The organism is Allobosea sp. 10L422 (assembly GCF_056395345.1).
Genome location: NZ_JBFTJI010000002.1, coordinates 277358 through 726251, shown reverse-complemented (window position 1 = coordinate 726251; position 448894 = coordinate 277358). Strand labels below are relative to the sequence as shown.

At 66.2% G+C, this 448894-nt stretch carries 435 protein-coding genes, 5 tRNA genes, 2 other RNA genes and 3 pseudogenes (2 of these 445 cut by a window edge); 198 read left to right on the top strand and 247 right to left on the bottom strand.

Features of this window, described 5'->3' with window-relative positions; genetic code table 11:
• The 3 genes from AC1DEZ_RS07910 to AC1DEZ_RS07900 all read left to right on the top strand — a co-directional run.
• Window positions 1–129, top strand: the final stretch of a protein-coding gene (locus AC1DEZ_RS07910; RefSeq protein ID WP_476779293.1) for a hypothetical protein. The gene continues 339 nt to the left of window position 1, outside the view; 129 of the gene's 468 nt are visible here — the last part of the coding sequence; its start codon lies off the left edge, out of view; the stop codon is at window positions 127–129.
• 188 nt (window positions 130–317) lie between these two features.
• On the top strand, window positions 318–1187 hold the full coding sequence (locus tag AC1DEZ_RS07905) for an MBL fold metallo-hydrolase (RefSeq protein WP_476779292.1): 870 nt from the start codon (window positions 318–320) through the stop codon (window positions 1185–1187).
• A gap of 150 nt (window positions 1188–1337) precedes the next feature.
• A complete protein-coding gene (locus AC1DEZ_RS07900; RefSeq protein WP_476779291.1) occupies window positions 1338–2111 on the top strand; it encodes an NAD kinase in 774 nt (257 codons plus the stop codon).
• 13 nt (window positions 2112–2124) lie between these two features.
• On the opposite strand, the gene AC1DEZ_RS07895 is transcribed toward AC1DEZ_RS07900, so the two are convergent.
• Window positions 2125–3339: a DUF2336 domain-containing protein gene (locus AC1DEZ_RS07895; RefSeq protein WP_476779290.1), complete on the bottom strand. Its 1215-nt coding sequence runs from the start codon at window positions 3337–3339 to the stop codon at window positions 2125–2127.
• Complete coding sequence (locus AC1DEZ_RS07890) at window positions 3336–4400, bottom strand: lytic transglycosylase domain-containing protein (RefSeq protein ID WP_476779289.1); 1065 nt, start codon at window positions 4398–4400, stop codon at window positions 3336–3338. Before AC1DEZ_RS07890 ends, AC1DEZ_RS07895 begins: the two co-directional genes overlap by 4 nt.
• Before the next feature lie 249 nt (window positions 4401–4649).
• Between AC1DEZ_RS07890 and AC1DEZ_RS07885 the strand changes: the two genes are divergently transcribed.
• The 3 genes from AC1DEZ_RS07885 to AC1DEZ_RS07875 are packed head-to-tail and all read left to right on the top strand — an operon-like array spanning window position 4650 to window position 6301.
• Window positions 4650–5183 carry a MaoC family dehydratase gene (locus AC1DEZ_RS07885; RefSeq protein WP_476779361.1) on the top strand — a complete coding sequence of 178 codons (534 nt, stop codon included), beginning with the start codon at window positions 4650–4652 and terminating at the stop codon, window positions 5181–5183.
• Window positions 5184–5187: 4 nt separating this feature from the next.
• Window positions 5188–6066 carry an HpcH/HpaI aldolase/citrate lyase family protein gene (locus tag AC1DEZ_RS07880; protein WP_476779288.1) on the top strand — a complete coding sequence of 293 codons (879 nt, stop codon included), beginning with the start codon at window positions 5188–5190 and terminating at the stop codon, window positions 6064–6066.
• Window positions 6067–6085: 19 nt separating this feature from the next.
• Window positions 6086–6301, top strand: coding sequence for a heavy-metal-associated domain-containing protein (locus AC1DEZ_RS07875; RefSeq protein ID WP_476779287.1), 216 nt, complete (start codon window positions 6086–6088; stop codon window positions 6299–6301).
• 8 nt (window positions 6302–6309) lie between these two features.
• On the opposite strand, the gene AC1DEZ_RS07870 is transcribed toward AC1DEZ_RS07875, so the two are convergent.
• Window positions 6310–6918 (bottom strand): flavin reductase family protein, encoded by a 609-nt coding sequence (locus tag AC1DEZ_RS07870; protein WP_476779286.1) that lies wholly within the window; start codon window positions 6916–6918, stop codon window positions 6310–6312.
• 1 nt (window position 6919) lies between these two features.
• Complete coding sequence (locus AC1DEZ_RS07865) at window positions 6920–7489, bottom strand: nitroreductase family protein (protein WP_476779285.1); 570 nt, start codon at window positions 7487–7489, stop codon at window positions 6920–6922.
• Between the two features lie 103 nt (window positions 7490–7592).
• Here AC1DEZ_RS07865 and AC1DEZ_RS07860 point away from each other — a divergent pair, with 103 nt between their 5' ends.
• The gene (locus AC1DEZ_RS07860) at window positions 7593–8507 is read left to right on the top strand and encodes a hypothetical protein (protein ID WP_476779284.1); all 915 of its coding nucleotides are present in this window, start codon (window positions 7593–7595) and stop codon (window positions 8505–8507) included.
• 17 nt (window positions 8508–8524) lie between these two features.
• Here AC1DEZ_RS07860 and AC1DEZ_RS07855 read toward each other — a convergent pair whose 3' ends face one another.
• The 5 genes from AC1DEZ_RS07855 to thrS form a co-directional block, all read right to left on the bottom strand.
• The gene (locus tag AC1DEZ_RS07855; RefSeq protein ID WP_441512916.1) at window positions 8525–9250 is read right to left on the bottom strand and encodes an SGNH/GDSL hydrolase family protein; all 726 of its coding nucleotides are present in this window, start codon (window positions 9248–9250) and stop codon (window positions 8525–8527) included.
• A gap of 23 nt (window positions 9251–9273) precedes the next feature.
• Complete coding sequence (locus AC1DEZ_RS07850; protein WP_476779283.1) at window positions 9274–10500, bottom strand: OpgC family protein; 1227 nt, start codon at window positions 10498–10500, stop codon at window positions 9274–9276.
• Between the two features lie 315 nt (window positions 10501–10815).
• Window positions 10816–11436 (bottom strand): GDYXXLXY domain-containing protein, encoded by a 621-nt coding sequence (locus AC1DEZ_RS07845; RefSeq protein WP_476779282.1) that lies wholly within the window; start codon window positions 11434–11436, stop codon window positions 10816–10818.
• Complete coding sequence (locus AC1DEZ_RS07840; RefSeq protein ID WP_476779281.1) at window positions 11433–12725, bottom strand: DUF2157 domain-containing protein; 1293 nt, start codon at window positions 12723–12725, stop codon at window positions 11433–11435. Before AC1DEZ_RS07840 ends, AC1DEZ_RS07845 begins: the two co-directional genes overlap by 4 nt.
• Window positions 12726–12888: 163 nt before the next feature.
• Window positions 12889–14886 carry a threonine--tRNA ligase gene (gene thrS / locus AC1DEZ_RS07835; protein ID WP_476779280.1) on the bottom strand — a complete coding sequence of 666 codons (1998 nt, stop codon included), beginning with the start codon at window positions 14884–14886 and terminating at the stop codon, window positions 12889–12891.
• Between the two features lie 243 nt (window positions 14887–15129).
• Between thrS and AC1DEZ_RS07830 the strand changes: the two genes are divergently transcribed.
• On the top strand, window positions 15130–15363 hold the full coding sequence (locus AC1DEZ_RS07830; RefSeq protein WP_476779279.1) for a hypothetical protein: 234 nt from the start codon (window positions 15130–15132) through the stop codon (window positions 15361–15363).
• Here the strand turns inward: AC1DEZ_RS07830 and yidD are convergent.
• On the bottom strand, window positions 15326–15673 hold the full coding sequence (yidD, locus tag AC1DEZ_RS07825) for a membrane protein insertion efficiency factor YidD (RefSeq protein WP_441513083.1): 348 nt from the start codon (window positions 15671–15673) through the stop codon (window positions 15326–15328). The two genes, AC1DEZ_RS07830 and yidD, sit on opposite strands and share 38 nt — an antisense overlap.
• Before the next feature lie 139 nt (window positions 15674–15812).
• Between yidD and AC1DEZ_RS07820 the strand changes: the two genes are divergently transcribed.
• Window positions 15813–16571, top strand: coding sequence for a phosphatase PAP2 family protein (locus AC1DEZ_RS07820; RefSeq protein WP_476779278.1), 759 nt, complete (start codon window positions 15813–15815; stop codon window positions 16569–16571).
• On the opposite strand, the gene AC1DEZ_RS07815 is transcribed toward AC1DEZ_RS07820, so the two are convergent.
• Window positions 16572–17018: an iron-sulfur cluster assembly scaffold protein gene (locus AC1DEZ_RS07815; RefSeq protein WP_476779277.1), complete on the bottom strand. Its 447-nt coding sequence runs from the start codon at window positions 17016–17018 to the stop codon at window positions 16572–16574.
• A gap of 185 nt (window positions 17019–17203) precedes the next feature.
• On the opposite strand from AC1DEZ_RS07815, the gene folE reads away from it, so the two are divergent.
• The 3 genes from folE to AC1DEZ_RS07800 all read left to right on the top strand — a co-directional run bounded on the left by folE (window position 17204) and on the right by AC1DEZ_RS07800 (window position 19508).
• Entirely contained in the window at window positions 17204–17848 is a 645-nt protein-coding gene (gene folE, locus AC1DEZ_RS07810) for a GTP cyclohydrolase I FolE (protein ID WP_476779276.1), read from the top strand.
• 76 nt (window positions 17849–17924) lie between these two features.
• Complete coding sequence (gene hisI, locus AC1DEZ_RS07805) at window positions 17925–18332, top strand: phosphoribosyl-AMP cyclohydrolase (protein ID WP_476779360.1); 408 nt, start codon at window positions 17925–17927, stop codon at window positions 18330–18332.
• Window positions 18333–18536: 204 nt separating this feature from the next.
• On the top strand, window positions 18537–19508 hold the full coding sequence (locus AC1DEZ_RS07800) for a patatin-like phospholipase family protein (RefSeq protein ID WP_441512926.1): 972 nt from the start codon (window positions 18537–18539) through the stop codon (window positions 19506–19508).
• Window positions 19509–19633: 125 nt separating this feature from the next.
• Here AC1DEZ_RS07800 and AC1DEZ_RS07795 read toward each other — a convergent pair whose 3' ends face one another.
• Both AC1DEZ_RS07795 and AC1DEZ_RS07790 read right to left on the bottom strand, forming a co-directional pair.
• A complete protein-coding gene (locus tag AC1DEZ_RS07795) occupies window positions 19634–20065 on the bottom strand; it encodes a CBS domain-containing protein (protein WP_476779275.1) in 432 nt (143 codons plus the stop codon).
• Window positions 20066–20261: 196 nt separating this feature from the next.
• The gene (locus tag AC1DEZ_RS07790; protein ID WP_441512928.1) at window positions 20262–21074 is read right to left on the bottom strand and encodes a rhomboid family intramembrane serine protease; all 813 of its coding nucleotides are present in this window, start codon (window positions 21072–21074) and stop codon (window positions 20262–20264) included.
• A 408-nt stretch (window positions 21075–21482) separates the two neighbouring features.
• Between AC1DEZ_RS07790 and AC1DEZ_RS07785 the strand changes: the two genes are divergently transcribed.
• The 3 genes from AC1DEZ_RS07785 to AC1DEZ_RS07775 all read left to right on the top strand — a co-directional run bounded on the left by AC1DEZ_RS07785 (window position 21483) and on the right by AC1DEZ_RS07775 (window position 23765).
• Window positions 21483–22052, top strand: a complete 570-nt coding sequence (locus tag AC1DEZ_RS07785) for a PAS domain-containing protein (RefSeq protein ID WP_441512929.1) — start codon at window positions 21483–21485, stop codon at window positions 22050–22052.
• Window positions 22053–22112: 60 nt separating this feature from the next.
• Window positions 22113–22727 (top strand): PilZ domain-containing protein, encoded by a 615-nt coding sequence (locus AC1DEZ_RS07780; protein ID WP_476779274.1) that lies wholly within the window; start codon window positions 22113–22115, stop codon window positions 22725–22727.
• Window positions 22728–23129: 402 nt separating this feature from the next.
• Window positions 23130–23765 carry a transglutaminase-like cysteine peptidase gene (locus AC1DEZ_RS07775; RefSeq protein WP_441512931.1) on the top strand — a complete coding sequence of 212 codons (636 nt, stop codon included), beginning with the start codon at window positions 23130–23132 and terminating at the stop codon, window positions 23763–23765.
• Between the two features lie 176 nt (window positions 23766–23941).
• Here the strand turns inward: AC1DEZ_RS07775 and AC1DEZ_RS07770 are convergent, their stop codons facing one another.
• Window positions 23942–24472 carry a gamma carbonic anhydrase family protein gene (locus AC1DEZ_RS07770; protein ID WP_441512932.1) on the bottom strand — a complete coding sequence of 177 codons (531 nt, stop codon included), beginning with the start codon at window positions 24470–24472 and terminating at the stop codon, window positions 23942–23944.
• 150 nt (window positions 24473–24622) lie between these two features.
• Entirely contained in the window at window positions 24623–24949 is a 327-nt protein-coding gene (locus AC1DEZ_RS07765; protein WP_476779273.1) for a DUF6949 family protein, read from the bottom strand.
• A gap of 178 nt (window positions 24950–25127) precedes the next feature.
• Here AC1DEZ_RS07765 and AC1DEZ_RS07760 point away from each other — a divergent pair, with 178 nt between their 5' ends.
• Complete coding sequence (locus AC1DEZ_RS07760) at window positions 25128–25847, top strand: hypothetical protein (RefSeq protein WP_476779272.1); 720 nt, start codon at window positions 25128–25130, stop codon at window positions 25845–25847.
• 12 nt (window positions 25848–25859) lie between these two features.
• On the opposite strand, the gene AC1DEZ_RS07755 is transcribed toward AC1DEZ_RS07760, so the two are convergent.
• Window positions 25860–26072, bottom strand: a complete 213-nt coding sequence (locus tag AC1DEZ_RS07755; RefSeq protein ID WP_441512935.1) for a DUF3126 family protein — start codon at window positions 26070–26072, stop codon at window positions 25860–25862.
• Between the two features lie 165 nt (window positions 26073–26237).
• Between AC1DEZ_RS07755 and AC1DEZ_RS07750 the strand changes: the two genes are divergently transcribed.
• Together AC1DEZ_RS07750 and AC1DEZ_RS07745 are read left to right on the top strand one after the other, a co-directional pair.
• Window positions 26238–27617: a serine hydrolase domain-containing protein gene (locus tag AC1DEZ_RS07750; RefSeq protein ID WP_476779271.1), complete on the top strand. Its 1380-nt coding sequence runs from the start codon at window positions 26238–26240 to the stop codon at window positions 27615–27617.
• A 131-nt stretch (window positions 27618–27748) separates the two neighbouring features.
• Complete coding sequence (locus AC1DEZ_RS07745; protein WP_441512937.1) at window positions 27749–28090, top strand: hypothetical protein; 342 nt, start codon at window positions 27749–27751, stop codon at window positions 28088–28090.
• Window positions 28091–28171: 81 nt separating this feature from the next.
• Here AC1DEZ_RS07745 and AC1DEZ_RS07740 read toward each other — a convergent pair whose 3' ends face one another.
• Entirely contained in the window at window positions 28172–28669 is a 498-nt protein-coding gene (locus tag AC1DEZ_RS07740; RefSeq protein WP_476779270.1) for a GNAT family N-acetyltransferase, read from the bottom strand.
• 125 nt (window positions 28670–28794) lie between these two features.
• Complete coding sequence (locus AC1DEZ_RS07735; RefSeq protein WP_476779269.1) at window positions 28795–30117, bottom strand: aminotransferase class I/II-fold pyridoxal phosphate-dependent enzyme; 1323 nt, start codon at window positions 30115–30117, stop codon at window positions 28795–28797.
• Window positions 30118–30234: 117 nt separating this feature from the next.
• On the opposite strand from AC1DEZ_RS07735, the gene AC1DEZ_RS07730 reads away from it, so the two are divergent.
• Window positions 30235–31137 (top strand): LysR substrate-binding domain-containing protein, encoded by a 903-nt coding sequence (locus AC1DEZ_RS07730; protein ID WP_476779268.1) that lies wholly within the window; start codon window positions 30235–30237, stop codon window positions 31135–31137.
• On the opposite strand, the gene cysE is transcribed toward AC1DEZ_RS07730, so the two are convergent.
• Together cysE and AC1DEZ_RS07720 are read right to left on the bottom strand one after the other, a co-directional pair.
• Window positions 31128–31976, bottom strand: coding sequence for a serine O-acetyltransferase (cysE, locus tag AC1DEZ_RS07725; RefSeq protein ID WP_476779267.1), 849 nt, complete (start codon window positions 31974–31976; stop codon window positions 31128–31130). The two genes, AC1DEZ_RS07730 and cysE, sit on opposite strands and share 10 nt — an antisense overlap.
• A gap of 187 nt (window positions 31977–32163) precedes the next feature.
• A complete protein-coding gene (locus AC1DEZ_RS07720) occupies window positions 32164–32931 on the bottom strand; it encodes an alpha/beta fold hydrolase (RefSeq protein ID WP_476779266.1) in 768 nt (255 codons plus the stop codon).
• A gap of 108 nt (window positions 32932–33039) precedes the next feature.
• Between AC1DEZ_RS07720 and AC1DEZ_RS07715 the strand changes: the two genes are divergently transcribed.
• The 4 genes from AC1DEZ_RS07715 (at window position 33040) to AC1DEZ_RS07700 (ending at window position 36076) form a co-directional block, all read left to right on the top strand.
• Window positions 33040–34017, top strand: coding sequence for a heparan-alpha-glucosaminide N-acetyltransferase (locus tag AC1DEZ_RS07715; RefSeq protein ID WP_476779265.1), 978 nt, complete (start codon window positions 33040–33042; stop codon window positions 34015–34017).
• A 77-nt stretch (window positions 34018–34094) separates the two neighbouring features.
• Window positions 34095–34346, top strand: a complete 252-nt coding sequence (locus AC1DEZ_RS07710; RefSeq protein ID WP_476779264.1) for a zinc-finger domain-containing protein — start codon at window positions 34095–34097, stop codon at window positions 34344–34346.
• Between the two features lie 74 nt (window positions 34347–34420).
• Window positions 34421–35599 carry an FAD-dependent monooxygenase gene (locus AC1DEZ_RS07705; RefSeq protein ID WP_476779263.1) on the top strand — a complete coding sequence of 393 codons (1179 nt, stop codon included), beginning with the start codon at window positions 34421–34423 and terminating at the stop codon, window positions 35597–35599.
• A gap of 162 nt (window positions 35600–35761) precedes the next feature.
• A complete protein-coding gene (locus AC1DEZ_RS07700) occupies window positions 35762–36076 on the top strand; it encodes a hypothetical protein (RefSeq protein WP_476779262.1) in 315 nt (104 codons plus the stop codon).
• Between the two features lie 73 nt (window positions 36077–36149).
• On the opposite strand, the gene AC1DEZ_RS07695 is transcribed toward AC1DEZ_RS07700, so the two are convergent.
• Window positions 36150–37412 (bottom strand): hemolysin family protein, encoded by a 1263-nt coding sequence (locus tag AC1DEZ_RS07695; protein WP_441513084.1) that lies wholly within the window; start codon window positions 37410–37412, stop codon window positions 36150–36152.
• 126 nt (window positions 37413–37538) lie between these two features.
• Between AC1DEZ_RS07695 and AC1DEZ_RS07690 the strand changes: the two genes are divergently transcribed.
• On the top strand, window positions 37539–38186 hold the full coding sequence (locus AC1DEZ_RS07690) for a DUF938 domain-containing protein (protein WP_476779261.1): 648 nt from the start codon (window positions 37539–37541) through the stop codon (window positions 38184–38186).
• Between the two features lie 195 nt (window positions 38187–38381).
• Window positions 38382–38921 carry a DUF6778 family protein gene (locus tag AC1DEZ_RS07685; RefSeq protein WP_476779260.1) on the top strand — a complete coding sequence of 180 codons (540 nt, stop codon included), beginning with the start codon at window positions 38382–38384 and terminating at the stop codon, window positions 38919–38921.
• A 34-nt stretch (window positions 38922–38955) separates the two neighbouring features.
• On the opposite strand, the gene AC1DEZ_RS07680 is transcribed toward AC1DEZ_RS07685, so the two are convergent.
• The 4 genes from AC1DEZ_RS07680 to AC1DEZ_RS07665 form a co-directional block, all read right to left on the bottom strand.
• Window positions 38956–39042 (bottom strand) — tRNA-Leu (locus AC1DEZ_RS07680).
• Window positions 39043–39223: 181 nt separating this feature from the next.
• On the bottom strand, window positions 39224–39880 hold the full coding sequence (locus tag AC1DEZ_RS07675; RefSeq protein ID WP_476779259.1) for a DUF1190 domain-containing protein: 657 nt from the start codon (window positions 39878–39880) through the stop codon (window positions 39224–39226).
• A 28-nt stretch (window positions 39881–39908) separates the two neighbouring features.
• Complete coding sequence (locus tag AC1DEZ_RS07670; RefSeq protein WP_476779258.1) at window positions 39909–41474, bottom strand: AMP-binding protein; 1566 nt, start codon at window positions 41472–41474, stop codon at window positions 39909–39911.
• A 177-nt stretch (window positions 41475–41651) separates the two neighbouring features.
• On the bottom strand, window positions 41652–44471 hold the full coding sequence (locus tag AC1DEZ_RS07665) for a phosphoenolpyruvate carboxylase (protein ID WP_476779257.1): 2820 nt from the start codon (window positions 44469–44471) through the stop codon (window positions 41652–41654).
• A 179-nt stretch (window positions 44472–44650) separates the two neighbouring features.
• On the opposite strand from AC1DEZ_RS07665, the gene AC1DEZ_RS07660 reads away from it, so the two are divergent.
• The 3 genes from AC1DEZ_RS07660 to AC1DEZ_RS07650 all read left to right on the top strand — a co-directional run bounded on the left by AC1DEZ_RS07660 (window position 44651) and on the right by AC1DEZ_RS07650 (window position 46717).
• Window positions 44651–45268, top strand: a complete 618-nt coding sequence (locus AC1DEZ_RS07660) for a DUF2239 family protein (protein WP_476779256.1) — start codon at window positions 44651–44653, stop codon at window positions 45266–45268.
• Complete coding sequence (locus AC1DEZ_RS07655) at window positions 45265–45708, top strand: DUF1330 domain-containing protein (RefSeq protein WP_476779255.1); 444 nt, start codon at window positions 45265–45267, stop codon at window positions 45706–45708. Before AC1DEZ_RS07660 ends, AC1DEZ_RS07655 begins: the two co-directional genes overlap by 4 nt.
• Window positions 45709–45823: 115 nt before the next feature.
• On the top strand, window positions 45824–46717 hold the full coding sequence (locus tag AC1DEZ_RS07650) for a DMT family transporter (protein ID WP_476779254.1): 894 nt from the start codon (window positions 45824–45826) through the stop codon (window positions 46715–46717).
• 16 nt (window positions 46718–46733) lie between these two features.
• On the opposite strand, the gene gpt is transcribed toward AC1DEZ_RS07650, so the two are convergent.
• The 5 genes from gpt to AC1DEZ_RS07625 form a co-directional block, all read right to left on the bottom strand.
• Window positions 46734–47243, bottom strand: coding sequence for a xanthine phosphoribosyltransferase (gene gpt / locus AC1DEZ_RS07645; RefSeq protein WP_441471690.1), 510 nt, complete (start codon window positions 47241–47243; stop codon window positions 46734–46736).
• Window positions 47244–47365: 122 nt separating this feature from the next.
• On the bottom strand, window positions 47366–49174 hold the full coding sequence (locus AC1DEZ_RS07640; RefSeq protein ID WP_476779253.1) for a methyl-accepting chemotaxis protein: 1809 nt from the start codon (window positions 49172–49174) through the stop codon (window positions 47366–47368).
• 327 nt (window positions 49175–49501) lie between these two features.
• Window positions 49502–50269: a competence/damage-inducible protein A gene (locus AC1DEZ_RS07635; RefSeq protein ID WP_476779252.1), complete on the bottom strand. Its 768-nt coding sequence runs from the start codon at window positions 50267–50269 to the stop codon at window positions 49502–49504.
• 178 nt (window positions 50270–50447) lie between these two features.
• Entirely contained in the window at window positions 50448–51293 is an 846-nt protein-coding gene (locus tag AC1DEZ_RS07630; protein WP_441512957.1) for an FkbM family methyltransferase, read from the bottom strand.
• Window positions 51294–51367: 74 nt separating this feature from the next.
• A complete protein-coding gene (locus AC1DEZ_RS07625; protein WP_476779251.1) occupies window positions 51368–52549 on the bottom strand; it encodes a GAF and HD-GYP domain-containing protein in 1182 nt (393 codons plus the stop codon).
• Window positions 52550–52769: 220 nt separating this feature from the next.
• On the opposite strand from AC1DEZ_RS07625, the gene map reads away from it, so the two are divergent.
• From map to AC1DEZ_RS07585, 8 genes are all read left to right on the top strand, one after another.
• Complete coding sequence (gene map, locus AC1DEZ_RS07620; protein WP_476779250.1) at window positions 52770–53594, top strand: type I methionyl aminopeptidase; 825 nt, start codon at window positions 52770–52772, stop codon at window positions 53592–53594.
• On the top strand, window positions 53591–54361 hold the full coding sequence (radC, locus tag AC1DEZ_RS07615) for a RadC family protein (RefSeq protein WP_476779249.1): 771 nt from the start codon (window positions 53591–53593) through the stop codon (window positions 54359–54361). The genes map and radC overlap by 4 nt, the downstream gene beginning before the upstream one ends.
• Window positions 54362–54393: 32 nt before the next feature.
• On the top strand, window positions 54394–54765 hold the full coding sequence (locus AC1DEZ_RS07610; protein WP_476779248.1) for a DUF488 domain-containing protein: 372 nt from the start codon (window positions 54394–54396) through the stop codon (window positions 54763–54765).
• A gap of 203 nt (window positions 54766–54968) precedes the next feature.
• Window positions 54969–56384, top strand: a complete 1416-nt coding sequence (locus tag AC1DEZ_RS07605; protein WP_441512961.1) for a circularly permuted type 2 ATP-grasp protein — start codon at window positions 54969–54971, stop codon at window positions 56382–56384.
• A gap of 73 nt (window positions 56385–56457) precedes the next feature.
• The gene (locus tag AC1DEZ_RS07600; protein WP_476779247.1) at window positions 56458–57399 is read left to right on the top strand and encodes an alpha-E domain-containing protein; all 942 of its coding nucleotides are present in this window, start codon (window positions 56458–56460) and stop codon (window positions 57397–57399) included.
• Window positions 57400–57463: 64 nt separating this feature from the next.
• On the top strand, window positions 57464–58291 hold the full coding sequence (locus AC1DEZ_RS07595) for a transglutaminase family protein (protein WP_476779246.1): 828 nt from the start codon (window positions 57464–57466) through the stop codon (window positions 58289–58291).
• Between the two features lie 106 nt (window positions 58292–58397).
• Window positions 58398–59147 carry a proteasome-type protease gene (locus tag AC1DEZ_RS07590; protein WP_476779245.1) on the top strand — a complete coding sequence of 250 codons (750 nt, stop codon included), beginning with the start codon at window positions 58398–58400 and terminating at the stop codon, window positions 59145–59147.
• A 123-nt stretch (window positions 59148–59270) separates the two neighbouring features.
• Complete coding sequence (locus tag AC1DEZ_RS07585) at window positions 59271–61445, top strand: putative bifunctional diguanylate cyclase/phosphodiesterase (protein ID WP_476779244.1); 2175 nt, start codon at window positions 59271–59273, stop codon at window positions 61443–61445.
• A 9-nt stretch (window positions 61446–61454) separates the two neighbouring features.
• Here the strand turns inward: AC1DEZ_RS07585 and AC1DEZ_RS07580 are convergent, their stop codons facing one another.
• Both AC1DEZ_RS07580 and AC1DEZ_RS07575 read right to left on the bottom strand, forming a co-directional pair.
• Window positions 61455–62054 (bottom strand): exopolysaccharide biosynthesis protein, encoded by a 600-nt coding sequence (locus AC1DEZ_RS07580; RefSeq protein WP_441512966.1) that lies wholly within the window; start codon window positions 62052–62054, stop codon window positions 61455–61457.
• Between the two features lie 220 nt (window positions 62055–62274).
• On the bottom strand, window positions 62275–62544 hold the full coding sequence (locus AC1DEZ_RS07575; RefSeq protein WP_441513086.1) for an usg protein: 270 nt from the start codon (window positions 62542–62544) through the stop codon (window positions 62275–62277).
• A gap of 198 nt (window positions 62545–62742) precedes the next feature.
• Between AC1DEZ_RS07575 and bcsS the strand changes: the two genes are divergently transcribed.
• Window positions 62743–63435, top strand: coding sequence for a cellulose biosynthesis protein BcsS (gene bcsS / locus AC1DEZ_RS07570; RefSeq protein ID WP_476779243.1), 693 nt, complete (start codon window positions 62743–62745; stop codon window positions 63433–63435).
• Between the two features lie 47 nt (window positions 63436–63482).
• Here the strand turns inward: bcsS and AC1DEZ_RS07565 are convergent, their stop codons facing one another.
• From AC1DEZ_RS07565 to AC1DEZ_RS07550, 4 genes are read right to left on the bottom strand one after another with little or no spacing between them, the layout of a single operon-like run.
• Window positions 63483–65084 carry an NTP transferase domain-containing protein gene (locus tag AC1DEZ_RS07565; RefSeq protein ID WP_476779242.1) on the bottom strand — a complete coding sequence of 534 codons (1602 nt, stop codon included), beginning with the start codon at window positions 65082–65084 and terminating at the stop codon, window positions 63483–63485.
• A gap of 12 nt (window positions 65085–65096) precedes the next feature.
• Entirely contained in the window at window positions 65097–65789 is a 693-nt protein-coding gene (locus tag AC1DEZ_RS07560) for an XdhC family protein (RefSeq protein WP_476779241.1), read from the bottom strand.
• Window positions 65790–65793: 4 nt separating this feature from the next.
• Window positions 65794–66423, bottom strand: coding sequence for a LysE family translocator (locus AC1DEZ_RS07555; RefSeq protein WP_476779240.1), 630 nt, complete (start codon window positions 66421–66423; stop codon window positions 65794–65796).
• Window position 66424: 1 nt separating this feature from the next.
• On the bottom strand, window positions 66425–66748 hold the full coding sequence (locus AC1DEZ_RS07550; protein WP_441471672.1) for an XdhC family protein: 324 nt from the start codon (window positions 66746–66748) through the stop codon (window positions 66425–66427).
• Window positions 66749–66898: 150 nt separating this feature from the next.
• Here AC1DEZ_RS07550 and AC1DEZ_RS07545 point away from each other — a divergent pair, with 150 nt between their 5' ends.
• Window positions 66899–67555 carry an alpha/beta hydrolase gene (locus AC1DEZ_RS07545; protein ID WP_476779239.1) on the top strand — a complete coding sequence of 219 codons (657 nt, stop codon included), beginning with the start codon at window positions 66899–66901 and terminating at the stop codon, window positions 67553–67555.
• Here AC1DEZ_RS07545 and AC1DEZ_RS07540 read toward each other — a convergent pair.
• From AC1DEZ_RS07540 to AC1DEZ_RS07530, 3 genes are all read right to left on the bottom strand, one after another.
• The gene (locus tag AC1DEZ_RS07540) at window positions 67545–68762 is read right to left on the bottom strand and encodes a vWA domain-containing protein (RefSeq protein WP_476779238.1); all 1218 of its coding nucleotides are present in this window, start codon (window positions 68760–68762) and stop codon (window positions 67545–67547) included. The genes AC1DEZ_RS07545 and AC1DEZ_RS07540 overlap by 11 nt on opposite strands.
• Before the next feature lie 148 nt (window positions 68763–68910).
• On the bottom strand, window positions 68911–69288 hold the full coding sequence (locus AC1DEZ_RS07535) for a nuclear transport factor 2 family protein (RefSeq protein WP_441512973.1): 378 nt from the start codon (window positions 69286–69288) through the stop codon (window positions 68911–68913).
• Between the two features lie 53 nt (window positions 69289–69341).
• Complete coding sequence (locus tag AC1DEZ_RS07530) at window positions 69342–70262, bottom strand: AAA family ATPase (protein WP_441512974.1); 921 nt, start codon at window positions 70260–70262, stop codon at window positions 69342–69344.
• Between the two features lie 121 nt (window positions 70263–70383).
• Between AC1DEZ_RS07530 and AC1DEZ_RS07525 the strand changes: the two genes are divergently transcribed.
• Window positions 70384–70554, top strand: a complete 171-nt coding sequence (locus AC1DEZ_RS07525; protein ID WP_476779237.1) for a SnoaL-like domain-containing protein — start codon at window positions 70384–70386, stop codon at window positions 70552–70554.
• A gap of 15 nt (window positions 70555–70569) precedes the next feature.
• Window positions 70570–70737 (top strand): SnoaL-like domain-containing protein, encoded by a 168-nt coding sequence (locus AC1DEZ_RS07520; protein ID WP_476779236.1) that lies wholly within the window; start codon window positions 70570–70572, stop codon window positions 70735–70737.
• 149 nt (window positions 70738–70886) lie between these two features.
• Here the strand turns inward: AC1DEZ_RS07520 and AC1DEZ_RS07515 are convergent, their stop codons facing one another.
• The 3 genes from AC1DEZ_RS07515 to AC1DEZ_RS07505 form a co-directional block, all read right to left on the bottom strand.
• Window positions 70887–71696 carry an FAD binding domain-containing protein gene (locus tag AC1DEZ_RS07515; RefSeq protein ID WP_476779235.1) on the bottom strand — a complete coding sequence of 270 codons (810 nt, stop codon included), beginning with the start codon at window positions 71694–71696 and terminating at the stop codon, window positions 70887–70889.
• Between the two features lie 17 nt (window positions 71697–71713).
• Window positions 71714–74077, bottom strand: coding sequence for a xanthine dehydrogenase family protein molybdopterin-binding subunit (locus AC1DEZ_RS07510; protein ID WP_476779234.1), 2364 nt, complete (start codon window positions 74075–74077; stop codon window positions 71714–71716).
• A 96-nt stretch (window positions 74078–74173) separates the two neighbouring features.
• Window positions 74174–74674, bottom strand: coding sequence for a (2Fe-2S)-binding protein (locus AC1DEZ_RS07505; RefSeq protein WP_441512978.1), 501 nt, complete (start codon window positions 74672–74674; stop codon window positions 74174–74176).
• A gap of 339 nt (window positions 74675–75013) precedes the next feature.
• Between AC1DEZ_RS07505 and AC1DEZ_RS07500 the strand changes: the two genes are divergently transcribed.
• The gene (locus tag AC1DEZ_RS07500; protein WP_476779233.1) at window positions 75014–76345 is read left to right on the top strand and encodes a methyl-accepting chemotaxis protein; all 1332 of its coding nucleotides are present in this window, start codon (window positions 75014–75016) and stop codon (window positions 76343–76345) included.
• Between the two features lie 3 nt (window positions 76346–76348).
• Here the strand turns inward: AC1DEZ_RS07500 and AC1DEZ_RS07495 are convergent, their stop codons facing one another.
• The 3 genes from AC1DEZ_RS07495 to AC1DEZ_RS07485 all read right to left on the bottom strand — a co-directional run bounded on the left by AC1DEZ_RS07495 (window position 76349) and on the right by AC1DEZ_RS07485 (window position 78285).
• Window positions 76349–76801 carry an SRPBCC family protein gene (locus AC1DEZ_RS07495; protein ID WP_441512980.1) on the bottom strand — a complete coding sequence of 151 codons (453 nt, stop codon included), beginning with the start codon at window positions 76799–76801 and terminating at the stop codon, window positions 76349–76351.
• A gap of 135 nt (window positions 76802–76936) precedes the next feature.
• Window positions 76937–77455 carry a flavin reductase family protein gene (locus AC1DEZ_RS07490; RefSeq protein ID WP_441512981.1) on the bottom strand — a complete coding sequence of 173 codons (519 nt, stop codon included), beginning with the start codon at window positions 77453–77455 and terminating at the stop codon, window positions 76937–76939.
• Between the two features lie 140 nt (window positions 77456–77595).
• Window positions 77596–78285: a GntR family transcriptional regulator gene (locus tag AC1DEZ_RS07485; protein ID WP_476779232.1), complete on the bottom strand. Its 690-nt coding sequence runs from the start codon at window positions 78283–78285 to the stop codon at window positions 77596–77598.
• 177 nt (window positions 78286–78462) lie between these two features.
• Here AC1DEZ_RS07485 and AC1DEZ_RS07480 point away from each other — a divergent pair, with 177 nt between their 5' ends.
• The 8 genes from AC1DEZ_RS07480 (at window position 78463) to AC1DEZ_RS07445 (ending at window position 86074) form a co-directional block, all read left to right on the top strand.
• Window positions 78463–78789, top strand: a complete 327-nt coding sequence (locus tag AC1DEZ_RS07480) for a cupin domain-containing protein (RefSeq protein WP_476779231.1) — start codon at window positions 78463–78465, stop codon at window positions 78787–78789.
• Window positions 78786–80018, top strand: a complete 1233-nt coding sequence (locus tag AC1DEZ_RS07475; RefSeq protein ID WP_476779230.1) for an NAD(P)/FAD-dependent oxidoreductase — start codon at window positions 78786–78788, stop codon at window positions 80016–80018. The genes AC1DEZ_RS07480 and AC1DEZ_RS07475 overlap by 4 nt, the downstream gene beginning before the upstream one ends.
• Before the next feature lie 392 nt (window positions 80019–80410).
• Window positions 80411–81334, top strand: a complete 924-nt coding sequence (locus AC1DEZ_RS07470; protein ID WP_441471658.1) for a branched-chain amino acid ABC transporter permease — start codon at window positions 80411–80413, stop codon at window positions 81332–81334.
• Between the two features lie 4 nt (window positions 81335–81338).
• Window positions 81339–82724 carry a high-affinity branched-chain amino acid ABC transporter permease LivM gene (livM, locus tag AC1DEZ_RS07465; RefSeq protein ID WP_476779229.1) on the top strand — a complete coding sequence of 462 codons (1386 nt, stop codon included), beginning with the start codon at window positions 81339–81341 and terminating at the stop codon, window positions 82722–82724.
• On the top strand, window positions 82724–83578 hold the full coding sequence (locus AC1DEZ_RS07460; RefSeq protein ID WP_476779228.1) for an ABC transporter ATP-binding protein: 855 nt from the start codon (window positions 82724–82726) through the stop codon (window positions 83576–83578). Before livM ends, AC1DEZ_RS07460 begins: the two co-directional genes overlap by 1 nt.
• Window positions 83575–84318 carry an ABC transporter ATP-binding protein gene (locus AC1DEZ_RS07455; RefSeq protein WP_441512987.1) on the top strand — a complete coding sequence of 248 codons (744 nt, stop codon included), beginning with the start codon at window positions 83575–83577 and terminating at the stop codon, window positions 84316–84318. The genes AC1DEZ_RS07460 and AC1DEZ_RS07455 overlap by 4 nt, the downstream gene beginning before the upstream one ends.
• 137 nt (window positions 84319–84455) lie before the next feature.
• Complete coding sequence (locus AC1DEZ_RS07450) at window positions 84456–84830, top strand: DUF6867 family protein (protein WP_441512988.1); 375 nt, start codon at window positions 84456–84458, stop codon at window positions 84828–84830.
• Between the two features lie 128 nt (window positions 84831–84958).
• Window positions 84959–86074: a branched-chain amino acid ABC transporter substrate-binding protein gene (locus AC1DEZ_RS07445; RefSeq protein ID WP_441512989.1), complete on the top strand. Its 1116-nt coding sequence runs from the start codon at window positions 84959–84961 to the stop codon at window positions 86072–86074.
• Window positions 86075–86201: 127 nt separating this feature from the next.
• Here AC1DEZ_RS07445 and AC1DEZ_RS07440 read toward each other — a convergent pair whose 3' ends face one another.
• From AC1DEZ_RS07440 to AC1DEZ_RS07415, 6 genes are all read right to left on the bottom strand, one after another.
• The gene (locus AC1DEZ_RS07440) at window positions 86202–86873 is read right to left on the bottom strand and encodes a class I SAM-dependent methyltransferase (protein WP_476779227.1); all 672 of its coding nucleotides are present in this window, start codon (window positions 86871–86873) and stop codon (window positions 86202–86204) included.
• Window positions 86874–86923: 50 nt separating this feature from the next.
• Window positions 86924–87502 carry an RBBP9/YdeN family alpha/beta hydrolase gene (locus AC1DEZ_RS07435; RefSeq protein ID WP_476779226.1) on the bottom strand — a complete coding sequence of 193 codons (579 nt, stop codon included), beginning with the start codon at window positions 87500–87502 and terminating at the stop codon, window positions 86924–86926.
• A 39-nt stretch (window positions 87503–87541) separates the two neighbouring features.
• On the bottom strand, window positions 87542–88849 hold the full coding sequence (gene purB, locus AC1DEZ_RS07430) for an adenylosuccinate lyase (protein ID WP_476779359.1): 1308 nt from the start codon (window positions 88847–88849) through the stop codon (window positions 87542–87544).
• A gap of 140 nt (window positions 88850–88989) precedes the next feature.
• On the bottom strand, window positions 88990–89673 hold the full coding sequence (gene rpe, locus AC1DEZ_RS07425; protein ID WP_476779225.1) for a ribulose-phosphate 3-epimerase: 684 nt from the start codon (window positions 89671–89673) through the stop codon (window positions 88990–88992).
• A 163-nt stretch (window positions 89674–89836) separates the two neighbouring features.
• Window positions 89837–90529: a glutathione S-transferase family protein gene (locus AC1DEZ_RS07420; RefSeq protein WP_476779224.1), complete on the bottom strand. Its 693-nt coding sequence runs from the start codon at window positions 90527–90529 to the stop codon at window positions 89837–89839.
• Window positions 90530–90582: 53 nt separating this feature from the next.
• Entirely contained in the window at window positions 90583–91554 is a 972-nt protein-coding gene (locus AC1DEZ_RS07415) for a hypothetical protein (RefSeq protein ID WP_441512994.1), read from the bottom strand.
• 264 nt (window positions 91555–91818) lie between these two features.
• On the opposite strand from AC1DEZ_RS07415, the gene AC1DEZ_RS07410 reads away from it, so the two are divergent.
• The 3 genes from AC1DEZ_RS07410 to AC1DEZ_RS07400 all read left to right on the top strand — a co-directional run bounded on the left by AC1DEZ_RS07410 (window position 91819) and on the right by AC1DEZ_RS07400 (window position 95415).
• Window positions 91819–93069, top strand: coding sequence for an NAD(P)/FAD-dependent oxidoreductase (locus AC1DEZ_RS07410; RefSeq protein WP_476779223.1), 1251 nt, complete (start codon window positions 91819–91821; stop codon window positions 93067–93069).
• Window positions 93070–93265: 196 nt separating this feature from the next.
• Window positions 93266–94405 carry a dipeptidase gene (locus tag AC1DEZ_RS07405; protein WP_476779222.1) on the top strand — a complete coding sequence of 380 codons (1140 nt, stop codon included), beginning with the start codon at window positions 93266–93268 and terminating at the stop codon, window positions 94403–94405.
• Window positions 94406–94587: 182 nt separating this feature from the next.
• Window positions 94588–95415, top strand: a complete 828-nt coding sequence (locus AC1DEZ_RS07400) for an RNA methyltransferase (RefSeq protein ID WP_476779221.1) — start codon at window positions 94588–94590, stop codon at window positions 95413–95415.
• Window positions 95416–95599: 184 nt separating this feature from the next.
• Here AC1DEZ_RS07400 and AC1DEZ_RS07395 read toward each other — a convergent pair whose 3' ends face one another.
• Complete coding sequence (locus tag AC1DEZ_RS07395; protein WP_476779220.1) at window positions 95600–97882, bottom strand: TonB-dependent hemoglobin/transferrin/lactoferrin family receptor; 2283 nt, start codon at window positions 97880–97882, stop codon at window positions 95600–95602.
• A 320-nt stretch (window positions 97883–98202) separates the two neighbouring features.
• Between AC1DEZ_RS07395 and AC1DEZ_RS07390 the strand changes: the two genes are divergently transcribed.
• Window positions 98203–99516, top strand: a complete 1314-nt coding sequence (locus AC1DEZ_RS07390; protein WP_476779219.1) for a flavin monoamine oxidase family protein — start codon at window positions 98203–98205, stop codon at window positions 99514–99516.
• A gap of 126 nt (window positions 99517–99642) precedes the next feature.
• Here AC1DEZ_RS07390 and AC1DEZ_RS07385 read toward each other — a convergent pair.
• A pseudogene (locus AC1DEZ_RS07385) lies at window positions 99643–100353 on the bottom strand (bifunctional helix-turn-helix transcriptional regulator/GNAT family N-acetyltransferase); the annotation flags it as partial.
• A 237-nt stretch (window positions 100354–100590) separates the two neighbouring features.
• On the opposite strand from AC1DEZ_RS07385, the gene murI reads away from it, so the two are divergent.
• Together murI and rpsD are read left to right on the top strand one after the other, a co-directional pair.
• Complete coding sequence (murI, locus tag AC1DEZ_RS07380; protein WP_476779218.1) at window positions 100591–101451, top strand: glutamate racemase; 861 nt, start codon at window positions 100591–100593, stop codon at window positions 101449–101451.
• 316 nt (window positions 101452–101767) lie between these two features.
• Window positions 101768–102385 carry a 30S ribosomal protein S4 gene (gene rpsD / locus AC1DEZ_RS07375; RefSeq protein ID WP_441513002.1) on the top strand — a complete coding sequence of 206 codons (618 nt, stop codon included), beginning with the start codon at window positions 101768–101770 and terminating at the stop codon, window positions 102383–102385.
• A 252-nt stretch (window positions 102386–102637) separates the two neighbouring features.
• Here the strand turns inward: rpsD and AC1DEZ_RS07370 are convergent, their stop codons facing one another.
• Together AC1DEZ_RS07370 and AC1DEZ_RS07365 are read right to left on the bottom strand one after the other, a co-directional pair.
• Window positions 102638–102853, bottom strand: coding sequence for a DUF1059 domain-containing protein (locus AC1DEZ_RS07370; protein WP_441513003.1), 216 nt, complete (start codon window positions 102851–102853; stop codon window positions 102638–102640).
• 499 nt (window positions 102854–103352) lie between these two features.
• Window positions 103353–103505: a hypothetical protein gene (locus AC1DEZ_RS07365; RefSeq protein ID WP_441513004.1), complete on the bottom strand. Its 153-nt coding sequence runs from the start codon at window positions 103503–103505 to the stop codon at window positions 103353–103355.
• 209 nt (window positions 103506–103714) lie between these two features.
• Between AC1DEZ_RS07365 and AC1DEZ_RS07360 the strand changes: the two genes are divergently transcribed.
• On the top strand, window positions 103715–103957 hold the full coding sequence (locus AC1DEZ_RS07360) for a hypothetical protein (RefSeq protein ID WP_476779217.1): 243 nt from the start codon (window positions 103715–103717) through the stop codon (window positions 103955–103957).
• A 57-nt stretch (window positions 103958–104014) separates the two neighbouring features.
• Here the strand turns inward: AC1DEZ_RS07360 and AC1DEZ_RS07355 are convergent, their stop codons facing one another.
• Both AC1DEZ_RS07355 and AC1DEZ_RS07350 read right to left on the bottom strand, forming a co-directional pair.
• On the bottom strand, window positions 104015–104731 hold the full coding sequence (locus AC1DEZ_RS07355; RefSeq protein ID WP_441513006.1) for an MgtC/SapB family protein: 717 nt from the start codon (window positions 104729–104731) through the stop codon (window positions 104015–104017).
• A 118-nt stretch (window positions 104732–104849) separates the two neighbouring features.
• Window positions 104850–105479: a hypothetical protein gene (locus AC1DEZ_RS07350; RefSeq protein ID WP_476779216.1), complete on the bottom strand. Its 630-nt coding sequence runs from the start codon at window positions 105477–105479 to the stop codon at window positions 104850–104852.
• Between the two features lie 173 nt (window positions 105480–105652).
• Here AC1DEZ_RS07350 and AC1DEZ_RS07345 point away from each other — a divergent pair, with 173 nt between their 5' ends.
• The 5 genes from AC1DEZ_RS07345 (at window position 105653) to AC1DEZ_RS07325 (ending at window position 111192) form a co-directional block, all read left to right on the top strand.
• Window positions 105653–106651: a P1 family peptidase gene (locus AC1DEZ_RS07345; RefSeq protein WP_476779215.1), complete on the top strand. Its 999-nt coding sequence runs from the start codon at window positions 105653–105655 to the stop codon at window positions 106649–106651.
• Between the two features lie 124 nt (window positions 106652–106775).
• A complete protein-coding gene (locus AC1DEZ_RS07340) occupies window positions 106776–107090 on the top strand; it encodes a hypothetical protein (protein ID WP_476779214.1) in 315 nt (104 codons plus the stop codon).
• On the top strand, window positions 107087–108547 hold the full coding sequence (locus AC1DEZ_RS07335; RefSeq protein WP_476779213.1) for a methyl-accepting chemotaxis protein: 1461 nt from the start codon (window positions 107087–107089) through the stop codon (window positions 108545–108547). The genes AC1DEZ_RS07340 and AC1DEZ_RS07335 overlap by 4 nt, the downstream gene beginning before the upstream one ends.
• Before the next feature lie 42 nt (window positions 108548–108589).
• Window positions 108590–109378: an ATP12 family chaperone protein gene (locus tag AC1DEZ_RS07330; RefSeq protein ID WP_476779212.1), complete on the top strand. Its 789-nt coding sequence runs from the start codon at window positions 108590–108592 to the stop codon at window positions 109376–109378.
• A 284-nt stretch (window positions 109379–109662) separates the two neighbouring features.
• Entirely contained in the window at window positions 109663–111192 is a 1530-nt protein-coding gene (locus AC1DEZ_RS07325; protein ID WP_441513012.1) for an acyl-CoA carboxylase subunit beta, read from the top strand.
• Between the two features lie 9 nt (window positions 111193–111201).
• On the opposite strand, the gene fabF is transcribed toward AC1DEZ_RS07325, so the two are convergent.
• The 6 genes from fabF to AC1DEZ_RS07295 all read right to left on the bottom strand — a co-directional run bounded on the left by fabF (window position 111202) and on the right by AC1DEZ_RS07295 (window position 116745).
• Complete coding sequence (gene fabF / locus AC1DEZ_RS07320; RefSeq protein ID WP_476779211.1) at window positions 111202–112467, bottom strand: beta-ketoacyl-ACP synthase II; 1266 nt, start codon at window positions 112465–112467, stop codon at window positions 111202–111204.
• A gap of 10 nt (window positions 112468–112477) precedes the next feature.
• A complete protein-coding gene (locus AC1DEZ_RS07315; protein WP_441513014.1) occupies window positions 112478–112993 on the bottom strand; it encodes a winged helix-turn-helix transcriptional regulator in 516 nt (171 codons plus the stop codon).
• Window positions 112994–113067: 74 nt separating this feature from the next.
• Window positions 113068–114207 carry an ABC transporter permease gene (locus AC1DEZ_RS07310; RefSeq protein ID WP_476779210.1) on the bottom strand — a complete coding sequence of 380 codons (1140 nt, stop codon included), beginning with the start codon at window positions 114205–114207 and terminating at the stop codon, window positions 113068–113070.
• Window positions 114204–115097 (bottom strand): ABC transporter ATP-binding protein, encoded by an 894-nt coding sequence (locus AC1DEZ_RS07305; protein WP_441513088.1) that lies wholly within the window; start codon window positions 115095–115097, stop codon window positions 114204–114206. Before AC1DEZ_RS07305 ends, AC1DEZ_RS07310 begins: the two co-directional genes overlap by 4 nt.
• Before the next feature lie 29 nt (window positions 115098–115126).
• Window positions 115127–116086, bottom strand: a complete 960-nt coding sequence (locus tag AC1DEZ_RS07300) for an HlyD family secretion protein (protein ID WP_476779209.1) — start codon at window positions 116084–116086, stop codon at window positions 115127–115129.
• A complete protein-coding gene (locus AC1DEZ_RS07295; RefSeq protein WP_476779208.1) occupies window positions 116083–116745 on the bottom strand; it encodes a CerR family C-terminal domain-containing protein in 663 nt (220 codons plus the stop codon). Before AC1DEZ_RS07295 ends, AC1DEZ_RS07300 begins: the two co-directional genes overlap by 4 nt.
• Window positions 116746–116903: 158 nt before the next feature.
• On the opposite strand from AC1DEZ_RS07295, the gene AC1DEZ_RS07290 reads away from it, so the two are divergent.
• The 3 genes from AC1DEZ_RS07290 (at window position 116904) to dksA (ending at window position 119892) form a co-directional block, all read left to right on the top strand.
• Window positions 116904–118277 carry an MBOAT family O-acyltransferase gene (locus AC1DEZ_RS07290; RefSeq protein ID WP_476779207.1) on the top strand — a complete coding sequence of 458 codons (1374 nt, stop codon included), beginning with the start codon at window positions 116904–116906 and terminating at the stop codon, window positions 118275–118277.
• Between the two features lie 70 nt (window positions 118278–118347).
• Window positions 118348–119286, top strand: a complete 939-nt coding sequence (locus AC1DEZ_RS07285) for a hypothetical protein (protein WP_476779206.1) — start codon at window positions 118348–118350, stop codon at window positions 119284–119286.
• 183 nt (window positions 119287–119469) lie between these two features.
• Window positions 119470–119892 carry an RNA polymerase-binding protein DksA gene (gene dksA / locus AC1DEZ_RS07280; protein WP_441513020.1) on the top strand — a complete coding sequence of 141 codons (423 nt, stop codon included), beginning with the start codon at window positions 119470–119472 and terminating at the stop codon, window positions 119890–119892.
• Window positions 119893–120021: 129 nt separating this feature from the next.
• On the opposite strand, the gene AC1DEZ_RS07275 is transcribed toward dksA, so the two are convergent.
• From AC1DEZ_RS07275 to flgF, 5 genes are all read right to left on the bottom strand, one after another.
• Complete coding sequence (locus AC1DEZ_RS07275; protein ID WP_476779205.1) at window positions 120022–120552, bottom strand: 2'-5' RNA ligase family protein; 531 nt, start codon at window positions 120550–120552, stop codon at window positions 120022–120024.
• A gap of 288 nt (window positions 120553–120840) precedes the next feature.
• Window positions 120841–121593, bottom strand: coding sequence for a flagellar basal body L-ring protein FlgH (flgH, locus tag AC1DEZ_RS07270; RefSeq protein ID WP_476779204.1), 753 nt, complete (start codon window positions 121591–121593; stop codon window positions 120841–120843).
• 17 nt (window positions 121594–121610) lie between these two features.
• Window positions 121611–122669 carry a flagellar basal body P-ring formation chaperone FlgA gene (flgA, locus tag AC1DEZ_RS07265; protein ID WP_476779203.1) on the bottom strand — a complete coding sequence of 353 codons (1059 nt, stop codon included), beginning with the start codon at window positions 122667–122669 and terminating at the stop codon, window positions 121611–121613.
• A 16-nt stretch (window positions 122670–122685) separates the two neighbouring features.
• The gene (flgG, locus tag AC1DEZ_RS07260; RefSeq protein ID WP_441513024.1) at window positions 122686–123477 is read right to left on the bottom strand and encodes a flagellar basal-body rod protein FlgG; all 792 of its coding nucleotides are present in this window, start codon (window positions 123475–123477) and stop codon (window positions 122686–122688) included.
• A gap of 21 nt (window positions 123478–123498) precedes the next feature.
• The gene (gene flgF, locus AC1DEZ_RS07255; RefSeq protein ID WP_441513025.1) at window positions 123499–124242 is read right to left on the bottom strand and encodes a flagellar basal-body rod protein FlgF; all 744 of its coding nucleotides are present in this window, start codon (window positions 124240–124242) and stop codon (window positions 123499–123501) included.
• A 241-nt stretch (window positions 124243–124483) separates the two neighbouring features.
• Here flgF and fliL point away from each other — a divergent pair, with 241 nt between their 5' ends.
• The 5 genes from fliL to AC1DEZ_RS07230 all read left to right on the top strand — a co-directional run bounded on the left by fliL (window position 124484) and on the right by AC1DEZ_RS07230 (window position 131021).
• Window positions 124484–125026: a flagellar basal body-associated protein FliL gene (gene fliL / locus AC1DEZ_RS07250; RefSeq protein WP_441513026.1), complete on the top strand. Its 543-nt coding sequence runs from the start codon at window positions 124484–124486 to the stop codon at window positions 125024–125026.
• Window positions 125027–125069: 43 nt separating this feature from the next.
• Window positions 125070–126197: a flagellar motor switch protein FliM gene (gene fliM / locus AC1DEZ_RS07245; protein ID WP_441513027.1), complete on the top strand. Its 1128-nt coding sequence runs from the start codon at window positions 125070–125072 to the stop codon at window positions 126195–126197.
• Between the two features lie 11 nt (window positions 126198–126208).
• Window positions 126209–126667: a DUF6468 domain-containing protein gene (locus AC1DEZ_RS07240; protein ID WP_476779202.1), complete on the top strand. Its 459-nt coding sequence runs from the start codon at window positions 126209–126211 to the stop codon at window positions 126665–126667.
• Complete coding sequence (locus AC1DEZ_RS07235) at window positions 126664–127497, top strand: MotE family protein (RefSeq protein ID WP_441513029.1); 834 nt, start codon at window positions 126664–126666, stop codon at window positions 127495–127497. Before AC1DEZ_RS07240 ends, AC1DEZ_RS07235 begins: the two co-directional genes overlap by 4 nt.
• A gap of 128 nt (window positions 127498–127625) precedes the next feature.
• Window positions 127626–131021, top strand: a complete 3396-nt coding sequence (locus AC1DEZ_RS07230) for an ATP-binding protein (protein ID WP_476779201.1) — start codon at window positions 127626–127628, stop codon at window positions 131019–131021.
• Window positions 131022–131128: 107 nt separating this feature from the next.
• Here AC1DEZ_RS07230 and AC1DEZ_RS07225 read toward each other — a convergent pair whose 3' ends face one another.
• The 3 genes from AC1DEZ_RS07225 to AC1DEZ_RS07215 all read right to left on the bottom strand — a co-directional run bounded on the left by AC1DEZ_RS07225 (window position 131129) and on the right by AC1DEZ_RS07215 (window position 134090).
• Complete coding sequence (locus AC1DEZ_RS07225; protein ID WP_441513031.1) at window positions 131129–131473, bottom strand: lipid-A-disaccharide synthase N-terminal domain-containing protein; 345 nt, start codon at window positions 131471–131473, stop codon at window positions 131129–131131.
• Window positions 131473–132207, bottom strand: a complete 735-nt coding sequence (locus tag AC1DEZ_RS07220) for a glycosyltransferase family 2 protein (protein ID WP_476779358.1) — start codon at window positions 132205–132207, stop codon at window positions 131473–131475. The genes AC1DEZ_RS07225 and AC1DEZ_RS07220 overlap by 1 nt, the downstream gene beginning before the upstream one ends.
• 188 nt (window positions 132208–132395) lie before the next feature.
• Window positions 132396–134090: an ArnT family glycosyltransferase gene (locus AC1DEZ_RS07215; RefSeq protein WP_476779200.1), complete on the bottom strand. Its 1695-nt coding sequence runs from the start codon at window positions 134088–134090 to the stop codon at window positions 132396–132398.
• Between the two features lie 284 nt (window positions 134091–134374).
• Here AC1DEZ_RS07215 and AC1DEZ_RS07210 point away from each other — a divergent pair, with 284 nt between their 5' ends.
• Window positions 134375–134596 carry a hypothetical protein gene (locus AC1DEZ_RS07210; protein ID WP_476779199.1) on the top strand — a complete coding sequence of 74 codons (222 nt, stop codon included), beginning with the start codon at window positions 134375–134377 and terminating at the stop codon, window positions 134594–134596.
• Between the two features lie 128 nt (window positions 134597–134724).
• Here AC1DEZ_RS07210 and AC1DEZ_RS07205 read toward each other — a convergent pair whose 3' ends face one another.
• The 4 genes from AC1DEZ_RS07205 to AC1DEZ_RS07190 all read right to left on the bottom strand — a co-directional run bounded on the left by AC1DEZ_RS07205 (window position 134725) and on the right by AC1DEZ_RS07190 (window position 135969).
• Window positions 134725–134940, bottom strand: coding sequence for a hypothetical protein (locus tag AC1DEZ_RS07205; protein WP_476779198.1), 216 nt, complete (start codon window positions 134938–134940; stop codon window positions 134725–134727).
• 463 nt (window positions 134941–135403) lie between these two features.
• A tRNA-Arg gene (locus AC1DEZ_RS07200) sits at window positions 135404–135480 on the bottom strand.
• A gap of 38 nt (window positions 135481–135518) precedes the next feature.
• Window positions 135519–135824 (bottom strand): ETC complex I subunit, encoded by a 306-nt coding sequence (locus AC1DEZ_RS07195; RefSeq protein WP_476779197.1) that lies wholly within the window; start codon window positions 135822–135824, stop codon window positions 135519–135521.
• A gap of 68 nt (window positions 135825–135892) precedes the next feature.
• Window positions 135893–135969 (bottom strand) — tRNA-Pro (locus tag AC1DEZ_RS07190).
• A 489-nt stretch (window positions 135970–136458) separates the two neighbouring features.
• On the opposite strand from AC1DEZ_RS07190, the gene AC1DEZ_RS07185 reads away from it, so the two are divergent.
• Complete coding sequence (locus AC1DEZ_RS07185) at window positions 136459–136758, top strand: hypothetical protein (RefSeq protein ID WP_476779196.1); 300 nt, start codon at window positions 136459–136461, stop codon at window positions 136756–136758.
• A 45-nt stretch (window positions 136759–136803) separates the two neighbouring features.
• Here the strand turns inward: AC1DEZ_RS07185 and AC1DEZ_RS07180 are convergent, their stop codons facing one another.
• Window positions 136804–137277: a DUF192 domain-containing protein gene (locus tag AC1DEZ_RS07180; protein ID WP_476779195.1), complete on the bottom strand. Its 474-nt coding sequence runs from the start codon at window positions 137275–137277 to the stop codon at window positions 136804–136806.
• 207 nt (window positions 137278–137484) lie between these two features.
• Here AC1DEZ_RS07180 and AC1DEZ_RS07175 point away from each other — a divergent pair, with 207 nt between their 5' ends.
• Together AC1DEZ_RS07175 and AC1DEZ_RS07170 are read left to right on the top strand one after the other, a co-directional pair.
• A complete protein-coding gene (locus tag AC1DEZ_RS07175) occupies window positions 137485–139323 on the top strand; it encodes a hypothetical protein (protein ID WP_476779194.1) in 1839 nt (612 codons plus the stop codon).
• A complete protein-coding gene (locus AC1DEZ_RS07170) occupies window positions 139313–140026 on the top strand; it encodes a CatB-related O-acetyltransferase (RefSeq protein ID WP_476779193.1) in 714 nt (237 codons plus the stop codon). The genes AC1DEZ_RS07175 and AC1DEZ_RS07170 overlap by 11 nt, the downstream gene beginning before the upstream one ends.
• Here the strand turns inward: AC1DEZ_RS07170 and AC1DEZ_RS07165 are convergent.
• From AC1DEZ_RS07165 to aspS, 5 genes are read right to left on the bottom strand one after another with little or no spacing between them, the layout of a single operon-like run.
• The gene (locus AC1DEZ_RS07165) at window positions 139998–141050 is read right to left on the bottom strand and encodes an acyltransferase family protein (RefSeq protein WP_476779192.1); all 1053 of its coding nucleotides are present in this window, start codon (window positions 141048–141050) and stop codon (window positions 139998–140000) included. The two genes, AC1DEZ_RS07170 and AC1DEZ_RS07165, sit on opposite strands and share 29 nt — an antisense overlap.
• Entirely contained in the window at window positions 141047–141928 is an 882-nt protein-coding gene (locus AC1DEZ_RS07160; RefSeq protein WP_441513041.1) for a glycosyltransferase family 2 protein, read from the bottom strand. Before AC1DEZ_RS07160 ends, AC1DEZ_RS07165 begins: the two co-directional genes overlap by 4 nt.
• 42 nt (window positions 141929–141970) lie before the next feature.
• On the bottom strand, window positions 141971–142273 hold the full coding sequence (locus AC1DEZ_RS07155; RefSeq protein ID WP_476779191.1) for a hypothetical protein: 303 nt from the start codon (window positions 142271–142273) through the stop codon (window positions 141971–141973).
• Between the two features lie 15 nt (window positions 142274–142288).
• The gene (locus AC1DEZ_RS07150) at window positions 142289–142660 is read right to left on the bottom strand and encodes a hypothetical protein (RefSeq protein WP_476779190.1); all 372 of its coding nucleotides are present in this window, start codon (window positions 142658–142660) and stop codon (window positions 142289–142291) included.
• Between the two features lie 5 nt (window positions 142661–142665).
• Complete coding sequence (gene aspS, locus AC1DEZ_RS07145; RefSeq protein WP_476779357.1) at window positions 142666–144444, bottom strand: aspartate--tRNA ligase; 1779 nt, start codon at window positions 144442–144444, stop codon at window positions 142666–142668.
• A gap of 145 nt (window positions 144445–144589) precedes the next feature.
• On the opposite strand from aspS, the gene rnd reads away from it, so the two are divergent.
• Window positions 144590–145729, top strand: coding sequence for a ribonuclease D (rnd, locus tag AC1DEZ_RS07140; RefSeq protein WP_441513044.1), 1140 nt, complete (start codon window positions 144590–144592; stop codon window positions 145727–145729).
• Between the two features lie 13 nt (window positions 145730–145742).
• Here the strand turns inward: rnd and fliP are convergent, their stop codons facing one another.
• Together fliP and AC1DEZ_RS07130 are read right to left on the bottom strand one after the other, a co-directional pair.
• Entirely contained in the window at window positions 145743–146513 is a 771-nt protein-coding gene (gene fliP / locus AC1DEZ_RS07135) for a flagellar type III secretion system pore protein FliP (protein WP_476779189.1), read from the bottom strand.
• Window positions 146514–146671: 158 nt separating this feature from the next.
• The gene (locus AC1DEZ_RS07130) at window positions 146672–148042 is read right to left on the bottom strand and encodes a hypothetical protein (RefSeq protein WP_476779188.1); all 1371 of its coding nucleotides are present in this window, start codon (window positions 148040–148042) and stop codon (window positions 146672–146674) included.
• Window positions 148043–148251: 209 nt separating this feature from the next.
• On the opposite strand from AC1DEZ_RS07130, the gene flgB reads away from it, so the two are divergent.
• The 7 genes from flgB to cckA all read left to right on the top strand — a co-directional run bounded on the left by flgB (window position 148252) and on the right by cckA (window position 154199).
• A complete protein-coding gene (flgB, locus tag AC1DEZ_RS07125; protein ID WP_441513047.1) occupies window positions 148252–148653 on the top strand; it encodes a flagellar basal body rod protein FlgB in 402 nt (133 codons plus the stop codon).
• Between the two features lie 17 nt (window positions 148654–148670).
• On the top strand, window positions 148671–149081 hold the full coding sequence (gene flgC / locus AC1DEZ_RS07120; protein ID WP_441513048.1) for a flagellar basal body rod protein FlgC: 411 nt from the start codon (window positions 148671–148673) through the stop codon (window positions 149079–149081).
• Window positions 149082–149113: 32 nt separating this feature from the next.
• Window positions 149114–149437 (top strand): flagellar hook-basal body complex protein FliE, encoded by a 324-nt coding sequence (fliE, locus tag AC1DEZ_RS07115; RefSeq protein ID WP_441513049.1) that lies wholly within the window; start codon window positions 149114–149116, stop codon window positions 149435–149437.
• A 23-nt stretch (window positions 149438–149460) separates the two neighbouring features.
• Window positions 149461–149727 carry a flagellar biosynthesis protein FliQ gene (fliQ, locus tag AC1DEZ_RS07110; protein ID WP_441513050.1) on the top strand — a complete coding sequence of 89 codons (267 nt, stop codon included), beginning with the start codon at window positions 149461–149463 and terminating at the stop codon, window positions 149725–149727.
• Window positions 149728–149793: 66 nt separating this feature from the next.
• Window positions 149794–150552 (top strand): flagellar biosynthetic protein FliR, encoded by a 759-nt coding sequence (gene fliR / locus AC1DEZ_RS07105; RefSeq protein ID WP_441513051.1) that lies wholly within the window; start codon window positions 149794–149796, stop codon window positions 150550–150552.
• 6 nt (window positions 150553–150558) lie between these two features.
• A complete protein-coding gene (gene flhB / locus AC1DEZ_RS07100; RefSeq protein WP_476779187.1) occupies window positions 150559–151626 on the top strand; it encodes a flagellar biosynthesis protein FlhB in 1068 nt (355 codons plus the stop codon).
• A gap of 71 nt (window positions 151627–151697) precedes the next feature.
• Window positions 151698–154199 carry a cell cycle histidine kinase CckA gene (cckA, locus tag AC1DEZ_RS07095; RefSeq protein WP_476779186.1) on the top strand — a complete coding sequence of 834 codons (2502 nt, stop codon included), beginning with the start codon at window positions 151698–151700 and terminating at the stop codon, window positions 154197–154199.
• Between the two features lie 182 nt (window positions 154200–154381).
• On the opposite strand, the gene AC1DEZ_RS07090 is transcribed toward cckA, so the two are convergent.
• Window positions 154382–155695, bottom strand: a complete 1314-nt coding sequence (locus tag AC1DEZ_RS07090) for an MFS transporter (protein ID WP_476779185.1) — start codon at window positions 155693–155695, stop codon at window positions 154382–154384.
• Between the two features lie 285 nt (window positions 155696–155980).
• On the opposite strand from AC1DEZ_RS07090, the gene recA reads away from it, so the two are divergent.
• The 3 genes from recA to AC1DEZ_RS07075 all read left to right on the top strand — a co-directional run bounded on the left by recA (window position 155981) and on the right by AC1DEZ_RS07075 (window position 160537).
• Window positions 155981–157066, top strand: coding sequence for a recombinase RecA (gene recA / locus AC1DEZ_RS07085; protein ID WP_441513055.1), 1086 nt, complete (start codon window positions 155981–155983; stop codon window positions 157064–157066).
• Between the two features lie 186 nt (window positions 157067–157252).
• Entirely contained in the window at window positions 157253–159895 is a 2643-nt protein-coding gene (alaS, locus tag AC1DEZ_RS07080) for an alanine--tRNA ligase (RefSeq protein WP_476779184.1), read from the top strand.
• Window positions 159896–160537 (top strand): hypothetical protein, encoded by a 642-nt coding sequence (locus AC1DEZ_RS07075; protein WP_476779183.1) that lies wholly within the window; start codon window positions 159896–159898, stop codon window positions 160535–160537.
• Window positions 160538–160585: 48 nt separating this feature from the next.
• Here the strand turns inward: AC1DEZ_RS07075 and AC1DEZ_RS07070 are convergent, their stop codons facing one another.
• Window positions 160586–160774 carry a hypothetical protein gene (locus AC1DEZ_RS07070; protein ID WP_055728979.1) on the bottom strand — a complete coding sequence of 63 codons (189 nt, stop codon included), beginning with the start codon at window positions 160772–160774 and terminating at the stop codon, window positions 160586–160588.
• 48 nt (window positions 160775–160822) lie between these two features.
• Window positions 160823–161284 carry a cupin domain-containing protein gene (locus tag AC1DEZ_RS07065; RefSeq protein WP_476779182.1) on the bottom strand — a complete coding sequence of 154 codons (462 nt, stop codon included), beginning with the start codon at window positions 161282–161284 and terminating at the stop codon, window positions 160823–160825.
• Between the two features lie 211 nt (window positions 161285–161495).
• Here AC1DEZ_RS07065 and AC1DEZ_RS07060 point away from each other — a divergent pair, with 211 nt between their 5' ends.
• Complete coding sequence (locus AC1DEZ_RS07060) at window positions 161496–162299, top strand: LssY C-terminal domain-containing protein (protein WP_476779181.1); 804 nt, start codon at window positions 161496–161498, stop codon at window positions 162297–162299.
• 180 nt (window positions 162300–162479) lie between these two features.
• On the opposite strand, the gene AC1DEZ_RS07055 is transcribed toward AC1DEZ_RS07060, so the two are convergent.
• Window positions 162480–163694: an NADP-dependent isocitrate dehydrogenase gene (locus AC1DEZ_RS07055; protein ID WP_441513059.1), complete on the bottom strand. Its 1215-nt coding sequence runs from the start codon at window positions 163692–163694 to the stop codon at window positions 162480–162482.
• A gap of 215 nt (window positions 163695–163909) precedes the next feature.
• Here AC1DEZ_RS07055 and AC1DEZ_RS07050 point away from each other — a divergent pair, with 215 nt between their 5' ends.
• From AC1DEZ_RS07050 to AC1DEZ_RS07035, 4 genes are all read left to right on the top strand, one after another.
• Entirely contained in the window at window positions 163910–164725 is an 816-nt protein-coding gene (locus tag AC1DEZ_RS07050) for a hypothetical protein (protein WP_476779180.1), read from the top strand.
• Between the two features lie 78 nt (window positions 164726–164803).
• Window positions 164804–165541, top strand: coding sequence for an SDR family NAD(P)-dependent oxidoreductase (locus AC1DEZ_RS07045; protein ID WP_476779179.1), 738 nt, complete (start codon window positions 164804–164806; stop codon window positions 165539–165541).
• A gap of 89 nt (window positions 165542–165630) precedes the next feature.
• A complete protein-coding gene (locus AC1DEZ_RS07040) occupies window positions 165631–166176 on the top strand; it encodes a 2,4'-dihydroxyacetophenone dioxygenase family protein (RefSeq protein ID WP_476779178.1) in 546 nt (181 codons plus the stop codon).
• 105 nt (window positions 166177–166281) lie between these two features.
• Entirely contained in the window at window positions 166282–167454 is a 1173-nt protein-coding gene (locus AC1DEZ_RS07035; protein ID WP_476779177.1) for an alpha/beta fold hydrolase, read from the top strand.
• 51 nt (window positions 167455–167505) lie between these two features.
• Here the strand turns inward: AC1DEZ_RS07035 and AC1DEZ_RS07030 are convergent, their stop codons facing one another.
• Window positions 167506–167913 (bottom strand): flagellar assembly protein FliX, encoded by a 408-nt coding sequence (locus AC1DEZ_RS07030; RefSeq protein WP_441513064.1) that lies wholly within the window; start codon window positions 167911–167913, stop codon window positions 167506–167508.
• Window positions 167914–168260: 347 nt separating this feature from the next.
• On the opposite strand from AC1DEZ_RS07030, the gene AC1DEZ_RS07025 reads away from it, so the two are divergent.
• The 8 genes from AC1DEZ_RS07025 to flaF all read left to right on the top strand — a co-directional run bounded on the left by AC1DEZ_RS07025 (window position 168261) and on the right by flaF (window position 174887).
• Window positions 168261–169370, top strand: a complete 1110-nt coding sequence (locus AC1DEZ_RS07025; protein WP_441513091.1) for a flagellar basal body P-ring protein FlgI — start codon at window positions 168261–168263, stop codon at window positions 169368–169370.
• A complete protein-coding gene (locus tag AC1DEZ_RS07020) occupies window positions 169370–169726 on the top strand; it encodes a rod-binding protein (RefSeq protein WP_441513065.1) in 357 nt (118 codons plus the stop codon). The genes AC1DEZ_RS07025 and AC1DEZ_RS07020 overlap by 1 nt, the downstream gene beginning before the upstream one ends.
• On the top strand, window positions 169713–170201 hold the full coding sequence (locus AC1DEZ_RS07015) for a hypothetical protein (protein WP_441513066.1): 489 nt from the start codon (window positions 169713–169715) through the stop codon (window positions 170199–170201). Before AC1DEZ_RS07020 ends, AC1DEZ_RS07015 begins: the two co-directional genes overlap by 14 nt.
• Before the next feature lie 199 nt (window positions 170202–170400).
• Window positions 170401–170850 carry a hypothetical protein gene (locus AC1DEZ_RS07010; RefSeq protein ID WP_476779176.1) on the top strand — a complete coding sequence of 150 codons (450 nt, stop codon included), beginning with the start codon at window positions 170401–170403 and terminating at the stop codon, window positions 170848–170850.
• A gap of 261 nt (window positions 170851–171111) precedes the next feature.
• Entirely contained in the window at window positions 171112–172494 is a 1383-nt protein-coding gene (locus AC1DEZ_RS07005; protein WP_476779175.1) for a flagellin N-terminal helical domain-containing protein, read from the top strand.
• A 200-nt stretch (window positions 172495–172694) separates the two neighbouring features.
• The gene (locus AC1DEZ_RS07000; RefSeq protein ID WP_476779174.1) at window positions 172695–174086 is read left to right on the top strand and encodes a flagellin N-terminal helical domain-containing protein; all 1392 of its coding nucleotides are present in this window, start codon (window positions 172695–172697) and stop codon (window positions 174084–174086) included.
• 53 nt (window positions 174087–174139) lie between these two features.
• Window positions 174140–174532, top strand: a complete 393-nt coding sequence (gene flbT / locus AC1DEZ_RS06995) for a flagellar biosynthesis repressor FlbT (RefSeq protein WP_476779173.1) — start codon at window positions 174140–174142, stop codon at window positions 174530–174532.
• Window positions 174516–174887, top strand: coding sequence for a flagellar biosynthesis regulator FlaF (flaF, locus tag AC1DEZ_RS06990; RefSeq protein WP_476779172.1), 372 nt, complete (start codon window positions 174516–174518; stop codon window positions 174885–174887). The genes flbT and flaF overlap by 17 nt, the downstream gene beginning before the upstream one ends.
• 93 nt (window positions 174888–174980) lie before the next feature.
• Here flaF and AC1DEZ_RS06985 read toward each other — a convergent pair whose 3' ends face one another.
• The 8 genes from AC1DEZ_RS06985 to AC1DEZ_RS06950 form a co-directional block, all read right to left on the bottom strand.
• Entirely contained in the window at window positions 174981–176498 is a 1518-nt protein-coding gene (locus AC1DEZ_RS06985) for a flagellin (RefSeq protein ID WP_476779171.1), read from the bottom strand.
• Window positions 176499–176505: 7 nt separating this feature from the next.
• Window positions 176506–178377: a flagellar hook-associated protein FlgK gene (gene flgK, locus AC1DEZ_RS06980; protein ID WP_476779170.1), complete on the bottom strand. Its 1872-nt coding sequence runs from the start codon at window positions 178375–178377 to the stop codon at window positions 176506–176508.
• Window positions 178378–178431: 54 nt separating this feature from the next.
• Window positions 178432–179829 carry a flagellar hook protein FlgE gene (locus tag AC1DEZ_RS06975; protein WP_441513724.1) on the bottom strand — a complete coding sequence of 466 codons (1398 nt, stop codon included), beginning with the start codon at window positions 179827–179829 and terminating at the stop codon, window positions 178432–178434.
• A gap of 175 nt (window positions 179830–180004) precedes the next feature.
• Window positions 180005–181018, bottom strand: a complete 1014-nt coding sequence (locus AC1DEZ_RS06970; RefSeq protein WP_476779169.1) for a YcjF family protein — start codon at window positions 181016–181018, stop codon at window positions 180005–180007.
• Window positions 181019–181045: 27 nt separating this feature from the next.
• Entirely contained in the window at window positions 181046–182491 is a 1446-nt protein-coding gene (locus tag AC1DEZ_RS06965; protein WP_476779168.1) for a YcjX family GTP-binding protein, read from the bottom strand.
• A gap of 13 nt (window positions 182492–182504) precedes the next feature.
• Entirely contained in the window at window positions 182505–183020 is a 516-nt protein-coding gene (locus AC1DEZ_RS06960; RefSeq protein ID WP_441513727.1) for a SixA phosphatase family protein, read from the bottom strand.
• 51 nt (window positions 183021–183071) lie between these two features.
• Complete coding sequence (locus tag AC1DEZ_RS06955) at window positions 183072–183296, bottom strand: helix-turn-helix domain-containing protein (protein WP_476779167.1); 225 nt, start codon at window positions 183294–183296, stop codon at window positions 183072–183074.
• Window positions 183297–183305: 9 nt separating this feature from the next.
• Window positions 183306–183890 carry a DUF2975 domain-containing protein gene (locus AC1DEZ_RS06950; protein WP_476779166.1) on the bottom strand — a complete coding sequence of 195 codons (585 nt, stop codon included), beginning with the start codon at window positions 183888–183890 and terminating at the stop codon, window positions 183306–183308.
• A gap of 76 nt (window positions 183891–183966) precedes the next feature.
• Here AC1DEZ_RS06950 and AC1DEZ_RS06945 point away from each other — a divergent pair, with 76 nt between their 5' ends.
• A complete protein-coding gene (locus tag AC1DEZ_RS06945) occupies window positions 183967–184593 on the top strand; it encodes a hypothetical protein (protein ID WP_476779165.1) in 627 nt (208 codons plus the stop codon).
• On the opposite strand, the gene AC1DEZ_RS06940 is transcribed toward AC1DEZ_RS06945, so the two are convergent.
• Window positions 184568–185413, bottom strand: a complete 846-nt coding sequence (locus AC1DEZ_RS06940) for an AAA family ATPase (protein WP_476779164.1) — start codon at window positions 185411–185413, stop codon at window positions 184568–184570. The two genes, AC1DEZ_RS06945 and AC1DEZ_RS06940, sit on opposite strands and share 26 nt — an antisense overlap.
• Before the next feature lie 212 nt (window positions 185414–185625).
• Here AC1DEZ_RS06940 and AC1DEZ_RS06935 point away from each other — a divergent pair, with 212 nt between their 5' ends.
• Window positions 185626–187419 carry a cation:proton antiporter domain-containing protein gene (locus AC1DEZ_RS06935; RefSeq protein WP_476779163.1) on the top strand — a complete coding sequence of 598 codons (1794 nt, stop codon included), beginning with the start codon at window positions 185626–185628 and terminating at the stop codon, window positions 187417–187419.
• On the opposite strand, the gene AC1DEZ_RS06930 is transcribed toward AC1DEZ_RS06935, so the two are convergent.
• Window positions 187355–188458, bottom strand: coding sequence for a glycosyltransferase family 4 protein (locus AC1DEZ_RS06930; protein ID WP_476779162.1), 1104 nt, complete (start codon window positions 188456–188458; stop codon window positions 187355–187357). The two genes, AC1DEZ_RS06935 and AC1DEZ_RS06930, sit on opposite strands and share 65 nt — an antisense overlap.
• On the bottom strand, window positions 188458–189363 hold the full coding sequence (locus AC1DEZ_RS06925; RefSeq protein WP_441513734.1) for a UDP-2,3-diacylglucosamine diphosphatase: 906 nt from the start codon (window positions 189361–189363) through the stop codon (window positions 188458–188460). Before AC1DEZ_RS06925 ends, AC1DEZ_RS06930 begins: the two co-directional genes overlap by 1 nt.
• Window positions 189364–189505: 142 nt before the next feature.
• Between AC1DEZ_RS06925 and AC1DEZ_RS06920 the strand changes: the two genes are divergently transcribed.
• From AC1DEZ_RS06920 to AC1DEZ_RS06905, 4 genes are all read left to right on the top strand, one after another.
• Window positions 189506–190285, top strand: a complete 780-nt coding sequence (locus AC1DEZ_RS06920; protein WP_441513735.1) for an SDR family oxidoreductase — start codon at window positions 189506–189508, stop codon at window positions 190283–190285.
• Between the two features lie 270 nt (window positions 190286–190555).
• Complete coding sequence (locus tag AC1DEZ_RS06915) at window positions 190556–191479, top strand: DMT family transporter (protein ID WP_476779161.1); 924 nt, start codon at window positions 190556–190558, stop codon at window positions 191477–191479.
• A 120-nt stretch (window positions 191480–191599) separates the two neighbouring features.
• Complete coding sequence (locus AC1DEZ_RS06910) at window positions 191600–192220, top strand: helix-turn-helix domain-containing protein (protein WP_441513737.1); 621 nt, start codon at window positions 191600–191602, stop codon at window positions 192218–192220.
• A 202-nt stretch (window positions 192221–192422) separates the two neighbouring features.
• Entirely contained in the window at window positions 192423–193592 is a 1170-nt protein-coding gene (locus AC1DEZ_RS06905; protein WP_476779160.1) for a GGDEF domain-containing protein, read from the top strand.
• A gap of 13 nt (window positions 193593–193605) precedes the next feature.
• On the opposite strand, the gene AC1DEZ_RS06900 is transcribed toward AC1DEZ_RS06905, so the two are convergent.
• The 7 genes from AC1DEZ_RS06900 to lysM form a co-directional block, all read right to left on the bottom strand.
• Complete coding sequence (locus tag AC1DEZ_RS06900; RefSeq protein WP_476779356.1) at window positions 193606–193932, bottom strand: HAD-IA family hydrolase; 327 nt, start codon at window positions 193930–193932, stop codon at window positions 193606–193608.
• A gap of 23 nt (window positions 193933–193955) precedes the next feature.
• Window positions 193956–194885 carry a c-type cytochrome gene (locus AC1DEZ_RS06895; protein WP_476779355.1) on the bottom strand — a complete coding sequence of 310 codons (930 nt, stop codon included), beginning with the start codon at window positions 194883–194885 and terminating at the stop codon, window positions 193956–193958.
• Window positions 194886–195073: 188 nt separating this feature from the next.
• On the bottom strand, window positions 195074–195505 hold the full coding sequence (locus AC1DEZ_RS06890) for a c-type cytochrome (protein ID WP_476779159.1): 432 nt from the start codon (window positions 195503–195505) through the stop codon (window positions 195074–195076).
• 131 nt (window positions 195506–195636) lie between these two features.
• A complete protein-coding gene (locus AC1DEZ_RS06885; protein WP_476779158.1) occupies window positions 195637–197946 on the bottom strand; it encodes a xanthine dehydrogenase family protein molybdopterin-binding subunit in 2310 nt (769 codons plus the stop codon).
• 100 nt (window positions 197947–198046) lie between these two features.
• On the bottom strand, window positions 198047–198340 hold the full coding sequence (locus tag AC1DEZ_RS06880) for a hypothetical protein (RefSeq protein ID WP_476779157.1): 294 nt from the start codon (window positions 198338–198340) through the stop codon (window positions 198047–198049).
• A gap of 32 nt (window positions 198341–198372) precedes the next feature.
• Window positions 198373–198690 carry a rhodanese-like domain-containing protein gene (locus tag AC1DEZ_RS06875; protein ID WP_441513742.1) on the bottom strand — a complete coding sequence of 106 codons (318 nt, stop codon included), beginning with the start codon at window positions 198688–198690 and terminating at the stop codon, window positions 198373–198375.
• A 139-nt stretch (window positions 198691–198829) separates the two neighbouring features.
• Window positions 198830–199273 carry a peptidoglycan-binding protein LysM gene (gene lysM / locus AC1DEZ_RS06870; RefSeq protein ID WP_476779156.1) on the bottom strand — a complete coding sequence of 148 codons (444 nt, stop codon included), beginning with the start codon at window positions 199271–199273 and terminating at the stop codon, window positions 198830–198832.
• 175 nt (window positions 199274–199448) lie between these two features.
• Here lysM and AC1DEZ_RS06865 point away from each other — a divergent pair, with 175 nt between their 5' ends.
• Complete coding sequence (locus tag AC1DEZ_RS06865) at window positions 199449–199877, top strand: GlcG/HbpS family heme-binding protein (protein ID WP_441513744.1); 429 nt, start codon at window positions 199449–199451, stop codon at window positions 199875–199877.
• Between the two features lie 103 nt (window positions 199878–199980).
• Window positions 199981–201042: an NAD(P)/FAD-dependent oxidoreductase gene (locus AC1DEZ_RS06860; protein ID WP_476779155.1), complete on the top strand. Its 1062-nt coding sequence runs from the start codon at window positions 199981–199983 to the stop codon at window positions 201040–201042.
• 58 nt (window positions 201043–201100) lie between these two features.
• On the opposite strand, the gene AC1DEZ_RS06855 is transcribed toward AC1DEZ_RS06860, so the two are convergent.
• Together AC1DEZ_RS06855 and AC1DEZ_RS06850 are read right to left on the bottom strand one after the other, a co-directional pair.
• Window positions 201101–203593, bottom strand: a complete 2493-nt coding sequence (locus tag AC1DEZ_RS06855; protein ID WP_476779154.1) for a hypothetical protein — start codon at window positions 203591–203593, stop codon at window positions 201101–201103.
• Between the two features lie 314 nt (window positions 203594–203907).
• Complete coding sequence (locus tag AC1DEZ_RS06850; RefSeq protein ID WP_476779153.1) at window positions 203908–205146, bottom strand: urate hydroxylase PuuD; 1239 nt, start codon at window positions 205144–205146, stop codon at window positions 203908–203910.
• A 240-nt stretch (window positions 205147–205386) separates the two neighbouring features.
• Between AC1DEZ_RS06850 and uraH the strand changes: the two genes are divergently transcribed.
• The 3 genes from uraH to AC1DEZ_RS06835 all read left to right on the top strand — a co-directional run bounded on the left by uraH (window position 205387) and on the right by AC1DEZ_RS06835 (window position 207523).
• On the top strand, window positions 205387–205740 hold the full coding sequence (gene uraH, locus AC1DEZ_RS06845) for a hydroxyisourate hydrolase (protein ID WP_441513748.1): 354 nt from the start codon (window positions 205387–205389) through the stop codon (window positions 205738–205740).
• A 5-nt stretch (window positions 205741–205745) separates the two neighbouring features.
• On the top strand, window positions 205746–207170 hold the full coding sequence (gene puuE / locus AC1DEZ_RS06840) for an allantoinase PuuE (protein ID WP_476779152.1): 1425 nt from the start codon (window positions 205746–205748) through the stop codon (window positions 207168–207170).
• Between the two features lie 173 nt (window positions 207171–207343).
• Complete coding sequence (locus tag AC1DEZ_RS06835; protein WP_476779151.1) at window positions 207344–207523, top strand: hypothetical protein; 180 nt, start codon at window positions 207344–207346, stop codon at window positions 207521–207523.
• Window positions 207524–207532: 9 nt separating this feature from the next.
• Here AC1DEZ_RS06835 and AC1DEZ_RS06830 read toward each other — a convergent pair whose 3' ends face one another.
• Window positions 207533–208936 (bottom strand): SNF2-related protein, encoded by a 1404-nt coding sequence (locus AC1DEZ_RS06830; protein WP_476779150.1) that lies wholly within the window; start codon window positions 208934–208936, stop codon window positions 207533–207535.
• Between the two features lie 138 nt (window positions 208937–209074).
• On the opposite strand from AC1DEZ_RS06830, the gene AC1DEZ_RS06825 reads away from it, so the two are divergent.
• Window positions 209075–210463 (top strand): M20 family metallopeptidase, encoded by a 1389-nt coding sequence (locus AC1DEZ_RS06825; protein ID WP_476779149.1) that lies wholly within the window; start codon window positions 209075–209077, stop codon window positions 210461–210463.
• A gap of 16 nt (window positions 210464–210479) precedes the next feature.
• Here the strand turns inward: AC1DEZ_RS06825 and AC1DEZ_RS06820 are convergent, their stop codons facing one another.
• From AC1DEZ_RS06820 to AC1DEZ_RS06800, 5 genes are all read right to left on the bottom strand, one after another.
• Complete coding sequence (locus AC1DEZ_RS06820; RefSeq protein ID WP_476779148.1) at window positions 210480–210737, bottom strand: hypothetical protein; 258 nt, start codon at window positions 210735–210737, stop codon at window positions 210480–210482.
• Between the two features lie 84 nt (window positions 210738–210821).
• Entirely contained in the window at window positions 210822–211283 is a 462-nt protein-coding gene (locus AC1DEZ_RS06815; RefSeq protein WP_476779147.1) for an MgtC/SapB family protein, read from the bottom strand.
• Window positions 211284–211401: 118 nt separating this feature from the next.
• Window positions 211402–211477 (bottom strand) — tRNA-Lys (locus tag AC1DEZ_RS06810).
• A 139-nt stretch (window positions 211478–211616) separates the two neighbouring features.
• Window positions 211617–212894: a solute carrier family 23 protein gene (locus AC1DEZ_RS06805; RefSeq protein WP_476779146.1), complete on the bottom strand. Its 1278-nt coding sequence runs from the start codon at window positions 212892–212894 to the stop codon at window positions 211617–211619.
• A gap of 225 nt (window positions 212895–213119) precedes the next feature.
• Window positions 213120–214682: a 2-isopropylmalate synthase gene (locus AC1DEZ_RS06800; protein ID WP_476779145.1), complete on the bottom strand. Its 1563-nt coding sequence runs from the start codon at window positions 214680–214682 to the stop codon at window positions 213120–213122.
• 425 nt (window positions 214683–215107) lie between these two features.
• Between AC1DEZ_RS06800 and AC1DEZ_RS06795 the strand changes: the two genes are divergently transcribed.
• From AC1DEZ_RS06795 to AC1DEZ_RS06780, 4 genes are all read left to right on the top strand, one after another.
• Window positions 215108–215749 carry a YoaK family protein gene (locus tag AC1DEZ_RS06795; RefSeq protein ID WP_441513757.1) on the top strand — a complete coding sequence of 214 codons (642 nt, stop codon included), beginning with the start codon at window positions 215108–215110 and terminating at the stop codon, window positions 215747–215749.
• Window positions 215750–215894: 145 nt separating this feature from the next.
• Window positions 215895–216401, top strand: a complete 507-nt coding sequence (locus tag AC1DEZ_RS06790) for a c-type cytochrome (protein WP_441513758.1) — start codon at window positions 215895–215897, stop codon at window positions 216399–216401.
• 80 nt (window positions 216402–216481) lie between these two features.
• Window positions 216482–216820, top strand: a complete 339-nt coding sequence (locus AC1DEZ_RS06785) for a hypothetical protein (RefSeq protein ID WP_441513759.1) — start codon at window positions 216482–216484, stop codon at window positions 216818–216820.
• Window positions 216821–216855: 35 nt separating this feature from the next.
• Complete coding sequence (locus AC1DEZ_RS06780; protein ID WP_476779144.1) at window positions 216856–217239, top strand: YbhB/YbcL family Raf kinase inhibitor-like protein; 384 nt, start codon at window positions 216856–216858, stop codon at window positions 217237–217239.
• Window positions 217240–217264: 25 nt separating this feature from the next.
• Here AC1DEZ_RS06780 and AC1DEZ_RS06775 read toward each other — a convergent pair whose 3' ends face one another.
• From AC1DEZ_RS06775 to AC1DEZ_RS06740, 8 genes are all read right to left on the bottom strand, one after another.
• Window positions 217265–219352 (bottom strand): M3 family metallopeptidase, encoded by a 2088-nt coding sequence (locus AC1DEZ_RS06775; RefSeq protein ID WP_476779143.1) that lies wholly within the window; start codon window positions 219350–219352, stop codon window positions 217265–217267.
• A 27-nt stretch (window positions 219353–219379) separates the two neighbouring features.
• Window positions 219380–220102, bottom strand: a complete 723-nt coding sequence (locus AC1DEZ_RS06770; RefSeq protein ID WP_476779142.1) for an NUDIX hydrolase — start codon at window positions 220100–220102, stop codon at window positions 219380–219382.
• Window positions 220099–220992 carry a PhzF family phenazine biosynthesis protein gene (locus tag AC1DEZ_RS06765; protein ID WP_476779141.1) on the bottom strand — a complete coding sequence of 298 codons (894 nt, stop codon included), beginning with the start codon at window positions 220990–220992 and terminating at the stop codon, window positions 220099–220101. Before AC1DEZ_RS06765 ends, AC1DEZ_RS06770 begins: the two co-directional genes overlap by 4 nt.
• Before the next feature lie 16 nt (window positions 220993–221008).
• Window positions 221009–222124: an endonuclease/exonuclease/phosphatase family protein gene (locus tag AC1DEZ_RS06760; protein WP_476779140.1), complete on the bottom strand. Its 1116-nt coding sequence runs from the start codon at window positions 222122–222124 to the stop codon at window positions 221009–221011.
• A 154-nt stretch (window positions 222125–222278) separates the two neighbouring features.
• On the bottom strand, window positions 222279–223127 hold the full coding sequence (gene pdxY, locus AC1DEZ_RS06755; protein WP_441513765.1) for a pyridoxal kinase PdxY: 849 nt from the start codon (window positions 223125–223127) through the stop codon (window positions 222279–222281).
• A gap of 96 nt (window positions 223128–223223) precedes the next feature.
• Window positions 223224–223631, bottom strand: coding sequence for a nuclear transport factor 2 family protein (locus tag AC1DEZ_RS06750; protein ID WP_476779139.1), 408 nt, complete (start codon window positions 223629–223631; stop codon window positions 223224–223226).
• A 159-nt stretch (window positions 223632–223790) separates the two neighbouring features.
• On the bottom strand, window positions 223791–224870 hold the full coding sequence (locus AC1DEZ_RS06745; protein WP_476779138.1) for a sensor histidine kinase: 1080 nt from the start codon (window positions 224868–224870) through the stop codon (window positions 223791–223793).
• A gap of 89 nt (window positions 224871–224959) precedes the next feature.
• Window positions 224960–225982 (bottom strand): ABC transporter substrate-binding protein, encoded by a 1023-nt coding sequence (locus AC1DEZ_RS06740; protein WP_476779354.1) that lies wholly within the window; start codon window positions 225980–225982, stop codon window positions 224960–224962.
• A 177-nt stretch (window positions 225983–226159) separates the two neighbouring features.
• On the opposite strand from AC1DEZ_RS06740, the gene AC1DEZ_RS06735 reads away from it, so the two are divergent.
• On the top strand, window positions 226160–226909 hold the full coding sequence (locus AC1DEZ_RS06735; RefSeq protein WP_476779137.1) for a bestrophin-like domain: 750 nt from the start codon (window positions 226160–226162) through the stop codon (window positions 226907–226909).
• A gap of 75 nt (window positions 226910–226984) precedes the next feature.
• Here AC1DEZ_RS06735 and AC1DEZ_RS06730 read toward each other — a convergent pair whose 3' ends face one another.
• The 3 genes from AC1DEZ_RS06730 to AC1DEZ_RS06720 all read right to left on the bottom strand — a co-directional run bounded on the left by AC1DEZ_RS06730 (window position 226985) and on the right by AC1DEZ_RS06720 (window position 229172).
• Window positions 226985–227416: a cupin domain-containing protein gene (locus AC1DEZ_RS06730; protein ID WP_476779136.1), complete on the bottom strand. Its 432-nt coding sequence runs from the start codon at window positions 227414–227416 to the stop codon at window positions 226985–226987.
• Between the two features lie 89 nt (window positions 227417–227505).
• Entirely contained in the window at window positions 227506–228297 is a 792-nt protein-coding gene (locus tag AC1DEZ_RS06725; protein ID WP_476779135.1) for an ABC transporter permease, read from the bottom strand.
• Window positions 228294–229172, bottom strand: coding sequence for an ABC transporter ATP-binding protein (locus AC1DEZ_RS06720; protein WP_476779134.1), 879 nt, complete (start codon window positions 229170–229172; stop codon window positions 228294–228296). Before AC1DEZ_RS06720 ends, AC1DEZ_RS06725 begins: the two co-directional genes overlap by 4 nt.
• A 187-nt stretch (window positions 229173–229359) precedes the next feature.
• Between AC1DEZ_RS06720 and AC1DEZ_RS06715 the strand changes: the two genes are divergently transcribed.
• Window positions 229360–229884 (top strand): DedA family protein, encoded by a 525-nt coding sequence (locus AC1DEZ_RS06715; protein WP_441513772.1) that lies wholly within the window; start codon window positions 229360–229362, stop codon window positions 229882–229884.
• A gap of 24 nt (window positions 229885–229908) precedes the next feature.
• On the top strand, window positions 229909–230487 hold the full coding sequence (locus AC1DEZ_RS06710) for a ComEA family DNA-binding protein (RefSeq protein ID WP_476779133.1): 579 nt from the start codon (window positions 229909–229911) through the stop codon (window positions 230485–230487).
• Window positions 230488–230707: 220 nt separating this feature from the next.
• Here the strand turns inward: AC1DEZ_RS06710 and AC1DEZ_RS06705 are convergent, their stop codons facing one another.
• From AC1DEZ_RS06705 to AC1DEZ_RS06695, 3 genes are all read right to left on the bottom strand, one after another.
• Window positions 230708–230938, bottom strand: a complete 231-nt coding sequence (locus tag AC1DEZ_RS06705; protein WP_476779132.1) for a hypothetical protein — start codon at window positions 230936–230938, stop codon at window positions 230708–230710.
• 210 nt (window positions 230939–231148) lie between these two features.
• The gene (gene ilvC, locus AC1DEZ_RS06700) at window positions 231149–232168 is read right to left on the bottom strand and encodes a ketol-acid reductoisomerase (protein WP_441513775.1); all 1020 of its coding nucleotides are present in this window, start codon (window positions 232166–232168) and stop codon (window positions 231149–231151) included.
• 14 nt (window positions 232169–232182) lie between these two features.
• Window positions 232183–232848, bottom strand: a complete 666-nt coding sequence (locus AC1DEZ_RS06695) for a TetR/AcrR family transcriptional regulator C-terminal domain-containing protein (protein ID WP_441513776.1) — start codon at window positions 232846–232848, stop codon at window positions 232183–232185.
• Window positions 232849–232991: 143 nt separating this feature from the next.
• Here AC1DEZ_RS06695 and AC1DEZ_RS06690 point away from each other — a divergent pair, with 143 nt between their 5' ends.
• A complete protein-coding gene (locus tag AC1DEZ_RS06690) occupies window positions 232992–233537 on the top strand; it encodes a DUF924 family protein (RefSeq protein WP_476779131.1) in 546 nt (181 codons plus the stop codon).
• A gap of 3 nt (window positions 233538–233540) precedes the next feature.
• Here AC1DEZ_RS06690 and AC1DEZ_RS06685 read toward each other — a convergent pair whose 3' ends face one another.
• From AC1DEZ_RS06685 to AC1DEZ_RS06665, 5 genes are all read right to left on the bottom strand, one after another.
• The gene (locus AC1DEZ_RS06685) at window positions 233541–233762 is read right to left on the bottom strand and encodes a hypothetical protein (protein WP_476779130.1); all 222 of its coding nucleotides are present in this window, start codon (window positions 233760–233762) and stop codon (window positions 233541–233543) included.
• Between the two features lie 2 nt (window positions 233763–233764).
• Entirely contained in the window at window positions 233765–234307 is a 543-nt protein-coding gene (ilvN, locus tag AC1DEZ_RS06680; protein ID WP_441513779.1) for an acetolactate synthase small subunit, read from the bottom strand.
• Between the two features lie 48 nt (window positions 234308–234355).
• On the bottom strand, window positions 234356–235039 hold the full coding sequence (locus AC1DEZ_RS06675; protein WP_476779129.1) for a glutathione S-transferase family protein: 684 nt from the start codon (window positions 235037–235039) through the stop codon (window positions 234356–234358).
• Window positions 235036–235746: an aspartate/glutamate racemase family protein gene (locus tag AC1DEZ_RS06670; RefSeq protein ID WP_476779128.1), complete on the bottom strand. Its 711-nt coding sequence runs from the start codon at window positions 235744–235746 to the stop codon at window positions 235036–235038. The genes AC1DEZ_RS06675 and AC1DEZ_RS06670 overlap by 4 nt, the downstream gene beginning before the upstream one ends.
• Window positions 235747–235887: 141 nt before the next feature.
• Window positions 235888–237651 (bottom strand): acetolactate synthase 3 large subunit, encoded by a 1764-nt coding sequence (locus AC1DEZ_RS06665; RefSeq protein WP_476779127.1) that lies wholly within the window; start codon window positions 237649–237651, stop codon window positions 235888–235890.
• Between the two features lie 324 nt (window positions 237652–237975).
• On the opposite strand from AC1DEZ_RS06665, the gene AC1DEZ_RS06660 reads away from it, so the two are divergent.
• On the top strand, window positions 237976–239442 hold the full coding sequence (locus tag AC1DEZ_RS06660) for a GGDEF domain-containing protein (protein ID WP_476779126.1): 1467 nt from the start codon (window positions 237976–237978) through the stop codon (window positions 239440–239442).
• Here the strand turns inward: AC1DEZ_RS06660 and miaA are convergent, their stop codons facing one another.
• Window positions 239443–240384 (bottom strand): tRNA (adenosine(37)-N6)-dimethylallyltransferase MiaA, encoded by a 942-nt coding sequence (miaA, locus tag AC1DEZ_RS06655; protein WP_476779125.1) that lies wholly within the window; start codon window positions 240382–240384, stop codon window positions 239443–239445.
• On the opposite strand from miaA, the gene serB reads away from it, so the two are divergent.
• Entirely contained in the window at window positions 240383–241270 is an 888-nt protein-coding gene (serB, locus tag AC1DEZ_RS06650; RefSeq protein ID WP_476779124.1) for a phosphoserine phosphatase SerB, read from the top strand. The two genes, miaA and serB, sit on opposite strands and share 2 nt — an antisense overlap.
• Before the next feature lie 76 nt (window positions 241271–241346).
• On the opposite strand, the gene AC1DEZ_RS06645 is transcribed toward serB, so the two are convergent.
• The 10 genes from AC1DEZ_RS06645 to AC1DEZ_RS06600 form a co-directional block, all read right to left on the bottom strand.
• On the bottom strand, window positions 241347–241688 hold the full coding sequence (locus AC1DEZ_RS06645) for a DHCW motif cupin fold protein (protein WP_441513786.1): 342 nt from the start codon (window positions 241686–241688) through the stop codon (window positions 241347–241349).
• Between the two features lie 165 nt (window positions 241689–241853).
• Window positions 241854–242129, bottom strand: a complete 276-nt coding sequence (locus AC1DEZ_RS06640; protein ID WP_476779123.1) for a hypothetical protein — start codon at window positions 242127–242129, stop codon at window positions 241854–241856.
• Entirely contained in the window at window positions 242126–243289 is a 1164-nt protein-coding gene (locus AC1DEZ_RS06635; protein WP_476779122.1) for a hypothetical protein, read from the bottom strand. Before AC1DEZ_RS06635 ends, AC1DEZ_RS06640 begins: the two co-directional genes overlap by 4 nt.
• A 154-nt stretch (window positions 243290–243443) precedes the next feature.
• Entirely contained in the window at window positions 243444–244961 is a 1518-nt protein-coding gene (locus AC1DEZ_RS06630) for a DegQ family serine endoprotease (RefSeq protein WP_476779121.1), read from the bottom strand.
• 134 nt (window positions 244962–245095) lie between these two features.
• Window positions 245096–245287 (bottom strand): DUF2065 domain-containing protein, encoded by a 192-nt coding sequence (locus AC1DEZ_RS06625; RefSeq protein ID WP_441513790.1) that lies wholly within the window; start codon window positions 245285–245287, stop codon window positions 245096–245098.
• An 18-nt stretch (window positions 245288–245305) separates the two neighbouring features.
• Window positions 245306–246250, bottom strand: a complete 945-nt coding sequence (gene hflC / locus AC1DEZ_RS06620) for a protease modulator HflC (protein WP_441513791.1) — start codon at window positions 246248–246250, stop codon at window positions 245306–245308.
• Window positions 246247–247407, bottom strand: coding sequence for an FtsH protease activity modulator HflK (gene hflK / locus AC1DEZ_RS06615; protein ID WP_441513792.1), 1161 nt, complete (start codon window positions 247405–247407; stop codon window positions 246247–246249). Before hflK ends, hflC begins: the two co-directional genes overlap by 4 nt.
• 152 nt (window positions 247408–247559) lie before the next feature.
• Window positions 247560–248075, bottom strand: coding sequence for a dihydrofolate reductase (locus tag AC1DEZ_RS06610; RefSeq protein WP_476779120.1), 516 nt, complete (start codon window positions 248073–248075; stop codon window positions 247560–247562).
• Between the two features lie 3 nt (window positions 248076–248078).
• Window positions 248079–248561 (bottom strand): N-acetyltransferase family protein, encoded by a 483-nt coding sequence (locus AC1DEZ_RS06605; RefSeq protein WP_476779119.1) that lies wholly within the window; start codon window positions 248559–248561, stop codon window positions 248079–248081.
• Complete coding sequence (locus AC1DEZ_RS06600) at window positions 248558–249367, bottom strand: thymidylate synthase (RefSeq protein ID WP_476779118.1); 810 nt, start codon at window positions 249365–249367, stop codon at window positions 248558–248560. The genes AC1DEZ_RS06605 and AC1DEZ_RS06600 overlap by 4 nt, the downstream gene beginning before the upstream one ends.
• A gap of 349 nt (window positions 249368–249716) precedes the next feature.
• Between AC1DEZ_RS06600 and AC1DEZ_RS06595 the strand changes: the two genes are divergently transcribed.
• The 6 genes and pseudogenes from AC1DEZ_RS06595 (at window position 249717) to AC1DEZ_RS06570 (ending at window position 252960) form a co-directional block, all read left to right on the top strand.
• Window positions 249717–249974 (top strand): hypothetical protein, encoded by a 258-nt coding sequence (locus tag AC1DEZ_RS06595; protein WP_476779117.1) that lies wholly within the window; start codon window positions 249717–249719, stop codon window positions 249972–249974.
• A gap of 38 nt (window positions 249975–250012) precedes the next feature.
• Window positions 250013–250368, top strand: a transfer-messenger RNA (tmRNA) gene (ssrA, locus tag AC1DEZ_RS06590).
• Window positions 250369–250424: 56 nt separating this feature from the next.
• Window positions 250425–251000 carry an SspB family protein gene (locus tag AC1DEZ_RS06585; RefSeq protein WP_476779116.1) on the top strand — a complete coding sequence of 192 codons (576 nt, stop codon included), beginning with the start codon at window positions 250425–250427 and terminating at the stop codon, window positions 250998–251000.
• A 10-nt stretch (window positions 251001–251010) separates the two neighbouring features.
• Window positions 251011–252405, top strand: coding sequence for a class II fumarate hydratase (gene fumC / locus AC1DEZ_RS06580; RefSeq protein WP_476779115.1), 1395 nt, complete (start codon window positions 251011–251013; stop codon window positions 252403–252405).
• Window positions 252406–252418: 13 nt separating this feature from the next.
• Window positions 252419–252592, top strand: a pseudogene (locus AC1DEZ_RS06575) (DUF4169 family protein); the annotation flags it as partial.
• A gap of 125 nt (window positions 252593–252717) precedes the next feature.
• Window positions 252718–252960, top strand: coding sequence for a ribbon-helix-helix domain-containing protein (locus AC1DEZ_RS06570; protein WP_476779114.1), 243 nt, complete (start codon window positions 252718–252720; stop codon window positions 252958–252960).
• A gap of 58 nt (window positions 252961–253018) precedes the next feature.
• Here the strand turns inward: AC1DEZ_RS06570 and AC1DEZ_RS06565 are convergent, their stop codons facing one another.
• Entirely contained in the window at window positions 253019–256600 is a 3582-nt protein-coding gene (locus AC1DEZ_RS06565) for an AsmA family protein (protein WP_476779113.1), read from the bottom strand.
• 136 nt (window positions 256601–256736) lie between these two features.
• Window positions 256737–258176, bottom strand: coding sequence for an FAD-binding oxidoreductase (locus AC1DEZ_RS06560; RefSeq protein WP_476779112.1), 1440 nt, complete (start codon window positions 258174–258176; stop codon window positions 256737–256739).
• Window positions 258177–258380: 204 nt separating this feature from the next.
• On the opposite strand from AC1DEZ_RS06560, the gene AC1DEZ_RS06555 reads away from it, so the two are divergent.
• Window positions 258381–258947, top strand: coding sequence for a thioesterase family protein (locus tag AC1DEZ_RS06555; RefSeq protein WP_476779111.1), 567 nt, complete (start codon window positions 258381–258383; stop codon window positions 258945–258947).
• A 94-nt stretch (window positions 258948–259041) separates the two neighbouring features.
• Here AC1DEZ_RS06555 and AC1DEZ_RS06550 read toward each other — a convergent pair whose 3' ends face one another.
• Entirely contained in the window at window positions 259042–259713 is a 672-nt protein-coding gene (locus AC1DEZ_RS06550) for a class I SAM-dependent methyltransferase (protein ID WP_476779110.1), read from the bottom strand.
• Window positions 259710–260975: a BtaA family protein gene (locus AC1DEZ_RS06545; RefSeq protein WP_476779109.1), complete on the bottom strand. Its 1266-nt coding sequence runs from the start codon at window positions 260973–260975 to the stop codon at window positions 259710–259712. The genes AC1DEZ_RS06550 and AC1DEZ_RS06545 overlap by 4 nt, the downstream gene beginning before the upstream one ends.
• Window positions 260976–261179: 204 nt before the next feature.
• On the opposite strand from AC1DEZ_RS06545, the gene msrB reads away from it, so the two are divergent.
• Window positions 261180–261611 (top strand): peptide-methionine (R)-S-oxide reductase MsrB, encoded by a 432-nt coding sequence (gene msrB / locus AC1DEZ_RS06540; protein WP_476779353.1) that lies wholly within the window; start codon window positions 261180–261182, stop codon window positions 261609–261611.
• 87 nt (window positions 261612–261698) lie between these two features.
• Here the strand turns inward: msrB and AC1DEZ_RS06535 are convergent, their stop codons facing one another.
• Entirely contained in the window at window positions 261699–263345 is a 1647-nt protein-coding gene (locus AC1DEZ_RS06535) for an acyl-CoA dehydrogenase family protein (protein WP_476779108.1), read from the bottom strand.
• A 115-nt stretch (window positions 263346–263460) separates the two neighbouring features.
• On the opposite strand from AC1DEZ_RS06535, the gene AC1DEZ_RS06530 reads away from it, so the two are divergent.
• The 4 genes from AC1DEZ_RS06530 to AC1DEZ_RS06515 all read left to right on the top strand — a co-directional run bounded on the left by AC1DEZ_RS06530 (window position 263461) and on the right by AC1DEZ_RS06515 (window position 266917).
• The gene (locus AC1DEZ_RS06530) at window positions 263461–265845 is read left to right on the top strand and encodes an ATP-dependent helicase (RefSeq protein ID WP_476779107.1); all 2385 of its coding nucleotides are present in this window, start codon (window positions 263461–263463) and stop codon (window positions 265843–265845) included.
• 124 nt (window positions 265846–265969) lie between these two features.
• Window positions 265970–266164, top strand: a complete 195-nt coding sequence (locus AC1DEZ_RS06525) for a type II toxin-antitoxin system HicA family toxin (protein WP_476779106.1) — start codon at window positions 265970–265972, stop codon at window positions 266162–266164.
• Between the two features lies 1 nt (window position 266165).
• The gene (locus AC1DEZ_RS06520) at window positions 266166–266453 is read left to right on the top strand and encodes a type II toxin-antitoxin system HicB family antitoxin (RefSeq protein WP_476779105.1); all 288 of its coding nucleotides are present in this window, start codon (window positions 266166–266168) and stop codon (window positions 266451–266453) included.
• 92 nt (window positions 266454–266545) lie between these two features.
• Window positions 266546–266917, top strand: coding sequence for a GNAT family N-acetyltransferase (locus tag AC1DEZ_RS06515; protein ID WP_476779104.1), 372 nt, complete (start codon window positions 266546–266548; stop codon window positions 266915–266917).
• A 4-nt stretch (window positions 266918–266921) separates the two neighbouring features.
• Here the strand turns inward: AC1DEZ_RS06515 and AC1DEZ_RS06510 are convergent, their stop codons facing one another.
• The gene (locus tag AC1DEZ_RS06510) at window positions 266922–267341 is read right to left on the bottom strand and encodes a winged helix-turn-helix transcriptional regulator (RefSeq protein WP_476779103.1); all 420 of its coding nucleotides are present in this window, start codon (window positions 267339–267341) and stop codon (window positions 266922–266924) included.
• Window positions 267342–267442: 101 nt separating this feature from the next.
• Here AC1DEZ_RS06510 and AC1DEZ_RS06505 point away from each other — a divergent pair, with 101 nt between their 5' ends.
• Entirely contained in the window at window positions 267443–268198 is a 756-nt protein-coding gene (locus AC1DEZ_RS06505) for an SDR family oxidoreductase (protein WP_476779102.1), read from the top strand.
• A 151-nt stretch (window positions 268199–268349) separates the two neighbouring features.
• Window positions 268350–269297, top strand: coding sequence for a 50S ribosomal protein L11 methyltransferase (locus AC1DEZ_RS06500; RefSeq protein ID WP_476779101.1), 948 nt, complete (start codon window positions 268350–268352; stop codon window positions 269295–269297).
• Window positions 269298–269385: 88 nt separating this feature from the next.
• Here the strand turns inward: AC1DEZ_RS06500 and AC1DEZ_RS06495 are convergent, their stop codons facing one another.
• A complete protein-coding gene (locus tag AC1DEZ_RS06495) occupies window positions 269386–269514 on the bottom strand; it encodes a hypothetical protein (protein WP_441513813.1) in 129 nt (42 codons plus the stop codon).
• Between the two features lie 53 nt (window positions 269515–269567).
• Window positions 269568–269813, bottom strand: coding sequence for a hypothetical protein (locus AC1DEZ_RS06490; protein ID WP_476779100.1), 246 nt, complete (start codon window positions 269811–269813; stop codon window positions 269568–269570).
• Window positions 269814–270209: 396 nt separating this feature from the next.
• On the opposite strand from AC1DEZ_RS06490, the gene AC1DEZ_RS06485 reads away from it, so the two are divergent.
• Window positions 270210–272045 (top strand): aminopeptidase P family protein, encoded by a 1836-nt coding sequence (locus tag AC1DEZ_RS06485; RefSeq protein WP_476779099.1) that lies wholly within the window; start codon window positions 270210–270212, stop codon window positions 272043–272045.
• Between the two features lie 190 nt (window positions 272046–272235).
• Window positions 272236–272463, top strand: coding sequence for a hypothetical protein (locus AC1DEZ_RS06480; protein WP_476779098.1), 228 nt, complete (start codon window positions 272236–272238; stop codon window positions 272461–272463).
• A 96-nt stretch (window positions 272464–272559) separates the two neighbouring features.
• Here the strand turns inward: AC1DEZ_RS06480 and AC1DEZ_RS06475 are convergent, their stop codons facing one another.
• The 4 genes from AC1DEZ_RS06475 to AC1DEZ_RS06460 all read right to left on the bottom strand — a co-directional run bounded on the left by AC1DEZ_RS06475 (window position 272560) and on the right by AC1DEZ_RS06460 (window position 275802).
• Window positions 272560–272862 (bottom strand): AzlD family protein, encoded by a 303-nt coding sequence (locus AC1DEZ_RS06475; protein ID WP_476779097.1) that lies wholly within the window; start codon window positions 272860–272862, stop codon window positions 272560–272562.
• Window positions 272859–273572 (bottom strand): AzlC family ABC transporter permease, encoded by a 714-nt coding sequence (locus AC1DEZ_RS06470; protein WP_476779096.1) that lies wholly within the window; start codon window positions 273570–273572, stop codon window positions 272859–272861. The genes AC1DEZ_RS06475 and AC1DEZ_RS06470 overlap by 4 nt, the downstream gene beginning before the upstream one ends.
• The gene (locus AC1DEZ_RS06465; RefSeq protein ID WP_476779095.1) at window positions 273536–274462 is read right to left on the bottom strand and encodes an AraC family transcriptional regulator; all 927 of its coding nucleotides are present in this window, start codon (window positions 274460–274462) and stop codon (window positions 273536–273538) included. Before AC1DEZ_RS06465 ends, AC1DEZ_RS06470 begins: the two co-directional genes overlap by 37 nt.
• 95 nt (window positions 274463–274557) lie before the next feature.
• Window positions 274558–275802, bottom strand: coding sequence for an MFS transporter (locus tag AC1DEZ_RS06460; RefSeq protein WP_476779094.1), 1245 nt, complete (start codon window positions 275800–275802; stop codon window positions 274558–274560).
• A 95-nt stretch (window positions 275803–275897) separates the two neighbouring features.
• Between AC1DEZ_RS06460 and AC1DEZ_RS06455 the strand changes: the two genes are divergently transcribed.
• Both AC1DEZ_RS06455 and AC1DEZ_RS06450 read left to right on the top strand, forming a co-directional pair.
• Window positions 275898–276872, top strand: a complete 975-nt coding sequence (locus AC1DEZ_RS06455) for an AraC family transcriptional regulator (RefSeq protein ID WP_476779093.1) — start codon at window positions 275898–275900, stop codon at window positions 276870–276872.
• Window positions 276873–276991: 119 nt separating this feature from the next.
• A complete protein-coding gene (locus AC1DEZ_RS06450) occupies window positions 276992–277255 on the top strand; it encodes a hypothetical protein (RefSeq protein ID WP_476779092.1) in 264 nt (87 codons plus the stop codon).
• A gap of 18 nt (window positions 277256–277273) precedes the next feature.
• Here AC1DEZ_RS06450 and ligA read toward each other — a convergent pair whose 3' ends face one another.
• A complete protein-coding gene (ligA, locus tag AC1DEZ_RS06445; RefSeq protein ID WP_476779091.1) occupies window positions 277274–279442 on the bottom strand; it encodes an NAD-dependent DNA ligase LigA in 2169 nt (722 codons plus the stop codon).
• Between the two features lie 282 nt (window positions 279443–279724).
• On the opposite strand from ligA, the gene AC1DEZ_RS06440 reads away from it, so the two are divergent.
• Window positions 279725–280516, top strand: a complete 792-nt coding sequence (locus AC1DEZ_RS06440) for a DUF2189 domain-containing protein (protein WP_476779090.1) — start codon at window positions 279725–279727, stop codon at window positions 280514–280516.
• Between the two features lie 244 nt (window positions 280517–280760).
• On the opposite strand, the gene AC1DEZ_RS06435 is transcribed toward AC1DEZ_RS06440, so the two are convergent.
• Window positions 280761–282785 (bottom strand): DEAD/DEAH box helicase, encoded by a 2025-nt coding sequence (locus tag AC1DEZ_RS06435; RefSeq protein WP_476779089.1) that lies wholly within the window; start codon window positions 282783–282785, stop codon window positions 280761–280763.
• A gap of 360 nt (window positions 282786–283145) precedes the next feature.
• On the opposite strand from AC1DEZ_RS06435, the gene aidB reads away from it, so the two are divergent.
• Complete coding sequence (gene aidB / locus AC1DEZ_RS06430; RefSeq protein WP_476779088.1) at window positions 283146–283964, top strand: AidB family quorum-quenching N-acyl homoserine lactonase; 819 nt, start codon at window positions 283146–283148, stop codon at window positions 283962–283964.
• Window positions 283965–283970: 6 nt separating this feature from the next.
• Here aidB and recN read toward each other — a convergent pair whose 3' ends face one another.
• From recN to AC1DEZ_RS06390, 8 genes are all read right to left on the bottom strand, one after another.
• Window positions 283971–285650, bottom strand: a complete 1680-nt coding sequence (recN, locus tag AC1DEZ_RS06425) for a DNA repair protein RecN (RefSeq protein ID WP_476779087.1) — start codon at window positions 285648–285650, stop codon at window positions 283971–283973.
• Between the two features lie 61 nt (window positions 285651–285711).
• Window positions 285712–286635 (bottom strand): outer membrane protein assembly factor BamD, encoded by a 924-nt coding sequence (locus AC1DEZ_RS06420; protein ID WP_441513828.1) that lies wholly within the window; start codon window positions 286633–286635, stop codon window positions 285712–285714.
• Between the two features lie 167 nt (window positions 286636–286802).
• Complete coding sequence (gene lpxC, locus AC1DEZ_RS06415) at window positions 286803–287750, bottom strand: UDP-3-O-acyl-N-acetylglucosamine deacetylase (RefSeq protein ID WP_476779086.1); 948 nt, start codon at window positions 287748–287750, stop codon at window positions 286803–286805.
• Window positions 287751–288051: 301 nt separating this feature from the next.
• Window positions 288052–289752 (bottom strand): cell division protein FtsZ, encoded by a 1701-nt coding sequence (ftsZ, locus tag AC1DEZ_RS06410; RefSeq protein WP_476779085.1) that lies wholly within the window; start codon window positions 289750–289752, stop codon window positions 288052–288054.
• Window positions 289753–289849: 97 nt separating this feature from the next.
• The gene (gene ftsA / locus AC1DEZ_RS06405) at window positions 289850–291181 is read right to left on the bottom strand and encodes a cell division protein FtsA (RefSeq protein ID WP_476779084.1); all 1332 of its coding nucleotides are present in this window, start codon (window positions 291179–291181) and stop codon (window positions 289850–289852) included.
• A complete protein-coding gene (locus tag AC1DEZ_RS06400; RefSeq protein WP_476779083.1) occupies window positions 291178–292140 on the bottom strand; it encodes a cell division protein FtsQ/DivIB in 963 nt (320 codons plus the stop codon). Before AC1DEZ_RS06400 ends, ftsA begins: the two co-directional genes overlap by 4 nt.
• 5 nt (window positions 292141–292145) lie before the next feature.
• A complete protein-coding gene (locus tag AC1DEZ_RS06395; RefSeq protein ID WP_476779082.1) occupies window positions 292146–293060 on the bottom strand; it encodes a D-alanine--D-alanine ligase in 915 nt (304 codons plus the stop codon).
• Between the two features lie 92 nt (window positions 293061–293152).
• Window positions 293153–293650, bottom strand: coding sequence for a MarR family winged helix-turn-helix transcriptional regulator (locus AC1DEZ_RS06390; RefSeq protein ID WP_476779081.1), 498 nt, complete (start codon window positions 293648–293650; stop codon window positions 293153–293155).
• 118 nt (window positions 293651–293768) lie between these two features.
• On the opposite strand from AC1DEZ_RS06390, the gene AC1DEZ_RS06385 reads away from it, so the two are divergent.
• A complete protein-coding gene (locus AC1DEZ_RS06385) occupies window positions 293769–294656 on the top strand; it encodes an EamA family transporter (RefSeq protein WP_476779080.1) in 888 nt (295 codons plus the stop codon).
• On the opposite strand, the gene murB is transcribed toward AC1DEZ_RS06385, so the two are convergent.
• The 5 genes and pseudogenes from murB to AC1DEZ_RS06360 all read right to left on the bottom strand — a co-directional run bounded on the left by murB (window position 294631) and on the right by AC1DEZ_RS06360 (window position 300375).
• Window positions 294631–295557, bottom strand: coding sequence for a UDP-N-acetylmuramate dehydrogenase (murB, locus tag AC1DEZ_RS06380; protein WP_476779079.1), 927 nt, complete (start codon window positions 295555–295557; stop codon window positions 294631–294633). The two genes, AC1DEZ_RS06385 and murB, sit on opposite strands and share 26 nt — an antisense overlap.
• 165 nt (window positions 295558–295722) lie before the next feature.
• Window positions 295723–297126, bottom strand: a pseudogene (gene murC / locus AC1DEZ_RS06375) (UDP-N-acetylmuramate--L-alanine ligase); the annotation flags it as partial.
• A gap of 15 nt (window positions 297127–297141) precedes the next feature.
• Window positions 297142–298245, bottom strand: a complete 1104-nt coding sequence (murG, locus tag AC1DEZ_RS06370) for an undecaprenyldiphospho-muramoylpentapeptide beta-N-acetylglucosaminyltransferase (RefSeq protein WP_476779078.1) — start codon at window positions 298243–298245, stop codon at window positions 297142–297144.
• A gap of 3 nt (window positions 298246–298248) precedes the next feature.
• The gene (locus AC1DEZ_RS06365; protein WP_441513838.1) at window positions 298249–299382 is read right to left on the bottom strand and encodes an FtsW/RodA/SpoVE family cell cycle protein; all 1134 of its coding nucleotides are present in this window, start codon (window positions 299380–299382) and stop codon (window positions 298249–298251) included.
• A 129-nt stretch (window positions 299383–299511) separates the two neighbouring features.
• Window positions 299512–300375 (bottom strand): LysR family transcriptional regulator, encoded by an 864-nt coding sequence (locus tag AC1DEZ_RS06360; protein WP_476779077.1) that lies wholly within the window; start codon window positions 300373–300375, stop codon window positions 299512–299514.
• A gap of 95 nt (window positions 300376–300470) precedes the next feature.
• Here AC1DEZ_RS06360 and AC1DEZ_RS06355 point away from each other — a divergent pair, with 95 nt between their 5' ends.
• A complete protein-coding gene (locus tag AC1DEZ_RS06355; RefSeq protein WP_476779076.1) occupies window positions 300471–301721 on the top strand; it encodes an MFS transporter in 1251 nt (416 codons plus the stop codon).
• Between the two features lie 7 nt (window positions 301722–301728).
• Here the strand turns inward: AC1DEZ_RS06355 and AC1DEZ_RS06350 are convergent, their stop codons facing one another.
• Entirely contained in the window at window positions 301729–302352 is a 624-nt protein-coding gene (locus tag AC1DEZ_RS06350; protein ID WP_476779075.1) for a TetR/AcrR family transcriptional regulator, read from the bottom strand.
• Window positions 302353–302554: 202 nt separating this feature from the next.
• Between AC1DEZ_RS06350 and AC1DEZ_RS06345 the strand changes: the two genes are divergently transcribed.
• From AC1DEZ_RS06345 to AC1DEZ_RS06335, 3 genes are read left to right on the top strand one after another with little or no spacing between them, the layout of a single operon-like run.
• Window positions 302555–303013 (top strand): (2Fe-2S)-binding protein, encoded by a 459-nt coding sequence (locus AC1DEZ_RS06345; protein WP_476779074.1) that lies wholly within the window; start codon window positions 302555–302557, stop codon window positions 303011–303013.
• A 3-nt stretch (window positions 303014–303016) separates the two neighbouring features.
• Window positions 303017–305197: a xanthine dehydrogenase family protein molybdopterin-binding subunit gene (locus AC1DEZ_RS06340; protein WP_476779073.1), complete on the top strand. Its 2181-nt coding sequence runs from the start codon at window positions 303017–303019 to the stop codon at window positions 305195–305197.
• Window positions 305197–305826 (top strand): Isoquinoline 1-oxidoreductase subunit, encoded by a 630-nt coding sequence (locus tag AC1DEZ_RS06335; RefSeq protein WP_476779072.1) that lies wholly within the window; start codon window positions 305197–305199, stop codon window positions 305824–305826. The genes AC1DEZ_RS06340 and AC1DEZ_RS06335 overlap by 1 nt, the downstream gene beginning before the upstream one ends.
• Window positions 305827–305835: 9 nt before the next feature.
• Here AC1DEZ_RS06335 and murD read toward each other — a convergent pair whose 3' ends face one another.
• From murD to AC1DEZ_RS06290, 9 genes are all read right to left on the bottom strand, one after another.
• Entirely contained in the window at window positions 305836–307290 is a 1455-nt protein-coding gene (gene murD / locus AC1DEZ_RS06330) for a UDP-N-acetylmuramoyl-L-alanine--D-glutamate ligase (protein WP_476779071.1), read from the bottom strand.
• Between the two features lie 10 nt (window positions 307291–307300).
• Window positions 307301–308383, bottom strand: coding sequence for a phospho-N-acetylmuramoyl-pentapeptide-transferase (gene mraY / locus AC1DEZ_RS06325; protein ID WP_476779070.1), 1083 nt, complete (start codon window positions 308381–308383; stop codon window positions 307301–307303).
• 21 nt (window positions 308384–308404) lie between these two features.
• Complete coding sequence (locus AC1DEZ_RS06320) at window positions 308405–309829, bottom strand: UDP-N-acetylmuramoylalanyl-D-glutamyl-2,6-diaminopimelate--D-alanyl-D-alanine ligase (protein WP_476779069.1); 1425 nt, start codon at window positions 309827–309829, stop codon at window positions 308405–308407.
• Window positions 309826–311280 carry a UDP-N-acetylmuramoyl-L-alanyl-D-glutamate--2,6-diaminopimelate ligase gene (locus AC1DEZ_RS06315; RefSeq protein WP_476779068.1) on the bottom strand — a complete coding sequence of 485 codons (1455 nt, stop codon included), beginning with the start codon at window positions 311278–311280 and terminating at the stop codon, window positions 309826–309828. The genes AC1DEZ_RS06320 and AC1DEZ_RS06315 overlap by 4 nt, the downstream gene beginning before the upstream one ends.
• 27 nt (window positions 311281–311307) lie before the next feature.
• Entirely contained in the window at window positions 311308–313056 is a 1749-nt protein-coding gene (locus AC1DEZ_RS06310) for a peptidoglycan D,D-transpeptidase FtsI family protein (RefSeq protein ID WP_476779352.1), read from the bottom strand.
• Between the two features lie 26 nt (window positions 313057–313082).
• Complete coding sequence (gene ftsL / locus AC1DEZ_RS06305; protein ID WP_476779067.1) at window positions 313083–313481, bottom strand: cell division protein FtsL; 399 nt, start codon at window positions 313479–313481, stop codon at window positions 313083–313085.
• Between the two features lie 2 nt (window positions 313482–313483).
• Window positions 313484–314515: a 16S rRNA (cytosine(1402)-N(4))-methyltransferase RsmH gene (gene rsmH, locus AC1DEZ_RS06300; RefSeq protein ID WP_476779066.1), complete on the bottom strand. Its 1032-nt coding sequence runs from the start codon at window positions 314513–314515 to the stop codon at window positions 313484–313486.
• Window positions 314512–314988 (bottom strand): division/cell wall cluster transcriptional repressor MraZ, encoded by a 477-nt coding sequence (locus tag AC1DEZ_RS06295; RefSeq protein ID WP_441513850.1) that lies wholly within the window; start codon window positions 314986–314988, stop codon window positions 314512–314514. Before AC1DEZ_RS06295 ends, rsmH begins: the two co-directional genes overlap by 4 nt.
• A 468-nt stretch (window positions 314989–315456) precedes the next feature.
• Window positions 315457–315921, bottom strand: a complete 465-nt coding sequence (locus AC1DEZ_RS06290) for a MarR family winged helix-turn-helix transcriptional regulator (RefSeq protein WP_476779065.1) — start codon at window positions 315919–315921, stop codon at window positions 315457–315459.
• A 147-nt stretch (window positions 315922–316068) separates the two neighbouring features.
• On the opposite strand from AC1DEZ_RS06290, the gene AC1DEZ_RS06285 reads away from it, so the two are divergent.
• Window positions 316069–316491 (top strand): organic hydroperoxide resistance protein, encoded by a 423-nt coding sequence (locus AC1DEZ_RS06285; RefSeq protein WP_441513852.1) that lies wholly within the window; start codon window positions 316069–316071, stop codon window positions 316489–316491.
• Window positions 316492–316553: 62 nt separating this feature from the next.
• Here AC1DEZ_RS06285 and rnpB read toward each other — a convergent pair.
• An RNA gene (rnpB, locus tag AC1DEZ_RS06280) (RNase P RNA component class A) lies at window positions 316554–316959 on the bottom strand.
• 56 nt (window positions 316960–317015) lie between these two features.
• Window positions 317016–317615: a lytic transglycosylase domain-containing protein gene (locus tag AC1DEZ_RS06275; protein ID WP_476779064.1), complete on the bottom strand. Its 600-nt coding sequence runs from the start codon at window positions 317613–317615 to the stop codon at window positions 317016–317018.
• Between the two features lie 428 nt (window positions 317616–318043).
• Between AC1DEZ_RS06275 and AC1DEZ_RS06270 the strand changes: the two genes are divergently transcribed.
• The 6 genes from AC1DEZ_RS06270 to AC1DEZ_RS06245 all read left to right on the top strand — a co-directional run bounded on the left by AC1DEZ_RS06270 (window position 318044) and on the right by AC1DEZ_RS06245 (window position 324416).
• On the top strand, window positions 318044–318793 hold the full coding sequence (locus tag AC1DEZ_RS06270) for a TerB family tellurite resistance protein (RefSeq protein ID WP_476779063.1): 750 nt from the start codon (window positions 318044–318046) through the stop codon (window positions 318791–318793).
• A 10-nt stretch (window positions 318794–318803) separates the two neighbouring features.
• Window positions 318804–319622: an N-acetylmuramoyl-L-alanine amidase gene (locus AC1DEZ_RS06265; RefSeq protein ID WP_476779062.1), complete on the top strand. Its 819-nt coding sequence runs from the start codon at window positions 318804–318806 to the stop codon at window positions 319620–319622.
• Window positions 319623–319728: 106 nt separating this feature from the next.
• The gene (locus AC1DEZ_RS06260; protein ID WP_441513856.1) at window positions 319729–321390 is read left to right on the top strand and encodes an efflux RND transporter periplasmic adaptor subunit; all 1662 of its coding nucleotides are present in this window, start codon (window positions 319729–319731) and stop codon (window positions 321388–321390) included.
• Window positions 321391–321400: 10 nt separating this feature from the next.
• Entirely contained in the window at window positions 321401–322165 is a 765-nt protein-coding gene (locus AC1DEZ_RS06255; protein ID WP_476779061.1) for an ABC transporter ATP-binding protein, read from the top strand.
• Window positions 322162–323394, top strand: coding sequence for an ABC transporter permease (locus AC1DEZ_RS06250; protein ID WP_441513858.1), 1233 nt, complete (start codon window positions 322162–322164; stop codon window positions 323392–323394). Before AC1DEZ_RS06255 ends, AC1DEZ_RS06250 begins: the two co-directional genes overlap by 4 nt.
• 80 nt (window positions 323395–323474) lie before the next feature.
• Window positions 323475–324416, top strand: coding sequence for a sensor domain-containing diguanylate cyclase (locus tag AC1DEZ_RS06245; protein ID WP_476779060.1), 942 nt, complete (start codon window positions 323475–323477; stop codon window positions 324414–324416).
• A gap of 18 nt (window positions 324417–324434) precedes the next feature.
• Here the strand turns inward: AC1DEZ_RS06245 and AC1DEZ_RS06240 are convergent, their stop codons facing one another.
• The 15 genes from AC1DEZ_RS06240 to AC1DEZ_RS06170 all read right to left on the bottom strand — a co-directional run bounded on the left by AC1DEZ_RS06240 (window position 324435) and on the right by AC1DEZ_RS06170 (window position 341180).
• The gene (locus AC1DEZ_RS06240; protein WP_476779059.1) at window positions 324435–324866 is read right to left on the bottom strand and encodes a GNAT family N-acetyltransferase; all 432 of its coding nucleotides are present in this window, start codon (window positions 324864–324866) and stop codon (window positions 324435–324437) included.
• A gap of 12 nt (window positions 324867–324878) precedes the next feature.
• Complete coding sequence (locus tag AC1DEZ_RS06235; RefSeq protein WP_476779058.1) at window positions 324879–325187, bottom strand: alkylphosphonate utilization protein; 309 nt, start codon at window positions 325185–325187, stop codon at window positions 324879–324881.
• 122 nt (window positions 325188–325309) lie between these two features.
• Complete coding sequence (gene metH, locus AC1DEZ_RS06230) at window positions 325310–329062, bottom strand: methionine synthase (protein ID WP_476779057.1); 3753 nt, start codon at window positions 329060–329062, stop codon at window positions 325310–325312.
• 5 nt (window positions 329063–329067) lie between these two features.
• Complete coding sequence (gene metF, locus AC1DEZ_RS06225; RefSeq protein ID WP_476779056.1) at window positions 329068–329979, bottom strand: methylenetetrahydrofolate reductase [NAD(P)H]; 912 nt, start codon at window positions 329977–329979, stop codon at window positions 329068–329070.
• Window positions 329979–330992 (bottom strand): ArsR/SmtB family transcription factor, encoded by a 1014-nt coding sequence (locus AC1DEZ_RS06220; protein ID WP_476779055.1) that lies wholly within the window; start codon window positions 330990–330992, stop codon window positions 329979–329981. Before AC1DEZ_RS06220 ends, metF begins: the two co-directional genes overlap by 1 nt.
• A 393-nt stretch (window positions 330993–331385) precedes the next feature.
• Window positions 331386–331718, bottom strand: a complete 333-nt coding sequence (locus AC1DEZ_RS06215; protein ID WP_476779054.1) for a cupin domain-containing protein — start codon at window positions 331716–331718, stop codon at window positions 331386–331388.
• A gap of 28 nt (window positions 331719–331746) precedes the next feature.
• On the bottom strand, window positions 331747–332625 hold the full coding sequence (locus AC1DEZ_RS06210; protein ID WP_476779053.1) for a branched-chain amino acid ABC transporter permease: 879 nt from the start codon (window positions 332623–332625) through the stop codon (window positions 331747–331749).
• Window positions 332618–333421, bottom strand: a complete 804-nt coding sequence (locus tag AC1DEZ_RS06205) for an ABC transporter ATP-binding protein (protein ID WP_476779052.1) — start codon at window positions 333419–333421, stop codon at window positions 332618–332620. Before AC1DEZ_RS06205 ends, AC1DEZ_RS06210 begins: the two co-directional genes overlap by 8 nt.
• Window positions 333418–334383, bottom strand: a complete 966-nt coding sequence (locus AC1DEZ_RS06200; protein ID WP_476779051.1) for a branched-chain amino acid ABC transporter permease — start codon at window positions 334381–334383, stop codon at window positions 333418–333420. The genes AC1DEZ_RS06205 and AC1DEZ_RS06200 overlap by 4 nt, the downstream gene beginning before the upstream one ends.
• Window positions 334352–335047, bottom strand: coding sequence for an ABC transporter ATP-binding protein (locus tag AC1DEZ_RS06195; protein ID WP_441514507.1), 696 nt, complete (start codon window positions 335045–335047; stop codon window positions 334352–334354). Before AC1DEZ_RS06195 ends, AC1DEZ_RS06200 begins: the two co-directional genes overlap by 32 nt.
• Before the next feature lie 83 nt (window positions 335048–335130).
• A complete protein-coding gene (locus AC1DEZ_RS06190; RefSeq protein WP_476779050.1) occupies window positions 335131–336270 on the bottom strand; it encodes an ABC transporter substrate-binding protein in 1140 nt (379 codons plus the stop codon).
• A 91-nt stretch (window positions 336271–336361) separates the two neighbouring features.
• Complete coding sequence (locus AC1DEZ_RS06185; protein ID WP_476779049.1) at window positions 336362–337948, bottom strand: hydantoinase B/oxoprolinase family protein; 1587 nt, start codon at window positions 337946–337948, stop codon at window positions 336362–336364.
• Window positions 337949–337953: 5 nt separating this feature from the next.
• Window positions 337954–340017 (bottom strand): hydantoinase/oxoprolinase family protein, encoded by a 2064-nt coding sequence (locus AC1DEZ_RS06180; RefSeq protein WP_476779048.1) that lies wholly within the window; start codon window positions 340015–340017, stop codon window positions 337954–337956.
• 4 nt (window positions 340018–340021) lie between these two features.
• Entirely contained in the window at window positions 340022–340816 is a 795-nt protein-coding gene (locus AC1DEZ_RS06175; protein WP_476779047.1) for an IclR family transcriptional regulator, read from the bottom strand.
• 190 nt (window positions 340817–341006) lie between these two features.
• A complete protein-coding gene (locus tag AC1DEZ_RS06170; protein WP_476779046.1) occupies window positions 341007–341180 on the bottom strand; it encodes a hypothetical protein in 174 nt (57 codons plus the stop codon).
• Between the two features lie 245 nt (window positions 341181–341425).
• Between AC1DEZ_RS06170 and AC1DEZ_RS06165 the strand changes: the two genes are divergently transcribed.
• Entirely contained in the window at window positions 341426–341986 is a 561-nt protein-coding gene (locus tag AC1DEZ_RS06165; RefSeq protein ID WP_476779351.1) for a type 1 glutamine amidotransferase domain-containing protein, read from the top strand.
• A 227-nt stretch (window positions 341987–342213) separates the two neighbouring features.
• On the opposite strand, the gene AC1DEZ_RS06160 is transcribed toward AC1DEZ_RS06165, so the two are convergent.
• Together AC1DEZ_RS06160 and AC1DEZ_RS06155 are read right to left on the bottom strand one after the other, a co-directional pair.
• A complete protein-coding gene (locus tag AC1DEZ_RS06160; RefSeq protein ID WP_476779045.1) occupies window positions 342214–342474 on the bottom strand; it encodes a PsiF family protein in 261 nt (86 codons plus the stop codon).
• A 354-nt stretch (window positions 342475–342828) separates the two neighbouring features.
• Window positions 342829–343764 carry an efflux RND transporter periplasmic adaptor subunit gene (locus AC1DEZ_RS06155; RefSeq protein ID WP_476779350.1) on the bottom strand — a complete coding sequence of 312 codons (936 nt, stop codon included), beginning with the start codon at window positions 343762–343764 and terminating at the stop codon, window positions 342829–342831.
• A gap of 261 nt (window positions 343765–344025) precedes the next feature.
• On the opposite strand from AC1DEZ_RS06155, the gene AC1DEZ_RS06150 reads away from it, so the two are divergent.
• The 8 genes from AC1DEZ_RS06150 to AC1DEZ_RS06115 all read left to right on the top strand — a co-directional run bounded on the left by AC1DEZ_RS06150 (window position 344026) and on the right by AC1DEZ_RS06115 (window position 360555).
• Window positions 344026–345945: an efflux RND transporter periplasmic adaptor subunit gene (locus AC1DEZ_RS06150; RefSeq protein WP_476779044.1), complete on the top strand. Its 1920-nt coding sequence runs from the start codon at window positions 344026–344028 to the stop codon at window positions 345943–345945.
• Window positions 345946–345954: 9 nt separating this feature from the next.
• Window positions 345955–348108 carry an HlyD family secretion protein gene (locus AC1DEZ_RS06145; RefSeq protein ID WP_476779043.1) on the top strand — a complete coding sequence of 718 codons (2154 nt, stop codon included), beginning with the start codon at window positions 345955–345957 and terminating at the stop codon, window positions 348106–348108.
• A gap of 9 nt (window positions 348109–348117) precedes the next feature.
• Window positions 348118–350142 carry a preprotein translocase subunit SecA gene (locus tag AC1DEZ_RS06140; RefSeq protein WP_476779042.1) on the top strand — a complete coding sequence of 675 codons (2025 nt, stop codon included), beginning with the start codon at window positions 348118–348120 and terminating at the stop codon, window positions 350140–350142.
• Between the two features lie 195 nt (window positions 350143–350337).
• On the top strand, window positions 350338–356034 hold the full coding sequence (locus AC1DEZ_RS06135) for a LamG-like jellyroll fold domain-containing protein (protein WP_476779041.1): 5697 nt from the start codon (window positions 350338–350340) through the stop codon (window positions 356032–356034).
• 182 nt (window positions 356035–356216) lie between these two features.
• Complete coding sequence (locus AC1DEZ_RS06130; RefSeq protein ID WP_476779040.1) at window positions 356217–356390, top strand: hypothetical protein; 174 nt, start codon at window positions 356217–356219, stop codon at window positions 356388–356390.
• A gap of 529 nt (window positions 356391–356919) precedes the next feature.
• Window positions 356920–358449 (top strand): UbiA family prenyltransferase, encoded by a 1530-nt coding sequence (locus AC1DEZ_RS06125; protein ID WP_476779039.1) that lies wholly within the window; start codon window positions 356920–356922, stop codon window positions 358447–358449.
• A gap of 15 nt (window positions 358450–358464) precedes the next feature.
• Entirely contained in the window at window positions 358465–358827 is a 363-nt protein-coding gene (locus tag AC1DEZ_RS06120) for a DMT family transporter (protein ID WP_476779038.1), read from the top strand.
• 48 nt (window positions 358828–358875) lie between these two features.
• Window positions 358876–360555, top strand: a complete 1680-nt coding sequence (locus AC1DEZ_RS06115) for an ArnT family glycosyltransferase (RefSeq protein WP_476779037.1) — start codon at window positions 358876–358878, stop codon at window positions 360553–360555.
• 200 nt (window positions 360556–360755) lie between these two features.
• On the opposite strand, the gene AC1DEZ_RS06110 is transcribed toward AC1DEZ_RS06115, so the two are convergent.
• Complete coding sequence (locus tag AC1DEZ_RS06110) at window positions 360756–361505, bottom strand: IclR family transcriptional regulator (protein WP_441512207.1); 750 nt, start codon at window positions 361503–361505, stop codon at window positions 360756–360758.
• A gap of 103 nt (window positions 361506–361608) precedes the next feature.
• On the opposite strand from AC1DEZ_RS06110, the gene AC1DEZ_RS06105 reads away from it, so the two are divergent.
• The 5 genes from AC1DEZ_RS06105 (at window position 361609) to AC1DEZ_RS06085 (ending at window position 366409) form a co-directional block, all read left to right on the top strand.
• Complete coding sequence (locus AC1DEZ_RS06105) at window positions 361609–362583, top strand: succinylglutamate desuccinylase/aspartoacylase family protein (RefSeq protein ID WP_476779036.1); 975 nt, start codon at window positions 361609–361611, stop codon at window positions 362581–362583.
• Window positions 362584–362647: 64 nt separating this feature from the next.
• Window positions 362648–363685 carry an extracellular solute-binding protein gene (locus tag AC1DEZ_RS06100; RefSeq protein WP_476779035.1) on the top strand — a complete coding sequence of 346 codons (1038 nt, stop codon included), beginning with the start codon at window positions 362648–362650 and terminating at the stop codon, window positions 363683–363685.
• A complete protein-coding gene (locus AC1DEZ_RS06095; protein WP_441512204.1) occupies window positions 363682–364542 on the top strand; it encodes an ABC transporter permease in 861 nt (286 codons plus the stop codon). Before AC1DEZ_RS06100 ends, AC1DEZ_RS06095 begins: the two co-directional genes overlap by 4 nt.
• Window positions 364539–365339: an ABC transporter permease gene (locus AC1DEZ_RS06090; RefSeq protein ID WP_441512203.1), complete on the top strand. Its 801-nt coding sequence runs from the start codon at window positions 364539–364541 to the stop codon at window positions 365337–365339. The genes AC1DEZ_RS06095 and AC1DEZ_RS06090 overlap by 4 nt, the downstream gene beginning before the upstream one ends.
• Before the next feature lie 2 nt (window positions 365340–365341).
• A complete protein-coding gene (locus tag AC1DEZ_RS06085; RefSeq protein ID WP_476779034.1) occupies window positions 365342–366409 on the top strand; it encodes an ABC transporter ATP-binding protein in 1068 nt (355 codons plus the stop codon).
• Window positions 366410–366615: 206 nt separating this feature from the next.
• On the opposite strand, the gene AC1DEZ_RS06080 is transcribed toward AC1DEZ_RS06085, so the two are convergent.
• From AC1DEZ_RS06080 to AC1DEZ_RS06050, 7 genes are all read right to left on the bottom strand, one after another.
• Window positions 366616–367422 (bottom strand): family 1 encapsulin nanocompartment shell protein, encoded by an 807-nt coding sequence (locus AC1DEZ_RS06080; RefSeq protein WP_476779033.1) that lies wholly within the window; start codon window positions 367420–367422, stop codon window positions 366616–366618.
• Complete coding sequence (locus AC1DEZ_RS06075) at window positions 367415–368482, bottom strand: Dyp-type peroxidase (RefSeq protein ID WP_476779032.1); 1068 nt, start codon at window positions 368480–368482, stop codon at window positions 367415–367417. The genes AC1DEZ_RS06080 and AC1DEZ_RS06075 overlap by 8 nt, the downstream gene beginning before the upstream one ends.
• A 93-nt stretch (window positions 368483–368575) precedes the next feature.
• Window positions 368576–368809: a hypothetical protein gene (locus tag AC1DEZ_RS06070; RefSeq protein WP_476779031.1), complete on the bottom strand. Its 234-nt coding sequence runs from the start codon at window positions 368807–368809 to the stop codon at window positions 368576–368578.
• Window positions 368810–368837: 28 nt separating this feature from the next.
• Complete coding sequence (locus AC1DEZ_RS06065; protein ID WP_441512199.1) at window positions 368838–369092, bottom strand: DUF2171 domain-containing protein; 255 nt, start codon at window positions 369090–369092, stop codon at window positions 368838–368840.
• Between the two features lie 307 nt (window positions 369093–369399).
• Window positions 369400–369630: a hypothetical protein gene (locus AC1DEZ_RS06060; RefSeq protein ID WP_476779030.1), complete on the bottom strand. Its 231-nt coding sequence runs from the start codon at window positions 369628–369630 to the stop codon at window positions 369400–369402.
• A gap of 41 nt (window positions 369631–369671) precedes the next feature.
• Window positions 369672–369947, bottom strand: a complete 276-nt coding sequence (locus tag AC1DEZ_RS06055; protein ID WP_476779029.1) for a chaperone modulator CbpM — start codon at window positions 369945–369947, stop codon at window positions 369672–369674.
• On the bottom strand, window positions 369947–370846 hold the full coding sequence (locus tag AC1DEZ_RS06050; protein WP_476779028.1) for a DnaJ C-terminal domain-containing protein: 900 nt from the start codon (window positions 370844–370846) through the stop codon (window positions 369947–369949). The genes AC1DEZ_RS06055 and AC1DEZ_RS06050 overlap by 1 nt, the downstream gene beginning before the upstream one ends.
• Window positions 370847–371517: 671 nt before the next feature.
• On the opposite strand from AC1DEZ_RS06050, the gene AC1DEZ_RS06045 reads away from it, so the two are divergent.
• From AC1DEZ_RS06045 to AC1DEZ_RS06035, 3 genes are all read left to right on the top strand, one after another.
• On the top strand, window positions 371518–373704 hold the full coding sequence (locus AC1DEZ_RS06045) for a glycoside hydrolase family 3 N-terminal domain-containing protein (protein ID WP_476779027.1): 2187 nt from the start codon (window positions 371518–371520) through the stop codon (window positions 373702–373704).
• Between the two features lie 427 nt (window positions 373705–374131).
• Window positions 374132–375367: an efflux RND transporter periplasmic adaptor subunit gene (locus tag AC1DEZ_RS06040; RefSeq protein WP_476779026.1), complete on the top strand. Its 1236-nt coding sequence runs from the start codon at window positions 374132–374134 to the stop codon at window positions 375365–375367.
• Window positions 375368–375370: 3 nt separating this feature from the next.
• Window positions 375371–378508 (top strand): efflux RND transporter permease subunit, encoded by a 3138-nt coding sequence (locus AC1DEZ_RS06035; protein ID WP_476779025.1) that lies wholly within the window; start codon window positions 375371–375373, stop codon window positions 378506–378508.
• 121 nt (window positions 378509–378629) lie between these two features.
• Here AC1DEZ_RS06035 and AC1DEZ_RS06030 read toward each other — a convergent pair whose 3' ends face one another.
• Window positions 378630–379268, bottom strand: a complete 639-nt coding sequence (locus AC1DEZ_RS06030; protein ID WP_476779024.1) for an alpha/beta hydrolase family protein — start codon at window positions 379266–379268, stop codon at window positions 378630–378632.
• A gap of 164 nt (window positions 379269–379432) precedes the next feature.
• On the opposite strand from AC1DEZ_RS06030, the gene AC1DEZ_RS06025 reads away from it, so the two are divergent.
• From AC1DEZ_RS06025 to AC1DEZ_RS06000, 6 genes are all read left to right on the top strand, one after another.
• The gene (locus AC1DEZ_RS06025) at window positions 379433–380263 is read left to right on the top strand and encodes an AraC family transcriptional regulator (RefSeq protein WP_441512191.1); all 831 of its coding nucleotides are present in this window, start codon (window positions 379433–379435) and stop codon (window positions 380261–380263) included.
• 97 nt (window positions 380264–380360) lie between these two features.
• A complete protein-coding gene (locus AC1DEZ_RS06020) occupies window positions 380361–381086 on the top strand; it encodes an alanyl-tRNA editing protein (protein ID WP_476779023.1) in 726 nt (241 codons plus the stop codon).
• Window positions 381086–382030, top strand: a complete 945-nt coding sequence (locus AC1DEZ_RS06015) for a DMT family transporter (RefSeq protein WP_476779022.1) — start codon at window positions 381086–381088, stop codon at window positions 382028–382030. Before AC1DEZ_RS06020 ends, AC1DEZ_RS06015 begins: the two co-directional genes overlap by 1 nt.
• Entirely contained in the window at window positions 382027–383091 is a 1065-nt protein-coding gene (locus AC1DEZ_RS06010) for a Glu/Leu/Phe/Val family dehydrogenase (protein ID WP_476779021.1), read from the top strand. The genes AC1DEZ_RS06015 and AC1DEZ_RS06010 overlap by 4 nt, the downstream gene beginning before the upstream one ends.
• Before the next feature lie 4 nt (window positions 383092–383095).
• A complete protein-coding gene (gene argE / locus AC1DEZ_RS06005; RefSeq protein WP_476779020.1) occupies window positions 383096–384211 on the top strand; it encodes an acetylornithine deacetylase in 1116 nt (371 codons plus the stop codon).
• A gap of 47 nt (window positions 384212–384258) precedes the next feature.
• Window positions 384259–385599, top strand: coding sequence for an MFS transporter (locus tag AC1DEZ_RS06000; RefSeq protein WP_476779019.1), 1341 nt, complete (start codon window positions 384259–384261; stop codon window positions 385597–385599).
• A 330-nt stretch (window positions 385600–385929) separates the two neighbouring features.
• On the opposite strand, the gene AC1DEZ_RS05995 is transcribed toward AC1DEZ_RS06000, so the two are convergent.
• Together AC1DEZ_RS05995 and AC1DEZ_RS05990 are read right to left on the bottom strand one after the other, a co-directional pair.
• A complete protein-coding gene (locus AC1DEZ_RS05995) occupies window positions 385930–386133 on the bottom strand; it encodes a cold-shock protein (RefSeq protein WP_441470030.1) in 204 nt (67 codons plus the stop codon).
• Between the two features lie 126 nt (window positions 386134–386259).
• Entirely contained in the window at window positions 386260–388458 is a 2199-nt protein-coding gene (locus AC1DEZ_RS05990) for a glycoside hydrolase family 3 N-terminal domain-containing protein (protein WP_476779018.1), read from the bottom strand.
• Between the two features lie 129 nt (window positions 388459–388587).
• On the opposite strand from AC1DEZ_RS05990, the gene AC1DEZ_RS05985 reads away from it, so the two are divergent.
• From AC1DEZ_RS05985 to AC1DEZ_RS05975, 3 genes are all read left to right on the top strand, one after another.
• Window positions 388588–389211: a YitT family protein gene (locus AC1DEZ_RS05985; RefSeq protein ID WP_476779017.1), complete on the top strand. Its 624-nt coding sequence runs from the start codon at window positions 388588–388590 to the stop codon at window positions 389209–389211.
• A 97-nt stretch (window positions 389212–389308) separates the two neighbouring features.
• Entirely contained in the window at window positions 389309–390460 is a 1152-nt protein-coding gene (locus AC1DEZ_RS05980; protein ID WP_476779016.1) for an alpha-hydroxy acid oxidase, read from the top strand.
• Window positions 390423–392360, top strand: a complete 1938-nt coding sequence (locus AC1DEZ_RS05975) for an SGNH/GDSL hydrolase family protein (RefSeq protein ID WP_476779015.1) — start codon at window positions 390423–390425, stop codon at window positions 392358–392360. Before AC1DEZ_RS05980 ends, AC1DEZ_RS05975 begins: the two co-directional genes overlap by 38 nt.
• A gap of 182 nt (window positions 392361–392542) precedes the next feature.
• On the opposite strand, the gene ettA is transcribed toward AC1DEZ_RS05975, so the two are convergent.
• Window positions 392543–394195, bottom strand: a complete 1653-nt coding sequence (gene ettA, locus AC1DEZ_RS05970) for an energy-dependent translational throttle protein EttA (RefSeq protein WP_441512181.1) — start codon at window positions 394193–394195, stop codon at window positions 392543–392545.
• 160 nt (window positions 394196–394355) lie between these two features.
• Here ettA and AC1DEZ_RS05965 point away from each other — a divergent pair, with 160 nt between their 5' ends.
• Window positions 394356–394901 (top strand): hypothetical protein, encoded by a 546-nt coding sequence (locus tag AC1DEZ_RS05965; RefSeq protein ID WP_441512180.1) that lies wholly within the window; start codon window positions 394356–394358, stop codon window positions 394899–394901.
• Window positions 394902–395012: 111 nt separating this feature from the next.
• Window positions 395013–395822 carry an MBL fold metallo-hydrolase gene (locus AC1DEZ_RS05960; RefSeq protein WP_476779014.1) on the top strand — a complete coding sequence of 270 codons (810 nt, stop codon included), beginning with the start codon at window positions 395013–395015 and terminating at the stop codon, window positions 395820–395822.
• 9 nt (window positions 395823–395831) lie between these two features.
• Here the strand turns inward: AC1DEZ_RS05960 and AC1DEZ_RS05955 are convergent, their stop codons facing one another.
• The gene (locus AC1DEZ_RS05955; protein WP_476779013.1) at window positions 395832–396572 is read right to left on the bottom strand and encodes a 3-oxoacyl-ACP reductase family protein; all 741 of its coding nucleotides are present in this window, start codon (window positions 396570–396572) and stop codon (window positions 395832–395834) included.
• A 105-nt stretch (window positions 396573–396677) separates the two neighbouring features.
• Between AC1DEZ_RS05955 and AC1DEZ_RS05950 the strand changes: the two genes are divergently transcribed.
• Window positions 396678–397325: a TetR/AcrR family transcriptional regulator gene (locus AC1DEZ_RS05950; RefSeq protein WP_476779012.1), complete on the top strand. Its 648-nt coding sequence runs from the start codon at window positions 396678–396680 to the stop codon at window positions 397323–397325.
• A gap of 69 nt (window positions 397326–397394) precedes the next feature.
• Window positions 397395–397712, top strand: a complete 318-nt coding sequence (locus tag AC1DEZ_RS05945) for a hypothetical protein (RefSeq protein WP_476779011.1) — start codon at window positions 397395–397397, stop codon at window positions 397710–397712.
• Window positions 397713–397721: 9 nt separating this feature from the next.
• Here the strand turns inward: AC1DEZ_RS05945 and AC1DEZ_RS05940 are convergent, their stop codons facing one another.
• Window positions 397722–399536, bottom strand: coding sequence for a monovalent cation:proton antiporter-2 (CPA2) family protein (locus AC1DEZ_RS05940; RefSeq protein ID WP_476779010.1), 1815 nt, complete (start codon window positions 399534–399536; stop codon window positions 397722–397724).
• A gap of 129 nt (window positions 399537–399665) precedes the next feature.
• Window positions 399666–400676: an aldo/keto reductase gene (locus AC1DEZ_RS05935; RefSeq protein WP_476779009.1), complete on the bottom strand. Its 1011-nt coding sequence runs from the start codon at window positions 400674–400676 to the stop codon at window positions 399666–399668.
• 156 nt (window positions 400677–400832) lie between these two features.
• Here AC1DEZ_RS05935 and fliK point away from each other — a divergent pair, with 156 nt between their 5' ends.
• From fliK to mog, 4 genes are all read left to right on the top strand, one after another.
• A complete protein-coding gene (gene fliK, locus AC1DEZ_RS05930) occupies window positions 400833–402434 on the top strand; it encodes a flagellar hook-length control protein FliK (RefSeq protein WP_476779008.1) in 1602 nt (533 codons plus the stop codon).
• Window positions 402431–402721, top strand: a complete 291-nt coding sequence (locus AC1DEZ_RS05925; RefSeq protein WP_441512172.1) for an EscU/YscU/HrcU family type III secretion system export apparatus switch protein — start codon at window positions 402431–402433, stop codon at window positions 402719–402721. The genes fliK and AC1DEZ_RS05925 overlap by 4 nt, the downstream gene beginning before the upstream one ends.
• Complete coding sequence (locus AC1DEZ_RS05920) at window positions 402718–403872, top strand: GNAT family N-acetyltransferase (protein WP_476779007.1); 1155 nt, start codon at window positions 402718–402720, stop codon at window positions 403870–403872. The genes AC1DEZ_RS05925 and AC1DEZ_RS05920 overlap by 4 nt, the downstream gene beginning before the upstream one ends.
• Window positions 403873–403973: 101 nt before the next feature.
• A complete protein-coding gene (gene mog / locus AC1DEZ_RS05915; RefSeq protein WP_476779006.1) occupies window positions 403974–404507 on the top strand; it encodes a molybdopterin adenylyltransferase in 534 nt (177 codons plus the stop codon).
• Between the two features lie 150 nt (window positions 404508–404657).
• Here the strand turns inward: mog and AC1DEZ_RS05910 are convergent, their stop codons facing one another.
• The 12 genes from AC1DEZ_RS05910 to AC1DEZ_RS05855 form a co-directional block, all read right to left on the bottom strand.
• A complete protein-coding gene (locus AC1DEZ_RS05910) occupies window positions 404658–405224 on the bottom strand; it encodes a glutathione peroxidase (protein ID WP_476779005.1) in 567 nt (188 codons plus the stop codon).
• Window positions 405225–405327: 103 nt separating this feature from the next.
• The gene (locus AC1DEZ_RS05905) at window positions 405328–405714 is read right to left on the bottom strand and encodes a response regulator (RefSeq protein WP_441512168.1); all 387 of its coding nucleotides are present in this window, start codon (window positions 405712–405714) and stop codon (window positions 405328–405330) included.
• 11 nt (window positions 405715–405725) lie between these two features.
• On the bottom strand, window positions 405726–406823 hold the full coding sequence (gene cheB, locus AC1DEZ_RS05900) for a chemotaxis-specific protein-glutamate methyltransferase CheB (protein ID WP_476779004.1): 1098 nt from the start codon (window positions 406821–406823) through the stop codon (window positions 405726–405728).
• A complete protein-coding gene (locus AC1DEZ_RS05895; protein ID WP_441512166.1) occupies window positions 406823–407416 on the bottom strand; it encodes a chemoreceptor glutamine deamidase CheD in 594 nt (197 codons plus the stop codon). The genes cheB and AC1DEZ_RS05895 overlap by 1 nt, the downstream gene beginning before the upstream one ends.
• Complete coding sequence (locus AC1DEZ_RS05890) at window positions 407413–408294, bottom strand: CheR family methyltransferase (protein ID WP_476779003.1); 882 nt, start codon at window positions 408292–408294, stop codon at window positions 407413–407415. Before AC1DEZ_RS05890 ends, AC1DEZ_RS05895 begins: the two co-directional genes overlap by 4 nt.
• A gap of 3 nt (window positions 408295–408297) precedes the next feature.
• Window positions 408298–410115, bottom strand: a complete 1818-nt coding sequence (locus tag AC1DEZ_RS05885; protein ID WP_476779002.1) for a methyl-accepting chemotaxis protein — start codon at window positions 410113–410115, stop codon at window positions 408298–408300.
• Between the two features lie 65 nt (window positions 410116–410180).
• Entirely contained in the window at window positions 410181–410696 is a 516-nt protein-coding gene (locus AC1DEZ_RS05880; protein ID WP_476779001.1) for a chemotaxis protein CheW, read from the bottom strand.
• On the bottom strand, window positions 410693–413005 hold the full coding sequence (locus AC1DEZ_RS05875) for a chemotaxis protein CheA (protein ID WP_476779000.1): 2313 nt from the start codon (window positions 413003–413005) through the stop codon (window positions 410693–410695). The genes AC1DEZ_RS05880 and AC1DEZ_RS05875 overlap by 4 nt, the downstream gene beginning before the upstream one ends.
• A 10-nt stretch (window positions 413006–413015) precedes the next feature.
• Complete coding sequence (locus AC1DEZ_RS05870; RefSeq protein ID WP_441512161.1) at window positions 413016–413375, bottom strand: response regulator; 360 nt, start codon at window positions 413373–413375, stop codon at window positions 413016–413018.
• 5 nt (window positions 413376–413380) lie between these two features.
• Entirely contained in the window at window positions 413381–413662 is a 282-nt protein-coding gene (locus AC1DEZ_RS05865) for an STAS domain-containing protein (protein WP_476778999.1), read from the bottom strand.
• Between the two features lie 122 nt (window positions 413663–413784).
• Window positions 413785–414252, bottom strand: coding sequence for a response regulator (locus AC1DEZ_RS05860; protein WP_441512159.1), 468 nt, complete (start codon window positions 414250–414252; stop codon window positions 413785–413787).
• A gap of 53 nt (window positions 414253–414305) precedes the next feature.
• Complete coding sequence (locus AC1DEZ_RS05855) at window positions 414306–415808, bottom strand: methyl-accepting chemotaxis protein (RefSeq protein WP_476778998.1); 1503 nt, start codon at window positions 415806–415808, stop codon at window positions 414306–414308.
• A gap of 238 nt (window positions 415809–416046) precedes the next feature.
• Here AC1DEZ_RS05855 and AC1DEZ_RS05850 point away from each other — a divergent pair, with 238 nt between their 5' ends.
• Window positions 416047–416793, top strand: coding sequence for a superoxide dismutase (locus AC1DEZ_RS05850; protein WP_476778997.1), 747 nt, complete (start codon window positions 416047–416049; stop codon window positions 416791–416793).
• Between the two features lie 103 nt (window positions 416794–416896).
• Here AC1DEZ_RS05850 and AC1DEZ_RS05845 read toward each other — a convergent pair whose 3' ends face one another.
• The gene (locus AC1DEZ_RS05845; protein ID WP_476778996.1) at window positions 416897–418297 is read right to left on the bottom strand and encodes an amidohydrolase family protein; all 1401 of its coding nucleotides are present in this window, start codon (window positions 418295–418297) and stop codon (window positions 416897–416899) included.
• Window positions 418298–418427: 130 nt separating this feature from the next.
• The gene (locus tag AC1DEZ_RS05840; RefSeq protein ID WP_476778995.1) at window positions 418428–419270 is read right to left on the bottom strand and encodes a LysR family transcriptional regulator; all 843 of its coding nucleotides are present in this window, start codon (window positions 419268–419270) and stop codon (window positions 418428–418430) included.
• A 298-nt stretch (window positions 419271–419568) separates the two neighbouring features.
• Here AC1DEZ_RS05840 and AC1DEZ_RS05835 point away from each other — a divergent pair, with 298 nt between their 5' ends.
• The gene (locus AC1DEZ_RS05835) at window positions 419569–419763 is read left to right on the top strand and encodes a hypothetical protein (RefSeq protein ID WP_476778994.1); all 195 of its coding nucleotides are present in this window, start codon (window positions 419569–419571) and stop codon (window positions 419761–419763) included.
• Between the two features lie 947 nt (window positions 419764–420710).
• Here AC1DEZ_RS05835 and AC1DEZ_RS05830 read toward each other — a convergent pair.
• The 5 genes from AC1DEZ_RS05830 to AC1DEZ_RS05810 form a co-directional block, all read right to left on the bottom strand.
• Window positions 420711–421577: a flagellar motor protein MotB gene (locus tag AC1DEZ_RS05830; protein WP_441512153.1), complete on the bottom strand. Its 867-nt coding sequence runs from the start codon at window positions 421575–421577 to the stop codon at window positions 420711–420713.
• A 28-nt stretch (window positions 421578–421605) separates the two neighbouring features.
• The gene (gene motA / locus AC1DEZ_RS05825) at window positions 421606–422463 is read right to left on the bottom strand and encodes a flagellar motor stator protein MotA (protein WP_441512152.1); all 858 of its coding nucleotides are present in this window, start codon (window positions 422461–422463) and stop codon (window positions 421606–421608) included.
• A 425-nt stretch (window positions 422464–422888) separates the two neighbouring features.
• Complete coding sequence (locus AC1DEZ_RS05820) at window positions 422889–423959, bottom strand: neurotransmitter-gated ion-channel ligand-binding protein (protein WP_476778993.1); 1071 nt, start codon at window positions 423957–423959, stop codon at window positions 422889–422891.
• Complete coding sequence (locus AC1DEZ_RS05815; protein ID WP_476778992.1) at window positions 423956–424921, bottom strand: cache domain-containing protein; 966 nt, start codon at window positions 424919–424921, stop codon at window positions 423956–423958. Before AC1DEZ_RS05815 ends, AC1DEZ_RS05820 begins: the two co-directional genes overlap by 4 nt.
• Before the next feature lie 17 nt (window positions 424922–424938).
• Complete coding sequence (locus AC1DEZ_RS05810) at window positions 424939–428016, bottom strand: S8 family serine peptidase (protein WP_476778991.1); 3078 nt, start codon at window positions 428014–428016, stop codon at window positions 424939–424941.
• A 232-nt stretch (window positions 428017–428248) separates the two neighbouring features.
• Here AC1DEZ_RS05810 and AC1DEZ_RS05805 point away from each other — a divergent pair, with 232 nt between their 5' ends.
• Window positions 428249–429235, top strand: a complete 987-nt coding sequence (locus AC1DEZ_RS05805) for an AraC-like ligand-binding domain-containing protein (protein WP_476778990.1) — start codon at window positions 428249–428251, stop codon at window positions 429233–429235.
• 849 nt (window positions 429236–430084) lie between these two features.
• Here AC1DEZ_RS05805 and AC1DEZ_RS05800 read toward each other — a convergent pair.
• From AC1DEZ_RS05800 to AC1DEZ_RS05775, 6 genes are all read right to left on the bottom strand, one after another.
• Window positions 430085–430160 (bottom strand) — tRNA-Ile (locus AC1DEZ_RS05800).
• A 113-nt stretch (window positions 430161–430273) separates the two neighbouring features.
• Window positions 430274–432682 (bottom strand): methyl-accepting chemotaxis protein, encoded by a 2409-nt coding sequence (locus AC1DEZ_RS05795; protein ID WP_476778989.1) that lies wholly within the window; start codon window positions 432680–432682, stop codon window positions 430274–430276.
• Window positions 432683–432995: 313 nt separating this feature from the next.
• A complete protein-coding gene (locus tag AC1DEZ_RS05790) occupies window positions 432996–433406 on the bottom strand; it encodes an acyl-CoA thioesterase (RefSeq protein WP_441512146.1) in 411 nt (136 codons plus the stop codon).
• 321 nt (window positions 433407–433727) lie between these two features.
• The gene (locus AC1DEZ_RS05785) at window positions 433728–434963 is read right to left on the bottom strand and encodes a class I SAM-dependent methyltransferase (RefSeq protein ID WP_476778988.1); all 1236 of its coding nucleotides are present in this window, start codon (window positions 434961–434963) and stop codon (window positions 433728–433730) included.
• Window positions 434960–435763 carry a DUF1365 domain-containing protein gene (locus tag AC1DEZ_RS05780; protein WP_476778987.1) on the bottom strand — a complete coding sequence of 268 codons (804 nt, stop codon included), beginning with the start codon at window positions 435761–435763 and terminating at the stop codon, window positions 434960–434962. The genes AC1DEZ_RS05785 and AC1DEZ_RS05780 overlap by 4 nt, the downstream gene beginning before the upstream one ends.
• Window positions 435760–437073, bottom strand: a complete 1314-nt coding sequence (locus AC1DEZ_RS05775; RefSeq protein ID WP_476778986.1) for an NAD(P)/FAD-dependent oxidoreductase — start codon at window positions 437071–437073, stop codon at window positions 435760–435762. Before AC1DEZ_RS05775 ends, AC1DEZ_RS05780 begins: the two co-directional genes overlap by 4 nt.
• Before the next feature lie 390 nt (window positions 437074–437463).
• Between AC1DEZ_RS05775 and AC1DEZ_RS05770 the strand changes: the two genes are divergently transcribed.
• The 6 genes from AC1DEZ_RS05770 to AC1DEZ_RS05745 are packed head-to-tail and all read left to right on the top strand — an operon-like array spanning window position 437464 to window position 441375.
• Window positions 437464–437847: a hypothetical protein gene (locus AC1DEZ_RS05770; RefSeq protein WP_476778985.1), complete on the top strand. Its 384-nt coding sequence runs from the start codon at window positions 437464–437466 to the stop codon at window positions 437845–437847.
• Between the two features lie 29 nt (window positions 437848–437876).
• The gene (locus AC1DEZ_RS05765; protein ID WP_441512141.1) at window positions 437877–438245 is read left to right on the top strand and encodes a DUF2147 domain-containing protein; all 369 of its coding nucleotides are present in this window, start codon (window positions 437877–437879) and stop codon (window positions 438243–438245) included.
• 40 nt (window positions 438246–438285) lie between these two features.
• Window positions 438286–438933: a sigma-70 family RNA polymerase sigma factor gene (locus tag AC1DEZ_RS05760; protein WP_476778984.1), complete on the top strand. Its 648-nt coding sequence runs from the start codon at window positions 438286–438288 to the stop codon at window positions 438931–438933.
• Window positions 438930–439556, top strand: a complete 627-nt coding sequence (locus AC1DEZ_RS05755) for a ChrR family anti-sigma-E factor (protein ID WP_476778983.1) — start codon at window positions 438930–438932, stop codon at window positions 439554–439556. The genes AC1DEZ_RS05760 and AC1DEZ_RS05755 overlap by 4 nt, the downstream gene beginning before the upstream one ends.
• Complete coding sequence (locus tag AC1DEZ_RS05750; protein WP_476778982.1) at window positions 439553–440353, top strand: DUF1295 domain-containing protein; 801 nt, start codon at window positions 439553–439555, stop codon at window positions 440351–440353. The genes AC1DEZ_RS05755 and AC1DEZ_RS05750 overlap by 4 nt, the downstream gene beginning before the upstream one ends.
• On the top strand, window positions 440353–441375 hold the full coding sequence (locus AC1DEZ_RS05745; protein WP_476778981.1) for an SAM-dependent methyltransferase: 1023 nt from the start codon (window positions 440353–440355) through the stop codon (window positions 441373–441375). The genes AC1DEZ_RS05750 and AC1DEZ_RS05745 overlap by 1 nt, the downstream gene beginning before the upstream one ends.
• 23 nt (window positions 441376–441398) lie before the next feature.
• On the opposite strand, the gene AC1DEZ_RS05740 is transcribed toward AC1DEZ_RS05745, so the two are convergent.
• Window positions 441399–441812, bottom strand: a complete 414-nt coding sequence (locus AC1DEZ_RS05740) for a DUF2177 family protein (protein WP_441512136.1) — start codon at window positions 441810–441812, stop codon at window positions 441399–441401.
• Between the two features lie 144 nt (window positions 441813–441956).
• On the opposite strand from AC1DEZ_RS05740, the gene AC1DEZ_RS05735 reads away from it, so the two are divergent.
• On the top strand, window positions 441957–442802 hold the full coding sequence (locus AC1DEZ_RS05735; RefSeq protein ID WP_476778980.1) for an alpha/beta hydrolase: 846 nt from the start codon (window positions 441957–441959) through the stop codon (window positions 442800–442802).
• A gap of 142 nt (window positions 442803–442944) precedes the next feature.
• Here the strand turns inward: AC1DEZ_RS05735 and AC1DEZ_RS05730 are convergent, their stop codons facing one another.
• Window positions 442945–444192, bottom strand: coding sequence for an MFS transporter (locus AC1DEZ_RS05730; protein WP_476778979.1), 1248 nt, complete (start codon window positions 444190–444192; stop codon window positions 442945–442947).
• Between the two features lie 180 nt (window positions 444193–444372).
• Between AC1DEZ_RS05730 and AC1DEZ_RS05725 the strand changes: the two genes are divergently transcribed.
• Window positions 444373–445392: a 2-dehydropantoate 2-reductase gene (locus tag AC1DEZ_RS05725; RefSeq protein WP_476778978.1), complete on the top strand. Its 1020-nt coding sequence runs from the start codon at window positions 444373–444375 to the stop codon at window positions 445390–445392.
• 38 nt (window positions 445393–445430) lie between these two features.
• Here AC1DEZ_RS05725 and AC1DEZ_RS05720 read toward each other — a convergent pair whose 3' ends face one another.
• On the bottom strand, window positions 445431–445718 hold the full coding sequence (locus AC1DEZ_RS05720; RefSeq protein WP_441512132.1) for an HlyU family transcriptional regulator: 288 nt from the start codon (window positions 445716–445718) through the stop codon (window positions 445431–445433).
• A 205-nt stretch (window positions 445719–445923) separates the two neighbouring features.
• Between AC1DEZ_RS05720 and AC1DEZ_RS05715 the strand changes: the two genes are divergently transcribed.
• Together AC1DEZ_RS05715 and AC1DEZ_RS05710 are read left to right on the top strand one after the other, a co-directional pair.
• Window positions 445924–446241, top strand: a complete 318-nt coding sequence (locus AC1DEZ_RS05715) for a hypothetical protein (protein ID WP_441512131.1) — start codon at window positions 445924–445926, stop codon at window positions 446239–446241.
• Between the two features lie 150 nt (window positions 446242–446391).
• Window positions 446392–446643, top strand: a complete 252-nt coding sequence (locus AC1DEZ_RS05710) for a DUF2798 domain-containing protein (protein WP_441512130.1) — start codon at window positions 446392–446394, stop codon at window positions 446641–446643.
• 6 nt (window positions 446644–446649) lie between these two features.
• On the opposite strand, the gene AC1DEZ_RS05705 is transcribed toward AC1DEZ_RS05710, so the two are convergent.
• The 4 genes from AC1DEZ_RS05705 to AC1DEZ_RS05690 form a co-directional block, all read right to left on the bottom strand.
• The gene (locus AC1DEZ_RS05705; protein ID WP_476778977.1) at window positions 446650–447075 is read right to left on the bottom strand and encodes a secondary thiamine-phosphate synthase enzyme YjbQ; all 426 of its coding nucleotides are present in this window, start codon (window positions 447073–447075) and stop codon (window positions 446650–446652) included.
• Between the two features lie 7 nt (window positions 447076–447082).
• Window positions 447083–447694, bottom strand: coding sequence for a LysE family translocator (locus AC1DEZ_RS05700; RefSeq protein ID WP_476778976.1), 612 nt, complete (start codon window positions 447692–447694; stop codon window positions 447083–447085).
• A gap of 100 nt (window positions 447695–447794) precedes the next feature.
• Entirely contained in the window at window positions 447795–448322 is a 528-nt protein-coding gene (locus AC1DEZ_RS05695) for a T6SS effector amidase Tae4 family protein (RefSeq protein WP_441512127.1), read from the bottom strand.
• Window positions 448323–448580: 258 nt separating this feature from the next.
• Window positions 448581–448894, bottom strand: the 3' portion of a protein-coding gene (locus AC1DEZ_RS05690) for a DUF6602 domain-containing protein (RefSeq protein ID WP_476778975.1). Its footprint extends 526 nt past the window's final position; the window shows 314 of its 840 coding nt (coding positions 527–840); the start codon falls outside the window, past its right edge; the stop codon is at window positions 448581–448583.

Here is a 448894-nt window from a genome sequence, read left to right as displayed (position 1 = left end):
TCGCTTGCTCTTTGCGCCGCGATGCTGCGCGCCCTCGCGCGACGCGATTCTGCGGACGGAGAGGATACCGGGGCCGCGGACGCTGCTGCCTGCGCAACCCAGCCCACCAACCGCCTCACGGAAACTTGACCTATCGGCACATCGTCGCGGTTGAACGGTAACCTCCCCTCGCTAGTCTGCCTGCAATCTGAGGGGAGAACACCATGCAGGATATAAGATTTTCGCGCCGGACCGCGATGGCGGGTGCAGGTGCTCTCGTCGCAGCTGCAACCCTGGACCTTCCAGGGCTCGGTCTGGCCCAAGCGCAAGGAGCTCCCGTGAATCAAGCCCCCGGTTTCTATCGCTACAGAGTCGGCGACATCACGCTGACCGCGATCAACGACGGCTTCGCCCAGCGCCCGCTGGAAGGGTTCGTTCGCAATGCGGAGCTCGGCGACGTCAAGAAAGCGATGGAGCAGGCCTTCCTGCCGCAGGACGCGCTGAACATCACCTTCACCACGCTCGCCATCCAGAGTGGCGGCAAGCTCACGCTGATCGACACCGGCAACGGCAATTCCGGCGCCCCGACTTCCGGGACCTGGATGAAGAATTTCAAGGCAGCCGGCTTCGATGCGAAGGACGTCTCGACCGTGGTGTTCAGCCATTTCCATGGCGATCACATCAACGGTTTCCGGCTCAAGGACGGCACGGCCGTCTTCCCGAATGCGGAAGTCATGGTGCCAGCCGCCGAATGGGCCTTCTGGATGGACGACGCCAAGATGAGCGCGGCACCCGAGGCCATGAAGGGCGCCTTTGCCGGCGTCCGACGCGTCTTCAGTCCGGTAGCCAAGGACGTGAAGCAGTTCGAGCCGGGCAAGGAGATCCTGCCGGGGCTGACCCCGATCGCCGCCCCCGGCCACACGCCCGGCCACACCGTCTTCGCCCTCACTTCGGGCAACGGCAAGCTGATGATCATGTCGGACACGACCAATCATCCGGCGCTCTTCGTGCGCAACCCCGATTGGTCGGCCGTCTTCGACATGGATGGCCCACAGGCTGCCGCTACGCGACGCAAGCTGCTCGACATGGTCTCGGCCGATCGGATGCAGGTCGCCTTCTATCACGCACCGTTTCCGGCCGTCGGACACATCGCGAAGGACGGCAATGGCTTCGAGATGGTCCCGGTCCAGTGGACCCCGGCGATCTGAGCCCCGTTTCGCCGCTTCTCATCGAGGCCGGGCGCGCAGCCCGGCCTTTTCATGACGGCGACTTTGTTGTCGCCCCCCGCCTCGCGACTTGCCCCCCGGTCGTGTTAAGCCTGCGCCGATGCCGCAGGGCCTGCCCCTTCAGGACACGCAATGAACGACCGATTCGGGGCGATCTCCTTCGTCGCCAATGATACGCCTGAGGCGCAGGCGGCGCTCGAGAGGCTGGTCGAGCGCTATGGCGACGCCAATCCGGCGGAAGCGGATGTCGTGGTCGCGCTCGGCGGCGACGGGCTGATGCTGCAGACGCTCCACCGCTTTCTCGGGACCGGCAAACCGATCTACGGGATGAATCGCGGCTCGGTCGGCTTTCTGATGAACGAGTTCAAGGAACGCGGCCTGCGAAAGCGGCTGGAGGCCGCCCAGCGCAGCATCGTGCACCCGCTCTCGATGCAGGCCATCGACCGCAACGGCGCAACGGTGCAGGCCAAGGCCATCAACGAGGTTTCGCTGCTGCGCCGCTCCTACCAGGCCGCGAAGCTTAGGATTTCGGTCGATGGGCAGGTGCGGCTGTCGGAGTTGATCGCCGACGGGCTGCTGCTCGCGACGCCTGCCGGCTCCACGGCATATAATCTCTCGGCCAACGGGCCGATCCTGCCGCTCGATGCGCCGCTCCTCGCGCTGACGCCGATCTCGGCCTTTCGTCCCCGTCGCTGGCGCGGCGCGCTGCTGCCGGACCATGCCAAAGTTTTCATAGAAGTGCTGGAAGCCGATAAGCGCCCGGTCAGCGCCGTTGCGGATCACACCCAGATCGACGAGGTCAGCTCCGTTTCGATCGAGATCGACCGCACGGTCGATCTCGTCATGATGCATGATCCCGGCCACAGCCTGGACGAGCGCATCCTGCGCGAGCAGTTCGGGTACTAGCCCGCGCCCGGCCTCAAGCCGCGTCGCGGAGATCGGCCGCTTCGAGCTCGACCAGGAAGGCCGGATCGGCTTCGATCAGCAGGGCAAGCGCCGCATCGTCCGCGAATGAATCCGCCAGAGCCTTCGCCTCGTCACGGGCGGCTTCGGCATCCATGCGTCGCAGCAGCGCCATGAGCGCGTCGGCTTCCGAACCTTCCATCGCCTCGCAGACGATCAGGACGTCGCGCAACAGGTCGCGGTCGATGCCGTGCCGCGCACCGCCAACGTCGAAGCCGCGGGCATTGAGCGCCAGGATTGCAGCCGTGAAGGCCGGTTCCAGCGCGGCCGGCAGTCCGGCCTTGCGGCACAGCGCCTTGAGTCCGGCACCACGCCTGTCCCGCAGCAAGGCCGCGACCCGTGCGGCCGGCAAATCGGAAAGCGACACGAAGGCGGCCTCCGCCAACGCCGGCTCGCCGCTCAGGAGGGAACGTAGCATCAGGCCGGGCGTCAGCCGCCCGGTCGCGCGCAAGACCTCGACGATTGCCGGTGCATCCGTCGCCTCGCCTCCCGCCGCCAGCGCCACGGCGACGCGCTCGGTGGCCTCGCGGGCGAGGCGGGCGCTGCGCTCGGCGGTCAGCCAACCGCAACCGGTGACGAAGCTTGCAAGCGTATCCGACACCCGTGCAGCGATGACCTGACGTAGTCCAGCGGGCAGGTCCCCCCGCTCCAGGAGCGCCTCGCGCAGCGCACCGCTGTCGCCGCAGCGCTCGAGCATGCGTTCGAACGAGAAGTCGGGAATTTCCGCGGTCCGATTGCCCGCAAGCGTGATCAGCGCCTCTTCGCAACCGACCTCCGCCAACGCCGCGCAGACACTGACCGGCAGGCAGCGACGCCCCGCAATGGCGCGCTGTGCCAGCGTGTCGCCGACCGCCGCCGCATCGACCAGATCGGCCTCGGTCAGCACCGGCGAATGCGCCAAGACCAGCGCCGCCACATCGCTCTGATCGGCGATCAGGCCGAGCGCGAGGTTGCGCGGCGTACGCATCGAGGGCGCCATTTCCTCGGCGATCGCCCGTCGAACCAGCGGCGAGGGATCGTCGATCAGCGCGATCAACGCCGTTTCAGCCTCGCGGCGGTCATCATCCGACATGCCGGAGCGGAGAAAAGCGCCCGCTAGCGCGGCGGCGCCCGAAGCGCGCGCTTCGGCCGGTGCGGTCCGGGCCCAGAGCAGGAAACGGCGAACGATCATGCTCCCCCCCGCTGGATCATGAAGGACGACAGGTCGAGCGGGCCACGACGCGCTTTCCCCACCGTCTGCGATACCGCAGCCGTGGTCGGGGACAGGTCGCTCGGCCGCGACGGCGGCAACGGCGCGTTGACCATCTTGCCGGGATCGACAGCCGCAGCGCTACCGGTCGAGGCGCTCGCATCCGACGCCGACGTCGCACCGGGGCGGGGGAAATAGCGCTCCCCGCCATCGAGCGAAGCCACGCGCGTGCCGCCCCGGCTCGGCGTCGTCCAGAGATTGGCGACGGCCTTCGAGACAGGATCGCGCGAACCATTGGTGGAGAACAGGCCGACGAGCCCCTTCGCGCGGCCCTCGCGCAAGCCGACGGCGATCTCGGCCTGCGGAATATCGCCCTGCCCTGCCTGCGCGTTCTGCGTGACATTGGCCGCGACCTGGGTGCTGGCATGGCTCGCCGCCAGCACGCCATAGACCTCCTGGACGCTGCGGGCCTGGCCCGCCTTGTCGTAGAAGATCGACCGGTTGGCCGCTGCGGCCTCCGGAAAGTCGCGCGCCGCGACACGGTTGGGATCGCTGGCCGCCGCCTTGATCAGGTCGGAAGCGCCGCGCGCACCGAGCACATGCGCCATATAGAGCTCGCCGGCCTGCGGCTGCCTCCCGAGGGCGCCGGCAAGCTGGTCGCGATTCTTCTGCGTCAGCGCGCCGGCCATCAGCGCGGCAACCTGCGGATCATTGCGCAATTGCAGGATCTTCTCGCGCGCGGAAGGGTCGGCGACCGTCAGGCGCCCGCCGCTCTCGGAGATCGCATCGGCATATTGCGAGAGGCCCTGCTTCGGCCCCTCCTGCTTCACCATGGACAGCCAGGTCTGCTCGATGAACTGGAAAAGCCCGGTCGCGCTCGACGTCTTGGCCTTGGCGTCCGGCTCCAGCGAAGATTCGCGCTGCGCCGTCTTGAGCAGATAGTCGAAGCCCGCACCTGTGCGCTCCGCGCCTTGACGGATGGCGCTGACGACCGGATTGGCTGGCTGCGCGTCGCGGGTCTGCGGCGTGGTGAACAGGAACATCTCGAGCCTTCGGCATGCGGCTTCCACGCACTGCGGAAAGCGCAATCAAAACAATGCTTCATTATGGTAAGCGAACCGTTAAGGCCCCTCCCCGAAGCTTAACGCTGCGCTTTCCGCTTCCCTCCCGGCGGATGGCATTCTACGACTTCTCGTGCCGGCTATGGCACCGGACCGAAAACTGGGCCCCAGTTTTGGATCCGATGCCAAACAAGGAGATGGATTGGCCCGCGCCCGATAGGACGCCTGGCAATCTGGCCGGCGGGCGATGCGAAGGCGGAGGCGTCGATGACGGATGTGGTGCGTCACAAGCGCGGCGGTATCTATTTCGAGGATTTTCAGGTCGGTGCAGTGATCGAGCACGGCCTGACCCGAACCGTCACACAGATGGACAACATGTTGTTCTCCAACATGACGCTCAACCCGCAACCGCTTCATATCGATGCACATTTCTGCGCGACCGAGACGGAATGGGGCAAGCCGCTGATGAATTCGCTCTTCACGCTCGGGCTGATGATCGGCATTTCCGTCAACGACACCACCGTCGGCACCACCATCGGCAACCTCGGCATGACCGACGTCGTCTTCCCCGCCCCGCTCTTCGAGGGCGACACCGTGAACTGCACCACAGAGATCGTCGCCAAGCGCGAGTCGCGCTCGCGGCCCGATGCCGGCATCGTCGACTTCCTGCACAAGGCGTACAAGCAGGACGGCACGCTCGTCGCCCAGTGCCGGCGCCAGGCCTTCATGCGCAAGCGCCCCGCCCCGGCCACGATCGCGGTCTGACGGCATGCGCTCGCTCCTGTTCGTGCCGGGCGACAGCCCGAAGAAGCAGCAGAAGGGCCTGGATAGCGGCGCCGACGCGCTGATCCTCGACCTGGAGGATTCCGTCGCACTCGATGCCAAGCCACAGGCGCGCGAGATCACCCGTGCCTTCCTGGATGCCACCCGCCCGTTGCCGGCGCGCCCGCTGCTGATCGTGCGGATCAACGGTCTTGCGACCGGCATGAGCGATGCCGATCTCGACGCCGTCATGCCCGGTGCGCCGGACGCGATCATGCTGCCGAAATCCGAAGGCGGCGCCGATGTAGGCCATCTCGCCGCCAAGATCGCCGTGCGCGAGGCGGAGACCGACCTGCCCGACGGCACCACGCGGATTGTGCCCATCGCCACCGAGAGCGCCAAGGGCATCTTCGGGCTCGGCAGCTATAGCCGCTCCTCGCACCGGCTTATGGCCCTGACCTGGGGAGCCGAGGACCTGTCGGCCGATCTCGGCGCGGAGACCAATCGGCTGGAGGATGGCGCTTACACCGATCCGTATCGCCTTGCCCGCTCGCTGACCCTGTTCGGGGCGACGGCTGCGCAGGTCGAGGCGATCGACACCGTCTTTACCAATTTCCGCGACGAGGCCGCCTTCCGCGCCGAATGCCTCGCGGCGCGGCGCGACGGCTTCACCGGCAAGATGGCGATCCACCCCGCCCAGGTCGCGCCGATCAACGAGATCTTTTCACCCTCGCCCGCCGCTCTCGCCAAGGCGGAGCAGATCGTCGCGCTGTTCGCGGCCAATCCGGGGGCCGGCGTCATCGGCCTCGATGGCGAAATGCTCGATCGTCCCCATCTGATCAGGGCGCAACGGCTTCTCGCACGCGCTCAGAAACTGGCTGAATGATCGACCGGAGGCGATTCGGATGACTCAGGTTTTTGCGATTTCAGGCATGCATTGCGGCGGCTGCGCTTCGCGCGTCCAGGAGGCGGCCACGGCTCTCGCTCCAGGCGCGAAAGTGACGTTCGACCCGCCGCAACTGACCTTGCCGGATGGCGTCACCCTCGACGCCGAGGCGATCAATCGCGCCCTCGCCCAACTCGGCGACTATCGCGCCCAGGGGCCGCTGGCCGAGGGCTGAGGCTTCGCTCATCCGCCCGCCGGCCGCTGGATCGAGAACAGGCTCGTCACCTCGGCATAATCGGCATAACCGCAGCGCGCGATCGGATTGGCGCCGGCCGTGTCGAAGCGCCCGTCCTTGACGAAGGCATCGTCGATGAAGGTGCCGACGACCTGCCCCAGCACCATCCAGCGCGGCACGGCGTTGCCGTCGAGATCATGAAGCTGCTGGATCGACAGCATCTTGCATTCGAGCGCAGCCGGCGTGCCTGCCACGCGCGGCGGCTTGACGAAGCGCGACGGCGCCATCTCGAGCCCGGCATGAACATACTCGCTTTCGCCGCGCGGCAGCGGCGCCGAGGTCAGGTTCATCGGGTGGGCCAAGGCCTTCGTCACCAGTGAGCAGGTGAACTCACCGGTCTCCTCGATGAAGGAGACCGCATCCTTTTTGGCCTCCGAAGAGAACATCACGATGTTCGGCCGCGACGAGATGGCGTTGAAGAAACTGTAGGGCGAGAGATTGACCTCGCCCTTCGCGCTCAGCGCCGTGATCCAGCCGATCGGCCTCGGCGCCACGATCGCCTTGAACGGGTCGTAAGCGAGGCCGAGATCGTCCTTCGTCGCGGAATAATAAGTCACGTCAGGCTCCGTAATAGCTGACGATGTCAGCCATCACCGGGCGGTCTCGATCGGTGATCGGTGCGGTCGGCGTGCCGAGATGGATGAAGCCGGCCATCCGCTCGTCTTCGGCGAGCCCGAACGCGGTCATCACCTCGCGGTCGAAGGAGAACCAGTTCGTCAGCCAGGAGCCGGCATAGCCCATGGCATAGGCGGCCACGAGCATGTTCATGCAGACGGCGCCTGCCGAAAGCTCCTGCTCCCAGAGCGGGATTTTGACATGTGCGCGCGCCCGCGAGACCACCGCCACGATGACGGGTGCATGCAGCAGCCGCTTGCGCTCGAACGCGACCTGATCGTCGCTCGCTAGCGGATTCTTCTCACGATAGATCCGCGCGACCTGCTCGGCCGCCTCCTCGCGCGCCGCGCCGGCGAAGATGATGAAGCGCCAGGGCGTCAGCTTGCCGTGATCCGGCACGCGCGCAGCGATCGCGAGCAATTCGTCGAGCTCGGCGCCCTGCGGCCCCGGAGCGGAGAGGAACTGCGGCGGCACAGAGCGACGCAGCTTGAGCAGAGAGAGCGTATCGGTCATGAAACATCCGGATGGTGGCGATGGAATTGACCTATTCCTTCGCCATGATGAGGACAAGCGTGCCTGCTCATACATGGCCGCAGGGGCGCCAAGGACGGAAATCATGTTTGAATTGGATGGTTTTGAAGCTGGCCGCCGCCTCGCCGGCGTCGTCTTCGCCGTGGCCGTCCTCCTCTCGCCGGCTTCGGCCTCGGCCCAGGCCACGACGCCCGACACCGGCCCCGGTGCGGACGCCCAGGCTCCCGCGGCCCCCGGCGCTCCGAGCGCGCAGGCCAGGCTCAGCGTCTCCGCGCAGTTCGCAAACGATCGCAGGCCGATCAAGTCCGGGCTGAACTGGCGCATCCTCGGCGAAACCGTGGACGGGTCGGCTCCGAAAATCATTGCGCGCTCCTCCGAGTCCGAGCCCAGCTTCTCGCTGCCGCCCGGCAACTACATCATCCACGCCGCCTATGGCTTCGCCAGCGGCACAAAACGCGTCAGCCTGGGTGCGCAGGGGCTGCGCGATCAGGTGCAGATCAGCGCCGGCGCGCTCTCGCTTGCGGGCTCGATCGGCGATGCGCCGATTCCGGCCGGGCAGCTCACCTTCTCCGTCTTCGTACCCTTGCAGGGAAACTCGGAAGGGCGGCTCATCACCAGCGGCGCCAAGGCCGGCGAGATCATCCGCCTGCCGGAGGGCACCTATCACGTCGTCTCCACCTACGGCGATTCCAACGCCATCCAGCGCGCCGACGTGAAGGTCGAGACCGGCAAGGTCACCGAAGCGACGCTGCATCACCGCGCCGCCAAGGTCACCCTGAAGCTCGTCGCCAGCGCCGGAGGCGAGGCCTTCGCCGGCACCGCTTTCAGCGTGCTGACGCCGGGCGGCGACGTCATCCGCGAGGCGATCGGCGCGTTCCCGCAGGTTATCCTGGCCGAGGGCGACTATGTCCTGATCGCCCGGCAGGAGGGGCAGGTCTATTCGCGCGACTTCAAGGTCGAGTCGGGCTCCGACCGCGATATCGAGGTTCTCGCGAAATAGTCGCCCCCCAACGGTGCTCAGTTCACCGGCTTCGTCTCGCGGCCTGCCGTCTCGATCCGGACATTGCCGATGCCGGAGACGATCCCGTCGGCGAGGCGCAGGCCCAGGCAGCGATAGCCGGCATCGACCAGATGCAACCCGTCCATGCCGACTAGCTCCTCCGGCGTGAATTGGCGCGAATTCGACCAGCCCTTCATCAACGCGTAGCGCGGGAAGAGCGAGATGCCCTGCTCCTGGGCCGTCCTCATCAGGACGGCGCGATAATCGTCGTAATGCGGATAGCGCCCCTCGCGCGGCAGCCAGGGCAGATCCATCAGCACCATGTCGATCCCGGCGGCGCGCGCCTTGCCGATGCCCTTGTTCAGGATCTTGGCGAGCTTCTCCTCGCCGATATCGCGGATCGCATCGTTGATGACGGTCTGCCAGATCACGATCGCGGGCTTCTCGTCGATGACATCCGCCTGCATGCGCAGCAGCATGTCATAGGCCGACTGGCCGCCGACGCCCTTGTTGACGACATTGACCTCGGCACCGGGCAGGCGGCGTCTGAGCTCGGTCTGGAGCACCGACGGATAGCTCTTGTCCTCGGCGCTGGCTCCGGAACCGGCGGTAGCGGATGAGCCGAGCGCCACGATCGTCAGCTTGCCGGTTTCCTGCAGGGCCTTGCGCGCGGCTGGCAGAGTCGGCTGGAAGGCAGCCTTGGTCGCATCCGCACGGCAACGCGTGTCGGCTGGCACCGGCATCGGCGCCGCAAAGGAGGACGAATTCAGGGCGAAGACAAGGAGGGCCGCGGCGCCTGCGCGCCACGGGCCGGGACAGGTTCGGCGCTTGCGCCGCGTTTCGTGACCGAGTGGTACCACGACAGGAAAATCCCTAACCCTGTCAAAATACTAATGCCCGCAGTGCAAATCAGCAACTGAACGCTGAGTGCGAAGGATGTTTCCGCCAGAACGATCTGGCCGATGATCGAGAGCACGATCCCGACGCAGAACACATGCAGCGAATTCTGCCCCGCCGAAGCCAGCGCGCGGCCGAGCGCGGGCTTCGCCATCGCCGCACCGCAAGGCAGCCACCGGATCGCCAGCCAGGCCAGCGCCCCGATATGCATCAGCCGCGTCCAGGCCAGATTGGTCTTGTCGGAGCCAAGCTGGACGGAATCGAACCAATCATTCAACGCGCCGATGCCCGTCGGGTTGCCGGTCGATATCTTCACCGCCCAGGCGAAGACGAGAAACGCGACGGCGGCCACGTCCAGCCACAGCAACCGCGGCGCGGCGACGCCGAGCTGCGCCGCCCGGCCGATGATGATCCCCACCGTGAAGACGACCTGCCAGGCGAAGGGGTTGAAGAACCAGACGCCGGCACCGCCGTTCGGCAGGTTGAGCTCTAAGGCGACCGCGGCCTGCCAGATCGCCAGCGAGATGGCGAGCGTCAGCAGCGGGCTGATCCGCACCGCATAGTAGATCGCCGGGAACAGGGCGAGCAGCACGATGTAGAGCGGCAGGATGTCGAGATAGGAAGGCTGATAGGTCAAGGTCAGCGCGCCGATCAGCGCCTCGCCCGTATCGCGGAAGAAGGGCTGGATATTGATCGTCTCGATATAGAGCGGGTTCTGCGTCTGCGTGACCGCGGTGGCGACGACCCCGCAGACGAGCACGAACACCGCGATATGCGCGATGTAGAGCGTCCAGATTCGCCCGCCGAGCTTGAGCGCTGCGAGGGAGAGGCCGCGCTTCTCGATCACCCCGCCATAGGCCAGGGCCGCCGAGACGCCGGCCAGCAGGACGAAGATGTCGGCGGCGTCGGAGAAGCCGTAGCTGTGCGGCATATAGGCCGACACCACGTTTCCCGGCATGTGGTTGATGAAGATGATCAGCAGCGCCAGTCCGCGCACCACGTCGATCCGCGCATCCCTCCCGCCGGCAGGGCGCGCCATGCCGTCAGCCGGCTGGCCGAGAAGCAGGAAGCGACTGAAGGAGGGGATGGACGACACGGGGCTGTCCTTCAGCAGCGAGGAGAGGCTCGGGCGGAACGCGGGTAACTGGTCGCGGTTCCCCGCGGGCGGGCATTCACATGAACATTCCCTGTCGAGTCTGTTCATCTGGCGTTCATATAACTGAAGAGGAGTCGCGTCACGCGGCGCGTTGTCACAAGCGCGTGTGGCGACCTTTCTGCCGCTTTGCGGCGGAGGTGAGACGAGCGGCATACATGCGTTCGACGACACGGCAACGTGATCCGCTCGTTCGCCGGCTCTTTCAGACCGTCATTTGAATCGGCCACAACCGCTGATTGGCGGTCCGCACGCCCGTCAGTAGGGCGGCTCCTGATAGACCTGCTTGCCGTCGATCAGCAGGCGCTTGATCGCCGCCTCGCCCGACGGCGACACGGCCGCGACGACCTCGATGCGAGCCTTTTCGGTGGTCTCGATCGCCTTGCCCTCGCCCTGCGGCACGAAGTAGCTCTCGAGCCCATAGGCGATGCGCAAGCGGCTGCCGTTTCGGCTGCAATCGGTCTCGCCATTGGCATTGATCGCGCAGCCTCCGATCGACGTCACGCGCCCGGCGATCACCACCGCTTCGCCGCTGACTTTCGGCCATTCGCGCGAAACGCGGAGCGCACGCGCGAAGCCCTGCTCATCGCGACCGAGCGTGACGAACACGCTTTCTCCGCGCTGATAGGGCCGCGCGCCCTCCTGCCCCGTCTCGACCATGCTGATCGGATAGGCGAGCACGACATAATCGCCGCGGAAGAGATCGCGCGGATCGACAGGCACCGTCTTCAGCCGGATCTCCGCCCCGTCGCGGAGGATGCGCGCCCGCTGTTCCACCAGCGCCAGCAGGGCGAGCCCGAGCAGCAGCGCGGCTGCGACGGCCCGCCAGAGCAGCGGCACTTTCGCGGCGATCGCATCGGCCGAGAACGGACGCATCATGCGGCCTCCGTCTCGGCAGGCGGGTTCAGCCGCGCGAACAGGCGGCGGGCACCGGAAGCAACCGCCAGCAGCGCCGCCCCCGCGACGAGAAAGAACAGCGACTGGTCCAGCAGCGTGCCGATCGTCTGCCAGAGCAGGATCAGGATCGTGATGCCGAACAGGATGGAGCCCGCCATCACGAGCCGACGAATGCCGCCCGCGGCTCCGGCGACCATGAGGGCCGTCGCCGCGAGAAGGATGAGGCTCGCCACCACGATCTTGCCGGGCATGCCGGTCGCAATGCCGCTCCAGAACACCGCCGGGACCAGCAGCGCCAGCGCCAGCGCAGCCGCCAGTGGCCAGGTGAAGCGCCGGTCGCGGGCCGTCACACCGGCCAGGAGCGCGAGCGGGACGGCAACGGCATAGGCATAGAACACGAAGAGGAAGGCATGGCCGGCGCGAGCCTCGTCATTGTCGAGGATGCGGATCAGCTCGGCGTTGAGAACGACCACGAGTCCGAACAGGCCCCATGGCAGGCAGGCCGTCAGCAGGCCTGGACCGCCCCGGTCGAGCGCAATCGCGCCCAGCGCGACGTAAGCGGCCGAGACGGCCAGGCCATAGGCCAGCAATCCATAATCGAACCGCAAGAACAGCCAGTAGCCAGGCGCCATGCCGATCCAGAACGCACCGGCGAGCACGGCAAGATGCTGGATCAGCCGATTGTTGCGCGACAGCGCCAGCCAGAGCGCCGGCAGATAGAGGGTGAAGAATTCGAAATGGGCGCCGCCGCGCGCCTCCTCCCAGCGCCCGAAGCTCCAGGCACAGATGGCGACGAAAGCGATGGCGAGAGCTCCGCTCGACCGCATCAGGAAGGCGGCCGCCAGCGCCCCGAGCGCGACCAGAACGGCCCCACCGGCCCAATCCGCAGGAAGATGGTACATCTGCCCGACGAGCGCGACCCCCGCGCCGAAGATCAGCACGCCGCAGGTCACGGCGGCATCGCTGCCGCGGGCCGAGCCGCCGCGCTCCAGCCGGAAGGCCAGCGCGAAGCAGACCACGATGCTCGCGAGGATCATGCCGAGCTTGGTGAGGCGCGGAATCGCCTCCCAGTTTGCCGCGATGAAGGCGGCGACGCTCGACGCGATCAGCAGCCCGCCAAGCAAGCCGAGCAGAGCCGGCAGGCCGAAGCCGCCATGCTCTCGGGCAACGGAGCGACGGATCGCGCCGGCGCTCTCCGCACTGAGCAGCCCGCCATCGACCCAGCGGATGAGATCGGCCTCGAGCCGCTTGCGATAGGAACCCGTCAGCATCGCCGGCAATCTGGCATGGACGCAGCGGCTTTTGCTAGGGGTGCGCTCCAACGACCGTCATTCTCGGGCGAAGCAAGGCTTCGGCCCTAGAATCGCTCAGAGGGTGCGAGCCTCTCTTGCCCGAGATGCCCGAGGTCAAGCCCGGGCATGACGGGGTGACAGGTCACGCCGCCTTGGTTGCCTTCTTCCGCGCGAGGTCCGGCGCCGACGCCTCCTGCACCAGCGCGGCGAGCGCTTCCGACAGCGGCATCACCGTCTGCGCCTGGCTGCCGAGGCGGCGGACCGTCACGGTCTTCTCCTCGGCCTCGCGCCTGCCGACGGCGATGATGACCGGGACCTTCGCCAGCGAATGCTCGCGCACCTTGTACGAGATCTTCTCGTTGCGCAGATCGGCGCGGGCGCGCAGCCCCGCGCCCATCAGAGCCATCGTGACCTCCTCGGCATAGCCGTCGGCGTCCGATGTGATCGGCGCGACGATGACCTGCTCCGGCGCCAGCCACAGCGGGAAATGCCCGGCATGGTGCTCGATCAGGATGCCGGTGAAGCGTTCCAGCGAGCCGCAGATCGCGCGATGGACCATGACCGGCTGCTTCTTCTCGCCGTCGGCACCGATATAGAAGGCGCCGAAACGCTCCGGCAGGTTGAAGTCGACCTGCGTCGTGCCGCACTGCCAGTCGCGGCCGATGGCGTCGCGCAGCACATATTCGAACTTCGGCCCGTAGAAGGCGCCCTCGCCCGGATTGATCTCGGTCTTGATCCGGTTGCCGGATTGCTTTGCGATCTGCTCCAGCACCCTGCCCATCACCTCCTCGGCATGGTCCCAAACCGCGTCGGAGCCGACGCGCTTCTCCGGCCGGGTCGAGAGCTTGATGACGAGGTCGTCGGTGAAGCCGAAATCTTCGTAGACCGAGAGGATCAGGTCGTTGATCTTCATGCACTCGGCCGCAAGCTGCTCCTCGGTGCAGAAGATATGCGCGTCGTCCTGCGTGAAGCCGCGCACGCGCATCAGCCCATGCAGCGCGCCTGATGGCTCGTAGCGATGGACATTGCCGAATTCGGCAAGCCGGATCGGCAGGTCGCGGTAGCTCTTCAGCCCGTGCTTGAAGATCTGGACGTGGCCGGGGCAGTTCATCGGCTTCAGTGCGAAGACGCGGTGGTCGCGCTCGGCATCGGCCGGGTTCTCGAAGGCCGCAGCCGATTTCACCGCGAACATGTTGTCCTGGTACCAGCCCCAGTGGCCGGAGGTCTCCCAGAGCGACTTGTCGAGGATCTGCGGCGCGTTCACCTCCTCATAGTCGGCGGCGAGGCGCCGGCGCATATAGGCGATGATCTCCTGGAAGAGCCGCCAGCCCTTGGAGTGCCAGAACACGACGCCCGGCCCCTCCTCCTGGAAGTGGAACAGGTCCATCTCCCGGCCGAGCTTGCGGTGGTCGCGCTTCTCCGCCTCCTCAAGCTGCTTGAGATAGGAGTCGAGTTCTTCCTGCTTGGCGAAGGCGGTGCCGTAGATGCGGGTCAGCATCGCGTTGTTGCTGTCGCCGCGCCAATAGGCTCCGGCCGTCTTCATCAGCTTGAACGCGTTGCCGACCTTGCCGACCGAGGTCATGTGCGGGCCGCGGCACAGGTCGATCCAGTCGCCCTGGGCGTACATCTTCAGGGTCTGGTCCGCCGGAATGGCATCGACCAGTTCGACCTTGTAGGCCTCCCCCTTCTGGGCGAAGAAATCCTTGGCCTTGTCGCGGCTCCAGACTTCCTTCGTGAAGGGTTTGTCGCGCGCGATGATCTCGCGCATCTTCTTCTCGATCGCCGGGAAGTCCTCCGGGGTGAAGGGCTCGTTGCGGGCGAAATCGTAGAAGAAGCCGTTTTCGATGACGGGGCCGATCGTCACCTGCGTGCCGGGGAAAAGCTCCTGCACGGCTTCGGCGAGCACGTGCGCGGTGTCGTGCCGGATCAGCTCGAGCGAACGCGGGTCTTCCCGGTTCAGGAACTCGATCTTCGCGTCGCGCTCGATCGGGTCGGCGAGATCGACGACCGTGCCGTCGAGCGTCATCGCGACGGTGCGCTTCAGGAGAGAGGGGGAAATGCCCTTGGCGATATCGACCCCGGTGATGCCGGAGGGAAACTCGCGCTTGGCGCCGTCGGGAAATGTCAGGGAGATCGTCATCGATCGCGCTCCTGCTCACTCGGGGATACGAACCCCGTAAGTCAAGGCCGGCTGCCTGTCGGAAGAGCGCGCGAGCCCGCAGCCGGTTCGGCGCGCGCGAGAGGCCCTCGCCTATACGACGGGGCGACAGCGCGCAATCACGGAGACCGCGAGCTTGCCGATTTGTCATGCGATGGTCAGGCGCCCGCAAACATGCTGCAATCAGGCTCGAGGCTCCTGAACCCCATCCGGAAAGGACCGCCCATGATCCGCATCGCGCTCGCCGCTCTCCTGCTTGCCGTTTCGGTCCCGGCCCTCGCTCAGGGTCAGGCTGCGGTGCGCGCTGCCTGCCAGGCGGATTTCGAGAAGAACTGTCCCGGCATCAGGCCCGGCGGTGGCCGGCTGCTCGCCTGCATGCGCGGGAAGGAGGCTTCTTTCTCGGATGATTGCAAGGACGCGCTCAAGGCTGCCCAGGCCCAGCGCCAGGGGAAGTCGTAGGGCCCGGCGAGGCGAGCCTCTCCGTTTCAGGCACATAGGTGCCGCGCCAGCGCCCGTACCGCCACGGTCGATACCAGTTTGCATCCGCGGGTAGCTGCTCGCAGACGATATCGACGCCGCTCGTTCCCCACGGGTTGCAGCGACAAATCCGCGCAACGCCTACCCAGCCGCCGCGCCACAAGCCGAAGCGCTGGATCGCCTCGTCGGTATAGGCGGAGCAGCTCGGCCAATGCCGGCAATGGCGCCCGACCAGCATGGAAAGACTGAGCTGATAGCCGCGTATTGCGAAATGTGCAGAACGGCGCGGCAAAAGCGCAAGCCTTCGCAAGCGCGAAAATCTTTGCTTAACAAAGAGACGCTGGAATAGATCGTCTGCTTCGTTTTGTTCAGCCGCCACCAGAACCCGCTTTCCATTCCCGTTTTTTCGATTGCCCGACACCGGAAACATGATGCGCGCCGCTCGATTTCGCCATGCCCTCCTTCGCCCGGTCCACCTGCGCAATGCTCTTGCGGGTGTCGCACTGGCGTTGAGCCTCGGCCTCGCCGCGCCTGCCTCGGCCCAGCAGCGGCCTTACCTGCTCTGGCTCGATGGTTCCAAGCTCGACATCGCGCATATCATCGGCCTGCCGCCGGCGCAGAACAGCCCGGAAGCCAAGACCGAGTTCGAGCAGGTGCAGCAGCTGACGCTCAATCGCACGCCCGAGCGCGAGAAGCAGGCGATCGCCGACCAGCGCCAGGGGCTGGTCAACTTCCTGAACGGCATGGAAACGAACTATGTCGACAACACCCACCGCGAGGTGCGCCTGCTGTTCCGCGAGGCACAGGTCGAGCTCGGCATCCTGCTGAAGAGCGTCCACCGCCTGACGAGCCGCACGCGCCCCTTCCAGCTCTGGTCCAAGGTGCGCGTCAAGCCCTGCCCCGGCGCGCGCCCGGAGGGTACCTCCTTCCCTTCCGCCCACGCGGCGACGGCTGCGCTCTATGCGGAACTGCTCAAGGCGGCGGTCCCCTCTATGGCCGACAAGCTCGAGGAGCGCGTGAAGAGCTATGACGAGAGCCGCCTGATCTGCGGCTTCCATTTCCCAAGCGATCTCGTCGCGGGCGACAAGGTCGGGCGCGCCGTCGCCAAGGCCCTCTTGGCTGAACGCGCCTTCAAAGCCCGCTTCGACGAGACGATTCCGGAGATCAAGGTCGCCTTCGGCGTGAAGTGATCAGGCGGCGGCCTCGCGCCGGCGCGCCTCGATCTGGTCGATCGCATCGACCACCGCATCGAAGGTCAACATCGTCGAGGCATGGCGCGCCTTGAAGTCACGCACCGGCACGAGCACGGCAAGATCGGCCCATTTGCCCTCCGGCGGCTCCGCATTCTCCTTCAGGATGGCGCGGGCCTGCTCGCGCACCCGGCGCAGCTCCTCCGCCGTCGAACCGACGACATGCCGTGCCATGATCGAGGAGGAGGCCTGTCCGAGCGCGCAGGCCTTTACCTCATGGCCGAAGCCGGTGACGACATCGCCCTCCATGGTGACATCGACTGTCACGGTCGAGCCGCATAGCTTCGAATGAGCCCGCGCCGTGGCGTCCGGAGACGGCAAGCGTTGCAGCAGGGGGATGTTGGCGGCTAGCGAGAGGATGCGCTTGTTGTAGACGTCGTCCAGCATGGCTTGATCTCTCGCCGATCTGGAATGACCGGCCTGGAGATCCGATATAGGGTTGATCGCCGTAAAACGGGAGGGCATGGACACCTCTTCCGCCAGTGGGCGTGAAACTTGTCGCAACGGCCTCGCGGTCGCGGTCGCTTGGCCGCCGGGCGCGTGGCCTCCATCGTCCCAACGGGAGGCACCACATGATCCCTGTGGTTAAGTCCTTGTCCGTCGAGGGGGCCGTAGGCCCCTCCGCTGACAAGTTTCTGGTTCGCAAGCCAACGCGGGAAGAGGCCGAAGCCGCGGTCCGCACCCTCATTCTCTGGGCCGGCGACGATCCGTCGCGGGAGGGCCTCGTCGAGACGCCGCAGCGCGTCGCCAAGGCTTATAGAGAACTCTACAGCGGCTACGCAGAGGATCCTCATGACATCCTCGACCGCGTCTTCGAGGAGGTCGACGGCTACCAGGATATGATTCTGGTGCGCGACATCCCGTTCTATTCGCATTGCGAACATCACATGGTGCCCTTCGTCGGCAAGGCGCATATCGGCTACTACCCGTCGAAGGGCGTGGTCGGGCTCTCCAAGCTTGCCCGCATCGTCGACGTCTATGCCCGGCGCCTGCAGACGCAGGAGACGATGACCGCCCAGATCGCGGATGTGATTGAAGAGGCACTGGAGCCGCGCGGCATCGCCATCCTCGTCGAGGCCGAGCATATGTGCATGTCGATGCGCGGCGTGCAGAAGCAGGGCTCCTCGACCATGACGACGCAGTATCGCGGCGTCTTCCGCGATGATCCGGCCGAGCAGGTCCGCTTCTTCACGATGGTGAAGTCGCCTGGGCTGTAGCCCGGCGGTTGGCGCCACGCGGCCAGTTTCCTACAAGGCGCGTCGGATGACGCGCCTTTTCCACGATGGAGCCGAGATGAGCCTCTTCCCCGCCGCGGCCGACAAGCACGCCCTCGAGGAGGGCACGGTGCTGAGCCCCCGCTTCGACGGCAACGGCCTCGTGACGGTCGTTGCCACCGAAGCCGACAGTGGCGCGGTGCTGATGGTCGCGCATATGAATGCCGAGGCGCTGAAGCGCTCGATCGAGACCGGCGAGGCCTGGTATTGGTCCCGCTCGCGCCAGGAGCTCTGGCACAAGGGCGCCACCTCCGGCCAGATCCAGACCATCGTCGAGATGCGGGTCGACTGCGACCAGGACGCGATCTGGCTCAAGGTCAAGGTCGGCGGCGATGGCGGCTGCTGCCACACCGGCCGCTGTTCCTGCTTCTACCGGCTCCAGCCTCTGCGCGAGGAAGCCCAGAAGCCGCTCCTCATCTGCGATTGAGGCGAACTTGACGCTCATGCGCATCGGCAATGCCGCCGGGGCACCTTCACGGTTTCGTCAAATGCAGACGATAATGGCGGCTGTCATGCCGTTCACCATTCGCTCATCGGCTTCTGAGACCCTAAGTCCATATGGAGGGATGGGTCCATGTTCTGGGACGATGCCGCGCGGCGGGCCTTTGGTCTCGGCGGAGGTGGTGCCGCAATGAACGAAATGCGTTCGATCGAAGACCAGCCCTCGGCCCTCAGGCCGAAGATCGGGCTGGCGCTCGGCGGCGGCGCGGCGCGGGGCTGGGCCCATATCGGAGCCCTCGAAGTCCTGATCGAAGCGGGCTTCGCCCCCGATGTGATCGCCGGCACCTCGATTGGAGCGGTGGTAGGCGGCTGTTTCGCCGCCGGAAAACTGCCGGAGCTGACGGAATTCGTCACCAGCCTGACCAAGCGCCGTATCGTCGGCCTGATGGATTTCCATATCGGCGGCGCCGGCCTGATCGCTGGCGGACGGCTGAAACGCCTGCTCGACCAGCATCTCGACGGCATCCGCATCGAGGAATTGTCGAATCGCTTCGTCGCTATCGCGACCGAACTCGGATCCGGCCACGAGATCTGGCTGCGGCACGGTCCACTGGTCGAGGCGCTGAGCGCCTCCTATGCCCTGCCGGGCGTGTTCGACCCGGTGAAGCTCGGCGGTCGCTGGTTGATGGACGGCGCGCTGGTCAATCCAGTGCCGGTCACGGCGGCCCGGGCGCTCGGCGCCGACATCGTGATCTGCGTCAACCTCAACAACGACCTTTCAGGCCGCGGCACGATCATCCAGAACCACGGCTCCGATCCCGATCCGCTCGTCCCGGAGTTGGAGATCCGCCCCGAGCCACGCTGGTTTGACGGCATCAGCGGCGCGGCCAAGCGCGTCCGCAACATCGTCGGCCGCCCGGCGGAGAACCGTCCTGGCCTGGCCGGCGTGATGATCGATGCCTTCAACATCACGCAGGATCGCATCTCGCGCTCGCGTCTCGCCGGCGATCCGCCGGACGTCATGATCGGCCCGAAGCTCGGCCGCATCGGCCTGTTCGATTTCCACCGGGCCGAAGAAACGATCGAGTTGGGGCGGCAGGCGGCGCAGCGCGTGCTCGACGATATCGCCGCCCTCGTGGCCGCCAACCATATCGCGCCCTAAAACCGAGCCGGGCGCGCTGGGTCGCCACATGTCCTACCGGGCGCAAAGTGGCGATCTATCCTCCCGGTTTGGCATCGGATTTTTCCGAAAGGCGGCATCCGCTTTTCAGTTCGATGCGATACCCGTCAGGCCATCGCAATATAGTCGCGCATCGCCTGGCTTTCGGCCTCGATCGCTGCGACGCGATGCTTCACCACGTCGCCGATCGAAACGATGCCGGTCACTCGCCCGTTCTCGACGACCGGAACATGGCGGAAGCGGCCCATCGTCATGATCTCCATCAACTCGTCGACGCTGGTCTGCGGCCGGCAGGTCACGACCTTTGAGGTCATCGACCGCGACACCGCGCTCTCCAATGCCGTGGCACCATGCTCGCCCAATGCGCGGATGATGTCGCGCTCGGACAGGATGCCGACAAGCGCTCCGTCCGCCCCCATGACGACCACGGCACCGATGCGCTTTTCGCTCAGCGTGCGGATCGCCTCGGCCAGAGTGCGGTGCGGCTGCACCGAAATGACCTCGCGCCCCTTGTCGCTCAGCAGCTTCTCGACATTCATGGAAGTCCCTCCTCGCAGGCGCGCCATCGCCGGCGCGCAGTTCCGCTGGAACCCCTCGAGCCGCCGCCAACCTCGCAATGCCGGATCGGCTCGAAGAGTGCTTCGCAATGATACGAGTGTGCGGGAAGAGCCCGGCGCAGGCAAGGCTCGCCAGGCCTTCGCCGACCGCCTTCCCTCCCTAATCGAAAGCCGCCGCTCAGCGCCTGAGCGTGCCGCGGTCGAGCAGTGGAAACAGCAGCAGCCCGACGACGAAACCGCCGATATGGGCCTCCCAGGCGATGCTCGTCTCCTCGCCGAGGATCGGCACCAGCCCCGCCCCGAACAGGATATTCGTCGCGAACCAGATGGCGATGAACAGCAGCGCACGGGAATTGCGCCAGAGCTCGCCGAGCGGTTCGGCGGGGATCGCACGCACCACCTCGTCATTGCCCAATTCGCCGAAGCGCAGGCCCGGAGCGAAGACGAAGCGGATTGCTGCGGCTGTGGCCCCGGAAACGCCGGCCGACGCGCCGACCAGCGGCAGGACGTCGAGATCGCGCGACCACCAGTGAAACAGCGCCCCACCGATCGTCGAAAGCGCCATCAGATTGAGAAAGCGGTTCGTGCCGAGCCGCCGCGCCACCGGGCTGCCGAACGCCGCAAGCCAGACCGCATTCGATATCAGGTGCAGCCAGGAGCCATGCAGAAACCCGTAGGTCAGCAAAGTCCAGAGCCTGACGCCACCATCGGCGAGCAGCAGCCGCACCAGCTGCAGCCGCTCGACCACATCCTGCCCCGCGGTGGATTGCGCCATCGCGCCGACCACGTCCTCCAGCCGCCCCGGCGACAGCCACAACGTCAGCCGCGCCGGCACGAAGGCCAGCCACGACATCAGGATGTAATCGTCATAGTCGGACAGCAGCGAACGCCCCGCCTGGATCAGCGTCAGAGCGGCGAGCAGCCAGACGACGGCCGGGGGCAGGTTGAACGCCGGCTCACGCGCCGGCCGGGGAGGATCTTGAAAAGCCATGCGGCGTCACACTTGCCGAAGCGTCCATGTCGCGCAAGCACCGGCTGCGCATGATGCAACGAAAAAGGGGAGTGGCTCGCGCCCTCCCCTTTTCCGCCGGCTGTGACGCCGCCCGGTTGCACCGGCCGGCAAGGTCACGCCCCCTCCACCTCGCGTTGCGGACACACTGAATGCCCGCGAATTCAGTGGCATTTTATACGCATTCTAGCGATCTTCCACAAAGGCAAGATTTGGTTAACCCTAACGTCCCCGCCCGCCTCCCCCGACTCAGACGACAGTGGCAAGACGGCATGACGAATGCGTCCTCGGTTCTCAGGGGAAGCGATTCGTCCCTCTTTCGAACGGTTCTGCGCCAATCTCGGTCGCCGCACTGTTCCGGGGGGACGCAGCCGGCAGCATGGGCGCAGGATGAAAAACACAAGCACACGTCTGGTTTTCGAGTATTGGGACGCGCTGCGTGGCGAACGGGCCGCGCCGGAGCGCGGCGAGATCGAGCCCGGAGCGTTGCGTCATGCGCTGGCCGATACCTTCGTGCTGGAGAACGAACCCATCGGCCCTGTCTTCCGGCTGGCGGGAACGCGCCTGTGCGCGTTGATCGGCCACGAGCTGCGCGGACGGGCTTTCACGGCACTCTGGCCGGATGTCGAATCGCAAGGCGACATGCGCCGCCTCGTCCAGACGGTGATGGACGAAAGCGCCGGCGCCGTCGCCGGCCTGTCCGGGGAGACCAGGTCCGGCGCGCCGATCTATCTGGAGTTGCTGCTGCTGCCGCTGCGCTATCGCGGCCGCACCCATGCCCGCATCCTCGGAGCCCTTTCGCCGGCCGTCTCGCCGGACTGGCTCGGTCTCGATACCGTCGAGTCGATGCGCATGATCTCGCTGCGGATGCTCTGGCCCGCCGCCACCTCGCGTCCGGCCGCAACGCCGCGCCGGGCGGAACCGCCGCGTCTGGTCGTCCTGCCCGGCGGGCGGGCGTGATCGGAACGATCCGTTAACCAGACCGCGCCTACGATCCGCCCGAATCCAGGTCGGTCATTGATGCTGAGCGCGCTCCACACGCCCCGAACGGCTGCCATTCCTGCTGAACGCAGGCGGCATCACCGTATGAAGGTCGTGCTGCTGGGCCGCTACATGCTGCCCAACCGCATGGAATATCCCTGCCAGACGATCGATATCTCGCCGGGCGGCGTCCACCTCGCCGCTCCCGCCAAGGCCAAGCCCGGCGACCGCGTGATCGCCTATCTCGAACATCTCGGACGGATCGAGGGCACCTGCGTCCGGACGACGATGGAAGGCTTCGCGATGACCGTCACCGCGACAAGCCGCAAGCGCGAGAAGTTCACGGCCCAGCTCACCTGGCTCGCCAACCGCGAGGAGCTCGGCCTTCCGGAAGATCGCCGGCATGAGCGTGTCGTGCCGCGCAACCCGCGCTCCATTCTGATGATGGAGGACGGTCTGGAATTCGTCGTCCGCATCATCGACATCTCGCTCTCCGGCGCCGCCTTTTCGAGCGATCTCGATCTGCCGATCAATACGCCGGTGCGAATCGGCTCGACCCCTGCGCGGATCGTGCGCCGATTCGACGGCGGCTACGCAGCGGAATTCCGCTTCCCGCTCTCCGCCGATCTGCTCGACGAAAACCTCGAGCTCTGAAAGCCGGCCCGGCCGGCCACGTCGCGCAAACTGCCTGAGCGCCTGAATCGGCATCCCCGCACGGCAGCGTCGCGCCGCGCTCCGACCTCAAGTGAATCGCCAATGCCGCAGCAACCTCGCGGCCAAACGCACGCCACTCGCGCACCGGAGCGCCGGTCCGACGGCGCTTGCCGCGATTAAGGGATGCGTAAGTTAACGGCGCACTACCGAACAACGAAGAATTAATGGTTAAAATCTCGTTGTGCGATTGATACGAATCGTTACTTCCTCGTTCGACCAAGATTGATACTGATCTATTCTTCGCTCGCCGCTCGGCCGAATACATAAATTTGTACGTTTCCATTTCAGCCAGGATCCATTTGCCAGCACGCATCGTCAGCCCCGGGACAGAAAGGGGACGACATGCTCTCAATTCATCACAATCTGATTGGTACCGCACTGGCCGCTCTGGTCACGCTCGGTGGAGCAACCGCAGCGAATGCTCAGGGCTCGGTCGGCATCCCGGTCGCGAGCCTTCCGGCCGAAGCCTCCGGCGATGCCCGCGCGCCCTATGCCTGGACGGATTTCTGCAAGCGCACCCCGTCCGAATGCCGCACCGACACCCGCGAGCCGGAGCGCATCGAACTGAACGCCAAACTGTGGAAGACGATCGTCGCCACCAACAACAGCGTCAATCGAGAGATCGAGGCCGTCACCGACGACGAACATTGGGGCGTCGTCGACCGCTGGGATATCCCCACCGATGGCAAGGGTGATTGCGAGGACTACGCGCTGCTGAAGCGCAAGCGCCTTGCCGAGGCTGGGCTGCCGCGCCGCGCGATGCTCATGACCGTCGTGATCGACGAGGAGAATGCCGGCCACGCCGTGCTGATGATCCGCACCGACCGCGGCGACTTCGTGCTCGACAACAAGCGCAACGCGATCCTGCCCTGGAGCCAGACCGGCTACGTCTACGTCAAGCGCGAGTCGCAGTACCGCACGGGCTGGACCTCGCTCGGCGGCGCTCAGACTCCGACGGTCGCTTCGGTGCAGCGTTGATGAAGATTCCCGCGACCAGGATGATGTCGCGGTAAGAGGACGGCGAGGCTCGGTCACGTCCCCACCCACCCGTCCCCAAGGATCGGGTTTCGCCAGGGCCGGCTTTCCTCCCCGGAAGGCCGGCCCGCTTCTTTTCGAGGACGAGCCGTGACGTCGTGACGAGCGCCCGGCGCGCGTCAATCCAGCCTTTCGAGCCCTGCTGCGAATTGCTGCCAGCGCCGCACATAAGCCTGCGCCGAAGCGGTGATCCCGGCCGCCGCCTTGTCGTCCAGCGTCCGCACCGCCCGCGCCGGCGCGCCGACGATGAGCGAATTATCGGGAAATTCCTTGCCCTCGGTCACCAGTGCATTGGCGCCGACCAGGCAATTGCGGCCGATCTTCGCCCCGTTCAGCACGGTCGCGCCCATGCCCACGAGGCTGTTCTCGCCGATCGTGCAGCCATGCAGGATGGCGCGATGGCCAATCGTGCAATTGGCTCCCACGGTCAGCGGAAAGCCCATATCGGTGTGCAGCACGCAGCCTTCCTGGATGTTGCTGCCCTGGCCGATCGTGATCCATTCATTGTCGCCGCGCAGCACGGCGCCGAACCAGATCCCGACGTCACCGGCGAGCCTTACGCGTCCGATCACGTGAGCATCGGGCGCCAGCCACCAGGCACCCTCGCCCGGCACGTCCGGTCTTGTTCCATCAAGCGCGTAGAGCGGCATGAGCGATATCCTCTCGGATCGCGGCGCGGCCTGGCGGACGCGGCAACGACGATCTGTGCAATGGTTATTACATCGGATTTTTCGAAAAGCGCATTCCGCCTTTGGGTCCGATGCGACCGGCCACCCGCGTTTTGCAGGCGCCCCTCGCCGTCAAGCGCCGAGCATGTGCAGGAGATCGAGCACCACGCGGCCAGACGCCATGCCCCAGACCGCCGCCGTCATGCTGGCCAGCATCACGAACATGAAGGGCCGGCCCTCGATCTGCCGGCCGCGCACGGTATTGCGCAGGATCAGGAAGGGCGCGCTGAAGACCACGACCGGCACGCTAGCGACGGCGGCGAGCCCTCCCATCTCGAGCAGTTTGAAATCGGCACGCTGCGCGGTGAACAGCTCGAACGCACTGGCCAGCAGCCCCGCGAACGCGAAGCCGATCAAAAGCGACTGGAGCGCTTCGAGCGCGGCAGGCTGGATGGTCACGAGCGCGGCTCTTCCCCGGAACGACGCGCGAGAGCCTGCCGCATGGTTTACGGACTGTGAAGACAAGTCTTTACCAATGGTTAACGATAGCGCCCCGGTTATGGTTTACGCGCCGTTAAGCCGGCGGTGATTCAGTGATGCCGAGCCGATCCGGGAGATCGGGCGAAGAGTATCCGGAATGACCGCGTCCCTGTCCCATCACCGGCCCGGCCAGCAGGCCGCCCATCTCACCTCGATGGTGCGCACGCGCCTGCAGCGGCCGCCCGTGCTCTTGCCGCGAGCGGACAGCGCCCTGCTCAAGGCCGTGCTGCTGATCATGCTCGCGGGCGCGATGGCGACGGGGCTGGGGCTCTATCTGACCCATCGCCGCCCCGAGGAGCCCGCCGCGCTCCAACCGGCCCGCGTCGGCAACCTGGCCCTGCTGATTCCGAAGGATCTGACCGGCCTCGACGAGGACGACGACACCAGCCGTCTCGTCGGCATGGTCCGGCTGCGGCTAGACTGGCCGAATCTCGGCCCGGCGCAGCCGCAGAACAGAAGACGCTTGCTGGTCACGCTGAGCCCGCCCGACAAGGTCAATGAGCCGGCGCGCCAGCTTGCGACCTATGCCCGCTTCCTGACGCCGACCGTCTGGTCGAATCCCGGCGGGCTCGTGGTGCGCAGCTTCCGCAAGGGCTCGCCCTATGAGGGCGACGAGTTCTATGTCTCGGTTCCCGACGGGAAAGGCTTCGCCGCCCGCTGTCCGATCGAGACCGCCGCCCATCTCGACGAACCCTGCCGCATCACCTTCCAGCATCGCGGCATGGATGTGAACATCCGCTTCCCGCGCAGCATCATCGCCGACTGGGCGGTGATGCTCGGCGGTGTGCGGCGGACGCTCGACGGCCTGATCAGATAGCGCGACGCGCTCTCAGTCTTCCAGGTCGACGTCGAGGATCGCCATGGTGAAGTTGAAGGAGCGGTCGCCGTCCTCGTCATCGACATGGATGATGCCGATGAACTCCTCGCCCAGATAGACCTCGGCCGAGTCGGTCTTCTTCATGCGGGCGCGCACGCTGATCGCGTGGTTGTTGAAGGTGCGGCGCAGATAAGCCTCGAGTTTGGCGAGTTCTGTCTTGTCCACGATCGGGTCCTTTCGATTGGCCGGGAGCGATGCCACGACAGGCCGTGAAGGGCAAGCGAAAGCAGCCGCCGCGCACATGGCCGCCCCACATCTCCACGGCTTGCCGGCCGCCAGCGGAATCGTGCGATGCTGGCGATCTGTTGCACTGGTGACGGATGCCAATCGATGAAGCCATGGCTTGCCCCCGCCCTCGCCTATGTCGCGAGCTGGCTCGAATTCCAGCGCTGTTACCATGACCAGCCCGGCTGCGCCTTCGCGATCGCGAATGGCACCGATATCGTGCTCGAAGCCGCCTTCGGCAGCGCGGACCTCGCAACCGGCGAGGTGCTGACGTCGCGGCACGGCTTCCGCATCGCCTCCCACTCCAAGAGCTTCACCTCGGCCGGCATCCTGCGCCTGGTCGAGGAAGGCCGGCTACGGCTCGACGACAAGGTCGGCCGCTTCGTCGACGGGCTCCATCCCGCGATCGCCGACGTCACCGTCGAACAGGTGCTCTCCAACAGCGCCGGCCTGACCCGCGACGGGCCGGACAACGGCCAGTTCCTCGATCGCAAGCCCTATTGCAGCAAGGCGGAATTGCTCGCCGACCTTGCCGTGGCGCCGGTCTATCCCGGCTCACAGCGCTTCAAATACTCCAATCACGGCTTCGCACTGCTCGGCCTCGTCATCGAGGCGGTGACCGGTCTCAGCTACAGCGAATGGATCACCGACGAGGTCGTCGCCAAGGCCGGGCTGCTCGAAACCAAGGCCGATATCGATCTCTGGGGGCACCGCCCGATGGCAAGGGGCCATAGCGGCAGGCAGCCACTCGGCCAGCGGGTCGTCATCCCCGCGGACAATCCCGGCCACGCCATGACCTCGGCCGCGGGCTTCGTCGCCACGGCCGCGGATGTCGCGCGCTATTTCGCGCAGCTCTCGCCGAAGGCCGAGACGAGCATCCTCTCGGCCCTCAGCCGCCGCGAGATGACGCGGCGCCTCTGGCCGGACGACGAGTCGAGCCTGGGGCGCCATTACGGCCTCGGCACCATCTCCGGCGGCGAAGGCAGCTGGCGCTGGTTCGGCCATTCCGGCGGATTCCAGGGCTTCATCACGCGCACCTGCGTCTTCCCGGAGCAGGACCTCACCGTCGCAGTCCTGACCAATGCCATCGACGGGCTGGCGCATCCCTGGCTCGATGGCGTCGTCCATATCCTCAGGACCTTCGCCGAGCGCGGCGCACCATCGCCAGAAATGCGGGATTGGACCGGCCGCTGGTGGACGATCTGGGGCGCGAATGACCTTGTTCCGGTCGCCAAGCAGGTGCTGGTGGCCGCACCGGCCCTTCTCACGCCCTTCCTCGACGCTGCCGAGATCACGCTGGAAGGGTCCGACCTTGGGCGCATCACCCACGCCTCCGGCTTCAGCAGCCCCGGCGAAACGGCGGAACTGCAGCGTAATGAAACGGGCGCGGTGGTATCGGTGCGCCTCGGCGGCGGCCGCCTCGTCGGCGAGGAGGAGATGGGCGACGAGATGCTGGCGCGCTATGGAGCAGCCGGCGGCGCCTGACAGCGCCCCCACCCTCCCGGCGTGCGTCCCGCGGACGGGGGCAGCCACGCCTCGGCGATAAAGCACTTCGCCGCGCCACCCGCCACGCATTCGCCGCCTTTGCGCCGCATTTTAATTGCGAGGGCCGGCCGATGCGTGTGATCGCTTCATTCGCCGTGGCGGCTTTGCTTGCCGTGGGAGCGACGTGCGCTCACTCTCATCAGGCGCCAAGCCGCTGGGACTACCCGTTCTACTGCTGCTCCGGCGCCGACTGCGCGCCGCTCGAGCCTGAAGCCGTGCGAGAAGTCCATGGCGGCTTCGTCGTGATAGTCCGGCCCGGCGAGCATCCGATGTGGCCGAAGGAGCGCCGCACCACCCTGAGGCTCGAAATCCCCTATGACAAGGCAACGCCGTCGCCAGACGGGCATTGGCATCTCTGCATCAACGATGCGGGTGAGTTGCTCTGCTTCTTCGCGCCGGCCGGCGATTCCTGACGGTCGCGGCATCGGACCGAAAGGCGGCACCCCGTTCGGAAAAATCCGATGCGATAAATAATGAGCGAGGCGATCCAGCCCTCAGCCGAAGGCTGGGTGGTATCGCACCTCGCCGCGTGGCGTCACCGCCTTGAAGGACAGCCATTGCAGCTGGGATGGGGGGACATCGCCGAACCGCAGCCCGCCATCGCTCGCAAAACCGAAGCGGGAGTAGAACGCCGGATCGCCGAGCACCACGACGCCGGCCGCGCCGCTCGCGCGCAACTGGGCAAGCCCTTCCTCGATCAGCGCTCCGCCGATCCCGTGACGCTGCCGGAGGGGCGAGACCGAAACCGGCCCTAGCCCGTGCCAGGCGCCCATGGCTTCCGCGATCTCGATCGGCGAGAACGCGACATGGCCGATGACGCCGCCGCCCTCGATGGCGACGAGCGACAGGCTCAGCGCCCCGGCCCCGCGCAGGCCGGAGACGATTGCCGCCTCCGTGCCGCTGCTGTGCGGCGCCTTGGCAAAGGCTGCCGTGGTGACCTCCGCGATCTCGGCCTCGTCGCCCGGCCGCTCGAGCCTGATGTCGATGCGCATGAGCTCCCGCCTCCGGAGCCCATCTTAGAGCATTGGCCCCAAAAGTGGATTCCACTTTTCGGTCCGATCCGATGCTACGGCAAAGAGATAGTCGCCACTTTGCGTCCGAAAGGACGCACGGCGATCTAGCGCATGAAATGCAGTTCCCGGAATCGCCCGCGGAACGCGGTCACGTCCCTGGCCACCGCAGCTGCCGAACGCGAACCGTTGAGCCCTTCGGCGATATAGCCCGCCAGCTCCGGCATATCCGCCGCGGTCATGCCGAAGCGCACGATCTCCGGCGTGCCGAGCCTGAGTCCGTTGACGTCCCCCTCCACCGCCGGCAGCGGCAGGCCGATGCCGCAGGACAGGATGTTGACCGCGCGCAGCTGCTTCGCCGCCGCCTGGCCGCCGCCATAAGGCGCCGCCTCGATCGCGAACTGATGCGAGGTCGTCATGCCCCTGTCGCGCGCGAAGACCGGCACCTGGCGCTCCGAGAGCGCCTCGGCCAGCGCTTTAGCCGTCTTGGCCATTTCCTGCGCATAGGCGCGGCCATGCGCCTTCCAGTCGAGCAGGGAAACCGCGAGCGATGCCGATTTCGCCGCATCGAAATTGGCGGTGAGGCCGGGATAGGCGATGGCGTCGAGCCGTTTGGCGATCTCCGCATCATTGGTGAGGATCAGCCCGGAAGGCGGTCCGCCGAGGCTCTTATAAGTGCTCATCGTCATCAGATGGGCGCCTTCCTCCAGTGGCTGCTGCCAGCCATGGCCGGCGATCATGCCGGACATATGGGCCGCATCGAACAGGACGAGCGCGCCGACCTCGTCGGCGATGGCGCGGATCTCGCGGATCGGATGCGGGAAGAGGTTGAGGCTGCCGCCGATCGAGATCAGCTTCGGACGGAGCCTGAGTGCGTGTGCCCGCAGCTTCTCGACATCGACGGTGTAGTTGACCGGGTCGATCGGCGCCGGATGCGTGACGATGCCGTAGAGCCCGGCGGCGCCGGCGCCGTGATGAGTGACATGGCCTCCGATCTCGCCCGGCGGCGCAATGATGCAGTCGCCGGCCCTCGCCGCGAGCATGAAGGCGTAGAGATTGGCGATCGCACCGGAGGGTACGCGGATCTCGGCATATTTGGCGCCGAAGACCTCGGCTGCGAGCTCGGCCGCGATGATCTCGATCTGCTCGATCGCCTCCAGCCCCATCTCGTATTTGTCGCCGGGATAGCCGAGCGAGGGCCGCGCGCCGATCCCGGCCGACAGCAGCGCCTCGGCCTTCGGATTCATGACGTTGGTGGCGGGGTTCAGGTTGACGCAGTCGCGCTCATGGATCGCGCGGTTCTCCGCCGCGAGCGCATCGATCCGCGCCGCGATCGCGTCGAGCGGCTGGCTTGCCGTCTCGCCTGCGATCCTCAGCACATAATCCTCGCTCGCCTGCGGCACCCAATCGCGCTTGCCCAGTGCCGTCATGCCGGTCCCTCCGTCCTCGCTGGTTCCCGGCATAACAGCGGTTTGCCGCGCCGCGCGCAAACGAGTATTTCTCGCTCGCAGGCTGAGAAAATCTCAACCTCGAACCGGATGTCCGTCGTGCCCGTCAAGCCGCCCCGCCCCCGCCTGCCCTCGCTCAACGCCTTGCGCGCCTTCGAGGCGGCGGCGCGGCTCGAGAGCTTCACCAGGGCGGCGGACGAACTCGCCGTCACCGCCGGTGCCGTGACCCAGCAGATCCGGCAGCTCGAAGCGACGCTCGGTTTCCCGGTCTTCCGCCGGCTGGCACAGGGCGTCGCCCTCACGGACGCGGCGCGCGAGGCCCTGCCGCGGTTGACGCGCGGCTTCGACATGCTCGGCCAGGCCGTGCAAACGCTGCGCGAAGCCGAGCCGCACCGCCCGCTGGCTATCGCAGCCCTGCCCTGTCTCGCCCAGCTCTGGCTCTCACCGCGGCTGCCGGCGCTGCAGCAGGCCTTCCCCGATCTGCAGATCTCGCTGTCGGCGATGGAGGAGCCGCCCGATCCGCGGCGCGAGCCTTACGACCTCGCATTGTTCTACTGTGAGTTGACGGAGCCGGGCGCGCTTCAGTTGGGCGATGACGCAATCCTGCCCGTCTGCGCCCCGACGCTGGCCGCCCAGATCAAATCCGCGGCCGATCTGGCCCGGCAGACATTGCTGCACGACGCCGTGTGGCGCGGCGACTGGGCGCGCTGGCTCGCCTCCGCCCTTCCGGAGGCCCTGATCGATACCGGTCGCGGCCCGGCCTTCTCGCTCTACAGCTTGGCACTGGATGCCTGCCTGTCGGGTTCGGGCGTGCTTATGGGCCGGGTGAGCCTCGTCGCACCCCATCTGGCGAGCGGCCGCCTCGCGGCGCCCTTCCCGCGGGCGATGCCGACCATGGACAGGCTTACGCTGACACCGGCCATCGGTCCCGGTGCCCATGCGCGCCGGGTCGAGATCATGGATTGGCTCGCGGGCTCGGCGCAGAAGCCAGATCAGATATAAGACCCGCAATCGCCTTCAAGGGTCTGGTCCATCGAGCGCGAAGGCTCGGCGCAGCCGGCTTCGCCGACAACCTTGGCCGGCACGCCCGCCACGGTCTTGTTGCGCGGCACGGCCGCCAGCACGACGGAGCCCGCCGCGACGCGGCTGCACCGGCCGACCTCGATATTGCCGAGGATCTTCGCGCCCGCGCCGATCAGCACGCCCTTGCGGATCTTGGGATGGCGATCGCCGCCCTGCTTGCCGGTGCCGCCGAGCGTGACGCCGTGCAGCAGCGAGACATCGTCCTCGATCACCGCCGTCTCGCCGACGACGAGGCCGGTGGCATGGTCGAGGAACACGCCCTTGCCGATCTTCGCGGCCGGGTTGATGTCCGTCTGGAAAACCTCCGAGGAGCGCGCCTGCAGATAGAGCGCGAAGTCGCGCCGCTCGCGCTGCCAGAGCCAATGCGCCAGGCGGTGGCACTGTAGCGCATGGAAGCCCTTGAAGAACAGCACCGGTTCCAGCACCCGGTAGCACGCCGGGTCTCGGTCGAGCACCGCCATCACATCGGCGCGCATGCCGGCACCGATGCTCTCGTCGTCCGCCATCGCCTCGGCGAAGCCCTGCTCGATCAAATCGGCCGTCACGGCCGGATGGCCGAGCCGGGCCGCAACGCGATGGGCGACCGCGCATTCGAACGAGGGCTGGTTGAGAATCGAGGCGACGATGAGCGTGCCCAGCGCCGGCTCGGCGGCAACGGCCGCCTCGGCCTCGCCACGCAGGCGAGACCAGACAGGGTCGAGCCGGTTGAGGCCGGTTGTGAGATCGCGTGCTTCCACGGCAGAGCGCCCCGACGGCATGATCATTCTCCGGAAAGGGTCGTCAGCAGGAGGACAGCCTAGCCACAAGCTGGCGTCCGTACCAAAGGCTCAAGCCGACCAAGATTGAATCAAAAAGCGAGGCAGCGGATTCAGTTTTTCAGGGAACGTCCACAACACATTGGCGTCGCCCGCTTTTCCAGATTGCCTCTATTTACCCGGGACGTTCTCACAAACGCGCGAGAAAGTCGAGGACGGCCTGCTTGTGGCTCTTGTCGCCGACCGCGAGATTGTGGTCTCGCCCGACGATGTCGAACGATTCCGCATCTGGAATGAGCTTCGCGAGTTCCGGGCCGGAGCCGGAGACGTCGTCCTTCGTGCCGACGCTGATCAAAGTCGGCATCGCGATCTGCCCCACCTGCTCGGCGGTCAGCGTCTGGCGTGAGCCGCGGATGCAGGCGGCGAGCGCCCTGAGGTCGCTCTTGGTCTGCTCGGCGAAGGCGCGGAACATGCGCTGCATCGGATCGGTCAGCACCTCGAGCGAGGGCGCTTCCATCGCATCGGCGATGCCGAGCGGCAGCCCCACCCCCTCGACGAGATGGATACCGAGCCCGCCGAGCAGCAGCGCGTCGAGCCGGCGCGGATGCGCCAGGGCCAGATGCGCCGAGATGCGCGCCCCCATCGAATAGCCCATCACCGCCGCCCGCGGGATGTCGAGATGGTCCATCAGGAGTCGCACATCCTCCGCCATGATGTGCGGCGAGTAGGCGGCGGGGTCATAGAGCTTCTCGCTCTGGCCGTGACCGCGATCGTCGAGCGCGACGACCCGGTAGCCGGCATGGGTCAGCGTCTTCGTCCACTGCGTGTTGACCCAGTTGGTCATGTAGGACGATGCGAAGCCGTGGACGAGCACCACGGTCCGGTGCTGCGGCGTGTCGCCGGTGGGAGCCAGATCGATGAAAGCGATCTTCACGCCGTCGGAGGAAAAGCTCTGCATGCGGATCTCGGAACGAGGCGGGATGACGAAACAGGTTATTGCCATCCCTGCCATGCAGGCCCGGCTTTGGGTAGCCGCCGCGGCGCGGTTTGCTTATGAACTATCGCCATGAGCCAGACCGCCACCAGCGCGCCAACCGCCTCCGCGGCAACGGATTCGCCGCGTTTCGCTTTCGTCGACATCGCTCGCGGCGTCGCGCTACTGGCGATGTTCGTCTACCACTTCGCCTATGATCTCTCCTTCTTCGGGTTGATCGAGACCGACGTCGTCGACGAGCCCGGATGGCGGATATTCGCGCGCTGCATCGCCGGCTCCTTCCTGATCGTCGTCGGCTTCAGCCTGGTTCTGGCGACGCGCAAGGGCCTGAACCGCCCTGCCTATCTGAAGCGCCTCGCCATGGTCGCCGGGGCCGCCGCCCTGGTTTCGCTCGGCACCTGGTTCGCGATCCCCGGCAACTTCATCTTTTTCGGCATCCTCCACCACATCGCGCTCGCGAGCGTGCTGGCGCTGCCCTTCCTGCGGCTGCCGGTCGCCGCCGTCGCGCTATCGGCGGTGCTCGCCTTCGCGCTGCCGCGCTTCGTCGCCCATCCGCTGCTCGACGCGCCCTGGCTGTCCTGGCTCGGCTTCTCGCACGCGCCGCTCCAGACGGCGGATTTCGTGCCGGTCTTCCCCTGGTTCGGCTGCGTGCTCACCGGCATCGTGCTGGCGCGCCTGCTGCTGCCACGCCTGTCCGGTACGCGACTCGCCGCTTGGCAACCTCGCTTGCTCCCGGCGCGCATCGTCGCCTGGGGCGGCCGCCACAGCCTGCTGGTCTATCTCGTCCATCAGCCGGTCTTCATCGCCGTCCTGACGCTGGTGACCTTCGTTGCCCCGCCCCCTCCGCCGGCCGAGCGCGCCTTCCGGGCCGAATGCCAGCGCAGCTGCGGGCCCGACGTGCCGGAACAGCTCTGCCGTGCGGTCTGCGCCTGCACCATCGACAAGCTCAAGCGCGAACAGCTCTGGCAAAAGACCCTCGACGATCTGCTCACGCCGGAGGAAGGCGCCCGCCTTGGTGAGTTCGCCCAGGCCTGCCTGCGCGAGCGCTGATGCAAATCGCGCACTGGCGTCCCGCCGGCTGACGGGATAGGTTGCGCCCGAAATCCAGCTTCTGAAGAGCGACGACCATGGCCGCGACCGGCATTCCGCATTTCCACAACGACCCCGGCGTCGCCGTCGTCCATGTCGGCGCGCACGAGTTCATGTGCATCGGCGCCAAGCCGCCCTTCGACCATCCGCATGTCTTCCTCGACATGGGCTCGGACAACGAGATCATCTGCCCGTATTGCTCGACGCTGTTCAAATACGAGCCGTCCCTGAAGGACGCCGAATGCACCCCGCCGGAATGCGCCTGGCACGACACCGCCAAGGCGGCCTGAAGCCGTTCTGCTGAAGCGCGGGTTCTGAGGGGCACCCGCGCCCTTCCCGGCGCCATCGATCAAGGGCATCGCCTGTGTCTGCTCCTCACTTCGTCATCGCCGGCGCCGGCATCGGCGGGCTGACCATGGCGCTGTCGCTGGCCCGCCGCGGCATCGCCGCCACCGTCGTCGAGAAGCGCACCGGTTTCGGCGAGCTGGGCGCCGGCCTCCAGATCACCTCCAATTCCGGCCGCGTGCTCGATGCGCTCGACCTCGCCCTGCCGCTGAAGCGCGTCAGCGTCTCCTCACACGGGCTGACAATCCGGCGCTGGCGGGACGGCTCGCAACTGCTGGAGATGCCCTCCAGCCCGGAGCGCATGCCGACCCCGTTCCGCATGCTCAGGCGCAACGACCTGCACACCATCCTGCTCGACGCCGCGCGCGCCATGCCCAACATCCGCCTGATGGTCGGGCGCGGGGTGCAAGAGGTCAGCCAGGACGAGAACGGCGTCGCGGTCAGGCTCGGCGGGCAGAACGGCAGCAGCGAGACGATTTCCGCGCTCGGGCTGATCGGCGCCGACGGGCTGTGGTCACGCGTGCGGGACCTCACCGGCGATGCCTCGCCGCCAGTCTTCACCGGCTATGAAGCCTGGCGCGCCGTCGTGCCGACCCGCGCCGCCGACAAGCCGCGCGTGATGCTCCATCTCGGCCCCGGCCGGCATGCCGTGCATTACCCCGTCGCCGGCGGCAAGGAGATCAACATCGTCGTCGTTCGCCAGGCCAAGGAAGCCCGTGAGGGCTGGTCGCGCGACGGCGACGCCAGCATCATCACCGAGCACCTCTCCGGCGCCGCGCCGGCGCTACGCGAACTCACCGGCGAGGCGCAGGGCTGGCAGGTCTGGTCGCTGTTCGACCGCAAGCCCGCGGCCATGGCCAGGGGCCGGATCGCGTTAATGGGCGACGCCGCTCACCCCGTCCTGCCCTTCCTCGCACAAGGCGCTTCGCTCGCCATCGAGGACGCCGCCGTGCTGGCGCGCCTCCTCGCCGAGACGCTCGGGCGCGATGGCGCGGCCGGGGTGCCGGTCGCCTTCGCCGCTTACGCAAAGGCCCGCGCCCGCCGCGCCGCACGCGTGCAGGAGGAAAGCCGCAGCAATGGCCGCAACTATCATCTCGGCTGGCCGCTCAGCATGGCCCGGGATTTCGCGCTGAAACGGCTGGGCCCGGATGGGCTGCGCAACCGCTATGGCTGGCTCTACGACTGGCGCGACATATAGCATCAGACCGAAAAGTGGAATCCACTTTTCGGAAAAATCGGATGCGATAACAAATAGATAGTTCACTGCTACCGCGTCCGGTCGGACGCGCGGCGATTTGACTGACCTCGCCATCGCCGCATTCCATCCCTATCTGTTGGTTCGGAGAGGGATGAAAGAGAGATGATCCGCGTCAATCTGTACGAACAGCTCAATGGTCGCGCCCGCGCCATGCCGCGCTGGGCCGCATGGCTTGCCATGGCGGCGAGCTTCGTCGTCGGCATAGCCCTGTTTCTGGTCGCAGCGAGCCTCGCCCTGATCTTGATTCCGATCGTCGCCGTAGCCGGCGCGATCGCGGTCTGGCGGCTCAAGGCAAAGATGAAGGCTGCCGGTTTCGACCGTGCCTATCCCTTCGCGGGCGGGCCCCAGAGAGCCGAGCGGATCGAGGTGATCGATGCGGAATATCGCATCATCGAGCCGGACGAGCCGCGCCGCTAGCGCGTGCCGGTCAGTTTGCTGCGCAAGCTGACCGGCGAAGGCGTCTTCTCTGTCGAGCGAAAGCCGTTGCGGCTCACTCGATCCGGCTGACCAGGATCTTGTCGATGCGGCGGCCGTCGAGGTCGACGACCTCGAAGCGCCAATGCCCCTTGTCGAAGCTCTCGCCGACATTGGGCAGGTGGTTCATTTCGGCCAGGATGAAGCCGGCGACCGTCTGGAAGTCGGCGTCGCGCGGGATCGGGATGCCGAGCTCATGCGAGAACTCGTCGACCTGCATCCAGCCGGCCACGAGATAGGAGCCGTCCGCGCGCGTCACGATGGCAGGCTCGTCCTCTTCCTCTTCCTGGAAGGCGCCGATGATCGCCTCGAGCACGTCGCCAGGCGTGATGATGCCCTCGAAATGGCCGTACTCGTCGAAGACCACGGCCATATGCACGCGGCTGGAGCGGATCTCGCGCAGCACATGCAGGGAATCGGCGGTGTCCATCACCACCGGCGCGTCCTGGACATGCCTACGCAGTTCCTCGATGTCCCCGGTAGCGAGGAAATCGATCAGATCCTTCATCAGCACGACGCCGATGATCGAATCCGACTCGCCATCCTGAACCGGCAGGCGCGAGCGGCGTGTGTCCTTCAGCTGCAGGCGGAGTTCCTCGGCGCTATCCGACAGGTCGATGACCTCGACCTCGCGGCGCGGCGTCATCAGCGCGCGCGCCGAGCGGTCGGCAAGACGCATGACGCCCGCGATCATCTCGCGCTCGTCGCGCTCCAGCACGCCGGCGGTCTCCGCCTCGGCAATGATGGTGCGCACCTCCTCTTCGGTGACCTTCTCTTCCGACTCACCCTTCTGGCCGAGCAGCGCGAGCACCGACTTGCCGGAAACGTCGAGCAGGAAGACGAGCGGGGCGCCGACCTTCGACATCAACGCCATCGCAGGAGCGACGCGCGCCGCTATGCGCTCGGGGTCCCGCAGCGCGACCTGCTTCGGCACCAATTCACCGAGGATCAGCGACAAATAGGTGATCGCGACGACCACGATGCCGACGCCGAGCGTATCCGACACCGATTGCGAAAAACCCTGGGTGCCCAGCCATTCCGACAGGCGCGCGCCCAGCGTGGCGCCGGAGAAGGCGCCAGAGAGCACGCCGACGAGCGTGATGCCGATCTGGACAGTGGAGAGGAATCGGCCGGGGTCTTCGGCCAGGCGTATCGCGGTCGCGGCGCCCTTGTTGCCCTGGTCGCTGAGGACCTTGAGGCGAGCCGGCCGCGACGAGACGACGGCGAGCTCGGACATGGCGAGAAGTCCATTCACGATCGTCAGCGCCAGGACGATCAGGATTTCGGTTAACAAAACCAATCCGTTTGCTGCGGCGCTGCGACATTTGGCAGCCCGCTTCTATGCCCCTTATAGCGGATCATTGCATGAACGCGATAAGCCAGACGAAAGAATCGTGAGCGAATGATGACGAGACCGAGCTTCTGGCAGCCGACACAAGGCGAACAGGCCGGCACCGACCGCCGCTTGCAGGCGCCGTCCGCCCAGCGCAACCGCGACGCGATCCTCGACGTGCTGCGCCAGGTGCTGCCCCCTTCCGGGCTCGTGCTGGAGGTCGCGAGCGGCTCGGGAGAACACGCCGTCCACTTCGCGAAGGCCTTGCCCGCCCTGACGTTCCAGCCGAGCGATCCCACTCCCGATGCGCTGGCGAGCATCGCGGCGTGGACGCAGGAATCCGGCCTCTCCAACATCCTGCCGCCGCTGATGCTCGACGCCGGCGCGTCGGAATGGCCGATCGAGGCAGCCGATGCGATCCTCTGCATCAACATGATCCATATCTCGCCCTGGAGAGCGACCGAGGGCCTGTTTCGCCAGGCGGGCCGTCTGCTGCGGAGCGGCCATCCGCTCTATCTCTACGGCCCTTATCGCTGTCCCGGCCTGCCGCTCGAACCGAGCAACGCAGCCTTCGACGAAAGCCTGCGCAGACGCGATCCGGAATGGGGCTTGCGCGATCTCGATGCGGTGGAGGGGCTCGCGGCTGCCAACGGCTTCAACGCGCCGCAAATCGTTGAAATGCCGGCCAACAATCTGAGCGTGATCGTTCGAGCCGGCTGAAAGAGGCCGCCGTCGAAAACGCCGCGAGCGGCGGCCGAAGCCGACATCCCGAAACTCTTCCGCCTCCTCCATTCGTCGGGCTGGCGAATCGCCCGATCGCCGCACTACGCCGGCTCCTGATCCAAGGGGGCGATCATGATTAAGCGTATCCTATGCCTAGGCCTTTTGGCGTTTGCTCTTGCCGGCTGCGTCACCATGCAAAATCCGCTCTCGCAGCGGGACGTCGAAACCTTCAGACTTGCCAGCATCCATGTGGCGACCGATTCCGCCGCGACCCTGTGGTGGGGCGACGGGGACCGCGCCTATGCGAGATCCAAAGGGCGGTCGGACGCTGAATCCGAAGAACTCTCCAAGACGCCCGAAGCCCGCGCCTTCATCGCCAAGCTGGCTTCCGCGAAGATCAGCGCCGCGCTCGAGCAGCAGTTGAAGCCGGTCCTGACCGGCCCGCGCCCCGTGAAGATCGACGTCAACCTGCGCCGGCTCTACGTCGCCTCGGCCATCCAGCGCGTGGTTGTGGGCGGCGGCCATGAGTTGGTCGCCGATGTCACGGTGACCGACGCCAAAACCGGTGCTGTTCTCGTGAGCTATCCCGAATTCCACTCGATGGCGCTGGCCGGCCAGGGAATCGGCGGAACGATGCTCGATGCGGCCTTCATGGCCGATCCGATCGATCGCCTCGCGCTGAATTTCGCCACCAAATATCGCGAGTGGCTGGTGCCGCCGCCCAACGCCTAAGCCGGGCCGCAAGTGCAGCGTCTCGGAGCCGGCTTGGTGCGGACGGCGGGACTCGAACCCGCAAGCCTTTGAAGGCGCAAGATTTTAAGTCTCGTGCGTCTACCAGTTTCGCCACGTCCGCGGACGTGACAGCGATAGAGCATCGGACCGAAAAGTGGAACCCGCTTCTTGGAGAAATCCGGTGCTTAAACAAAGAGCTACATTGCCGCTTTGCGTCGGAAAGGACGCACGGCGATGTCGCGGGCGGGCACGGTGCGCGCAAGACTTCGGCCGCTTGCGCACAGGGCGATCGCTGCAGCCGCTCAGTGCGGCCGCGCCGGCTTGTACCACTCGACCCCGTCGGGATCGACATAGAGCCCCGGCGGCACGTTCGAGCCGATGCTCTTCTCCTCCATCGGAACGCGCATCGTGTCGTCGCGGTCGCCGCGTTTGACAGAGGTCCCGGCGGGCTGCGCGGCATGGCCATGCGCGCCGCGGCCGACGCTGCTGGCCAGCCCGATCACGCCCTGCCGGCCTGCGACCTTGTCCTGCAGCTCCGTCACCGGGCGCGCGACGAAGGCGACCTTGGCGCTGCCTTCCACCACGGGCAGGGCCCGCCTCGCCGCGCCCTCGCCCGTCACCCGGACGCCGACGAAACGCGGCACATAGGTCGCGCCGCCCTTGCCGAAGGATTCCCAACCGCCGGCCGAGACGACCTGCGCGCCGCAGCGCTTGTGGGCGCGCTCGCAGGCAGAGCGCGTGACGTAGCGCGGCGCCCGCTGCTCGAATTCGGCGCGGGCGTTGCGATAGGCGAACTCGCATTGCTCAGCGCTGAGCAGCCCGCCAGCGATGCATTCGTCGCGCCGAACATAGGTATTTCCGGGGCTCTGCGCCGACAGCTCGGCCGGGCTCGCGAGCGTGAGGGCAGGCGCAAGCGCGGCGACGCGCAGCGTGGCGAGGATCGAGGCCGGAATCATCATGCGGTGAAACAACATTGCAATTATGGCTTTACAGCAGCGCGCGCCGCGAGGCGGCCAGCTCCCGGGTTGCGCCATAGTCGATCTTCCCGTTGCCGAGCACCGGGATCGAAGGCGTCACCAGGATTGCGCGCGGTACCCATAGCTCCGGGAAGCCCTGCGCCTTGGCCGCTTCCTGGAGCGTCGCGCGGTCTGCGTCGGGCTTTTCGGTGACGAGAATGAGCTGCTCACCCTTGCGGGGATCGGGCAGTCCGACGACGACATGGTTCTGGTCCGGCCAAAGCTTGGCGATCATGGTCTCGACCGCCGCGAGCGAAACCATCTCGCCGCCGAGCTTGGCGAAGCGCTTGGCCCGGCCCCGAATCGCGACGAAGCCGTCCTCGATCACGACGATGTCGCCGGTATCGTGCCAGCCGCCTTCCGGTGGGACGACCCGGCCCGGCTGCGCCGGGTCGAGATATCCGGCCATGACGTTCGGCCCGCGCACGGTGAGCCGCCCGCCCTCATGGATGCCCTCAACAGGCTCCAGTTTCGCATCGATTCCGGGCAGGAGCTGGCCGACCGTGCCTTCGCGCATGGCCGACGGCGTGTTGACGGCGAGCACCGGCGAGCATTCGGTGCAGCCATAGCCTTCGAGGATGGTGGTGCCGTAGGGCTCCCACATCCGCTTCGTCTCGGCCTTGACTCGCTCCGCCCCCGCGACGACGTAGCGCACGCTGCCAAGGTCGTTCGCTTCTGCAGCGCGGGCGTATCCTTGAAGGAACGTATCTGTGGCGAGCAGGAAGGTCGCCTTCATGTCGCCGATCAGCTTTGGCACCTGCTTGTAGTGCAGCGGGCTCGGATAGAGCACGACCTTCATGCCGTGCAGCAGCGGCACCATCACCCCGGCAGTCAGCCCGAAGGAGTGGAAGGCCGGCAGCGGGTTCATGAAGACGTCCCGCTCGGAAATCGCACCGGCGGCATGGGCAAAGACCTGCCGCGCATTCGAGACGATATTGGCATGGCTCAACACCACGCCCTTCGGCTTGCCCTCCGTCCCCGAGGTGAAGAGGATGACAGCGGCCTCGTCCGGCTTGGCCTCGTAGGAGCGGTGGACGAAGCCCGGCAGCAGGCTCTGCAATGCGCCCAGCGCCTTGTCGAAGCTGGTGATCTCCTTGCGGACGTCTTCGAGGTAGACGATGCGCCGCCCTTCGCTCAAGGCCGCAACTTCCTCGTCAAGCTTGCCCTGATCGACGAAACGCCGGGAGGTGACGATGGTCTTGAGCTGTGCGACCTCCGCCGCTGCCCGCAGATTGCGGACGCCGGCGGTGAAATTGAGCAGCGCCGGCACGCGGCCATAGGCGAAGAGAGCGAACAGCGTCACCGCCATGCCCTGCATGTTCGGCAGGAGAACGCCGACATGCTCGCGCTCGGAGGTGAGCGCCGCAAGCTTGCGGCCCAATACCAGCGCGCCGAGCACGAGCCGCCCATAGGTAATCGGCTGGCGCTCGGGGTCCTCCAGCGCGATACGGCCCTTGCCATGCCTGGCGATGGTCTGCAGCAGAGCGCGAAAGATCGTGATCCGCGCAGCCGCGGCATCGAAGTTGGCGGCGGCCATGTCTGGCGCGTCTCCCGGTCGGCGTTTCCTCTGGCTGCCAACCTAGTGACATCGGCGCCGGTTTCAACGTCCGGACCAGACGTCATGCTCAGGCTTGCCCCGAGCATGACGTAAACCAGCGTCCATGAGATTCTCGGGTCGCGCCCCGCCCCGCCCGAGAATGACGGGGCGGCAGCCCTACCCGAACGCCCCAATCTCGTGCTGGATCGCGCCGGAAATCTCGCGGATCAGCTCGAACAACGCCAGCATCGGCGCGAACACGTCGCGATGCAGGGCTTCATAGGTGCCGTCCTCGCGCGGGCCCGGCGGCTCGCCGAAATCGAGGCCGATGGTCGGGTCGGGATCGCGTGGGAAGATCTCGGCCAGGAAGGCGAGACAGGCCGGCACATCGAGGCGCAGCAGCCGCTCGATCAGCGCCTCGCGCGTCAGCCCCGCATGCGGCCGGAAATCCGGGATATGGGCGCAGGCGAGCCAGATCCGATGCATCGCCGCGAGCCTGAGAGCGTGCAGCGCCGCGAGCCGCACCGGCATCTGCGGGGCGTCTTCCGCCGCCACCTTGAGTTTCAGCGCATCCGCCGACAGCCGCCAGAACAGGCGGCGCAGCGCCGGTGCGAGCTCCAGCCGCGACATTGCCTCCGCCACCGCCAGCAATTCTTCGCGCCGCCCTTCCCGCACCGTCCGGCGCGCCCGGTCGAACCAGCTGCCGGGATCGAGCGAGTCGAGATAGGCTCTGAGTACGTCAAGGTCGCTATGGCCGATCGCATAGGCGGCGAGGCGATAGGCGCGGTCGAAACGCTCCGAGCGCTCGCGCATGGCGCGGAAAAGATCCGGCGAGCGCGAGGCGGCGTGGCCGACGCCATGCATGCTGTTCGCCATCCAGCCGAGCTGTTGGAGGATGGCGTTGTTGGGGATGGCGCGCAGTTCGCGCGGATGGCGGATGTGCGTCGGCCCCGCCCCTTCCGATTGCCGCGCGGCCGGGCGCGAGCCGGTCTTGTCGAGCAGCGAGGGGCCAAATGTGCCGATCAGCGCCGCATAGCCGGGGTCGTCGACCAGCGCGTTCATCTCCTCGCGCACGGTCTGGAAGAACTCGCTGGCGAAATCCGGTTCGTCGTAGATCGGGTCGTCCACCGCCTGCGCCGGCGCGAAGACCGCCTCGGCGATCCGGCCGACGGTTGCCCCTGCGAGTTGCGGCGTGCCGAACAACAGATACCCATCGCTCCCCTGGAAGCTGGTCTCGCGCACCGTCCTGATGCCGGCTTGCGCGAAGGCCCGCCGCGCATAGGCCGGATCGAGATAGGCCAGCCGATCCGACAGGCTGTCCGGATGGGCGCCGCGGCCGACCGATTCGCCATGGGTATCGAAGATGACGAGCTCGACATCCGCGAGCTCGTAGCGCGCGAGTAGCTCGGCGATGCGGATGCGCAAACGCTCGACCCAAAAGGTCGAGGCGACCTGCCCGATATAGCGCCCGGAATCGGAATAGCCGAACTGGATGCACAGCCGCCCATGGCGCTTGAGATAGTCGCGGAAATGCGGGCTGCGCAACGCCTCGTCGATGATGCGCGGCCCCTGCTCCAGCGCGTCCGAGGTCTCGAACAGCGGCGAAATCTCGACCCTGTCGGCGATGCCGAAACGGCTGGCGAGCCAGAGCGCGCAGAGCAGCGTGTAGCCGCTCTCGGTTTCCGCGATCAGGAAACGCACCGGCCTGGTGCCGTCGACATGCTTCACGATCTGCGCGATCGTCATCATCATCCGCGCGGCAGAGGCGCGCTCGGCCGCCAGCGCCCCGAAATCGACGGCAACCGGCTCGACCTTGCCGAGTTCGGTGTTGGCGGCTGCGAGGAAGGCGCGCCGCTGCGCCGGCTCGCCCGGCTCCTCCTCCAGCGAAATGACCGAGCGCAACGCATTGTGAAGCTGCGAGGCGTTGAGCCGGAAATGCGGCAGCGCGATCGAGACGCCATGGGCGAGGCAGCCGGCCCGGATCTGCGCAAGTGCGAGCCTTGTCTCGTCGTCCGCAGCGTCGGCAAGGGCTCCGTCGAGCGCCTCGATCAACCGGGAGGCTTCCGGCAGTGCGGTCTCGCGTTCATGCACCAGCGACAGCGCAAAGGCCTGCAGGGCCTGCAGCGAAGGCTGCGTGCCGATCGGCGGCGCCAGCGCGAGCTGGCGCTCCACTGCCGCCAGCGCCGCGCTCACCAGGGCACGGACGACTTCTGCGGCCGGCACGCGCGGCAGCTTTTCGAGGATGCGCGCGAACTGCCCGCTCTTCGATTCGAGCCGGTATCGCAGCGTGTCCCACCAGCCGATATCGGTGCGCCCGTCCGTGTCGCAACCGACCCAGGACGCGAGCGTGATCGGCTTCGGCGCGAGTTCGGTCCAGCGTTCCGGCCAGCGCTCGCGGGCGACGGCAAAGTACGCCGCGTTCAGCCGGTCGAGGGCATCGCGCGCATGGCGCACGGCATAGCGCGCCTGCTCGAACTCGTCCTGCAGCGTGATTCGGCCATCGGGGCGGAAGCTCAGATCGGCCTCTCCGACAACCGCCTCCCCCGCAGTACCGCCGGAGGCGAGATCGGCGAGCGCATGGCAGAGCCGGCGCGCCATGCCGAAGGTCGGATGCGCGGTGAAGACGGCGGCAAAGCGCGCCCGCTCCACGGCCTGCCGGAAATCGTCAAAGGACGCCGCCGCACCGGCCGCTCCCTCCGCAAGCCCGGAGAACACAGCCGCTTCATCCTTGTCGAGCCCGACATAGCGGGCGACGCGCACGGCCCGCTGCCGCAGAGCCTGCCGCCCGAGCTGGCGAACCAGTTCGCCTGCGCCTTCCACGGTCAGTTCGTTGCGGTCCATCAGCCGGGTCAGCCAGAGCGTGACCCGCAGCACCGGGTTGCCGAAGGGGTCGTCGCGGGAATCGCGCCGTGCCTCCTCGATCCGGCCCAGCAACTCCTGCGAGAGCGCCTCGATAGCGGGAGCTGAATGGCTTTCCTTCGCGATCGTCATGGCCATGACCGCTCCTCCCACGTCCCGCCCGGCTTCATGAGCTTAGCCGGGTCGTGCTGCATTGCAGCATCGGACGATCGCAGCCGCAAGCCGGAAGCGAATGGCCGCGTCAGATAAATTTTACCCGGATCATATTGCTTCAGTAAAATTACCCGGGTAATAGACTTTTCAATCGAGGAGCACCGATGTCCGCCAATTCGCCCCCCTGCACCGCCTTCCAGGACACCACCTGCATCGCCAGTGGCCAGCTGCCTGCCGTCGCGCTGGCCGTGAAGGCGGCACTGGCATCCCACCCGGAGGCCGCGATCCTGGTCTTCGACGACGCGACCGGAAAGGTCGTCGATCTCGACCTGCGCGGCAGCGATGCCGAGATCGTCGGACGGCTTGCGCCCCAGCCCGGCAAGGCCTCACAGACTGCGCCGGAAGCAGAGGGCACCGAGGCGCCGCGCGGACGGGGCAGGCCCAAGCTCGGCGTGGTCGCTCGCGAGGTCACGTTGCTGCCACGGCATTGGGACTGGCTGGCGCTCCAACCCGGCGGCGCTTCCCAGGTCCTGCGGCGCCTTGTCGACGAAGCCCGCAAGAACGATGGCGGGCGCGGCCAGGCCCGCGCGGCGCAGGCCGCGGCCTACGCCTTCATCTCTGCCATGGCGGGCAACCGCGAGGGCTTCGAGGAAGCCACGCGCGCCCTCTTCGCCGGCAATGACGAAGGCTTCGCCACGCACAGCCGGGCATGGCCCGCCGATATCCGCGCCTATGCCGAGAAGCTGCGGGCAGGCCCGGCCGATCCGGAGGCGCAGCCATGACCGCCTATCTCGCCCCGAGCTGGGAATCCGGCCGCGACCTCTTCAGGCGCAGCATCGCCGGCGAGGTCGTGATGCTCAATCTCCTGCGCCTTCGGGAGATCGCGGACTATGCCGCCACGCCGCAGCTCGCGCCGGACGAGCCGATCAGCGGCGCGCAGGCCTTCGAGCGCTACATCGCGCATTCCGAGCCCTATCTGGAGGCCAGCGGCGGTAAGCTGCTCTTCATCGGCGAAGGCGGTCCGTTCTTCATCGGCCCGGAAGGCGAGCGCTGGGATCGCGCTATGCTGGTCCGGCAGTCCTCCGTGCAGAACTTTCTCGCCTTCGCCAGCCATGAAGGCTACCTCTCCGGCTATGGGCACCGTCTCGCCGCCATCGAGGATTCCCGCCTGTTGCCACTGGTCCAGATGCCGCCGTTGGCCGGCGACATGCGCGCGGCATAGGCGGGACGCCGGGGCGGGCTGCGCCTGGCGCCATTGCGGGGCCCTCTGCCCAACGGCATAGCGACCGCACCGTGCGCACCGCGCACCGCCCCCGAATTCGCAAGGCCGCCTCGACATGACTACCCGCGCGCAATGGCTCGGCATCCTCTGCGGGCTGCTGACCTCGCTGATATGGGGTGTGCAATCAGTCGTCTCCCGGCACGCCATGCTGATCGACCTGACACCGGCAGACGTCACGATCCTTCGCTTCGTCTCGGCCGGAGCCGTATTGCTGCCCTGGGCGCTGAAGCATATGCGCCCCTTCCCGGTCGGCTCGCTCGGCTGGCGGCGCGCGTGGATCATGGCGCTGCTGGTCGGCCCGCTTTACAGCCTGCTGCTGGTTGGCGGCGCCCATTTCGCGCCGGCCCTGCACTCCTCGATCATCTCGCCCGGCCTGATCCCGGTCTTCACCGCCCTGCTCGTCTTCCTCGTCACCGGCGAGCGCGCCGGGCGCATGCGTCTCGCCGGGCTCGGCATCATCGTGCTCGGCATCGGCATCTTCTCGCGCGACGCGTTGACGACGACCCCGTCGCGGCCGGACGCCTGGATCGGCGATCTGCTCTTCGTGCTGATCGCCTGCCTGTGGTCGATCTTCGGGCTGCTGGCCAGGCGCTGGGGCGCAAGCTCGATCGAGGTCACCGCAGCCTCATGCCTGCTTTCGGTGCCGCTGCTCGTGTTCGTCGCGCTGGCGCTGCCCATCCACATGGCGCGGGCACCCCTCGCCGAGCTGCTGCTGCAAGCGCTTTATCAGGGCGTGCTCGTCGGCGTGGTCGCACTCTATCTCTACGCCCGCACGGTGGCGACGCTTGGCGCCGCGAAGGCGACGCTGTTCCTGCCGCTGGTGCCGGTCGTGACCGCGAGTTCCAGCGCCCTGCTGCTGGCGGAAACGCCCACGCCGACAGAGCTCGTCGGCATGGCCGTGGTTGTGACGGGGATGCTGGTCGCCTTCCGCTCGCCGTCAGTCGGCTGAGCGACGGGACGGCATCTCAGCCCTGGTGCCCCTTGGCGATCGGCTCGACATAGGTGAGAGCCATATCCCAGGGGAAGTAGATCCACGTATCCTGGCTGACCTCGGTGACGAAGGTGTCGACCGTCGGCACGCCGGCCGGCTTGGCATAGACCGTGGCGAAATGCGCGTTCGGCAGCATCTCGCGCACGACGCGCGCCGTCTTGCCCGTGTCGGTCAGATCGTCGACCACCAGCACGCCCTTGCCCTTGCCGTCGCCGATCGCCTTGATGTTCGGCGCGATGTCCTTGAGCACCCTGAGCTCGGACTGGTTCCTGTAGTCGTGATAGCTGGCGACGCACACCGTCTCGATCATGCGAAGGCCCAGCTCGCGGCAGATGATTGCCGCCGGCACCAGCCCGCCGCGGGTGATGCAGACCATGGCCTCGAAGGGCCCCTTCTCCGCGAGGCGCCAAGCGAGCGCGCGGGCATCGCGGTGGAACTGATCCCAGGAAACCGGGAAAGCCTTGTTCGAGGACGGTTCGGCCATGGCGCTGCACTCCGGACAGGTGGCGGCGCCCGCGGCGCCGTTTCCTGTCGGAAAACCCTATCAGCGCGCGCCTGACAAGAGGGACGTACCGAACATCCCCAGCCGGGACCGGCGAATCCGCCTCAAAACTCGGCCCAGCCATCCGCTCCGCCGCCGGATGCCACCTTTCGGCCGCGCGGGATCGGCGCCACCGACGGCACGGCGCGCAGCGCCGGCGCCGCAGCGCGGACGGGTTGCAGCGCCGGGCGCGCGTGCTCGCTTCCGAGCCGGAAGGACGAAGCCATCGTGCTCAGTTGCTCGGTCTCCTGCTGGAGATCGCGGGCAACACGGGCGCTCTGCTCTGCGAGCAGCGAATTCTGCTGCGTGATCTCGTCCATATGCGCGACGGTGCGCGCCATCTCGTCGATGCCGTTCGCCTGCTCGGTCGTCGCCTGCGAGATCTCGCTGACGGTGGAGGCGACCTTCGAGGCCGCATCGACGATCTCGCGCAGCGTCGAGCCGGCATCCTTGACGAGACCGACGCCGGCTTGAATCTGCTGCGCGGAGTTCGCGATCAACGCCTTGACGCCATTGGCCGACTCGCTGCAGCGGGCGGCGAGCGCGCGCACCTCGGTCGCGACCACCGCGAAGCCGCGTCCGGCATCGCCGGCGCGGGCCGCTTCTACGGCCGCATTGAGCGCCAGCAGGTTCGTCTGGAAGGCGATTTCGTCGATCATCGAGATGATCTCGGAGATGCCGGACGACGCCTGCTCGATCCTGCCCATCGCCTCCACCGCCTCGGTGACGATGGCTCCGCCCCGCGCGGCGACCTCGCTCGCCTCATTGCCAAGCTGCACCGCCATCTTCGAATTGCCTGCACTGTGCTTGACCGAAGCCGCGAGCTCCTCAGTCGTCGCCGCCGTCTGCTGCAGGCTCGAAGCATTGGCCTCCGTGCGCTCCGCCAATTGCTGGCTGTCGGATGTGATCTTCAGCGAGGCCCCATCGATACGGGCGGAAATCTCGCGCACCGAGCCGACCACCTCAGCCAGCGTGTCGAGCAGATCGTTGACGCCGTTGCAGAGCGTCGCGACCTCCCCGTTCTTGCCTTCCAGCGGCACGCGGCCGGTCAGGTCCTTGTTCTTGGCGCGCGCGATGACCTCACTCGTCTCCTTCACGGCGGCCTCGAGCTGCTTGCCCTTGAAGGTGGCCGTGATGTCGGTGGCGAACTTCACGACCTTGTAGGGCCGCCCCTGCGCATCGAGGATCGGGTTGTAGCTCGCCTGGATCCAGACCTCTCTGCCACCCTTGCCGATGCGCCGATACTGCCCGGCATCGTACTCGCCCCTGCTCAGGCGCTCCCAGAAGTTGCGATAGGCTGGCGACTCCCGCTCGGCGGGATCGACGAACATGCGGTGGTGCTGTCCGACGATCTGCGCGAGCTCATAGCCGAGAACATTCAGGAAATTCTCGTTCGCATGCAGGATCTTGCCGGTGAGGTCGAACTCGATGACGGCCTGCGCCTTGTCGATCGCGGCACGCTGCCCTTCGAGATCGGCCAGGCGGTTCTTCTGTTCGGTGATATCGAAAGCGTATTTGATCACCCCGACCAGCTTGCCGCCCGCGCCCATGATCGGGTTGTAGCTCGCCTGAATCCAGATTTCTTTGCCGCCCTTGCCGACACGAAGGTATTGGCCACGCGAAAACTCACCTCGTCCGAGATCGGTCCAGAACTGCCTGTATCTCGCGCTGGTCTTTTCTTCCTGCGTCACGAACATGCTGTGATGCTGACCTTTGATCTCCGCCAGCGCGTAGCCCATCGTGGTCAGGAAATTCTCATTCGCGCCGAGTATCTTCCCGTCGATGTCGAATTCGATGACGGCTTGCGATCGGTTGATCGCCGCGAGCTGGGCCGCCGTGTGCTTGTTCGAGAATAGGCCGGAAAAGAGCGACATCGATATCCCCCTTTTGGCGCGGCCCAGCGCATCAGGCTTCGTCTCGGGCCAGCGCCGTCATGAAAGCCGTTATCGAACGCCCGCTACGCGAAAACGCAGCGACATGAGCCGAATTCTTTTCGACTACTGCAGAATCATGACAGCCACCGGTTTATGAATGATGTATACCCGGCTCATCACCTCACAAATCACGAAACAAAGAAATATTCGCCCGAAAAGATATTACATCAAAGCAATAATCAGGACGACACAAGGCGTTTCCGTACCGTTCTCCCGCAAGAAAAAAGAGATGAATTGTATTATAAGCGCAAAGATCGCATCAGTTATTTATGTTACTTTGTATTTTAATTTTTCAACATCAATCATAGCCTTCACCTCGGCCATCGCGGCCTCGAGCTTGCCTGCTTCGCGCGACCGCACGACGATGTTCGTGTCGGGCCCGATCTCAGACCAGAACGGATAGGAACCGATAGAGACCGCCGGATGAGCCTTGGCGATCTCCGCCAGCGGGCCGCCGATATCGCCCTCGCGCAAGCCGGCGCGGACCGTATCGGAGAGGATCTTCGTCCCTGTCCGCAAAGTCGGCGCCACAACGTCCAGCATCGCCTGCATGATCGCCGGAACGCCGGCCATCACATAGACATTCCCGATATTGAAGCCCGGCGCCTTCGAGATCGCGTTGGCGATCAGCTCGGCGCCGGCCGGGATCCGGGCCATCCGCATGCGCGCCTCGTTGAGTTCGGCCGGTGAGAAGCGCTCCGACAGCATGGCGACCGCGCGCGGATCGTAGTCGATGGCGACGCCGAAAGCGGCCGCGACGGAATCCGCCGTGATGTCGTCATGGGTCGGCCCGATGCCGCCGGTGGTGAAGACATAGCTGTAGCGCCCCCGCAGGGCGTTGAGCGCCGCGACGATCTCCTCCTTCACATCCGGCACCACCCGGACCTCACGCAGCTCGATGCCGATATTGGTGAGGTACTCGGCGATATAGCCGATGTTCTTGTCCTTCGTGCGCCCCGAGAGGATCTCGTCGCCGATCACGAGAATCGCGGCCGTGACCATGACGGCGGAGGAACTGGCTTCACTGGCGGTCATGGCGGCGCTCCTAGCTTTCAGCACAAGAGCTAGGGCATCGGACCGAAAAGCGGTACCCACTTTCGGAGCATCCAATGCTCAGAAAATGAGATAGGTCGCCGCCCCATGGCCCGGTGGCGCGGGCGGCGATCGAAGGCACATTGACGCGGCGCTGTGGCGGCACCGCGAAGGCCTCGGTTCAGGCGCGCTTGCGCTCGAAGGCGAGATTGAGCCGCGTCTGCGAAACGAGTTCGTAACCGCTCCGCGTCAGCAGGCCGACAAGATCGCTCTGCCAGCGCTGGCGCGAATCCTCGATGATGATGAAGCCCGGCCAGAGCGTCTCCGGCGCATCGCGCAGGAAGGGCTCGAGAATGATGTCCTCCGCGCCCTCGACATCGAGCTTGATCGCATCGATCCGCTCATAGCCCTCGCCCTGGACCAGGGCGAGCAGCGTCATCGCCGGCACCTTCAGCGCGGTTCCCGCGCTCGAATTGATGATGCGGACGCTCGACTCGCCGCGATTGGCCTGGTCGATGAACAGGGTGAGTTCGCCCGGCTTGTCGGCCAGAGCACAGGCCACCGCCTTGATCGTGCCGAACGGGTTCTGCGCGATGTTGAAAGCGAGCCGTGCGAAGATATCCGGCTGCGGCTCGACCGCGAGGATGCGCGCGCCGCGTCCCGCCTGCGAGGCCACGAACAAGGAATAGGCGCCGACATTCGCGCCGACATCGATGAAGGTGAAGCCTTCGCGCAGCCGCGCCGCCAGCATCTCGCGCTCCGACACGTCGAAGCTCTGCGGCGTGAACAGAACACGCTTCTCGCAGATATTGCCGTTCGGATGGAGCCGCATCCTGGCGCCCAGCGCCTCGATGTCGACAGGAGTGCCGTCGAGCGCGCGCAGGGCGATGCTGCGCAGCGCAAGGGCGAGCTTGCGCCCCAGGAAGCTGTCGGAGGTAGCACGCGTCCAGGCGATGATGCGCCCGATAAAGGCTTTCGGGGCAAAGGCGCCGTACGGCCGCTCTTCGCCAGCGGATTGATCGATCATGATGGCCATCGGGCCAGCCTGATACACCTCGCGGCGCCGGGGCGCCAGTCGTCAGGACACACAATCGCCAGACGTCACCGCGCGTCGGCGAAACGCGAATGAATCTCGCCGAACAGGGGCGCGATCGCGATGAAGACGTCGACGAGCCGCGGATCGAACTGCCGACCGCGCTCACTCAGGACCACTGCGACCGCTTCATCATGCGTCATCGCCGCCTTGTAGACTCGCTCCGTGACGAGTGCGTCATAGACGTCGGCAATCGCCATCAGCCGCCCCGCCAGCGGAATGGCCAGCCCGGCGAGACCTTGCGGGTAGCCGGCCCCGTCCCAGCGCTCATGATGCGTGTAGGCGATTTCCTTGGCGAGCCGGAGAAACGAGCTCGATGCGCCCAGATGGCGCTCGGCATTGGCGATGGCGAGGCGTCCGAGCTCGGCATGCGTCTGCATCACCGCGCGCTCTTCCTCGTCGAGCTTGCCGGGTTTCAGCAGAATGCTGTCGGGAATGCCGACCTTGCCGATGTCGTGCAGCGGGGCGGACTTGAACAGCAGCTCCAGGGTCGCGTCGTTCAGCTCCTCGGAGAAGAGGCCACGCTCCCGGGCGCCCTCCGCGAGTGCCCGCAAATAATACTGCGTGCGGCGGACATGGTTGGCCGTCTCGTTGTCGCGCGTCTCCGCCAGCGACGCCATGGCCAGAATGATGGCATCCTTCGCCCGCTCCGCTTCCTCCAATGCGGCCGAAAGCGAGTTCACCAGCGCGATGTTCGTCATGGCGACGGACGCGCTGTTGGCGATCCGCCGCAGGGCCCGGATCACGTCCGGCTGGGGACGATGACGGCGCGCCCAATAGGCGCCGATCGCGGCGACCGGATCATCCTGCCTCACCGGCACCATCACGAGGCTTCGCACGAAGGTAGGCCGATAGGCCGCATGGGGAATGCGATCGTCTGCGTAGATGTCCTCGATGACCACGACCTCGCCGTGCTGCATGGCCCAGCCTGAAATGCAGGCTTCCATCGGGAAGCGTTGGCCTTTCCAGAGCGGGGTGATGGCGTCCTCGTCGGCATAGTAGCAACGGCCATTCTCGCGCAGGACGAAGCTGATGCCGTCTGCGCCGGTCAGTCCCCGCGCATTCCGGCGCACCACCGCCATGACCTCGTCGAGCCCGCGAGCCATCGCAAGATCGAGCACCAGCGCATCGAGCGCGCTCAGCGTCGGATCGGGAGTATCGGCGGCCAGGCTGGAGACAGTCGCTTGCATATGTCCAAAGGTAAGCGAGCCGGTCGGATCGACGGCGAGGCAACGAATTGCCTCAAAAAAGTTACAATTCCACGAATCTCCAGGCAATAATCATTCGCTCGCAACGAACCTTACGGCATCGCCACCGCGGCCGCGTGGCTTGCGCATGCCTCCCGCGCTCAACCGGCTTGCGCGCCCCACCAAACGCAATAGATAAGGGGGGAGGAGTTTTCCGCGCGCGATGACATTCGAAGACAACATCGGCCGCTCGCGTCCGCGCGAGCCTGCCATCAAGATTCATGGCCCCGAGGCCTTCGCGGCCATGCATAAGGCCGGCCGGCTGACGGCGGCGGGGCTGGACATGCTCGGCTCCTATGTCAAGCCGGGCGTCACCACCCAGCGTCTCGACGATCTCGCCTTCCAGTTCGCCATGGACAACGGAGCCTACCCGGCGACCTTGTTCTATCGCGGCTACACCAAGTCGATCTGCACCTCGATCAACCATGTCGTCTGCCATGGCATCCCCGACGACAAGCCGCTGCGCGAGGGTGATGTCCTCAACATCGACTACACGCTGATCGTCGACGGCTGGCACGGAGATTCCAGCCGCATGTACGGCGTCGGCGATATCTCGCGGAAAGCCGAGCGCCTGGTCGAGATCACCTATGAGAGCCTGCTGCGTGGCATCAAGGCGGTGCGCGCCGGCGCCACCACCGGCGATATCGGCTTCGCCATCCAGCGCTATGCCGAGGCCGAGCGCTGCTCGGTGGTTCGCGATTTCTGCGGCCACGGCATCGGTCAGCTCTTCCACGACGCGCCGAACATCCTGCACTATGGCAGCCCCGGCGAAGGCATCGAGCTCAAGCCCGGCATGGTCTTCACCATCGAGCCGATGATCAATCTCGGCAAGTCGGGTGTGAAAGTGCTCTCCGACGGCTGGACCGCGGTGACGCGCGACCGTTCGCTCTCCGCCCAGTTCGAGCACCAGATCGGCGTCACCGAGACGGGCTGCGAGATCTTCACGCTCTCGCCAGGTGGCCTCGACAATCCGCTCGCGGCGAAATGAGCGAGCGCCAGGGCAAGGGATCGCGCAAAGCACCCTCGCCCGCTGGACTGTTCGCAGAATCCGCTGCCCCAACGGCCTCCACGGCCCAGGCCCCGGCGCCGCATTACCACGGCCATCGCGACCGCCTGCGCGCCCGCTTCCAGGAGGCAGGCGCCGATGCGCTGCCCGACTACGAACTGCTGGAGCTGCTGCTCTTCCGCTCGATCCCCCAGCGCGACGTCAAGCCGCTCGCCAAGGAGCTGATCCAGCGCTTCGGCTCCTTCGCCGAGGTTTTGGCTGCTCCCGCCTCACGGTTGACTGAGGCCAAGGGCGTCGGCGAGGGCGTGGCGCTCGATCTCAAGATCGTCGAAGCCGCTCTGAAGCGCATGGCCAAGGGCGCCGTCGCCAAGCGCACCGTCCTCTCCTCCTGGTCCTCGGTGCTCGACTATTGCCGGATGGCGATGGCCTTCGCCGAGCGCGAGCAGTTCCGCATCCTGTTCCTCGACAAGAAGAACGCGCTGATCGCCGACGAGGTGCAGCAGACCGGCACGGTCGACCACACGCCGGTCTATCCGCGCGAGGTAATGCGCAGGGCGCTGGAACTTTCGGCTTCGGCGATCATCCTCGTCCACAACCACCCCTCGGGCGACCCGACGCCCTCCGGGGCCGACATGCGGATGACCCGCGAGCTCGTCGACATCGCCAAGCCGCTCGGCATCGCCATTCACGACCACATCATCGTCGGCCGAGACGGCCATGCGAGCTTCCGCAGCCTCGGCCTGATCTGAGCCGCAAGCCCGCGCTACGGGAGGCAGAGCACATGTCGCAGCTGACAGTGAAACGGGTTTATGATCCGCCGGCGCCCTGCGACGGCATGCGGATTCTGGTCGACCGGCTGTGGCCGCGCGGCGTCTCGAAGGACAGAATCGATCTCTGGCTCAAGGACATCGCGCCCAGCGATGCCTTGCGGCATGAATTCCACGGCCATCCCGATCGCTGGGATGAGTTTTGCGCAGCCTATGCGGCAGAGCTCGGCACGGCCCCGGCGCAGGCTGCACTTTCCACGCTGGACGAGAAGCTCAAGGAAGGTCCTGTGGCCTTGCTCTACGCCGCCAAAGACGAGCATCACAACAACGCAGAGGCCCTGAGGATCTGGCTGCAGCAACGGCGCAGCTCGACAAAAACCGGCTAGAAGCGCTTCCGTTACGGAGCCTTGAATAGAAGCGGTCGCTGCCGCCTCAGCTGGACCGCCGGGTGTTGCCGCTCAGCTGCGTGAGGACTTCGCTCCTCACTGTTGCCCATGAATTAGGCAGGCCGATCAATTGGCCGCCTCTTCCCCCTCTTCCCGAACGCCAGCGAATGCGCATAGGCTGACCGAAAAGGGGAAGAGGCTGCATGGTCGCATTCGATGAAATGACCGGCTTGGGCACGGAGCTGCGGCCTGCCTACGGAGCTCTCGACCGTTGGCTGAAGGAGGCTCCGCCGGAAACGCTGGCTCTGCGGCGCAGCCAGGCCGAGCTGTTCTTCCGGCGTATCGGCATTACCTTCGCCGTCTACGGCGACGCAGAATCCACCGAACGGCTGATCCCCTTCGATATCATCCCGCGCGTCCTGACCAAGCCGGAATGGACCAAGCTGGAAGCGGGCCTGCGCCAGCGCGTCACCGCGCTCAACATGTTCCTGGCCGATGTCTACGGGCCGAAGGAATGCCTCAAGGCCGGCATCATTCCACCGGATCTGGTCTACCGGAACGCCTGCTACCAGCTTGAAATGGTCGACTTCAAGGTGCCGCACGGCATCTACTGCCATATCGCCGGCATCGATGTTGTGCGCGTCGACGCCGACACCTTCTACGTGCTGGAAGACAATGCGCGCACCCCCTCGGGCGTCTCCTACATGATGGAGAACCGCGAAGTGATGCTCCGGCTCTTCCCAGAGCTCTTCGCCATGCATCGCGTCGCACCGGTCGACAATTATCCGGATCAGTTGCTGGCGACGTTGCGCTCGGTCGCGCCGCGCAGCGCGCCTTCCGACCCGACGATCTGCCTGCTGACGCCTGGCCAGTACAATTCGGCCTTCTACGAGCACTCATTCCTGGCCGACAAGCTCGGCGTCGAGCTGGTCGAGGGCTCGGACCTGCTGGTCAAGGACGACGTGGTCTATATGCGGACCACCCAGGGCCCCAAGCGCGTCGACGTGATCTACCGGCGCATCGACGATGATTTCATCGATCCGCTCGTCTTCCGCAGCGATTCGATCCTCGGCGTGCCAGGCATCATCGGGGCCTACAAGGCCGGCAACGTTACGCTGGCCAACGCGGTCGGCACCGGCGTTGCCGACGACAAGGCGGTCTACAGCTACATGCCGGAGATCGTGAAGTTCTTCACCGGCGAGGAGCCGATCCTGAAGAACGTCCCGACCTTCCGCTGCCGCGAACCCGAAGCCAACGCCTATGTCCTCGACAATCTCGAGAAGCTTGTCGTCAAGGAGGTCAACGGCTCGGGCGGCTACGGCATGCTCGTCGGCCCGCACGCCAACAAGGCGCAGATCGAGGCCTTCCGCCGCAAGCTCAAGGCCCAGCCGGACGGCTTTATCGCCCAGCCGACGCTGGCGCTCTCGACCTGCCCGACCTTCGTCGCCTCGGGCGTGGCGCCGCGCCATGTCGATTTGCGCCCCTATGTGCTCAGCGGCGCCAACGGCATCTCCTGCGTCCCCGGCGGGCTGACCCGCGTCGCGCTCAAGGAAGGCTCGCTCGTCGTCAATTCCAGCCAGGGCGGCGGCACCAAGGACACCTGGGTGCTCGACGCATGACGAACCCCGTCCTTCGCACGGCCATCTCGCTTCCGGAATCGCCTGCCATGCTGCGGAAAGGCTCTCGCTGACCATGCTCTCGCGTACCGCAGACAGCCTCTATTGGGTTTCCCGCTATGTCGAGCGGGCTGAATATCTGGCCCGCATCCTCGACGCCACGACCCGCCTCACCAACCTGCCGTCGACCTATGGCGGCGCCGGCACGGAATGGCAGAGCGCGGTCTTGACGGCCGGCTGCGAGGACACCTTCGCCCGGGCCTATGGCGAAGCGAACGAGCGCAATGTCTGCGACTTCCTGACCTTCAACCCGGACAATCCCTCCTCCATCCGCAACTGCCTCGCCCAGGCACGCTCCAATGCGCGCGCCGTGCGCACGGCGCTGACCTCGGAGATGTGGGACGCGCTCAACGGCGCCTGGCTTGAACTGCAGCGCTTCGAGAAGAAGCGGATGGACCGCGAGGAATTCGCTCGCTTCCTCGACTGGGTGAAGAACGTCTCGCTGGTCTTCGACGGCTCGGCCTACCGCACCATGCTGCGCGACGACAGCTACTGGTTCTCGCGGCTCGGCGTCTATATCGAGCGCGCCGACAACACCGCCCGCATCCTCGATGTGAAGTATCATGTGCTGCTGCCGGCGAACGAGCAGGTCGGCGGCTCGCTCGACTACTTCCAATGGACCACGGTGCTGCGCGAGGTCTCGGCGCTGACGGCCTATCACTGGGTCTATCGCGAGGCGGTGAAGCCGATACTGGTCGCAGACCTGCTCATCCTGAACCGCCGCATGCCGCGATCGCTCGCCGCCTGCTACGAGAACATCTCGCGCTTCCTCGACCATCTCGGCGATGCCTATGGCCGGCAGGGTTCATCCCAGCGCCAGGCGCGCAAGACGCTGGCGGGCCTGAGCAACACCCGCATCGACGATGTCTTCGAGCACGGGCTGCACGAATTCATCGAAGAGTTCATCACGGAGAACAACCGCCTCGGCAACACCATCTTCGAGCAGTATCTGCAATGAAAGCCTTGCTCGTGTTCAGGCTCTCGGCAAGAACGCGGCCGCGGTAACCCGCTCGGATTGGACCATGCGGATCAGGATCTCCCACACGATCAGCTACGACTACGCCGAGCCGGCGCGCCACATAACGCAGATTCTGCGTTTGACGCCGCGCGACCATGACGGCCAGCATGTGATGTCCTGGCGCATCGAGCCGAGCGTCGACGGCCGTTTGCGCGCCACGCAGGATGCGCATGGCAACATCGTCCATAGCTTCTACGCCGAAGGCCCGATCTCCTCGCTCAGCATCCGCATCGATGGGCTGATCGAGACCGTCGATCTGGCCGGCGCGGTCCGCGGCGGTCTCGAACGCGTCCCTTGCGAGGTTTATCGACGCGATACCCTGATGACGGGACACGATGACGCCCTGCGCAGCTTCGCTGACGAGGTGACGGCGGGCGCCGCCACGCCCTTGTCGCAGATGCATGCTCTTATGGCTGCCGTCGGCGATCGGATGAATTGCATCGATGCCAGTGGCCGCAGCGGGGTCGGAGCGATCGCGGCCTTTGTCGCGCAGGAGGCGATCGCGCAGGATGTCGCGCATGTCTTCATGGCCTGCGCCCGGCATCTCGGCATGCCCGCACGCTACGTCTCGGGCTATGTCGCACAAGCCGACGGCCTGCCGCACGGCAACGGTGCGCATGCCTGGGCAGAGGTGCATCTGGACGACTATGGCTGGATCGGTTTCGACTGCGCCAACGGCCTCTGCCCCATCGATACGCATGTTCGCGTGGCCGTGGGGCTCGATTTCGCCGATGCCGCGCCGGTGCGCGGCTCGCGTCAGGGCGGCGAAGGCGAGAATCTCAATGTGCTCGTCAGCGCCCGGGAGGCCGAAGGGCGTTTCGCCAATCAGTGATCGCGCTCGATCCGGCTCTTTATTCTAGCATCGGATTTCTCCGAAAAATGGATTCCACTTTTCGGTCCGATGCTCTGGGAGTGCTGCAGATGCAAGGACATGCCCCGTGACCTACTGCGCCGGAATCCTTGTGCAGGATGGCCTCGTCATGATCGCCGATACCCGCACCAATGCCGGGCTGGACGACATCTCGACCTTCCGTAAGCTCCATGTCTTCTCATGGCCGGGGGACCGCAACTTCGGTCTGATGACCGCCGGCAACCTCTCGATCACCCAGTCGGTGGTGAGCTTCCTGCACGAAGGCCTGCCAAACCCCGAGACCGGCGAGATCGACACCCTGCACAATGCGAGCTCGATGTTCCGTGCCGCGCAACTCGTCGGGCGCTGCATTCGCCATGTCCGCGAGATCGACGGCACGGCCCTCGAGGAAGCGCGAGTCAAGTTCGACATCTCGATGCTGTTCGGTGGCCAGATCAGGGGGCAGCCGATGCGGCTCTTCATGGTTTATGGCGCAGGCAACTTCATCGAATGCGGCGTAGACGCGCCCTTCCTGCAAATCGGCGAACACAAATACGGCAAGCCGATTCTCGACCGCGCCGTGACCTTCAAGACGCATCTCTACGATGCCCTCAAGGTCGGATTGATTTCGATGGATTCGACGATGCGCTCCAATCTCGGCGTCGGTTTGCCGATCGACCTGCTCGTCATGCGGCGGGACGCCGACGATCTCGAACTCAACAGGCGGATCGAGGCCGGAGAGCCCTATTTCCACGATTTGCGCGAGCGCTGGTCCGCCGCATTGCGGGCTGCCCATATGGCGATTCCGCGCCCACCTTACGTTCCATCCGACTCTTGACGCCGTCAGGTGGCAACGGGATATCAATAATTCGGGCTTTAAGTCGTCCGAACGACCTGCCTTGGATAACGAATGCTGCAACCGTTGGCCGCGAAGATGACGAACGCGGGTGCCTCCGCTCGTATGTTCGCGAGCACGGTGGTGACACTCGGCTGCGCGTTCCTGCTCCTGATGGCTGCCGGCATCGGCGTGGTCATCGCGATCACCCGCGAAGCCAATCGCCTCGAGGTGCAGCGTCAGGCCGAACGGATCGAGGCGGCCTTCAACGCCCAGATCAAGGTCAACGAATTGCGCCTGCAGGGCCTGACTACGGCCGGCGAGCTGCCGGATGCGTTGGAAGCGGATGACCCGAAACCTGCGCTCCAGGCCGCCTTCAAACGCCTGCGCAGTCAGTTCGCCGATTTCGACGGGGCTTTTATCGCATCCGCGGGCGGCACCGTGCTGGCCGGCATCGAAACGAACACGCAGCTGGGCCGGGCGGGGACGGAAGGGCCGCGCCATCTCGATCTGTTCCTGCGCAGTGCCAGGGAAGTTCCGCTCTCCATAGGCCAGGGCGAGGACAGCCTTCCGCAGCCCGGAACCTCGCGCTCGGCCATCGTGCGGGACCGCGACGAAACCCTGATGCTGACCGCCGTCAATCTTTCGCGCGCCATACCGCTCGGCACGGCGAATATGCCCGAAGCGCTGCTCCTCATTGCCTACCGGCATATCTCGACAAGCCTTTTGGCCGAGCTGTCCGACCGATATCGCATCGCCGACATCCGATTGATCGCCGCCCAGCCCAGCGACGGACACAACGGGTTGGCATTGCGGGCGCCCGACGGGACGGTTTCCGGTTGGCTGAGCTGGACGCCGACTCGCCCCGGCGACGTCATGCTGCACCGGTTCCTCTGGGCCCTGATCGCAGTGGCGTTGCTGTTTTCGGCGATCTTCATCTTCGTCGTTCAGCGCCTGCGCGCCGCTGCCGGGCAGATCGAACTGCGCGAGCGCCAGATCCAGCGCCTCGCGGGGCAGGACGAGCTCTCGCTCCTGCCGAACCGGCGCAGCTTCGACCTGACTCTGGACCAGACTCTCGCCGATCTGCAGCAGGACGGCCGGACTCTCGCCGTGATGCTGATCGATCTCGATCGCTTCAAGGCGGTCAACGATACCTATGGCCATACGGCGGGCGACGAACTGATCCGTCAGGTCGCCACGCGGCTCGCGAGCTCCGTACAGGCTGAGGACACGGTCGCGCGCATCGGCGGCGACGAGTTCGGCATCATCCAGACGCAGGCCACGCCTGCCCGCTGCACTGCGCTGGCGGAACGCATCCTTACGCGCCTCACCGAACCCTTCATCGTCATGGGCATCGAGGTCACGATTGGCTGCTCCATCGGTATCGCGATGGCTCCGCGCGACGGCAAGGATCGCGAGATGCTGCTGAAGCTGGCAGATACCGCGCTCTACCAGTCCAAGAACAATGGCCGGAATCGTTTCGCCTTCTTCGAAACGCAGATGAACCGATCCCTGCAACTCAAGCGGATGGTCGAGGACGACCTGCGCCGCGCCATCGAGAACGATGAGCTGACGCTGCATTACCAGCCGCAGGTTTCGGTTGATGGCTCCACCATAGTCGGCGTCGAGGCGCTGGTCCGCTGGCCGCACCCGGTGCATGGCATGATCCCGCCATCGGATTTCATCACCATCGCGGAGGAGCGTGGCCTGATCGTGCCGTTGAGCGAGTGGGTGCTGCGGCGTGCCTGCAGCGAAGCCCGGCGCTGGTCGGGCGTTCGGCTCGCGGTCAACGTGTCGCCGATCCAGTTCCGCCACAAGGACTTCGTCGCCAACGTCATCCGCATCATCGAGGAGACGGATTTCGATCCGGCACAGCTGGAGCTCGAGCTCACCGAAGGCGTGCTGATCGAGGATGCCGATGCCGCCGAGACTGCGATGATGGATATTCGCGCGCATGGCGTCGGCCTGGCGCTCGACGATTTCGGCACCGGTTATTCGAGCCTGATCTATTTGCGGCGCTTCGCCTTCGACAAGATCAAGATCGACCGCTCCTTCCTCGAATATATGGAAGCAACCGGCGAATCCGCGATTCTGGTCCACTCCATGGCGCATCTCGGCCGCGCGCTTGGCCTGCGCGTCTGCGCCGAAGGCGTCGAGACCGCCGAGCAGCATCGTTTCCTGCAGGCGATCGGCTGCCACGAGCTGCAGGGCTTCCTGTTCTCGAAGGCCGTGCCCGCCCACGAGATCGATCGGCTGCTGGATCTCAGCAACCCTTTTGCTGAAGTCCTCGTTGCCGCCTGAAATCCGTCTTCAGAACAGCAGCTCGTGGATGCCGCTGAAGATCGCATAGGCGAAACCGGCGCTGAGCAGCAGCCCCGCCGCACCGAAGACCGCCCCGATGATGATCAGGACCCCGTCGCGCTCGACGAGGCCGAGCCCTACCAGACAGACGGCGAGACCGAGCGGTATCTGTCCGATGAAGGGCGCCGCGACGATCAGGCCCAGTGCCAGGACCAGCATCAGAAGCCCGAGTACCGGAACCGCGTAGGGACTGCCCAGCATCGTCAGGCGCGGCTTCGAAAAGCGTTCGAGCCGAACCAACGCCGGCAGCGCCCGCTCGACCGCACGATTGAGCTCTGGCTTGCCGATGCTGCGGGTAAGCAGAGCCTGCGGCAGCCAGGGCATCCGCCGGCCCATCAGCATCTGAAGGGCAATGAAGGCGAGGACCAGGCCGCAAACCAAGGGGATCGGCGGCGGCATCGGCAGGCAGTTCGGCAGGCCGAGTAGCACGACGAGCAGGGCGTAGGCCCGGTCCTGGAGTGCGGCGACGATCGTACCGACCGCGATCCGGTCCCCCGGCAGTCCGGCGAGCGCCGTCAGAAGTCCGGAGGTGCGCAGGGAAGATGACAAAGGAACAAAGGCCGTGCCGAAGCGGAAGCGCCCGCCTAGCACGGCCGGCAGCCGCCCAACAAGCACGCCGCACGCAGGCGTTCAATGCCGGACGCTCAAGCCCCCTATAGGGACGGACCGAAAAGCGGAACCGGAAATCCGGAGAAATTCGACGCTCGCACAAAGGGATAGGCTGCCACCGCGCCTGCGGTGGGACGCGCAGCGATCTAGCGCAGCCGCCTCAGTGCAGCGTCAGCACGCCGTTCAGGTTGCGGATTTCGGCTGGCCGGATCAGTCGTGAATGCGCAACGGTGACCGAATGAAGCGGCCCATCGAGCTCACGCCGCCAGAAGGCGAGAAAATCGTGAAGCACCGGAAAGCGCGGCGCGAGGTCGTATTGCTGCCAGATATAGGTCTGCAATACGTGAAGATGATCCGGCATCCGGTAGAGAATCGTCGCCGTTGTCAGTCCGTAGCCTTCCAGCTGCTTGATGAAGTCTGCAGAGACCATCGTCACCTCCTGTCCCGAAACGGAATGAAAGCTTAGCCGGATACGTCGAGGCTGCTCCCCGTTGGTTAACAAAAGCTTGCAATTCTACTGCCAAACTGCTGCTATCCAAACTGATATCGTGGGTCGGCGCCCGCAATATCGCGTCGTTGGGGGGCGTGCGTGGCGTGTGGCTCGAGTAAGGCCAAGCGGGCCGCGCTGGTGCTTGTCCTGACAACCGTTCCTCTTGACCTGCATGCGGAGGAGGAGGATCCCGACCAGCGTTCACCCACATCGACGGTGATATTCGGCTCGATGGAGGCAGGGCCGACAAAAACCTTCGCCTCGGTCGGCATGAAGCGTGCCCTTGGCGGCGCGCTTGCCGGAAGCGGTTTCAGACTATTCCTCAAGGCCGGCACCTCACAGGAGCAAACGCGGCGCCAGCCACCGAATGGCACCACCTACAAGGCCGAGTCATTGGCGATGTTGGGTTACGAATGGCGCATCGGCAGCAGCTTTTTCGCGCTGTATGCCGGCTCCGACTTTGAAAGCGAGCAGCGCATCGAAGCCTTCGGCCCATCGTTGATCACGACGCGCTATGGGGCGCGGCTCCAGGCCGATCTTTGGGCGATACCTGCCGATGGCATGATGCTCCAGGCCAATGCCTATGCGTCCTCGGTCGATCATCGCCTCTGGGCACGCCTCGCGCCCGGTTGGCGAGTGCCGGCGGGGTTCTATGTCGGCCCTGAGGCAGAAGCCTATCGCGCGTCCGATTACCGCAAGTTGCGGCTCGGACTCCATCTTACGGGACTGCGTCTCCTCGGCCTGGAATGGCGCCTCTCCGGCGGCTGGCAGAGAACAAGCGACCGCCCATCGGAGGCCTATGGCACGTTGGGGCTGCACTGGTTGCGCTAGAGCGGGCGCAGCATCCACCAGCCGCACAAGCATGGAATGCTCCCGATTCAGCCTTGCAACGCCCGCAAGGCCTCCGGCGTATCGACGTCGATGGCGATGGCCGGATCTTCGAATCCGACCTCGACCACGCGCTCGCCGGCCTCGTCGAGCAGTCGCCGCGCCCCACGATCGCCCGTGAGCAGCGATACTGCCGGAAAGACCTCCCGCGCCAGCAGCACCGGGTTGCCGCGCTGCCCGAACAGCGTCGGCACGACGGCGAGCGCCTCCGGCCGCGCGCCATGCGCCTCGATCAGCCGTTCGATCACCTTCGGGGTCACGTTCGGCATGTCGCCGAGCGAAATCACCGCGCCCTGGACCTCGACAGGCAGGGCGGCGACGCCAGCCTTCAAAGTACTCGCCATGCCCGAGGCATAGTCGGGGTTGTGCACGATCCGGACAGGCAAATCCGCAAGGGCGGCCGCGACGGCATCCTGCTCGTGACCGGTGACGACCAGGACCGGCGACAGGCCGGCTTCGATTTGCGACTCCACCGCGTGACGCAGGATCGGCTTGCCATGCAGCGGCTGGAGCAGCTTGTTGCGCGCGCCCATGCGCGTCGACTGCCCGGCAGCGAGAACGATGCCGGCGATCGGGCCGCCTTCCTCATGGCCCGGCGCGCGCGGCTGTGGCCGCGAGACGATCTCCATCAGCAACCCGCCGACGCCCATGCGCTGAACGTCCGAACGCCCGACCCGGATCCCCGCGAGGCTGCGCTGCAGCACCCAGTCGAAGCTGTTTTCCTTTGGCGAGCGTGCACAACCCGGCGCCCCGATCACCGGCTTGCCTGCGAGCCTGCCGAGCATCAGCAGATTGCCGGGATCGACCGGCATGCCGAGATGTTCGACCTCCCCGCCGGCTTCCACCAGCGCCTGTGGAATGACGTCGCGCCGGTCGGTAATGGCCGAGGCACCGAACACCACGATGATGTCGGCCTTTCCCTTCGCCTGCTCGACAAGCGCAGCGGCGAGCGGCTGCGGCTCATGCGGAACACGCTTGTCGGCCGCCAGCACGGCCTGCGCCGGAGCCAGACGTTCCTCCATGATCCGCAGGGTCTTGTCGACGACGCTTGGCTTGAGGCCCGGCAGCAGGGTCGAGATCACCGCCACCCGCGACGGACGATAGGGTGCGATCGCGATGGCCGGCCCGGCACCGAGCGCCGCCAGCGCCTCCTCCATCTGCGTCTCGGCAACCGCGTAGGGAATGATCTTCACCGTCGCGACGAGCTCACCTGCCACGACTGCTTTGAGCGCCGGCAGCGTCGCAACCGTGATCGCCTCGTCCACAGCATTGAACGCATCGATGGCGGCGACATCGATCTTGAGAACGCCGGCCGTGGCCGCGAACATGTTGACCCGGCCGGTAAAAGGCAGTTCGGCGGCGATGGCCTCGCCGGTCATCCTTGCGGCCAGGCGCTCGGCCGCCGCGTTCTCGCCGATATCGCCCGGCTCCAGCCGGACTGCGACAATCTCCTGGACACCGGCCTCGCGAAGCCGCGCCGCCAGCTCCGTCGTGATCGTGGCCCCCTTCTTCACGGTCGCTCCGCCGGCGCGAATCGTATGCGCCGCGATGCAGCCGGCGGCATCGGCAATAGCGACAGGCCCGAATCTCATCTGCTGCGCCTCTCAGGCCGGCTTGCGGCGCGGGCCGCGCAAGGTCGAGACGATCTCCGCCAGGATCGCAAGCGCGATCTCCGCCGGCGAGACCGCTCCGATGTCGAGCCCGATCGGCGCGTGGATGCGCTCGATGGTTGCCGCATCGAAACCAGCCGCAGTCAGCCGCTCGACGCGCTTGCCATGGGTCTTCCGGCTGCCGAGCGCGCCAACATAGAAGCAGTCCGAGCGCAGCGCCGCCTCCAGCCCGGGATCGTCGATCTTCGGGTCATGGGTCAGGGCGACGAAGGCGGTGTAGCTGTCGAGGCCGATCCGGCCGATGGCCTCGTCCGGCCATTCCGCCAGCAATTCGGTCTCTGGAAAGCGCTCGGGCGTCGCGAAGGCCGTGCGGGGGTCGACGATGACGAGGTCGAGCTCGAGCGTCCTGGCCATCGGCGCCATCGCCTGCGAGATATGGACGGCGCCGGTCACCACGATTCGCGGATGCGGAGCCTGCACGGTCAGGAAGTACTGCGCGCCCTCGACCTCGACCATGCCGCTCTTGCCCATGCGCAGCTGCCGTTCCAGCAGCTCGGCCAGCGGGTCCCCGGAAACCGCTGCGTGCTTGACGAGCCGCTGCGTACCGCCAGCGATGTCGGTCACGAGCACGGTGGCGCGGCGTGCCTGGCGCTCGGCATTGAGCGCCGCGAGAATGGAGAGATCCACGGTCTCAGCCCCTGTCCACCGCGAGCTTCAGCCCGAGCCCGATCATCAGCGAGCCGCCGATCCAGCGCCCGAAAGCGAACCCCGCCCTGGTCTTCTTCATCGCGCCCACGACCAAGGAAGCGCCGAAGACCGTGACGAGATCGGCCGAGGAGAAGGCGAAATTGACGATCATGCCGAGGATCAGGAACTGCGCCCAGACCGGGAGCGGGGCGGCCGGATCAACGAACTGCGGCAGAAGCGCGATGAAGAACAGCGCAACCTTCGGGTTCAGGATCTCGACGATGAAGGAATCGAGCAGCGCGCGCTTCACCGTTTTCGGCGGCGCGACAGGCTGATCGGGCGCGCCCAGGCGCGAGCGGATCATGCCGATGCCGATCCAGACCAGATAGATCGCACCGGCGATCTTCACTGCCATGAACAGTTCCGGCACATGCTTGAACACGGCCGACAGGCCGAAGGCAGCGGCAAAGACGTGGACATAACAGCCGAGATGGATGCCGAGCATCGCCATCAGGCCGGCCTTGCGGCCATGGCTGATCGTCTGGGCGGCGGTATAGAGCAGCGCCGGCCCCGGAAAATAGGCGACGAGGATCGTCACCGTCGCGAAGGCGATCAGCGTTTCCCAGGAGGCCATCTCAGTTCACCTTTTCGACATAGACCTTGATGCGGCCGCCGCAGGAGAGGCCGACCTTCCAGGCCGCCTCGTCGGCGACGCCGAATTCCAGCATGCGCGCCTTGCCGTCGGCGATCACGTCGGCAGCCTCGGCCACTACCGCGCCTTCGACACAGCCGCCCGAGACCGATCCGAGGAAATTGCCCTCGCCGTCGATGACGAGATGCGAGCCGACCGGGCGCGGCGCCGAGCCCCAGGTCTCGACCACCGTGGCGATCGCCACATGCCGGCCACCGCGACTCCACTCCTCGGCAGCGCGCAGGATATCGGTGTCGGTGCTGATCATCGCCGGGCCTTTCGCGAATGACGCGGAAACGGGTTCGATCTTATGCGCCAATGCCACACTTGCGTCGAGCGGGCGGGGCAAAGCCGTTATGCGGTGCCTTTATATGTGCTAGCGCTCGGCTGAATTCAAACGCTCGAAGGCGAGGAAGCAATGCCCTTAACGGGCCAAGACGGTGTCGTCCTGCTGCACGGAATCCTGCGCCGCGCAGCCTCAATGCAGAAGCTCCAACAGGCGCTCGCGGCCGAGGGTTATCGCGTTCTCAATCTCGACTATCCCTCGCGCGAGCAGGACCTTGCGCAGATCGTCGACGGGCTGTCGGCCCCGATCACCGCCTTTGAGGCGGAGCTGACACGAAATCTCCACTTCGTCACTCATTCCATGGGTGGGCTCGTTGCCCGCGCCTATCTCAACCGCTGCCGCCCGAAGCGCCTCGGGCGCGTCGTCATGCTCGCGCCGCCGAACGAAGGCAGCGAGATCGCCGATCTGCTACGCCGGAACTGGCTCTACCGCAGCGCCTTCGGCCCGGCCGGCGGCCAGCTTGCGACGCAGCGCAGCGAGGAGCTGTGCCATCTGCTCGGCGAGGTCGACTATCCTCTCGGCGTCATCGCCGGCGACCGCTCGCTTTATGTCTTTGCGTCACTGGTCCTGCCCGGCCCCAATGACGGACGCGTCTCGGTCGAGCGGACTCGCGTCGCCGGCATGAGTGACCACATCGTCCTGCCAACGAGCCATCCGCTGATCATGCGCGACCCGGAAGCCATGGCCCAGACCATCCACTTCCTGCGCCATGGTCGGTTCAGGCGATGAGCTTTGGCATCTGCGCCCGTTTCAACCACAGGCGCGGATCGTTCTCGCGCCCGACGTCCCGCGACAGCGCCGCACAAAGATCCGCCATGGCAGCGAGATTATGGATCGGCCGGAACGAATCGACATGCGGCAGCATCGCCCGGATGCCGCTCGCCCGCGCCGCGAAGGCATCGTAGCGCAGCAGCGGGTTGAGCCAGACCAACTGCCGGCAGGAGCGATGCAGCCTGTCCATCTCGAAGGCGAGGCTGTCGTCGAGATGGCGCTCGAGCCCGTCGGTGAAGAGCAGCACCACCGCCCCGCCTGCCAGCACGCGCCGCGACCAGACGCGGTTGAACTCGTGCAGTGCCGCGGAGATGCGGGTGCCGCCCTCCCAATCCGGCGCCGCCTTGCCGGCAAGCGCCAGCGCCTCGTCCGGATCGCGTGCCTTCAGCATCCGGGTGACGTTGGTCAACCGCGTACCAAAGACGAAGGAATGCACGCGCCGGCGCTTTTCGGTCAGCGCATGCAGAAAATGCAGGAAAATCCGCGAATACTCCGCCATCGAGCCGGAGATATCGACCAGCGCAACGATCGGCGGATGCATCTCGCGCCGCTCCCGGAAGGCGAGATCGATCGAGCCCCCGCCTCCCCGGAGCGACTGCCGGAGCGTCCGCCGCAGGTCGATCGTCCGTCCATGTGCCAGGGGCCTGAACCGCCGCATCGGCACGCTGTCATCCGGCAGCCTCAGTTCGGCGATGAGTTGCTTGGCGCGCGCGATTTCCGCCGCGGTCATCTGCGCGAAGTCGCGCGCCTTCAGCATCTCGCGATCCGAGACCGTCAACCGCGCCGTCAGCTCCGTCAGCTCGACCGGCGCCTCGTCCTCCCGCGCCGGCGGCGCGAAAGCCTCGGCCACGCGCAACGCCCCCGCCTCGGTCTTTTCCGGCTGGCTGTTGGCACCGGGCGACACCGGCGACATCTGCGCCATGATCTTCTCGATCAGATTGCGCCGGCGCCAGAACAGCCGGAACGCCTGATCGTAGACCGGACTGTCCTCATGCTTCTTCACGAAGATCGCGTGCAGCGCCCAGTAGACGTCAGGGCGGTCGCCCAGCGCACCATCGCCCAAGGCCTCGACCGCCTCGACCACCGCCCCGGACCCGACCGGCAGCCCGGCCGCACGCAAGGCACGCGCGAAATAGGCGACGTTCTCGGAAAGCTTGCCGGTCATCGCTGCCCGCCTGGCCTCCCGCAGCCCTCATCTTGAGGAGCCGCGGCACGCGGCGTCTCGAAGGATGATCCAGCACACCCTCGAGTCGTCTGGAGCATCCTTCGAGACGGCCCTGCGGGCCTACTCAGGGTGAGGGCGGCGGGTGACCTCAACCCCGCATCTCCGTCATGAACACCTTTTGGGCGACCTGCCAGCGACTCTCGATCTTCAACAGCGAGAGCAGATCGGTGAAGTAGCGCGGCGGCATCTGGCATTTGACCTTGACCAGCGCCAGCGTCGGCCCGACGAGATCGATCGTCAGGATGTGGTCGTCGCGCTGCAGCCCCGCCGCCTGCGGCGAAGGCCGGTTGCGGACGAGATCGAGCCATTGATCGCGCGGAACGATCTGGATCGTGCCGTCCTCGCGGGCCGTGGTCAGCGCGCTGGTCGGGTGGAAGACATGTGCGAGCTTCTCGGCGTCGCCCTCATAGAGCCCGTCGAGATAGGTCCGCACCGTCGCTTCCACGGCCTTGATGTCTGCGTTCATGGCTTCCCCCTCACGCTTCTCCGCCGGAGAAAACTGCGGCCATCGACGAAAAGCTAGCGCCCCGCCTCGGCCTTGGCCTGATCCAGCAGTTCCTTCACCTTGGAGCCCTGCATCGCCTGGATATCGTCCTGATACTTCAGCAGCGCGCCGAGCGTGTCGGAGACGATGGCCGGATCGAGCGCGACAGCGTCGAGCTCGATCAGAGCCGTCGCCCAGTCCAGCGTCTCGGCGACGCCCGGCTGCTTGAACAGCTCCTCCTTGCGAATCGCCTGCACGAAGCCGACGACCTGCTTCGAGAGCTTGGCGGGCGCATCCGGCACCTTGGCCTTCAGAATGGCGAGTTCGCGCGCCGCATCGGGATAGCCGACCCAGTGATAGAGGCAGCGCCGCTTCAGCGCGTCATGGATCTCGCGCGTGCGGTTCGAGGTCAGGATCACGATCGGCGGCTCGGCCGCCTTCACCGTGCCGAATTCCGGAATCGTCACCTGTGCATCGGCCAGCACTTCGAGCAGGAAGGCTTCGAAGGCCTCGTCGGTGCGGTCGAGCTCGTCGATGAGCAGGATCGGCGCCCCGCCATCCTGCGGCTCCAGCGCCTGCAGCAGCGGCCGCTTCACCAGATATTTCTCGGAGAAGATGTCGCCTTCCAGGCGCTCGCGATCCTCGGCGACCCCACCGGCCTCGGCGAGGCGGATCGCCATCATCTGCCCGGAATAGTTCCACTCATAGACGGCGGAGGCGAGGTCGAGCCCCTCATAGCATTGCAGCCGGATCAACCGCCGGCCCAGGCCCGCTGCAAGCACCTTGGCGATCTCGGTCTTGCCGGTGCCAGCCTCCCCCTCCAGCAGCAGCGGCCGCTTCATCCGCAGCGCCAGGAACAGCACGGTCGCCAGCGCGCGGTCGGCGACATAACCCTGCGACTGCAGCAGGGTCAGTGTGGCGTCGATCGAGACGGGGATAGGGGAAGCGTTGAGCATGACCGATTTCTATCGCGACGGGCAGATTGAAGGAAGGCGCGGAGCGCACGGCCATGCTGCTGACATGGCAGGGCGGTAAGCAAGTCCAGACTCGCTATGCCTGAACGACGGAGCGCAGATCATGACCACCGATCAGATCGCCAAGGACTTCGTTGCCCTGCTCAAGGAGGGCAAGCACCACGAGGCCGCCAACCGCTTCAACGCCGACGACATCGTCAGCTACGAGAACATGCCCGGCCCGATGGCCGTCTGCCGCGGCAAGGAAGCCGTCAGGCAGAAGGGCGAGTGGTGAGTCGCGAACCACGAGATGCACGACTTCAGCAGCGAAGGCCCGTATCTCAACGGCGACCAGTTCGCCGTCCGCTTCCAAGTCGACGTCACCGTCAAGGAGACCGGCGAACGCCGCGTGATGGACGAGGTCGGTCTCTACACCGTCGAGAACGGCCGGATCGTCGAGGAACGCTTCTTCTACTGAAGCGTCTCCGTAGATCGTCATTCTCGGGGAGCACGATGCGCTGGCCCGAGAATCTCATGCCGGAAGAGGCGCCTGCCCTTCACGAGACGCTCGGGGCAATCCCGAGCATGACGGCATGCGCCGCAACGCCTCGGACAAACCCTCGGCCGTCAGCCCACCTTCGCCGTCGCTTGCGCGACGGCTTGTTTGGCCATGGAGCCGATCAGGTGGGCGCGGTATTCGGGATCGGCGTGGATGTCGCCGTTGATGCCATCAGCCGTGTGCTTGAGGCCCTCAAGCGATTTCGGCGCGAAGCGCGCCTTGAGCGCCGCTTCAGCCTCGGGCCAGCGAAACACGCCGCCCTCGCCCGCCCCCGTCACCGCAACGCGGATCTCGCTGCCGCGCTTGGCAACGAAGACGCCGACCATGGCGTAGCGCGAGGCAGGGTTGCGGAACTTGGCGTAGCCCGCCTTCGAGGCGAGCGGGAACGAGACCTTGGTGATGATCTCGCCCTCTTCCAGCGCCGTCTCGTAGAGCCCGGTGAAGAACTCCTCGGCCGTCAGCTTGCGCTTGTTGGTGACGACCGTGGCGCCCAGCGCCAGAAGCGCCGCCGGATAATCAGCCGCCGGGTCGTTGTTGGCGACCGAGCCGCCGATCGTGCCGCGGTGGCGCACATGCGGGTCGCCGATATGGCCGGCAAGGAAGGCGAGCGCCGGAATGGCTTCCTGCACCTCCGCCGAGCCAGCGACCTCGGCATGGGTGGTCATCGCGCCGATGACGAGGTTGCGACCCTTGCGAGCGATGCCTTTGAGATCGGCGCAAGCCCCGAGATCGACGAGTGCGGAGGGCGAAGCCAGCCGCTGCTTCATCGTCGGCAGCAAAGTGTGGCCGCCGGCCAGGAGCTTGGCGTCCTCCTTCTTGGCGAGCAGCGTCGCCGCCTGCCGGGAGCTGGTGGGCTTGTGATAGGTGAAAGCGTACATGTGCTCTTCCTTTCAGCTCACTCGGCCGCCATGCGGCTGATCGACTTCTGCGCCGCACGCCACACCGCCTGGGGCGTGGCGGGCATCGCGATGTCCTCATGGCCGAGCGCGTCGGTGATGGCGTTGATGACGGCGGGCGGTGATGCGATGGCTCCGGCCTCCCCGCAGCCCTTGATGCCGAGCGGGTTCGACGGGCACGGCGTCACCGTCATGCCGACATCGAAGGACGGCAGGTCGTCGGCGCGCGGCATGCAGTAATCCATGAAGCTCGCGGTCACGAGCTGGCCGTCGCCATTGTAGCGGGCACCTTCGAGCAGCGCCTGGCCGACACCCTGGGCGATGCCGCCATGGACCTGCCCCTCGACGATCATCGGGTTGATGACGTTGCCGAAATCGTCGACGGCCGCCCAGCGATCGATCCTGGTGATGCCCGTTTCCGGGTCGATCTCGACCTCGCAGATATGAACGCCGGCCGGGAAGGTAAAATTCGTCGGGTCGTAGAACGCCCCCTCCTTCAGCCCCGGCTCCAGCTCCTGCCCGTTGAACTTGTGCGCAACATAGGCCTGCAGCGCGCAGGAGCCGAAATCGAGCTTCCGGTCGGTGCCCTTCACCGCGAAATGCCCGTCGGCGAAGTCGATATCGGCCTCGTCGGCCTCCAGCACATGGGCGGCGACCTTCTTGCCCTTGGCGATGACCTTGTCGAGCGCCTTGAAGATCGCGGACATGCCGACCGCGCCGGAGCGCGAGCCATAGGTGCCCATCCCCATCTGCACCTTGTCCGTATCGCCATGGATGATCGAGACATTGTCGATGGGGATGCCGAGCCGGTCGCTGACGAGCTGCGCGAAGGTGGTCTCATGGCCCTGGCCATGGCTGTGCGAGCCTGTCAGCACTTCGACCGTCCCGACCGGATTGACCCGGACTTCGGCCGATTCCCACAGGCCGACGCCCGCGCCGAGCGACCCCACCGCCGCCGAAGGGGCGATGCCGCAGGCCTCGATATAGGAGGAGAAGCCGATGCCGCGGAGCTTGCCGGTGCGGGCGGAGTCGCGCTTGCGCTTGCCCAGCCCCTTGTAGTCGATCATCTCCAGCGCCTTCTTCAGCGAGGCGCCGTAATTGCCGGTGTCGTACATCATGATGACCGGCGTCTGGTGCGGGAACTTCTTGATGTAGTTCAGCATCCGGAACTTCGCCGGGTCCTTGCCGAGCTGGCGCGCCGTGATCTCGATCAGGCGCTCGACCACGAAGGTCGCCTCCGGCCGCCCGGCGCCGCGATAGGCGTCCACGGGGGCGGTGTTGGTGTAGACCGCGTCGACCTCGCAATAGATCGCCGGGATGTCGTACTGCCCCGACAGCAGCGGCGCGTAGAGATAGGTCGGCACCGACGACGAGAAGGTCGAGAGATAGGCGCCGAGATTGGCCGTGGTGTGGACCTTCATACCGAGGATCTTGCCCTCGCCATCGGTTGCCAGCTCCGCATGGGTGACATGGTCGCGGCCATGCGCGTCGGAGAGGAAAGCTTCAGTGCGATCCGCCGTCCATTTCACCGGCCGCCCGACCTTCTTCGCCGCCCAGACGCAGACTGTCTCCTCGGCATAGATGAAGATCTTCGAGCCGAAGCCGCCGCCGACATCCGGCGCGATCACGCGCAGTTTGTTCTCCGGTGCGATACCGATGAAGGCCGAGAGCACGAGCCGCGCCACATGCGGATTCTGGCTCGTCGTAAAGAGCGTAAAGACGCCGTCGCCGGCGTCGTAGTCGCCGACCGCCGCGCGCGGCTCCATCGCGTTGGGCACGAGCCGATTGTTGACGAGATCGAGCTTGGTGACGTGCTTGGCCGCCTTGAAGGCCTTCTCGGTCGCGTCCTTGTCGCCGAGATGCCAGTTGAACACCGTGTTGTCCGGCGCCTCGTCATGGATCGCGGTCTTGGCGCCCGCGGCCTTGGCGGTGTCGACCACCGCAGGCAGTTCCTGATAGTCGACGACAATCGCCTCGGCGGCGTCCTTCGCCTGCGCCAGCGTTTCGGCCACCACCACGGCGACATGGTCGCCGACATAGCGCACCTTGCCCTGGGCGAGCGCCGGATGCGGGCCGGCGCGCATCGGCGAGCCGTCCTTGTTGTGGATCATCCAGCCGCAGATCAGCCCGCCGACTTTGTCGGCGGCGAGATCGGCGCCGGTGAAGATGCCGAGCACGCCCGGCATCGCCGCGGCGGCCTTGGTGTCGATCGACCCGATCTTGGCATGCGCATGGGGCGAGCGCAGGAAATAGGCGTGGGCTTGCCCCGGACGATTGACGTCGTCGGTATAGCGGCCCTGGCCGGTGATGAAACGATGATCTTCCTTGCGACGGACTGCGGCGCCGATTCCGGTAACGGACATGGTGTTCCCTCCTCGCACGGCGCCTCTGGCGGACGCCTCACTGCATGGAACGCATGAAGGACGAAAAACCCGCGCCTTGGGGCACGGGCGGGTGCCTCACTCGGCGGCCCGGCGCACCGGCGCCGCGCCCTTGCCCATAGCCTCCGCACCGGCGGCGATCGCCTTGACGATGTTGTGGTAGCCCGTGCAGCGGCAGATGTTGCCTTCGAGATCTTCGCGGATCGTCTTCTCGTCGAGCTCGTGGCCGCGGCGGTTCACCATGTCGACGGCAGCCATGATCATGCCCGGCGTACAGAAGCCGCATTGCAGGCCGTGATGCTCACGAAAGGCCTCCTGCATCGGGTGCAGGGTGGCGCCGTCGGCCAGCCCCTCGATGGTGGTCACGTTCGCGCCTTCGACCGAGACGGCGAGCGTGGTGCAGGATTTGACGGCCTTGCCGTCGAGATGCACGACGCAGGCGCCGCACTGGCTGGTGTCGCAACCGACATGGGTGCCGGTCAGTCTTAGGTTTTCGCGAAGCAGTTCCACCAGCAGGGTGCGCGGGTCGACATTGGCGGTGACGGCTTTGCCGTTCACCGTCAGCGAAACAGTGGTCATGAGCACATCTCCTGTGACCCGTCTCTGATGCCCGCCCACCCCCTCCCTGGGTCTGGGTCAGGCTGAGCGCTTCCGGCAGCTTCGCCCCATCGGGCAGCTTTTCCTTGGAACAGCTCAAAAACGAATGTGGACCCGCGATTTTGCCGGGTCAAGCGGCGGGCGCTTTCGGTGTGCTATGCGTTTTGCGCCGAATTCGGACGGTTTTCTCCTTGCTGCGACACGGACCGGCAATTGCGACCACCTTTGCGGCATTGGTGCTTTTTTAAGGTTATTGCCGCAACGTCGGCGCTCGTGGCCGCCATTCCGGCCGCGAACGAGGGTCGTCGCGTGGCCGTGTTGATGGAACAGATTCAACGCCGGCTGCATGCGATCGGCTACGGTGAGAAGCAGCGCGCCCGCCTGCGCCTCTACCGCCCCTTGGTCGATGGCGCGATCGAGCAGCTGATCGCAGCCGATTTCGAGCGTGCCTTCTCCATCCATAACGAGCTTCGCAACAGCGTAGCTGCTGTATCCCAGACACTCTACCCGGCTTCCGCAGCGCATTTTCGCCTGTTGTTCGATGGCGACTTCGACGAGAATTATGTCGCTTCGGCCGAGCGGCTCTGCCTGATCGAGAGAGAAGCCCGCGTACGCGCCAGGGCTCGCTCTTCGATCGCGTTCTCGTTGATGCGCGAGCTCTGCGTCGAGAACCGCCGCCGCGCACTGTTCACCCCGCGGCAATTCGCCGAGGATCTTTTCGTGATCGAACGGATCCTGACCTACGACGTCAACACCGCGATGACGATGAATCGCGAGTACGAGGAGGCCGATGCGCGGAGGCGGGCCTCCGCCATCGACCAGACCGCCGCGACCCTGCGGCACCGGATCGGGAACCTCGACAACACCATCAACGACGCGGTCGAGCAATTTGTCGCCACCGCCGCCGAAACCGGCCGCGCCACGGCCTTCATCAAGGATACGGTCGGCAAGGTCGCGAGCGCATCTGTGGTCGTGCGGGAAAAGTCGATCCAGACGGCAGCCGCCACCGAGGAGATGTCGGCCAACATCGCCGATATCGGCCAGCGCGCCCGGCAGAGCTTGTCGATCACACATCAGGCCGTGCTCGATGCCGGGCAGATGAATGAGGCGATCGCCCGCCTGCGCGAGGTGACGGGCAATATCGGCAAGGTCGTCGGCATGATCGCCGACATCGCCGCGCAAACCAATCTGCTCGCCCTCAACGCCACGATCGAGGCCGCACGCGCCGGCGAGTCCGGGCGTGGCTTCTCGGTGGTCGCATCCGAGGTGAAGTCATTGGCGACGCAGACCGCGAACGCCACGCAGGACATTGCCGGCCAGATCGCCGAGCTGACCGCCAGTGCCGAATCCTGCAGCACGCATGCTGCAGCCATCGCCGCCACGGTCGACGCGATCAGGCAGGATTCCGAGGCAATTTCGGAAGCCGTCTCCCAGCAGAGCCGGGTCACGGCGATGATCGCTCACGACGCCTCGCTGGTCGCCGGCAGCTCGGATGTCGCGATCGAGAGCGCCAACGCCGTCAATGACAGCCTCGACATGACACAGGGCGCTCTGGAGCGGGCAAACGCGGCCGCCGCCGACGTCGCCCTTCAAGTCGGCGCAGCCGAGACCGCGGTCTCCCAAGCGCTGGACGCTCTGCGCAAGGCCTCCTGAGGCTCAGCCTTCGCTGACCGCCTTGGCGAARTTSGCRAAGAAYTCGTCGGCRAGCTTCTTCGARACCGARTCGATCAGCCGCGAGCCAAGCTGCATCAGCTTGCCGCCGACCTGGGCCTCGACCTCGTAGCGCAGCAGCGTCTGGCCGCCTTCGGCGTCGCTCAGATGAACTCGGGCCCCACCCTTCGCGAAACCGGCGATGCCGCCCTCGCCTTCGCCGGCGATGCGATAGCCGTTCGGCGGATCGAGGTCGTTGAGCTCGACCTTGCCCTTGAAGGTCGCCTTCACCGGCCCGAGCTTGACCTTCACCACCGCAGAGAAATGCGTATCGTCGTCCTTGTTGAGCTGTTCACAGCCCGGAATGCAGGCCTTCAACACATCAGCATCGTTCAGCTTGGCCCAAACCACGTCCTTTGCGGCGGGCAGCGTCGCCTCGCCGTTCATCGTCATCGCCATGGCGCGTCTCCCGAGCTGTGGGCCGCGGCTCGGACGATTGCGGCCGGCGCGGTTCGAAGGCTGTCCAGTCCCTATCCATGGTCGCAAAGCGCTCGTCTGCACAAGAGGCCACGCAGACAGGTGCTCGCTGGAAGTTCAGACGGAGCCGAAAAGCCGCTGGCGATAGATCAGGCTCGCACCCTGCCCCGCGCCACCGAGGCCGGCGACCTCGCCGATCAGGATGCGATGGCTGGCGATATCGTGGGTCGCAACCAACCGGCAGTCGAAGGCGGAAATCGCGTCGAGCAGGACCGGCGCACCGGTCGCGAGCGTGCCCCAGCGCGCCGTCATGAAGCGCGCATCGCCATCGATGCCGCGGCGGCTCGCGAAGATCTCGGCCAGCTCGGCGAGATGGGCCGGCAAGGTGTTGATGCAGAAGGCGCCGCTTGCCTCGATCGCCGCCAAGGTGCGGCTCTCGCGCGCGAGGCAGGCCAGCACCGTCGGCGGCGAATCGGAAACAGAGGCGACCGCCGTCGCCGTCAGCCCCACCCGGCCGCCCGGCCCCTCGGTCGTCACGACATGCACCGCACTGACGACCTGCGCCATCGCATCGCGGAACGCCGCGGCATCCGGGCGCTCCAGGGCGGGCGGTAGCGGGTGAACGGTTTTCGTCATGACTAGGGCGCCGGCTCACTGTTCCGGATCAGGGGATACCTGACCATGTAGAGCTTCGGAGCCGCCAGCACCAGCCGCCAACGGGGTAGCGGCGGAACGCATAATTCCATCAGATATATCAGATGGGGTGCGCGACGGCATCAACGGTCCAGCGTCGCCAGCAACCCTTTGCGAAGATGCGACATCAGCGCGTCGCTCGCCGCCGTGGCGGCAAGCGAATCCGCGCCGGCGATGGCCTGGGCGAGACTGCCATGGTGCAGGGCTGCCGGCACGAGATCGTCCTGCCGCTCGAAATGATACCAGGCGCGCCGGATCAGTGCCTGCAGGGGCTCGACCGCGCGGGTCGCATACGGGCTGCGCGCCGCCTGGGCGACCAGCCCGTCCAGCTCCTTGTCGAGCCGCATATAGCCCGCGACATCTCCGGTCTCGGCGGCCCGGCGCATCGCCTTCGCAGCTTCGACAATCGCGATCCGTTCGACAGGCCCTGCACGCTTCGCCGCTTCGCCGACCACGAGGCGCTCCAGAACCTCGCGCGCATCGAGCGCCGCGATGATATCGATGGCGCTGATATCGGCGACAAGGATGCCCTTGCGCGGCAGGATCTGGACCAGCCCATGCTGCGCCAGCCGGATCAAGGCCTCGCGAACCGGCGTCCGCCCTAGCCCGACGAGATCGATCAATTGCGCTTCCGTCAGCACCGCACCGGGACGCAGGGAGAGCGTGACGATTGCCTCCTCCAAGCGCCGGTAAGCGACCTCGGCCAGGCTCTCACCGGCTCCGGCCACATGCGGGCCGTCGCGCTCAGGATCGACGCGCCCCTTTTGCTTCATGGCTTCCCCGAGCGATGCCCCGGCATCTTGATCTCGCTCGGCAGCTTGATATATCAATTCAGATATATCAAGCTCGGCCAAGATCGCCGCTATCGGCCGGCAGCGGCCCGTCAAACGTCGGATAGACCGGAGCGCTGCACCAGCCGCTCATGCGGCGAGCCGACAAGGAGTTACCGGATGGCGTTCGCCTGTTCGATTCCCGCCGTGCCGACCGTCCAGCGGGATGACGAGACGGTCCGGATCACCCGCTGGGATTTCGAACCGGGCGCCGTGACGGGCTGGCATGAGCATGGCTGGCCCTATTTCGTGGTGATGCTCATCGCCGGCACCCTGCACATCCATAACGGCAATGAGGTCGTCGAGACGCCGCTGGCGCAGGGGCAGGCCTATATGCGTCCGGCAGGAATCCGCCATGACGTGATGAACGGCTCCGGTCATCCGATCGCCTTCATCGAGATCGAGGTCAAGCAGCCTGCGGCTCTCAAGGAGCTTGCCCTGTCATGAAGGTCGCAGTCGTCGGCGCAGGGGTCGTCGGCGTCGCGATCGCCCATGCGCTCCTCGATGAGGGGCATGAGGTCCTGATCGTCGAACGCCATGAGCCGGCCTTCGGCCCCTCGCGCGGCAATGCCGGCTGGATCGCCCATACCGACATTCTGCCGATCGCCAGCCCCAAGATGCTGCGGCAGGTACCGAAATTCCTGGCCGATCCACTTGGCCCGCTCAGCATCCGCCCGGCTTATCTGCCGAAGGTCCTGCCCTGGTTGCTGCGTTTCCTGCTGGCCTCGCGGCCGCAAGCCTATGAGCGCTCGATCATGGGGATCGCCGCCTTGCAGAAGCTCGCCCTGCCGGCCTGGCTTGCGCGCGCCTCGCGCACCAACCTGACGCGCCATATCCACCAAAGGGGCGGCCTATACGTTTTCGACGATGCCGGAGCGATGGCCGCAGCGCGCAAGGTGGCGGAACGCCAGGCGGCCTTCGACATCAAGGTCGAGATGATCGCGCCTTCCGAACTGCGTCAGCTCGAGCCCGCACTTAAGCCGGGCTTTGTCGGCGCGGCTTTCCACCCCGACGCCGCCCATATCAGCGACCCTCATCAGCTGACGCTCGCCTTGTTCGAGGCCGCGCTGGAGCGCGGCGCCGTTTTCGAGAAGGCCAGCGTCAGCAATATCTCCCTCGGCGAGCGCCCCGCCCTGATTGGTCCCGATGGCTGGCAGCGCGTCGTGGACCGCGCAGTCATCGCCGCCGGCGCCTGGGCCGGGCCGCTGGCGTCGGCATTGGGCGATGCCGTGCCGCTCGACACCGAGCGCGGCTACAATGTCAGCTTTCCCGATGTCACCGGGCTCTTGACGCGCCCGGTCGGCTTCGAGGGCCACGGCTTCGTCACGACGCCGCTCGACTCGGGTCTGCGAATCGGCGGCGCGGTCGAGTTCGGCGGCCTCGATGCCCCGCCCAACCATGCCCGCACCCGCCGCCTCTACGATAAGGCCAGCCGCCTGATCGACGGCCTACCTGCTTTCGACAGCGGCAGACTCTGGATGGGCTTTCGCCCCTCCCTGCCCGATTCGCTGCCGGTGATCGGCACCGCAAGGCGAAATCCGCACGTGATCTATGCCTTCGGCCATGGCCATTACGGCATGACGCAATCCCACGCGACCGCCGATCTCGTCGCCGCACTTGTCGCCGGGCGCCAGCCGCCAATCGATCTTTCCCCCTTCAGCCCCGCGCGGTTCTGACATGGCGAACCCCGGAGCGATCATCCCCATCGATGACTGCCCTGGGACGGAAAAACCGCCGGCCATTCGTCAACCGGGGCTCCGGGCGCACGCCCCTGAAAAGTTCCCGTTTCGAACCGCCCTTGTCGTTCGCAGCCGCTCGCCGAAGCCGTTCGGCACAGATGGCGCGCGCGCATGGCGCAATCATCATGCGCCGAAAGCGCGCTACGGCGCAGAGTATTCTGCACAATTTCGAGGCGTTTCGTTCGTAATTGCTTTTGACAGAAATTTGACGCGGAGCGATTGTCGGTGGCGCAAGCCATTGGTAGCTCTGCATGGAAATCGCATCCCGCATGCGTCAGCGTCATGCTGATGACAAGAACGGGAGCTGGTTCGAGGGGTCGGCGTCGTCAATGGAAGTCTTTCTGCAGCAGCTCATCAACGGGCTGACACTGGGATCGATCTACGGTCTCATCGCCATCGGATACACGATGGTGTTCGGCATCATCGGCATGGTGAATTTCGCCCACGGCGATATCTTCATGCTCTCCGCCTTCATCGCCCTGATCTTCTTCATGCTGGTCACGGCGGTCCTCGGCACGAGCGCGGGGATGATCCTGCTGGCGCTCGTCATTGTCCTGGCGCTGGCGATGTTCTTCACCTCGCTCTGGAACTGGACGATCGAACGGGTCGCCTACCGGCCCTTGCGCGGCTCCTTCCGCCTCGCGCCGCTGATCTCCGCGATTGGCATGTCGATCTTCCTGGTGAACTTCGTGCAGGTCGTGCAGGGCCCGCGCAACAAGTCGATCCCGCCGATCCTGAACAAGTCGATCACGTTGATCGACAGCGCGGTTTACACGGTGCAGATCTCCTACAAGCAGATCGTCATCATCCTGACGACGGCGGCGTTGCTCGCTGCCTTCTGGTATATCGTCCAGAAGACGCCGCTTGGCCGTGCCCAGCGCGCCTGCGAGCAGGACCGCAAGATGGCCGCCCTCCTCGGCATCGACGTCGACCGCACCATCTCCATCACCTTCGTGATGGGCGCGGCCCTCGCTGCGGTGGCCGGCGTGATGTATCTCGTGCTCTACGGCGTGGTGAATTTCGCCGACGGCTTTACGCCGGGCGTCAAGGCCTTCACCGCAGCAGTGCTCGGCGGCATCGGCTCGCTACCCGGAGCGGTGATCGGCGGCCTGCTGATCGGCCTGATCGAAGTGATGTGGTCCGCCTACTTCACCATCGACTACAAGGACGTCGCTGCCTTCTGCATCCTGGCCCTCGTGCTGGTCTTCATGCCCTCGGGCATCCTCGGCCGCCCCGAAGTCGAGAAGGTCTGACGTCATGGCGAGCAAACCGACCACAGCCAAGGCCGCTCCCGGCCGGGACTTCAAGGCCGCCCTCAAGGAGGCCGGCTTCGCGGGCCTCGTCACCCTCGGCCTGTGCATTCCGGTCGTCGCCTGGGGCACGCGCCAGAACATGGACAATGTCCTGGTGCTCGATCCGCGATGGGATGCCGTCGCCTGGGCCGTCGGCATCGTCTTCGTCGGCCGCCTGCTCGTCGCGCTGCGCCAGCAGAACGGCCGCAAGGAGAAGGCGAAGATCCGCCTGCTGCCGCACGGCACCATCGCCTTCTTCCAGCGCCATTCGCGGCTCTTCTCGCTCTTCGGACTCGGCTTCCTCGTCAGCTTCCCCGCGATCGCGATCGGCCTCGCCGGCTGGGGCGGMGCGCTGAAGTGGATCGACAATTTYGGCGTCCAGATCCTGATCTACGTCATGCTCGGCTGGGGGCTGAACATCGTCGTCGGCCTCGCCGGGCTGCTCGATCTCGGCTACGTCGCCTTCTACGCGGTCGGCGCCTATTCCTATGCGCTGCTCGCCAAGAATTTCGGCCTGTCCTTCTGGATCCTGCTGCCGCTCGCCGGCATCCTTGCCGCCTTCTGGGGCATGCTGCTCGGCTTCCCCGTGCTGCGCCTGCGCGGCGACTACCTCGCCATCGTGACGCTGGCCTTCGGCGAGATCATCCGCCTGGTGCTGGTCAACTGGACGGAGTTCTCGAACGGCTATGCCGGCATCTCCGGCATCCCGCGCCCGACCTTCTTCGGCATCCCCTTCACGGCGGCCGATAACGGCTTTGCGGCGACGTTCGGGCTCGAATTCTCGCCGCTATACCGAACGATCTTCCTTTACTACCTCATCCTGTGTCTGGCCTTGCTGACGGCCTTCGTCACGCTGCGCCTGCGCCGGCTTCCGGTCGGCCGGGCCTGGGAGGCACTGCGCGAAGACGAGATCGCCTGCCGCTCGCTCGGCATCAACACGACCAACACCAAGCTCACGGCCTTCTCGATGGGCGCAATGTTCGGCGGTTTCGCCGGGGCGTTCTTCTCCGCGCGCCAGGGCTTCATCAGCCCCGAATCCTTCGTCTTCATGGAATCGGCGGTCATCCTGGCCATCGTCGTTCTCGGCGGCATGGGCTCGCTCTGGGGCTGCGCCATCGCGGCGATCGCCATGATCGGCGGCACCGAATTGCTGCGCGAACTCGATTTCCTGAAGCAGATCTTCGGCCAGGATTTCGACCCGACGAAGTACCGCATGCTGATCTTCGGCTTCGCCATGGTTGTGATCATGATCTGGAAGCCGCGCGGCCTGATCTCGGTGCGCGAGCCGACAGCCTTCCTGAAGGAGAAGAAGACGATCTCGGCCGATCTCGTTCAGGAGGGGCATGGCTGATGGCCTCGACGACACCCTCCGGCCGCCCGCTGCTCGAAGTCGAGCAGGTCACCATGCGCTTCGGCGGCCTGACCGCCGTCAACGCCCTCTCCTTCGAGGCCCGCAAGGGCGAGATCACCGCGTTGATCGGCCCCAACGGCGCCGGCAAGACCACGGTGTTCAACTGCATCACCGGCTTCTACAAGCCGACGCAGGGCCTGATTTCGCTGAACCATGACGACGGCTCGAGCTTCCTGCTCGAGCGCATGCCCGACTTCCGCATCTCCTGGAAGGCCAAGGTCGCCCGCACCTTCCAGAACATCCGCCTCTTCGGCGGCATGACGGTGCTGGAGAACCTGCTCATCGCCCAGCACAACCCGCTGATGATCGCCTCGGGCTTCACCTTCCTCGGCCTGCTCGGGGTGGGCGGCTACAGGGCCAGCGAGCGAGCGGCGATCGAGAAGGCCAAGTTCTGGCTCGATAAGATCAACCTCATGCATCGCGCCGACGACCCGGCCGCCGACCTGCCCTATGGCGACCAGCGCCGGCTCGAGATCGCGCGCGCCATGTGCACCGATCCGGTCCTGCTCTGCCTCGACGAGCCCGCCGCCGGCCTCAACCCGCGCGAAAGCCTCGATCTCAACACGCTGCTGCTCTCGATCCGCAAGGATCTCGGCACCGCCCTGCTGCTGATCGAGCACGACATGTCGGTGGTCATGGAAATCTCGGACCATGTCGTGGTGCTCGACTACGGCACCAAGATCGCGGACGGCACGCCGGCCGAAGTGCAGGCAGACCCGAAGGTCATCGCCGCCTATCTCGGCGTCGACGACGAAGAGGTCGAAGTGGTGGAAGCGGAGGTCGGCATCTCGTGACTGTGGCCCAGCCTCAAACTTCGCCTCTTTTGGCCGTCCGCGGCGTCAAGACCTTTTACGGCAAGATCATCGCTCTGAAGGGCGTCGACATCGACGTCAATGCCGGCGAGATCGTCACCATGATCGGCGCCAACGGCGCCGGTAAATCCACCCTGATGATGACGATCTTCGGCAACCCGCAGGCACGCGAAGGCTCCGTTACCTATGAGGGCCGCGACATCACCCGGATGCCGAGCCACCAGATCGCTCGCCTCGGTATCGCGCAGTCGCCGGAAGGCCGCCGCATCTTCCCGCGCATGACGGTGTTCGAAAACCTGCAGATGGGCGCCGCCGTCCGCAACTTCGAGCATTTCGACGAAGACCTCGACAAGATCTGCGTGCTCTTCCCGCGTATCAAGGAGCGCCTGCAGCAGCGCGGCGGCACGCTCTCGGGCGGCGAGCAGCAGATGGTCGCGATCGCCCGCGCGCTGATGGCCCGCCCGAAGCTGCTGCTGCTCGACGAGCCCTCGCTCGGGCTCGCCCCCCTGATCGTGAAGCAGATCTTCGAGGCCATCCGCGAGCTCAACAGGACCCAGGGCCTCACCGTCTTCCTGGTCGAGCAGAACGCCTTCCACGCGCTGAAGCTCGCCCATCGCGGCTACGTCATGGTCAACGGCGTCATCACGATGAGCGGCTCGGGCAAGGAACTGCTCGCCAATCCGCAGGTGCGGGCCGCCTATCTCGAAGGCGGGCGTCACTGATGGCCGGCGGCGGGAGCTTGCGCCGAAGCTCGCCTCCGCCGTTGCAACTTTTTGATGAGAGACGGCTGCGCGCCTGCCATGCCATCGCTGTGGCGACGCTGGCCGCTTCCACCCTCGCGTGAAGCCGGGAGCACGAGATGCAGGGCATCATCTACGAAGAACCGACGGTCTGGCTCTTCTTGCTGGTCACCGTGATCATGGGTGGCTGGCTCGCCTGGATGTCCGGCCGCGCCATCGCCCTGACCTGGCGGCCGAACTGGCAGCTCGTCGTCTACATGCTGATCCTCGGCCTGTTCGTGCGCTTCATTCATTTCGCGCTGTTCCAGGCCACGCTGCTGACGCTGCACTACTACATCGTCGACTGCGTCGTGCTGCTCGCCTTCGGCTTCGCCGGCTGGCGCTACAACCGCGCCAAGCAGATGACGCGGCAATATCACTGGCTCTTCGAGCGCGCCGGCCCCTTCGGCTGGAAGCCGCGCCCCGGGGTCGTAATCAGGCCTGAATTGCTCTGAAGAGCTCACGAGCTTGGTGCGTGACAGATCACCGAAAAAGCGCAAGACTGCAGCTTAGGGTGACAAAAGCGCACCGAGACGGGCGGACCGTCCAGCCCGTTGTCAATCATCGAGGGGAGTTGCATCACATGAAGAAACTGCTGTTGGGCGGCATTGCGCTCGGCGCGGTCCTCGCCATGTCCGGCGTGGCCAATGCGCAGATCAAGCTCGGCGTCGGCGGCCCGATCACCGGCCCGAACGCCGCGTTCGGCGCGCAGCTCAAGAACGGCGCCGAGCAAGCGGTCGAGGACATCAACGCTGCTGGCGGCGTCCTTGGTCAGAAGATCACCATCTCGGTCGGTGACGATGTCTCCGATCCGAAGCAGGGCGTCTCGGTCGCCAACAAATTCGTCGGCGACGGCGTGAAATGGGTCCTCGGCCACTTCAACTCCGGCGTCACCATGCCGGCGTCTGAAGTCTATGCTGAGAACGGGATCCTGATGATCTCGCCTTCGGCCACCAACCCGAAGATCACCGAGCGCGGTCTGTGGAACACCTTCCGCACCTGCGGGCGTGACGATCAGCAGGGCAGCGTCGCTTCGGCCTATCTGCTGAAGAACTTCAAGGACAAGAAGATCGCCGTCGTCCACGACAAGACCACCTATGGCCAGGGCCTCGCCGACGAGACCAAGAAGGGTCTCAACGCCGGCGGCGTGAAGGAAGTGCTCTACGAAGGCGTCAACGCCGGCGAGAAGGACTTCTCGGCGCTCGTCTCGAAGATCAAGGCCGCCGGTGCCGACTATCTCTACTGGGGCGGCCTGCACACCGAAGGCGGCCTGATCGTTCGCCAGATGCGCGACCAGGGCCTGAAGACCGTGCTCGTCTCAGGTGACGGCATCACCACCGACGAGTTCGCCACGATCGGCGGCCCCGGCGTCGAAGGCACGCTGATGACCTTCCCGCCGGACCCGCAGAAGCGTCCTGAGGCGGCCGCCGTCGTCAAGAAGTTCGAGGCCAAGAACTTCAAGCCGGAAGCCTACACCCTCTACAGCTACGCCGCCGTCCAGATCATGGCCGAAGGCGCCAAGCGCGCGAACTCGACCGATCCGAAGAAGATCGCCGACGTGCTGCATGGCGGCCAGCCCGTCAAGACCGTGATCGGCGATATCGGCTTCGACAAGAAGGGCGACATCACCCGCCCGGACTACACCGTCTACACCTGGAAGAAGGGTGCCGACGGCAAGATCACCTATGTTGAGAACTGATCTCGGCGGCTGATCAGGCCTGACATGAAAGAGCCCGCCTCGGAGCATCCGGGGCGGGTTTTTCGTTGAGAGGTCGTTGAGGTCCTGTCTCGGTCGCATGTCCGAAACGGGGCGCTCGCAGAACCACTCAAGCGTACGCCACCCAGCCGCGGAATGCGAAGCCGGCATAGAACAGGCTGACGCCGCCGAAGCCGGCATCGCGCAGAAGCTGCTCATCCTCCTCGGGAGCGAGGATCGGCAGGCGCTCGCCGATCATCGATCGCGCCTTCTGCGCCTGCGCCGGCTCGATGCCCGACGAGGCCGCGAATGCGGCGTAGCGCGACAGCCAGAGATTGCGATCGCCCTCGCCTTGCGGAAAGCTGAAATGCGCGACCGCGAAAGGCGCGCCGGGCTTCAGCCGCCGTCGTACCTGCCGCAGCGTGCGCAGGCGCTCCTCACGTTCAACGAAGTGCAGGGTCAGAATGCAGGCGGCCGCATCGAACGGTCCTTCTGGCGCGATGTCGATCAGGCCGTGATGCAGATCCGTACGGGCGAGCAGCGGGCCGAGCGTCAGCCGTGCGAGATCGAGCATCTCGGCGGACGGATCGACGCCGTCGAACCGCCAGCCGGGCTGCGCATCGGCAAATGCCTTGATTTCAAGGCCGCCGCCCGCGCCGAGCACCAGCACCCGCGCCGCGTCAGGCGCCCGCTCGGCAAGGAGGAGCATGGCCATGCGCTGCATGTCGGCGAAGCCGGGCACTTGGCGCGGCGGCCCCTGGGCATAGCGGGCAACGGTTTGCGGATCGGAGAAGGCGTCCATGCTCGAAACTCTCGCCGACGATATGCATGCCTCGCAGGCGGAAAGCGCCTCTACTGACTCAATCTCTGAGGAATAGCGCTCAAGCTTTTGAGAAATGCCGCGAAACGCAGCAAGCCATCTGGCCACGGCCCATGCCCGGACTCGCTGTTGAGATGGCCGCTGTCACCGGCATCGACGAATTCCGAGCCCCAGGCCTCGGCGAGTTCCCGCGCCTCGTCCTGCGTGCAGTAGGGATCGGTCGCGCTGGAGATCAGCACCGACGGAAACGGCAGCCTCTCACGGCGGTGCTCCACGAAGTCGGCCCCCATGCCGGGGATCGCGCGCTTGGCCTTCTCCGAGGCCGGCGCGACGAGGAAAGCGCCGGCCACCTCGCCCGGATGCAGATGTTCTGCCGCGTGTGCGACAGCGCTCACACCGGCCGAATGGGCCACGAGCACGACCGGCCGCGTCGCGCTGCGCACCGCCTGCACGGTCCGCTCCGCCCAGACGTGGCGAGACGGCTTGTGCCAGTCGTCCTGCTCCACGCGGCGCGCTGTCTTGAGCCGGGTTTCCCAGCGGCTCTGCCAGTGGTCGGGCCCGGAGCCCGACCAGCCGGGGACGATGAGGATATCGACGTCGGAGGATTTCATCAGTCGTAGATAGCCCTGCCGGCGCCGAAGTCCAGCCCGTCAGACCTCTCCGAACACCCGGCGGAAGATCGTGTCGACATGCTTGAAGTGATAGCCCTCGTCGAACATCGCCTGCAATTCGGAGGCCGAGAGCTTCTCCGCAACGTCCTTGTCCGCGAGCAGATTGGTCAGGAAGTCCTCGCCATGCTCCCAGGTGCGCATCGCGTTGCGTTGGACCATGGAATAGGCATCCTCGCGGCTTGCCCCGGCCTGCGTCAGCGCCAGCAGCACGCGCTGCGAGTTGTGCAACCCGCCGAGCCGGTCGAGATTCCGGCGCATGTTCTGCGGATAGATCAGCAGCTTGTCGACGACGCCGGTCAGCCGTGCCAGCGCGAAATCGAGTGTCACCGTCGCATCCGGGCCGATCATGCGCTCGACCGAGGAATGCGAGATATCGCGCTCGTGCCAGAGCGCGACGTTCTCCAGCGCCGGCGTGACCATTCCGCGCACGAGGCGGGCGAGACCGGTGAGGTTCTCGGTCAGCACGGGGTTGCGCTTGTGCGGCATCGCCGAGGAACCCTTCTGGCCCGGCGAGAAATATTCCTCGGCCTCGTAGACCTCGGTGCGCTGAAGATGGCGGATCTCGGTCGCCAGCCGCTCGATGCAGGAGGCGACGACGCCGAGCGTCGCGAAATACATCGCGTGGCGGTCACGCGGGATCACCTGCGTTGAGACGGGCTCGACCGTCAGGCCCATCTTCTCGGCGACGTACTCCTCCACCTGCGGGTTGATATTGGCGAAGGTGCCGACCGCGCCCGAGATGGCGCAGGTCGCGATCTCCTTGCGCGCCGCGACGAGACGGGCACGGCAACGGTCGAACTCGGCATAGGCCTGCGCGAGCTTGAGCCCGAAGGTCACAGGCTCGGCATGGATGCCGTGCGAGCGGCCGATCGTCGGGGTGAGCTTGTGCTCGAAGGCGCGGCGCCTGATGGCCGCGAGCAGCGCATCGACATCGGCGATCAGGATATCGGTGGCGCGCGCAAGCTGGACCGAAAGCGTGGTGTCGAGGATATCGGACGAGGTCATGCCCTGATGGACGAAGCGGGCGTCGGGCCCGACGATCTCCGCCAGATGCGTCAGGAAGGCGATGACGTCGTGCTTGGTGACGCGCTCGATCTCGTCGATGCGCGCGACGTCGAAGACCGCGTCCTTGGCTTTCGCCCAGATGGTCGCCGCGGCCTCCTTCGGGACCACGCCGAGTTCGGCGAGCTTGTCGGTGGCATGCGCCTCGATTTCGAACCAGATACGGAACCGGGTCTGCGGCTCCCAGATGGCGACCATCTCGGGGCGGGAATAGCGCGGGATCATCGTCTCGTCCTTGTCACCCAATGAGCCCTCATCCTGAGGAGCGCTCCAACGGCGCTCGTTTCGAACGATGGTCCAGCGCATTCTGGAACATCCTTCGAGACGCCGCTTCGCGGCTCCTCAGGATGAGGGCTGCGATATTGTCAAACCCAGTCGCCGCGCGCGGCTTCAGCCGCCTTGCGGATCGCTTCGATATTCCCGGCATAGGCCGAAGGCCCGCCCTTGAAGACGGCGGAGCCCGCGACCAGCGCATTCGCGCCGGCCTTCACAACCAGCGGCGCGGTCTCCGGCGTCACGCCACCGTCGATCTCCAGCGCAATCGGGCGGTCGCCGATAAGCGCCTTCACCTGTGCAACCTTCTCGACGACGGAACGGATGAAGCTCTGCCCGCCGAAGCCGGGATTGACCGTCATCAGCAGGATGAGGTCGACATCCTCGATCAGCGCCTCGGCGGCGCTCGCCGGCGTGCCGGGATTGAGGACGATGCCCGCCTGCTTACCCTGGGCCTTGATCGCCTGCAGCGTGCGGTGCGGATGCGGCCCGGCCTCGACATGGAAGGAGATCAGATCGGCGCCAGCCTTGGCGAAGGCTTCGACATAGGGATCGACGGGCGCGATCATCAGATGCACGTCGAAGAACTTGCTTGTGTGCGGGCGGATCGCCTTCAACACATCGGGGCCGAAGGTGATGTTCGGCACGAAATGCCCGTCCATCACGTCGCAATGGATCCAGTCGGCACCGGCCGCGTCGACCGCGCGCACCTCCTCGCCCAGCTTGGCGAAATCGGCCGAGAGGATGGAGGGGGCGATCCGGATGGGGTGCGTCATGGCTGGCGGTTTAACGCCCCGAGCCGCCTGCCGCAATCGCGAACCGAGCTGAAACAACCTCGTCATGCTCGGGCTTGACCCAAGCATCTCATGACGCGGAGGCTCTGGCGCCTCCTCCTGCAAGAGCTTCTCGGGTCTAGCCCGAGAATGACGGCCTGAATGTTCAGGCGCTGCGTCCCTGCCGCATCACCACAGGATAGGACAGCCGCCGGTCCGCTTCCGCCATCTCCGCCACCACCTGCGCGAAAGCCGGGCGCAGCTTCAAGCGCGTATACCACTCCGCCAGCCCCGGATAGCCGTCGAGCGGCGGCCCGCCGAGCCTCAGCGAAAACAGCACGCTCATGAACAGAGCGATATCCGCCAGCGAGAGCCGCCCGCCGAAGAATTCACGGCCCGCCAGCTTCTGCTCCAGCACCTCGTAGTGGCGCGTCAGCGCCTCCTCGGCGATCAGCGCGTCGGCCTCCTGCGCGATGCGCCGGTCGCGGTCGGGCGAAGGCGGGCTCGTCCGGTGCATCAGCGGCTTCACGGCCTGAAACAGGATTTCGTCCGCGTACAGCTCGTCGAGCCGGCAGCGTGCGCGCTCGACCGGGGAGCCCGGCATCAGCTTCGGCTCGGGATAGGCCTCGTCGAGATATTCGTTGATGACGGTGGAGTCGTAGAGGACGAGCCCGCAATCGCTCAGCACCGGCACCTGCCCCTTCGGGTTGAGCGCGATCACCTCGGGGTGCTTGGGGTCGTAGCCGGTCGTCTGGTTGAACGGCACCATGATGCGCTGAAAGGCGAGGCCCTTCTCCTGAAGGGCGATCTCGACCTTGCGCGAGAACAGGCTGAGCGGCCCGGAATAGAGTGTGATCATGGCGCGGTTCTCCTGCGGCAGGGAAGCCTCGCAGGGTACCGCGTCATCGCCCGTCAGCAGGTTGACATGGCTTCCTTGCGCCGGATTCGCGCTGCGATGCCGCCCAGCAGCCACGGCAAGAGGTAGATCGGGAACTGCGCCAGCGCGAAGAACAGGAAGGTCGCCGGCGAGACGCCGGCGCCCAGCGCGGCGACAAGCAACCCCATATTCCGCTGCCCGGTGCCGTAGCCGATCATGAAGCGCTCCGACGCCGGCAGTCTCCGCAGCACGAGCCAGCTCGAGATCAGCCCCGCCGCCGAAACCGCGAAGACGCAGGCCAGCACGAAGAGAACGAGCCGGGGATTGTCGAGTGCGGCCCGCGTCACGCCGTCCATCGCGGCGATGGCGAAGATGAAGTACATCAGCACGCCGAAGCCATCGAGATTGGCCTTCATCGCCTTGATCCGCTTGACGCCGAGCCAGGCGCGCAGCGTGAAGGCGACCGCCATGCCGCCGCCGATGAAGATCAGCAGCCGCAGCATCAGCACCGAGCGGTCGAGCGGCACGGCCGCGCCGGCCAGCAACTCGACCAGCAACGGCGCGATGATGGGGCTCAAAATCGTGGTGACGATGACACTGGCGATGATCAGCGACGGCTCGAAGCCGTAGAGGATCGCCACCGCCGGCGAGGACATGATCGGCGGCGCCGACCCCATGATCGCGAGCCCGAGCACGATCCCCGGATCAAGGTTCTCGCGCCCGACGAGGAGCAGCGCCCCGCCGATCAGCAGCACCGGACCGGTGATCAGCCACAGGCAGGAGGCCGCGAGCTTTGCCGGCCGGCGCAGCAGCCGGGCGGTGACGCCGAGATCGACCCGCATGAACACGACGGTCGTGAAGCAGAAGATGGTGATAGGCAGCACCGGCCGCGCCGCGGCGGAGAATTGCGGAAGCGCGAGGCCAAGGAAAATGGACAGCGCGAAGCCTTGCGTGCCGTAGCGCCCGAGCCATGCGAGCGCGGCGGCGAGAAGGGCGACTGGACGCATCGGCACGGCTCTGGAATCATTCGCGAAACAGCCGGCACACTGGCCCATCGCGCCCAATGCGTCACCTGCGCGCCGAGCGGAGCGGTCCTGCGCCGGCATAAAATTGTGCCATCCTGCCCGTATTTCTAGTGACCAAGGCCAAATTGGCGAAGATGACGCAGACCCTGCGAAAGATTCCGCGATCCTGCGCAAAATTCGGTCGCAACGCTGACAAGTCGGTGCAAACCGGTATTTTGCGGGAAAAGGGGTTGGCAGGAGTAGATCATGAAGGTGGATACGATCGTTCTCGGCGCCGGCATCGTCGGCATTTCGGTCGCGCTTCACCTGCAAAAGGCCGGCCGCTCCACCCTGCTCGTCGACCGGCGCGGACCGGGCGAAGAGACCAGCTACGGGAATGCCGGCCTGATCCAGCGCGAGGGTGTCTACCCCTACGGCTTCCCGCATGATTTCGGCGCGCTCATCCGTTACGCGATGAACAATACAATCGATGCGTCCTATCATTGGAGCGCGCTCCCGAAGCTCGCCCCGTTCCTGCTCTCCTACTGGATGCATTCGCGCGCCTCTCATCACGAAGCGATCGCCCACAAATACGAGAAGCTGATCGAGCACTGCGTCACCGAGCATGATGCGCTCGCACAGGAAGCCGGCGCGACCGAGCTTCTGCGCCGCAAGGGCTGGATGAAGGTGTTCCGCACCGAGCGTGAGCGCGAGGAGCGCCTCGCCGAGGCCGCCCGCTGGAAGCGCGAATTCGGCGTGAACTACCGCGCCCTCGACATGGCCACGCTCAAGGCCGAGGAGCCGCATCTCGACCATGCCAGCCTGATCGGCGGCCTGCACTGGACCGATCCGGTTACGGTCGTCGATCCGCTCGGCCTGTCCAAGGCCTATGTCGCGCTCTTCGAGAAGCTCGGCGGCAAGCTCGCCATCGGCGATGCCGCAACGCTGGCGCAGAGCGGCGCCGGTTGGAGCGTCACCCTCGCCGACGGCACCAAGGCCGAGGCCAGGGACGTCGTCGTGGCGCTCGGCCCCTGGGCCGATGTGCTGACCAGAAAGCTCGGCTACCATCTGCCGCTCGCGGTCAAGCGCGGCTACCACATGCATTACAAACCGCAGGGCAACGCCGTGCTCAACCATCCGGTGCTCGACACCGAGCGTGGTTATTTCCTTGCGCCGATGCTACAGGGCATCCGCCTGACCACGGGCGCCGAGTTCGCCGATCGCGACGCGCCCAAGACCCCGGTGCAGCTCGCACGGGCCGAGCCGATCGCCAAGGCGCTCTTCCCGCTCGGCGAGCGCGTTGATGCCGAGCCCTGGCTCGGCCGCCGGCCCTGCACCCCGGACATGATGCCGATCATCGGCCCGGCTCCGAAGCACAAGGGCCTGTGGTTCTCCTTCGGCCACGCTCATCACGGCCTGACGCTCGCCGCCGTCACCGGCCGCATGGTCGCCGAGATGGTCAGCGGTCAAAAGGTCTTCGTGGATCCGACGCCCTTCGCGCCGTCGCGTTTCGTCTAAGCAGCGCCGTCATTCTCGGGCCGCGTCCGCGCGGACCCGAGAACCTCCAGCCGATTGAGGCGCCCCGTCGGCATGAGATGCTCGGGTCAAGCCCGAGCATGACGCGGGAAGACGGTCAGCCCTGCGCCAGGCCCCCTCGCCTGCCGGCGCGCTCCCTGCCACGATCCGCCTCCCGATTCCTGACCGAGACCTCGCCATGGCCCTCGCCAAACCACCCGTCCAGGACAATGCCTACGCCGCCGCGCTCGCCCTGCTCGATCGCGTGCCGCTGATCGATGGCCATAACGACCTGCCCTACGTCATTCGCAAGGATGCCAGGGCCAGGGGCGACGTCGCCACCTACGGCCTCGACAAGGTCCATGCCGAGGGCGACACCGACATCCCGCGCATGCAGGCCGGCAAGATGGCGGCGCAGTTCTTCGCGGCCTATGTCCCGCCGAAGCAGGCCAAGCCCGCCGGCTTCGCGCTGGCCCAGATCGCGCTGATGCGCGACATCCTGAAGCGCCATGCCGACGCATTCCGTCCCGGCCTTTCCGCAGCCGATGTCGAGGCCGCCAAGGCGGAGGGCCGCATCGCCCTGTTCATGACGATCGAGAACGGCACGGCGCTCGACAATGAGCTCGATGCGCTCGACGCCTACTATGATCTCGGCGTGCGACTGATGACGCTCTGCCACAACGACACCACCGACTGGTGCGACTCCGCCACCGACGCGCCGCGCCACAACGGCCTCACCGATTTCGGCAAGGATGTCCTGCGCCGGATGAACCGGCTGGGCATGGTGATCGACCTCGCCCATGTCGCGCCGAAGGTGATGCATGACGCGCTCGACATCTCCCGCGCACCCGTTGTCTGGTCGCATTCCAACGCCTTCACGCTCTGCGACCACCCGCGCAATGTCCCCGACGACGTGCTCGACCGCGTCGCCGGCAATGGCGGCGTCGTGATGGCGACCTTCGTGCCGGACTTCATCAGCCAGGCCTCGCGCGACTGGCATCGCCCGGCCAAGGACCAGTATGGCAAGACGCCCGAGAGCATGGATTATGCAAAGGTCGAGGCGGAGATCGTCGCCAAGTCCGGCCCGCGCCCGACGGCGACGCTGCCCGAGTACTGCGACCATGTCGAATATCTCGCCAGGCGCATCGGCCACGACCATGTCGGCATCGGCTCGGATTTCTTCGGCTGGGTCAATCCGAACGGGCTCGAGGATACCACCACCTTTCCGTCTGTGATCGCGGAGCTGATCCGCCGCGGTTGGTCCGAGGAGAACCTCGCCAAGCTAGCCAGCGGCAACACCCAGCGCGTGCTGCGCGCGGTGGAGCAGGCGGCGGGCTGAACGCTCCGAGCCTCGTCATGGTCGGGCTCGTCCCGGCCATCCACGTCTTCACTTGTCGCAATTCGTCTTCAAAACGTGGATGCTCGCCACAGAGGCGAGCATGACGTATGAGCTTGCCCATCACGCCCGGCCATCGCGGGCGTGATCAAGACTCATCGCGAAAACAAGATTTCATTTCTCCCATGACCGGTTCCGGCACAGACCGCACCCGCCCGTCCGTCCAGGCGGCCGCCCCCATCGTCATCCTGGTCGAGCCGCAACTCGCCGAGAACATCGGCATGTGCGCCCGCGCCATGGCGAATTTCGGCCTATCCGAGATGCGCCTCGTCGCTCCGCGCGACGGCTGGCCCAGCGGCGGCGGCCTCAAAAAGGGCGCGACTGCGGCTGCCTCCGGCGCAACGCATATCCTTGAGAACGCCCGGCTCTATGCCAGCGCGGCCGAAGCGATCGCCGATCTCAACCATGTGCTGGCGACGACGGCCCGCGAGCGCGGCCAGATGAAGCGCGTGCTGACGCCGGCCGAGGCGATGCCGGAAGTCGCGGGCCGCATCGGCTCCGGTGAACGCGTCGGCATCCTGTTCGGGCGCGAGCGCATCGGCCTGACCAATGAGGAGATCAGCCTTGCCGATGCGATCCTGACCTTCCCGGTCAATCCGGCCTTCGCCTCGCTCAACCTCGCCCAGGCCGTGCTGCTCAACGGCTATGAATGGTTCAAGACGACCAATGGCGAGCCGCCCTTCCGCGAGAACAACCCCTCGCCGCCGGCGAAGCGCGAGATGATCCTGTCGATGTTCGACTATCTTGAAGCCGAGCTCGATCTCTGCGGCTTCTTCCCGCCCGGCAAGAAGCCGGTGATGACCGCCAACCTCCGCGACGTCCTGCACCGGCTCGACATGACCGAGCAGGAGGCTCGCACGCTGCGCGGTGTCTTCAAGTCACTCGTCGAAGGCCCCAAGAAAGCGCGCCTGCTGGCGCGGCAGGCCGACGAGGCGAGCCAGGCCGAAGATTGACCTCCGCCGTCATGCTCGGGCTTGACCCGAGCATCTCAGAACGAGAAAGCGCCCTTTCCTGCAAGAGTTTCTCGGGTCGAAGCTTCGCTTCGCCCAAGAATGACGGCGCAGCTGGAAGCCGCTCAAGAAAAAAGCCGGCCCCGAAGGGCCGGCTCGTCTGGTCGGGGGGTCTCGAAACACCCGGTCAGAATTGATACTTCAACGTCGCCTTCACGGTGCGGCCCGGCTCGGTATAGTAATCGCGAGCCTGTGCCAGCACTCCGGTAGGAACGTTGACCGCATCCCAGTACTTGCGATCAAAGATATTATAGACGCCGATCTGCAATTCAAGGTCTGCGATCTGCGGCATCGGGCGCCACCACGCCGACGCATTGAAGATCGCGTAGCCGGGCGCCCGGAAGCCCTGATTGGAGCCGGTCGTTGCCGCCACGTTATCGCGCTTGCCTGCGAGTTTGGTCGAGACCTCCGCACCCCACGCATCCGTACCATAGGCAATGGCGAGGATGCCCTGCACCGGCGGGATCGAGTTCAGGTAGGTATTGTCGGTCTGGTTCACGCCGCGGGTGTAAGCGAAGGAGCCGCGCACCAGCCAGTTCTCCGTGAAGGCATAGCGCCCGTTGATTTCCACGCCCTGAATCTCGGCGCGCGGAATGTTCCGGAAGCTCGTGATGCCGCCTTGCGGGTAGATCGCGTCCGGCGGGGCGATCTGCTGCTGCTCGATGAAGTTGTGATACTTCGTGTAGAAATAGGTGACCGAGCCGCCGACCTGCTTATCGCCGAAGCGGAAGCCGACATCGATGCCGTTGCCCTCTTCCGGACGCAGGTCCGGATTGCCGACGCGCAGATAGGTCCCAGGCCCGCCGAAGCGGCCATAGAGTTCGTTCGCAGTCGGGGCGCGGAAAGTCTTGGCCCACTGGGCAAAGAAGGTCACGTCCTTCACCCACGGAGCGTTCTTGAGAACGTCGTATTCGAGGCGAATGCGCGGCGACCAGCCAGTGTCGCTGGAAGACCGCGGCAGGCTCGTCGGCCGTGACCCGCCTGCGAAATAGGCCGGGGTGTTCTGCGGCTCTTCCTCATACCAGTCGAACCGGACGCCGGGCGTGATGCGCAGCCGGTTGTCGAGCATGCCGATCTCGTCATGCGCGTAGATGCCGAGGAGCTTGCCGTCGACCTTCGGCTGGTCGGCCTGGTTGGTGTGCAGGTTGTTGCAGGTGGTGTACGGCGCGGTGAAGAGGCCGGAGGCCGGTCTGGCCGGGCAGTTGTCGACACCCGACGAGAATTGCTCGAGCGAGGACATCCGCAGTTCGGTGCCGAGCAGCAGGCGGTGCGTCAGCGCGCCGGTCTGGAAGTTCTTGATCACGTGGCCGTTGAAGCCGTAGGCGTTCTCCTCGTTCTCGTTGTCGCGCGCATAGGGACCGACGATGCTGGTGTAGCGCCAGGCGTTGACGAGGTCGTTGCGCTTCAGGCGCTGCCAATAGGCGACGGCATGGGCCTCGTCGAAGAACGAGCCCGGCATCTTGTAGTCGTAGCTCAGCGAAACGCGGTTGCGCTCGACATCCTCGCCGGTCTCATAGGAGCCGGGGCGGAAATTCCCGGTCAGCGAAACGGTGTTCGTACGGGTCTGCACCCGGTCGGCGCGCTTGAAGAACTCGCCCTGGATACCGAAACGGTGCTCGCCGACATCCTGATAGATCTTGCCGAGCAAGTTGTACTGGTTGAAGTCGGCCGGGTTGGGCGCCGTGCGCGCTGCACCGATCGTCTTGTTGTCGCCCCTGTTGTCGGTCTCGTGCCCGTTGCGGAAGCCGCCCTGCAGCAGCATGGAGGTATTCCCCGTCCTGGCGGCCGCTGCCGCGCTGCCGAACCAGGCGCGGTCGGTGCTGTCATAGCCGGTCTTGGCGAGCGCGCCGTAGGAGCGGCCATCGCGCAGCAGGTCTTCCGGGTCGAGCGTGCGCACCGCAAGCGCGCCGCCGAGCGCACCGCTGCCGAGCGTGCTGGCCCCGCTGCCGCCGCGCAGCAGATCGAGCGTCGACAGTGAATCGAAATCGAAGGCGTTCTGGGCGCCGCGATTGACGCGGGTATCGATGAGGAAGGGCTGGCGGATGCCATCGATTGTCGTCAGTACGCGCGCGCCATCGAGGCCGCGGATATTGAGCGAGTTGGTCTGGCGGTTCAAGGTGATGCCCGCCTCGACGCGATTCGACAGGTCCGTCAGGCTCTGGATCTGCTCGCGGTCGAGTTCCTGGCGCGTGACGCGCGTCGTCGTCGGCCCGCTCACCAGCGCACCGCCCGGCACGCCCTCTCCCTGCACATTGATCTGATCCAGCACGACCGGCGCCTCGCCGACCGAGCTTGGTGCAGGCGCCGCCTGCTGGTTCCGCTGTTGCGCTTCGGCAGTCGAAGCAAAAAGCGCCAATGCCAGGCTTCCAAGCGCCACGCTGTCGCGAAGCCGGCCGGAAAGATTCCCCATCGCCCGTATCCCGTCCTTGCCGCACGGGCCTTCGGCCTGAACGGCAATTTAAAATGAGTATAAAGAAGACCCTATACGATAATATAAGGTTCCGGACCGATATTGATCGAATCGTATACTGTCAATTGCCGAACAACATTCGCATAAACAATGGATTCGTTCCAAAAAAGAACTATTCTAATGTAGAATTACACGACCATTCTTGCAGCAGAGCTTTGCTCCCGATGTCGTGATCGTCGAACCCGCCTCGTCGCCGTCTCCGCCATTGCAACGTCGTCGGCGGCAAGCATTGTCGTGTCATGAATCCGCGTCATGCCAGAATGACCCGCCGCAGGCTGCTGACTGGGGGCAGCGCCATGGTCACCGCATTCTCCGTCGTGGGGCGCTCCTTCGCCGCGACCGATGCCGATGTCGTCGTCGTCGGTGCCGGAGCGGCAGGCATCGCCGCAGCCCAGACCTTGCGCGCAGCCGGCCGCAAGCCGATCGTGCTGGAGGCTCGCGGCCGCATCGGCGGGCGCGCCTTCACCGATGCTTCCCTCGGCGCGACATACGACGCGGGCGCGATGTTCATCCATTGGGCAGAGCGCAACCCATGGGTCCAGATCGCCCGCGATCTCGGCATCGAGACCGCATCGGAACCCCAGGGTGGCGGTTTCCGGGTCTTTACCGACGGGCGCCCCATGGCCGACGCCGATCGTCGACGCCGGCGCGATGCCTTCAACCAGATCGACAGGCGGCTCGAGACGGTGGATCTCACTGGTCGCGACATGTCGATCGCAGAATTGCTCGGCGATCTCGGCCCCGACAGCGCCCCCGTCGCAGCGTCGGGTTTGCTGCTCTCGATCGGAGAGGAATCAAGCCGGATTTCAGCGCGCGACTATCAGCGTCTTTGGGCCGGCGACGATCTCGTCGTCCCCTCAGGCTACGGCAATCTCGTCACGCGCTCCGCCGCAGGCCTCGATATTCGCCTCAATCAGACGGTCGAGGCTATCCGCTGGGATGGATCGGCCGTGACGGTTTCCACGCCTTCGGGCGACATCCGCGCCAATGCCTGCATTCTCACCGTGCCGGTCGGCGTGCTCAAGTCAGGCGCCATCCGGTTTACCCCGGACCTTCCGACAGCCACCCGTGACGCTCTCGCAGGGCTGCACATGGGAGCGCTGACCAAGATCGCGCTCAAGGTTGAGGGCGATCGCTTCGGCCTCACGCCGGGTGCGAGCCTGCTTGAGACCGGCGCACCCGAGCGCATGATGAATTTCGACATGTACCCGGACGGCAAGGACATCGTCATCGGCTATTGCGGCGGCGATTATGCGCGCAAGATCTCCGAGGCTGGCCCGGAAGAAGCGCGCGCCCATGTCGTCGACCTCCTCGCGAAGATGGTCGGCGCCGAATTCCGCAAAACGGTCAAGGCGGTATCCTTCCCGGCCTGGTGGACCGACCCGTTCGCGCGCGGTTCTTATTCGGTCTGCGATCCCGGCCACGAGAAGGCCCGGGAAGCCCTCGCCCAGCCCATTGGCGGGCGCCTCCTTATTGCAGGAGAGGCGACTGCGGGCGGCGGCGCGATGACCGTGGGCGGGGCCACGCTCGCCGGCCGGGCGGCAGCGGCGACACTCGCGCGGCTGAAGGCCTGACGGCTCCTCGGGCGAGAGCAGCAGCTCCCAATTCTGCCCCACGAGATCCTGACCGAAGGAATGGTGCCGCTCTTCCGCAACCAGCCGGAAACCCTCCGCGACATAGACCGCGCGGGCGGCATGGAGGATGTCGTTGGTCCAGAGCACCATCCGCCGATAGCCAGCATTGCGGGCGAAATCGACGGCATCGCGCACCAGCGCCTTGCCCAGCCCCAGCCCTTGCGCACGCTTCTCGACCAGCACGAGCCTGAGCTTCGCGGTCGCTTCGTCCTCTTCGACGACGAAGGAGGAGCCGGCCGGGGCCCCTTCCAATTCGGCGATGAAACAGCGCTCGCGGCCGGGCTTGAAGTCGCGCAGGAATTTGGCGGCAATCTCGGCAACGAGCGCCTCGAAGCTCTGATCCCAGCCATATTCTTCGGCATAGAGCCGCCCATGAGCCGCGATCACCCAGCCGATATCGCCCGGCCGGTGCTCGCGGATCATGGGACGAGGACGGGTCTGCCGCTCCCCCGAAAGAAGGCGCTGCGCCGTGGCGAGCGCATCAACCAGCGCGGCCTGCTCGGGGAGCGGAAGCCGCGACAGGATCGACCGCGCCTGGGCATCCGACGCGCGGTCGATCGCTGCGAAGGCAGCTATGCCTTCATCGGTCAATTGCAGGCGCCAAGCTCGCGCGTCGACCGACGAGCGGCTGCGGTCGAGCCATCCACGCGTCGCGAAGCGCTGCAGGATGCGCGACAGATAGGCCGGGTCGAGATCGAAAGCCCCGGCCAGTTCCGCCGCCCGCCAATCGTCGCGCTGCGCCAGCTCGTAGATTACCCGCGCTTCCGTCAGCGGCATGCCGGAGCCACGCAGGCTGCCTCCGAGTCCGCCGACCCAGAGAGCATGGAAGCGGTTGAACCTGCGGATCGCCGCGATGGCTTCGGTCTCGCCGATGTCCATGACTCACCTCCAACCGGAGACCAATGAATTTAGTTGACGGAGTCGACTAAATTCGAGACGGGACAGAAACGCGGCATTGACCCTCCCTTAACCGGTCTCTGGCGAAGTCGAGCTTTGACGTCTCACGGCGCTGACATGCAGGTCGATCTCCTCGCCGGAACGGGATACCGCCCCCTTGCGATCCCGCGCCCCCAACCCACCATCCTGGTCTTCGATTCCGGGCTTGGCGGCCTCACCGTGCTGTCGCGCACGGCGCAGGCTTGCCCAGGCGCCCATATCGTCTACGCCGCCGACGATGCCGGCTTCCCCTATGGCCGGCTCACGGAGGACGCGCTCGTCGCCCGCATCCTCGCCGTGATGGAGCGGCTCATCGCCCGCTGTCATCCCGACCTCGTGGTGATCGCCTGCAATACGGCCTCGACGCTGGTCCTGCCGACGCTGCGGGCGCGCTTCGCCATCCCCTTCGTCGGCACAGTGCCCGCGATCAAGCCCGCTGCGGTCGCAACCAAAAGCGGGATGATCTCAGTCCTCGCCACCCCCGGCACGGTGGCGCGCGTCTATACCCGCGAGTTGATCGAGACCTATGCTGGCGGCTGCGACGTCACGCTCGTCGGCGCGACGCGGCTCGCGGGCATGGCCGAGCAGGCGCTGAAGGGCGAATCCGTCGCTGACGACGCTCTGCTCGCCGAGATCGCCCCCTGCTTTGTCGAGACGAACGGCCGACGCACCGACGTGGTCACGCTCTCCTGCACGCATTACCCGCTTCTGCTCGAGCGGATGAAGCGGCTCGCGCCCTGGCCGGTCGAATGGATCGATCCCGCTCCGGCGATCGCGCGCCGGGTCGTCGCGTTGCTCGGCCCGGTCGGCGACGTTCCCTGCCCGAAAGCCACCGCCATCTTCACGTCGGGCGCCGGGCTGAGCGGTCCCTTGCGCATCGCGCTTGCCGGCTATGGCCTCGCTCATGTCGCGATCGAGCCCATGCCGCTGGCGAGCTAGCGAACTCCGATTCCGTCGATCCGTTTCCTACGGTGGCGAGGATCGCGGCGAAGCAGATGCGTTGGCGGGCATCGCCACCGCATGACCGCCACCATGGCTACTGATACTGACTTTGGCTTCCCGGCCTGCCGGAATTGACTCGAAGCCGGCTTTGCGCCATATGCCCTTCCGTCGCGCGGCTCCTCACGGGGCCGCGTGACTTTTTCCGCACCCGTGATCCGCTTTCCTTCGGAAGCCGGATCTGTCGCCCCGGCCAATTCGCGGGGGAGCAGGAGGGCGCGGTCCTCAAACTCGCGAACCATAGAGGACACGCGACATGTCGAAGCGCCATGAGGCAAAGTACAAGATTGACCGCCGTCTCGGTCAGAACATCTGGGGCCGTCCCAAGTCCCCGGTCAACCGCCGCGAGTACGGCCCCGGCCAGCACGGCCAGCGCCGCAAGGGCAAGCCGTCCGACTTCGGCACGCAGTTGCGCGCCAAGCAGAAGCTGAAGGGCTACTACGGCTCGATCTCCGAGAAGCAGTTCCGCCGCTATTACGCCGAGGCCATCCGCCTCAAGGGCGATTCGGGCGAGAACCTGATCGGCCTGCTGGAGCGCCGTCTCGACGCGGTGATCTACCGCGCCAAGTTCGTGCCGACCGTCTTCGCGGCTCGTCAGTTCGTCAACCACGGCCACGTCACCGTGAACGGCAAGCGCGTCAACATCGCGTCCTATCAGGTCAAGCCGGGCGACGTCGTCGCGGTCAAGGAGAGCTCGCGCCAGCTCGCCATCGTCATCGAGTCGGCCACCCTCGCCGAGCGTGACGTTCCGGACTACATCGACGCCGACCACAACAAGTCGACCGCCACCTTCGCCCGCACCCCGACGCTGTCGGACGTGCCTTATGCGGTGCAGATGGAACCGAACCTGGTCATCGAGTTCTACTCGCGCTAAGCCGTTCGGAACGGGTAGAAATATCCGTTGCTCTGAATATCTTGGGGGAGGGCAAGATGTTGCCCTCCCCCAATTGTTTTCCGGCGCCTCCTTCGGCTCGGCGGCGCGTCTGCGGCCCGCCCCCCAAGGCGCCCCGGCGGGATTCTGCGGCCAATCTGCCTCGCCCCCGACGGCGGCCCTCGGGTCCCCATGGCCATCGCTGCCAGACCCCTCGCCCTCTCGGGTTCGAGCGGAGCCGTCGCGTTTGGCGCGTCAAGCGGCGCGCTCTGGCGCCCGCTCGGACGGCATGCCGTCTTTCATGACACTCTTGATCTGGTCGCGTAGCTCGGGCGTATCCTGATGCTTGTGCACGGCGACAGCGTGCTGCACCGCCGCCTCCAGGAGCTCGTCTTCAGTATCGGCGCTGATCGCGATTGAGCACTTCGTCTCGCTCGGAAACGCCCGGCAGTCGATGAACTTGCGTCCCATGGCGCCCTCCCTCGGGAGAAAGCAAACGCGCCTCCGTTGCAACAGCGGCAGGCTGCGCAAGTCACCATACGCCCATGCCGAGGTCGTCGCAAAAAATGCAGCTCCTGGCACTCCTCCAACCCTGAGCATTCGCACGCGGCACGCGTTCTCCAAGCTTACCGATGCTCATGAAGGCGACAACTGCCCGGAAATTCCGATACCCTGGCTCACAGTTCCCGGACCGCCTGCGCTCTCGGCTGGCTCGCCGTTTGCGCTTATCCAGCGTCGCTATCGACGTCTCAGGCCGAAGAGCGTTCTGCTGCAATGTCCGCGTCGGAGGCCATGATGTCTCGAACCGACGCTTCGATCGCAAGCGGCGTGCGGTCATCCATCTCTATGATCGGATGCCGGGCCATTCCGGCTGTAACTGGGGTTCGGAAGGCAGAGGCGGGACGGCGAAGACCTGCACTCTGCGCCGCATCCTGTGAACGGCCGCGCCACCGCGACGGATAAGCGTCGCTTACAGATGCGAGCCGACCTCATCGCGGAAGAAGTAGCAGCCCAGCCCGATGCAGCCGATCAGGATCGACAGCGCATAGGGCCCGAAAAGGCACACGACAAAGACGGAGCCGATGAAGGCTCGCATCGCCCAAGCTGACCACGTCTGCTTCATGGCTAACCTCTCGCATTGCGTTTCCTGACAAAACGTAAACGGCAAGCCGTGAATTCGATCTGAAGGGATACGGTAAATCGCGAAATCGCATTTCAGATCCGCATGTTAGCAAGTTCGGCAAAATCAGGGCGAAGCGGTGAAATCCGTTCTCACTCCCGCCCTAATGCCGTAGCGTCATCATCGTCCTCGCTACCGCGGAGAGATTCGCCATGACCAGAACCTTGTTGATTGCCCTCGCGCTGTCCTGCTCCGCGAGCCTAGCCTATGCCCAAAGCTGCAATATCCAGGCTTCGGACAAGAAGCTTGCAGGCGCTGCCAAGACCAGCTTCCTGACCAAATGCGAGAAGGACGCGACCTCGGCCTGCGACAAGCAGGCGGCCGACAAGAAGCTGGCCGGCGCCGCCAAGACCAGCTTCACCAAGAAATGCGTGACCGACTCCGTCGGCGGCTGAGCGCCTGAACAAAGATCGGCAGCGTCCCGACACGGCCGGTTGCAATGACAGCCCCGGTCAGTCGGCGGTGCTGCTCTCCCAGGTCGCATGGCTCACAGTCGGCAGGCGTGCCAGCCTGTCGACGACCTGATCGAGTTCTTTCCGGTCGACCGCCGTGCTGATCAGCTTGGCAACGATCTCGACCGAGTCCTCGCCACGCTCGACCGTCGTAATGTCGCTGACCGGATATTGCGCGGCTTCGAGATATTCGACGAGCGTCTCGCGCACCTCGGCGAGCGCCTGGGTCCGCGCGGTGACAACGACTTCGTAGGTCGCCTCGAGCGCCCGCTCGTTGAGCGGGATGCGGTTGATCGCGTTGACGAGTGGCCGCAGCAGCGTGTTGCCGAAGATGACGAAGACCGCGACGAGCGCGGCTTCGGCGATCATGTCCGCGCCGGCGCAGGCCCCTGCGGCGGCAGAGCCCCAAAGCGTTGCCGCGGTGTTGAGGCCGCGAACATTCGTGCCCTCCTTCATGATCACGCCCGCGCCCAGGAAACCGATGCCCGAAACGACATAGGCGATGACCCGGATGGCGCCGGACGCTCCCTCGATGCGCATGCCGAGATCGACGAAGGCCGCAGCCCCGAGCGCGACGAGAACGGTCGTGCGCAAGCCGGCAGTGCGCTGCCGGTATTGCCGCTCGGCGCCAATCAGCATGCCCAGCACGAAAGCGGCCGTCAGGCTGACGACCGTGTCCAGGAAAGGCGCGAGTTCGAAGGTCTGAATGAAGCGCATGGCCGCTGACTCGCGTGGCAGGCAGCGGTGCTTCGCATGAAGGTTCGCCTCCGGCAAGCCGGAGGCGTGGTGTCGTCAGCATCCAGCGCGGAACAGAAACGCAGCGCGCAAACCCGGCTCACTCGTCGTCGTTATAGCCGCCACGATCGCGGCGATCGTCCCGGTCGCGCCAGCGACGCTGGCCGCGGTAGTCTTCGTCCTGCTGTCCGCCGCCGCGCCAGGCCCGCATCTCGCTGAGGCGTTCGCGTCCTTCCGCCATCGCCTCACGCACCGAGCGGCGCAGCACGGTCTTCTGCTCGTCGCTTAGGGTCACCCACAGCGGCCGGAGCGTATCGGCGAGTTCCTTGGAACGCATCGCCCGCTCATTCTGCCGCGCGGCCGCTGCATCGAGGCGCTCCATCAGATCGGCATGGCGCAGCTTTTCGCGCTCCTCCCGCATCCCCGCCATTTGCTGGACACGCTGCTCGCTCCGTCGCTTGACGAGCGCCTCCACCTTGTCGAACAGCGGGGTCTGCTCGGGCTTGAGCTTGAGATCCGCGCGCACCTTCGCCAGCCGCTCGTCAAGCCGCGCCTTGGCACGCTCGGCGCGTTGCTCGCGCCAATCCTGCCGGCGCTGGTCGCGGCTGTCGGTACGCTCCTGCTGCTTCTGATCGCCACCTGCCGGAGGAACCGGCTGTGGCTGCGCGAATGCGAGGGTGCCGGCGAGCATCGCAATCGACGAAGCGGCGATGAGGGCGATGGATTTCATGGGAATCTCCCTTGAGGCAGTCCGGTCGGTATGTCGCTCAGCGGGTCTCGAAGCCGATTGGCGATGCGGTCAGCCTGCCTCCGGATGTCTGACCCGGCAATGGCTTCAAGATGAAAAGATCGTAATGTGGCGACAACGCGCGCGACGCGTTTCGGTTCGCCATCGGACGTTCCATGCAAAACCTTATCACCGATGTCCGTGGCCTTCATGTCGGCCATGCGGATGACATTGAGGCGGCGACCGGCGTGACGGCCGTCATCTTCGAGCGCCCGACGGTGGCCTCCGCCGCCGTGCTCGGCGGTGCGCCCGGCACCCGCGAGACGGCCTTGCTCATCCCGGAGATGACGGTCGAGCATATCGACGCGATCGTGCTCTCCGGTGGCTCCGCCTGGGGGCTTGGCGCTGCCGACGGCGTGATGGGCTGGCTGGCGCGGGAAGGGCGCGGGTTCCCGGTCGGCGCCTTCCGCGTCCCGATCGTGCCGCAGGCCATCCTGTTCGACCTCACCAATGGCGGCGAGAAGCCTTGGGCGCGTGGAGACGGCGAGACGCCCTATGGCAAGCTGGGCGCAAAGGCCGCTGCAGCCGCGTCGACCTCTTTCGCACTGGGCACCGCCGGTGCGGGCTTCGGCGCGACGACGGCCAACCTCAAGGGCGGCATAGGCTCGGCCAGCGCCCGTGCCGCGACCGGGCAGATCGTCGGCGCCCTCGTCGCGGTCAACGCCGTCGGCACCGCGACGATCGGAGACGGCCCGCATTTCTGGGCCGCGCCCTATGAGCGTGACGGCGAGTTCGGTGGGCTCGGCTGGCCGGCGACGATCGCACCCGGCGACACGGCCCTGCACTTCAAGGGAGGCACCGGCCAGAATACGACGATCGCCCTTGTCGCGACCGATGCCGTGCTGACCAAGGCCCAGGCCCGCCGGCTCGCGCTCGCAGCCCATGACGGGCTTGCCCGCGCCCTGCGACCTGCCCATGCCCCACTCGACGGGGACATCGTTTTCGCCGCGGCGACGGGTCGTAGCGGCGCGCCATCCGACGCTTTCGCTCTCACCGAGCTCTGCGCCACCGCAGCCGATGTCCTGGCCCGCGCTGTCGCCCGCGGCGTGTATGCCGCATCGGCGCTGCCCTTCGCCGGAGCCAGCCCGGCCTGGTGCGACCGGTTCGGCGGCTGAGCCGCGAAGCGACCGCCGCGGGCGCGCCCATTCCAAACCGTAGCCGATTTACTAAATCGCAAGCCTGCTCCTGCAACCTGAGCGATAGGTTCAGCCTGCAAGGCCGGAAGGCTCGGGGGGCAGGATGCGGGAGATCGGCTTTGGCCTGGTCTGCGGCATTGCCGCGGCGTTAGGTGCCTTCCTGATCGCGGCGTGGCCAGTGCAAGGCCGCCCCGTCGCGGCCTTCTTCCCGGCCGGCAGTTCGGCGCGCGATATGTCCGCCGCCATTGCCACGGCCGGCGGTACCCTGATCCGGATCGACACGACCTCCGCCGTCACCGTGACGCTCGGCGAAGACGACCATTTCGTAGGCGCGCTCTATCAGGCCGGAGCGTGGCTGGTGATCGACGCTGGCCTCGCCCGACTCTGCATAGGCTCTGCCGCATGGAGCAGCCGATGAATGACGTCGCCCGGTTCCGCGCGCATTTCGCCCGTCTGCTCCTCCTCCTGCTGTGGATCAACGCGTGCCTTTTGGCGCTCGCCCCGCTCGCCGAGCCTCTGATCAGCAGGCGGTCTCTTGTTCTGGCGGGCGTGGGGCTGGCCGCGCTCGGCACACTGGCCTGGCGTGTCTGTGGCACGGATTGGGCCACCAGGCAGATCACCAGTATCGCGACGCTCGGCCAGGTGATGCTGCTGGTCTACGCCTTTGCCGGGCACCCCTATCAATCCGACATGCACATGTACTTCTTCGCCGTGCTGGCCGTGCTCGCCGGCTGGCTGGACTGGCGTGTCTTCGTCCCGGCCACCATCGCAATCGCGACCCATCATCTCCTCCTCAGCCTCCTGCAACCGGCCGGCGTCTTCCTGAACGGCAACGATATTGGCCGCGTCCTGCTTCACGGCCTGATCGTCGTCGTGCAGTCGGCAGCGCTGAGCTGGCTGGTCTGGTCCTTGCGGCAATCCCTCGAAATCTCGGAAACCGAACGCCGCCAGGCTGACGCCGCCCGCGATGTCGCCGACGAAGCCCGCCGCGATGTCGCCGAGACCACGGCCAGGGCGGCAAGCGACAGGCAGCGCATCCTCAACGGCGTCGCGAATGACTTCGAGCACGTGATCGCCCGCATCGCGCGCGACGTGATCGCCTCCGTGCAGTCTCTTCGCGCGGCTGCGCAGCAGATGAAGAACGGCGCGCTCGAGGTGTCGCAGCGCTCGACCGCAGCCTCGCAGTCTTCGCGGCAGACCTCGTCCAACGTCGTGGCAGTCACACAGGTCACCGCCGAGCTGGCGCAGTCCTTCGCGGAGGTGGACCGGCAGGTCACGGAAACGGCTCGCATCGTCGGCGCCGCGACCCTGCAGGCCAGCGACGTTCTGCACACCGTCGGCGACCTCTCGCGCAAGGCCGACGAGATCGGCAACATCGCAATCGTGATCTCGACCATCGCCAAGCACACCAACCTGCTGGCGCTCAACGCTTCGATCGAGGCCGCGCGCCTCGGCCGCTCGGGCGGCGGCTTCGCCATCGTGGCGCAGGAGATCAAGTCCCTGGCGAACCAGACCTGGCGCGCGACCGAAGAAATCCAGGGGCAGATCGAGGCGATCCATCGTTCCGGCTACGAGGCCGTCGCGGCAATCGACGCGATGAACGCGACCATCGGCTCGCTGAACCAGATCTCCGGCACGGTCGCGGTCGTCGTCGAACAGCAGAACGTGGCGACGGCAGGCATCGCCGACAACATTCGCCAGGCCGCCGATGAGACGATCGCTGCCGCCGGCCATATCGATATCGTCAGCCGCGTCGCCGCCGAGACCGATGAAGCCGCGAGCCATATCGCCCAATCAGCCGATCAGCTCTCGCTCCAGTCTTCCCATCTCGATGCCGAGGTGGCGCAGTTCCTCGGGCGCGTCCGCGCTGCCTGAAGCCCGGTTTCATGCCAGGCGCGAATGCGCTATGGCAGCGCCATGTCCACTGACGATTTCCTCGCCCGCTTCGGCTCGCCCGGCGCCAGCCAGCCCGATCCCGTGGCGGCCGCCCAGCAGGCCATGCGCAATCCCCTGCCCGCCCGCTTCTACAAGGAGGCCGGCGTGCTGGAGCGCGACGGACTGTTCCATGTCGCCCTCGACGGCCGGACCGCCCGCACTCCGGCGCGCAAGCCGCTGGCGGTCGGCTCCCGCGATGTCGCGGAGGCGCTCGCCGCCGAATGGGAGCGGCAGGCCGAGCGGATCGACCCTGCGCAGATGCCGCTCACGCGTCTGGTCAATTCGGCGCTGGACGGCGTGGAGGATCAGCAGGAAGCAGTTCGCGCCGAGATCGTGCGCTACGCCGCTTCGGACGCGCTCTGCTATCGCGCCGGCGAGCCCGAGGCGCTCGTCGCGCGCTACGACGACGTCTGGCAGCCCGTCCTGAAGAGCGTCGAGGCTCTGATCGGCGCCCGTTTCGTTCTGGCCGAGGGCGTCGTCTTCGCCGAGCAGCCGCCCGAAACGCTGGCCGCCGTCGCTCAGCGAGTCGAGAAGATCTCCGCCCCGCTCGCGTTGGCGGGCGCACACAACGTCATGACGTTGACGGGCTCCACGATCATACTGCTCGCCCTCGCCAATGGGCTGATCGATGCGGAAGCGGCCTGGGAGGCCGCCCATCTCGACGAGGACTACCAGATCTCCGTCTGGGGCCAGGACGAGGAAGCAGCCGAGCGCCGCGCCGTCCGCCGCCGCGAATTCGACGCCGCAGCGCTGCTGCTGGCGAAGGGTTGAGAGACCGTCAGGAACCTCCAGCCCTCATCCTGAGGAGCCGCGAAGCGGCGTCTCGAAGGATGGTCCAGATGTCTCCTGAGCCTCCTGGAGCATCCTTCGAGACGCCATTCCCAAGGGAATGGCTCCTCAGGATGAGGGCTCGGCGAACGTTCAAACGGTCTCTCAGCCGCCAGCCGGCCGCATGATGCGCGGGCGCGCTTCGGCAAACGTCGTAATGGACTCTCTCGACGGCCCCGCTTAAGCCGGCTTTCGAGACGCGATTTCCGGCCGGGAGCCTTGCCGCCATGAAGGATATCCTCGAACAGCTCGAAACCCGCCGCGAAGGCGCCCGCAAGGGCGGCGGCGAGCGTCGTATCGAGGCCCAGCACAAGCGCGGCAAGCTGACGGCACGCGAGCGCATCGAACTCCTGCTCGACAAGGACTCCTTCGAGGAGTTCGACATGTTCGTGCAGCACCGCGCCGTCGATTTCGGCATGGACAAGGGCGAGAAGATCCCCGGTGACGGCGTCGTCACCGGCTGGGGCACGGTCAATGGCCGCACCATCTTCGTCTTCTCCAAGGACTTCACCGTCTTCGGCGGCTCGCTCTCCGAGACCCACGCCCAGAAGATCATCAAGATCCAGGATATGGCGCTGAAGATGCGCGCGCCGATCGTCGGCCTGTTCGATGCCGGCGGCGCCCGCATCCAGGAGGGCGTGGCGGCGCTCGGCGGCTACGGCGAGGTCTTCAAGCGGAATGTGCAGGCTTCGGGAGTCATCCCGCAGATCTCGGTGATCATGGGCCCCTGCGCCGGTGGCGACGTCTATTCGCCGGCGATGACCGATTTCATCTTCATGGTCCGCGACACCAGCTACATGTTCGTCACCGGCCCGGAGGTGGTGAAGACCGTCACCAACGAGACCGTGACCTCCGAGGAGCTCGGCGGCGCCAAGGTCCACACCTCCAAATCCTCGGTCGCGGACGGCTCCTTCGAGAACGATGTCGAGGCGCTCTTGCAAGTGCGCCGCCTGCTCGACTTCCTGCCCGCCAACAACACGGCCGGTGTGCCGGAATGGCCGAGCTTCGACGTGCCTGATCGCGTCGACATGAGCCTCGACACGCTCGTCCCGGACAACCCGAACAAGCCCTACGACATCAAGGAATTGATCCTGAAGACGGTCGACGAGGGCGACTTCTTCGAGATCCAGGAAGCCTACGCCAGGAACATCGTCACCGGCTTCGGCCGTATCGAGGGCCGCACCGTCGGCATCGTCGCCAACCAGCCGATGGTGCTGGCCGGCGTGCTCGACTCCGATGCCTCGCGCAAGGCGGCCCGCTTCGTCCGTTACTGCGACGCCTTCGAGATCCCGATCGTCTCACTCGTCGACGTTCCCGGCTTCCTGCCGGGCACCGCGCAGGAGTATGGCGGCCTGATCAAGCACGGCGCCAAGCTGCTCTACGCCTATTCGGAATGCACCGTGCCGCTCGTCACCATCATCACGCGCAAGGCCTTCGGCGGCGCCTATGACGTGATGGCGTCGAAACATATCGGCGCCGACGTCAACTATGCCTGGCCGACGGCGCAGATCGCGGTGATGGGCGCCAAGGGGGCGGTCGAGATCATCTTCCGCGGCGGCGACGCCGAGACCATCGCGCGCCAGACCAAGGAATACGAAGACCGCTTCATGTCGCCCTTCGTCGCGGCCGAGCGCGGCTATATCGACGAAGTCATCATGCCGCACTCGACCCGCCGGCGCATCGCCCGCGCGCTCGCCATGCTCAGAACCAAGAACGTCGAGCGGCCCTGGAGGAAACACGACAACATCCCGCTCTGAGCGCGCTGCTTACCGCCAGCGCCTGAACACCGCGCTGGCATTCACCCCGCCAAAGCCGAAGCCATTCGAGATGGCGTGCTCCATCGCCAGCGGCCGCGCGGTCTTCGCCACGAGGTCGAGCCCGGCCGCCGCCTCGTCGGGGTTTTCGAGGTTGAGCGTCGGCGGGGCGATCTGGTCGCGAAGGGCGAGGATCGTGAAGACCGCCTCGAGCCCACCGGCCGCGCCGAGCAAATGCCCGGTCGCCGATTTCGTCGCGCTGATCGCGATGCCTCCATCGGTGCCGAACACAGCCTTGATCGCAGCCAGTTCGCCGCGATCGCCGACCGGCGTCGAGGTGGAATGGGCATTGAGATGGGCGACATCATCAGGCCGAAGCCCCGCCTGCTTCAGCGCGGTCTCCATGGCGCGCTGCGCGCCGGAGCCGTCTTCCGGGCCCGAGGTAATGTGATAGGCGTCGGCGCTCGTACCGTAGCCTGTCAACTCGGCCAGGATCGTGGCGCTGCGTGCTTCGGCATGTTCCAGCGCTTCGATCACCAGAAGGCCGGCGCCCTCGCCCATGACAAAACCGTCGCGATCCCGGTCGAAAGGCCGCGAAGCCTTCTCGGGCTCCTCATTGAACCCGGTCGAAAGCGCGCGCGCTGCCGCGAAACCGCCAAGCGCGACGAGGTCGACGCAGGCCTCGGTGCCGCCGCAGATCGCAATATCCGCCTCGCCCGCGCGGATCAGCCGCGCGGCATCGCCAATCGCCTGCACGCCTGCGGCGCAGGCCGTGACCGGCGCGCCGATCGGCCCCTTGAAACCATAGTCGATCGAGATATGGCCGGCGGCAAGATTGACCAGGAAGGACGGCACGGTGAAGGGCGAGAGCCGGCGCACGCCGCGCTGGTCGGTGGTCCGCACAGCCTCTGCGATCGCCGGGAAACCGCCGATACCCGAGGCGATCACCGTCGCCGTGCGCTCGCGCTCGCCCTCGTTCTGCGGCTGCCATCCCGCCTGCGCCAACGCTTCCTTGGCAGCGACCAGCGCGAACTGGATGAAACGATCCATCTTGCGCTGGTCCTTCGGCGCGATCACCGCATCGGGATCGAAGCCGCCCTCGGCATCCTCATCCTTTGACGGCACGAGGCCCGCGATCTTGGCCGGCAAGGTCTCGGCGACCGAATCCGGCAGGCGGCGCAGGCCCGACCGCCCGGCGAGCAGGCGCTGCCAGGCGAGCTCGGTTCCGCAGCCGAGAGGCGAGACCACGCCCATTCCGGTGACAACGATGCGACGCATGGGAAACCTCCTATTCGCGAGAGATCGCCGCCACCGCATGCCGCGTCGCGACGATGGCCAGGCGCTGCTGCATGGCGGCGCTGGCCTGCGGACCGGCGATGACGGTGACATTGTCCGGGCTGACGGGCTGCGCGGTCTGCGCATCGGCGAAACCAGGCACGACCGGCCGCCCGCTTTCCCGATCGGTCAGCAGCAGAGCTTCCCCTTCGGGCGCCAGATGCCGGTTGCCGAAAGCCACCAGTGCGGCAACCACCGGGAAGAAATCCCGGCCCCTTCCCGTCAGCACATATTCGTAGCGCTGCGGCCTCTCGCTATAGAGCCGCCGCTCGAACAACCCGGCCTCAGTGAGATGCTTCAGCCGCCGTGCCAGCATGTTAGGCGCGATGCCGAGGCTGCGCTGGAATTCGTCGAAACGGGTGAAGCCCTGCAGCGCGTCGCGCAGGATCAGGATGCTCCACCATTCGCCCACCGCTTCGACCGCGCGGGCACAGGGGCATTCGGCGAGCGGAAGGAGCCGGGGCTGCATGTGCCCCGGTTAAAGATGTTGCTATCATTTTGCAAGTCTCTATCGCGACGCGTCCGTTTGCACCGCCGCTCCGCTCAATCCAGCGTGTTCCGGAACCGCATCAGCGCAACGCCCGCAAAGACCGGCACGAACAGGCTGAGATAGAACACCTCGTCGCCGATATCCCCGAGATCGGCGCCCTTCAGCATGATCGCGCGGATGATGCGCAGGAAATGCGTCAGCGGGAACAGTTCGCCCAAGGTCTGTGCCCAGCCCGGCATCCCGGCGAACGGGAACATGAAGCCCGACAGCATCAGCGAAGGCAGGAAGAAGAAGAAGGTCAGTTGCATCGCCTGCAGCTGCGTGCGCGCCATCGTCGAGATGGTGTAGCCGAGCAGCACCAGCGCCAGAACGAAGATCAGGACACAGCTCAGGAGAAGCGCGAGCCCGCCCAGGAATGGCACCCCGAAGAGCAGCTTGGCCGCGCTGAGCACAACCACGACCTGCACAGCGCCGACCGCCAGATAGGGCAGCACCTTGCCGAGCATGATCTCGCCGGCCGTGGTGGGCATGGCGAGCAGGTTCTCCATCGTGCCGCGCTCGATCTCGCGCGTGAGCGCCATCGCCGTCATCATCACCATCGTCATCTGCAGGATGACGCCGAGCAGGCCGGGGACGATGTTGTACTGCGTGATGTTCTCCGGGTTGTAGCGGCGATGGACCACTAGGGAGAGTTCGTCCCCGCCGGCAGCGGCCGGATTTGTCTCGGGCTCGCCTTGAGCCCGCAGCAATGCGCGGCTGACGATCGTCCCCAGCGCCGCAACCGCGCCGCTCGCCGCAGCCGGATCTGTCGCGTCCGCCTCGACCAGAATGCGCGGTTGGTCGGCGCGTTCGACCCGCACGCCGAAATCGCTGGGAATTGTCACGAGGAAGGAGATGTCTCCCTTGGCCATCAGGCTCTCGGCCTGCGCCGCGCTCTGCGGCCGCTCGCGGAAACGATAATAGTCCGAGACCTCCAGCGCCGAGACCACGGCGCGCGTATAGCGATCGTGCCCGAGCGCCAGGATCGCGGCCGGCAGGCCGCGCGGGTCGTTGTTGATCGCGTAGCCGAAGAGCAGCAGCTGGAGGATCGGCACCGCCAGCATCATCGCGAAGGTGATGCGGTCCCGCCGCATCTGCACGAATTCCTTGGCGAGCAACGCGCCAAGCCGGCGAATGGAGAAGAACGCGCTCATGCCGCCCGCTCTCCTGCGTCAGCCATGAACTTGATGAAGACGTCCTCCAGGCTGGTCTCGCCCGGCTCGACCTGGATGCCGCTTTCGCGCGCAAGCGGCGCCAGCGCGGCTTCCAATTTGTCCCTGTCCGTCCCGACGACATGCAGCGTGGCGCCGAACGGAGCGACCTGCTCGACTCCATCGGCCGCCGACAGCGCCTTGATCTGCGCGGGCTTCAGCGCGCCGTGGACGACGTAAGTGACGAGGCCGGAGCCCCGGACCACGTCGTCGACGGTCCCCGTCGCCAGCATGCGGCCATGGGCGATGTAGCTGATGCGATGGCAGCGCTCGGCCTCGTCCATGTAGTGGGTGGAGACCAGCACGGTGATCCCGTCGCCGGCCAGCCGATGGATCTCGTCCCAGAATTCGCGCCGCGCCTTGGGGTCGACGCCCGCCGTAGGCTCGTCGAGCAACAGCAGCTTCGGCTGGTGCATGATGCAGGCCGCCAGCGCCAGCCGCTGCTTCCAGCCCCCGGAGAGCGTTCCGGCGAGTTGATCCTTGCGCGCGGCAAGCCCAAGCCCGTCCAATGTCCGCCTCACGGCTTCCTCGGCCGGCTTCAACTCGTAAAGCCGCGCCACGAAGGTCAGGTTCTCGGCAATGCTCAGGTCTTCGTAGAAGGAGAAGCGCTGGGTCATGTAGCCGACCTGGCGCTTGATCGCGGTGCTCTGCGTCCGAATATCCAGCCCGAGCACCGTGCCCTCCCCGGCATCGGGCCTGAGCAGGCCGCAGATCATCCGGATCGTCGTCGTCTTGCCCGAGCCATTGGGGCCGAGGAAGCCGACGATCTCGCCAGCCGCAACGGCCAGATCGACATTGTCGACGACCGTGCGTTGGCCAAAGCGCTTGGTCATGCCGCGCACATCGATGGCGAGGCTCTCGCTCACCGCTGTCTCCGCAAGGTCACATCGACGATCTGGCCGGGCTGGAGTGCCGATTGCTGCCCACCCTCCGGATGCGCCTCGACGAGATAGACCAGCTTCTGGCGCGTCTGCGCCGAGTAAATCACCGGCGGCGTGAATTCGGGTTCGGGCGAGACATAGGTGACGTTCGCCGCCAGCCCCGGTGCGCAGCCATCGCAGTGGACATCGAGCCGCATCCCCGGCTTAACGCTCGAAATCCAGGTCTCCGGCACATAGAGCATCAGCTTGGCCGCCCCGTCAGGCAGCATCAGCACGACGTGCGCGGTCGGGCCCGCCAACTCCCCGACGCGCCGCAGTACGTCGCTGACGCGGCCTGACGATGGAGCCACGAGGCGGCGCTGCTCCAGCTTCCAGCGCGCCTGTGCCAGCGTCGCCTTCGCCTCCTCGACCGCATTCTCGCTTGCCCGGATCTCGTCAGGGCGCGCCGGCAGCTTTGCGACGTCGAGATTGGCGGCGTTTTGACGAACGCTCGCCGCGGCGACATCCCGCGCCAGTTCCGCCTGGTCGAAATCGGCCTGGGTCGAGACGCCGCGGCGCAGGAGATCCTGGCGCCGCTCCAGCGCCCGCTCGGCCTCGCGCTGCTGCGCCTGGGCCGAGACCAGGCTCGCCTCGATCACGGCGATCTCCTCGGGCCGCTTGCCTATGCGCAGATTGTCGAGCTGCGCCTGCGCCTGAATCAGCCGGGCCTCGCTTTCGGCGACCGCATTCTCCGCATCAGTCGTCTCCAGCATGGCCACGACTTTGCCGGCCTCGACACGCTCGCCTCGGCGCACGTCGATGCGTTCGATCCGCGCCGTATCGATCGGGCCGAGACGCACATATTCGCCCTCGACATAGCCGGCGATCCGCACCGTATCAGACACGCAGCCGGGAAGAATCGAGCGCAACAAGGCGAGGGAACAAAGAAAGCCGAGAATCATGAGGGTTCTCCTCGGGCTGCCAGAACCGAGGCGGTGACCGCCGCGCGGATAGTGCTGGCGATGGCTTCGCCCTCGGGCTCGCCGATCCCGTCCCATTCCAGCCGCCGGATGACCGCCGGCCGGCCGAGCCGGAAGTAGAGGACCTGACCCATCATCGCGAAAACGGCGAGCCTGGTTCCCTGCGCTTCCGGGTCCTTTCCGGTTGCCATACCCCACAAGGCGCAGAGGCGGCCGTGGATCGGCCGCACCATGCCCTCGTAAAGCAGATCGAAGGCGGGAGACGGTTCCATCATCTCGCGAACGACGAAGCGGGCGATCGCCTCGCTCTCGGGAGCGCGGGTGGCGAAGGCGATCACGCAGCTGACCGCCATGAGCACGGCCTCCAAGGCCTCGTCCGGGTGCAATGCCGGCGGCAAGAGAGCGAGTTGATCCCCCCCGAGCACCCTCTCCCGCATCGTGGCCACGATCGCCTCGGCGCAGGCCCGGCGCAGACCATCCTTTCCCCCAAAATGATAGGCGATGCCGGCACTGTTGACGCCCGCGGTCTGCGCGATTTCGCGGATGGAACTCGCGTCGAAGCCGATTCGTCCGAACAGCTCGAGCCCCACACGGATCAGGGCTTCCCGTGTTCCACGGTCTGCATCTGATGTCCCGATCATTCAGGCAGGATACGCCGCATCGAGCGTTCAATCAATCGATTGATTAAACGCTTTGGGAGCGCTTGCTCCATCTTCCCCGCACTAACCGCGGTTCCATGACATGACTCGCGCCGGAGAATGGGCTAAGGCGGCAGCCATTCCCTCATCCTCCCTGTCCGATGCTTTTCAATTCCTTCGCCTTCCTGCTCGGCTTTCTGCCGCTGGCACTTGCTCTTCACTGGCTGGCCGAGCGCTTCGCGCCGCAATGGCGGCTGCCGGTGCTGGTCGTGCTGTCCTTCGCCTTCTACGGCTATTGGGACTGGCGCTTCCTGCCGCTGCTCGCCCTGTCCGTCGGGATGAACTGGCTGATCGCCGAAGCGTTCGTGAAGACGAAGTCGAGCGGGCTCATCACGCTCGCCATCGTGCTGAACCTCTCCGTGCTGGCAATATTCAAGTACTTCAACTTCTTTGCTGGCCTCGCTGGAATGTTTCCCGGACTGCCGGTGCCGAAATTCGATATCGCGCTACCGCTCGGGATCTCCTTCTTCACTTTTCATCACATCATGTATCTGACGGATCTGCGGCGCGGCCAGGCGCCGCGTTACGATCTCGTCCGCTACGCGCTCTACATCGCCTTCTTCCCGCAGGTGCTCGCCGGCCCGCTGGTGCGCTGGCGCGAGATCATGCATCAGCTCGACGAGCGGCCCTATCAGCGGCCCGACGCCGCCGAGCGCATCGCACGCGGTTTGATGTTGCTGACCTTCGGCCTCGCCAAAAAGGTGCTGATCGGAGATCCGTTGGCGGAATACGCCAACCCGGTCTTCGCCGCCGCCGCTGCCGGCAAGGTCGTCAGCATGATGGAAGCCTGGCAGGCGACGCTCGCCTTCACCTTCCAGATCTATTTCGACTTCTCCGGCTACACCGACATGGCCCTTGGCATCGCTTTGCTCTTCGGCGTCGTGCTGCCGCAGAACTTCGACGCGCCCTACCGCTCGCTCTCGATCCAGGATTTCTGGCGGCGCTGGCACATGACGCTGTCGCGCTTTCTGCGCGACTATCTCTACATCCCGCTCGGCGGCTCCAGGTCCGGCCTGCCGACCCAGGTCTGGGCGCTCTTCGCCACGATGGCGCTCGGGGGCCTCTGGCACGGTGCCGGCCTTACCTTCGTCGCCTGGGGCGTTGCCCACGGCCTCGCGCTGATCGTCGCGCTGTTCTGGCGCCGCGCCGGCTGGCCGATGCCGGCGCCGCTCGGCTGGCTCCTGACCTTCCTCTTCGTCGTGCTGTGCTGGGTGCTGTTCCGGGCGCCCACCTTCGAGGCGGCTCTGACCATCTACAAGGGCCTGCTTGGCCTCGCCCCGATCGGGAGCGGTTTCAAATGGCGCGCGCTGGTGCCCGCTGCGGCCTTCGCCATCATCGGGCCGACAGCCTGGAACCTCGTCCACAAGCTGCCGCCGGCCCGCTGGATCGCCGTGCTGACCGGCCTGCTGTTCGTCATCATCCTCCTGAAGATCGGCGAAGATGCGAATTATGAGTTCATCTACTTCCAGTTCTGAGCCGGGACGTACGCCGACTCAGGCGGCCGGATGGACGAATTTCATCGCGACCCTGCTTGCGGCAGCTATCTTGTTCTCCATCGCCTTCCTCGCCACGGCCTTCCTGATAGACCCCTACGACACCGGCCGTACCCTGCTGAAGCTCAAGGAGGGCCTGCGTCCGCAGGGACCGCGCACCTCGCTGGCAAGCCGAGGCCGCGATCCGCAATTCACCGGCGCGATCTTCGGCAATTCGCATATCCAGCTCGTCTCGCCGGAAGAACTGCGCAAGCGAACCGGCATCCCCTTCGTCTCGCTGATTGCGCCCGCTACCCTGCCGAAGGAGCAACTGGCGACGATCGACTGGTTCCTGCGCCACCACCGGCAGGTGCCCCCGAAGGCGATCATCGTCGGCATCGACCAGTACTGGTGTACTCCCGACCCGACCTTTCCGAACGAGAAGCCCTTTCCATTCTGGCTGCTAGACCGCAGCACGCTCGGCTATGTCGCCGGGCTGATGCGCTACGACCTGATCGAGGAGATCCCGCGCCGACTCGCCTATCTGACCTCGCGCAAGGCCGAGCGCGGCAGGCCCGACGGCTACTGGAACTACGAGCCCGACTACGAGATTCAGGGCTTTCACCAGCGTCCCGAGCTCCGGGCGCGGCTGGAAGAGCCCGTCACAGCCGGTGGCGGCAATATCGACGGCCCCTTCCCCGGGGCGACCGCGCTGGAGGGGTTGATGAAATCGGCCCCGCCGGAGACGGCGCTGATTCTGGTGCGCCCGCCGGTCTACGTCAGCGGCCTTTCGAAACCCGGCACGCCGGACGCCGACGCAGACGCGGCCTGCCGCAAGGCCTTCGCCGACCTCGCCGCCCGCCGTCCCAACACGGTGCTGCTCGACTGGCGGATCGACCGGCCGGCCCTGCACGACCCGAATCTGTTCTTCGATTACGGCCATTACCGCCTGCCGATCGCCCGGCTCGTTGAGGCCGAGATAGCGGACGCGCTCGGCAAGCTCGCGAGATAAGCCACGAAACGTGTTTTTTCCTGCGTTTTCGAGCTCCCGGAGCGCCTCTTGCACGAAGTAGTTGAAGCCGTGTCGGAAGCGATTGTTCCGCTTGAAACGGATCGCTATAAGGGCGCGAAATCGGCTCACCCTCCCGCGGCATAGCCGATGGGCGCGTGAGCGGACAACTCAGAGAGCGCGCCCATGTCGAAGCAGATCATCCTCGATGCGGATTACAAGCCGAGCGATGACGAGCCGTTCATGAACGATCGTCAACGTGAGTATTTCCGCGGCAAGCTCCTCGCCTGGAAGGACGAGATCCTGAAGGAGGCGAAGGAAACCCTCGTCACCTTGCAGAGCGAGAGCGARAAYCACCCTGATATCGCCGACCGGGCCTCATCCGAGACCGACCGGGCCATCGAGCTGCGCGCCCGCGACCGCCAGCGCAAGCTCATTGCCAAGATCGACGCCGCCATTTCGCGCATCGACGACGGCTCCTACGGCTTTTGCGAGGAGACCGGCGAGCCGATCTCGCTGAAGCGCCTGGAAGCCCGCCCGATCGCGACCCTCTCGCTCGAAGCCCAGGAACGCCACGAGCGCAACGAGCGCGTGTTCAGGGACGATTGAGCCTCCGCCGATTGCTTCGCTGTCCAAAGGCCCCGTGTCAAAAACGCGGGGCCTTTTGCTCGAATTGGCGAGCGAGATGAATGGCTCAGGACCCAACTCGGACGTTCCTGCGGGTGCTGTTCGCGTTGTTCAAAGCAGCTTGCGCATCTCGAAAGGCGCTATAGGTGGGAAGTAGATGCAGTCGAGAGCGTCGAAGATCACATCAAACGCGCTGCCAGCTTCGCGGGTGAAGGCGAGCGCCGCCTCGCGCCGATCTTCTCTCACCTGGGTGCCTAGCGTGCAATGAGGTTTCCATGCCCCAGGCTGGTAGTGTGACCGACATAAGGCGGGGTTGATGGCACCGTGGATTGCCTTGTGGATGTCCCGCAAAACCGCACTGGGACGGGGCGACGCCCATAGAACCATCGGCGGTCCGTCAAAGCTGCAAATGGCATCAAAGGTCAGCGTCACCGCGCGCAGGTTCTTGCTGGCTCGGTCAAGCGCGACTCGAACCTCTGCCTCTCGCACCGCTTCATCGTCGTAGATGGCTAGAGTGACGTGGGGCGGGTAGCCAAGGAGGGTCATTGAAGGTCGATCCTCGAACCGCTGAACAGCACTCCATAGGTCGCGAACGCGGTCCGCGCTCGGATGATCGCTCCTGAGTGAAATAGCGAATCCCATGCTTCCGCTCCGCCCACCTTCATCTCTCATCGATCAGAGGTCAGTTTTCGACCGACTGTGTTGAAGAAGTCGAGGTTCCTTCAACACTAATGACCCGTTGCTGACCTTCCCGACCGACGAGAAAAGCCCCGCGTCGGGAGAACGCGGGGCTTCTGGCCGCCAGCCTTAAGAAAGCTTGGGGAGCGTGGCGGGCGGCCTGGGAAGTCGGCAGCTCGGGAGAGACCGCCGGCCGGAGCGGCGCGGAGACAAGGGGGAGCGTTCCGCGCCGTCCGGATTCGGAAACAGGGGTCAGAAGGGCAGCAGGATATCCATCACCTGCTGGCCGTAGCGCGGCTGCTGGACATCGGTGATCTGGCCGCGGCCGCCATAGGCGATGCGGGCCTGGGCGATCTTGGTCGAGTCGATCGTATTGTCCGATTCGATGTCTTCCGGCCGGATCACGCCGGCGACGATCAGTTCGCGAATCTCGAAGTTAACGCGGATCTCCTGCTTGCCCTCGATCACAAGATTCCCGTTGGGCAGGTTCTGGGTGACCACGGCCGCAACATTGGTGGCGAGTTGCTCGCTCCGGCGCACCGAGCCCGCACCCTCGCTCGAGCCTTCGGAATCGAGCTTCAGCAGCTCGCCCGCGTTCGACCCGTCCGGCAGGAACTTGTCGAGCTTGTTCTCGAAGCCCATGATCCTGGCGGCACCGAAATCCTCGCCGTTCTTGCGGGTGCGCTTGGTGGTGTTGTCGAGCTGCGCCCGATCGGTGAACTTCACCTTCACGGTGACGAGATCGCCGACATTGCGGGCGCGCTGGTCCTTGAAGAAGGCCCGCGAGCCGGTGCGCCAAAGCGAGTTCGGCGCGTAGGATGCATGCTCCATCGCCGGCATCGGCATCTGCACCGGCTTGTAGCCCTTGGCGGCCGTCGGATCCTCGACGGGCGAGAGCGTCGGCGCCTGGCCGACATTGGCAAGGCGGTCGCCAATGCCGCAGGCCCCGAGCGAGGCGGTGAGCATCAGCAGGCCGGAGAGCTTGGCGAGGCGGTTGGCGTACATGGCGGTTTCCATGGGGATCACTGCGCGCTGGCGATGCGGCCGTTCAGGGAGGGCTGGACGGAGACCCGCCCCGGCCCGCTGACCTTGCCCTGCAGCACGCGCTTGGATTGTGGATTGGTCACCGAGACGACATCGCCCATCGCGCCGGCCTCGTTGGCCTTGCCGCGCAGCGTGATCATCAGCCCCGGCGCCTCGTAGACGATGGTGACGAGGTCGCCCTTGCCGACGATCTCCTCGCGCTGGACGTCGCTGCCGCGCAGAGGCACGCCGGCGAGCAGGGCCCGGCGCGCGACCTTGTCGACCGCTGCGCGGGCGTCGCTGATGATCTCGCCGCCCTGCCCCTCGCGCGGGCGGCGCTCGACGATGACGTCGTCCTTGCCGAGCGTCTCGCCGCGGGCGATCAGCCGCTTCGGCACCACGACCTCCATCGTCTCGACGAGCTGTCCGGAGATGCGCAGCGGCTTCAGCCGCATCGCCGTGCTGCCGGGCACCGCAAGCCGGGCCAGCAGGCGGCGCGAGCGGGAATCGAAGGAGAGGTCGAGGACGCCGACATCGCCGGTGAGTTCGGGCTCGACCGCAACGGCCGGCGCCCCGCCGTCGATCGCCAGCGCGAAGATGCGGGCATCGACGCCGAAGCGCTCCTGCAGCCCGACCTTCACCGCGATCTCGATGTCCGCGGCCGTGATCCGGCGCGCGGTGCGCGTGACGACCACCTGGGCGAAGCCCTGGCTGTCGAGGTCCGAAGCCTCGCGGATGATGCCGGCCGCCCGCGCGCCCTCGACGACACGCGCGACCTGGATCGTGCCGGTCTCGCCGAGGGCAGGCGCGCGGAATGCGGCAGTAGCCGCGGCTTCGCCCGGGAGCCCGGGGATGAGATCGCCGAAGGTGACGAGATCGCGCGAAAGGCTGAGCTCGGAACGCAGCTGCAGCTTGCGCGGCAGCGCGGCGGCAGGCGCCGTGGCCGCCGAGGCGGAGGCGATCGTGGCCGGCAGCTGCGGATGATGCTGGCCCTGCTGCGGCGCAGCCAGAGCGGCGGAGCCGGAGAGCAGGAGAGCGATCAGGGAAACGCGGATCATGATGACGAGCCCCCGATCAGCCGCGGAACATCTGGGTCGTCGCCGACATCATCTGGTCGGCGGCGGTGATGACCTTGGAGTTCATCTCATAGGCGCGCTGCGCCGCGATCAGAGAGGAGAGCTCCGTGACCGCCTGAACGTTGCCTTCTTCGAGATAGTTCTGCTGCAGCGTGCCGAAGCCCTCGCCGCCGCCGAAGCCGTCGATCGGCTGCCCCGAGGCAGCCGTCTCGATGAACAGGTTGTCGCCGATCGATTCGAGACCGACCTTGTTGACGAAGCGGGTGAGCTGGATCTGGCCAAGCTGCTGCGGCGCGGTCTGGCCGGGGATCGTCGCCTCGACGATGCCCTGGGAGTTGATGCTCACCGCCGAGGCGTTGTTCGGCACGGTGATGCCGGGCTCGACCAGGTAGCCGTCGCGCGTGACGATCTGGCCTTGCGAATCGAGGTCGAAGGAACCGTCGCGCGAATAGGTGGTGCGCCCGTCGGGCATGCGGACCTTGAAGAAGCCCTCACCGCGGATGGCGAGGTCGTAGGGCTTCTCGGTCGGGCTGATATTGCCCTGCGTCATGACGCGGCCGGTCGAGACCGTCTTGACGCCCGAGCCGATGAAGGTGCCGGCTGGAACCTGCGTGTTCTGGTCGGAAGTGGCCGAGCCGGCGCGGCGGAAATTCTCGTAGAGCAGATCCTGGAAATGGACCTGCTGGCGCTTGTAGCCGGTGGTCCGGACGTTGGCGATGTTGTTGGAGATGACCTGGACGTTCATCTCCTGGGCGATCATGCCGGTCGCGGCTGTCTGCATGGCGCGCATGGGAGTCGCTCCTTTCCGCTATCAGGCCTGCTGGTCCGCCAGGCGCGAGATCGCCCGGGTGCGCAGCTCGTCGGATTTGGTGATCATGTTGGCGACGCTCTGGTAGTTGCGCTGCACCTCCATGAGCCGGGTCAGCTCGACCACGGCCTTGACGTTCGAGCGCTCGACCGCGCCGGGTTCGAGGCGTGCCTCCGGGCCGGCGGGCTGGGCGGCAGCCGTCGCCGAGAACAGGTTGGTGCCCTCGCTGACGAGCTTGGTCGGGTCGGCAAAGCGGACCTGGCGCAGCTTGCCGCGCGTGCCCTGATCGCTGCTCACCGTGCCGTCGGCAGCGATGCGCATCGCAAATTCGCTGGAGCCGAAAGTGATCGGGCCGGAATCGCCCATTACGGGCAATCCGGTCTGGGTCACGAGGCGGCCCTGCCGGTCGATGGTCAGCGATCCCGCTCGGGTGTAGCGCTCGCCGCTCGGCGTCTGCACGACGAGGTAGTTGTCGCCTTTCAGCGCCACGTCCAGCGGATTGCCGGTCATCTCGACCGCGCCCTGCGACAGGTCGATCGGCGTGCCATTGTCGATGACATAGGATAGCGGCCGATCGGTCGGCTTGAAGGCGTCGGCCTTGGCGACCGGCATGATGAATTCGTTGAAGCGCGCGCTGCGCGCCTTGAATCCATTGGTGCCGACATTCGCCATGTTGTTGGCGATGACGTCCAGCTCGCGCGCCAGTGCAACCTGGCGCGACAGGCCGATGAGAAGCGCGTTCTCCACGGCTCAACTCCCGATCATGTCCCGCGGCGACCTCGACGCTCCCCAGCGCAGTCACCACGGATCACTACCGGCAATCGACATGCCAACATGGTTAATTCACTTAACGAATTGATATAATTGAATTTACACTCCAAATCACGGCTTGCCGCAGCCCGGCATGAACCGCAAAAGCGGCAAGAACGACCCGGCAAATTCTGCCGTCCTTAACGGCACGTTAACCGTAATTGGCGAAGGTGCGTCCATGGGCGGCAGAACGCGGCCCGGCGTCCGGGGCGAAGACGAGATGGCGAAGAAGGCCAAGACGGAAGAGGCAGGCGCGTCGGGTGCAGATGCGCCGAAGAGCAAGAAGAAGCTCTTCATCATCATCGGCGGCGTCGTGCTGCTGGCTGCTGCGGGCGCCGGCGGCTGGTTCTTCCTGAAGAAGCCGACGCCGGAGCAGATCGCCGCGGCCGAGGCGGCCAAGCCGAAGAAGCCCTCCACCTTCCTGGAAATGAAGGACATGATGATCGGCATGTCCAACGGCGGCCAGCAGGACCGTCAGCCCATCATGAAGATTAAGGTCGTGCTCGAGATCGCCGATGCGAAGGTCTCGGAAGAGGTGAAGCCGCTGCTGCCGCGCGTCGAGGACGCCTTCCAGGTCTTCATGCGTGAGCTGCGCCCCTCCGACCTTGAAGGCTCGGCCGGCATGTATCGGCTGAAGGAGGAGCTTCTGCGCCGCGTCAACCTGACGGTCTACCCGGCCAAGGTCGATGCGGTGCTGTTCAAGGAACTACTGGTGCAGTGAGCCGGGATATCCCTGAATCCCGAAAAAAGATGACGGCGGAACGATGAGCACCGAGCGCGACAATGCCGCACCGACCGACGAGCCGCTGACGCCGGAAGGCATGGCGGCCGGCTGGGCCGCGATGCCGGACATCATCGAGGAGGACGGCGAATCGGAGGGCGGCGTAGACCGCCTGATGTCGCAGGACGAAATCGACACGATGCTCGGTTTCTCCAGCGGCGACGACGGTGCGTCCCGCAACGGCATCCAGGCGATCGTCGATTCCGGCTCGGTCGCCTATGAACGCCTGCCGATGCTCGAGATCATCTTCGAGCGTCTCGTGCGCCTGCTTTCCACCAGCCTGCGCAACTTCTTCACCGACAATGTCGAGGTCACGCTCGAGAGCATCCGCTCGGTGCGCTTCGGCGACTATATCAACTCGATCTCGCAGCCGGCGCTGCTCTCGGTGTTCAAGGCCGAGGAATGGGACAATTTCGGGCTCATCACCATCGAGTCGGCACTGACCTATTCGGTGCTCGACGCCATGTTCGGCGGCAAGCGCGGCCAGCCCGCCCCGCGCATCGACGGCCGCCCCTTCACCTCGATCGAAATCCGCATGGTCCGCCGTGTCATCGAGCTGGTGCTGGGCGACGCCGAGGCGGCGTTCAAGCCGCTTTCGCCGGTGACCTTCACGGTCGACCGCGTCGAGTCCAACCCGCGCTTCGTCTCAATCTCGCGCCCGGCCAACGCCGCGATCCGCGTCGAGCTCAAATTCGACATGGAGGGCCGCGGCGGCGCGCTGCATATCCTCCTGCCCTACGCCTCTATCGAGCCGATCCGTGAATTGCTGCTCGAAAGCTTCATGGGCGAGAAGCTCGGGCGTGACCCGATCTGGGAGAACCACCTCGCCACCGAAGTCTGGCAGGCCGATGTCGACGTCACCTGCGTGCTCCACGAAACGCAGATGCCGCTGAAGCGCGTCATGAAGCTCGAGATCGGCGACACGCTGATGTTCGACACCCGCCCCGACTCTTCCGTCTCTCTGCGCTGCGGCGACTTCATCGTTACCGAAGGGCGGATCGGCCGCGTCGACGACAAGATCGCTGTCCAGGTGGTCGCACCGCTCCGCCGTTCGAAGACCACGCTCGCCGCTTTCGACAGCCTTGCCAGCCATCTCGGCGCCACCAACTGAGCAGGACAACCATGACGATCAATCTCATCGCCGACGTGCTTGTCGCAAGCCTGCTGGTCGCCACCATCATCACCTGCTTCATCCTGACCAAGCGCATCGAGCGCCTCAAGGCCGACGAGGTCGGTATGCGCCAGACGGTCGGCGCGCTCATCACAGCGACCGACAATGCCGAACGTGCCATCGCCGGCCTCAAGCACACGCTCGGCGATTGCGACCGCACGCTGGAAGAGCGCCTGCGCACCGCCGAGCGCTACGCCGCCGATCTCGCCGCCCAGGTCGAGGCCGGCCAAGCCGTTATGGAGCGCATCGGCCAGATCGTCAGCGCCGCCACCCTCGTCGGCGCCAAGCCGGCGGACGAACCTGTGTCGACTCTGGAGCCTGCTCCGGTGTCCCGCCTTGAGAGCGCCGCCCAGTCGGCCGCCGCAATCCGCGCCCGCGCCGCCCGCCGCCTCGAGGGACAGGCTGCGTGATCGAAAGGCCCCGCCTCCTGCCGGCAGTTATCCTCGGCGCCATGGGTCTCCTGGCGCTGAAGCTGCTCGCCTGGACGGCGGATACCGCCCCCGGCAAGATTCCGCCCGACCCGCCGGTCTTCGCGAACAACCCCGCCGGCAAGGCCGCTGCCGAGAAGGAAGTCTGGGGCCTCGCGAAGATCGTCGCGCGCGCCCATGCGCCGGATTTCTTCGACCCCGAGACCACCGGCTCGGTGCCCGCTCCCGATCCGAARAAGGAGCAGGAGAAGAAGGAAGCCGAGGCGAAGGCCGAGGCCGCCCGCGCCGCCAACCCCAACAACAAGGCCGGCGTGATGAACGGCACGGCCAAGCCGCTCTCGACGGCGGAGAAGGCCATCCTCGAACGCCTCGGCGAACGCCGCGAGGAGCTCGAGGGCCGTATGCGCGAATTAGAAATGCGCGAGCGCCTGCTGGATTCGGCCGAAAAGAAGCTGGATGGCCGCGTCGGCGATCTCAAGACCCTGGAGGAGAAGGTCAACCCGGCCGCCAAGGCCTCCGCCGACGAGGCGAAGGCAATCAAGAACCTCGTCATCATGTACGAGGCGATGAAGCCCAAGGACGCCGCCCGCGTCTTCGACCGCCTCGGCCTCGACGTGTTGGTGCCGGTGGTGCAGCAGATGAATCCGCGCAAGATGTCTGAGGTGCTCGCAGCCATGGCGCCGGAGCGCGCCGAAAAGCTGACTGTCGCGCTGGCAACAAGCGGCCGCACGGCGGGCTTCGAGCGGGTGGCGAACGAAGCGCCGTTGCCCGGCAACGAACTGCCCGCGATCGCGCCTGCCTCGCAGCGCTGAGCCCGCGAAGGCGGATCGCCGGCACTGCCCCGTTAAGACGGCATTATGGTTGACGCGCTAGCGTGCCCGAGGGTCCCCGCATCGGCGCGATGCGAAGGCCCGCTGTCGCGTTGGGTCGAGTACTCCGTTTGCCTCTGTCGCGTTCCCTCGCCTTCGGTATCGGGCTGGCCGCTCTCGCGCTCGCCGCCGGCCTGAACGCGCCTGCGCTCGCGGCCAGCGCCACGATGCGCGGCGAGGCCATGGCGGCCGGCTTCGGCCGCGTCTCGCTCACCTTCGACGAAGCGATCCAGACCCGTATCCGCGTCGCGAATGGCGTGCTGATCGTCGCCTTCGGCAGCCCGGTCCGCGTCGACATCGCGCGCATCACCCGCGAGTTGCCCAATTACGTTTCGGTTGCACGCACTGACCCCGACGGGCGCGGCATGCGCTTCGCCCTGACCCAACCTTACAAGGCGAATCTGATCGAAGCCGGCGACAAAGCCTTCATCGATCTTCTGCCGCAGAATTGGGCCGGCGTGATGCCCGGCCCGCCGCCGGAAGCCATTGCAGAGCTGACCGAGCGACTGCGCGTCGCCGAGGCGAAGGCCCGCGAAGCCGCCCGCCAGCCGGCCGCGCCGCCAGCGGTGCTGACGATGCGCTCGGCCAGTCTTCCAACCTTGGAACGCCTGATCTTCAAGACCCCGGCCGGGACGAAGCTCGCCAGCCACCTCTCGGACGGCACGCTCAAGCTCGTCTTCGACAAGCCCATGAACGCCGAGGCGGCCGAAATCCGCAACGCGCTCCCGGCCGATGTCGCGCTGTCCTCGCTCGACTCCGGCAAGGACGCTCTCAGCCTGACGCTCTCCCTGCCGAATGACTGGCAGTCCCGCAGCTTCAACGACGAGACGGGGCTCGTTGTCGACCTGCTGCGGCCCGCCAAGATCGGCGCGCTCTCCCTGCCCGATATCGACAAGCCGCAGCCGCCCGCAACACCGACACCGGCACCTGCCGTCGAGCCGGCGAAGCCCGCCGTCGCTCAACCAGCCGTGCAGCCGGCCACGCCCGCGCCCCAGCCTGCCGCGGTCGCCCCCGAACCGCCACCCGGCCCGGTCGCGATCGCCGCGGGCGACACGCGCCTCGATTTCCGCTTCCCGCGCCGGACCGGTGCCGCCGCCTTCCTGGACGCCGGTGTGATGACGCTGGTCTTCGATACGCGCGACACCATCGATCCCGCCCGCCTCTCCGGCCTGCTGCCGAAGCTGATCGAGGAGAGTTCGGTGACGCGCGAGGGCCGCGTGACGCTGGTGCGCCTGCGTCTGGCCGGCCAGCCGCTCGCCCGTTTCTTCGACGACGGCACCAGCTGGTCCCTCGATCTCGGCGAGGATGCGGGCAAGCCTGCCGCCGTGATCGCGCCGCAGCGCAGCATGGACGAGCGCGGCCAGACCATCCTAGGCGTTCCGCTCGCCGGGCTAACCGGCATCCACTGGCTGGAATCGGGGCCTGCAGGGCTGCCTATCGCGATCGCCACCGCGACCGGGCCGGTGCTTCTCACGCCCAAGCCCTATCAGTTCGTCGAGTTCGGCCTGCTTCAGACCGCACAAGGTCTGGCCGTCCAGCCGCGCTCGGACGACATCGCGGTGCGTGCGGGCACCGAGCAGGTTCGCATCGGCCGCGCCGGCGGCCTCACCGTTTCCCTTGATGTCGCCGAGCCGAACAAGCAGGCGGAAGCGCAGGCCGAGAAGACCGAGTCTCCGCTGCTGCTTGACGGCGATGCGTGGGCGGAGCTCAGGCTCGGCAATCCACGCGACCGGGCCCGCGCGCTGATGCTCGACGTGGCCGACGCCTCACGCGGCCGCAAATCGGACGCGCGCCTGGCGCTCGCCCGCTTCTACGCCGCCAACGGCCTGATGCCGGAAGCCGCCGGTCCCCTCGGCGCGATGATGGCGGACGACCCCGCCATGCGCGGCAACCGGGAGGCACTCTTCCTGAAAGGCGTCATCGCCGCGCAGATGCACCGCGATCAGGATGCGATCAACGCCTTCGGCGCCGAAGCCATCAAGGATGATGTCGAGACGGGTCTGTGGCGCGCCCTCGTCGAACAGCGTTTGAACCGGAACGCCCAGGCGATGGTCGGCTTCCGCCGCGCCGAAGCGGTGCTCGACCGCTACCCCATCGATCTCCAGGGCGAGTTCCGGGAGGCTATCGCGCGTACCGCGTTCGCGATGCAGGATATGGGCGTCGCCGAGCGGCAGGTGCAGGCGCTCGCGGACCTGCCGCGCGGCAGCTTCGACCAGGAGCGCCTCGCCCTGCTGCAGGCACGGCTCGACGATACCAGCGGCCGCCCCGAAGCCGCGATGAACGGCTACAAGGCGCTGTTCGAAGCCAACAGCCGCCCCGTCGCGGCCGAGGCGCAGCTGCGCGCCGTCAGACTCGCCGATGCCGAGAAGCGCACCGACCTCAAGCCGGAGGAGGCCATCGCCCGTCTGGAGACGGTGTCGGTCATCTGGCGCGGAGGGCGGCTGGAGATCGAGGCGTTGGCCGAGCTCGGCCGGCTCTATGCCGACCAGCAGCGCTGGCGCGACGCTTTCATGATCGCGCGCCGGGCCAATGAGAGCTTCCCGGACGATCCGCTGACGCAGCGCATGCATGACGAGACGGCTCAGCGTTTCGCCGAGCTGTTCAGCGGCTCCGGCCTCGGCAATCTGCCGCGGATAGAGACGCTGGCGCTGTTCTACGACTTCAAGGAATTCCTGCCGATCGGCCGGCGCGGCGACGAGATCACCCGCCTCCTTGCCGACCGGCTGGTCGAACTCGACCTGCTGGACCAAAGCGCCGAGATCCTGCGCTATCAGATGGATCGCCGCCTCACCGGCGCGGCCCGCTCCACTGTCGCCGCCCGCCTTGCCATGATCGAGCTGATGAACGGCAAGCCGGCAGAGGCGATCCGGGCGATCAGCGCGACGCGGCTGGTCGAATTGCCGGCGGACGTCAAGCGCGCGCGGCTGCTGCTGGAGGCCAAGGCGCTCTCCGATCTCTCACGCACCGACCAGGCATTGGAAATGCTGGAAGGCGAAGGCGGCGCGGAGGTCGACCGGTTGCGCGCCGACATCTACTGGACCGGGCGACGCTGGCGCGAGGCGGGCGAGGCTTATGAGCGCATGCTCGACGAGAGTTGGCGCGGCGACACGGCCCTGACCGATGTCGAGCGCGCCGATGTCATGCGCGCCGGCGTCTCCTATGTGATGGCGAACGAGGCCCTCTCGCTCGACCGGCTGCGCAGCAAATTCGCGCCGAAGATGGCGCGTAGCGCCGATGCCCGGACCTTCACCTTCATTACCGGCGCAAACCGCGCCCGCGCGGCGGATATACGCGAGATGGCACGCGCGACCGCGAATGCCGACAGCGTCTCTGAGTTCCTGAAGGCCTATCGGGAGCGCTATCCCGGCCTTTCCCCCGCCATGCGCAAGCCCCAGCAGGCGGCGGAGCCCCTGCCCTCGCCGGCGCAGGGGGCCACGGCCGATCCGTCGACGCCGCAGCGCAGCTGACCCTCCCGTCATGCTCGGGCTTGACCCGAGCATCTCGTGACAAGGAGGCCCCTGCTCCTCGTCCCGCCGGAGATTCTCGGGTCAAGCCCGAGAATGGCGCCTTTTTCCTAACCCGGCCCGGAATTCGTATCCTCGCCGCGCGCCTTGGCCCGCAGCACGAATTGCAGGTTGCGGACATAGACGAAGACGCCGAAGCCCTGCCCGAGGATGAAGACCGGGTCGCGCCGGTAGAGCGCATACATCAGGAGCAGCGCGCCGCCGCCGATCGAGAACCACCAGAAGGTCATCGGCACGACAGAACGACCGGCCTTCTCGCTCGCCCACCACTGCACGACGAAGCGCATGGTGAAGAGCCCTTGCGCGACCACGCCGAGCAGCACCCACCAATCGATGTTGTTGACGAAGACTTCGTGGAAATAGTTGCCGATGGTCTGCTGCAGATCGATCAGCATCACATCGTCTCCGAAACGATCTGGGGCACCCGCTTGCGCCGCCGGATCAGCCACCAGACGCCGGCGAGATCGAGGATACCGACCCAGAGACGGTCGAAGAAGCCGTAGTTCGAGACGCCGGTCAGACGCGGCCGGTCACGCACATCGGCATGCAGCACCGTGTAGCCCTCGCGAGCCATCAACGCGGGCATGAAGCGATGCAACGCGTCGAAATAGGGCAGCGCCAGATACGCCTCGCGGCGGAAGCATTTCAACCCGCAGCCGGTGTCGCGCGTATCGTCCTTCAGCACGCGGCCGCGCACGCCATTGGCGATCTTCGACTGCCAGCGCTTGAAGCCGGTGTCCTTGCGCCCGACACGCTGGCCCTGCACGAGCCCGGCATGGAGACCGCCCTTTTGCAGCGTCGTCACCATCTCCGGCAGGAAGGCCGGGTCGTTCTGGCCGTCGCCGTCGAGCGTCGCGACGATTGCGGAGCGCGCATGGCGCACGCCGCTGCGCACCGCCGCGCTCTGCCCGCAGGATTGGGCATGGGTCACGATCCGCAGCCAGGGCCGCGTCGCCGCCAGCTCCGCAAGCTTCCCGGCGGTGCCATCGGTCGAACCGTCATTGACGTAGACCACCTCGAAGGGACCGATCGTCGCGCAGGCCTTCTCGATATCGGCGACGAGCGGAGCGATGTTGCCGACCTCGTTGCGCACGGGCACGACGACGCTGAGCAGGGGATGGGAGGAAATTTCGGTCAAAGCGGCATCATCCGGCAAAACGGCCCGCGAACTGCATCGGCACAGCCCATAGAGCATCGCGCGAAACAATGGGAACCGGTTTTCGCCTGGAGCGACGCCCCCGGCGATAAGGAACGATCACGCTTTTTCGCATTTTGACGCTTCTGTCAAAATGCGACGTGACCGAGGGCGAGCATTTTTCAACCCGGCTCCCTGACGAAGACGGCGATTTCGAGAAGGCGTCCGCCATTGAGGTTGAAGCCGCGGATCGTCGTGAACAGGCGCGGTTTGACCGGCTGATTCGCGAGCGCAGCCTGGAATTGGTCGGCGAAACGCTTCTCGACGAAGGCGACGCGGCAGCCGGGCTGGCCGAGGAAGTCCGCAGCCTGCTGGCCGCTCGCGGCCATGCCGAGATTGGTGCCGGTCAGGAAGACCAGGCTCGGTTCGCGATAACCCAGCGTCTGCACGGCAGGATCGGAACAGGCCGCCCGCGCCGCTTCGGCCAGCCGCGGCGAGAGCTTCAAGGAGCGCAGGCTCTCGATGGCGAAGGGATAGACCGAGGCGGTCAGCAGCAGGCTCGCCAACACGCAGCGCCAGAGCGCGCCTTCGAGATCCTGACGCCGGAAGGCCCCGATGACGCCGGCCGCGACCAGGAGCACCAGCGCGAAGCCGGGCAGAGCCAGCCAGGGCAGCGTCCGATCCAGCGTCCAGTTGCCGAAGAGGATCACGCCCATCAGCGCGAGCGGTACGATCAGCACCAGGCAGGCTGTCGCGACCGCCCCGCGCCGGTTGCGGTCGATGCCGCCATTGATCATCGCCAGCAAGAGCAGCGCGGTAATCGCCGGATAGAGCGGCAATACGTAATGCGGCAACTTGGTCGGCACCGCCTCGAAGACGAGCCAGCTCGGCACGATCCAGGCGATCAGGAACAGGATCTGCGGCTCCTTGCGCCTGATCCAGGCGAAGGGCACCGCCATCGCGGCGAAGGCCGCCGCCGGCCAGTAGGTCGCGAAGAAGACCACAAGGTAGAAGCCCGGCGGCCCCCAATGCTTCTCCTGCCCCTCCGCGACCTTGCCGAGCATGTCCTGGCCGACGCTCTCGCTGAAGAAGCTTCCGCCGGTCTTGAGCATGATCGCGACGAACCAGGGCAGCGCGACGACGAGGCAGAGCAGCAGCCCCGGCCCGAAACGCAGCGGCTTCAGCCAGCGGAAGGAACGCTGGTTCGCGCTCAGCACCAGAATGGCGAGGCCCCAGACCATCGGCACGATCGGGCCCTTGATCAAAAGGCCGATCGCCGTCGCGGCCCAGAACACCAGCCAGTTGCGCCGGTCCGGCACGAAGGCGAGCGAGCGCGTCCAGTCGAGCCAGGCGCGGGCCAATGCTCCCATGCTGGCGACCGCGCAGGCGGCGAGCACGGCATCGGTCTTGGCGATCCGGGCCTCGACGCCGAGCAGCACCGCCGCCGCCATCAGCGATGCCCCGAGCAGCGCATAGCGCCGCGCCAGAAAGGCCAGCAGCGCCCAGTAGGTCAGCAGCACCGTCGCTATCGCACCGAGCAGCGAGGGGATGCGGTAGAGCCAGATCTGCGTGCGCGCCTGCGGCACGCCGAGCGCCTCGCCGGCCTTCACCGCCGCGCTTTGCAGCCAGTAGATGCCGACCGGCTTCTTGTGACGCGCTTCATCCTGGAAACGGATATCGACGAAATCGCCGCTCTCCAGCATTTGCTTGCTGGCCTGGGCGAAGCGCGGCTCGTCGCGGTCGAGCGGCTGCAGCGTGCTGAAGCCGGGCAGAAAAGCAGCAAGCGAGAGCAGCAGCAGGAAGGCGCAAGCGCGCGCATGGCTGACGGCCAGGAAACTCGTCAGCCTGTCGATCGCTGGCGTGAGCGAAAACATCATCCATCCTCGCGACCGCCGGGCCGCGCCTGTGCTGAAAGCCGGTCGCGCTGGAACACCGTCCGCTTGCCGGGCCTTTCGGGCACGATCAAGGCGAAGCCGCGCGCGGTTTACGCTGCGAGGCGCGAGCGGGCAAGGCCGAGCGCGACGCATGCTTTCCACTCGATCAGCGAAACGACAGAATCCCCGACCTCTCCCGCGTGACATCGGTCACAGACGGGACGGACCGAAATCGGCCCGATACGCCGCCGGCAGCCAAGAGCCGGAAGGTAATCGGGGAGAGCAGAATGACCGCTCTGAGCCACGACGACGGCCGCGACGACGATGAAACGTGCGTGAGCCGTCCCATCCTCAAGCCTTCCCTGAAGAGCTTGCTGGCTCGCCTCGCAATCGGGCAGATCCTGCGAGAGGAATACGTCTACGAGGTTCACGGCCCGTTCGTCGCCGAGCTGCCCGCGACGCCTCAGCCGCGGCTTGCGGCCTGGATGATCGCCAAGCTGACGCGCTGACCGGCGCCCACGCCATCGTCGAGCACATCGGGAAGGCCAACACCAACGACAGGAGCGGTGAAGCTCCCGCCCCGCAATTTCACCAACGCTGCGCGGCCCCGCCGGAGCAGGCACGCGAGCGCGGCAGGCTACTCGCCTGCGGCCGTCGCTCGGCGGCGGAATATTACGATATTCGAGGGAGGAGCGGCATTCTCCACGCTGTCGACTGCGTCCAGAACGAGTTCAATGGCCTTGCGCAGGCGTTCGTCGTCCGCCTGAGTGCCGGTGACGCAGAGAAATGCATTTTTGAGAAAAGCACGACAGCGCTTATAGTCGGAGGCGACGATGTACTGTGTCATATTCATAGGCTGATCCTGCCTCGGCAACCGCTTACGCGAATAGCCTACATCAAATTTGATGCAGCGCCGTTGTATATTCGTGACCTTACGAGGCCGCCCCAGGCAACGGCTTGGACGAGACCAGGCGCAGAATCGGCTTGTTGCTTGCGGCGGCCAATTTTTCCTGCCGAAGCTTTTTCTTCGCCAACGCGATGGTCGAAATGAAACGCAGCTGGTTTCGCTTTGACTTCATGGGCGCCCCAAACGGTTCATTCTGGGCCAATTTGGCCGCAGTCGTGGAGAGCACCGCAAGGATGAGGCCGATATCGCGGAGATCTGGCAGCTCGCCGACAAACCCGGCGTAAGCGGGCGGTGAGGGCAGCGATGGGCCAATCGGCCGCGGCTTCCCGGCGAGGAATCGACCGACCCGCACCCTGTTGGTCGAATCGGGAATGCCAACCCTCTGCGCGGAAAGGGTGTTCTGAAACGATGGCGAGCCCGGCTGGATTCGAACCAGCGACCAGCAGCTTAGAAGGCTGCTGCTCTATCCATCTGAGCTACGGGCCCAAAAGCGAAGGGAAGGCCCCTCGCCTGTCGTTATCGCGTCAATGCGTCCACTGGCCGACGCGCGTGTACTTGAAATTGTCCGAGTAGGAGACCGAGCGGCGCTTCGCCTCATTCGGCTTCTCGACACGGAACGGAATGCCGTTGCGCGTGGCATAGGCGACGGCCTCCGCCTCGCTGTCGAACCAGAGCTTGAGCTGACTCTTCATATCCGACGAGGAAGTCCAGCCCATCAGGGGCTCGATCTCGCGCGGCCGCTCCGGCTCGTATTCGAGGAGCCAGCGCTCGGTCTTGGCAGTGCCGGACTGCATGGCCGTGCGGGCCGGTCGGTAGATGCGTGCGGTCATGAATAGCGCTCGGCCGTCACCAGATTTGCTCCGGCCCGGGAGCCGGGCCGTCTTGTACCGGTCTGGAATGGTCGGGGCACCAGGATTCGAACCTGGGACCCTCTGCTCCCAAAGCAGATGCGCTACCGGGCTGCGCTATACCCCGACAGTCCGCAAGTGTATCGGATCACTCGCAAAACCATCACGGCAGTTCCAAAACAACCTGCCGCAACGCGGAACGAAATAGCATCGTCGGAACGGTTTGGGAACAGGAACTTCCCACTAACTACCAGCGATGTTTTCCAGCCGCCTGTCCCGCCTCTCCGTCGCGCCCGGGAAGGGCGCCGCCGCCGCCCGATGCGACGCAACGCCGACGCAATCGCTGTTCGAAGCGTTGCTCGCCTGTTGTGGAAGGCGGCGGAACTCCTTGGGCTCCGGTGGCGCACTCCTTGAAGCGCTCGGCTCCACGCCGCAAGGAACGCGTCGATATGAAACAGGTCGAACCGTTCCGGCACAGCCGGGGCCCTGCCGAAGCCTTACCGATCGCCGTCTGGATCAGAGTGGTCCTTATGCTCGTCCTGGCTGCCTACATCGCGCGCGCAGCCCTGCAACTGCATCAGCTTCTCATAGCTGCAGCGCCCTGAAGGAACGCGCCATGAAACGAGGAAATCAGCTCTCCCGCGCTGCGCGCCTGGCAAAGACGAGGCGCGAGCAGGGCGAGGCCAGAAAGGAGCGCGAGAAGCACTTCCCCAAGCCGCACCTTGTGCCGGAGACGGATCGGGCGAACAGCGACGAGAACGACGAGTCGGAGAAACCGCGGCAGGCCCTGGCCGCGGCGGCAGACGGATCGCATGCCCGCCCGAAGTTAACAGCCGAATTGCGCTTGAGCGTGCCGGCTGCCGTATCCGCCTCGCCCTCGGCGAACATCATCTTCGCTTTCGCCCCCGCACGGTAGCGCGACCCGAAGCTCGACCGGTTCGCACCCCGCCTGTCGCGTCTCTCAGCGCTTGAAAAGCGGATGCTCGACCTTGTCGCCGGGCTTGATTCCGAGCTGCTTGCTGACGCCGCCATTGATCTCGAGCACCGAGAGCACCGGCTCGCCGGAGGGAATCGTGCGCGTGGAAAGCGGCTCGGTCCGCTCGGCAATGCGCGCGATGGTGCCGTCCGCCCGGATGAACAGCATGTCGAGCGAGATGTAGGTGTTCTGCATCCACATCGCGACAGACTCGCTGGCGCCGAAGTCGAACAGCATGCCGCGGTCCGCCGGCATGTAGTTGCGGAACATCAGCCCCTTCGCGCGCTGGTCGGGCGTGCGCATCACCTCGACCTGGAATGTGTGCCGGCTACCGCCGCTCACGATGACCAGTGGCTCGAGCCCGGCACCGGCTGCGGCGGGCTGGCTCTGCGCCGCGGCCGGCATCAGCGCCATCAGGACGAGTACGATTGCGGCGAAAGCGGTCTTGAAGGCGTGCATCGCTTCCCAACTCCATGGCGGCCATCGCCGTTCTCATGCATTAGAAACGGTGGATGGCGAATCTTCGGCAGATGGCCGTGTCCGCCATCTTCCGGTCAAGCCTTTCCTCGTCATATGAATGCAGGACGCTGCCTCCTAAAGTTCGGCGGCTTTCTTTCGCTATCCGCTCGCGGCAGTTTCGCCCGGCCAATGAAGCAGGAGCCCCTTATGACGATCGCGCGCCTTCGTCGGCCGACGCACCTTACCGGCACGGCCCTGACGGCCGTCCTCATTGTCTTTGCGTCGCCCGTCTGGGCTGCCGATTTCCAGATCGACAACGTCAAGATCGATCTCGGCCGGATGGTGATCAACGCGCCGAAGATCACCGTCAAAGGCTCGACGCTGGAGAAGGACGCCTTCCTCGCCCTGTTCACCAGCACCGCCGGTGATTCGGCCGCGGCGCGTGCGGGACGGCTGAATGCGACCGAGATCAGCGCCCCGGAGCTGACGATGGTGCAGAATTTCGGCGAGCAGAAGCAGACCACGACCTATCGCGACATCCGCCTCACGGACATCCGCGAGGGCAGGATCGGTCACGGCGAATCCGCGAGCGGCACGATCGTCGGCGACGGCGGCGCCACCGGCCCGCTCAAGGGTGAGCTGAAGCGCACGGCCTTCGACGCCTTCGATCTTCGCCAGAGCGCACGGGTGCTGACCGAGAAGGCCGCGCCGGGCGTCGACGAGAAGATGCTGCCGTTGATCGGCAGCTTCGAGCAGGAGGGTTATGCCCTCGACATGGGCAAGGCCGGCAAGGCGTCACTCGGCAAGACCACGTTGCGCGGCTTCGCCGCCAAGGTCGGCCCCGAGCCATTGCTCGACGTCATCAACCAACTCGCCGCCGCCTCCGACGAGGTCGAGAAGAAGGATCTCGCCAAGAAGGACGACAAGTCCGAGGCGAAGCCCGCAGAGAAGAGCGACGCCGAGAAGCGGCTCGGCCTGTCCATGCTCTCGCTCTTCGACATGTTCGAATATGGCAGCGGCGAGGCTCGGGACTTCGCGATGACCGTTTCCGCTCCCCCCGCGTCGGGAGCCAAGTCGGACAACGTCGACATCAAGATCGCCCGCATGGCCTTCGGCGAGGATACGCCGGCCAAGTCCGGCTTCGCGCTCGAAGGCTTCCGCTTCAGCTCCGGCCCTGCCAGGGGCGGCGTCGACGCGATCAGCTATTCCGGCTTCTCCTTCGCGCCGGTCCTGCGCGAATTGCGCGCGGCCCTGACCGAGCCCGACAAGCCCATCGAGGAGCTCGATTTCCGTCGCTTCATCCCGACCATCGGCACGGTGCGCCTTGCCGGGATCTCGATCGACGCGCCGCCCGCCGTCACCGGCAAGGACGCGATCAAGATCGCGCTGGGCACCTTCGAGCTCAAGGCCGGCGAGCAGCTCAACGGCATTCCGACCAGCCTCGCGCTGACCATCGACAAGCTGGTGACCCCGATCGTCGACACGGCCGGCAACCCGGCCGCCAAGGACATGATCGCGATGGGCATTCGCTCGCTCGATCTTTCGGCCAAGCTCGACCTGGCCTGGGAGGCAGCGAAGAACGAGCTCGCCATCCGCAGGCTGTCGCTGGGCAGCGCCGGCCTCGTCCAGCTCGACGCCTCCGGGACGCTCGGGAACGTCACGAAGGACCTGTTCTCCAGCGATCTCGCCCTCGCCCAGGTCTCCGCGCTCGGCGCCACCGCGCGCAATCTGCAGATCAAGCTGCAGAACTTCGGCCTGGTCGAGAAGATGATCGAGAACGAGGCCCGCAAATCGAAGCGCAAGGTCGAGGAGGTCCGCCAGCAATATGCCATGGTCGCGAGCCTCGGCCTCGCCGCGATCCTCGGCCCCTCCGACGCCGCCAAGACCCTGACGGCCGCTGTCTCGCGCTTCGTCGCCAAGCCCGGCACGCTCAACGTCCAGGCCAGCGCCAAGTCGCAGACCGGCCTCGGTCTCGCCGACGTCATCACCATGACCGAGCCGACCGAGATCTTCGACAAGATCGACCTCAAGGCCGATGCCCTCTGATCTGGAGGGCGTCATCGCTCCCGAGGATCGCGACTGGCGCCCTTCGCGCCTGCAGGGATGGTGGGCAGGACTGCCCGCCATCACGCGCGGCTGGCTGCGCAAGCGGCTGAACCCGAGCAACCAGACCCGGCTACATCTGGCGCATCTGGTCAGCCGGCGGCCGGGCCAATTCGTCTTCGGCCCCTATACCTATGGCCGGCCGAAGGTCCGCTTCCCAGAAAGCGGGGCGAAGCTCGCCATCGGCCGCTACGGCTCTATCGCGGATGGCGTCGAGATCCTGCTCGGCGGCAATCACCGGCTGGACTGGGTGACGACCTATCCCTTCCCCGCCCTGCCCCGCCTCTGGCCGGAGACGGCGGGCATGAGTGGCCACGACACCACGCGCGGCGACGTCGTCATCGGCCACGATGTCTGGCTCGGCTCGCAATGCATGATCCTGTCCGGCCTCCGCATCGGCCATGGCGCGGTGGTGGCGGCCCGGGCCGTGGTGACGCGCGACGTGCCGCCCTATTCGATCGTCGCGGGCAATCCGGCCCGCATCGTCAGGCTGCGCTTCGACGAGGCGACGGTCGCCGCACTTCTCGAAAGCCGCTGGTGGCAGCTTCCGCGCGAACGGCTCGCCCCCCTCCTGCCACTCCTCATGAGCGAGCGGATCGGGGAGTTCCTCGCCGCGGTCAGGACGCGCGCAGCAACCGGCGCTTGAGGTTGAGCGCCGGCTTCTCGACCAGGAACCAGGACAAGGCCGCGATCACGAAGGTCGCAACCATCGAGGGCCAGAGCAGCGCAACCGCGCCAAGGGCCGGAAACAGCGCGTGCAGAGCCTGCTGCACCGGCCAGCCATAGAGATAGACGCCGTAGGACAGGTCTGCCGGCGGCTCGACCGAGCGGCGCGTCAGCGCCGGGGCGAGCGCGATCACGAGAACGCCCCAGGCCGTGACGAGATAAAGCGCCGCCTTGTAGAGCGGCGTGTAAGCGAGCGGCACCAACGCGAGCAGCGCGAGCGCCAGCAGCGGCAGCGAGAGCGTCACCCGCTCGCGATAGAGATAGATGACGCCGCCGGCGAGGAAGATCAGCGGCAAGCGCAGGGCCGTCTCCGTGCCCTTCGGTCCGTGGGGCATCAGCAGCTCGCGCAGGACCACCGCCAGAGTGAGCGCCGCCAGCGCGGCCAGGGCCAGCCGCGGCCTGGCGAGCAGGCCGGCGAGGCCCGCGACCAGAACGCCGAGATAGCAGAGCGTCTCGTATTTCAGCGTCCAGACCGTCCCCATCGGGAATTGCAGCGGATTGCCCTCGAACACGCCCGGCAGGGCGGCTGCGCTCTTGAAGCTGGTCAGCGTCGCGCCGATGAAGCGCCACAGCCGCGGATCGCGGAAATAGGCGGCGAGATCGAGATTCGTCATCGCCCCGCCGATCAGCAGGGCGACGACCAGCGTCGCAGCGATCAGGCCGGGCGCGATCCGCAGCACCCGCGCCAGCACGTAGTCGCGCCAGCCGCGCCGCATAAAGCTCATCGTGACGAGGAAGCCGGAGATCGCGAAGAAGCCGTTGACGGCATGTTCGCCGAGCGTGAAGCCCGTCGTCGCGAACCAGGGCTCCTGCTCGAGCCGCCCGTCGGTGACGCTGAACGCGTGCGAGATCACGACGGCCACGGCCATGACCAGACGTAGCACGCCGAAATTATTGTGCGGATTGGCGAGCGCTTTCGCGACGCGCGGCGCACGCCCGATCATGGCGAAACCTCCAGCCCCTCATGCGCCAGCGCCGTCTGGCCGCGTCGCCAGGCCTGCGCCCCCGCGACCGAGCCGGCATGGGCGCTCATCTTCTCGCGGTTGAGCAGCAGGCCGTAGCCGATCGCCTTGCCGAAATTCTCGAGCGTGCGGATCGGACCCGGCTCCGGCAGGCCGTATTTGCGCGAGATATATCGTTCCGACCAGGCGAGATGCCAGCGCGCCCTGAAGCGCCGCCGCGGGGACGGCGCGGTCGAGCGCCCGCGCCCATGCCTTGCCTCGGCGTCATGGACGTGGATCAGCGCATGGCCGGCATCGCGCATGCGCCGGCACAGATCGTCGTCCTCGTAGAACAGGAAGATCGCCGGGTCGAAGCCGCCGATCGCCAGAAACAGCTCGCGCCGGATCAGCAGGCACGCGCCGGAGAGGAAGGGCAGACAGGCATCGCCTTCCGGCACGACCATGCCGCCGCTGCGGTTGAGATGATCAGGCGAGAGCAGCGAGCGTGGCTGCAAAAAAATGCGGCCCGAAGGCTCGACGATGCGGGGCGCCAGCATGCCGGCATCGGGATACCGCCCCGCCGCCTCCAGCAGTGCCGCAACCGCCCCCGGCCGGACCTCCAGATCGGGATTGACGATCAGAACATAGGGCGTATCGGCAGCAGCGATGCCGATATTGTTGCCGCGTCCATAGCCCTCGTTGCGGGCGTTCGCGATGACCCTTGCGCCCTTCGCGGCAGCGATGCTGCGGCTCTCATCCCCGCTGGCATTGTCGACGACGATCGCCGGCACGCCCTCGGCCGCCAGCGCATCGAGGCAGGCGGGCAGAACCTCGGCGCTGTCGTAGCTGACGACGATGGCGGTGATGGCGGCGGCGGGCATCGCGGCCTTGTGGCCTCGACACAGCGCCGGACGCAAGCGAATTCAGCGCCGGGCGAGCGCGCCGATCTCGCCTTGCACGCGCTCGCGCTCCGCTGCGTCGCAGCGATGCGGCGCCTTGTAGGATTTCACGGCATAGCCGGCATTGGCCGCGATGAAGCGCTGGCGGTCCTGCCGGTCGAGCCGGGCGATGATGCGGCCGCGATCGACCCTCAAGCCGCAATCATAGGCGCGCGAAACCGTCGCGGCAGCATACTCCACGGTGCCGGCCGGCGGACCGGCAATGCTGGTGCACCCGGCAATCGCGAGGAGCATCAGCCCCGCGGCGAATGGTTTGGCAGAGGTCATGAAATCGGCAGCCGTTCAGGAGGCGTCGAAGTTCCCGCCGCGGATGCGGCCCATGCGTTCCTTGAGCTGCCCCCGCTCCTCGACCGTGCAAGGCTCAGGACGAATACCCTGATTGACGGTCTCTGCCTCGGACACGCCGACATAGGCAGAACGGGCAGCGGCGATCTGCTCGTCGCTTGCCCCACGCGCCTTCTCGGAGGCGAGGAAGCGATCGAGCGTGCCGCGCTGCGGCCTACCCGCCTTGCAGGCGGTCGCGCGCGAGATGGTCGTGGCCAGAACCGAGGCACGCCCGGCGCTGGTATCGGCCTCACCGGCGACGCAGGCGCCAAGCGGCAGCGTGAGAAGGCAGGCGAGCGACAGGGCTCGCCCGGCAGGCAGCGAAGGCATGGTGGTCAGCCGTTCTTCTCGGGCAGGTTGACCCGCAGATGCGCCTCGCGCAGCTGCTTCGGCGTCGCCTCGGCCGGTGCTCCCATCAGCAGATCGACGGCTTGCTGGTTCATCGGGAACAGCGCGACCTCGCGCAGATTCGTCGCCCCCGCCAGCAGCATGATGATGCGGTCGACGCCGGCCGCCATGCCGCCATGCGGCGGCGCGCCGTACTGGAAGGCGCGGTACATGCCGCCGAAGCGCTCGATCACGGTCTCCTCGCCATATCCGGCGATCTCGAAGGCCTTCACCATCGCCTCGGGGCGGTGGTTGCGGATACCGCCGGAGGCGAGCTCGTAGCCATTGCAGGCGATGTCGTACTGGAACGCCTTGAGCGAGAGCGGGTCTTCCTCGGTCAGCGCCTTCAGGCCGCCCTGCGGCATCGAGAAGGGGTTGTGCGAGAAATCGACCTTCTTCTCGTCCTCGTTGTACTCGAACATCGGGAAATCGACGATCCAGGCGAAGGCATAGGCGTTCTCGTCGATCAGGTTGAGCTCCTGACCGACCTTGTTGCGGGCCGAGCCTGCGAACTTCACGAACTTGTCGGGGTCGCCTGCGACGAAGAAGCAGGCATCGCCGCCCTTCAGGCCCATCTGCGCGATGATGCCGGCGACGCGCTCCGGTCCGATGTTGTTAGCGATCGGCCCCTGCCCTTCGCCGTCCTCCTTGACCATCAGGTAGCCGAGGCCGGGCTGCCCCTCGCCCTGCGCCCAGGAGTTAATGCGGTCGCAGAAGGCGCGGCTGCCGCCGCCCGGCGCCGGAATGGCCCAGACGCGGTTCTTCTCGCCCTCGAGGATGCGCGCGAAGACCTTGAAGCCCGAGCCGCGGAAATGCTCGGAAACATCCTGCATGATGAGCGGGTTGCGCAGGTCGGGCTTGTCGGAGCCGTACTTCGCCATCGCCTCGGCATAGGGAATGCGCGGCCAGTCGCGCGCGACTTTCTTACCTTCGGCGAACTCCTCGAAGACGCCGGTGATCACCGGCTCCATCGTCGCGAACACGTCCTCCTGCTCGACGAAGCTCATCTCGACGTCGAGCTGGTAGAACTCGCCCGGCAGCCGGTCGGCGCGCGGGTCCTCRTCGCGGAARCARGGCGCGATCTGGAAGTAGCGGTCGAAGCCCGCCATCATCAGGAGCTGCTTGTACTGCTGCGGCGCCTGCGGCAGCGCGTAGAACTTGCCCGGATGCAGGCGGCTAGGCACGAGGAAGTCGCGCGCGCCTTCCGGCGAGGACGCCGTCAGGATCGGCGTCTGGAACTCGGAGAAGCCCGACTCCTTCATGCGGCGGCGCATGGAGTCGATGACCTTGGTGCGCAGCATGATGTTGTTGTGCAGCTTCTCGCGACGCAGATCGAGGAAGCGGTATTTCAGGCGCGTGTCTTCCGGGTATTCGAGATCGCCGAAGACCGGCAGCGGCAGCTCGGCCGAGGGGCCGAGCACCTCGATACCCGTCGCGAAGACCTCAACCGCGCCGGTCGGCAGGTTGGCGTTCTCGGTGCCGGCGAGGCGGGCCTTGACCTTGCCGTCGATGCGCACGACCCATTCCGAGCGCAACGTTTCGGCATCGGCAAAGGCTGGAGAATCCGGATCGATCACGACCTGCGTCATGCCGTAATGGTCGCGCAGGTCGATGAAGAGCACGCCGCCATGGTCGCGGATGCGATGGCACCAGCCGGAAAGCCGCACGGTCTGGCCGATGTCGCTCTCGCGGAGCGCGCCGCAGGTGTGGGAACGATAGCGATGCAGGGTCACGGGATCGGTCTTTCGGAAAGGCAATGGAAGCCGGCCAAATGGCGCCGGCCGCAGCTTGCGGGCTAACCACACGCGCGCGCCCGAAATGTCAAGAACGGCCGCGACATCCGGCCCCGGACTCTGCTAAGAGCCGAAGGCCATGCATCTGATCACTGATACCGCTGCCCTCGCCGCCGCCTGCGACCGCCTCGCCGCCCACCCTTTCGTGACGGTCGATACCGAGTTCCTGCGCGAGACGACCTATTATCCGAAGCTGTGCCTGATCCAGCTCGCGTCGCCGGAGGAAGCCGTTCTGGTCGATCCGCTGGCGCCCGATCTCGACCTCGCCCCGTTCTTCGGGCTGATGGTCAACGCGTCCGTGGTGAAAGTCTTCCACGCTGCCCGGCAGGACCTGGAAATCGTCTGGCTGCTCGGGCGCGTGCTGCCGGCACCGCTTTTCGACACGCAGGTCGCCGCCATGGTCTGCGGCTACGGCGACTCGGTCGGCTACGAGCAGCTCGCCAACGATCTCGCCAAGGCCCGCATCGACAAGTCCTCCCGCTTCACCGACTGGTCGCGCCGCCCGCTCACCGAGGCGCAGCTCGCCTATGCGGAGTCGGATGTCACCTATCTGCGCCAGATCTATCTCGCGCTGAAGGCCGATCTCGATGCGAGCGGCCGCGAGAGCTGGGTCGCCGAGGAGATGGCGGTGCTGACCTCGCCCGGGACCTACGAGGTCAAGCCCGAGAACGCCTGGCTGCGGCTGAAGGGGCGCGTCCGCAAGCCGCGCGAATTGCCGATCCTGATGGAAGTCGCCGCCTGGCGCGAGCGCGAGGCTCAGGGCCGTGACGTGCCGCGTCAGCGCGTTCTCAAGGACGATGCGCTGATGGACATCGTCCAGCGCGGCCCACGCACGGTCGAAGCCCTTGCTGAGTTGCGCTCCGTCCCCAATGGCTTCGAGCGCTCGCGCAACGGTGCCGAGGTTCTCGCGGCGATCGAGCGCTCGGCCGCGATCGATCCCAAGACCTTACCCAGGCTGGAGCGCGAACGCGGCCGGCCGGCGAACGGCGCCGTGCTCGACCTGCTCAAGGTCCTGCTCAAGGCGGTGGCCGATGCCGAGCGCGTCGCGCCGAAGATCATCGCCTCGAGCGACGACCTCGAAGCCATCGCGTCGGATGAGCTTTCGGATGTTCCCGCGCTCAAGGGTTGGCGCCGCGAGGTCTTCGGCGAGAAGGCCCTGGCTTTGAAGAACGGCTCGCTCAGCCTGCGTATCCAGCGCGGCCGGGTCGTGGTGAGCTAGCAGGCCCGGCAGCCTAGCCGCCGACGCCGTAGCTCTTCACCAGCGAGCCCGTCACCAGTCCCCAGCCGTCGACCAGGACGAAGAAGATCAGCTTGAACGGCAGCGCCACCGTCACCGGCGGCAGCATCATCATGCCCACCGACATCAGGATCGACGCCACCACGAGGTCGATGATCAGGAAGGGCACGAACAGCAGGAATCCGATCTCGAAGGCGCGCCGGAGTTCCGAGATCATGAAGGCGGGGACGAGCACCTCGACGCCGACATCCTGCGGCTGCTGCGGGCGCGGCCCCTGCGACATGTCGAGGAAGAGCGCGAGATCCTTCTCGCGGACATGCCTGAGCATGAACGTCTTGAAGGGCACGACGCCGCGGTTATAGGCCTCCTGCGGCTGAATCTGCCCTGCGACCAGCGGCTGGATGGCGTTGGTGTAGGCCTCCCGCAGCGTCGGCGCCATGACGAATCCGGTGAGGAACAGTGAGAGCCCGATGATGACGGCGTTGGGCGGCGCCGTCTGCGTGCCCAGCGCCGAGCGCAGCAGCGACAGCACCACCACGATCCGGGTGAACGAGGTCACCATGATCAGGATCGACGGCGCCAGCGACAGCACCGTGATGACGGCGATGAGTTGCAGCGCCCGTTCGGCGACGCCACCGCCCTGCCCCAGATCGAGCGACAGGGTCTGCGGCAGCGCCGGCGTGGCCTGCAGCGCAAGCAGCAGGGCGGCGGCCAGCAGGGCGCGCCCGAAACGATAGCGTCTCGCTGGTCTGAAACTCGGTGTCACACGCGGCTGCCGCTACGCCCGACTCACGCGATCGGACGGGAGGAGGCTAGCCACGGCAAAACGCCGCGCAACACATGCGCGGCGTCCCGGGGCCCGAGGGCCGACATTCCTGTTGATGGCCGCGGGTGTGGGCCGGCGGCGCGATAGCCGAGATCGTCTTAGGACTTCGCCTTGGGGTCGCGCCCGAGCAGGCGGGCGAACTCGGCCTCGATGGCATCGACCGAGAACGGATCGAGCTCCTTCGACTCGGGCTCGGCCGGCTTGTCTGCCTTGGGGGCAGCTTCGGGCTCGGGCTTGGCTTGGGGCTTCGCCTCTGGCTCGGGCGTGGCTTCTTGCCGAGGCTCCGGCTTCGCGACGGCCGCGAAAGCCTCCTCGAACTCGTCCTCAATGATCACCGGCGTGGGCTCGCTCGGCTTGGGAGGAACAACAGGCGGCGGCGGCTCCGGCGCCTTCGTCTCGACCGGCTTAGGTTCGGGAGCCTTAACCGCAGGCGCAGGAGCAGGCACCGCGGGAGCGGGCTTGGGAGCCGCGCGCTCCGGTGTCAGCCCCAGCGCGGCCGCAAGTTCCGCCTCGACATCGCTCGGCAGCACCGGCTGTCGCATCGGCGCGGCCGGGATCGGAGCCGGTTCAGGCTTCGGAACAACCTTCGGCTCGGGCACAGGCGGCGGCTCGACGGCCGGCTTCGGCGCTTCGGTAACCGGCTTCTCGAAGGGCCTGACCGGCGGCACCGGCGGCTTCACCGGCGGGGCAGCGCTCTCCTGCGAGGCTTCGCCCGGCAGATTGGCTGGGCGCACAGCCGAGAAGGGGCGCTTCAGCGCCTCTTCGAGCTGGCGCGTCATGTCGTCGAGCTCGCCCGCGCTGACCGCCGGCGGCGGCGCATGTTCGCGCGCGAAACTCGGGGCCGGACCTGTCGTCAGCGGCGGGATCGGTGCCGGCGGCGCGGGAGGTACGAAAGGCTTCGGCGCCGGCTGCGTCTCGCCGCCGGCGAGGCCGAGGGCAGCTGCAACCCCCGCGCTCGCGGCGGCAGTGGCCGCGATATCGCCATGCGCCGGCCCCGAACGCGTCGGCAGCGGCGGCAGAACATCGGGGGCCTCGGTGACGGCAGGCGTCCTGCGCGGTTCGTCGCCGGCGCGCGCGGGCGGTTCGGCCGGCGGAACCAGCGTCTCGAACGGCGGCAGCGGACGGTCGGGCAGCGCCGTCTCATTGTAGTTCGGCGCGGCCGCGCGGCCCCCGCTTCGCAGGATATTGGCTTCGACCACGACGTCGGAGGCACCGCCGATCATGACGAGATGCTCGACATTGTCGCGCCTGATGAGAACGAGCTGGCGCTGGCGGTCGAGATCGTAGCTGTCGACGACACCGAGACGCGGCTGGCGCTGGCGACCGCCGGCATGGCCGCGCAGCCGCAACCGGCCGCCCTGGATCTGCCGCACGAACAGTCCGAGCAGGGCGAGAAGCACAAGGATGACGACAGAGGCGACGATCACCTTCTGCGCGGTCGAGAGTTCCAATCCGAACAAGCTCTGCAAGGTCTGCCTCATCTGCGAAGACGGCCCCGAGCGGCCGAAGTTCCGCACGAGGTTCAACACCTTAGCTATAGCATAACGCTTTCACCATCGGGAAACATGGTGAATGCGTGGTTAACGCGACCTGTGAAATGCCGCAGATTTAACTGCCTGTTAACCATGAGCCCGGCAGGATTTGCCTAGTATCGGGCAATGCAGCGAGGAGCTGGGCCATGGCTAATGACGGCTTGAGCATCGGCGGCGGCCTGATGCAGGCGCTGAAACTGCGCATGCAGTACCAGCAGTCGCGCCAGAAGATTCTGGCCGAGAACGTCGCCAATGCCGACAGCCCCGGCTTCCGCCCGGTCGACCTGAAGCCGCCAAGTGTCGACCCCGCTCGCGCCGGTGTGGCTCTCGCCCAGACCAGCGCCGGCCATATGAGCCTGTCCGCCGGCAATGGCGGCTTCGACGGCACCGGCGCCCCGCGCTTCGAGACCACGCCGAACGGCAATGCGGTGAACCTCGAGGACGAGATGCTCAAGGTCGCGCAGAACCAGTCCGACTATCAGCTGGCCGCCTCGCTCTACAGCAAGGGGCTCGGCCTGATGAAAATCGCCATCGGCAAGGGACGCTAAAGGTTGGGACGCCGATCATGGATCTGATCAAGAGCATCGCCGTCGCCGCTTCGGGCCTGCGCAGCCAGTCCGGCCGCATGCGCGTCATTTCGGAGAACATCGCCAACGCCGATTCCGGCCCCGAGCGCGCGGGGGCCGATCCCTATCGCCGCAAGGTTCCCACCTTCCAGCGCCATTTCGACCGCGAGCTCGATGCCCAGCTTGTCGCGCTCGGGAAGGTCCAGCGCGACCAGAGCGCTTTCAAGGTCAAGCACGAGCCGGGCAATCCGGTCGCCGACGCCAACGGCGACGTGAAGATGCCCAACGTCAATTCGCTGGTCGAGATGGTCGACATGCGCGAGGCCCAGCGCAGCTACGAGGCCAATCTCAACCTGATCTCTTCGACGCGCCGGATGATCCAGCGCACCATCGACATCCTGCGCGCCTGAACCGCGCGGCTCCAGAAGGGGGCTGAACCGCCATGGCTACTCCGGGTTTCGCCGCGGGCGCCTACGCCTCCATCCAGGGGATGGGCGCCGGAAATCTGATGCGCAAGCCGCTCGTCACGGGCGCGTCGGAAACGGGCGGACCGGATTTCTCCGCCCTGCTTGGCAAGGCGCTCGACGCGACCGCCGAGGCCGGCCGCAAGGCCGATACCCAGACCGCCACCGTTGCCGGCGGCCGGGCCGACATCGTCAATGTCGTCACAGCAGTGGCCGAGAGCGAGGCTGCGATCGAGACGCTGGTCGCAGTGCGCGACCGCGTGATCGCGGCCTATGAAGAAATCATGCGGATGCCGGTCTGACGGCCAAGGGATCGGGAAAAACCATGACCTCCGGAGCCATTCTCGACATCGCGCGCGACGGCATCGTCGTCTTCCTCAAGGTCGGTGGACCGCTGATGGTGATCGCGCTCGTCGTCGGCCTCGCCGTCTCGCTGGTGCAGGCGCTGACCCAGATCCAGGAACAGACTCTCGTCTTCGTCCCGAAGATCGTCGCCGTCTTTGCCGCGCTGATGCTGTTTCTGCCATTCATGGGTGACGCGCTGGCGGGTTATATGGGGCGAGTCGCCGCCCGAATCGCCACGGGCGGATGATCCTGTCGCGACTGCAGCCGGCCCGCGCCGGCGTGCAGTTCTTGGCGTAAAGGTGCCCGCGGCACGATGCAGATCGCGATCCTGCCCGAGATCAGCGCCCTTTTCGTGCTCGTCTTCGCGCGCGTCGGCACGCTCGTCATGCTGATGCCCGGCATCGGCGAGCGCTTCATCTTTTCGCGCTCGCGGCTGTCGCTCGCCTTCTTCATCGCCCTGATGATCGTGCCCGTGGCCCGCCCCTCCCTGCGCATCCCGCCCGACGTCTCCGGCATCGTCGCGCTGCTCATCGGCGAATTGCTCATCGGCCTGATCATCGGCGTCTGCGCGCGACTGGTGATGGCCTGCCTACAGACGGCCGGCACGCTCGTAGCCCAGAGCATGGGCCTGGGCTTCGCGATGACGGTCGATCCGACCGGCGGCCTGCAGAACCCATCGATCGGCAACTTCCTGACCATGCTCGGGACCACGCTGATCCTGACGACCGATCTGCACCACATCGCCATCGCGGCGATCCATGAAAGCTATCGCCTGCTGCCGCCGGGCGGCGTGCCCGAGATGCCGGATATCCTGACGCTCGCGGTTCAGTCGGCGGCGCGCGGCTTCTCGCTCGCCGTGCAGATCTCCGCGCCCTTCCTCGTCTTCGGCCTGCTGTTCAATCTAGGGCTCGGCGTGCTCGCACGGATGATGCCGCAGCTTCAGGTCTTCTTTCTCGCCGTGCCGGCCTCGATCCTCGGCGGAATGCTTGTCCTGCTCGTCGTCGTCGGCGTGATGATGAGCGTCTTCCTCAACGATCTCGGCGCGTTCCTGCGCCAGTTCACGGGAGGCTGACGCGCGATGGCCGAAGATACCGAGAACGAGGACAGGACAGAGGACCCGACCCAGCGCAAGCTGGACGAGGCCACCGAGAAAGGCGACATACCCCGATCGCAGGAGATCGGCACCTTCTTCGTGCTCAGCGGCTTCACGCTGGCCCTGCTGGTCGCGGCCGGCTGGTCGGCCCGCGACGCGATGTTGTCACTGCGTTCCTTCCTGATGAATGCCCATCAGGTGCCGCCGGACGGCGCTGCCTTCATGCAGGTCACGCGGCAGGGCGTGTTAACCGGCTTCATGGCGCTCGGCCTGCCTTTCGCCTTCATCCTTTGCGCCGGGCTCGCTGGCGCCGTGCTGCAGCACAAGCCGCTCTGGACCTTCGAGCCGCTGATGCCGAAATTCAATCGCATCTCCCCGATGGCGGGCGCCAAGCGCATGTTCGGCAAGGAGGCCTGGATCAATTTCGCCAAGGGCCTCGCCAAGACCACGCTGATCGGCACCGTGGTCTGGATCACGCTCTGGAATCAGCACGACAGGCTCGAGGCCTTCGTGCAGATGAATGTGTCGGCCCTGATGCCCGCGACGCTCTCGCTCGCCATCAAGCTGATGGGCGCGGTGCTCGCCCTCTTCGCCATCGTCGCCATCGGCGATTTCGCCTGGCAGCGCTTCAGCTGGTACCAGCGCCAGAAGATGACGAAGCAGGAGATCAAGGAGGAGTTCAAGAACTCCGAAGGCAATCCCGAGGTCAAGGCGAAGCTGCGCCAGATCCGCGCCCAGCGCGTGCGCAAGCGCATGATGGCCGCAGTACCGAAGGCGACGGTGATCATCACGAACCCGACCCACTTCGCCGTAGCCCTGCAATACGAGCCCGGCATGGCTGCGCCGCTCTGCCTGGCGAAAGGCGTCGACACCATGGCCCTCAAGATCCGCGAAGTCGCCGGCGAACACCGCGTGCCGATCATCGAGAACCCGCCGCTGGCGCGCGCGCTTTACGCGACGGTCGACATCGACCAAGAAATTCCTGTCGAACACTATCAGGCGGTCGCCGAAGTCATCGGTTACGTCTTGCGCCTGAAGGGCCGGCGCGCCTAACTCGGCGACGATGCGAAGAAGGATGGCCGCAGCGTTCCCGGTGCGGCCCAGCAGCGAACGGACTTCACCGCATGAGCGGCACCACGGCGACCACGATCGATCGCTCCGACAAGCCCGGCCATATCGGCATCATCCTGCTGGTTGCGGGCCTGCTCGTCGGCGCCGCCATCGCGCTCGGCTTCCTCGCCAATGAATGGGCGCAGCCGCTCATCCTCGGATTGCTGGCCCTGCTCTCGGTCGTGGGCGTCTTCGGCCTCTTCGCCTTCGCCATCGGCCTCGTCCAGTTCTCCGGCCGTGCCGCCCGCAACGACCTCACCAAGACGATCGTCGACGGCGCCGATGAGGGCATCGTCGTCACGGAGGGCGAGAACGAGATCGTCTACGCCAACGAGGCCTATCTGGTGCTGGCGGGCGCCACGGGCGCGAACGACCTCAAGCCGGTCGGGCGTCTGTTGACCGGCCGCGCCGACGTCTCGGAGGCGATCTACCGGCTCGCCGCGGCCGCCCGCGAGAACCGCCGCCTGGTCGAGGAGGTGCGTCTCGAACCGGCGCTGAGCGGGCGCGGTGCGGTCGGCTGGTACCGCGTGCGGGTCACGCCGGTGCGGCGCGAGACCGGCAATGCCACGCTCTGGTCGGTCGCCGACATCACGCCCGAGCGCGAGCGGCAGGAGAACGCCTTCCAGGAGCTGCAGCACGCGATCGACTATCTCGACCACGCACCGGCCGGCTTCATCTCGATCGACGCCGACGGCGAGGTCTCCTATCTCAACGCCACGCTGTCGAGCTGGCTCGATTTCGACCTTGCCCGCTTCGGCTCCGGCGGCCTGCAACTCGACGACATCTGCACGCCCGCCGCCGCCGCGCTGATCCAGGCCATCCGCGGCCAGCCCGGCGATGTCCGCGTCGAGGTCCTCGACGTCGATCTGAAGCGCCGCAACGGCAATCCGCTGCCGGTGCGGCTGCATCATCAGGTCGCTTTCGGGCAGGACGGCCGCGCCGGCCCCTCCCGCACGCTGGTCCTCAACCGTGCCCCAGGCGAAGCCGGCGCCGATCGCGGCAGCGATGCCGAGGTCCGCTTCGCCCGCTTCTTCCACTCGACGCCGATGGCGATCGCCACCGTCGACAAGAGCGGCGCCATCCTGCGCTCGAACGCCGCCTTCGCCCGGCTTGCCCCATCCGGCACGCAGCCCCGCACGATCCACGATCTCGTCACGCCCGATTCCGGTCTGGATCGCTCCCTGGCCGAGGTTGTTGAGGGCAGCGCCACGGTGAGCCCGCTGGATCTCTCCCTCTCCGGCGAGGATGGCCGCTCGGCCAAGCTCTACCTCACCCCGGTTTCGGCCTCAGAGGACGGCGACGGCGAGCGTGCCATCGTCTATGCGCTGGAGACCACGGCCGAGCGCAAGCTGCGCGACAACATGGACCAGGCGGGCAAGATGCAGGCCGTCGGCCAGCTCGCCGGCGGCATCGCGCACGACTTCAACAACGTGCTGCAGGTCATCATCAACGCCTCCGAGTTCCTCCTCGCGAGCCATCGGCCGACCGACCCGTCCTTCCCGGACATCATGCAGATCAAGCAGAACGCCTACCGCGCCGCCGCGCTGGTCCGGCAACTGCTCGCCTTCTCGCGCCGCCAGACCCTGCGTCCGCAGGTGCTGGAACTCGGCGAGGTGCTCTCCGACCTGTCGCTGATGCTGAAGCGCGTCGTCGCCGACAAGGTGACGCTCGACGTGCGGCAGGGCCGCGACCTCTGGCCGGTCAAGGCCGATCTTGGCCAGCTCGAGCAGGTCATCGTCAACCTCGCCGTCAACGCCCGCGACGCCATGCCGGACGGCGGCAAGCTGACGGTGCGAACCCGCAACGTTGCCCGCGAGGACTGCGTGAGCTTCAGCCACGCCGCCCTGCCCGCCGACGACTACGTGCTGCTCGAAGTCGAGGACAGCGGAACCGGCATCCCGCAGGAGCATCTCGACAAGATCTTCGAGCCCTTCTTCACCACCAAGGAGGTCGGCAAGGGCACCGGCCTCGGCCTCTCGATGGTCTACGGCATCGTCAAGCAGACCGGCGGCTATGTCTTCGTCGATTCCACCGTCGGCAAGGGCACGGCCTTCCAGATCTTCCTGCCGCGCCATGTCCCGAGCCAGGAGGAAATCGCCGCCGAGGCCGCGGCCAAGGAAGCGCCCAAGAAGCTCGCCGCCGACCACACCGGCGCCGGCATCATTCTGCTGGTAGAGGACGAGGACGCGGTGCGCGCGCTGAACGCGCGCATGCTGGTTTCGCGCGGCTACACCGTCCACGAAGCCGCCTCCGGCGTCGAGGCGCTCGATCTCTTCCTCAAGAACGACGGCCAGATCGACCTCGTCGTTTCCGACGTGGTCATGCCCGAGATGGATGGCCCGACCTTGCTGGGCGAGTTGCGCAAGCGCAACCCGAACACCAAGGTCGTCTTCGTCTCCGGCTATGCCGAGGAGGCTTTCCGCAAGAACCTGCCCGAGGGCGAGGACTTTCACTTCCTGCCCAAGCCCTTCACGATGAAGCAGCTCGTCGAGACGGTGAAGGCGGCGATGGGCTGAAGGAGCCGTGTCGTCATCTCCGGAGCAGGCCGGTGGCCTGAGCCCAGGATCGACGAGCGCGACGATGTTCCGGACGTCGTCATCCTCGCCCTTGTGGAGAGCATCCACGTCTTGAACACGACGCTTGCCCAGCGCAGACGTGGATGGTCGGGACAAGCCCGACCATGACGCAAAGCCCCCCCTCAGCGCGCCGCAGCCGCGCCGACATCCCCGCCCTCCCGCGAAACCAGCGCGCTCACCCCGATCAGTGCCAGGATCGTGATCGCGGCCGAGAGGCTGAGATAATAGCCGACGAAGGGCAGGCCCTTCTCGGTCGCGAGCCAGGTCGCGACGTAAGGAGCGAGCGAGGCGCCGACGATCCCGCCGAGATTGAAGGTGAGTGAGGCGCCGGTATAGCGAACGGAGGTCGGGAACATCTCCGCCAGCGCCGTGCCCAGCGGCCCGTAGGTGAAGCCCATCAGCGACAGCCCGACGACGAAGAAGGCGAGCACGCCGAGGGTGCTGCCCGAGCCGAAGAGTGGCGCCAGCACGAAGCCGAAAACGGCAATGCCCAGCGTCGTCGCCAACAGGGTCTGCCGGCGCCCGAAGCGATCGGCCAGCACGGCCGAGACCGGAATGGTCAGGCCGAAGAACACGACCCCGATCATCTGCAGCGGCAGGAACTGATCGCGCGAAAAACCGAGCTTCGTCGTGCCCCAGCTCAGCGAGAACACGGTCATCAGGTAGAACAGCACGAAGGTCGCGAGCGCCGCGAAAGTGCCGCAGAGCAGCGCGAGCTTGTGCTCGGCGAAGACGCTGACGAAGGGCACGCGCACCCGTTCGTGCTTCTCCATCGCCTTGCGGAAAGCAGGAGTTTCGCTGATCCGGAGGCGGACATAGAGCCCCATGAAGACGAGCAATGCGCTGGCGATGAACGGGATGCGCCAGCCGAAGCTGAAGAACTGCTCATCGGTCAGCAGCGCGTCGAGCGCGAGGAAGCTGCCGGTCGCGAGGATGAAGCCCACAGGCGCGCCGAGTTGCGGGAACATGCCGTACCAGGCCGATTTGCCGGGAGGGGCATTCTCAGTCGCGAGCAGCACCGCCCCGCCCCACTCGCCCCCGAGGCCGAGCCCCTGCCCAAGCCGGCAGAGCGCCAGCAGCAGCGGCGCGAGCACGCCGACCGCGGCATAGGTTGGCAGCAGGCCGATGGCCACGGTCGAGAGCCCCATCGTAATCAGCGCGGCGACGAGCGTCGCCTTGCGGCCGATGCGATCGCCGAAATGGCCGAAGATGGCGGCGCCGATCGGCCGCGCGAAGAAGGCGATCGCGAAGGTCGCGAAGGACTGGAGCATGGCGGTGGTCGGATCGCCGCCCGGGAAGAACAGCTTCGGGAACACGATCACCGCGGCCGTCGCATAGATATAGAAGTCGAAGAACTCGATCGTCGTGCCGATCAGGCTCGCCAGCAGGATGCGTCGCGGCGAGTTCGGGGCCGTTTGGGCGGGGGCGGAGGACACGTTGGCAACTTTCGAAAACAAATGGAGATTCCCCGCGCAATAACAGGAAACGGCAGGCGCCGGGATGGGAAACGCAGCGGCCAGCCATGCACCAATCGCATACGATGAGGGCCACAAGAAATACCGCATGATAAAATGGCATGACGGGAGGCTCAAATTGCCTCTCCTGACACAAGCTGACATACAGAACAAAAAAAGAACTTGCTGGCGGGAACAAAGAGTGATCATTCTGTTGTCAAGACTGATTGAGATGTCCCCTTGGCCCTGCCATAAGGAGCCCGAACTGTGAATCAGGCAAACCTCAGACTTGTGGAAGGCTCCTCGATGGACAAGGCCAAGGCGCTCGATGCAGCGCTCTCCCAGATCGAACGCGCCTTCGGCAAGGGTTCGATCATGCGGCTCGGCAAGAACCCGCAGGCGATCGAGATCGAGACGATCTCGACGGGCTCGCTTGGCCTCGACATCGCGCTGGGTGTCGGCGGCCTGCCCAAGGGCCGCGTCATCGAGATCTACGGGCCTGAATCCTCGGGCAAGACGACGCTGGCGCTGCACACCATCGCCGAGGCGCAGAAGAAGGGCGGCGTCTGCGCCTTCGTCGATGCCGAACATGCGCTCGATCCGGTCTATGCCCGCAAGCTCGGCGTCAATCTCGACGACCTGCTGATCTCCCAGCCCGACACCGGCGAACAGGCGCTCGAGATCACCGACACCCTCGTCCGCTCCGGGGCGATCGATGTGCTCGTGGTCGATTCCGTCGCAGCGCTCACGCCCCGCGCCGAAATCGAAGGCGAGATGGGCGATGTCCAACCTGGCCTGCAGGCTCGCCTGATGAGCCAGGCGCTGCGCAAGCTCACGGCCTCGATCTCGCGCTCGAATTGCATGGTGATCTTCATCAACCAGATCCGCATGAAGATCGGCGTGATGTACGGCTCGCCTGAGACCACCACCGGCGGCAACGCGCTCAAGTTCTACGCCTCCGTGCGCCTCGACATCCGCCGCGTCTCGACGCTGAAGGAGCGGGACGAGGCGACCGGCAACCAGGTCCGCGTCAAGGTCGTGAAGAACAAGGTCGCGCCGCCCTTCAAGCAGGTCGAGTTCGACATCATGTTCGGCGAGGGCATCTCGAAGGTCGGCGAGCTGATCGACCTCGGCGTCAAGGCAGGCATGGTCGAGAAGTCGGGCGCCTGGTTCTCCTTCGACAGCCAGCGTCTTGGCCAGGGCCGCGAGAACGCCAAGACCTTCCTCAAGAACAACCCCGATCTCGCCGCGAAGATCGAGGCCACGATCCGGCAGAACTCCGGCCTCGTCGCCGACCGCATCCTCGACCAGGCGAACCCGACCGACGACGATCTCGACGAGGGCGAGGCCTGAGCCGGACTGCTCTGGCGCGGAACGATGCAAGGGCGGCCTTCGGGCCGCCCTTTTCGTTTGAGAATAAAGCCTTGCAGGGTGTGCGCTGCGTCAAGCTTTCTGGACAGGGGCGGGCCGCCTGACTAGAACCGGACCTTCCTGCCGGACCTGCCCGGCCCCTGCCCGAGTTGAGAAGCGCAAACAGCGATGAGCGGCGTCAACGATATCCGGTCGACCTTCCTCGACTACTTCAAGTCCAACGGCCATGAAGTCGTGCCGTCGAGCCCGCTCGTACCGCGCAACGACCCAACGCTGATGTTCGCCAATTCGGGCATGGTGCAGTTCAAGAACGTCTTCACCGGGCAGGAGAAGCGTCCCTATTCGCGCGCCACCACCTCCCAGAAATGCGTGCGCGCCGGCGGCAAGCACAACGACCTCGACAATGTCGGCTACACCGCGCGCCACCACACCTTCTTCGAGATGCTGGGGAACTTCTCCTTCGGCGACTATTTCAAGGAACAGGCGATCCATCACGCCTGGACGCTGGTCACGCGCGAATTCGGCCTGCCGAAGGATAAGCTCCTCGTTACCGTCTATTCCGAGGACGACGAGGCCCATGGCCTGTGGAAGAAGATCGCCGGCCTGACCGACGACAAGATCATCCGCATCCCGACCTCGGCGAATTTCTGGCGCATGGGCGACACCGGCCCCTGCGGCCCTTGCTCCGAGATCTTCTTCGATCACGGCGACCATATCTGGGGCGGCCCGCCCGGCTCTCCCGAGGAAGACGGCGACCGCTTCATCGAGATCTGGAACCTCGTGTTCATGCAATACGAGGAGGCTGCAGGTGGCATCCGCACCAATCTGCCCCGCCCCTCGATCGACACCGGCATGGGGCTGGAGCGCATCGCCGCCGTGCTCCAGGGCACGCATGACAACTACAATATCGATTTGTTCCGCGCCCTGATCAGCGCCATCGCCGACCTGACCTCCGTCGATGCAGATGGGCCGATGAAGGCGAGCCACCGCGTCATCGCCGACCATCTGCGCTGCTCCGCCTTCCTGATCGCCGACGGCGTGCTGCCCTCCAACGAGGGCCGCGGCTACGTCCTGCGCCGGATCATGCGCCGTGGCATGCGCCATGCGCAGCTCCTCGGCGCCAAGGAGCCGCTGCTCTACAAGCTCGTCCCGGCTCTGACCCGCGAGATGGGCCGCGCCTATCCCGAATTGCTGCGCGCTGAGGCGCTGATCACCGAGACGCTGAAGCTCGAGGAAACCCGCTTCCGCACCACGCTGGCGCGCGGCCTCACCCTGCTCGACGACGCCTCGAAGGATCTTACTGCCGGCCAGAGCCTCAAGGGCGACGTCGCCTTCACGCTCTACGACACCTACGGCTTCCCGCTCGACCTGACGCAGGACGCGCTGCGCGCCCGCGAGATCACAGTCGATACCGAGGGCTTCGATGCCGCCATGCAGCAGCAGAAGGCCAAGGCGCGTGCCGCCTGGTCCGGCTCCGGCGAGGCTGCGACCGAGACGCTCTGGTTCCCATTGCGCGACAAGCTCGGAGCCACCGAGTTCCTCGGCTACGACACCGAGACGGCCGAGGGCGTGGTCACCGCCCTGATCCGCGACAACGCCGAAGTCCCGTCGCTGAAGGCCGGCGAGAGCGGCTTCATGCTGGTCAACCAGACGCCGTTCTACGGCGAGTCCGGCGGTCAGGTCGGCGATGCCGGTCTCGTCCGCGGCGCCGACACGGTCGCCGAGGTCACGGACGTCCAGAAGAAGCTCGGCGATGTCTTCGCCCATGCCGTCACGGTCAAGGAAGGCGAATTGCAGCTCGGCCAACCGGTCGAGCTGATCGTCGACCGCGAGCGCCGCACCGCGATCCGCGCCAACCATTCGGCGACCCACCTGCTGCACGAGGCGCTGCGCCTCGTCCTCGGCGACCACGTCGCGCAGAAGGGCTCACTGGTCTCGCCCGATCGTCTGCGCTTCGACTTCTCGCATCCCAAGCCGATCAGCGAGGAGGAACTGCGCGAGGTCGAGGAGATCGCCAACGCCATCGTGCTGAAGAACGAGCCGGTGACGACCCGTCTGATGAGCGTCGACGAGGCCATCGCCTCCGGCGCCCGCGCCCTCTTCGGCGAGAAGTACGGTGACGAAGTCCGCGTCGTCGCGATGGGCACGAATCCCGCCGGACGCGCCTATTCGGTCGAGCTTTGCGGCGGCACCCACGCTGCCCGCACGGGCGATATCGGCCTTGTCAGCATTGTCGGCGAGGGCGCCGTCGCGGCCGGCGTGCGCCGTCTCGAAGCGATGACCGGCAACGGAGCCCGGCTGCGCCTCAACGAGGAATCGCGCTTGCTCGAAGGGTTGGCGAGCCTCCTCAAGGTGCCGGCAACCGAGGCCGGCAACCGCCTCGCCGCGCTCATCGAAGAGCGCCGCAAGCTCGACCGCGAGCTCACCGAAGCCCGCAAGAAGCTCGCCATGGGCGGCGGCGGCGCGGCCGAGGATCCGGTGCGTGAGATCGCCGGCGCCAAGCTGCTGGCGCGCGCCGTTACCGGCATCGAGATGAAGGATTTGAAGAGCCTCGCCGACGAAGCCAAGGCGCGCGTCGGCTCCGGCGTCGTCGCCATCGTCGGCGTCGCCGATGACGGCAAGGCCGGCGTCGTCGTCGGCGTCACGCCCGATCTGACCGAGCGTTTCGACGCGGTCGCGCTGGTCCGCGCGGCCTCCGAGCAGCTTGGCGGCAAGGGCGGCGGCGGTCGCCGCGACATGGCCCAGGCCGGCGGGCCGGACGGCAGCAAGGCGCAGGCCGCGCTCGACGCCGTCGCGGCTGCGATGGGCTGAATGACGGTCGGCGGGACAGGCCAGGCGCTCTCCCGCCGCGGCCTCCTCCTGGCTGTCGGCTTCTGGCCGGCGGCCGCTTTGGCGCAGAAGAAGCCGGCTCCTCCGACCGAGCCCGGCATGTCGGCCGCGCGGACGATCATGGCCGGCGCGCCGCTGAGTGTCTTCCTCACCCGGGCGCCGCAGGGTGCGCGCCTCGCGATCGCCCGGCCCGATGATGCCGCCAGCAGCGCCATCGTCGTCGTCGAGCCGCGCAACACGGTTCCCGCCCTGCCGACTCCCGGCCTCGCCGGAATCTATGAGCTGCGCCTCACCGTCGCGAAGGACGGCGCGCCTGCGATCCTGCTGCGCCAGCCGCTTGTCACCACCGAGCCCAGCGCGACGCTAGCCGCGCCCGCCCGCGTCGGCCGCGGCCAGGCGCTGCCGGTGCGCGGCATCGGGCCGAACGGTGATCAGGATCGTGTCGTGCTGGTTCCGGCCGACTCCCCCGTCGAGGCCGAAGGCCCGCGGTTCTTTCCGGCGGAGAATGTCGAAGCCGTGCTCGAAGCGCCGGAACAATCCGGCCCATACGAGCTCCGCTATGTCATGAACGCGCCTGTCAGCGGGCTGCGCATTCTCGCCCGCCATCCCGTCGTCGTGGAGTGATCGGGACGACCGCCGCGCACCTGCGAGCAGGAATGCGCGGCGAACGTCTCAGCCCATCGCTTCGCGTTTCTTGAGCAGTTCGTTGAGCAGATCCTGCTGCTCATTGAGCCGCGTCGCCAGACGCTCCTCGGCGGCGGCGCCCGACACGCCCGTCGCCTGTTCCATCAACTCGGCGATGTTCCTCCGAGCAATGGCAATCCGCTCATCAAGCTCCATCTGCGAAGCGTTCTCAGGCATCCCAGCTCTCCGTATCGGCCAGTCTTCTTACAACGACAGTCCGCGCCCCTAGCCTGCGGGATAGGGGTCGCCATTCTCGTGGACGAAGCGCCCATCCGCATTGGCGCTCATCATATCGATATCGGAGCAAGTGGTCACGTCGGCTGGCCAGCGCCAGCCCATCTCGAGATAAACCGCCATCGCATCCGTACGATTGATCAGATGGTGGCCATCACCGCTGTTCTTGGGAAAGGCGGCGCACTCGCCGGCACGCAGCAGTGTCTCGCCCGCATCCTCGACGAGCACGAGCTCGCCCGCCACCACATAGACGAACTCGTCCTCATGCGAGTGCCAATGTCGCTGCGAGGACCAGCCGCCCGGCGGCACACGCATCAGATTGACCCCGAAATCCTTCAAGCCTCCGGCCTCGCCGAGCCGCTGCCGCAGGCGCCCGGCGCAGGGCGCATTGAACGGCGCCGGATAGCCCGAGCCCCGGACCTCCGGAACAACGGCGAGATCGATCTTTGGCATGGATGACCTCCGGCGGCGCGGGCGCATCGCGCCGGCGATCAACAACGTCCGATGAACTGGGCCGTTCCATCTGTCGCGCAAAGCTTTCAACGAAGGGGACAAAGGACACCAAGGGACAATAGCCAGCGTCCTTTGCGGCGGATTAGGCTGCACAGGCGGGGGAATCTCCGGAAGCCCCGCAGAGGCGACCGCAATCGAATCGATGTCGGAAATGGGTCAGATCGCGAGCAGGCGACGGTGGTGGATCGTCCTGGCAGGTGCGCTCGTCGCCTACCTGCTTCTTGCTTATCTCATACTGCCCCTTCTGTGGCGTCACCATGAGCATGAGCCGGGCCTCGCCTCCTTGCCCATGGTAACACGTACCGCGAGCGGTATCCCCGGCGACGCGCTCAATGTTGGCTTCGTCGGCAGCAGGGACGACGCTCTGCGTGCCATGCATGCGGCCGGCTGGTATCCGGCCGACCCGATTACCTTGCGGACGAGCATCGAGATTGTAGGCAGCGTGGCGCTCGACCGGCCCTATCACGACGCGCCTGTCAGTCCGCTGTACTATGAGGGCAAAAAAGAGCAGCTTGCATTCGAAAAGCCGGAGGGTACGAGCGCCGACCGCCGACACCACGTCCGGTTCTGGATGGTCCTCGAGAAGGGAAGTGATGGGCGGCCGGTCTGGCTGGGCTCCGTCACTTTCGACCGGGGCGTCGGCTTCAGCCACGATACCGGCCAGGTGACGCACCACATTGCACCCAACATCGACGCCGAGCGTGACATGCTGATGCGTGATCTCGGCAAGGCCGGCATGGTCCAGAACTTCTTCCAGATTTCCGGGGTGGGCCCGACCTTGTTCGGCCGGAATGGTGAAGGCGACCCCTATTACACCGATGGGGAGATCTACATCGCCACTTTGGTAATCGATGGCACCAGGCGAATGGAGCCGCCTGTGAGGATTCCCGCGCCCCCGCTCATCGCGCTCAAGGATCAAATCTGGCACGGCGTCGGCGACGCAATCGCAGATTGATCCCGGGCTTCACGCTGAGAGACGACCTCGTGGGCGCGCGCCCGCTGCCGGATCGGAACCTGCGAGGCCGGCGAATCCAGCCATCCCAAAACATGTGCGGCGACGGACTCGTTTCGTGCCGCCAATGGAAAAAGCCCGGCCTTTCGGCCGGGCTTCGCGACTTTCGCGGGAGGGCGCGCCTCAGGCGGCCATCGCCTTTTTCATGTTCTCGCTGACCTTCTCGAGGAAGCCGGTGGTCGAGAGCCACTTCTGCTCGGCGCCGACCAGCAGCGCGAGGTCCTTGGTCATGTCGCCGGCCTCGACGGTGTCGACCGTGACCTTCTCGAGCAGCGAGGCGAACTTCGCGAGCTCGGCGTTGTTGTCGAGCTTGGCACGGTGGGCGAGGCCACGCGTCCAGGCGAAGATCGAGGCGATCGAGTTGGTCGAGGTCTCCCGGCCCTTCTGATGCTCGCGGTAGTGGCGGGTCACCGTGCCGTGGGCGGCCTCGGCCTCGACGGTCTTGCCGTCCGGCGTCATCAGCACGGAGGTCATCAGGCCGAGCGAGCCGAAGCCCTGCGCCACGGTGTCGGACTGCACGTCGCCATCGTAGTTCTTGCAGGCCCAGACATAGCCGCCCGACCACTTCATTGCCGAGGCGACCATGTCGTCGATCAGGCGGTGCTCGTAGGTGATGCCGAGCTTGTCGAATTCGGCCTTGAACTCCTTCTCGTAGATCTCCTGGAAGATGTCCTTGAAGCGGCCGTCATAGGTCTTGAGGATGGTGTTCTTGGTCGAAAGATAGACCGGATACTTGCGCATCAGGCCATAGTTCAGCGAGGCGCGGGCGAAGTCGCGGATCGACTCGTCGAGATTGTACATCGCCATGGCGACGCCGGCCTCGGGGGCCTTGAAGACCTCCTTCTCGATGACGTTGCCGTCCTCGCCGACGAATTTGATCGAGAGAGTGCCCTTGCCCGGGAACTTGAAATCGGTCGCGCGATATTGGTCGCCATAGGCATGGCGGCCGATGACGATCGGCTGGGTCCAGCCCGGCACGAGGCGCGGCACGTTCTTGCAGATGATCGGCTCGCGGAAGATCACGCCGCCGAGGATGTTGCGGATCGTGCCGTTCGGCGACTTCCACATCTCCTTGAGGTTGAACTCCTTCACGCGGGCCTCGTCCGGCGTGATGGTCGCGCACTTCACGGCGACGCCATGCTTCTTCGTGGCGTTGGCCGCGTCGATCGTGACCTGGTCGTTGGTGGCGTCGCGGTTCTCGACGGAGAGGTCGTAATAGTCGAGCTCGAGGTCGAGATAGGGGAAGATCAGCGTGTCCTTGATCTTCTGCCAGATGATCCGGGTCATCTCGTCGCCGTCCATGTCGACGATCGGGTTGGCGACCTTGATCTTGCTCATGCGATAACCCCTGCTCTCTCCAGATAGAACGATCCGAAACTGCGGCTTTCCGCCACCGTCCGCGGCTGGGTCGCTTCCTAGCGGGTTCGGAGCGGCGGGGGAAGCGCGGCTTTCGGGCAACCGGGCAACGGCGCGATTATGTTGCATTGCCGCAAAATCGGCACCTTCCCCACCTAGCCTGACCTGCCGCTCGTCATAGCGACAGGACGAACGACGTGTTCCGCTTCAATTTCAACGGTACTGCCGCGGCACCGGCGGCGCTCCTTCTTGCCGCATCTCTTTCTCCCGCGCCCGCCGCGGCCCAGGAGGTGATGCCGGAGGGTGCCATCCAACTGCCCATCCCGCGCGCGGCTCTGCAGGACCCGGATGCCGCGGAGATGGAAGCTCTGCTGCCGGCCGGCGACAATGCCGACGCAGTCGTGTTCAATCCGACGCTCGCGGCGATCGGCCGTGCCAATGCCGCATCGGGCGCCCATCTGCGCGCCAGGGCGCCGATACCCGTCGACATCATCCGCGACGGCTTCGCCGCACGGCAGGACATGATGAGTGCCGCCCAGGACCGCGCGGTCGGCTTCAAGCTGGGCAAGGAGGTCTTCTCGCTCTCGACCACGCTCTCCGACCCCGCCAGCGCCGGCGCGACGCGCGACGCCCGGGTCAACTGGCGGCTCGCCCAGCCCGTATCCGCCGGAACGGGCTTCATCTGGGGCCTTTCCACCGGCGGCGGCGGCTCGCTCTACGGCAACCCCGAGCAGACCGGCGAGGCCCTCATCGGCTATCGCCAGGAACTGCTGCCGCATCTGACGCTGACTTCCCAGCTCGCCATGGCCGGCAACTACGTGTTTGCGCCGGGCGATGGCCTTCATACCGCCCTGACGCCGGAGATGAAGCTCTCGGTGGATCTCGCCAAATTCGCCGACCTGCCCTGGCAGACATCCTTTGACGTGACGCTGGCGCGCAAGCTGCCGCTGGTCGCCTCCGACTACGAGACGCTCGGACGGGCCATGCTCTCCCTCAAATACCAGCTGCAGTAACCGATCCGACCGTCATTGCATGGCGGCCCGCGCCGGGCCGCCTTTCCCCTTGCCGAAGGCCGCACTAGCCTTCGGCTCATGACACAATCGACTTCGACCAAATTCGCTCTTGTCACCGGCGGCACGCGCGGCATCGGCGCTGGCGCCGCCCTCGCCTTGGCCCAGGCCGGCTATGAGGTTCTCGCCACCGGCCTGACCGACGAGGAGGTCGCGGCGGCGTCGGGCCATCCCGCCATCCGCCATGCCCGGCTCGACGTCACCCGCGACGATCAGGTCGCGGCCATTGTCGCGACCTGCCCGCGCCTCGACGCGCTGGTGAACTGCGCCGGCATGATCCAGCGCGGCGGCAAGGAATTCGAGATCGACGCCTTCCGCCTGACCATCGAGGTGAATCTCACCGGCACGATGCGGATGTGCCTCGCCGCCAGGGACAAGCTCGCCGCCAAGGGCGCGGACAAGGCCGGCGGCGCCATCGTCAACATCGCCTCGATGCTGACTTTCCACGGCTCGCCCTTCGCCCCGGGCTATGCGGCCTCCAAGGGCGGCATCGGCCAGCTCACCAAATCGCTCGGAGCCGCCTGGGCGCCGGACGGCATCCGCGTCAACGCCGTCGCACCGGGCTGGATCGAGACGGAACTGACGCGCCCGCTGGTCGAGGATGCCGAGCGCTCGGCGCCGATCCTCGCCCGCACGCCAATGGGCCGCTGGGGCAAGCCCGGCGATGTCGGCGGCGCCATCGCCTTCCTGCTGTCCGATGCGGCGCAGTTCGTCACCGGCGCCATCCTGCCTGTCGATGGCGGCTACCTTGCCGTCTAGAAAAGCGATTCCGGTTCAGCAACTTGGGCCGGAAACCTGAATCAGATTGCGCACCACTTGAATCAGAACATCAGCACGGGAGAGACGCCATGAACACGACGAGCCCGATCCCCGTTGCGGCCACGCAGGAAGAGCGCTGGACGCCCTATCGCCACCCGCAACCGAAGGAATCGCCGCCGGAGCTGATCGTCCCTAATGTGATCCCCACCGACGAGCGCGTCTGGGTGCCGGTGGACGACAATGTCTGGTTCCGCCCCCTGCTCCTTTGCACCTCGCGCGGCTACTGGATGAACCTGCTCAAGGTCCGCCGCGCCGGCGTGCTCTCGCGCCACCGCCACCCCCTGCCCGTCCATGGCTACGTGCTCAAGGGCAAGTGGCGCTATCTCGAGCATGACTGGGTCGCGACCGAAGGCGCCTATGTCTACGAGGCTCCCGGCGAAACCCATACGCTGGTGGTCGATCCCGATGTCGAGGAGATGATCACGATGTTCCAGGTGAACGGCGCGATGATCTATGTCGATCCGGACGGCAAATGCCTCGGCTACGACGACGTCTTCACCCGCATCGACAAATGCAGGGCGCATTATGCGGGCAATGGGCTGGGCGCTGAATACGTGGACCAGTTCATCCGGTAACGGGGCCGGGCGCCGATCTGAGCTCCCCGCAGAAGCAATTGCTAAACGATATCTGGGCTAGTCACCGGACGCTGAAGTCTGCGCCTGCTCCCCGGAGAAACACTTATGCGGCTCGTCATCACCCTGCTGATCTGGATGTCGGCTGCCTTCTCCACCTCTCCGGCCGGGGCACAATCGGATTTCTACACGCCGACGACCGCCGAAATCGCCGGAGGGCGCCCCGGAACGGTGATACGTACGGAAATCCTCAAAGGAACGCCGGAGGGCGCGACCGCCTATCGGATGCTCTATCGCTCGCTCGGGCTCGACGGAAAGCCGATCGCCGTGTCCGGCGTTGCGATCGTCCCGTCAGGCCCCGTTCCGCCGGGAGGCCGTCCGATCGTGGCCTGGGCGCATCCGACGACCGGCGTCCAGCCGCAATGCGGGCCGTCGCGCGCCGGCGATATCTTCCAGTCCATCCAGGGCCTGCGTGCGATGATTGCGCGCGGATACATCGTCGCGGCGACGGACTATCCGGGCCTCGGCGCGCCGGGGACGCATCCCTATCTGGTCGGTGAGAGCGAGGGCCGGTCCGTGATCGACTCGGTGCGGGCAGCCCGTCAACTTGCCGGCGCCTCCGCCGGGCGACGCTTCGCCGTCTGGGGTCATTCGCAGGGGGGACACGCGGCGCTGTTCACCGGCATTCTGGCGAAACGCCTGGCCCCCGAACTCAATCTGGTCGGCGTCGCTGCCGCCGCGCCTGCGACCGAGCTCGGCCCGCTCCTGGCCGACGACATCGACACCGATGGCGGCCGCAATCTGACCGCGATGACCCTCTGGTCGTGGACACGCGTCTACAAGGCCCCCCTGACGAAGATCATCTACGAGCAGGCGATCCCGGTCGTCGACGTGCTCGCCGCGGACTGCATCGAAAGCCTGCCCGACATCCTGAGCCGGTTGCGCCCGACCAAGGCGCTGGAGCGCAAATTCCTCATCGACGAAGACTTTGCCGCCCGCCAGCCCTGGCATTCGCTGCTCGACCGGAACTCGCCCGGTCTCGTGCCGCGCGGCATCCCGGTCTTTCTGGCGCAGGGCACGGAGGACACGCTGGTCAGACCGCAGGTCACGCGCAACTATGCAGACAAGCTTTGCGCTGCCGGGAGTGCGGTGCGGTTCGAGGCACTACAGGGGGTAGGCCACCTACCGGCCGCCGAGGACAGTGCCGCAGCGGCGGTCGACTGGATGGAACAGCGCTTCAACGGCGCACCGCCACCGAACGACTGCACCCAGCCGAAATAAGGATTTGCGTTCCGCCGCGATGGCCCGTCTCGGGCGATCCGGCGGAGCCCGCTACCGGCCGAGCTTGGCGAGTTCCACAGCGGCACGCAGCTCGATATGAGCGAGCACCTCGTCCAGGCGCGGATCGTCGGTCGTCTCGCGCCGAAGCGCCAGCATCGTGCGCAGCCGCTCCAGCTCGGAAGGCAGCACCCGGCCGGCGAGCAGCGCGGCCTTCAGCCGGTCGAGCCCGTCAAGCAGGTCATGTCCGCGCCGCGCCTGCCGGCGTTTGCGGTCCTGGGTATCTTCCTCCGCTTGCACCGCCAGCAGCGTATCGAGCGGGCCGGTCGACCCGACGCCGCCGCTGCGGGCGGTGGAGGCGGAATCCTGTGTTGGAAGCGCGAAGGAAGCGCCGCTCGAGCGCCTCGCGGAACTGGCCGGGCCGGCATTCGAAACGGGCGCGCGCTGGTCGATCCTGATCATCGGCGGCCTCGCTAGCATCGGGCCGAAAAGTGGAAGCCGCTTTTCGGGCGAATCCGATGCAACAAACGGATGGATCGCCACCATGCGCCCGATCAGGGCGCGCGGCGAACCAGAGTGACCTGAAACTCGCCCGGCGTGGTTAACAACCGGTAAACTACCCGGCAGAAACTGCCGCCCCGGCAGGAACCGCAGCCTCCATGGACCGTGACCGAGGATGGCGCATAGCTCCAAATGGCTGACAAACAAGGCTTTTCGATTTCAGTCCGGCTGGCACGCCCCTCGCAAGGGCCTGTGGACTTGAAACTGCCCCCTGGTGCCGCAGCATGTTCCGCAACTCCGCCCTGACGATGCTGCTGAAGCCGCTGGCCGCTCTGCTGGCCGTGGCGATCGGCTTGTCGTCACAGCCGGTGTTCGCCCTCTCGCGCATCAAGGATCTCGCCGCGATCGAGGGCGTGCGCACCAACCAGCTGCTCGGCTACGGCATCGTCGTCGGCCTCAACGGCACCGGCGACACGCTGAACAACACGCCCTTCACCAAGCAGTCTCTGCAGGCGATGCTCGAGCGCCTCGGCGTCAACACGCGCGGCGCCAATATGCGCACCGCCAACGTCGCCGCGGTGATGGTGACCGCCAACCTGCCGCCCTTCTCCACGCAGGGCACCCGCGTCGACGTCACCGTTTCCGCCATGGGCGACTCCAAATCGCTCCAGGGCGGCACGCTGCTCGTCACCCCGCTCCTCGGCGCCGATGGCGAGGTCTATGCCGTCTCGCAGGGACCGGTCGCGATCTCCGGCTTTTCGGCCGAGGGCGAGGCGAGCAAGATCACCCGCGGCGTGCCGACCGTCGGCCGCATCGCCAATGGCGGTGTCGTCGAGCGCGAGATCGACTTCGCGCTGAACAAGCTCTCGACCCTGCGGCTGTCGCTGCGCAATCCCGACCTGACGACCGCGCGTCGCATGGCCGCAGCGATCAACGACTTCGTCGGTGGCGACTCCGCCGAGCCCACCGATCCCTCGACCGTCGTGCTGCAGATTCCGCCGCGCTTCAAGGGCAACATGATCCGGCTGCTGACCGATATCGAGCAGCTGCGCGTCGAGCCCGACCAGCTTGCCCGCATCGTCATCGACGAGCGCTCCGGCATCATCGTGATGGGCAAGGATGTGCGCGTCTCCACCGTCGCGGTGGCGCAGGGCAACCTCACGGTCACGATCAGCGAGACGCCGCAGGTCAGCCAGCCCAATGAATTCGCCCGCGGTCGGACCGTGGTGACACCGCAGACCAGCGTCAAGGTCGACACCGGCGGCGGCAACAAGCTCGCTCTGGTCAAGGAAAGCGTGACCCTGGCCGAGCTCGTCGACGGGCTCAACGCGCTCGGCATCGGGCCGCGCGACCTGATCTCCATTCTCCAGGCCATCAAGTCGGCAGGCGCCCTGCAGGCCGAAATCGAGGTGATGTGATGACCGCCGCTCTCGCCCTCCCCGCAGCCAATCTGGCGCTCGGCATCGCCGGCAAGGTCGCCAGTGGCATCGCCGAGGCGCTCGATCCAGCCAAGGCCAAGCTCAAGAAGCAGGCCGATGACTTCGAGACGATGTTTCTCGAGCAGATGACCGATCGCCTGACCGCGAGCGAAGGCACCGAAGGCCCGCTTGGCGAGAACGGCACCGGCGGCGGCATCTGGCGCTCTCAGCTCAGCCAGCAATACGCCAAGCAGATCCAGAAGGCGGGCGGCGTCGGCCTCTCCGACCAGATCCTGCGCGATCTGATCAGCCTTCAGGAGCAGTCCGCGTCCGGAGCGACGAATGTCGGCGGCTAATCTGATCCTGGACGAGCGGCCGCGCGTCGCCGATGCGCTGACGGCGCGTGCGCTGATCGAGGCCGTGCTGGAAGCTCTCGGTGCGCTGTCGCATCTCGTCGGCGAGGAGACCGAACTCGTCCGCGCCGGCCGCCTGCCGGAGGCGATGAGCCGCGAGCCCCGCAAGACCGAGCTCGCCGGCATCTATATGCGCGGCGTCGAACAGGTGAAGCTCAACGCCGTCGCGCTCGCGCGCTTCGTGCCCGATCAGGTCAAGCGCCTGAAGGACGCCCATCTCGCCTTTCAGAACCTGATCGAGACCAACCAGATCGTGCTGGCGACAGCTCGCGCCGTCTCGGAATCCGTCATCCGCGACCTCGCCGCCGACGCCAACAGGCCGATGCGCGCGAATGGTTACGGGCCCGCGGCCTCCGTCGGCGCCGGCGCCTTCGCCCGGCCCAACTCCGGCCCGCTCGTCGTTTCGCGGAGCCTGTGAGCGGCGGTCCGCTCAAGGCGGCGGCCTGTCTTGCAAATCCGGCGCGGCTGCGCCGGAAACCCTCAATATTTACCTAAATCCCTAACGGCAGATTCAATCTTTTCTGTCATCTTGGGCAGAGTCGGCCAGGTGTGCCCTGCCCCCGGCAATCGGCGAGACCGGCGCAACGGCGCCGCGAACAGCTCCAGAAGGAGTGGTCATGGAATTCGGCAACGCACCCAGGATCGTGGCGCCGACCGCCGCACCGGTCACCCGCGCCGACGTCACCGCCCAGCCGGGCAGCGTCGCGGTCGACCTGCCGCCCGAGAAGACCGTCCAATCCGCCTCCGCCGGCGCAGCGGTGAATGTCGAGGTCCGTGCGGAAGCCCGCGACGCGCAGAGCCGCGCAAACGGCGAACGTCGTGCCTTCGTCAATGACCGGAACGGCCGCACCGCCAATCGCACGGTCGACGAAACCGTGGAGCGCAGGCTCGTCATCGACCCGAAGACCCGGGCGATCGTTCTGCAGAAGAAGGATCGCGAGACCGGCGAGACGGTCTCCCAGCTACCCGACGAAACACTTCTGAAGCTGCGGGCCTATTCGCGCGAACTCACCGAGCGGGCACGCGAGGCCGAAGAAGAGCGTCATCAGGTCGAGCGCACTGCCTGACGGCTCTGCCCTTCCGTTCCAGCAGCAATCTGCATCCCGCCCGCGCTCCGTGCGGGCGTTCTTTTTGCGTCGGCCATGTCGCCCACGTCAAAGGCCGCGTGGCCGTTAGCAGGCGCTTAACCATGGCCCGACGAGCGCTGCCTTGCGCTCAATTTGCCGAGGGAAATTTACCGGTTGTTACGGGCTGGCGCGCCAGGGTCGCCTCGTCCTGGCCAGAACGGCCCGGGCGCCAGAAGGCATCCTACCAGAAGGTAAAAACAGATGGCCGTCTCTCTCAATGCGGGTGTGCGCAACGCGCTCTCGTCGCTGCAGTCGATCACCGCCCAGGCCCAGGCTTCCCAGTTCAAGCTGGCGACCGGCAAGAAGGTCAACTCGGCAGTCGACAACCCCGTCAATTACTTCACCGCCGCCTCGCTCAATGACCGTTCCAGCCAGCTCACCGGCTTGCTCGACGGCATGTCCAACGGCATCCAGACCATCCAGGCCGCCTCCAAGGGCATCGACGGCATCACCAAGCTGGTGAGCTCCCTGCAGTCGACCATCAAGCAGGCACAGTCGGACGCGGCCCAGAACCGCCCGACCAAGGCCGGCACGGCTCTCGCCACTGCGGCGGAGCAGGTCGCGACCTCGAAGAGCCTGAAGGACGTTGCGCTCGACAAGAAGCTCGTCGACGTGACCGGCGGTACTGCCGCCACCGCCGACGCGGCTACCGCGACCAGCTCCGGTGACGTCGGCATTGCCGCCGACACCGACGGTGTGCGCGCTGCGATCTCGATTAAAGCTGGTTCGACGACCTATACGGCCTCGTTCGACGCCACGAACGCTTCGGTTCGCGATGTCGTCAACGAGATCAACAAGTCGGGCGTCGCCACCGCCTTCGTCGACGAGAAGGGCCAGCTCAACGTCAAGGGCACCGGTTCGGACGATGTCGAGTTCGGCTTCGGCACCGCCGCCGTGACGGCGGCTTCCGCTGGTAATCCCACCTCGACGGAAATCGATACGGCCAACACCGCCGCGGTCACCGCTGCCGGCACCGGCACGAGCAACACCGCGATCGGCTTCCTCGCGGCCGATGCCACCGCCGGTGGCGCGATCAAGGGTCAGAGCATCACCTCGGCGACGCGCTCGAACCTGATCGACCAGTACAACGACCTGCGCGGCAAGATCGACGATCTCGCCAAGGACGCGAGCTTCAACGGCATCAACCTGCTGAAGGGCGACCGTCTCTCGATCCAGTTCAACGAGAAGGCCGGCAAGAACCAGACCAAGCTCGACATTCAGGGATCGGACGTCACCTCCGACAACCTGGGTATCGCCCAGGCTGGCAACACCCAGCTCGCCGGCCAGGTCAATTTCCAGAACGACACCGACCTTGAATCCGCGACCAAGGCCCTCACCGGCGCCCTGACCTCGCTGAAGTCGCTGTCGTCCAGCCTCGGCGCCAGCCTTTCGGTCGCCCAGACCCGTCAGGACTTCACCAAGGACATGGCGGACGTGCTGAGCACCGGCGCCTCCAACCTGGTGAACGTCGACGCCAACTCGGAAGCCGCCAACCTGCTCGCGCTGCAGACCCGTCAGCAGCTCTCGCAGACGGCGCTGTCGCTCTCGAACCAGAGCGACCAGGCGGTCCTGCGTCTGTTCTGATCTTCGGTCCGCAGAAGCGGATCAGCCCGCAGAACGCGGGACGAAGTCAAAGAGCGGCGGAGCTTCGGCTCCGCCGCTTTTCGTTTGGGCGACGCAGCCGGAACAACGCCTCGATTAACCTTTTGTTATCCCTAACGAGTGATGATCACCCCTGAAATCAGGTTGCATCGCGCCGGAGTCGCGCGTTCAGGGGACCGAAGATGGCCAGCACGATCCTTTCCAGCGGTGTCCGCAACAACCTGCTGACGCTGCAGCAGACGACGGCCCAGCAGAGTGTCATCCAGAACCGCCTCGCCACCGGCAAGAAGGTCAACTCCGCGATCGACAACCCGGTGAACTACTTCACTGCGCTCTCGCTGAACGACCGATCCAGCCAGCTCACCGGCCTGCTTGACGGCATCTCGAACGGCATCCAGACCATCCAGACCGCCTCGAAGGGCATCGACGGCATCACCAAGCTCGTCCAGTCGCTGCAGTCGACGGTCAAACAGGCCCAGGCCGATGCGGCTCAAAATCGTCCGACCAAGGCCGGCACGGCTCTCTCCACCGCGACGGAAGCGGCGGTGACGAGCAAGAGCCTCAAGGATATCGCCCTCGACAAGCGCGTGGTCGACGACAACGGCGCCGGCGCCAATGCCGCAACCGCTACGTATTCCGGCAATGTCGGCGGCCCGGTTCTCGCCGCGGGCGACGAGGCGACGACCTCGATCACGCTGACCTCGGGTTCGACGACCTATACCGCCAGCTTCCTCAGCACGAACTCGACGGTTCGCGACGTCGTCAACGAGATCAACAAGTCGGGCATCGCCACCGCCTTCGTCGACGAGAAGGGCCAGCTCAACGTCAAGGGCATCGGCTCCGAGAAGGTGCAGTTCGGTATCGGGACCACGACCTTCACTCCGGCCGCGCCTGGCGCGCCGACCCCGGCCGAGATCGCGGCGGCAGGCGCCACGGCCTTGACTACTGCGGCCGGCGCCACCAGCGACAACACCGATTTCGGCTTCGCACTCACCGACAACTCGGCCGCCGGCACGACGATCACCGGATCGAGCATCACCTCGGCGGTACGCTCGAACTTGATCGATCAGTTCAACGACCTGCGCAACAAGATCGACGATCTCGCCAAGGACTCCAGCTACAACGGCATCAACCTGCTCGCTGGCGACCGTCTGACGATCCAGTTCAACGAGAAGACCGGCAAGAACCAGACCAAGCTCGACATCCAGGGCTCGAACCTGACATCGGACAATCTCGGCATTCCGAAGGCCGTCAACACGCAGCTCACCGGCTTCATCAACTTCCAAAACGACGCCGACCTCGACAAGGCCACCCAGTCGCTGACCGGCGCTCTCACCTCGCTGAAGTCGCTCTCCTCGACGCTGGGCTCCAACCTCTCGGTCGCCCAGACCCGGCAGGACTTCACCAAGGAACTGGCGAACGTCCTGACGACCGGCGCTGGCAACCTCGTCCTGGCCGATCCGAACGAGGAAGGCGCGAGCCTGCTCGCCCTCAACACCCGCCAGCAGCTCTCGCAGACCGCGCTCTCACTGGCGAACCAGGCCGACCAGGGCGTCCTGCGCCTCTTCGGCTGACGCCTCCGGGTCCAGTCCGCCGCCCTTCCCTCCGCCAGAAGGCTCAGACAGACATGGCTCTCAAGGTCGAGCTCAAGCCGCGCGAACGGATCATCATCGGCCAGGTGGTGATCCGCAACGACGAGCAGCGCACGCGCTTCTTCATCGAAGGCGACGCCCCGATCCTGCGCGAGAAAGACATTCTCACGGCCACGACCGCAGACAGCCCGGCCAAGAAGATCTATTTCGCGATCCAGTTGATGTATCTGGCCCAGGATCCCACGCTTCAGCACGAGGTGTTTTTCCAGCTCGTGCGAGATTTCGTCCAGGCCGCTCCCAGCGCTCTGCCGCATGTTCACGAGATCAATAACCGCATCTTAAGCGGGGATCTGTACAAAGCCCTCAAGGCAGCCAAGAAGCTGATCGCCTACGAAGCGGAACTGATCGAGCATGCAAAACGGGTTTAACGCCTACGCCGCCGCCGCCAAGACAGCCCAGTCCGTCGTTTCACCCCGCGAGCTCGAAGCCTCCCTCCTGATCAAGGCCGCCACCCGCCTCCAGATCGTCGCCGACGACTGGGCCGCGCGCGAGCGCGAGCTCGACGAAGCCCTGACCTATAACCGCAGGCTCTGGACCCTGCTCGTCTCGGCCGTGATCGCCGAGGACAATCCGCTGCCGGTCGGCATCAAGACCAACATCCTCGGCCTCGGCAATTTCATCTTCAACCATACCTTCAAGCTCGCAGCCGATCCGCAGCCGCAGGGACTTGGCATTCTCGTCAATATCAACCGCGACATCGCGGCCGGGCTGCGCGGGCGCTGATACGCCCGCTCCGAGCAAGTTCTCCAGCTTCCGAAAAGGAAACGCCGCCCGAATGGGCGGCGTTTCATTTTGAGGCGGGAGTGAGCGGAAAGCTCAGAGGAAGTTCGTCAGCGACAGCTTCGAGAGCATCGAGGTCACCTGATAGCTTGCCTGCAGCTGCGTCTGCAGCGACAGGATCTGAGTCGCGACTTCCTCGGTCGAGACGTTTTCGATGCCCGACAGCGTCGTCGTCAGGTAGTCCTTGGTGCCCTGATGGCGCTCCTTGGCGCTGGCGAGCGCCGTCTGGGCGGAGCCGAGCTCGGTGATGATCTCGGCCGGCTTCTGGGTGCTGCCGCCGAAACCGAGCTTCTCGCTGACGCGCGACGTCATCGCCTCGTAGCGCGCCTGCGAATTGGCGTCGCCGGCCGGGAAGTTCTCGACCGCCATGATCGCGAACTGCGCGAGGCCGACGCGGAACGCCTCCTCGTTCGCCCGCGCGCCCGTCCCCACGATCTGGCCCTGGTCGATCTGGACCGTCGAGGTGCTGCGCGCCGGATCGGAGCCGTCATCGCCGCGATACCAGATCACCGTCGTCGCAGCGGCGCCCGCATTGGTCGGCGGTGCGGTAGCCGTGTCGAAGGGTGGTCCGGGAACGCGCTTCGGAGGATTGCTGAGGCTGCCCGCGAAGAAATCCTGGGCTGCGACCTGCGAGGACGCGGCCGAAAGCGTCGTCTTCGCCTCCTGACCGAGCGCCGCATTGATCGAGTTGCGCAGATTGGCCGCCGTGGCGTTGGGGTCGGCGCCGATCTCGAAGGAATCGGTGTCCGATCCGGTCGTTCCAGTGGCCCGGGCGGTGAGGACGATTTCCTCCTGCGTCCCGTCCGGCAGGTTGAGCTTGAGCCGAACCGTGTCGCCTGCCGCCGGCTGCGACGCGACATTGACGGAAACATCCGCCGGCGGCCCGGGATTGAACGTCGTCGCCAGCGCGGCCGAGCTGCCGGAAATTCCGGCGATCTTGAAGCCATAAGGATGAACGGTCGCCTCTTCGGCGATGGTCGCCGTCGTGCCGGCGCCCCCGGCCGTCAGCCGTCCCAGCCCGGAACCGAGATCGGCCTGCCGGCGTTCGTCGATCAGCTGCTTCAGTCCCGCCTTGCCGGCGCCGTCGCCATTGATGATCTCGTCGAAGCCGGCCGCGGGCTGGGTATCCGAGGTCTTCCCGGAGAAGAGATAGCGGCCATTGACCGCGATATTCAGCAGGTCGAGGGACTGCTTGAATTTTTCCTCCGCCAGAACCTGCGGCGAGGACCGGCCGCTGGCACTCGGCACATAGCTGTTGGAGCGCGTGTCGTTGCGCGTCTCGCTGGTGAGCTTCGCGAAGTTCTCGACCGACGTCGTCTGCAGCTTCAGGTTCACATTACTGAGGTCGATGCCGCTCAGCCAGGAATCAAGCGTTGAGATCTTGGCGTTGAGATCGAGGCTGACGCGCCGGTCGATGCCGAGATCGCCATAGCTGGTGCTGCGCTGCTTGGTATCGAGCTGACGCTGGAGATCGTCGAACTGCGCGCGGGTCGAAACGAATTCGTTGGGCTTGGCCGCGCGATAGGCACCGGTTCCATAGGCGGTGATGGTCATGGTGGGCTCACACTCTCAGCAGCACGTCCATCATCTCCTTGACGGTGGAGATGATGCGAGCATTGGCGGCATAGGCGTTCTGAAGCTCGATCAGCATCGACATTTCCTGGTCGACATTGACCTGCGCGGTTTCCTGGAAGCGGCTCTGGATCGAGGCGAGCGCGACCTGCTGGCCTTCGTCGAGACGCTTGGCGGCTTCGACCGCCTGTCCTTGGGAAGAGACCACGCGCTGGACGAAGTTGCCGATCGTCGTGTTCGAGGTCGCGCTGTTGCCGTCGAGGCCGACGGCGTTGGTGAAGGAGCGCTGGCTCTGCGTCAGCCGGTCCAGCATCAGCTTCGGACGGGTGACGTCGCCCTGCGCCGTGGCGGGCGAGGTGTTGTACACCGCGAGCAGCGAGCGATCCGCGACCAGCGCCGGATTGACCGTGATCCGCGCGGCGTAGCCGACGCTCTGCGACCCACCGTCATAGGAACCGGTGAAGGGGACGCCCGCCGAGCCATCGACGAAGAAGGGCAATTCCGGGGTACCGCCGGCCGCGGACAACGCCGTGTTGGTCGGCCGCGACGTCAGGCCGATCACGTCGCGCGTCCCGGCAGCGCCGTCGTCGACGATGCTCAGCACCGAGCCCGTGTTGGAGACCGTGAAGCCCGGGCCGACGGCCGCCTGGATCTGCGCCGCGACGGAAGCCGGGCCGCCGGAGAAATCGATGCCGATCACGCGGTTATTGGCATCGCCGCTTGCCGAGGCCGGCAAAGGCAGCGAGGCGGCGGAATCGACGCGGACGAAAGTGAAGCGCTGGGTCTGGCCGCCCGGCGTCACCTTGTAGTCGAGCGTCATCGTATTGCCGGACTGCAGCCCGGCCGTGTCGACCTCGAAGCCGGAGGCCGCGCCCGCCGTCACGGGAGTGCCCGCGATCTCGCGGTCCGAGAGCGCCTTCGACATCTGCGCAGCGATTTCGTCGAGCTGGGCCTGCGCCTGCACCAGCGTCTTGTCGCGCAGCTCGATGTTGGCGGCGATCTCGCCCGAGCGGAAGACGCGGTTCGCGATGGCGTCCGAGACGTTCCCGGACGAATCCTTCATCGTGATGGTGCCGACGCCCCGCTTCGCCGGGTCGGCGTTCCACTGATCGTCGGGGCCGAGCCCGCTATGCTCGTCGAAGCCGAAGGTGACGGAGGGCCGGCCGTCGAAGAGCTGCGTGCCCGATCCGGTGACGACCGAGACCGAGCCCCGCGAATCCTCGCTCGTCTTGATGTCGACATACTGCGAGAGCTCGGACAGGATCAGGTCGCGCTGATCCCTCAGGGTCGCCGTCGAACTGTCGTTCGGCGCCGCCACGATGCGGGAATTGACCTTGGTCAGCGCACCCAGCAGGTCGTTGACCTTGGTGACGGCGTTGGCGATGCTGTTTTCGGACTGAGCGCGCAGAGCCTGCACGCCATTCGAGAGCGTGTTGAGCTGCCGGGCCAGCTGCGTCGCATTGTCGATGACCTGCGAGCGCAGGCTGTACGAGGACGGGTCGTTCTGCAGCGACTGCAGAGCGCCGGTGAATTTGCTGAAGATCGTGTCGAGTGCGGTCGCGCTGCCCGGCGCACCATAGAGCTTGTCGAGGTTCGAAAGCGCGCTCGCCCGCGTCGAGGTATAGGCGGCGCCGGAGGTCTCCTGCCAGAGCTGGTGCTGGACGATCTTGTCGAGCAGCCGCTGGACCTGCGAACTCTGTACGCCGATCGTCAGCCCGGAAAGGCTGTCGGCAGTCGAGACCTGCCGCCGGACATAGCCCGTCGTCCCCGCATTGGCGACGTTCTGCGAAACGACGCCGATGCCGAGTTGCGTGGCGTTGAGCCCGCCGATCGCCGTGTTGAGGGAAGTACTCAGACCCATCGCCAACTCCTGTCGCTAGCACCGGCCCTTCTGGGCCGCACACATTCGCGCCGCTCAGCGGATGATGTTGAACACGGAGGTCAGCATCTCCTGCGCGGTGGTGATGACCTTGGTGTTGGCCGAGTAGGCCTGCTGGGTGACGATCATCTTCGAGAATTCGTCGGCGATGTCCGTGTTCGACTGCTCGACCGAGCCGCCGACCAACTGCGAGGTGCCCAGCCCGATGATCGGCGGGCCGGATTCGATCGTCTCCTCGAAGGCGCCGCCGTCGAGCCGCTTCAGCGAATTGTCGGCGTTGAAGCGCGCCACCGAGAGCTGGGCGAGCGCGACGACCTGACCGTTGCTGAAGGTGCCGATCACCTGCCCCTCGGCCGAGACCGAGACGCGATCCAGCGTGCCGGCCGTGTAGCCGTCCTGGCGGATGCTGCGCGCATCGATCTGGCCGCTGACGTCGCCGTTCTGGGTCAAGCCGTTGCCGCCGGTGGTGAGGTTGATGCCAGTGACCGTCGTCCCGCCGATCGTCATCGTCGGCAGCGCGATATTGCCGCCAGCAGGGTTCGTCATCTGCCCGGTGGCATCGAAGGTGATCGAGCTGTTGACATTGCGATAGGCGACGGCGCCGCCGGTCGCACCGGTGTTCTCGGCGACGAACAGGTTCCAGGTGTCGGTCGTCGGCGGCGGGCCGGCCGATGCGTTGGTCGTCTTGGCCCAGCGCAGCTCCACGCTGGTCGCCTTGCCGAGCGTATCGTAGACCGTCACCGACCCGCCCGGGATCGACTGGCTCAGGAAGCTCGTCATGTCGCTGCCGACGACCACGCCGGTGCCGCCCTGGGTGGTCGAGAGCGGATTGGAAGCAAAGCCCGTCGAGCTCAGCAGCTCCGAGCCCGCAACCGCGCTGTCGGCATTGTTCGTCTTCGGATAGGCCGGGATGTTGGCGCGATACTCGATAGAGGTCGTCGCCTTGGCCGGGAACTGCTCCTTGGTGATGCGCAATACGTCGGGCTGGGTGCCGATAAGCTGGCCCGTCACCTGGTCGATCTTCAGGCCCTTGAGATAGTAGCCGGCGCCGTTGACGAGATAGCCGTTCGCGTCGAAGTCGAAATCGCCGCGGCGGGTATAGAGGTTCTTGTTGGCGAACTGCGTGTTGGCGCCGACGCCGCTCGAACGCTGATCGACCACGAAGAAGCCGTCGCCGTTGATGGCGACGTTGGTGTCGATGCGGGTCGGATTGAGGTCGCCCTGAATCGAATTGGTCGATTGGCTGTAGGCGGCGACAGAGCCGGCGATCTGCCGGTTGAGCGCCGCATCCGGCACCAGATCGGCGAAGGTGGTATCGACGCGCTTGTAGCCGGCCGTCCGCGAATTCGCGATGTTTCCGGAGATGTTCTCGAGCGCATAGGACTGCGCCGTCATACCCGAAACCGCTGTCGTCAGCGCACTGAAAACACCCATGGAACCCTCACCTCGACCGGCGCCCCCCAAGGGCTGCCCACAACTCGAGGTTTGATCTGCATGGCGCATGCCATACGGGTGTTCGTTTTATTTCAGAGGGTTACATCGTTTACGAAGGGTTTTCCGGCAGTCCTGACCGGGCAGATTCGCCTGCGGCCGGCAGAATCTGCCGGGCTCAGCTCCCGGAGGCCTTGTCCGCGCGCCAGGAAGCCAGATCGCCAGCCACCTCCGCAAGAGTGGGCGGCTTCGCCTCGACGAAAGGCAGCGGCCGGCAGACCTCCAGCGCCGCAAGACCGATGCGGGCCGTCAGCATGCCGTTGATCACGCCCTCGCCGAGCTTGGCCGAGAGCCGGGCCGCGAGCCCCTGTCCCACCAGCTGCTGAATCACCGCATCGCCCGCCGCGATGCCGCCGGTCAGGACGAGATGGTTCATCACCTGCCGCGCCAGCCGGAGCAGGCCCAGCGTGCCGGGCCGCCCCGCATAGATGCCGGCGATCGAACGCAGCAAGCGGGCGCAGGCGACCAGCACGAAGACGACATCGACCAGCGCGCGCGGGCTGACCGCAGTGACCAGCGACACCCGCCGCGCCGCCTGCGCGATCTGCGCTTGTGCAATCGCGTCGAGCGGCACGAGCAGGCTGCGCTCTGCCACCGTCAGCATGTCGCGCGCCGCGTAGAGCTGCGGCAGCGCCTCCTGCAGCGCCGCACGGCCTTGCGCCGTCTGCGCCCGGCTCTTGTAAAGGCCGACGAGTTCCTCCGCGATCGCCCTGCCTTCATCCGGCGTTCCGCCTGCGAGCGCCAGCGTCGCGCGCTCGCGCAAGGCCTCGACCTTCCGTTCGCGCAGGATGTCGCGCAGCACCCGCGCCAGCATGACGAGCAGCGCCAGCGCGGCAACGGCGGCGCAGACCAGCGCCGCATAGCCGAGCATCGGATTCTGGCTCATCAGCGCGGAGATCGTGTTCTCGACCCAGACGCCGGCCGCCAGTGCCAGGAACCCGGAAAGCCCCGCGACGAACAGCGAACCCCAGGAGAAGCCGCGCCGGGCTGCCGGGGCGGCGGCCGGGGCAATGGCGTCGATCGGCTCGCTCTCGGGCAGGATCGCGACATCGCCGCGCCGAATGGTGCTCTCGCCGACGATCTCCTCCTGCCCCGGTTGGTCGAGGCGAACCGCTCGCGGTGCCTTGGTCATGGCCGGAATCTGCTCATGACAGCCTCCTCATGCCAGCCTGTCGCCGATGAGGAATTCCAGCGCACGGTCGAGGCGGATCTGCGGCGGCGGCTTCGAACGCCCGCCCGCATCCGGCTCGACCAGCGGCGGCCGGAAGCGCGGCGCCCTCACCAGCCAATGCGCCTTCGGGTCGAAGATCGCCTCAGGCCGCTCCGGCAGCTCGCCCGGGAAGATCGCCGCTTCCGCTATGCCATCGAAGATCTGCCCGTCGATCTCCTCGCCTGCCTCCGGCACGCCGGCGATGGCCGGGAATTCCTCGCGCCCCTGCTTGATTCTGACTTCATGCGTCGCGCGCACCGCCGCGAGCGCCATCGACTCCACCTTTGCCCCGGCCCCCTGCGCCCGCGAAGCCGCCCGCCCGACGAGATGCGACATCACCGCCGCCAGCCGGTCATGGCTGCTATGGTGGATATGGTCGGCCTTGGTGGCGGCGAAGAGCACACGCTCGATGCGCGGCGCGAACAGGCTCGAAAGCCAGGAATTGCGGCCGACCGAGAAGGCGGCGAGCGCCTGCCCCAGCGCGGTCTCGAGATCGGCCAGTGCCGGAGCCCCGGCATCGAGCGCAGCCAGCACGTCGACCAGCACGATCTGCCGGTCGAGCCGTGCGAAATGATCGCGGAAGAACGGGGTGACGACGACGCGCTTATAGGCTTCGAAACGCTCGGCCATCAGCGCGGCGAGCGTGCCCGGCCTGGGCTCGCGATCATGGCCGAGATCGAGCGGCGCGAAGGTCAGCGCCGGCGAGCCTTCAAGGTCGCCCGGCATCAGGAAGCGCCCCGGTGGGGTCACCGCCACCGCCTCGGGATCGGCCCGCAGACGCGCCAGATAGTCCTTGAACAGGTCGCTGGCCGCCTCGGCCACGAGCTCGTCCGGTGCCCCGTCCGGATCGCGCGCCGGCAGATCCGCGAGCCAGGCCTCGGCGGAAGCGCGCCGATGGGCCTTGCGGGCATCGGCCACCGCCTGCGCCGACCAGGTCTTGTAGTCCTGCCCGATCAAGGCGAGGTCGAGCAGCCATTCGCCGGGATAGTCGACGATGTCGAGCGTCAACGTCGCCGGCCCCTTGAACCAGCCAGCCGCGCGCTCGTAATCGATCTCGACCCGGAGTTCCGCGATGCGCTTCGTCGAGTCCGGCCAGCGCCTGTCGGCCCCGGTCATCGCAGCGCGATGCGCCTCGTAAGGGAAGCGCGGCACCTCGGGGTCGGGCTGCGGCACCAGGCGCACGCGGGCGATCCGCCCTTCGGACGCCGCCTTCAGCACCGGCAGCCTCGCCCCTTCCATCAAATTCTGGATCAGAGCCGTCGTGAAAACCGTCTTGCCGGAGCGCGCCAGCCCGGTGACGCCGATCCGCAGACGCGGGCGCGCCAGCCCGAGGAGGCTGTCGCCGAAAGCCAGGGCAGCGCTGCGGGCGCTGTCGAGATAGGAAGTGTCGCTCACGACGACGCCGGCATCACTCGTCCGGTCCCTCACCCAGCGAGCCGGGGGTGACGAAGCGGTCGAGCCTTCCGCCCCGCTCGGCCACATCGCGCCAGTCGTCGACGGCGAAGTCGAGCACGGCAAGGCCGCAGGTCGGGTATTTCTGGTTCATCCGCGCCGCCGCATAGCGGTCGCCATGGCCGGTCAGCAGATGCGCCAGCTCCTCGAAGCCGGGATTGTGTCCGATCATCAGCAAGGTGCGGACGTCGCCCTCGATATCCTGCACCACGTCGAGGAGGCGCCCGACCTTGGCTTCGTAGATCCGCGGCTCGTACTGTGTTGCGGGCTTTTCAGGCAGCATCGGCGCCACCAGCTCCCAAGTCTCCACAGTGCGCTTGGCCGGCGAAATCAGCACCAGATCCGGCAGCAGCAGCTCATCGGCGAGGTAGCGCCCCATAACGGGCGCAGCTTCCCGGCCGCGCGTGGCCAGCGGTCGGTCCCGGTCGGCCACACCGGCGGGCCAGTGGGACTTGGCGTGGCGCAGAAGCATGAGGCGTCTCATCGGAAGAACGTAGCGATGACGCCGATGATTTGCGAGGGCTCAATCGCCCTCGGCTTCCTCTCCGGCCTCATAGCGCAGCAGATCGCCGGGCTGGCACTGCAGCACGGCACAGATCCGCGACAGCGTATCGAAGCGCATGCCGCGCACCTTGCCCGATTTCAGCTGCGAGACCTGCTGCTCGGTCAGGCCGATTCGCTGTGCGAGCTCCTTCGAGCGCATCTTGCGACGCGCCAGCATGACATCAAGTTCGACGACGATGGGCATGGCGTCGGCTTACACGAAACTTTGATTCTCGTCCGACAGCCGGATCGCTTCCCGCAGCACGTGGCCGAAGGCGATCAACGTGGCGCCGGCAGCCAGTGCCGCGAAGATGCCGGGATCGAGCATGATCGCGATCTGCCTATGGCCCGCGGGGTTGTCGAAGGTCAGCGCCATGCTTTGCACCGCGCGCACGATCGGCGTCGCGGCGCCGAAGCCAGCAAGAAGCCAGCCGACGCGCAGCAGGCCCGAGGCGTTCTCCTCGACGAGAACCCTGCCCTCTCCGAACGCCCGAAACAGGCCCCCCAGCCGCAGCATCGCCAGAATGAAAAGCCCCGCCGGGATCCAGGCGAGAGCGAACGCTGCCCAGTAGCCTCTCGCCGAAGGGGCGACAGGGGCATTGTCGATCCCGATCCCGATCCCGATCGGGCTCCGGGCATGGCGAGCGAGCGCTTCCGCATCGGTCCACAGCCAGATGAGGCCGAAGAGCATGAGCAATCCTGCGGCATAGCTGAAGGCGCGTGCCCATCGGCTGACGCTGCGCAGGCGGCTGGCCGCCTCCCGCGAAAACGCGCTCGCAGAAAGGGGTGGAGCTGGCATGACTATTCCCTTGGTTGACAAAATTAATCTAATAGCTTCATTTTTTAATGTCAAAGCCAATATCTGAAGAGCCCTCATGCGTATCCCCCCACCCGCCTGCCTCGTCCTTGCCGGCCTGCTCGCCGCCTGCGGCCATGTCCCGCTGACCTCGCTGCCCAAGCTGTCGAAGATCGATATCCGGACGACGCAGCTCGCCGATCTGCGGGCCGGCATCAGTCTGCCCGCCGACATCCGCCCTCTCCCGGGCGGCGTCACCATGACGATTGTCGCCCTGCCCAAGGATGGCGGCCGCCACGAGCGCAAGGTCGTGCTGGAGGAGGTGCGCGACGCAAGCGAGCTCGCCAAGCTGCCTGTCCTGGCGGCGCCCGGTCGCCGCTTCACCGTGTTCAGGCTGAGCGACGGCGATGCCGCGCGCGTCAGCGCGTTCCGGGAGGAGATGTTCGTCGGGCCGCAGAACAGCGGCAATCGCGGCAGCCTTGTCATGGCGGCCGAAAAGGCCTGCCGGCTCGGCGACCTCTCGGGCAAGCCGATCCCGATGACGAGCTATCTCAAGACGTCGGAGACGCAGGATTATGTGCTGCTGACCCGCGATGTCGATCTGGGCGAGGCCGTCCGTTCCGTCGACCCCAAGCTCGATCTGGCGACGGCGATCCCGCCCTGCGACGCGGTCAGCGGCCTCAGCGGCTCTCGCGCCGCGCCATGAAGGCGAGCTTCTCGAACAGCGAGACGTCCTGCTCGTTCTTGAGGAGCGCTCCGTGCAGCGGCGGGATCAGCTTGCGCGGATCGCGCTCGCGCAGCACCTCCGGCCCGATATCCTCGGCGACGAGCAGCTTGAGCCAGTCGAGCAGCTCCGAGGTCGAGGGCTTCTTCTTGATGCCGGGCACCTCGCGCACCTCGAAGAACAGCCGCAGCGCCTCCTCCATCAACCGCTTCTTGATGCCGGGGAAATGCACCTCGACGATCGCCTGCATCGTCTCGGCATCGGGGAAGCGGATGTAGTGGAAGAAGCAGCGCCGCAGGAAGGCGTCCGGCAACTCCTTCTCGTTRTTGGAGGTGATGATCATCACCGGSCGCTGCGCSGCCTTGATCCTCTCGCCCGTCTCGTAGACGTGGAACTCCATGCGATCGAGCTCGAGCAGCAGGTCGTTCGGGAATTCGATATCGGCCTTGTCGATCTCGTCGATCAGCAGCACGGGCCGGACCGGCGAGGCAAAGGCCTCCCAGAGCTTGCCGCGCTTGATGTAGTTGGCGATGTCCGAGACCCTGCTGTCGCCGAGCTGGCTGTCGCGCAGGCGGCTGACCGCATCGTATTCGTAGAGGCCCTGCTGCGCCTTGGTCGTCGACTTGATGTGCCAGGTGATGAGCGGTGCGCCGAGCGCCGCCGCCACCTCCTCCGCCAGCACCGTCTTGCCGGTTCCCGGCTCGCCCTTCACCAGCAGCGGGCGCTCCAGCCGGATCGCTGCATTCACCGCGACGGTGAGATCCTCGGTCGCGACGTAATTCTCGGTGCCGGCAAAGCGCATGGACAGTCCTTCTGATCGAGCCGCGGACGCTAGCGCATCCCGGCCGATAGCGGAAACCGCTATTCTTTTGGCGATATCGGCCCATTTGCCTAAAGGCTCGACAGGTAAGGCAAATTTCTCTCGGCCACCGCGATTCCAAGGTTGTGTTGCGCCGCCGCGAAACGCAAGAATTGCCGGACCATTTCTGCTCGTTCGAATCGCAGGGTCACCCTTTGGCCGGAACCGTCGATCCCTCCGTCTATAAGGACGCCGTCGTCGTGCTCGCGACGGCGGGCGTGATCGTGCCGCTCGCCAAGAGCCTCCGGGTCAACTCGATCATCGCCTTCGTCGCCTGCGGCGCGTTGCTCGGCCCCTATGGGCTGGGCGGCCTCGCGGCCAAGCTTCCGCTGCTGAGCAAGGTCACAGTCTCGAACGCGGAGGCGCTGGCCGGCCCGGCCGAGCTCGGCGTCGCCTTCCTGCTCTTCGTCATCGGGCTGGAGCTTTCCTTCGAGCGCCTGATGACGATGAGGCGCCTCGTCTTCGGGCTCGGCCTCGGCCAGGTCGGCCTCAGCGCGGCGGTCATCGGCCTCGTCGCCTATGCGTTCGGCCAGCCTGCCGCCGCGGCCCTCATCATCGGCTTCGGCCTCGCCCTCTCCTCGACAGCGATGGTCGTCGAGTTGCTCGCCGCCAAGAGGCGGATGACGACCTCGGCCGGCCGCACCAGCTTCGCGATCCTGCTCTGCCAGGACCTCGCGGTCATCCCGCTGCTTTTCTTGATCAGCGTGCTCGACGCGCAGAACGGCTCAGGCTCGTTGCTTGTGGGCTTGGCGCAGGCCTTCGTCCAGGCCTTCGCCGCCATCGCCACCATCATCGTCATCGGCCGGCTGGCGCTGCGCCCGCTTTTCCGCCTCGTCGCCTCGACCGAGTCGACCGAGAGCTTCATGGCAGCGACGCTGTTGACCGCGCTCGGCACCGGGTTGATCGCTGCGGCGGCCGGCCTCTCGATGGGGCTCGGCGCCTTCATCGCCGGTCTTCTGCTCGCCGAGACGGAGTTCCGCCGCGCCATCGAAGTCACGATCGACCCGTTCAAATCGCTGCTGATCGGCGTCTTCTTCCTCACCGTCGGCATGAGCGTGAACCCGGCCGAGATCGCGGCCAATCCCGGCGCCATCCTGGCGATTGCCGCCGGCCTCGTGCTGGCCAAGGCCGCAATCATCTTCCTCCTCGCCCGCCGCTTCCGGCTGTCGGCGGCGACGGCGCTCGAGACCGCGATCATGGTCGCGCCGGGCGGTGAATTCGCCTTCGTCCTGCTCAATGCGGCGACCGGCACGGGGCTCATCGACCATCGGGCAACCAGCATAGCGCTCGCCGCCGTGTCGCTGACCATGATCGCGCTGCCGCTGCTTGCCCGGATGGCCCGCCATCTCGCGCAGAAGCTGGCCCCTCCCGTCATCCTGCCCGACGAGGCGACGGTGCTGCCTCCCACCGACCATGCGCCGCGCGCGATCGTCGTCGGCGGCGGACGCGTCGGCCGGCTCGTCGCCTCGATGCTCGATGAGCACGGCAAGTCCCACATCGTCGTCGATTCGGACGCCGCGCTGATCACCGCGCAACGCCGCGCCGGCCGGCCCGCCTTCTATGGCGATGCAAGCAAGCCGGAATTCCTGCGCCTCTGCGGCCTGGAGGAAGCGACGGCCCTGATCGTGACGATCGACAATGCGCGCGCCGTCGACGCCATCGTGCAGGCCGCCCGCATGCTGAGTCCCGACATCGTCATCGTCGCCCGGGCTCGCGATGCGACCCACGCCCGCCATCTCTACGAGATCGGCGTGAACGATGCCGTGCCTGAGACGATCGAGGCGAGCCTGCAATTGTCTGAAGCGGCGCTGGTCGGTCTTGGCGTGCCGATGGGCCTCGTCATCGCCTCGGTCCACGAGCGGCGTGACGGGTTCCGTGCCCAGCTCAAGCCGGCAGGCGCCGCGAAAGCCCCCGCCGTTCCGCGCCACGCCCGCTCGCGAAGGCTGTGAAGTTGGCAGCGCCCGCCTCGCGCGGCAGATAGCCGGCCTGCTGCGCCACGCGCCTGATATGGCCGTAGAACTGCGCCGCGCTGTTCGCCCAGCTGTATCGGGCGGCCAGCTCGAGGCAGGTCTCGTGCGGCACCCTGAGCGCCTGCATCGCAGCGCTTCGCAGATCTTCGTCGAGCACGGCCGCGCCGCTGCCGGCGAAGACGTCGCGCGGCCCCTGAACCGGGAAGGCGGCGACCGGCAAGCCGCTCGCCGCCGCTTCCAGCAGCACGATGCCGAAGGTGTCGGTCAGGCTCGGGAAGACGAAGACGTCCGACGAGGCGTAGATCGCCGCCAGCTCCTCGCCTTCCTTCACGCCGAGAAAATGCACGTCGGGATAGGCGCGCTGGAGATCGCCCCGCGCCGGCCCATCGCCGACCACGACCTTGCTGCCCGGCAGCCGCAACGACAGGAAGGCGTCGAGATTCTTCTCAACCGCCACCCGCCCGACGCTGAGAAAGATCGGCCGCGGCAGATCGAGCACGCTCTGCGGGCGCGGATGAAACAGGCCGAGGTCGACACCGCGCCCCCAGCGCACCAGATTCTGGAAGCCGTGCAGGCGCAGTTCGTCCTCCACCGTCGCCGTCGAGACCATCACCGCGGCAGCAGGATCATGAAAGCGGCGCAGCAGCCGGTAGCTCCAGCTCTCCGGAATCGGCCAGCGGGCGGCGATGTATTGCGGGAAGCGCGTATGATAGCTGGTCGTGAACGGGCGCTTCTGGGCAAGGCAGACCGCCCGCGTCAGCCAGCCGATCGGCCCTTCCGTCGCGATATGGATATGGTCGGGCCCGAATTCGGCGACCCGCGCCGCGAGCGCCCGCCGCGTTGCCAGCGCCAGCCGAATGTCGGGATAGCTCGGCAGGCCGATCTGGTGGAACCCCTCCGGCGTCAGGGCCTGCGCGGTCACGCCGAAATCCGGCGCCGCCGCGATCATCCGCTCCAGCGAGCGCACGACCCCGTTGATCTGCGGGCGCCAAGCGTCGGTCGCGACGAGGACGCGCATCAGCGCGCTTTCCGCTCGGCCGTTTCCGGCTGAACGCCAAGAATGCGCGCCAGCTCGAAAGGCTGGAGCTTGCTCCGGGCGGCCTCGGCGAGCTCCGGCACGCCGACAGGGCGGGTCGGCACGACGACCGGCACTGCCGTTTCGCCCTTCAGACGGCCTTGCGGCCAGCGGATCAGCTCGAAATGTCCGTCATGATGCTCGACGAAGGCCGTGCAGCTTTCGACCCAGTCGCCGGTGTTGATGTAGGTCAGCCCCTCGATCTCGCGATAGGCGGCGTGATGGATATGGCCGCAGATCACGCCATCGGCATTGTGGCGGCGCGCTTCGCTGGCGAGGCAGGTCTCGAACTCGCCGATATAGTTCACGGCGTTCTTGACCTTGTGCTTGGCCCAGGCCGAGAGCGACCAATGCGGCAGGCGCAGGACGCGCCGAACCTTGTTGATCACCATGTTGAGGCCGAGCGCGACCGTATAGGCCCAGTCGCCGAGCAGGGCGAGCCATTTGGCGTTGCGCACCACGAGGTCGAACAGGTCGCCATGGATGACGAGCAGTCGCTTGCCGTCCGCAGTTTCATGGACGATCTCGTCGACGAGGGTGATGCCACCGAACTGCAGCCCGGTGAAATCGCGCAGGAAATCGTCGTGATTGCCGGTGACGTAGATCAGCTTCGAGCCCTTGCGCACCTTGCGCAGCAGCTTCTGGACCACATCGTTATGCGCCTGCGGAAAGTACCAGCCGCTCTTCAGCCGCCAGCCGTCGATGATATCGCCGACGAGATAGATGGTCGGCGCATCGTAGGCGCGCAGGAACTCCAGGACGAGATCGGCCTGCGCTCCGCGCGTCCCCAGATGCAGATCCGAGATGAAGATGCTGCGAACCTGCTTCGCGTCGTCCTCGTCGGCCATTCCGGAGAGCCCCCGCTGTTGCGATGCTCCGGGCGTGTGTCTGATTTGCGTTGCGCTTTGATGACGGCGCGTCCAATCCATGGTCAGGCTTGCCGACCAGCGGCCGCGTGACGGCAGCCTGCCGAGCTTACGGAGGAATCTGATGGATCTTGGAATTTCGGGCCGCACGGCCATCGTCTGCGCCTCCAGCAAGGGGCTCGGCCGCGGCTGCGCCGAAGCTCTCGCCGACGCCGGCTGCACGGTCGTGATCAACGGCCGCGACGCAGCAACCCTGGAAGCGACCGCGAGCGAGATCCGTGCCAGGACTGGTGCGACGGTCATCGCCGTTGTCGCCGACGTCTCGACCAAGGCCGGCCAGGATGCCCTGCTGGCAGCCGCTCCCAACCCCGACATCCTCGTCAACAACAATGGCGGCCCGCCGCCGAAGCCCTTCCGCCAGGTGACGCGCGAGGGCCTGCTCGAAGGCGTCGTGCAGAACATGGCGACGCCGCTGGAGCTGGTTCAGCGCGTCATCGACGGCATGATCGAGCGGCGCTTCGGCCGCATCGTCAACATCACCTCGGCGAGCGTCGTCACGCCTCTGACCGGTCTCGACGTCTCCTCCGCCGCCCGCGCCGGCCTCACCGCCTTTCTCTCCGGCGTCGCGCGCGAGGTCGCGCATGCCAATGTCACCATCAACAACATCCTGCCGGGCGTTTTCGACACCGACCGGATCAAGACCGCGACCAACAAGGTCGCCGAGATGCAGGGCATCAGCATCGAGGAAGCCACCAAGAGACGCCTTGCCGCGGTCCCGGCCGGGCGCCTGGGCACGCCGGACGAGTTCGGCAAGCTCTGCGCCTTTCTCGCCAGTACCAACGCCGGCTACATCACAGGCCAGAATTTCCTGATCGACGGCGGCGCCTTCCGCGGCACGTTCTGAGCCGCACCGCCGGGCTCCGTCATGCTCGGGCTTGACCCGGGCATCTCGTGACACGAAGTCTCTTGCACCTCTTCCGGCGAGAGGTTCTCGGGTCGAAGCTTCGCTTCGCCCCGAGAATGACGCCTGTCCCGTTCGGACTCCGGACCGAAGCGTCGTGCGCCAAGCACCGGGCCGGGCTGCAGAGTTCACGCTTCGCTTCCCGGCTTCGACATGGTCTAAGGAGGAACGGTTTCGACCGAAACTGTTCCTGCCCTCCCGCCGCGCGCTCCGTTGTCTCCTTTTCTCGGCATCACCCTCAAGCTGATCTCGGCGCTGGCGTTCACGCTGATGTCTGCCGGCATCAAGTCGATCTCGACGCGTTATCCGACGGGCGAGATCGTCTTCATCCGCTCCTTCTTCGCGATGATTCCGCTGCTCATCTGGCTCGCCTGGCGATCCGAGCTGCCGGCGGCGCTGAAGACCGGCAATCTGCGCGGCCATCTCAAGCGCGGCATCATGGGCTCCACCGGCATGTTCTGCGGCTTCGCGGCCCTGCAGTTCCTGCCCCTCTCCGAGGCGGTCGCCATCGGCTATGCCGCGCCGCTCGCCGTGGTCGTGCTCGCCGCGCTCGTGCTCAAGGAAAAGGTGCGCATCTATCGCTGGACGGCGGTGACGATCGGCTTCGTCGGCGTCGTCATCATGCTCTCGCCGCATCTCGGCGCCGGCAGCCACCCGGTCGGCGGCAATGCTGCGATCGGCGCCGCGCTCGGCCTCGCCGGCGCCTTCTGCTCGGCCTTTGCCTCGGTAGAGGTCCGGCTCCTCACGCAGACCGAGCGCACGGGCGCCATCGTCTTCTACTTCATGCTGCTGACCAGCCTGCTCGGCCTCTCCACCATCCTGCTCGGCTGGAACCTGCCCGATCTCAAGGACGCGGCCATGATGGTCCTCATCGGCATCCTCGGCGGGCTCGGCCAGATCCTGATCGTGCAGGCCTATCGCTACGGCGACGCCTCGCTGATCGCGCCCTTCGAATACTCGACCATGCTCTGGGCGGTGGCGATCGGCTGGTTCTGGTTCGGCGAATGGCCGGCGATGGCGATCGTGATCGGCGCCTTCATCGTCATCAGTTCCGGCATCTATGTGATCCTGCGCGAGCGTCAGCTCGGCCTCGCCCGACGCGAGCAGCGCGAGGTCGGCCCCAGCCGCATCACCTGAGCGTCGAACGCTGCCTCCATCCCCCGCAATCCGGCCCGAAGGCAGTCTTCGGCATTGTTCGCTTGTTCAAACGATCGTCCGCCGTTACAAACGGCCTCACAGTCGAAAGGGGCCGAATTCATGGGAATCGAGACGAAAGAGCGCGGCGGGCGGGAGCTTGAATCCGGGGCTCAGGTGATCTCGGGCCAGCTCGGCAAAACGATCCAGCGCCTGCGCAAGGCCTATAACTTCTCGCTCTCGGACCTCGCCGAGCAGTCCGGCGTCGCCAAGTCGATCATCAGCCAGATCGAGCGCAACGAGACCAACCCGACGCTCGCGACGATCTGGCGGCTGTCGCAGGCGCTCGACATCTCGATCGAACGCGTCCTCTCCAGCGGGGAGGAAGAGCCCTTCATCGAGAAGACCACCCGCGCCGACACGCCCATCCTCGTTTCCGAGGATGGCAAGCTCCGTCTCGCCATTGTCGGCTGGATCAAGACCGTCGAATGGCTGCAATGGTACGAGGTCACTGCCGAGCCCGGCGGCGAGCTCGATTCGGAGGGCCACCAGCGCGGCTCGATCGAGTCGCTCTCGGTGACGTCAGGCGAATTCGAGGTCGAGGTCGGCGACATCGTCCAGCGCGCCAAGGCCGGCGAAACCTTGCGCTATCGCTGCGACCGCCGCCACGTCGTCCGCTGCGTCGGCAACGAGCCGGGCAATGCCCTGATGGTCTGCATCCTCAAGGCTGCGGTGATGGAGTAGCACGCGGCGGCCTGAGCAGGCCGTGGCTGGCCATCGGCCCCCTTGCGCAGAAACGCCGGTGAATGACGTGACCGGTGAACGGTTTCCTCGGCGTTCCCACAAGCTGTAATTAACTTATCTGCCCCAGATTGCCCGGGCTGGGGAGCTGGGAGCGTTCGATCATGACTGAAACCGAACGCAGGTGCTGCTGACGGCGATACCGATGGATCTTGCAACCCTCTGGTATCTGACGACCGGCACGCTGCTCGTCGCCGCCGCGATGACCCTTTGGGAGCGCAAGGCGCATGCGCAGCGCTCGCGCGAACTCGGGCTTTGGGCCGCGGCCTATGCCGTGTTCGCCGCTGGCGGCATCCTGGCGATGAACCGCAACGCCCTTCCCGGCGTATCCGGCCCTGCCCTGACCAATATCGTGATGATGTTCGGCTACCTGCTGGTGCTCCAGGGAATCCTGGCGCTCGATGGCCGGAAACTGCATCCCGTCTTCATCGCCAGCCTGCTAGCGGCCGTCGGCGCTGCCTGGTTCGCCGCCGGGACTGGCGCGGCAGCCTTGCTCTGGAACCATGTCAGTGCATTTCCCATCGCAGTCGTCTGCGCGGTCAACGCGCTCGCACTGCTTCGTAGCCGGACTGCCAGAAGACTGCGCTCTCGCCCGATCGTAATCGCGGTCTTCGCCGGCCACAGCCTGTTCTATCTCGGCCGCACCTTCGTCGTTCCGGTCCAGGCGGCGATCCATGGCGACAATATCCTGGCCACCGTCGCGGCGGTCACGATGTATGAGGCCGTGCTCTTTGCCGTGGCGATGTCGATGTCGCTGCTGGCGCTCGTGCGCGAAGAGGATCGCGCGCGCCTTCTCGCGACGACCCGCACCGACTTCCTCACAGGGCTCAACAACCGCCAGGGTTTCTTCGAACTCGCGCCCAGAAGCCTCAGCCGTCACGACACGGGCGCCGCGCACTCCCTGCTTGCCATCGATCTCGACCACTTCAAAGCCATCAACGACCGCTACGGGCACGAGGCGGGCGACCGCGTTCTGAGACTCTTCGCCAGCACCGCCAAAGACATCGCCGGACCCGAGGCGATCAGCGCACGCCTCGGCGGCGAGGAATTCGCGATCCTGCTGCCGAACAGGAACGGCGAGGAGGCGCGCGTGATCGCGCAGGGCATCGCACAGCGGTTCGCCGAAAAAGCGGCGCAGAGCGATGGACTGGGAATTCCTGCGACGGTCAGCATCGGCCTTGCCGAGGCCAAGGCGCAGCAGGCCGATCTGGTCGCGTTGCTCGCCGCCGCCGACCACGCGCTCTACCGGGCCAAGACGCAGGGCCGCAACCGCATCGAGAGCGCCAAGCCCGGGCAGGCCGCCAAAGCCGCCTAGGGTCTCGCCCTCGCTATGAGCGCTCCGCCGCTTCCGCCATCAGGTAGGCGAGCAGCCGGCTCCCGTCCCACAGAGCTGCGCTCCATCCCCACCGCCGAGCCGCGTCGACATTTGCCTGCTTGTCGTCGATGAAGAACACCTCGTCGGCCCGGAAGCCGCTCCCTGCTTCGACTGCCGCAAAGAACCGGGCATCCGGCTTGGCCGCGCCGAGCGCCACCGCATAATGCATCCCGTCGAAACGGTCTCTCAGCGCGAGCTCCCCCCAGATGTGCCGCGCCCGCTCATGCTCCTGCACCGTGGCGAGGTGAAGCTCCACCCCGCCAGCCCTGATCGGTTTCAGCTGCTCCAGCAGCCGGATCGCCGCTACTTCGTCTGCGGTCGCGGCGGGCCTTCGACCGCCGGCAGCGACTTCAGGTACTCCGCCATCGCCATGCGGTCGGCGTCGGGAAGCTGCGCCATGTTGCGCACCACCGCGCCCATCGAGCCGCCGACGCTGTCGAAGCTCGGGGTGAAGCCGGTCTTGAGCAGCTCCGCGATCTCCTCCTTCGACCACTTCGCCAGCCCGTTCTCGGACTGGGTGATGTTCGGCACCCAGCCCTTGCCCTCCGGGTCCGGACCGCCGGCGAAGCGGGTCGCCGGCACGATCGCGCCGAGCACATTGCGGGCCGAATGGCATTCGGCGCAGTGGCCGGGACCATTGACGAGATAGGCGCCGCGATTCCAGGCCTCGCTCTTCGACGGATCGGGCCGGAAGGGCGCGCCTTCGAAGAATAGCAGCTTCCAGCCGCCGACCATGCGGCGGATGTTGAAGGGGAACGGCAGCTCATGCGGCGGCGCCCTGCCCTCCACCGGAGCCAGCGTGCGGATATAGGCGAAGAGATCGGCCAGCGCCCTCGGCGGAATCAGCCGATAAGACGTGTAGGGAAAAGCCGGGTAGAGATGCTGGCCGCGCGGCGAGACGCCCACCGCCATCGCATCGACGAAGTCCTGCACGCCCCAGTTTCCAATGCCGTCGCGCGTATGCGGCGAGATATTGGGCGCATGGAAAGTGCCGAAGGGGGAGGTCAGCGCCAATCCGCCGCCGAGCTTCAGCTTGTTGTCCTGGCCGGGCGTGGCATGGCAGGAGGCGCAGCCGCCCGCCGAAAACAGCAGTTTGCCGTTCTCGATATCCGCGGCCGGCAGCGCGCCGATCTCCGGCGAAGGCGAGACCACGCGCGGGTCGGTGAGGACGTAGAAGCCGGCGAAAGCGAGCGCCGCCAGCACGACGAGGGTGACGAATAGGCGGCGCAGCATCAGCATCGGCATCTCCAAGGCGCAATCAGCAGGGCGGTTCGGTCGGCCCGGGCGGCCGCCAGCTTCGAACCGCGACAGTTGTAACGTGGCGCAAGCGCGACGGCTGCCGCAAGCCGGGAAACGAGGTCATGAAAAAGCGGGCGGCCAATTTTGGCGCCCGCTTCCGGCTCTCCGCACGGGCAGAGGCCTCACTTCTTGATGCGATAGGCCTCGTGGCAGGCGCCGCAATTCTTGGTCGCCGCGCCGAAGGCGGTGAGGAAGCCGTCGAGGCTGGCCACATTCGCGCCGGCTGCGGCATCGCTCTCGAACTTCACGAAGGCCGCCTTGAAGCCGGCCTGGTCCTCCCAGATCTTCGGCGAAGCAGTGGTCTCGCCGCCGGTCTTGGAACTGTCGGGGAAGAGGGTCGGCACCTTCTTCGCGGTGTCGGCATAGGTCTTGAAGACGGCCTGCGCCTTGGTGGCGTCAAAGGGGGCTTCGCCCTTGGCCATGGCTGCGCCTTCGCGCGTGGCAGCGCCGAGCGCCTTCATCGCCTGCTGGCGCTCCGCGATGGGATTTGATTGCGCCAGGACGGCGGTGATGCCAAGCCCAAGGCCGGCGAGCACAAAAGCGGTGCGGATCATTCAGTTTCCCTTTGAGACGAGCCAGGGCCGAGTGGCGCGGCTTAGAACGCGTCCAAATCAAACGATGATCACAACACATCCAAATAGCTTTTGCGTGAGCGAGCTTGCAAAATCGCAAGTTAATCCTTGCATCAAAGTCGGTAGCCAGCTTCTTTCAGCGCAGTGAACACCTTGAGCGGCGTCGCCGGCATGTCCATGGCCTTGATGCCGGCGGCACGGTCGAGCGCGTCGACCATGGCGTTCATCACGGCCGGGCAGGCGCCGATCGCGCCGGCCTCGCCCGCGCCTTTCACGCCGATGGCGTTGGTGATGCAGCGGACATTGCGCGTCTCGAAATGGAAGTTCGGGATGTCGACCGCTCGCGGCAAGGCGTAGTCCATGAAGGTCGCGGTCAGCATCTGGCCCTCGGGATCGAAGCGGATTTCCTCCATCAGCGCCTGGCCGATGCCCTGGGCCGAGCCGCCATGCACTTGCCCCTGCAGCATCAGCGGGTTCAGCGTCACGCCGAAATCATCGACCACGACGTAGTTCAGGATCTCGGTGCCCCCGGTCCCCGGATCGATTTCCAGCTCGCAGACATGCGTGCCGTTCGGATAGGTCGCCTCCGGCGGCGTCCAGCTCTGATGGACCTTGAGCATGGCCGGCGTCGCGCCCGGCAGAGCCGCGATGGCGGCGAGGTCGAGCGACTTGTCGGTGCCGACGATGCGGACGGCGCCGTTGGCGACCTCGAGATCGCCCAAGGCGGCCTCGAGCTTCTCGGAAGCGAGTTGCTTGAGGTTGTCTGTGAGAATCTCCGTCGCCTTGTTCAGCGCCGCGCCGCCGACGGGGATCGAGCGAGAACCGCCGGTGCCGGAGCCTGTCTCGACGCGGTCGGTATCGCCCTGCACCACACGGATGCGATCCATCGGGATGTCGAGATGCTGCGAGACCAGCTGCGAATAGGCCGTTTCATGCCCCTGCCCGTTCGACTGGGTGCCGATCAGCACCGTGACGGTGCCGTCCTTCTCCAGGATCACGGTCGAGCTTTCCGGGCCGCCGCCGCCGCAGGCTTCGATATAGCTGGCCATGCCGATGCCGCGGATCTTGCCGGCCTTGGCCGAAGCCTTCTGGCGGGTCTTGAAGCCCGTCCAATCGGCCACCTCCATGGCCCTGCGCATATGGCCCTCGAATTCGCCGGAATCGTAGACCGGGCCGGTCTGCGTCTTGTGCGGCATCTCCGAAGGCTTGACGAAGTTCTGCGCCCGCACCGCATCCGGCGTCTTGCCGGTTTCGCGCGCGATGGCATCGACCAGGCGCTCGATCAGATAGGCCGCCTCGGGCCGCCCGGCGCCGCGATAGGCATCGACGGGGGTCGTGTTGGTCAGCACGCCGCGGAAGACGACATGCACGGCCGGGATGTTGTAGCAGCCCGGCGTCATCGTCGTGCCGACCCAAGGGATGAAGGGCCCATATTGCGAGAGCCAGGCGCCCATCTCGGCCGAGAGATCGACCTTGAGACCGATGAACCGGCCCTTGGCGTCGAGCGCCATCGTCGCCGTCGAAAGATTGGCGCGGCCATGGGTGTCGGCCAGGAAATGCTCGGTGCGATCGGAGACCCAGCGCACCGGACGCTTCAGCTTCTCGGCCGCGATCATCGCCAGCGGATATTCGCGGTAGAGGAAGATCTTGGTGCCGAACCCGCCGCCGACATCCGGCGTCACCACGCGGATGCGCTTCGGGTCGACCTTGAGCACATAATTCGCGATCAGGTCGCGCATGCCGTGGCTGCCCTGGCTCCCCAACGTCAGCGTCCAGCGCTTATCGGCCTTGTCGTATTCGGCGATGCAGGCGCGCGTCTCCATGTAGTTGGAGGCGAGCCGGTTGTTGACGATGGTGAGCGAGACCGTGCGCGCTGCCTTGGCGAAGGCCTTCTCGGTCCTCTCACGATCGCCCTGCTCGGCGACGAAGGCGACATTGCCCGCCCGGTCAGGCCACACCTGCGGCGCGCCATGCTCCAAGGCCTCCGCAATGCCGGTCACGGCCGGCAACGGATCCCAGTCGATCTCGATCGCCTCGGCCGCGTCACGCGCCTGCGCCAGCGTTTCGGCGACGATGAAGGCGACGGCCTCCCCGACATGACGGACCGTGTCGGCCGGCAGCACCGGAACCGGGAGAGATTGCGACATCTCGCCCGAGACGGTCGTGACATGCCCCTTGCAGGGCAGATCGCCATACCCGGCGACATCCTTCCCGGTCAGGATCAGCTTCACGCCCTTCAGCTTCCGGGCGGTCTCGGTGTCACCGATCGCAAAGCGGGCATGAGCATAGGGCGCGCGCAGCACGAAGGCGTGCAGCGCGCCCTCTGCGGCGATGTCGTCAGTATACCGGCCTGTCCCGGTCGTCAGGCGTTGATCCTCGACCCGCCGCACAGGCTGGCCGAAACCGAATTTCATGGGACGCATGAGGCATATCCTCAGTTAGGTCTGATGAAAGACTGAAACAGAAACGCGGCCGCGTCAGCCCCCGGCGCATGGTCGGGAGCTGCGTTGAGCGCAAGGCGCCTCAGCGCGCCGTACGGATCGCCGCCTCCGAGAGCGAGACCATCGTCTTGTAGTTGTTGACGATCCAGTTCGCGTCGTTGGCCGCGCCGCGGCGGACATCGCCCTTGCTCTGGGCGAGCTTCTCGCTGAAATCGCGCAGCTTGCCGAGCCAGGAATTCGCCTGACTCTCGATAAAAGGCACGCCGCCCGGGCTCTTCTCGGTGAAGGCGCCCATTTCGCGGACCGCTCCGGCATGGTCGGCAATCGCGGCGTTGAACGCCTTGAGATCGACGATCGGATGCTCGCTGCTCGGCATCAGATCGATTGACAGCGGACAGGGCCGAAGCCTCAGTCCTCCGCGACCGGTTCGCCATGCGTCAGCCAATCCTTGAAGCCCCCGGCATAGTGGCTGTCGATGTCGAGACCAGCCGACTGCGCGAATTCGAGCGCCCGCCGCGAGCGCACGCCGGCGGCGCAGGACAGTACGACTCGCTTGCCCGGCTCGTTTGGCAGGTCCGCCGGATCGAACTGCGAGAGCGGCCGCGAGACCGAGCCCGGAATATGTCCTGCCGCGAATTCATGCGGCTCGCGCACGTCGACGAGCAGGATGGAGCCGTCGCTCAGACCCGCCTTGACGGCGTCGATATCGAGGTCGTTCACGATCATGGGCAGCATCTCCCGCTCAGTCCTGTTACTCCGTCCAGATAGGGCGGCGCGGCAGGATATGCCAGCGGATGGGTGGCGGAGCCAGCCGAAAGGTCGCAGCGGCGGACCGCCGGTCCGCCGCTCATTGCCTTCGGAACCCTTAGCCCTGCGGCGGGATGCGCAGCACCCAGCCCGGCTGGATCAGGTCGGGGTTCTTCACCGGCGGCGTATTGGCCTTGACGATCTCGGGATACTTCGCGCCCTGGCCCTTGCCGTAATGCTCCTCGGCGATCTTCCAGAGCGTGTCGCCCTTCTTCACCGTGTAGAACACGGCAGCAGGCGCCTCCTTCGTGACGGCGAGGTCCGATTCGACCTGCGCCACGCCAGTGGTGTTGCCGAGCGCCAGGATGATTTTCTCCGCCTGCTCTGTCGACATGGCGTTGCCGGAGACCTTCACCTTGTCGCCATCGATCTGGATGTTGACGTCGGACGGCAATCCGTGCCCCGCCAGCTCCTTCTGCAGATCATCGGCGGTCGCAGCCTTGGCCGAGCCCGAACCGAAGATCTTGGCGCCCGCTTCCTTGATGAAACTGAACAAACCCATGGAATGCCTCCTTGTGTCGGGTGGCTATCAAGCCCTGTCGCAGCCCTATGTGCAAGCTGCGGAGGAAAAGGTGTTTTTTCGGAACCTGACCACTGATCGCGCGTGAAGGGCCGGAAGGCCCTTTCCTGCTTGCCACGCGGCTGGCAAGAACGCCTTACCCCAACCGGAGTTCCCCATGCTCTCACTCGCTCAGGCCCAGACCATCCTCGCGACGGCGCTCGCCCATGCCGAGGCCAATGGCTTCAAGCCGCTCGCCATCGCCGTCCTCGACGCGCGCGGCGCACAGAAGGCCTTTGCGGCCCAGGACGGCACCAGCCTGAAGCGCGGCGAGATCGCCCTCGGCAAGGCGCATGGCGTCATCGCGCTCGGTGTCGGCTCGCGCGCACTGCACAAGATGGCACTGGATCGCCCTTATTTCGTCGAGGCTGCGACCCATGCGGTCGGCGGCTCGCTGGTGCCGGTGCCCGGCGGCGTGCTGATCCGCTCGCCCGAAGGCCCGGTTCTCGGCGCCATCGGCATCTCCGGCGACACCTCCGACAATGACGAGGCTGCGGCTTGCGCCGGCATCGCCGCGGCGGGCCTCACCGCCGAAACCGGGGCCTGATCCCGCGCTTTTTGCACTTGCCATTCGACTGCTGAGGCCTCATGTCCTCCGGTAATCTGGGTTCTTTAAACCGTACAGTTTGGACCGGATCGAAGGTAGGATTATGAGCGAAGCGGCAGCAGCCAACGAAAACGAAGTCATCACCACCGACGTCGTCATCGTCGGTGCCGGCCCTTGCGGCCTCTTCGCGGTCTTCGAACTCGGCCTGCTCGACATCCGCGCGCATCTCGTCGACATCCTGCCGAAGGTCGGCGGGCAGTGCGCGGAGCTCTATCCGGAGAAGCCGATCTACGACATTCCCGGATTTCCAATGGTCACCGGCCAGGCGCTGGTCGACAATCTGCTCGAGCAGATCAAGCCCTTCGGGCCCACCTTCCACCTCAACCAGATGATCGAGTCGGTCGAGCCATGCGGCACCGCCGAGGCGCCGCGCTTCCGCGTCACCACCGACGCCGGTACGGTTTTCGACACCAAGACGGTCGTCATCGCGGCCGGCGGAGGTTCTTTCCAGCCGAAGAAGCCGCCGATTCCCGGCATCGAGGCCTATGAGCACGGCTCCGTCTTCTACGCCGTGCGCAAGATGGAGGCCTTCCGCGGCCGCAACATCCTGATCATCGGCGGCGGCGACTCCGCCCTCGACTGGACGCTGAACCTGCAACCTATCGCCAACCGCGTCACGCTGATGCATCGCCGCGACGATTTCCGCGCCGCGCCGCACTCGGTCGAGCAGATGCGCGCCCTGGTCGCCGACGGCAAGATGGATATGAAGCTCGGCCAGGTCACGGGGCTCAAGGGCGAGAACGGCAAGCTCGAGGCCGTTCTCTGCCGCGGCACCGAAAATGCACCCTTCGAGATCGCCTGCGATACGATGCTGCCCTTCTTCGGGCTGACGATGAAGCTCGGCCCGATCGCGGACTGGGGCCTGAATCTGCACGAAAACCTGATCCCGGTCGACACCGAGAAGTTCGAGACCAGCGTGCCCGGCATCTTCGCCGTCGGCGACATCAACGCCTATCCAGGCAAGCTCAAGCTCATCCTCTCGGGCTTCCACGAAGCTGCGCTGTGCGCGCAGAAGGTTCACCGCTACGTCTATCCAGAGAAGCGGCTGACCTTCCAGTACACGACCTCGTCGACGAGCCTGCAGAAGAAGCTCGGCGTCGCCTGAGCGGGCAGCAAGCCGAAACAGCTGAATGCTGGAAGCCGCGGCCAGGGCCGCGGCTTTTTCAATGCGCCATCGTCTCGCGCTGAACCTGGGCGGCGGCAGCACCACTATGGGCCGCACTCTGCGCCAGGCCGAGGCCGAGCGATTGGCGCACGCTCTCGGAGGGGCCGGCCAGCACAGGCGCTTTGCCCTGCGGGGCGCTGACGACCTGCGGCGCGTCGCGCTCATCCATCGGCGGCAGCGGCAGATGATCCTCCGGCTCCTCCGGCTCGATCCGCGCCTTGAGCTCGGCGAGCGCGCCCCAGAGCGGCTGGAAGGAGAACCTGATCTTGTGCGTGCCGGCTGGCACCTGCACCGCGCGGAACAGCACATTGGCCTTCAGGATCTCGGTCTCGACCCCGTCGACCTCGACCTTCCACCAGGGATGCCAGATGTCGTTGAGCACGACGAATCCGGCCGCAGGCGTCCTCACCTCGATCTCGACATGCGCGTTGCGATACTGCGTCAGCTTGATATCGGCCTGCACCGCGACCGGCCCTTCCGGGGTCGCGACGGGCGGCTCGACATCGAGCAGAACGGCCTGCTGCGGATCGGTGTCCGGCCAGCGGCCCGAGAGTTTCATGCTCTCGAAATCGGCGAACTGCCAGCCGCCCACGAACTGCACCCGCGGCAGCGCATGCGGGTTCTCGTAGACATAGCCTTCCTTGGTTCGCGCAACCAGGTTGAGATCGCCGCTGCGCAGCGAGTGATCGACTTGGTCGATCGGCACCGGCGAGGCGATGTAGCGCAGCCCAAGCAGGTTGGCGAGCCGGCAGCGATAGGATGGGAAGAGCGGCGTGAACTTGCGGTCCGCCGGCTTTGCGATGCCGTCGCCCGTACCCACGGCCTCGGAGAAATCCTCCAGCCGCAGCGGATTGTAGCCGAGCGTGTGGTCGAACCCATGGACCATGCCGGCATTCGGCCATTCGAAGCCCATGCCGAGCAGCTCGACCCGGTCGCGGCGCGGCGAGCCGGCGGGCTGCGACGTCAGGTGCTTCAGCACCGCGATCGTCTCGTTCTTCGTGCCCGGCTCCAGCACATCGTACATCTGCGGCGGCAACGCCGTGGACTCGTTCGGGCCGTTGTTGACGCCCAGATCCGCTGCTACCACGCCCGTGACCAGAACCGCGGCGGCGGCAGTGCCGAGCGCTCCGCGCCAGCGCTGCAGGGCGAAGAAGGCGCCGCCCGCGACGGCGAACCAGACCAGAGCCAGCGCAACCGGCTTCCAGGCATCGGCGAGATGGCCCGCGCCGCGCGAGACGATGAGCGCGAGGATGACCGTCGCCATGACCACGCCTGCGCCGATCATGAGATCGCGGCGGAAGGAGGTCCCCTCTTCCGCGGTCAGGATGCGGTGCAGCACATAGCCGGAGAGCACCGCCGCCAGCCCGCCGATCAGGAAGGTTGCGTCGGCCGGCCGGCGGAACTGCTTCACGCCCGGCATATATTCGTAAGCGAAGTGGAACAGCGGCGTGTAGCGCCCGAGTGCGAACAGCACCATGAAGGCGAACATCAGCGTCAGCGGCCGGATCGACTTGTCCCAGAGCCAGCCGCGAGTCAGGCCCGGCGCCAGCAGCAGCAGCATCGGCAGCGCGCCGAAATAGACCTGCGCCATATTCTGCGACAGGTAGAGGACCTGGGGGTCGCTATAGGGTCCCCAGAACTCGACATTGGGATCCTTGGCGCCGAACAGGTCCCCGATGAATGCGGTGAGCAGCGACACAGGGTGCAGCGAGCCGCGAGCCGCCACGCCGAAATCGATCTCGGGCCGTGTCGTCGCCTCGGCGAAGAGCCAGGTCCAGAGCAGCGGCAGGACGATGACGGCCAGCCCGACCACGCTGGCGGCCGCGATCGGCAGCAGGCTCGCGCGAAAAGCCGGCCAGCCGCCGGAGGCCCAATGCGCCACGACCATGCCGAACAGCACATAGCCGCCGAGCAGGGCGACCTGATCCGGCTCCAGCACCATCAGCCCGGCCGCCAGGCCAGCGAAGACACCGGAGAGAACCGAGGAACGCTGCAGCATCCGCGCCGTCAGCCAGAAGGCGATGGCGAAGAAGGCGAGGCTCGCGATCTGGCCGACATGCTGCACCCGCCACGCAGCCGAGGCCCCGAAGGCGAAGACCAGCGCCGCCATCAGGCCGCCGGCCGGATGCCAGCCGCGATCGCGGAAGAACATGATGAGCGCGAGGCCGCCGGCGAGCAGATGCGCCAGCACATAGGCGTCGACATCGCGGAAGCTTGGAGCCGGCGACAGCAGGGCGAGCAGGATCGCAGGCGAGAAGATCAGCGACTGCGGATCGGCGATCTGCGGCGAGCCGGCGAAAACGTTGTGGTTCCAGAAGGGCGACTGACCGGAATGGAGCGCGTTCGCGAGGAACTGAACCTGCGCCTGGAAATGCGCCTTCGCGTCGAACGGAATCGTCACCGACCCCGAAAGCCAGGGCCAGCACAGGATGCCCCATGCCACGACGAAACCGATGGCCGCCAGCAGGTAGCCGGCGCCCCTTGCATCCACGCGTCTCAAATGGACCCCCACGGTCCTCGGCACGAACGGTCCCGTTCTGGGATCCTGTCTCCAGCCCTGTCAGTGAGTGGACCTTGCTGTCGCGCACCTGAACCGAATCTGAACGCAATCACGCAGCCGTGAGCGAAGCTCCGGACAATCTGAAGAAAGCGGAAATCCGGGTGACTATGTCGCTGTCACGGCTCCCCAAAGCGCCATCCCCGTCATGGTCGGGCTCGTCCCGACCATCCACGTCTTCGTTGGTCAAAGGCCGTGTTCAAGACGTGGAGGCTCGCCACGCGGGCGAGCATGACGGCGGCGGCAGATCAGCGCGCGGCAGCGGCAAGCCAGCCTGCCAATGCCTGACGCTCGGCCGGCGTCATGCCGGAAAGATTGTTCGGCGGCATCGCATGGGTCATCACGGCCTGCGTGCGGATGGCGCGGGCGTGGACGGCGATCTGCTCGGGCTCGTGCAGCAACACACCCTTCGGCGCGATCTGGATGCCGAGCCAGGATGGCTCGGGCGCATGGCACATGGCGCAACGCCCGGTCACGATGTTGGAGACCTCGGCCGGCGGCAGCGTCATGCCGGCCATCAGGACAGGTTTCGGCACCTCCCGCGGCTTCAGGCCGAGCTGCTCGCGCCCGCCAGGCGAGGACGACATCGCCACCCAGAAAGCGAGCCAGAGCGCCAGGATCGCCACTGCCCAGCACCACCAGGGCGATTTCGCATGGTCGCCGTGCCGGACATTGAAGAAATGCCGTATCAGCGCGCCGGCGACGATCACCAGCGCCACCAGCAGCGGGATCACCGCCGAATTGGCATAGGTCACCGGATAGTGGTTCGACAGCATCAGGAACAGCACCGGCAGGGTGATGTAGTTGTTATGCGTCGAGCGCTGCTTGGCGGCCTTGCCGTATTTCGGATCGGGCGTCTGCCCGGCGACCAGCGCCGCGATGACCTTCCGCTGCCCCGGCATGATGTTGAAGAAGACGTTGGCGGTCATGATCGTCGCCATCAGCGCGCCGGTATGGATGAGCGCGCCGCGCCCGGAGAAGACGTTGGCGAAGGCCCAGCTCGCCGCGACGACATAGCCGAAGCCGATGAGCCCGAGCAGGACGTCATGCCGGCCGAGCGGCGACCTGCACATCAGGTCGTAGATCACCCAGCCGGCGACGAGCGCGGCGATGCCGATGGCGCCGGCAGCGAAGGGCGAAAGCTGCATCACCGCCGGATCGATCAGATAGAGCTCCGACTGCGCGTAATAGACCCAGACCAACAGGAAGAAGCCGGAGATCCAGGTCCAGTAGCTCTGCCATTTGTGCCAGGTCAGCTCGGCCGGCATCACGGCCGGCGCCACCATGTATTTGCGCATCTCGTAGAAGCCGCCGCCATGGACCTGCCAGGCGCGCCCGCCTGTGCCGACCGGAATGTCCGCAGCCGGCTTCAGCGAGGCGTCGAGATGGATGAAGAAGAAGGAGGCACCGATCCAGGCGATCGCCGTGATGACATGGAGCCAGCGCAGCATCATGCCGCCCCATTCCATCAGATAGGCTTCGAGCATGGCGCTGCGCTCCGCGAGGGTTGGTGGTGATCCCGAATCCGGAGGATGCCGCTCCGGCACCACCAAGCTAACCCGCTTTCGCCGGGTCCGAAATCGCCCGAGATTTGACATCCGGGAACATGATCTTATCGCAAAAGCCGATATCGATTTTCCCGCATGGCGCTCTACAGTTGCGCAGAACGACAGGGTTCCGGAATCGATGCGCGCCGGACGGCGGTGCTTTCAGGAGAACGGCAGGGAATGGGACGCCTCTCGACGCATGTGCTCGACACGGTCAATGGCCGCCCTGCCGCCGGTGTCGCGATCACGCTGGAACGGCTGCATCCCGACGGCTCGCGCGAGCGGCTGGCCCAGGCCGTGACCAATTCCGACGGCCGCACCGATGGCCCGCTGCTCTCCGGGACGCTCCAGCCGGGCAGCTATGAACTGAGCTTCGCGGTCGGCGCCTATTTCCGCGATCTGGGCAGCGCCCTGCCCGAGCCCGCCTTTCTCGATCTCGTCCCAATCCGCTTCGGCATCGCCGAGCCGGAAGGGCACTATCACGTCCCGCTCCTGGCCTCGCCCTGGAGCTACTCCACCTATCGCGGCAGCTAGACCTCATGACCCAGACGACCTATCCGCGCGACATGAAGGGCTATGGCCGCAATGCCCCTCACCCGCATTGGCCGGGCGAGGCGCGCATCGCCGTCCAGTTCGTGATCAACTACGAGGAAGGCGGCGAGAACTGCATCCTCCACGGCGACGCCGCCTCGGAAGCCTTCCTGTCCGAGATCGTCGGCGCGGCCCCTTGGCCGGGCCAGCGCCATATGAACATGGAGTCGATCTATGAATACGGCTCGCGCGCCGGCTACTGGCGGCTCTGGCGCATGTTCACGGAGCGCAACCTGCCGGTCACCGTTTTCGCCGTCGCCAGCGCGCTGGCGCGCTATCCCGAGATCGTCGACTCGATGCAGGAGGCCGGCTGGGAGATCGCGACCCACGGCCTGAAATGGATCGACTATCGCGACACTCCCAGGGAGCGCGAACGCGCCGACATTCTTGAGGCGATCCGCATCCAGACCGAGCTTACCGGGGAACGGCCGCTCGGCTGCTATCAGGGCCGCACGTCCGAGAACACGATCCCCCTGACGATGGAGGAAGGCGGCTTCCTCTACACCGCAGATGTCTATTCCGACGAATTGCCCTACTGGCTCGCGGGTCAAAAGGGTCCGCAGCTGGCCGTGCCCTATACGCTCGACGCCAACGACATGCGCTTCGCCACGCCGCAGGGCTTCAACACCGGCGAGCAGTTCTTCACCTACCTCAAGGACTCTTTCGACACGCTTTATGCCGAGGGCGAGACGGCTCCGAAGATGATGTCGATCGGCCTCCATTGCCGCCTCGTGGGCCGTCCGGGCCGGGCCGCGGCACTCGCCCGCTTTCTCGACTACGTGAAGAGCCATGACCGGGTCTGGGTCGCGACCCGACTCGACATCGCCCGCCACTGGGTCAGGACGCACCCCCCGGCGGGCGGCTATATGCCCTCGAAGCTGCCCAAGGCACTCTTCGTCGAAGTCTTCGGCCGCGTCTGGGAGAATTCGCCCTGGATCGCCGAGGCGACCTACGACACCGGGCTCGGCGCGGCGCAGGATACCGCGGAGGGCCTGCATGCCGCGATGGTCGCGGCGATGCGCAAGGCCTTGCCCGAGCGGCAGAAGATTCTGCTCAACGCCCATCCCGATCTCGCCGGGAAGCTTGCTGCGGCCGGAGAGATGACGGAGGAATCGACGCAGGAACAGTCTTCGGCGGGGCTTGATCGATTGACCAGCGACGAGCGCGTGCGCTTCACCGCCCTGAACGAGGCCTATAAGGCCCGCTTCGGCATTCCCTTCATCATGGCAGTGAAGGGCGCCACCAAGGCTCAGATTCTGGCGGCTTTCGAAGAGAGGCTGAAGAACACGCCCGCGCAGGAATTCGCAACGGCACTGGCGCAGGTCGAGAAGATCACGCTGCTGCGTCTCAAGGAATTGCTGCCGGCAGGCTGAGCACGGCTCACTGCGGCGCCCTCAGCTCGGGCTTGACCCGAGCATCTCGGAAACCAGCTCCCTCCGGTCCTGAGATTCTCGGATCTACGCTGCGCTGCGCCCGAGAATGGCGCGTTCCCCGGAACCTCCGCTCCTCCCGCCACGTTGATGAGCGGGGAAAGGGAGGCCCATCCGTGTTCCGCCTGTTGCTGATCATACTCATGCTGGTCATCGGCTATGATGCCGTGGCGCATCAGGGCGCCTATACGCGCGAAGCCTGGAACGCCGTCACCCGGCTGGCCGGCTCGACCATCGAGGGTGCGAAGGGGCTGGGCGAGCGCGCGCGGGACGACGCCAACGCACCCCGCAACTGAGCCGTATCTTCAGGCCGCCGTGCGCGCCTCGACGATGCCCGCGATCGCCTCGAGCATCCGCGTGTCGTCTCCCGCCAGCCCCTCCATCGCCGCCATGCGCTGGATCACCGTGCCGGCGATCGCTTCCTCCACCGTATCCTCGGCATAGGTGTAGAAGATCGTCGCGTGCTGGCCGTCGCGATGGCAGCGACCCTCGATCTGCTGCAGCTGGATGGCGCTGTGGCGCATGTCGTGGACCACCAGCGCCCGCTCCCGCTCGCCGCCCGGCATTTCGCCGCGATGCAGCGAGATCGACTCGGTGACGGTGAAGATCACGGCGTCGAGCGCGCCGGTCTGGAAGGCGATGCGGGTCTCTTCGTTCTGCGCGCCCGAGCGCTCGCCATTGATTTCGCCGACTCGCCAGCCGCGCCCTCTCAGCGTCTCGGCCAAAATCGCGCTGGTCTCAAGGAAGGCGACCGAGATCGCCACCTGCTCGTCATTCCCGAGCAAATCCTCGCAGAAATCCGCCGTGCCGGCGATGCGGAGCAAACTGGCTTTCTGCCGGAAGCGCAGATCGGCGGCCCAGCCCTGCGGCTTGCGCGTCGAGCCGCCGGCCAAGCCCAGCTCCTTGCGGAACTCCCGCCAGGTCGCCTCGTAGAGCTTGCGCGCGGCACTATCCAACGCGACGGGGGCGAGCTCGCGCTGCACTTCCGGCCAGCCGGCGATCTCCTCGGGCCGGCGGCGCAGGCCGATGGCGTTCGCGCCGCGATAGAGCAGATCGGCCATCACCTTGCGGTCGGTCTCGTTCGGCTCCCAGCTCCAGTTCTTCCAGCGGCCCTTGGCCCTGCCGATCTTCAGCCGCTTCATCAGGGTGCGGAAGCCGTCGAGATCGGCGGTCGGCATGCCGGCCGCCTTCGCCAGCAACGGCGCGAGATAGGACAGCTCGTGCGGCGACTGGCCTGCCGTCGCGCTCATATAGATGGTGAAATCGGCCGCTTCGGCCATCTGCCGGCAGACCAGCCCCTGCTGCGAATTGGGATTGCGGATGCGGTGGGCTTCGTCGATCACGACAAGCGGCCAGACTCGCTTCGGCCGGCCATGCTTCGCGAGTTCATTGTTCTTCGCCCGCGCCGAGCGTTTCCGGCTGTCAGCGACTGGGGCGAGCAACGACTTCGTCTTCTCGAAATTCATCAGCGTCACGCGCTTCGCCGGCAGGCCTGACAGCGCCATGGTCCGCCGCCATTGCGGGATCGCCCCTTTCGGGCAGATCACCAGCACGTCCTCCTCCGGCATCGCCGAGAGCGCGAGCCAGGCCGAGAGCGTCTTGCCGAGGCCGGTGAGGTCGCCGAGCAGGAAGCCGGCGGCCCCCTTCCCTCGCGCGGCCAGGATCGCATCGCGGGCGACGAGCTGGTGCGGATGCGGGGTGAACGTCATGCGGAAAGGAAGATCCTCATCGGTGTCTGGGCGCCCCGCCCTGCCCGGCGGGCATGGCGCGCCCGGCTCTCTTGGCACTGGCGCAACCGCGCGTCCACCGGCACTGTGCCGGCCATAAATCCGGGAGACCTTACGACCATGACCCGCGCGCAAGCGATCGCGAAAGCTCAGGACTATTTCGATTCAGGCCGAATGAAGAGTGACCTCGGCCGCCTCGTCGCGATCCCCACCGAAAGCCAGAACCCGGACCGCGCCCCCGTCCTCGGCGAATATCTCGAGCAGGAGATGCAGCCCCTGCTCGAATCGCTCGGCTTCACCTGCCGCACCCTGACCCATCCGAAGGCGCGCGGCCCCTTCCTCTATGCCGAGCGCATCGAGGACCCGGCCCTGCCGACCATCCTCGGCTACGGCCATGGCGATGTGATCCGCGGCCTCGACGCGCAATGGAGTGAGGGCCTCTCGCCCTGGAAGCTCGTCGAGCGCGAAGGCCGCTGGTATGGCCGCGGCGTCGTCGACAACAAGGGCCAACACCTGATCAACCTCAGCGCGCTCAGCGCCGTTCTGGAGACGCGCGGCAAACTCGGCTTCAATGCCAAATACCTGATCGAGATGGGCGAGGAGTCCGGCTCGCCGGGCCTGCGCGAGCTCTGCAGCGAAGAGAAGGATCTGTTCAAGGCCGACGTCCTGATCGCCTCGGATGGGCCGCGGCTCAATGCCGAGCGCCCGACCGTCTTTCTCGGCGCGCGCGGCGGCGTCACCTTCGACCTCTCGATCAATGCCCGCGAGGGCGGGCATCACTCTGGCAACTGGGGCGGCATCCTCTCCGACCCTGCGATCCAGCTCGCCCACGCCATTGCCTCGATCACCTCGCCGAGCGGACAGATCCGTATTCATGAATGGGTGCCCAAGGAACTGCCGCCGGCGGTGCGCAAGGCGCTGATCGGCTGCGAGATCGACGGTGGGCCGGACGGCCCGGCGATCGATCCGAACTGGGGCGAGCCCGGTCTGACGCCGGCCGAGCAGGTCTTCGGCTGGTGCTCCTTCGACGTGCTGGCGATGAAGTCCGGCGTGCCCGAGACGCCGGTCAACGCCGTGCCGCCGAGCGCCTGGGCGCGCTGCCAATTGCGCTTCGTCGTCGGCATCGACCAGAATGATGTCGTGCCGGCGCTGAAGCGGCATCTGCAGCGCCACAACTTCCCCATGGTCGAGGTTTCGCTCAGCCGCTCCGAGATCTTCGGCGCGACGCGCCTCGACCCGGAAGATCCCTGGGTCGATTTCGCCCTGGCCTCGATCGCCGAAAGCACCGGCAAGAAGCCGGCCCTGCTGCCCAATCTCGGCGGATCGCTGCCGAACGACATCTTCGCGGATATCCTGGCGCTGCGTACCATCTGGGTGCCGCATTCCTATCCCGGCTGTTCGCAGCACGCGCCGGATGAGCATCTGCCGGTCGCCATCGCCCGCGAGGGCCTGACCGCCATGGCCGGTCTCTACTGGGATATCGGCTCGGGCGACGCACCGGCGGTCTAGTACTCGCCCTTGAGGCCTACTCCTGCGGCTGACGCGGATCGCGCCCCGGTGGGAGATCGATGGGTGTCGCCGGAGGTGCTTCCGGCGGCGCGTTAGGCGGAAACTCCGGCGGCGGTTCGGTCGGGATGCCCTGGGGTTCCTCGTCCGGCGGCGACTCGACCGGCGGTGCCGGCGGAACATTGCCGGGCGTCAACGGTGGCGCCTCCGGAGGCGGATCGGGGATGGCCGGGGTATTGCCGGGTGCGGCCTTCAGGCCGTTGTTGAACTGCATCATGCGAAACCTGTCCTTTTCAGACAGAAACGCCCGAGCCGCCGAAAGGCTCCGCGGTGCAGCGATGGGGCAGGCGTAGCCGCCCACTCAGTCCGGCGAGGGACCTCCGTCCCCGTTACGCTCGGGCGGCGTAGCGCGACCCTGGAGCCTACGTTCCAGCGAATGATCGAGGGCCAGCAGGACGAGTGCCAGAGCCGTCGCTGTCAGCGTCACCGGCCACTTCCCCAGCCCGGCTGAGCACCCCAGCGCCGCCGTCACCCAGATCGCCGCCGCCGTGGTCAGCCCGTGCGGCGTCATCTCGCGATCGCGGTGGATGATAAGGCCGGCGCCGAGAAAGCCGATGCCGGTCAGCACACCCTGAACCACGCGGCTCGCCGCATCGGGATGGAGCGTCTCGCTGAACAGGCTCGCAGCCGCTGCCGTACCGATTCCCACCAGGCCGAAGGTGCGCAGCCCCGCACTCTTGCGGTGAAGGGTCCTCTGCCAGCCGACCGCCACGCCCGCGACGAGGCCGGCCAGCAGCCGAAGCATCAATTCGAGTTCGTCCAAGATGCCGTTCGCTCCGCAGGCGCCGTGACGCGACGATAGCACAGCCGCGAATCCGGCGAAGCAACCGCATGGCTGCTCGGCCCGCGAAGTGGCTATCCAACGATGTCCAGGAAAACCGTGGTGGGTGATGTAGGGCTCGAACCTACGACCCGCTGATTAAGAGTCAGCTGCTCTACCAACTGAGCTAATCACCCATACGCCACGAAGCGTTGCCGTTCGGCGGCGTCAGCCGCGTCAGGCAGGGGGCGTGTAGCAAAGGCCCCGCCCCCTGTCCACCCGTCTGTGACAGATTTTTCAAACTCGGCGGGAAAGGTCCCACCGAGCTGTGGATTATCACGCCGCGCGGCGGTTCAGCAGGTGGTAGAGCACGATCGCGCCGAAGGTCGCGGTGCCGATTCCGCCGAGCTCGTAGCCGAAGATCGGCAGCTTCAGATCGCCGGCGCCCAGAATCAGAGCCGTCGCGACGGTGATCAGATTCTTCGGCTCGGAGAAGTCGACCTTGTTCTCCACCCAGATGCGGCCGGCGGTGGCGGCGATGAGGCCGAAGACCACGACCGCGAGGCCGCCAAGCACCGCGACGGGAATCGTGCCGATCACCGCGCCGAACTTCGGCGAGAAACCGAGAGCCAGCGCAATGATGCCGGCGGCGACGAACACCAGCGTCGAATAGACTCGCGTCACCGCCATCACGCCCATGTTCTCGGCATAGGTGGTCACGCCCGTGCCGCCGCCCGAGCCGGCGATCATCGTGCCCAGCCCGTCGGCGAAGAAGCCACGGCCAATCAGGTGGTCGAAATTGCGCCCGGTCATCACCGAGATGCCCTTGATGTGGCCGAGATTCTCCGCGACCAGGATGATCGCGACCGGCACGATCAGCGTCATCGCCTTCATGTCGAAGACCGGCGCCACGAAATGCGGCAGGCCGAACCAAGCGGCCGCGCCGATCTTGCCGAAGTCGATCGGCGGTGCGCCGAAGCTCGGCGCCGTCAGCGCATAGAGGATATAGGCAGCGAGCCCGCCGATGAGGATGGGCAGGCGCTGCGGCAATCCCCGGCCGTAGACCGCGACCAGCGCCACCGCGACCACCGTGAACAGCGCGAGCCATTTGGTGTAGGGGCTCGCCGAGATCATATTGATCGCGACCGAGGTCAGGTTGAGGCCGATCGCCGCCACGACCGCACCGGTCACCACCGGCGGCAGCAGCTTCTCGATCCAGTTCGTTCCGACGCCCTGCACGATCAGGCCGATCAGCGCATAGACCGCGCCGCAGGCGATGATGCCGCCGAGCGCGACGCCGATGTTCGGATTGGGACCGGAGCCGGCATAGCCCGTCGCCGCGATGACGACGCCGATGAAGGCGAAGGAGGAGCCGAGATAGCTCGGCAGCTGCCCGCGCGTGATGACGAAGAACAGCAGCGTCGCGATGCCCGAGAAGAAGATCGCGACATTCGGGTCGAAGCCCATCAGCACCGGTGCCAGCACCGTCGAGCCGAACATGGCGACGACATGCTGCAAGCCGGCGATGATCGTCTGCCCTGTCGGCAGCCGCTCGTCCGGCATCACTGCGCCGGAAGTCTTCAGGGTCCAGTTCGGAAAATAGCCCATCGGCATCGCTCCCCAGGGTCGCCGGGGGGCGACCGCACCGGAAGAGCAGATGAGGGCAAGAGGCAGGCCAGCGCCAGATCGCGCTGGCGTCATCCACCGGAATCCAGAGGCGGCCGACGTCATGCCAGGGCTTGACGCGAGGGTCCCCTGCGGAGCGAGGCTCCGGAATTCTTCGCCTCCGGAGATTCTCGGGCCGGCACTTCGTGCCGCCCGAGAACGACGTTCTTGAACTTACTCCGCCGCCTGCGCGTGCAGGCGCCCGCCGCGGGCGATCAGCTTGTTGAGCGCAGCCAGATAGGCCTTGGCCGAAGCCACCAGGGTATCGGGATCAGCGCCGCGCCCGCTGACGGAAGAGCCGTCGCGCGAGAGGCGCACCGTCACCTCGGCCTGGGCGTCCGTGCCCTCGGTCACCGCGTGGACGTCGTAGAGCTCCAGCCCGGCCTCATGCGGCACGATCGCCTTGATCGCGTTGAAGATGGCGTCGATCGGGCCGTTGCCCTCAACCTCCTCGGTAACATGCCGGCCTTCGACATCGAGCTTCATGGTCGCACGCTGCGGGCCGCGCGTGCCCGCGATCACCGTGAGCGATTCCAGCTTGATGCGGTCATGGGCGGTTGCGATGTTCTCGTCGACCAGCGCCTCGATATCCTCGTCATAGACATGCTTCTTGCGGTCGGCCAGGGCCTTGAAGCGGGTGAAGGCGTCTTCCAGCTGATTGTCGCCGAGATCGTAGCCCATCTCCTTCAGCTTGGAGCGGAAGGCGGCGCGGCCGGAATGCTTGCCCATCACCAGCGAGGTCTTGGTCACGCCGACCGAGGCCGGCGTCATGATCTCGTAGGTGGTGTTGTTCTTCAGCATGCCGTCCTGGTGGATGCCGCTCTCATGGGCGAAGGCGTTCCGGCCGACGATCGCCTTGTTGTACTGCACCGGGAAGGAGCAGGCGCTCGATACCGCCTTCGAGACGCGCATCAACTGCGTCGCGTCGATGCCGGTGTCGTAGGGCAGCACGTCGCCTCGTACGCGCAGCGCCATCACGACCTCCTCCAGCGCGGCATTGCCGGCGCGCTCGCCGATGCCGTTGACCGTGCACTCGACCTGCCGGACGCCGCCCTCGATCGCCGCCAGCGAATTGGCGACGGCCAGGCCCAGGTCATTATGGCAATGCGCCGAGAAGATCGCCTTGTCCGCGTTCGGCACGCGCTCGCGCACCGCCTTGAACATGGCGCGATACTCGTCCGGCGTCGCGTAGCCGACCGTGTCGGGCAGATTGATCGTGGTCGCACCGGCCCGGATCGCAGCTTCGACCGTGCGGCAGAGATAGTCGATCGGCGTGCGTGTGGCATCCATCGCCGACCACTCGATATCGTCGACCAGATTGCGCGCCTGCGTCACGGTCGCGGTGATGATCTCCAGCACCTGCTCCTGGCTCTTGCGCATCTGGTGCTCCAGATGGATCGGCGAAGTCGAGACGAAGGTGTGGATGCGCGGCTTCACCGCATGGCGCACCGCCTCGCCGGCGCGGGCGATGTCGGTGCTGATGGCCCGGGCGAGGCCGGCGACCGTGGCGCGCTTCAACCTGCGAGCGATCTCCGAGACGGCCTCGAAATCACCGTCCGAGGCGATCGGGAAGCCGGCCTCGATGATGTCGACGCCCATCACGTCGAGCGCCTCGGCGATCTCCAGCTTCTCCTCGAAGGTCATGGTGGCGCCGGGGCACTGTTCGCCGTCGCGCAAGGTGGTGTCGAAAATCAGCACGCGCTCTTTGGAGGAGCTGTTCTGGGTCGGATTGGTCATGGTCTGCTTCCGGTTTCGGTGCGCCGCGAGATCGGAAAAGGCGGGCGCTGGGTTTGCTGTCGGCGTTTCTCGTCACTCCCCTGAGCGCCCAGGCAGCATGCCCGGCCGGCCCTCAGGGGCAGCTAAGGAGAAGGAGGCCAGGAAGCGAGAACGAAGCGCGTGCGAGGGGAGCGCGAGCGCACATGCTGACAGCCTGCGCAGTGGCGCAGTCCTTCGTCAGGTCATGGCGGGCGGTCGAAACCACGGGCGTTCCTCAAATCGACGGGACAGGATGTAACCGAAAGCAGGTGTCGAGCGCAAGCATGTGTCTTATGCACGCGCGTCAAATGACAGAGGCGATCTGTGGATTATGCTGGCGCGGCGCGATTCGGCCGGCGGTCGCGCCATGCTGGAAACCGGCCTCTTGCTGCCGGAGACCCGCGCCGATGATGCGCTATGACCGCCCCGCCATCGGGCTCGCCTTCGGCCTCACCGGCCTCGCCGGTTTCGTCGATGCGCTCGGCTTCCTCAGCCTCAGTGGCTTCTTCGTCTCCTTCATGACCGGCAACACCACCCGCCTTGGCATCGAACTGGCCGGGCGCCATGCCGGCGGCATCGTTCTGGCCGCGACGATCCTCGGCCTCTTCGTCCTCGGCGTGGTCTGCGGCTCGCTCATCGGCCATTTCGGCAGGCAACAGCGAAAGGCGGCGGTGCTCGCCTTCGTCACCGCGGTCCTGATCTTCGCAGCCAGCCTCGACACCATCGGGCTCAGTACGGCCGCGGCCGGCATGCTCGCCTTGGCGATGGGCGCGGAGAATTCGGTCTTCCAGCGCGACGGCGAGGTCACGATCGGCCTGACCTACATGACCGGCACGCTGGTGAAGATGGGGCAGCGCCTCGCCGGCGCCCTGCTCGGCGGGCCGAAGCTCGCTTTCCTGCGCCATCTCGTGCTCTGGCTCGGCCTGCTCAGCGGCGCGGTCGTCGGAGCCGCCGCCCATAGCCGCATCGGCCTCGACGCGATCTGGCTGGCGGCCGGAGCGGCTGCCGGATTCACGGTGCTGGCGTTCTTCATGCCGGAGCGCGCATAGGCCCAACTTCGCCGAGTCTTTGGTCCTTTCTCCGACATGAGAGCAATGCTAAGCATTCCCTAACGTCACGCACTACAACGATGACCGACTGCTCGAACAGATCGGTGCAGCGGGAACGGCCGCACGAAACGTCAGGGAGGCAATCATGCAGCAGACGATCTTCGGCGTGCTCATCGTCATCGGTCTTTCGGTGCCCACAGCGCTCACAGCGCAAACGGCACCGTCGCAGGAGAAGCTGCGGCGCGGCGAATACCTGGCGAGCATCATGGACTGCGCCGGCTGCCATACGCCGGGCATCTTTCTCGGTAAGCCCGATATGCAACGGCGGCTCGCGGGGTCCGAGGTAGGCTTTCACATTCCGGGCCTCGGCACCTTCTTTCCGCCCAATCTCACGCCGGACAAGGAAACGGGGTTGGGCTCCTGGTCCGAGGCCGACATCGTCAAGGCTGTCCGTCAGGGAGCCCGGCCCGACGGCCGCGTCCTCGCGCCGGCCATGCCCTATCAGAGCTACGCCAAGCTCACCGAAGCGGATGCTTCAGCCTTGGCCGCCTATCTCAAGAGTCTGAAGCCCGTCTCCCATAAGGTCCCGGCGATCGTCGGCCCCAACGAGAAGGCCACCGCGCCCTATCTTACCGTCAACATGCCGCAATAGGCGGCCGATCGGACGGCGCGATTTCACTGCTCCCGAGAATCAGACATCGTCGGGCGGTCTTGTTTCCGCGGAGCTTTCCGATGCGTCATCTGCCCGTCCTTGCACTCTCCGCCGTCCTGCTATCGGCCTGCCAGACTTCGACGGTCAGCGCGCCCCCTGCCCCGCCGCCGGAACAGGCTGCGCCGGGCGTGACGCCCAGCAGCTTCCGCATGCCGACGGGCACGGGCTGTTCTGGCGAGGTCGAGCGCTTCCAGGCGGTGATGGACAACGATCTCGCCACTGGGCATACGACCAAGGGCGTGCATGACCGGGTCAGCGGCGAGATTTCGCGCGCCCGCTCGACCTGCGCGGCGGGCAACGACGCCGGCGCAATCAGTCAGATCCATGCGACGAAAGCGAGATTCGGCTATCCTGGCTGAGACAGCAGCTCAGGCCTGACTGAAGGGACACGGCCATGAAACGCCTGCTAGCAACTGCCGCCGTCGCAGCAGCCATGCTCGGCGTTCCGGCATCCGCCTTCGCCTTCTCCGCCTCATTTTCCTGGAAGGGAATAGGCGCCTGCGGCGGAATCTCGCCAGCCTTCACGGTCCGTAACGCTCCGAAGGGCACGACGAGCCTGCGCTTTGCCATGCGCGACACCGACGCGCCCAATTTCCGGCATGGCGGCTCGACGGTCGCCTATGACGGCAAGGGGCGCGTGGCGCAGGGGGCTGTCCGCTATGTCGGCCCCTGCCCTCCAACGGGGCAGAAACATCGCTACGTCTGGACGATCGAGGCGCTCGACAAAAGTGGTGCAGTCCTTGTCCAGACCGAGGCTCAGGGCTCGTTTCCGCCCTGAGCGCGCCGGTTCGAGATGCTCCCGCTCAGGCCGCCAGCCCCCGCTTCTCCAGCAGCGCATCCGGAGTCGGCAGCCGGCCGCGGAAGAGCGTATAAGCCTCGGCCGCATCGCGCGTATCGCCCGCCGAATAGATGTAGCGCTTCAGCTTTTCGGCGACCTGGGCCGAGAACACATCGCCCGTTTCGATGAAGGCGTTGAAGGCGTCGGCGTCCATCACCTCCGACCAGAGATAGCTGTAGTAGCCGGCCGAATAGCCATCGCCCGAGAAGACATGGGTGAAGTGCGGCGTGCGGTGGCGCATCATGATCTCGTTGGGCATGCCGATGCGCGCGAGTTCCGCCGCCTCGAAGGCGAGCGGATCGACCTCCGCCGGCTCCTCCAGCGAGTGGAAGGCGAGATCGACCAGCGCCGAGGAGGTGTATTCCACGGTGGAGAACCCTTGATTGAACGTCTGCGCCTTCTCGATCTTCTCGATCAGGGCCTCCGGGATCGGCTCGCCGGTCTCCGCATGCAGGCAATAGTCCCGCATCACCTCGCGCGTCAGGAACCAGTGCTCGTAGAGCTGCGACGGCAACTCGACGAAATCGCGCGCCACCGCCGTGCCGGCGAGTGAGCCATAGGTTACATCCGAGAGCAGCCCGTGCAGCGCATGGCCGAACTCGTGGAAGAGCGTGCGCGCATCGTCGAGCGAGAGCAACGCGGGCTTGCCCTCCGCCGGCTTGGCGAAATTGCAGACATTGACGATGATCGGCCGGGTCTCGCCGTCGAGCTTGCGCTGGCCGCGGAAGGCGCTCATCCAGGCGCCGGAGCGCTTCGAGGAACGGGCGAAGTAGTCGCCGATGAACAGGCCGATATGGCGCCCGGTCGCGGCTTCCGTCACCTCGAAGATGCGGACATCCGGGTGATAGCCGGCGAGTTCCGGCCGCTCGGCGAAGGAAAGCCCAAAGAGCTTGCCGGCAACGTCGAAGGCAGCCTGCCTGATGCGGTCGAGCTGTAGATAGGGCTTCAGCACGGTTTCATCGAGCGCATAGGTCTTCTGCCTGACCTTCTCGGCATAGTGGCGCCAGTCCCAGGGGCGGATCGGACCGTTCTCGCCCTCATCCTGGGCGAGAGCCGCGAGATCGGCCGCCTCGCGCGCGGCGCGCGCCTTGGCCGGATTCCAGACCAGTTCCAGAAGGCCGCGGACATGCTCAGGCGTCTTCGCCATGGCGTCGTCGAGCTTGAAATGCGCGAAGGTCGGATAGCCCAGCAGCTTCGCCTTCTCGGCTCTGAGCTTCACCATCTCGGAGACAATGGCGCGGTTGTCGCTCTCGCCGCCATTCTCGCCGCGCTTGCTCCAGGCGATGAAGGCTTCCTCGCGCAGGTCGCGGCGGGTCGAGAAGGTCAGGAAGGGCTCGATGATCGAGCGCGACAGCGTCACCGCGTGCTGGCCGGGCTTGCCGCGATCGGCCGCCGCGCGCGCCATCGCCGCCTTCAGGAACTCCGGCAGGCCGGCGAGCCCGGCCTCGTCCTCGATAAACAGCGCATAGGAGGATTCGTCCTTCAGCACGTTCTGGCTGAACTGCGTGCCGAGCGCCGCCAGCCGCTCATTGATGGCGGCGAGCCGCTTCTTGTCCTCAGGCGCAAGCTTGGCACCCGAGCGGATGAAGCCCTTATAGGTCCGTTCCAAGAGCCGCGCCTGCTCGGCGCCGAGGCCGAGCGTATCGCGCTTGGCGTTGACGGCATCGACGCGGGCGAAGAGCCCCTCATCCATCATGATCGCCGACCAGTGCCGCGCGGAGATCGGCGACATCTCGCGCTCGATCGCCTGCAGCGCCTCGTTCGTATCGGCACCGGTCAGGTTGTAGAACACGCCGCCGACGCGGCTGAGCGCACGCCCTGCCCGTTCCAGCGCTTCGATGGTGTTGGCGAAGTCGGGCTCAGCCTCGTCTCCGACGATCGCCGCGACCTCCGCCTTGTGCTTGTCGAGCGCCGCATCGAAAGCCGGGCGAATATGCTCCGGCTTGATCGCGGCGAAAGGCGGCAGCCGAAACGGCGTTTCCCAGCGCGTGGCGAAGGGGTTCTCCGCCGGCAGTGACAGGGTTTCCGGATAGGCGGTGTCGGCAGAGCTCATCGGGTTACTTTCGCAGGGCGGGCGGGATCAGTCGCCGTCGAAGATATGTGCGAGATAGCGGCGCATGAAGGGCGGCATGTCGTGCTTTTCGGTCTCGGCGAGATCGCGCACGATCACGATGTCGGAGAGCTCTTCCTCCACGAGGTGCTTCATCCGCCCCAGCATCAGCGCGCGCGCTGCATCCGCTGGCAGGTCGATTCCGACCTCGCGCATGAAGGCGATGCGCCCCTGTTCGATCAGCGCCGTCCAACCCTCACCCACGCTGAGCTCCTCGACGCTCAAGCCCGTTTCCTCCGCGAGTTCGCGGGTGACGCTGCCGGCGAGGTCGAGCCTGCCGTCGGGGCGTGTATCCTCGCGGTCGGGCGTGCCGGCGGCGAAATAGACCTTGCCGGCATTGGCGGTGTGCTCGCCCATTTTCCCGCAGAGGAAGGCGCCATCGTTGGCCCGAAGCGCCGCCATGGCAAAGCCGTTGCGGATCACAGGGCCGGGATAGCCAACATCGCGCCAGGTCATGAAGGCGGCATAGTCGGTCTCGAAATAACCGGCCTCGAACACGCCGTCGCGGATGGCGGCGCGGTGCTGGAGCATGATGCGGCCGTTGAACATCGCGGGCTTCCCGGCGCTTATCTTCGCCCAATGCGCCTCGATATTCCCGGCATTTTCGCGGGCAAAGCCCCAGTCATAAGGCTCGACCTTGGCATCGACCCTCGACAGCCGGACGATCGTGCCGTTCTCGACGCCGTCGTTCACAGCAATACGCCCTCGCTGACCACGACGGCCGAACCGCCGATGCGCGCCGAGACGAGTGCGCCGTTCCGGACGCTCAGTTCCAGCGCGATCTGCGAGGGCCGGCCCATCTCGTAGCCCTGTTCGACGACGAAGCGATGGTCGCCGTCATCCGGCTTGCCATAGGCCATGACGGCACCAGCGAACGCCGCGACCGCGCCGCCCGTCGCCGGGTCCTCGCCGATCCCGGTCCCCGGCCAGAACATGCGGGCATGGAAGGCATTCCCCGCCTCGGCCGTCTCGGCGCTGTAGAGGAAGGCGCCGCCCGTGCCGACCGCCGCTTGCCAATGCGCGGCTTCCGGCCTAGCCCGGCCTACGGCCTCCCGCGTCGAGACGGGCACGCAGAGAAAGGGCACACCGGCGGAATAGACCGCCGGCCGATAGGCTAGGAAGCCGAGATCGCTGGACTGAAGCCCGAGTGCTGCCGCGATCGCGCCGGCAGTCGCCGCCTCCCCCACCTGCTCGGGCAGACGCGGCAGGGTGAAGATGGCATGGCCGGCATGGCTGCCGGTGACCTCGACTGCGCAGGAAACCGGTCCGATCGTTTCCTCCAGTACCAGCATATCGGCAGGCACGCCCGCGGCATGGTCGGTGAGCGCAAGCCAGACCGCGGTGCCGACCGTCGGATGGCCGGCGAAGGGCAGTTCCGAACCTGGCGTGAAGATGCGCACCGAGGCACGGTGCCCCGGCCGTTCGGGCGGCGAGACGAAGACCGTCTCCGACAGGTTGAATTCCTTGGCGATGGCCTGCATCGCGTCCGTATCCAATCCCTCGGACTGAAGCACCACCGCCAGCGGATTGCCGGCATGGCGATGCGTGGTGAAGACGTCGAGTGTGACGAAGCGGCGTTTCATCCGTGCCTCCTTGGGGTCACCCTGCCGGGATGTCGAGGTCGATGGTGAGCGGACAATGGTCGGACGCCTTGGGCCGGTCCCAGCCAACGCGCGGATAGCGATCGGCGCAGGTCGCCAGCCGCGCCATCGAGCGGTCCGGCTCGCGCGGGTCGAGCGGCACGCGGTACGGCAGGCCGCGCCGGATCATCTGCATGGCGGGCGTCGAATTGGCCGCCGCCAGAGCCGGGGACAGCAGGATGTGGTCGAGCGGCATATGGCTGTCGACGAGCTTCTCCTGGCCCTCTGACCAGTAGCGCCTGAAATGCGTCCAGCGCTCATGCGCCGGCAGCGCATCCAGCGGATCGACGGCAAAATCATCCAGCAAGGGCTCGATGCCGCTGGCGCCCTCATCGACTCGCTCGGCCAGCGGCCCGAGGCCGTAGCGGTAGCCGTTGAGATCGCCCAGCACGATCCAGTTCGTCTCGCGCCAGCCGCCGCCGAAGCGTTGCTGGATCAGCCATCGGACCGCCCGCGCCTCGGCACGGCGCACCGGCAGCGTCACCTCGCGCCCGTCCTCGCGGCCATTGTTCATCGACTTGAAGTGGCAACCGAACAAGCTGAGCCGCCTTCCGTCGACGGCCAGTTCGACCTCCAGGCAGTCGCGCGCGAAGACCTTCCCGTGTGGCCCGATGCCGAGCATGGCGAGTTCGCGATCATGCACGCCGGCCTCGGCGAAGGTCAGGTCCTTGTGCGAGCGCACCGTCACCTGCCCCGGCCCGAACAGGTCGCGCCGCGCCGCAAAGCCGATATCGATGCCTCGCCGGTCATTGCCGTCGATCAGCGTGAAATGGCCGTAGCGGTGGTCGGCGATGCGATGGACATAGTTCGCGAAGAAGGCCTGCAGGCTCGCGAGCGAGTCGACCTCCTGCAGCATCCATAGATCGGCCTGCGCTTCGGCGATGGCGAGCGCCGTCATCTGGCGCTTGTCGTCCTCCAGCGCCACCGCGAGAGAACGCTCGACCGCGTCGCGCTCGTCGGAGCGTGGAAAGTGGAACAGCGACATCGCCGCCGCCGTTTCGGTACGCCCGCCCGGCTCGAAGCGGTGGCGCGTCAGCAGGTTCTCGACATTGAAAGTCCCGACACGCAGCTTCATCGGAGGACCTTCTCCCAGCCCTCATCCTGAGGAGCCGCGAAGCGGCGTCTCGAAGGATGCTCCAGATGGTTCCAGAGCCTCCTCAAGCATCCTTCGAGACGCGCCTGGCGGCGCTCCTCAGGATGAGGGCTAAGGGAAATCCGCTCCATCGGCGTCAGATCGCCTGCGGCTCGAAGACCTGCGAGGGCGTCACGAATTCATCCTGCGCCGCCACGGTCAGGATCTCGCGTGAGCCCGCCTCCTTGGTGCGCTTCAGCAGGCCGTAGATCGAGGACGACGCCTTCGACAATGCCGCAGCAGCCGAGTCCTCGCGCAGGTAATGGGTGAAGAACAGCGCCGCGATCGCATCGCCCGCGCCGTTGACGCTGACATCGAGCTTCGGCGTGCGCACCCGCCAGCTGCCCTTCGCATCCGCCGCCATCAAGTCGATCGAGTCGGCCGGTGTCTCCTCGGTGACGAGCGAGGTCACCATCACCACCCTCGGCCCGGCATCGCGCAGCGCCTCCACGGCGCGATGCGCATCGGCAATGCTCTTGATCTCGATATCGGTCAGAAGCTCCAGCTCGAACTGGTTGGGCGTCACGATATCGGCGGCCGGAACGGCCTGCTCGCGCATGAATTCAGGGATTCCGGGCCGCACGAAGACACCGCGGCCGACATCGCCGATCACCGGGTCACAGCAATAGAGCGCCTTGGGATTGGCTGCCCGCACCCTCTCGACCGCGGAGAGGATCGCATGGCCGATATCGGCGGAGCCCATATAGCCGGAAATCACGCCGTCGCAGCTGGCGAGCACATTGCGCTCGGCAATGCCTTCCATCACCTCGTCGATCATGCCGCCATCGAAGACCCGACCCTTCCAGTTGCCGTAGCCGGTGTGATTCGAGAACTGCACCGTATGAATCGGCCAGACATCGACACCGAGCCGCTGCATCGGAAAGGTCGCGGAGGCGTTGCCCACATGGCCATAGGCGACGTGGGACTGGATCGAGAGAATGTTCATGGTCCGAAGCGATACCCCGTTCGCGTGTGGGCGCGAACCTAACGGCTCCGGCGCGAGGCGCAAATCGAAAGCGGTGATGTCCCCGATCAGCGTAGGCTAGGGCATCGACAGCCGCGCCACACCGGCCGTGTCGGTGAACTGCGTCACGCTCTTCACCTTGCCGTCGGCAATGGTGAAGGCATCCATGATCTCGAAGGAGCCGGTGCGGCCAGTCGGCTTGCATTCGACATCGGCGCGCCAGTGGAACGTCGCCTTGTCGCCATCGACCGTCAGCGACAACTCCTCGATATTGCTGAAGACATAGGTGGCCATCAGCCCCGCCATCTGGTCGCGCACGGCGGAATGCCCGTCCGGCTCGGCAAAGACCTCGGCCGCCTGCGGTCCACCGGCGAGCCGATAGCTACAATCGGGGTGGAGGTATTCCATCAGGGCATCGAGATCGCCACGATGGCGGGCAGCATAAGCATCGCGGATCAAGGCTTCGACGGCGGCGCGTTCTGTCATGTCGCCTCTCCTTACGTCAGAGCCCCAGTTTCGCGCCGAGCTGGCCGCAAGTCCAGCGTGCAGTAGCGAGCCTTGCATCAGGAAGAGGACCGGCCGCCGCCAAGCGCGGGGCACATGTCGTCACGACGGCGCGGAGCGGAGCATCGCCCTCCGAGGCGATCACTCATGTGGCGCTACGTGTACCATCGTCGTGGCCAGCACGTAACGGAGGCCCTCCTGCCGGTAGTCGAGCTCGACCTCGCCGTGGAATTTCTGAGCCATCACGCGCTCGACCAGCCGCGAGCCGAACCCCTGACGTCTGGGCTTGACGACGGGCGGCCCGCACTTCTCCACCCATTCGAAGCGGAACGCGTCCTCGCTCTGCGGCCGGCCGGTCGACCAGCCGATCGCAACCTCCCCTGCCTCCACCGAGAGCGCGCCATATTTCACCGCGTTGGTCGCGAGTTCGTTGACGGCGAGTGCCAGGGTCATCGCCTGATCGGCCGGCAGTCGCAACAGCGGTCCCTCGATGCGGACCGTGCCAAGGCCGGGGCGATGCGGCGCCAGCGCCCCTTCGACGACCGCGCGGATCGGCGCACTGCTCCAGCTCGATTGGGTCAGAATGGAATGCGCCTCGCCGAGCGTGGCGATGCGCTCGCTCAGGACAGACTGCGCCTCTTCGAGGGTCTCCGCCGAGCGGAAGGTCTGGTTGGCGATTGCCGCGATCATCGCCAGCGTGTTCTTCATGCGATGGGCGAGCTCGGCATTGAGCAGCCGGCCATTGCGCTCGGCCTGCACCTTGGCGGTCGTTTCCATGACTGTATCGATCATGCCGAGGACTTGGCCGTTCTCGTCGCGGATCGGACTGATACAGGCCGTGAACCAGGCCTCCTCGGGATGGCCGTAGCGGTTGATCGTCAGAGGGAAGTCTTCGACGAAGGTCGCCTCGCCGGCGAACGCCCTGGCGACCATCGGGCTGATCTCGTCCCAGACTTCCAGCCAGACATCGCGGAAGGAGCGTCCGAGCGCCGGGGGCTTGTTGCCAAGGATAAAACCGAACGCATCGTTGTGGATGGTGATCAGATCCGCGCCGCAGGCGATGCATTTCGGGAAGCGCGAGTTGACCATCATGGCGACGGCGGTCTTCAGGGCGGAAGGCCAGCAACCGATCGGCCCGAGCGGGCTCGCCGCCCAGTCATATGCGCGGATGGCGGCGGCCATGTCGCCACCGCCATCGAGAAATGCTGTCTCGCCGCTCATATGCCCCCCAAGGCGCGAACTCCCACAGCATGCAATGGATAGAGGTCGCGAGCGACGTCGAATGACAGTTCTAGATCAGACGCATCGCGTCAAGAGCCGGATGCCGCCTTCTTGGCAAAGCTATCGATGAAGGTCTTCGACAGATCGACATTGGAATTAGTCAACTCAGGATCGAGCAATTTGAGCGAATCGTACATGCTCTTCATGCCGTCTGGCGTGGAGATGCCGGTGCGCGAATAGCTTTCCTGCGAGTTCTTCACCGCACGGATGTAGAGCGGCTTGTCGCCAAGCAGGAACTCTTCCGGCACGAGATCCGCGACCTCTTCAGGCTTCGCAGTTTCCAGCCATTTCAGCGACTTCATCAAGGCGTTGACCAGCTTCTGTGTCGTGACCGGGTTCTTCTCGGCGAAATCGTTCTTGAGATAGAGCACCGCAGCCGGGTTGGACCCGCCGAACAGCGCCTTGGTGCCGGCCTCGGTGCGGGTGTCGATCAGCGACACGATGTCGCCGTCGGCCTCGAGCTTCGATGTCACGGGGTCGAGATGCGAGATCACGTCGACCTGCTTCTGCTTGATCGCCGCGACGGCGCTCGCGCCGGCACCGACGCCGATGATCGGGGCATCCGTCGCCTTCAGCCCCGCCTTCACCATGGCGTACTGCGCGGTCAGTGCCGTCGAGGAGCCCGGCGCCGTCACACCGATCTTGAGGCCCTTGAAATCGGCCGCCGACTTCACCTTGTCGGCCAGATCCTTGCGCACGGCGATGGTGATCGCCGGGAAGCGGCCGAGCTCGATCACCGCGCGGATGTCCTGGCCCTTCGCCTGCATGCGGATGGTGTGCTCATAAGCGCCGGTCACGACATCGACCGAGCCACCGACGAGCGCCTGAAGCGACTTGGCGCCGCCGCCGAAATCATTGATCTCGACGTCGAGGCCCTGCTCCTTGAAGAAGCCCTTCTTCTCCGCGACGGTGAGCGGCAGATAGTAGAGCAGTTGCTTGCCGCCGACACCGAGCGTCAGCTTCGGCTTCTCGGCATTCTGGGCGAGCGCATTTGACGCCGCGCCGAGCGCGGTCGAAAGGGCGAGCGCGGCCAGCGCGCTGCGGCGGGACAAGAGCATGGATTTTCCTCCGGTTTGGATCCTGCTGGCGCTTCTGACGGGCGCGCATTCCCGTCGAACATAGGCTAGATTGAACAATGGGAGCAAGAATCCCGAGCCAGCCGACAAGGCGGTGCCGTCTGGCTTGTCCACGCATGTCTACCCGTTGCAATTGCAAGACGAGGGCCGGCCATGAACGAGGCGCGCATCGCCATATTCGTGTTTGTCTGCCTGACCACAGCCTCGCTGGGCGCGTTGTTCTGCTACCAGCGTCTCCCGGAGCACCAAAGGCTGGACGATACGCAGAAGGTCCTGCACCTCATCGCCAACATCTTCGTCGTGATGACGTCCCTGGTGCTCGGCCTCATGATCACCTCGGCCAAGAGCAGGTTCGATGGCGTCAACCAGGACGTTCACCGCTACGCCACCGAGCTGATTCTACTCGACCGGATGTTGTTCCTCTATGGTCCGGAAGCCAGCGAAACCCGCCAGAGGCTTCTCGCCTATACCGAGCGCGCCGCGAACGGCCGCTGGACTGCTGAAGGCGGGCTTTCGGACAAGACCTCCGAACAATTGCTCGAGGACGTCGGAACCCGCCTGCGCGCCCTCGAACCGAGCCACGATCCCCAGCTCTCGATCTGGAACGACATGCGCGAGCAGTACCGCAAGGCGCTCGAGTTGCGCTGGAGCCTGGTGGAACAGGCCGAGGGCTCGCTGCCCCGATCGCTGATGCTGATGGTCGTCGCGTGGCTGGTCCTGATCTTCGCAATCTTCGGTTTCCGGGCACCGCGGAACCCCGTGGTCATGACGGGCTTCATCGCGGCTGCGGCTCTGATCGGCGGAGCGATCTACCTGATCGTGGACATGGACGCGCCCTTCGACGGGCCTATCCAGATCTCGCCCGCTCCCTTGCAGAGGGCGCTGACGGAAATGCGCCGGTAGAACGGCCAAAAGGCCACCGGCCGGAACAGCGGCGTGCCCGCCGCGTCGACCCGCATGGCCTTGGCCGTCCGTCGCTCAGCCCGCCGTCACTGCGGGAACGAGGCCGTGGCGGAGCATGACCTCCTTCACCGCGGCGGGATCGGGCGGCCCGCCACCGACCAGCAAACCGGCGATCTCACGAAAATATCCGGCCCCCAGTACGCCGGGCGACAGGATGCAGAGGCAACTCGCCGCCCGATCGCTGTCGTTCCGGAAGCCGTGGACGACGCCGCGCCGAATGAAGGCCGACTGGCCGGGTTGCAAGGCGATGTCGCGACCATCGATCGTGAACGTCAAGGTTCCGTCGAGACCGTAGAGCGTCTCGTCCCAGCTCTCGTGGTGGTGAGGCACGGGAACCTTCCCCTTGGGAGCCACGGTCATCCGAAAGACGTCGACGCTGCCTTCGGTTTCGTCCTTGTCGTGCAGGAACTCCAGGAGCAGCCCACCGATGCTGATCGTTTCGGCCACCGGAACCTCCCCAATCTTGCCCGCGATGCCCCGATCCTAGCGATCTGACGAAGAGGAAGCCACGGTTTCCGCCACGGGCTTGGCCGCCATCAGGCCACCGTCGTCGTGCTCTGCGCCGGCCGCCAGACCAGGAGCCGCTTCTCGATCATCGTCACCAGCGCGTCGATGGCGATGACGAAGATCGCCAGGATCAGCATGCCCGAGAACACGCCGGTCACGTCGAAGACGCTCTCTGCCTCGTGGATCTTGTAGCCGAGCCCGGCCGAGGATCCGAGATATTCGCCCACGACAGCGCCGACCAGCGCGAAGCCGACCGAGGTGTGCAGCGAGGAGAACATCCAGGTCAGCGCCGAAGGCCAGTAGACATGCTTGAAGAGCTGGCGCTCGTTCATCCCGAGCATGCGCGCATTGGCCAGGATCGTCGGCGAGACCTCGCGCACGCCCTGGTAGACGTTGAAGAACACTATGAAGAAGACGAGCGTGAAGCCCAGCGCCACCTTCGACCAGATGCCCAGCCCGAACCAGAGCGCGAAGATCGGCGCCAGCACCACGCGCGGCAGGGCGTTCGCCGCCTTGATATAGGGATCGAACACAGCCGAGAGCAGCTCGCGGCGCGCGAAGGCGAAGCCGAACAGGATGCCGGCGAGCGAACCGATGACGAAGGCGAGCACCGTCTCGGTCAGCGTGATGCCGAGATGCCAGTAGATGTCGGCGCTGGTGAGCTGCTTGAAGGTCCGCGTCAGCACCGCAACCGGCGTCGAGAAGAAGAACTGGATCGTCTTGACGTCGCCGAACAGGCTCGTGGTCGTCGCAACATGCCAGAACAGCAGGAATGAGATCATCACCAGGATCTGGAGCGAGATGAGCTTCAGCCGCCTCACGATGCGTCTCCTCCGACGAGTTCGCGGCCCTCGCCCATCGCATAAGCCTTCTGCACCTCGACGCGGAGCGAGGTCCAAATGTCGCGATGGATCTCGTGGAAGGCCTTCTCCAGCCGGATGTCTGCGATATCGCGCGGACGCGGCAGGTCGACCTTGTAGTCCGCGACGATCCCCGCCGCCGGCCCTGCCGACATCACCACGACGCGGTCGGACAGCGCGATCGCCTCTTCGAGGTCGTGCGTCACGAACATCAGCGCCTTGCGGTCGCGGGACCAGAGGTCGAGCAGGAGATTGCCCATGATCTGCCGCGTCTGCGCGTCGAGCGGCCCGAAGGGCTCGTCCATCAGCAGGATCTCGGGGTTGCGGATCAGCATCTGCGCCAGGCTGACGCGCTTGCGCTGCCCGCCCGAGAGCATGTGCGGGTAGCGGTCGACGAAGGTCCGCAGGCCTACGCGGCCCAGCCATTCGCGCGCGCGCTGGTCCGCCTCGCTATCGGGCACGCCCATCGGCTCCAGCGCGACCTTGACGTTGTCCAGCGCCGTTTTCCACGGCATCAGCGCGTCCTGCTGGAAGAGATAGCCGGCGCGGCGGTTCAAGCCCACGAGCGGCTTGCCGAATATGCCGACAGAACCTGCCGACGGCGACAGCAGCCCCGCCGCCGCGTTGAGCAGCGTGGACTTGCCGCAACCGGTCGGCCCGACGATCGAGACGAACTCGCCGGGATGGACCTTGAGGTCGACGCCCTTGACCGCCTGATAGCGCCCGCCATCGGCGAGATGGAAAGTGATGTCGATGCCGCCGAGCGCCACCGCCGGATCCCCCGACGAAACCGGCGCTGCCCCCGCATGAGCATGCGGGCGATCCTGCAACTCCATGAAATCCGTTTCCTCGTCGGCCGCCTTGCGCGGCGCCGTCAGCTTTTCTGTGTCGCCGAAATTAATAGGCGATCGTTCCGGGAAGGCAACGCCGCCACGCCATGCGGCTGCCCGCCGCTTGCATCGATCCGCTGACGCAGCCATATGGCTGAGCCGACCCGACCCCGCAGGAGCCGAGCCGAACGCCATGGCCGACATCGAACAAGCCATGAAGGCGCTCGTCGAGTTCATGCAGGCCAATCAGCAATGGGCGATACCGATCGTGTTCGCGGTCGCCTTCGCCGAATGCGTCGCGATTCTCTCCTGGCTCGTGCCGGCCACGGTGTTCTTCACCACCTTCGGCGCCGTCGCGGGGGCCTCGGGCCTCAACCTCGTGCCGCTCGCGCTGGCGGCCTCGCTCGGCGCCGGTGCCGGCTTCTGGGTGTCCTACTGGGCGGGGCTCGTCCTCGGCCCGCGCGTCCACGACTACTGGCCCTTCACCAAGAACCCCGAACTGCTGGACCGCGGCCACGCCTTCTTCGAGAAATGGGGCATTGCCAGCATCCTGATCGGACACTTCTTCGGGCCGCTGCGGGCGGTGATCGCGATCGTCGCCGGCCTCGTCGCCATGCCGTTCTGGGCCTTCCAGCTCGCGAACTGGGCCGCCTCCTTCGCCTGGGGCTTCGGATTGCTCTACGGCGTCGGCCGCATCAGCGAATTCCTCGCGCGCTGAAGCCGCCAGTAAGCTGACTGCCGGGTGAACGCGGCATTCGGCATCGGTTCAATTCGAAAAGCGCCTATTCACGTCGTCGCATCGCGGCACGCCACCATCTCGGCGAGCGCGGCGCGGCACGCTGAACGGCTCCAAGCCGCCAGCGTCGTCTGGCGGCGGGACCCGGCCCCCGTCGGATGCGACGATCCGGGCCGACCCAACGAGGTCCCTGCCATGACGATGTCCCGTTTCTTGCTTCCCCTCGTCGCCCTTGCCGCCATGGGCGGCCAGGCTTTCGCCCAGACCGCGACGCAGCCAGCCCCCGCCGCGAAGCCAGCCGCGCCTGTCACGGCGCCCGCCGCCCCGGCAACGCAGGCGGCCCCTGCGACCAAGCCGGCGACACCTGCTGCCGCCCAGCCCGCTGCCACCCAGACCAAGAAGATCAATATCAACACGGCCACCGCCACCGAGCTCGACACCCTCAAGGGCATCGGCGAGGCCCGTTCCAAGAAGATCATCGAGGAGCGGAGCAAAGCGAAATTCAAGGATTTCGCCGATCTGGTGAAACGCGGGACCCTGCCCTCAAACGTCGAGGCCGAGATCAAGGACAAGGTCACCTTCTGATCGACGAAAGGCCTCCGGCGCCCTGCGCCGGAGGCCTTCGCCAATCACGGCATCGATCCCGGCGACCTCAGCTAAAGCAGGCCGAGAACGATCGCCAGCATCATCGCCAGAGACAGCGCCAGCACAATCCGGATGACAATGGGCGCTTCGAGAATCCGCAAGAGTTCCATCGCAGCCTCCCCAGGCAGCAGGCAAACACGATCCGTCTTAAGCAAGAAACTCAGTAGACGAGCAGTTCGACCGCGATCCACGCGATCACGGCCAAGGCGAGCCCCGCTATCAGCACGACCAGCACCGGCCGCCCCAGGAAACCCTGCCGCGCCTCGACGGGCGTCTCCACCGCCGGGTCGGCATCGCTGTGATCGTCGGCCCGCAGCGGCGCCAACGGGTCGCCGCCACGCAGCTTTTCCAGATCCTGCACGGGCACTCTGGGCCGGGCATCGACAGGCATGTCCGTCTCCTTGGTGTTTCGCCGGCCTTTCGGCCGCGCACCACAAGGGAAACGCCTGTCGGCCCATGGTGTTCCTGAACCACCCAAACGGAGCGGGCGGCGGCCTTTCGACCGCCGCCCGCAAATGATCAAAGACCTTCGATATCAATCGGTTACGAGGGAAACCAGAATCGATCCCGCAACCGTTTGAATCAATCTCTCAAGCCAGGCTCAGTTCTTGGTCTTGTCGACCAGGGCCTTGGCCTTGATCCACGGCATCATGTCGCGGAGCTTGGCGCCGACTTCCTCGATCGGATGGGCGGCATAGCGGGCGCGGGTCGCCTTGAACGAGGTCTGGTTGACCTTGTTCTCGAGCATCCAGTCGCGGGTGAACTTGCCCGACTGGATGTCGGTGAGGACGCGCTTCATCTCGGCCTTGGTCTCGGCCGTGATGATCCGCGGGCCGGTGACGTACTCGCCGTACTCTGCGGTGTTCGAGATCGAGTAGTTCATGTTGGCGATGCCGCCCTCATAGATGAGGTCGACGATCAGCTTCACTTCGTGGAGGCACTCGAAATAGGCCATCTCGGGAGCATAGCCCGCCTCGGTCAGCGTCTCGTAGCCAGCCTTGATCAGCTCGACCAGGCCGCCGCAGAGCACGACCTGCTCGCCGAAGAGATCGGTCTCGCACTCTTCCTTGAAGGTGGTCTCGATGATGCCGGCGCGRCCGCCGCCATTGGCCGAGGCGTAGGAGAGGCCGAGGTCATGGGCGTTGCCGGTCGCGTCCTGATGGATCGCGATCAGGGTCGGCACGCCGCCGCCGCGCTGATACTCCGAGCGCACGGTGTGGCCGGGGCCCTTCGGGGCGACCATCAGCACGTCGAGGTCCTTGCGCGGCTCGATCAGGTTGAAATGCACATTGAGGCCGTGCGCGAACAGGAGAGCGGCGCCCTCCTTCATGTTCGCGTGCAGCTCGTCGCGATAGATGTCGCCCTGCAACTCGTCCGGGGTCAGCATCATCATGATGTCCGACACCTTGGCGGCCTCGGCCGGCGTCATCACCTTGAAGCCGGCATCCTCGGCCTTCTTGCGCGTGGCCGAACCGGCCTTGAGCGCGATGATGATATCCTTGACGCCGGAATCGCGCAGGTTCAGCGCATGGGCATGGCCCTGCGAGCCATAGCCGACGATGCAGACCTTCTTGCCCTTGATCAGGTTGATGTCGGCATCACGATCGTAATAGACGCGCATGGGTGTCTCCTTTGTCACGCGTTGTTCGTCTTCCGGCCCGGATCGTTCTGTGCCGCGCCGTAGAGGGTGAGAAACTGCTCGGTCGCGCGCTCCGCATCGCGCGCGATTTCGGCCCTGCTCAGGGTCAGCGTATCGCCGAGCAGCAGCCGGATCTGGACGTCGCGGCCCGCGAGGCCGAAGAAAGTGCGGAAAGCCGTCTCGGTATCATCGAAGGCGATGAGGCCCGCCTCCCGGCCGGCATCGAGCACCGGCTTCAGCCGCTCGCCGATGGCGAAGCGGCCGTTCGCCAGCACGATCGAGCCGAGATTGCCGTCGCGGGACGCCGCCTGGCTGACGGCGACGCGGTTGAGCGCGATCGAGGTCGGGCTTGAAATCACGTCGAGCCAGTTCGCAGCGAAGCCCTTCAGGCTCTCGCGCAGGGTGCCGGCGTCGAGATTCTGCCGGTCGTAATTGCCTGCCCTCACCTTCGAGGCCTGCCATTGCACCGTCGCGGTCAGCAGACCGTCGCGGTCGCCGAACCACTTGTAGAGCGTTTCCTTGGAGCAGCTGGCGCGCCGCGCCACCGCGGTCATCGTGAGCCCGCTGCCCTTCTCGACCATCAGGCTCAGCACGGCGTCGAGCACGGCCTGCTGGCGCGCGGTCAGCGCCTCGCCTTGCGTCTCTGCCTGAGCCTGCGTCATGGTCTCGGAAAAATCCAGTACCGTACGTTACGGTTCAGTCCTCTAGCGCAGCCGCTGCCCGTGGGCAAGCGTTTTTCAGGACTGGCGGCGGGCCGTGGAAGAATTATCTCTGGAGCTCGATCGCCTGAAGAACGGAGCCTTGCATGAGCCTGCCCAACGCCGCCGATATCGTCGCATTCTGGCGCGAGGCCGGTCCCGAAAATTGGTTCGCCAAGGACGATGCCTTCGATGCCGAGATCATCCGGCGCTTCCTGCCCGTTCATGAGGCTGCAGCGGCCGGAAAGCTCGGCACCTGGGAGGCGACGCCCGAAGGTGTCTATGCACTGGTGATCTTGCTCGATCAGTTCCCGCGCAACATGTTCCGCAACAGCCCGCGCGCCTTCGCCACCGACCAGCAGGCGCTCGCCATTGCGGAGCGCGCCATCGCGCGCGGCTTCGACGACGCCTACGAGGCACCCGAGAAGCGCTTCTTCTACATGCCTTTCATGCACTCCGAAGAGCTGGCGGATCAGGAGCGCTGCATCGCGCTCTGCGCCGCCGCCGAGGATCCCGAGGGCGTGAAATACGCCGAGGTTCATCGCGACATCATCCGCGATTTCGGACGCTTCCCCCATCGCAACCCGGTGCTCGGGCGCGCGACCACGGCACCGGAGAGAGCTTTCCTCGACGAGGGCGGCTTCAGCGGCTGAAACTCAGCCGCCCTGCTGGCTCGCCATCCGCTGCAGGAAGATCGCGGCGATCGTCAGGATAAACCCCGCCCACCACAGCGGCGAGCGCAGGCTCTTGCCGCTGCCTAGCGGTTCGGCCGGCGCCCGGCCGAACAGGCGCATCAGCACCGGCCCGGCAAGGCAGGCAAAACCGACGAGGCCGAGCCCCAGCGCGACCAGGCTGAGCACCTCTGGCGTCAGCGCCATGCTCACATCGCCTCTGGGCCGCGGCTCATCGCGGCGATGCCGGTGCGGGAGACTTCCGTAAGGCCGACCACCGTCATCATCTTGATGAAGCGCTCGATCTCCTCGGTCGAGCCGGTCAGCTCGAAGACGAAGGAGGTCAGCGAAGCGTCGAGGGTGCGTGCGCCGAAGGCTGACGCCAGCCGCATCGCCTCGACCCGGTACTCGCCCTTGCCGACGACCTTGACCARGGCGAGCTCGCGCTCCAGCGCCTCGCCCTGCTCGGTCAGGTCGACGACGCGGTGAACCGGGACGAGCCGGTCGAGATGCGCCTTGATCTGGTCGATGACGCTGGCGGTGCCGGAAGTCACGACCGTGATGCGCGAGAGATGCTTCTCATGCTCGGTTTCGGAGACGGTGAGGCTCTCGATATTGTAGCCGCGTCCAGAGAATAGCCCGGCGATGCGGGCAAGAACGCCCGGTTCGTTGTCGACGATCACCGCCAAAGTGTGGCGCGCGACCGGCTGGGACTTCGGGGCGTTCGGATAGTGGGTGGCGGGCTTCGACATGACGGACCTGTAGGCGGGTTGGAGCGAAAGATGGGCTGAGAGGAAGGCTCAGGATTGGCGGAGATCGACGAGGGCGGGTTCGTCCACCTCGTCCTGCTCGACGATCCAGGGCTCGTCGAGCGCAGCGGCAAGCCATTCACGATAGGCCGGTAGCGCGAGCACCGCCCGCATATAGTCCTGCGAGGCCGGATCGACGGCGATGGCGTAGGTGTCGAGGCGGGTGACGACCGGAGCGTACATCGCATCCGCCGCCGAGAACGCGCCATAGAGGAACGGGCCTTCTCCGCCGAAGCGCTCGCGCGCCTGCCGCCACAGCGCGGTGATGCGCTCGACGTCGCGGGCAACGCCCGGCCCGAGGTCGCGGGCCGGGAAGCGCTTGCCGAGATTCATCGGGCAGGCACCGCGCAGCGCCGTGAAGCCGGCATGCATCTCGCTCGAGATGGCGCGCGCATGAGCGCGGGCTTTCGGTTCGCGCGGCCAGATCCCGGCCTCAGGATGCCTGTCGTGCAGATATTCGCATATGGCCAGCGTCTCCCAGACGGCGACATCGCCATCGACCAGCGTCGGCACGGTGCCGCCGCTGCCGCGAGCCTCAGCGAAGATCGCTTCCTTGAAGCCGGGCTCGTCGAGCGGGATCAGCTTTTCGGTGAAGGCTATCCCCTTGGCGCGCATCAGCAGCCAGGCTCTCAGGGACCATGACGAATAGCATTTGTTGCCGATCAGCAGCTTCATGCGGCCACGCTCTCGGCTTCGCCGACGAAATCAAGCGCCGCCGCGACATGCAGCGCGGTGGTGTCGAAAACCGGAACCGGAAAATCCGCCTGCGAGACCAGGAGCGTGATCTCGGTGCAGCCGAGGATCACGCCGTCGGCGCCCTCCTCTCGCACCGCCCGCTCGACGATGGCACGATAGCGCTCGCGCGAGGCCGCCTCGACACGGCCGCGGCACAGCTCTTCATAGATGATGCGGTGAACCTCGTCGCGTTCCTGCGGCTGCGGCACCAGCGACTCGACACCGAAAGCCTTCAGCCGGTCGCGATAGAAGTTCTGCTCCATGGTGAAGCGCGTCGCCAGCAGCAGCGGCTGGCGGGACGGTGTGGCGCGGATCGCCCGCGCCGTCACATCCGCCAGATGCAGGAAGGGCAGCTTGGTCGCGCCCGTGATCCGGTCGGCCACCTTATGCATGGTGTTGGTGCAGAGCACGAGGCAGGAGGCGCCGGCGCGTTCCAGCCGGCGCGCGCTCTCGGCCAGCGCCGCGCCCGCAGCTGCCCAATCGCCCTGCGCCTGCATCTCGGCGATGCCAGCGAAATCGACCGAATGCAGCAATACGTCGGCCGAGTGCAGCCCGCCAGCGCGCGCCCGCACGCCCTCGTTGAGCAGCCGGTAGTAGACCGCGGTCGACTCCCAGCTCATCCCGCCGATCAGACCGATGGTGGCCATGGTGTTTTCCTTCTCGGACCGCTGCCGTCATTCTCGGGCGAAGCAGGGCTTCGACCCGAAAACCTCCTGACGGAAGGGCGCCGGCCGGCGCCTCGCTCCGCCTGAGATGCTCGGGTCAAGCCCGAGCATGACGATGCTTCGTCAAACGAGCTGCTTGCCCTTGGCGTCGATGATCTGGCCGGTATCGCCTTCGAAATCGGGCAGGATCATCTCGTTATGCGCCTTGCCCGACGGGATCATCGGGAAGCAGTTCTCTTCCTTGGCGACGTGGCAGTCGAAGATCACCGGGCCGGGCGTCTCGATCATCTCCATGATCGCGGCGTCGAGCTTTGCGGGATCGTCGCAGCGGATGCCGTGGCCGCCATAGGCCTCGGCGAGCTTCACGAAGTCCGGCAGGGACTGCGAATAGCTCTCMGAATAGCGCCCGCCATGCAGCAGYTCCTGCCACTGSCGSACCATRCCCATRTAYTCGTTGTTSAGGATGAAGATCTTGACCGGCAGCCGGTRCTGCACCGCGGTCGACATCTCCTGCATGTTCATCAGGATCGAGGCCTCTCCCGCGACATCGATGACCAGCGCCTTGGGATGCTTCATCTGCACGCCGATCGCCGCCGGCAGGCCGTAGCCCATCGTGCCAAGCCCGCCCGAAGTCATCCAGCGGTTCGGCTCCTGGAAATGCAGATACTGCGCCGCCCACATCTGGTGCTGGCCGACCTCGGTCGTGATGTAGGTGTCGCGATCCTTGGTCAGCGCATGGAGCCGCTCCAGCGCGTATTGCGGCTTGATGATCGTATCGGACTGCTTGTAGGCGAGGCTTTTGCGGCCGCGCCAGCCTTCGATCTGCGTCCACCAGGTGGCGAGCGCCGTCTTGTCGATCTGCGGGCTGCTCTCGCGCCAGATCCGGACCATGTCTTCGAGGACATGGGCGCAATCGCCGACGATGCCGATATCGGCCTTGACCGTCTTGTTGATCGAGGACGGGTCGATGTCGATATGGATCTTCTTCGAGCGCGGCGAGAAGCCGTCGATCCGCCCGGTGATGCGGTCGTCGAAGCGCGCGCCGATATTGATCATGACGTCGCAATCATGCATCGCCAGATTGGCCTCGTAGGTGCCGTGCATGCCGAGCATCCCGAGCCACTGCTTGTCCGCCGCCGGGAAAGCGCCGAGCCCCATCAGCGTCGAGGTGACCGGATAGCCTGTCAGCCGCGCCAGCTCGCGCAGCAGCGCCGAAGCGTGCGGCCCGGAATTGATCACGCCGCCGCCCGTATAGAAGACCGGCTTCTTCGCGCCGGCGATCAGTTCGACCGCCGCCTTGATCTTGGCGAGGTCGCCCTTGACCACCGGGCGGTAGGTCTTGTGCTGGTTGTCGCGCGGGCGGCTATAGGTGCCGGTCGCGAACTGGATGTCCTTCGGGATGTCGATGACGACCGGGCCCGGGCGGCCGTTCGCCGCGACATAGAAGGCCTCGTGCAGCACCCGCGGCAGATCGTGGATGCTCTTCACCAGATAATTGTGCTTGGTGCAGGAGCGGGTGATGCCGACGGTATCGCATTCCTGGAAGGCGTCGGAGCCGATCAGATGCGTCGGAACCTGGCCGGTAATGACGACGAGCGGGATCGAGTCGAGCAGCGCATCGGTCAGGCCGGTGACGGCGTTGGTCGCGCCGGGGCCGGAGGTGACGAGCACGCAGCCCACCTTGCCAGGGCCGGAGCGGGCATAGCCCTCGGCGGCATGGACCGCGCCCTGCTCGTGCCGGACGAGGACATGCTTGACCTTGTCCTGCTGGAAGATGGCGTCGTAGATCGGGAGTACGGCGCCGCCGGGATAACCGAACAGGTGCTCGACACCCTGGTCCTGAAGCGCGCGGACGACCATCTCGGCGCCGGTCATCATCTCGCTCATTACGCTCTCCTGAGGCTGATCTTCTGGTCTGGGAATTCAGGCAATAAAAAAGGCCCTCGGAGGGGCCTGGGCGTGCGCTGGCGTCGGGGACGCCCGGTTGTGAAACCGGCCCCTACCAGCGCACCTCTACGATAATAAGCTTGCGCATCGCGCTCATGGTCCTTGGCAGAAGTTGCGCGAACGCTAGCGGAGAGCGCCCTCTCGGTCAAGCGTCAACAACATGGTTACCGGCGGGTCTGCGGCACTCGCGAAAATCCGGTGACGCTACGGAACGATTTCTCAATCCGTCCTTCGTAGTATCCGCGCGCTCAAACCGGGACGGACATGTACTACGAAGTCCACAGCGAGAACATCGCGGCGCGCAGCCATGCGCCGCAGATCGCCAAGATCCTGCGCCGCTTCGCGTTGCATGAGCGCGAGGGCGCCCCGGTCGCCTATGAGGAGTTCGCGGCGGAAATCCTGCCCCTTTTCGGCGAAGATCTGATGATCCTCGAGCCCACGGGAGACGGCGACTATCGCTGGCTGCATTTCGGGCGCGAGATCGTGCGCTATTCCGGCGCCACCCGCCTAGGGCAGTGCGTCTCGGGCATGCGCCCGCAGGTCGCGCGCTTTACTATCGACAGCCTTGACCAGGCTCTGGCCGAAGACCGGCCGCTCTACACCGTGCATCGCTCGAGTAGTACGGTGCGCGTCGCGCTCTGGGAGCGACTGTTGCTGCCGACGATCGCCCGGGACGGTCGCCGCTTCGTGCTCGCCTTCGGGCGGCCGCTGCAGTTCCGCGAGGATTTGCTCAACGCCGTGCTCGACACCTCACCGAGCGGCATTGTGGCGCTGCGCGCGATCCGGGACGACCTTGGCGGCATCGAGCAAGCTGTCGTTGTCACCGCCAATCGCCGCGCGGCCGAGCTCAGCGGGCGCCCCGACACCGATCTCCTCGACACCGACGGGCGCGAGAGCCTGCCCTTCCTCTCCGACCCGTCGATCTGGCAACGCTGCGTCTACGCGGTTGAGCTCCAGCGCGCCGATACGCTGGAGACGTCCTTCACGCAGCAGGGCAAGACGCTCTGGCTGCGCATCGCCATCGCCCCGCTGGGGGACGGCCTGCTGCTGACCCTCACCGACATCACCGACCTCACCGTCGCCAACCAGACGCTGCAACTGCGCGCCGCCACGCTCGCGCTGGAGATCGGCCGCGAACGGGCGACGCGGCGGGCGCTGTCCGAGGAGATCGGCCAGCGCGAGGAGCGCGAGCGCGAGCTCAGACGCCTGGCCGAAACCGATCCGCTCACGGCGCTGCTCAACCGCCGCTCCTTCACCGAGAAGGCCAACGCGGCCATCGCGGCGAGCGAGATGGACGGGTCCGAGATGTCGCTGATCATCGTCGACCTCGATCATTTCAAGCTGGTCAACGACAGCTACGGCCATCCGGCTGGCGATGCCGTGATCCGCGCCTTCGCCGATCTTCTGCTCGGGCAGTTTCGCAACGAGCGCAATCTCGTCGGGCGTTTCGGCGGCGAGGAGTTCGGCATCCTGCTGAGGGATTGCAACCTATCGGCCGCGGCTTCGAGTGCGCGCCAGATTCAGGATGCTCTGCTGAACCGCTCCATGCCGGTTTCCGAGACCCTGGCACTGCACGTCACGGCAAGCCTCGGCATCGCCTCGCTTCACGCCGGCGAAGGGCTCGCCTCGCTGACCGCGCGGGCGGATCAGGCGCTCTACCGCGCCAAGAACGAAGGCCGCAATCGCCTCGGCCTCGCCGCGCCGCCTGATGCCGTGGCGGCCGCCGCCTGATCAGCTAGCGAGAGCTTCCAGGGCAACGTCGAGCGCCTCGTCCGGCACGACCGCGCGCCACCCCGCCATCTGATGCCGGAACCATGTCACCTGCCGCTTGGCATAGGCGCGCGTATCAGCCTGCCCACGCCGGATCGCCTCGTCCAGCGTGATCTCGCCGTCGAGATGGGCGATCAGCCCGGGCACGCCATGGGCGCGCATGATCGGTAGCAGCGGATCGAGCCCGCGCCCTTTCAGCCGCTCGACCTCGTCGAGCGCGCCGGCCGCGATCATCGTCTCGAAACGCCGGTCGATCTGCTGGCGCACGGCTTCGCGCTCGGGATGGAGGAAAAGCCGCAGCAGCCCCTCCTCGCCGAGCGGTCCTTGCTCTCGCCCGCCCTGGAAGCTTGCCAGCGAGCGCCCGGTCGCGCGGAAGATTTCGAGCGCCCGCATGATCCGCATGCGGTCGGTCGGCCGTAATCGCTCCCCCATCAGCGGATCGCAGGCCGCCAGCTCGGCATGGAGCGCCGCCGTATCGAGTCCATCGGCATGGGCGCGAAAGGCGGTCCGCACACTCTCGGGAACCGCCGGCATGGCCGAGAACCCCTCGGTCACCGCCTTGAAATAGAGGCCGGTGCCGCCGACCAGGATCGGCAGCGAGCGCTGCCTCTGCAAATCCGCCAGCAGCGTCGCCAGATCCTCGGCATAGCGCATCGCCGAATAATTCACGGCGCCGTCGACATGGCCGTAAAGACGGTGCGGCGCCATGGCTTCCTCCGCCTCGCTCGGCCGGGCGGTCAGGATCCGCAGATCGCCATAGACCTGCATGGAATCGGCGTTGACGACGGTTCCCCCGGTGCGGCGCGCGATCTCGATCGCCAGCGCGGACTTGCCGCTGGCGGTCGGACCTGCGATGAGCACCGCCCTGAGCTGTCTTTCCGCCTGTCCCACCGGTCCTCGCATGCTTGTCGCCACACTCGTATCCGCCCACGGCCAGGCGCTGGTCGGCGATGCGCTTCTCGCCCGCCTCACCCGCACCGTTCCGGGAGTGGTCCGCACCGCTGCGCTCGACCCCATGATCGCCGCCGATCTCTTCGCGGAAGCTGCCGATGCGCGCAAGCTCGAAGCTGATATCCGTACGGCGCTGGAGGGCGCTGCGATCGACGTCATCGTCCAGCCGGCCGCGGCGCGCCGCAAGGCACTGTTCCTCGCCGATATGGATTCGACCATGATCGGGCAGGAATGCATCGACGAGCTCGCGGCCGTCGTCGGCCTCAAGGAGCATGTCGCGGCGATCACCGAACGGGCGATGCGCGGCGAGATCGAGTTCGAGCCCGCGCTGCGAGAGCGCGTCGCGCTGCTCAAGGGCGTGCCGCTCTCGGTCGTCGACGAGATCATCCGCGACCGCATCACCCTGACGCCCGGCGGACGAGAACTCGTCCATACCATGCGCGCCAACGGCGCCTATGCCGCACTCGTCTCGGGCGGCTTCACGGTATTCACCGGCCCGATCAGCGCGACGATCGGCTTCGACGAGCATCGCTCCAACACGCTGCTGGCCGATGACGGCATCCTGCGCGGCGAGGTCGCAGATCCCATCCTCGGCAAGCAGGCCAAGCTCGATGCCCTCATCGAGCTGCGTGCACGGTTCGGACTGTCAACGGAAGCGACGCTGGCCGTCGGCGACGGCGCCAATGACCTGGCCATGCTCGGTGAAGCCGGGCTGGGTGCAGCCTTCCGCGCCAAGCCGGCCGTCGCCGCGGCCGCCGACGCCAGGCTCGACCACGCCGACCTCACCGCCCTGCTCTACGCCCAGGGCTATACCGGAAGCGAGATCGTCCGGGTCTGAGCCAGGAGCGGCAAGCGCGTCCCTTCCCGGGTGAAGCGAAGCAAAGACCCGGGCTGCTTCTCCCCGAAAAGCCTGCTCAGTCGACGATGAAGAGCTTCGCCCCGGTCGTTGTCGCCGAGCGATGGGCTTCGGCGCCGTCGGCGACCTGATAGCTCATGCCGGCTTTGAGCGGCATCACGCGCCCATCCGCGAGCGTGGTCTCCATCTCGCCCTCCAGGCACAGGATGATGTGGCCCTTGGAGCACCAGTGATCGGCGACATAGCCGGGCGAGTACTCGACCATGCGGACGCGGATGCGGTTCTCCTCCGGTCCGAAATACTGGACGCGCCAGATCGCTTCGCCGCTGTCGCCGGCATGGTGCTCAGGCGGGATCGTCGACCAGTCGGTGGTGACGAAGGGGATTTCGCTGATCTTCATCTGGCCTCTCCCGGCGCACCCGGATTTCCGGGGCCGCGTCGCGAAGCTCTAGCCATGTTCCGACATGCCGCGCCAGCGCGCTTCCCTCGCCGCCGGTCTGCAATCACGGCATGAACAGCGCAGCCAGGGCCACGCTCGCAGCCGCGATCCACCTCGGCCTCACGATTATGGAATGCCACCCTTGCCGAGCGAGGGGACACGGAATGTGCTTCGATCGAGCGGAGATAGGCCCTGAACGGTCAGCCCCTTGTCGGCTGCGATCCCCGGCTGCTGTTGCGTGCGCGTGCCGCTATTGGGCGCCGCCGGGACAAGTTTCGACGATGACAGCACGCATTCCGGATAGGGCTCGCAGGGCCGTGGGGTAGCCGGCTTGTCCTCCGCGATGGCCATCGAGCCGGCAGAGATCGTCAACAACGCGATGGACACAAGGCGTATCATCATCTCCGTCCCTCCCCTGGTATTGACGGCACGATTGATGTCGAAACGGCCCTGAAGCCGAACACCACCGGCCGCTCCAGAAGCTGCTTGAGGGCGACCTCGTTGCTATCGGCCCGGCTGTAAGTTCCCCCTGGCGCACCGCCCAGCAGCGCCGAGACGCGATCCTCCAGGCCTTTGATACGCGCTTCGCTCGGGGGTGTAGCTCCGGCTCCCGCCGGCTCGGCCTCGGCAGTCGAAGTCGCCGCGCGGGCGGCTGCGCTGAGCGCGAAGTCACGGCTCCTGCGATGCTCGATCTCGCGGGTCATGAAGACGCGGTTGACCAACCTGAGCTGAATCTTGGCCGTGTAGGCTCCATCCTTCGTGGCGAGAACGCGTTCGTTGACGGCGAACGCCATGACACGCCGAAGAAAATCGTCTCTGCAATAGAGCTGCGTCGCAGGATCCTTGCACCAGATATCGAGACGGGCCGCCGCAGTCCCTGCAGAAACGCCATATGTCTCCGACACCGGGATCTTGATTTCTTCAGTGTCGTTGCGACCGCTGGAGAGGCCGAAATTCAAGCCGACATTATCGATAAGGCTCGAAGACTTGACCGCTTTGTTGATCGTAATGCCCGGAAACAGCGCCAGAGACAGCTTGATTTTATCACCGACGTCTCCGGCATCGATCTCGTAGTTGCTTTGCTTTCTGATCTTCTTGCCGCTCTCCAGCTCGGCTGTCGCGCTGAATGTCGGTCGCTTCAGATTTGCCTCCCGCTTCAGGTCTTCGCGGAGGCTAATATGTGCAATTCTGACCGCCTTGCCTAAAATCGCCTGGCTTTCATCGACATCTTCGATCACGGCCCAGACATCGCCGACATGGAGATCTTCCTCCGGCGGAAAGACCGGAATGATCCCCAGCTTGGCGATACTGTTGTTCCACGAAGCGGCGATCGACTCGGCAGTAATCGGCTCTTCCGCTCGAAAACTCAGATACTGCCAGATGACGATGACGCCCGCGAACAGGCCGATGCCCATGAGGTTCACCGGCGTGGAGGCGAGCCTCTTGATGCGGTCCCAGATGGCGACCTTGTCCAGAAATGCTTTGGCTGCGTTTACCCTGCCGCCGGACGGCGGCTCCGGCGACGGCGCTGGATTTTCTGCCGGTGGCTGCTGATCGGACATGCGCCGCATCCAGGCTGCGTAAAACAACCTATGGATGAATAATACAACCCATCGATCTGTCAACCAGCCTTGTGTCAACAAAAAAGGAGCCCCGTGAAGGGCTCCTTTCGAGATGGTCGATCGCAGCGCCGGCCAAGATTGCCGACGCGGAATCTCAGTTCATCGAGACGGCGACGAAGCGGACCTCACCCTGCCCGTTCGAGACCAGCAGAAGGGCCGACTTCTTGCCCTCCTTCTTCAGCGCGTCGAGCCGCTTGGTCACGTCCTGCGGAGCGTTCACCGGCTCCTGACCGACCTCGACGATCAGCTCGCCGACGAGGATGCGCTTGTCGGCGGCATTCGAGTTGGCGTCCACCTTGGTGATGAGCACACCCTTGAGGCCGTCCTTGATCGAGTAGCGCTTCCGCAGCTCGTCGGTCTGCGCCGAGAGCTCCAGGCCGAGCGCGCTCGTCACCGCGGGCTTCGGCGCCTCGGCGGCCGGCTTGTTCGCCGACGCCACCTGGACCTTCTCGCCATCCTCGAGGCGGCCGAGCTTGACCGTCTTGACCTCTTCCTTGCCCTTGCGGATCACCGTGATCGGCACATCCTTTCCGACCGGCGTCGCCGCGACGATGCGCGGCAGATCGCGCGAATCCTTCACGTCCTTGCCATCGAACTTGACGATGACGTCGCCGGTCTCGATCCCGGCGGGCTTGGCTGGGCCCTTGTCGTCGACGCCGGCGACGAGCGCGCCGCGCGCCGTGCCCAGGCCGAGGGCTTCGGCGGTGGCGTCATCGACAGTCTGGATGCGCACGCCAAGCCAGCCGCGCCGCGTCTCGCCGAACTCCTTGAGCTGATCGACGACGTTGGTCGCCAGCGTCGAGGGCACCGCGAAACCGATACCGACCGAACCGCCGGTCGGCGACAGGATCGCCGTGTTGATGCCGATCACCTCGCCCGCCATGTTGAACAGCGGGCCGCCCGAGTTGCCCTTGTTGATGGCCGCGTCGGTCTGGATATAGGTGTCGTACGGCCCCTGGCTGATGTCGCGGTTGCGGGCGGACACGATGCCCGAGGAGACCGAGCCGCCGAGGCCGAACGGGTTGCCGATCGCCATCACCGGATCGCCGATCCGCATCTTGTCGGAATCGCCGAACTTGACGGCCGGCAGCGGCTTGTCGTGCTTCACGCGGAGCACGGCGAGGTCGACCTTGGTATCCTTGCCGATGACCTCGGCCTTGAGCCTGAGTCCGTCGTTGAAGATCACCGTGATCTCGTTGGCATCACCGATGACGTGGTTGTTGGTGACGACGATGCCGGACGGATCGACCACGAAACCGGAACCGGCCGATTGCGAGCGGCGCTGCTGCGGCGCCTGGCGCTCGCCCTGCTGGTTGCGGCGGTTGAAGAATTCCTCGAACAGGTCGCCAAAGGGTGTGTCCGGACCGAGCTGCGGCAGCTGCGGCAGGTTGCGGCCCTTCTGGTCGTTGGTGGTCACCGCCGAGATGTTGACCACTGCCGGCATGACCTTGTCGACGAGATCGGCAAGGGAAGTTTGCCCTTGCAGCAGCGGAGTGTTGGCCTGCGCGTGCCCCGGCGTCAGAACCGGCGACGCCAACAACGCCAGGCCAGCGACGCCGGCAGCAAGAGCGATGCGGGCGGACCGGACTGCGGGAACGGATTTCGATGCCATATGAATCCTCATGTCGGAAAGATGCGGGCCGATCGATCCAGGCAGGCGCGCCCGTTGATTGAACTCCAAAATGCGGCGGAAGGGCGACGCACGATCATGTCATTGAACACGATCATGTGCCCTGCACCCTCATTCTACCAGCTACCGCGCGCGAACCATACCAGGAACACGCCCAGCACCGCCGAGCCGAGGCCGATGACCCGCATCCGGTCCGGCGGGGTTTCCGCCGCGCTCCGGAGGGCATCCTTCGCCAGATGCGGGATCGCGGCGAAAAGGATGCCCTCGATAGCGAAGACCAGGCCGAGCGCCGCGATGAAATCAAGCATTCGCGTCGCTCGCCATGATCAGGGCCGGGCCGTCGCGGGCGCGGCAGGTGCAGCAGGCGTCGCGGAGGCTCCGGCCTGACTATCCTGACGCTGCGCGTTCGGTCCGTTGAAGTAACGGAAGAACGGCGAATCCGGCGTCAGCACCATCCGGGTATCTCCAGGCTTGATGCTGGCTTCATAGGCCTGCATCGAGCGGTAGAAGGAGAAGAACTCCGGATCCTTGCCGAAGACTTCGGCGAAGACCTTGTTGCGTTCGGCCTCGCCCTCGCCCCGGATCACGTCCGAGTTCTGTTGAGCCTCGGCGACGATGACGGTGGCGTCCCGGTCGGCCCGCGCCTTGATCTCCTGCGACTGCTGGCCGCCGAGCGCGCGGGCTTCCGCGGCCTCGCGCTGACGTTCCGTCTGCATCCGCTGGAACACCGCCGCAGAGTTTGCCGCCGGCAGGTCGACACGCCGCAGCCGGACATCGACCACCGTCATGCCGAAGCGCGCGGCTTCACGGTTCACGTCGTCGCGGATGCGGTTCATCAGCCGCGAGCGCTCGGTCCGCACCACGGCGGTGAAGGTCGCCTCCGCCAGCACCGAGCGGACATTGCCGTTCACGATCGAAGCGAGCTGCGAGTTCGCACGGGGGATGTTGTTGACCGCCTGGTAGAAGCGCAGCGGATCGGAGATGCGATAGCGCGAGAAGGCATCCACCACGAGACGCTTCTGGTCCGAGGCGATGATTTCCTGCGCCGGCAGGTCGAGATCGAGGATGCGATTATCGAGCAGCGTCACCGTCTCGATCGGCGCGAACCACTTGAAGTAGAGGCCGGGCGCGGTCTTGACGGCGCGGACGGCGCCGAGACGGAGCACGATAGCCGACTGCGTCTGCGAGACCACGAAGGTGCAGGCATAAAGCACGACGGCGACGGCGGCGACGACGACCAGCAGGGCCGCGCGAAGGAAGGAGCCGTTCATCGGTTGGCCCCTCCCTGCAGACGGGAGCCCTGGACCTGTCGGCCCGCATTGAGCTGGTCGAGCGGCAGGTAGGGCACCACGCCCTGGCCGCCGGCGGGGTTGTCGAGGATGATCTTGTCAGTCCCGCCCATCACGCGTTCCATCGTCTCCAGGAAGAGCCGCTCGCGCGTCACCCCCGGAGCATTCTTGTACTGTTCGTAGACCGCGTTGAAACGGCTGGCCTGGCCGCGCGCTTCCGCCACGGTCTGCTCCTTGAAGGCCTCGGCCGACTGCACGAGCTGGGCAGCGCGGCCGCGCGCCTCAGGCACCACGCGGTTGGCGTAGGTCTGCGCCTCGTTGCGCAGGCGTTCCTGGTCGGCGCGCGCCGCCTGGACGTCGCGGAAGGCGTCGATGACCTGCTGCGGCGGGTCGACCTTCTGGAGCTGGACGAGGCGAATCTGCACGCCGGCATTGTAGCTGTTGAGCGTCTCCTGCATCAGCTGGCGCACCTCGGTCTCGATCGCACCGCGATCGGTGGTCAGCACCGGCTGAATGTTGCGGCGGCCGATGATCTCGCGCATCGCGCTCTCGGCCACGGCCTTCACCGTGCCCGGCGGATCCTGGATGTTGAAGACRTARTTCTCGGGCGCGGCCGGATCGATCTGCCATTGCACGATGAAATCGATGTCGACGATGTTCTCATCGCCGGTGAGCATCAGGCTTTCCTCGATCACGTCGGTCTGGCGCGAGGTGCGCACCGATTCGACCGTGCGGAAGCCGACCTCGGTCGTGATGACGTTCGTCACCTGCGGCTTGATCACGCTGCCGATCGGATAGGGCCAGTTCCAGTTGGCGCCCTCGCCCGTCTTGCCGACGAAGCGTCCGAACACGACGTTGAGGCCGACCTCGTTGGGCCGCACGAAATATACGCCGGATCCGAGCCAGATCAGCACAAGCAACAGAAGACCGAGCACGAGCCCGCGCCCGCCGATATTGCCGCCCGGTATCAGGTTCTTCAGCCGATCCTGGCTACGCCGCAGGATTTCCTCGAGATCGGGCGGATTGCCGTTGCCTCCGCCTGAGCCGCCCCCCCATGGGCCGCCGCCACCGCTACCTCCGCGCTGGCCCCAGGGTCCACCCCCGCCGCTGCCACCGCCGCTCTGATTGCTCCAAGGCATCCCCGAGCCGATCCCTTCCGTTCTGTCGGCCGAGCCATAGGCGAATAGCGGCCGCTTGTCAGCGTCTTCGGCTGAAGACGCTGGGCTGAGTTGGTCATGGGCCACGGATTCGTCAACGGCGCAAGCCATTCATCGTGAATGGAAAGCGGCGATCAGCCGCGCCTGCGGTAGGTGACGAAGGTATAAGGATACTCGTTGTCGGCATCGACGTGGTGACGTTCCTTTGCTCCCGCGTCGAAGGCGCCAGGCTCCCAATCCGGGAAAAGCGCGTCGCCCGCCGGCTTGGCATGGACGAGCGTCAGCTCCAGCCGATCCGCGAAGGGCAGTGCCTGCCGATAGACCTCGGCGCCACCGGCGACCGTGACGGAATCCGCATCGCTCGCCGCGGCCACCGCCTGCCCCATCGCCAGCGCCTCGTCGAGCGAATGCGCGACTCTGACGCCATCGGGCGCGAAGCCCTCATCGCGGGTCAACACGATGATCTCGCGCCCCGGGAGGGGCTTGCCGATGGATAGGAAGGTCTTGCGCCCCATCAGCACGGGGCGACCCATCGTCAGGCTGCGAAACCGCTGCAGATCTCGCTTGAGCCGCCAGATCAGGCGATTGTCGTCGCCGATCACGCCATTGTCGGCGACGGCCGCGATCAGCACGATCGGGCGCTTCTCCATGCTTCAATCCTCCGCGCCCAATCTCCTGAGCGCCTCGCCCTCCAGCCGCTTCACCGTCCACTCGTCCTGCGCCTTGGCGCCGATCGAACGGTAGAAAACGCGCGACGGCTCGTTCCAGTTCAGCACCCACCAGGCGAGGCGAGGCAGATCTTCCGCGACGCAGCGACGCGCCAAGCCCGCGATCAATCCCTTACCGATGCCGCGCCCGCGCTGGTCCGGCCGAACGTAGAGGTCTTCCAGCCAGATGCCGTGGCGGCCGGMGAASGTMGAATAGGTATAGAACCAGACGGCGAAGCCGACCGGCTCGCCATTCCATTCGGCGATGTCGCAGAAGACCTTCGGATTCGCGCCGAACAGCGCCTCAGCGATCTCCGCCTCGGTCGCGACCACCTCGTGGAGCAATTTCTCGTATTCGGCCAGTTCCTTGATGAAGGCGAGCACGAGCCCGGCCTCGCCGGGGCGGACGGAGCGAATGTTGAGAGTCATACTGCGATCGGCGCCTTGATGGAGGGGTGGGGGTCGTAGTCCGAGATCGCGACGTCCCCGAACTGGAAATCCTCCAGCCGCGTCACGGCCGGATTGAGCGAGAGCTTCGGCAGCGCGCGCGGCTCGCGCGAAAGCTGCAGCCGGGCCTGATCGAGATGATTCACATAGAGGTGAGTATCGCCGAAGGAATGGACGAACTCGCCGACGCCCAGCCCGGTCACCTGCGCTACCATATGGGTCAGCAGCGCATAGCTCGCGACGTTGAACGGCACGCCCAGGAAGACGTCGGCCGAGCGCTGGTAGAGCTGGCAGGACAGCTTGCCGCGCCCGTCTTCGGAAGGCTGGACGAAGAACTGGAACAGGCAATGGCAGGGCGCCAGCGCCATCTTCGGAATGTCGGCGGGGTTCCAGGCCGAGACGATGAGGCGGCGCGAATCCGGATTGCGGCGGATCTCGTTCACCACCCAGGCCATCTGGTCGATCACCTGCCCGTCCGGGGCCGCCCAGGAACGCCATTGCCTGCCGTAGACCGGCCCGAGATCGCCATTCGCATCGGCCCACTCGTCCCAGATCGTAACGCCGTTCTCCTGCAGGTAGCGCACATTGGTGTCGCCGCGCAGGAACCAGATCAGCTCATGGATGATCGATTTCAGATGCAGCTTCTTGGTCGTGACCAGCGGAAACCCCTCCGACAGGTCGAAACGCATCTGATGGCCGAAGACGGCGAGCGTGCCGGTGCCGGTGCGGTCGTCCTTGCGGACGCCCTCGGTCAGAACACGTTGAAGCAGGTCATGGTACTGGCGCATGGCGACTCTCTGGAGGCACAGGAACATAGCGGCTCTGGCGCGCCTTGGCCCCCCTCGCCGCGGCAGACATCCCCAGCCTTTGCACGCACTCCTGCCAGCCGACGGCCGGAACTATGGCGCAAACCAGTCGTCGCCTGTTCCGCGCCTCAGGAGGCAGGCATTTCCACGTACGGCATAGCCATGCTGTCGCGCAGACCACTCCTCCGCGCGGCCCCCGCCTCGGCCTCCTGCAATGGCGGGCCGAGGCGGGCGAGGACTCACGCCATTGCGACCACCTGTGAATACCCGCATCCGCAAACCCGCCTCAATCCGGGTCGCTCATCGCAGCCTGATTCGTGGGGATACGTTGATGTGGATGAAGACCACCGGAGCCGGCTTGCTGATCGCGCTCGCGCTCAATGGTTTTGCACTGCCGGCCGCCCATGCCTGTGAAGCGGAAATCACCGTTTCGGAGAGCGAGGCCCGGAACATCGCCTGGAACGCCGGCCTCGTCCATGTCGAGGAGATCACCCGGGGTGACGACCGCTGGGAGATTGCCGGCCGCGACGCCAACGACGACGAGATGATCCTCGACATCGACATTAGAAATGGTCGCATTCTCGATTGAGGCGCGAATGCTGCATTACCTGTCGAAATCGGCTCAGCACTCTTTCCCCGCGCCGTTGCAGCGCCTATATTCGTGAGTGCCACTCGCAAGAGCGGCTATGGCGATAAACGGATTTCGGAATAAGCCTTTCGGACCCGGGGGCGGTACCCGGCGCCTCCACCAAAGCCCTGATCTTTCAGGGTTTTGGCGGGGGCGAAATAGGATCGACGAGGGTGTAAAAGTTGTCCTTTTGCTCGGCATGGTTCCGCCGTTATCGGGCCAAAGCATAGTTGCCAACGACAACAATGCTCGGGTTGCTGTCGCCGCGTAAGCGGTGCTGGTTCCCAAACCAAAGCCCTTGCGTTTAGCCGCGTAAGGCGGGGCCCGGAGGCGCCTGGCAACAGAAGCCTCCACTTTCATTCTGGCCTGCCGGCTGTTCCCGCCGGAGCAGCAAGCGGAAAAACATACCCTATGTCCAAAGATGTTCTTCGTTACGATCTGATGGTGCAGGAAGCGCTGAAGGGCGTCGTCCGCAAGATCCTGACGGAGGCTGCGCGGGACGGGCTGCCGGGCGAGCATCATTTCTACGTCACCTTTCGGACGGGAGCGCCCGGTGTGCGTTTGTCGCAGCGCCTGCGCGAGAAGCACCCCGACGAGATGACGATCGTCCTTCAGCATCAGTTCTGGGACCTCAGCGTCAGCGACCACGCCTTCGAGGTCGGCCTGTCATTCTCCGGCGTGCCGGAGCGGCTTCTCATCCCATTCGATGCAATAACGACCTTCTTCGACCCCTCCGTGCAGTTCGGCCTGAAGTTCGAGACGCAGGGGGATCCGGAGGAAAGTGGCGCACCGCAGTCCGAGTCGGTTGTGGCCCCCGCGCCCGTTCCCACCAAGTCCATGCCCGCCGGTGTACCAGCGCTGAAGACGCGAGCGTCGGCGGCAGAGGACACGGACAAGAGCAGCGATGCACCGGCCAACGAAACCGAAGACGACGGCAAGAGCGGTGCCGAAGTCGTGAGCCTCGATTCCTTCCGCAAGAAGACCTGACGGACCTTCCATGACCGAGACGCGCACCGAAACCGATTCCTTCGGCCCCATCGCTGTGCCCGCGGACCGGTATTGGGGCGCACAGACGCAGCGCTCTCTGGAGAATTTCCGGATCGGCGGCGAGCGCGAGCGCATGCCGCTGCCGCTGGTTCATGCCCTCGTGCTGGTCAAGAAGGCGGCCGCTCACGTCAACTCTCGGCTCGGCCTGCTCGACCAGCGCGTTGCCGGCGCCATCGGCCAGGCGGCCGACGAAGCGCTCGCCGGGAAATTCGACGGGCATTTTCCGCTGGTGATCTGGCAAACCGGCTCGGGCACCCAGTCCAACATGAATGCCAATGAGGTGCTGGCGAACCGCGCGAACGAACTGCTCGGTGCCGGTCTCGGCGCCAAGAGCCCGGTCCACCCCAACGACCACGTCAATCGCGGCCAGTCCTCGAACGATTCCTTCCCGACCGCGATGCATATTGCGGCTGTCCTCGAGATCACCCGCAAGCTGCTCCCGGCCCTGCGCAATCTCGAAAAGGCGCTCAACGCCAAGGCCGATGCCTTCAAGCATCTCGTCAAGATCGGCCGTACCCATCTGCAGGACGCCACGCCCGTCACGCTCGGCCAGGAATTCTCCGGCTATGCGATGCAAATCCATCTCGGCATCGGCCGGATCGAGGCTGCGCTCGGCGGGCTCTATGCGCTGGCGCAGGGCGGCACGGCCGTCGGAACCGGCATCAACACCCATCCCGATTTCGCCGTGCTCTTCGCCAAGGAGGTCGCGACGCTGACCGGCCTGCCCTTCCGCACGGCCGAGAACAAATTCGAGGCTCTGGCGAGCCACGGCGCGCTCGCCGCCGCCCATGGCGCGCTGGCGGCGCTCGCGTCCGACCTGTTCAAGATCGCCAACGACATCCGCCTGATGGGCTCGGGCCCGCGTTCGGGCCTCGGCGAAATCAGCCTGCCGGAGAACGAGCCGGGATCCTCGATCATGCCCGGCAAAGTCAACCCGACCCAGGCCGAGGCGCTGACCATGGTCGCCACCCAGGTCCACGGCAACCAGGCGACGATCGGCTTCGCCGCGAGCCAGGGCCATTTCGAGCTCAACGTCTTCAAGCCGGTGATCGCTGCCGCCTTCCTGCAGTCGGTCCGTCTGCTGGCCGATGCGGCCGAGAGCTTCCGCGTCAATTGCGTCGAGGGCATCGAGGCCAATGAGGCGCAGCTGAAGGAGCTGCTGTCGCGCTCGCTCATGCTGGTGACGGCGCTCGCCCCGGCGATCGGCTACGACAAGGCCGCGAACATCGCCAAGTCCGCGCATCACAACGGCACGACGCTGCGCGAGGAAGCGCTCAAGGCCGGTGTCGACGCCGATCTCTTCGATAAGACGGTCAAGCCCGAGCAGATGCTCGGCCCGCGCTGACGGAGCCGCAACGATGGCCGAGATCATCAACCTCCGCCGCGCCCGCAAGCAGAAAGAGCGCGCGGAGGCGGATAAGACGGCCGAGCAGAACCGCATCAGCTTCGGCCGGACCAAGGCCGAGCGCATCCTCACCAACGCCGAGCGCGACAAGGCCGCCCGCCACATCGACGGGCACAGGCTCACGAGAGCATTTTCCAGCGAAGCGGAGGCCGGTTCGCGTGAAGAAAATGCGATAAAGCAAAGGGCTAGGGAACTTCAGCGCTTCGGAGAAACGCGGAAGTCCTCCCGCGACGACAGGGACCCGGAGCCGGCATGAGCGCGGAGCGCAAGCGCTCTCTCAGCATCGCCGGCCACCGCACCAGCATCTCGCTGGAAGACGAATTCTGGGAAGCGCTGAAGGAGATCGCTGCGCTACAAGGCCAGCCGGTTTCCGCCCTCGTCGTCGAAGTCGATTCGAGCCGGGGGGACCTCAACCTGTCATCGGCCCTGCGGCTTCACGCGCTCGCTCATTACCGGCAGCTCGCCGCCGGGCAGCGAACCGATGCAGAACCGTAATCATTTCAGCCGCCGGAAACGAACCCCGGAATAACCCGGGCGGGTTTGAAGCACGGCTTCAATTGCGCGGTTGTGCGCCCGGCAGAATCTGGAGAGGCGGCGCCGGCTGCTGAACCGCGCCTTCAGGAGAGCTGGAACGGGGCGCCCCCGGGAGGACGAGCGGTCCCGGTTGTGACAGTGACTGTGGCTGTGTCGGCGGCGGAGCCGATTGCATGGCTGCCCGCTCCGCCGCGGCTCGGGCGCGCTCCTCCAGCTCCGCCCGTCGGCGCGCCTCCTGCTCCGTCCGCGCCTGCTCCGCGCGGCGCAGTTCCTCGGCGCGCTTCTCCTCGGCTAGCCTGCGCTGCTCCTCGGCACGTCGCACCTCCTCCTGCCGCTTTTCCTCGGCGAGGCGGGCCTCTTCCTGCGCCTTCATGAACTCGTTGAGCTTGCGCTCGTTCTCGCGCATCTCGCGCTCCGCCCTCAGCCGCCGCGCATGCATCGCCCGCTCGCGCGCATCAGCCTCGAAGGCTTCGACGCGCTCGATCTCGCGCGCCAGAGCCCGCGCCGCCACCGTGTTCGAGAGGGCGCTGACATCGCTCTCCCGCCGCAGATTGGAGAGCGGTCCGCGCCAGGCGATCCCGATCTGCGGGGCATCTCCGGGCCAGCCCTTCGGCAGCGCCCCGACTGGCTTGAGACCGAGCCTGAGATCGGCATTGAGCGCACGCAGATCGACGACCCCGCTTGCCTCCGCCCGCAAGCCGTTGCGCTCGAAGCTCAAGGGCTGCAGCCGGATGAGGCCGCCTGCGAGCGTGAAGGGCAAGGTGATGTCACCAAGCGCCCAGGCATCGCGATCCAGCGCTTCCGCGAGCCGGTCCTGCAGGCGCGAGGCATCGCTTTCGGAGGCATCCTCGCCGGTATTGGCGATGATACGGGCGTAGGCGCCGGGATCGAAACGGGCGAGGCGAGCGCCGGTAAGCGACAGGTTCCCGGCCCCGCTGAGGCCAGCGATCAGGCGCGCCGGCGTCTCGCCCGATCCGCCGAACTCGACCTGCCCCGAAGCCTTGCCGCCGATAGCGCCCTTGGTCAGTTCGACGACGTCGATCGCCGTCAGGGCCAACCGTCCGTTGAGCTGAGCGAGCCCCCCGTCGCGACGCAGGCCGAGCCGACCGGCGACCTGCCCCCCGCCGAACGCTCCCTTGATATCCTCGACCCGCAACCCGTCCTGATCGGACCGCAAAGCGAAGCTCGCATTGCGGATCGTCGCACCGTCGAGAACCGCGAGCGAACCGGCCTCGACCGCAATGTCGAACTCCGGCAGCTCGCCGACGCGCCCGAACCGTGCCGTCGACCAGATCGACCCGGGCGCCGCCGGCGCCGGGCCCAGCGCCGTCGCGACCAGTTGGCGCAAATCCGCCGCAGGGATCGCGAAACGTCCGCTGTAGCGTCCCTCGCGCGGCAAGATGAGCGAGCCGCCGGCAGCGATGCCGCCGAGATTGGCTGCGATGCCGTCGAGCTGGACCGCCTCGCCCGTCAGCCGCAGTCGCGCATGGGCATCGAGAACGCCGTCGGGCAGCAGCCGCGCCGGCCCCTCCGCCAGAATCTGGGCCGGTCCTTCGGCCTGCAGCGAGACCTGCGCCGCGCCGGCGCCATCCTCGACGACGATGGACAGACCCGGCCCGGCCAGCGAGCCGACCACGCGCCCCTTGTCGATGTCGAGCGTCAGCCGGCCGGCGCCGCCCTGCACCGGCGCGGGCAGGCCAAGCGCCGTGAAGGCTTGGCGCCGGTCGGCAAGGTCGAAACCCAAACTGGCGCTGTTCCAGTTTCCGGCGCGGTCGAGCAGGCCCTTGATCGTCAGCTTCCCGGCCGCCGCATTGCCCTCGGCCGAGAGCGCGGTCTCGCCCGAAGCCGCCCGCGTCAGGCGGAAGCTGCTGTCGAGCCTCGCCAGCCCGTCGCTTGCCCGCGTCAACGCCTGCATCGCCGCCTCCGGCAGCAGCGGCCCGGCCAAAGCCGTCAGGGTCTCGATGCGCGGCGCGCGGACCCGCCCCGAAATCTCTCCGCCCTCGGCCAGCAGCGACCCGGCTCCGGTAACGTTGACGCCGCCGAAACCGTTGACCGAGAGGCGGCTCAGCCGCCAGACATCGCCCTCGCGGCGGATATCGAGGCTGGCCGAGCCTGGCGGAGCATTGCGGTAGCGCGCATTGGCGAGTGTCAGATCCAGCGCGATGTCAGGCTGCCGGAACAAGCCGCCGAGGCTCGTTCCCGGCGGCAAGGTATCGAGCGCTAGCCCGCTCACCGTGGCCTTGGCCGCGAGCCTGTTCGATCCGGCCTCGCCCGACGCGTCGAGCCGCACGCCGGACGATCCCGCAACCAGCAGCCGCTGGAACGCGATCCGCCCCGGCGCCCAGGAGCCGACCGCATCGGCATCGATGCGTCCGAGCCCCGCGATAAAATCGGCCATGGTCGGGTCGAGTCCGGCGCGGGCCAGCACCAGCGCAACGCGCCGCGCATCATCCGCCTTGAGATTGATGCGGCCCGTCGCTCCCTCCGAGCCCAGACCGCCGCTTGCCCCGATGAGCGCGCCGGCGACGCGAACCGAAGCCGAAGCATCGTTCAGCCCGCCATCATGCAGCCGGCCGCGGAGCGCCAATGTCGAAAAATCCTCGCCCCGCCAGATCACCTGGTCGAGGTCGAGACCGATGTCGAGAGTGCCCGGCAGACCGCTCAGCGCCCGCTCGAAGCCCTGGCGCTCCGCCAGCGCCGCGACCAGTGCATCGGCATCGAGCCGGCGCGCCCGCAACGCCAGAGAGCCGGCTCCGGTTCCCGGCAGATATTGCCCCTCCCCCTCCAGCCTCGCCGCACCGCCGGCGAGGTCGAGCGTGAGACCCGCAAGCTCGAGTTGGCGACCACCGCCCTTCACCTTGCCCGACAGCGAGACCGCCCCGCCCGGCGACAGGCCGAAGGCGCCGTCGAGCTCGACGGCGATCCGCCCTGGCGCCGCCGGCAGGATCAGGGAGCCGTCGAAATTGAGCTGCAGATCCTCTCCGGTGAGGAAGGCCTTGGCGCGCAGCCGGCCGCCCTCCTCGAGCTCGCCGGTCGTCACGCGCAGGGACGTGCCCGCCACCTCGCCTTCGAAACGCCAGGGCCCGGCGAAGCTGACGGCAGAAACCTCCGCGGCGATTGGCGTCAACATGACCGCCGGCTTGCCCGGCTCTCGCCAGATCAGGGCCGAGCGGCTGATCCGCAGCCTGTCGAGGCTCGCTTCGGCCGGCAGGCCCTTGCCAGTGCGCTCCGGCAGGCGGATCGCGCCGGTCTCGTCGAGGGAAAGCGTGACCGTGGCCCCGTCGATCTCGGCTTCCGAGAACCGGAACTCCCCGCGCGCCATGGCGGCGAGCGCCAGCTCGACCGTCGCATGTTCGACCGTCGCCGCGCTGGCGGTGCCGTCGCCGCTGCCGATCCGCACATTTTCGAGGGATATGCGCGGCGAGGGCAGCAGGCGCAGGCCGATCGCCCCGCCGATCTGCGTCTCCACGCCCAGCGCTTCGCTCAGCCTGGCCTCGATCTGCGGACGATAGGCGCGCCAATCGACGAAGCCGGGGCCAATCAGGGCCGCCAGCAGCGCCAATACCAGCAGGCCGGCCAGAACTGTCAGGCTTTCACGCAACGTCCGCTTTCTGTCCCTGTCGCCATGGTGTAGCGGCACCGGTCCAAAACCGGCGTCCGCCCGCGATCATGCCGGCAAGTCGCGGCAGGATCGCGACATTTCGCGAAGGGCGCCCGCAGCGCAAGCCGCGCCGATGTCACAGGACGACGATTTTTCCGGGATTGAGGATGTTCTGCGGATCGAGCCCACGCTTCAGCGTCCGCATTACCGCGAGTGCCTCCGCCCCGTGCTCCTGCTCGAGATACTTCATCTTCTTCTGGCCGACACCGTGTTCACCCGTGCAGGTTCCGCCCATGGCCAGCGCACGCTTCACCAGCCGGTCGATGAAGGTCTGGGCCCGCTCGACCTCGGCCTTGTCGTTAAGATCGACCAGCGGTTGCGTGTGGAAATTGCCGTCGCCGACATGGCCCGCGATCGGCGCGATCAGCCCGGAGGCCTCGATGTCGCGCTTGGTCTCCTCGACGCATTCGGCCAGCTGCGAGATCGGCACGCAGACATCGGTCGCGACCGAGTCGAAGCCGGGCCGCAGCGCCTTCGCCGCCCAATAGGCGTCATGGCGCGCCTGCCAGAGCTTGGAGCGGTCCTCCGCCTTGGTCGCCCATTCGAAGGGCCCGCCGCCATATTCCGCCGCGATCTCGCCGAAGCGCTGGGACTGCTCGGCAACGCCCGCTTCCGTTCCGTGGAACTCGACGAAGAGCATCGTCGTCTCCGGCAGGCCGAGCTTGGCATGCAGGTTGACGCCGCGGATCATCACGTCGTCGAGCAGCTCGATGCGCGCCACCGGCAAGCCGGTCTGGATGGTCAGGATCGTCGCATCGCAGGCGGCCTTCACCGAGGGGAAGGGGCAGACGCCGGCGGCGATCGCCTCGGGGATGCCATGCAGCTTTAGCGTGACCTCGGTGATGATGCCGAGCGTGCCTTCCGAGCCGACGAGCAGGCGGGTGAGATCGTAGCCGGCCGAGGTCTTGCGGGCGCGCGTCGAGGTCTTGACGATCGAGCCATCGGCCATCACCGCCTTCAGCGCCAGCACATTGTCCTTCATCGTGCCGTAGCGGACCGCATTGGTGCCGGAAGCGCGCGTCGCGGCCATGCCGCCGATCGAGGCATCGGCGCCCGGATCGATCGGGAACATCAGGCCCTGGTCGCGCAGATGCTCGTTGAGCTCCTTGCGGGTGACGCCGGCCTCGACCACCACGTCGAGATCCTCGGCGTGCACGGCGATGATGCGCTTCATCTGCGACATGTCGATGCAGACGCCACCGAAGGGCGCGTTGACATGCCCCTCCAGCGAGGTGCCGGTGCCGAAGGCAATGACCGGCACGCCATGCGCCGCGCAGAGCTTCACGATCTCGGAAACCTCTTCCGTGTTTTGCGGGAAAATCACCGCATCCGGCGGCTGATTGGGTATCCAGGTCAGGGTATGGCCGTGCTGCTGGCGCACCGCGAGGCTGATGACGAGCCGGTTTCCGAAGCGCGCGGCCAGCGCCTGGGTCACGGCTGCAATGGCATCGGGCGATGGCGGCAGCACTGCGGCGGAGGCAGGGCTGTCATGAGGGGCGGCAGCGGGCAGGCTCATTGTCAAGATCCGATTTTGGCGCTTAGACTTGGAACAGATCGGTTTCGCAATTGGTTACGGTCCGACATCATCCTGACCATCGCGGCCGGGGCGAGGTGCTGACGCTGATTGCGAACGATGCATACTAGATCATGGGACGACGAAATGGGCAGCCGCAATAATGCGACGGGCCCTTGAACGAGGCGCCTGACAGGGAGGGCGATCATGGCACACGATACACGCGCTCCGGCGCTCTTCTTCTCGCCCTTCGTCTCTTCGGCGATGCGGGTCGAGCCGCAATGGATCGACTACAACGGCCATCTCAACATGGCCTACTATCATGTCCTGTTCGACCGTGCGGTGGACGAAGTCTTCTCTCTTGTCGGCCTGACGCGGGACTATGTCGAGACACGCCACGCCTCGACCTTCACCGCGGAATGCCACATCCTCTACAAGCGTGAGCTGACCGATGGCGACCTCGTCCGCGTCACCGCCCAGCTCATCAGCTTCGACGACAAGCGCCTGCACTACTATCTCGAGATGCGCCACGCCCATGAAGGCTGGCTCGCCGCGACCAGCGAGAACCTGTCGCTGCACGTCGACATGGTCCATCGCAGGGTCACGCCCTTCCCTGCCGACATCCTCGCGAATCTTGCTTTGATGAAGGCAGCCCACAGCATGATGCCGCCGCCGGCTACGATCGGTCGCATCATCGGCATGCCGAAGAAGTCGGCGATCCGCGTCGATGAGGCGAAGGAAGTGCGCGAGCCCGAGGTCGAGACGCGGCACTGAGACTATTTTGCCGTCATGGTCGGGCTTGGCCCGACCATCTCTGAAACCAGCGCCTTCTTGTCAGGAGGTGCTCGGGTCAAGCCCGAGCATGACGCTAAGCTCCGCGCCTTCCCACCACCGCATGCATCGCATAGCCACGATACGGCGCGCCGAGCCGGCAGTCGGCCCCCGCCGCTTCCGCTAGCGCCCGCACCGTCTCCGGCAGATCCTCGCGTGGCGTGACATGGAACAGGGCGAGCCAGCGCAGCAGCACGGCCTTGAAGCTCGCCGGCAGCCCGCTCTGATCGCCGAAATCGACGATATGCAAAGAGCCGCCCATGTTGAGGCGGCGCAGCGCCTCCGCGACGACACCCTGCCAGGGCGGGATCATCGACAGCGCATAGGAGATCACGATCCGGTCGAAGCCCTGAAGGCCGAACAGTGCCTGCGGGTCGAAGCCGGTGGCATCAGCCTCGGCTAGCTGGATCCGATCGTCCAGCTCCGCCCGCGCCACCGCAGTGCGCGCCGTCGCCAGCATCTCGCTGGAGACGTCGAGCCCGTAGCAGGCGCTGGACGGGTAGCGCCGCGCGATCTGGATGAGGTTGCGCCCGGTGCCGCAGCCGATCTCCAGGACGGTGGCGCCGGGAGGCGGCTGCAACCCATCGATCAGCTGGTCACGGCCGAGCAGATAGAACTTCCGGCTGGCGTCGTAGATGTGCCGCTGATGCCGATAGATCCGGTCCATCAACCCGGCGGGCGAGCCGCCCGGCGCCTCGGCGGCGCTCACCGGACCTGCCCCTTCAGCACATAGAGGTGGAAGCCGCCATAGATCGCCGAGCGGTCCTGCCGGCAGAGATCGCGGCTGCGCTCCTCCTCGTAATGCCACTGGTCGAGGATCGCAGCGGGTATCCGGCCGGGCAGCAGCCGCTCRTCGGCSGCCGTSCGGAAGATCACCCGCGCGCCCGGCCGGGCGGTGCGCGTGATCTGCGACCACAGCGCCGTCAGATCGGCGTCGTTCATCCAATCCTGCGCATCGAGCAGCACATAGGCATCGCAACTCTCGGCCGGCTGCTGCTCCAGCAAGGCGGTGACCGCGCTCTGGTGATAGGAGACGTTCGCAGCGCGCTCCTTCACCGCCGCGAAATATTGCGGCTGCAGATAGGGCGGAAACGCCGCGTCGGCCCCCTCGCCATAGCGTCGGCCGAAAGCCTGCTGGGCGAAGTAGTTGTCCTTCAGATCGAAATCGCAGGCCAGACGCTCCAGCCGCAGCTTCAGCGCGCCGAGAATGCCCTCCTCGCCATCGGCCGCCAGCGCCTTGTACTGCGCCGGCGGGATGCCGAGCCCATAGAGCGAGGCCGGCTGGCGCACCAGCCACCGCACCAGCTTGCGCTCGAACACCGGCGCGAGATGCTGCTCGTAGAGCGCCCGCTGTTCGGCTAGGTCACGCGCTGCCAGCATCGTCAGCGGATTGCCGCCCAGCGCCCGCGCCAGCACATGGCCCGTGCCGATGAAGCGGCCGAGCAGGCCGTAGCGATAGAAGCCCTTGGCGAAGAGGTTGATCCGGCGCCGTCCATTGAGGCCCAGCCCCTCCCAGTAGCCGCGCGAGACGGCGTCGAGATGATCAGCGATCTCGCGATCGTAGACGCCGACATTCTCGCGCGCATTTGCCTGGCCGAAGAAGCGCAGGAAGTCCTCCTGCCGCTCCAACCGCGCCAGAGCCGCGAGCTTCAGCCGGCCGAGCGCGATRTGSGCGSCGTTGAGATCGACAGCGCTGACACGGATCGGCGCGGCCGTGAGATAGGAAAGGATGTTGCAGGAGCCCGACGCGATCGCCACGACATGGTCCTCGGCCTTGAGCTGCAGCGCCGCCATGTCGACCACCGGGTCTTCCCAGATCTGCGGATAGACCAGTCCGGAGAAGGCGCGGGCGAACAGCCATTCCAGCATGCCCGCTTTGGACAGCGTCTTGCTGCGCCGGACGGCCAGTCCCAGGCCCGAGCTCGTCATGCGGCGGGCCGCGCGCGCCGTTTGCGTCGCCTGTTGCGTCACCGGTTTTCCTCCCTTTGCGGGTGGCGGGCCTGCTAGAGGAGTCGCGTGACGGTCCGGTGACGGAGCCTCGGCCCTTGCCGCGGCGTCGTGAAACCGCCGGTAATCTGTGGGGCTGAAATCCGGCGCCTGAGACGCCATATTGGCGGCACGAAAGCCGATGAGGCGCCCCGCCACCCCGCTGACAAGGAGATCGCAATGGGTCTGATGAGCATGTTCGGCGAGCCGAAGAAGCAGGACGAGACTTTCCCCTTCCAGCTGACCGACGCGCAGTGGCGCGAGCGGCTGACGCCGGAGCAGTATCAGGTCCTGCGTGGCCACGGCACGGAGCGTGCGGGTTCTTGCGCACTCAACTACGAGAAGCGCGCCGGCACCTTCTCCTGCGCCGGCTGCGGCCAGAAGCTGTTCAAGTCGGGCAAGAAGTTCGAGAGCGGCACGGGCTGGCCGAGTTTCGACCAGCCGCTGGAGGGCGCCGTCGGCGCCTCGGAGGATTTCAGCTACGGCATGCACCGTGTCGAGGCGCATTGCGCCAATTGCGGCGGCCATCTCGGCCACGTCTTCCCCGACGGCCCGCCGCCCACCGGCCTGCGCTACTGCATTAACGGCGTGGCGATGAATTTCGAGCCGGAAGCGGCTTGATCCCGCCGTGATGCTCGGGCTTGCCCCGAGCATCTCACGACGGAAAGGCGATAAAGAGATGCCCGGGTCAAGCCCGGGCATGACGCCTCACGCAACGGGCACCGCCCGTCGCGCCAGCACTCCGGCATCCACCGCCGGCGGCAGATCGCCGAACTGCCCCGACCAGCCATCCCCAAGCCGCGTGGCAATGAACGCGTCCGCCACCGCAGAGGGCGCAAACTGCAACAGCAACGAGCCCTGCAACATGAGCGCCAAGCGCTCGGTGAGACGCCGCGCCTGCCCCTCATTGCGCATCATCCCGGGCAATTCGCCTTCCAAACGCCTCAGCGCCGCATCGTAGCGCTTGTCCGAGCCCGCAGCCACCATCAGCTCAGCCCTCAGCACGTCGATCGCCCCCTGCTCCCGCGCCAGCGAGCGCAGCACGTCCAGGCAGATGACATTGCCCGAGCCTTCCCAGATCGCGTTCAGCGGCGCCTCGCGATAGAGCCGCGCCATCGGGTTGTCCTCGATGAAGCCGTTGCCGCCATGGCACTCCAGCGCCTCGGTGACGACGGCAGGCGTCCGCCGCGTGATCCAGTATTTCGCGATCGGCGCGCCCACCCGCGCCAGCAGCCGCTCACTCTCCGATGCCTCCTGTCGATCCAGCGCCGCGAAAAGCCGGAAGGCGAGCCAGGCCGCGGCCTCAGCCTCGATCGCGATATCGGCCAGCACGTTCTGCATGATCGGCTGGTCGATCAGCGCCTTCTGGAATGCCCTCCGGTGCTGCGCGTGATGCGCCGCCAGCGAGACCGCCATCCGCATCAGCCCGGAGGAGGCGGCGGCAATGTCCAGCCGTGAATTGTGATTCATCGACAGTCCGGTGCGGATCCCGCGCCCCGGCTCCCCGATCAGATGGCCGATGGCGCCCCTGAACTCCACCTCGGAGGAGGCATTCGAGCGGTTTCCGACCTTGTCCTTGAGTCGCTGGATCGCGACGCCGTTGCGCGATCCGTCCAGCTGCCAGCCCGGCACGACGAAGCACGAGATCCCCTCGGCCTTCCGCGCCAGCGTCAGGAAGACGTCGGAATGCGGCACCGAGAAGAACCATTTCCGGCCATGGAGCGAATAGGTGCCGTCGCGATTGTCTTCGGCATATGTCTGCGTCTGACGCAGATCCGAGCCGCCTTGCGTCTCCGTCATCGCCGTGCCGACGGTCGCGCCGGTCTTGAGAGGCGCCGGCCCCTGCCGCGGATCGTAGCGATTGGAGGTGACGAGGTGGCCCCACTGCTCCCAGAGTGCCGCGTCCTGCTTCAGCACCGGCACGGCGGCATAGGTCATGCTGATCGGGCAGCAGATCCCGCTCTCGGCGCCGTACCAGAGATACTGCAAGGCGGCGCGGGCCACCTGCGCGCCGGGCTCCGGCCGGTTCCAGGCGAGCGCATGCGTCTCCTGCCCGATAGCAAGCCCCATCAGCTCGTGCCAGGCGGGATGGAAGGCGATCTCGTCGATGCGGTTGCCGAAGCGGTCGAAGGCCCTCAGTTCGGGCGTGTAGCGATTGGCGAGATAGGCCAGCTCCTGCACCCTTGCCGAGCCGACTGTCCGCCCGGCGTCATGCAAGCGGTCTCGCGCCCAATCGGCCCCGAACGCCGAGACGATGGCCGGCAGCACCGGATCGGCGGCGAAGGCATCGTATTCGGCCAGCACCGGCACCTGATTGGTGACCTCCCAGCGCCCTTCCCCGCTCTGCTCCGCCATTGCTGCCACCTCCCTGTGGAACGGGATATAAAATGATCCCTCCGGCAGGGCGCAATCCTGACACGAGCGCCCTATATTCGCCGGAGAACGAATCACGCACGAGCACACTGGTCCCTTGTCCGAGACTGACCCCTTTTCCGCTCCCCTGCCCCGCCCTGGAGGCCTCGCCGCGCGTGCCGCAGCGCAGCCGGCGGCCGGCTATCTTACGGGGCTGAACCCGGAGCAGCGCCAGGCGGTCGAGGCGACGGAAGGCCCCGTGTTGGTGCTGGCCGGCGCCGGCACCGGCAAAACCCGCGTGCTCACCACCCGCATCGGCCACCTGATTTCGACCAGCCGCGCCTACCCTTCCCAGATCCTCGCCGTCACCTTCACCAACAAGGCGGCGCGCGAGATGAAGGAGCGCGTCGCCCATCTCGTCGGACCGGTCGCCGAGGGCATGCCCTGGCTCGGCACCTTCCACTCGATCTCGGCCAAGCTGCTGCGCCGCCACGCCGAACTGCTCGACCTGCGCAGCGACTTCACCATTCTCGACACCGACGACCAGATCCGCCTGATGAAGCAGGTGATTCAGGCCGAGGGCATCGACGAGAAGCGCTGGCCCGGCCGCATGCTGGCGGGCTTCATCGATAGCTGGAAGAATCGCGGCCTCAGCCCCAAGGACGTGCCGCCCGGCGAGGCCGCCGTCTTCGCCAACGGCAAGGGCGGCAAGCTCTATGCTGCCTATCAGGAGCGGCTGAAGGCGCTGAACGCCGTTGATTTCGGCGACCTGCTGCTGCACTGCCTGACGCTGTTCCGCGACTATCCTGACGTGCTCCAGACCTATCACGATCGCTTCCGCTACATCCTCGTCGACGAGTACCAGGACACCAACACGGCGCAGTATCTCTGGCTTCGGCTTCTTGCCCAAGGACGCCGCAACATCTGCTGCGTCGGCGACGACGACCAGTCGATCTATGGCTGGCGCGGTGCCGAGGTCGACAACATCCTGCGCTTCGAGCACGATTTTCCTGGGGCGACCGTGATCCGGCTGGAGCGCAACTACCGCTCCACCGGCCATATCCTCGCCACCGCCTCCAAGCTGATCGCCCGCAACGAAGGCCGCCTCGGCAAGACGCTGCGCACCGAGGATGCGCTCGGCGAGAAGGTCACCATCACCGGCGCCTGGGACAGCCAAGAGGAAGCCCGCCTGATCTCCGACGAGATCGAGGCGATGCAGGCCAAGAAATACAATCTCGCCGAGGTCGCGGTTCTCGTCCGCATCTCCGCGCAGATGCGCGAGATCGAGGAGCGCTTCGTCCAGGCCGGCGTGCCCTATCGCGTCATCGGCGGCCCGCGCTTCTATGAGCGCGCCGAAATCCGCGATGCGCTGGCCTATCTGCGCTGCGTGGTATCGCCGACCGACGACCTCGCCTTCGAGCGGATCATCAATGTGCCCAAGCGCGGCCTCGGCGACGCCACCGTCCAGCTCCTGCACAACCATGCTCGCGCCACCGGCTTCTCTCTGATGCAATCGGCCCGTGCCGCGGTCGAGAGCGACGAGCTCAAGCCCAAGGCCCGCACCACGCTGCGCGAACTCGTCGATGCCTTCGGCCGCTGGTCGACCCGCGCCGAGCATATGCCGCAGGGCGAGCTGGCAGAGCTCGTGCTGGAGGAATCCGGCTACACCGAGATGTGGAAGAAGGACCGCTCGGCCGATGCCGCAGGGCGGCTGGAAAACCTCAAGGAGCTCGTCCGCTCGCTCGACGAATTCCCCGACCTGCCGGCCTTCCTCGAGCACGTCTCTTTGGTGATGGATGTCGCCGACGGCGAATCCGGCGCCCGCGTCTCGATCATGACGCTGCACGCCGCCAAGGGGCTGGAATTCGACACGGTCTTCCTGCCCGGCTGGGAGGAAGGGCTCTTCCCGAACCAGCGTGCGCTCGACGAGAGCGGCCGCGCAGGCCTCGAGGAAGAGCGCCGCCTCGCCCATGTCGGCCTGACCCGCGCCCGCAAGAAGCTGAAGCTCTATTTCGCCTCGAACCGACGCATCCACGGCCTCTGGCAGACCAGCCTGCCCTCCCGCTTCATCGACGAATTGCCGGAAGAACATGTCGAGGTCGAGCAGGCCCCGACGAGCTACTCGCAGGGCGGCTACGGCGCCTCGCGCTTCGACCGGATGGAGAGCTTCGGCTCCAGCTACAACACGCCGGGCTGGCAGCGCGCGCAGGAAAACCGCGCGAAGAACAGCGGCGGTGGCAGCGGCTTCTCCGAAAGCGGCCGTGGCTTCGGCTCGGGCGGTTTCGGAGGCAGCTCATCACGCCAGCGCGGCCCGCTGCTGATCGAAGGTGAGCTCACCGCCAAATCGACCGGCGAGTCTGCCTACGGCACCGGCGCCCGCGTCTTCCACGTCAAATTCGGCCCCGGCTCCGTCGCCAGCGTCGATGGCAACAAGCTCACCGTCGACTTCGACAAGGCGGGCCGGAAGATGGTGCTGGATAGCTTCGTGCAGAAGGCTGGTTGATCGACCCAACTTGTGGATTGGATAGTTTGACACTCTTTCCACACAGAACAGAAAATGAACATCGCTTACTATGTCAAACCCTTAGGATATATGGATTGGGTCCGATGCGAATCAGCAGGTCCCGATGCTCAAAAACAGCGCCGACATCATTCGCCGCCTCGAACGCGAAGGCTGGGAATGCGTGCGCGTCGCCGGCTCGCACCATGTCTTCAAAAAGCCCGGCGTCCGTGACACTATCGTGGTGCCGCATCCGAAGAAGAACTTCGGACCCGGCCTCGTATTGAAGATCTACAAGCAGGCAGGCTGGCCGCGCGACTGACATGACTTATTACGTCGCCATCATCGAGGATACGGGCTCCGACCATGCCGTCGGCGTCTGGTTTCCCGATCTCCCCGGTTGCTTTGCGGCCGGCGACACGCTGGATGAAGCCCTGCTCAACGCCCCGGAGGCCGTCGCGCTCTGGATCGAAGCTCAGGACGGCTCAGCGCCCCATGCTCGCACGCCAAGCGAATTACGGAGCGACCCCGAAACCTCCGCCGAGATGGCCGCACACGCCATCGCCTTGATCCCGGCGCCCGGTCTATCGTTGCAGCCAGCGGCGGAGTAGAAGCGGCGCCATACTGCCGACTCCCCGACGATACGACCGACTATGACTCCCCAGATCGCCCTGAACGATTCCGAAGACAAGCTCTTCGCGAAGTGCTCTCCAACGGCCTGAAGGCCTACAACGACGAGAAGATCGGCCTGCACGACCGGCAGGATCTTACGATCCGTGTCAGCGATCCCGAAACCGGCGAGCCGATCGGCGGGCTTGTCGGGCGCACCTCGCTCGGCATGCTCTTCATCGACCTCGTCTATCTGCCGAAAAGCCTGCGCGGCACCGGCACCGGCAGCCGCATTCTTGCCTTGGCGGAGGAGGAAGGCCGGCGGCGCGGTTGCAGCAAGGCGGTGCTCTTCACCATCAGTTTCCAGGCGCCGGACTTCTACAAAAAGCTGGGATGGCAGGTCTTCGGCGAGATCGCGCCGAAGCCGCCCGGCGCGACCCGCGTCTACCTGACCAAGGATCTGTGAGCGCTCAGGCGCCGCCTTCCCGCTCGCGAAACGCCTTCCGTGCCGCCGAGACTTGCCCATAATAGGTCTCGGCCCAGACCCAGACTCCGCAGAACGCTGCGCTGAGCTCGCGGCCGAGTTCGGTCAGCGTATAATCGACATGCGGCGGGATCACCGGATGGACGGTTCGGATGACAAGCCCATCGCGCTCCATTTCCCGCAGCGTCTTGGTCAGCATCTTCTGGCTGATGCCGCCGACCATGCGCCCGACTTCGGTGAAGCGCAGCGTGCCGTGCTCTTCCAGCGCCTCCAGCACCAGCATCGTCCATTTGTCGGCCACCTGCGCGATGACCTGCCGTACCAGCGATTCCACGGCAGGGCTGACCGGAGGTATGGCGTCGCTGCGCGCATGCATCGCTGCCATCGCAGTCCGGATCGTCCGCATCCGACACTCTCCTTTTGGTATGTATGGTACTTTTGGGAGCCTTCTTTCCTTTGAAGACTGACGATGCCACCTCCTGGGACGCAACCACAAGAGGGCTTCCAATGAACATCTCAGGCAACACCATCCTGATCACCGGCGGCGGCTCGGGCATTGGCCGGGCGCTCGCCGAGGCGCTTCACGCCAGGGGCAATCAGGTCATCATCGCCGGCCGGCGCGAGCGCGTCCTCGACGAGGTCACCGCCGCAAATCCCGGCATGGCCTCGATGCTGCTCGACATCCAGGACAAGGCCGATATCGAAGCCTTCGCCCGACAGGTCGTCGAGCGCTTTCCCAAGCTCAATGCCATCCTCAACAATGCGGGCATCATGAAGCCCGAGAATGTCCCGGCCGCCGATAACCTCGCCATCGCCGAGGAAACGATCACGACCAATCTGCTCGGCCCGATCCGCCTGACGGCCGCGCTCCTGCCGCATCTCATGAAGCGGCCCAGTGCCACGGTCCTGACCGTGTCCTCCGGCCTCGGCTTCGTGCCGCTGGCGGTTACGCCGACCTACAGCGCCACCAAGGCGGCGATCCATTCCTGGTCGATCAGCCTGCGCGAGCAGCTCAAGAATACCTCGGTCGGGGTCATCGAGATCGCGCCACCCTATGTGCAGACCGAACTGATGGGGGCGCAGCAGGCCGTCGATCCCGCCGCGATGCCGCTCGCCGATTTCATCGCAGAGGTGATGACGATCCTCGAAACCCGGCCTGATGCCGCCGAGGTGATCGTCGAGCGTTGCGAGCCGCTGCGCTACGCCGAAGCCACGGGCAATTTCGACCAAGTCTTCGCCGCGTTGAATGCACAGCACGCCTGACTCAGCCGTCATTCTCGGGCGCCGCGCAGCGGCGACCCGGGAATTTCTGACGAGTAGGTGCTGGATTCCGAGATGGTCGGGTCAAGCCCGACCATGACGACCCCGCATCGCACCGCATGACAACCTCGCCCCACGCTGCTAATGCCACCGCATGCGCGAAGGCCTCCTGCCAGCGACGGTTGCGACCGTCTTCGAACTCTCCACCTCGGGCGAAAAGGCCCGGGCCCTGACCGAATTGCTCGGCGAGATCTTCGACCCGACCGAAACCGCGATTTCGGCCTTCGAGATCGAGGACAGCGTCACCACGCTCTCGCTGAACGCGCCCTGGAAGGTCGAGATCTACTTCGCTCAGCATCCGAACGAGGAGGCGGTGCGCGACCTGCTCAGGCCGATCGTCGGCGATCTCGTCGACGCGACGCCTTTCACCACCGTGAACACGCGGGATTGGGTCGCGACGAGCCTCGACGGGCTGAAGCCCGTGCGCGCCGGCCGTGTCATCGTCCATGGCGCGCATGACCGGGATGTCGTGCGGATCAACGACGTCGCGATCGAGATCGAGGCGGCGCTGGCCTTCGGCACCGGCCATCACGGTACCACCTCGGGCTGCCTGCTGGCTCTGGACGCCGAGCTGAAGAAGCGCCGCCCGCGCCACGGGCTCGATGTCGGCACCGGCACGGGCATCCTCGCGCTGGCGCTGGCAAAGCAGATCAAGCGCAAGGTCGTCGCCGGAGACATCGACGCCATCGCGGTCGAGGTTTCCGCCCACAACGCCCGGCTGAATCACGCGCCCAACGCGCTCGACCTCTATGTCGCGCCGGGCCTGCGCCATGCCAAGGCCAAACGCCCCGGCCGCTTCGACCTCGTCTTCGCCAATATCCTGGCCGGGCCGCTGAGGCAGCTGGCGCCCTCGATCGCGCGCGTACTCTCGCGCGACGGGACACTGATCCTCTCCGGTCTGCTCGCGATGGATGTCGCCGGGGTGGCTTCGGCCTACCGGCACCACGGCATCTATCTCGTCAGCCAGTCGCTGCGCGAAGGCTGGGCTACGCTGGTCATGAAAAAAGGCGGCGCAGCCCCGAGGCTCCGCCGCCCTGCCTGACCTCCGGCGCCAGGGCAACGAACCGGAAAAGCGGAAGCCGCTTCCGATCCGATGCCGCTAGAAGCGCGAGGTCGTTACGCGTCCGGCTTCAGAAGCCGATATGTCCATACTTGCGCTCGGCCTCGGCCTGCAGGCTGCGGGCGTCGTGCCAGACGGCCGCAGCGAACTTCGCGGCGTCGGCGATCTGTTCGGCGACATGCTTGATGATGGCGATCATGTTTCTGATCCTCGATGTTATCGGCGCGCGCTCTGGCCGCAGCGGCCGGAAATTCAGCGGTTGAAGGGCAGCGAAGCGTCGCTCGACAGTGTCGCGGACGGATAGCCGCCCAGCACGATCTCGGCCTCGTTGACGAGAATGTTGCGGGCGCGCAGCTGGCGAGCGGCGGAGCGCTTGCGGCTCTCGATCAGCGCCGCATAGAGGCGCTGCATCACACCCGGCTGGTCCGCCTTGCGGGCCCTGGTTTCGGCCACCACTGCCACGGGCAGCACATCGGCATTGTCTAGCACATAGGTCATGGGTCTATCTCCGAAAAACGAAGGACAGTCCCGGTCGCTTCCTCGTTCTCTTATGCCACCAAAGTGGGATCATTTCGCAGTTGCGAGAAGTCATGCTCGCATATGCGAGATATGCATAAAACGCATGAAACACGTCCATATCCGTTAATATTTGCGTTTATTGCATAACCAATCGGCACAATGGAACCGTCAAGGCAGCACGGCGTCAGGAAACGGGCATTGCCTGTCGGCGTATTTGCGCTGGCGCTTTAGCCAATGCAGCGCGACGATGCGCACGATCTCGCATCGGACCGATCGTGAAATCCATTTTTTGCAAGAATCCGGTGCGATAACGATTACATGGATCGCCGTTATCGTGCCCGACAGGGCGCGCGGCGACCGAAGCCGGACCATGTCATGACCGAATCGACCTTGCCCACTTGCCGCTTCCAGTCCTTCTCCGAGCCCAGCGACCCCATGCTGGTCGCCGGCCGCGTCGCCGCGCTGCGCATGGCGCTCGCAGCGCAAGGTCTCGACGGTTTCGTCATCCCGCGTGCCGACGAGCATCAGGGCGAATATGTGCCGGCCCATATGGCCCGCCTCGCCTGGCTGACTGGCTTCACCGGCTCGGCCGGCAACGCGGTGGTGCTGGCCGACAAGGCAGCGTTGATCGTCGATGGCCGCTATACCATCCAGGCGGCCGCGCAAACCGACACGACGGTCGTCACCCCCGTCCGCATGGAGGAGACGCCGCTGGAGCGCTGGATCGAGCAGAACCTGCCGGCCGGCGGCAAGCTCGGCTATGATCCCTGGCTGCACACGGTCGACGGCGTCGCAAAGCTGGAAAAAGCGGTCGCCGCAGCCGGTGGCAGCCTTGTCGCCGTCGCCGCCAACCCGATCGACACACTCTGGTCGGACCGTCCCGCCGCCCCCGCCGCGCCGGTCAAGGCTCACCCGGCCGTCTATGCGGGTGAGGATTCCGTCTCGAAGCTCGACCGCATCCGCAAGGCGCTGGCTGAAGCGAAGGTCGATGCCCTCGTCGTCTCCGATCCCCATGCGCTGGCCTGGGTCTTCAACATCCGCGGCGGCGATGTCGAGCACACGCCCCTGCCGCTCGGCTACGCCATCGTCCCGCGCGAGGGCCGCCCGACCGTGTTTCTCGCGCCCGAGAAGATCACCAACGAAGCCGGTGACGCCATCGGCGCGGTCGGCGAGATCGCGGCGCCGGCTGCGCTCGACGGCCAGTTGAAAAGGCTCGGCGCCGCGAAGGCCAAGGTTCGCCTTGATGCCACCACCGCCGCCTCGGCGCTGGCGACGCTGATCACCCAGGCAGGCGGCACGCCGGATGCCGGCACCGACCCGATCGCGCTGATGAAGGCGCGCAAGAACGCGGCCGAACTGAACGGCACCCGCGCCGCCCATCTGCGCGACGGCGCGGCGATGACGAGCTACCTCTCCTGGCTCGCGCGCGAGGCGCCGAAGGGCGATCTCACCGAGATCGACGCCGTCGCGGCGCTCGAAGCCGAACGGCTCAGGACCGGGCTGCTCAAGGACGTCTCCTTCACGACCATCGCCGGCGCCGGCCCCAACGCCGCCCTGCCGCATTACCGCGTCAGCGAGGCGACGAACCGCCGGCTGGAACCCGGGATCTTCCTGGTCGATTCAGGTGGTCAGTACGAGGACGGCACCACCGACATCACCCGCACCATCGTCATCGGCGCGCCCACGGCCGAGATGCGCGACCGCTACACCCGGGTGCTCAAGGGCCATGTCGGGATCTCGCGGCTGGTCTTCGTCAAGGGAACCTCCGGCGCGCAGCTCGACGCCTTCGCCCGGCTGCCGCTCTGGCAGGGCGGCTTCGACTTCGACCACGGCACCGGCCACGGCGTCGGCAGCTATCTGTCGGTGCATGAGGGGCCGCAGCGCCTCTCCAAGCTCGGCGTCACGCCGCTGGAGCCTGGCATGATCCTCTCCAACGAGCCCGGCTACTACAAGCAGGGCGAGTACGGCATCCGCATCGAGAACCTGATCGTCGTCGAGGAACGCCTGATCCCCGGCGCCGAACGCACCATCTACGGCTTCGAGACCATCACCTGGTGCCCCTATGAGCGGGCACTGATCGACAAGGACATGCTCGACGGCGGCGAGATCGCCTGGATCGACGCCTACCATGCGACGGTCTGGGAGAAATTGTCTCCGCTGGTCGCCGGGGAACCGAGGGCCTGGCTGGAGAAGGCGTGCCGGCCGCTGTGACGGCCGCCTTTCCAGCGAATACCGCCTTGCCGCGCGAAGTATTTTGGCGACCCACGCCGGAAATCATCCAGAATTCAAGCCAGAACGCTACGGCAACTGACGAAAAGCAATGGACGCGAATTCCTGATGCGATAGTGTATTTCCGGATCAATCTGCCGCCATGTCGAAGCGAAACGAGGAGGGATGTGCCATGCCTCTGAAGCTTGTACTGGCCTTTGCGACCGTAGCCCTTTTGCCTCTTCCGGCGGAGGCTCAGGAGAGAACTGGCAGGGGCGGCAATGGCGTTCGCGACTCCTGCCGCGAAGAAGCCAGGCTGGCGTTCAAGAAAGACAGGACGAACAGGCTGGACCCGGCGCAGATGAAAGAACTGCGCCGCGAATACGCTCAGAATTGCCGCAAAAGAGCGAAGGCAGGCTGAAACCCGCAGGCACGGCCTCAGCGCGTGCGCTTCAAGCGGCGTGTAGGTTGCCTGGGCGCGTCATGCAGCGCACGTCACGGCCGGGCACGACCTGGCTCACATCACCATCCGGAACGCCACCACCGCGAGGACGCCCACGGCGACGACGCCCAACAGCGGCAGCCGCGTCGCAGCCAGTGCCGCAAGCGCGGCGGCAGCCGTCTCGGCCCAGCCTGTAGCGAGCGCGCTCGGCGCGATGACGGCGACCAGCACGGCGGGCGGGATCGCATCGAAGGCTGTCTGCGCGCGCGGCGAGAGGTTGAGACGCCCGGCGAGCGCAAGTCCCGCCACCCGCGTCGCATAGGTCACGACCGCCATGCCGAGAAAGGCGAGGAGGTTGATCGGATCGACGACGCTCACGCCTCGACCTCCTGCGCCGCGGGCCGCATCTCTGTGGCGGCCGCGAGCCATGCCGCGAGCAAACCGCAGAGCGCGCCGGCCGCGACATGCCAGGGCGGACCGGCAAGGCGATAGGTCACGGCCGATGCGAGTCCCGCTGCCACCACCGTCCAGAACGTCACCCGCCCCTTCCAGAGGGCGGCGACGAGCGCGATGAACAGCGCGGTGAAAGCGAAATCGGCGCCGAGCCGCTTCGGGTCGCCCAGCACGGCGCCGATGGTCGCGCCCAACGTCGAGTTGACCAGCCAGCCGGCGACGAAGGGAATGACCATCGCAAACCAATAGGCCGGAGTGAGGCGATGCGTACGGGCTCGTTTCTCGGCCAGCGCCCAGTTCTCGTCGGCCATGTAGTAGAGGCCGAGGAATTTCTGCCACCGGCTGAAGCCTTCCAGCTTCGGCGCCAGCGACGCCCCCATCAGCACATGGCGCGCATTGATCAAGAGCGTCGAGAAGACGATCGCAGCAACCGGTGCTGGCGTCGCCCACAACTCCACGGCGGCAAACTGAGCGCCGCCGGCGAACACCGTGGCGCTCATCAGAAGGATTTCCAAGGGAGAAAGCCCCTTGCTGGCAGCCACCGCGCCGAAGAGCAGGCCGATCGGCGCCGCAGCCACCGCAGCCGGCCAGATATCGCTCAGGCCGCGCCTGATGTCGTCACGCATCGTGGACATGGGTCTGATACTTTCGAAGCGGCGGTTCCGCCGGTATGCGCGGCGCGGAAGGCGCCGGGCGTCACGCCGAAGCGGGCCTTGAAGGCGCGCGTCAGATGCGGCTGGTCGCAGAAGCCGGTCGCCGCCGCGACGTCGCCGGGCATCTCGCCGCGCCGCAGCCGCTCGCGGGCGCGCCGGACGCGGACATCGACGAGATAGGCATGGGGCGTGAGCCCCGTCTCCTGCCGGAAGGCACGGATCAGGTGATGGCGCGGCAGGCCGGTGAGCCGGGCGAGATCGGCAAGCGACAGATCCTCTTCGTAGCGCGCCTCGAACAGCTCGCGCGCCTTGGCAACGGGTCCGCCCTCGGCCCCGACGGAGCGGACCGAGAGATCGGCATGGCGCGCCAGGCAGAGCGCATAGAAGCGCAGGAGCATCTCCTCGCCGGCCAGCAGATCCTCGCCATCCTCGATGGCGCGATGCGCGGCAGCGAAGAGCACAGCCCCCTTGGCGTCCTCGACCAGCGGCTGCGGAAAGAACGGCGTCCCGATCACGTCCCGGCCGCTCAGCGAAGCCGCGACCTCGCGGATCAGCCCGACCTCAGGATAGGTCATGCGGTAGCTGTAGCCCGGCCCGTAGGGCTCGCCGTCATGGGTCTCGAGCGGGTTGACGAAGGCGACATGGCCGGGACGGGCGTAGTGCCGCTCGCCCCGGATGCGGAAGGTCTCGCAGCCGGCCTCGATAATGCCGATCACGTAGCTCTCATGCTGGTGCGGCGTGTAGGCATGGCGGCGGAAGGTGGCGGCGAGGCAATCCAGCCCGTCGAAGCGCTCGGCCGGAAACAGCTTCGCCCGCTCGCCGGCGACGAGCGGCTCCAGGCCCAATGTCTCGCTCTGTGTGACTGCTTCCATGGCGCGAGCATAAACTCCCTCGCGGCGCGACTGTCTTGAAGAAAAGTGATCGGGCGCATCACGCGCCCGATATGCCCGGTCATTTCGGAATGGCGTCAGATCGCGTGAGCCGCACCGGCCGCGCCGGCCCGTTCCGGGCTCTTCGAACCGAGCAGAAATACGCCGAGCCCGCCGACCAGCGTCGCGACGGTGGCGTAGGCGATCACGCCCAGCGTCCCGAAGCCGTCGACGAGCAGGCCGCCGAAGATGGCCCCGCTCGCGATCGCGACCTGGAAGGCGGCGACGATCAGGCCCCCGGCCGACTCCTGCTCGTCTTCCGGCGCCACGCGCACCATCCAGGTCTGGAAGCCGACCGGCAGCGCGCCGAAGGCGAAGCCCCAGAGCCCGACGGCGATGGCCGAGGCGATCGGCGATCCACCGACCAGCAGCAGACTCACCCCCATCAGCGCGATCGTCAGCGCGCCGAAGATCACCGACGCCTTGGCGCTGCGCGCCGTGATCGCCCCGCCGACGAAGTTTCCGAAGAAGCCGCCGACGCCGTAGGCCAGCAGGACGAGCGAGATCGCCTCGACCGACAGCTTCGGAATCTGCTCCAGGAACGGGCGGACATAGGTAAAGCCGGCAAAATGCCCGGAGATCACGACGGCGATCCCCGCCAGCACCAGTGCGATGCTCGGCTGGCCGAGCAGGCGCAGCAGCGTGCGGATATCGGGCGCGCCGCGCGCCGGCAGGCGCGGCAGCACCGCCATCTGGATCACCAGCGTCGCGACGCCGATGAGAGCCGAGAGCCAGAACACGACGCGCCAGCCCATCAGGTTGCCGACATAGGCGCCGATCGGCGCCGCGCTGACCGTGGCGATTGAGACGCCGGTGAAGATCAGCGACATCGCCTTGGGCAAGGCGCTCGGCGGCACGAGCCGCATCGCGGTCGCCGCCACCATCGACCAGAAGGCTCCGAGCCCGATGCCGAGCAGGACGCGGGCGAAGAGCAGCGTCGGCAGATTGGTCGCGACGGCGGCGAGCGCGCTCGAGACGATCAGCAGGCTGGTCAGCGACCAGATGACGAGGCGCCGATCGATGCCGCGCGTCACGATGGCGGCGGCGAGGCCGGCAACGGCGCCGACCACCGCTGTGGCGGTCACGGCCTGTCCGGCGGCGCCGACGGAAACGCCGATATCGGCGGCCATCGGGGTCAACAGGCTGGCGGGCAGGAATTCGGCCGTGACGAGGCCGAAGACGCCGAAAGTCAACGAGACCACCGCCGCCCAGGCTGGTCTTTCGCGCGCGTCCTCGGCGGAATCATCGAGGTCGAGTGCTGTGGCAGAAAGAGAATCTGACATGGGTATCTCCATGAGGAGGCCGGAAGATGGGCGTGGCCTCGTGGAGTTTCCATGCTATATAATCCGTATCTCATGACCGTTCGTCCAGGATTGCGATGACAGCTTCGGCAGACCACCTGACCGAAATGCTCCGGGGACTGAGGCTCGACGGCGTCGATTACAGCCGCTGCCAGATGGCTACTCCGTGGGGCGTCGCCTTCCCGCAGAGCCGCGAAGCGTGTTTCCATTTCATCTCGCGCGGCAGTTGCTGGCTGAGGACGCCCGCTGGCGAGTGGCTGGAGCTCCGCGACGGCGACGCCGTGCTCCTGCCCCGCGGCGGCGGCCATGTGCTGGCGAGCGCGCCGGACGTCATCGCATCGCCTCCCTGCGATTGCCGGGTGCGCGAAGCCTATGGCAATGTCTTCGACGTCGAGGGCGGTGGCACTGGCGAGCATATGCTCGTCTTCACCGGGCGCATGACCTTCAATGTCGATCTCGACCACCCGCTGCTGCGGCTGATGCCGGATATGATGCGGATGAGCGATTTCATCGCCAACGAACCTGGCATTCCGCATCTGCTGGCGGCAATGGGCCAGGAGGTCGCGATGGACCGGGTCGGCGCCGGCAGCATCCTCGCGCGTCTCGCCGACGTGCTGGCCGCCGCGATCATCCGTTCCTGGGTCGAGCGCGGCTGTGGTGCCGCCAAGGGCTGGGTCGCGGCAGCGCGCTGCCCGCAGATCGGCAAGGTGCTCGCGGCCGTCCACGCCCATCCCGAGACCGCCTGGACCGTCGAAAGCCTGGCGGAGCTGATGGGCGCTTCCCGTTCCGGTTTCGCCGAGCGCTTCGCCGAGGTCGTCGGCGAGACCCCGGCCCGCTATGTCGCGCAGGTCCGGATGCATCAGGCCCGGCAATGGCTCGCCCGCGACAAGCTGCGGATCGCGGTGGTGGCGCAGCGCCTCGGCTACGAGTCGGAGGCCTCGTTCAGCCGCGCCTTCAAGCGCATCACCGGCATGGCGCCGGGTCAGGTGCGCGCGGCAGGTGAGGCACCGCCTGCGGCGATGTTCACGCCATCAGCAGGGGCTGCGGAGTAGCCAGAGCATTTCCGCGGGGGAAAGGCGTGCCGGAACAAAGCCCCGGAGCGCCGGTTGCATGTCGAACAGCCGGGCGCTGGAAGGCCGGCGCAGCGGTCCATGCGAACGGGATCACGATCATGACCATCCAATCTCTCGCTCTTAGCTGCGCTGCGGCGCTAGCGATCTTCAGCCTTGCAACGGTTGCGAACGCTCAGGGAATACCGCGCGGCGCCGCTCAAGGCGCCAGGGTCGGCAATGAGGCAGCCGGACCGATCGGCGGCGCGGCCGGAGCCGTCGTCGGCGGCGTCACCGGCGGCGTGGTCGGCGGCGTCAAGGGTGTCGTCGGCATTCCCCAGCGGACCGCGGTGCCGCGTGCCAGAACGCACGCTCATCGCCACTGATCGCGGCGTAGCGGCAGCTCATCCGCCGACCAGATCGAACCAGCCGGCCTCGTCGATCACCTCGACGCCGTGCTTGGCGGCATCCTTCAGCTTGGAGCCCGCCCCCGGCCCGGCGACCAGCAAATCCGTCTTCGACGAGACCGAGCCCGCAACCTTCGCGCCGAGCCGCTCGGCCATCGCCTTGGCCTCGTCGCGGGTCATCCGTTCCAGCGCGCCGGTGAAGACCACGATCTTGCCGGCGACAGGGCTCGCCGAGGCCATCGCTTCCAGCGGCTGCGGCGTGACCTGGGCGAGCAGCCGGTCGAGCAACTGCTCGTTATGCGGCTCGCCGAAGAATTCGATCAGCGCCTCGACCACGGTGGGCCCGACGCTGTCGATGGCGTCGAGCTCCTGCCGCTCGGGCGAGGCTTCGTCGGCAGCGGCGATACCCGCCGCGCGCAGTGCCTCGAACGAGCCGTAATGCCGCGCCAGCAGCCGCGCCGTCGTCTCGCCGATATGGCGGATGCCGAGCCCGAAGATGAAGCGGTTGAGCGGCGGCCGGCGCCGGTCTTCGATCGCATCGAACAGCTTCTTGGCGCTGACGGCGCCGAAGCCCTCCTTGTCCTTGAGCTTCTTGAGGTTGGCCGCATCGCGCTCAGCCAGTGTGAAGATGTCGGCCGGCTCCTTCACCGGAAGCTCGGGATCGCTGTGGAAGAACTCGATCTGCTTGTCGCCGAGCCCGTCGATATCCATCGCATCGCGCGAGACGAAGTGCTTGAGACGCTCGACCGACTGCGCCGGACAGATCAGGCCGCCGGTGCAGCGACGCACCGCATCCTCCTTGCCGGTGCGCGGATTGAGCTCCCGCGTCGCATGGCTGCCGCAGGCCGGGCAGAGCGTCGGGAATTCATAGGGCTTCGCGTCCGCTGGCCGCTTCGCGAGATCGACCGCCTCGACACGCGGGATGACGTCGCCCGCCCGCTTCACCGTCACCGTGTCGCCGATGCGGATATCGGTGCCGTCGCGGATCGGCAGCCCCTTGGAGTCGAAGCCGCGGATGTAGTCCTCATTGTGCAGCGTCGCATTGGTCACCACGACGCCGCCGACCGTCACCGGCTTCAGCCGCGCCACCGGCGAGAGCGCGCCCGTGCGCCCCACCTGAATGTCGATCGCTTCGAGAACGGTCGTCGCCAGCTCGGCCGGGAATTTATGCGCGATCGCCCAGCGCGGCGCCCGCGAGACAAATCCGAGCCTTGCCTGCAGCGCAAGATCGTCGACCTTGTAGACCACGCCGTCGATGTCGTAGCCGAGCGTGGCGCGCTGGCTCTCGATCAGCCGGTACTGCGCGATCAGCTCCTCGACGCTCTCGCAGCGCTTCATCAGCGGGTTGGTGCGGAAGCCCCAGCGCTTGAACGCCTCGACCACGCCCATCTGCGTCGGTGCCGGCAGCACCGGCATATCGCCCCAGGCATAGGCGAAGAAGCGCAACGGACGGGATGCTGTGATCGTCGCGTCGAGCTGGCGCAGCGAGCCCGCCGCAGCGTTGCGTGGATTGGCGAATTCGGTCAGTCCCTTCTCACGCTGGCGGTCGTTGATAGCAGCGAAATCGGCATGGCCGAGATACACCTCGCCGCGCACCTCGGCGATCTCCGGCACGTCCGGCCCGGCGAGCGTCCCTGGGATTTCGGAGATGGTGCGGGCGTTGACGGTAACGTCCTCGCCTTCCTCGCCGTCGCCGCGCGTCGCGGCTGAGACGAGCACGCCCTTCTCGTAGCGCAGCGAGAGCGACAGCCCGTCGATCTTGGGCTCGGCCGTGAAGGCGATGCCACCTTCCTCCTCCTTGCGACCGAGGAAGCGATAGACCCGGCCCGCGAACTCGGCGACGGCCTCATCGGAGAACGCGTTGTCGAGCGAGAGCATCGGCACGCGGTGCCGGATCTTGGCGAATTTGCCCGACGGCTTGGCTCCGACCTTGCCGCTGACGCCGCCGGTTTCCTTCAGCTCGGGAAAGGCCTCTTCGAGCGCGACCAGCCGCCGACGCTTCGCGTCATAGGCCGCGTCATCCATGATCGGCTGATCGTCCTGGAAATAGGCGTCGTTGGCGGCCTGCACCTGCGCGGCGAGCTGCTTGTGCTCGGCCTTCGCCTTGCGCGGCGTCAGCTCGGCAACGGGCGTTTCGGAAAAGGCGGTGTCGTTGGCGTCGCTCATGGCACAGCATTAGGCGAGAAGGTCGTGACGAGGAAGGGCAGCAGCCGGATCGCTCAACCCGATGAAGCTCCTCGCCCCCATCCTGTCGGAGAGCGCTATCGGCAGCTCCTCAGGATGGGGTTCAGGTGTCCATTCCTCACATCAGCGAGAGGGCTTGCGACAAATCCGGCTTTCGCGCGTATAGTTTGGGGGCTGGAATTTGGAAGCTCGACGCCATCGGCCGTTGACGCCAAGGACAAGTCGACCGCCGTGGTGAACCGGGCCGGAACCGGGAGGCTCGCCATGGCCAATGTCGACGGCACCGTTCATGACATCGTCACGCTCTCGCAGCCACGCATCAAGACCATCACCACGATGGACCTGCGCGAAGCGCTGCGACGCGGCTGGGAGGATTTCATGGCGCAGCCGAGCCATCTCGTCTTCATCGCCGTGATCTATCCCATCGCCGGCATCCTGCTGGCGCAGCTCACCGTCAGCTACAACATCTTCCCCCTGCTTTTCCCGCTGCTCAGCGGCTTCGCGCTGATCGGCCCCTTCGCCGCGATCGGCCTCTATGAGGTGAGCCGCCGCCGCGAGAAGGGCCTCGACTCGTCCTGGAGCCATGTGTTCGAGCTGCTGCGCTCGCCCTCGATCGGACAGACCGTTCTGCTGGGCGCCATGCTGACCGGGCTCTTCCTCGCCTGGCTTTTTAGCGCCTGGTTCCTCTATCGCGGCATCCTTGGCCTGCCGGCCGACGTCTCGACCGCCGACTTCCTGCGCGCCGTCTTCACCACGGCCGATGGCTGGATCATGATCATTATCGGCAACTCGCTCGGGCTGCTCTTCGCGATCGCCGCCTTCGCGATCTCTGTGGTGTCGTTCCCGCTGATCATCGACCGGCACGTCGATGCCCCGACCGCGATCCGCACCTCGATCGCCGCCGTCGAGGCCAATCCGCGCGTGATGATGTATTGGGGCCTGATCGTGACCGGGCTTCTGGTGCTCGGTTGCCTGCCGGTGCTGGTCGGCCTGGTCGTGGTCATGCCGGTTCTAGGCCATGCCACCTGGCACCTCTACCGCAAGGTGGTGGGCTGACAGGACTGGGATCGAGCGCGCCACGGCCGCTCGCTCCTGCCGATGCGGGAACTTTTCGCCCCCAAATGGGGTTCACCCCCTGCCAGATCGAGCCTGACGGCTCCATTCAGTCAGGGGGTTTTTCATGAACAACATCATTTATCTCGTCGGCCTCGTGGTCGTTGTCCTCGCCATTCTCTCCTTCCTCGGCCTGCGTTGAGGCGGGAGAGCACGCGAGTGACCGACAGCAGCCGGGTAACGATGCTTAGCCGCGGCGCGGCGGCTTACCTTTTCCGAACGGCTTGCCGCCGCCGGCGGGGCGTCCGCCATCCTGCCCAGGCTTGCCGGCGAAAGGCTTCCCCTTCGCGGCGAACGGCTTCTTGAAGCCACCGCCGGGCTTGCCGTCCTCGCGGCGGGGACGATCATCGCTCCGCTGCGGCGCGCCTTCGGTGCGATAGGGCTTGCGATCATCCCCATGAGGTGCGCGATGCTCGCCGTCCCTGGACGGGAACGGCTTGCGCTGCGGCCTGTCGGCGCCTGTCTCGGGCCGGTCGCGGAACGCTCGCGGCGCGGCCGGGCGCTCGGCCTTGTCGGCGAAGGATTTCGCCGGACGCCGCTCGTCCGCTTCCGCCATCTCGATCACGATCTTGTCGCGATCCGGGATGCGCACGGATTCGTAGAAGCGCTCGGCCACCTCGGCATCGATCTCGACCTTGGTCTCGCGGTCGAAGATGCGGATTGCGCCGACCTCGTCGCGCGTGATCCGGCCGCGGCGGCACAGCATCGGCAGCAGCTGGCGCGGATCGGCGCCCTGCTTGCGGCCGATGTCGAGCCGGAACCACACGGTATCCCCGCGCGGCCCTGCCGGCTTGCGCGGCCGCTCGCCATCCTCGCCCTCATCGCGCCCGGCTCCGAAGGGCCGGCGCTTGGCGGCATAATCCTCATTCGCGCGGACCGGCCGGCGCTCGTCGCGGCCAAAGCCGGGATCGCCCACCTCTTCCGCCGCCGGCAGCCTTGCCCGGTACAGCCTGACCAGCGCCGCAGCGATGTCGCGCGCCTCGCGGCCAGCCATCAGCGCCTCGATCATCCCGGCATCGTCCTCGCCGGTCTCGCCGCTGAGCATCGGATCGGCCAGCAGGCGCTCCTGATCGAGCGTGCGGATCTCCTCCGGCGTCGGCGGGGCGATCCATTCGGCCTCGATCTTGCCTTCCATCAGCAGGCGCTCGGCCTTGCGCCGGCGTGACTGCGGCACGAGCAGGACGCTCGTGCCCTTGTTGCCGGCGCGGCCCGTGCGGCCCGAACGGTGCTGCATCACCTCGGAATCATTGGGCAATTCGGCGTGGATGACGAGGTCGAGCCCGGGCAGGTCGATGCCGCGTGCCGCGACATCGGTCGCGACGCAGACCCGCGCCCGGCCGTCCCGCAGTGCCTGCAGCGCGGCGTTGCGTTCGTTCTGGCCAAGCTCGCCCGAGAGCGCGACCGAGGTGAAGCCGCGCTCCAGCAGGATCGCCTCGAGATGGCGCACCGCATTGCGGGTGTTGCAGAAGACCAGCGCCACCGGCGCATTATGGAAGCGCAGCAGGTTGACGACCGCGAGCTCGGCTTCCTTCGGGAAAACGCGCACGGCCTTGTAGGCGATATCGGCATGTCCGCGACGAGTCGCTTCCACCTCGATGCGCAGCGCGTCGCGCTGGTAGCTCTGCGCAAGCTGGACGATGGCCTTCGGGAAAGTGGCCGAGAACAGCAGGCTGCGCCGCCCCTCGGGGGTCGTCTTCAGGATGTATTCGAGATCGTCGCGGAAGCCGAGGTCGAGCATCTCGTCCGCCTCGTCGAGCACGACCGCCTTGAGCGCGGAGACGTCGAGGCGGCGGCGCTCGATATGATCACGCAGGCGGCCGGGCGTGCCGACGACGATATGGGCGCCCTCATCGAGCAGCATCGCCTCGCGGCGCGGATCCATTCCGCCGACGCAGGAAATCACCCGCGCTCCCGTCTGGGCATAGAGCCAGGCGAGTTCGCGCTGCACCTGCAAGGCAAGCTCACGCGTCGGGGCGATGATCAGCGCGAGAGGCTCGGCGGCAGGGCCGAGGCGCTCCGCACCGCCCAGCAGCGTCTCGCCGATCGCGAGCCCATACGCGATGGTCTTGCCGGAGCCGGTCTGCGACGAGACCAGCAGGTCGCGCCCAGCGGCGGCGTCTTCGAGCACAGCGCTCTGCACCGGCGTCGGTTCGGAATAGTTGCGTTCGGCAAGCGCGCGCGCGAGCGGCGGGCTCGTGAGGGAAAAGGACATGCGATAAGGGCCTAGAGGTTTGCGGCGTAAAATGAATTAACGGCGCGAAGCGTGGCGATGGGTTCAGGCGGCATTCGGTAATCGGACCGAAAAGTGGGTCTCACTTCTCAGAAAATCCGATGCCAAAACAAATAATTAGGTCGCCCCCAGGGGCGTCCGGCAGGACGCATGGCGATCTAACGGGCAGCTGCACCATCGGATGACAGCAGCTCATAAAGCAAAGCGACACAAAAGGAAATGCGGCATTCCCGCGCCCCGCGCAGGACTGAGCCGGGCCGGATTGGCCTTGCCGGCATGGCAGCGGGCCCACTAGCTTCCGGGCTTCAGCGAACGTGCAAGATGCCGCAGCGGAGAACAGCCATGGTCCAGCAGTCCCGCCGCATCGGCGCCTATGAGGTTTCGATCCTGCATGACGGCGTCTTCGAGGCCCCGCTCGACGTCCTCATCCATGCCGGCGGCGCGGCTGCCCGCGACGCGGCGGTCGCGCGCTGGGGCAAGCCGAAAGTCAGCATCGTCGTCAATTGCTTCGCCTTGAAGGGCGCCGACGGCATCACCCTGGTCGATGCCGGCACCGGCCCCTCCTGGGGCGAGGCGATGGGCCACGCGCCTGCCGCCATGGTCGCTCGCGGGATCGCACCCGAACAGGTCGCGCGCGTCCTGATCACCCACCTGCACGGCGACCATGCTCTCGGCCTTTTCGATGGCGATCGCGCCCGTTTCCCAAACGCAGAGATCATCCTGCCCGAGGCGGATTTCGGCTTCTTCGGCGACGAGGCCAATCGCGGTCGCACCCCGGAGAAGAAGCAGGGCGGCTTCGCGATCGCCGCGGCGCTGAAGAGACATTACTCGGGCCGCATCCGCGGCGTGACCGGCGCGGCGCATCCCGGCATCGCGCTCATCGCCCTTCCCGGCCATACCTTCGGCCACAGCGGCTATCTGATCGAGGGCCAGGGTGAGAGCCTGCTGCTCTGGGGAGACGCGCTCCACCTTTCCGACCTGCAGGCTTCGGACCCCGAGATCGGCTTTGTCTATGATTTCGACGCAGCGACCGCGCTCGCCTCCCGCCGCGTCATCTTGGAGCGCGCCGAGCGCGAAGGCTGGCTCGTCTCGGGCGGCCATGTCGAGGGCTTCCGGCGCGTTGTCAAAAAGGGCGCGGGCTACGAGCTGATCCCGGCCTGATCGCCGTCAGCCGCGCAGTCCGGCCGCCTGCAGCAGGCGTCCGGCCGCGGCTCGCGCCTCCTCGGTGATCGAGGCGCCGGCCAGCATCCGCGCGATCTCCTCGCGCCGGGACTGCTCGGCCAGCGCCGTGACGCGCGTCACGGTGCGCGCGGCTTCGCCCTCCGCCGATTTGGCGATCAGGAAATGCTGCCCGGCCTTGGCCGCGACCTGCGGCGCATGCGTGACCGAGATCACCTGCACTTGGCCCGCGAGCCGTGCCAGCCGCTCGCCTATCGCATCGGCGACAGCGCCGCCGACGCCCGTGTCGATCTCATCGAAGACCAGCGTCGGGGCCGAGCCGCGCTCCGCCAGCACCACCTTCAGCGCCAGCATGAAGCGCGAGAGCTCGCCGCCCGAGGCAACCTTCATCATCGGCCCAGGCCGTGTGCCCGGATTGGTCTCGACCCAGAACTCGACTCGGTCGAAGCCCTCCGGCCCGCGCGCGGCCTCGTCGCTCTCGACCCGGGTGATGAAGCGCGCCCGCTCGAGCTTGAGCGGCGGCAACTCGGCCTTCACGGCGGCATCGAGCCGTGCCGCAGCGGCCTTGCGCGCCTCCGACAAGGCCTGCGCCCGCGCGACGAAAGCACCTTCCGCCTCGTTCAGATCGGCCTCCAGCCGCGCCAGTGACGATTCGCTCTCGTCGAGCGCCGCGAGATCGCTCGCCATCGTGGCGGCCAGGACTGGCAGGCCATCGACCGGCACGTCGTATTTGCGTCCCGCCGCGCGCAACGCGAAGAGCCGTTCCTCGATGCGCTCCTGCTCGCGCGGATCGTATTCGGCAGCGCGCATCGCGGCAGACAGCGTCTCCCCCGCCTCCTCCAGCGCAACGATGGCCGTGTTTAGCGCGGCGATCGACGGATCGACCAGCTCGGGTGCCTGCCCGGCCCGGCGCTCCAGCCGGCGCAGTACTGCGGCGAGCGTCGCGACCGGCGATGCCTGGCCGCCGACAGCCTCATGCGCATCGATCAGGTCGCGCGCGACCTTCTCGGCCTGCATCATCGACTGGCGCGTGGCGGCGAGCGCATCTTCCTCGCCCGGTTGCGGCGCGAGCTTGCCGAGCTCCTCGACGGCATGGCGCAGGAAATCGGCTTCCTTGCGTGCGGCTTCGACGCGCATGCGCTGGGACTGCAGCGCCTGCCGCGCCCGCTTCAGCGTGTCGCTGGCTTCGGCGACGGCTTCCGCCTGCCTCTCCAATCCACCGAAGCCGTCGAGAATAGCGCGGTGCTGAGCCGGATCGGTCAGCGCACGGTCATCATGCTGGCCGTGGATCTCGACGATCGCTGCGCCAACCATGCGCAGGATCTGCACCGAAACCGGCTGGTCGTTGATGAAGGCGCGCGTGCGCCCGTCGGCATATTGCACCCGGCGGAGGATCAGGTCGCCGTCGGTATCGATTTCCTGGGCATGGGCCAGCTTGCGCGCGGCGTGGTCGAGCGGCAAATCGAAAACGGCACTGACCTGCCCCTGCGCCTCGCCGTGGCGGACGAGCGAACCGTCGCCCCGCCCACCGAGCGCCAGCGCGAAGCCGTCGAGCAGAATGGATTTGCCGGCGCCGGTCTCGCCCGTGAGGACGCTCAAGCCCTCGCGGAAGCCGAGATCGAGCCGGTCGATCAGAACGATGTCACGAATGGAGAGCTGCGCCAGCATCGATGCTCAGCTCGGTCTGCGGTGCCGGCAGGGTCGCCCGAGGCCCGTCATGCCGGCCTCGTCAGCGACCGCCGAACCCGAGGAGGCCGCCGACCGTGCGCTGGAAGCCGTCGAAGGCGCGGCTGATATAGGAGCCGCGATCCTCCCGCGGTTCCAGGCCGCCGCTCTGCAGCAGCTTGTAGGCGTCCTTGTACCAGGGGCTGTCCGGGAAGTTGTGACCGAGCACGGCGGCGGCGGTCTGAGCCTCGTTGGTGATGCCCATCGCCATATAGGCCTCGGTCAGGCGCATCAGCGCCTCCTCGACATGGCGCGTCGTCTGATACTTGATGATCACCTCGCGGAAGCGGTTCACCGCGCCGGTGTAGTTGCGCTTCTCGAGATAGTAGCGCCCCGCATTCATCTCCTTGCCGGCGAGCTGGTCGCGCGCCACCAGGAGCTTCTCCTTGGCGTCCAGCACGTATTCCGACTTCGGATAATTGGCGATGAGCTGTTCGAAAGCCTGGATCGCCTGAACCGTCCGCTCCTGGTCGCGCGTCGTGTCCGGGATTTGGTTATAATACGACATCGCCATGATGTACTGCGCATAGGCAGCATCGGGGCTGGCCGGGTTCTGGGCGATGAAGCGCTTGGAGGCGGTGATCGCCTCCTCCCACTTCGAGGCCTGGAAATTGGTGTAGGCCGTCATCAGCAGGCCCTTGCGGGCGTAGGGCGAGAACGGCGCCGCCTTGTCGATACCCTCGAACTTCTTGGTCGCGCCTTCGCTGTCGCCGTTCTGCAGGCGTGCGAGGCCTTCGTTGTAGAGCTTGTCGGCGGGCTCGGGCGGCGTGAGGTCCGGCTTGTAGACCTCGGGCTTGTCGAAGGGATTGAGTGACGACAGCGTATCGCAGCCGCCGAGCAGCATGGCGGCCCCCAGCGCCAGGGCGATGCCCTTGCGCGGATACTGGCCGCGATGGATTGCCGGAAGGCTATGCCGCGTCACGCTCACGTCGTCCGTCCTCTTTCGATCGTCCCTGCTGGCGGGAAGCATGCCTTACCTCAGACGCTTCCACCGCGCCACTGCCGAAAACCGGTCAGGGCACGATTCCGCCACCCTGCGGCATCTGGGACAAAAACCCGGCGAAGGAAAGGCGAAAAGCGCCGGCCTGCGACTTTTCAGTGCAGATCTGGCGCGTAGGCAGCCGGTGCGGCTGCGGCCATCTGCACGGCGCGCGGTGTGGCGAAAACCGGCTGGGCCTCGATGATCGCGAAATTGGCGCGGTCGGCGAAGAGCGCCTCGAGAATGCGGACATTCATGCGATGGCCGCCGCAATAGGAGCGGAACTCGCCAATGATCGGATAGCCGGCAAGCGCGAGATCGCCGATCGCGTCGAGCACCTTGTGGCGCACGAATTCGTCGCTGTAGCGCAGCCCCTCGGGGTTGATGACCTTGTCCTCGCCGATCGCCACGGTGTTCTCGAGCGAGGCGCCCTGCGCGAAGCCGGCCTTCCAGAGCTGCTCGACATCGCGCATGAAGCCGAAGGTGCGGGCCTTCGAGATCTCGCGGGCATAGGTCTCGGCGTCGAGATCGAAAATCTTGCGCTGGCGGCCGATCACGGCGCTGTCGAAATCGATTTCGACATCGAGGCGGAAGCCCTGCTCGGCCGGCATCAGCTCGGCGAAGGCGCGGCCGCTCTCGATCCGCACCGGCTGGAGAACCTTGAGGTAGCGGCGTGGCGCGGTGAGAGCGACCGTCCCGGTCGTCTGGATCGCGGTGACGAAGGCGGTGGCGCTGCCGTCCATGATCGGCATTTCCGGACCGTCGATCTCGATCAGGACGTTGTCGAGGCCGAGGCCGGCGCAGGCCGACATCAGATGCTCGATCGTCGAGACCGAGGCCGGGCCGCGATCGCCGATCACGGTGCACAGCTCGGTGGCGCTGACCTTGGTGTGCTTGGCGTGGATGAGCTGGGGCGGCATGCCCTCGATGCCGGTCCGCAGGAAGACGACGCCAGAATTCGCGCTGGAAGGCTTCAGGCAGATGCTCGCGGGGGCTCCGGAATGCACGCCGATTCCGGTCAGGGTCACTGCTGCCCGCAAAGTGGTCTGCCGATCGAAGCTCATTCCGCTATCCAATCCTGATCATCGAACTGCACCGAACCTGCTTAAGGCAGGGGCCGCCGCCGACGATGTCTTCCGAGGTTGACGTCAGGTCAGACCTAACGCGCTATCCTCTTGATGCAGCTGCAACATAAGCTTTTCGAGCAACCTCTCAAAATCACGCTTTCTTTCGCTGTGTTACAACCGAAAGCCCGCGGACAGGCGTATATAACACGCTGAAAGATAACGATTTTCTAACAAGGAAAATCCCGCCGCGGAAGGCCGCGGCGGGATTTGTTGCAGAACCGTCAAGAACGGCTGGAGCTCAGTTCGCCTGGCGACGCAGGAATGCGGGAATCTCCAGGTGGTCTTCCTCGCTGTTGCGAGTCGGCGCGACTCGGCCATGCGGGTCGAGCTGGCCCTGGGCCGGCCGCGAGGCCGGCTGCGGAGCCGGGCGGCGCATATACTCGGCATGGGCAGCGCTCGGCGCGGCCGCCTGCGGCATCGGGGCCTGCGGCGCCTGACGCACCGGTGCCGGAGCCGCCGGCTCAGCATATTCCTCGTCTTTACGGCCGAAGCCGACCGAGGCCAGCCGCTGCATCAGCGACATCCGCTTCTGCTCGATGGCATTCGGCGGCAGCGGGGCCGGCTGGGCGCCGCGCTGGGCGTTGAGCTGAGCCTGGCCGGGAACCGGCAAATCCTCGACGCGAGGCATGCGGGTCGGGCGGACGGCGCGCTCCGGCATCGGCGGGATGAAGCTGTCGTCGAGATGCAGGCTCGGCTCGGCATGCCGGACCGGCTCCGGAGCCGGGGCGACCATCACCGGACGGGGCTGGACGGGCTCGATATGAACGCCCTGCGCGATCGGGGCGGGCGGCGCCTGCTCCATGGCCGGGGCGATGCGGGTTGTGTCGATCGCCGGGATCGATGCCGGAGCCATCTGGGCGACGGGGCGCGGAGCAGCGGTGGGGTTGCTGCGCAGGCGCGCTTCCTGCTTCAGGCGTTCGGCGACCTGGGCGATGCGGGCTTCGGTCTCGTCGACCTCGCCATGCTGCGAGATCGGCTTGTCGATGCCGGTCGCGACCACCGAGACGCGGACCGTGCCCTCGAGCGATTCGTCGAAGGTGGCGCCGACGATGATGTTTGCCTCGGAATCGACCTCCTCGCGGATGCGGGTGGCGGCCTCGTCGACCTCGTAGAGCTTCATGTCGCGGCCGCCGGTGATCGAAATCAGCAGGCCGCGCGCGCCCTTCATCGAGACGTCGTCGAGCAGCGGGTTGTTGATCGCGGCCTGGGCGGCGGTCAGCGCGCGCTTCTCGCCCTGCGATTCGCCGGTGCCCATCATCGCCTTGCCCATGCCGCGCATCACGGCGCGAACGTCGGCGAAGTCGAGGTTGATCAGGCCGGGGCGGACCATCAGGTCGGTGATGCAGGCGACGCCGGAATAGAGCACCTGGTCGGCCATGCCGAAGGCGTCGGCGAAGCCGGTGGTCTCGTTGGCGACGCGGAACAGGTTCTGGTTCGGGATGACGATCAGGGTATCGACCGCCTCGTTCAGCTCGCCGATGCCCGCCTCGGCCATGCGCATGCGGCGCTGGCCTTCGAACTGGAACGGCTTGGTGACGACGCCGACGGTCAGGATGCCCATGTCGCGGGCGACGCGGGCGATGGCCGGAGCGGCGCCGGTGCCGGTGCCGCCGCCCATGCCGGCGGTGATGAAGACCATGTGTGCGCCCGCMAGGTGATCACGGATCTCGTCGATTACCTCCTCGGCCGCCGCGCGSCCGACTTCCGGCTGCGAGCCGGCGCCGAGGCCTTCCGTGACCTGCAGGCCCATCTGGATGATGCGCGGCGCGCGCGAGAGCGCCAGAGCCTGGGCATCGGTGTTGGCGCAGACGAAATCGACCCCGTCGAGGCCGGCCTCGATCATGTTGTTCACGGCGTTGCCGCCGGCTCCGCCGACGCCGAAGACCGTGATCCGGGGCTTCAGTTCCCGGATGTCCGGGGCTTGCAGATTCATCGCCATGGTTGCCTCTTTTGATCCTGTGTCCGGCGCCTGGCGGGAGCCGTCCCGATTGCTACGTTTGACGCCGTGGCCCGCCCCTTCGAACGAGCCGAACTCACTAGAAACTGTCCTTCAGCCACCGCCCGACACGCGAGAAGTAGCCATCCGTCCCGGTCGCGAAATAGCGCGCGCCGGCAGTACGCGGCTCGAAATGCTCGACATGGGCGACCTGCGGGTAGACCAGCAGGCCGACCGCCGCCGAGAAGGCCGGGCCCTTGCCCGCTTCCGGCAACCCTTTGATCCCAAGCGGGCGGCCGGTACGGACCTGCCCCCCGAGGATGCGGCGGGCCACTTCCGGCAAGCCGGTGAGTTGGCAGGCGCCGCCGGTCAGCACGACGCGCCGCCCGGCCTGGGCCGAGAAGCCGGCATTGGTCAGCCGGTCGCGCACCAGTTCGAGGATCTCTTCGACGCGCGGCTTGATGATCCGCACGAGATGCGACTTGGCGAGGTGGTTCGGCATGTCGCGCTCGTCGTCGTCGACCTGCGGCACCGCGATCATGTCGCGCTCGTCGGAAGCGCTGGAGATGCAGGAGCCGTGCAGCGTCTTCAGCCGCTCGGCCGCCGAGACACGGGTGGAGAGGCCGCGCGCCACGTCCATGGTGATGTGGTTGCCGCCGACCGCGATCGCGTCGGCATGGACGAGATGTCCGCCGGAGAAGACGCCGAGGCTGGTGGTGCCGCCGCCGAGATCGACCACGACCACGCCCATCTCGGCCTCGTCGTCGACCAGAACCGAGAGGCCGGAGGCGTAGGGCGTCGCCACCACGGCCTCGACCTCGAGATGGCAGCGCTCGACCGCCAGCATGACGTTGCGCGCCGCCGCCGCTTCGCTGGCGACGACATGCATGTCGACCGAGAGCTTGCCGCCGATCAGCCCGCGCGGATCGAGCACGCCCGGCACGCCGTCGAGCGCATAGCCCGTCGGCAGCGCATGGAGAACGGCCTTGCCGGGGCGGATCGCATGGGTCGCGGCGGTGGCGAGCACGCGCTTGACGTCGCTGTCGCCGACCGACCCCGAGCGCAGATCGACGCTCGCGGCATAATGCTGCGAGCCGATGCGCCCGCCGGTCAGGTTGACGATGACCGACTGCACCTCGACTTTGGCCATGCGCTCGGCCGCRTCGACCGCSGCSCGGATCGCGCGCTCGGCGYTTTCGAGATCGATGATCGCGCCGCCCTTGAGGCCGAGTGAACGCTGATGCCCGATGCCGATGATGCGGGCGACATGGGTGCGCCCGCGCAGCCGCTCATTCGCCTCGGCCGGGTTCAATTCGGCGATCAGGCAGACGACCTTGCTCGTGCCGATGTCGAGAATCGACAAGGTCGCGCTCTTGCGCGACGACAGCGGACGCATGCGGGGGGTCAAACCCTGGGAGGTGACGTGGTTCATGCTTCGCCTCCCTTCTTCTTGGTCTTGCTCTTCAGCTGGTCGGCGCGGGCCGCAGCGGCTTCCTCGGAGAGGCGCATCACCACCCGGTCCGGCTGGCGCAGATCGATGGCGAGCACGTCCTTCTCGAGAACACGGAAGTCGCTTTCCAGCGAGACGAGGCGCTGCAGAGCCGCTTCCGGCTTGGTTTCCGGCAGGCGCACATCCATCCCGTTGTCGAGCTTGAGGTTCCAGCGGCGCCCGGAGATCAGGGTCGCGGCGCGGATATGCTGGGCGAAGGGACCCGCCTGGTTGCGCAGCGCCAGATATTCGCCGGCGCGGTTGTTGGCGTCCTTGCCGACGACCAGCGGCAGATAGGCGAAGCGGCCGTCATCCATCTTGTCGATCACCGTGCCGTCGGCCGCGATCACGAAAAGCTCCCCCTTGACCTGCCACAGCGCATAGGGATCGCGCTCGGTCAGCGCGATCGAGACTTCGCCCGGATAGAGCTTGCGCACCGCCGCCTCGCGAATCAGCGGCGTCGCCTCGAGCTGCTTGCGGGCTTCGTCGGCGTCGAAGAACACCAGCGAGGTCTTCGAATCGATGCCCGCGGCGACCAGCACCTCCTGCTCCGAGAGACCCGACAAGCCGGAGATGGTCACGCGGTCGATGCCGAAGCCGAGCACGCGGGCCAGCATGTGGCGCGGCTCGCCGTAATTGTCCTGGAGGTTCTGCCAGTGGCCACCCATGACGAAGCCGGCGCCGAGGCTGAGCGTCAGGAATCCCAGCGCGAGCCAGGTGCCGAGGCTGCTCGGCAGGCGCTGCGACAGCGGCACGGCGATGGCACTGCGGCGCGAGCGACGCATCCAGCGGCCCTGCCGCTCGCCGACGAGCAGCTGCGGCCCGGCATGCCGGACCGGCAGGCGCGCAGCCGGCACCGGTGCCGGGCTACGTCGCGTTGCGGAAACGGGTTTCGCCGTCATCGCTTTCACCGATCGAGGGAGGCGTCTGCCACCATCCATTTGACGAGCTCACCGAAATTCAGACCCGCATGGGCAGCCAGTTCGGGCACCAGGCTGGTTTCGGTCATCCCGGGCTGCGTGTTGACCTCCAGCCAGACGAGCGTGTCGGTCTCGTCGTCGTAGCGGAAGTCAGATCGGCTGACGCCCCGGCATCCGATTGCTTGATGCGCCGTTAACGCACACTCTTCGATCTGCTGGTAAATTTTCGGTAAAATTTGAGCCGGACAGATGTGGATCGAGCCGCCTTTCGCGTACTTCGCATCGTAGTCGTAGAAGTCGCCGGTCGCGGCCTTGATCTCGGTCACGCCGAGCGCCCGCTCGCCCATCACGGCGCAGGTCAGCTCCCGTCCGGCGATGAAGGTTTCAGCCAGCATCATCTCGCCGCAGGGCCAGTCCGGCCGGGCGATTTCCTGCGGCGGATGCTCCCTGCCCTTCTTCACGATCACGACCCCGACCGAAGAGCCTTCGTCGATCGGCTTGAGCACATAGGGCGGCGGCAGGACGTGGGCTTTCGCCGCCACAAAGCGCGAGACGTTGACGCCGTGGGCGACGGGAACGCCCGCCGCCTTCACCACCGTCTTCGCCCGGTCCTTGCGGATCGCGAGCGCCGAAGCGAGCACGCCCGAATGGGTATAGGGAATGCGCAGGATCTCCAGAACGCCCTGGATGGTGCCGTCCTCGCCGAAGCGCCCATGCAGGGCATTGAAGGCGACGTCCGGCTTCAGCTTCGCCAGCACCTCGGCGATGTCGCGCTGCACGTCGATGCGGGTGACGCGGAAGCCTTGCCCTTCCAGGGCCCGCGCGCAGGCCGCACCGCTGTTGAGGCTGACCTCCCGTTCAACGGACCATCCCCCCATCAGCACTGCAACGTGTTTGCTCATGCCGGCCCTCGTTCGACGCGATGGCCATACCTCAGCCGGAGATGGTTAACAGCGCGTTAACCATCAGCTCGGGGTCGTTAACGGGTTCGAAATCAACCGATTTTGGCGAGCAACTGTCGCAACTGTGCACGCTCGCCCGAAGAGAGTGCACTCACCAGCCGCTCCTCGGCCGCGACATGTGAAACGACGATTCGGTCCGCCAGCGCGAAGCCCGTCGCGGTCAGCACGATGCGCAACGCCCTGCGATCCTCCGGATCGGCCTGCCGCTCGATCAACCCGCGCTTCTGCAGCCGGTCGAGCCGGTTCGTCATCGCCGAAGTCGAGATCATCATGTCCTGCGCGAGTTCGGATGGCGAAAGCGCCTGCCCCTTGCCTTGCCGCCGCAGGGTCAGCAGGACGTCGAAGCCGGCGAGATCGAGATGATCCGCTGCGACATTGGCGGCGACGCCCTCGCGGACCCGGTCGGCCGCCCGCCAGAGATCGCCGCATACCGCCATGACGCTCGTGTCGAGGTCGGGTCGCTCCCGCCGCCACTGCGCCAAGATCGAATCCATCGGCCCGCCCTGAACGCCGGCTCGCTCCTGACTCATTCCTGCTCCTTGCCAAGTAATTTGACGTAATATAATTCGATATCGAATTATATTACGTCAAATTAGACTAGCACCCGCGCCTTGGCGAGCCAAGGACGAGGCGCAGTAGGAGGCCGCCATGCCGCTGAACAAGGTCCTGCTGACCACGATTCTCGTGCCCTGCATCTGGGGCACCACCTACATCATCTTCACCCAGACGCTGCCGGTGGATCACCCGCTGCTCGTCGGCGCGTTGAGGGCGCTGCCCGCCGGCCTCCTGCTGATGGCGCTCGGCCCGGGCCTGCCGCCGCGGGACAAGCTCTTGCCGCTGGCGGCCCTCGGCCTCGCCAATATCGGCGTGTTCTTCGCTCTGCTCTTCGTCAGCGCCGCACGCCTGCCCGGTGGCCTCGCCGCCACGGTCGGCTCGACCCAGCCTCTGATCGTCGGCCTGCTGGCTTGGCCGCTGCTCGGCCGGCGCCCGGGCCGCGGGCAGATCATCGCCGCGCTCGCCGGCCTCGTCGGCGTCGCGTTGCTGGTGCTGGACCCGCATGCGAAACCCGATGCCATCGGCATCATCGCCGGGCTCGCCAGCGCCGCCTCGATGGCGACCGGAACCGTTCTGATCGAGCGCTGGGGCAAGATGGGTTCGCCGCTGGCGATCGCGGCCTGGCAGCTCACGCTCGGCGGGCTGATCCTGCTGCCGGTCGCCCTCATCGTCGAAGGTCCGCCGCCGGTCCCGAGCGCCTTGAATGGGCTCGGAATGACCTATCTCGTATTGGTCGGCACCGCGCTGACCTATTGGCTCTGGATCAGGGGCATCACCACACTGGGCGCGGGCGTTGCCTTCCTCGGATTGCTCAGCCCGACTATGGCGACGATTCTGGGAGCCGTGCTGCTGGGTGAATGGTTGAGCCCGCTTCAGGTCCTGGGCATCGCCATCGTTCTCAGCTCGACGATCGTCGGGATGATCCTCTCCCGCCGCCGCGCCTCGGCGGCGGCTGCTACGCCGCAACCCCGAGCCGCTTGATCTCCCACTGGAGCTCGAAGCCGGAATTCTCCTTGACCCGGCGGCGAACCTCCTCGCCGAGCCCCTCGACATCGGCGGCCGTGGCGCCGCCGGTGTTGATCAGGAAGTTGCAGTGCATCTCCGAGACCTGGGCCCCGCCGACGCGCAAACCGCGGCAGCCCGCGGCATCGATCAGCTTCCAGGCCTTGCCGCCATCCGGATTCTTGAAGGTCGAGCCGCCCGTGCGCTCCTTGATCGGCTGGGCCGCCTCGCGCGCCTGCGTCACCCGGTCCATCTCGGCCTGGATCACCGCCTGATCGCCCGGCCGGCCCTGGAACAGGGCGGAAGTGAAGATGATGTCGCGGGTCGATGCCGCGCTGTTGCGATAGGTGAAGCCCATCTCGGCGTGGGACAAGGTGACGATCTCGCCCTTGCGGGTGACGCCGCGCGCCTCGACCAGCACATCGGTGGTCTCGCCGCCATGAGCACCGGCATTCATGCGCAGCGCCCCGCCGATCGAGCCGGGAATACCGCGATAGAAGGCGAGCCCGTCGAGCGAGGCATCGGCCGCCGCACGCGCCACCTTGACGTCCGGCACCGCCGTTCCCGCCCGCAGCCGGTCACCGCCCTCCAGCTTGATCTCGCCGAAGCCCTTGCCGCCGAGCCTGACCACGACGCCGGGAATGCCGCCATCGCGCACGATCAGGTTCGAGCCCAGGCCGACCACGGTGACTGGAACGTCTTCCGGCAACTTCGAGAGCAGATAGGCGAGGTCCTCGTCATCGGCCGGCGTGAACAGGATCTGCGCGGCGCCGCCGACGCGGAACCATGTCAGCCCCGCGAGGTCCTGATTGGCGAGAAGCCGGCCCCGCAGATCGGGGGCCGAGGCGCGGATGTCGGAGGAGAGGTCTTCGAAAGCCATGGTGTCGCTTTAGAGCATGATGTTCCGGGACGGAACAGGTCGTCATGCTCGGGCTTGACCCGAGCATCTCTCGCGGAAGTAGGCTCCCTCACTCTTCTATTCGAGATTCTCGGGTCTGCGCGTCGCTTCGCCCGAGAATGACGGCGGAGAATGCGGGGCGAAGTTACCGCTAAGCGCCTCGAGCTCTCCCGGCAGCGCATAGGCCCATTGCGTGATGTTACCGGCGCCGAGGCAGACGACGTAATCGCCTGGGCCCGCCAACTCCGCCACCATGCCGGCAAGCTTCTCCGGCCCCTCCAGCGCCATCGCATGGCGATGGCCGCGCGCCTTGATGCCGGCGACGAGCGAATCGCGGTCCGCGCCGGGGATGGGTGCCTCGCCGGCCGCATAGGTATCGGCGACGATCACCGTGTCCGCGTCGTTGAAGCAGGCSGCRAAATCGTCGAASAGGCTGGMAAGCCGSGTRTAGCGATGCGGCTGCACCACGGCGAYGACCTTGCYCYTGGTCGAGGCGCGSGCMGCCTTGAGCACGGCGGCGATCTCGACCGGGTGATGGCCGTAATCGTCGAAGATCAGCGCGCCGTTCCACTCGCCGGTCTTGGTGAAGCGGCGCTTCACGCCGCCGAAGCCGGCGAGCGCCTCGCGGATGCGCTCGACGGGAATGCCGAGGTCGTAGGCGACGGCGATCGCGGCGGTGGCGTTCAGCGCGTTGTGGTGGCCCGGCATCGGCATGACGAGATCGCGGATCACCTCGTCGCGTCCGTTCTTGCGGTCGCGGACCAGCAGGGTGAAGCGCGCCTGCCCGCCCGAGAGGTCGATGTCGAGCAGGCGGAAATCGGCCTGCGGGTTTTCGCCATAGGTGATGACGCGCCGGTCGGTGATCTGGCCGACGAGGCCCTGCACCGTCGGATGGTCGATGCACATCACCGCGAAGCCGTAGAAGGGCAGGTTCTCGACGAAGGAGCGGAACGCCGCCTTGATCGCGTCGAAGGTGCCGAAATGGTCGAGATGCTCGGGATCGATATTGGTGACGACCGCGACGTCCGCCGGCAGCTTCAGGAAGGTGCCGTCCGACTCGTCGGCCTCGACCACCATCCAGTCGCTCTCGCCCATGCGGGCATTGGTGCCGTAGGCGTTGATGATGCCGCCATTGATGACGGTCGGGTCGAGCTCGCCCTTCTCCAGCAGCGTCGCGACCAGCGAGGTCGTCGTCGTCTTGCCATGSGTGCCGGCGATSGCGACGCAGGWYTTSAGCCGCATCAGYTCGGCCAGCATYTCGGCGCGGCGCACCACCGGCAGGCGCTTCTCGCGGGCGGCCAGCAATTCGGGATTGTCGCCCTTGATCGCGGTCGAGATCACGACGACCTCGGCCTCACCGAGATTCTCGGCCTTGTGGCCGACGAAGGTGGTGATGCCCTTCTCGGCAAGGCGCTTGACGTTGGCACCATCAGACGCATCCGAGCCCTGCACCTTGTAGCCGAGATTGTGCAGGACTTCGGCGATGCCGGACATGCCGATGCCGCCAATGCCGACGAAATGGATGGAGCCGAGCTTCGGCGGCAGCTTCATGGTGGGCGAATCCTGTCAGTTCGAAGAATGGGCCGTGGCGATCACGAGATCGGCCAGGCGGTCGGCAGCGTCGGGGATACCCGCGCTCTTCGCGTTTGCGGCCATGCTCGTCAAGTGCGCGGGCCGCGCGATGAGCTGCGACAACTCGCTGGCGAGGCGCCGCGGCGTGAGTTCCGGCTGGAGAATACGGATCGCTCCACCCGCCTCTTCGAGGAAGGCGGCGTTGGCCGCCTGGTCCTGATCGAGCGAGCCCGGCAGCGGCACCAGAATGGCGGGCCGACCGATCACCGACAGCTCGGCGACGGTGGAAGCGCCGGAACGGGCGATGACCAGTTGCGACGCGGCCATCTGCGCGGGCAAATCCTTGAAGAAGGGCGCGATCGTCGCCTTTACGCCAAGCTTGTCATAGATGCCGCGCACCCGTTCCTCGTCCTCGGCACGCGCCTGCTGGACGATGGTCAGCCGCGCCCGCTCGGCGTCGCTGAGGAGCTGGATCGCAGCCGGCACGATGTCGGCCATGATGCGGGCGCCCTGGCTGCCGCCGAAGACGAGGAGCCTGATCTTGCCCTCGCCCGGCCAGTCATACTCGCGGCCGGCGACCTCGATCACGGCGGGGCGGACGGGGTTGCCGACATGGCGGCATTTCGCCTGCTGCACCGGGGTCAATCCGCCGACCTTGGCGAAACCCGTGGCGATGACGTCGGCGCGTCCGGCGAGGAAGCGGTTGGCGCGGCCGATCACAGCGTTCTGCTCGTGGATCAGCGTGCGCACGCCTGCAAGGGAGGCACCGAGCACCGGAGGGACGGTCGGATAGCCGCCGAAACCGACGACGACATCGGGCCGGACCTGCTTGATGATCCGCCGTGCCGCAAAGGTGCCCTTGACGATGTGGAACAGCGCCATTGCCTTCTGCAGGGGCGAGCGGCCGGAGGGCGTCGCCGCCGGCACGGCATGGACCGCTTCGGCCGGAAAATTGCCGGCATATTCGGCGGCGCGCGTATCGGTCATCAGCACGACGCGCAGGCCCTTGGCGTGCAGCGCGTGGCTCAGCGCCTCGGCCGGAAAGAGATGGCCGCCGGTCCCGCCGGCCGCCAGCATGATGAGCTTGCCCGTGGCCATGCTTCAGCGCCCGTAGGAGCCGAAATCGACCGAGCGCGGTCGCCGCCGCGTCAGCGCCAGCAGGAAGCCGGTACCGACTGCCAGCGAAAGCAGCGACGAGCCGCCATATGAGATGAAGGGCAGCGTCATGCCCTTGGCCGGCATCATGTGCAGATTGACCATCATGTTGATCGCCGCCTGGATGCCGAAGAGCAGCGCGAGCCCAGTCACGGCCAGGCGGATGAACGGATCCTCCGCCTTCTGCGCCACGAACAGCGAGCGCAGCACGATCACCGCGAAGAGCATGACCAGCAGCATGCAGACGACCACGCCGAACTCTTCGGCGGTGACCGCGAAGATGAAGTCGGTATGCGCGTCGGGCAGGATGCGCTTCACCGTGCCCTCGCCCGGCCCCTTCCCGAGCCAGCCGCCCTGCGCGAAGCTCTCCAGCGCCGTATCGACCTGGAAAGTATCGCCCGAACCCTTGTCCATGAAGCGCTCGATGCGGGCGCGCACATGCGGCACCAGTTCGTAGGCGACGAGGATACCGACGGCGCCGACGCCGCCGAGCCCGATCACCCAGAACCAGTGCAGTCCGGCGACGAAGAACAGCCCCGCCCAGACCAGGCTGACCAGCATGGTCTGACCGAAGTCGGGTTGCAGCACCAGCGGCACGATCGTGACCGGCAGCAGCAGCAGCGCCAGGATCGTGCCCGGCAGGTCCGGCCGGCGCGTGCCTTCGGCGAAGGCCCAGGCAGCCATCACGACGAAGGCGGGCTTCAGGAACTCGGACGGCTGCACAGAGCCCAACGGCCCGAGCGTCAGCCAGCGCTTGGCGCCCTTCACCTCGACGCCGAAATAGAGCGTCGCCACGACCATGGCGAGCGAGACCACGTAGATGATCAGCGCCGCGCGCCGCACCTGCCTGGGCGTCATCAGCGAGACGCCGAGGAAAATCACCATCGCGACGGCGAGATAGGCGGCCTGACGGTTGACGAAATGAAAGGTCGAGAGGCCGAGCCGCTCGGCCACCGGCGGTCCGCCGGCCATCAGCAGCACGACGCCCGAGACCATCAGGGCGACAAGCGCGGTGAGGATCAGGCGATCGATTGACCACCACCAGCGGCCGCTGAGAGAAGGTTCCGCGCGCGAGACCATGACGGGCATCCCATCGATAAATTCTGCGCGACTCTGGCCGCGCCTGCGTGACGAATCACTCTGTCAATGAATGGTTAACGTTTGATTCCGATGCGTCGGATCAGCAGTTTCGGGGCGCCGCCATCCACATCATCGCACAACCGCGGAACGGAACGCCGCCGCCATGCCGTTGAGCAGCGCAGCGGCCCGCGGCCGGCTCACAGCCGAGTGCAGGATGATCGGCCGTGTCGGCAACGGCGGCAGCTTGAAGCGCGCGCCGACATCGACCAGCCCTGCGGGAACGGCGCAATGCGCGAGCGGCGCGAGACCGAGGCCGGCGCTCGCAGCCGCGGCCACCGAAGCCGCCCCCTCCCCGACGAATGCCTCCCGCCAGGGCAGGCCCGCGACGGCAAGCGCCTCGACCGCCATCGCCCGGAGATTGCACGGCTGCCGCTGCACCGCGAGCGGCAGCGGCTCGCCTTGGAACGGCGAGAATGTCGGCGCAGCGAACCAGCCGAACCGCGACTCGGCCAGGGTTTCCCCGTCGCGCCGGCTGGCGTCATGGCGCAGGACGATGACCGCATCGAGCTCGCCGGCATCGAACATCTCAAGCAGCCCACGGGAGAGCCCCGTCCGCAGCGACAGCGTCACGCCGCCGCCCTGCTGGCCGGCGACTTGGATCGCCCGCGTCAGCTCGGGGCCGACGAGATGATGCGTGACGCCGAGGCTCAACGAGACGCTCTCCTGCATCAACGCCTCTGTGGCGCGCCGATGGGCGGCGAGGACATCCCGCGCCGGTCCGAGGAAACGTTCGCCCGCGGGAGTCAGGCCGATGCGGCGCGGCGTGCGTTCAAGCAGGCGCTGGCCGATCTGCGCCTCCAGCCGCTTCAGCCGCAGCGAGACCGCAGCCTGCGTCGTATTCAGCGCGGCAGCGGCCTTGGTGAAGGAGCGCAGATCGGCGGCGAGCACGAAGGTCTCGACGGCCTCGGGGTCGAGTGGGCGGCGGATATCCATAACAGAACGATATCATTGATATCCAGATCACAACAATTCCGATGAGATGAAAATTGACGTCTGGTCGTGGGCTCACCTCCCGGGATCAAGAGCCGATGACCAGAACCGCCCTCACCGCCCCGCCCGCGCCAAGCGGAGAGCCGGCACAGACCAGCATCTCCATCTGGACCGTCCTCACGGTCGCCGTGGGGACGCAGACCGCCGGCTCCGTGGTCTCGCAGGGCGTCTACATCCTCGGCCCCTTCTGGCGCGATGCCTTCGGCGTCTCGCTCGCCTCGGCTTCCCTGGCGGTCACGCTGATGAATGGCACGCAGATCGCGACGATCTACGCGATCGGCCGCGCCATAGACCGCTATGGCGAGCGCATCGTCGTGAGCCTCGCCATGTTGGGCATGGCGGCCGCGATGGCCGCTGCTTCCTTCGCGACGGAGCTGACCGGTCTTCTGATCAGCATGGTCTTTCTCGGCGGCACCTATGCGGCCGTGCAGCCGGGCGGCACCCGCGCCATCATGCGCTGGTTCCCGCCGCGCCATCGCGCCCTGGCGACCGGCTTCCGGCAGGCCGCCGTCCCGCTCGGCACGATGATCGCGGCGGCGCTCCTGCCCCTCATTGCCGCGCGGGCCGGCCTGTCTGCCGCCGCCTGGTTCAGCGCGGGCGTTTCCGTCCTCGGCAGCCTGCTGTTCCTGCTGTTCTATCGTGAGGGTGGGCAGGCCGCGCCGGGAGCAAAGCGCGAGGAGCCATTGCGGCTCGGCGCCCTGGTCCGCACCGTCGGAAAGAACCCGCAATTCTGGCCCGTCCTGCGGTTGGGCATCGCGATGTCGGCCTTCCAGTTCACCTTCACCGCCCACGCCATCGGTTACATGGCGGGCTCGCTCGGCTTCGGCATGGTCGGCGCCGCCGGCTTGTTCGCGCTCGCGCAGTTGGCCGGCATTCCCGGCCGCGTCGGACTGCCCTGGCTGAGCGACCGGCTCTGGCCCGGACACCGCCCGCGCTCCTTCGCAGCCATCGCCCTGATCGGGGCCGGGACCGCCGCCGTCTTCGCCCTCCTGCCGCTGGGCACGCCGGCATGGCTGGCGGCGACGATACTCGTCAGCTTCGGCCTGTTCGGCATCGGCTGGTTCCCGCTCTACCTGCTCCAGATCGCGGAAATGGCGCCGCCGAATTCCATCGCCTCGACCGTCAGCTTCGCCTCGACGCTCTGCCTCATCGTGATGGCTGCCGGCCCCTGGCTCTTCGGCCTGGTCGTCGACCAGTTCGGCTACTCCTGGGCCTGGGCGCTGCTGATCGCCCCCGTCGTCGTCACCGCCATTCCGCTCGCGGCGCATGGCAACCGGGCGGACAAATAGACCGCCCTCACCCCTTGCCCACCGCCGCCGCGAAGATGCGGGCGATACCGGCAAGCCGTTGCGCATAGATCTCGCAGCTGGGCGGCGTCCCTGTCTTCGCACCGGCTGCGGCGAACATGATCCCGGCAATCCAATCATCGACGGAGACGGAGGCGCTGGACATCACGATCTCGCCTTGGGCTTCCGCTTCCTGGAGCAGCAGGCGCGCACATCGGGCGAAGATCTGCTCGAAGGCCTGCAGCTCGCGCGTGGCGATGGTGTTCATCACCGCCTTCAGCTCGACGAGATGTTCGCCCGTGCCGAAGCTGGCATAGGCCTGCCCGTGATGAGCCTGAAGCAGGGCCGCAAGCCGTTGCGCAAACGCACCCTTCGTCGCGACAACCTCACGGCAACGTGCCTCGACGCGGCGTCCGAGCAGGTCCAGCATGGCCCGGAAGACATCGTCCTTGCCCTTGAAGTGCAGGTAGAGCGTCGCCTTGGCGAGCCCGGCCTCCCTGGCGATGTCGTCCATCGAGCTGCGCTTGTAGCCGTAGCGGGCGAACAGCCGCAGCGCCGCATCGGCAATCTGGTCGACGCGCGCATTCGCGTCATCGACAGGGATGGAGCTGGAACTTTCGCTTCTGTCCGGCATTGCAGCGTCAGTAGTCTTGACAAAATCCAAACTGCGCGCGACCATCCTAATTAGACTCAAATCGTCTAATTAGTCCAGTCGCGCGACCCAGGGCTACGGATGCATCGCCCGCCATCTGATATGTCAGATCGGGCCTTCGAGGGCGAGCCCTCGATCCGCACCATGGTGCCGCGCTGCGTCATGCCAGCATTCGGAGGCAGCCATGGTCTCTCTCAAGGTCAACGGGACGACGCATAGCGTCGACGTCGACGACGACACGCCCCTGCTCTGGGCGATCCGCGACAATATCGGCCTCACCGGCACCAAGTTCGGCTGCGGCGTCGCCCAATGCGGCGCCTGCACAGTCTATATCGATGGCCAGCCGCTGCGCTCCTGCGTGACGCCGGTCTCCGCGGTCGGCACCAGCGAGATCACCACTATCGAGGGCCTCACCGGCAAGGAGGCGGATGCCGTCCAGGCCGCCTGGATCGCCCGCGACGTGCCGCAATGCGGCTATTGCCAGTCCGGCCAGGTCATGAGCGCGATCGCCCTGCTCAAGGAAAACCGCAAGCCTACCGACCGTGACATCGACCTCGCGATGAACGGCAATATCTGCCGCTGCGCCACCTACGTCCGCATCCGCGCCGCGATTCATGACGCGGCCCGCGCGCTGGAGATCTGAGCCATGACCACGCATGATCCCAAGCTCTCCCGCCGCGCCTTGCTGGCAGGCGCGGGCGCCCTCGTCATCGGCTTCAACCTGCCGCGCAATGCCCGCGCCCAGTCCGGCGCCGCCGCCGGCTTCAGGCCCGGCGGCAACGCAGCCTTTGCCCCCAACGCCTTCATCCGCGTCGCGCCGGACGACACCGTCACGGTGATCGTCAAGCATATCGAGTTCGGCCAGGGGCCGTTCACTGGCCTCGCCACCCTCGCCGCCGAGGAGATGGACGCCGCCTGGAGCCAGATGCGCGCCGAGCACGCGCCGGCTGACGTCAAGCTCTACGCCAATCTCGCGCTGGGCGTTCAAGGCACCGGCGGCTCGACCGCGATCGCCAATAGCTGGGAGCAGATGCGCAAGGCCGGCGCCGCGGCGCGTACTATGCTCGTGCAAGCCGCCGCCACCGCCTGGAAGGTTCCGGTCTCCGAGATCAAGGTCGAGGGCGGCGTGATCAGCCACGCCTCGGGCAAGCAGGGCCGCTTCGGCGAATTCGCCGAGGCCGCCGCCAAGTTGCCCGTGCCCGAGAACCCGCCGCTGAAGGCCGCCTCGGCCTACCGGCTGATCGGCAAGGAAGGCGCGGTGAAGCGGCTCGACACCGCCGATAAGACGCGCGGCAAGGCGCAGTTCACCATCGACATCCACACGCCGAACATGCTGACGGTGGTGGTCGCTCGCTCGCCGCGCTTCGGCGGCAAGGTCGCTAGCTTCGACGCCTCGCAGGCGCTCAAGGTCAAGGGCGTCGTCGACGTCAAGCAGATCGGCTCCGGCGTCGCTGTCTATGCCAACGGGACATGGCCGGCAGTGAAGGGACGCGAAGCCCTCAAGGTCACCTGGGACGATAGCGAGGCGGAGAAGCGCGGCAGCGCCGAATTGATCGCCGAATACCGCCGCCTCGCCCGGCAGCCCGGCACTGTCGCCGGCAGCCATGGCGACGCCGAGGCCGCGCTCGCCAAGGCCGATCGCGTCGTCGAGGCCGAGTTCGTCTTCCCCTATCTCGCGCATGCGCCGATGGAGCCGCTCGACGGCTATCTGGAATGGGATGGCGAGAAGGCGCATGCCCGCTTCGGCAGTCAGTTCCAGACCACCGAGCACCAGACCATTGCCACCATCCTCGGCCTGCCGCCGGAGAAGGTGAACCTCGAAACCATGCTCGCCGGCGGCAGCTTCGGCCGGCGCGCGCAGGTCAGCCAGCACCTCGCCGCCGAACTCGCCATGGCCGCCAAGGCGATCGGCCCGAACCGTCCGGTCAAGGTGATCTGGACCCGCGAGGACGACCTCACCGGCGGCTATTACCGGCCGCTCTTCGTGCATCGCCTCAGGGGCGCGGTGAAGGACGGCAAGATCACCGCCTGGTCGAACACGCTGGTCGGCCAATCCTTCTTCCTCGGAACGCCCTTCGAGTCCTTCGTGGTCAAGAACGGCATCGACGCGACCTCGGTCGAGGGCGCCAACGAGATCTTCTACGAGGCGCCCGATTTCCGCTGCGAGGTGCACAACCCCAAGGTCGGCGTGCCCACCCTATGGTGGCGCTCCGTCGGCCACACCCATACCGGCTATGCCGTCGAGTGCTTCGTCGACGAGCTGTTGCAGGCCGCAGGGCAGGACCCGCTGCAGGGCCGGCTCGCCATGATGGGCGACAGGCACCCGCGCGCCGCCGCGGTGCTCAAGGCCGTCGGCGAGATGGCGGGCTGGAAGGGCTCCGCGCCGGTCGATGGCCGCGCCCGCGGCGTCGCGGTGGTCGAGAGCTTCAGCTCCTACGTCGCCCAGATCGCCGAAGTCTCGATCGGGCCGGAGGGCGAGCCGAAGGTCCACAAGGTCTGGTGCGCCGTTGATTGCGGCGTTGCCGTCAATCCCGACATCATCCGCGCCCAGATGGAGGGCGGCATCGGCTTCGGCCTCGGCCACGCCCTCTATGGCCAGATCACCCTCGACGGCGGCCGTCCGGTCCAGACCAATTTCCACGAATATCGTTCGTTGCGCATCAACGAGATGCCGGACGTCGAGGTCAGGATCATCGCCTCCACCGAGAAGCCGACCGGCGTCGGCGAGCCCGGCGTGCCGCCGATCGGTCCTGCCGTCGCGAACGCGCTCGCCGCGCTCGGCCACGGCCGGCCCCGCCAGCTGCCGATGCAGGGAGGTTCCGTCTGATGAGCAGGAACCTGATCCTCGCCGCGGCGGCGGCCGTTGCCGTCTGCCTCACTGGCAGCGCCATGACGCGGGCGCAGAACGCCGGGCAGGCCCAGCCGGGCGGCGCCAGCTTGCGACCTGCTTCGAGCTTCTCCGCCATCGCCAACCAGCGCGACCGCTCGGTCGCGCTCTTCAACGAGATGGGCAAGGTGCTCACGCATCCGCGCTGCATGAACTGCCATCCGGCGACGGAGCGGCCCCGACAGGGCGATGCACGCAAGCTGCACGAGCCGGTGGTCGTACGCGGCAAGGATGGCCACGGCGCGACCGGCCTCCATTGCGCGACCTGCCATGGCAAGGAGAACTTCGACCCGGCCGGGGTTCCGGGCGACGGACATTGGGCCCTCGCCCCGGCCTCGATGGCCTGGGAAGGCAAGACGCTCGGTCAGATCTGCGAGCAGTTGAAGGACCAGAGCCGCAACGGCAGCCGCGACACCGCAGCGCTGATCAAGCATGTCACCACCGACAGCCTCGTGCTTTGGGGCTGGAATCCCGGCAAGGGGCGCACGCCCGCACCCGGCACGGCGGCCGAGTTCGGCGCGCTGATGCAGGCCTGGGCCGATAGCGGCGCCGCCTGCCCGGCGTCGTGAATTGTTGGATCAGCCCTTCGGGCTGGCCGGATTTCCTGCCGCCCCGAAGGGCACCAGGCCAGGCAGCTCCGCGACCAGCTTGCGGAACGCGTCGCCGCGCACCTCGAAATTCGGGAACTGGTCGAAGGAGGCGCAGGCCGGCGAGAGCAGCACCGCGATCTCGCCCTCGCCCGGCTTCGCCAACGCGTCGCGGGTGGCATCCGCAACGGCCTTGTCGAGCGTGACGCTGCGCTCATAGGCGACGCGCCCGTCATCGTCGAAGGTCGCGGCAAAGAGGTCGCTCGCCGCGCCGATCAGATAGGCCCTGGCGATGTTGGGGAAGTAGCGGCGCAGGGATTCGATGCCGCCCTCCTTGGCCTTGCCGCCGAGGATCCAGAAGATGTCGTGGAAGGAGGTCAGCGCCTTCTCGGTCGAGTCGGCATTGGTCGCCTTGGAATCGTTGATGAAGACGACGCGGCCGATGCGGCCGAGTTCTTCCATGCGATGCGCCAGTCCGGGATAGGTCTTGAAGCCAGCAGCGACTTCTTCTGCCGAAAGGCCCAGCGCGGAGCAGGCGGCGAAGGCCGCAGCCGCGTTCTGCGCGTTGTGCGAGCCGCGCAACGAGCCGATACCGGCGAGATTGGCGACGACTCGCGGCTTGCCATCCTTGACCTCGACGATCCGAGTATCGAGCCGGCCCTGATTGGCGGTGACCCCGGCGAAGACGCCCTCGTCGAGCGGCTGCTCGCCGCTGATCTTCACGAGCGGCCGCCCCCCGGCGGCGCGCCGGCGCGCCATCTGCTTCGAGGCCTCGTCATCCACGCCGACCACGGCGATATCGGCGGCGGCGACCAGCCGTTCCTTGATCGCCGCATAGTTCTCCAGCGAGCCGTGCCGGTCGAGATGATCAGGCGTCAGGTTCATCTGGATGCCGACGGTCGGCGCCAGCGTCGGCGCGAGGTCGATCTGGTAGCTCGAGCATTCGATGACGTGGATGCGGTTCGCAGCCGGCGGCTCGAGCGCCAGCACGGCCGTACCGATATTCCCGCCCATCTGCACATGGCGGCCGGCTTCCTTCAGTACATGGGCGATCAGCGCGGTCGTGGTCGACTTGCCATTGGTGCCGGTGATGCAGACGACCGGCGAACCCGGCGCGATCTTCGCCCGCTCGCGGAAGAACAGCTCGACATCGCCGATGATCGCGACGCCCGCGGCCTTGGCCTTGCCGACCGTCCAGTGCGGCTCGGGATGCGTCAGCGGCACACCCGGCGAGAGCACGAAGGCGGCGAAGCCCGACCAGTCGGCACTTGCCAGATCGATGACGGCGATGCCTTCCGCCGCCGCCTTGTCGCGGCTGCCCTGATTGTCGTCCCAGGCGGCGACGTCGGCACCGCCCGCCTTCAGCGCACGCGCCGTGGCGAGGCCGGAGCCGCCGAGGCCGAAGAGGGCGACCTTGCGCCCGGCGAAGACCGTGACGGGCGTCATGCTCACGCTCTCAGCGCAGCTTGAGCGTGGAGAGGCCGACCAGCGCCAGCACCACGGAGATGATCCAGAAGCGAATCACCACCTGCGGCTCCGTCCAGCCCAGCTTCTCGAAATGGTGGTGGATCGGCGCCATCAGGAAGACGCGCTTGCCAGTGCGCTTGAACACGGCGACCTGAATGATCACCGAGAGCGCCTCGACGACGAAGAGACCGCCGACGATGGCGAGCACGATCTCATGCTTGGTCGCGACCGCGATGGTGCCGAGCAGGCCGCCCAGGCCGAGCGAACCGGTGTCGCCCATGAAGATCTGGGCCGGCGGCGCGTTGAACCAGAGGAAACCGAGGCCGGCGCCGATCACCGCGCCGCAGACGACGGCGAGCTCGCCTGCGCCGGGGATGTGATGGATCTGCAGGTAGTTGGCGAAGATCGCGTTGCCGACGAGATAGGAGATGAAGCCGAAGGTGCCGGCCGCGATCATCACCGGCACGATGGCGAGGCCGTCGAGCCCGTCGGTCAGGTTCACCGAATTGCCGGCGCCGACCACGACGAAGGCCGTGACCAGCGGGAACAGGATGCCGAGCGGGATGATCGCTTCCTTGAGGAAGGGCATCGCGAAACCCGAGCCGATCGCCGCGGGCTGCGTCTGCATGATGGCATAACAGGCGATCAGCGCGACCACGACCTCGATCGAGATGCGCGCCTTGCCCGAAAAGCCCTTATGCGACTGCTTSGTGACCTTGAGATAGTCGTCATAGAAGCCGATGGCGCCATAGGCGGCGGTYACGSCRAGCACRATCCAKACATAGGRRTTGCGCAGATTGCCCCAGAGCAGCACSGCAGCGAACAGGCCGGACATGATCATCAGCCCGCCCATGGTCGGCGTGCCGCGCTTGGCGAGATGCGTCTCCGGCCCGTCGGTGCGGATCGGCTGGCCCTTGCCTTGCTTGATCCTGAGCCAGGAGATCGCAGCCGGGCCGAAGAAAAAGACGAAGAGCAGGGCCGTCGCCGTCGCCCCGCCTGCGCGGAAGGTGATGTAGCGAAAGACGTTCAGGATCGGGAAGGTGCCGGAGAGTTCGGCGAGCCAGACGAGCATGCTTGGGCGTTCTCTTAAGGGTCAGTCTTCGGCAGGCACGGCAGGAAAGCGCGCGAGGATCGCCTTGACGATCGGCCCCATGCGCGAGCCGAGCGACCCCTTGACCGTGATGACATCGCCGGCGCGGATCGCATCGAGCACGAGCGGCTCCAGTTCGCCCGCCCCGGGGGCATAAGCCCCCCGCATGGGCGAAGGCAAGCTTTCATAGAGCCCCTTCATCAGCGGCCCGCAGGCAAAGACCTTGTCGATCCTGTTGGCGACGAGCGGTTCGGACAGGCCCTTGTGCAGCTCCGCGCCGGTCGATCCGAGCTCCAGCATGTCGCCGAGCACGGCGATGCGGCGGCCCCTGCCCTCGACCGGCAGGCGGCCGAGATTTTCGATCGCAGCGCGCATCGAGGCGGGGTTGCCGTTGTAGCTCTCGTCGAGCAGCGTGAGCGCGCCGCCCGGCGCATGCAGGATCTGCCGCGCCCCTCGCCCGGCCGGGGGCTTCAGGTCGCCGAGCGCCAGCGCCGCAAGAGCAAGGTCGGCACCCAGTGCATGGACGACCGCGAGCACCCCGAGCGAGTTCAGCACGATATGCTTGCCCGGGCTGCCGAGGCGGTAGGTAACAGGCTCGCCGAAGACACGGGCCTCGACCGTCGACATGTCCGGCTTCAGCGCGCAGGAGACGAGCTTCACATCGGCATCGGGGCTTTCGCCGAAAGTGATGATCCGCCCGGCCGGGCCGGACTTGGCGATGTCGCGCAGCAATTCGGATTGCGGGATGTCGGCGTTGACGATCGCCGTGCCGCCCTTCTCCAGCTCCCAGAAGACACCGGCTTTCTCTTCCGCGATCCCTTCCACCGAGGCGAAAGCGGCGAGATGCACCGGCTGGATCGTGGTGATGATCGCAACCTGCGGGCGCACCATCCGCGCCAGCGGCACGATCTCGCCGGGGCTGTTCATCCCGATCTCGTAGACCGCATATGCCACGTCGCTGGGAGTGCGACACAATGTGAGCGGCACGCCCCAATGGTTGTTGTAGGAGGCGATCGGCGCATGCGTCCTGCCTTGCCGCGACAGCACGAGGCGCAGCGCCTCCTTGGTGCCGGTCTTGCCGACCGAGCCGGTGACAGCGATGACCTTCGCCTTCAGCTCGGCGCGCCGCGCCGTACCGGCCTGCTCCATCGCCCTGAGCACGTCGGGCACCACGGCGAGCGCGCCCGCGCCCGTGAATTCCGCCGCATGCGCCTCGTCGATCACGGCCAGCGCGGCGCCCTTCTGCAGCGCGGCCTTGACGAAGTCATGCCCATCCCGCGCCTCGCCCTTGATGGCGAAGAAGACATCGCCTGGCTCGAGCGTGCGGGTGTCGATCGAAGCGCCCGTCACGGCCGGCGGGACCGCTCCCTCGGCACGCGCGCCCAGCGCCGCGATCAGCTTATCTCCGGTCCAGAGCGGGGCGCTCATCCTGCAATCTCCGATAGCGCTTTCCGGACGACGTCGTGATCCGAGAAGGGCAATGTGCGGTCGCCTATGATCTGGCCGGTTTCATGGCCTTTTCCGGCGACGACCAGCAAATCCCCAGGCATCAGCATGCACACCGCGCTTCTGATCGCCTCCTCGCGGTCGCCGATCTCCAACAGCTTCGGCGAGGCGGCCATGACCTCGGCCCGGATCGTCGCCGGGTCCTCGCTGCGCGGATTGTCGTCGGTGACGATGGCGATGTCGGCCTTCTCGGCCGCAATCGCCCCCATCAGCGGGCGCTTGCCCTTGTCGCGGTCGCCGCCGCAGCCGAAGACGCAGATCAGCCGCCCGGTCGCATAGGGGCGCAGCGTCGTCAGCACGGCCGCGAGCGCATCGGGCTTATGGGCGTAGTCGACGACGACAAGCCCGCCGTTGGCCTCTCCAACGCGCTCCAACCGCCCGGCTACGCCCGTGAGCCCGGAAATCGCCCGCAGCGCCGCAGCCTTGTCCTCACCGGTCGCGATCGCGAGCCCGGCGGCGACCAACGCATTGCCCGCCATGAAATCGCCGACCAGAGGCAGGGCGACCGAGAACTGCTGCCCGTCGAAGCCGACCGTCAGGCGCTGCGAGAAGCCGTCGCGCTCATTGGCCAGCAGCGTGAGCGTCTCGCCCTTGCGGCCGATGCCGATGATCGGATGCCCGGCGATGGCTGCAGCCTGCGCCGCCTCTTCCGCAAAGGGCTCGTCGCGATTGATCACAACGGGCGCGCCCTCCGGCAACAACATCCAGAGCCGGAGCTTCGCGGCGAGGTAGTCCTCGAGGCTGGGATGATAATCGAGATGGTCCCGCCCGAGATTGAGGAAGGCGCCGGCCTTCAGCCGTACGCCGTCGAGACGACGCTGGTCGAGCCCGTGCGAGGAAGCTTCCATCGCGAGATGCGTGACGCCCTCGCCCGCCAGCATATCAAGCGAGGCATGCAGCGAGAGCGGATCGGGCGTGGTCAGCGAGCCGTAATCGGCCCCTTTGGCCGTCACGACACCAATCGTGCCGACGCTCGCGGCCTCATGACCAAGCGCCTGGAAGATCTGCCGGGTGAAATCCGCGACGGAGGATTTGCCGCTCGTCCCTGTCACGGCGACGATGGTCTCAGGCTGGCGCGGATGGATCTTCGCAGCGGCCAGCGCCAGTGCGAGCCGCGGATCGTCGACCTCAGCGAAGGCGACGCCCGCCGGCAGGTCGGCCGGGCGCGGGCCGCCGGAAATCACGGCGACCGCGCCGTGCCCCACCGCATCCATGATGAAGCGTGCGCCATCCGCCTTCGCGCCGGCGAGCGCGACGAAGACGTCGTCCCCCGTGACCTTGCGGCTGTCGAAGGCGACGCCATGCACCTGCTGGCTGGCGGCGTCGGCGTCGAAAGTCTCGGGGAAGAGGTCTCCGAGGCTGTATCCGGTCATCGTCATGGTCACCGTTATAGGCTGAGTTCAGCGCGAACCCCAGGCCCCGAGCTTGGCCATCAGCGGGAAGGGCGATGGCGGCGGTTCGAAGCGCGGGGACAGGCCGAGGATCGGCGCCGCACGCTCGATCACCTTGCCGGTCGTCACGCCCGCATTCCACGCGGCGGTCGAATAGCCGCCGCTCTCGGCATATCCCTTCGGCTCGTCATAGATCGCGAGGAAGAGATATTTCGGCTTGTCGGAGGGGGCGATCGCCGTGAAGGTCGTGAAGTTCTTGTTCTTGGCATAGCGGCCGTTGACCACCTTTTCGGCCGTCCCGGTCTTACCCCCGACGAAATAGCCGGGGATATCGGCCTTGCGTGCCGAGCCCTTTTCGCCGTTGAGCCTCATGATGAAGCGCATCGCCTCCGAGGTCTCCGGCTTGATCACGCGCGTCGCCACCTTGCGCGCATCCTCCTCGGAGCGCTTCAGGAAGGTCGGCTTCATCAGATAGCCGCCATTGACCAGCGCCGCGACGGCGGCGAGCGCCTGCAGCGGCGCCACCGCGAGGCCGTGGCCGAAGGCGATGGTCGCTGTATTGATCTCGCCCCAGCGCTGCGGAACGATCGGGGCGGCGCTTTCCGGCAGCTCCGTCGTCATCCGGTCGAGCTGCATCATCTTCTTGAGAAAGGCCTTGTGGCCCTCGACGCCGACGGCCAGCGCCATCTTGATCGAGCCCATGTTGGACGAGTGCAGGAAGACCTCCGGCACCGTCAGATTGCGGCCGGTGCCATGGTATTCCTTGATGACCTGGCGGCCGAACCGCATCATGCCGCCGGCGGTCGAAAAGCTCGAATTGATGTTGACCTTGCCGGAGTCGAGAGCCATCGCGATGGTCAGCGCCTTGAAGGTCGAGCCCATCTCGTAGACGCCGACATTCATCCGGTTGATCCGGTCCTTCTCCAGCGCGTCGACCGGGTTGTTCGGGTCGAAATCCGGCAGCGACGCCAGCGCGATCACCTCGCCGGTGTTCACGTCCATGATCGCGCCGGCCGCCGCGATGGCCTTGAAGCGCTCCATGCCTTTGAAAAGCTCGTCGCGCAGCAGGTGCTGGACGCGCAGGTCGATCGAGAGTTGAACCGGCTTGAGATCATTCGCCTCGGTCGCGAGGCCGGCACCGTTGAGGTCCTGCAGCCCCTGCGAGTCGATGTATTTCTCGATACCGGCGATGCCGACATTGTCGACACTCGCGAAGCCCAGCACGTGCGCCGCCGCCGTACCGTTGGGATAGACGCGCTTGTTCTCCGGCACGAAGCCGACGCCGGGGATGCCGAGCCGGTGCACCTCGGCCTGCTGGCGCGGCGTGATCTCGCGCTTGACCCAGACGAAGCCCTTCTTGGTGCCGAGCTTGTCGCGCAGATCCTTGGCGTCGAGATCCGGCAGCACGGCCGTCAGCAGTTCGGTCGCCTCGTCCTTGTCGAGGATCTTGCGCGGTTCGGCGAAGACCGAAACCGTGCGGATGTCGGTGGCCATCACCTCGCCGTTGCGGTCGGTGATGTCCGGCCGCGCGGCGGAGATGGCGTTCGAGGTGGCGCGGCGCAGGCCCACCTGCTCGTTCGGCAGCGTCGCCAGCATGACGAGCCGGCCGGTGATGGCGATGAACAGCGCGGAGAAACCGAGGATGACGAGGCCGACGCGCGGCTGGCTCTTCTCCCCGCTCATGCGGAAAACGTCGCGCAACCAGGCCAGGCGCCCGCGCTTGACCGCACCCTCGGCGGCCTCGTGCTGTTGCTCCATCGGCGCCTCGTTCTGCTTCGGCTCGGTCATGGCATCGCCCCCGGCGTCGTGGCGCTCGTCGTGCCGCCCGTCCTGGCGCTCCTCGGGGTTTCGGTGGGGAGGCCCAGGCCGAGATCCTCGAGCTTGCGGCCGATGGTATCGACCTTCGGCCCGCGATTGGGGATGTCGGAAGGCTTGACGACCTGCGTCACGACGAAGGGCTGCAGGTCGAGATGCCGCTCGGCCAGCGCCTGGACCCGGTCGGGCCTGTTCAGGAACTGCCATTCCGCCTTGAGCACCTGGATGGCGTCGCGCTCGCGCTGGGTCTTGCTCTTGAGCTTCTGGAGGTGTTCGGCCGCCAGCGTCGTCTCGTATTTGATCGAATAGGCATAGACCGCCGAGGAGACCAGTGCACCGATGGCGATGACATGCAGGAGCTTGATCACGCTCAGGATCTCCGGCGCGGCTGCGGATCGGGAACGGTCGAAAGCGCGACGAGCCCGGCATCGGCGCCGCGTGCAGGCGCCTCGTTGCGCTCGGCGGCGCGCAGCTTGGCCGAGCGCGCCCGCGGATTCGTCCGCATCTCCGCGTCGGACGGCGCAACCGCGCCCTTGGCGATCAGCCGGAAGGTCGGCTGCGCCGCCGCCACGGCCGGAGCATGGCGGGAGCCGGACGGCACGCGGCCAGAGCGCTCGGCGAAGAACTGCTTGACGATCCGGTCTTCCAGCGAATGGAAGGTTACGACGACCAGCCGGCCGCCGGGCTTCAGCACCGTCTCCGCCGCGTGCAGGGCTCTGACGAGCTCGCCGAGTTCGTCGTTGACGGCGATGCGCAGCGCCTGGAAGACGCGCGTCGCCGGATGCGCCCCACCCGGTTCCCCGCGCACGATGCCGGCGACAAGGTCTGCGAGCTGCTTGGTGGTGGTGAGCGGAACCTTGCGGCGAGCTTCGACGACGGCGCGGGCGACGGCGCGCGAGCGACGCTCCTCGCCATAGTGGTAGAAGATGTTGGCGAGGAGCCCTTCCTCAGACTGATTGATGATGTCGGCAGCGCTCTGCCCCTGCCCGCTCATCCGCATGTCGAGCGGTCCGTCGAAACGGAACGAGAAGCCGCGCTCCGCCTGGTCAATCTGCATCGACGAGACACCGATATCGAGCACGACGCCGTCGAGCGGCACCATTTTGAAGCGCTGCGCCTCCTCCGCGAGCTCGCCGAAGCAGGCCTGCGACAGCGTCAGCCGCCCGGCCATCGCCGCGACGAGGTCGGCCCCACCGGCGATTGCCGTCGGGTCGCGGTCGAGCCCAAGCAGGATCGCATCCGGCGCCGCATCGAGGATCGCTTTGGTGTAGCCGCCCGCGCCGAAGGTTCCATCGAGATAGCGCCCGCCCGGCCGCGGCGCGAGCGCCTCCAGCACCTCGGCGAGCAGGACCGGCACGTGACGGGCCGCTCCGCCCGCGGCCGCGTCCGAATGACCGGTCATGGACTTGTTCCTCCGGCCGGCCCGGCGAGGCCGCCCAGCGTGCGCTTGACGTCGCGCAGGCGCGTCCGCGCTGCCTCGAGATGGGCGCGGAAACGCTCCGGCTCCCAGATCTGGAATTTGTGGCCGTGGCCGACGAAGGTCACGGTGTCGCCGATCCCGGCATGCGCCTTCAGCGCCTCGCTCAGCACCATCCGCCCCTCCGTATCGACCTTCAGCACCTCGGAGGTGCCGTTGAGCGCCGTCGAAAGCAGCTCCCACTCGTCCGAGAACGGTGAGAAACGCGCCAGAATGTCGTCGATCGTGGCCCGCAGCGCGTTGCCGCCGGCGTCGAGCGCCGGCAGGTCGAGCGCCTGATGGACATAGAGCCCCTCGTAGCCGTCCTTCGCAAGGACCGCCCGGAAACTCGATGGAATGGAAACGCGCCCCTTGGCATCGAGTCGATTGGTGAAGTTCGAGACGAAGCGGTCCGTCAACGCCGCCTCCCGGCTTGCACCTCATGGCGCCGCAGCGCGGCGTGGCGGGCGGCGAAAAGACCCCCCGCCGAAGCAGGCAAGGCGCCTCCGACAGCCAAAATCCGCGCGGCACACGGACCTTGACCCTTGGATTGCCTGCCGGCTTCGACGGGATGATTTGGGATAGCATGGGCAATAATGGGCGTCAATGGAATCACAGGCGCGGAAGCACCCCTGCGAGGACTCCCCGCCATCACAGCTCGTTAAGGTTAAGTATCCGTAAGCGCGCAGAAATTGGCTTCGCCGAGCCGAGCGGCCCGGTGACGCGCGACATCGCCGCACCGAAAAATGTTTGCGGAAAAACGCGGTCATTCCGGGCGAGCCGCGAAGCAGCACCGATCCGGAATCCATCACAAGGCTCCGCCGCCCTGCGATGGATTCCGGGTCAAGCCCGGAATGACCGAGCGCTGCCAGTGAATGGCGGCATGCTCAAACGTCGCGGGACGCCGCCAGCAGCGCGTCACGGACGAGGTCGAGCTGGTCGCGCAGTTGCTCGGCGCCCTGCGCCGTCGCACCCAGAGCCTGCCCGATCAGACCCTGCACGCAGCGCCCCCTCTCCCGCATCTTCTCGCCCTTCTCGGCGAGCCGGACGCGAACCTGGCGCTCGTCGCGCTCGTCACGCTCGCGCCGGATGATGCCGGCGGCGTCGAGCCGTTTGAGCAGCGGCGTCAGCGTGCCGGAATCCAGCATCAGCTTCTCGCCGAGTTCCTTGACGGTGAGCCCATCCCGCTCCCACAGCGCGAGCATCACCAGATACTGCGGATAGGTCAGCCCGAGCTCGGCCAGGATCGGCCGGTAGGCCCGGTTGAAGGCATGGCCGACCTGATAGACGGCAAAGCAGAGCTGCTGCTCCAGCCGGGGCATCTTTTGTTCAGCCTCATCCCGATCAGCCATCTCACCCTCGCCCTTTCGCATTGAGGCAAACCCGAATTTGCTCGTGCGATCAACCGTCGCGAGGTTCGCGCAAATTAATTGTTGACAATCTAATTGTACACAATCTAAATAGCAAGCATCAGTTCACCGCAGAGAAGGAGCGTTCCGATGAAAATCCTCTACACCGCCCATGGTTCCGCCACTGGCGGCCGCGAAGGCCAGGCCGCAACCGATACCGGCAACGTCAAGCTCGTCCTGAACACCCCGAAGGAGCTTGGCGGCGGCGGCGGCGACGGCACCAACCCCGAGCAGCTCTTCTCGATGGGCTATTCGGCCTGCTTCCTCGGTGCGCTCAAATTCGTCGCCGGCAAGGAAGGCGTGAAGATCCCCGAGGACGCCCGCGTCAGCGCCGATGTCGGAATCGGCCCGCGCGATGACGGCACCGGCTTCGGCATTGCGGCCAAGCTGACGATCTCGGTCCCGGGCGTCGACAAGGCGGTGGTCGAGAGCCTCGTCCAGAAGGCCCATATCGTCTGCCCGTATTCCCACGCCACCCGCGGCAACATCGACGTCGAGTTGCAGGTGGCCTGAGCGGCCGCATGTGTCGAAATGCGAAAGGGCCGGGATCACTCCCGGCCCTTTTCGTATCTGGAGGTGCCAGTCGGCCTGTAAGCCGGGTTCTGGATGGCCGGAGGATCGCTCCCCCGACGTGACGGCCATTCCTCTGGGACGCGCATCGCTGCGCGCCTCGAGCAACCAACCCGGACGACGGGGCACAGAAACCTGCCCCTCCCCGCTTGCGCGGAAAGCATCGTCCCTATTCGGTTTTGCTCCCGGTGGGGCTTGCCATGCCGTCCCCGTTGCCGGGTCCGCGGTGCGCTCTTACCGCACCTTTTCACCCTTACCTCGCCAAGAAAGCCGAAGCTCTCAGCGCGAGGCGGTTCGATCTCTGTGGCGCTTTCCCTGGGGTCGCCCCCGCCGGACGTTATCCGGCACCGTGTTTCCGTGGAGCCCGGACTTTCCTCCCCCGCGAGCGGGAGCGGCCGTCCGGCCGACTGGCGAGGGGGAGATGCGCGCTGGCGCGGCCGGCGTCAAGCGCAGCCGCAACAAAGCTGTCAGTTGCGCGCCGAGATCGTGCGCACCTTCGCGCAATAGGTGCGGTTGGCGCCGCTCATATGCGTGGTCATATGGCCGCTCTGATATTTCATGATGGTGCGGCAGGTGTCGCCGCCGGCAAGCCGGTAGGCCATCGCGAGATACTTCATGCCGTAGCGCGCATTGGTCTCGGCATCGAGCAGGCCGCTCGCACTGCCCGAATAGCCCATGCCGCGCGCCGTCTGGTGGCGGATCTGCATCAAGCCGAAATTGCCGGCATGCGCTGCCCGCGGATTGTAGCGGCTCTCGACCCGGATGACAGCATCGGCGAGCGAGAACGGCACGCCATTGGCCGCGGCATGGCGCGCGACGATGGCCTTGATGCCCTCGGAACCGGCCGGCGCAGCCAATGCTCGGATCGCACGCGGCTCCGCCTCGGCAGCCGCGACTTCGGGATGGGCGGCTCGCGCCGCTTCGGCCTTGGCCATCCTCGCCGCCTTGCGCTCGGCCCTGCTGCCCGGCTTCGTGGTGACCGCTTCGGTCTGCGCCTCCCCGGCCTTCTCGCGGGCGATCTCAGCCTCGCGTACGATGAAGGCTCTGGCATCCGTTTCCGCGTTCACGAGTTCCTCCGCCGAAGCCAAGCCGGAGAGGCTAATCAGGCACACAGCCGCGAGACAACCAGAGATATATCGCATGTTGAACTGAACCCACCTTACGCCACGACTGGCTAATGGGGGCGTTCAATTGATGGTCGAATGTGTCGATAATCTGTCTCCAAATGAAGAAAAACGCACAATTAAATACGTAAACAGGAATTTATTCTATATTTATCTATTCAGTATTGATATGTATTGAGGTACCCCAAAAACTTAGCCGGCCCGCACCCACAAGAACGAATCAAGCAGGCCCCCGCGCCGCCCCATTCCCGCCCAATTTCCCGCTCGCGGAACTTTTTCGGCGCGGCAGCGGGCCGCAGCGGCTCCTCTTGCATTGGCAGCGGCGCTCCCCACATCATCCGCCCTTCGGATTCACCAGGGTCATCGTGTTCATGGCTTCCTCCTTTTGGGGTGCACTCGGCGGCGGCGGGCTCGGGCTCGTTCTCGGCGGCCCCCTCGGCGCCTTGCTCGGCGCGGTTGCGGGCCATGTGCTGGTCGACCGTGAAGGGGCACCTTTCGGCCCGGCACCGCGCGAACTCGTCTTCACCACCGGCCTCGTCGCACTTGCCGCCAAGATGGCGCGCTCGGACGGCGTCGTGACCTGCGACGAGGTCACGGCCTTCCGCCGCATCGTCGAGGTTCCTCCTGACCAGCAGCAGCGCATCGAGCACCTGTTCGATCTTGCGAAGCAGACCAGCGCCGGCTTCGAGGCCTATGCCTCGCAGATCGCTGGCGTCTTCAAGGACGAACCCGCCCTGCTGGAGGACGTCCTCGACGGGCTCTTCCTGATCGCGGCCGCCGACGGAGCGATCCATGAGGCTGAGCATGCCTATCTCTGCTCGGTCGCAGGCATCTTCGGCATCGAGGAGCGCGATTTCGCCCGCATCGAGGCGCGCCATGTCCGCCGCGCCGACGATCCCTATCTCGTCCTCGGTGCCAGCCGCGAGATGGACGACGCCGAGCTGAAGCGCCATTACCGCCGCCTTGTCGCCGAGACCCATCCCGACCGCGAGATCGCGCGCGGCCTCCCCGAGGAGGCGATCGCCATCGCGACGAAGCGCCTCTCGGCCATCAACGCCGCCTGGGACACGATCCGGAAAGAACGCGGCATGAGCCGCAATCTCACGCCTGAACCCGCATAAGCCTGCCCGCATGAACGATATCGTGAAGCCGGACGCGGCGACCCCGGACAGCCGTTTCGCCGCCAAGGTGTTCCCCTCGCCCAATCACGGCGAGCGCACGCAGCGGGACGGCGAGAATTCCGACGCCCTTCCCGGCCGCCGGCCGGACATGCTGATCCTGCACTACACCGGCATGCCCGTCGCGGGCGAAGCGCTGCAATGGCTGTGCAACCCGGTCTCGCAGGTCTCGTCGCATTACTTCGTCTTCGAGAACGGCCATACGCTCCAGCTCGTGCCGGAGGGTCGCCGCGCCTGGCATGCGGGCGCCTCGCACTGGGCCGGCGAGACCGACATCAACTCCAGCTCGATCGGGATCGAGATCGCCAATCCCGGCCATCCCGGTGGCCTGCCCGATTTCCCGGAAGAGCAGATCGCTGCGACTCTGAACCTCTGCCGCGACATCTGCGAGCGCTGGTCGATACCGCCCGAGCGCGTGCTCGCCCATTCCGATATCGCGCCCGGCCGCAAGATCGACCCCGGCGAGAAATTCCCCTGGCGGCGCTTTGCCGAGGCCGGCGTCGGCCTGTGGAGCGAACCTGCCCCGATCCGCGGCGGGCGGTTCTTCGCCCGCGGGGAGAGCGGCCAGCCGGTCGAGGCTCTGCAGGCGATGTTCGCCATGCTCGGCTATGGCGTCGCGGTCGACGGCCTCTTCGACGAGAAGCTCGAAGCGGTCGTCGCCGCCTTCCAGCGCCACTGGCGGCCGGAGAAGGTCGATGGCGTCGCCGATTCCTCGACGATCACGACCTTGCGGGACCTGCTCGCGGCAACGCAGGGCGCCCGCACCGCCTGAGCGGTCGCTAGCCCGAAGATTGCAGGAAGTTAACTCGCCCACCGTCCCGCTTTCTGGCAAAGTCGGCGCCAACTGCGCTCGCGCGCCGTGGGATGGGGAAGCGACCTTGCGCAAATGGCTGATTGGAACGGGGCTCGTCGTGCTCGCTGCAGCCGGCGGGTACTGGGCGTTGCGCCCGGCCGGCGGGGCCGCCAATGAGCCACCCTATCGCACCGCCGCGCTCGATCGTGGCCGCATCACGGCCGCCGTGCGCGCCACCGGCACGCTGACACCAGTCACCACTGTCCTCGTCGGCTCCCAGCTTTCCGGCCAGATCGTCGAGATCCTTGTCGACTACAATTCGCAGGTGAAGGCCGGGCAGATCGTCGCCCGCCTCAACAGCGACCAGATCAAGACGCGACGCGACGCAGCGCAGTCGGACCTCGAGCAGGCCAGGGCCGATCTCATCGTCAAGCGCGCTCAGCTGGACCGCGCGCGCACCGCCCGCACCAAGGCCGATTCGATCGTCCGCGATCTCGAAGCGCAGCGCGACCGCACCACCGCCCAGCTCGCCGACGCCAAGCGCACCTTCGAGCGCCAGGAGCAACTCTTCAACCGCAATACCGGCGCGCAGCAGAACCTCGACACTGCCCGCACCCAGGTCGAGATCCAGACCGCGACGCTCGCCTCGAACGAGGCCCAGCTCGCCTCGGCTCGCGCCGAGCTCAAGGGGCTGGACGCCGACATCCAGCTCGCCGAAGGCCAGGTCCAGTCCGGCACCGCCCTGATCGGCAGCCGGGAGGCCAAGCTCAAGGACGTCCTGATCGATCTCGAGCGCACGGACATCCGCTCGCCGGTCGATGGCGTCGTGGTGCAGCGCCAGGTCGATCTCGGCCAGACGGTCGCCGCCTCGCTCTCGACGCCGACGCTGTTCCAGATCGCGCAGGACCTGCGCACCATCGACATCTACTCCAATATCGACGAAGCCGATGTCGGCCGGCTGAGGCCAGGTCAGCCGGTCTCCTTCACCGTCAACGCCTATCCGAACCGCACCTTCCAGGGACGGGTCGAGATGGTCCGCCTCGGCGCTCAGACGATCCAGAACGTCGTCACCTATACCGGCGTCGTGCGCGTCGAAAACCGCGACATGGCGCTGCTGCCGGGCATGACCGCCAATCTCCAGGTCGTGACCGAGGACCGGTCCGAAGCGCTGCGCGTGCCCAATGCGGCTCTGCGTTTCCGCCCCGCCGGCGCTGTGCTCACGCCATCCACCCCCTCCGGCGCCGAGCCCGCTTCCGATGGCGCGGCAAGCGAGCGCGGCCCGCGCGCCGGAGCGGCCTTGCGCGAGCGGATCGAGACCGAGCTGCAGCCGACAATAGAGCAGAAGCAGGCCATCGCCGAAATTCTGAAGGAGCGCCGCGGCAACCGCGAGGCGATGGCTGGCCTCTCCCCGGAGGAGCGCCGCGCCGCCTTCCGCACGGCGCGCAACGAGCTCGCCGCGAAGATCGGCGCGGTTCTCGATCCCGAGCGCCGCGCCAAGTTCGAGGCGATCATGCAGGAAGGCCGCGCCGCCCCGCGCCAGGGCGTTCCGGGTCGGGTCTATGTGCTCGACGATGCCGGGCAGCCCAAGCCGGTGCCGGTCATGCTCGGCCCGACCGACGGCGCCTTCACCGAGCTGCTCGGTGGCGAGGTCAAGGAAGGCACGCAGGTCGTGACCGGCGGCGGCCCGCGCGCCACAGCGGCGCCCGAACCGCCCGCCTCCCGCCCGCGCGGGCCGCGGCTGTTCTGAGGGCGCCGCCATGCCCCTGATCGAAACCCGCGACCTCTCCCGTGTCTACGATCTCGATTCCGGCCGCGTCACCGCCCTGGACCGGGTCTCTCTCGCGATCGAGGCCGGCGACCTCGTCGCCGTGATGGGGCCGTCCGGCTCGGGTAAATCGACCTTCATGAACCTGATCGGCTGCCTCGACCGGCCGAGCGCGGGCCATTACGTGCTGGACGGCGTCGCCGTCGAGACGCTGTCGAGCGACGGCCTCGCCGAGCTGCGCAACCGCAAGCTCGGCTTCGTCTTCCAGCAGTTCAACCTGCTGCCGCGCATCGATGCCTGCGCCAATGTCGAGCTGCCGATGGTCTATGCCGGCGTGGCGCGGGCCGAGCGGCGCCGGCGCGCGCTCGCGGCGCTCGGGCGCGTCGGCCTCGCCGAGCGCGCCCATCATCGCCCGATGCAGCTCTCCGGCGGCCAGCAGCAGCGCGTCGCCATTGCGCGCGCGCTGGTCAACCAGCCGCGCCTCCTGCTCGCCGACGAGCCGACCGGCGCGCTCGACAGCCGCACCGCGCTCGAAATCCTCGCGCTCTTCCAGGATCTGAACCGCGAGGGCGTCACCGTCGTCCTCGTGACGCATGACGCCGAAGTCGCACGCCATGCGCGCCGGCTGATCCGCTTCCGCGACGGGCATCTGCTCAGCGATCTCAGGCAGGAGCCGGCCGACGCTCGCGCTGCGCTGGAAGCGCTCGATACTGGCCTCGTCTTGCCCGAGGTGGATGTGCCGGAGGCCGCCGCATGAGCCTCGTCGAGGCCCTCCGCTCAGCCCTCTCCGCCATCGGCGCCAATGCGTTGCGCTCGGCGCTGACCATGCTCGGCATCATCATCGGCGTCGCCGCCGTCATCGCCATGGTCGCGATCGGCTCGGGCGCGCGCGAGCGCGTCACCAGCCAGATCAAGTCGCTCGGCGCCAATCTCGCCATCATCCAGTCCGGCAACGTCACCCAGGGCGGCGTCAGGCTCGGCGCCGGTGCCTCCTCGACCCTGACCGACGAGGACGCCGCCGCGATCCTGAAGGAGGTCGAGGGCACCACCGCTGCCGCGCCGATCATCGTCACCCGCGCCCAGGCGGTCTATGCCGGTACGAACTGGTCGACGCAGATCACCGCGACCAATCTCGACTTCTTCGCCGCCCGCGAATGGGAGCTCGCCGACGGCCGGCTGTTCGAGCCCGAGGAGCTGCGCAAGGGCGAGATCGTCGCCGTGATCGGCCAGACCGTGGCGCGCAATCTCTTCGGCGAGGAGAACCCGCTCGACCAGCAGTTCCGCATCCGCAACGTGCCCTTCAAGGTCATCGGCGTGATGGCGCCCAAGGGCCAGTCGGCGCTCGGACAGGACCAGGACGACGTCATCTTCGTGCCGCTCGACACCGGCCGGCGCCGCATCGTCGGCCGCAACTATGCCCGCGACCGCTCGGTCCAGAGCATCATGGTGAAGTTCGCGAGCGAAGAGGCGATCAATCCGGGCATCGCCGACGTCACGGCCCTGCTGCGCCAGCGTCACCGGCTGATGGAGGATCAGGACGACGATTTCATCGTCCGCAACCTCACCGAGATCGCCAACACCGCGACGGCGGCCGCAACGACCCTGTCCTGGCTGCTTGCGGCGGTGGCCGCCGTGTCGTTGCTGGTCGGCGGCATCGGCATCATGAACATCATGCTGGTCTCGGTCACCGAGCGCACCCGCGAGATCGGTCTCAGGCTTGCTGTCGGCGCCCGCCAGAGCGCGGTGCTGATCCAGTTCCTGATCGAAGCGACGACTCTCGCGACCATCGGCGGCGCGGCCGGCGTCGCGCTCGGCATCGCGGCGGCGCTCACCATCGCCAATATCGCCGGCTGGCCCTCGGTGATCTCGATCGAGACGATCCTGATCGCGGTCGGCGTCTCCGGGCTGATCGGCGTCTTCTTCGGTTTCTATCCGGCGCAGCGCGCCGCGAGGCTCGATCCGATCGAGGCGTTGCGGCGCGAATGAAAATCCGGCATCCGCGCGGCAGCGCAAAGGTCCCTTAACGGACCGGGCCTAGGGTTGCCCCATCGGCACAGGAGGGCGCCTTGAACAGCCAGCAGCTCGTCGCGGCGACCCGTCCCCTCTATGATCGCGCCGTGGCGACGGCGGCCATCGGCGCCTGGGAATGCAACCTCGCCAATGAATCGCTGAGCTGGACCGACGGTGTCTACGACCTCTTCGGCCTGAAGCACGGCTCAGCCATCTACCGGAGCGCGACCCTGGATCTCTACGAGGACCAGTCGCGCCGCGAGATGAACCAGTTGCGCAGCACCGCCATCCGCACCGGCCAGGGCTTCGCGCTCGACTGCCGGATCAGGGCAGCGACCGGCGAGAAGCGCTGGATGCGCCTCGTCGTCGGCGTCGGCCATCAGCATGGCCGCCCGCTCCGCATCTTCGGCTCCAAGCAGGACGTCACCGCCGAAAAGGGGCTCTGGACCGAGCTTGCCGGCATGGCGCGCAGCGAACCGCTCACCGGCCATTCCGTGCCCCACAGCTTTTCCGACGCGCTGCGGCAGATCAGGCACGACCCGCGCTCCGGTCCCGACCGCCTGGCCCTCGCGATCTTCCAGATCGACCGTTTCCAGAACCTGACCGAAGATTTCGGCAAGGCGGCAACCGACACGCTCACACGCTGCATCGCCGAGCGGCTGAAGCGGCACTTCCCCGATGCCCTGGCGATCGACCCGGCTGGACCCGGCGCCTTCGCCCTGCTGCTGCAGATGCCGGGTGACCGGCGCTATCTGGGCACCGTGCTCGACGGCACGCGCCGGTTGCTCTGCCGCCCGGTCTCGCACGGCGCGCTGGTGCTCGATTTCAGGCTATCGATCGGGGCGGCGCTGGTGACGACGGACGGCTATCGCCAGCAGCAGGAAATTCTCGCCGAGGCGGAAGCCGCGCTCCATGTCGCCAACATGGCAGGCGGCGACTGCGTCCGCGTCTTCGACGGGCCGGTCACCGCGATCCGCGGCCGGGCCGCCTTGGCCTGATCGGAGCTTCGTCGCCGCTCAGTTGGCGTCCGTCTCCGCCAATGCCCGGATGAACACGATCTGCCCGTCGATCGACCGGCCCATCTCGCGCCAGCCATGGCGGCGATAGAAGCGCTCGGCCCGCGTGCCCGATCCCGTCGTCAGCCACGCCTGTGCATGTCCCCCCGCCGTCAATTCGGCGAGCGCCGCATCGAGCAGCGCCCGGCCATGGCCGCGCCCCTCATGCGCGGGATCGACGAACAGAGCCCAGATCAGCCCGGTCTGATGATTGGCGCAGGTGAAGGCCACGACCTCGCCTGCCTCCTCCGCGACGAAGAAGATGGCGTGCTCGCGATACCAGTCGACCTCCTCGGCCGTCACCAGCGACGGATCGCTGAGGACGTTCTCGCGCACGCCCATGCGGATGGCATGGATGCGCGCATGGTCGGCAAGGGTCGCTTTCCGGATCACCGAGCCCCGGCTTCAGCGCTTGCGAACGAATTCGGTGCGCAGCACGAGGCCCTTGATCGCGTCGTGGCGGCAGTCGATCTCTTCAGGATTGTCGGTCAGCCGGATCGAACGGATCACCGTGCCCTGTTTCAGGGTCTGGCCGGCACCCTTGACCTTCAGATCCTTGATCAGCACGACGGAATCGCCATCCGCCAGAATATTGCCGGCGGAATCACGCACTTCGACGCGCGCCGCGGCGGCAGAGGCGGCCGCCACCTCGGAAGCAGGGCGCCACTCGCCCGCCGCCTCGTCATAGACGTAATTGTCGTTGTCGTCGGTCATGACCGCTCAGTCCGCCATAGGGGTGCCGGACAGCCCGGCCCAGCTCGGTTATACGAGCAGGGCCGGAAATTCAACAAACGCCATCTGTAGAAATCGACGACCGCCGGCCTGGCCGCCCCTCCCTACTCCGCAGCCTGCAGCCGATAGGCGGCGGTGTCGTAGTTGAGGATCGGCGCGAGCCAGCGCTCGACCTCCTCCACGCTCATGCCCTTTCGCGCCGCGTAATCCTCGGCCTGATCGCGCTCGACCTTGGCGACGCCAAAATAATAGGCGTCGGGATGGGCGAGATAGAGGCCGGAGACCGAGGAGCCCGGCCACATCGCATAGCTCTCGGTCAGCTTCACGCCGACGCGCCGCTCCGCCTCCAGCAGCCGGAAGAGCGTCGCCTTCTCGGTGTGGTCGGGCTGGGCCGGATAGCCCGGCGCCGGGCGGATGCCGCGATATTCCTCGCGGATCAGATCCTCGTTGGTGAAGGCTTCGTCCGGAGCATAGCCCCAGAATTCCTTGCGCACGAGCTGGTGCATGCGCTCGGCGAAGGCTTCGGCGAAACGGTCGGCCAGCGCTTTGACCATGATCGAGCGGTAGTCGTCATTGTCGCGCGCGAATTTCTCGGAGATGCGCTCCTCCTCCGCGCCCGCCGTGACGACGAAGGCTCCGATGTAATCGGGAGCCCCACCCTCCGGCGCGACGAAGTCGGAGATGCACATGTTCGGCTTGCCGTCGCGCTTCGAGAGCTGCTGGCGCAGGCCGTGGAAGGTCGCGAGCTGCTCCTGCCGACTCTCGCCGGTATAGAGGCGGATGTCATCGCCCACGGCATTCGCCGGCCAGAAGCCGATCACCGCCTTCGGGTTGAACCAGCGCTCCTCGACGACGCGCTTCAGCATCGTCTGCGCATCGTCCCAGAGTGCGCGCGCTGCCTCGCCCTGCTTCTCATCCTGCAGGATCGCGGGGAAGCGGCCCTTCAGCTCCCAGGTCTGGAAGAAGGGCGTCCAGTCGATCACCGGCACGAGATCGGCGATGTCGTAAGTCCGGAAGACGCGCGTGCCGAGGAAGCTCGGCTTCGGCGGCACGTAACTCGCCCAATCCGGCTTGAAGGCGTTGGCGCGGGCTTTGGCCAGCGGCAGGCGCTGCTTGTCGGCCTCCGAGCGGCGATGCGCGTCGGCAACCTTGGCGTACTCAGCCTTGAGCCCGTCGACATAGGCCGGCTTCTGGTCCCGCGAGAGCAGGTTCGAAACCACGCCAACCGCGCGGGAGGCGTCTGTGACATAGACAGTCTGCCCCTTCTCGTACGCCGGATGGATCTTCACCGCCGTATGGACGCGGCTGGTGGTCGCCCCGCCGATCAACAGCGGGATGTCGAAGCCCTCGCGCTCCATCTCGGAGGCGACGGTGACCATCTCGTCGAGCGAGGGCGTGATCAGCCCGGAGAGGCCGATGATGTCGACATTCTCCTTGCGCGCGGTATCCAGGATCTTCTGCGTCGGCACCATCACGCCGAGGTCGATGACCTCGTAATTATTGCACTGGAGCACGACGCCGACGATGTTCTTGCCGATGTCGTGGACATCGCCCTTCACCGTCGCCATCAGCACCTTGCCGGCGGCCGAGCGCTCGGAGCCGCCGTTCAGGCGCTTCTCCTCCTCCATATAGGGCATGAGATAGGCCACGGCCTGCTTCATCACGCGGGCCGACTTCACCACCTGCGGCAGGAACATCTTGCCGGCGCCGAACAGGTCTCCGACCACGTTCATGCCGGCCATCAGCGGCCCTTCGATGACGTGCAGCGGCTTGTCGGCCTTGAGCCGGGCCTCTTCGGTATCGATATCGATGAACTCGGTGATGCCGGCGACGAGCGCATGTTCCAGCCGCTTCTCGACCGGCAGCTCGCGCCAGGCGAGATCCTTGCCTGACGCCGCGACGGAGCCGTCGCCCTTGAAGCGCGGCGCCGCCTCCAGCAGCCGCTCGGTCGAGTCCTTGCGGCGATTGAGGACGACATCCTCGCAGAGCTCGCGCAGCTCCGGGTCGAGATCGTCATAGGAGCCGAGCTGGCCGGCATTGACGATGCCCATATCCATCCCCGCCTTGATGGCGTGGTAGAGGAACACGGAGTGCATGGCTTCACGCACCTTCTCATTCCCCCGGAAGGAGAAGGACAGGTTCGAGACGCCGCCCGAGATGTGGGCATGCGGCAGCGTCTCGCGGATCGCGCGCGTCGCGTCGATGAAGTCGTTGCCGTAGTTGTCGTGCTCCTCGATGCCCGTCGCCACCGCGAAGATGTTCGGATCGAAGATGATGTCCTCCGGCGGAAAGCCGATCTCCTCGGTCAGGAGCTTGTAGGCCCGCGTGCAGATCTCGATCTTGCGGGCATAGGTGTCGGCTTGGCCGGTCTCGTCAAAGGCCATGACGACGACAGCCGCGCCATAATTGCGGCAGATGCGGGCATGGTCCAGGAAGGCGGCCTCGCCCTCCTTCATCGAGATCGAGTTGACGATCGGCTTGCCCTGGATCGTCTTCAGCCCGGCCTCGATGACATGGAATTTCGAGGAATCGACCATGATCGGCACGCGGCTGATATCCGGTTCCGAGGCGATCAGGTTGCAGAACTCGGTCATCGCCTTCTCGGAATCGAGCAGGCCCTCATCCATGTTGATGTCGATGACCTGCGCGCCATTGGCGACCTGATCGCGCGCCACGTCGAGCGCGGCGGCATAGTCGCCATTGGTGATGAGCTTCCGGAACTTGGCCGAGCCGGTGACGTTGGTGCGCTCGCCGACATTGACGAAGGGAATGGTCTCGTCGAGCGTAAACGGCTCCAGACCGGCGAGGCGCAGATAGGGCTTCGTCTCGGGAATCTGGCGCGGCGCCTTGCCGGCGACGGCCTGAGCGATCGCCTCGATATGGCCGGGCGTCGTGCCGCAGCAGCCGCCGACGACATTGACGAAACCGGCATCGGCGAATTCGGCCAGCATCTTGGCCGTGGCCTCCGGCCGTTCGTCATAGAGGCCGAATTCGTTGGGCAGGCCGGCATTCGGATAGGCGCAGATCAGCGTATCCGCGACGCGGGACATGTCCTTGATATGGGCCCGCATCTCGCGTGCCCCGAGCGCGCAATTGAGGCCGACGGTCAGCGGCGCCGCGTGGCGCACCGCGTTCCAGAACGCCTCGACCGTCTGGCCGGAGAGCGTGCGGCCAGAGAGATCGGTGATCGTGCCGGAGATCATCACCGGCAGGCGGATGCCCTTCTCGCGATAGACCTGCTCGATCGCGACGATCGCCGCCTTGGCGTTGAGCGTATCGAAGATCGTCTCGATCAGCAGCAGCTCCGAGCCGCCGTCGATCAGCCCCCTCACCTGCTCGGCATAGGAATCGCGCACCTGATCGAAGGTCACGGCGCGGAAGCCGGGATTGTTGACGTCGGGCGAGATCGAGAGCGTGCGGTTGGTCGGGCCGATGGCACCCGCGACATAGCGGCGGCGCCCGTCCTCTTTCTGCGCGATCGCGGCAGCATCGCGGGCGATGCGCGAGCATTCGACGTTCAGCTCGTAGACATACGCCTCCATGCCGTAATCGGCCTGGGCGATCGAGGTGCCGGAGAAGGTGTTGGTCTCGACGATATCGGCGCCAGCCCGGAAATAGGCGAGATGGATGTCGCGCAGCGCCTCGGGCTGGGTCAGCGCGATGATGTCGTTGTTGCCCTTGAGGTCGTGGTTGAAGCCCTTGAAGCGCTCGCCACGGAAATCCGCCTCGGAGAGTTTCAGATCCTGGATCTGCGTGCCCATCGCGCCGTCGAGCACGAGAATGCGCTCACGCGCGGCTTGGCGCAGCGAACGCTCGATCTCGGCGCCGTCGACGGGGGCTGGCTTGTAGTCGGACATCAGGCTCACTCCGCCGCCACGGCCTGCGCCGCCGGCTTCTCGGGCTTGAGGCCGACGAGATGGCAGATGGCGTAGACGAGGTCAGCCTTGTTCATCGTGTAGAAATGCAGATCGGTGGCGCCGCGGTCGATCAGGTCGAGCACCTGCTCGGCGCAGACAGCAGCGGCGACCAGACGGCGCGTCGCCACGTCGTCCTCCAGACCTTCGAAGCGGTCGGCCAGCCATTGCGGCACGCTGGCGCCGGTCTTGCGCGCGAAATTCGCAGTCTGCTTGAAGTTCTGCACCGGCACGATGCCCGGCAGGATCGGGATCTCGATCCCCCGCGCGCGGACCTTGTCGAGATAGCGGAAATAGACGTCGTTATCGAAGAAGAACTGGGTGATCGCCCGCGTCGCGCCGGCATCGACCTTCTTCCAGAGCGCATCGATATCGGCATCGAGCGAGGCGGCTTCCGGATGCTTCTCCGGATAGGCCGAGACCGTCACCTCAAAATCGCCGATGCGCTTCAGGCCCGCGACGAGGTCCGAGGTCTGGTGATAGCCGTCCGGGTGGGGCTCATAGGTGGTGCCGAGGCCGCCGGCCGGATCCCCGCGCAGCGCCACGACATGGCGCACGCCGGCATCCCAATAGGAGCGGATGACCTCGTCGACCTCGGCCTTCGACGCCGAAACGCAGGTGAGGTGCGCGGCCGGCTTCAACGCGGTCTCCTCGACCATGCGCTTGACGGTCGCGTGGGTGCGCTCGCGCGTCGAGCCGCCAGCGCCATAGGTCACCGAGACGAAGCTGGGGCCGAGCGGCTCAAGCCGGCGCACGCTCTCCCACAGCGCGACCTCCATCTCCGCCGTCTTCGGCGGGAAGAACTCGAAGGAGACGCGGGGACGGCGCGAACCGTGCCGGCTGGGGCGAAAGGAATTCATCAGGCAACCTCGAGATTGATCGCACGGACCGGCAGATCGGACTGGACGCGCCGGTCGCGCCCGCGCCAGAGCATGACCGGCAACTGCCCGGAGCCGCCATCGGCCAGGGTGACTTCGCGGGAAAGATCGCAGGCGAGACCCGCCTCCGTGAACCAGCCGGCGATCTGCTGGCGGGAGAAGCCGAGCCGGCGATGGGCGTGCTCGGTCCGCAGGAATTCCATGTCGTGGGGGGCGAAGTCGACGACGATCAGCCGCCCGCCCGGCGCCAGCATCGCCGCGGCCTCGCGCACCGCCCGGCCGGGATCGTCGAGGAAATGCAGCACCTGATGGACGACGACGAGGTCGAAGGAATTGCGCGCGAAGGGCAGCGCATAGATATCGCCCTGGCGGAGCTCGACGCGCGACAGCCCCGCCCGCTCCAGATTGGCACGCGCCACCGCGAGCATCGCGTGGTTGGCGTCGACGCCCACGGCGCGGCCGTATTTCGGTGCGATTCGCTCCAGCATCCGGCCTGTGCCGGTGCCGAGATCAAGCATCGCGCCGGGCGTCCCCTCGCCGACGGCCTCTTCGACCGCCGCCTCGACGACATGGTCGGGCACATGCAGGCCGCGCAAACGGTCCCAGTCGCGCGCGACGCTCGCGAAATAGCTTTGTGCGGCCTCGGCGCGGTTAGCCCGCACGGCGGCCAGCCTCTCGCGGTCGGCCGCGAGGACCGGATCAGTGCGGTCGAGCCAGGCGGCAAGCGAAGCCGCGAAGGCCCCGCCCGGCCCGGTTTCGTCGAGCCGGAAAAAGGCCCAGGCGCCCTCGCGCGAGCGCCGGACCAACCCGGCCTCGGCTAGCAGCTTGAGATGGCGCGAGATGCGCGGCTGCGATTGGCCGAGAATATCGGTCAGGTCGGAAACGGAAAGCTCGCCCTCGGACAGCAGCGCCAGGATGCGCAGGCGCGTCTCCTCGCCCGCCGCCCTGAGGCCCGCGAGAAGCACCTCGGAAGACAATGCCGTCGGCTGTCGCACGCAAACGCCCTCCCGAAGCGCCGAAAAAAGATATAAAGATATCTTTATGTCAGAAACAGCGTTCGTGCAAGCGGATTGTCGTGCGGAAAACAGGACGGTGATCGAAACGCTCGATTGTCGGATCGTTTAGCGCTCATCGAAATGATCAAAATCATATCGATTGCTCTTGGAGAGCCGAAGCGCCATGGATCCCCCCGCATCTCCCTTGAGAATGAGTAGCCTAAGGCCGCTTGCTAGCAAGGCTAATGCTCTGATGCTGCTGGACGCTCGCATTTCAAGGAATGCTGCGGTTGGCATGAGTTGGCCCGCCCGCGGAATGTCCGCCTCCGGGCGGCGAGCCAAGTTCCGCTAATGGCGGCCCGTTACTGACGAAAAATCATATGAGTATCCAGCTCAAGCGTATTCGGGCCGGCGCGGCGTGAACACATCGAGATTGATCACCGGCTCGTCGCCGACGACCTCGCCCCAATGCTCGACATTCGACGGGATCACGACCAGCCCTCCAGGGCCGATCAGATGCTCCTCTCCGCCGATGACGAAGCGGATCGTGCCGCTGACGATATAGGCGATCTGCTCATGGGGATGGGTGTGCGGCTTCGGCTCGTGGCCAGGCATCAGCCGGTGCAGTGCCAGCGTGGCGGCACTGCCCGAAAACGCCTTTCGGTCCACACCCGGGCGCACCGGTGTCCAGGGAATCCCGCTCCAGTCGATCTTGTGAATGTCCATACCGGCTCTCCGATTGTCGCTTGGATCGTTACTTGGCCGCGCCGAGAATTCCCGAGGGCCGGATGAACAGAAACAGCAGCAGCACCGAAAGTGCCGCCACGTTCTTCAGCCCGGCACCGAAGCCGACGATGGCCAGCGCCTGCAGTAGCCCGAGCAGCAAGCCCCCGAGGAAGGCGCCGAAGGGACGCCCGAAGCCGCCGACGATCGCGGCGATGAAGCCGCTGATCGCGAAGGGCACGCCGACATTGAAGGCGGTGTACTGCGTCGGCGTGATCAGGATGCCCGCGATGGCTCCGAGCGCGGCACTGAGCGCGAAGGCGAGCGCCAGCATGCGCGAGACCGGGATGCCTTGCAGCGCCGCGGCCTCCCGGTTGATCGAGCAGGCACGCATCGCCTTGCCGGTGCGGGTCAGACCGAAGAAGGCGGCCAGCAGACCGACGATCGCGAGCGACCCGCCGACGATCCAGATGAGCTGGTAGCCAAGCGCGACGGAGCCGATCATCAGCGGCGGCCGGTCGGTGAAGACGGGCAATGTCTTGGGCTGGTCGCCGACCGCGATCAACGTCAGGCGTTCGATCACGATCTGGGCGGCAAGCGTCGCCAGTATCATGACGAACATTGTCGCCTTGCGGTTCCACAAGGGCCTGACGACGACGCGCTCGATCGCGACGCCGAGCATGGCGACCGCCGCTATCGCGATCAGCGCGGCGACCGGCAGCGGCACGCCGTTCCGCGCGAACAGCACCTGGGTGATCATGCCGCCGAGCATCACGAACGCGCCCTGAGCGAAGTTCACGATGCCGCTGGCGTTGTAGATGACGCAGAAGCCGATGCCGATCAGCCCATAGACGCAGCCGATGCCGAGCCCGCTGACGAGCACCTGCGGGATATAGGACCAGTCAGCCATTGGCCGCCTCCTGCGTGGCTGACTTGCCGGCAGCAGGCTTGCCCGTGCCGAGATAGGCCGCGATCACCGCGGGATCGGCGCGAACCTGCGCCGGCGTGCCCTGCGCGATCTTGCGGCCGAAATCGACCACGACGACGCGGTCGGCCGTGTTCATCACCAGCGTCATGTCGTGCTCGATCAGCAGCACGCTGGCGCCCTCTTCGGCGATACGCCGGATGATGCGCGACAAGGCGGCCGATTCATCGGTGTTGAGCCCCGCGGCGGGCTCGTCGAGCAGGATCAGGCGCGGCCCGGCCGCCATGGCCCGCGCCAGTTCGAGCATGCGCTGGCGGCCATAGGGCAAGCCGGAGGCCGGCTCGTCCGCGAAGGCGGAGAGGCCAGCGAAGACGAGGAGTTCGCGTGCGCGGGCTTCGACGGCAGCCTCCTCTCGGCGCGCCGACGCCGGCCGCAGCAGCGCCGAGAGCAGGCCGGCTCTGCCCTGCAGATGACATCCGACCTTGACGTTGTCGAGCACGCTCAGATCCTCGAACAGCTTCACGAGCTGGAAGGTCCGGACCAATCCCGCTTTGGCGATCTCGGCCGGCGGGCGCCCGGTGATGTCCTTGCCCTCGAAGGTGATGCGGCCAGCGCTCGGCGGTAGGAAGCCGGAGATCAGGTTGAAAAGCGTCGTCTTGCCCGCGCCATTGGGGCCGATCACGGCGGTGACGCCTTCGGCCGGCACGTCGAACGAGATGTCGTCGACGGCGACGAGCCCGCCGAAGCGTCGTGTCACACCATCGAGGCGCAGCCGGGTCATGACCGGCCTCGCGGGGCGAACAGGCTGGAAAGACCGCGCGGCGCGTAGATCAGCAGCAGGATCAGCGCCGCGCCATAGGCGAGGTCCTGATACTCCTTGAAGGCGCGGAAGGTCTCGGGCAGCAGGCTGACGATCAGCGCGCCGACGAGGGGCCCCGCGACAGTCCCGATGCCGCCGACATAGAGCATGGTGAAGGTGACGATCACCATGTGCAGTCCGAAGACCTCCGGGCTGACATAGCCGACGACGTGGACGAAGAGCGACCCGGCCAGAGCCGCGAAACCGGCCGAGAGCAGGAAAGCGGCGAGCTTGTAGCGGGAGACCTCGATGCCGAGCGCGGTCGCCGCCTCCTCGCTGCCGGCGACTGCCGAGAGGGCACGACCGAAGCGAGAGCGGCGGATGCGCGCGGCGGCAAAGGCGCAGGCGGCGACGACGAGCGAGAGCAGGATGAGCTGGCCCCTGTCGGAGCTGACCTCCCAGGAGCCGATACCGAAGGGCGGGATGCCGGAAATCCCCAGATAGCCCTGCGTCACGGACTGCCATTCGACCGTGATCTCGTAGGTGATCAGCCCGATCGCCAGCGTGCCCATGGCAAGGTAGTGGCCCTTCAGCCTGAGCGTCGGATAGCCGATGATCGCCGCGGCGAGCACGGCCGCTACCGTGCCGATCACCATGGCAGGCAAAGGGCCCCAGCCGTGGCTCGCCGTCAGCACGGCTGACGTATAGCCGCCGATCGCGGCGAAGGCGTTCTGGCCGAAGGAGACCTGGGCGGCGAAGCCCATGAACAGATTCAGTCCCGTGACGAACACGGCATAGATCAGCGCGAAGGAGACGACGGTGGCGGCATAGCCGCCCACGGCGATAGCGTAGCCGATCACCGCCGCGGCAAAGAGCCAGGGCAGCAGGCCGACCAGCCGGAGCGGGCGCCGTTCAGGCGAAGTAATGCTGGGCGAGATCGTCATGGGAGGTGATGTCACGCGGATCGAGTTCGGCGGCGATGCGCCCGAGCGAAAGCAGGTAGACGCGGCTGGCGAGTTCGAGCGCCAGCGGCGCCTTCTGCTCGACCAGCACGATCGCCAGGCCTTCGCGGTTCAGGAGGCCGAGCGTCTCCAGGATTTCTCCGGTGACGCGCGGTGCCAGGCCGAGCGAGGGCTCGTCCAGCAGCAAGAGCTTCGGCCCCGCCATCAGCGCCCGGCCGAGCGCGAGCATCTGCTGCTCGCCGCCGGACATCGAGCCCGCGGCCTGGCCGAGTCGTTCCTTCAGGCGTGGAAACAGGGTCAGCACGCGCTCGCGGCGGCGGGCGAACTCGGCCTTGTCGCGCAGGCGATAGGCGCCGAGTTCGAGATTGTCGGAGACGCTCATCGGCGCGAACAGGCCGCGCCCCTCCGGCACCAGCACGAGGCCGCGCGCGGCAACCGCGACCGGATCCTGCCTTGGCAGGGCCTCACCCCGGAAACGGACCTCGCCGCTATTGGCCGACAGCCCCATGATGGCGCGCAGCAGGGTCGACTTGCCGGCGCCGTTGGGGCCGAGCACGGCGACGAGCTCGCCTTCGCCGATGCGCAGATCGACCCCGTGCAGCGCCTGGATGTGGCCGTAGCGGGCCGAAAGGCCGGTCGCGGCCAAAATTGGACGTGCTGACCTCGGCGGAGCCGCGCCTGCCAATGGCGAGACAGCGCCGGCCTGCATCTTGGCCGCGACCGCCGAGATCATTGCACCACCTTGACCTTGCCGCCCTCGATCGTGGCGAGAACGAAGGGGTTTTCGGTGATGCCCTGATGGAGGTCCGGCCGGAAATTGTAGATGCTTGTTGTGCCCTGGAAGCCGGACAATTCCTCATAGGCCGCACGGACCTTCTCGCCCTCGAAGGACTTCGCCTTCTCGATCGCGGCGACCGTCAGCATGACACCGTCCCAGCCGCGCGAGGCCCAGTTGGGATCGCGATCCCGATACTTCTCGCGCCAGGGATCGAGGAAGGTCTTGATGCCGCTCTTGAGGGCGCCTTCGGGCAAAGCCTCGTAGACCTGCGAGGGCGAAGCGACGAAGAAGAACTTGTCGCCCAGCACCTCGGCGACGGGGCCGAACACGGCGAGATCCTCGAGGCTGGTCAGCAGCAGCATGTCGGCGCCGAGCTGCATGATGTTCTTGGCCGCCGTCAGCGTCGTGCCGCCCAATCCGATCTTCAGGATCGCACCGGCGCCGGCCGAGCGGGCCTTGCTGATCTGCACGCTCAGATCGGCATCGTCCTGCTTGTACTGGTCGACCGAGACGACCTCGAGGCCGTATTTCGCGGCATTGCGCTCGGCCACGCTCTTCTGGAGGTTGGCGTAAGGGGTCGGGTCGTGCAGCACTGCGATCTTGCGGATTTGCGTCTTTTCCTTGAGGTATTCCAGTCGCTTGTCGATCTCGAAGCCGGCAGGCGGCAGCGTGGTGAAGGCCCAGGCCAGATGCTCGGGCTGCTGCGGCAGGATCGAGCACAGCATCATCGGCACCTTCGCGCGCAGCAGCAGGGCGGCGGCCGCGAAATTGCCGGCCGAGACGCAGCCGCTGACGAAGACGTCGACCTTGTCCGAGCTCAACATCTTCCGGTAGACGGTCACCGCTTCCTGAGGCTCCGAGCGGTTGTCCTCGACGACGACCTGGATCTTGCGACCCATCACGCCGCCCTTGGCGTTGACCGCGGCGGCTGCGAGCTCGACGCCGTCGCGCCAGGCACGGTCGACGGTCGCGGCATAGCCGGTCAAGCCGGCGGAGACGCCGATCTTGTAGGGTTCCTGGCTGCTGGCCGGCATCGCGCCGGCCAGCGCGATGCCCGCGGCAAGGCCGGCCGCAAAAAGGGTCTGCTTCATCATCGATCCTCCCGGTTTGTTCGATCCCGGCTGGTGACCCCCATGCGAGGTCCCGCCTTTTTCTGGATTTTGAGTTTGGCCGCGCTCGTCGTCAGGCCACGGGCTTGCCGTAGCCGCCGCCGCCGGGCGTCTCCAGCAGCACGACGTCGCCGGCCTGCATGGTCAGTTTCTTGGCTTCGCTGACGGGTTTGCCGTTCACGAGGAAGCGGCCGGGCGCGCCGGAGAGGCCGCCATCGATGCCGTCGGGACCGCGCTCGAGCCGGCTCGGCACGGCGTTGAGCAGCCAGGCGTGGTCGGTGCGCATATGGAACTGGATGATCTGGCCGTCCCCACCCGGCATCCGGCCCTTGCCGCCAGAGCCAGGCCGCAGTTCCTTGCGATCGAAGACGATCGGCATCGCCGCTTCCAGGATCTCGATCGGCACGGCCGCGACGCCGGTCGGGTAGCATGTCGCGCTCGGTCCCGGCTTGCCGGCGCGGGCGCCCATGCCGCCGGAATAGTTGAACATCGACGACGTGAAGGGCTCGCCGCTGGGCTTGCGCCCCTGGATCTGGATGGTCCAGACCGCGCCCGATCCTTCCGCGAGGACCCGCTCCGGCATCACCTGATGCAGTGCTTTCAGGATCGGCATCGGCACGTACATGCCGACGACGTGGCGCGCATTGACCGGCGCTGGGTAGGCGCAGTTGACGATCGAGCCGACGGGCGCGCGAACCTCGATCGGCGCCAGCGAACCGGTGTTGTTGGGCAGATCCGGATTGAGGCAGGAGCGGATCGCGAAGGTCGAATAGGCGTGGGTGTAATTCAGCACCACGTTGATGCCGGTCGTGGTCTGCGGCGAGGATCCCTCGAAATCGACGATGATCGACCCGGTCTCGGCATCGACCGTGACGGCAGTCTTGAGGGTGATGACCTCGCCGCCGGGCACGTCGAAGACCGCCTCGCCGTGATAGGTGCCCGGCTTCAGTTTGCGGATGGCGTTGCGGGTCGCCTCCTCGGAACGGTCGATGATTTCGTCCGACAAGGCCTCGATGTCGTCGATACCATAGCGCTCGCACAGCGTGATCAGGTGATCGGCTGCTGCCTCGCCGGACGAAACCTGCGCCGAGAGATCGCCGAAGACGGCATCGGGCGTGCGGACATTGCGGCGGATGATGTCGTGCAGCATTTCGCTGGGCTTGCCGCGCTCATAGAGCTTGAGCGGCGGAATCCAGAGGCCTTCCTCATGCACGTCGCGGGCGCCGGCGCCGATGCCGTAGCCACCGATATCGGTGTGGTGGATGGTCGAGCCGATATAGGCGAGCAGCTTCTTCCCGTCGAAGATCGGCGTCAGGATGGTGATGTCGAAGAAATGCCCGGCCGAGAGCCAGGGGTCGTTGGTGATCAGCACGTCGCCCGGCTCGCAGCGGCCTTCGAACAGGCGCACCAGATGCGCGCCGGCGAAGGCGAGCGAGTTGATATGGCCGGGCGTACCGGTATTGGCCTGCACAACCATGCGCCCGCGCTGATCGAACAGCGCGCAGGCAAGGTCGCCGGCCTCGCGCACGATCGGGCTGAAGGCGATGCGCTGCAGCGCCTTGGCCCGCTCTGTGACGATGCCGATCAGGTTCGACCAGAGAATTTCGAGCTCGACGCCATCCATCTCAGGTGACTTCGCCATCGCAGGTGACTTTGCCATCGGACTTAACCTTTCGTGGCGACGATGCAGCCGAGCGCGTCGATCGTCGCGCTCCAGCCGGGGGGCAGCGCGGTCGTGGTTTCGCGCTCCTCGATGATGGCGGGGCCGGCGATGGACTGGCCGGTGGCGAGCGTCGAACGCTCATAGACGGGCACGGACTGGCCATCCTCCCAGGCATGGACGGGGCGGTGGCGCTTCGGCGCGCCGGCCGCGATCCGCGCGCGGGCCTGGCCGTCGAAATGCGGCAGGGGGCCCCGCGCGACGACACGCCAGGTCACGAGCTCGATCGGGACATGCGAGGGGTTGACGCCGTAGAGCGTGCGATAGGCCGCCTCGAACTGGGCCGTCAGCGCCGCGGCGTCGCGGCTCTGACGCGGATCGGTCTCGAAGATGATCGTGACCTCGTGCTGCTGGCCGACATAGCGCATGTCGGCGCCGACCAGGATCGTGACGTCGGGAGCCGCGCAGCCGGATTCGCCCAGCGCCGTCAGCCCTTCCTTCTCCAGGTCGCCGATAACGCGGTCGACGCGCTCCCAGTCGAGATGGTCGATCCGCGTCAGGTCGCTGCGCACGAGATCCAGCCGGACGGGGGTGACGAGCGTGCCGAAGGCCGAGAGCACGCTTGATTGCGGCGGTACGATCACGCTGGTGCTCTGCAGCAATTCGGCGACGCCGCAGGCATGGAGCGGTCCCGCACCACCAAAGGCGAAGAGCGGCAGGCCGCGATAATCGACGCCGCGATCGGTCGCATGGGTCCGCGCCGCCGAGGCCATGGCTTCCGTGACGATGCGGTAGATGCCGCGCGCGGCCTGGACGGCGCTGAGGCCGAGCGCCTCGCCGAGCCGCGTCATGGCGGCGTCGCAGGCCGGTTTGTCGAGCGACATGTCGCCGCCGAGGAAGTTCTCGGCATCAATCAGCCCGAGCACGAGGTCGGCATCGGTTACGGTCGCGTTGCGGCCGCCGCGACCGTAGCAGGCCGGGCCGGGGTTGGATCCGGCGCTTTCGGGGCCGACCTTGAGCAGGCCGAGATCGTCGACATGGGCGATGCTGCCGCCGCCGGCACCGATCTCGATCAGGTCGATCGAGGGCACAGTGACGGGCAGGCCGCTGCCCTCGCGGAAGCGGTAGCGCCGATCGACCTCGAACAGCCCGGTGATCAGCGGCGTTCGGTTTTCGATGAGGCAGGCCTTGGCGGTGGTGCCGCCCATGTCGAAGGACATCAGCCGGTCGATGCCGAGGAGTTCGGCATAGTGACAGGCCGCGAGCGCGCCCGCGGCAGGTCCGCTCTCGATCATGCGGACGGGGTTGCGGCCCGCCGTCTCGGCGCCGACGACGCCGCCCGAGGACAGCATGATCAGCGGGGTGTTGGCGAAGCCCTCGACACGCAGCCGGTCGCTCAGCCGCTTGAGATAGGGCTGCGAGATCGGCATCGCATAGGCGTTCACGGTCGCCGTCGATGCCCGCTGGTACTCGCGGATCTGCGGGGCGACCTCCGAGGAGGTGCAGATGAAGACGTCGTTGAGCTCGCGCGACAGGGCGGCCGCGACCAGTGCCTCGTTGTCGGGGTTGGCGAAGCTGTTGAGGAAGCAGATCGCAACGGCACGCGCGCCGCTGGCCCGGATATCGGCCGCGAGTCTCGCAATGTCCTGGGGGTTCGGCGCAAGCGTCACCGTGCCGTCCGCGAGGACACGCTCCTTCAGGCCGAAGGTCAGTTCGCGCGTGACCAACGGCTCGGGAAATTCGATCTGCGGGTCGTACATGTCGTAGCGGTGCTCGTTGCGGATCGAGAGCACGTCGCTGAAGCCCTCAGTGACGACGAGCGCCGTCGGCAGGCCCTTGCGTTCGATCAGCGCGTTGGTGACGACCGTCGTGGCATGGACCACCACGCCATCGACCGCGCCCGCGGCGATGCCGGCCTTGCCAAGAACGGAGTCGACGCCGCGGAAGAAACCTTCCAGCAGGTCGTGATGCGTGGTCAGTGTCTTGTCGACGCTGAGTCCGCCGCGGGAGTCCCGCAGGACGATATCGGTGAAGGTGCCGCCGATATCGACGGCCAGCGAATAGGTCATGCTCTCAGTCTTTCCAGGTCAAGCCACGCGAGATGCGTGCGGCGCTGCCGACGACCTCACGGATCTGTTCAGGATCGGGAACGGGCGGAATGAACTGCGTCGCACCGACGATGGCGATCGAGCCGACGAGAACCTTGCGGTGGTCGAAGACGGGGGCGGCGAGCGTGTTGACGCCGGTGATGACCTCGTTCGGCGCGGTGGCCCAGCCGCGCTCGCGAACGGCGTCGACCTCGGCGAGCAGCGCTTGCGTTGAAACGATGGTCGCCGGCGTCCAGGCTTCGAGCGGGCCGCTGGCGATCGCGGCGGTGCGCTCTTGCGCGCCGAAGGCGAGCCAGATCTTGCCGTGGGCGCTGGCGTGGAAGGCGAGCCGTGTGCCGGGCCGCGTGGAGAATTCGATGAGCGTGCGGCCTTGGATCAGTTCGAGGACGATCAGCTCGTCGTCGATCGCGGCGCAGACCGTGACCGCCTGGCCGGTGTGGTCGCGCAAGGTCATCAGCTCCTCGCGCGCGGCGCTGACGATATCGAAGCGCTGACGCAGGGCTTCGCCCAGCATCATCAGCTTGATCCCCGCCTCGTAACGGCCCGTCTCGGCCTCCTGGCGGACGAAGCCGTGACGCTGCAGCGTCACCAGATGCCGATAGATCGTCGCCTTCGACGCCGAGAGAGCATCCGCGATCTGGGCGAGCGAAGCCGGGCGGCTCTGCTGCACCAGGTAGTCGACCGCGTGAAGCGCGAGATCGAGCGTGCTGGTGCCGGCAGGCGCGGGCTTCCCCTTGGCTTTTGGCGGCTCTGTCGACAAAGGCGTTCCTCGCATTTCGTTTTGAATAATGAAATGCCATTTTATTATATGATATGCTATGGGTGAACCGAGTTGCCTGTCAAGGTGTCGGCCGAGACCGCGATGTCGGGGCGGCCAAACATCTGGGTTGGCGCGATGATCGGTCGATCTCCTCGCAGCCCACTTCTTTGGGAGAGGAGAAATACCTTTCTCATCGCTGAGCGACCCTGCCGATCTCGCCCGGGCCTTTGCTGCCTTCGAGGCCGTCTGGAGTGAGGTGAAGGCCTCCCTTGCGGGGCGCGATCAGGAACGTAAGCGAATGAATCTCGGGTACCTTGTTGCCCGATGCGCACCATTGGCGCTGGATGAAGAGGATCTGAAGCATGACGCCCTGCTTCAGACCGGCAGCGCCACCTGGTCGACAGTTGATGACAAAGCCCGCCAAAGCACTTTCTCGGCGGGTACAGCTCGCAGACTTCCGTCCTAAAACGATGGAACGTCACCGGCGGTCGGTCAGGGCGTGGAACCTCAACGATTCAGGAAAGAGCTCCACGACACCGCGCGTGAACCGTGGAACGCATCGCCGCCTGTTCTGTTGGTCTGGAAGTGCCCCAGGACAGGAGATTTCACATGGGTGCCCTAACAGGCAAAAATATCCTCATTCTCGCCACCAACGGCTTCGAGCAGTCCGAGCTCGAAGTGCCGCTCGCGAAGTTGAAGGAGGCTGGCGCAACGGTGCAGGTCGCCTCACCGGAGAGCGGCGAAATCAAGGGCTGGGACAAGAAGGACTGGGGGCGCGCGGTCAAGGTCGACAAGGCGCTCGATGCGATCGACGCCACTGCCTATGATGCGATCGTGCTCCCCGGCGGCCAGATGAACCCCGATACCTTGCGCGGCAACGACAAGGCGCTATCGCTGATCAAGACTTTCTTCGATCAGGGTAAGGTCGTCGCCGCAGTCTGCCACGGGCCGTGGCTCCTCATCGACACCGGCATAGCCAAGGGCCGGAAGGTAACCTCCTGGCCGACGCTGAAACAGGATCTCCTCAACGCGGGAGCCAATTGGCAGGACGCCGAGGTCATTACGGACGAGGGCATCGTAACCTCCCGCAAGCCGGATGATCTGCCGGCCTTCGTGGCCAAGATCATCGAGGAAGTCTGCGAAGGGCGGCATGACCGCAAGGCCGCATAGCATCCCGGCTCACCGACCCCAGGTGACGGACGAGCGCTCGCCCGTCCCGCCGTACCGATGCAGGTGGGAGCGCTGCGTGGTCTGGGCCGGTTTTAAGAGCTCGAGGCGCGAGCTTGACGCATCGCCACCGCGAGGATCCGCCTCGCGGGAAGGCTGGCCGCCAGGCTTTGTCGATAAAATCGTGCAGAAGCCGAAGGACTTCATCAAATCGGGCAGCGGCGATTTGGTCAGCTCCGCTTGCAGTCGTCGCGGAACCTCTTTCGGGCCTTGCCGTGAAGTCCCTTTTGATCAGCCTGCGCCGAGCACGCCTTCGACTTTGCGGTTCTTTCACTTGAGGTTGTCGTAGCCTTCTTGGCAGGCGCCGCGGGCGCAGGCGAGGTCACGGCCGGCTTGGTATCCGGGCTCATTTGCACCGGTGTTTGCGCGAAGCCGAAGCCTGTCATCATCGCGAGCGCGGCAAGCGGCAGCAGATTGCGTGAGAGGTTCATGGCGTTGTCCGTCAAACCCGGAGGATCGGGTCCAGGCAGTCGCCGGGTCGGCTGTCGGATCGTGAATGATCGCGCCGATTGAGTTGAACGGCTACTGAACAGCTCCCGCTTACTTGCTCGGCTTCGGCAGCACTGCTGCAGCAGCAGCCATATAGGTATCGGAAGCCGTCAGGGCGGTTTCCAAAATGGGCCTCACGAAGGTGCGGATACCCCCCTGGAATCACAAGCAGCCCTTCAGGGAAGCCGTATTTCGAGGTGCCCGAACGGCCTTCGCGATGAATTCTGGACGTCGTGGGAGCGAACATGCCTCGGCACGCCTTGCAGGATGAAGATGTCGATATTGTCGCTCTACAATTACTTCTTCGGCGGTATGTCGTTAGCTTCTACGGCTGGGAGAGCGCTGGGAATCTGCATTGAGAACGTGACTCTACAGCGAATACCTGCAGGCAGCGTCAAATGCGGGTTCGGCAAAGCCAAGCGTATCCCGAACGTACCGCTCGCGGCGTCGAGCACATGGTCGACCACGGAAACAAGCGCGGTATGGACACCGCCGATCGGCTGCTCCGGACGCACCTCGGCCTTGCTGCCGATACGAATTTGCCCGAAATATGCGGAGGGCACGAAGACTTCAACCCTCAACGGATCGATCTGCGCGAGCGTGAGAACCGGACTCTGGTCGTTACGGTACTCGCCTGGAACAAGGAGGCGCTCGACCACCACGCCGTCAATCGGGCTTCGCAGCGTTCGTTGATTCAATACTTCTTCCGCGTGGGCCACTTCGAGCCGAGCGATATTTAAGTTGAGCCGCGCCTCCTTAAGTTGCTGCTCAGCAACATCGACTTCAGCCTCCGTTTCCTGAAGAGAAGCAAGCGAACTAACCGCCCTACTGTGGAGCTTATCCAATCGATCGTACTTGCTGCGCAGAAATTGCACCCGCGCTTCCGCTGATTTAACTGCCGCATCATTGGTCGCGCGCGCGCGTGCGAGCGCCAGATTCGCCACCTCAATGCCATCCTCGATCTTGCCGACGACTTGGCCTTGCCGGACGATATCGCCCCGGTCGACATCAAGGCGTGCGATCAAGCCGACCACCGGGCTCGCGAGTTTGACGACCTGCTGCGGCTCGATCACACACTCGAACTCTTGTCCAGCGGCGGGCGGCACTGCCGGTGTCTGCGGCCTCGCTGGAGAAGCGGTCAGGAAGAAGGGCCCCAGCGGCCACAACGCACACCATGCGATGCAACGAAGCCACTGAATTCTATGGAATACCGTGCCATTTGATGCCGCCATACGTAATCCCGCCATGCAGCTTCTGACTGGCTTTGCACTTATAACACGCGACACCTCTCTTTGACTCATTGAAAGAAGCAGGCCTAAGATCAGCAGCTAAATTTGCTAGACACTGCATCGGGGATTGCAGGCGGGTCACAGTTTTCGAACTAAAACCAGGCTCAAGGTCAGCATCGTTACCCATCTTCGTCGGGCGACCCGGCAAAACGGCCGCTCCGTAGTGCAGGCAGTATCATTGTCGACGCGCTTTGGACGCCACGCATGTCTGAGCCAGACAGAGCCCGAGCGGTGAATGCGGACCCAACGCTCCCGTTGCATGTGGTACCGGCAGAGCCGTCCACAGCGGCGCACTGGCGCGGACTGCTGGATGCGAGCAATGAAGCGGCGTTTGGCTCAGCCTGGCTTGCTCTACAATGCAGCCGCATCGCGGGCGTTGCCGCCGGTCTCCTGCTCATCCGACCGGTCGCTTCCGACGCGCAATGCCTGTCCCTGACATGGCCCGCGCGTGACATTCAGGTCGGCGATCTTTCTCGGCTCGCCGAACAGGCTCTTGCGGAGCGCCGTGTCATCGTAGCCCACGGTCGCGTTGGCCCGGAAGCCAGTCCTGCGCAACATGTTGCCCTTGTCGTGGCCCTGCCGCTCGGCGCGACCACGCCAATCGCCGCCGCGGCCATAGCCTTGACGACAACCGCCGGCACATCCGCCGTCGCCCCAGAAACGGTTGCCGAACAATTGCGCTGGGGTGCGGGCTGGCTCGAGACCTTGCCTTGGGCGCGGCGCGCCAAGGATCTCTCGCTTGATGTTGCGCGGGCCGCAGCGTGCCTCGATCTCCTCGCGACCGTTGGGGCACGACCGCGACTGCCCGAGGCGGCGATCAGCATCGCCAATGAGCTTGCAACGCGCCTGCGATGCGATCGCGTATCGATGGGGGTGGTCAAGCGGGATGGCACAGTCCGCCTCCAGGCGATGTCGCATTCCGCCAGCTTCAAACATGAGAGCCGCGTGGCGGATGCAATCGAGAACGCGATGGATGAAGCGGTCGAGCAACGCCGTTGCGTCGCCTATCCGCTGCTGCCCGTGATGGACTACGCCGTGCACATTGCTCATCAGGCACTGGCGGAGGGCTCAAAAACCGTCGGCGCGACGACCATGTCGGTTGTGCTGAACGGCCACCACGGGGAGCCGATCGGCGCGCTCACATTCGAACGCCATCGCGCCGAGCCCTTCACCACGGATACATTGCAACTGGCGGAAACCGTCGCAGCTCTGTTGGGGCCGCAAATCGGGCTCCAGTTGCGATCGAACAGATGGGTCACGGGGCGTATAATCGATCGCCTTGGCGACGGGGTCGATGCGCTGTTCGGCCCACGGCGACCCGGTTTCAAGCTCGGCGCCATCGCTCTGGCTGCGCTGACGCTGACCGCAGCTTTCGCGCATGGCGAGCATCGCATCACCGCAAAATCGGTACTCGAAGCTGAGCTGCAACGCGCCGCCATAGCCCCCTTCGACGGATACATTCGGACCGCTCCCGTGCGCGCCGGCGATACCGTGCAGAGCGGTGATCTCCTGGTCGCGCTCGAGGACCGCGAGCTCGTTCTCGAGCGCCTGAAATGGCGTGCTGAGCGCGACAAGCTGCTGCAGCGGCATCGGGAAGCGCTCGCCAAGCACGATCGCAACAATTTTGTCCTGCTTGAGCCGCAGATTCGCCAAGCCGAGTCGCAGTTGGCACTCGCGGACGAGAAGCTCGTCCGAGCACGCATCCTTGCGCCCTTCGACGGCATCGTCGTGTCGGGAGATCTGACTCAGATGCTCGGCTCGCCGGTGGAAAAGGGGAAGGTTCTGTTCGAAGTCGCTCCGCTGTACGCTTATCGCCTGATCGTTCAGGTCGACGAGCGCGACGTGCGTTATGTCGCGGTCGGTCAGAGCGGCACCGTCGCCCTCGCTGGCCAACCCGGCAACCCGCTGCCGCTGATCTTGAGCAAGATCACGCCGGTGACGGTCGCCGAGGAGGGACGCAACTCCTTCCGGATCGAGGCGCGCCTGTCGGAACCTGGACTGCGTCTGCGCCCCGGGATGGAAGGCGTCGCCAAGATCGCAACCGGACGACGCTCGCTCGTCTGGATCTGGATGCACCCCGTTTTCGACTGGCTAAACCTAACTGCATGGAAGTACCTGCCCTGAGACGCCGACATGACCGTCGCCCCGTTCCTGAGCTCCTCCTGGTATCGCGTCGCGCTCCGCAAGCCAAAGCTGCGCGACCACACCTCGGTCCTACGCCACCGCTATCGCGGCAATGTCTGGTTTGTCGTGCACGATCATGCCAACGGCCGCGTACACCGCCTATCCCCGGCGAGCTGCATGATGATTGCCGCCATGGATGGAGTGCGCACTGTCGACCAGCTCTGGCATGAGATAGGAGCCAAGCTCGGAGAGGAGGCGCCGAGTCAGGACGACGTGATCCGGTTGTTGGCGGAACTCAATGCATCCGACTTGCTGCAGACCGAGGTAACACCCGATTCAAGCGCGCTGCTGGAGCGTGCCGCGCGAACAGGACGATCCCGGTGGCTGGGTAATGTGCTCTATCCGCTGGCTCTGAGAATACCGTGCTGGCACCCGGACAAGTTCTTCGAGCGCACGCTGCCAATCGCCCGGTGGCTGTTTGGCCGCCCGGGAGCCGCATTGTGGCTGCTCATGGTGCTGCCGGCGCTGCTGCTGGCCGCGCAGCACTGGCAAGACCTCAGTGCCGATGCCACCGACCGTATCCTCGCCACCGACAACATCGTACCGCTTACCCTGACCTATCTGCTGCTCAAGGTCATGCACGAATTCGGGCATGGATTTGCCGTCAAGGCATTCGGGGGAGCCGTGCACGAGTTCGGCGTCATGCTTCTGGTATTTGCACCRCTACCCTATGTCGACGCCTCGGCGGCATCGGGATTCCGCAGCAAATGGCAGCGCGCGCTTGTCGGCGCGGCCGGAATGATCGTCGAGGTGTTTATCGCCGCGCTTGCACTCTATGTCTGGCTTGCGGTCGAGCCTGGAATTGCTCGGGCACTGGCATTCAACGCCATGGTGGTCGCAGGTGTTTCCACCCTGGTGTTCAACGGCAATCCGCTCCTGCGCTATGACGGCTATTATATTCTTGCCGACTTGCTGGAAATTCCGAACCTTGCGCAGCGCGCTACCCGCTACTGGGGCTATCTGGTCGACCGATATGTGTTTCGCACCGATGGATTGAGAGAATTCGTTGCAACGGATGGCGAGCGCATCTGGTTCCTCATCTACGGACCCGCTGCCTTCCTCTACCGCCAAGCAGTCATGCTTGCGATCGCCGTATTCATCGCTTCCCAGTATTTCGCTGTGGGGATCGCGGTTGCGATCTGGAGTCTGTTGACGGGGATTGCATTGCCGATCGGCAAGGCTTTGTGGCTGGTGCTCACAAGCCCGCGCCTTCATCGCAATCGCAACCGCGCAATGACTGCGACCTTCGGCACAATCCTGGTCGTGGGGATCGTCCTGTTTCTGGTCCCGGCGCCGCTCTACTTCACGACTGAAGGTGTGGTCTGGCTGCCGGAACACGCAATAGTGCGCGCGGGAGCGGACGGTTTCGTGCACGGCTTCCTGATCGAGCCCGGCCAAAGGGTGGGCGTCGGCGATGCGTTGATCGAAAGCGAGGACCCCACATCCAGGACCGAACTCGAAATCCTGCGGGCGCGTGTCGCTGAACTCGAGATTCGTCTTGCCACTGAGCGCTTTGCCGATCGCATGCGGGCCGAGACGACAACCACGGAACTGGGGCAAGCGCGCGCCGAACTTGCGACGGCAACCAGCCGCGCGGCGCGGCTCATTGTACGCAGTCAAAGCGATGGCATCTTCGCGGTGATGAAATCGCAGGATCTGCCCGGGCGCTTTGTGCGAGAGGGTCTGCAGATCGGCTACGTGCTCCCCCATGACGCGCGCATCATCCGCGCAACGATCCGGCAGGACGATATTGATCTCCTTCGTCATCAATTGCGCGGCGTCACGGTCAAGCTCGCCGAGCGCCTCGATGAAACTCTGCCGGCGACAATCGTTCGCGAAGTTCCGGCGGGGCACAACAATCTCCCCAGCAGGGCCTTGGGGGGTGCGGGCGGCGGCGCGCTCACTGTCGATCCGGCAGACCAGCAAGGAACCAGGGCGCTGCAACGTGTTTTCCAGGTTGACGTCGAATTGTCCGCAGAAGCCACGCCACCGGCCGCATTTGGCAGCCGCGCCTATGTGCGCTTCGATCATGTCTGGGAGCCGATAGGCTGGCAGATGTGGCGTCGTGTGCGCCAATTGCTGCTGTCCCGGCTGCAGATCTGAGACAACGACATGTCGCATCCTCGCAGCCGGCGGCAGATCATGGATGCGGGCTCGCTCGCGATGGATGCGCCCTATGCTGAACGCGCCAGCCGCAAGGAGGGCCGCTTCGATGGCGCGCTGCTTGGTGGCTGGGGCCAGATCTCGCCCTATCTGCTGTTTACCATCAGGCAACACCGGCTCTCGCGCTTCGCGCGGCTGGTCGAATCCCTGGAGCCGCAGGTCATGAACCTGCCGGATCGCCGGCTGCGCGAGCGTGCGGATGAATTGCGCGCAGGATTGCTGTCAGCGCGCTTCCACTCGCGCGAACGGGCCCTTTCGTTCGCCCTTGCGCGCGAAGCGGCGCGTCGTCACGTCGGCATGCGCCACTTCCACGTTCAACTGCTGGGTGGCGCCGCCATGATGGGAGGGGCTATCGCCGAAATGGAAACCGGCGAAGGCAAAACCTTGACGGCGTTGCTGCCGGCGATCTCCGCCGCGCTCATGGGCCGTCCGGTTCATATCATCACCGTCAACGACTATCTCGCTCGCCGCGACGCCGAGCAACTCGGCCCGGTCTACAATGCGCTGGGCCTTACCGTCGGGCTCGCCGAGCACGGGCAATCGCCCCAGGAACGGCGGAGCGCCTATGCGAGCGACGTGACCTACTGCACCAACAAGGAGCTCGTGTTCGATTATCTCCGCGACCGGCTGGCGCTCGGCGCGCGCCGCGCGAGCACGCGGCTCCTTGTCGACCGCATATTCAAGGGCGGACACATCGGCAGCCATCAACCGCTGCTTCTCCGCGGCCTCCATTTTGCAATCGTGGACGAAGCCGACAGCGTGCTCATTGACGAAGCCCGCACGCCGTTGATCCTGTCCGGTGCGCAGGAAAACGCTGAGAACGCGGCCGGTCTCTACGAGGCCGCGCTCGAGATCGCGCGCCGTCTGAAGGCCGGCGAAGCATTTCAGATCCTGCAGAACGAAAAACGGATACGCCTCACCATGGACGGCGAAAGCGAGATCGCCAAGCTCTCGGCCGGGCTGCCGGGCTTATGGGCGATCCGGCGCGCCCGCGAGGAGCTCGTCCAGCATGCGCTTGCTGCCCAGCATCTGTACTGGCGCGACGTCCAGTACATCGTTGCCGATGGCAAAGTGCAGATCGTCGATGAGTATACCGGGCGCGTCATGCCCGACCGTTCTTGGGAAAGCGGGATTCATCAGCTGATCGAAGCGAAGGAACGCTGCGCCATCACGGAGCGGCGCAAGACGCTGGCACAGATCACATATCAGCGCTTTTTTCGCCGCTACATGCATCTCTGCGGCATGACCGGAACTGCGATCGAGCCGGCAGGCGAATTATACGCCGCCTACGGCCTGCCGATCGTTCGCATTCCAACGAACAAACCGTTGCGGCGTCTGAACGCCGGCACGCGCATGCTGCCGACCGCAGAGCAGAAATGGGACGTGGTCGTCCGCTCCGTTCGCGCGGCGACGCGGGCGGGCCGTGCCGTCCTGGTCGGAACGCGATCGGTGGAGGCATCCGAACATATCTCGCGGTTGCTGCACGAGGCAGGGCTCGACCCCATGGTCCTCAACGCGCGGCAGGATCGCGAGGAAGCGGATATCGTTGCGCGTGCGGGGCAACCGAACAGAGTCACGGTCGCGACCAACATGGCCGGGCGGGGCACCGACATCCAACTGCATGCGGTGGTGCGCGAGGCAGGCGGTCTGCATGTCATCCTGACGGAGTACCATGAATCCCGGCGCATCGACCGCCAGCTCTTCGGGCGCGCCGGCCGGCAAGGCGACCCGGGCAGCTACGAGGCCATCGTCGCTGTTGATGATGAACTCCTTCAACGCTTTTCCTCGCGCAGGCTGCTCCAACTGGTCACTCGAAGCCTGTCACCCGATCGACCTATTCCTGCCGCGATCGCACGCGCTCTACGTAACTGCAGTCAACGCGCGGCCGAACGTCTGCACCGGCGCGCTCGCCGAGCCGCTGTTGCTGAAGATCAGCGGGTCAGCAAAATTCTCGGCTTCGCGGGGACGGAATGACAAAGAAATTCACGAACAAACATCTATCGCGGCCAGATCGACCGCCTCTGCGCGCCCTCTTTCTGCACTAACGTCCTGATGGAATTAAACTAAAACCGCCCATACCGGCATGATTAACAAGCGCAGAACGGTGTGGTATTGAAGAGCGCATTGCATCGAACCCAAGAGTCCGTCGCTTGACGTTGGGAGTGCGCGATGTCGAGTTCTGTGAGCCTGTTCAACCGGGTGACGCGGCGACTTGTGAATCGGCGCCCCCGTCGCGGGAGCAGAGACAGCGAGCCTTCCTCTCCCCCTGCGCAGATTATCTTTGAAACGCTCGAACCGCGGCTGCTGCTGGCGGCAGATCCCCTCGGTATTACCGCCGGCTACGCCTTCGACGAAGTTTCCGGCACCGCAGCGGCGGATGCATCGGGCCACGGCATTACGGGTACGCTGACCAACGGTCCGACTTTCACGGCGGGCAAGTACGGAAACGCCGTGGCGCTCGATGGCGCGAATGATTTCGTGAATCTGGGCAACCCGACTGCGCTGCAATTCACCGGCAGCATGAGCGTCAGCGCCTGGGTCTATGTCAGCTCGTTTCCCTCCGATGACGCGGCGGTTGTATCAAAGCGCACCTCCGGCGAATCCGGATACCAGCTCGATCTCACCAAGGATACCGGCCCTCGCACCATCGGCTTCAAGCTCACGACCAACTCCGGCAGTGCGATGTTTCGCTACGGCGCGACGACGCTCCAGCTCAACACCTGGTATCATATCGCCGGCGTCTACAACGCCACCAACCAGACGCTGGATGTCTATCTCAACGGTAACCTCGACAACGGCCAGTTGAACGGCACCGTCAGCAATTCCCAGCAGAACTCGACAGCGAACGTGACCATTGGCCGTCGCTCCGGCAGTACCGGCTTCGAGTTCCCCGGACGGATAGACGATGTCCGCATCGCCGATCATGCGCTCACGCAGGCGCAGATCCAGACGGATATGACAACCCCGCTGGGGGGGACCACCCCGCCACCACCGGATACGGCCCCGCCGACCGTAGCGCTCACGCCGCCGGCATCGATCCTCTCGCAGACGGTCAACCTTGCAGCCACGGCCTCCGACAATGTCGGCGTGGTCGGCGTGAAGTTCTTGCTTGATGCTAACGCTACGATCGGATCCGAGGATACCACGTCGCCTTATGGCGTTTCCTGGAATACGACGACAGTATCGAACGGCCCCCACACGATTGCGGCCCAGGCGCGCGACGCTGCCGGCAACATCACCACATCGACTGCGGCTACGGTTACCATCGACAACCAGGCGCCGACCGGCACCGTCGTCATCAACGGAGGGGCGGCCGCGACCAACACCACGACCGTCACGCTTGCGCTGACCGCAACCGATGCGGTCACCTCGGTCACGCAAATGCGGTTCTCCAACAACGGCACCTCATTTTCGACCGCTGAGGCGTTCGCATCCTCCAAGACATGGACGCTCTCCAGTGGAGCCGGCGCCAAGACCGTCTATGTCCAGTTCAACGATGCCGCGGGCAACTGGTCCACAGCCGTCACCGATACCATCACCCTCGATACGACTGCCCCAACGATTTCGGCACGAACTGCCACCAACATCACCGGCAATTCGGCGCAAATCACCTGGACGAGCAACGAAGCAGCGACGTCACGCGTTGAATATGGACTCACGGCGAGTTACGGCACGACGACGACGCTTGACCCGACCTTGGTGACTGCGCACAGCGTCGCGCTCGCCGGTCTGGCCTCCAACACCACTTATAATTATCGCGTCCGCTCTATCGACGCCGCCGGCAACGAAGCGATCAGCGCGAACAGCACATTCAAGACCACCGCTGCGGCAGATACGACGCCCCCCTCCACCCCGACTGGCCTCGCTGCCACGGCCACTTCGCCGACGCAGATCAACCTCTCGTGGAATGCTTCGACGGACAATGTAGCGGTCACGGGCTATCAGGTCTTCCGCAACAACACGCAGGTTGGAACCTCGGCGACAACCACGTTCAACGACACCAGCTTAGCGTCCGGAACCACGTATAGCTACACTGTGCGCGCAGTGGATGCGGCCGCGAATCTTTCGGCACAATCGGCGCCTGCGAGCGCTACCACGCTCACACCCGACACGATTGCCCCTTCAGCGACCATCACCGCGCCGACCGGAACCGCGCCGCTCTCCGGCATGGTGACGATTAGTGCCAATGCAACCGACAACATTGGCGTCGGCGGCGTGACCTTCCTGGTCGACAATGTCGCGATCGGCGGAGGCGAGGACAAGACGGCTCCATATAGCGTCAGTTGGGACACAAGCACCGTTCCCAACGGTGTCCACACGATCGCCGCGCGCGCGCGCGACACCTCGAACAACACCGCGGATTCTCCACCTGTCACGGTGACAGTATCCAATACGCAAATTGTCGGCTTGGCCGCGGCCTACTCTTTCGATGAGGGAGTTGGCGCGACTGCCAGTGATTCCTCTGGCCAGGGAAATACAGCGACGCTGGTCAATGGCGTTGCCTGGGTGGCGGGCCAGCATGGCAAGGCCGCGAGCTTCGACGGCGTGAACGACTACATTACGATCCCGAATTCAACCTCGACCAATATTTCCGGCAATGCACTGACATTGTCGATGTGGATCAATCCCCAGCCACTGGCGAGCGGCGATTCGGTTGTTATCGGGAAATTCTGGAATACGACGATGTCCTCGCCCTACTATCAGTATGGCCTGGAACTCGGCGGCGGCAACAAGACCGACTTCTACATCGGGACAAGCAGCGGGCCGCGTGTCGCCACGGCGGGCACCACGCTGCCGTTCAACCAGTGGACCCATCTGGCCATCACCTTCGATGGCGCGCAGGTGCGAACCTATGTCAACGGCGCTCTCGTCAACACGCAGGCGCTCTCGGCATCGATTACGGCGCGCGGCAACGCCATGAATATCGGAGCGGATGCCTCGGGCAAACAATTCCAGAAGGGATTGCTGGATGACCTGCGCATCTACAGCCGCGTGCTCACCCAGGCACAGATCCAGTCGGATATGACCATAGCAGTCGGTGGTCCGGCCGCCGGATCGCCACAGGTTTCGATCGACGTCCCGGCCAACGGCGCGCAGGTCAGCGGCATCGTCAATGTAACGGCCACCGCAACCGACGACACCGGCGTCGCCACCGTCCAGTTCTATATCGACGGAGTCCTAGCAGGCGCCCCTGACGCCAGCGCCCCCTATGCGCTGGCCTGGGATACGCGAACCGTGAACAATGGCTCGCACACGATCACAGCGCTTGCGACCGATATCGACGGCCACACGGCAGTGTCGGCACCAATCGCTGTGAATGTGGCAAATGCCAGCAATTTTCAGAATGAAATTCTCGCCACCGGATTCGATCTCCCGACCGCGATCAAATTCCTTCCCGACGGGCGCATGCTGCTGGTGGAACTGGCCGGCACGATCAAGGTCTTGCCGGCGCCCTATACGACGCCTGATCCGACGCCGTTCCTGAAGCTTAGCAATATCGGCTCGGCCGGTGTTCAGCAGGGCATCTACGACGTCGCACTCGATCCCAACTTCAGCACCAACCACTATTATTACATCTTCTACACGCTGGGCTCGCCGAACGTCGATCGTTTCTCGCGGTTTACCGCAAATGCGACATTGACGGGGACCGTCGCCGGCAGCGAATTCGTCATCTACCAGGATTCGGAGATCGCCAATGCCGAACACCATGGCGGCGCGATCAACTTCAGCAATGACGGGAAGATCCTGATCACCACCGGCGAGCATTTCAACGCCGGCGAGGCGCAGGATCTCACCAAACCGCGCGGCAAGATCCTGCGCTTCAACATGGATGGCACGGTCCCGACCGACAATCCCTTCTATGACGGTGCGGGCCCCAACTTCGATGCGATATGGGCGCTCGGACTGCGCAATCCCTTCCGCGCCTATTACGACGCGCCGACCGGGCGCCTGATCATCGGCGACGTCGGCGGAAACACCTATTCCACGGCGATCGAAGAGATCGATATCGGCGCCAGGGGGGCCAATTACGGGTGGCCCAACGTCGAAACACCCAACGGCAATCCCGCCTACACCGCGCCGGCCTATTACTATCCGCATAATGGACGGGACGCCGCTGTCGTTGCGGGGTTCGTCTATCATGGCACGCAATTCCCCAGCGAGTACCAGGGCAGCTTCTTCTTTGCCGACTACACGCAAAATTGGATCAAGCGCCTGACATTCGACGCCAACGGCAAGGTTACCGGCGTCATCAACTTCGAGCCGCAGGATGGATCCGTCGATGGCCCCTATGGCGACATCGTCTATCTGACGGAGGGGCCCGAGGGGGCTCTCTACTATCTCGATCTCGGCTATTCCGATATCAGCGGCACATTCGGCGTGAGCAAGATCCGGCGCATCTCGTTCATCGATTCGAACCTGCCGCCGGTCGCGAGCGCTTCCGCATCGCCCGCGCAGGGGCCGACGCCTCTCGCCGTTAATTTCTCCAGCGCCGGCTCCTCCGATCCGGAGGGACAGCCCTTATCCTATTCCTGGAATTTCGGCGACGGCACGACATCGACCGAGGCCAACCCGTCGCACATCTATACGGTCGCCGGCCCGTATCAGGCCCGCCTCACGGTTTCCGACGGGGCCAATGCGACACTCTCGACGCCGATCGCGATCACCGTGGGCACCCGTCCAGTCGCGACCATAACCTCGCCGACCGATGGCGCGGTCTTCAGGGCAGGCGATGTCATTTCCTTCAGCGGGACCGCGACCGATGCCGAAGACGGCACACTGCCTGCCAGCGCCTACACCTGGAACATCGATTTCCTGCATGAGGGACATGTGCATCCGGGCATCCCGATCACCGGCGTGACCAGCGGAACCTTTACGATCCCGACCTCCGGGCATGACTTCAGCGGCTTCACGCGCTACCGGATCATGCTCACGGTCACGGACTCCAGCGGGCTGCAATCGAGCCAGGCTGTCACGATCTTCCCCGACAAGGTCAATCTCAACTTCGCCACGGCGCCCGCCGGTGTCACGCTGTATCTCGACGGCATCGCGCGCGCCACGCCGTTCACATACGACACGCTCATCGGCTTTCATCATGAAATCGAAGCGCGCAACGCGACAGTCGGGTCGACCACTTACAACTTCGTCTCATGGTCCGATGGCGGCGCGCAGGACCACATCCTCGTCGTGCCGGCCGGCGGCGCCACCTATACGGCGACCTACAACGCGGTCACCACATCCGCGCCACTTGCATTCGTGCAAGCCAATGCGGCCACGCCGCAAACCAACCAGACGCAGGTCCCGGTCACCTACGCCGCTGCGCAAGTGGCCGGGAATACCAATATTCTCGTCATCGGCTGGAACAACACGACATCCAACATTGCGTCCGTCACCGATTCTGCGGGCAACGTCTATGAACTCGCTGTCCCGACCGCGCGCGGAAGCGGCGTCAGTCAGGCCATCTATTACGCGAAGAACATCAAGGCCGCCGCCGCGGGGACCAACGCGGTGACGGTGACCTTCAATGCTCCCACGCAGTTCGTCGATCTCCGCGCTCTCGAATACAGCGGCCTTGATCCCGTCAACCCGTTCGACGCCGGCGCCTCGGCATCGGGCACCGGCAGTTCGGCAAACAGCGGCACGGTCAGCACGACGTCAGCACGAGAACTCATCTTCGGCGCAGGAACCACGGCGGGAGGATTCTCCGCAGCCGGCAGCAGCTTCACCACGCGTATCATCACGTCACCGGATCTCGACATTGCCGAAGACAGGTTCGTCACGACAACCGGAAGCTATGGCGCCACCGCATCGCTCTCAGGATCCGCAGCCTGGGTCATGCAAGTCGCGACGTTCAAGGCCGCGGGTTAGTTCGACCGCATCGAATGGCGAGTTCGGAGAGATCCCAGACCTACCGCGGCGGATGTTGGCGGCGGGTTCCAGATGGTCCGATACCAATCGACGATCGCATCGATGTTGCGCCATCGCGCGGGCCGTCCGATCACAGATCTGATTCCGCGCTGAGCCGAGCGTCACCACCAGGCGAGGGGCTGGTGATCTTCACTATCGGCAGTGCGATTGGCCCGGCGGGTAGCTTCGGCATGGCATGGATGCTGGTCAAGCTCCTGACCAGCGTTTGGATCAACCGCTGGAGCAACTCTCGACGCCGTGGCTCTATATCGTCGGTATTGTCTTCGCCGCTCGCGTATCCGTTGCAATTGCGGTGATCGGGGCGCAACGTGGCTCTTGAATCACCGCAGTTAAATGCCCCAGAGTGCCGCAGCAATATTAAGACGAATCTCGACTAATGATTGATAAAATGTCAGCGATTACGTTGTTTTCCTCTTCAAAAACGATCTCAAAACGATGATTTTCTCTCAAAAATCATGTCATATGGTTGGCACTCGATCGAACGCTCCGATCTCCGTTCCTATATCTTGGATGCGTGGATTGACCGCCAAGACGATGATGTGCTGTTTCTCTACGTCAATTCGAGAGTCGACAACTGCGGGAACGTTCGCGGCGATCTGCTGAGCGTCCTGCCGCTCATTCAAGATCGCTTCTCCGATTAATGTTACTTTAATCGGGGACTTGTTGGACGCGAAGGCGAACTGTATGCTTGAAATTGGGAAGAAAAAGACTTGTGCGATTTTTCATCGTTCATGGCGTTGGCCTGTTGCGCGATCGTGACGAAATCAATTCGTCCGGCTAGGACAGTATCGCTGCACCGGATCGTCGCTTCGGGAGCGCTCCACTATGTCGACAGCCCGACCGGTGTCACCTGAGAGGCGCTTAACTGTCGCGAACGGCGATCCAAGCAGTGCGAACGAAGGTGCAGGCGGTCCAGCGAAACCCGTACCACTGTGCGTCGATCTCGACGGCACGCTCGTCAGGACCGACACATTGTTGGAGACGGCCCTCTCGTTGGGGGTGAAAGACCTTGCAACGGTCGTGCTGGGACAACTCGCAAAACCTAGCCGGGCCGGGCTCAAGCGCGACATTGCCATGCGGGCGGATTTTGCGCCGGAGCATCTCCCCTATAACTCCGATCTGCTGGACTATCTGGTCGAGGCCAAGAAATCGGAGCGAAAGATCGTTCTGGTTACCGCTGCGGACGATCGCATCGCCAGGGCCGTCGCCAACCATCTCGGCATATTCGACGAGGTCATCGCATCCGACGGCGTCCGCAATCTGAAGGGCACCGAGAAGGCACGTGAGCTTGTTCGGCGATACCGTCGCAAGGGCTTCGACTACGCCGCAAACAGCCGGTCCGATCTCGCCGTTTGGCGTGAAGCCGACCAAGCCATCCTGGTCGATGCACCAAGGTCGGTTGCCAGAACGCTGACCAGCGAGGGCCGCGTGCCGACCGTGTTCGAGCCCTCCCCTCCCTCGCGACTGAACGCTGTAGTACGTGCTTTGCGCCCCCACCAGTGGGTGAAAAACCTGCTCGTTTTCGTCCCACTCCTGACGTCCCACGATCTTGGCAACTGGCAGAGCGTATCCGGTGCCCTGCTGGTATTTGCGGCCCTGTGTGCGACGGCCTCCGCGATCTACATCGTCAATGACATCCTCGATCTCCGAGCGGACAGGAAGCACCCGCGCAAGCGTCTGCGGCCCTTTGCGAGCGGCAGCCTGCCGCTCCCCTTCGGCTTCGCGCTGTCCCTGCTGCTGCTGGCAACCGGCTTTACGCTGGCGACGTGGGCCAACTGCGCCATGATCCTGTCCGCTTATGCGGTTGTCTCGTTGAGCTATTCGCTCTCCTTCAAGCGATACCCGTTGGTCGATGTCTTCATCCTCGCCGCGCTCTATACGGTGCGGGTCCTCGCCGGAGGCATTGCCTCCGGTCACCACGTAACTCTCTGGTTGCTGGCATTTTCCGGGTTCGCGTTTCTGAGCCTCGCGCTGGTCAAGCGGTGCGCCGAGATTCCCACCCAGGCCATGGCCGATCAAATCCGCCAGAAGGTGGGAGGCCGCGGCTACTATCCATCGGATCGATCGCTACTCGTGATGTTTGGCGTCGGCTCGACGTTCGCATCCGGCGTCGTCCTGGCGCTTTTTGTCGGCAGTGAGGCAGCCCTGGAGCGCTATCGCTCACCCCAACTGCTTTGGGCTCTCGTTCCACTAATGGTATTTTGGCAGTGCCGGCTTTGGTTAGCGACCGAGCGCAGCTATATGCACGACGATCCGATCGTCTACTCCGCGCGCGATTGGGTTTCATGGCTGGTCGCAGCCGCGACCGTGGCGGTCGTGCTGGCTGCAGCCTCGGTTCAGCACGTCGCTCGATAGGGGACACGGATCGCTATGTCCTCGACCTCGATCGCGCTGCTGCTGGTGAGCGTTACGCTGTCCGCGGTTGCACAGGTGGCATTCAAGTTCGGCGTCTCCTCGGAGCCGGCCGCCGCCGCCCGCATGCTCCTGGGTCCTCTAGCGATCATCGCCACGCCGGGCGTGGCAATCGGGCTGGCGCTCTACGGCGTGGGCACGATCCTCTGGCTTCGGGCGCTTGCGGGGATCGATCTCTCCCAGGCTTACCCGTTCGTCGGTGTCGGGTTTGCGCTGACGACCTTCGCCGGCTGGTGGCTGTTCGCAGATCAGATCACCTATCAGCGGTTGGGCGGCATCGTGCTGATCGTCTTCGGCATCGTGATGGTCGCGCGAAGCTGACGCAGCGCTGGTTGTATCGTGCGAAGAGTCTCGGGGGATGGACTTTCGATGCTGAACCGTCACGATCGGCCGATGCGGCGGCTTGCCTCAACCGTCCTCCAAGACCGGCGCACACTGCTAGTGATCTTTGCAACGGCTTTGATCCTGCGGGCCCTGTGCGCCATATTCTTCAGCGGCGAGATCGAGGGAGAGGGCGCCGAATACGCCCGGATCGCCGAAAACATTCGCGGCGGCATGGGCTACAAGGGGATTGCGACGGCGGGTGACCAGCTCTTCTTCCCTCCCCTCTTTTCTCTCCTCATTGCCGACATCTCAATGCTTGGATTCACCGCGGAAGCGGCCGGGCGCCTCGTCAACATCCTGTCTGGGGCTCTACTCGTGCTGCCGGTGTTCGGCATCGCGAAGCGGATGTTCGGCCGGACTATCGGGCTCGGCGCGGCTGCGATTGTCGCCCTGCATCCGTTCCTCGTCACCTTCTCGACAACGGTCTACTGCGAGCCCCTGTTTCTGGCGCTTATTCTCGCCGCCGTCTTGACGGGGATGCGGGCGGCGGATCGCTCCGACCTGCGTCCTGCCGCTGCGGCGGGATTGCTCTATGGTTTGGCGTATCTCGTGCGGCCCGAAGCGATGATTTTCATGCTGGTCGGCCTCGCATTCCTCATCCTTCAGCGCGGCATGACCGATCGCCTGCCTTTCGTGCGGACTGTATTGCGAGATGTCCCGCGCGCAGCGTTGATGGTCGGCTGCTTTGCATTATTCATTCTACCGTATGTCACCTGGCTTTCGCGGCAGACTGGAGAATTGACCCTGCAGACCAAGAGCATACTCAACATGGCGACGGAACTCCGCATGCGGTCCGGAATGTCGACATATGAGGCTAGCTTCGCGGTCAATCCGGAGATGAAAGCCGAAGGCACTTATAACCGGCCCAACATAGACGTCATCAAGAATGGCCGCCCCGATTTCAGGCAATATCTCAAGATCGTCCCGAAGAAGACGATCGATGTCCTTCGGAGCGCGGCCGCTTTCACCGGCGGCGCTGTAGAGTTCGGTTCACCGGCACTCTTCGGTCTTGCGATGCTAGGTCTGTTTGGACGGCCGTGGGGGCCCCGTCAGTTCGTGGATGAGGTGCATCTCATCGCGCTCCTCGCGCTCACTTCGTTTGCTCTCTTCTTCATCTACTACACGTCTCACCCTCGGTTCTTCGTGTTGTTTCTCGCCGTTTCCTGCATCTGGGCGAGCGCCGGCCTGTGGCACTTCGCCGAATGGGCGCGCCTGACATTGTCGCCGCACCTGCGATCCGAGCGATGGCTGGCATGCGTGGCACCCGCCAGCATCGCCCTCGGGCTCGCGGCCATGATGCTGCCTGCGGCGCTGTTCGCGATCAAGGAACTGACCTCGATGCACGGGCTCCGACCGGTCAAGGCCCTTGCCATGAGCTTGGCAAGCAAATCCGAACCGATCACCATTGCCGATACGATGACCCCATTCGCGTTCCACGCGAAGGCAGACTTTGTCTGGCTTCCCCATAGCGATGAGGCGACCGCGCTCAGGTATCTCGCGCTGAAGGGGGTGACGCACGTGATCGCGCGCAGCGACGGACTGGATGAGGTGCCATACCTGAGGTCATGGTCGCGCAACGGCGTGCCTGATGGTGAACTGGTAGCGCAGGTCCCATACTCCAACGGGAAACTCGTTCAGCTTTTTCGGCTGCAGCGACCTGACTGATGTGGCGCCCCCTTTGGGCAATCCAATGATCCGCTGAGATCCGACTTTGTAGCGGTCCCAGCTTGAACGGAGAACAGCGAAACCCGGAGTCTGCCGCACATCGAAGTGCTCAGGAATTGCGCCCGCTCGATGCTCGCGTTTGGTCCACTCCGTTCTTAGCGGCCGCTTCCGAGCGGCCTGCTCTCGCCCCGCGGCGCCCTTTACGACCAGACCGGGTCCCGCATGCGAATGCCGATGGCATGTGCATGCTGCGCGACACGCGCGGCAATCCGGTCCTGCACGGCATCGTCAGCGGCAATTGTCGGGAATGACAGGCAGAGCCCCATGATCTCATCGCGGCCGGGATCTGCAATCGCTGCCCCGATCGAGGAAATACCCGGCGTGATAAGGCTCGATGAGCGAGCGATCCGATTTTTCCGGATGGCCGCGAACTCCGCCCTGACCTCCTGATCGCTCATCATCGCGCGCAAACCCAGCTTGCCCTGCGCATCGAGTTGCGACAGGGCGCGATCGTCATCCAAACGCGCCAGGATCGCCCTGCCGATGATCGAGTCGAAGGCCGGCTTGCGCTCAGCCACAGCGCCGGTGTGTTGCAAAGCATAGGTGCCCTGCTGGGCGACTAGCAGCACGCGCTCGTGGCCTGACACGATTCCTGCATGTCCGGTGAAACCGAATTCGCGAACAAGGTCGTCGATTGCAACGCGAACCAGATCCAGGAGGCTGTGACGAGCGAGATAGAGAGCAGCGAGGTCCAGCGCGCGGCCTCCGGCGACATATCCTTGATCACGGTCTTCGCGCTCTAGAAGCCCCGCTTCCGACAGTGTTTTCAGAAGTCGGGACACCGATGCCTTGGGCATGTCGAGCTCGCGGCATACTTCCCCAACCCGCAGGACCGTCCGTTCTTCGGTGAGAAGCGAAAGGATGCGCAATCCATTTTCGAGCGAGCTCATGGCCGTTCCATATGCGATAACGGTGTTGACATATATGGTACCTCGGGCTCTCTTATAGCAGCAGCGAGAGCCGCTGCACGATAGCAACGAGAGCGCGCAGCAGATGATGATCGGCACCGCCAAGCCTGCCAAAGGGCAGATCACCAAGGGCCATGTCGAGCTCGGCTCCTATCCCGACGGGCCCATCTATTCTCCGGTGCTGATTGCCGAGGGAGAGAAGGACGGCCCGACGCTCTGGCTGCAGGCCTGCATCCACGGCCCGGAGGTGGTCGGCCCGCTGGCGATCCAGCGCTTCCTGAAGACGGTCGATCTCAGCCAGCTTTCGGGGCGGGTCATCTGCCTGATGCTCGCCAATCCGCTCGGCTTCCGCGGCTACAATCGCCTGACCCCGCAGGACGGCTACAATCTCAACCGCGTTTTCCCGGGCGACCGCCAGGGCCATCACACCTACCAGCTCGCCCATCGTTTGCTTGAGCTGTCGCTCGCGAACTCGGATGCGATGCTGGATCTGCATTCCGGCGGCGACCTCACCATCACCTGCCATTACACGCTGTTCCACAACAACGGGACCGCTGAAGGCGTGGAATCCGAGCGGCTCGGACGCGCCTGCGGCGCTCCGAATGTCTGGAACTCGCTGGAAGAGGGCCTCTCCGGCTGCCATTTCACCCATTACACGAAGAGCGGCAAGCCTTCGCTGATCGTCGAGAGCGGCGGCGGTGCACGGGTCACGGCGGAAGACCTGGACCGGCTGACGCTCGCGATCTTCAATGTCTGCAAGGCCCGTGGCATGCTGCCCGGCGAGCCGGTCGTTCCGGCGCAATTCCGTCTCGGCGGCGATGCAATCCATCACAAGGCCACTCATGGCGGCCTGTTCATCCCTAAGGTCAGCCCCGGGGACGACGTCGTGAAAGGACAGCATCTCGCCGATATCGTCGATCTCTTCGGCGATGTGGTCGAGGAGGTTCACTGCCCGGTCGAGAAGGCCTGGATCGGATCGATCCGCCGACCACATATGCCGATTTACAACGGCGATCAGGTCTTCGAGCTGGTCGGCACCAAGGGATACGACGCGGCCTAGATCTGCAGGCGAACTCGGTAACATGGCCGGGTTTCGATACCCGGCCCAACAACAGGGGACCATCATGGGTATCAGCCACGTCAGCCGACGCCAGGCGATGGCGGCGCTCGCCGCCTCCGCCGCTCTCCCGTGGGTGCCGAGTGCGGCAAAGGCGCAATCATTCGCCGGCCGCAAGCTCGTAAGCTCGGGCTTCGGCGGCTCGACCATGGACATCATTCAGGCGGCCGTCTTCACGCCCTTCGACAGGGAAAGCGGGGCGTCATCGACCCAGGTGCCGATGCAGTCGGCCGCCGCCCTCGCCCGCATGAAGGCGGAGGCCGGAAATCCTCAGATCGACATGTTCCAGTTCTCCGGCGGCCAGGAAGCCTTCGCCAAGAGCGAGGGTCTCAGCCAGCCGATGACCGGCGTCTCGCGCCTGAGCCGGATCCCGTCCGCCCTGAAGGACCCCGAGGGGCACTGGGTGACCTGGGCCGTCATCGCCGAGGGCATTGTCTACAACAAGGACAAGGTCAAGACGCCGCCGACGAGCTACAAGGATTTCCTGAAGCCCGAATACAAGGGCCATATCGCCTTCCCGGCAATCACCAACGGTTACGGCGTCGACTTTCTGGTGATGCTCGCCAAGGCTTTCGGCGGCAGCGAAGACAATATCGAACCCGGCTTCGAGGCGATGAAGAAGATCAAGGGCGAGACGATCTTCAAGGCGGCTTCCGATCTTCCCACCCTGTTCGGGCAGGGCGACATCTGGATCATGCCCTACGACACCGGCAACACCTTCAAGCTGCAGCAGGCCGGCCTGCCCGTCGCCTTCGCCACTCCGGTCGAGGGCAGCCCCGCCGTCAACATCACCGCCTGCGTCGCCAAGGGCACCAAGAACGCGGATGTAGCCGGTGCGGCGATCGACGCGATGCTGAAGCCGGAAGCTCAGATCGAGATCGCTCGGACGATGCGCTGGACCGCCTCCAATCCCGACACCAAGCTGCCTGCGGATCTGGCGGCCGAAGTTCCCGCGGTGGACAAGCTCGTCCAGCTCGACCGCGACAAGATCAACGCCAAGCGCGCYGGCTGGATCGARCGCTGGAACCGCGAGATCGCACGGTGACGACAGCCGCTTCAGGCTCGGGCGTGGCGCGCTTCGCGCCCGTCCTCCTCTTTGCTCCCTGCGCGTTTGCCTATGCGGTCTTCTTCATCTGGCCGCAGGCATCGCTGCTCGCGATGAGCGCCACCGAGAAGGCTGGCTTCACGCTCGCGCAGTACGAGCGCTTCATCTTCGATTCCTATTACTGGGAAATGCTGGGCCGCACGCTCTGGCTCGGCTTCGCCGTCACGGCCATCACCCTCCTGCTGGGTGTTCCGACGGCCTATCTGCTGGCGCGCTCCCAATCGCGCTGGGCGAGCTTTCTCCTGCTGCTGACGACCTTTCCGCTACTGGTCAGCGCCGTCGTGCGCTCCTTCGGCTGGATGGTGCTGTTCTTTCGCGACGGGCTGCTGAGCCGGACTTTGCTGGCACTGGGGCTCGTCAACCAGCCGGTGCAGACCATGTACACGATGGCCGGCGTGATCATCGCCCTCGCGCAGGTTCTGCTGCCACTGATGATCCTGACGCTGCACGGGGTCTTCAAATCGATCGATCGCGATCTCGAATATGCCGCGATGAGCCTGGGCGCGCGCCCGAGCGTCGCGCTCGGGCTGGTCACCTTCCGGCTCGCAAGCGGCGGCATCGTCGCAGGCTCGCTTCTCGTCTTCTCCCTGGCCATCAGCGCCTTCGCGACCCCGAGCCTGGTCGGCGGCGCGCGCGCCAACGTCATGGCCACGGCGATCTACGAGCAGGCTGTCGAACTGCTGGACTGGCCGTTCGCAGCGGCTCTCGCGACCATCCTGCTCGTCGTGGTCCTAGCGGTGTCGCTGGCCTATGGCGCCTTGCTCGAAGGCCGCGGTGAAAAGGAGCCATCGCGATGACGATCTCCCTGCGTTCTCCGCTCGGCATCGCCATGCTGGTCCTGACGGTCCTGGCCTTCGGATACCTGCTGCTTCCGATCCTCGTCGTCGTCGCTGCTCCGCTGGGCGACACCGGCTATTTAGCGTTCCCGCCACAGGGGCTGACGCTGAAATGGTATGGGGCTGCGCTGCATGACACGCGCTATCTGACGGCGCTGATGGTCAGCCTCCGGATTGCCGTGGTCAGCGCGATCATCGCCTGCACGTTGGGGGTATCGGCGGCCTATGCGCTGACGCGCTTCGACTTTCCGGGCCGACGGCTGCTGGAAGCGGTGTTCCTGTCGCCGCTGATCCTGCCTACGCTCGTGCTTGCCGTTGGATTGACGCTGTTCTTCACCCGCACCGGGCTTCTGGTTGGTTCGTGGAAGCTCGTCGCCGGGCATGTCATCGTCTGCACGCCCTATGTGCTGCGCGTCTCCCTGCCGGTGCTGCGCCGCTTCGACCGCAGCCTGGAGGAAGCCGCTCGCAATCTCGGAGCCTCGCCGGTCGTCGCCTTCTTCCTCGTCGTCCTGCCGGTCGTTCGGCCGGGCATCGTCGCCGGAACGGTCCTCGCCTTCATCACCTCCTTCGACGAGGTGGTGCTCGCGCTGTTCCTGGCCGAGCCGGGCGCTCCGACGCTCCCCGTGACCATCTATTCTGCGGTGCAACTCGGCTTCGAGCCCTCGGTTGCGGCGGTCTCCGGCCTCCTCGTGCTCGCCACGCTTGGCTTCATGCTTCTCTACCATTTGTCGAGCTCCCTCGGGCGCTCCCGGACCTGATCATGGACATCGAGATCAATCACCTGCGCAAGACCTATGGCTCCGCGGTCGCGGTCGCCGATCTGAGCGCGAAGGTTCCGCAGGGCCAGATGCTGGCGTTGCTGGGCCCCTCGGGCTGCGGAAAGACAACGACCCTGCGCATGGTCGCAGGCTTCATCGAGCCGACGTCCGGCTCGATCCGGGCCGGCGGTTCCGACATCACCCGGATGCCGGCCCACAAGCGCGATACGGGATTGGTTTTCCAGAACTACGCGCTGTTTCCCCATATGAGCGCGGCCGAGAACATCGCCTTCGGGCTGCGCAGGCGTGGTGTGGCGCGGGCGGAGCGTGAGCAGCGGATCGGCGTCATGCTCGACAAGCTCAAGCTTTCAGGGCTTGCGGACCGGCTCCCCCGGCAGCTTTCCGGCGGCCAGCAGCAGCGGGTCGCGGTGGCGCGCGCGCTGGTAATCAACCCCTCGATCCTGCTGCTCGACGAACCGTTCTCAAATCTCGACGCCAAGCTGCGTGAAAGCACCGGCCTTGAAATGTCGCGGCTGCAGCGCGAGTTCGGCCTGACGTCGATCTTCGTCACCCACGATCAAACCGAAGCAATGAGCATCGCTGATACCATCGCCGTCATGAAGGATGGCGAACTCCAGCAACTCGGCAATGCGAGCGAGATCTACCAAAAGCCAGCGAACCGCTTCGTCGCCGATTTCATCGGTCGAGCGAATTTTCTCCCCGGCCATATCGCCGACCGGAAGGAGGCGCATGTATCGATTGTCCTCACCGCCGGCCTCACAGTCGAATTGCAGGCCGATGGCGTGGGCGGCTCTCCTGGAGACGAAGGGGAGGTCCTGCTTCGTCCCGAGGCCATTTCGGTCACGGATGCCGGCCAGGCCAACACACTCAAGGCGACGGTCGAGCAAATTTCCTATCAAGGCTCCATCGCCAATCTGCATGGCAGATTGCCTGACGGTAGTGCGATCGTTGCCTCCGTGCCGCCGGACACGCTCCGCGGCTTGGCTCCGGGCGATGCCGCGAGCCTCGTGATTAGGACGAATGCAATGCGTTGGTTCGGTCGACGCTAACAAGCCCAGCGCGATCAGACAGCTGATATGAGCTCGGACCGCCAACACGTGGAGCGATTAGTCGATCGCTCTGAACGCCAGGAGCAAGCTCATGCAGAAGGTCGATCATCGTGATCCTGACCAGCGCGCTGGCGAGATTGCGCGCGGCCTCGAGACCACACCGAAGCCGGCGCCGACGATGACGACGTGATGGTCGTCCGTGGGCGTCATGGGTTCGGCTGGATCAGCGCGACAGCGGCCTCGGATGTGAGCACGCGGAAGGTGAAGCTCTCCTGCAGGTAGAGTTCGACCGTCTTGGCATCGTGGCCGAGATAGCCGATCGCGATATCCTGGCCGAGATCGAGCTCGAAATCGCCGCCGCGCGTGGTTACGAGAAAGCCGCCTTCGATCGCCGGCGCCCAGATCACCCCGCCACCGACGATGCGCTCGAGATGGTGGAAGATCGGGTACCCCTCCTCGTTGCCCCCGCTCGCCGCGCGATAGGCCTCGCCGCCCAGCACCAGCGCATAGGGGCCGTTGCAGCCGGCGAGCTTGAGGTCGTTCAGCGCCCTGGCGACCGCCTCGGGATAATCGTCGAGAGCGGCCGGCAGGGGCACCGCGGCGTTGCTGCTGCCCTTGCGGATGCCCGTGATCCCGGCTGCGGCATAGCCTTCGAAGACGGCGCGGTCTTCGGCGAAGGCGATCGTCTTCGCGGCATCCTTGACCGGCTGCCAGTCCGAATCGTCGGAGCCGCGCTCGACATCGTCGATCGCATCCCGCGTCAGCGTGAACGGCACGCGCAACTCGACCAGCGGCTGAGCTTCGCGCAGAAGCGAGCGGATGCCCGCACCCGGCGCCTCGATCGCGCGGGTGTGCCCCGTCCCGGCGGCTGCATAGGCCGTGCCCTTCGGGCCGTCGACATCGACGACGCGGCGCGCCGCGAGATAACGCTTCAAGGTGCGCGACGCCTCCTCCTCGATCTCAGCCCAGGCGGCGTCCGAGATGGGAGCGAGCTCCCGGTGCAGATTATTCATGGCCTGCCTCTTCCTTCAGGGAACCGATGCCAAGCGAGCCGTCGCCGGGAAGTTTGGGTGGAGATACGGCCGCAGACGGCTCGGACGACACGGGGGCCGGTGCCGGCTCGGCCTTCTCCGGCGTGACGCCGTCCAGGAAGGTCGCGGTCGGCACGAAGAAGAGCGAGCCGGTGACGGCGCGGCTGAAATCGAGCAGGCGGTCGTAATTGCCCGGCGGCGCGCCCACGAACATGTTCTCCAGCATGCGCTCGATCCGCCGCGGCGTGCGCGCATAGCCGATGAAATAGGTCCCCGCCTCGCCCGTTCCGGCCTGGCCGAAAGGCATGTTGTCGCGGAGGATGTCGACCGGCTCGCCATCCTCGGTGATGCTGGTCAGGACGTTGTGGGCATAGGGCTTCTTCAGCGCCTCCGGCTGCTCGATATCCGAGAGCTTGTGGCGACCGACGATGTTCTCCTGCTCCTCGACAGGCACCTTCTCCCAGCCGGCGAGGTCATGCAGGTATTTCTGGACGATGACATAGCTGCCGCCAACGAAGCCCGCATCATCGTCGCCGATCAGCGTGGCCGCGGCAGCATCCGGCCCGCTCGGGTTTTCCGTGCCGTCGACGAATCCGATCAGGTCGCGATCGTCGAAATAGTTGAAGCCGTGGACCTCGTCGACGGCCGTGACCGCGCCGTCGAGCCGGATCATGATCTGCCGGGCCAATTCGAAGCATAGGTCCATCCGCCTGGTCGAGCGGATATGGAACAGGATGTCGCCCGGCGTCGAGACCGCGTGGTGCACGCCGCGAATCTCCTTGAACGGATGTAGCTCCCTCGGCCGCGGCCCGTCGAAGAGCCGGTCCCAGGCCTGCGAGCCGATCCCCATGACGCAGGACAGGTTGCCCTGGAGATCGCGGAAACCGACCGCTCGCAGCAGCCCGGACAAATCGGCGCAGAGGCCGCGCACGGCGACCTCCGCCTCGCTACCCGGATTGATCGTCACGACCAGGAAGATCGCCGAGCGCGTCAGCGTCGCAAATACCGGTTGCGACACCACTGTGGGAAGACCTGTGTCCATGGACGACCGTTCGATAGGCTGGATGCGGGCGCGTCCCGGTCGTCCGGGCCGGGGTAGTTATGAAGCAGAGACTGTCCAAGCCTGCGGCAAATCTCAATCCATGTCGCGGAAAGCATGGCCGGCGCCGGCGACGCCTTCGATCACGCTTGGCGGCAACAGGTCGGCGGCAGCAGTCCCGTCGAAAAGCCATTCCTTGGGGCCGACAAAGTCCGGCAGTTGCGCGCCGCTGGCAACGCAGAACCCGATCGCAGGCTTCTTGGCGTTTAGGTAGAGATCGCATCGCTGCATCGGAGCTATCCATTTCCCGGACAAGACGACCGCGATCACCCGCGCGCGAGGATCGCGGCCGGAAGCGTCAGAGGTTCACTGGCTTGCCGGAGGGCTCTTCCTCAAGCGTCACGGCGATGTCCGCATTGGCGGACAAGCGCACATTGTTGCCTTCGACGCCCGCGACGAAGCCCAGCTCGATATAGTGATGATGGCCTTCATGCCGCCCATAAGAATCGCTCTTCTTGAGCTTGATGCGCTCGCCCTCGACGCGGTCGACCGAACCGACATGAACACCGTCGGCCCCGATGACCTCCATGCCTTCCTTGATCCTGTCCTTCATCGCCTTCCTCCTGGGTTGAAACCTGTCCATCGTCGAGTCCCGTGCCGAGTGATCGGGGCCCCGCCCGCCACAGCGGGTCGGAGCGATAACCGCCGGGCGCTCAGGCCAGTTCCAGATCGTCCTCGTCGACCGTGACGCGCCAGCCAGCGATGGGCCGAATTCGGCATCGGCGGCGGGCTCCATGCCAGCCTGGTTTCGATCAACGGACATACCCGCCCTTCCAGTTCATCGCATCCGAGGGCAGCGGCCCGAGCCACGCCATCAGGCAGCGCTATCGCCACGTCGAAAACCCAGCGGAGCGTGGCGCCTAAGACGGCCCCAGGAAGGCCGGCGCCAGATCCTCGTTGACCATGTTCCGGGCCTCCAGATCGGTCTGCTCGCTGCCGACTTCGTTCATCCGCTTCGCCACGTCGAAAAGCAGCGCGCGGACATCGTCCTCGCTCAGCAGGCCCTTCGCGACCAGCTTGCGAACCAGCGCCCGTAGGACGAGAGCGTCGATATTGCCGCGCTCCTGATGGGCTATCAGAGCTTCGTTCATCCCAGACCTCCCCGGCGCACCAACAAGCGCTGTCCTGCCCCTCACCGCCCCTTGATCTCCTCGCGCAGCTCGCCGAGCACACGCCGCAGCCCGTGAATCTGGTCGACGAGATGCAGGATCACGTCGATGCCCTCGTCATTGGCGCCGAGATCGTCCTTGAGCTGCCGGATCAGATGCGCGCGCGCCAACTCGATCTCGCTGAAGAGCAGCCCCGCTTCGGCCTCCTCCGGGATCAGCCAGCGCTGCTCCAGCCAGAGCTCCAGCACCTGGACCTGGATTCCCGCCGAGGAGAGAAATTCCTGCTTGGTCATCCTCATCACGCCCTGCCCTCACGCGGATCATAATCCTTATCCTTCCAGCCCGACACGAAGCTCTCCAGCTCCGGATCGGGCGATTTCGGCAGGACCACCTTGAGCTGGACGAACTGGTCGCCCTGGCCTCCCTCGCGCCGCGGCACGCCCCTGCCGCGCAACCTGAGCTTCGTGCCAGTGTTCGAGCCCTTGGGCACCGACATCGTCACGTCGCCTGTCGGCGTCGGGACCCGGACCTGTCCCCCGAGGACCGCCTCCGTCAGCGAGATCGGCAGCTCCAGCGTGATGTCGTCGCCGTCCCGGGTGAAGCGGCGATCGGGCCGGACCTCGACCTCGATCAGGGCATCCCCCGGCCCACCCTTGCCGGACCCGGGAGCGCCCTTGCCCTTGAGGCGCAGCGTCTGGCCGTCGACCAGGCCGGCCGGGATCTTCACATCGATCGTGCCGCCATCCGGCAGCGTCAGTCGCTTGGTCGCGCCGGTGATCGAATCCACCAGGTCGACCGCCAAATGGTAGTGCAGGTCCTGCCCGCGGCGGTTCGCCCGCGCCTGCTGGCTGCGGCGCAGCAGCTCGGCGAAGGCGTCGTCCTGATCCATGAAATCGGAAAAGCCGGCGGCGTCCGCATAACGATCGCCCTGGTCCGAGGTCGCGTAGTCCCGGTAGTAGTGGTGCTGCGGCCGCTCGGCGCCGGATTCGTCGATTTCGCCGGCATCGAAGCGCTTGCGCTTGTCGGCGTCGCTGAGCAGGTCATTGGCGGCCGCAACCTCCTTGAACTTCTCCTCGGCCGCCTTGTCACCGGGATTGAGATCCGGGTGCAGCTTCTTCGCCAGCTTGCGATAGGCGCTCTGGATCTCGGCGGCGGAGGCCGTCGCGGCGACACCCAGAACCTCGTAGGGATTTTTCACGGGCTACTCCGAAAGCCTGTACGACGGCGAAGCTTGCACAGACTGCCATCACTTCGCATGGAATTTGATAGCGGCATGCGTCCCGTCGCAGAAGGGCTTGTTTCGCGAGCGCCCCGCAACGGCCGCAGCCTCCCACCTTCCCGACATTCCGCTTCATTAGCGGCCCCGGCGCTCACCGGGGCCTTTTTTTGCCCGAGGCACCGATCGCGGGTGACAGTTTCAACGCTCCACCGTGACGGACTACGATGCCCCGTCTCGTCTAAGTAATTGAATTATTTAATTGCGCGGTGACAAACTCAGGCTCTCATGACAACATCTCAAGCCGCAATTCGGCGTCGCAACGAAGCAGCAGCCGCGCGCAGGGCACTCTCCTGCGACGGCGTCGAGAAAGGCCCGCTTGGCTCCGCCCCCTCTCGAAGCGCCGGTAGAGATGGGATCAGAGCAGCCTCGCGATCTGTTGTTGACGCTCCCCCGGTTTTTATCCAGCGTTGAGTGCCTCTGGGCCGTTCCGGATTGGAGAAGCGACCGGCTTCGGGCGCTGGGATTGGCGGATGCGAACGGCTCTGGACTCTGCCGTATCCGAGCTGCCGGTGAAGGCGCGCTGTGCCAGCAGTACGCCAGCCAACCGGTGCAATGAGCGCCGGTGTGAGATCGCGCTTCGGAGGTGATCGATGAAAGCACCTTTCGACCGTCCGGATATTGAAAAGCTCATCGGCGCCATGACGCTGAAGGAGAAGGTCGGGCAACTCACCATGCTCAGCGGGGAATTGGTTCAGACAGGCCCCGCATCCGCTCCCGTCACCTCCGATGCCATCAAGAACGGCGAGGTCGGCAGCCTTCTGAACCTCGTCGGGCCAGACCGCATCCGGGACGCGCAGCGGCAAGCCGTCGAAGGCTCGCGCCTCAAGATCCCGCTCTTGTTTTCGCTCGACGTTCTCTTCGGGCTGAGGACGATCTTCCCCATCCCTCTCGGCGAGTCGGCCGCCTTCGATCCGGCGCTCTGGGAAGCAACGGCGCGCGTCGCCGCGCAGGAATGCGCCGTAGAGGGTATCGACCTGACTTTCGCACCTATGATCGACATCGCCCGCGATCCGCGCTGGGGCCGCACCCTCGAGGGGCCGGGCGAAGATCCTCTCGTCGGCCGGCGGGTCGCGCAGGCGAAGGTACGCGGCTACCAGATGACCGACCTTGCCGCGCCGACGGCGATCGCCGCGACGGCAAAGCACCTGGCCGGTTATGGAGCTGTCCGCGCCGGGCGGGAATACGCCTCCGTCGATATGTCGGAACGGCTGCTGCACGAAGTCTACCTGCCCCCTTTCAAGGCAGCGGTCGAGGCCGGCGTCGCCTGCATCATGCCGGCCTTCATCGACCTCAACGGGACACCGATGTCGATCCACACGCGGCTCCTGCGGCGGCTGGTTCGCGAGCGCTGGGGCTTCGAAGGGGTGATGGTCAGCGATTGGAGCTCGGTTGCCGAGCTGCTGGTGCATGGTGTAGCGGCAGATCTGGCCGAGGCTGCGGCGCTTGCGCTGAACGCCGGCGTCGACATCGACATGATGGGCAAGGGCGCGTATTTCGACGGCCTGCCCGAAGCGCTCGATCGCGGCCTCGTCACCATGACGACGATCGACGAATCCGTACGGCGCGTGCTGCTGCTCAAGCTGCGCCTTGGCCTGTTCGACAATCCCTATCGTCGATGTGGCTCGCCCGAGGCAGTCGCGGCAGTCCGCGTCCAAACCGCCAGACGCGCGCTGGCGCGGGAAGCCGCGCGCAAGTCGATCGTTCTCCTGACTAACCTGGAGAACACGCTGCCGCTCAAGAAAAGCCTCAGGTCGCTGGCGATCATCGGCCCGTTCGGGGATCTCGCGGGAGGAACCTCAGGGCCGGATGCCGTCCAGCGCATCGCCACCTTCGTCGATCAGGTGAAGGCGGCCTTCCCCAAGGCCGCGATCTCGGTCGCGGCCGGCAGCGAAGTCGAACGACTGAGCGCAACCGGTCTGGAAGTCGCTCGGCAGGATGCACGGCGCAGCGAGGTTCTCCTCCTTTGCCTCGGCGAAACCATGGAAATGGCCGGCGAAGCCAGCAGTCGGGACTACCCCGGAATACCCGAGCCCCAGCAGGACCTGGCGCGCGCGCTCCTTGGAACCGGCAAGCCGGTCGTCGTCCTGCTGTTTTCGGGTCGGCCGCTGATCCTGCCGAGTTGGCTGGCGGAGCGGGCAAAGGCCATTCTCGCGGTCTGGCATCCCGGCTGCGAAGCCGCTGGCGCCATCGTGGACGTTTTGAGCGGCTCGCATAACCCTGACGGTCGGCTCTCGATGTCATGGCCGGCCGATGTCGGACAGATTCCGATCTTCTTTGCCGAACGCCCGACAGGCCGACCAAGGCTGGAGAACGAGCATTTTTCCAGCAAGTATCTCGATGTGCCGAATGAGCCCCGCTTCTCGTTCGGCCACGGCCTCTCCTACACCACCTTCCTGCTGACCAATCCGCGCGCGACCAAATGGACGATCGCGCCGGGCGAGAGCACCGAGATCCTGGTCGACATCAAGAATACGGGAGCGATGGCCGGCGAGAGCACGGTGTTCCTCTTCATTCGCGACGTGGTTTCATCGATCACGCGGCCCTCGCTCGAATTGAAGGATTTCACGAAGGTGGCGCTCGCCCCGGGTGAGACGAAGACGGTGCGCTTCATCCTCTCCACCGACCAGCTTTGCTTTCTTGGCCCCGATCTCGAACCGCTTCTCGAGCCCGGCGCCTTCAACATCTATGTCGGGCCCAGCGCCAGCCCGGACCGGCTCCAGATGCTCGCGCTGCGCGTGCGCCCGGCTTCAATCGAAACCGCGCAGAACAGGGCATGAGCGCTCGCTTGGCGCAGACGAGAGCTTGCGGCCGATCCGAGAGTGCGATGCCGCAATGGGACCTGCGCATGGCCCCCGACCGCCGCGGCGCTGGATCGCCCCGCCGGAGGACCGGATTGCCAGTGCCCCGCTTCATCGCCGGCGTCACAAGATCGAGAGCGCATTCGGCCGGACAAAAGGCCGGCGGCGAATTGGGCAGCGTTGCAATCGCTACGTTCACGCTGCCTTTACAGCATTTTATGGCGCTCCGCGCCGCTTTCCGGCTCTGCGCCGGAATCTCCGTCTCGAGCGGTCACGGATTGGTGCGCAGATTGGCCCTGTAATCCCGGAAACCCGCCGGCCGCCGCCGCGTTGTTCCCGCGCAGTCGCGAGGGGCATCGCTGCGGCGCCACGGGGGTGACGCTTTCGTCTTTCGGCGGATGCGAGCATGGTCGAGAACTGGAAGAATGGGCGCAAGCGACCCCGCGGTGCGTGGTTGCTTGTCGCCCTGCTGGCGATTGCGATCCTTGGCTATCAGGGCTGGCGCGAATTGAGAGGCCACGCCTCGACCGGCGGCGCCGGGACGGGGACGGCCGCGGCGCAGCGAGTGCCCGTCACCTACGCCGATGTCGGCGAAGCGGACTATCCTGTCTATGTCCGCGGCATCGGCACGGTTTCGGCCTTCAAGACCGTGACGGTCAAGAGCCGGGTGGACGGCGCGATCACCAAGGTACTGTTCAGGCAAGGCCAGATCGTTCGCGAGGGCGATCCTCTGGTCGAAATCGATCGGCGCCCCTACCAGGCTGCTTTCGACCAGGCCGTCGCCAAGAAGGCCCAGGATCAGGCCAATCTGAAGAATAACCAGCTCATTCTCGAGCGTTACCAATCACTCGCCGCAAAGGACTTCCAGTCGCGCGAGAATCTCGACACGCAGCAGGCGCAAGTCGAACAGCTCAGGGCGCAAATCCAGGGCGACCAGGCTGCCATCGATAGCGCCAAGGTCAATCTGGACTATACGACGATCAGCTCGCCGATCACCGGCCGGGTCGGGTTTCGACTGATCGATCCCGGCAACATCGTCCATGCCGCCGATTCGACCGGAATCGTCACCATCGCCCAGTTGCAGCCGATCGCGGTCGAATTCACCGCGCCGCAGGACCGTCTCCAGGCGATCGCCAAGGCCTTCGACGGCGGACAGGTCCCGGTCGACGCGATCTCCTCGGATGGCAGGCGGACGCTGGCGCGCGGCCAGCTCGTCGCCATCAACAACACCGTCGATCTCGCCAGCGGCACGATCGGCCTGAAAGCCCGCTTCGACAACCAGGACAACGCACTCTGGCCGGGGCTTTCGGTCGACACGCGGATGCGGATCGATACGCTCAAGCGGGTAGTCCTCATTCCCATGAATGGGGTGATGCACGGCCCCGACGGCCTGTTCGCCTATGTCATCGGCGACGACGGCAAGGTGAGCGCCCGGCCGATCCAACTGGGTGCCAGCGACGATGAGCGTGCGGTGGTCGTGTCCGGGCTCGGCGTCGGGCAGAGGGTCGTGGTCGCCGGCCAGTCCCGCCTGCAGGAAGGCACCCTGGTCGATGCCAGGCCGATGCGTCCCGAGACTCAAGCGCCAACCGCCTCGAACGCGTCTGCAGAAATATCCCCGGCCTCAGCCAAGAAGGCGGACTGAGCTATGGCCAGCAGAATCTCCACGCCCTTCATCCGTTTCCCGGTCGCCACTTCGCTGCTGATGGCCGGCCTCTTGCTCGTCGGGGTCGTCGCCTATCCGCAACTGCCGGTCGCGCCATTGCCGGAGGTGGATTTCCCGACGATCCAGGTCTCGGCCAACCTGCCCGGCGCAGATCCCGCAACCATGGCCGCAACCGTCGCGCAACCGCTGGAATCCCAGTTCGCTCTGATCCCGGGCGTCGCGGAGATGACCTCGTCGAGCCAGGCCAACTCGACCCAGATCACTCTCCAGTTCGATCTCTCGCGCAATATCGACGGCGCCGGCGCGGATGTGCTCGCCGCCATCAATGCGGCCTCCGGCCAATTGCCCAAAAACCTGCCGAGTCCGCCGACTTATCGCAAGGTCAATCCGGCCGACTCGCCGATCCTGCTGCTCAGCGCCACATCCGATACCTTGCCGCTCACTCAGGTCTCCGACGAGGCTCTCACCAAGCTCGCCCAGGCGATCAGCCAGATCGGAGGCGTGGGCCAGGTCAATGTCGGCGGCCAGCGGACGCCTTCGATCCGCATCCAGGTCGAACCGGCGAAGCTGGTCGCGCGCGGGCTATCCCTGGAAGACATACGCACACCGCTCTCCGTCACCACGGTCAATAGCCCGAAAGGCACCATCAACGGCAGCGCCCGCGCCTACACGATCTACGCCAACGACCAGCTCACCGACGCCAAGAACTGGAACGACGTGATCATCGCCTATCGCGACGGCAACCCCGTGCGCGTGCGCGACATCGGCCAGGCGGTCAGCGCTCCGCTCGACGATACGCAAGCCGGCTGGGCCGACGGCAAGCCCGGCGTGTTCCTGGTGATCTTCAAGCAGCCGGGGGCCAATGTCATCGCCACCGTCGACAAGGTCATGGAAGCTCTGCCGCACCTGACTGCCGGCATCTCGCCCGGCATCAAGATCGGCGTGCTGTCCGACCGGACGCAGACGATCCGCGCGGCGGTCAAGGACGTCCAGTTTACGCTGCTGGTCACGATCGCCCTGGTTGTTCTGGTGATCTTCGTCTTCCTGCGCAGCCTCTGGGCCACCATCATCCCGTCTTTGACGGTGCCGCTCGCGCTGCTCGGCGCCTGCGCCCTGATGTGGTTCGCCGGCTACAGCCTCGACAACCTCTCGCTGATGGCGCTGACCATCGCTGTCGGCTTCGTGGTCGACGACGCCATCGTGATGCTGGAGAACATCACGCGCCATATCGAGGACGGCGAGGAGCCGATGGCCGCCGCCATCAAGGGCGCGAGCGAGATCGGCTTCACCATCCTGTCGATCTCGATCTCCCTGGTGGCCGTGCTGATCCCGCTGCTGCTGATGGGCGGTATCATCGGCCGGCTCTTCCGCGAATTCTCGGTCACGCTGGCGATGGCCATCATGGCTTCCGCGGTGATCTCGCTGACGCTGACGCCGATGATGGCGTCGCGCTTCATGAAGCCGCTCCGCGAAGTGCATCACGGCCGAATCTATCAGGCCAGCGACAGAATGTTCCGGGCGCTTGCCGGCGCTTACGAGCGCAGCCTCGACGTTGCGTTGCGCTTCCGATTTGCCACGCTGATGGTGTTCTTCGCGACGCTCGCGCTGACCGTCTACCTGTTCGTCATCATTCCGAAGGGCTTCTTTCCGCAGCAGGATACAGGTCTGATCACCGGTGTGATCGAGACCGCGCAGGACACCTCCATCGCGGCCATGGCCGGCCATATGGAGGAGGTCGGCGCCATCGTGCTCAAGGACCCCGCTGTCGACCATATGGCGATGCGCATGGGCGGATCCGGGGGCACCCTCAATGACGGCCTGATGTACATCACGCTGAAGCCGCGCGAGGCGCGTACCGACTCGGCCGACGAGGTGATCCGCCGGCTGCGCGCGCAGACCGGCGGGCTGGAAGGCGCAAGCCTCTACCTTCAGGCGGCGCAGGATGTGCGCGTCGGCGGCCGGCCCTCGCGCACGCAATTCCAGTTCACCCTCCAGGGGACCGACGTCGCCCAGCTCGACGAATGGGCTCCCAAGCTGCTCGCCAGGATGAAGGCGATGCCGGAGCTGCGCGACATAGCCTCCGACCAGCAGGCATCGGGCTCCACCCTGACCCTGACGATCGATCGCGACCAGGCCGCGCGCTATGGCCTGACGCCGGACGTCATCGACGCCACGCTCTACGACGCCTTCGGGCAACGCCAGATCGCCAGCTACGCGACGCAGCTCTCAACCTACTATGTGGTTCTCGAGGTGCTGCCCGCGCTGCAGCAGAAAATCGCGACGCTCGATCAGATCTATCTGCGCTCCGCGACCACGGGCGCCAACGTACCGCTCGCAGCCATCGCCACATGGAGCACGGTCCCGGCGCAGCCGCTGGCGATCAACCACCAGGGCCAGTTCCCGGCGGTGACCATCTCCTTCAACCTGGCGCCGGGCATCGCGCTCGGGCAGGCGACGGCTGCCATCAGCAGCCTGGAAAATGCGATGGATTTACCTGCCACGATCACCACGTCGTTCCAGGGCACGGCGCAGGCCTTCCAGGACTCGCTCTCCTCGGTGCCGCTGCTGATCGCTGCGGCGCTGGTCGTGGTCTATCTGATCCTCGGAATCCTCTACGAGAGCTACATTCACCCCCTTACCATCCTCTCGACCCTGCCTTCGGCCGGTGTCGGCGCTCTTGCGACCTTGCTGCTCTTCGGCTTCGATTTCAGCCTAATCGCGCTGATCGGCCTCATCCTGCTGATCGGCATCGTGAAGAAGAACGGCATCATGATGGTCGACTTCGCGATCGCCGCCGAGCGCGAGCAAGGCTTGTCCTCGCTGGAGGCTATCCGCCGCGCCTGCCTGCTCCGTTTCCGCCCGATCCTCATGACGACCATGGCTGCCCTTCTTGGTGGCGTGCCGCTGATGCTCGGCCACGGCACGGGCTCGGAGATCCGCCAGCCGCTCGGCTACGCCATGGTCGGCGGTCTCTTCGTCAGCCAGTTGCTGACCCTGTTCACGACGCCGGTGATCTATCTTTATCTGGACGCGTTCTCGAACTGGCTCGTCCCGGCGCATAGCGCGACAGCTGTCGGGATCGAAGAAGGGCATGGGGTGGTCCCCAACACCGATGGCTGACAGTGGCCGAGCTAAAGAGAGAGCTTCCCTGCCGAGGGCTCAGGGACGACGGCCCGGGTCAAAGGACGGGCCGCCGGGCATCTGGGCGAGAAGGTCCTGTTCAGGATCATGCCCGAAGGCCTCATCGTTCCAGCCAACGCCGAACCGACGCGGCCATCGCAGCCATGTGGTCGCTCGCCGAAAATCCGGAGGCCTTGCGTGGCTTCAGATCGTGATCGCCGTCTTCCAGCCAGACGATCTCAATGTTCGGCGACAGCTGATATCCGCTGACCTCGTCACGGCTGCCGAACGCGTCGCGCGCGCCCTGCACGATGAATGCCGGTGTCGCCAGGCTTGCGAGATGCTGCGTTCTCAGTTGCTCCGGCTTTCCAGGCGGATGGAAAGGATATCCGAGACACAATAGGCCGGTGATGGCACCCGCCGCATACAGCTCATCGGCCACCATGCTGGCGACACGACCACCCATCGATTTACCGCCGATAATCAGCGGCCCGGTCCGCCCCAGCGCCGCCAGTGCCGCGCGATATTCCGGTATCAGTTTCTCGGCGCGCGGCGGCGGCTTGCGCCCGGCTTCGCTGCGACGGCTGGCCATATAGCTGAACTCGAAGCGAACAACACGAAAGCCTTCAGCGGCCAGCGCGGCCGACGCCGCTTCCATCGATGGCGAATCCATCGGCGCGCCCGCGCCATGGGCCAACAGGATCGTGCACCTCCCTTGCTCGGGCCCTTCGGTGAGAAAGTTCACGATCGTCGACTCCATTCGAAGACTGCGGCAGGAAAGCCCTGGGCTTGAGTAAGAGCATATGCTTGATCCATGGAGCGCTCCGAATCCTCGCCACCTGAGACCGCCGCGGTTCTCCCCACGGTTGCGGTCCCGGCACGATCGTTTCACCATCCCGGCTTGCCCCACGACCGGATCGCATCTTGGCCCGTACCGACCTGCGCAATTCGTCCCGCTATTGGCGCGACCCTCGGGTTCCGGGCCTGAGCTGCCTCGTCGCCGACTTCACGAGCCATGATTACGCCCCCCACAGCCACGAGGCCTTCGTCGTCGCGATGACGGAGGTCGGCGGCGCCGAATTCAAGAGCCGCGGACGGAACGACGAAGCCAGGACTTCGACGCTGCTCGTATTCAACCCCGACGAGCCGCATTCCGGGCGCATGGGTTGGAGCGAACGCTGGCGTTATCGCGGGCTCTATCTGACCCCCTGCGCGATCGAGGCCCTCAATTCCGCGCTCGGTTTGGAAACGACGGCGTATTTCTGCCGAAATACCTTTCATGATGCCGATCTGATCGAGGCCTTCCTCGAGCTGCACCGCATCCTCGACGCCGGAAACGACCCTTTCGAGGAGCGCGAGCTGCTGGTGCGCAGCTTCGGAACCCTGATCCGGCGCCATGCCTCCGGCAAGGCGGATCTGATGCTGCCCCGGCGCGATGCCACCAAGGCTGCCCGTGTCCGCGAGATCATGCGCGAACGCCACGCAGAGGAACTCACGCTTGACGAGCTCGGCGCCGCGGTTGGGCTCACGGCGTTCCAATTGATCGCTCTGTTCAGACGCAGCACAGGCCTGACGCCGCACGCCTATCTCACGCAGTTGCGCCTGAAGGCCGCGATCGCCTGCCTCGGCCGCGGCACAAGCATCGCCGCAGCCGCCCTCGACGCCGGCTTCTACGATCAGAGCGCGCTGACGCGGCATTTCAAGCGCAGCTACGGCATCACCCCGCTGCAATGGGTGCGCGCGACCGCCGGCTGATCCGCTTTTTCAATTTCCGCCAATAGCCCCGCGGCCTGGCGCGCCAATCTCGTCCCCATGCGGATGCCCTCTCGGCATCGCGGAAAGGATGAGATGAATGTCCCGCTATTTCTGCCTCGACAATCCCGAGGTCATGACGCTCGCGACGCAGGTCGTCGAAGCCGGGCCGGGCTGGGTCGTTCTCGCGGAAAGCCCCTTCTATCCGGGTGGCGGCGGGCAATTGCCCGATCGCGGCTCATTGGAATGGGCTGGCGGCGAGATATCGGTCGCGGGCTTCGAGAATGAGGCGGGCCGGCTTCGGCATCTGCTGGCCGCGCCCGTCGAACTCCCAGCCGACCGGGTGGAGGCCCGGGTCGACCCGACCTTCCGCAGGCGCATGCGTGCGCTCCACACCGATCTGCACATCGTCAATGCCGTCGTCTTCCAGGGTTTCGACGGGGCGCTCGTCACCGGCGTCCAGATGAATGAGGACGGCACCGCGCGCATCGACTTCGACCTGCCGGATGCCGACAACGACCGCCTGCGCGCGATCGAGGAGCCGGTGAACGCGCTCATCGGGCAAGACCTCGCTGTCCGGCAGGACTATCTCCCGGAGCAGGCGGCCTTCGCGGAGCCGGGCCTGATCCGCTCGCGCTCGGTCGCTCCGCCGCCGACTGCGGACGGGCAGGTACGCATCGTCGAGATCGTCGGCCTCGACCGTCAGGCCTGCGGCGGCACCCATCTCGCCTCCACCGGAGGCTCGCCGCCGATCCGCATCCTGAAGATCGACAACAAGGGCCGGCACAACCGCCGCCTGCGGATCGGCCTCGCGAGCGTGCTGTGATGCCGCCGGTAACGCTCCTGCGGCGTCTCTGGAACCAGCCACTGCTGCTGCTTCCCCTGCCGCCCCTGTTGTGGGCCGGGAACCTCGTCCTCGGGCGGGCATTGGCCGGCTCGTTCCCGCCGGTCTCGCTCGCGGTCGGGCGCTGGCTGGTCGCGCTGGCCTGCCTTGCGCCCTTCGTGCTCGGTACGATCCGTGCGCAGCGCCAGGCGCTCTTTCGCGCCCGCTGGCTCATCCTCGCCTGCGGAGCCTTCGGCATCGCAGGCTATAATGCGCTCGGCTACGTCGCCCTGCAGAGCGCGCCGGCGGCCAGCGTCGCCTTCCTCAACTCGACGCTGCCCCTGATGGTGCCGCTCGCGGCCTTCCTGCTCGGGGTCGAGCGCGTCTCGGCGCGCACGCTCGCGGGCATCGCCATCTCCTTCCTGGGCGTGGCCTGGATCGTCGCGCGCGGCGAGCCGTCGACGCTGTCGCGTCTGGGCTTCGGCGGCGGCGAGCCCTTGGTGCTGGTCGCCGTCGCCAACTACGCCGTCTATTCGGTGCTGCTGCGCCGCCGCCCCGCCGATCTCGATCCGCTCGCCTTCCTGGCAGCGACGATGGTGGCGGGACTTTTCGTGCTGCTGCCGTTCTGGGTCTGGGAGCTGGCGCAGGGCGCCACGATCCCCACCGCGTCCGGCCCGCTCGCCGCCGTGCTCTACATCGGCATCTTCGCCTCGCTGCTGGCCTTCGTCATCTGGAACCGCTGCGTCGCGACGCTGGGGCCGAGCGTCACTGGCGCCTCCTTCCATCTCGTCGCCCTATTCACCGCGGTGCTCGCCTTCCTCCTGCTGGGCGAGCCGGTGCGCCCGTTCCATCTCGCTGGTGCGGCGCTGATCCTCTGCGGTTTCGGCCTCGCGGCCTTCAGCGGGCGCCCTTCCGTCTCCCGTTCCTCCGGAGCTCTCAAGCCATGACCGTGTTTTCGCATGAAGCCTTCGCCGATCACGAGCAGGTGGTGTTCGTCTGCGACGCAGCAACCGGGTTGAAGGCGCTGATCGCGATCCACGACACCTCGCTCGGCCCTGCGCTCGGCGGCTGCCGCATGTATCCCTATGCCGACGAGCAGGCGGCCTTGCGCGACGTGCTGAGGCTCTCGCACGGAATGACCTACAAGGCCGCGGCCGCGGGGCTCGATCTCGGCGGCGGCAAGGCGGTCATCATCGGCGATCCGCGCCGGCAGAAGACGCCCGAGCTCCTGCAGGCCATGGGCCGGGCGGTCGAGCGGCTCGGCGGGCGCTACATCACGGCCGAGGATGTCGGCACCTCGGTGGCCGATTTCGCCGAGGTTCGCAGGACGACCGGCCATGTCGTCGGCCTGCCCACCGAACTCGGCGGCAGCGGAGACCCGTCGCCGACCACCGCGCTTGGCGTCTTCCACGGCCTGAACACGGCCGCGCGGCACCGTTGGGGCGCGACGCGCCTGTCCGGCTGCGCGGTCGCCGTCCAGGGGTTGGGCAATGTCGGCTGGCATCTCTGCCAGTTACTGCATGAGGCAGGGGCGTCGCTCACGATCAGCGACCTCGATGAGAGCCGCGTTGCGAAGGCCGTCGCGGCATTCGCGGCCTGCGCCGTGGCCCCCGAGGCGATCTATGCGGCTGAGGTCGACATATTCGCCCCTTGCGCGATGGGCGCCGTGCTGGACGATACGAGCATCGCCCGGCTGCGCTGCGGCATTGTCGGTGGCGCTGCGAACAACCAGCTCGCCCGCGAGGACCATGGCGAGCAGTTGCGCGCCCGCGGCATCCTTTATGCACCCGATTTCGTGATCAATGCCGGTGGCATGATCCGCGTTGCCTCGGAGCGCACGGGCTACGACCAGGATTTCGTCGATCGCGGCGTCGAGGGTATCGGCCGCACGCTGCAGGCGATATTCGAGAGCGCGGAGGCTGCCGGCGTGCCCACCCAGACGGCCGCCCTGCGCCATGCGCGAGCCCGGCTCGCCCGCGCCCGTGGCGGGCATGCTTTGGCAGCCTGAGCCGATGAGCGCGACCGTCTCACTGCTGGAAGAGCTGGTCGGCTTCGACACCACGTCGAGCCGATCGAACCTGGCTCTCGTCGGCCGCGTCGCCGACCGCTTCGACGGCCTCGGCGCCCGCATCCGGCTCAGCCATGACGACGACCGCACCAAGGCGAACATCCTCGCCAGCTTCGGGCCGCAGGTGCCGGGCGGTATCGTGCTGTCCGGGCATACCGACGTCGTTCCGGTCGCCGACCAGGCTTGGTCATCCGATCCGTTTCGCCTGATCGAGCGCGACGGCAGGTTGTACGGCCGCGGAGCCACCGACATGAAAGGCTTCGTCGCAGCTTGCCTGTCGGCGGCCGGCGGTCTGGCGGCGTCCGGTCTTGCCCGGCCGGTCCATATCGCCTTGTCCTATGACGAGGAGGTCGGCTGCCTCGGGGTTCCGCGCCTCATCGACGATCTGTTGGCCCATGAGGAGAAGCCGGCGCTCGCGATCATCGGCGAGCCGACCGGCATGCGGATCGGCGACCGCCACCGCGGCTTCCTCGGCTTCCGCGTGCGTTTCGAAGGGCGAGCCGCGCACTCCAGCGACCCCGGCGCCGGCGCGAGCGCGATCTATCCCGCAGCCGACTTCATCCGCTTCCTGCGGACCATCGGGCATCGCACGGGCGTCGGCGTCGATGGGACGACGATCAATGTCGGCCGGATCGAGGGGGGCACGGCGATCAACATCGTGCCATCCGCCTGCGAGGTGGTCTGGGAATTCCGGCCGGTCACGGCGACCGACGCCGCCGAGGTCGAAGCCCTTGTCCGCGCCTATCTCATGCGTGCGGTGCCGGACGATGTCCGCCTGTCGATAGCGCGGGACATCCACGTGCCGCCGCTGTCGACGCAGAACGAAGGGGCCGCGCTTGCGGTCGCGACAGCACTGGGGGGAATCGCCCCGCCCTTCCCGATGCCTTTCGGCACGGAGGCCGGCTTCTTCCAGTCGGCCGGCATCCCGGCCGTCGTGTGCGGCCCAGGCTCGATCGAACAAGCACATCAGCCCGACGAATGGATAGCGCAGGCCGAACTCGATGCAGCCGACTCCTTTCTCGCCCGCCTTATCGACTGGGCTAGCCGACGAGAAGCCTGAAAGCCCGTGGCCTCGACGCCAGGGCCTGTTCCAACGAGGGGATCACCATGACAGAGCTTGCAGCCACCCATACCGTTTCCGAACGAGACGCAGCCGCCAGAACTGACACGTTTTCGAGCCTGCGAGCCGTGATCGCCGCGGTCGTCGGCAACACGCTGGAGTGGTACGACTTCGCAGTCTACGGCTTCTTCGCGCTCACGCTCGCCAAACTGTTCTTTCCTGCAGGCGACGCGACGGTTTCGCTGCTGCTGACCGTCGCCACCTTTGGCGTCGGCTTCGTGATGCGCCCGGTCGGCGCGCTCGTGCTGGGAACGCTCGCCGACCGGCGCGGCCGCAAGGCCGCGCTCTCGCTGACGATCCTGCTGATGGCACTGGGCACGGCCATGATCGGCTTCGCGCCGACCTATGCGACGGCCGGAGCCTGGGCACCGGCCATCATCGTGCTCGCGCGGCTGGTCCAGGGCTTCTCCGCCGGCGGCGAGATCGGCGGCGCGACCGCCTTCCTGGTCGAGCATGCACCTCCGGAACGCCGCGGCCTCTATGCGAGCTGGCAGCAGGCGAGCCAGGCCGGTGCCCTGCTGCTGGGCTCCTTGACCGGCGCGCTGCTCACCGGCCTCCTCCCGCAAGCGGAGCTTGAGGCCTGGGGCTGGCGCGTGCCGTTCCTGATGGGGCTGCTGATCGCGCCGGTCGGTCTCTATATCCGCTCCCGCGTCGACGAGACTGAGGCCTTCAAGGCGATCCTGCGCGAGCGCGCCGCGCGGCCCGAGGCCACCTTCTCACCGCTGCGCGACACGCTCGGGCAGCACCGCGTCGCGGTGATCACCGGGATTGGCATCACCATCGCCTGGACGGTCTGCACGTACTTCTTCCTGGTCACCATGCCGACCTATGCGGTGCGCCAGCTCGGCGTGCCGCAAAGCGCGAGCCTTCTCGCCAACAGCGTCGGCCTCGTCGTGATCGTCATGCTGGCCCCGGTGTTCGGCGCCTGGTCGGACAGGATCGGCAGGCGCCCGATCATGCTGGGATCCGCGCTGGGGCTGCTTCTGCTGAGTTGGCCGCTGCTACTTTGGCTGACGAGCCAGCCCGGAGCGCTCAACCTCATGCTCGCGCAGATCGTCTTTGCCCTCCTGATCGCAGGCTTCAGCGGCCCCGCGCCGGCTGCGATGGCGGAGCTCTACCCACCCGCCATGCGCTCGACCGGCCTGTCCATCGCCTACAATCTCGCGGTTACCGTCTTCGGCGGCTTCGCGCCCTTCATCACGACCTGGCTGATCGCCCGGACTGGCAGCGCTCTCGCACCGGCCTGGTACGTGATGCTGGCGGCAGCCATGAGCCTCACAGCCTTGATCGCAGGCCGCAACCTGCTGAAGGCGGCCTTCGGCCGGTGATCGGAACCGGCGCTGCCAGTCCCACGGCAGTTGACGGAGGCAGCAGCGCCGCAAGCCCGGTAGCCAATCGCAGCAAGATTGCCGGCGGGAGGCAGAGCATATGACAGCGTGTGACTCAGCCGAGATGGCTGCTCGCCAAGAGCGCAAAACCCGGGGAACGCCGCAGACTGGGCCCGGACCGGCCTTTTCGCGCGGCGCTCCTGAAGGATCGACAAGCCGCAATACCGGAAACACGGCGCGTCAACGTCGATCCGGTCCTTCGATGTCAGCAAACGCCCGCCGCGGCCTCGGCCGCGCGCGGCAGGCGGTTCTTCCTGCAGCAGGAAACGTTCAGAGCAATTTAAGATCGCCGGCTGCGGTCTTGCCGCGTTCGGTCTTCAGCTCGAAAGAAACCTTCTGCCCTTCCGTCAGCGTCATCATACCGGCTTCCTTCACGGCAGTAATATGGACGAACACGTCCTTGCCGCCTTCCTCCGGTTGAATGAAGCCATACCCCTTTTCAGTATTGAACCATTTTACGGTTCCGGTCGCCATCGCCACATCCCTCGAAGCCGCGCCCACCGCCCTCCGCGCCATGTCGCGGAAGCCGGCAACAGAAGGATTCACCGAAAACCGAAACTTGTCGAGATTAAACACGGTTCAGACGAATCAAATAATCGTTCAAGACCTGACCACGACGAATTGTGTCGTTGCTGCAGCACGGGACGATCCACCGAGGTAAATTTCCACCTCGCCCGGGTCGACGACGTAACGTCCCTGTTCGTCATGGGCCCCGAGGTCCGAGATCTCCAGCTTGAATCGCACGGTTTTCGTCTCTCCGGCCGCAATCATGACCTTCTCGAAGCCTTTGAGCTCGCGCACCGGCCGCGAAAGGCTCGCGACGGGCTGGCGGATATAGAGCTGCACCACTTCCTGCCCGTCGCGCGCACCCGTATTGGTGACGTCGACGGCGACCTCGACGGAGCCGCCGAGCCGCACCGACGAGGCCGAAACGCGCGGATTGGTATAGGCGAAGTGGCTGTAGGAAAGCCCATAGCCGAAGGGGTAGAGCGGCTCGGCGCGCTCGTCCATGTAGATGGACGCGTAACGCTCGCCCGGTTTTTCCGGCCGGCCGGTCGGAAGCTGCCCGTAATAGACCGGGATCTGGCCGACCGAGCGCGGGAAGCTCATCGGCACCCGCCCCGACGGATTGTAGCGGCCGGTCAGGATGTCCGCTATCGCGGTCCGCCCCTCCGTGCTGCCATGGAAGGTCTGCAGGATCGCGCCGACATGCTCGCTCGCCCAGGTCAGGATGAGCGGCCGGGCCGTCGCCAGCACCAGAACCACCGGCTTGCCGGTCTTGACCAGCGCCTCGAGCAGTTCCTGCTGCACCCCCGGCAGCCCAAGCTTGGTGCGTGAGGCCGCCTCGCCGATGAATTCGCAATCTTCCCCGAGCATCGCGAGCACGAGATCGCTTTCGGCGGCGGCGCGGATCGCAGCCTCCTTGTCGGCGAATTCCGTGCCGCAATTCTTGGTGAAGGCAGGCTGATAGGTAACCGAGACCTCCTTCGGCAACCGCTCGCGCAGTGCGTCCGGCAGAGGCGTGATGACCCGCCGGCCCAGTCCGGCGGGATCGGTCCAGACCCGCTCGTCTTCCGGCACCGCCATCGCACCGATAACCGCGACCGACTTCACCGTGTCGCGAACCGGCAGCGTCTCGTCGGCGTTCTTGAGCAGGATCGCGCCTTCGCGTGCCGCCTGCAGTGCGACCTCACGGGCGGCCGGCATCTGCATCTGGCGCGGTGCGGCGGCCGGATCGACATCGGGCCTCTCGAACAGGCCGAGATGGAACTTGACGCGCAGCACCCGCCGCACCGCCTCGTTCACCGCCTTCATCGGCACGCGGCCGGCACGTACCTCGTCGGCGAGGTGCTTGTGGTAGACGTCGCCCATCATGTCCATGTCGATTCCCGCCAGGAGCGCCTTGCGGGCCGCCTCGGCATCGTCGCGCGCGATGCCGTGCAGCCGGAGCTCGGAGATCGAGCCGAAATCGGAGGTGACGAAGCCGCGGAAACCCCAGCGACCGCGCAGCAGGTCGGTCAGCATGGCGCGATGCGCCGTCGTCGGCATGCCGTTCAGCGCCGTGAAAGCCGCCATCGCCGTCATGGCTCCGGCCTCGAAGGCAGCCTTGAACGGCGGCAGATGCAGGTCGAAGAGCTGGCTCGTCGGAATCCAGGTCGCGTTGTAGTCGCGCCCCGCCTCGACGGCGCCATAGCCGACGAAGTGCTTCGGCGTCGTCGCCACCCCTCCGCGCTGGTAGCCGCGCGTACGCGCAGCCGCGACGACGGCACCGAGATAGGCGTCCTCGCCCGCTCCCTCGAGAGCACGGCCCCAGCGCGGATCGCGCGAGATGTCGACCATCGGCGCGAAGGTCCAGTTGATGCCGGCGGCCGAGGCCTCCCGCCCCGTCCAGTAGGCCGCCTGCTCGATCAATTCCGGATTCCAGCTCGAAGCCTGTCCGAGCGGCAACGGAAAATAGGTCGAGAAGCCATGGACCGCGTCGAGCCCGATGATCAGCGGGATCTTCAACCGGCTCTCGCGCGCGGCCTTCTGCACCGCCAGAACCTCGGCCGGCACGACGAAGTTCATCACCGCGCCCATGTCGCCGCTGCGGACCTGGTTGATGTCGAAGCCTTCGCCCCGCCCCGACAGGTGGAGCTGGCCGACCTTCTCCTCAAGCGTCATTCGCGCAATCAGCGCATCGACCTTGCGTTCGATCGCGCGCGCCTCGCGTCCGGTTTTCCAGGCGACGGGCTGCTGTGCCCATGCGGTGCCGGCCGGGATCAGCAGCAACAGGGCGGCGAGGAGCCGCAGAAGCATCGGGGGCATCTCTCCGAAGAATACGGGAAGTAGGAGAAGTCCGCGCCTCACTGAATGGTTCCCCGCCTCCTGGCTCGTCCATTGCATAGCCTCTGGCGCTCGCAGCCTCCAGCCGATACAGGGCTCGCCATGTCCCAGACCGCCGTCGCCGCCATGCCGCAGCAGCACCGTCTCTACGAAGATCTGCTCGCCCTTCCTCTGGGCACGCTCATGATCAGCATCGGCATCGTGCTCTTTGCCAAGGCGACGCTGCTGACGGGCGGCGCGGCCGGGCTCGCCCTGCTGCTGCAATTCGCCACGGGCGCCGATTTCAGCCTGGTCTTCTTCGTCATCAATCTGCCCTTCTACTGGCTCGCCTTCCGGCGGATGGGCTTTGCCTTCACGCTGCGTACGATCGCTGCCGTTGCGCTGATCTCGCTCTTCGTCTGGGCGACCCCGGGCTGGTTCCGGATCGAGGCGGTAGCGCCGCTCTATGCAGCCATCGCCGGTGGCGTCGCGATGGGGCTCGGCCTGCTGGCATTGGCGCGCCACCGCACCGCCATCGGCGGGGTCAACATCCTCGCGCTCTACATGCAGGAGCGCCATGGCCTGCGCGCCGGCTTGGTCCAGCTCGGCATCGACGCGGGGATCTTCGCGGCCGCCCTTTTCGTGCTTCCGCCGGACAAGGTCGCCCTGTCGCTGGTCGGCACGCTCGTGCTCAACGCCATCCTGGCGATGAATCACAAGCCGGGCCGCTACATGGCGATCTCCTGATGGAAGGCCCTCCTACTGCTCGGAGAGGTTGCGCCCTGACCATCGGCATGCGAGTCAGCCGAAGCAGCTGACGGGAAGCGAACGGCGAGACGAGACCATGGCCCAGCCTCTGACCATCGAAGACCTGCGCCTCCTGGCCAAGCGCCGCGTCCCGCGCATGTTCTACGACTACGCCGATTCCGGCGCCTGGACCGAGAGCACCTATCGCGCGAACGAGACCGACTTCGCCAAGATCAAGCTGCGCCAGCGCGTCGCCGTCGACATGACCAATCGCTCGCTGGCATCCGAGATGATCGGCCAGCCGGTCTCGATGCCGGTCGCGCTCGCCCCCACCGGCCTCACCGGCATGCAGCACGCTGATGGCGAGATCCTCGCGGCCCGCGCCGCTGCCAAGGCCGGCGTGCCCTTCACCCTCTCGACCATGAGCATCTGCTCGATCGAGGACGTGGCGAACCACACCCAGGCGCCGTTCTGGTTCCAGCTTTATGTGATGAAGGACCGCGACTTCATCTCCCGCCTGATCCAGCGTGCCAAGGCCGCCGGCTGTTCGGCGCTGGTCCTGACGCTCGACCTGCAGATCCTCGGCCAGCGCCACAAGGACATCCGCAACGGCCTCTCCGCCCCGCCGAAGCCGACCATCGCCAACCTGATCAACCTCGCCTTCAAGCCGCTCTGGTGCCTGAAGATGCTGGACACGCCGCGCCGGCAGTTCGGCAACATCGTCGGCCACGTCACCGGCGTCGCCGACATGTCCTCGCTCTCCAACTGGACCGCCAGCCAGTTCGATCCGAAGCTCAACTGGGACGACGTCCAGTGGATCAAGGATCAATGGGGCGGCAAGCTGATCCTCAAGGGCATCCTCGACCCGGAGGACGCCGAGATGGCGGCCAAGAGCGGCGCCGATGCGCTGATCGTCTCGAACCATGGCGGCCGCCAGTTGGACGGCGCCCTGTCCTCGATAGAAGCCCTCCCCGGCATCGTCGAGCAGGTCGGCAACCGCATCGAAGTTCTGTTCGACGGCGGCATCCGCTCGGGTCAGGACGTACTGAAGGCGGTCGCGCTCGGCGCCAAGGGCACCTTCATCGGCCGCGCCTTCCTCTACGGGCTCGGCGCCATGGGCGAGCAGGGCGTCACCGCCGCGCTCGACATCATCCGCAAGGAACTCGACGTCACCATGGCCCTTTGCGGCAAGCGTGACATCAGGGATGTCGATGCGAGCATCCTTGTCGGCGGCAAGCCGACAGTTTGATCTACCGCGCGGAGACCCTACCCTGAGACCCCTGGCCTACAACCCGGGCGGGACCGCGCCGGCGGACCTGCCCGCAGCGCCTCGCTCGAGCCTCCCGCAGCGACTATTCGCCGGCCCATCCTTCGCAGACCGTCTGGCGGCCGCTGGTAACCGGCCGGCCGGCTTCGACTATCTGCGCCTCCTGCTCTCGACGCTCGTCATCGTCACCCATGCGGTGGGTGTGGCCTACGGCGTCGGCGAAACGTTTCGGATTTTCGGCGGAGCGCTGCGTCCGGCGGTGGCCCTGATCCTGCCGATGTTCTTCGCATTGAGCGGCTTTCTCGTCGCCGGCAGCCTCGAACGCTGCCGGTCGCTGATCTCGTTCCTCGGGCTGCGGCTGCTCCGGCTGGTCCCGGCCCTTGCCGTGGAGACCTTTGCGGCAGCCATCGTCATCGGCGCGATCTTCACGACGCTGCCGCTGAAGGAGTATTTCGCCAGCCCGCTCTTCCGGCAGTATTTCCTGAACATCCTCGGCGTCGTCCAGTTTCTCCTGCCGGGCGTGTTTCTGGACAATCCGTGGCCGGGACTGGTCAACGGCCAGCTCTGGACCCTGCCATGGGAGCTGTACTGCTACCTGATCATCGCCGGCATCACGGCAATCGGGCTGTCGCGCCGGGAGGATCGCGCTCTTGCAACGATCCTCGTCGTCCACGCCGTCATTTTCGTCATCTATGTCCTGATCAGGCGTCAACAGCCGGGCGTCACCGTCTCGGGGCCCGTGCTGATCCTCTGTTTTCTCTACGGCATCGGCTTCTATCTGTTCCGGAACCGGATCGTGTGGAGCAAGGCGCTGTTCGCGCTGTCCCTCGCAGCGACGCTGCTGGGGTTGAGCTTCCCGGGCGGCGACTATCTGATCGCCCTGCCCTGCGCCTATCTGACTGCCTTCATCGGGCTGACCCGGCCGCGCCGCGTCTGGCTGGTCTCGTCGGGCGACTATTCCTATGGCCTGTTCCTCTACGGCTTCCCGATCCAGCAGGCCGTGGTCGCCAGCTTCGGCGCGGGAGGACAGTCCTGGTGGGCCAATGCTGCCATCTCCTGGTGCCTGGCATTCGCCCTCGCCTTCCTCTCCTGGCACCTCGTCGAAAAAAACGCGATGAAGCTGCGCCCGCGGCTCCTCGCCACCGAAACAAATCTGCTCGCGCGCCTGCCGGGGCCCGATGTCTTCGCCGGATGGCTCCGCTCTCGCCGCGTCATCACCGCCTTTGCCGTAGTGCTCATCGCCGCCGCGGCAGCCGGCACCTATCTCGCGTTGCGCAAACCGGCCGAGAACTTCCCGCTTCTGGCGAGGCTCGCGGTCATCAACGCCCAGATCGGCGAAGCCGACGCGGATTATGTTTTCATAGCCGGCGACTCCAACGCCGAGATGATCAACTCCACCCATCGCCTCTGCGGCCGCAACGTCGTCAACGCCGGTATCAGCGGCGCCAAGATGACGGATATGAACGGCCATTGGGCGAAGTTCGCTTTTACGAAGAAGCCAAGCAAAATCGTCATCCTAGTCGGCACCAACGACCTGCATCGCAAGCGTAATCCCACTCAGCCGAAGTACCTCGACGCATTCGAACGCAACACAGACCGGCTCATCGCCAGCGCGGCCGCGCTGTCCGCGAAGGTCTTCGTCGCCGCCGTTCCCCCCGCCGAGCCCTCGATGATCAAATATTATGAGCCGGCGGCGGTCGTCGCCCTGTCGGAGCGGCTGAAGCGGGCCTGCGGTCGCAACGCCTGCACCTTCATCGACCCCTTCGCCGGCACCCGCGACGGAGCCGTGGGCCTCGCCAAGCCGGACAGCACCCATGACGGCATTCACGTGCGGTCGTACCGGGAGGCCATGACGTCGGTCGAAGCCGAAATCTGCGGCTGATCGCCCGCTTTCGAAGCAGGCCCAAAAGCCTCGGATGGCCCCTCCTTCGAGGAGCCGGCCAGTCGGCGCCGCGCCGCCTCCCCAAAAGCAAAGCCCGCCGGCGACCGGAGGCGCATCGGCGGGCTCGACGGAAGGCAGCGGCAGGACGAGAGCGCCGCATCGCGCGGCGCCCTCGCGAAAGCTCAGCGCGTGAACTTCTTGTACTGGATGCGCTTCGGAATGGTGGAGTCGATGCCGAGGCGGCGCTTCTTGTCCTCCTCGTACTCGGCGAAATTGCCCTCGAACCACTCGACATGGCTGTCGCCCTCGAAGGCGAGGATGTGGGTCGCGATGCGGTCGAGGAACCAGCGATCGTGGCTGATGATCACGGCGCAGCCGGCGTAGTCCTCCAGCGCCTCTTCCAGCGCCCGCAGCGTATCGACGTCGAGGTCGTTGGTCGGCTCGTCGAGCAGGAGGACGTTGGCGCCCGATTTCAGCATCTTGGCGAGGTGGACGCGGTTGCGCTCGCCGCCCGAGAGCGAGCCGACCTTCTTCTGCTGGTCGCCGCCCTTGAAGTTGAAGGCCGAGCAATAGGCCCGCGAATTGATCTCTTTCTTGCCGAGATAGATGATGTCGTTGCCGCCCGAGATTTCCTCCCAGACGTTCTTCTTGTCGTCGAGCGAGTCGCGGCTCTGGTCGACATAGCCGAGCTGGACGCTCTCGCCGATCTTGATCGTGCCGGCATCGGGCTTCTCGACCCCGGTGATCATCTTGAACAGCGTCGTCTTGCCGGCGCCGTTGGGACCGATGACGCCGACGATGCCGCCCGGCGGCAGCTTGAAGGATAGGCCGTCGATCAGGAGCTTGTCCTGGAAGCCCTTCGACAGGTCCTCGAAATCAACGACGTTGTTGCCGAGCCGCTCGGCGATCGGGATGATGATCTGGGCGGTGTCCGGCCCCTTGTTCGAGGCCTTCTGCACCAGTTCGTCATAGCGCTGGATGCGGGCCTTGCTCTTGGCCTGCCGCGCCTTCGGCGAGGCCGCCATCCACTCAGCCTCGCGCTCCAGGGTCTTCTGGCGCGACACGTCCTCGCGGCCTTCCTGGGCGAGGCGCTTCTGCTTCTGCACCGACCAGGCCGAGTAATTGCCCTCATAGGGAATGCCCTGGCCGCGATCGAGCTCAAGAATCCAGCTCGTGACGTTGTCGAGGAAGTAGCGATCGTGAGTGACGATCAGAATCGCGCCCGGATACGTCCGCAGGTGGCCTTCGAGCCAGGCGGTGGTCTCGGCATCGAGATGGTTGGTCGGCTCGTCGAGCAGCAGCAGTTCCGGCTGCTCCAGCAGGAGCTTGCACATGGCGACGCGGCGGCGCTCGCCGCCCGAGAGCTTGTCGACCTGCCAGTCATCCGGCGGGCAGCGCAGCGCGTCCATCGCCTGGTCGACCTTGGAATCGAGATCCCATAGGCCCTTGGCCTCGATCTCGTCCTGGAGATTGGTCATCTCGTCGGCGGTCTCGTCCGAATAATTCATGGCGAGTTCGTTGTAGCGATCGAGGATCGCCTTCTGCGGCGCGACGCCGAGCATGACGTTCTCGCGGACGGTCAGCTCCTCAGCCAGCTTCGGCTCCTGCGGCAGGTAGCCGACGCGCGCGCCCTCGGCGACCCAGGCCTCGCCGGTCCACTCCTTGTCGAAGCCCGCCATAATCTTGAGCAGGGTCGACTTACCGGCGCCGTTGACGCCGAGCACGCCGATCTTGGCGTCCGGGTAAAAGGACAGGTGGATGTCCTTCAGCACCTGCTTGCCGCCCGGATAGGTCTTGGACAGGCCACGCATATGGTAGATGAACTGGCGGGACATGAGGCGAGCGGGCTCCGCTTTCAGGCGCTTGGCGACGGGATGTCGGGAAATCTGGCCGCTATGTAGCGAGCGGCCGCGCCCGCCGCAACCGCATCGGGCGATTGCGGCGGCTGCGCGTGTCCTGAACAATGGACCGACTGCGGCCGGGACTCGATCCGAGATGTCAGATTACGATGGCAAGGCGATGATCGAGCTGCGGCTGCGCGACGGCGCGCAGCTCTTCAACAGCCTCGACCCTTTCCCCTTTCGCGAGGGCGACCTCGCGGCCGAGGCCGAGGGGTATATTCTCGATTGGGCGCGCGACCTGCCAAAGGACAAGCCGATCGCAATCGTGATCCATCTCGAAAAGCCCGATGCTCCCGACAAGCCGCTGCCGGACCTCGCCACCGCCATCACCCGCTGGTTCGCAGGCCGGGCGAGCGCCGAAACCCGCGCATTGCACGAGCTTTTCCACGACGGCCGCCTCGCCTTGATGATTGGTTTTGCCGGGCTCGCCGCCTGCCTGTCCCTCAGCTGGCTGCTGACCCAGGACAGTGAAGGCCCGTTCGCGCGCGTCTTCCGGGAAAGCCTGATCATCATCGGCTGGGTGGTGATCTGGCGCCCGGCCGAAATGTTTCTCTACGACTGGGTGCCGATCCTGCGCCGCAGAAAGCTCTACCGCCGCCTCGCCGAGGCGAATGTCGAAGTCAGATTGCCCGAGCAGTGAAATGCGTATGGCGGGCCGCGTCTCGGCGCCAGTTCACAAAACCGCCAGAGCGCTTCCAACGGCCCGCCATTTGCCTGATCGTCGCCGGAAAAGGGAAAGCAGGAGCGTGCGATGAATCTGTCGAGCCCCTTCGCAGCACTGGCATTCGTTGTCGCCGCTCTAGCCGGTTTCATCTCCTCGCCCACCCGCGCCCAATCCGGCGAGCCGGGCTGCCGCCCGGAGATGGCGCGCCTTGGCCTGCCGATCCAGCGCGTGCAACTGGCCAAGGACGAGGTGCGGCTGACCTTCGTCGGCCATGCCACCTTCCTGATCGAGACGCCCGGCGGGGTGAAGATCGCGACCGACTACAACGACTATGTCCGTCCGCCGGTGACGCCCGACATCGCCACGATGAACAAGGCGCATGCAACCCACTACTCGAACCATCCCGACCCCGGCATCAAGCAGGTGCTGCGCGGCTGGGACCCGGACGGCAAGGGCGCCGCTCATCATGACGTTACGCTGGGCGACGTCCGCGTGCGCAATGTGCCGACCAATATCAGGACCTATGACGGCGGCACCGATTACGACGGCAACTCGATCTTCGTCTTCGAGATCGGCGATCTCTGCATCGCCCATCTCGGCCATCTGCATCACCCGCTCGAACCCGGTCATCTGCGCGCGCTCGGCCGGGTCGATGTCGTGCTCTTCCCGGTCGATGGCAGCTATACACTTGACCAGGAGGGCATGATCGAGGTGTTGAAATCCCTGCAGGCCAAGGTCATGATCCCGATGCATTTCTTCGGCGGCGGTACGCTGAACCGCTTCCTTGCCCGCACGCAGGATCTCTGGCCGGCCGAGCGGCGCGAGCAGCCGGCGATCACGTTGAGCAAGGCCACATTGCCGGCGACGCCCACCGTGATCGTCCTGCCCGGACATTAGCTCTGGGCGTCAGGTGTTCACGCCACCATCCACTGCAAAGCCCGCGCCGGTGATGAAGCGCCCTTCCTCGCTGGCGAGATAGGCCACGGCTCCGGCGATATCCTCCGGCCTGCCATAAGCGGGAATGGCCATGCGCGCGAGCTGCGCCTCGGCACGCGGGCCGCTGGCCGGATTCATGTCGGTATCGGTCGAGCCGGGATGGACGATATTGACGGTGATACCGCGCGGGCCGAGATCGCGCGCCAGGCCCTTGGTGAAACCGATCAGCGCCGCCTTGCTCATCGCGTAGAGCGTCACGTTGGGTTCGACCACTCTATCGGCGAGGCAGGAGCCGATCGAGATGATCCGGCCGCCCTTGCCGAGATGCGCGGCCGCGGCCTGCGAGGCCAGCACCACCGAGCGGATATTGACCGCAAGGGTCGCGTCGATGTCGGCAAGGCTCCATTCCGCGACCGGGCCGCCGCGATAGATGCCGGCATTGTTGACGAGGATGTCGAGGCCGCCCAGCGCCTTCGCCGCCTCGTCGACCGAGCGCTTCACGGCGGCGGGATCGGCACTGTCTGCGGCGATGGCGACGCCCCTGCGCCCGAGCGCCTCGACCGCCTTTACGACCTCGGCCGCCTTGTCGGCGGAACGTTCATAGGTCAGCGCGACATCGGCCCCCTCGCTTGCCAGCCGCCGGGCGATGGCGGCGCCAATTCCACGGCTGCCACCGGTGACGAGGGCGCGCTTTCCAGCAAGGCGGGACATGGCAAACTCCATTTATGTGATGATCGATACATAAATAGGTGACGCGCTTGCCTCATGACGTCAAGAGAAATATATAACGACCGACACAGAAATTTCGGAGATGGAATGGCGATGGCGGAGCGAGGGCGCCCGCGCAGCTTCGACCGGCAGTTCGCGCTGCAGCGCGCCATGGAGGTGTTCTGGGATCGCGGCTATCAGGCGGCGTCGATGAGCGACCTCACCGGGGCGATGGGCATCAATTCGCCGAGTCTCTACGCCGCTTTCGGCAGCAAGGAAGAGCTCTATCGCGAGGCCATCGCCCATTTCGCCGCGACGGAGAGCGACGACATTCTCAGCCCTTTGCAGCACGCGCCGACCGCGCGTGCGGCGATAGAGGGTTATCTCATGGCCAGCGCCGCGACCTTCACCCGCCCCGGCCGTCCACCCGGCTGCATGGTCGTGCTCTCGGCGGTCAACGCGGTCGGCGTCGGCGAGGAAACCAGCCGCATTCTGCGGGAAATGCGGGCCGGCAGCGTCACCATGATCGAGGAGCGGCTGATCCGTGCGGTCGCGGAAGGCGAGTTGCCCGCTTCGCTCGATCTGCGGGCCCTTGCCAGCTACTACGTCACCGTCCAGCAGGGCATGTCGATCCAGGCCCGCGACGGCGCCTCGCGCGCGATGCTGGAAGCGATCGTGCAGGGCGCCATGGCGGCATGGGATAGCCTGACGCGGCCGCGTGCTGCTGCCTCAGCATTCGCGTTAACGCCTCGCTGAGGCTGATCCGAAGCTTCGCTTGCCCTTGCGGCAGATCGCGACATCCTGCCGGCAACCGGGAGATCGCCCATGCGCCGCGTCGCCGCCGCCGCCTGCCTGTTCGCCGCCGCCACCTTCCTGCCCGTTCAGGCGGAAGCCGCCGGGTTCCGCGGCGGGCGCGGCAGCGCCGCCACCAAGACCAGCCGCAGCGTTGTCATCGTCCCTGGTGCAGCCGCCGCCAATCGCGCTCAGGCTGCGGAGACCGGAAAGCCCGAGCGGGTGCCCTTCCCGCCTTCCGACACGCCGCGCGAGGAACCCGTTCTGCTGCGCCTGACCGCCAATGAAGGCAACCAGAAGCCCTGGTGCCGGACCGAGGTGGTCGTCGGCGGCTTCTGCATCCTGAACTGAGCCCCGCCCTCAGGACTCCCCACCGATATCGTCGGGCAGATTCGCCGGGATCTGGCCGGGCCGCTTCGGCTTGGTCAGCGGCGTCGGGACTGGCGCGTTGTTCCTGAGCAACTCCCGTCCGGAGTAGAGATCGCCTGCCAACTGCAGGTCGAAACGCTCATCGTCGCGCCGGCGCACATCAGCCTCGATCGCCTCGGCCTCGTCTTCGGGAACGCCGAGGCATTTCAGCAGGGCCGTGCCGAAGACCATCGCCGATTCGAAGGTTTCCCGTATCTGATACTCGACGCCGGCATGGACAAGATCGAGCGCGTGCCCCCGATCATAGGCCCGCACGAACAACTTGGCGTGCCCGAACTCGGCCTGCGCCAGCCGCACGATCGCATCCGTAGTCTGCTGCCGGTCGACGCAGACCACGATCACCTCGGCCCGCTCGGCGCCGGCGGCTTGCAAGATGTCGCGCCGGGTTCCGTCGCCGTAATAGAGCTTGAAACCGAACTGCGACGCGGCCCGGATCATCCCGACATCGAAATCGATGATCGAGACGCTGATGCCGCGGGCGAGCAGCGCCTGGCTCGCAACCTGGCCGAAACGGCCGAAGCCGACGATCAGCGCCTGCCCCTTGAGCCCGTCCGCCACCTCGATGCCGTCGAGATCGGTCGGTGCCGCAGGCATGAAGCGGTCGAGCGCCAGCGCAAGCAGTGGCGTCAGCGCCATCGAGATAATCACAGTGCCGCTCGCGATGGCGGTGGTGCGCGGATCGAAGATGCCGGCGGCGGCAGCCGCCGCATAGAGCACGAAGGCGAACTCGCCGCCTTGCGAGAACAGCGCGACGCGCGTGATCGCCTCGCGCCAATCCGAGCCGAAGAGCTTGGCGACGATGAAGATGCCGAGCGCCTTGACCGCCATGAAGCCGATGACGGCGGCCAGGACGAGGCGCCATTCGCGCGCCACGACGCCAAGATCGAGCGACATGCCGACGGCGAGGAAGAAGAGCCCGAGCAGGATGCCGCGGAACGGCTCGATATCCGCCTCCAGCTGATGCCGGAACGTGGATTCGGAAAGGAGCACCCCAGCGAGGAAGGCGCCCATTGCCATCGACAGGCCGCCGAGTTGCATGGCCAGCGCCGAGCCGAGCACGACGAGCAAGGCCGCGGCGGTCATGACCTCCCGCGCCTCGGCCGCCGCCAGCACGCGGAACATCGGGTTGAGCAGCCAGCGCCCGGCCGCGATCAGCCCGCCGAGCGCGCCTGCCGCGATGGCGAAAGAGACCCAGGCCTGCCCGCTGCCGCCCCGCTGCGGCGACAGCAGCGCCACGATCGCAAGCAGCGGCACGATGGCGAGATCTTCGAGCAGCAGGATCGAGACCGCCTTCTGGCCCTGCGGCGTCGAGGTCTCGCCGCGCTCGTTCAGCATCTGCATGACCACCGCGGTCGAGGACAGAACGAAGCCCATCGCCGCGATGAAGGCGACCTTGGGGCCGAGGCCGCCAGCCATGCCGAGCAGCGTGAGGAGGAAGCCGCAGGTCAGAACCTGCGCGATGCCGAGCCCGAAGATGCTGCTCCTGAGGCCCCAGAGCCGCGAGGGCTGCATTTCCAGCCCGATCACGAACAGGAACATCACCACGCCGAATTCGGCGATGTGGAGGATGCCTTCCGGGTTCGAGAACAGGCCGAGGCCGAAGGGGCCGATCACGATCCCCGCGCCGAAATAGCCGAGCACCGAGCCGAGCCCAAGCTTGCGGAAGATCGGCACGGCCACGACGCCGGCGCCGAGCAGCGCCACGACCTTGACGAGGTCGCTCGTCAATCCTGCCTCGGCAGCCATTCGCCTTCCCTTCGCGGCGGGCTCGACTGTGGCCCGCCGTTCAAACCTAGCGGGCGCGCCGAAGGTTCAACAAGGCGGTTGTTCGATTAGGACGCAGCGAGCCACGCGGGCACGCCCATCCGGTCGGTGTCAGCCCGCGCGGCTGGTCCGCCCTTCCAGCGGATAGGCCGGATCGGAATAGCCGGGCGTCGAGGGGTGGCCCGGGGGCACGAGGCCGTCGACTAGCGCCTCGTCCTCGCTGTCGAAACCCGCATCGACCGCCGCGAGATAGGCCTGCCATTGCTCGAAGGTGCGCGGCCCGGCGATCGCCGCCGTAACGAAGGCGTTGTTCAGCACCCAGCGCACCGCGAACTGGATCGGCGTCAGCCCCTTCTTAGCGGCATGCTCCTTCAGCGTCTGGGCGATGGCGAGGCTCTCCTCGCGCCATTCCGCCTGCATGATCCGCTTGTCGCCGCGGCCGGCGCGCGTGCCCTCTGGCGGCGCCTCACCGGGCGCGTATTTCGCCGTCAGCACGCCGCGCGCCAGCGGCGAATAGGAGGCGACGCCGAGCCCGAAATAGCCGCAGGCCGGCAGATGCTCGACCTCGGGCATGCGGTTCATCGCGTTGTAATAGGGCTGGCTGACGACCGGCCGGTCTATGCCGAGCTCGTCGCAGAGCCGGCAGATCTCGGCCAGCCGCCACGCCCGGTAGTTCGAGACGCCGAAATGCCGGATCTTGCCCTGGCGGACGAGATCGGCAATCGCGTGTACCGTCTCCTCCAACGGCGTCTGATGATCCTCCTTGTGGAGGTAATAGATGTCGATCGTCTCGGTGCCGAGCCGGCGCAGGCTGTCCTCGCAGGCGCGCATCATCCAGCGACGCGACAGCCCGCCGCTCATCGGCCCCGGCCCCATCGCACTCGCCACCTTAGTCGCCAGCACCCAGTCATGGCGATTGGGGGCGATGGCGCGGCCGGTGACCTCCTCCGAGCGCCCCTCATTGTAGACATCGGCCGTGTCGATGAAATTGATGCCGGCCTCGCGAGCATTGTCGACGATGCGGCGCGAGGTCGCCTCGTCGGTCGGTCCCCCGAACATCATCGTGCCCAGGCATAGCGGCGAGACCTTGAGGCCGGAACGGCCGAGGCGGCGATAATCCATGGCGGTGATCCTTCGGATGGGGAAGCGCCGAGCCTGCCGCAGCGCTACCCCCGACGCCAGAGCCGGCGGCGCAGGCGCGCCCTGCACGGCACGGCCAGCAGCAAGGAAACGCTTAATCTTTCGTGACAGGATGAGTCGTCGTCACATGGCAGCCAGATGAACCTCGCCCAGCTCGTCCAGAGCCAGACCTTTGCCACCCTGCTGCACGCGCTCGAATCGGCGGGTGAGCTGACGGCTGGCCGGACGGTGCAGGCCAGATTGCTCTCGCTGGAGACGGACGGAACGGCAACGGCGATGATCGGCGATAGCAAGGTCGCGCTCGTGCTGGCGGGCCCCCAGGCCAAGCAGGCGGAACTGCAGCCGGGAGCCACCCTGCTGCTGCGGCTGGACCCGCCCGAGCAAGCCGGCGGCGATCTGCGCGCCACCTTGGTCGAGGTGCGTCCGCCCACTACGTCGCCCGCCCCTCCGGCCGCCTCGCAGCCAACAGTCGCATTTCCGGCGCCCCGAACCGGCATGCCGCTGCCGTCCGCCAATACGCCGTCGATCGCTCCGGCACCGGCCGCGCCGCCTTTGCCGCCGGCCACCAGCCAGCCGCCGCTTTCAGGGCCGGCAGCCATTCCCGCCTATCCCACCGTTCCGTCCGCCGTCAGCCCGCTTGCCGCCCCTGCGTCGACAGCCGCACCCGGCATCGCCACGCAGCCCCGAGCGCCTGCGGCGCCGCCGCCAGTTGGCCCCGCCATTCCAAATCCCGCCACGGCGCGCAGTCTTGCCGGGCCGCTGCTCGGCTCCGTGCTGCAGACCCAGGACAGCCTCGCTCCGCTCTTCGCCAACCTGCGCGGCCTCGCGCAGGGTTCGATCGCGCTGACCTTGCCGAAGCCTCTGCTGGCGGCGATCGACCGCGTACTCGCCCAGGCGATACCGGCCGAGCGCCAGCCGGTCACGGCGCAGCGGCTGAAGGAGGCGTTCCAGAGCTCGGGTCTCTTCACGGAGGCTCGCCAGGCCATCGGAGCGCCCGCCCCGCGGCAAGGCGATCTCAAGACCGGCCTCCAGGCGCTGCGCGAGACGCTGCTGCCGATCATCGAGAGCCTGTCGCCCGGGCCGAAGGCGAGCCAGCCGGACCGCTCTGCCGCTGCGCTCGCACTCGACCGGCTCTCCGACAGCCCGCCGGGCGCCACGGCAGACAGCGCCAGCCGCACCGCTCCGCCGCGCCGCGATGGCCCGCTGCTGCCGCAGGCCGCCGCCGAGCCAACGCTTTCGCCGGGCGAGAAGCCGCTCGCCATCGTCGAGACGCTGCTCGATCAGGCCGATGCGGCGCTGGATCGCATCAAGCTCACCCAATATGCCTCACTGCCTCTGGATCAGGCGCGGCAGGACAGCAGCCAGCCGGCGCAGCGCTGGCTCGCCGAGATCCCGATCGCCTTCCAGCACGGCACAGCAATCCTGCCGCTGCAGGTCGAGCGCGAAGCGCCGCGGCGGGACTTCCAGGGTGTGAGTCCGCCCCTCTGGCGCATCCGCTTCGCCCTCGATGTCGAGCCGATGGGGCCCTTGCAAGGAGTGGTCACCTTGCAGGCACGCGATGTCGGCGTGACGCTCTGGGCCGAGCGCGAGGAAACCAGCCAGCTTCTGCGCGGTGCCGCGCCCGGTCTCGAGAGCGCTTTGCTCCATGCCGACTTCAGCAGCGGCGCCATCGATATCCACACCGGACAGCCCCGTGTGATGCAGCCGACGGCCGGCCAGTTTCTGGATCGCCTGTCATGAATCCGCAGCCGCCCCGCATCGCCGTCGCGCTCGAATATGACGGGCATGGCGCACCGCGCGTCACCGCCAAGGGACGCGGCGAGCTGGCGGAGCGTATCGTCGAGACCGCGCGCGAGCACGATGTCGCGGTGGAGCAGAACGCTATCCTCGCCCAGGCGCTCTCGGCCGTCGAACTCGACGACCAGATCCCGGAAGAACTCTATCGCGCGACGGCCCAGGTGATCGCCTTCGTCCTCGCATTGCGCGGCGAATGGCGCCGGCCGAACCGCGACGGCCATCGATCTTGAGCGGCATCGTCGTCAGGCGCATCGGCCCAGCCGCTTACGCGGAACTGGGGCCGGCTTTCGCGGAACTCGCCGATCATGCGGCCGAGCCGAATCCGCATATGGCGCCGGCCGCCGTCAGCGCGGCGACCCTGCTCGTCCCCGAAGAGGAGATCATCGTCCTCTGCGCCTGGTTCAGCGAGGCGCTCGATTTCGAGCGGCTGGTCGGTGTCTGGGCCTTCAAGCACGTGCAGGGCTGGCGCAGCGGTTTCGCCGGCGCCCTCGCCGCGCCGCTCGTGCCGCTCTACGAGGTCTCTTCGCTGCCCGTGCTCGACCACGACCACGCGGCGGAGGCCGCGCGGGCGCTGATGCGCTATCTTCTGGCCTCGCGCGACCTGCCGCATGCGCTTCTGCTGCCGCTGCTGCCGCTCGACGGCCCCTGCTATGCCGCCCTTTCGGAAGCCAGCCGTCAGACGGGCAGCCGGATCTCGATCTACGAGCGCTGGACCCGGCCGGTGATGGTCCCTCAGCCCGGCGACGATTTGGAGCGCTATCTGCGGCGCTCGCTCGGCTCCAGCTACAAAAAGCGGATGCAGCAGTTCCGAGCGGTGGCGAAGCATGGCGCGCTGACCTTCCGCCGCAGCCGCGGCCCCGCGGCGCTCGATGCGCTCGAGGCCTTCCTCACGCTCGAAGCCGCGGGCTGGAAGGGCGCGGCCGGGACGGCAATCGCCTGCATACCGACGCACGCCGCCTATATCCGCCGGATGGCCGAACTCTTCGCCGAGGCGGACGCCCTCCAGATCGATACCTTGCTGCTCGACGGGCGCCTGCTCGCGATGGGCCTGCTCGTCGAGAGCGGCAACCGCCGTCATTTCCTCAAGATCGCCTATGACGAAGCGCAGGCGCGCCATTCGCCTGGCCGCACCCTGACGATCGCGATGCTGCAGGCCGACCTCGCCGGTACGCCACCCGCGTTCTTCGACAGCGGCGCCGGCGAAGGCGTCGATGCCGGCACCTATGCCTGGGGCGAGCGCCGCGAGATGGGCAACGTCATCATCCGCATCGGACCCGGCCGGCCCAGCCCGGCGCATATCGCGGCCTTCAGCCGGATGTGGCTGCGACGCCTGCGGGAGGCCGCTCGAAGCCGATCTGACCGAGTATCTCCTTCCAGATAGTCTCAAGGAGCGGGAGCGGGGAGAGCTCGCAACGCCGCCCATGCGCTTGACCGCCCTTCCCGCCGGCCGATAGAGCCGCAGTGCTGCGTTGGAGACGCCCGATGACCGTTGTTGCCCGGATTGGAATTGTCACGGTCTCGGACCGCGCCTCGGCCGGCGTCTATGCCGACGAAGGAGGCCCCGCGATCCGCAGCTATATGGCGAAGGTGCTAACCTCGCCCTGGGAAGCGGTCGAGCGCGTCATCCCCGACGATCGCAAGTTGATCGCGCAGACCTTGACCGAGCTGGCCGACCGCGAGGGCTGCTGCCTCGTCGTCACCACCGGCGGTACCGGCCCCGCCCCGCGCGACGTTACGCCGGAAGCGACCGAGGATGTGATGGAGAAGGCGATGCCGGGCTTCGGCGAGCTGATGCGGCAGGTCAGCCTCGCCAAGGTGCCGACCGCAATCCTTTCGCGCCAGACGGCCGGCATCCGCGGCAAGACCCTGATCGTTAACCTACCCGGCCGCCCCCGTGCCATTGCCGAATGCTTGGACGCAGTGATGCCGGCGATCCCCTATTGCATCGACCTGATCGAAGGCCCCTATCTGGAGACCGACCCGGCGGTGATCACCGCGTTCCGGCCGAGGAAGTGATGAGCGAACAAGCCCTGCGTCATGCTCGGGCTTGCCCCGAGCATCTCCTGCCGAAAGAGGCTCCGGCGTCTTGTTCTGGCGGAGATTCTCGGGTCTACGCTTCGCTTCGCCCGAGAATGACGGCGCTGTGCTAGCCGGAACCGCTGAAACTCAACCCGCCACCAATTCCCGCCCGATCGCCTGGACGAGCTGCGGGGAGAGCGGATCGGTCGCCGCCGGGAAGCCGCCGATCAGCGTGCCGTCGCGGCCTATCAGATATTTGTGGAAGTTCCACCGCGGCGTCTCAGCCGGCCGCTGCGCCGCCGCCCAACGATAGAACGGGTGAGCCTCCGGCCCACGCACGACGGTCTTCTCGACGAAGGCGTAAGTCGCGCCATAGCTCTCATGGGCGGCCTCGGCGATGGCGGCGCCGTCCAACGGCTCCTGCCCGCCGAAATCATTGCTGGGCACGGCGACGAGTATCAGCCCGCGCGTCTGATAACGCTGCCAGAGCTGCTCCAGTGTCGCCATCTGCCCGGCATAACCGCAGCGTGTCGCGGTGTTGACGACGAGGATCGGCCGGTCGTGGTAATCAGACAGGGCAAGTCGCCCCCCACCCGGCCGGTCGAAACCGAAGGCGTGCGCTCCCGCAAGCGATTGCGCGGGAGCATCGAGGGACAACAGGGCCCCTGCCATGGCGGCTGTTCCAGCAAGCACGTCCCGGCGCGACACGCTCATGGCGCTCCTCCCTGCAATCCGACGCGCCAATCATGCCCCAAAGCAAAAAGCCCCGCAGCCGGTCGGCGCAGGGCTTTGCTTCACGATGGCGCTATCAGGAGCCTCAGCAGGAGAGAACCTTCTTCACCCGCACCTCGAGGTCGCGCAGCTCGTAGGGCTTCACAACGTAATGATCGGCGCCGTTGCTGGTCGCCTCGTCCATCTTGTCGACCGAGCGCTCCGAGGTCGCCATGATGATCTTGATCTGGTTGAGCTCCGGCACGGAGCGGATGGCGCGCAGCAGGTCGATGCCGCTCATGCCTTCCATGTTCCAGTCGAGCAGCAGCAGATCGTAGCGCTTCTGCTGCATCTTCATCAGCGCCTCGCGGGCGTTCTCTGCCTCGTCGATGTCCTGAAACTCGATCTGCTTCAGGAAATAGGTCGCCAGGCCGCGCATGCTCTTCTGGTCGTCGACCACCAGGATGCGGAACTCGCTTCTGGCCTTTGACATAACTTTGCTCCTTACGCGCTCCGCAGATTCGGGCGCTCGCCGATCAGCTGCCCGACCGCCGCGCCGATCTGGCTGAGCGGAACGACTCTGTCGGCGGCTCCCATCTCGAAGGCCGCTTTCGGCATCCCGTTTACCACGCAGGTCTCACCACTTTGGATTAAAGTTTCGGCGCCTGCTTTGCGCATAGCTAACAAACCGTCAGCGCCGTCGCGCCCCATGCCCGTGAGCAAGATGCCGATCGCATGCGCTCCGAGGCTACGCGCGACCGAATGGAACATGACGTCGACCGAGGGCGAATGGCCGCTGACCAGCGGACCCTCCTTCAGGACGCAGACGAACTCGCCGCGCCGCTCCTCGATTTCGAGATGGCGCAATCCCCCCGGCGCCACCACAGCCGAGCCGGGCCTTAGCCGGTCGCCATCCACAGCCTCGCGCACATCGAGGCCGGTCGCGGTCGCGAGCCGTGCCGCGAACTTTGCCGTGTAGCCCGGCGGCATGTGCTGGACGACGACGACCGGCAGCCGCAGATGGGCGAGGTCGCGCATCACCGTCTGCACGGCCGGCACGCCGCCCGTCGAGGCGCCGATGGCGATCAGCAAGGTCTTGCCGGCACGGGCCGGCTCCCTCGGTGGCGCCGGGCGCGCCGGCGCAGCGATCTGCGCGATTTGACGAGCAGCCGCGATCATCTTGCGGCTTCCCGCCGCGCGTTGCAGCCCCGCGACCAGATGTTTCATGAAGCCTTCGAGCGTGTGGGTCGTGCCGTCCGGCTTTTCGATGAAGTCGATGGCACCGAGCTCGAGCGCCTGGATCGTGTTGTCGGCGCCCGGCCCGCCGAAGGCCGATACGATCAGCACCGGCAGCGGGTCCTGCTTCAGCACCCGTGCCAGCAGCTTGAGGCCGTGCCGTCCGGGCAGTTCGAGATCGAGCGTGACCACATCCGGGCGCAGTTCCTGGATGGCGTCCCAACCCTCCTCGGCGCTGCCGGCGACGCCGATCACCTCGAAGCCCGGCGCAGAATCGATGATCTTGGTCATCAGCTTCTGCATCAGGATGGAATCGTCGACGACGAGAACCTTGACCGGCGCAGCGGACGACGTCGGCATGCTCATTACCAGACCTCCACTTCACCAGCCACGGGCTGAGTCTTGAGCCGGTTGAGATAGGCGATTTCCTGCTCGTGGCCGCTGTCGCGCGCCGTCGGCTGGACATGCTGCACCCAGGCCCGTCCCGTCGAGGGCTGGTAGTGGATGCGCCGCGAGCGCGTGCCGCCGACATCCCGCGAGACGACGGGAATGCCCTCGACCTTCAGGAATTCGTTGACGAAGGCGATGTTGCCGTCGCCGATCGCCAGCATGGTCGCGCCCGAAAGCACGCGCGCGCCGCCGAAGACCTTGGCCTCGAAGTTCTGGCGCCTCGCCCCGCGCTTCAGCAGGTCGTTGATCAGAACCTCCATCGCCGTATCGCCATAGCGTTCGCCGGCGCTGGGGTCGGCATTGCCGTTGTTCTTCGGCAGCAGGAAGTGGTTGAGCCCGCCGACGCCGATCTGCGGGTCGCGCAGGCAGACCGAGACGCAGGAGCCGAGCACGGTGGCGACGATCTCGTCCTTGGCCGAGGTGATCTCATGTTCGCCTGGAGCGACGGTGATGATCGTCGCCTCGAAACGCGGGTCGAAATAGCGGCGCGAGGACCGGGAAACGCTCATGCTGTCCTCTCGTAGATCGTGCGTCCGATCAGGCGCAGATGCTGGTGCGGTTGCGGCAGCGATTCCGAATGGCCGAGATAGAGGAACCCGCCCGGCGACAGCAGCGCTACGAACCGATCGAGGATCGAGGCCTTGGTCTGCGTATCGAAATAGATGAAGACGTTGCGGCAGAAGATCACGTCGAACGGCCCGTTCATCGGCCATTTCTCGATGAGATTCAAACGCTTGAAGGCGATCAGGCGGCGTAGATCCTCTGCGATGCGTGCCTCTGCGCGCCCCGCTCCGCCTTCCAGCTTGAGCAGCGGCTTCACATCGGCGGGCAACCGCTCGAACAGCTCCGCCGGATAGATCCCCGCTTCGGCCCGCGCCAGGATGTCGGTGTCGATGTCCGTCGCCAGGATCTTGAAATCGAGGTCGCCACGCGCGCCCATCACATCGCGGCAGGAGGCCGCGATCGAATAGGGTTCCTCGCCCGACGAACAGGCCGAGGACCAGATGCGGATGCGACCGCGCCGGCCCGCCCGCTCCTGCAGAAGCCGCGGCATCACCTCCTTGCGCAGGTGATCGAAATGGTGACGCTCGCGGAAGAAGGCGGTGTGATTGGTCGTCACCGCATTGATCAGCTCGGGCAACTCGCCCGCCGCCTGCGGCGTCTTCAGGAAAGCACAGTATTCGGCCACCGAGCTCAATCCAAGCGCCTTGACGCGGCGCGCCAGCCGGCCGCGCGTCATCGCTTCCTTATGCTCGCGGATGACGATACCGGCTTGCTCGTAGACCAATGCGGCGATGAACTTCATGTCGTCGCGCGTCAGGCTGATGTCGGCCATTGCGGGCTGGAGCGACGGCACCATGCTCGGGAGCGATGTAGGTCTGGACATGCCTCAGCCTCCCGCCCGTGCGCCAGCGGCAAGGCGGCGAGGCTGCATGTGCTGCGGCAAGCGCTGTTCGGCCGGAGCCGGTGCAGGCACGGCGCGGCGCGCGCGCGGCGGTTCGCTGCGCACCGGCACGCTGGCGAGGCGGAGCGTCTCGACGATCTCGCTCAACATGGAGGCTTGATCGGCGAGTTCGCCCGCCGCCTCGACGCCGCGCCCGGCGAGTTCGGCATTCGCCCGGATATCCTTGTTCACCTGCGCCACGCTGCGACTCATCCCTCCCATGCCGCGCGCCTGCTCGGCGCTCACGGCGGAAATCTCGGCTACCGTCTCGGAAACCTTGCTCACTGCTGCGGCGATGCGGCCGAGCGTCTCGCCGGTCTCGCGCACGAGGCCGACCCCCTCGGCGACCTGCCCGTTCGAGGTCGCGATCAGCCCCTTGATGTCTTTTGCGGCCTGGGCCGAGCGCTGCGCCAGCGACCGCACCTCCGAAGCGACCACGGCAAAGCCCTTGCCGGCATCGCCGGCGCGCGCCGCCTCGACCGCTGCATTGAGCGCCAGCAGATTGGTCTGGAAGGCGATCTCGTCGATCACCCCGACGATCTCGGCAATGCGCAGCGAGGAACTCTCGATCCGTTCGATCGCGCCGACTGCCTTGGCAACCACGCTCCGGCCTTCCTGTGCCACGCCCATGGTCGTGCCGGCGAGCTCGCTGGCCTCGCGCGAACGCTCATGGCTGCGTCCGACCGAGGCTGCGATCTCTACCGCCGCTCCCGATGTCTCGCCCAGTTCGCCGGCAACCTTCTCGGTCCGCGCCGCAAGGTCCGTCGCCACGCTGTTCACGTCGATGGCGACATGGCAGACCGAGCCTGCCGTCGCGCGGATCATTTCGATCCGCTCGTCGAGCAGGCCGAGCGCCTGATTGAGTTCGTGCTGGAGCCGGCCCAGCCGGCCGGAGCGGCGGCCAGCCATGCGGCGGGTCAAATCGCCTTCCGACAGGGCCTCGACCACCGCGTCGATATCGGCGAAGGTCTCGTCCAGCTCTCCGTTGATCCGGTTCATGCCCTCCGCGATCCGAGCCACCGTTTCGGATTTACCCTGAGCGGCGATGCGCCGCGAGAAATCGCCTTCGATGGCAGCTTCGATCAGCTGCGAGATTTCCTGGGCAACAGCCAGCTCGTCGGTCAGTTCGTGCCAATCCACGGCCGTCCCGAGGCTGCGCCCGTCGGCGGCCTCGACGGCCGTCAGGGTCAGGCAGACGATCCGGCGGCCGAGCGTCAGGCGAACGGAGGGACCGGTCGCCAGGCGGGGCTCGGCCCGCACACGTTCCATCACGCGCCCGAGCATGTCCTTGGCCGAGCAACCCGGAAACGCCGCGCGAAAATCCTCCTGCGCCTCGGCGAAGAAGCGCAGAAGCCCCTTGCTGGCATAGATGACGCGGCCGTCCGGATCGCAGATCATGACGCTGGCGCGGCCATGGTCGAGGACGGAGCGCAGGCGGACCGCTTCCTGCGCCCGCTCCTGCAAGCTGGCGAGGACACGCGACAGCTCTGCGCATTCGTGGCTGCCGCCGGCCTTTGGCAGAACCAGATCGACGTCATCCACCAGACCCGGCGCGATCCGCGACAGGCTCGCGACGGATCGGCCCGCGCCCCAGGCGGCGAAGCCGCCGAGCAACGCCACGGCCGAGACGGCGAGAGCTCCCATGACTGGAGTTCCCGACGCTGCCGCATAATAGGCGAGCCCCCCGGCAAGTGCCGCGGAACCGGCGGCGGTCAGCGGCTGGCTGACCGAGAGTCGCGAAAAGGGGCCGAGCGCGCTGCCCATAGGACCTGTCGTTTCTTGTTCTGGCCCGCCTGGACGCTACGCTCGGGCTATGTTTTGAAAGCTGTTCAGGCGGCGCGGCTGGTCTTGAGCTGCACTTCGCCGCCACMACCGTCACGGATGACCGCCGCCAGATCGAGCAGCGCCACGATGTCGCTGTCGAGCAGGACGAGGCCCTCGATCAGGCCGTGCTCGTCGCGCTCCAGATCCGGCGCCGGCCGCACGGCCGAGACCGGCACGTCGACGATGTCCGAGACCGAGTCGACCAGCAGGCCCGCGGTCTTGTCCTCGACATCGACGACGACGATGACATGGGTGGCTGAGGCATCGGTGACGCCCATGCCGATCGCGGTACGCAGGTCGTAGACGGCGAGAATCACGCCGCGCAGATTGAGCACACCGCGCACATGCGGGGCCGCATGCGGCAGCGGGGTCGTCGCCTGCCAGCCCTTGATCTCGCGGACCATGCCGACATCGATGCCGAAGGTGCGGTCGCCGACCTTGAAGGTGACGATCCGCCTCGCCGCCGCTTCCGGCTGCGCAGACGAGAAGTGCTTTTCGCCGAGTTGGAGGGTCATGGTCATCCAGCCATCTTGAGATCTGTCACGGGAGTTCGGCCGCCGGACGCGGCGAGCCGCAGCATGGAGTCGATATCCAGGATCAGGGCGACGAGGCCGTCGCCGAGGATCGTCGCCGCCGAGGCGCCGTTGACGGTGCCGTAATTCGCCTCGAGGCTCTTCACGACCACCTGCTGCTGGCCGACGATCTCGTCGACCGCGATGCCGACATTGTTGCCGCGCTCGTTCTCGGCGATGATCACGATGTTCTCGTTGGTCGTGCCGGTCGAACCCATGACCTCGCCGAGGCGATAGAGCGGCGTCACCTCGCCGCGCCAGCGCAGCACCTCCTGACCGAAGGGCAGCCGCTCGATCGGGGTCGAGGCGAGATGCTGGGTCTCGATGACGGAGGCGATCGGGATCACGTAGCGGTCGTCGCCGCAGCGGATCACCATGCCTTCCAGAACCGCGAGCGTCAGCGGCAGCGCCAGCGTGAACTTGCAGCCGCGGCCCGGCTCGGAATCGACGCTGATGCGTCCGCCGAGCGACTCGACGTTGCGGCGCACGACGTCCATGCCGACGCCGCGGCCGGAGATGTCGCTGACCGCTTCCGCCGTCGACAGGCCGGCGGCGAAGATGAGCTGGTCGATCTCCTCCGGCTGCAGCCTTTCGTCGGCGCCGACGAGTCCGCGCGAGCGGGCCTTGGCCAGCAGCCGGTCGCGGCCGATGCCGCGCCCGTCATCGGTGACGGAGATGACGATGCGGCCGGCGCGATGCTCGGCGATCAGCTTGATCGTGCCCTCGCGCGGCTTGCCCGCGGCGACGCGCTCGTCCGGCGTCTCCAGCCCGTGATCCATCGAATTGCGGATCATGTGGGTCAGCGGATCGGCGAGCTCCTCGATGATCGTCTTGTCGACCTCGGTGTTCTCGCCTTCCAGTACGAGACGCACTTCCTTGCCGAGCGTCTGCGCGAGCTCGCGCACCAGCCGCGGCATGCGTTGGAACACTGCCTTCACCGGCTGCGCGCGCACCGCCATGACATGATCCTGCAGCTCGCGCGTCTGGCGGGAAAGGGTCAGCATACCTTCGGCGGTCTTGGCGTAGACGTCGTAGGGCAGCGAGCGCACGCACTCGACCAGCATCGACTGGGTGATGACGATCTCGCCGACGAGGTTCATCAGCTTGTCGATGCGATCGAGATCGACGCGCACGCTCACAGCCTGGCGCTGGCGCGTCGCTTGGTCATTGGCCGGAGCCCGCGCGGCCGTGCGGGCGGCAGCCGGCACTTCGGCAGCCGGCGGGGCGGCGACGGCAGGCGCCTCGACCGGCGGCATGGCCGGTGCAGACGCGACATCGGGCTGGCTCGCAGCCTCGGGCATCGGACCGAGTTTGGCGAGGATCGCCGAGAGATCGGCAGCGACCGAGCTCGGAACCTCGGCCTCCGGAGTCTCTTCGACGATGGCGGCGGCTTCGAGCGCCTCGATCTCGAATTCCTCGTTCGCCAGGCTGAAATCGAAGCGCCCGTGCAACTCCTCGACCGACAATTCGGTGCGCAGGTCGACCTCGAAGCGCATCCAGCAATCGGTGACGTCGAGGGTTTCGAGCGACGGCACCTGGCTGAGATCGCAGCGGATCGCGACGACATCGTCCGCCGGCAAGGAGGCGAAGACGACGCGCGGCTCGATCACGCGGCGGAACAGATCGCTCTCCGGCGTAATGCGCAGGCGCAGGTCGCGACCCGCCTTCAGGGCGACGGGCGGTGGCCCGGGCATCGCGGCGGGCTCGTCATCCCAGCCATCGTCGGCAGACGCTGTTGCAGCTGTTTTCGCCTCGACCATGGCAAGGAGGTTGCCGAGCGCGGCGATGCCGAGAGGCGCATCCTTGTCCGCAGCAGCGAGGGCAGGCGCGGAAACGTGGAACGAAGCGGCCGGAACGGGCGCAAGCGCCAACGCCACCGGTTCCTTGCCGACCTGCTCCAGCGCTGCCAGCAGATCCGGGCGCTCGGTCGCGGGCTCGTCGCTGCGCGCGGCCGCGACCAGATCGGCCACGGCATCCGAGCAGCGCAGGAACAGCGTGAAGGGTGCGTCCTCGATCGCGACACGGCCCGACCTCAGATGGTCGAGCGAGGCCTCGAAGACATGCGCGAAGCCGACCAGCTCCGTGCAGCCGAAAGCCCCTGCCCCACCCTTGATCGAATGGATGGCGCGGAAGGCGGCGTTGACATCCTCGGGATCGACGGAACCCTCGTCGAGAGCCTGGAGCTTCTGCTCCAGCGCGCCGAGGAGTTCTTCGCATTCCTGGAAGAAGGTCTGCTTCAGTTCTGCCAACGGATCCATCGGCCGACCTTCAGTTCTGGTAGCGCGCGACGAGGCCGAGCAGCGTGTTGGGTTCGAAAGGCTTGACCATCCAGGCGCTGGCGCCGGCGCGGCGGCCTTCCGCCTTGATCTCGGCTCCGTTCTCCGTGGTCAGCACGATGATCGGCGTGTTCTGCCCGGCGGCCCGCGAGCGGCAGGCGCGAGTGAACTCGATGCCGTCCATGATCGGCATGTTGAGATCGGTGATCACAAGATCGGGCTTGAACTGGTCGAATTTGTTCAGGCCGTCCTCGCCGTTCTCGGCCTCCGCCACTTCGTGACCGGCGTTGCGCAGAGTCAGGCTGAGCAGGCTGAGCAGGGTCTTGGTATCGTCGATGGCCAGGATTTTCATGCCTGTCACTCCAGAACGAGAGCGCTGTGAGCGGCATCGAAGCCGATCGCCCGCAGGGATTCGCGGCATTCCGAGGAGGCCGCCTTGAGCGTGACCGAAAGCCCCCGCGCCTTGGCGCTGGCGGCTGCGGAATGAAGGAGCTGGATCCAGAGGCTCGGCAGCGGCCCGGCTTCCGCGCATTCGACGGCGACGCTTTCCTTCTGCTCCAGCGCGACGAGCAACTGGTTGCGAAAGGTCGCGGCCTCGGAACGGCCGAGGAAGGGCGGAAGCGAGACGGTGATGACCATGAAGGGCGATCCAGGATTGCCCGTGGAGCATCACAACAAACTGGTAAAAACTTCGCTAAATGGCGCGAGGCCCGTCAACACTCGTGACGCTTTCGCGACGATGGCGCGGCGGCCGGCCCGGCTCAGAACATATTGTTGCTGATCGCCCGCGGCACCAGCGTGATCTTGCCGTTCGTCTCCCGGTATTTTCGCGGCATGTTGATGATCCCCGACATATGCAGCCAGAGATTGTTGGGCGAGATCGGCTTGGTGATGATCTCATGCGCGCCGAGCTTCGCTGCCTGGAGGATCGAGCGCCGGTCCGGCCGCTCCATCATCACCAGCACCGGCGCCTTGGCGAAGGGCGAAGTCTTGAAGGAGCGGATCGCGGCCAGGCATTTCACGCTGCCGCCATCCGGCAGATCCCAGTCGAGAATGACGATGTTCGGCTGCTTCTGAATGAAGGTCGTGGCGGCCGAGGACAGATCCGGCGCCTCGAAGATGCGATTGAGCTGCGTCTGGTACAGCATCGTGCGGACGATCCGCCGATAATGCGGGCTCGGGTCGATGAGCAACACCGACAGGTTCGGGAAGGAAGGCGCGATATGCATGGCGCTCGCTCGGGTACTCGCTCACTCAACTCCGCAGACGGCACGAATGGCCGCTACGCCTTCAGCCCGATGCGGAAGCCGCCCCAGTGCCGCCCCTTCACCAGGATCGGCGCCGACAGATCCTCCATCACCAGGAACTGCCCGCCGCCCATGTCACGCCTGTAGCTCTGCAGCAGGAAGGGCTTGCGGTTGCGCGCGGCAGCGAGCCCCGTCCGGTCGTCGAAGATGCGCCGGTTGCGGCAATTCGCATTGTTCCACGCCGGGTCCCGGCCCTGCGGCTGGGCATATTTGCGGTTATGCGTCGGCAGGAAGCCGTTGCGGTCGACGGCGGCGCAGAACACGATGCGCCCGTTCGAGCCCAGCAGTTGCTCCTGCAGCGGCGGCAGCAGGCGGTCGGTCAGGCCGACGAAGCGGGTCACGTGCTGGACCGGGTCGGAGCCCGACACCGGCCGATAGCCCTCGTCGAACAGATCGGCGAGCGTCACATCGCCCCGCGCGAGTGCGGTCTCGAACAGCGCTCCGATCGTCGCCGCCGTCTCCATCACCGTCGCGATCAGCTCGGATTGCGCGGTTCGCACGCCGGAGGCGGCGATCGAGCCGAGAATGCCCTCGCTGATCGTGACCAGCGCGTCGGTGCGCTGGACCGCCTGTTCGAGGATGTGGGTCGACGCGTCGACCCCGGCAACGAGCCCGGCGAGATCCTGCCCGGCCTTCGCACAGGCCTCGGCATTCTCCCGCGTCGGCCGCGATACCGCCTCGATCTCGCCGATCAGATCGACGACCGAGCGGCCGAAGCTGTCGAACTCGCTGACCTGCTGCGAGATCGTCTGGCTGCCCTCGCGGGCACGCTGGGCGGTCTGGGCATTCTGCTGACTGCGGCGGGAAAGCGCGTCGACCGCCTTGACCAGAAGATCAAGTTGCGCCGCGCTCGCGGCCGTCGCTTCCCGCGTCTGCTCGGCCAGCGCCTTCACGGCGGCGGCGATCACGGCGAAGCCCTTGCCGGCCTCGCCGCTGCGCGCCGCCTCGACGCCAGCATTGATCGAGAGCAGCTGAATCTCGCGGGTGATCGACTGGATCGCATCGCTGGAGGCCCGCGCCTTGTGTGCGTCGCTGACGGCCTGCGCCAGCGCCCGCGACATCGACTGCGCCTCCTCCGAGAGCGTCTCGATATCCGTCTGCGCCGCATTGAGACCGAGCTTGACCGAGCCGGCGACACGTTCCAGCCCGCTGCGCACTACCGAAGCCGCAGCTTGCGCCCCCTCGGCGGACTGCCGGATCGCGTGATTGGCCCGCGAAACCTGCTCGACCGCCCCGACGACGCGCCGAAGCCCGGCGGTCTGGGTCTCGAATTGCTGGGTCACATCGCCGATTCGGCCGGCGACATCGGTGATCTCGGCGCTGAGCTTGCCGAAGCGATCGGCGATCTCGCGCACGGCGCGCTCGGCGCCGGTCTCCGGAGTTGCAATCGGGCGAATGGATGCGCCGGCGGACGCCGCAGCATCGTTGAACGGCTCGTTCGGGGTCGCCAGATCGGCCTTGAGAGCCAGTGCGTGCATGCGAGGCGTTTCCCGAACTGACGGATTTCCTTCCAGACCGTAGTGAAACGCGGTAAATCGCTGGTTAAGAGGGTGTTTCGGGGCGTTAAGCGTGTTGCGGGCGATTCGACTTGCCGTCGCCGCATCCGGCGGGGCCAGATGCCGCTGGAACCGCCCTGAACCTTTCGACGTAGACGAACGACAACAACCGGCGGCGGCCGGACGGGCTGCCGGCCATCCTTTCCTGCAGGAGAACGCCATGACGGAATTCGCAGCCCTTTCTCGCCGCGGCGTGCTGACGCTTGGCGCAGCAGCCCTCGCGGTCGCTACTGCGCCGAAGGTCTGGGCGCAGGCCACCGCCCCGGCAGCACCGGCCGGCCCTTTTTCGCTGCCGAAGCGCGCCTATGAGCCCAACGCGCTCGAACCGCATATCGACGCGACCACGATGGATATCCACTACAACCGCCACCACGCTGCCTATGTCGCGGCTCTCAACAACGCCGCCAAGGACAATGGCGTGATCGCCAAGGCCTCCGTCGCAGAGCTGCTCACGGACCTCAACCAGTTGCCGGAGAGCGTGCGCACCCTCGTTCGCAACAATGGCGGCGGCCACGCCAACCACACCATGTTCTGGGAGGTGATGGGTCCGGGAGCCGGCGGCGCACCGACCGGCGACGTCGCCGCCGCGATCACCCGCGACCTCGGCGGCTTCGACAAATTCAAGGCCGATTTCGAGGCGGCGGGCCTGCGCGTCTTCGGCTCGGGCTGGGTCTTCGTCACCGTCGACAAGGACGGCAAGCTCGCCTTGCTGCCGAGGCCGAACCAGGACAGCCCGATCATGGAGAAGCAGATGGTCCTGCTCGGCAACGACGTCTGGGAGCACGCCTACTACCTGAAATACCAGAACCGCCGGGCCGACTATCTCAAGAGCTGGTGGAACGTCGTGAACTGGACGAAGGTCAACGAGCGCTACGCCGCTGCAAAGGCCGGCAAGCTCGCGATCTGAGCTGCCGCGGACTGACCCGGTTCAAGTCGGAGAACAGGCGCATGCACGCTGCCAATCGGCAGCGTGCATGCGAAAACTGACGACGAACGCGGCGTTCCAGGGCTCAGGCGACGCCTACGCTGCCGAAGACCATGCGGCCGCGATGGAAGGTTGCGCTGCGCTCCGGCAGGCGCGCGACAGCCTCCGCCGAACAGCTGGCCGGAACCAGCGTGAAGGCCGCGTCGTCGCCGGCCTTCGGCCATGCCCGCTTGCCGCTGTCGTCGAGCGGCAGCACGCCACCAGTAGCGATCGCCATGGCGCGCGACAGACGGAATTCGTCGCTGCCCCTGTAAAGCTGCGCGTGGAGGTTGGCCTTTTCCAGCATGTCTCCCTTGCCGAAGGGCGACCAATGGTCGATCACGCTGTCGGTCCCGGTCATCACGAAGACTCCCTTCTCGCTCAGCTGCGGCAGCGGCATCGTCAAACCACCGAGCGGCACCGTCGAGGCGATGGTCATCTGCTGAGCCGCCATGCGGCCGATGGTCTCCGTCAGCGCGCCCGCAGACAGGGTGGTCAGGGCGAAGGCGTGGCTGATCGTCACCTTGCCCCGCAAGGCCGGGTTCTTCTCGACGGTGTCGATCATATGATTGACTGCCGCGACACCCGCCGGGTTGGTCTCATGCAGGTGGATGTCGACGCCCTTGCCCGAGTCGAGCGCGATCTGGAACATGGCGTCGAGCGATTTCTCCATCGCGCCGTCGACATTGGTCGGATCGAGCCCGCCGACATAGGCGGCGCCCATTTTCATCGCCTCCCGCATCAGGCCGTCGACCTTTGAATGCAGCAGGCCGTGCTGCGGGAAGGCGACGATCTCGCAGTCGAAGTCGTCGCGATGGTTCTCCAGCGCGCGCTGCAGATGTTCGAGGCTCTTGAGGCCGCTCACCGGATCGATGTTGCAATGGCTGCGGGCTACGGTCGTGCCCTTTGATTGCAGCAGGGCGATCAGCGCCTCGGCCCGCTGCTGCGAGGTCGGCAGCAATTGCGGGATCAGCTTCTCTTCGCGAGCGATCATGTCGAGGATCGTCTTGCCCTGGCGCGGTAGCGGCGCCTGCCACGGACCGCTGTAGAAGGTCTTGTCGAGATGGATGTGCATGTCGCGCATCGCCGGCAACGCAAGCTGGCCATGGGCGCGGTAGCAGGGCACGCCTGCTGGCAGTGCGGCTCCGGCCGGATGCAGCGCGGCGATCTTCCCGGCCTTGATCTCCAGCGTGTAGAGCGCCGTACGCGTGCCGACGACGATCTCGCCGTCGCGCTCGAAGCCGTCCTCCAGCCTCACATCGGTCAGGCAATAGTGCTGGTCCGTCAGCTTGCTGACGCCCGCCTCCGACGCCGAACGCCCCTGTGCGGCCGTGCTCGGGGCGGCCTGGGCGCCGCCGCTCGCCAGCCCGGCGACGGCATAGGCGGCAGTGACCTTTCCGGTCTGGCTGAGAAAGGCCCGTCGGCTGTGATGATGCCCGGTTTCCATGGCGGTTTTCCGTTGCCTTGATGGTTGCGTTTCCGCTCCCGGATCTACGCGCCGGCAACTCCGTTTGGCAGCGATATTTGACAATCCCAGCTATTCGAAACGGCAATGGCGCCTGACGGCCGCCACCCGCTCACCATTCCAGCTGGCAGAATTCGGCCAAGCGCTCCGCCAGCACGATGGCGGCGGCAGGCGCGGTGTCGCGGTAGTAGAGCGCGAGCTCGAAATCCGTGATCTCCGGCAACCCCTGGGCCGCGCCAAGTATCCGGTGACCGGGCAACCGGCAGCTCGCGGGCAGCAAGGTCACGCCCAGCCCGGCAGCCGACGCAGCGGCGAGCGCGGCCAGACTGGCGCTGCTGTAGCTCACGCGCCAGCGAATGCCGAGGCCGTCGAGCGCCTCGCAAAGCTCCTCACGGTAGAGGCCATTGAGCGGAAAGACGGCGAGCGACACCGGCGAGCGCTCGATCGCCGGATACGCCGTGCTGTCGAGCCACAGCAAGGGCTCCCGCCGGGCTGCGCGAGGCGGCTGGCGGCGGCGCTGCTTGACCAGGATTAGGTCCAGCTCCTCGCGGTCATAGGCGCTGCGCAGATCGGCGCTGAGGCCGCTGGTGACGTCGAGCCGCAAATGCGTCTGCTCGCGGCTGAACGCGGCGAGCAGGTCGACGGTCGGCACCGTGAAGTCCTCGGGCATGCCGAGCCGCAGCACGCCGTCGCGCCAGTAACCGGTCAGCGCGTCATGCGCCTCCTCGTTCAGCGCGATGATGCGCCGCGCATAGCGCAACAGCCTGCCGCCTTCTTCGGTCAATTCGACCTGATGCGAGGATCGCTCCAGCAGGGGCTTGCCGAGGAGATCCTCCAGCCGCCGGACCTGTTGGCTGACGGTTGATTGCGAGAGGGACACGCGGTCGGCCGCGCGGGTGAAGCTCAGCGTCTCGCACACCGCGACGAAGCTCAGCAGCAGTTGCGGGTTGAACATCGGATAACGGTTCATTGGCCCGCCGCGAGGCACGTCATCGGCCGATTGTCCAAGACCTTGAGGGCGTTCGCCACGCTGCCGCGCACGACCATCGCAGGGTTGGCCAAGCCTTCGGACCTGTCAACGCCGAAGCACCGTTCATCGAAGCGTAAGGCGTTGCCGGCGCTTTTGGCGTATCCTGTGCGAAGCTACGCCGCTAAAGCACGCGCCCTCTCCGCCAAATCACAAGCCAAAACTGCGTGCATGTGATGGGCGAGGACGGACATCTACCCCGCGCGCAAGGATGAGAGGTTCCGGGATGGCTGAAGACGAGCAGGAGGCGTGGCTCAGGAAGCTGAAGGAAGCCCGCCGGCTGATGATGGTTCACTATCTCGCCGATCGTCATGACGAGGGCGACAAGATGAAGAGGCTCGCAGCAGATCTCGAGCAGTTCGGCCGGTCCCGGGCTTGGCCGATTCCAGACGAAGAGTATGCGCGCAAATCCGATCGTTGAGATCGAATTGCCGCCGCCCCACACCGAGGACCGGCATCTATGCGGACCGGCAGCTATCTGTGGCGATTTCGGCCTGGCAAAGCCCAAAGTGGCCTGCGCCCCGCAAGAATTGGTGGGCCGGGCCGGACAGAACTGGGAACATCTTTGGCCCGTTGAGGTCACCCAGAGCTTCCGCTTTCCGGCGGGGCTGGCTGAGATAATCTTGAACCGCCAAAAAATGGTCCATTCGCTTGCGCCCGGAATGTCGGTTTTGTGGCGCGCTATTGAGGTCGGTAGCTCCGCAGGCGGAACCGATGATAAGGCGTTTGCGCGCCAGCGGGGGATTGCTGCAAGCGCGGGCGCTCTGAGGGTAGGCAATAGCCGACGAAGACGAATCTGACGGCAATTGGGGCTTCCGCTGGCCGAAGGCGCGGGACTGACATTTTGCCCAATCCGACCATCACCATGAAAACGCTGACCTCAACCTTTTCGGCTTCAGCCGCACATGGAGGATGACGAGCGAGTACGGGATGGTGGCGGACTTCATGGTCGAGCGGGTAGCCGCAGATTACCACGATAAGGACCTGCTCGTTTTTCCCCATGATCTTCAATTATCGGCACTGGATCGAGCTGTCGTCGAAGTCCCAAGCGCGTACGGCCGAGCCGCGCCGCTGGGCAAGGCCTCCTCGGGCTCAAGAGGGGAAGGCGGGCGCCTATAGGCATGGACCTTCCGCTCCTGCATCCAAGCCGAGCGCTTACGAACCGGAGAGGCTTCGAGGGTCCCACTGGCGCCATAGGCCGTAGAACGGACCCTCGGTAGATGACTGCTCGCGGCGCCCGGTCCGCAACTTCGCGCAGCGCATCGACGTCTCCGAGGCCATGATCCACGTCGTAATGGTCAGCCTCGTACGTCTCAGCCACTGAGCTCAATCTCAAAAGGAGTCTGAGGCGGCCGAGGCGCCTTGTCGTCAGGGAACGCCCGGGGGCAGCGGCGGCTCCGCATTGAGCAGCGTGATCGTCACCCGTCGGTTCGACGGGTTGTAGGGATCGTCGAGGAAGAGCGGCTCGGTGTCGGCACGTCCTACCACGGAAGCAAAGCGGTTGCTGGGGAGCCCGGCACCCGACAGGATCTCGCGCACGGCGAGCGCGCGCCCGGCGGTGAGGCTCCAGGAATCGGCGGCCTGCACCGAGCCCGGGCGCGCAGGGGCCGTGTGGCCGGCGACAGATAGTTGGTTGGGCAGCCGGCGCAGGGTGGGCGCGAGCGCCTCCAGCACGAGACGGGTGCGGTCGTAGGGCTGGACCGAGCCCTCGGGGAACATGGAGCGGCCGTACTCGTCCACGAGGGAAACGTTCACCCCCTCCTTGGTCGGCTCGATCACGATGTTGCGCGACAGCTCGGAAATTTCGGGCATTTTCTGGAGCGCCTGCCGGAGGCTGGCTATGGCGCTATAGTTGGCCTGCACGCCGGCGGCCGGGCGGCTGACTTCACGGTCGCTGCGGCCCGAGCTGGGTGGGCGCGCCTTGTCCTCTTGCCCGTTAGTGCCCCTCGCCGCGTCGCGGGGCGCCGATGGCCTGCTGCCTGACTTGTCCAGGGCGGTGCCCATCATGACACCGCCGGAGCCACTGGTTGTAAGACTTGGAGCCGCCGGCGCGAAGTATTCCGCCAAGCCGACTTTCTGCTCCTGCGTCGTCATGCTGATCAGCCACATCAGCAGAAAGAACGCCATCATGGCGGTCACGAAGTCCGCATAGGCGATCTTCCAGGCCCCGCCATGGTGCGCATGAGCGGCCTTCTTGACCTTCTTGATGATAATCGGCTGGGTGGGCTTGGCCATCGAGTCCCTGCTGGAGATTGGGTCAGATCTAGGCGGGCAGATTGGCGGTTGCCGCTTCCACTTCGCTGAAGGTCGGGCGGACGTCGCTCATCAGAGCCTTGCGGGCAAATTCTACCGCCACCACCGGTGGCTGGCCGCCGATATGGGCGAGGAGACCCGCCTTGAGTGAAAGGAAGTATTTGGATTCCGCCTCGAAGGTGCCCTTGAGCGACTGCGCCATGGGCCCGAAGAAGCCGTAGGCGACGAAGACGCCGAAGAAGGTGCCTACGAGCGCGCCGCCGATCAGATGTCCCAGCACCTCCGGCGGCTCTGTGATCGCCCCCATCGTCTTGATCACGCCGAGCACGGCGGCGACGATGCCGAGCGCCGGTGTCCCATCGGCAAGCGACTGCATGGCCGCAACGAGACGCTCCTGCTCCTGGTGGTGCGTCTCCAGTTCTTCGTCCATGAGAGCGTCGATCTCGTGGACGTTGTTGGCGCCCATCGTCAACATACGCATGTAGTCGCAGACGAACTCGACTGCATGATGGTTCGCTGCAAAAGTCGGGAAGGCGTTGAACAGCGTCGACTCGCTTGGATTTTCAATATGCTCCTCGACCGCGAGCATGCCCTTCTGCTTCACGAATTTGTACAATGAATACTGCATCCCCAGCAGTTCGACATAGCATTCCTGCTTGTACTTGGAGCCCTTCATGAGCGTGCCGAGCATGGCGGGCACGGCCTTGAGCACCGGCGCGGGGTTGCCGATGACGAAGGCACCGATCGCTGCACCGAGGATGATAACAAACTCGAACGGCTGCCAAAGGACCTCGAGGTGGCCACCCATCGCCGCGTAGCTGCCGAAGACGCAGACGAAGACGATGATTGTGCCGACGATCAGCCGCATGGTTTGCCACCCTCGCGCCGCAGCAGGTACAGCCCGCGCGAAGCCACTCACTAGTCCGACGGATGACCGATCAAGGTTAAGGGCGCGTTTATGGCCGCTGGCCCGCGGGTTTGTCAGCGTCGTCCTCCGGCCGCGGCTTTGAGGCTCGGGGCGGCAAGGTAGGCCCAGGGAAGAAATCGGGGGTACGATGCGTCTCCGCCAATTCCGGTGATCGGCGTCCAATAGGGAACCGTTTCCCGGGATCATCTACGCTGCGCCACTTTGCTGTGGCGCGGCGAGGCGATGCTCAAATGTCCGGTTATGGCGCCGTTGCGACCAGTTTCGGGATGCGAGCGATTTCCGAAACCATCATATGACTTCGGATAACCTTCCGGATCGTGCGCTCTTCGAACTAGCCTCGAATGCCCGGTGGTGGGAGAGAGGAACTATCCAGGCAGGACGCGGACCGCTGCCCCGATGCAGATGATCAACATCATCGCCGGTACCGCCCAGCGCAAATGCCAACGCAAATCGGCGGCCTGGTCGCGCCAGCGAAAGCTGGGGTGAGCGATCGCCACCGACAGGGCAATCTCGAACATCAGCACTGCGACGAGATAGAGGTATCCGAGCGATATCATCTCGGCGACGGGGGTATTGAGGGAGATCGAGCCCGGAAACGAGGATTCGAAGGTGAAGCTGATCGCGGCAAGGGCCAGCAGGGAGGAGAAGATCAGGCCTCCTTTGTCTTGCTCCTTCAAACCCGGAGACCACAGCACGAACAGCGAGACCGCGAGCACCGCGATAATGGGAATGAAGACCCGCAGGTGGTAGCGCTCCGCATAGCGCGCGATCGTCACGGTCGCGTTGAGGCGCGAGTAGGAGCGCGCGTTCCAGCCGATCGCGAGATCGTTGGTGAAGCGCAGGCCGACCGGCCGCCAGTCGACGACCGAGAGCGTATCCTCGACGCCGGAGAAGGGACGGTCGGCCTCCGTCGTCAGAATGATCGCCTCCTGCTGTGCATAGCGCGGCAGCGAGAGGCCGATCGTCAGGTTCTGTCGGTCGAAGGGAAAGGCGTCCATGTTCATCCGAAAGCGGAAATCGCTTTCGAAGCGCTCGATCAACACCACCTCGCCATCGGCATGCACTGAAAGAGCGACGATGCGTGCGTCCTTGTCTCCGATCTGGTTGTCGAGCGCGAGGCCGGGCGACCATATGGTCTTCAGATAGTCGTCGGCCTCTTCGCCGACCCGATCTTCCCGGGCAAGGCCGCGCGCGACCGCATCGAAGGCCAGGCGCGGGTCCTGCCAGCGCTGGGTCAACTCGAGATGCAATCGCCCCTGCCCTGAGACTTCCTTGATCTCCAGGACGTTGAGCACGCGCAGCGCGATATGGACGCGTACCGGCAAGCCGAAGGCCTCCGGCAGCGTGGCCCTGCCGTTGCCCGTCCTTTCCTCGCCCCATGCGCCTTGAGCGAGGCCGAGGAGCATCAGGGGGAGGAGAAGCAGGCGGCCGATCATGAAACGGCCCGCCGCGGGCGCGACAATACGAGAAAGCCGACAAAGGCGAGTATCCCGCCGCAGAGGGCGATGACCCATAGTTCGGTGCTCAGGCGGCGCCAGTCGGACCGGGTTTCTTCCTTGAGCATCAGGACGGTTCCGACCAGCTTGCCGGAGAAGTCGACCAGTGGCTGGCTCATGAAGGCGTAGCTGCGCTCGCCTATCTGCCTGCGGCCGAACTCGATATCCCGTTGCGGCTGCGCTCCCCGGGAACGCAGCAGGTTCAGGAAAAGCTGATCGTCGGTCGATGCCATGACGCTGAAACCGCCGACCGAAGGCAGCTTCGGGTCGAGTGCGACGCCGGTGAGAGAGGCAGCAGCGACAACCCCAATCTCGCTGTTGGTCGCCGTCTTGACGAGCTCGATCAATGGCCGAAGGTCCAGCCCGACCTCCATCGTCCCGAAGAACTCCGAACCGCGCTGGACCAGTGCGACACCGCGGATGCCGATACCGGCGATGCCGATCTCGATTCCGGTCTGGGCGCGCCGCAACCGGTTTGCTGCGACGATCATGGCCCGGAAGGCGGATATGTCATCGCCATGCTGATCAGGGCGATGCATGCGCAGCAGGTAACGCAGCTCCTTGTCGTGATAGCCGAAGATCTGCACGTTCGCCTGCCGGCTGAGATACTGGTAGGTGTCCTCCGACAGGGCCCGCAACCGAGCGCGATCTTCGGCCGCGAGCGCGTCGCGAATCTCGGCATTGCGCGCGAAGGATTCGGCGAGCGAGAGCGAGAACCTGGCTGCTTGATCGAAGCTCGAGCCGAGCAAGGTGCCGACAAGCCGCATTTGTTCCTCGCGGTTGCGGGAGGCGACCTGTTCGACGCTGCGATGCTGGTGCCACAGCATCGCCCCGAGAATGCAGGCGAGGAGGAAGGCGGGCAGGCCGGCGCCCAGCAGGCGTCGTCCGAAGGGGGGCAGCATAGGCATCTCCGGTCGGCCTACCAGCGGGTCATCGCCTGGAAGGAGAAGCGATGGGTCGTGGCTCCCAGCCGCAGGTCGCCGTCATAGGAGCCGGCCACCTCGATCCGCGGGGTGACGAAGCCCGACAGGCTTGCGCCGATCACCGCTCCGTCGCGGGCTGCCTCCGGGCTTCGCGTCACGACACTCGCACCCAGCAGGCTCGCTTGCAGGACCGCGACGTTGTCAGCGAACTCATGAGACCAGTAGGCCTTGAGGTCGAGGCGCAGCTTCGCGTCGCCGGCCAGGGGCGTCGACAGCCGGGCGCCCGCCAGGGAACGCACGGAAGTCTGGCCTTGACCACGCAGGCTCAGCGCGAAAGCCCCGGCCTGCGTCTCGGTCAGGCCATCCTGTCGGGAATGAAGCAGGCTGATCCCGGTTTCAGGCGACAGATCGAGGCCCGCTACGGAGGCGAGGCGATATCCGGCGACGGCATTGCCGAAGAAGCCGTAGCTATCGCCCTCGCCATGTGCGGCCCGCTGGGCATTGCCGAGCTGGATCGTCCTGCGAACGTCTGTCTTGCCATAGTTGGCGCCGATCGAGCCGCGCAGGGTCAGGGCACCGAAATCGGCGCGGCCATAGGTCGCCAGGCTGTAGCTGTCGAGCGCGACGCGGCCGGCCGCATCGGCCTTCGGGTCTGCGCTCGAACGCGTGTATCCCAGGGCGGCGCCGATCGTTCCGGCCGGGAAGGCGGCGGTTTCCGCACCGATCATGGCGCCGGCGAGGCCGAAGCGCGAGCCCGTCCCGTTGACGTCTCCTCCCGTCCGCCCGAAACCGTAGAGGGCCTGCCCCCAGATCACGCCGTCCCTCGCCGGCTGCACTCGCCCGGGCTCGACCGAAGCGCTGCCAAGGCTGGCATAGCCCGCCGCTCCCAGCCCGGTGAGCTGGTCATATCGGGAGGACCAGCCGGCCGTCAGGCGCTGATCGAGAGCCGCGCTGACCGTGCGCTGGGCGTTCATCATCGCCATGCGGGCATCGGCGTAGCTCTGCCCTGACAGCGAGCTCAGCGCACCAGGCAGCGTGCCCGATGCGGCCGAGTAGAGCGCGTCGAATACCTCCTGCCGCGCGGCATCGGGGCGCGTCCCGGCGGCTGGCCGCACGGAATCGAGCGCCCTTGCGACGGAGAAGCCATTGCCGTTCAGGCCTGCGAGCGCGGCATAGGAGCCGGGTGTCACGACCAGCGACAGCCCGGTGGCGCCGTAGAGGGCGTCGAAGCGGGCATTGGCAGGCAAGCCATTGGCCGGCTGGTCCAGCCCGGTGAAGCTGCCGCTCAGGCCTCCCTCGGCCACCAGCACCCGGAAAGCGGTTCCGGACACGGGCGTAAAGCCGTTGCTCGCATCGCCGGCGATGCCGCGCAGCACGGGGGCGATCCGCCCATCCACGGTGACATGTCCCGAAACGGTCTGTGCGACGAGACGCGAATAGTTGCCTGCCCCGTTGCCCGTGCCGGTCCCGTCGATGTCGAGCACGAAGCGGTTGGTGACGCCGAAGCTCACCGGGCCCTTGACGAACAGCGTGCCGGGGGAGTTGCCCGGCATGACCGTGCCGGCGCTGAACAGGCCAGCCTCGATCGAGCCGGTGCCGCGCAAGGTGCCTTGCTGGCCGACGGTGACTGCGGAGGTAACGGAGCCATTCAGCGCCAGCGTTCCGGAGATGACAGCGGTGCCGCCGGCGTAGGTGTTGCGGCCGCTCAGTTCGAGCCGGCCTTCGCCCCGCTTGACCAGCCCGCCCGCGCCGGTGATGTCGTTGCCGAAAGTCGCCGAATAGCCCTTGGTGTCGACGTCGAAGGTCTGCACGAACTGGCCGGGGCCGCGCACCGCCTTGCCGACATTGAGCAGGCCCCAGCCATAGATCTCGGGCGAGCCTAGATCGGTCGCCGTGGTGAGGATGGACTGGACCACCTGCGGCGCGGTCATGAATGGAAACGCTTCGCGGACGAGGGCTGCTGCCCCTGCCACATGCGGAGCAGCCATCGAGGTTCCGCTGGATAGATTGTACGGCTCGGTCGGCGAGCTGCCATTGGCCGGGGTTACGGTCGAGACGATGTTGACGCCGGGCGCCGCAAGGCACCAGGCGGCGGCGATGCCGCAATAGTTGCTGAACGACGCTATCTTGCGATCGCGGTCCACCGCGACGACGGCGATCGTATAGGGCTGGAGATCCGAATAATTGAGGCTGCTCGAACTGATCTGGTCGCCATTGCCGTCGAGGAAGACATAGAGATTCTTGCCGGCATTCTCCGGCCGGATCGCGGGGTAGAAGGCCGCACCCGTCGGATTGCGCGCGATCACCGGCTGGTCCTCGCGCTCGTTGCCCGCGGCGAAGACCATGACCATGTCCGATGCGCCGGCCTGTCGAATGGCTGAGACTTCGGCAGAGGTGCCGTCGATATGGTAGGGCTGGATCGGGAAGACGACGTAGTCGGGGTTGGGGCTGCCGTCCGGCAGGGTCGGCGAGGGATAAGAAGGGCCGTAGCTGCCGTTCAGGACCTTGGCGCCGTGCTCGCTCGCATAGCGGATGGCGGCAGCGATATCCCCGCCGCCCGGAACGATCGCGCGCAAGGCCAGGATCTCCGCGTTATAGGCGACGCCCTGCATGCCGTTGCCGTCTCTCGCGGCGGCGATCGTGCCGGCCACGTGGGTTCCGTGTGAGAACCTATCCCGATCGAGGATATCGGCCGGGTCGGGCCGATCGAACCCGAAATTGCGGGATAGCGGCGAGAGTCTGCCGTCGAATTCGGGATGCGTGAGATCGATGCCGCTGTCGACCACCGCCACCAGCACGCCTTTTCCGCTGAGTCCAAGCGCATAGGCGTCGGCGGCGTTGATCTGCGCCAGGCCGTAATTGGCGTTGTATTCTGGCGTCGCGAAATACGCGGGCGCAGGGGTCATTGCGGCACGCGGGAGATTGCGGACGGGGCGGCCGAAAAAAGCGTCCGGCAGCGCAGGCAGATCCGATGCCGAAGCCGCCATCGGCATGAGAGCGGCGAGAAGCGACGCCGCGGTCGCGCAGAGGAAGGCGGAGCGAAGGACGGCGCGGTGCGCGGCGATGATCGGCATAGGCAAGGCTCGTCAACGTGGTCCAGCAGGCGTGGACCGGTCGTTCGGCGCGTAACATGGAACGAAAACCGGGGAGACGGTGGAGAGGCGACGCTGCGTCCCAATCATCCGGGGCGGCGTATCAGCGCTCTCTCTCGTCGGCCTCTTTACATTATCGCAGCTCTCTTTCGTCTAGAAAAACGTCGCGGATGCCTGGTAATGGGCGGTGCGGCGATGGGGGGCAGGCCGGGCGATGGGCAAGGAAGGCGATCACGCGCGCCAGCTTTTCGGGAGCTGGCGTGAGACCATTGCGCCGATCTTCGATGTCCGGCCGCTCGCGGGCGATTGGGATGCCGGTTTCCACGCCGAGCTCGATCGGCACCATCTGAGCACCGCGCTGGTCGGGCAGGTGGCGACGAGCGCCCAGCATTATGAACGCTCGGAAAGCCTGATCGGCGCGGTCGGCGTCGATCACCTGCTGATCCAGCGGTACGAGGCCGGTCATACGACGCTCGACCTGGATGGGGAGGAAATTCATGCCGGCCCGGGCGACGTCCTGGTTTTCGACCTGTCCCGTCCGGTCCGGTCTCATGCCACCGACATGCGGGCGGTCAGCCTCGTCCTGCCGCGCGGCCTGCTAGCACTCGACGCCGGCAGTCTGGACCGCGTGCATGGCACCGTTCTGTCCGGGACAAGCGCTCTCGGTTCGCTGGCGGGGGACCATCTGCGCAGCCTGCTGAAAGGGGCGCCCACACTGGAACCGACAGCAGCCCCGGACATCGCCAAGGCAAGCGCGCAACTGCTTTCGGCCTGCCTATCGCCTGTACTGAGGCGCGACAGAGATGCCCCTGCAACGCTGACGGCAAGCGTGGCGATGATCTGCCGCTTCATCGATCGCCGGATCGGCGATCCCGCTCTGGATGCCAGAATGCTCTGCAGTGCATTCGGCCTGTCGCGCTCGGCGCTTTACCGCCTCTTCGCCCCAATCGGCGGGGTCTCTAACTATATCCGCCAGCGCCGGCTGGCGCGAGCCCGTCTGGCGCTTAATGCTTCGACGCGCGGAAGGGGCGGCATCGGGAAAATCGCGCGCCAGTTCGGCTTTTCGAGCGACGATGCCTTCTCGCGCGCCTTCAAGGCTCAGTTCGGCATCGCGCCGCGCGACGTCGTGCATCTGCGCCTGTCGCCATCGCTCGAAGCGGGCGATGGCAGCCTGGCGAACTGGCTCCGGCACCTGGTCTGACTGTCGGGGTTCAGCTGCGCGCCCAATGTCCGGTTGTGGCGCAACGCACGAGCGGCGGATGCGGTACGGTTGGTCCCGGATGTGGCATCCCGATGGAGGATGCGTCATGCTCTTCAAAGCTCAGGAGACTCATCAGAATCCAGCCTGGAATACGGGGCGCATTATCGGCCCGAAGCCGCCACTAAAGCCGCGTCACATCCGGGCTATCAGGACACGGCTGCAGCACGAACGCCGTATGCGAGATTTGGCAATGTTCAATCTCGCGATCGACAGGAAGCTGCGCGGCTGCGGTCTTGTCCGGCTTCACGTGGCTATGTGGTGCTCGGCGCAACCGCGAGGCTGAGGACGTCGATCATCCAGCAGAAGACCGGCCGGCCGGTGCCATTCGAGTTGACGGCTCCGACCCGAGAGGCGCTGACAGCTCGGCTCAGGAGGCGACCAGCAGCAACTGGCGATTGGCTGTTTCCGAGCCGCGGCCGACCCGGCGATCACGTAACGACCCGGCAATACGGTCGCACGCTCGACGGCTGGGTCGCCTCGATCGGCCTCGATCCCGCGCTCTATGGAACGCACAGCTTTCGGCGAACGCAGCCTGACATCGCTAAGAACGGACGGTTCCACCTCATGGAAAACGGATCTGACCGTGTGGGCCAATGTCGGTCGCGGTACCCGCCGGCGCAGAATGGCCGCTTCCTGGCAGGGACCGAATGTCTGATTGTGGCGCTCATCGATGCAACCGACGGGCGCTACACCGCATCGTCAGCCTCCGCATGTTGCTATCGCCAGACCGCCCTGAGTTGCAGAAGCCACGCCGCTGGGCACGGTCCGGTTCGCAATTCTGATCGGAAATGGTGGGCCGGGCCGGACTCGAACCGGCACCGGCGCTGTTATGAGCAGCGAGCTCTAACCATTGAGCTACCGGCCCGTCACTCGCCTAGCACCGTGCGAGGCCGGCAAGCAAGGCGATAGCGGCCACATCGAAAAGGAAAAGGCCCTGCGCAGCTGCGCAGGGCCTTCGTCTTCTCGGCGTGCCGTTGTTCAGGCCGCGGTCGCCATGGCCGGCTTGTCGTGATGCCCGGCGGCATGGCCTTCGCGGAAGGTGAAGCGGGCGATGTGCTCGGTCAGCGCGCGCGTCTGCTCGTCCGTCAGCGCCAGTGCCGCGTTGGTCTCTTCGACGAGGGCCGCGTTCTGATGCGCCATCGTGCCGATGCCGTCGATCTCGGTGTTGATGGCCGAGACGTCGTTGGCCTGGTTGCGCGCAGTCTGCGAGATGCCGTTCATCAGCCCGGTCAACTCGTTCACCGACGAGACGATCGCACCGAACATGGCGGATGTCTCCTCGACGAGGCCGACGCCGACCTTGACGTCCCCATGCGCGGCCTCGACCAGCTTCTTGACGTCGTTCGAGGCATCAGCCGAGCGCTTGGCGAGGCTGCGCACCTCGGTCGCGACCACCGCGAAGCCCTTGCCGGCATCGCCGGCGCGCGCCGCCTCGACCGCCGCGTTGAGCGCGAGCAGGTTGGTCTGGAAGGCGATCTCGTCGATCATCGCGATGACCTCGGAGATCTTGCTCGAGGACTGGCGGATGCGCTGCATCGCTTCGAGCGCGGAGGCGACGACCTTCTCGCCCTGCTGGGCGCGCTGCTCAGCGCCCTCGGCCATGCCCGTGGCCTGGGCCGCCTCGCTCGCGGTCTTCTTGACGGTGCCCGCGAAGGCGCCGAGCTGGTTGGTGGCCATCGAGACGGCGTTGCTCTCCTCGCTGGTGCGCTCGGCGAGGTCGGTGACGCCGTCGAGGATCTCGCTGGTGGCGCTGCGCACGGCCGAAACCGTCTCGGCCAGCCGCGCCAGCGTGCTCTCGAACTCGTCGGCCAGCGCATTAGTGCCGTCCTTGAGCTCGGCAAAGGCACCCTGATAGAGCCCCTCGATACGGGCCGAGAGATGACCGGCCGAGAGTTCCGCCAGGACGTCGCAGGTCTCGGACAAGCCGGCCTGCACCGTCTCAAGCAGCGTGTTGACCGAGCCGGCGAGCGCATTGAGCTCGGCATCGGCGAACTGGGCCGCGACACGCTGGCTGAAGTCGCCGGCGGCGGCGGCGGCCACCACCACGCCGAAGGCCTCGCCCAACTCCTGCATCATCTGCCGGCGCTGCTCCTGCGCCCGGACCTGATCCTCGATCTTGGCGGCTTCGGCGGCGCGCAATGCCACCGCATTGTCGCGGAAGAGTAGCACGCTCTTCGCGATGTCGGAGATCTCATCGTTGCCCTTGGTGTCGACGGCGGTCTCGAGCGCGCCGTCGGCGATCGCCTTCGTGGCGGCCCAGAGGCGGTTGAGGCGCCCCACGATCATCGGCCGGACATAGAACAGCGACAGCGCCAGCGCGATCAGCAGCGAGCCGAGCCCGATACCGCCGAGCCAGAGCTTGCTCTGGTCGATCAGCGCCCCGCTGGCCTCGCCCGAGGCCACGGCTTCGCTGCGCGCCGTGCTGACCAGCTCGCCGACCTGGGAGCGAACCGCTTCGGCGGCGACATGGGTCTGCTTGAGGCCGGCCTGGATCGCCGTGCTGGTGTTCAGGTCGCGCTCGCGGATCGCAATTAGTCCGCTCTGCCCTTCGCCGAGGTCGATCACGGCGTTGACGGCCTGGGCGCGCGCCGGATTGGCCTGGATCTTGTCCGCCGCGGCGAGGAAGCCGCGAACCTGGCCCAGGATCGCCTTGAAGCGCGCCTTCGCGTTCTCCAGCTTCTCGGGGCTCTCGATCTGGGAAATCTCGCGCAGCAGCCCGACCAGCTCGCTGACCTGGAGCTGCAGCGCCTGTGCCGTCTGCAGCGCCGCCAGATCCTTGTCGATGATGTTGGACAGCGCTTCCTCGACTTCCTTGCCGGTGAGCTGGGTGGCGCTGGCGATGTTCATCTTGACGTTGAACTGGGCATCGCCGGTCTCGAAATCGGCGAGCGCGGTGAAGCCTTCACGGGCCTTCGAGAGCTTGCCCAGCGCTTCGCCCTGCTCCGAGGCGTTGCGCAGCCGGTCGCCGGTCAGGTCGTTGATGTCGTTTATCTGGCGCCACAGCGCGTCGATCGCTCCCTGTGTCTTCGCCTTGTCGACCTGACCCTGATCGGCAATACGGCGCAGCAGGTCCATCTGCCGGACTTCGACCTTGTCGAGCTCGCCCGTCAGGGCGGAGCGCTGCTGGACCGACTCGATCTCGCTGAAGCGCGCCGCCAGCGCGGTCGACTGCGTCGCCGCCTGCGACAGCTCGAGCGCGAGTTCCACGACCGGCATCTTCTTGCCGACGAGATCGTCCACCGTCTGGTCGACGCGATTATAGGAGAACCATGCGACCGAGGAGGAGACGAGGGTCAGAGCCGTCATCATACCGAGCGCGGCATAGATGCGTGCTGCGATGCCGATCCGCAACGGCTTGCCCTCACGCGCGGGCTTGGCTTTCGTCATGAAGTCGTACTCCGGATATCACGCAACGCTGAACGACGAACTTAAGGGAAACGAGGTGCCGGCCGGGCCGCAGCCGGGAGGCGGCTGTTCGACGGCGCCGCGGCCACGGGAATCCCCTCCCTCCCCTGGCGGCGGCCAGGCGGCTGGACCCGCATGCGGCATCGAACGGACATGAATTCCCCCGGCCGGGTCTTCCCCGGTCTGTCGGAGCAAAGCATCGTCCGGGCGCGCTTAAAGAACGGTTTAAAAATGGATTCTTTTGAATCACATTGCCGGAGGGCGACTTCATCCCCCGTTAGGAATTGAGGCGCGGTCAGTCCTTGGCCGGCTTCGGCACCGGGCGCGGACGGCCCTCCTCGTCGATCGCGACGAAGGTGAAAGTCGCGTCGGTCACCTTCTCATGCAGCGTGGTCCGGAAGCGCTTCGCCCAGGCCTCGACATGGATCTTCATCGACGTCCGGCCGATCGACTCGATCTCCGTATAGACGCTCAGCACGTCGCCGACCTTCACAGGGTGGATGAAGGTCATCGCATCGACAGCAACGGTGACCACGCGCCCTTGCGCCTGATCCACGCCAGCGATGCCGCCGGCCTGGTCCATCCGCGACATCACCCAGCCGCCGAAGATGTCGCCATTGGCGTTGGTATCGCCGGGCATGGCGATTGTCCGCACCGTCAGCGTGCCGCGCGGCTCGTGTTCGTGGCGGTGGTCGGCTTTGGTCATGGGAGTCCTGCGAGTCTCGGCGGGGTATTCGCCGGCGATGATGGCGAGGCGGCCGGCGACAGGCAAGCGCGCCGCTGCCCACTGTGCCTCGCGCAACGCCCAGAGCACGGGCCGGCAGGCGGCGCCCGATAGAGCTCATCGGCCACGCCGTCGCCGCGCCGCCGGGGCTGGACAACCTGCCCTTGGCCACCGACACGCCCTTCGCGATCACCGTGGGGCCGGCATCGGCTGCTCCGGCCGGACTCGTTGTCGCCAAAGGGCTGATGATGCGTCGCCTCTGACCGCGAGGGGCCGCAGAGTGAGTGCGGAACGCTGCGGCCGTCAGCGGCCCCGCAGGCTGATGAGGTTGACGTCGATCGTCCGCGCCCGGAAACCGGCTTCGCAATAGCAGAGATAGAACTCCCACAGGCGGCGAAACGGCTCGTCGAAGCCGAGCGGCGCGATCTCGTTCCAGCGTTCGAGGAATCGCCGCCGCCAATCCTTCAGGGTCAGGGCGTAGCTGTCACCGAAGTCGAGTTGCTCGACCACGCCGAGGCCGGCCGCCATCGCGCTTCGCTTTAGCGCCGGGACCGATGGCAGGCAGCCGCCGGGGAAGATGTAGCGCTGGATGAAATCGGTGCCCTGCTGATAATCCTCGAACATCGCGTCATCGATCGTGATGGCTTGCAGGACCACGCGGCCCCCGGGCCGAAGCGAGCGGCTGAGCGTGGCGAAGTAGGACGGCCAATAGGCCCGGCCCACGGCCTCGATCATCTCGATCGAGACGATGCGGTCGAACTCGCCCGAGACGTCTCGGTAGTCCTGAAGCAGGACGCTGGCGCGCTCGGCAAGGCCAGCTTCCGCGATGCGCCGTTGCGCCGCTTCGAGCTGGGCGGGAGACAGCGTGATTGCGGTCACGCGGCAGCCTTCGCGGGCGAGCCGCTCCGCGAGCGCGCCCCAGCCGCAGCCGATTTCAAGGACACGCTCCCCCCCGGAGAGGCCGAGCATGGCGACGAGCCTGTCGAGCCGCCGCTGTTGCGCTGCCTCGAGCGTTTCCGTCGGATCCGCATAGAGCGCCGAGGAGTACATCATGCTGGCGTCGAGCCAATGGCCATAGAACTCATTGCCGAGATCGTAATGCGCCGCGATGTTGCGGCGGCTGCCGCTGCGCGTATTGGCGTTGAGCCGATGCCGCACGCGGTTGAGCAGGCGCGCAGGCCAGGCGCCGGAGACGAGCTTGCGCAGCGTCGCGTCGTTGCGCGCGCCGAGTTCGATCAGCGCCGTGAGATCCGGCGTGTACAGGTCGCCGTCGCGATAGGCGTCAGCCAGGCCGATATCGCCGTCGAGCAGCAGGCGGCGCATCGCTCGCCAGCTTGTCAGGATCATCGTCGCCTGGGGTCCGGCCACAGCCTGAGCGCTGCAATGGCGCGCACCGTCCGGTGTGAAGACCGTCAGACGGCCGATCTTGATGTGGGACAGCAGCCGACGCAGGAACCAGCGCGACAGGCCGACGCCACCCGGCAACGCGAGCGGCTGCTCGCCCGTCCGGAGATGCTGTTCGGTATCGGGCCGGCTCATGGCTGCATCGGTCCTTTCGCATGCCGGGTCACGGCGCAGCCCACGCTGAAGGGGCGCTCAGGCGCGGCCGGATGAGGCCGCCAGGGAATGCGCTTCGCCAGCAACCTCAGCGCATGCCAGTGGATGGCGGCGGTGACCTTCAGCGTGAGGAGCGGGTGGGTCGCCAGGAGCAGCAGCAGCGCCGCGTCGCTCAGTGCCCGTCTTTTGCCGCCGAGCGTCGTGGCGATGAGGCGCCCCTCGGCATCATGACCGTCGATCGCGACGGAGACGCGCTCGCCGGGTGGCGCGACTGAAAAGGTGTAGCGCATATCCAGGCCCATGAAGGGCGAGACGTGGAAGAGCTTGCAGGCTTCCTGGCGGAGCGTTCGCCCGGCAGCATCGGCGGGCGCGACGTAGCTGTGGGTCTCGCCGAAGGTGTTGTGCACCTCATAGACGGTGGCGCAGAGGCTGCCGTCGCGGCGATAGCAGAAATATGTGCTGAGCGGATTGAACGCGTAGCCGAGGATGCGCGGCATGGTCAGGAGGCGTATCGGGCCGCCGTCATGCGCGATCCCGGCATCACTAAGGGCGGCTTCGATCTGCGGGCGCAGGGGTCGCCCGCTGCGATCTCCGTAATCCGCGTCACGAAAAGCGTAGAGATTGAAGCGGTTGCGCGAGAACAGCGAAAGCCTGGCGGCCAGCTCATCGATCTCGTCGAGATCGATGAGCATCCAGAAGACGCGATAGGCCAGCGCGTGCGGCCGGGGCCGGAACCGATGATGCCGCACCCGGCCGACATAGAGGGCCGATTGCCAGGTCATGCGGCCTGCTCCAGCCGGGGCAGAACGGGAATGCGGCCGGATTCATCGCGAACCCGCCAGGGCCGACGGACGCCGCCGAGCGCCTCGGCAACGGCGAGCCCCGCCTGCAAGCCATCCTCATGGAAGCCCGATCCGAAATAGGCGCCACAGAACCAGCTTCGACGCGCTCCCTGCAGCGCCCAGAGCCGCTGCTGCGCATCGAGCGCCGCCGCATCGAACAAGGGGTGTTCGTAGATTTCCTCATGCAGAACGGCATCGCCGCGCAGCGAATCGGGCGGGTTGAGCGTGACGAAGAGAGGCGGCGCGTCCGCCAAGCCTTGCAGCCGGTTCATCCAGTAGGTGACCGCACAGGCGGCGTCCGGCCTGGCACGGTCGCCGATATGGTTCCAGCTTGCCCAGGCGCGGCGACGCGTCGGCATCAATGCGGCGTCGCCATGCAGCACGGCGCGGTTGCGGCTGTAGCGGAAGGCGCCGAGCGCCTGCACCTCGGCCATATCGGCGTCCGTGAGCATCGCGAGCGCCTGGTTGGCATGGGTGGCGAAGACGACCGCGTCGAAGCACTCGCTCCAGCCCTCGCCCACAAGCACGACCTCGCTCGGACCACGCTTGACCTGCCTCACCGGCGAGGACGTTCTGATTTCGCCCGAGAAGGCCTTTCGCAGCCTGTCGACATAGACGGCGCTGCCGCCTGTCACCGTGCGCCAGGCGGGCCTGTCCGCGAGCTGCAGCAATCCGTGATTGTGATGGAAGCGCAGGAAGGCGGCAGCAGGATAGGACAGGATTTCCGAACACGGGGCCGACCAGATCGCAGCCGCCATCGGCAGGAGATGGTCGTCCCGGAAAGCGGCGCCGTAGCCGCCGGCCGCGAGGTAATCACCGAGCGAAATCTCGGCCGCGCCACCCGCGAGCGCGTCCCTGGACGCGTTCCGGTAGAAGCGGGTGATGTCCTGCAGCATCGCCCAGAAGCGCGGCCGCACCAGATTGCTGCGTTGGGCGAACAGCCCGGCGACGCTGGTACCGCTATATTCGAGCCGGCCTCCGTCGAGCGACACGGCGAAGGACATCTCGGTCGACCGGGTGGCGACGCGAAGATGGTCCATCAGCGCGATAAAGTTCGGATAGGTCGCCTCATTGAAGACGATGAAGCCGGTGTCGACCGCAGTCTCGCTGCCAGCGCCGGCAACGCGAACCGTGTTGGCGTGACCGCCGAGGCGGCGCGACGCCTCGAACAGCACCACCTCATGCGCTTGCCCCAGCAGCCATGCTGCCGCCAGGCCGGAGATGCCGGCGCCGACCACGGCGATCTTCATCGCCTTTCCCCCTGCTCGCTCCATGGTCGCGTCCCCGCTTTTCATGACCGGTATACGCGGCCCGCGCCGGACTGGATTTGCTGTGGCGCGACCAAAAACGCGCGGGCGAGGTGACCCACCCTTGGGTCTCGCTCGTAAGCGAAGAAAGGTCGGAACATTCCGCGAGGGTTCGATAATGCCGATGAGCCGAGTGAAGCGCTTGGTCGCGGCGATCGGCGCCTATTCAGCCGATCCAGATCCGCGGGCTGCGATCGCCAATACAGTCGCGATCGTGGTCGTCTCCAACCAACCCTTCTATCCGTTCTATCTCCACTGGGCGGTCTCGCCCGTCGCCACGCCGTCCTATGTCACCTTCCTGTCGACGCCGTTTTTCGTAGCGTACCGGTCGCCATGCGGCGCAGCCCTTTGGCCGGGCGGGCGCTGCTTCTCCTCGCCGGCATCGGCAACACATTGCTCTGTCGCGTTGCCTTCGGCCCAGGCTCCGGCGTCGAAGTCTTCCTGTTTCCCTGCCTGATGCTCGCGCTCATGCTGTTTCATCGCTCGGAGCGCGCCTTCGCATTGGGCTTCGCGGCGCTCGCCTTCGTCACCTATCTGCTGCCGACGGCGCTGCTGGGGGCGCCGCTGCACCGCTACCAACCGAGCGAATACGAAGCTCTGCAGCGCCTGAATTTTCTGAGCGCCGCATCCCTGACCGTGCTGATCGGATGGCTCTTCGCCACACGCCTTCACACAATTTCGCGCCCCTATGAAACCGACCGCGACCGTGGAGCGTAGACGAAGTCGTTCGCTGAAAGGACACCGCCATGAGGCGTCTGCTGCTCGCTCTCGCGCTGGTTTCGTCTTCGGCTGCTGGCGCGGCCGCCGCCGATCTCGATGGAACGTGGCTACGCGACGACGGCAATGCGCGCGTGCGCATCGCGCCATGCGGCGACAAGATTTGCGCCACCAACCTCTGGATCGGCGACACCAGCAAGGGCGAGGCGGCTGGCGACAAGCTCATCATGACGCTTGCGCGTCAGCCCGACGGAACGTTCTCGGGAAACGCCTATGACCCCAAGCGCGACTGGAATTATTCGATGACGATCACGGCGACGGCCGGCGCGCTCACCACGCGCGGCTGCATCCTGGGGCGCCTGATCTGCCGTGACGTGAACTGGAAGGCCGTCGAGTGACGGTGGATGATGTCACCGCCGAAGTCGGGCCGGTGATCCGATGCGACGACGCCCACGTATTTCGCATATGGTTCCCGCACTCGCCCTGACTCTCGATGGCATGCGCAAGGCGGGAGCTATCGCGCAAGGAGGTCGGTTCGTCGTCTTGTTCGACCCCAACATATTGATTGCCGCTATTGCGCGCTCGGGCGACCGGGCGGCCTTTGCAGCGCTGTTCGATCATTTCGCGCCGCGGGTGAAGGGATTGCTGATGCGCGGTGGAACCTCGGCCGAGCTCGCCGAGGAGGTCGCGCAGGAAACGCTGCTCGCCGTCTGGCGCAAGGCAGCGCTGTTCGACCCCGAGAAGGCGAGCGCCTCGACCTGGATCGCGACGATCGCGCGCAATCTGCGCATCGATATCGCCCGCCGGGAAACCCGTTCGCGACTGTCGCAAGTGTACGAGATTCTGGATGAAGACTCCCCCGAACAGCCCGATGCGACGCTCTCCGGCGCCGAACGTGACGCGCGCGTACGGGCAGCGATGACGCAGCTCTCGACCGATCAGTACCGCGTGGTCGAACTCGCCTTCCTTGAAGGCTTCAGCCATCAGGATGTTGCCCGCCGCCTCGCCATCCCGCTCGGCACAGTGAAATCGCGGCTACGTCTGGCACTGTCGCATCTGCGCGGCCGGCTGGAGGATCTGCGATGAGCATCATGCATCGCCCATCCGACGAGACGCTCGCCGCATTCGCCGCAGGGCAGCTCGACGAAGGCTTCGCACTGGTCGTCGCCTGTCATATCGAGGCGGATCGGAAGAGCCGGCAACGGCTGCGGGAACTTCAGGCCGTGCAGGGCGCGCTGCTGGATGCCGCGGAGCCCGTCGCGATGGCGTCCGGCCCACGCGATGCGGGCACCGCGGCAGGGGAAATTCCGGTATCGGTTGCGGCCACCCCGACGCCCGAGACCGGGATGCCGCAGGTGCTGCGCCCTTACGGCCTCGGTCCCTGGCGCCCGATCGGCATCCGCATCGCCATGCGGCGCGTCGAGGTTCCCGGCGCCGAGGCCCGTGTCTTCATGCTGCGCGCCGGGCCGGGCATCGCTTTGCCCCATCACAAACATAGCGGCCTCGAATGGACCACGATCCTCTCCGGTGCCTATGAGCACGAATACGGACGCTATGCGTCCGGCGATTTCGACGAAGCGGATTCCGAGCATGACCACACCCCGCGCGTCGATCCCGTCGAAGGCTGCACCTGCATCGTCGCCATGACCGGCAACGTGCTGTTCCAGGGCTGGCTCGGGCGCTTGCTGCAGCCGCTGGTGCGGCTGTGACGATCGCCTCCTTCGCCGGAGCTGCGGTGTTCACGGCCCTGGCGATGTCCGCCTTCATGTCGCTGGCCGCGTCGATCGAGCGCCGGACCGGCAATTCCGGCTGGATCGACGTGGTCTGGACTTTTGGGCTGGGCACCACGGGCATCGTTGCCGCGCTGCTGCCTTTCGGAACAGGCCCGATGTCGCGGAGATTGCTGGTGGCCGGCCTCGCTCTCGCTTGGGCGCTGCGCCTCGGCATGCATATCGCACACCGCACGAGCGGCATCGCCGAAGACCCGCGCTATGCCAAGCTCAAGCGCGATTGGGGCACCGAGGCGGCGCCTCGGATGGTCCGGCTGCTCCAGATGCAGGCGCTGGTCAGCATCCCGCTGGCGCTGGGGATCGTCCTGGCGGCCCATAATCCCGCGCCTTCGCTGGGCTCGCGCGATCTCGCAGGGTTGGCCGTGTTCGTCGCCGGCCTGGCGGGCGGCGCCCTCGCGGACGCGCAGTTGCGCGCTTTCGCTCGTTCGGGAAAGGGCGGGGTCTGCGAGCGTGGCCTGTGGGGCTGGTCGCGGCATCCCAATTATTTCTTCGAATGCCTTCTCTGGTGTTCCTATGCGGTGATCGCTCCCGGAGCCGGCTATCCCTGGGGCTGGCTCGCCTTGCTGGCACCGGCCTGCATCACTGTGCTGCTCACCCGCATCTCCGGCATCCCGCCACTGGAAGAGCACATGCTCGCCAAGCACGGCGACGCCTATCGCGCATACCAGCATCGCACCAGCGCCCTGATCCCGCTGCCGCCGAAAGGAGCGACGTGATGACGATCATGCAAAGGCTCTCGACCTGGGGCGAAGGGCTGCCCGTACCCGATGCCGTCAGCCGCATGGTGATCGCGTCGTTGGTCGGGCGCACCGATCGGTCGCTCGCCGCGCAATCGGCCGACGCCGCGGCCTTCGCCGGCGCGATGGCGGCGTTCCCGATTGCCGTCCATACCGACGCCGCCAACGCCCAGCATTACGAGCTGCCTGCCGCCTTCTTCGATCTGGTCCTGGGCTCTCGGCGCAAATACTCCTGCTGCTACTACGCCGACCCTGGCGACACGCTTGCGGCAGCGGAAGAGACGGCGCTGCAACTCACGGCGGAGCATGCCGATCTCGCCGATGGGCAGGACATCCTCGAGCTTGGCTGTGGCTGGGGCTCTCTGTCCCTGTGGATGGCGGAGCGCTATTCGAAGGCGCGGATCGTCTCGGTCTCCAACTCGGCCTCGCAACGCGCCTATATCGAGGAGCAGGCGCGGCGCCGCCATCTTGGAAATCTGCGCGTCGTCACCGCGGACATGAACGACTTCGCGTCGCAGCAGCGTTTCGATCGCGTCGTCTCGGTCGAGATGTTCGAGCACATGGCGAACTGGCGCGCGCTTCTCGGGCGGATTCGCGGCTGGCTGAAGCCGGACGGCCGGCTGTTCATCCATGTCTTCGCTCACGGGCAGGGTTGCTACCGCTTCGATGCCGCCGACGCGGGCGACTGGATCGCCCAGCATTTCTTCACCGGCGGCCTGATGCCGAGTGCCGCGCTCGCGCACCAGTTCCCAGATCTCTTCGACGTCGAGGACGAGTGGCGCTGGAGCGGCGAACACTACCGGGCGACCGCCGAAGACTGGCTGGCGAATTTCGATCGCAACCTGCCGATGATCGATCCCATCCTGCGACAGGTCTATGGTGCGGAAGCGCCGCTGTGGCGCCGGCGCTGGCGCCTGTTCTTTCTGGCAACGAGCGGCCTGTTCGGCCACGCGAGCGGCAATGTCTGGGGTGTCCATCACTACAGGCTGCGCGCCACCTGAGGGGACTGGCCGGTAGGGGACGGCTAAACCCAGCCCCAGTCGGCCGCACGGCGGACGACGCCATAGGCGATCCATGTACACAGACCGACGACGACCGTGCCATAGACGATGTCCGCGAGCGTGATCGTCAGAGTCCAGGGCCGCAAGGTGGCGTAGTTCGTCAGGTCGTAGGTCGCATAGGCGAGCAAACCGATGAGCGCGCCATTCAGCAAGGCAGTGCTTGCGCTCCCATCCCGCAGCGCGGGCATCAGCGCGAAATAGATCACGCCGAGCGGGAAGCCGAAATAGAACAGAGCAGCCGGCCAGTATCGCACCTGCTCGACGATCAGGTCGCCGAGTGCGGGCCTATAGAGCACAGCGGTCATCGTGCCCAGCCAGATGGCATCGCTGATTCCGAACGCGACGAGGAAGGCGATGTAACCGGCAACGAAGCGCATGATGACCTCCCGGGTTGTATGGAGGATACGCCGGGAATGCCGAAGCGGTTCAGTATCGCATCCGGCCTCTGCGCCATCCGGCGAACAGATCCATCGCGGCACGCGAGGCGTATGATTTCGCATGCTCCTCCGGCCGATGGCGACATGACGACCGAGATTTCCCGCCGCGCTATCATTCCGATACTCGCTGTAGCGCCTCTCCCGGGCTGCGCAGCCCTCCGGCCTGGCGGCTTGGCCGAGGGCAAGCGCGACGTCGCCTATGGCTCGCATCCTCGGCAGCGCATGGACATTTATGTGCCGCGCGGTGCCGGAGCGGCTCCGAGGCCGGTCGCCTTCTTCGTTTACGGCGGTTCGTGGGCCAGCGGAGACAAGGAGACCTATGCCTTCGTCGGAGACGCCCTCTCCTCGCGCGATTTCGTCACCGTGATTGCTGATTATCGCCTGGTACCGGAGGTCCGCTTTCCGGCCTTCATCGAGGACGGCGCGCTGGCGCTGCGCTTTGTGCGCGACAATATCGCCAGCTTCGGCGGTGCGTCCCAGGCGATACATCTGATTGGGCATTCCGCCGGCGCGTATAACGCGATGATGCTGACCTTGGACAAGCGCTACCTTGCCGCCGCCGGGCTTCATGCGAGCGCGATCCGTTCCACCGTCGGCCTCTCGGGCCCCTATGACTTTCTCCCGCTCGACATCGACGTCACGAAGCAGGCGTTCGGCAACGCCCACGACCTGGCCCAGACACAGCCGGTGAACTTTGCCCGGCGCGACGCCCCGCCGATCCTTCTGGCGACGGGCTCTGAAGATACGACGGTCCTGCCGCGCAACAGCGAGCGCCTCGCACGGGCGCTCAGAAGAGCCGGCGCCAAATCGGTGTCGCTCAAGATCTATCCGGGGCTCGGCCACGCGGGAACGGCGACATCCATCGCTCGGTTGTTGCAATGGCAGGCGCCGGTTCTCGACGATATCGTCGCCTTTCTCAACGCGACGTGACGCATTCTGGCCCCCGCGAGCCGTTCCCACTTTCGCACTTTGGCATTTTGCCGGCAGCGGATGCGCCACCAGCTTGAGCGCGCCCCGTCGCAATACCCTTCATCTGCAAGGACCCGGAAGGCCACGTCTGGTGCTTGGGCACCTACCGCCCCGCCTCGCCGACCAGTTGAGCCGGCGGCGCAGGGCGCCGCGACCGCAGCATCAGCCAGCAGACCACGCTTAGATTGACGAGGTTCCAGGCAAGGCCGTTGAGGAAGGCCATCCGGTAGGAGCTGAAATAGTCGAAGATCACGCCCGACAGATAGCCGCCGACCGCCATGCCGAGCACCGTCGCCGACATCACGAGGCCGATCCGCACGCCGGCCTGCTTGGCCGGCAGGTATTCGCGAATGACGACCGCGTACATCGGCACGATGCCGCCCTGGAACAGCCCGAAGATGCCGCTGACGACATAGAGCGAGGTCAGCCCGTCGAACCAGAGATAGAGGAAGAGCGCGACGCCCTGCATCAAAGATCCCAGCGCCAGCGTCGCCACCCCGCCGATCCTGTCGGCGACGAAGCCCGAGCCGACGCGGCTGATGATGCCGAGCAGCATCATCAGCGACAGCATCTCGGCGCCGCGGGCGACGCCGTAGCCGAGGTCGCCGCAATAGGCGACGATATGCACCTGCGGCATCGCCATCGCCACGCAGCAGGCGAAGCCGGCGACGCAGAGCAGGAGCTGGAGCTGGTTGGCGCTGAGGCCAAGATCGCCGCGCGCCCCGGCGCTATGCGCCTCAGCGGCGGCCAGCGTCGCGGCCGTGGGCTGGCGGCGGAAGAACGGGGCCAGCGGCAGCATCACCACCAGCGCCACGACGGCGATGCCGAAATGGGTGGCGCGCCAGCCATGATGGGCCAGCCCCCAGGTGATGACCTGCGGCCAGACCACGCCGGCGAGATAGCTGCCCGAGGCACCGCAGACCACGGCAAGCCCGCGATGGCGGCGGAACCAGTGCGACAGGTCGGAGATCAGCGGCGAGAAGCCTGCCGCGCTGCCCATCCCGATCAGCAGCCCATGCGCCAGCGCGAACTGCCAGAGCGAATGCGACAGCCCCGCCGCGGTGTAGCCGGCGGCCAGCAGCAGAGCCCCGGCGATGATCGGCACCGTGATGCCATAGCGGTCCGCGACCCGGCCCATGACGATGTTGCCGGCGCCGAAGCCGAGCATGGCGAAGGTATAGGGCAGCGAGGCGCCCGCGCGCAGCGTCTCGAACTCGCCCTGCATCGCCGGCAGGACCACCACGACCGACCAGGAGCCGACGCAGGCGACGGTGCCGATCACCAGCGCAACGGCAAGGCGCAGCCAGGCATAGGGAGAATCGGGCTGATAACGGTCGGCAGGCTGGGACATGTTTCCTCGGCGGCCACCTGTTTGGAGATGGCTCTTCTCCCGGCAGCTTTAGCGACTGGGACGTCCCGGACAAGCGCACCGGGGGCAGGGCCGCCGCGCGACCGCAGCAGGATCGCCTTGCCGAGCGCGCTTGACGCCTCTCCGCTTTGACGGGACACCGGAACGGCTGGAGCGCGCGACATGACGAGGATCTGCATCTACGGCGCCGGGCTGATCGGCTGCTATATCGGCGGGCGCCTCCTCGCCACGGGCAGCGATGTCCGCTTCGTCGGGCGCCCCGTCATGGGCGAGGTGCTGGCGCGCGAGGGCCTGAGCATCTCGCATTACGACGGCCGCGCCTGGCATGTACCGCCCGCTTCGATCGTCTTCGGCTCGGATGCCGCGATGGCTTCGGGCGCCGATCTCGTTCTCGTCACCGTCAAATCGGGCGGCACGGCCGTGGCCGCTCGCGATCTGGCGGAGGTGCTGCCTCCTGCGGCCGCCATCGTCAGCTTCCAGAACGGCCTAGGCAACGGCGCCCTGTTGCGCGACCTCCTGGATGATCGCACCGTTCTCGACGGCATGGTGCCGTTCAATGTCGTCTCCAAGGGACCTGGCAGGTTCCACCAGGCCTCGGAAGGAAACCTCTATGTGCAGGCCGGCGGCGACGCCGATAAACGCCTCGCGATCTTCGACCGGGCCCGGCTGGCGCTCACGCGGCCGGTCGACATGCGCTCCGTCCAGTGGGCCAAGCTGCTCCTCAACCTCAACAACGCCGTCAATGCGCTCGCAAACCTCCCGTTGAAGCAGGAACTGTCGCAACGCGGCTATCGACGCTGCCTGGCCAAGGCGCAGCGCGAGGCGCTGTCTCTTCTCGGCAAGGCGGGCATCGCGCCGGCGCGGCTCACTCCATTGCCCGCGCGGTGGATCCCGGCCCTGCTCGAATTGCCGAATTTCGTCTTCGGCGTGCTGGCGCGGCGCATGCTCGCCATCGATCCGAGCGCGCGCTCCTCGATGGCCGAAGACCTCGCGGCCGGCCGCCCGACCGAGATCGACTGGATCAATGGCGAGGTGGTCCGGCTCGCGGCAAGCCTCCGACGCGCCGCCCCCGTCAATGCCCGGCTTTGCGAACTCGTCCATGACGCCGAAGCCCAGAGCCTGCGGACCTCATGGACCGCAGACCAGCTTTTGGGAGCGCTGCGGCGGCTCCCCGGCAAATAGCGCGCTCTGGGCGGCGTCGACGGCACCCGCGCCGATGCTCAGCGGAAGATGCGCTCGCCTTCCATGTCGACGATCTGCTGGCCCTTCACCAGGGTGAAGTCTGCGGCTTCGGCCTGTCCCGGGAAGCGGTCGGCGCGGATGAAGCGGTGGCTCTTCGTCTCGCCGTCGATCACCTTCTCGATGACGCCGCAAAGCTGGTACTGGCCGCCCTCCTGATAGGGCGTCGCATGAATGGTGAAACCGTTGTGCTCGATGCTCTTGACCGGGCCGGCCGGCTTCTCCTCCGCGGGCTTGCGACCGCCGAACAGTGTTTTGAAGAAAGACATGGCACCTCCGGATTGCTTGCCGCTGATATAGGACAGGAGCCGCGCCAAGGGGAGCACTGTTTCGGCATGCCGAAAGCGGCGCGTCTCGCTGCTTCAAGCGCTTGAACGACCGTACGGAACTTCCCACATCCAATCTGTTCTGGGCGGTCGCAAGACTTGCCGTCGTCGTGCCGCCCGGGCGGCCGCTTCCGGACAGGAGGTGGCCATGACGTTGATCAAGGTCCTGATGATCGCTGGATTGGCGGGGGTGGCGTTTTCGCCCAGCGCCCTCGCCCAGAAAGCTGCGCCGCACGAGACGCCCTGTGCCGAACGCGCCCATGTTGCCGAAAAACTCCGCGAGACTTTCGGCGAGCGCATGGTCGGGAGTGGCCTGACCGATAGCGGCGTCCTGTTCGAGCTCTATGTCGGCCCCGCCAGCACCTGGACCTTGCTCGCCACCACGCCCGCCGGCGTCAGTTGCCTCGTCGGCGCCGGCGAAGCCTGGGAGCCCCTGCCCAGCCCAGACATATTCGTGGCGCGGTAGACGGCTTGGCACGATCTCGGCAATCGACTATGGAGCCATCATCGGGCTCCGTCCCCGTTCGTAAGCGTCTCACGTCAGGCAACGCGTCCAGCCGGCCCATGGCCGCATCGGATGCATCCGAACAGCCTGCCACTTGCGAAAGCCTGACCTATGCCTCGCCCTGTCTTCCGCCGCCTGCCCGCCCGCTACGCCGGGGTGGCTATGCCGTTCTTCCTGTCCGTGCTGATGACCTTCGTCGTCTCCGGCATCTCGACGCTGAAGGCGCTGGGCCCGACGGCCGAATTCCTGCAGACCTGGCCCGGCTCCTGGGCGTTGTCCTGGATCGTCGCCTTCCCGACCCTGCTGCTGGTGTTGCCCGTGGTCCGGCGCCTCGTCGCGCTGGTCGTCGCCCCGCCGGCTTGAGCGCTGCTAGGCGCCGAGGTGCAGCGCGACCTCGCGCCGATGCGGCCTCGCCCGGTGCTCGAAGAGATAGATCCCCTGCCAGGTTCCGAGCGCGAGGCGCCCGCCCATCACCGGAACCGAGAGGGAGACCGGGGTCAGCGCCGCCTTGATATGGGCGGGCATGTCGTCGGGCCCCTCCGCGCGATGGACGAGATAATCCATCGCCGGATCATCCGCGGATGGCACCAGCCGGCGAAAAAACGCGTCGAGATCCCGCTGCACATCGGGATCGGCATTTTCCTGTATCAGCAAGGAGCAGGAGGTGTGCCGCACGAACAGCGTCAGCAAGCCGCTGGTCTCCCCGCCCGCACGCACGAAGGCGACGGCGCGGTCGGTGAACTCGTAAAGCCCCGGTCCGCGCGTATCGATCGTCAGGATTGCCTGGCGCGACATCGCCGTTTCATCGCTCGGTGAGAGCAAGCTTGGCGCCGAGCGCGACGAAGGCGGCCGCGAAGCTGCGGCGCAGCCACGCCATCACCGCCGGGCGGCCGATGACCTTGTCGCGCATCGCAGCCGCGAAGAGCCCGTAGAGCGCGAAGACGATGAAGGTCATCGCCATGAACACGCCCGAGAGTTCCAGCATCCGCGCCATCGGACTGGCTTCATCCGCCGCGATAAACTGCGGCAGGAAGGCGACGAAGAAGATCGAGAGCTTGGGGTTGAGCAGGTTGATCGCCAGCCCGTCGCGCAGCACGAGCCAGGCCGAGCGCGCATCCGCCTCGGTCTCGACCTTGAGCGTCCCATGCTCCTTCAGCGTCTGCCAGGCCATGTAGAGCAGATAGCCGACGCCGGCATATTTCACGATGGCGAAGGCGAGCGCGCTGGCATGCAGCAGCGCCGCGATGCCCATCATCGCCGCGATCAGGTGCGGCACGATCCCGATCGTGCAAGCGAAGGCGGCGAGCACGCTCGCTTGGCTGCCGCGCGTGAGGCCGGCGGCGATAGTATAGAGCGCGCCCGTTCCCGGCGAAGCGACGATGATCAGCGAGGTGAGGAGGAATTCTGGGGACATGAGGCCTCCGGGCAGTTGGCTCCAAGAAGCCTCTTCCAACCGGCGAGATCAAGTGCCCGGCAACGCTGGGTCGCCAACGCGGTGTCCGATGCACTTTGCTTCAGCGCGCCATCCAGAAATAGAGCTGGCCGTCATGGCTGTTGCCGCTGAGCAGATACTCCTCGGCGACCATGTTGATGCCGTTGAACAGATCCCAATGATCGCCATTCACGCGCTGGAAGAACAGGAAGGACGTGCTCTTGTCGCCTTCCGTCTGGTAGCAATCCTCCAGATAAAGCACGCCCTTCTTGCCGAGCACCGAACGCCATACCTTGTTCGAGGCGCCCTTGACGTCCGGCTCACCATAGACCCGCCGGACTCGCGGCTCCAGTTCCGCTGCCCGGATGAAGAAATTGGCGCTGAGCGTGCCCATCGGGCGCGCTCCACCCACGGGTCCGGCATCGCCATTCACCCGGCTCGCAATCTTCGCCAGATGCTCGATCGTCGCATCGTCCTCCGAGGGCGTCAGCCGCAGCGTATAGCCCATGCAGATCGCACAACGATTGGTGGCATCGCCGACCGTCTTCTTCGCCCAGGGTCGGACCGTCGCGAACCGTTCGGCAAGCGCAGCATAGGTAAATGGCAGCATCGTGCGGTTTCGAGCCTCTACGATCGAGTGGCGTAGCAGCGTACCCTGCTTCGCCCGCTCTCAAGCCGCATCCTGCGTTCGTGGGACATCCTCCGACAGGCTGTCGGAGGGCACATATGAAAAAGGCCGGCGTTGCGGCCGGCCTTCTTTGGATCAGTTGTCCAGGAAGCTCCTGCGCCCCTACGCTTGAAACTAAAGGGAAATTATCGTCAGTCAAGGCCGCTTGTTACACGGCTGAGAGTCACGGAAGTGCTTCGCTTATCTGAACAGCCCTCGGAACTGATGCCTTCCTAGATAAGCTGCCATGTTCGGCCACTGCGCAGAGACGTTAAACGCCGCTTCCGTCAAGAGCAGGAACAGCCAAAGTAAATTTCCATCAGCCTCTTCAATAATGAGGCGCTTTGCCAGAGGCTGCGCTATTCTCTGCGCATCTTCAACTAGAGAAATAGGTGAATTATCAAATATAATTGACCCAAGCCCAAGGCATATACAAGCATCTATTCCGCCGCCGACCACCGAGAGCCGTGGGGACGGAGCGGGAGGCATTCCTGGGTGCTGCTCACGGGGCGGTG

Coding starts and splice junctions, on each gene's coding strand:
- AC1DEZ_RS07900 (WP_476779291.1), top strand. CDS start 1,338: ATGAACGACCGATTCGGGGCGATCTCCTTCGTCGCCAATGATACGCCT.
- AC1DEZ_RS07895 (WP_476779290.1), bottom strand. CDS start 3,339: ATGATCGTTCGCCGTTTCCTGCTCTGGGCCCGGACCGCACCGGCCGAA.
- AC1DEZ_RS07890 (WP_476779289.1), bottom strand. CDS start 4,400: ATGTTCCTGTTCACCACGCCGCAGACCCGCGACGCGCAGCCAGCCAAT.
- AC1DEZ_RS07880 (WP_476779288.1), top strand. CDS start 5,188: ATGCGCTCGCTCCTGTTCGTGCCGGGCGACAGCCCGAAGAAGCAGCAG.
- AC1DEZ_RS07875 (WP_476779287.1), top strand. CDS start 6,086: ATGACTCAGGTTTTTGCGATTTCAGGCATGCATTGCGGCGGCTGCGCT.
- AC1DEZ_RS07865 (WP_476779285.1), bottom strand. CDS start 7,489: ATGACCGATACGCTCTCTCTGCTCAAGCTGCGTCGCTCTGTGCCGCCG.
- AC1DEZ_RS07860 (WP_476779284.1), top strand. CDS start 7,593: ATGTTTGAATTGGATGGTTTTGAAGCTGGCCGCCGCCTCGCCGGCGTC.
- AC1DEZ_RS07855 (WP_441512916.1), bottom strand. CDS start 9,250: ATGCCGGTGCCAGCCGACACGCGTTGCCGTGCGGATGCGACCAAGGCT.
- AC1DEZ_RS07845 (WP_476779282.1), bottom strand. CDS start 11,436: ATGATGCGTCCGTTCTCGGCCGATGCGATCGCCGCGAAAGTGCCGCTG.
- AC1DEZ_RS07840 (WP_476779281.1), bottom strand. CDS start 12,725: ATGCTGACGGGTTCCTATCGCAAGCGGCTCGAGGCCGATCTCATCCGC.
- thrS (WP_476779280.1), bottom strand. CDS start 14,886: ATGACGATCTCCCTGACATTTCCCGACGGCGCCAAGCGCGAGTTTCCC.
- AC1DEZ_RS07830 (WP_476779279.1), top strand. CDS start 15,130: ATGATCCGCATCGCGCTCGCCGCTCTCCTGCTTGCCGTTTCGGTCCCG.
- AC1DEZ_RS07820 (WP_476779278.1), top strand. CDS start 15,813: ATGCGCGCCGCTCGATTTCGCCATGCCCTCCTTCGCCCGGTCCACCTG.
- AC1DEZ_RS07815 (WP_476779277.1), bottom strand. CDS start 17,018: ATGCTGGACGACGTCTACAACAAGCGCATCCTCTCGCTAGCCGCCAAC.
- folE (WP_476779276.1), top strand. CDS start 17,204: ATGATCCCTGTGGTTAAGTCCTTGTCCGTCGAGGGGGCCGTAGGCCCC.
- hisI (WP_476779360.1), top strand. CDS start 17,925: ATGAGCCTCTTCCCCGCCGCGGCCGACAAGCACGCCCTCGAGGAGGGC.
- AC1DEZ_RS07800 (WP_441512926.1), top strand. CDS start 18,537: ATGAACGAAATGCGTTCGATCGAAGACCAGCCCTCGGCCCTCAGGCCG.
- AC1DEZ_RS07795 (WP_476779275.1), bottom strand. CDS start 20,065: ATGAATGTCGAGAAGCTGCTGAGCGACAAGGGGCGCGAGGTCATTTCG.
- AC1DEZ_RS07790 (WP_441512928.1), bottom strand. CDS start 21,074: ATGGCTTTTCAAGATCCTCCCCGGCCGGCGCGTGAGCCGGCGTTCAAC.
- AC1DEZ_RS07785 (WP_441512929.1), top strand. CDS start 21,483: ATGAAAAACACAAGCACACGTCTGGTTTTCGAGTATTGGGACGCGCTG.
- AC1DEZ_RS07780 (WP_476779274.1), top strand. CDS start 22,113: ATGCTGAGCGCGCTCCACACGCCCCGAACGGCTGCCATTCCTGCTGAA.
- AC1DEZ_RS07775 (WP_441512931.1), top strand. CDS start 23,130: ATGCTCTCAATTCATCACAATCTGATTGGTACCGCACTGGCCGCTCTG.
- AC1DEZ_RS07770 (WP_441512932.1), bottom strand. CDS start 24,472: ATGCCGCTCTACGCGCTTGATGGAACAAGACCGGACGTGCCGGGCGAG.
- AC1DEZ_RS07760 (WP_476779272.1), top strand. CDS start 25,128: ATGACCGCGTCCCTGTCCCATCACCGGCCCGGCCAGCAGGCCGCCCAT.
- AC1DEZ_RS07750 (WP_476779271.1), top strand. CDS start 26,238: ATGAAGCCATGGCTTGCCCCCGCCCTCGCCTATGTCGCGAGCTGGCTC.
- AC1DEZ_RS07745 (WP_441512937.1), top strand. CDS start 27,749: ATGCGTGTGATCGCTTCATTCGCCGTGGCGGCTTTGCTTGCCGTGGGA.
- AC1DEZ_RS07740 (WP_476779270.1), bottom strand. CDS start 28,669: ATGCGCATCGACATCAGGCTCGAGCGGCCGGGCGACGAGGCCGAGATC.
- AC1DEZ_RS07735 (WP_476779269.1), bottom strand. CDS start 30,117: ATGACGGCACTGGGCAAGCGCGATTGGGTGCCGCAGGCGAGCGAGGAT.
- cysE (WP_476779267.1), bottom strand. CDS start 31,976: ATGCCGTCGGGGCGCTCTGCCGTGGAAGCACGCGATCTCACAACCGGC.
- AC1DEZ_RS07720 (WP_476779266.1), bottom strand. CDS start 32,931: ATGCAGAGCTTTTCCTCCGACGGCGTGAAGATCGCTTTCATCGATCTG.
- AC1DEZ_RS07715 (WP_476779265.1), top strand. CDS start 33,040: ATGAGCCAGACCGCCACCAGCGCGCCAACCGCCTCCGCGGCAACGGAT.
- AC1DEZ_RS07710 (WP_476779264.1), top strand. CDS start 34,095: ATGGCCGCGACCGGCATTCCGCATTTCCACAACGACCCCGGCGTCGCC.
- AC1DEZ_RS07700 (WP_476779262.1), top strand. CDS start 35,762: ATGATCCGCGTCAATCTGTACGAACAGCTCAATGGTCGCGCCCGCGCC.
- AC1DEZ_RS07690 (WP_476779261.1), top strand. CDS start 37,539: ATGACGAGACCGAGCTTCTGGCAGCCGACACAAGGCGAACAGGCCGGC.
- AC1DEZ_RS07685 (WP_476779260.1), top strand. CDS start 38,382: ATGCAAAATCCGCTCTCGCAGCGGGACGTCGAAACCTTCAGACTTGCC.
- AC1DEZ_RS07675 (WP_476779259.1), bottom strand. CDS start 39,880: ATGATGATTCCGGCCTCGATCCTCGCCACGCTGCGCGTCGCCGCGCTT.
- AC1DEZ_RS07670 (WP_476779258.1), bottom strand. CDS start 41,474: ATGGCCGCCGCCAACTTCGATGCCGCGGCTGCGCGGATCACGATCTTT.
- AC1DEZ_RS07665 (WP_476779257.1), bottom strand. CDS start 44,471: ATGGCCATGACGATCGCGAAGGAAAGCCATTCAGCTCCCGCTATCGAG.
- AC1DEZ_RS07660 (WP_476779256.1), top strand. CDS start 44,651: ATGTCCGCCAATTCGCCCCCCTGCACCGCCTTCCAGGACACCACCTGC.
- AC1DEZ_RS07655 (WP_476779255.1), top strand. CDS start 45,265: ATGACCGCCTATCTCGCCCCGAGCTGGGAATCCGGCCGCGACCTCTTC.
- AC1DEZ_RS07650 (WP_476779254.1), top strand. CDS start 45,824: ATGACTACCCGCGCGCAATGGCTCGGCATCCTCTGCGGGCTGCTGACC.
- gpt (WP_441471690.1), bottom strand. CDS start 47,243: ATGGCCGAACCGTCCTCGAACAAGGCTTTCCCGGTTTCCTGGGATCAG.
- AC1DEZ_RS07640 (WP_476779253.1), bottom strand. CDS start 49,174: ATGTCGCTCTTTTCCGGCCTATTCTCGAACAAGCACACGGCGGCCCAG.
- AC1DEZ_RS07635 (WP_476779252.1), bottom strand. CDS start 50,269: ATGACCGCCAGTGAAGCCAGTTCCTCCGCCGTCATGGTCACGGCCGCG.
- AC1DEZ_RS07630 (WP_441512957.1), bottom strand. CDS start 51,293: ATGATCGATCAATCCGCTGGCGAAGAGCGGCCGTACGGCGCCTTTGCC.
- AC1DEZ_RS07625 (WP_476779251.1), bottom strand. CDS start 52,549: ATGCAAGCGACTGTCTCCAGCCTGGCCGCCGATACTCCCGATCCGACG.
- map (WP_476779250.1), top strand. CDS start 52,770: ATGACATTCGAAGACAACATCGGCCGCTCGCGTCCGCGCGAGCCTGCC.
- radC (WP_476779249.1), top strand. CDS start 53,591: ATGAGCGAGCGCCAGGGCAAGGGATCGCGCAAAGCACCCTCGCCCGCT.
- AC1DEZ_RS07610 (WP_476779248.1), top strand. CDS start 54,394: ATGTCGCAGCTGACAGTGAAACGGGTTTATGATCCGCCGGCGCCCTGC.
- AC1DEZ_RS07605 (WP_441512961.1), top strand. CDS start 54,969: ATGGTCGCATTCGATGAAATGACCGGCTTGGGCACGGAGCTGCGGCCT.
- AC1DEZ_RS07600 (WP_476779247.1), top strand. CDS start 56,458: ATGCTCTCGCGTACCGCAGACAGCCTCTATTGGGTTTCCCGCTATGTC.
- AC1DEZ_RS07595 (WP_476779246.1), top strand. CDS start 57,464: ATGCGGATCAGGATCTCCCACACGATCAGCTACGACTACGCCGAGCCG.
- AC1DEZ_RS07585 (WP_476779244.1), top strand. CDS start 59,271: ATGTTCGCGAGCACGGTGGTGACACTCGGCTGCGCGTTCCTGCTCCTG.
- AC1DEZ_RS07575 (WP_441513086.1), bottom strand. CDS start 62,544: ATGGTCTCTGCAGACTTCATCAAGCAGCTGGAAGGCTACGGACTGACA.
- AC1DEZ_RS07565 (WP_476779242.1), bottom strand. CDS start 65,084: ATGAGATTCGGGCCTGTCGCTATTGCCGATGCCGCCGGCTGCATCGCG.
- AC1DEZ_RS07555 (WP_476779240.1), bottom strand. CDS start 66,423: ATGGCCTCCTGGGAAACGCTGATCGCCTTCGCGACGGTGACGATCCTC.
- AC1DEZ_RS07550 (WP_441471672.1), bottom strand. CDS start 66,748: ATGATCAGCACCGACACCGATATCCTGCGCGCTGCCGAGGAGTGGAGT.
- AC1DEZ_RS07545 (WP_476779239.1), top strand. CDS start 66,899: ATGCCCTTAACGGGCCAAGACGGTGTCGTCCTGCTGCACGGAATCCTG.
- AC1DEZ_RS07540 (WP_476779238.1), bottom strand. CDS start 68,762: ATGACCGGCAAGCTTTCCGAGAACGTCGCCTATTTCGCGCGTGCCTTG.
- AC1DEZ_RS07535 (WP_441512973.1), bottom strand. CDS start 69,288: ATGAACGCAGACATCAAGGCCGTGGAAGCGACGGTGCGGACCTATCTC.
- AC1DEZ_RS07530 (WP_441512974.1), bottom strand. CDS start 70,262: ATGCTCAACGCTTCCCCTATCCCCGTCTCGATCGACGCCACACTGACC.
- AC1DEZ_RS07525 (WP_476779237.1), top strand. CDS start 70,384: ATGACCACCGATCAGATCGCCAAGGACTTCGTTGCCCTGCTCAAGGAG.
- AC1DEZ_RS07520 (WP_476779236.1), top strand. CDS start 70,570: ATGCACGACTTCAGCAGCGAAGGCCCGTATCTCAACGGCGACCAGTTC.
- AC1DEZ_RS07515 (WP_476779235.1), bottom strand. CDS start 71,696: ATGTACGCTTTCACCTATCACAAGCCCACCAGCTCCCGGCAGGCGGCG.
- AC1DEZ_RS07510 (WP_476779234.1), bottom strand. CDS start 74,077: ATGTCCGTTACCGGAATCGGCGCCGCAGTCCGTCGCAAGGAAGATCAT.
- AC1DEZ_RS07505 (WP_441512978.1), bottom strand. CDS start 74,674: ATGACCACTGTTTCGCTGACGGTGAACGGCAAAGCCGTCACCGCCAAT.
- AC1DEZ_RS07500 (WP_476779233.1), top strand. CDS start 75,014: ATGGAACAGATTCAACGCCGGCTGCATGCGATCGGCTACGGTGAGAAG.
- AC1DEZ_RS07490 (WP_441512981.1), bottom strand. CDS start 77,455: ATGACGAAAACCGTTCACCCGCTACCGCCCGCCCTGGAGCGCCCGGAT.
- AC1DEZ_RS07485 (WP_476779232.1), bottom strand. CDS start 78,285: ATGAAGCAAAAGGGGCGCGTCGATCCTGAGCGCGACGGCCCGCATGTG.
- AC1DEZ_RS07480 (WP_476779231.1), top strand. CDS start 78,463: ATGGCGTTCGCCTGTTCGATTCCCGCCGTGCCGACCGTCCAGCGGGAT.
- AC1DEZ_RS07475 (WP_476779230.1), top strand. CDS start 78,786: ATGAAGGTCGCAGTCGTCGGCGCAGGGGTCGTCGGCGTCGCGATCGCC.
- AC1DEZ_RS07470 (WP_441471658.1), top strand. CDS start 80,411: ATGGAAGTCTTTCTGCAGCAGCTCATCAACGGGCTGACACTGGGATCG.
- AC1DEZ_RS07460 (WP_476779228.1), top strand. CDS start 82,724: ATGGCCTCGACGACACCCTCCGGCCGCCCGCTGCTCGAAGTCGAGCAG.
- AC1DEZ_RS07450 (WP_441512988.1), top strand. CDS start 84,456: ATGCAGGGCATCATCTACGAAGAACCGACGGTCTGGCTCTTCTTGCTG.
- AC1DEZ_RS07445 (WP_441512989.1), top strand. CDS start 84,959: ATGAAGAAACTGCTGTTGGGCGGCATTGCGCTCGGCGCGGTCCTCGCC.
- AC1DEZ_RS07440 (WP_476779227.1), bottom strand. CDS start 86,873: ATGGACGCCTTCTCCGATCCGCAAACCGTTGCCCGCTATGCCCAGGGG.
- AC1DEZ_RS07435 (WP_476779226.1), bottom strand. CDS start 87,502: ATGAAATCCTCCGACGTCGATATCCTCATCGTCCCCGGCTGGTCGGGC.
- purB (WP_476779359.1), bottom strand. CDS start 88,849: ATGATCCCGCGCTATTCCCGCCCCGAGATGGTCGCCATCTGGGAGCCG.
- rpe (WP_476779225.1), bottom strand. CDS start 89,673: ATGACGCACCCCATCCGGATCGCCCCCTCCATCCTCTCGGCCGATTTC.
- AC1DEZ_RS07420 (WP_476779224.1), bottom strand. CDS start 90,529: ATGATCACACTCTATTCCGGGCCGCTCAGCCTGTTCTCGCGCAAGGTC.
- AC1DEZ_RS07415 (WP_441512994.1), bottom strand. CDS start 91,554: ATGCGTCCAGTCGCCCTTCTCGCCGCCGCGCTCGCATGGCTCGGGCGC.
- AC1DEZ_RS07410 (WP_476779223.1), top strand. CDS start 91,819: ATGAAGGTGGATACGATCGTTCTCGGCGCCGGCATCGTCGGCATTTCG.
- AC1DEZ_RS07405 (WP_476779222.1), top strand. CDS start 93,266: ATGGCCCTCGCCAAACCACCCGTCCAGGACAATGCCTACGCCGCCGCG.
- AC1DEZ_RS07400 (WP_476779221.1), top strand. CDS start 94,588: ATGACCGGTTCCGGCACAGACCGCACCCGCCCGTCCGTCCAGGCGGCC.
- AC1DEZ_RS07395 (WP_476779220.1), bottom strand. CDS start 97,882: ATGGGGAATCTTTCCGGCCGGCTTCGCGACAGCGTGGCGCTTGGAAGC.
- AC1DEZ_RS07390 (WP_476779219.1), top strand. CDS start 98,203: ATGACCCGCCGCAGGCTGCTGACTGGGGGCAGCGCCATGGTCACCGCA.
- murI (WP_476779218.1), top strand. CDS start 100,591: ATGCAGGTCGATCTCCTCGCCGGAACGGGATACCGCCCCCTTGCGATC.
- rpsD (WP_441513002.1), top strand. CDS start 101,768: ATGTCGAAGCGCCATGAGGCAAAGTACAAGATTGACCGCCGTCTCGGT.
- AC1DEZ_RS07370 (WP_441513003.1), bottom strand. CDS start 102,853: ATGGGACGCAAGTTCATCGACTGCCGGGCGTTTCCGAGCGAGACGAAG.
- AC1DEZ_RS07365 (WP_441513004.1), bottom strand. CDS start 103,505: ATGAAGCAGACGTGGTCAGCTTGGGCGATGCGAGCCTTCATCGGCTCC.
- AC1DEZ_RS07360 (WP_476779217.1), top strand. CDS start 103,715: ATGACCAGAACCTTGTTGATTGCCCTCGCGCTGTCCTGCTCCGCGAGC.
- AC1DEZ_RS07355 (WP_441513006.1), bottom strand. CDS start 104,731: ATGCGCTTCATTCAGACCTTCGAACTCGCGCCTTTCCTGGACACGGTC.
- AC1DEZ_RS07350 (WP_476779216.1), bottom strand. CDS start 105,479: ATGAAATCCATCGCCCTCATCGCCGCTTCGTCGATTGCGATGCTCGCC.
- AC1DEZ_RS07345 (WP_476779215.1), top strand. CDS start 105,653: ATGCAAAACCTTATCACCGATGTCCGTGGCCTTCATGTCGGCCATGCG.
- AC1DEZ_RS07340 (WP_476779214.1), top strand. CDS start 106,776: ATGCGGGAGATCGGCTTTGGCCTGGTCTGCGGCATTGCCGCGGCGTTA.
- AC1DEZ_RS07335 (WP_476779213.1), top strand. CDS start 107,087: ATGAATGACGTCGCCCGGTTCCGCGCGCATTTCGCCCGTCTGCTCCTC.
- AC1DEZ_RS07330 (WP_476779212.1), top strand. CDS start 108,590: ATGTCCACTGACGATTTCCTCGCCCGCTTCGGCTCGCCCGGCGCCAGC.
- AC1DEZ_RS07325 (WP_441513012.1), top strand. CDS start 109,663: ATGAAGGATATCCTCGAACAGCTCGAAACCCGCCGCGAAGGCGCCCGC.
- fabF (WP_476779211.1), bottom strand. CDS start 112,467: ATGCGTCGCATCGTTGTCACCGGAATGGGCGTGGTCTCGCCTCTCGGC.
- AC1DEZ_RS07315 (WP_441513014.1), bottom strand. CDS start 112,993: ATGCAGCCCCGGCTCCTTCCGCTCGCCGAATGCCCCTGTGCCCGCGCG.
- AC1DEZ_RS07310 (WP_476779210.1), bottom strand. CDS start 114,207: ATGAGCGCGTTCTTCTCCATTCGCCGGCTTGGCGCGTTGCTCGCCAAG.
- AC1DEZ_RS07305 (WP_441513088.1), bottom strand. CDS start 115,097: ATGACCAAGCGCTTTGGCCAACGCACGGTCGTCGACAATGTCGATCTG.
- AC1DEZ_RS07300 (WP_476779209.1), bottom strand. CDS start 116,086: ATGATTCTCGGCTTTCTTTGTTCCCTCGCCTTGTTGCGCTCGATTCTT.
- AC1DEZ_RS07295 (WP_476779208.1), bottom strand. CDS start 116,745: ATGATCGGGACATCAGATGCAGACCGTGGAACACGGGAAGCCCTGATC.
- AC1DEZ_RS07290 (WP_476779207.1), top strand. CDS start 116,904: ATGCTTTTCAATTCCTTCGCCTTCCTGCTCGGCTTTCTGCCGCTGGCA.
- AC1DEZ_RS07275 (WP_476779205.1), bottom strand. CDS start 120,552: ATGGGATTCGCTATTTCACTCAGGAGCGATCATCCGAGCGCGGACCGC.
- flgH (WP_476779204.1), bottom strand. CDS start 121,593: ATGTACGCCAACCGCCTCGCCAAGCTCTCCGGCCTGCTGATGCTCACC.
- flgA (WP_476779203.1), bottom strand. CDS start 122,669: ATGATCCGCGTTTCCCTGATCGCTCTCCTGCTCTCCGGCTCCGCCGCT.
- flgG (WP_441513024.1), bottom strand. CDS start 123,477: ATGCGCGCCATGCAGACAGCCGCGACCGGCATGATCGCCCAGGAGATG.
- fliL (WP_441513026.1), top strand. CDS start 124,484: ATGGGCGGCAGAACGCGGCCCGGCGTCCGGGGCGAAGACGAGATGGCG.
- fliM (WP_441513027.1), top strand. CDS start 125,070: ATGAGCACCGAGCGCGACAATGCCGCACCGACCGACGAGCCGCTGACG.
- AC1DEZ_RS07240 (WP_476779202.1), top strand. CDS start 126,209: ATGACGATCAATCTCATCGCCGACGTGCTTGTCGCAAGCCTGCTGGTC.
- AC1DEZ_RS07225 (WP_441513031.1), bottom strand. CDS start 131,473: ATGCTGATCGATCTGCAGCAGACCATCGGCAACTATTTCCACGAAGTC.
- AC1DEZ_RS07215 (WP_476779200.1), bottom strand. CDS start 134,090: ATGATGTTTTCGCTCACGCCAGCGATCGACAGGCTGACGAGTTTCCTG.
- AC1DEZ_RS07210 (WP_476779199.1), top strand. CDS start 134,375: ATGACCGCTCTGAGCCACGACGACGGCCGCGACGACGATGAAACGTGC.
- AC1DEZ_RS07205 (WP_476779198.1), bottom strand. CDS start 134,940: ATGAATATGACACAGTACATCGTCGCCTCCGACTATAAGCGCTGTCGT.
- AC1DEZ_RS07195 (WP_476779197.1), bottom strand. CDS start 135,824: ATGACCGCACGCATCTACCGACCGGCCCGCACGGCCATGCAGTCCGGC.
- AC1DEZ_RS07185 (WP_476779196.1), top strand. CDS start 136,459: ATGAAACGAGGAAATCAGCTCTCCCGCGCTGCGCGCCTGGCAAAGACG.
- AC1DEZ_RS07180 (WP_476779195.1), bottom strand. CDS start 137,277: ATGCACGCCTTCAAGACCGCTTTCGCCGCAATCGTACTCGTCCTGATG.
- AC1DEZ_RS07175 (WP_476779194.1), top strand. CDS start 137,485: ATGACGATCGCGCGCCTTCGTCGGCCGACGCACCTTACCGGCACGGCC.
- AC1DEZ_RS07170 (WP_476779193.1), top strand. CDS start 139,313: ATGCCCTCTGATCTGGAGGGCGTCATCGCTCCCGAGGATCGCGACTGG.
- AC1DEZ_RS07165 (WP_476779192.1), bottom strand. CDS start 141,050: ATGATCGGGCGTGCGCCGCGCGTCGCGAAAGCGCTCGCCAATCCGCAC.
- AC1DEZ_RS07160 (WP_441513041.1), bottom strand. CDS start 141,928: ATGCCCGCCGCCGCCATCACCGCCATCGTCGTCAGCTACGACAGCGCC.
- AC1DEZ_RS07155 (WP_476779191.1), bottom strand. CDS start 142,273: ATGACCTCTGCCAAACCATTCGCCGCGGGGCTGATGCTCCTCGCGATT.
- AC1DEZ_RS07150 (WP_476779190.1), bottom strand. CDS start 142,660: ATGCCTTCGCTGCCTGCCGGGCGAGCCCTGTCGCTCGCCTGCCTTCTC.
- rnd (WP_441513044.1), top strand. CDS start 144,590: ATGCATCTGATCACTGATACCGCTGCCCTCGCCGCCGCCTGCGACCGC.
- flgB (WP_441513047.1), top strand. CDS start 148,252: ATGGCTAATGACGGCTTGAGCATCGGCGGCGGCCTGATGCAGGCGCTG.
- flgC (WP_441513048.1), top strand. CDS start 148,671: ATGGATCTGATCAAGAGCATCGCCGTCGCCGCTTCGGGCCTGCGCAGC.
- fliE (WP_441513049.1), top strand. CDS start 149,114: ATGGCTACTCCGGGTTTCGCCGCGGGCGCCTACGCCTCCATCCAGGGG.
- fliQ (WP_441513050.1), top strand. CDS start 149,461: ATGACCTCCGGAGCCATTCTCGACATCGCGCGCGACGGCATCGTCGTC.
- fliR (WP_441513051.1), top strand. CDS start 149,794: ATGCAGATCGCGATCCTGCCCGAGATCAGCGCCCTTTTCGTGCTCGTC.
- flhB (WP_476779187.1), top strand. CDS start 150,559: ATGGCCGAAGATACCGAGAACGAGGACAGGACAGAGGACCCGACCCAG.
- cckA (WP_476779186.1), top strand. CDS start 151,698: ATGAGCGGCACCACGGCGACCACGATCGATCGCTCCGACAAGCCCGGC.
- alaS (WP_476779184.1), top strand. CDS start 157,253: ATGAGCGGCGTCAACGATATCCGGTCGACCTTCCTCGACTACTTCAAG.
- AC1DEZ_RS07075 (WP_476779183.1), top strand. CDS start 159,896: ATGACGGTCGGCGGGACAGGCCAGGCGCTCTCCCGCCGCGGCCTCCTC.
- AC1DEZ_RS07070 (WP_055728979.1), bottom strand. CDS start 160,774: ATGCCTGAGAACGCTTCGCAGATGGAGCTTGATGAGCGGATTGCCATT.
- AC1DEZ_RS07065 (WP_476779182.1), bottom strand. CDS start 161,284: ATGCCAAAGATCGATCTCGCCGTTGTTCCGGAGGTCCGGGGCTCGGGC.
- AC1DEZ_RS07060 (WP_476779181.1), top strand. CDS start 161,496: ATGGGTCAGATCGCGAGCAGGCGACGGTGGTGGATCGTCCTGGCAGGT.
- AC1DEZ_RS07055 (WP_441513059.1), bottom strand. CDS start 163,694: ATGAGCAAGATCAAGGTCGCCAACCCGATCGTCGACATGGACGGCGAC.
- AC1DEZ_RS07045 (WP_476779179.1), top strand. CDS start 164,804: ATGACACAATCGACTTCGACCAAATTCGCTCTTGTCACCGGCGGCACG.
- AC1DEZ_RS07040 (WP_476779178.1), top strand. CDS start 165,631: ATGAACACGACGAGCCCGATCCCCGTTGCGGCCACGCAGGAAGAGCGC.
- AC1DEZ_RS07035 (WP_476779177.1), top strand. CDS start 166,282: ATGCGGCTCGTCATCACCCTGCTGATCTGGATGTCGGCTGCCTTCTCC.
- AC1DEZ_RS07030 (WP_441513064.1), bottom strand. CDS start 167,913: ATGATCAGGATCGACCAGCGCGCGCCCGTTTCGAATGCCGGCCCGGCC.
- AC1DEZ_RS07025 (WP_441513091.1), top strand. CDS start 168,261: ATGCTGCTGAAGCCGCTGGCCGCTCTGCTGGCCGTGGCGATCGGCTTG.
- AC1DEZ_RS07020 (WP_441513065.1), top strand. CDS start 169,370: ATGACCGCCGCTCTCGCCCTCCCCGCAGCCAATCTGGCGCTCGGCATC.
- AC1DEZ_RS07015 (WP_441513066.1), top strand. CDS start 169,713: ATGTCGGCGGCTAATCTGATCCTGGACGAGCGGCCGCGCGTCGCCGAT.
- AC1DEZ_RS07010 (WP_476779176.1), top strand. CDS start 170,401: ATGGAATTCGGCAACGCACCCAGGATCGTGGCGCCGACCGCCGCACCG.
- AC1DEZ_RS07005 (WP_476779175.1), top strand. CDS start 171,112: ATGGCCGTCTCTCTCAATGCGGGTGTGCGCAACGCGCTCTCGTCGCTG.
- AC1DEZ_RS07000 (WP_476779174.1), top strand. CDS start 172,695: ATGGCCAGCACGATCCTTTCCAGCGGTGTCCGCAACAACCTGCTGACG.
- flbT (WP_476779173.1), top strand. CDS start 174,140: ATGGCTCTCAAGGTCGAGCTCAAGCCGCGCGAACGGATCATCATCGGC.
- flaF (WP_476779172.1), top strand. CDS start 174,516: ATGCAAAACGGGTTTAACGCCTACGCCGCCGCCGCCAAGACAGCCCAG.
- AC1DEZ_RS06985 (WP_476779171.1), bottom strand. CDS start 176,498: ATGACCATCACCGCCTATGGAACCGGTGCCTATCGCGCGGCCAAGCCC.
- flgK (WP_476779170.1), bottom strand. CDS start 178,377: ATGGGTCTGAGTACTTCCCTCAACACGGCGATCGGCGGGCTCAACGCC.
- AC1DEZ_RS06975 (WP_441513724.1), bottom strand. CDS start 179,829: ATGGGTGTTTTCAGTGCGCTGACGACAGCGGTTTCGGGTATGACGGCG.
- AC1DEZ_RS06970 (WP_476779169.1), bottom strand. CDS start 181,018: ATGACCAAGGCACCGCGAGCGGTTCGCCTCGACCAACCGGGGCAGGAG.
- AC1DEZ_RS06960 (WP_441513727.1), bottom strand. CDS start 183,020: ATGCTTCTGCGCCACGCCAAGTCCCACTGGCCCGCCGGTGTGGCCGAC.
- AC1DEZ_RS06955 (WP_476779167.1), bottom strand. CDS start 183,296: ATGCCCATCGTCGTCGAACTTGATGTCATGCTGGCGCGTCGCAAGATG.
- AC1DEZ_RS06950 (WP_476779166.1), bottom strand. CDS start 183,890: ATGCCAGCTCCACCCCTTTCTGCGAGCGCGTTTTCGCGGGAGGCGGCC.
- AC1DEZ_RS06945 (WP_476779165.1), top strand. CDS start 183,967: ATGCGTATCCCCCCACCCGCCTGCCTCGTCCTTGCCGGCCTGCTCGCC.
- AC1DEZ_RS06930 (WP_476779162.1), bottom strand. CDS start 188,458: ATGCGCGTCCTCGTCGCGACCGACGCTTGGCGCCCGCAGATCAACGGG.
- AC1DEZ_RS06925 (WP_441513734.1), bottom strand. CDS start 189,363: ATGGCCGACGAGGACGACGCGAAGCAGGTTCGCAGCATCTTCATCTCG.
- AC1DEZ_RS06920 (WP_441513735.1), top strand. CDS start 189,506: ATGGATCTTGGAATTTCGGGCCGCACGGCCATCGTCTGCGCCTCCAGC.
- AC1DEZ_RS06910 (WP_441513737.1), top strand. CDS start 191,600: ATGGGAATCGAGACGAAAGAGCGCGGCGGGCGGGAGCTTGAATCCGGG.
- AC1DEZ_RS06905 (WP_476779160.1), top strand. CDS start 192,423: ATGGATCTTGCAACCCTCTGGTATCTGACGACCGGCACGCTGCTCGTC.
- AC1DEZ_RS06895 (WP_476779355.1), bottom strand. CDS start 194,885: ATGCTGCGCCGCCTATTCGTCACCCTCGTCGTGCTGGCGGCGCTCGCT.
- AC1DEZ_RS06890 (WP_476779159.1), bottom strand. CDS start 195,505: ATGATCCGCACCGCTTTTGTGCTCGCCGGCCTTGGGCTTGGCATCACC.
- AC1DEZ_RS06885 (WP_476779158.1), bottom strand. CDS start 197,946: ATGCGTCCCATGAAATTCGGTTTCGGCCAGCCTGTGCGGCGGGTCGAG.
- AC1DEZ_RS06880 (WP_476779157.1), bottom strand. CDS start 198,340: ATGCCGAGCAGCGAGCATCCGATCGTCGATCTCAAGGCGTTCAACGCC.
- AC1DEZ_RS06875 (WP_441513742.1), bottom strand. CDS start 198,690: ATGATCGTGAACGACCTCGATATCGACGCCGTCAAGGCGGGTCTGAGC.
- lysM (WP_476779156.1), bottom strand. CDS start 199,273: ATGGGTTTGTTCAGTTTCATCAAGGAAGCGGGCGCCAAGATCTTCGGT.
- AC1DEZ_RS06865 (WP_441513744.1), top strand. CDS start 199,449: ATGCTCTCACTCGCTCAGGCCCAGACCATCCTCGCGACGGCGCTCGCC.
- AC1DEZ_RS06860 (WP_476779155.1), top strand. CDS start 199,981: ATGAGCGAAGCGGCAGCAGCCAACGAAAACGAAGTCATCACCACCGAC.
- AC1DEZ_RS06850 (WP_476779153.1), bottom strand. CDS start 205,146: ATGCTCGAAGCCTATCTGATGGAATGGGGCGGCATGATGCTGCGCTGG.
- uraH (WP_441513748.1), top strand. CDS start 205,387: ATGGGACGCCTCTCGACGCATGTGCTCGACACGGTCAATGGCCGCCCT.
- puuE (WP_476779152.1), top strand. CDS start 205,746: ATGACCCAGACGACCTATCCGCGCGACATGAAGGGCTATGGCCGCAAT.
- AC1DEZ_RS06830 (WP_476779150.1), bottom strand. CDS start 208,936: ATGACGTTCACCCCGCATCCGCACCAGCTCGTCGCCCGCGATGCGATC.
- AC1DEZ_RS06825 (WP_476779149.1), top strand. CDS start 209,075: ATGACCCGCGCGCAAGCGATCGCGAAAGCTCAGGACTATTTCGATTCA.
- AC1DEZ_RS06820 (WP_476779148.1), bottom strand. CDS start 210,737: ATGATGCAGTTCAACAACGGCCTGAAGGCCGCACCCGGCAATACCCCG.
- AC1DEZ_RS06805 (WP_476779146.1), bottom strand. CDS start 212,894: ATGCCGATGGGCTATTTTCCGAACTGGACCCTGAAGACTTCCGGCGCA.
- AC1DEZ_RS06800 (WP_476779145.1), bottom strand. CDS start 214,682: ATGACCAATCCGACCCAGAACAGCTCCTCCAAAGAGCGCGTGCTGATT.
- AC1DEZ_RS06795 (WP_441513757.1), top strand. CDS start 215,108: ATGATGCGCTATGACCGCCCCGCCATCGGGCTCGCCTTCGGCCTCACC.
- AC1DEZ_RS06790 (WP_441513758.1), top strand. CDS start 215,895: ATGCAGCAGACGATCTTCGGCGTGCTCATCGTCATCGGTCTTTCGGTG.
- AC1DEZ_RS06785 (WP_441513759.1), top strand. CDS start 216,482: ATGCGTCATCTGCCCGTCCTTGCACTCTCCGCCGTCCTGCTATCGGCC.
- AC1DEZ_RS06780 (WP_476779144.1), top strand. CDS start 216,856: ATGAAACGCCTGCTAGCAACTGCCGCCGTCGCAGCAGCCATGCTCGGC.
- AC1DEZ_RS06775 (WP_476779143.1), bottom strand. CDS start 219,352: ATGAGCTCTGCCGACACCGCCTATCCGGAAACCCTGTCACTGCCGGCG.
- AC1DEZ_RS06765 (WP_476779141.1), bottom strand. CDS start 220,992: ATGAAACGCCGCTTCGTCACACTCGACGTCTTCACCACGCATCGCCAT.
- AC1DEZ_RS06760 (WP_476779140.1), bottom strand. CDS start 222,124: ATGAAGCTGCGTGTCGGGACTTTCAATGTCGAGAACCTGCTGACGCGC.
- pdxY (WP_441513765.1), bottom strand. CDS start 223,127: ATGAACATTCTCTCGATCCAGTCCCACGTCGCCTATGGCCATGTGGGC.
- AC1DEZ_RS06750 (WP_476779139.1), bottom strand. CDS start 223,631: ATGACAGAACGCGCCGCCGTCGAAGCCTTGATCCGCGATGCTTATGCT.
- AC1DEZ_RS06745 (WP_476779138.1), bottom strand. CDS start 224,870: ATGAGCGGCGAGACAGCATTTCTCGATGGCGGTGGCGACATGGCCGCC.
- AC1DEZ_RS06735 (WP_476779137.1), top strand. CDS start 226,160: ATGAACGAGGCGCGCATCGCCATATTCGTGTTTGTCTGCCTGACCACA.
- AC1DEZ_RS06720 (WP_476779134.1), bottom strand. CDS start 229,172: ATGGAGTTGCAGGATCGCCCGCATGCTCATGCGGGGGCAGCGCCGGTT.
- AC1DEZ_RS06715 (WP_441513772.1), top strand. CDS start 229,360: ATGGCCGACATCGAACAAGCCATGAAGGCGCTCGTCGAGTTCATGCAG.
- AC1DEZ_RS06705 (WP_476779132.1), bottom strand. CDS start 230,938: ATGCCTGTCGATGCCCGGCCCAGAGTGCCCGTGCAGGATCTGGAAAAG.
- AC1DEZ_RS06695 (WP_441513776.1), bottom strand. CDS start 232,848: ATGACGCAGGCTCAGGCAGAGACGCAAGGCGAGGCGCTGACCGCGCGC.
- AC1DEZ_RS06690 (WP_476779131.1), top strand. CDS start 232,992: ATGAGCCTGCCCAACGCCGCCGATATCGTCGCATTCTGGCGCGAGGCC.
- AC1DEZ_RS06685 (WP_476779130.1), bottom strand. CDS start 233,762: ATGGCGCTGACGCCAGAGGTGCTCAGCCTGGTCGCGCTGGGGCTCGGC.
- AC1DEZ_RS06675 (WP_476779129.1), bottom strand. CDS start 235,039: ATGAAGCTGCTGATCGGCAACAAATGCTATTCGTCATGGTCCCTGAGA.
- AC1DEZ_RS06670 (WP_476779128.1), bottom strand. CDS start 235,746: ATGGCCACCATCGGTCTGATCGGCGGGATGAGCTGGGAGTCGACCGCG.
- AC1DEZ_RS06660 (WP_476779126.1), top strand. CDS start 237,976: ATGTACTACGAAGTCCACAGCGAGAACATCGCGGCGCGCAGCCATGCG.
- serB (WP_476779124.1), top strand. CDS start 240,383: ATGCTTGTCGCCACACTCGTATCCGCCCACGGCCAGGCGCTGGTCGGC.
- miaA (WP_476779125.1), bottom strand. CDS start 240,384: ATGCGAGGACCGGTGGGACAGGCGGAAAGACAGCTCAGGGCGGTGCTC.
- AC1DEZ_RS06645 (WP_441513786.1), bottom strand. CDS start 241,688: ATGAAGATCAGCGAAATCCCCTTCGTCACCACCGACTGGTCGACGATC.
- AC1DEZ_RS06640 (WP_476779123.1), bottom strand. CDS start 242,129: ATGATGATACGCCTTGTGTCCATCGCGTTGTTGACGATCTCTGCCGGC.
- AC1DEZ_RS06635 (WP_476779122.1), bottom strand. CDS start 243,289: ATGTCCGATCAGCAGCCACCGGCAGAAAATCCAGCGCCGTCGCCGGAG.
- AC1DEZ_RS06630 (WP_476779121.1), bottom strand. CDS start 244,961: ATGGCATCGAAATCCGTTCCCGCAGTCCGGTCCGCCCGCATCGCTCTT.
- AC1DEZ_RS06625 (WP_441513790.1), bottom strand. CDS start 245,287: ATGCTTGATTTCATCGCGGCGCTCGGCCTGGTCTTCGCTATCGAGGGC.
- hflC (WP_441513791.1), bottom strand. CDS start 246,250: ATGAACGGCTCCTTCCTTCGCGCGGCCCTGCTGGTCGTCGTCGCCGCC.
- AC1DEZ_RS06610 (WP_476779120.1), bottom strand. CDS start 248,075: ATGGAGAAGCGCCCGATCGTGCTGATCGCGGCCGTCGCCGACAATGGC.
- AC1DEZ_RS06600 (WP_476779118.1), bottom strand. CDS start 249,367: ATGCGCCAGTACCATGACCTGCTTCAACGTGTTCTGACCGAGGGCGTC.
- AC1DEZ_RS06595 (WP_476779117.1), top strand. CDS start 249,717: ATGTGGATGAAGACCACCGGAGCCGGCTTGCTGATCGCGCTCGCGCTC.
- AC1DEZ_RS06585 (WP_476779116.1), top strand. CDS start 250,425: ATGTCCAAAGATGTTCTTCGTTACGATCTGATGGTGCAGGAAGCGCTG.
- fumC (WP_476779115.1), top strand. CDS start 251,011: ATGACCGAGACGCGCACCGAAACCGATTCCTTCGGCCCCATCGCTGTG.
- AC1DEZ_RS06570 (WP_476779114.1), top strand. CDS start 252,718: ATGAGCGCGGAGCGCAAGCGCTCTCTCAGCATCGCCGGCCACCGCACC.
- AC1DEZ_RS06560 (WP_476779112.1), bottom strand. CDS start 258,176: ATGAGCCTGCCCGCTGCCGCCCCTCATGACAGCCCTGCCTCCGCCGCA.
- AC1DEZ_RS06555 (WP_476779111.1), top strand. CDS start 258,381: ATGGCACACGATACACGCGCTCCGGCGCTCTTCTTCTCGCCCTTCGTC.
- msrB (WP_476779353.1), top strand. CDS start 261,180: ATGAGCATGTTCGGCGAGCCGAAGAAGCAGGACGAGACTTTCCCCTTC.
- AC1DEZ_RS06535 (WP_476779108.1), bottom strand. CDS start 263,345: ATGGCGGAGCAGAGCGGGGAAGGGCGCTGGGAGGTCACCAATCAGGTG.
- AC1DEZ_RS06525 (WP_476779106.1), top strand. CDS start 265,970: ATGCTCAAAAACAGCGCCGACATCATTCGCCGCCTCGAACGCGAAGGC.
- AC1DEZ_RS06520 (WP_476779105.1), top strand. CDS start 266,166: ATGACTTATTACGTCGCCATCATCGAGGATACGGGCTCCGACCATGCC.
- AC1DEZ_RS06510 (WP_476779103.1), bottom strand. CDS start 267,341: ATGCGGACGATCCGGACTGCGATGGCAGCGATGCATGCGCGCAGCGAC.
- AC1DEZ_RS06505 (WP_476779102.1), top strand. CDS start 267,443: ATGAACATCTCAGGCAACACCATCCTGATCACCGGCGGCGGCTCGGGC.
- AC1DEZ_RS06500 (WP_476779101.1), top strand. CDS start 268,350: ATGCGCGAAGGCCTCCTGCCAGCGACGGTTGCGACCGTCTTCGAACTC.
- AC1DEZ_RS06495 (WP_441513813.1), bottom strand. CDS start 269,514: ATGATCGCCATCATCAAGCATGTCGCCGAACAGATCGCCGACGCCGCG.
- AC1DEZ_RS06490 (WP_476779100.1), bottom strand. CDS start 269,813: ATGACCTATGTGCTAGACAATGCCGATGTGCTGCCCGTGGCAGTGGTG.
- AC1DEZ_RS06485 (WP_476779099.1), top strand. CDS start 270,210: ATGACCGAATCGACCTTGCCCACTTGCCGCTTCCAGTCCTTCTCCGAG.
- AC1DEZ_RS06480 (WP_476779098.1), top strand. CDS start 272,236: ATGCCTCTGAAGCTTGTACTGGCCTTTGCGACCGTAGCCCTTTTGCCT.
- AC1DEZ_RS06470 (WP_476779096.1), bottom strand. CDS start 273,572: ATGTCCACGATGCGTGACGACATCAGGCGCGGCCTGAGCGATATCTGG.
- AC1DEZ_RS06465 (WP_476779095.1), bottom strand. CDS start 274,462: ATGGAAGCAGTCACACAGAGCGAGACATTGGGCCTGGAGCCGCTCGTC.
- AC1DEZ_RS06460 (WP_476779094.1), bottom strand. CDS start 275,802: ATGTCAGATTCTCTTTCTGCCACAGCACTCGACCTCGATGATTCCGCC.
- AC1DEZ_RS06455 (WP_476779093.1), top strand. CDS start 275,898: ATGACAGCTTCGGCAGACCACCTGACCGAAATGCTCCGGGGACTGAGG.
- AC1DEZ_RS06450 (WP_476779092.1), top strand. CDS start 276,992: ATGACCATCCAATCTCTCGCTCTTAGCTGCGCTGCGGCGCTAGCGATC.
- ligA (WP_476779091.1), bottom strand. CDS start 279,442: ATGAGCGACGCCAACGACACCGCCTTTTCCGAAACGCCCGTTGCCGAG.
- AC1DEZ_RS06440 (WP_476779090.1), top strand. CDS start 279,725: ATGGCCAATGTCGACGGCACCGTTCATGACATCGTCACGCTCTCGCAG.
- AC1DEZ_RS06435 (WP_476779089.1), bottom strand. CDS start 282,785: ATGTCCTTTTCCCTCACGAGCCCGCCGCTCGCGCGCGCGCTTGCCGAA.
- aidB (WP_476779088.1), top strand. CDS start 283,146: ATGGTCCAGCAGTCCCGCCGCATCGGCGCCTATGAGGTTTCGATCCTG.
- recN (WP_476779087.1), bottom strand. CDS start 285,650: ATGCTGGCGCAGCTCTCCATTCGTGACATCGTTCTGATCGACCGGCTC.
- lpxC (WP_476779086.1), bottom strand. CDS start 287,750: ATGAGCTTCGATCGGCAGACCACTTTGCGGGCAGCAGTGACCCTGACC.
- AC1DEZ_RS06400 (WP_476779083.1), bottom strand. CDS start 292,140: ATGACGGCGAAACCCGTTTCCGCAACGCGACGTAGCCCGGCACCGGTG.
- AC1DEZ_RS06395 (WP_476779082.1), bottom strand. CDS start 293,060: ATGAGCAAACACGTTGCAGTGCTGATGGGGGGATGGTCCGTTGAACGG.
- AC1DEZ_RS06390 (WP_476779081.1), bottom strand. CDS start 293,650: ATGAGTCAGGAGCGAGCCGGCGTTCAGGGCGGGCCGATGGATTCGATC.
- AC1DEZ_RS06385 (WP_476779080.1), top strand. CDS start 293,769: ATGCCGCTGAACAAGGTCCTGCTGACCACGATTCTCGTGCCCTGCATC.
- murB (WP_476779079.1), bottom strand. CDS start 295,557: ATGGCTTTCGAAGACCTCTCCTCCGACATCCGCGCCTCGGCCCCCGAT.
- murG (WP_476779078.1), bottom strand. CDS start 298,245: ATGGCCACGGGCAAGCTCATCATGCTGGCGGCCGGCGGGACCGGCGGC.
- AC1DEZ_RS06365 (WP_441513838.1), bottom strand. CDS start 299,382: ATGGTCTCGCGCGCGGAACCTTCTCTCAGCGGCCGCTGGTGGTGGTCA.
- AC1DEZ_RS06360 (WP_476779077.1), bottom strand. CDS start 300,375: ATGGATATCCGCCGCCCACTCGACCCCGAGGCCGTCGAGACCTTCGTG.
- AC1DEZ_RS06355 (WP_476779076.1), top strand. CDS start 300,471: ATGACCAGAACCGCCCTCACCGCCCCGCCCGCGCCAAGCGGAGAGCCG.
- AC1DEZ_RS06350 (WP_476779075.1), bottom strand. CDS start 302,352: ATGCCGGACAGAAGCGAAAGTTCCAGCTCCATCCCTGTCGATGACGCG.
- AC1DEZ_RS06345 (WP_476779074.1), top strand. CDS start 302,555: ATGGTCTCTCTCAAGGTCAACGGGACGACGCATAGCGTCGACGTCGAC.
- AC1DEZ_RS06340 (WP_476779073.1), top strand. CDS start 303,017: ATGACCACGCATGATCCCAAGCTCTCCCGCCGCGCCTTGCTGGCAGGC.
- AC1DEZ_RS06335 (WP_476779072.1), top strand. CDS start 305,197: ATGAGCAGGAACCTGATCCTCGCCGCGGCGGCGGCCGTTGCCGTCTGC.
- murD (WP_476779071.1), bottom strand. CDS start 307,290: ATGACGCCCGTCACGGTCTTCGCCGGGCGCAAGGTCGCCCTCTTCGGC.
- AC1DEZ_RS06320 (WP_476779069.1), bottom strand. CDS start 309,829: ATGAGCGCCCCGCTCTGGACCGGAGATAAGCTGATCGCGGCGCTGGGC.
- AC1DEZ_RS06315 (WP_476779068.1), bottom strand. CDS start 311,280: ATGACCGGATACAGCCTCGGAGACCTCTTCCCCGAGACTTTCGACGCC.
- AC1DEZ_RS06310 (WP_476779352.1), bottom strand. CDS start 313,056: ATGGAGCAACAGCACGAGGCCGCCGAGGGTGCGGTCAAGCGCGGGCGC.
- rsmH (WP_476779066.1), bottom strand. CDS start 314,515: ATGACCGGTCATTCGGACGCGGCCGCGGGCGGAGCGGCCCGTCACGTG.
- AC1DEZ_RS06290 (WP_476779065.1), bottom strand. CDS start 315,921: ATGGCTGATCGGGATGAGGCTGAACAAAAGATGCCCCGGCTGGAGCAG.
- AC1DEZ_RS06285 (WP_441513852.1), top strand. CDS start 316,069: ATGAAAATCCTCTACACCGCCCATGGTTCCGCCACTGGCGGCCGCGAA.
- AC1DEZ_RS06270 (WP_476779063.1), top strand. CDS start 318,044: ATGGCTTCCTCCTTTTGGGGTGCACTCGGCGGCGGCGGGCTCGGGCTC.
- AC1DEZ_RS06265 (WP_476779062.1), top strand. CDS start 318,804: ATGAACGATATCGTGAAGCCGGACGCGGCGACCCCGGACAGCCGTTTC.
- AC1DEZ_RS06255 (WP_476779061.1), top strand. CDS start 321,401: ATGCCCCTGATCGAAACCCGCGACCTCTCCCGTGTCTACGATCTCGAT.
- AC1DEZ_RS06250 (WP_441513858.1), top strand. CDS start 322,162: ATGAGCCTCGTCGAGGCCCTCCGCTCAGCCCTCTCCGCCATCGGCGCC.
- AC1DEZ_RS06235 (WP_476779058.1), bottom strand. CDS start 325,187: ATGACCGACGACAACGACAATTACGTCTATGACGAGGCGGCGGGCGAG.
- metH (WP_476779057.1), bottom strand. CDS start 329,062: ATGTCCGACTACAAGCCAGCCCCCGTCGACGGCGCCGAGATCGAGCGT.
- metF (WP_476779056.1), bottom strand. CDS start 329,979: ATGAATTCCTTTCGCCCCAGCCGGCACGGTTCGCGCCGTCCCCGCGTC.
- AC1DEZ_RS06215 (WP_476779054.1), bottom strand. CDS start 331,718: ATGGACATTCACAAGATCGACTGGAGCGGGATTCCCTGGACACCGGTG.
- AC1DEZ_RS06210 (WP_476779053.1), bottom strand. CDS start 332,625: ATGGCTGACTGGTCCTATATCCCGCAGGTGCTCGTCAGCGGGCTCGGC.
- AC1DEZ_RS06205 (WP_476779052.1), bottom strand. CDS start 333,421: ATGACCCGGCTGCGCCTCGATGGTGTGACACGACGCTTCGGCGGGCTC.
- AC1DEZ_RS06200 (WP_476779051.1), bottom strand. CDS start 334,383: ATGACGATCTCGCCCAGCATTACTTCGCCTGAACGGCGCCCGCTCCGG.
- AC1DEZ_RS06190 (WP_476779050.1), bottom strand. CDS start 336,270: ATGAAGCAGACCCTTTTTGCGGCCGGCCTTGCCGCGGGCATCGCGCTG.
- AC1DEZ_RS06185 (WP_476779049.1), bottom strand. CDS start 337,948: ATGGCAAAGTCACCTGCGATGGCGAAGTCACCTGAGATGGATGGCGTC.
- AC1DEZ_RS06180 (WP_476779048.1), bottom strand. CDS start 340,017: ATGACCTATTCGCTGGCCGTCGATATCGGCGGCACCTTCACCGATATC.
- AC1DEZ_RS06170 (WP_476779046.1), bottom strand. CDS start 341,180: ATGCTTCAGATCCTCTTCATCCAGCGCCAATGGTGCGCATCGGGCAAC.
- AC1DEZ_RS06165 (WP_476779351.1), top strand. CDS start 341,426: ATGGGTGCCCTAACAGGCAAAAATATCCTCATTCTCGCCACCAACGGC.
- AC1DEZ_RS06160 (WP_476779045.1), bottom strand. CDS start 342,474: ATGAACCTCTCACGCAATCTGCTGCCGCTTGCCGCGCTCGCGATGATG.
- AC1DEZ_RS06155 (WP_476779350.1), bottom strand. CDS start 343,764: ATGGCGGCATCAAATGGCACGGTATTCCATAGAATTCAGTGGCTTCGT.
- AC1DEZ_RS06150 (WP_476779044.1), top strand. CDS start 344,026: ATGTCTGAGCCAGACAGAGCCCGAGCGGTGAATGCGGACCCAACGCTC.
- AC1DEZ_RS06140 (WP_476779042.1), top strand. CDS start 348,118: ATGTCGCATCCTCGCAGCCGGCGGCAGATCATGGATGCGGGCTCGCTC.
- AC1DEZ_RS06135 (WP_476779041.1), top strand. CDS start 350,338: ATGTCGAGTTCTGTGAGCCTGTTCAACCGGGTGACGCGGCGACTTGTG.
- AC1DEZ_RS06125 (WP_476779039.1), top strand. CDS start 356,920: ATGTCGACAGCCCGACCGGTGTCACCTGAGAGGCGCTTAACTGTCGCG.
- AC1DEZ_RS06120 (WP_476779038.1), top strand. CDS start 358,465: ATGTCCTCGACCTCGATCGCGCTGCTGCTGGTGAGCGTTACGCTGTCC.
- AC1DEZ_RS06115 (WP_476779037.1), top strand. CDS start 358,876: ATGCTGAACCGTCACGATCGGCCGATGCGGCGGCTTGCCTCAACCGTC.
- AC1DEZ_RS06110 (WP_441512207.1), bottom strand. CDS start 361,505: ATGAGCTCGCTCGAAAATGGATTGCGCATCCTTTCGCTTCTCACCGAA.
- AC1DEZ_RS06105 (WP_476779036.1), top strand. CDS start 361,609: ATGATGATCGGCACCGCCAAGCCTGCCAAAGGGCAGATCACCAAGGGC.
- AC1DEZ_RS06090 (WP_441512203.1), top strand. CDS start 364,539: ATGACGATCTCCCTGCGTTCTCCGCTCGGCATCGCCATGCTGGTCCTG.
- AC1DEZ_RS06085 (WP_476779034.1), top strand. CDS start 365,342: ATGGACATCGAGATCAATCACCTGCGCAAGACCTATGGCTCCGCGGTC.
- AC1DEZ_RS06080 (WP_476779033.1), bottom strand. CDS start 367,422: ATGAATAATCTGCACCGGGAGCTCGCTCCCATCTCGGACGCCGCCTGG.
- AC1DEZ_RS06075 (WP_476779032.1), bottom strand. CDS start 368,482: ATGGACACAGGTCTTCCCACAGTGGTGTCGCAACCGGTATTTGCGACG.
- AC1DEZ_RS06065 (WP_441512199.1), bottom strand. CDS start 369,092: ATGAAGGACAGGATCAAGGAAGGCATGGAGGTCATCGGGGCCGACGGT.
- AC1DEZ_RS06060 (WP_476779030.1), bottom strand. CDS start 369,630: ATGAACGAAGCTCTGATAGCCCATCAGGAGCGCGGCAATATCGACGCT.
- AC1DEZ_RS06055 (WP_476779029.1), bottom strand. CDS start 369,947: ATGAGGATGACCAAGCAGGAATTTCTCTCCTCGGCGGGAATCCAGGTC.
- AC1DEZ_RS06045 (WP_476779027.1), top strand. CDS start 371,518: ATGAAAGCACCTTTCGACCGTCCGGATATTGAAAAGCTCATCGGCGCC.
- AC1DEZ_RS06040 (WP_476779026.1), top strand. CDS start 374,132: ATGGTCGAGAACTGGAAGAATGGGCGCAAGCGACCCCGCGGTGCGTGG.
- AC1DEZ_RS06035 (WP_476779025.1), top strand. CDS start 375,371: ATGGCCAGCAGAATCTCCACGCCCTTCATCCGTTTCCCGGTCGCCACT.
- AC1DEZ_RS06030 (WP_476779024.1), bottom strand. CDS start 379,268: ATGGAGTCGACGATCGTGAACTTTCTCACCGAAGGGCCCGAGCAAGGG.
- AC1DEZ_RS06020 (WP_476779023.1), top strand. CDS start 380,361: ATGTCCCGCTATTTCTGCCTCGACAATCCCGAGGTCATGACGCTCGCG.
- AC1DEZ_RS06015 (WP_476779022.1), top strand. CDS start 381,086: ATGCCGCCGGTAACGCTCCTGCGGCGTCTCTGGAACCAGCCACTGCTG.
- AC1DEZ_RS06010 (WP_476779021.1), top strand. CDS start 382,027: ATGACCGTGTTTTCGCATGAAGCCTTCGCCGATCACGAGCAGGTGGTG.
- argE (WP_476779020.1), top strand. CDS start 383,096: ATGAGCGCGACCGTCTCACTGCTGGAAGAGCTGGTCGGCTTCGACACC.
- AC1DEZ_RS06000 (WP_476779019.1), top strand. CDS start 384,259: ATGACAGAGCTTGCAGCCACCCATACCGTTTCCGAACGAGACGCAGCC.
- AC1DEZ_RS05995 (WP_441470030.1), bottom strand. CDS start 386,133: ATGGCGACCGGAACCGTAAAATGGTTCAATACTGAAAAGGGGTATGGC.
- AC1DEZ_RS05990 (WP_476779018.1), bottom strand. CDS start 388,458: ATGCTTCTGCGGCTCCTCGCCGCCCTGTTGCTGCTGATCCCGGCCGGC.
- AC1DEZ_RS05985 (WP_476779017.1), top strand. CDS start 388,588: ATGTCCCAGACCGCCGTCGCCGCCATGCCGCAGCAGCACCGTCTCTAC.
- AC1DEZ_RS05980 (WP_476779016.1), top strand. CDS start 389,309: ATGGCCCAGCCTCTGACCATCGAAGACCTGCGCCTCCTGGCCAAGCGC.
- AC1DEZ_RS05975 (WP_476779015.1), top strand. CDS start 390,423: ATGCGAGCATCCTTGTCGGCGGCAAGCCGACAGTTTGATCTACCGCGC.
- ettA (WP_441512181.1), bottom strand. CDS start 394,195: ATGTCCCGCCAGTTCATCTACCATATGCGTGGCCTGTCCAAGACCTAT.
- AC1DEZ_RS05965 (WP_441512180.1), top strand. CDS start 394,356: ATGTCAGATTACGATGGCAAGGCGATGATCGAGCTGCGGCTGCGCGAC.
- AC1DEZ_RS05960 (WP_476779014.1), top strand. CDS start 395,013: ATGAATCTGTCGAGCCCCTTCGCAGCACTGGCATTCGTTGTCGCCGCT.
- AC1DEZ_RS05955 (WP_476779013.1), bottom strand. CDS start 396,572: ATGTCCCGCCTTGCTGGAAAGCGCGCCCTCGTCACCGGTGGCAGCCGT.
- AC1DEZ_RS05950 (WP_476779012.1), top strand. CDS start 396,678: ATGGCGATGGCGGAGCGAGGGCGCCCGCGCAGCTTCGACCGGCAGTTC.
- AC1DEZ_RS05945 (WP_476779011.1), top strand. CDS start 397,395: ATGCGCCGCGTCGCCGCCGCCGCCTGCCTGTTCGCCGCCGCCACCTTC.
- AC1DEZ_RS05940 (WP_476779010.1), bottom strand. CDS start 399,536: ATGGCTGCCGAGGCAGGATTGACGAGCGACCTCGTCAAGGTCGTGGCG.
- AC1DEZ_RS05935 (WP_476779009.1), bottom strand. CDS start 400,676: ATGGATTATCGCCGCCTCGGCCGTTCCGGCCTCAAGGTCTCGCCGCTA.
- fliK (WP_476779008.1), top strand. CDS start 400,833: ATGAACCTCGCCCAGCTCGTCCAGAGCCAGACCTTTGCCACCCTGCTG.
- AC1DEZ_RS05925 (WP_441512172.1), top strand. CDS start 402,431: ATGAATCCGCAGCCGCCCCGCATCGCCGTCGCGCTCGAATATGACGGG.
- mog (WP_476779006.1), top strand. CDS start 403,974: ATGACCGTTGTTGCCCGGATTGGAATTGTCACGGTCTCGGACCGCGCC.
- AC1DEZ_RS05910 (WP_476779005.1), bottom strand. CDS start 405,224: ATGAGCGTGTCGCGCCGGGACGTGCTTGCTGGAACAGCCGCCATGGCA.
- AC1DEZ_RS05905 (WP_441512168.1), bottom strand. CDS start 405,714: ATGTCAAAGGCCAGAAGCGAGTTCCGCATCCTGGTGGTCGACGACCAG.
- cheB (WP_476779004.1), bottom strand. CDS start 406,823: ATGAGCATGCCGACGTCGTCCGCTGCGCCGGTCAAGGTTCTCGTCGTC.
- AC1DEZ_RS05895 (WP_441512166.1), bottom strand. CDS start 407,416: ATGAGCGTTTCCCGGTCCTCGCGCCGCTATTTCGACCCGCGTTTCGAG.
- AC1DEZ_RS05890 (WP_476779003.1), bottom strand. CDS start 408,294: ATGTCCAGACCTACATCGCTCCCGAGCATGGTGCCGTCGCTCCAGCCC.
- AC1DEZ_RS05885 (WP_476779002.1), bottom strand. CDS start 410,115: ATGGGCAGCGCGCTCGGCCCCTTTTCGCGACTCTCGGTCAGCCAGCCG.
- AC1DEZ_RS05875 (WP_476779000.1), bottom strand. CDS start 413,005: ATGGATCCGTTGGCAGAACTGAAGCAGACCTTCTTCCAGGAATGCGAA.
- AC1DEZ_RS05870 (WP_441512161.1), bottom strand. CDS start 413,375: ATGAAAATCCTGGCCATCGACGATACCAAGACCCTGCTCAGCCTGCTC.
- AC1DEZ_RS05865 (WP_476778999.1), bottom strand. CDS start 413,662: ATGGTCATCACCGTCTCGCTTCCGCCCTTCCTCGGCCGTTCCGAGGCC.
- AC1DEZ_RS05860 (WP_441512159.1), bottom strand. CDS start 414,252: ATGCATATCGCGCCTTCCTTCCCGAACCTGTCGGTGTTGCTCATCGAC.
- AC1DEZ_RS05855 (WP_476778998.1), bottom strand. CDS start 415,808: ATGCACGCACTGGCTCTCAAGGCCGATCTGGCGACCCCGAACGAGCCG.
- AC1DEZ_RS05850 (WP_476778997.1), top strand. CDS start 416,047: ATGACGGAATTCGCAGCCCTTTCTCGCCGCGGCGTGCTGACGCTTGGC.
- AC1DEZ_RS05845 (WP_476778996.1), bottom strand. CDS start 418,297: ATGGAAACCGGGCATCATCACAGCCGACGGGCCTTTCTCAGCCAGACC.
- AC1DEZ_RS05840 (WP_476778995.1), bottom strand. CDS start 419,270: ATGTTCAACCCGCAACTGCTGCTGAGCTTCGTCGCGGTGTGCGAGACG.
- AC1DEZ_RS05835 (WP_476778994.1), top strand. CDS start 419,569: ATGGCTGAAGACGAGCAGGAGGCGTGGCTCAGGAAGCTGAAGGAAGCC.
- AC1DEZ_RS05830 (WP_441512153.1), bottom strand. CDS start 421,577: ATGGCCAAGCCCACCCAGCCGATTATCATCAAGAAGGTCAAGAAGGCC.
- motA (WP_441512152.1), bottom strand. CDS start 422,463: ATGCGGCTGATCGTCGGCACAATCATCGTCTTCGTCTGCGTCTTCGGC.
- AC1DEZ_RS05820 (WP_476778993.1), bottom strand. CDS start 423,959: ATGATCGGCCGCCTGCTTCTCCTCCCCCTGATGCTCCTCGGCCTCGCT.
- AC1DEZ_RS05815 (WP_476778992.1), bottom strand. CDS start 424,921: ATGCTGCCCCCCTTCGGACGACGCCTGCTGGGCGCCGGCCTGCCCGCC.
- AC1DEZ_RS05810 (WP_476778991.1), bottom strand. CDS start 428,016: ATGCCGATCATCGCCGCGCACCGCGCCGTCCTTCGCTCCGCCTTCCTC.
- AC1DEZ_RS05805 (WP_476778990.1), top strand. CDS start 428,249: ATGGGCAAGGAAGGCGATCACGCGCGCCAGCTTTTCGGGAGCTGGCGT.
- AC1DEZ_RS05795 (WP_476778989.1), bottom strand. CDS start 432,682: ATGACGAAAGCCAAGCCCGCGCGTGAGGGCAAGCCGTTGCGGATCGGC.
- AC1DEZ_RS05790 (WP_441512146.1), bottom strand. CDS start 433,406: ATGACCAAAGCCGACCACCGCCACGAACACGAGCCGCGCGGCACGCTG.
- AC1DEZ_RS05785 (WP_476778988.1), bottom strand. CDS start 434,963: ATGAGCCGGCCCGATACCGAACAGCATCTCCGGACGGGCGAGCAGCCG.
- AC1DEZ_RS05780 (WP_476778987.1), bottom strand. CDS start 435,763: ATGACCTGGCAATCGGCCCTCTATGTCGGCCGGGTGCGGCATCATCGG.
- AC1DEZ_RS05775 (WP_476778986.1), bottom strand. CDS start 437,073: ATGAAGATCGCCGTGGTCGGCGCCGGCATCTCCGGCCTGGCGGCAGCA.
- AC1DEZ_RS05770 (WP_476778985.1), top strand. CDS start 437,464: ATGCGGCGCAGCCCTTTGGCCGGGCGGGCGCTGCTTCTCCTCGCCGGC.
- AC1DEZ_RS05765 (WP_441512141.1), top strand. CDS start 437,877: ATGAGGCGTCTGCTGCTCGCTCTCGCGCTGGTTTCGTCTTCGGCTGCT.
- AC1DEZ_RS05760 (WP_476778984.1), top strand. CDS start 438,286: ATGCGACGACGCCCACGTATTTCGCATATGGTTCCCGCACTCGCCCTG.
- AC1DEZ_RS05755 (WP_476778983.1), top strand. CDS start 438,930: ATGAGCATCATGCATCGCCCATCCGACGAGACGCTCGCCGCATTCGCC.
- AC1DEZ_RS05745 (WP_476778981.1), top strand. CDS start 440,353: ATGACGATCATGCAAAGGCTCTCGACCTGGGGCGAAGGGCTGCCCGTA.
- AC1DEZ_RS05740 (WP_441512136.1), bottom strand. CDS start 441,812: ATGCGCTTCGTTGCCGGTTACATCGCCTTCCTCGTCGCGTTCGGAATC.
- AC1DEZ_RS05735 (WP_476778980.1), top strand. CDS start 441,957: ATGACGACCGAGATTTCCCGCCGCGCTATCATTCCGATACTCGCTGTA.
- AC1DEZ_RS05730 (WP_476778979.1), bottom strand. CDS start 444,192: ATGTCCCAGCCTGCCGACCGTTATCAGCCCGATTCTCCCTATGCCTGG.
- AC1DEZ_RS05725 (WP_476778978.1), top strand. CDS start 444,373: ATGACGAGGATCTGCATCTACGGCGCCGGGCTGATCGGCTGCTATATC.
- AC1DEZ_RS05720 (WP_441512132.1), bottom strand. CDS start 445,718: ATGTCTTTCTTCAAAACACTGTTCGGCGGTCGCAAGCCCGCGGAGGAG.
- AC1DEZ_RS05715 (WP_441512131.1), top strand. CDS start 445,924: ATGACGTTGATCAAGGTCCTGATGATCGCTGGATTGGCGGGGGTGGCG.
- AC1DEZ_RS05710 (WP_441512130.1), top strand. CDS start 446,392: ATGCCTCGCCCTGTCTTCCGCCGCCTGCCCGCCCGCTACGCCGGGGTG.
- AC1DEZ_RS05705 (WP_476778977.1), bottom strand. CDS start 447,075: ATGTCGCGCCAGGCAATCCTGACGATCGATACGCGCGGACCGGGGCTT.
- AC1DEZ_RS05700 (WP_476778976.1), bottom strand. CDS start 447,694: ATGTCCCCAGAATTCCTCCTCACCTCGCTGATCATCGTCGCTTCGCCG.
- AC1DEZ_RS05695 (WP_441512127.1), bottom strand. CDS start 448,322: ATGCTGCCATTTACCTATGCTGCGCTTGCCGAACGGTTCGCGACGGTC.